Source organism: Shewanella violacea DSS12 (assembly GCF_000091325.1).
Taxonomy (GTDB): domain Bacteria; phylum Pseudomonadota; class Gammaproteobacteria; order Enterobacterales; family Shewanellaceae; genus Shewanella; species Shewanella violacea.
The window spans coordinates 173,015-634,387 of record NC_014012.1 but is presented as its reverse complement, the minus strand read 5'-3'; the positions used below and the strand labels follow the sequence as shown (position 1 = coordinate 634,387).

The window sequence follows — 461,373 nt, the reverse complement described above, 5'->3', positions numbered from 1 at the left end:
CGTTCAGTCACAGAGCATGAAGGTTTTGCGACTCAAGCTTTAGAACAAGACAATGAAACCCTTGCCTTAGAAGTTGCCGAGAAGATAGCTCAACTCGATCAAGAGCTTTTAGAGCAGCAGTCCGCTAACGACAGCTTCAGTGCTCATGCTGCACGTCTTAAGGACTTAGTACGTAAGACTGAACGTCAGTTAACCGACTACCAGCGTCAACTCACTATGGTTAAGACCACAGAGAGCGTACAGAAGGCTACGGCGTCAATAACTAACTCTTTCGCCGGCAGTAACTCTAAGCTGTTAAATGCTAAAGATTCACTGGAGCGTATCAAGGCTCGTCAACAGCAGTTTGATGACCGCCTCAAAGCATCAGAAGCTTTAGAAGATGAGAACAGCGATAAGTCGCTACATGCAAAATTAGCTGAAGCTGGTATCGGCGAGCAAAAGTCCAACGCGAATGCCGTATTGGAACGCCTCAAGGCACGTAAGTAATCGCAATTAGATTTCACATGAAGCTAGATACTAGCCGCTCATGCCTTGACTAAGACTGCAGCGCTTTTCTTTTCATAAAGAAAGGCGCTCTTTTGTCTTAAGCCACAAATAGCCTGTAGCAGGCTAACCATCGAAGATGTTTTCCCAGTAAATTATCCTAGGGGAAGCGCCAGTTGAAATATATTAACCAATCAGGAGTGATGATGAGTTTTTTAAAAGGTCTTTTTGGTAAGAAAGAGGCACCCCAACGTCAGCTAGATCACCCCTCTAAACTCCTCAAGGGAGACATGATCTCTCTGGATGATAGCTTCGCCCTGCCGCCACAGCTTAGAGGCCAGCAGTTAAGAGTCGAATCCATCAGTACCTATGAATACCAGCGCAGTCAACAGACTGAATGGATACTCAAGGGTCATGGAAATGACACAGTATTTTTGTCTCTCGATGAAGATGATGAAACTTATCTGGCCTTTTCAATTAAAATCAATCGTTCTATGGTTGAACATATTTTCGATCTCGATCAGTTTGGGGCCATATTCGAAGAAGATGAGCAGGCACAATTAACCACATTAAAACTACCGAGCGAACTAGTCTCAGAGTTTTCTCAGTGGCTAGGCAAAGAATACCACCAGGTCAATTTCGCTCAATTTGGTTACTTCCACCGGGAAGATTTCCGCGGTAAGAAGCCGCCCCAGGATGCAGATGGTGCCACAGGCGATGAATTCGAATCTTATCATCTACTTGATGAAGATGAGAAATATGCCGTCGATGTTGAAGTCTATGCAGATGGTGATACCGATGTCATGTTAACCTTGTATCGACCCCTTGCCGATATTCGAGATTATTGGCCCGGGAAATAAGCGCTACAGTTCCTAGGTTCTACAAGCTAGGAACTGAGTTTCAAGATACAGTTTAATTGTTAAGGTTAATTTTTTAAGGTAATACCGAATGACTAAGAAAAAGAATTCGCTTCCGGAGCAATGGTTACAAAACCAGAAAGCGGCGAAAGCGACTCAAGTGGCGTTCGACTTAGATGAAAAATTTCAGTATTCCATCCGTAAAGCCGCGCTAGATTCAGGTTTCAGTCCCTCGGATCAGATCCGTACCATCTTAGGGCTCTCAGTCACTAAGCGCCCTAAACGTCCACGCCTAACCGTGTCTCTCAGCCCTGAAGACTATGTGCAACTAGCCAAGATGTATGACCTGTCTCCTGAGTCCCAGCTTGAAATAAAGAAGCGCGTACTGGATGATCTCATCCACTTTAGTGATAAAAACTAGTACACTCAGTCAGATACCTATGGAATATCCAATCGCTAATCTAGCGATTGGATGAAAAACGGATGTATGTGAAATGGCAAACTTAAGTCGATGGTTACCCGAAACAGAGACTCACCCCACCCCCTTTCAGTTAGCCATGATGGTTCTGTCTTTTCTGTCTGTCATAGTGGTGCTGGTGCTCACTTTTGCCAAAGTCGATGAGGAAACCCGTCGCCTACTCCTGATAATCGATTTCAGTATCTGCATGATCTTTCTTAGTTACTTCTTCTTTAATCTGTTTAGAGCCGAAAACAAACTTCAATATTTTAAACATAACTGGATCGATCTGGTTGCCAGTATTCCCGCCATAGAACCCTTGAGACTAGCCCGCCTGTTTCAGATACTACGAGTGATCCGCCTCATTCGTATGACCCACTCGCTGATCATCCCTATGGTAAAACAGCGCAGACAAGCTACCTTAGCTAGCCTGCTGGTCGCCATGGTGACTATTCTGACCTTCTCCTCAGTATTGATGTTGATCGTCGAGGCTGGTGTACCTAATGCAAATATTCATACGGCAGAAAACGCTATCTGGTGGGCATTAGTCACCATTTCCACTGTAGGCTATGGTGACTTCTACCCGGTATCGACAGCAGGACATGTTATCGGTGCAATCGTCATCATCTGTGGAGTCAGTTTCTTCGGTGTTATCTCAGGTTATATGGCATCTATCTTTATCGCACCCGATGAGACTGAAAAACTCGAACTCCAGAGTGAAGAGATAAAATGTGAACTAAAAATGGCCATCGACCGCATGGAGCAGAACCAGAATGTCTTGTTGGCAGAGATAAATAGTTTACGTGAAGAGATACGAGAAGGGAAAGAAGACCCTAGTTCCTAGAATCTGGGTCTAGGTCTAAGTTCTAAGGTCTAAGGTCTGTTCAACCTATCGCCAATATGGCAGATTGCTCAATGCTGAGCGTCTCGAGTGCTCCATGGCAAACACTAAGCTTTCCTCTTTATTCTGTAGCCAATCCGAGATATCGATATCCAGGGATTTACTTATGTGAGCTAATTGCCGATAGGCAGCCAAGGTTCTAATCCCTAACACCAAATCTTGCCAAGGTGCTCTGAAGGCATCTCTGCTTTGCCTGGTATATAGCTCGCCATAAGCCACGCCGACAAATATACTGTCATCTAATGCACGAGCGAAGGACTGGTACTCACAGCTAGTTAAGTCCGCTTCCGATGGCATCAAGCCTAAGATTTTCTGCCATGAAGCTTCCTGCATTTGATCGGCAAAGGTCTTAAGATCTGTTTTAATATCGACACGGGTCTCCCCGGCTCTTATTGCAAACAAGAGATCCACTAAACTAAGTTGCAGACTGCCGTAGCAGGTATCGGCTAACATCTTCTGCATAAGACTCGAGATGGATAATTGTTGCAGTGCTCTTAAGGCCTGCTCGGCTAATTTAGCCTTTGTCGGCTGCTTAGCAATAAGCTGACAATTATGACTCAATACTTCCGACAGACTCAATCCAGTCTCCACAAAACTTAAGTGGCCCTCTATAGAGTCAAAATTAGCGTTCAGACTATCGCTCAGCAGATTAAACTGCTCTAAGGTACATCTTAGCAGTCGTATACAAGCACGCAGTCGATAGCAAAGAGTTGGCACTTGTTCTAGGCTATGAACATCCGTTTCTAATATCATGGCTTCTAGCTGCTGCCACCGGTCCAGGCCTGTGCTTAAAAGAGAGGTGAGTGTCTGCTTGAGGTCTTGACCAGCCTCTAAGGCGATAAACTCTAGCACCTCCAAACTCAAAGGGCTCGATTGGGCCGCTAGTCGGTAACCTCGAAAAGCCTTACTTGCCTTGCCTAAGCGCATAGGAATGGTTTCGGCGACCTTGATACCCAACTCAATTAACGCCCCAGTCTTACCAGCCATCAACTCAAATTCTAATTCACAAATCGGCTCAGATTTCGTTTCACCATCTCTGGTAACGCTCACTTCACCAATATCTAAGGCAACTTCAACCAGGCTCTCATCCACATAAATATGCCAGGTTCGTCGCTCAAAATCCGTATCGAACAAACAGGTCAATTGAGATTGCACTGCTGTAATATTCGCCGCGTCAGGCCATATATTTGAAGGAAATAAATTTAAATCGGGCTCGGCTTGATCTATATCTAGATTGTATTCCGGCCGCGAATGGATCCCGCCGATCACAGTTCCTGCTGTTTTTATGGTCTGTTCACGCTTGCCATCGCAACCTCGAACCCTAAGACCCATGTCCCAAAGTCTCAGTTGCAAATCTGGGGTATCGAAATAAGCATTCGACAATTTACGGCAAGCTTGTTGCTCACTATTAGGCAAGCTATCAAGCAGGCTAATCAAGGTTTGTTGTTGTTCTAATTGAAAAAGTAATTTAAGTTCTATCTCGGCATTCATTAGCCAGTCGCTCACTTTGTCTTCAGGTTTAGATCTGTATTTTGTTGACACCGGAGAAGCTGTCATCAAAATTTCATTAATATTTCATCAATATTGCATCTATCGGATGAATTGTAATATGACTGTCACAAACAATTCGTAGGATTGCGCTTTCCAGTTAAGATATAACTCGTTAGAATATAAACTGATAGTTTTAATGTAAATCACAGTTTCAATACGCGGTCGCTTGAGTTAATATGCGCCCGCTTTTTCCAACAGTGAAATAACCTAAATAGGTACACGGCAATGCCAGTAAACTCTATTTTGGGCGTGTTTGCAAAATCGCCAATTAAGCCTCTACAAGAGCATATAGACAAAGTGCACGAATGTGCATCCATACTTGTCCCATTTTTCGACGCAACAGTCGCAGGAAATTGGGATCAGGCTATAGAACTACGTAAGCAGATCAGTGCTACGGAGCGTGAAGCTGACTCGCTAAAACGTGAGATCCGCCTAACACTTCCTGGTGGTCTGTTTATGCCTGTCGAGCGAACCGATCTTCTGGAGCTTCTAACCCAGCAAGATAAGATCGCTAACAAGGCAAAAGATATCTCCGGTCGTATCATAGGCCGTCAGCTGCTTATCCCCCAAGAGATCCAAGTTCCCTTCGCTGCTTATTTGTCCCGCTGCCTAGATGCAGTCGTTCTGGCCAAACAAGCAATCAACGAACTCGATGACCTGTTAGAAACTGGTTTCCGTGGTCGTGAAGTTGATTTGGTCGCAAAGATGATCGCCAAACTCGATAAAATCGAGGAAGATACCGATGTTCTTCAAATCAAGATCCGTCGTCAGTTGTTCGCTATCGAAAATGATATGAACCCTATCGATGTGATGTTTCTCTACAAAATAATTGAATGGGTCGGCGACCTGGCAGATCTTGCCGAACGTGTCGGTTCCCGCTTAGAGCTAATGCTAGCTCGCGTCTAACAACAAAGTTATCAAGGTAACAACATGGTTGATGTATTAGTCACCAATGGCCCATTGCTGATTGCAATTGCGGCTACATTTGGTTTTTTAATGGCCTGGGGTATTGGCGCAAACGATGTAGCCAATGCGATGGGAACCTCGGTTGGTTCTAACGCTATTACAATTAAACAAGCGATCATCATAGCGATGATTTTTGAATTTGCCGGTGCTTATTTAGCTGGTGGCGAAGTAACGAGCACGATCCGTAAAGGGATCATCGACTCTTCCTACTTCGTCGACTCTCCTGAGTTACTGGTCTATGGCATGATTTCAGCACTTTTAGCCGCAGGGATCTGGCTAATATCAGCATCTGCATTGGGCTGGCCTGTATCTACCACTCACTCTATCATTGGCGCCATCGTTGGTTTTGCCGCGGTAGGTGTGGGCACTGAAGCTGTCGAATGGGGCAAGGTTGCCGGCATCGTTGGCTCCTGGGTAGTCACTCCGGCAATATCCGGCTTTATCGCCTTCATGATATTCCAGAGCGTGCAAAAACTTATCTTCAATACAGATAATCCGCTGAAAAATGCTAAGCGTTACGTGCCTTTTTATATGGCGCTGGCAGGCTTTATGATGTCTCTGGTTACCATTCAGAAAGGCCTTAAGCATATCGGTATAAACTTCAGCACCCCAGAGGCCTATGGATTAGCCATAGGTGTGGCGGTTATTGTAGGTATCGGTGGTATGTTAGCGATTAAACGCCTCAAGATGGATGACAAGGCCGATCGCCAAACTCAGTTCGGCAATGTCGAGAAGGTATTCGCTGTCTTAATGGTCGTCACTGCCTGTTGTATGGCATTTGCACACGGTTCTAACGATGTAGCAAACGCGATTGGCCCACTAGCTGCTGTCGTTTCAGTGGTCAACAGTGGTGGCGAAATCGGTAGCCAGGCCGCTATTGTATGGTGGATCCTTCCACTTGGTGCAGTAGGTATCGTTATGGGTCTAGCCATCTTTGGTAAACGCGTAATGAAGACCATAGGTAAGAACATTACTCACCTTACCCCAAGCCGTGGTTTTGCTGCTGAGCTTGCTGCTGCGTCAACCGTAGTCATTGCATCGGGTACAGGTCTACCAATTTCTACGACACAAACCTTAGTGGGTGCAGTGTTAGGCGTAGGTATGGCCCGTGGTATTGCAGCGATTAATATGGGTGTAGTCAGAAACATAGTTGTTTCTTGGGTTATCACCTTACCTGCTGGTGCCGCCCTGTCGATTCTATTCTTCTTCACCATAAAAGGCATTTTCGGTTAAATCACTGAATAGGCTGTAGGTAAAAATATTAAGGGAAGCTGCGGCTTCCCTTTTTTATTGCTCAAATAGTGAGAGTTTTAAAATTTCCATAACCCAGTTATTTTCACTATTCCCCCTGCAAAACCTCTAAGTTACACCTAAGTTTTTACATTAATTAAGCTTCATCCACTCACAGACATATCTCTTGCATCTAGGCCTTGCAAAACACCAAGCAAATCCCTAGCATGTGGTTATATTTCGTTTTTGAGAATTCAAAGTGTTAAGATTCTTTGCTTTAGTGGGACTGTTATTGCTCTCTCCTAGCCTATTGGCCGCTGGCCAAGCTGGATACATATCTGATAAAGTTTATCTTTATCTTCATGGCGGACCGGGTACCCAATATCGTATTTTGGGCAGTATAGAGGCTGGCCAGGCAATCTCACTTTTGGGCGAAACTCAAGGTAATTACTCTAAGATCATCGACCATAAAGGCCGTGAAGGCTGGGTAGAAACCAAGATGGTGACTCGTAAGAAGAGTTTCCGTCAACAGCTACCCGAAGTGCAGGCTGAGTTAGATAAGACCAAGTCTGAATTAGAGCAAAACCTTAGCTCGAGTGATAACAATACTCAGCTACTCAGCAAACTCAAGTCGGATCTAAGTCGCGCTCAACGCGACTTAGCTACAGCAAGCAGCGAACGTGATCGCGCCACCAGCCAGCTAGCTAGTATCGAAAAGAATGAGCGTTTCCAAATGTGGCAAGAAGGCGGCATCATAGCCCTCATAGGTTTGTTCATAGGTGTAGTCTTAGTTTACCTACCAAGACCCAGACGTAAGAAGAAGAATCACTGGTAAACGGTAAAGCACTCATCAAAATATCTTAAAAAGGCCTGCATTCAAATGCGGGCCTTTTTATTTCCTGCCTAAAAAGCCTTATTTCATTGAGCTAGAGCGCTATCCACCCCAGCTGGATCAAACAAAACTCACATTCACACCCACAATAGTGTCGTTCGTCACATTTTGAATGTATAATCCCGCGAAGAGATGCCAGATTGTATACAAAATTAACATGCATCTTATTACTCTTAGTTAACCGATTCTTTTGATAGAGAATTAACTAAGGAATTTCTTCAAGCAAACTGTCCCTTTAAAAGGCCCAGATGGAAGTGATAACTATGTTCAAAGCGAGTGAAGTTCTAACTGGTCACTATGACTCAGCCAATCTCGATGAGCTATTTAAAGCCATCACCAATAACTATATTGTCGATGAGGAGCAATACCTCTCTGAACTCATCAAGCTTGTGCCTTCAAGTGATGAGGAAATTAACCGAGTCACTAAACGTGCACACGAGATGGTTAATAACGTTCGCCAATATGATAAGAAAGGCCTAATGGTCGGTATTGACGCCTTCTTGCAACAATATAGCTTAGAGACTCAAGAAGGAATCATCCTTATGTGTCTTGCTGAAGCCTTGTTACGTATTCCTGATGCAGCCACAGCTGATGCCCTGATTGAAGATAAATTATCAGGCGCTAAATGGGACATCCATCTAAGTAAGAGTGACTCAATACTGGTTAATGCATCGACCTGGGGCCTAATGCTCACAGGTAAGATAGTCAAACTAGATCGAAATATTGATGGTAAGCCAAGCAGTCTACTCAATAGACTAGTAAACCGCATGGGTGAGCCAGTTATTCGCCAAGCCATGCTTGCCGCCATGAAGATCATGGGCAAGCAGTTCGTACTAGGCCGCACGGTTAAAGAGGCGCTTAAAAATAGCCTAGACAAGCGCAAGCTCGGCTATACCCATAGCTATGACATGCTGGGTGAAGCGGCACTGACTAAAACAGATGCCCAAAAATACTTCGAAGACTACTCTAGTGCCATCGCATCCCTTGGTGAGCAGAGCTACGATGAATCTCAGGCACCACGCCCAACCATCTCAATTAAGCTGTCAGCCCTTCACCCTAGATATGAAGTTGCCAATGAAGACAGAACCCTGACCGAGCTGTACGACACACTCATCAAGCTTATTCAACAGGCGCGCGGCGTCAATATCGGTATCTCCATCGATGCCGAAGAGATGGATAGACTCGAGCTATCACTCAAACTGTTTCAGAAACTGTTTAATTCCGATGCGGCCAAGGGCTGGGGGGTGTTAGGTATAGTGGTTCAGGCTTACTCTAAGCGTGCGCTACCTGTGCTTTGCTGGTTGACCCGTCTATCTAAAGATCAGGGCGATGAAATACCTGTACGCCTCGTGAAAGGCGCTTATTGGGACAGTGAGCTAAAATGGGGTCAGGAAAAAGGTGAAGCCGGTTACCCGCTATTCACACGCAAGGCCGGTACCGATGTCTCTTACCTGGCTTGTGCTCGTTACTTGTTATCCGATGCCACTCGCGGTGCCATCTACCCTCAGTTTGCCAGCCACAACGCACAAACCGTCGCATCGATCACCGATATGGCAGGTGATAGAAACTATGAGTTTCAGCGTTTACACGGTATGGGTGAAGAGCTTTACGATACCCTTCTCGCCGAGAGTGGTGTGAAGACGGTACGTATCTACGCGCCAGTTGGCGCTCACAAAGACTTGCTGCCCTATTTAGTACGTAGATTACTCGAGAATGGTGCCAACACTTCCTTCGTACATAAGCTAATAGACCCTAAGACGCCCATCGAATCACTCGTGGTGCATCCGCTAGTCACGCTGCAAAAATACAAAAGCTTCGCTAACAGCAAAATAGTACTGCCAAGCGATATTTTCGGTGAAGAAAGAAAAAATTCCAAGGGACTCAACATGAACATCATCTCTGAATCTGAGCCATTTTTCGCAGCTCTCGATAAATTTAAAGACACTACCTGGAACGCAGGCCCTCTGGTCAATGGCGAGCTATTAAGCGGCGAAACAAATGAAGTTGTCAGTCCCTACGACACGACTCAAGTAGTGGGTAAGCTGGCTTTCGCTAATAACCAGGCCATAGAGCAGGCCCTCACAGGCGCAGATGCTGCTTTTAGTGGCTGGTGTAATACGCCTGTAGAAGTACGAGCAAATGCACTACAGAAGCTTGCGGACCTACTAGAAGAGAATCGTGAAGAGCTTATCGCCCTTTGTACCCGAGAAGCGGGCAAGAGTATTCAAGATGGTATCGATGAAGTACGTGAAGCGGTAGATTTCTGTCGCTATTACGCCGTTCAAGCCAAGAAGATGATGGCTCAGCCTGAACTTCTTCCTGGCCCAACGGGTGAACTGAATGAATTGTTCCTCCAAGGCCGCGGTATCTTCGTCTGTATTAGCCCGTGGAACTTCCCTCTGGCCATCTTCTTAGGTCAAGTTGCCGCAGCGCTTGCCGCGGGTAATACCGTTGTCGCTAAGCCTGCCGAGCAAACATCTATCGTAGGTTTCCGTGCGGTACAACTGGCACACCAAGCGGGTATTCCTAAAGATGTACTGCAATTCCTACCAGGTACTGGTGCAACTGTTGGCGCAGCAATCACTTCAGATGAACGCATTGCTGGTGTTTGTTTTACCGGTTCTACGGGCACGGCTAAACTGATTAACCGCACATTGGCAAACCGTGAAGGTGCCATCATTCCACTGATCGCTGAGACAGGTGGTCAAAATGCTATGGTTGTGGATTCAACATCTCAGCCTGAGCAAGTGGTCAACGATGTAGTTGCTTCATCATTCACCAGTGCCGGTCAACGTTGTTCAGCCCTGCGTGTCCTCTTCCTCCAGGAAGATATCGCAGATCGCGTACTCGAAGTGCTGAAAGGTGCCATGGACGAACTAAGCATAGGTAATCCTAGCTCCATCAAGACTGATGTAGGCCCAGTGATCGATGCAATGGCTAAAGCAAACCTAAATGCTCATATCGACCATATCAAACAGGTCGGAACTTTGCTTAAGCAATTAGAGCTGCCTGCTGGAACAGATAAGGGTCACTTCGTTGCTCCGACTGCGGTAGAAATAGATTCAATTAAGGTATTGGAGAAGGAGCACTTCGGTCCTATCCTGCATGTTATTCGCTACAAGGCTTCCGAGCTGGCTAAGGTGATCGATGAGATCAACAGCACAGGCTTCGGTCTGACCTTAGGCATCCACAGCCGTAACGAAGGACATGCTCTGAAAATTGCTAGCAAGGTCAACGTAGGCAACGTCTATATCAACCGTAACCAAATTGGCGCGGTTGTTGGCGTTCAACCTTTCGGTGGGCAAGGCCTGTCGGGCACTGGTCCTAAGGCCGGTGGACCACACTACCTGACTCGCTTCATCACAGAGAAAACCCGCACCAATAACATCACCGCCATAGGTGGTAATGCGACATTATTGTCATTGGGTGACAGCGACGAGTAATTGAATCCTTCAATAACTTTCAGCTAAAAAAGCCAGACCTTAGTGTCTGGCTTTTTTGTGCGTTCTGAACTCTTATCCCACTTTGACAAGATGTAAAATGGCATGATTTGACTATTTTTATAGGGCACACAGATATGGTCTTTGACTATACTTGAGTCATTCCCATCCAATTTCAGGAGTGAATAATGAGTGACAAAGTGTTAGATCTCGATGAAGTCAGTAAGCTCTTAGGAAAATCAGAAGCCACCATAAAACGCTATGCCAGAGAAAACCTACTCACCAATATTGGCGAAAATGACGAGTACAAATTCAATGAAGATGAAGTCAACCGCTATCTGGAATTCTCAAAACGGCTAGGTTAAGCAAGTGCCTGTGCTTAATCTGATAGGGAGAACACATCCTTGTCCTCCCTCTGCTTCCACAATCACTAATGCCAGATCCCCACAGTCAGGGTATCAACCAAGTTAAGAGATGAGTTCTTGCTCTTATCTTTTATGAACTAGCTTTATGTGCCAGTCATTATCCCCTAAAGACTGACTAATTCAGCTTGTGATACAGACTGGCATAATATTCATCCTTAACTAACAAGTCATCATGGCTGCCTGATACTCTCAACTGACCATCTTCCATCAAGTGGATCTTATCCATCTGAGTCATAGCTGTCAGCCTGTGACTGATCATCAGCAAGGTCTTATCTTTGGCAAATTCAAACAGTAGGGCTAATATTTCTCTCTCAGTACGCTTATCCAACCCTTCGGTTGGCTCATCGAGTAATAAGACTGGCGCATCACGCAACAAGGCTCTCGCCACACCAATACGACGCTGCTCGCCGCCCGAGAGCTGCCTGCCCCCTTCGCCTATCCAAGCATCGAGCGGCTTATCACCTTGAATCAAATTTGATAGTCCAACTTTATCTAAAACGCCCACGAGGATCTCATCATTGGCGGTTTGGGCGGCTCTGCGTTCGGCCCGTGTTGGTAAATCAGCAACTGACTTCTGTACTAAGGTCAAATTGTCTCTCAAGGTGCCACTAAACAAGTAGATACGTTGGCTCACAAGGGTGATGCCATCGGTTAAAGACTCTTGGCTATATTGATCGATCTCGACACCATCGAGCAAGATATTGCCGGATTGAGGCTGCCACTCCCTGGTGATCATGGACAATAAGCTGGACTTACCACAGCCAGTCTGACCCAACAGGGCCACCTTTTCGCCAGGTTTAATATTCAGGTTAATGTCTTGCAGCACCACTTGTTGAGTATCAAGTTGACTACCTTGCTCATAGGAAAAAAAGATCCCCTTGAGTGCTAGCTCACCATGTTGAACGCGAATATCGCTGACATTATTGAATACTATGCCCGGCTCCTGCTCCACCAGTTCATTGACTCGCTCGGCTGCCGTGACACAAGAAGAGAGATGCTGAAAGGCGCCGGCAATTGGCATCAGCATTTCGATACAGGCCAAGGTCATAAACACTATCATGGCAAGCATAGGTCCAGGAGGCTGATGCTCACCGACTCCCGATGACGCCATATAGAGGATCCCCATGACAACTAAGCCGTGACATAGGATAAGTGCCCCCTGGCTCAAGGCTGTGACATTCGCCATAGCACTTTGGCTAGCTAATAGCTTAGCTTCAGACTCTGCCAGCTGGGTCCGAAAGCGCTCATTAGCACCGAAGAGGGAAATCTCTGCCAGTCCCTGTACAAATTCCAGAACTTGCACCCGGTAGATGCGCTTGCTCTCTAGAAGGTCCACACCAGGCTTACGCCCCAGGTGATAGAAGACCCAAGGTAATACCAGCCATACCAAGAGTAAGCTGCCACATAAGATCAACGCCAGATCGGCATCGAACCAAGCAACAAAAAAATAGAGTGCCCCTAACATCAGGAATGATGCGGCCATTGGAGTCAACAGTCTCAGATAGAGATGATCTAAGGTATCAATATCGGCTACGAGTCTGTTAAGCAGATCTCCCTGCCTTATCCCTTGCATATTACTGGCACTGAGTGGCATTAGCTTTCGCCACGCCCATGTTCTCAATTGAGTCAGTAGTTTAAAGGTGGCTTCATGGGTCGCTAAACGCTCACCGTAGCGACTGGCAGTTCTGATTATGGAGAAAAATCTCACCCCACCAGATGGGGTGAAAAAGTTGAACATCATGGCCGTCGCCGCAGTTAAACCAGCAACAGCTGCTGCCGATAAAAACCAGCCTGAGAGCGAGAGTAAACCTATGCCAGCGACTAAGGTTGTGATGCTCAAAATCAAGCCTATGCACATCATTAACCACTGATGTTTAAATAACTTTATGAAAGGTAATAATGCCCTCATGAGTTCGACTCCTTATTAGCTTGAGCCTCAACATCTGTCTCATCTTCCTGCATCAGCTTAAACAATCCCTCTGCACGATTGAGATCCTCAAAACTTCCTCGCTGAACTATGGCCCCTGCATCTAATACTAAAATAGTATCCATCTGATGTAATTGATCGAGTCTATGGGTCACCATAAGGCACGAGGTCTTATCCATTGCCTGCCATAATGTGCTTAACACCGCCTGCTCACTGTGGCTATCTAAGCTCGCGGTGGGTTCATCTAATAGATACAAGTGGGCATCTTGCCCCAAAGCTCTGGCTAAGGCGATACGTTGAGCCTGCCCGACAGATAACCCAGCCATCTGCTCCCCTATCGGGTGAGATAGACCTAGACTCTGTTGCTCCACAAACTCGAGTATATTTGCCTTTTCCAGCAGGAGTTTGATCGCTTCATCCCCCATAGCCACGTCGGCCATAGCCACATTGTCACGCACTGTGCCATGAAATAGCTGAGGGTCCTGACCCAACCAGGCGAGGTGGCGGCGCCACAGGGTCATATCCAACTCACTCAACTCCAAACCGTTGACCTTGAGTGACCCCTCATAGGGAAGAAAGCCCAACATGGCATTGAGTAAGCTGGTCTTGCCTGAGCCGCTCGGCCCGACTATCGCCACATGTTGCCCCGGAGATAGATGAAAACTCACAGGCCCAACTAAAGTGGCGCCGTCATGGCTCAACACCTTAAGATCTCTTGCCTCAATCTCGACACCAGCCTGCCAATCAATTGCCTTATCATTAACAGCCATATGTTTTATTTCTTTACCGCCAGACTTAGACTCAACTGAATTCGATTCGACTCGATACTCAAGCAAGGCCATCAACTCTTCGGCGGCCCCTATGGCTTGAGCTTTAGCATGATAATGGGTGCCCATGTCACGCAAGGGTTGATAAAACTCTGGAGCAAGCATAAGAACAAATAAGCCGATAAACAGACTGACTCCGCCATTGTAATCACCGAAATTTAGATGACCCAGATAGCTGAAACCAAAATATACCGCCAGTACAGCGATAGACACAGCGGAAAAGAACTCAAGTACTGCCGAGCTCAAAAAGGCCATTCGGAGCACTGACATGGTTCTTTCACGAAACTCTTCTGACGCAGTTTCGATCTCCTTGACTTCAGCATCACCTCGATTGAATAACTTCAAGGTCGGCAAGCCCTTTAACCGGTCCATGAAATGACCACTCAATTTAGCCAAGGCACTGAAATTTTTACGGTTGGCATCCGCGGCGCCCATACCAACTAAGATCATAAACATGGGAATGAGTGGGGCCGTAGCCAACAAGATTAATCCGGCAGCCCAATTTAATGGAAATACCACTATGAGTATGGTCAGGGGAATGAAGCCAGCCAAGATGATTTGCGGCAGATAACGGGCGTAAAAGTCGTGCAGGTCTTCCACTTGTTCCAGCACTATGCTGGCCCAACTTCCGACGGGCTTGCCCTTGATGAATGCTGGACCGAGTTCTGTGAGTTTATCTAGGACTGCACTGCGGATCTGTAACCTGAGTCGTTTCCCCGACTCGAAGCACGCTCGCTCGCGGGCAAAAGCCAACAAGGCCCGAATAGGGATGAGTACCAGCAAGAGTATAAATTCATGAGTATAGTGAGACTTATCTAACTCGAGAATAATCACACCATGGAGTATCGTCGATAGCAGATATGCTTGAATGATTAATGACAATCCGGTGAGTAAACCAAACAACACGGTCAAATTGAGGTAGAAACCACAGGCTTTTTTCTGCAGTCTCAACCAAGAGGTCAATTGCTTCTCTAACGATTTGTCCATGTCACTCCTGCAAGATAATGATTCAAGGTAAATTCATAGCAGCCGCAGTATCGCAGGCATAGCTCGCAGAATAAACTGACAGTCTTGTAAATGTTAGGAGATTCACAAAAATTGCGCTAGATCAAAAAAAATGGAGCCAGCGCTTGGATAATGTGCTTATAAAAAGAACCGATTTTGGCTGCAAATTGACCGAATAAAAAAATCGAATAGCTATGTATTTATACAAAGAAGTGATATCTAGCTGGTGACTAACCGAATATGCAAAATCGAATGGCTATGTATTTATTCAAAGAAGTGATGTCTAGCTAGTGACTAACCGAATATGCAAAATCGAATGACTATGTATTTATACAAAGAAGTGATATCTAGCTGGTGATTAACCGAATATGAAAAATTGAATTTAGATGTATTTATAAAAATAGGGATATAAAAAAGGCCGCTGAGCATCTGCTTCAGCGACCTTTCTTTAACTCATCATGATGAGCAAGTTTAAAACCCGTTACTTCGACTCATCAGAGGCGTAGTCGTCATTGTCTTCATCGAATGAGCCTGAAGACTCACCGTCGGCAACATCACGAGCATCACGCCATGCATCAGCTGCTTGCTCTTTAGACGCAGCAGCTTCGGTACGCACTTCACGTTGCTTGGCCTTACGCTCGTTACGCAGCATTAGCTTATCGAGGAATGATTTAAGTTCCTTCTCACCCCAGACAGTTGCTTCAGCTTCGGTCGCAAAACCAGTTTTACGCTTTGAGACAATAGTTTTTCGCGCAGTCATACGACGAGTGATCTCGGCCGCCCAAACTTGCTTGTCTTGAACGATGCGAAAATCGAACTTTTTGGTTTGTGTCATATTACTTATTTCCTACAGATAAAATCTTATCGCCGGGCCAATGGCTCTGGCGTTAAGTACAAAATTTGTTTTCGGCTCATTTACTCATTCACGTCTTTAGGTAGACCTAGATCACATTTTTTGCAATCTAACCTATGACCAAGCATAGACTCTCTGCCTTCATCTGTTATCACCCAAGGCCGTACGACCCAAGGTGGCATATGCCTAACGTGCTGATAATGACCGCATGAAAGCTTAGCAACCCAATGATTTTCATCATCTTTAAGATAACCGACTATGGACTTTTTCATAGAGCCTAAACACCTATAACCCAAGTGGCTGAGCCAAGATGAGCGTTAAGAGCGCGAGACTAACACGTACAGAGTTTAAACAACATCATTTAACTTGGGATCTTTGCATCTAAAGCACAAGTATATAGCTAGACCAGCCCATAGAATCCTTAGGGTGGTTAGCATAAGCTAGTTGCTAAAAAATTTTAAGGGATGTCAGTTTAATCTTTAACTAGCAACTTACCTTCTTACCTTCTTACCTTCTTACCTTCTTACCTTCTTACCTTCTTACCTTCTTACCTTCTTACCTTCTTACCTTCTTACCTTCTTACCTTCTTACCTATTATGTCTATCAAGGAAAGTCTAAATACCCACCAGAGAAATCTAAACTAATCTTGTTAATTTAGATTTTAATAGTGCTAATAAACGCGTATTTCAATTAATCGACTATGCTGTGAACTGAAATCGGTTATAAATTAGCGCTTTCAGAGGGAATCCTGTAAGCTGCACGCCCGCCAGACCATCTGGCTCCATGAAAGCCGCTGTTTTTAGCCGCGCCAAGAGACCAATCTATGAGTTTTACCTCCCTGGGTTTATCCGCTCCGATTTTAAAAGCCGTAGCCAGTAAAGGCTATGAGACACCTTCGCCAATTCAAGCTCAAGCGATCCCCGCAGTGCTCGAAGGCAAGGATGTGATGGCAGCAGCCCAGACTGGCACAGGTAAAACTGCAGGCTTCACTCTACCTCTATTAGAGCTGTTAAGCAGAGGCAATCGTGCTCAAGCTAAAAAAGTACGCGCCCTGGTATTAACACCGACTCGTGAGCTTGCCGCTCAAGTAGCCGAGAGTGTCGAAACTTATGGTAAGTATCTACCACTTAAATCAGCAGTGATTTTCGGTGGCGTAGGCATAGGGCCACAAATTTCTAAACTAGGTAAAGGCGTCGACATATTAGTCGCCACACCTGGTCGTTTACTGGACCTATATAACCAAGGTGCGGTGAACTTCAACCAACTTGAAGTCCTGATCCTCGATGAAGCCGATCGCATGTTAGATATGGGCTTCATTCATGACATCAAAAAGATTCTTAGGGTATTACCAGCTAAACGTCAGAACCTGATGTTCTCGGCTACCTTCTCCGACGATATTCGTAAACTGGCTAAAGGCCTAGTAAACAATCCTGTCGAGATATCTGTTACCCCACGTAATGCCACGGCAAAATCCGTTGAGCAATATATCTATATGGTCGATCAGAAGCAGAAGACTGCAGCGCTGATCCACCTGATCAAGCAAAACGACTGGAAGCAGGTATTAGTATTTAGCCGTACTAAACATGGTGCAAACCGAATCGCCAAGAACCTAGAAGCTAATGACCTTACTGCAGCCGCTATTCATGGTAATAAGAGCCAAGGCGCACGTACAAAGGCACTGGCGAACTTCAAGAATGGCGCCGTTCGAGTATTAGTCGCAACCGATATCGCAGCTCGTGGTATTGATATCGACCAACTGCCTAACGTAGTTAACTTCGATCTGCCTAACGTACCAGAAGATTATGTTCATCGTATAGGCCGTACTGGTCGTGCCGGTGCTAGTGGTCAAGCGGTATCACTAGTCAGTGGTGACGAGAGCAAGCTTCTCAGAGATATAGAGCGCTTGATTAAGCAAAATATACCGCGTAAAGAAGTTGAAGGTTTTGTGCCGACTCAAATTGTAGCCGAAACCGATCTCAATGACAGCAAACATGGTCAAAACCGTGGTCCACGTAATGCCAATGGCCGCGGTAATGGCCGTAACGGTAATTCGGGCTCTCGTTCAGGCTCTCGCGATTCGCGCAGCAGCCAAGGCAAGGTCGAGCATAAAGACGGCCAACGCAGTGGTGAAGCCGCTCGCGGTCATAAGCCAAATGATAGCAACGCCAGTCACCGTAGATCTAGCTCTCAGGCTCGCACTACTAATAGCGCGAGTTCAGCAGCCTCTAAGCCATCAAATACCAGTATCTGGGGAAAGTAATTTAAACCAGCTTCCGGGATAAAAGACTGAGATACCCAGTACTAATGTTGAAAAAAAGCAGAGCAACCGCTCTGCTTTTTTGTGTCTTAATAAAGATGCTAATAGACATAAGCAAGTGATCGACTCAGAGTTATTTTTAAACTAACTGATTCAGCCGAAAAAATCAGGGCCTAGTTCTGCTAGTAATTAACGCTAACTTTATGCTATCGGCCAAGACCTAATTTAAAGCAGCTCAGTGAGCGCCTTCCTCCTCACATATATCCCTCTGATTAAAATGCACTCACACTATTCTTAATGCGAAAAAAGGGAGAGAACCTGAGTTCACTCCCTTTAAAGTTTAACTAGAAATGAGCAGCGTCCATGAATCTAGTGTCTTTTACCTAGAATATTGGACCTAAAGCCTTAGCTAACAGGCTAGCGCATTTCCCATGCACGATACGTGCGACCTTTAAGCTTGCCATTAACGATCTTGTGCAGCGCACGCTTAGCGGCTTTGCGGTCAACGGCTACATATGAGCGGAATTCAGTGATCTTAATCTTGCCAACTTCAGAACCCTTGATTCCATCTTCACCGGTAAGTGCTCCAAGAATATCGCCGGGACGAACCTTGTTCTTCTTACCACCTTCAATCTGCAGGGTAACCATCCTAGGCTGAGTCGGGAAAGTATCTAACAAATTCTCTGGTGGTAGACCTTCACTAACGATATCACGCTCCAGATACTCTTCTAGCAACTTGATCTTATAGTCATCATCTAAGGTATAGAAGGTAAAGGCCGTGCCTTTACTTCCTGCGCGTCCGGTACGACCTATACGGTGAATATGAACCTCGGTATCGAAGGCAAACTCGTAGTTAATGACCATATCTAATGCTTCGATATCTAAGCCGCGAGCGGCAACATCTGTTGCCACCATGATAGAAGCACTCTTATTGGCGAACTGCATCAGAGTAATATCTCTGTCTCTCTGCTCCAGATCACCATGAAGTGCCACTACGCTGAAGCCATCATTGGCTAATGTAGCGGCCACATCTTTCGTCTCACGCTTTGTATTACAGAAAACTACGGCGCTATCAGGGCGGTGCTGCAGCAGTAATAACCGCAACGCTTTTTGGCGATCTTTATTACTGTCGATCTGATAGAAATGCTGATCAATAGTGTTGCTATCATGAGTCGATGCAACCTTAACCATCACAGGCTTAAACATTATCTGTTCAGCAACCTTCTGGATCTGTTTAGGAAATGTGGCGCTAAATAATAAGGTCTGACGTTCACGTGGCATCTCGGCCATGATGTAGTCGAGATCTGGCAAGAAGCCCATCTCCAACATACGATCCGCTTCATCAAGCACTAAGGTGTTAACGTTTTCCAGATTTAAAAGATCACGTGACAGGTGATCGATAATACGACCTGGCGTACCCACGATAATATGAGCTCCGTGCTCTAGCGAACCAATTTGTGGCCCCATAGGCACACCACCACATAAGGTCAACACCTTGATGTTGTGAATACCACGAGCTAGAGTGCGGATCTCTTTCGCAACCTGATCGGCCAACTCTCGAGTCGGACACAAGACCAGAGACTGAATACGAAAACGTTTCACGTCTAACTTGTGCAATAGACCTAAGCCAAAAGCTGCGGTTTTGCCTGAGCCAGTTTTACCTTGGCCAATAACATCTTCACCGTTCAAGATAGCCGGTAAGCTTTGCGCCTGAATGGCTGTCATAGAGTCATAACCCATGGTCTTAAGGTTTTCAATTAACTCAGGTTTCAAGGTCAATGTCGAAAATGACATATTTGTATCTGCTTTCGGGGTATCTTGGCTCAAGGTCTATTCCTATTTTTATCACGACGACAAGCTCGTCATGAAAGCGACTACCAATGATAAACTACTGATATTCCGCTGATATAAATCGAGTTAATTAAACTAATTAGCATCCAGTGAAATCGATGATAATTAAGCTTAATAATAATGGGCGGAGTATAGCAATATTTATACTTACTTGCGCTGATAGGCTGCCGAAAATCTGAGTCCATTGAAACAAATATGCAAAAATCTGTGTATATCAATTTTTTCTTACCTAGTAAACTTAAGACTTTCAGAGCAAGTGGCTATTACCTGAGTTGCCGCTGCAAAATTGATAATTCGTTTTGAGCACGACACTATAGGTGTTCAGTAAAACACAGAAATAAGTTAATCAACAAAGTCTGACTCACAGTAAGCATCAGCTCCTATAGCCTAGAGTAACAGCAAGTGAATTATCACCAGACCAACATAGGCTATGGTTACGGGTATAGGATATTCTAGTGTCACGATTCAATCAGTCTTGTATTCATGGTCGACTGCTAAGTTATATTCAATCTATTACATAGCAATCACCAAATAGACTCAAAATGCTGCGGGTTAAAAAAAATTAGCGATTCACCATAGCTGAAGACTCGATAATCGTCTCGATTAACGTTACCCTTGCCGAAACAGCAAACATCTACTTATTTCAACGGCAAACTCTATGACTAAACCCAATATAACTAAACAGCAACTCATCGATGTTCTTCAATCCTGGGGAGAGCAGAAAATCACAGCAGACCAACTTCAAGCTTGGATGGTGACCCATTATGATCCTGATGAAATAGATGTGGGTTTAGGTGAGCCAGAATGGACCCAAGAAGCGATGAACATGGTGATGAATGAATATGAGATAGCCAAACAGCAGAAATTTCGGCTAGAGAACTTCAAGCTTGCCATAGAGTTTATTAGTAGTAATGAATCTAGATTCAATCAGACTCGCCACCTATTTCTGCAAGATGGCTTCAGTGACTAATCTGGTTTCGTGTATAGGATAATTTAGTTTAAACCTAGCTATAAACACCTGTCTTCTATACTCAATCTTAGAATAGGAGACAGTCTCAACCTTAAGCCCTAATTCTCAATACAAGGTAATGATCATCTCGTATTTACACCTTGAGCTTAGACGTTCCCCATATATAACTGAGTAATGTTCCAACAAACTCAACATCATTTTGCTCTCAGCCTAGAGTAGATTCCAATGAAAAGCAGACTCAAGAATGCCCATATGACTCGAACGAGTCACAGATAAAAAAACACCAAGAATCAGTAGAATTTGAGCGAGAAAATTCAGGAAATCTTGCTTCACTTTAAACCAAGCTCTCCCAATATTTGAGTGATCGTTTACCCAAGATAAAACAAAAAATTCTAATCCCACACGTAAGCAGAGGAAGTATGCTTAATGTGCAAGTCATAGCCCTGAATCGCTCTTCTGTAAGCAGGGACCTAACTAAACACCCCCTAACTTCCAAGACATTTTAAATATCCCTATGAGGCGGATAAGTAAGTATCGATATTGAAGGCGCACTTTTCAACCGACTTTAAGGAATCGCTCCGTTTCAGCCTGATCACTTAGAAAGATCATGATACTTGCCCAAATCCGAAAATTCAGGAATTCTCAGCATTAGTAGGATTAGTAGTTTCGAACAAAAAACAGAGGCGCCTTCCAATGGCCCAGCTTCGGATAAATCCTCCACGCTCAATGGGCGACCGCCAACAACCTGATGACCCACAAGGATGTGGCAAGCACGACTATATGGATATAGGAGGTAGAGCGAAGCAGGATGCTAGAGCCGAGGAGCAAGTCTCTACCTATCACATGAAGGAAGCATGCTTCGCATGCGCTATCTATATTCCCCATCTTCGAGTAGTCATCTTTCCAGGCTAAAACGAAAAAAGCCCGTTGCGTTAGCAACGGGATTTATCGACTATCTTTACAAGAAGCTAGGCGCTTTGAATACATAGTATTCAGCCATAATTGAACGTGGAGAAACTTCGTTTCGTAGCGGGGGAGCAAGCCACAGGGATGTGGTGAATGTCAGAAATGCATGGACGCAATTGGCTGACCAAGCTCAGCGGCGGGGCGACATCGACTCTTTATAAACCAAAGTGGCATTGCACGTACGTGCTTAAGTGGATAAGCCACCTTAATAAGGTGACTTAGTTACTGCTAAATCAGGAGCGCGCCAGTCATAGAACAAAAAGCGGAGGCGCCTTCCAATGGCCCACTGCAGACAACCATATCGACTGCATAAGCAAATACAATTGAGGTACTCATAGAAATTAGAGTTCTTGGAATGACCTAGGCTCACATGGGGGCGAAATAACAGTGCTTTGGATGCGCAGCATTCATCTGTTTTGTAGCGAGAAGCGACGCAGTCGCTGAACTGGGGAGCCCGCTCAGCGGCGGGGCGACCGCCATGGATGGCGGAAGTGTCGATATTGAAGGAGCATTAATCGACCGACATCGGGGGTAGGCATTGCACGTACGTGCTTAAGTGGGTAAGCCACCTGCCTACATTGCCGTTGGATATGGGTACCGGTAAGTACAAGCTAAACAGCCAAAACTTTGTTAAATCCCAGACGCAAAAAAGCCACCTTAATAAGGTGGCTTAGTTACTGTTAAATCAGGAGTGCACCTGTCATAGAACAAAAAGCGGAGGCGCCTTCCAATGGCCCAGCTTCGGATAAATCCTCCGCGTTAATCCCATGCATCAAGCTACGCTTGATAAACACAGGCGATATCACCCTGCTAGCACATAAAAGGAAGCATGCTTCGCATACGCTATTTATGCCCCCCATGTGAGAAAGTCATTTCAAAAGCTGCTAAACGAAAAAATCCCCAACACAAAGTGCTGGGGATTTATCGACTCTCTTTACGAGAAATTAGGCGCCTGGAAATGACCTACTCTCACATGGGGAGACCCCACACTACCATCGGCGCGATTGCGTTTCACTTCTGAGTTCGAGATGGGTTCAGGTGGTGCCACAATGCTATGGTTTCCAGACTAATTTGGTAAATTTGAAAAGCTGGCTATTCAGAATCTTTTAAAATATTCTAAATAGCTTTATAAATAATTCAGTTCGACTTAAATCAAGTTCGTATTCTTTTGTGCTTGTAAAGTAATCATCATTAACGCTACAAACCCATCTGGGTTGTATGGTTAAGCCTCACGAGTCATTAGTACAGGTTAGCTCAACGCCTCACAACGCTTACACACCCTGCCTATCAACGTCCTAGTCTCGAACGGCTCTTTAGAGGAATTAAATTCCTAGGGATGACTCATCTTAGGACTCGCTTCCCGCTTAGATGCTTTCAGCGGTTATCGATTCCGAACGTAGCTACCGGGCAATGCTATTGGCATAACAACCCGAACACCAGCGGTTCGTCCACTCCGGTCCTCTCGTACTAGGAGCAGCTTCCTTCAATCATCCAACGCCCACGGCAGATAGGGACCGAACTGTCTCACGACGTTCTGAACCCAGCTCGCGTACCACTTTAAATGGCGAACAGCCATACCCTTGGGACCGACTTCAGCCCCAGGATGTGATGAGCCGACATCGAGGTGCCAAACACCGCCGTCGATATGAACTCTTGGGCGGTATCAGCCTGTTATCCCCGGCGTACCTTTTATCCGTTGAGCGATGGCCCTTCCATACAGAACCACCGGATCACTATGACCTACTTTCGTACCTGCTCGACGTGTATGTCTCGCAGTTAAGCTGGCTTATGCCATTGCACTAACCGTACGATGTCCGACCGTACTTAGCCAACCTTCGTGCTCCTCCGTTACTCTTTGGGAGGAGACCGCCCCAGTCAAACTACCCACCAGACACTGTCCTCAACCCCGATTCAGGGGCCTAAGTTAGAACATCAAAACTACAAGGGTGGTATTTCAAGGTTGACTCCACAAAAACTAGCGTCTCTGCTTCAAAGTCTCCCACCTATCCTACACATGTAGGTTCAATGTTCAGTGCCAAGCTATAGTAAAGGTGCACGGGGTCTTTCCGTCTAGCCGCGGGTATACGGCATCTTCACCGCAATTTCAACTTCACTGAGTCTCGGCTGGAGACAGCGTGGCCATCATTACGCCATTCGTGCAGGTCGGAACTTACCCGACAAGGAATTTCGCTACCTTAGGACCGTTATAGTTACGGCCGCCGTTTACCGGGGCTTCGATCATGAGCTTCTCCGAAGATAACCCAATCAATTAACCTTCCGGCACCGGGCAGGCGTCATACCGTATACTTCCTCTTGCGAGTTTGCACAGTACTGTGTTTTTGATAAACAGTTGCAGCCACCTGGTATCTGCGACTCCCGGCAGCTTAGAGAGCAAGTCTCATCACCGCTGGGAGCGTACCTTCTCCCGAAGTTACGGTACCATTTTGCCTAGTTCCTTCAGCCGAGTTCTCTCAAGCGCCTTGGTATTCTCTACCCAACCACCTGTGTCGGTTTGGGGTACGATTCCTACTAACCTGAAGCTTAGAAGATTTTCCTGGAAGCATGGCATCAACTACTTCATCACCTTAGTGACTCGTCATCAGTCCTCAGTCTTGCAATTTAATGCGTATTCCCGGATTTGCCTAAGAATACAACCTACAACCTTAAACGCGGACAACCAACGCCGCGCTAGCCTAGCCTTCTCCGTCTCTCCATCGCAGTTAGTAGAAGTACAGGAATATTAACCTGTTTCCCATCGATTACGCCTTTCGGCCTCACCTTAGGGGTCGACTTACCCTGCCCTGATTAACATTGGACAGGAAACCTTGGTCTTTCGGCGAGGGAGTTTTTCACTCCCTTTATCGTTACTCATGTCAGCATTCGCACTTCTGATACCTCCAGGATGGGTTACCCCTTTCCCTTCAACGGCTTACAGAACGCTCCTCTACCGCTTGCTAGTAAACTAGCAAACCCATAGCTTCGGTGTATTGCTTAGCCCCGTTAAATCTTCCGCGCAGGCCGACTCGACTAGTGAGCTATTACGCTTTCTTTAAAAGATGGCTGCTTCTAAGCCAACTTCCTAGCTGTCTAAGCCTTCCCACATCGTTTCCCACTTAGCAATAACTTTGGGACCTTAGCTGATGGTCTGGGTTGTTTCCCTTTTCACGACGGACGTTAGCACCCGCCGTGTGTCTCCCGAGTAGTACTCATTGGTATTCGGAGTTTGCAAAGGGTTGGTAAGTCGGGATGACCCCCTAGCCTTAACAGTGCTCTACCCCCAATGGTATTCGCTCGAGGCGCTACCTAAATAGCTTTCGAGGAGAACCAGATATCTCCCGGTTTGATTGGCCTTTCACCCCCATCCACAAGTCATCCGCTCATTTTTCAACATAAGTCGGTTCGGTCCTCCAGTTGATGTTACTCAACCTTCAACCTGCCCATGGATAGATCACCGGGTTTCGGGTCTACACCTTGCAACTAAACGCGCAGTTAACACTCGGTTTCCCTACGGCTCCGCTATTCGCTTAACCTCGCTACAAAATGTAAGTCGCTGACCCATTATACAAAAGGTACGCAGTCACGGTCTCAAGAACCGCTCCCACTGCTTGTACGTATACGGTTTCAGGTTCTATTTCACTCCCCTCACAGGGGTTCTTTTCGCCTTTCCCTCACGGTACTGGTTCACTATCGGTCAGTCAGGAGTATTTAGCCTTGGAGGATGGTCCCCCCATGTTCAGACAAGATGTCACGTGTCCCGTCCTACTCGTTTTCATCTATAGTTAGTTTTCATGTACGGGGCTATCACCCTGTGCCGCTGAGCTTTCCAACTCATTCCACTAACACCCTATAGACTTAAGGGCTAATCCCCGTTCGCTCGCCGCTACTAGGGGAATCTCGGTTGATTTCTTTTCCTCCGGGTACTTAGATGTTTCAGTTCCCCGGGTTTGCCTCACATACCTATGTATTCAGTATGTGATACTCACTTATGTGAGTGGGTTTCCCCATTCGGATATCGTTAGCTCAAATGCTTGTTACTAGCTCGCCAACGCTTTTCGCAAGTTACTACGTCCTTCATCGCCTCTGACTGCCAAGGCATCCACCGTATACGCTTAGTCACTTAACCATACAACCCACATAAGTTTGAAACTAATATGAATAGTAATGCAACTAATGGTGTTTACTTTCGCCAAAAGAATACTCTTGAAGCATATTGCTATGCTTCGGCACTTGATTTAAGTGTTTGAGAACTCAATTATTTATTTATTTTTCGCGCTAATGCTATTAATAACAACTTACAAGTAAGTCATTATCCCTTTCGCATTAACACTATCAGCTTTCCAAATTTTTAAAGAACAAACAACACCGTAAAGGTGCGTTTCTCGCTCTAACAAGAACAAGTTATCTGTGTGAACACTCAGCAAATATTGAGTTAGTCGTATAGGTAAGGAGGTGATCCAGCCCCAGGTTCCCCTAGGGCTACCTTGTTACGACTTCACCCCAGTCATGAACCACACCGTGGTAAACGCCCTCCCCGAAGGGTTAAGCTATCTACTTCTGGTGCAGCCCACTCCCATGGTGTGACGGGCGGTGTGTACAAGGCCCGGGAACGTATTCACCGTGACATTCTGATTCACGATTACTAGCGATTCCGACTTCACGGAGTCGAGTTGCAGACTCCGATCCGGACTACGACCGGCTTTGTGGGATTAGCTTGACCTCGCGGCGTTGCGACCCTCTGTACCGACCATTGTAGCACGTGTGTAGCCCTACTCGTAAGGGCCATGATGACTTGACGTCGTCCCCACCTTCCTCCGGTTTATCACCGGCAGTCTCCCTAAAGTTCCCACCATTACGTGCTGGCAAATAAGGATAAGGGTTGCGCTCGTTGCGGGACTTAACCCAACATTTCACAACACGAGCTGACGACAGCCATGCAGCACCTGTCTCATAGTTCCCGAAGGCACCAAGCTATCTCTAGCGAGTTCTATGGATGTCAAGAGTAGGTAAGGTTCTTCGCGTTGCATCGAATTAAACCACATGCTCCACCGCTTGTGCGGGCCCCCGTCAATTCATTTGAGTTTTAACCTTGCGGCCGTACTCCCCAGGCGGTCTACTTAATGCGTTAGCTTGGGAACCCAGTGTTCAAGACACCAAATTCCGAGTAGACATCGTTTACGGCGTGGACTACCAGGGTATCTAATCCTGTTTGCTCCCCACGCTTTCGTACCTGAGCGTCAGTCTTTGTCCAGGGGGCCGCCTTCGCCACCGGTATTCCTTCAGATCTCTACGCATTTCACCGCTACACCTGAAATTCTACCCCCCTCTACAAGACTCTAGTTTGCCAGTTCAAAATGCAATTCCCAGGTTGAGCCCGGGGCTTTCACATCTTGCTTAACAAACCGCCTGCGTACGCTTTACGCCCAGTAATTCCGATTAACGCTTGCACCCCTCGTATTACCGCGGCTGCTGGCACGAAGTTAGCCGGTGCTTCTTCTGCGAGTAACGTCACAGTAAGCAGTTATTAACTACCTACCTTTCCTCCTCGCTGAAAGTGCTTTACAACCCGAAGGCCTTCTTCACACACGCGGCATGGCTGCATCAGGCTTTCGCCCATTGTGCAATATTCCCCACTGCTGCCTCCCGTAGGAGTCTGGACCGTGTCTCAGTTCCAGTGTGGCTGATCATCCTCTCAGACCAGCTAGGGATCGTCGCCTTGGTAAGCCATTACCTTACCAACTAGCTAATCCCACCTAGGTACATCCAATCGCGAAAGGCCCGAAGGTCCCCTCCTTTCCCCCGTAGGGCGTATGCGGTATTAGCAGTCGTTTCCAACTGTTATCCCCCTCGACTGGGCAGTTCCCTAGGCATTACTCACCCGTCCGCCGCTCGACAGCAAAGTAGCAAGCTACTTTCTGTTTCCGCTCGACTTGCATGTGTTAGGCCTGCCGCCAGCGTTCAATCTGAGCCATGATCAAACTCTTCAATTAAAGTTCTTTTGATGCACCCTCTTTCGAAGATGACATCGGCTCAATGAATTATACTGTTTTTCACTAACCCGAAGGTCAATGAAGCTTACATATTTTGCTTCTTTGAATTTACTTTCTCGAAAGAAAGTAGAAACCAAAGTCGCTATGGTCACTCAGTGGTTCATCGAGTTAAATTTTTGATTGCTCATCCTTTACTAGAAAGAGTGAAGCAATTTCGAATAACTCAACACCTGTGAGTGTCCACACAGATTTCTTGTTTTGTATTGTTAAAGAGCGTGGTGCTAAGTAGCACCGCCGTTGACGCTAGGTCGTTGGCTTGAGGAGGCGTATTCTACACTCTCCGTGGTTGGCGTCAAGGGCTTTTAAAAATTTAATTTTAACCGCTTACTTATTGCCCTGACTGGGTTTCAGCTTCGTTTAAGAAGACTGGTTTGCCGTGTCAGTGGATGCGCATTATAGGGGATTTCGATGTGAGCACAAGGGCTATTTAGACTAATACTGACATATTTTAAAAACAATGATTTAAGCACAAGCTACCCACCAGTTATCCACTAACTTACCCACAAAATAGCTGGTTACCACTTAAACCATATTGGTTTACAACTAACTTCAGTCACCAAGTATAGATCCAGAATCCATCAAGCTCACTGTAATACAGCTATTTTATATTTATCTAGCTAGGAAGTTCTTATCAGTAGCAGGCTAGAACAAGTAATAATATCGGATATCATAAGTGTTTCTATTCACCTCATACCATAATCAGATTAACCGATCTCTGCAGATCCTTCTCTTGAGCCTTTACTGATCAGCTCTATACATATCCCAAATTCTTATACCTATACTAACGAGTGAATATTCTGGGCAGCATAAGATAGTGATCGACTCAGATTTATTGGACTCACTAACTCAAGCAAGTGAAAGAGTGAAAGAGTGAAAGAAGATCCTACAGCTATTATTCACACATAAGTTGACCGCTAAAGCACAAATTCTTTGCGACATAACTCTTAGCGTTTAAGAATAAGAACTTACCCCAACCAAAACCATCTTATCCCAATGACTTCTTCACAGTTAAATTAAGGGTGCCTCAGTAAATATTCCATTCAGCCCCTCTAGGTCTACACATAGGGAGGAATTACGGCGCTTTGGATGCGTAGTTTGGAACAAAAAGCTGAGCCGCCTTCAAATGGTCCGGCTTCGGATAAATCCTCCGCTTTGTCCACAATGCCCATCTCACCCATTCTACATGGGTATTGAGCCTAACTACGTTCGGGCTTTATCGACTCTCTTTACGAGAAATTAGGCGCCTGCCTGGAAATGAACAACTCTCGTAGTCCACGAAGTGGACACATGGGGGCGAAATAACAGTGCTTTGGATGCGCAGCATTCAACTGTTTTGTAGCGAGAAGCGACGCAGTCGCTGAACTGGGGAGCCCGCTCAGCGGCGGGGCGACCGCCATGGATGGCGGAAGTGTCGATATTGAAGGAGCATTTATCGACCGACATCGGGGGTAGGCATTGCACGTACGTGCTTAAGTGGGTAAGCCACCTGCCTACATTGCCGTTGGATATGGGTACCGGTAAGTACAAGCTAAACAGCTAAAACTTTATTAAATTCCAGACGCAAAAAAGCCACCTTATTCAGGTGGCTTAGTTACTGTTAAATCAGGAGTGCGCCTGTTATAGAACAAAAGGTGGAGGCGCCTTCCAATGGCCCAGCTTCGGATAAATCCTCCGCGTTAATCCCATGCATCAAGCTACGCTTGATAAACACAGGCGATATCACCCTGCTAGCACATAAAAGGAAGCATGCTTCGCATACGCTATTTATGCCCCCCATGTGAGAAAGTCATTTCAAAAGCTGCTAAACGAAAAAACCCCCAACACAAAGTGCTGGGGATTTATCGACTCTCTTTACGAGAAATTAGGCGCCTGGAAATGACCTACTCTCACATGGGGAGACCCCACACTACCATCGGCGCGATTGCGTTTCACTTCTGAGTTCGAGATGGGTTCAGGTGGTGCCACAATGCTATGGTTTCCAGACTAATTTGGTAAATTTGAAAAGCTGTCTATTCAAAATCTTTTAAAATATTCTAAATAGCTTTAAATAAAAGTAATAATTGGTTCGACTTAAATCAAGTTCGTATTCTTTTGTGCTTGTAAAGTAATCATCATTAACGCTACAAACCCATCTGGGTTGTATGGTTAAGCCTCACGAGTCATTAGTACAGGTTAGCTCAACGCCTCACAACGCTTACACACCCTGCCTATCAACGTCCTAGTCTCGAACGGCTCTTTAGAGGAATTAAATTCCTAGGGATGACTCATCTTAGGACTCGCTTCCCGCTTAGATGCTTTCAGCGGTTATCGATTCCGAACGTAGCTACCGGGCAATGCTATTGGCATAACAACCCGAACACCAGCGGTTCGTCCACTCCGGTCCTCTCGTACTAGGAGCAGCTTCCTTCAATCATCCAACGCCCACGGCAGATAGGGACCGAACTGTCTCACGACGTTCTGAACCCAGCTCGCGTACCACTTTAAATGGCGAACAGCCATACCCTTGGGACCGACTTCAGCCCCAGGATGTGATGAGCCGACATCGAGGTGCCAAACACCGCCGTCGATATGAACTCTTGGGCGGTATCAGCCTGTTATCCCCGGCGTACCTTTTATCCGTTGAGCGATGGCCCTTCCATACAGAACCACCGGATCACTATGACCTACTTTCGTACCTGCTCGACGTGTATGTCTCGCAGTTAAGCTGGCTTATGCCATTGCACTAACCGTACGATGTCCGACCGTACTTAGCCAACCTTCGTGCTCCTCCGTTACTCTTTGGGAGGAGACCGCCCCAGTCAAACTACCCACCAGACACTGTCCTCAACCCCGATTCAGGGGCCTAAGTTAGAACATCAAAACTACAAGGGTGGTATTTCAAGGTTGACTCCACAAAAACTAGCGTCTCTGCTTCAAAGTCTCCCACCTATCCTACACATGTAGGTTCAATGTTCAGTGCCAAGCTATAGTAAAGGTGCACGGGGTCTTTCCGTCTAGCCGCGGGTATACGGCATCTTCACCGCAATTTCAACTTCACTGAGTCTCGGCTGGAGACAGCGTGGCCATCATTACGCCATTCGTGCAGGTCGGAACTTACCCGACAAGGAATTTCGCTACCTTAGGACCGTTATAGTTACGGCCGCCGTTTACCGGGGCTTCGATCATGAGCTTCTCCGAAGATAACCCAATCAATTAACCTTCCGGCACCGGGCAGGCGTCATACCGTATACTTCCTCTTGCGAGTTTGCACAGTACTGTGTTTTTGATAAACAGTTGCAGCCACCTGGTATCTGCGACTCCCGGCAGCTTAGAGAGCAAGTCTCATCACCGCTGGGAGCGTACCTTCTCCCGAAGTTACGGTACCATTTTGCCTAGTTCCTTCAGCCGAGTTCTCTCAAGCGCCTTGGTATTCTCTACCCAACCACCTGTGTCGGTTTGGGGTACGATTCCTACTAACCTGAAGCTTAGAAGATTTTCCTGGAAGCATGGCATCAACTACTTCATCACCTTAGTGACTCGTCATCAGTCCTCAGTCTTGCAATTTAATGCGTATTCCCGGATTTGCCTAAGAATACAACCTACAACCTTAAACGCGGACAACCAACGCCGCGCTAGCCTAGCCTTCTCCGTCTCTCCATCGCAGTTAGTAGAAGTACAGGAATATTAACCTGTTTCCCATCGATTACGCCTTTCGGCCTCACCTTAGGGGTCGACTTACCCTGCCCTGATTAACATTGGACAGGAAACCTTGGTCTTTCGGCGAGGGAGTTTTTCACTCCCTTTATCGTTACTCATGTCAGCATTCGCACTTCTGATACCTCCAGGATGGGTTACCCCTTTCCCTTCAACGGCTTACAGAACGCTCCTCTACCGCTTGCTAGTAAACTAGCAAACCCATAGCTTCGGTGTATTGCTTAGCCCCGTTAAATCTTCCGCGCAGGCCGACTCGACTAGTGAGCTATTACGCTTTCTTTAAAAGATGGCTGCTTCTAAGCCAACTTCCTAGCTGTCTAAGCCTTCCCACATCGTTTCCCACTTAGCAATAACTTTGGGACCTTAGCTGATGGTCTGGGTTGTTTCCCTTTTCACGACGGACGTTAGCACCCGCCGTGTGTCTCCCGAGTAGTACTCATTGGTATTCGGAGTTTGCAAAGGGTTGGTAAGTCGGGATGACCCCCTAGCCTTAACAGTGCTCTACCCCCAATGGTATTCGCTCGAGGCGCTACCTAAATAGCTTTCGAGGAGAACCAGATATCTCCCGGTTTGATTGGCCTTTCACCCCCATCCACAAGTCATCCGCTCATTTTTCAACATAAGTCGGTTCGGTCCTCCAGTTGATGTTACTCAACCTTCAACCTGCCCATGGATAGATCACCGGGTTTCGGGTCTACACCTTGCAACTAAACGCGCAGTTAACACTCGGTTTCCCTACGGCTCCGCTATTCGCTTAACCTCGCTACAAAATGTAAGTCGCTGACCCATTATACAAAAGGTACGCAGTCACGGTCTCAAGAACCGCTCCCACTGCTTGTACGTATACGGTTTCAGGTTCTATTTCACTCCCCTCACAGGGGTTCTTTTCGCCTTTCCCTCACGGTACTGGTTCACTATCGGTCAGTCAGGAGTATTTAGCCTTGGAGGATGGTCCCCCCATGTTCAGACAAGATGTCACGTGTCCCGTCCTACTCGTTTTCATCTATGGTTAGTTTTCATGTACGGGGCTATCACCCTGTGCCGCTGAGCTTTCCAACTCATTCCACTAACACCCCATAGACTTAAGGGCTAATCCCCGTTCGCTCGCCGCTACTAGGGGAATCTCGGTTGATTTCTTTTCCTCCGGGTACTTAGATGTTTCAGTTCCCCGGGTTTGCCTCACATACCTATGTATTCAGTATGTGATACTCACTTATGTGAGTGGGTTTCCCCATTCGGATATCGTTAGCTCAAATGCTTGTTACTAGCTCGCCAACGCTTTTCGCAAGTTACTACGTCCTTCATCGCCTCTGACTGCCAAGGCATCCACCGTATACGCTTAGTCACTTAACCATACAACCCACATAAGTTTGAAACTAATATGAATAGTAATGCAACTAATGGTGTTTACTTTCGCCAAAAGAATACTCTTGAAGCATATTGCTATGCTTCGGCACTTGATTTAAGTGTTTGAGAACTCAATTATTTATTTATTTTTCGCGCTAATGCTATTAATAACAACTTACAAGTAAGTCATTATCCCTTTCGCATTAACACTATCAGCTTTCCAAATTTTTAAAGAACAAACAACACCGTAAAGGTGCGTTTCTCGCTCTAACAAGAACAAGTTATCTGTGTGAACACTCAGCAAATATTGAGTTAGTCGTATAGGTAAGGAGGTGATCCAGCCCCAGGTTCCCCTAGGGCTACCTTGTTACGACTTCACCCCAGTCATGAACCACACCGTGGTAAACGCCCTCCCCGAAGGGTTAAGCTATCTACTTCTGGTGCAGCCCACTCCCATGGTGTGACGGGCGGTGTGTACAAGGCCCGGGAACGTATTCACCGTGACATTCTGATTCACGATTACTAGCGATTCCGACTTCACGGAGTCGAGTTGCAGACTCCGATCCGGACTACGACCGGCTTTGTGGGATTAGCTTGACCTCGCGGCGTTGCGACCCTCTGTACCGACCATTGTAGCACGTGTGTAGCCCTACTCGTAAGGGCCATGATGACTTGACGTCGTCCCCACCTTCCTCCGGTTTATCACCGGCAGTCTCCCTAAAGTTCCCACCATTACGTGCTGGCAAATAAGGATAAGGGTTGCGCTCGTTGCGGGACTTAACCCAACATTTCACAACACGAGCTGACGACAGCCATGCAGCACCTGTCTCATAGTTCCCGAAGGCACCAAGCTATCTCTAGCGAGTTCTATGGATGTCAAGAGTAGGTAAGGTTCTTCGCGTTGCATCGAATTAAACCACATGCTCCACCGCTTGTGCGGGCCCCCGTCAATTCATTTGAGTTTTAACCTTGCGGCCGTACTCCCCAGGCGGTCTACTTAATGCGTTAGCTTGGGAACCCAGTGTTCAAGACACCAAATTCCGAGTAGACATCGTTTACGGCGTGGACTACCAGGGTATCTAATCCTGTTTGCTCCCCACGCTTTCGTACCTGAGCGTCAGTCTTTGTCCAGGGGGCCGCCTTCGCCACCGGTATTCCTTCAGATCTCTACGCATTTCACCGCTACACCTGAAATTCTACCCCCCTCTACAAGACTCTAGTTTGCCAGTTCAAAATGCAATTCCCAGGTTGAGCCCGGGGCTTTCACATCTTGCTTAACAAACCGCCTGCGTACGCTTTACGCCCAGTAATTCCGATTAACGCTTGCACCCCTCGTATTACCGCGGCTGCTGGCACGAAGTTAGCCGGTGCTTCTTCTGCGAGTAACGTCACAGCAAGCAGTTATTAACTACCTACCTTTCCTCCTCGCTGAAAGTGCTTTACAACCCGAAGGCCTTCTTCACACACGCGGCATGGCTGCATCAGGCTTTCGCCCATTGTGCAATATTCCCCACTGCTGCCTCCCGTAGGAGTCTGGACCGTGTCTCAGTTCCAGTGTGGCTGATCATCCTCTCAGACCAGCTAGGGATCGTTGCCTTGGTAAGCCATTACCTTACCAACTAGCTAATCCCACCTAGGTACATCCAATCGCGAAAGGCCCGAAGGTCCCCTCCTTTCCCCCGTAGGGCGTATGCGGTATTAGCAGTCGTTTCCAACTGTTATCCCCCTCGACTGGGCAGTTCCCTAGGCATTACTCACCCGTCCGCCGCTCGACAGCAAAGTAGCAAGCTACTTTCTGTTTCCGCTCGACTTGCATGTGTTAGGCCTGCCGCCAGCGTTCAATCTGAGCCATGATCAAACTCTTCAATTAAAGTTCTTTTGATGCATCCTCTTTCGAAGATGACATCGGCTCAATGAATTATACTGTTTTTCACTAACCCGAAGGTCAATGAAGCTTACATATTTTGCTTCTTTGAATTTACTTTCTCGAAAGAAAGTAGAAACCAAAGTTGCTATGGTCACTCAGTGGTTCATCGAGTTAAATTTTTGATTGCTCATCCTTTACTAGAAAGAGTGAAGCAATTTCGAATAACTCAACACCTGTGAGTGTCCACACAGATTTCTTGTTTTGTATTGTTAAAGAACGTGGTGCTAAGTAGCACCGCCGTTGACGCTAGGTCGTTGGCTTGAGGAGGCGTATTCTACACTCTCCGTGGTTGGCGTCAAGGGCTTTTAAAAATTTAATTTTAACCGCTTACTTATTGCCCTGACTGGGTTTCAGCTTCGTTTAAGAAGACTGGTTTGCCGTGTCAGTGGATGCGCATTATAGGGGATTTCGATGTGAGCACAAGGGCTATTTAGACTAATGCTGACATATTTTAAAAACAGTCATTTAAGCACAAGCTACCCACCAGTTATCCACTAACTTACCCACAAAATAGCTGGTTACCACTTAAACCATAGCGGTTTACAGCTAATCTCAGTCACCAAGTATAGATACAGAATCCATCAAGCTCACTGCAATACAGCTATTTTTATTTATCTAGTCAGGTAGTTCTTATCAGTAGCTGGCTAGAACGAGCAATTACATAAGAAGTATTATGTTTTTCCTATTCACCTAATACAGTAATCAGATTTAGCCGGTATCTTATATGTCATTCACTGAATCTTTGCTCATCTACCCTAGACACATTTCTAATTCTTATACCTATACTAATGAGTGAATATTCTGGGCAGCATAAGACAGTGATCGACTCTGATTTATTGGACTCACTAATTCAAGCGAATGAATGAGTGAAAGATGATCCTACTGCTGTTATTCACGCGGATGTTGACCGCTAACGCATAAATCCTTTGCGACATAACTCTTGGCGATCAAGGAGAAGTACTTCCGGTACAAAAAAGCGGATGCGCCTTCCAATGGCCCATCTTCGCCCCATACTCCAGACAACCATATCGACTGCATAAGCAAATACAATTGTTGTACTCATAGGAATTAGAGTTCTTGGAAATGACCTAGGAACACATGGGGGTGAAATTACGGCGCTTTGGATACGCAGTATTCAGCCATAATTGAACGCGGAGAAACTTCGTTTCGTAGCGGGAGAGCCCGCTCAGCGGCGGGGCGACCGCCATGGATGGCGGAAGTGTCGATATTGAAGGAGCATTTATCGACCGACATCGGGGGTAGGCATTGCACGTACTTGCTTAAGTGGGTAAGCCACCTGCCTACATTGCCGTTGGATATGGGTACCGGTAAGTACAAGCTAAACAGCCAAAACTTTATTAAATCCCAGACGCAAAAAAGCCACCTTAATAAGGTGGCTTAGTTACTGTTAAATCAGGAGTGCACCTGTCATAGAACAAAAAGCGGAGGCGCCTTCCAATGGCCCGGCTTCGGATAAATCCTCCGCGTTCAGACCCAGCATCAAGCTACGCTTGATAAGCGCAAGGACTTCACCCTACGACCCACAGGGACGTGGGAAGTGTCGAGATTGCAGGAGAAAATATCTACCTATCACATGGAATGAACCTCACTGCGTTCGGGCTTTTACATTCCCCATGTGAGAAAGTCATTTCAAAAGCTGTTAAACGAAAAAATCCCCAACACAAAGTGCTGGGGATTTATCGTTTATTAGGCGCCTGGAAATGACCTACTCTCACATGGGGAGACCCCACACTACCATCGGCGCGATTGCGTTTCACTTCTGAGTTCGAGATGGGTTCAGGTGGTGCCACAATGCTATGGTTTCCAGACTAATTTGGTAAATTTGAAAAGCTGGCTATTCAGAATCTTTTAAAATCTTCTAAATAGCTTTAAATAAAAGTAATAATTGGTTCGACTTAAATCAAGTTCGTATTCTTTTGTGCTTGTAAAGTAATCATCATTAACGCTACAAACCCATCTGGGTTGTATGGTTAAGCCTCACGAGTCATTAGTACAGGTTAGCTCAACGCCTCACAACGCTTACACACCCTGCCTATCAACGTCCTAGTCTCGAACGGCTCTTTAGAGGAATTAAATTCCTAGGGATGACTCATCTTAGGACTCGCTTCCCGCTTAGATGCTTTCAGCGGTTATCGATTCCGAACGTAGCTACCGGGCAATGCTATTGGCATAACAACCCGAACACCAGCGGTTCGTCCACTCCGGTCCTCTCGTACTAGGAGCAGCTTCCTTCAATCATCCAACGCCCACGGCAGATAGGGACCGAACTGTCTCACGACGTTCTGAACCCAGCTCGCGTACCACTTTAAATGGCGAACAGCCATACCCTTGGGACCGACTTCAGCCCCAGGATGTGATGAGCCGACATCGAGGTGCCAAACACCGCCGTCGATATGAACTCTTGGGCGGTATCAGCCTGTTATCCCCGGCGTACCTTTTATCCGTTGAGCGATGGCCCTTCCATACAGAACCACCGGATCACTATGACCTACTTTCGTACCTGCTCGACGTGTATGTCTCGCAGTTAAGCTGGCTTATGCCATTGCACTAACCGTACGATGTCCGACCGTACTTAGCCAACCTTCGTGCTCCTCCGTTACTCTTTGGGAGGAGACCGCCCCAGTCAAACTACCCACCAGACACTGTCCTCAACCCCGATTCAGGGGCCTAAGTTAGAACATCAAAACTACAAGGGTGGTATTTCAAGGTTGACTCCACAAAAACTAGCGTCTCTGCTTCAAAGTCTCCCACCTATCCTACACATGTAGGTTCAATGTTCAGTGCCAAGCTATAGTAAAGGTGCACGGGGTCTTTCCGTCTAGCCGCGGGTATACGGCATCTTCACCGCAATTTCAACTTCACTGAGTCTCGGCTGGAGACAGCGTGGCCATCATTACGCCATTCGTGCAGGTCGGAACTTACCCGACAAGGAATTTCGCTACCTTAGGACCGTTATAGTTACGGCCGCCGTTTACCGGGGCTTCGATCATGAGCTTCTCCGAAGATAACCCAATCAATTAACCTTCCGGCACCGGGCAGGCGTCATACCGTATACTTCCTCTTGCGAGTTTGCACAGTACTGTGTTTTTGATAAACAGTTGCAGCCACCTGGTATCTGCGACTCCCGGCAGCTTAGAGAGCAAGTCTCATCACCGCTGGGAGCGTACCTTCTCCCGAAGTTACGGTACCATTTTGCCTAGTTCCTTCAGCCGAGTTCTCTCAAGCGCCTTGGTATTCTCTACCCAACCACCTGTGTCGGTTTGGGGTACGATTCCTACTAACCTGAAGCTTAGAAGATTTTCCTGGAAGCATGGCATCAACTACTTCATCACCTTAGTGACTCGTCATCAGTCCTCAGTCTTGCAATTTAATGCGTATTCCCGGATTTGCCTAAGAATACAACCTACAACCTTAAACGCGGACAACCAACGCCGCGCTAGCCTAGCCTTCTCCGTCTCTCCATCGCAGTTAGTAGAAGTACAGGAATATTAACCTGTTTCCCATCGATTACGCCTTTCGGCCTCACCTTAGGGGTCGACTTACCCTGCCCTGATTAACATTGGACAGGAAACCTTGGTCTTTCGGCGAGGGAGTTTTTCACTCCCTTTATCGTTACTCATGTCAGCATTCGCACTTCTGATACCTCCAGGATGGGTTACCCCTTTCCCTTCAACGGCTTACAGAACGCTCCTCTACCGCTTGCTAGTAAACTAGCAAACCCATAGCTTCGGTGTATTGCTTAGCCCCGTTAAATCTTCCGCGCAGGCCGACTCGACTAGTGAGCTATTACGCTTTCTTTAAAAGATGGCTGCTTCTAAGCCAACTTCCTAGCTGTCTAAGCCTTCCCACATCGTTTCCCACTTAGCAATAACTTTGGGACCTTAGCTGATGGTCTGGGTTGTTTCCCTTTTCACGACGGACGTTAGCACCCGCCGTGTGTCTCCCGAGTAGTACTCATTGGTATTCGGAGTTTGCAAAGGGTTGGTAAGTCGGGATGACCCCCTAGCCTTAACAGTGCTCTACCCCCAATGGTATTCGCTCGAGGCGCTACCTAAATAGCTTTCGAGGAGAACCAGATATCTCCCGGTTTGATTGGCCTTTCACCCCCATCCACAAGTCATCCGCTCATTTTTCAACATAAGTCGGTTCGGTCCTCCAGTTGATGTTACTCAACCTTCAACCTGCCCATGGATAGATCACCGGGTTTCGGGTCTACACCTTGCAACTAAACGCGCAGTTAACACTCGGTTTCCCTACGGCTCCGCTATTCGCTTAACCTCGCTACAAAATGTAAGTCGCTGACCCATTATACAAAAGGTACGCAGTCACGGTCTCAAGAACCGCTCCCACTGCTTGTACGTATACGGTTTCAGGTTCTATTTCACTCCCCTCACAGGGGTTCTTTTCGCCTTTCCCTCACGGTACTGGTTCACTATCGGTCAGTCAGGAGTATTTAGCCTTGGAGGATGGTCCCCCCATGTTCAGACAAGATGTCACGTGTCCCGTCCTACTCGTTTTCATCTATGGTTAGTTTTCATGTACGGGGCTATCACCCTGTGCCGCTGAGCTTTCCAACTCATTCCACTAACACCCCATAGACTTAAGGGCTAATCCCCGTTCGCTCGCCGCTACTAGGGGAATCTCGGTTGATTTCTTTTCCTCCGGGTACTTAGATGTTTCAGTTCCCCGGGTTTGCCTCACATACCTATGTATTCAGTATGTGATACTCACTTATGTGAGTGGGTTTCCCCATTCGGATATCGTTAGCTCAAATGCTTGTTACTAGCTCGCCAACGCTTTTCGCAAGTTACTACGTCCTTCATCGCCTCTGACTGCCAAGGCATCCACCGTATACGCTTAGTCACTTAACCATACAACCCACATAGGTCTAGTTCGCTTGCTATTCAAGTTACTGTCTTTATTGTGAATCTCACTCGTCGGTTATGTAGCAAGCTACACGCCCTTCTCGTTCAAATCACCGCTTCGACATTAACATGACTAACTGCGCGTTAAACTTTGCTGTTACTCTCAGATTTCTCTTCGAACAACGACAGTTGTATCGCAACTAATGGTGTTTACTTTCGCCAAAAGAATACTCTTGAAGCACTTTCCTAACTAAAGGTCTATGCTTCAGCACTTGATTTAAGTGTTTGAGAACTCAATTATTTATTTTTCGCGCTAATGCTATTAACCACTGTAATCGCTATTTCTTACGAAACATCTTTCACAATAGTCCCTTTCGCATTAACACTATCAGCTTTCCAAATTTTTAAAGAACAAACAACACCGTAAAGGTGCGTTTCTCGCTCTAACAAGAACAAGTTATCTGTGTGAACACTCAGCAAATATTGAGTTAGTCGTATAGGTAAGGAGGTGATCCAGCCCCAGGTTCCCCTAGGGCTACCTTGTTACGACTTCACCCCAGTCATGAACCACACCGTGGTAAACGCCCTCCCCGAAGGGTTAAGCTATCTACTTCTGGTGCAGCCCACTCCCATGGTGTGACGGGCGGTGTGTACAAGGCCCGGGAACGTATTCACCGTGACATTCTGATTCACGATTACTAGCGATTCCGACTTCACGGAGTCGAGTTGCAGACTCCGATCCGGACTACGACCGGCTTTGTGGGATTAGCTTGACCTCGCGGCGTTGCGACCCTCTGTACCGACCATTGTAGCACGTGTGTAGCCCTACTCGTAAGGGCCATGATGACTTGACGTCGTCCCCACCTTCCTCCGGTTTATCACCGGCAGTCTCCCTAAAGTTCCCACCATTACGTGCTGGCAAATAAGGATAAGGGTTGCGCTCGTTGCGGGACTTAACCCAACATTTCACAACACGAGCTGACGACAGCCATGCAGCACCTGTCTCACAGTTCCCGAAGGCACCAAGCTATCTCTAGCGAGTTCTGTGGATGTCAAGAGTAGGTAAGGTTCTTCGCGTTGCATCGAATTAAACCACATGCTCCACCGCTTGTGCGGGCCCCCGTCAATTCATTTGAGTTTTAACCTTGCGGCCGTACTCCCCAGGCGGTCTACTTAATGCGTTAGCTTGGGAACCCAGTGTTCAAGACACCAAATTCCGAGTAGACATCGTTTACGGCGTGGACTACCAGGGTATCTAATCCTGTTTGCTCCCCACGCTTTCGTACCTGAGCGTCAGTCTTTGTCCAGGGGGCCGCCTTCGCCACCGGTATTCCTTCAGATCTCTACGCATTTCACCGCTACACCTGAAATTCTACCCCCCTCTACAAGACTCTAGTTTGCCAGTTCAAAATGCAATTCCCAGGTTGAGCCCGGGGCTTTCACATCTTGCTTAACAAACCGCCTGCGTACGCTTTACGCCCAGTAATTCCGATTAACGCTTGCACCCCTCGTATTACCGCGGCTGCTGGCACGAAGTTAGCCGGTGCTTCTTCTGCGAGTAACGTCACAGTAAGCAGTTATTAACTACCTACCTTTCCTCCTCGCTGAAAGTGCTTTACAACCCGAAGGCCTTCTTCACACACGCGGCATGGCTGCATCAGGCTTTCGCCCATTGTGCAATATTCCCCACTGCTGCCTCCCGTAGGAGTCTGGACCGTGTCTCAGTTCCAGTGTGGCTGATCATCCTCTCAGACCAGCTAGGGATCGTCGCCTTGGTAAGCCATTACCTTACCAACTAGCTAATCCCACCTAGGTACATCCAATCGCGAAAGGCCCGAAGGTCCCCTCCTTTCCCCCGTAGGGCGTATGCGGTATTAGCAGTCGTTTCCAACTGTTATCCCCCTCGACTGGGCAGTTCCCTAGGCATTACTCACCCGTCCGCCGCTCGACAGCAAAGTAGCAAGCTACTTTCTGTTTCCGCTCGACTTGCATGTGTTAGGCCTGCCGCCAGCGTTCAATCTGAGCCATGATCAAACTCTTCAATTAAAGTTCTTTTGATGCATCCTCTTTCGAAGATGACATCGGCTCAATGAATTATACTGTTTTTCACTAACCCGAAGGTCAATGAAGCTTACATATTTTGCTTCTTTGAATTTACTTTGCTTGCTCGTGAGAGTAAGAAAGTAGAAACCAAAGTTGCTATGGTCACTCAGTGGTTCATTGAGTTAAATTTTTGATTGCTCATCCTTTACTAGAAAGAGTGAAGCAATTTCGAATAACTCAACACCTGTGAGTGTCCACACAGATTTCTTGTTTTGTATTGTTAAAGAACGTGGTGCTAAGTAGCACCGCCGTTGACGCTAGGTCGAAGGCTTTTACTTACTGACCAAGGCTATTCGTCTTGGCTAGGGAGGCGTATTCTACACTCTCCGTGGTTGGCGTCAAGGGCTTTTAAAAAAATTAATTTCAACTGCTTACTTGTTGCCCTGACTGGGTTTCAGCTTTCGTTTAGAAGACTGGTTTGCCGTGTCAGTGGATGCGCATTATAGGGGGTTTCGATGTGAGCACAAGGGCTATTTAGACTAATGCTGACATATTTTAAAAATAGTCATTTAAGCACAAGCTACCCACCAGTTATCCACTAACTTACCCACAAAATAGCTGGTTACCACTTAAACCATAGCGGTTTACAGCTAATCTCAGTCACCAAGTATAGATACAGAATCCAGCGAGAACACTGCAATACTGCTATTTTTATTTATCTAGCCAGGTAGTTCTTATCAGTAGCAGGCTAGAACGAGCAATTACATAAGAAGTATTATGTTTTTCCTATTCACCTTATACAGTGATCAGATTTAGCCGATATCTTATATGTCATTCACTGAATCTTTGCTCCTCTACCCTAGACATATTTCTAATTCTTATACCTATGCTAACGAGTGAATATTCTGGGCAGCATAAGACAGTGATCGACTCAGATTTGTTGAACTCACTATTTCAAGCAAATGAATGAGTCAAAGATGATCCTACAGCTCTTATTCACACGTAAGTTGACCGCTAAAGCACAAATCCTTTGCGACATAACTCTTGGCGGTCAAGGATAAGAACTTACCCTAACCAAAACCAAAACCAAAACCATCTTATCCCGGAGACTTCTCACGGTTTAATTAAGGCTGCCTCTGTAAATAGTCCATGCAGCCCCTCTAGGTCAACACATAGGGAGGAATTACGGCGCTTTGGAACCGTAGCTTTAGTTGTTTGGAAAAGTGGAGGCTCCTTAATACCCCAACATGGTACTTGCCGAAGGCCGAACACATGGGAGGCGGAGAAATAGCGCATGGAACAAAGAGCGGAGGCGCCAGGAAATGTGACTAGGCTCACATGACGGTGAAATTACGGCGCTTTGAATACACAGTATTCAGCCATAATTGAACGCGGAGAAACTTCGTTTCATAGCGGGAGAGCCCGCTTAGCGGCGGGACGACATCGGGGGTAGGCATTGCACGTACGTGCTTAAGTGGATAAGCCACCTGCCTACATTGACGTGGATATGGGTACCGATAAGTTCGAGCTAAACAGCCAAAACTTTATTAAATTCCAGACGCAAAAAAGCCACCTTATTCAGGTGGCTTTTTCACTTAATGAGCGCCTGGAAATGACCTACTCTCACATGGGGAGACCCCACACTACCATCGGCGCGATTGCGTTTCACTTCTGAGTTCGAGATGGGTTCAGGTGGTGCCACAATGCTATGGTTTCCAGACTAATTTGGTAAATTTGAAAAGCTGGCTATTCAGAATCTTTTAAAATCTTCTAAATAGCTTTAAATAAAAGTAATAATTGGTTCGACTTAAATCAAGTTCGTATTCTTTTGTGCTTGTAAAGTAATCATCATTAACGCTACAAACCCATCTGGGTTGTATGGTTAAGCCTCACGAGTCATTAGTACAGGTTAGCTCAACGCCTCACAACGCTTACACACCCTGCCTATCAACGTCCTAGTCTCGAACGGCTCTTTAGAGGAATTAAATTCCTAGGGATGACTCATCTTAGGACTCGCTTCCCGCTTAGATGCTTTCAGCGGTTATCGATTCCGAACGTAGCTACCGGGCAATGCTATTGGCATAACAACCCGAACACCAGCGGTTCGTCCACTCCGGTCCTCTCGTACTAGGAGCAGCTTCCTTCAATCATCCAACGCCCACGGCAGATAGGGACCGAACTGTCTCACGACGTTCTGAACCCAGCTCGCGTACCACTTTAAATGGCGAACAGCCATACCCTTGGGACCGACTTCAGCCCCAGGATGTGATGAGCCGACATCGAGGTGCCAAACACCGCCGTCGATATGAACTCTTGGGCGGTATCAGCCTGTTATCCCCGGCGTACCTTTTATCCGTTGAGCGATGGCCCTTCCATACAGAACCACCGGATCACTATGACCTACTTTCGTACCTGCTCGACGTGTATGTCTCGCAGTTAAGCTGGCTTATGCCATTGCACTAACCGTACGATGTCCGACCGTACTTAGCCAACCTTCGTGCTCCTCCGTTACTCTTTGGGAGGAGACCGCCCCAGTCAAACTACCCACCAGACACTGTCCTCAACCCCGATTCAGGGGCCTAAGTTAGAACATCAAAACTACAAGGGTGGTATTTCAAGGTTGACTCCACAAAAACTAGCGTCTCTGCTTCAAAGTCTCCCACCTATCCTACACATGTAGGTTCAATGTTCAGTGCCAAGCTATAGTAAAGGTGCACGGGGTCTTTCCGTCTAGCCGCGGGTATACGGCATCTTCACCGCAATTTCAACTTCACTGAGTCTCGGCTGGAGACAGCGTGGCCATCATTACGCCATTCGTGCAGGTCGGAACTTACCCGACAAGGAATTTCGCTACCTTAGGACCGTTATAGTTACGGCCGCCGTTTACCGGGGCTTCGATCATGAGCTTCTCCGAAGATAACCCAATCAATTAACCTTCCGGCACCGGGCAGGCGTCATACCGTATACTTCCTCTTGCGAGTTTGCACAGTACTGTGTTTTTGATAAACAGTTGCAGCCACCTGGTATCTGCGACTCCCGGCAGCTTAGAGAGCAAGTCTCATCACCGCTGGGAGCGTACCTTCTCCCGAAGTTACGGTACCATTTTGCCTAGTTCCTTCAGCCGAGTTCTCTCAAGCGCCTTGGTATTCTCTACCCAACCACCTGTGTCGGTTTGGGGTACGATTCCTACTAACCTGAAGCTTAGAAGATTTTCCTGGAAGCATGGCATCAACTACTTCATCACCTTAGTGACTCGTCATCAGTCCTCAGTCTTGCAATTTAATGCGTATTCCCGGATTTGCCTAAGAATACAACCTACAACCTTAAACGCGGACAACCAACGCCGCGCTAGCCTAGCCTTCTCCGTCTCTCCATCGCAGTTAGTAGAAGTACAGGAATATTAACCTGTTTCCCATCGATTACGCCTTTCGGCCTCACCTTAGGGGTCGACTTACCCTGCCCTGATTAACATTGGACAGGAAACCTTGGTCTTTCGGCGAGGGAGTTTTTCACTCCCTTTATCGTTACTCATGTCAGCATTCGCACTTCTGATACCTCCAGGATGGGTTACCCCTTTCCCTTCAACGGCTTACAGAACGCTCCTCTACCGCTTGCTAGTAAACTAGCAAACCCATAGCTTCGGTGTATTGCTTAGCCCCGTTAAATCTTCCGCGCAGGCCGACTCGACTAGTGAGCTATTACGCTTTCTTTAAAAGATGGCTGCTTCTAAGCCAACTTCCTAGCTGTCTAAGCCTTCCCACATCGTTTCCCACTTAGCAATAACTTTGGGACCTTAGCTGATGGTCTGGGTTGTTTCCCTTTTCACGACGGACGTTAGCACCCGCCGTGTGTCTCCCGAGTAGTACTCATTGGTATTCGGAGTTTGCAAAGGGTTGGTAAGTCGGGATGACCCCCTAGCCTTAACAGTGCTCTACCCCCAATGGTATTCGCTCGAGGCGCTACCTAAATAGCTTTCGAGGAGAACCAGATATCTCCCGGTTTGATTGGCCTTTCACCCCCATCCACAAGTCATCCGCTCATTTTTCAACATAAGTCGGTTCGGTCCTCCAGTTGATGTTACTCAACCTTCAACCTGCCCATGGATAGATCACCGGGTTTCGGGTCTACACCTTGCAACTAAACGCGCAGTTAACACTCGGTTTCCCTACGGCTCCGCTATTCGCTTAACCTCGCTACAAAATGTAAGTCGCTGACCCATTATACAAAAGGTACGCAGTCACGGTCTCAAGAACCGCTCCCACTGCTTGTACGTATACGGTTTCAGGTTCTATTTCACTCCCCTCACAGGGGTTCTTTTCGCCTTTCCCTCACGGTACTGGTTCACTATCGGTCAGTCAGGAGTATTTAGCCTTGGAGGATGGTCCCCCCATGTTCAGACAAGATGTCACGTGTCCCGTCCTACTCGTTTTCATCTATGGTTAGTTTTCATGTACGGGGCTATCACCCTGTGCCGCTGAGCTTTCCAACTCATTCCACTAACACCCCATAGACTTAAGGGCTAATCCCCGTTCGCTCGCCGCTACTAGGGGAATCTCGGTTGATTTCTTTTCCTCCGGGTACTTAGATGTTTCAGTTCCCCGGGTTTGCCTCACATACCTATGTATTCAGTATGTGATACTCACTTATGTGAGTGGGTTTCCCCATTCGGATATCGTTAGCTCAAATGCTTGTTACTAGCTCGCCAACGCTTTTCGCAAGTTACTACGTCCTTCATCGCCTCTGACTGCCAAGGCATCCACCGTATACGCTTAGTCACTTAACCATACAACCCACATAAGTTTGTTGTATCGTAACTAATGGTGTTTACTTTCGCCAAAAGAATACTCTTGAAGCATATTGCTATGCTTCGGCACTTGATTTAAGTGTTTGAGAACTCAATTATTTATTTATTTTTCGCGCTAATGCTATTAATAACAACTTACAAGTAAGTCATTATCCCTTTCGCATTAACACTATCAGCTTTCCAAATTTTTAAAGAACAAACAACACCGTAAAGGTGCGTTTCTCGCTCTAACAAGAACAAGTTATCTGTGTGAACACTCAGCAAATATTGAGTTAGTCGTATAGGTAAGGAGGTGATCCAGCCCCAGGTTCCCCTAGGGCTACCTTGTTACGACTTCACCCCAGTCATGAACCACACCGTGGTAAACGCCCTCCCCGAAGGGTTAAGCTATCTACTTCTGGTGCAGCCCACTCCCATGGTGTGACGGGCGGTGTGTACAAGGCCCGGGAACGTATTCACCGTGACATTCTGATTCACGATTACTAGCGATTCCGACTTCACGGAGTCGAGTTGCAGACTCCGATCCGGACTACGACCGGCTTTGTGGGATTAGCTTGACCTCGCGGCGTTGCGACCCTCTGTACCGACCATTGTAGCACGTGTGTAGCCCTACTCGTAAGGGCCATGATGACTTGACGTCGTCCCCACCTTCCTCCGGTTTATCACCGGCAGTCTCCCTAAAGTTCCCACCATTACGTGCTGGCAAATAAGGATAAGGGTTGCGCTCGTTGCGGGACTTAACCCAACATTTCACAACACGAGCTGACGACAGCCATGCAGCACCTGTCTCATAGTTCCCGAAGGCACCAAGCTATCTCTAGCGAGTTCTATGGATGTCAAGAGTAGGTAAGGTTCTTCGCGTTGCATCGAATTAAACCACATGCTCCACCGCTTGTGCGGGCCCCCGTCAATTCATTTGAGTTTTAACCTTGCGGCCGTACTCCCCAGGCGGTCTACTTAATGCGTTAGCTTGGGAACCCAGTGTTCAAGACACCAAATTCCGAGTAGACATCGTTTACGGCGTGGACTACCAGGGTATCTAATCCTGTTTGCTCCCCACGCTTTCGTACCTGAGCGTCAGTCTTTGTCCAGGGGGCCGCCTTCGCCACCGGTATTCCTTCAGATCTCTACGCATTTCACCGCTACACCTGAAATTCTACCCCCCTCTACAAGACTCTAGTTTGCCAGTTCAAAATGCAATTCCCAGGTTGAGCCCGGGGCTTTCACATCTTGCTTAACAAACCGCCTGCGTACGCTTTACGCCCAGTAATTCCGATTAACGCTTGCACCCCTCGTATTACCGCGGCTGCTGGCACGAAGTTAGCCGGTGCTTCTTCTGCGAGTAACGTCACAGTAAGCAGTTATTAACTACCTACCTTTCCTCCTCGCTGAAAGTGCTTTACAACCCGAAGGCCTTCTTCACACACGCGGCATGGCTGCATCAGGCTTTCGCCCATTGTGCAATATTCCCCACTGCTGCCTCCCGTAGGAGTCTGGACCGTGTCTCAGTTCCAGTGTGGCTGATCATCCTCTCAGACCAGCTAGGGATCGTCGCCTTGGTAAGCCATTACCTTACCAACTAGCTAATCCCACCTAGGTACATCCAATCGCGAAAGGCCCGAAGGTCCCCTCCTTTCCCCCGTAGGGCGTATGCGGTATTAGCAGTCGTTTCCAACTGTTATCCCCCTCGACTGGGCAGTTCCCTAGGCATTACTCACCCGTCCGCCGCTCGACAGCAAAGTAGCAAGCTACTTTCTGTTTCCGCTCGACTTGCATGTGTTAGGCCTGCCGCCAGCGTTCAATCTGAGCCATGATCAAACTCTTCAATTAAAGTTCTTTTGATGCATCCTCTTTCGAAGATGACATCGGCTCAATGAATTATACTGTTTTTCACTAACCCGAAGGTCAATGAAGCTTACATATTTTGCTTCTTTGAATTTACTTTCTCGAAAGAAAGTAGAAACCAAAGTTGCTATGGTCACTCAGTGGTTCATTGAGTTAAATTTTTGATTGCTCATCCTTTACTAGAAAGAGTGAAGCAATTTCGAATAACTCAACACCTGTGAGTGTCCACACAGATTTCTTGTTTTGTATTGTTAAAGAGCGTGGTGCTAAGTAGCACCGCCGTTGACGCTAGGTCGTTGGCTTGAGGAGGCGTATTCTACACTCTCCGTGGTTGGCGTCAAGGGCTTTTAAATATTTAATTCTTATCGTTTAAAACGAAGGAAAAAACTAAGCTAACTTGTTGCCCTAACTCGACTGGTCTTACTCAACTTAATGTTTAGTAGGACTGGTTTGCCGTGTCAGTGGATGCGCATTATAGGGATATCAGCCCAGAGCACAAGGGCTTTTTAGACTAAAACTGACATATTTTAAAAACAGTGATTTAAGCACAAGCTACCCACCAGTTACCCCCAGACTTACCCACAAACATGCCTAAACCCGTCCGATTTTAACTCAGTTCTTATTCATTCTACTCACTTTTCAAACTACCGACTTACTTCTACGTGGCAATATCTCTATTAATAGTCTGCACTGGTGGCTTACATCCTTAATGTGACGTAATTCATTAGATAGGAGTTCATGCTGACCCTTCAACTCTCACCATAAGTCACTCATTTATGCCTAATAGCCTTGATTACCTCAACATTCCTAAATAGAAGCAAATATTCCACTTCATATTTATCCATGAATACCCAAGAATAGAGTCTATTGCCGGCAAGCAAGTCCATTGATGCAAATTCGAATTTTGTATTTATATTTTATAGCACTCACAAGGATCAGAGCATGACTTTAGGGCAGCAGTTAAAACAGTTCAGAGTAGACAGAGGATTTAGCCAGCCAGAGTTGGCAGAACTAGCCGGTATTGAGCAATCCTACTTATCAAAATTAGAAAACGACAAGTCCATTCCATCCAATGATATCTTTCGCGCTTTATTAAAAGCCTTAACGATTACAGTTGAAGAGTTCATTCATCGTTTCGATGTAATGAAAGACAGATTTCAGCTTATTCAGATCCCTGACATTGAATTGAAGCTGGCACAACAAGAACAGGAACTCATTCATAATCTACGTCGCTACCTTTATATAGCAAGTCTATTAATTATTCTGGGGATCACGCTTTTCTACACAGGTTACAGCAAGCAGTTATTCGATGAGACGCGTTATCAATATGAATCACCAGGTATCATATTACCCGGTGAAGCAAATGACATTTACTCTTCATGGAGAAATATAATCAGCACAGACACCAGAGAAGGTAGGGCTGAAGTTGATGCTAGAAGAATAGAGATGGCTAAACGCCGCAACGAAATTATATTGCTAACCGATGAGAATCACGGCCAGTACTTTGTCGAAGAATCAACAATGGGTAAAAGGCAATATCTTCTGGATAAAAAAGAAAAGTTACCCAGAACAATCAACGCTTGGCTACAGATAATTGGGGTGTTATTACTCTGTTCAGGGATTATGGGCTTTGTTTTAGAAAGACGCTTTAATAAGACGTAAGCTTATTTATCTAAGAGCTCTAGGCTATAGATAGTTTTACTCTCTATAGCCTTAATGCTTAACCTATGACGAGTACATATAGTAGTAGGCAATGAACTAAGGCTTAAAAACACCGATTATATCCCCGCTGGCCTTCTTTGCGACTTTCTCATCGGTTTGTTGCTCCCGATAATCACACTCCACACATTCTATAGTCTCAACGCCCTGCTCTTTAAATAGTACAATGCTATCCATAGCTTTACATTTAGGGCACTTAGCACCGGCAACGAAACGCTTCTTCACTCTAACTTCAGTCACTGTTATCAACCTGCTATTGTCTAACTTACTATGGGATGTTTTCCAACTTAACGCCTATTTTGCCACAATCTCATTCAATTAACCCCATTGTCATGATTTTGATTTTGCTCCTAGGCTGAAACTCACTTCTGGGATATCATCCTTGTTAATATACTCCTGAACATCGTCAGATCGTAATCAATGATATCCATCTCTCAAGCTCAACTGATCCGCGGCACTAAAACGCTTCTCGATGAAACATCGCTAACAATCTACCCTGGACACAAGGTTGGGTTAGTGGGCGCCAATGGTACGGGTAAATCTTCACTATTAGCGCTCATTCTCGGTAAGATCAGCTTAGATAAAGGCGATATTTCTTTTCCTAGCGGCTGGCAGATTGCGACAGTAGCTCAGGAAACTCCGGCATTAGACGTGTCAGCTTTAGATTATGTTATCGATGGTGATTTCGAGTATCGAGAACTTGAAGCCAAACTCGTTCAGGCTCAACATGATGATAATGGTAATGAGATTGCTCATCTTCATGGAAAAATTGATGCCATAGGTGGCTATGCTATTCGCTCTCGCGCAGCCAGTCTATTAGCCGGCTTAGGCTTTAATGAAGCTGAGCAGAGTAATTCGGTAAAACAATTTTCGGGTGGGTGGAGAATGCGCCTTAACTTGGCCCAAGCCTTACTATGTCGGTCAGATCTCTTATTACTCGATGAGCCAACCAACCACTTAGACCTAGATACCATGTACTGGCTAGAAGGTTGGATAAAAGCCTACCAAGGCACTCTTATTCTAATTAGTCACGACAGAGATTTCATCGACGGTATCGTGGATGAAATTATTCACGTCGAACACCACAAGCTAAATTACTATAAAGGCAACTATACCGCCTTTGAACGCATACGCGCCGAGCGTATGGCTCAGCAACAAGTTGCCTTCGAACGCCAACAGAAAGAACGGGCACATATGCAGTCCTTCGTTGACCGTTTTCGTTATAAGGCCAGTAAAGCCAAGCAGGCTCAGAGTCGATTAAAAGCGCTCGAACGTATGGCCGAGTTACTACCTTCCCAGGCTGACAGCCCGTTTCATATGTCATTTAGAGAACCTGAGGCCTTGCCTAATCCGTTAGTGACCATGGAGCACGTTTCTGTGGGCTATGGCGACAAAGAGATCCTCAAGAGCGTGCAGCTAAACTTAGTCCCTGGCGCTCGCATAGGTTTACTCGGACGAAACGGTGCAGGTAAGTCGACCCTGATTAAACTGTTATCGGAAGAACTTGCTCCTATGAAGGGCAAGTATGAGACTAACCCAGGACTTAATATCGGTTACTTTGCCCAGCACCAGCTGGAAAGCCTGCGTTTAGATGACTCCCCGCTACAGCACCTTAGTCGACTAGCCCCCACTCATAAAGAGCAAGAACTGAGAAACTTCCTTGGCTGCTATGGTTTCAACGGCGATATGGTTCTTTCTCCAGTTCGCCCCTTTTCCGGTGGTGAGAAAGCTCGTCTGGTATTAGCTTTACTGGTGTGGCAGCGGCCTAACCTATTGCTTCTTGATGAGCCTACCAACCATCTAGATTTAGAGATGCGACATGCCTTAACGATGGCACTTCAGACATTCGAAGGTGCCATGATAATCGTCTCTCACGATCGTCATCTATTAAGACTCAGTTGTAGCGATTATTACCTGGTCGATCAGGGGAAAGTAACTAGCTTCGACGGCGATCTTGATGATTATCATCAATGGTTACTCGATGCCGCTAAGGCCGCGAATAAAACAGAAGCGAGCACCGAAGCCAAGCCGGCTCAAGATAAGAAACTACAGAAACGTTTGGAAGCCGAACTCAGACAAAAACTGTCTCCCATGCGTAAAGTTCAGCTAAAACTCGAAAAAGCGCAACTGCAAGCCAACGACCGTTTGAGTGAAATCGAAACAATGCTCGCGGACATGAGTCTGTATGATGCAGAAAATAAGGCTAAGTTGACCCAAGTACTTGCCGAGAGAACCACGCTGGCTCAATCACTGGAAGAGAGTGAGATGGAGTGGTTAGACGTACAAGAGAACATCGAAGAGATTGAACTTCAGGTACGTTCCCAGCTCTAAACAAGTACCTTAAGCACAAGCTCTGGATAAGATGATTATTGATATAGTGCTTTATTAATATAGAGCTCAGTGATATTCAAGGAAGCAAGATGACATTTGTGAATCATTTTGATATTTCATTATGGAAAATTTGTGATGGTTATTACCACCAGCACCAAGCACTTTGTTTAGAGTTACAAGATAATCACCAGTTAAATGTTAACTTGCTTTTACTGTCATTATGGCTAGATACACAAGACTATCTACTGAGTAGCCAGGACTGGACGAAACTTCAAAGTGAAATCCATCAATGGGAAGCACGCATTTTACTCCCCTATCGCAAGTTGCGTAAGCTGAGTAAAAACAGTTTAGCAAGCGATGAATATCAGCAGATGCTGGATGTAGAGTTGATGCTTGAGCGTAAATCACAGGGATTAATCCTACATAAACTCAAGCAGCTTTCACATTTCGGAAAAACTTCAAATTTAGGTACTTATCTGAGTTTGTTTAACTTAAATAAAGCCGATTACCCAATGCTTACAGAGCAGGTCTAGTTTACATGTTATGTGGGTTTAAAGCTTTAAACCCACAGTATCCTCTTTAGTCTCATATTTAACACACATTCAGTTAAGCTCTTATGAAGATGATTTAAGCCTTTCTGTTCTAGAGCCGCGTTTCTTACCGTCATGGCATAGACAGTCTGCTGGAGTTAGCCGCTAAACGGGTAAGAATGGTAGAAACTAATCCGTCCATTCCTCTCTCCATCACAATTAAGCTCCTATGAAGATGATATAAGCCTTTCTGTAACTAGAACCACGTTTCTTACCGTCATGGCATAGACAGTCAGCAGGGGTTAGTCCCTAAACTGGTAGCAATGGGGAAAACTAATTCATTCGTCAGTCCATCAGCCCGTGCAACCTCTATCCATCACAATTAAGCTCTTATGAAGATGATTTAAGCCTTTCTGCTAATAGCGTTGCGTTTCTCGCCGTCATGGCATAAATAGTCAGCTGGGGGTTAGCGCCTAAACTGGTAGGAAATACTGAACCGTCCATCACAGATAGATTCTCATAGTAGTGAGAGTTTCCCTGACTATCGACCATAGACAGCTTAGTGTTTTCTCCCATGGGACAGCCACCCATTACGTGTGCCGAAACGACCACAGTCTTAAGTGGACCAAGATCCAGAGTCTCCATGGCAGATTTAGCTTCTTTCCAGCTGTTAAAGTAAGGAGCTCCTTCGGTGATCGGCAAGACTTGCTTAGCACCTGCCGCAAACTGTAATTCAGCCATACTCCCGAACGATCTTCGAACCGAGCGCCAGAAAGCCTCATTCAGCGGATAATCTATGGCAAAACCAGTATCTGTAAGCTGGACTTGGCCTCCCTGACTTTGTTCATGAAAGCCATCACGAATCAAGGCTATGGTGACTTGCAGCTGGTTAAATTGATCCATCAGAGATGCGTGAGTCTTACCATAACCTATGGTTTTAGACGCGATCAGAACCGGATGAATAGGAGGCACTTCGAGCTTATAGCCTAGATCTCCACTGGCTGTGCCATGTTTCCATACAAATTCATCTGAATAGATGGATTGAGGAGCACCGCTATGACCATTGATAGAGTCGCTAAAGATAGCGCCACTTAATAGTGTCGGATGCAAGAAAGTACGCTTACCCAGGAGTTGATGTGGATCGGCCAAGTTAGATCTCAGCAAGATTGTTGGTGTATGGATTGCGCCGGCGGCAATGATGTAGTGTTTAGCCTTAAATATCAGTTTAAATTCTGTCGGCTGCATCTGCTCATTCAAGGCCTGAGCCTCGATGGCAGATATTTTGTCATTATGATGCTCTAGCTTGATGACCTTAGCTCTGCTGACTAAGGTTGCTCCTTTATCTAGTGCAGCCGGGATTGTAGTAACTAACATGGATTGTTTGGCATTAATCGGACACCCCATACCACAATAACCCGTGTTCCAGCAGCCTTTGACGTTGCGCTTGATGACAGTGTAGTCCCAGCCAAGCTTTTCACAGCCTAACTTCAATGCCTGATTATTTCTGTTTGGCTCATACTCCCACTTAGAAATATTGAGTCGTTTCTCCATCTTATCGAACCAAGGGTCTAGATCCTGTCTCGATAAGCCTTTGACGGATTTGTCTTTGGCCCAGAAGTCCAATGTAGGCCTGGGAGTCCGAATAGAGGTGGTCCAGTTTACCGTTGTCGACCCGCCTACGGCTCTTCCCTGAAAAATACCAATGGCCTTGTCTTGGGTTTTCATCGCCGCCGCTTGATGATACAAGTTTGGATAAGCTCGCCTCTCTTCCATATTGAAGCTTTCGGAAGATTTAAGCGGCCCCCCTTCGACTATGATCACGGTCAACCCTGCGTCAGTTAATATTTCAGCCGCGACGCCGCCACCGGCACCACTACCCACAATAACCACATCGGCCTCGAGAGTTTGATCTTGGCTCAACTGGCTAGCATCGATATGCTTCCAACCTGAGGCTAAGCCTTCGACTATAGGATCTGGTATCGCCACTTCATCACCTCTAAACACAATTATTGTTATTATTTTTTGAAGAAATCTCTAAGACTAAACATCAAATTAAGCACAATGGCCGGCCTACTCCTCAAGGAACGTGGGTTTGGCATAATTCAAGCGGCTCCAGTGTTCTGGACAGGAATAATAGCTTGCCAGTACAAGCTCTCTCAGCCCTTGATAGGCTATTACCATCATATCCAAGAAACTATTACGCCAATACTCGAGCATGACGATTAGCTCATCGGGCTTGCGCATCATCAAAGGCGTCATACTTCCTGTCAAGACCAGTAAACCTAGCCTATTTTCTAGCATATCGAGTAGTTGTTCTAATTCGGCTTGTCCATCTGCAGGTAACAATGAGATGGTCTGAATAATGGTATCTAAGGTACGATTCTGTGCGGCTATACGCAAGCTCCCCACCTCTGGTAAGGCATCATCCAGAAAAACGGGTAGCAAGATGCTAAACAGCAGCCTATGCTCGCTGTCCAAAGCTTTGTTGACCTTAATATGCTCTGGAATGTAAAGGTTTACCCCTAAAGCTAATGCTGCAGTACCGACTAATGCTGTGGTTAAAAAAGTGCGTCGCTCCATGCTATCCCTTCATATTCGTTTTTATAGAGGATACAGACCCGTATTCACTTTACAGGTAATTAAATCGCAACATCTACATCAGGCCAGATTGAGATAATTCATCAAGATCTCAGATATGCTAGAATGCCAAGACTAGTATCAATTAAACACACGTTTTAATTTTCAGCAATAGCCAATTTTATGATGCGATATTTTTCTCCCCCTTGGTGGGCCAGAAACCCACACATTCAAACGATTCTACCTGTGCTAACGAAAGTGGACCGACCAGATTTAACACGTCAACGTCTGGAGCTTAGTGATGGCGACTTTATCGATCTCGATTGGTTAGGCCAGCCTAAAGCACACCAAGCTATCGTGATCATCATTCATGGTCTAGAGGGAAGCTCTGAATCACATTACGTACGCCGATTACTCAATGATTGTCAGCGCCAATCTGTCTGTGCTGTGGTCCATCATCACAGGAGCTGTTCGGGAGAAACAAACCGTAAGGCACGAAGTTATCACAGCGGTGATACCCAAGATCTGCAGGAGAATTTATCTCAATTAAGACTCAAGTATCCTGACTCGCCTCTCCTTGCTGTAGGATACAGCTTAGGTGGTAATGTGCTCGCCAAATATTTAGGCGAATATGCTAACGCCAGTTTAATCGAACGGGCAGTAGTGGTCTCGGCCCCACTACTGTTATCCGCATGTGCTAAGCGTTTAGAGAGTGGGTTCTCTAAGGTATATCAAAGCTACTTGATTAAGCAGCTGCAGCAGAAAACCATAGAGAAGGTAAAAAACCCTAAACTGACTCAGGATATGCCGATTTCGTTATCGCAGATTTCTAAGCTACAAAGCTTCTATGAATTTGACCATCAAGTGACAGCCCCTTTACATGGATTCGATAGCGTCGATGATTATTATCGAAGAGCCAGTGGAATGGATTTTTTGCAAAACATTCATAAACCAACCTTAGTCATTCATGCTGCAGATGATCCATTTATGACCGCCGATGTTATCCCAACTGCAGAGCAGTGTGCTAGCCAAGTAACCTATGAACTTCACTCTCAAGGGGGTCATGTTGGTTTTATCGATGGTGGAACTCCCTTTAAACCAAGATACTATCTAGAGAAACGGATCCTACATTTTTTAATTCCTACAGAGACCTGAATATGCTTGTTCCTTATGACGCTTTACTACAGCTTCCCAGCGCAACCATGAATAACTTAATCAAGGAGTACCTGTTAACGCAAATAGAAGATGGCGGTTTCTCAGATACAGATGAACAGGTATTAACTTCGGCGAGTGAACGCTGTAAGCAGCTGCTGAAGCAGGGAGTCTTAGTGGTGGAGTTCAGCGAAGATGATGAGTCTATTGCCATCAAGCATAGAGAACATCTAAATCGCTAAATCGACCATAGTGAACACTTTAAAAGTGTAACTAACTCCAGACCAAATTTGACCTAAGCGCAGTCATTACCGTATAACACTAGATGTTATTAGAAATAGCATGTCACTTTTATCTTGGTCTTGGCTCTCTTCATTGCCTTTAGTCGATTTGACCCATTCCATTTAGGAAATTTAATGTCAGCAAAACATCCCATTATCGCAGTAACAGGTTCATCAGGAGCTGGTACCACGACAACAACAACGGCTTTTAAGCATATTTTCCGTCAACTCGGGATCAATGCTGCCAGCGTTGAAGGCGATAGTTTTCACCATTACACACGTCCTGAAATGGAACTAATGATCCGTAAAGCCAAAACAGATAATAAAAATATTAGCTATTTTGGACCCGAAGCAAATGACTTCGAACGTTTAGAGCAATGTTTCAGTGATTATAGTTCAACGGGTCAAGGTGAGACTCGCGCTTATCTGCATACTTTCGATGAAGCCGTGCCCTTCAATCAGATGCCAGGGACATTCACTCAATGGCATCCCTTACCTGAAAATACCGATATGCTCTATTACGAGGGTTTACACGGTGGGGTAAAAACAGACACATGCAATGTTGCCGAACATGTAGACTTACTGATAGGTATGGTACCAATAGTCAACTTGGAGTGGATCCAAAAGATCATTCGAGATACTTCAGAAAGAGGTCACAGCCGGGAAAAAGTGATGGGATCTATCGTTCGTAGTATGGATGATTATATCAATCATATGACCCCTCAGTTCTCGCGGACCCATATTAACTTTCAACGCGTTCCGACTGTCGACACCTCAAATCCATTTAGTGCTAAGAATATCCCCAGCTTAGATGAGAGCTTTGTAGTGATACGTTTTAGAGGCATTAAGAACGTAGATTTCCCCTATTACTTGAAGATGATAGACGGCTCTTTTATGTCGCGAATAAACACCTTAGTTGTGCCTGGCGGTAAAATGTCCTTAGCCATGGAATTGATTCTGACCCCCCTCATCCAAGATCTACTCGAGAAACGCCAACAGCTACTCTCTTTAGATAGTGAATAGACTTGGTATAATTATATAAACTTCAGTTTCATTTAAGTGTGTTCCAGTAGACTAGCTCATATCGGGATTTCAGGCGAAAGACTGATGAGTTAGCATACTCTTGGGAGTAAATTCCCCCATCTTAATCAGTTTATTTCCTTGAGTGTGCTGGCTATTCCTTTCTAAAAAAAACCTAGGCACTTAACTCAAAGTAAATTCCAACCTATACTTGTTCTACTTCTCGAGACACTTCTCAAAACAGAGGCTCCTTGAGTGGGCTGGCAATTCCAATCCCTATCTTCAAGTAAACTCCACGTCCATGCTTAATCAGCTTCTCGAGACTCTTCTCAAAACAAAAAGTCCTTGAGTCTAGTGTTCATTCCTTACGGAAAGCAGCTAGAAACCAGAAGTCTAAGATCAAAAAAAGCCAGTTGGGAGTGCCAACTGACTTAATAAAACCATCAAGCTATCTAAGAATCATATAACGCCTAACTTTTAGAATCTAAATCCTAGAACCGTTTCTAATCCATTAAAGGAATGACTTCACGGAAGGGTTTATTCTGCTGATAGCTTTGTAATCTTTGTTCAAACTCATCGGAGCGGTTAACCATTTTAGAATTTTTCAATGCATGGATAGCTTTTTGCTGAGTCTCTACGGCGGAGTTATAGTCGCCTGTTTCAGCATAGGCTGCTGCCAAGTTATCTAAATTGGTTGGATCTTGCTGATCGGATGCAACCAGGCTACGAGCAAGTTCGAGTGCTTTATCACCATTACGATACTCGGCTTCCGGACAAGTAGCCAGAATCCAGGCTACATTGCCCAGAGAAACTTCATCGCCAACCGAGTTAAAACGTTCAACGGCTTTACCACAGTTACGCTCAACACCTTCTCCACCTGCGGCATAGATGAATCCGAGTCTAAACTGAGCCCATTTATTACCTTGCTCACTCAACATCAGATACCAATGCTCTGCAGTGCCTAGATCACGCTGGATAATATTGCCTTCAAACGAAAGATCAGCCAAAGTTTGTTGCGCCTTAGGATGACCCTGCTCTGCAGCGGCCGAGATCCACTTTATGCCTTGCTGCTGATCTTGAGAGACGAATCTGCCAGACAAGTACATAAGACCGAGTAAAAACTGTGCCTCTTGCTCTCCTTGACTCGCTTTCAACTGAATATGTGCCACCTTACTCGCCGCTAGGGCGACTTTAGTCTGCGGAATTGAAAATGCATTCGCGGCTGTACTTACTACTAATGTAAACATAAGCCCAGCGCTTAAAATTAACGGATGATATTTCACTTACAACTCCTATCCAGTGTCACTGTTTAAACATATCTAAAAGACCAACCTTGCTACAATTTGCAAAATAGCCGCTATTTTATATAGAGGCTAAGCTATGCTTTAGCTAAACGGTACAAAAATCTTATTTTCTTGAGTTAGCCAGATTTACTCGTTAAAGTCGAGAAAAAGCGTGTTTCATTAACCTTCTCAGCTCGTTATAAGTAAAATTCCGAACTAATGCTATAAATTTTACGACTGAATTCAATCCCTTCGCTACATATTTACATACTGATAGTTGACTTATATCACTGATGTATCAAAATGACTCGTATTGTAAGTAAGTTACGAAGATTCATTTATTCTAAAGTTAGATCTTTATCTAGGTTTTACTGAATAAACTGGCGTAAACTGCACATTAATAAAGATTCTAATATTTAAATCAAACAGTCGAGGAACATAGGCATGGCTCTTATTGGTAAGCCAAAACCAGATCCTACTTTGGAATGGTTTTTATCACACTGTCACATTCATAAGTATCCAGCCAAAAGCACTTTGATCCACGCTGGTGAAGAATCAGACACTCTTTACTATATAGTTAAAGGCTCTGTAGCCGTTTTAATCAAAGATGAAGAAGGCAAAGAGATGATCCTCTCTTACCTAAATCAAGGTGACTTCATCGGCGAGCTTGGTTTATTTGAAGAGCAATCCCTGCGTACCGCTTGGGTTCGCGCTAAGCAGCCATGTGAAATTGCAGAGATCTCTTACAAGAAGTTTAAGCAACTTATTCAGGTCAATCCTGAAATATTGATGAAGCTTTCTTCACAGATGGCCTACCGTCTGCACAGCACTAGCCAGAAAGTGGGCGATCTAGCCTTCTTGGATGTGGCTGGAAGAATTGCCCAAACATTACTGCACTTGGCCAAGCAGCCAGATGCCATGACTCATCCTGATGGCATGCAGATCAAGATCACTCGCCAAGAGATAGGTCAGATTGTGGGTTGTTCTCGTGAGACTGTGGGTAGAATCTTAAAAATGCTTGAAGAGCAAAGCCTGATCCAGGCTCATGGCAAGACTATCGTTGTTTACGGTACCCGCTAAGCCAGCATTAAGTTAGATTTAAGACAGCTTCGATAAAATGGCCTGAGATAATCTCAGGCCATTTTTTTGGAGAAATATTAATGACAAGGGCTCTGTTCATCACCTTGTTAGCTCTTGCAACCTATACACCTGTATGCGCCTCAAGCTCTCCCCTTGTAGAACTTGGACATTATCAGGCGAATGATTTAGTGAGTGCAGGTAAGATCCTCTCATTGGATATCACCCTCTCCAAGATCAAATACTTCTGTTACGGTAAACTCATAGATGCCCATCTCTATCAAGAGCAAGGTAAATGGCGTTATGATTTGCAAATTAAGGCCCAAGGTGGCCAAATTATAGAGCTGAGTCTGGATGCCAGCACTGGACAGCCACATCCTAATAAATCATTGCCATCAGGCTGTATTGCTTTTAAAGACTAGCACTACACCATTAGCGAAGTAACAGGTTAATATGAAACTACTGCTCGTTGAAGATAATGCACTACTCGTAGAAGAACTTGAAAAACAACTGAAGCAGGCCGGATACGTCACCGACGTGACTGACAAAGCTGCTGAAGCAGATTATCTCTTAAAAGAAACCGATTACGATTGTGTCATATTAGATATCGGCCTACCCGACGGTAATGGCCTGGAGCTATTGGAACGCTGGCGTAATCGTGGGGTAATGACCCCAGTCATCATGCTCACGGCTCGTAGTCAATGGCATGAAAAGGTCGAAGGCTTCAACGCTGGAGCCGATGACTACTTAGGCAAGCCTTTCCATACTCAAGAATTACTCGCACGGATACATGCTCTCATTCAGCGAGCTCATGGAAAAGCTAGCTTACCCACAAAAGAATTAAGTTTTTCCGGCGTAGTTCTCGATGAAAATCAGCAATCTGTTACGGTCGAAGATAAAAACTTCGAACTAACAGCGATGGAGTTTAAGTTACTCAAAATATTTTTAATGTCACCTAAGAAACTTCTGTCTAAATCCCAGCTCACAGAGAAGCTATACCAATTCGATGACGAGAAAGAAAGTAATGTTGTCGAGGTCTATGTTACTCATCTGCGTAAGAAGCTAGGGAAAACCGCTATTGAGACTCGACGTGGACAAGGTTATATCTTCCACGGCATAAAGGAATGATGTCGATCCGTACTAAACTCAGCCTCTGGTTAACGGGTTTAGTCATTATTTCCACAGTTATAGGCATAGTCTCCTTCGAGACTATGCTCAGACAGGCATTTCACGACTCGATTATTGCTAGGCTGCAGGAAGATCTGGAACAAGTCCTGTTGGCTACTCAATTAAATAATAGCAAGCTAAGCATAGATCAGAGCCAACTTTCAGGCTTTTATAAACCTGTATTTTCGGGACGTTATTATCAGTTAAATCTGCCGGAACAAGAGATCCGCTCCCGTTCTTTATGGGATCAGAAACTCAATATTAAGCCATTAGAAAAAGGTGAGAGCCGAGTATGGCAATCTAAGGGACCACAAAACCATGATATTCAACTGCTATCACTGGGTTTAGGCTCAGATTATTTGAATGTCGATGCAACCCTGACTGTCGCCCAGGACCTGAGCATAGGCCGTAAAATATTCACCCAGATATACGGTACTAAATTAGGGGTTAACTTAGCCATGCTATTGGCCATGATAGCCGGTATTTTTCTGGTACTCAGGCAATCTTTCAAGCCGATCAACCAGATCCAACAGGTACTATCTAAGCTCCGAGAGGGTGAGATAACCTCCTTAGAAGTTAACAATATTCCCCCTGAGCTACAACCTCTAGCTTCTACATATAATGAGCTGCTCGAATATTCAAGCAAGCAGATCGAGCGCAGTCGCAATAATATAGGCAACCTAAGTCATGGTCTTAAAACCCCATTAGCCGTGATGCAACAGCAAGTTGAAGTCTTAGGACTGAAAGACCCGGATACGGCAATAGCATTACAGAATCAACTCGACCTAATCCATAAAATGGTCGAGCGTAAGCTAGCTGCAGCTAGAATTACCGGAGATATGCTACCCGCAGCCCAGATGCAGCTGCCTAAAGATCTTCAAGATTTATGTAACACACTAAGTAAGGTTCACTACAATAAGCGTCTCCTCTGCAATATCGATATACCAGAGAACATCACTCGATTACCACTCCATAGAGAAGATGGTATGGAGCTGATTGGCAATCTGCTCGATAACGCCCATAAGTGGGCCAATAGTCATGTAGAGATCCGTGCCAAGCTAGCGGAAGAGGCTATTATGCTGATTATCGAAGATGATGGACCTGGAGTGGCAAGTGATGAACTTAAACAACTCACGGATCGTGGTCGACGATTAGACGAAGCCACCATGGGACATGGTCTTGGACTATCCATAGTAAAAGACATAGCCGAGCAGTATAAAATTCAGTTAACCTTCGCTCACAGTGACTTAGGTGGATTAAAAATTTGCTTACGCTTTAAACAATAATACCCACTTTCCTCATGACTAGACTGATTCAAATATTAAAAAGCCGGAACTAGATTCCGGCTTTTTAGCGACTACACTTTCTTGAATATCGGCTAGCTTGCGTTAGTACTCTCAAAAATCTTATCCGCAGAAGCTGCCACAAAGCCTGTATAAAGACTTCCATCAGCTTTAGGGTAACGCAGTGCAAATTCGTAAAAACAGCTTGGGATCTCTTTCTCAGCGTCTGTAAAGCTAACTGAAATACGATCTGCCATAGTCGAAGACTGCTCCAGTAGTACCTCGGCAGAGCCTTTCACTTCACCGCCGGCTGAATTTAACACAAAATCACCCTGCTTAAGGGTCTCATTCACATCTAAGATGTTGGTGTATCCAGGCAAGTGGTTAATAGATATTGTGAAATGATTGGCTCTATAACCAAAAGCTGCAACCCAGGCAGCATACTCACTCTCGGCAAGTAAAGCCTCATAGGTCTTGGAGTCGAGCTCCCAGTGGCGTCCCGAATAGAGGAAGTCATCTGCCTTGGTAGCTGCAACATCAATCTGTTCAACCAAAGCCTTAATGGTATTTTGTAGCTCAGGGCTAAATTCTTCGACTAATAATTCAGAGATAAACACCTTAGGCTGCGTCGCATCCGGATGTTCAAAATGCTTAGCTTTCAGCTTTTTTGCCTCGAAATGATAATCACCCGAGTCCACATAACCCAAAGATTCGAAATGAGCCGCTAAAACCTTTAAGTTGACCTTCTCGATATTAAAGGTACGTAGGGCAATATGATCGTTAATGATGGTCTCACCTCGAGAAAGCAGTTGACGAACAGGCTCTGCCGACGGCGTCATCTTAATGTAGTCATTCCAAAGGTTTTCAAATAGCTTGTTAATATCTGTGTGCATCAATTTCTTCCTTAACGGCATCGCGTTCCAATAACAAACCTTAGATTTTGCCTTGGGATTATTTTTATCACGATATAAGTACAGCGAGAGAGTAGCGGTCTGGCCTTTCAAACAATTCTGTACATAAAAAAGGGAAACACTTTCGAGGTGTTTCCCATGGTTTCATTGTAAATTTAGAGACTCAAGCCTGGACTCAAGTTAGCAGGGAGACTGACAACATCGGCCTCCACTGATGATACGGGGTAAGAACAGTAGTCGGCCGCATAGAATGCGCTCGCTCTGTGATTACCCGAGGCGCCAACACCACCGAATGGTGCAGCACCAGAAGCACCTGTTATCTGCTTGTTCCAGTTAACGATACCGGCACGAATACGTGCTAAGAAGTAATCATAATCCTCACGGCTATCTGCAAGGATACCCGCAGACAAACCATAGCGTGTGCTGTTGGCTAACTTGATAGCCTCATCGAAATCGCTGTAACGGATCACTTGAAGTAGCGGGCCAAAATACTCTTCATCCGGAAGCTCGATGACGTTAGTGACATCGATCAAACCCGGAGAGACTAGACCAGTACCCGCTTCTAAATGAGTAAGTTCTACGAGAGACTCACCACCTAAATTAAGCAAGTTACGCTGAGCTTCCACCATGCCTTTAGCCGCAACTTCTGAGATCATAGATCCCATAAATGGCTGTGGCTGTGCGTTCCAGGCACCCACTTTAATCTGCTTAACTGCACTAGCAAGCAACTCAAGTAAGGCATCACCTTGTGCACCTTTCTCTACATAGAGACGACGTGCACAGGTACAACGTTGACCCGATGAGATATAGGCAGACTGAATAATATCGTGTACGGCAGCCTTGGTATTTTCTACACCTTTAATGATAAGCGGATTATTACCACCCATCTCTAGTGCTAAAATCTTGCCAGGTTCACCGGCATACTGCTGGTGTAAGATATGCCCAGTACGTGAACTACCGGTAAAGAACAAACCATCGATCTGTGGATGAGCGGCTAACGCCTTACCAGTTTCGAGTTCGCCCTGTACCAAGTTAATCACGCCAACTGGAAGTCCAGCTTTCTCCCATAGCTTAAGCATAAGCTCGGCTACTTTTGGAGTGAGTTCTGATGGCTTAAAGATCACAGTATTACCCGCAAGTAGCGCAGGAACAATATGACCGTTTGGCAGATGGCCAGGGAAATTATAAGGACCAAATACCGCGACCACACCGTGAGGCTTGTGACGAAGTACCGCACGTCCTGCAGGGATATCATTCTCGCTATAACCGGTTCGCTTGTTGTAAGCGGCAACTGAAAGCCCAATCTTACCTATCATGGCACCGGCTTCGGTAGCGGTTTCCCACTGAGGCTTGCCAGTCTCTTGGGCGATAACTTCTGCTATCTCGGCTTTGTTCTCTTCAAGTTGAGTGCGATAAGCCTCTACTATGGCAAGACGAGCATCGAAACCTAACATGAACCAATCGAACTGAGCATCTCGAGCGGCATCAACGGCGGTATTAACTTGCTCTGGCGTCGCAGTCTTACTGCTCCAGATAACTTCATTAGTAGCTGGGTTTTTAGATGTCACGTCGTGACCTAGGCCTGGGACCCATTGGCCTTTAATAAATTGAGTCATTATTTTTTCCTACATAGCCAAGACACGGATCTGATCACCTTCTGACAGCAATAAGCCTGCCGCAAGTTCAGGTGACACAGTGACCACGTCGCTATCTTCTGTGAGCAGAAGTTTAGCGGAGGTGGCGCGGTAATTCGCTAATTGAGTATTTGATATGATAAAACTGGAATCTGATTCTGGAGTAGTACCTATCGAGATAGTCAGTAAACGGCTTTCTCTTACCGAACGAATATCAGACAAGTTGCACTCGACCGTGGGTCCACCGTCAAAAATATCCACATATCCACGACATCTGAAACCTTCAGCTTGAAGCAGATTTAGCGCAGGACGGGTGCTGGTATGAACCTCACCAATCACTTTTTGTGCTTCTTCGGGTAACAAGCACACATACACGGCATTTTTAGGCATCATTTCAGCCATAAAAGCTTTCTGTCCCAGTCCCGAAAGATAATCGGCCTCAACAAAATCTATGCCTAAGAAATGCTTCTGCAGCCAGTCATAGAATGGAGAGTTCCCCGCCTCATCACTTTCTCCGCGCATCTCAGCGATCACTGTATCGCCGAAGCGCTCTGAGTGTTGCGCTAAGAATAAGAAGCGGCTACGAGATAACATTCTGCCGTTATTATTTTTACGGTAGGTATCACGCAGGAACAAGGTACATAGCTCGGCAGCACCGGTATAGTCATGGCATAAGGTTAAGGTTTCCACCTCATTTCTCACGTCGATCTGCCCGGAGTGATACACTTCAGTGCCTAAACGATAGTGATAAAATGCATCTTCCATGCCCACAGCAGCCTCGAGACCACAAGTTCCGACGACTTCGCCAGACTCTGTATCTTCGAGTACCATCAGGTAGCCTTCGTCGAAGGGTTTATCTACCTGCTTTTGAAACGAAGCTTCTACTCGAGCAATCTTGCTCTTGAGTAGCTCTTCGTTAACAGGCAAAGAAGTAAAACCATGACCTGATTCTTTGGCTATTTGATAAAGCGCTTCATAGTCGCTAGATCGGATAGGACGTATGATTAACATCTCTGTGTCTCCTCACTGTTGCTCGTCGCTCAACCGCTGACATATCTTTAGCATGAGTATCTATTAAGACAAGCAGCTAACGGCTAAGGTTCAAGTATTGCCAATGACAAAAAAGCGAGAGATCAATATCTCTCGCTCATTCAGTCAATTAGCCTGCAACGACTTTAGCAACTGCACGCTCAAAACGTGCAAGACCTTCGGCGATATCGGCCTCTGGAATGACTAAAGACGGAGTGAAGCGAATAACATTTGCGCCAGCAATCAGGCTCATCAAGCCTTCCGCTGTACCGGCTACCAAGAAATCTTTAGCGCGTCCCTGGTATTTATCATTGAGTACCGCACCAAGTAGTAGACCTTGACCGCGTACTTCAGTGAACACATCATACTTATCGTTGATCTTCTTCAGTCCATCACGCAGCAACTGCTCACGCACTTTAACGCCTTGCAATACTTCCGGAGTATTGACCACATCCAGTACAGCATTAGCGACAGCACAAGCCAGTGGATTACCACCATAGGTAGAGCCATGAGTACCGATCTTAAGATGAGCGGCAATCTCTTTAGTGGTCAGCATAGCAGCGATTGGGAAACCACCACCTAAAGCTTTAGCAGTAGTTAATATATCTGGTACCACATCACCACGCATATATGCGTATAGTTCACCTAAACGGCCAACACCTGTTTGCACTTCATCGAAAACCAAGAGTGCATTGTGCTTATCACACAAGGCACGAACTGCTTTCAGGAATTCAGGATCTGCGTCTACAATCCCGCCTTCTCCTTGAAGAGGCTCCATCATGATGGCACAAGTCTTATCAGAGATAACCGCTTCAAGAGCAGCAATATCATTGAATGGTACGTGTGTAATGCCCTGAGGCTTAGGACCGAAGCCATCTGAATAGGCAGCCTGACCACCGACACTCACGGTAAAGAAAGTACGACCGTGGAATGCCTTGTCAAAGGCGATGATTTGATCTTTCTCAGCACCAAACTTATCCATGGCATAACGACGAACAAGTTTTAAAGCAGCTTCGTTTGCTTCAGCACCTGAATTTGCAAAATATACACGATCAGCAAACGTCGCATTGACTAACTTAGTCGCTAGTTCTAATGCTGGCTCGTTAGTCATTACATTAGATAGATGCCAAATTTTTTCGCCTTGCTCTTTCAATGCACTAACAAGGGCTGGATGACAGTGACCTAAACAGTTAACGGCAATACCGCCGGCAAAATCGATGAACTCTTTACCTTCTTGATCCCAGACTCGGCTACCTTTGCCGCGAACAGGGATAACTGCCGAGGGCGCATAGTTAGGCACCATGACTTCATCAAATTGGGCTCTTGTCAGTGTGTTGTTGACGCTCATACTTCTCATCCTTTGTTGTCGTTAATGGCTCTATAAGCCACTATTACCGCCTTTTATCATTATAAAACTCTTGCTGGCGGTAGTTGTTTGCATTGCTTAAGAGACATTAATAGCGAAAATGTGATCAGAATACCAGTTTCTTACACTCATCATAGACGAGCTTCACATATTTAGTGCATAAAGATTGGTCTTTAAGAATTATACAAGCGTTTATAGCGGGGGTTCACAGCATAACTAGTCATAAAAAAAGTTACTAGAGCCACAAATGGCTAGTTATTCATGACATATGCATAGTTAACCGAACCATAAGCCCCAACTATGACCAAGATAATTAAATAATGCTGCAAAATCACTCACTGCTAGTTAACAGGTACGGCTCTACAACTAAGATGCTGCAGTCGAGAGAGAGCCGAGTAACTTACCTACCAAAACCAAGAGTATTAAACTGAATATTAGATAATAGTGAGCTTCTTATAATTCTGGCCCTTGAGACGAATAACCTCTTGTTCAGATAACTCATAATAGTCAAACATCATCCGCTTTTCTTGGGGATCGATCTGACGTAACTCTTCCAATAAGACCACTTTAGCGTAGCAATTCGCTCGCGCAACCATGGCAGCATCCTCAGAAAGTTCCTTATAACTCAAGTTGTTATCTAATTCGGCCAAGACTTCAGTCATGGCGCTACCTTTGAAATCGAGATGATGGAGCAACTGCCAATTAAGCTTATTCCCATGCTCAAGCACCAGGTGGTAGACTTTTTCGGCAGGGAACTCGGTGGCGACCACGGCATCGTAAACTTCTTTGTCCCTACTGGCACTCGCCTCTCTTAACCAGGTACCCCAGATCTGCTCAAATAGCTTGGCGCTATTTTTCAGCACCACAGAGGGGCCAAGCTGACTGAGTAAGGTGCAGGTATAGACAAAGGAAGCGTCCTTCTCGTGTAATTTAGCCAATGCCTGAGCGGCAATCGCACTCACTACAGAGTAGCGCCAGAGTTTTCGAGTGGTCCAGAGCAAGTTGGCATGACCAGTAGGTAGCCAATTTCGAATACAAAAATAGGGGATCAATAACTTAATATTTTCAATGCCGATAAAGTTAAGCACAAGTTTTATATCCGTGACTTTCACATCGGAACTCTGGGGGCGGCGATGACGAAAAGAAGCACTATTAACCATATTAGTCAGATCACGAACTAGCCATGCCTGCTCTTCGATCAGAGATTTAAGACGAGTGAGGTCTACATTTTCATCTTGTAATAACTCTAACATCAACAGCTGATGTTGGTTGATACCTGAATGCTTTAATACCTGCTCAGGAGAAGATAGCCTATGATCTACGGCGTTGTTAACCGTATTGATAAGTTGTTCTGACACCTCTTCAAAAACCTGCCTAGCCTGGATCTGCTTAGCTAATCGCTCTAAAACAGCTTCTCGCTCGATAGCTAATTTATTAGCATCGCTCTCAAGCTCGACATCGAACTCATCAAACATGGAGTTCGATTTCTGCTTACCGACTATAAGTTGTTGATACAACCTGTGTTCAATCTCAATAATTTTTCCAGGCCTTACACCACCGGCTACTGATATCACCACTTTTAGCTACTTCCTCACAAAAACCATATAGTTACAATTTAGCATTAATCTGATTCATTTAGCAGAAGTAACAGAGAATTAACTCAACTGAAATACATTTAATTTTACCCATGATTGTCGGAGTTAGATCTATTTATCTACCCGCTTGGACTGGAATAAATACCGGCACTTAATATGCTCTATCAAATAATAGGGATAGCCAATAAAAAGGCCTCACATGGAGACCTTCATATTATTGAGAACTGATTTATTTAAGTTCTTGTTCGAATAGCTTATAGATACGACGGTACTCATCTAGCCAGCTCGATGGCTGCTTAAAGCCATGGGGCTCTACTGGATAGATTGCCGTTTCAAACATAGGCTTCTCAAGCTCAATCAGACGCTGGACCAGACGGACGCTATCCTGGAAGAAGACATTATCATCGAGTACCCCGGTCATGATGAGCAGCGGCTTCTCCAAGCCTTGAGCGTACTCTATCGGAGAGCTACGTTCGTAGGCAATGGCATCGACATCCGGCGTATTTAAGATATTTGAAGTGTAAGGCGCATTATAGTGAGCCCAATCCGTTACAGGCCGTAAGGCTGCACCGGCCTGAAATAGCTCTGGCTCGGTGAATAAGGCCATAAAGGTCAGGAAGCCACCGTAAGATCCCCCATAGGTGCCCACTTTAGCTGTATCTACATTGGTATTAGCAGCCATCCAGCTTACACCATCTTTCAGATCTTCCACTTCGGGATGACCCATATTGCGGTAAATGGAGGTGCGCCAATCTCGGCCATAGCCTTTAGAACCGCGGTAATCCATATCCATGACCACATAACCATTTTGGGTAAGTAGATTGTGGAACATAAACTCACGAAAATAACCGGAAAATCCGTAGTGAGCATTTTGCAGATAACCGGCACCGTGATTAAAAACTACTGCAGGATATTTTTCCGCTCGATTCTTATCATAACCTTGAGGTAGGTAAACTCGGGCATAGACATCACCCGCTCCATGGCTAGAAACTACGGCCACCACTTCGGGAGCCTGCCAGGGATAATTCTTAAATGTATCGCTGGTATAATGGGTTAGCTGCTTACGCTCACCACCAATCGTTTTTACAAACAACTCAGCAGGTTCTGTACGACGAGAAGCATTCAGCAGCAGACTATTTCCATCTGGACTGAGTTTATAACTGAGTTGACCATCCCACTGAGTAAGCTGCTCATCTTTACCCGTGACGATATTGACACGATAAACATTATCTATGCCTGGATGCGCCTTATTTGCCTTGTAATAGATAAACTGAGCCTTGGGGCCTAAGGTAACACTGCTAACCACAAACTTACCTTGGGTCAGAGGCTCAGCCTGCTCCCCTTTATGCTTTAAATAAAGGTGCGAGTAACCAGTCTCTTCCGATAGATAATACAGAGAATCAGTACCCGTTACCCAGCCGAACTGGTTGAAGGTGTAATTAACCCAGGCATTATCATGGAGTCTGTGCTCTGTCTTTAACGAGCCCTTCTCAATATTCAGGCTAGCAATCCATCGGTCTTTATTATCGAGAGATTCGAGCATGATAGCAGCACTATGACCCGAGCCTTGCCATTGAATTGCACTCTGTGACCAGCCCCAGTCTTGCATCAACTGTATCTTGCGCGGGGTCTCCTCACTCTTATATAACTCCCCCTGCGCCTTAGCATTTTCGCTCTTTACCTTAGCAAGAACATCTTCATCGAAACCAGTTAAGCCTTCTATGGTGATATCTTTCTTAGTACCAGTATCAAGGTCCAACAGAACCAATCGCTCTCCTGGAGGATTATCCTCTGCGACACGCGCTCTGGCTGGCACTGCATCCACATAACCGGCTTTACCTAAATAATTAGGCATGATGTCATGCTCGCTTCGCCAGCTGTACTCCTTGTCGATTAAAGACAAGAGAACATAGCGAGCATCGGGAGAAAGGCTCAAGTCCGATACCACTTCCTTGTCGCCTAAGTACCAGGTCTTAGATGCTATGCTTGGGTCGACCTTATTTCGCTCTTGCTTATATGCCTGCTTCTTTTTGGCTTTATCTTGCTGCAGGGCAACATATTTGATCAACCTTTGCTGCTGTTTAGCGATATAGGTGTCAGGCTCTTGAACCCCTTTGGGCTCTGGTGCCATCTTAATATTAGCAATTTGATCCAACATTCCGCTGTTTTGATGAATGCGAAATATCTGATCCCCTTGCCAGAAGGCTAAGTCGCCACTGTCGAGAAAACGTACCCCATCTACCCCTGTATTCTGCCTAGTTAACTGAGATATCTTCCCCGAAGCCAAGTGCTTAATGAACAAGTTACCTTGATAAATATAGGCTTTACGTGTCTTTGCACTATCTGTCACACCATGCTGCTGATCTGCTAGATGAAGCTGATCTAGCCTTAGCTGTGAAGCTATGTCTTGCTCCAAACCTTGATTGTAATAATCTCTGATAGGCGAAGCGTGTGCTTGACGAGCAAAATAAACAGACTGGCTATCGTCACTCCAATAGGCCCCTTTAGCGAGTATTCCCATCCAATCGGGATCCGCCATGATCTGTTTCATAGTGAGTGGTTCATTAACTTGAGGAGGTGTCGCGAGCGTCGGAGTCACCACAGCTTGATTCACTTGGGTAACGGATTGAAGATTAGAATTAGAGTCCGAGACCGAACAACCACTTAAAATGGCTATTGTGAGCATACTAAGACCTGAATTTCGCAGCAAACCTGTCATTATCCTTCCTTCTATTATTCAATGATCTTGGCCCACTATTAATGTAAGCCATACGTCGTCATTGATATTATTTTGCGAATATTTATATCACAAAAGGGATAAGGATAAGTTAGAGTTTTTTAAATAACTTGTAACAAGCTAACGCGTTTTAGGATTCAAGAATTAAGTGAAGAAAGTGATAAGGCGGAAAAACCAGAAAGCCAGCAGGCGGGAAAGTGACGAACTAGCTTCAATTATTTATTAGTGGAAGGTTCAAATAGCAACTATGAATAAATTCTCGAACATTCCTTAGCACTTATAACTCAAAATTTACCACTAGTTACTCTTGGTTCTAGTACCTAGATCGAGAAAGTTCTGTAATAGCTCGAGCCCCTGCTCGGTGAGTACAGACTCAGGATGAAACTGCACACCCAGTATAGGTAGGCTTTTATGGCTTATGGCCATGATCTCTCTTCCATGCACAGGGTCATCGAACCAGGCATCTAAGATAAAATCTTCGGGTAGAGCCTCGACAATCAAAGAGTGGTAACGCGTCACAGTAAGGGGGGAGTTCAATGAGGAAAATAGACGAGTATCAGTATGGTTAATTAGACTTGTTTTACCGTGCATGACTCGCTGAGCCCGAATGACCTTGGCACCGAAAACCTGAGCAATAGCCTGATGACCGAGACAAACACCTAGTATGGGAAGTTGACCCGAAAAGTGCTCGATAGCTGCAAGAGATATCCCAGCCTCTTTGGGTGTACACGGCCCGGGTGAGATAACCAAATATGCAGGGTTTAAAGCCTCTATCTCTTCCAAGGTGATCTCGTCATTACGTTTAACCAAGATCTCTTGACCTAGCTGCTGGAAGTACTGCACTAAGTTAAAAGTAAAAGAATCGTAGTTATCGATCATCAACAGCATGGAACAGATTTATCCTAACAATTAAAGCCGGCGGCAGATGCTATCACAGCCTCAAATAATAAAAAAGCCAGTCATAGGACTGGCTTTAATGCTTCACTCGTAAATATTACTTAACGAGTGTCAGATGACCACGACGCTTAGGCTCTGGGTCTGACGACTTCTTATCCGCTGAAGACTCGAATTTAGGAGTCTCACTTGGTGAAGATTCGACGGAAGATAACGGACTCTTTAAGCCTGCTACTGACGCCTCTTCAGGTTTCACCACAGAGAGTCCAGCTTCTGCTGACTCACCATCAAGCTTATAAGCATCTTCCATATCGAAGACTGTTCCAGCACCATTTTCTCTTGCGTATATGGCAACAATAGCAGCCATAGGCAAAACAACTTGCTGAGGAACACCGCCAAAGCGAGCATTAAACTCAATAAAGTCATGACCAATCTGCAAGTTACTTACAGCGGTCGATGTGATATTGAGAACAATCTGACCATCTTTCACATATTGTTGTGGAACCTGAGTCCCCGGCACATAAGCGTCAACGACGACATGTGGGGTAAGATCATTGTCCATCAACCAATCATAATATGCTTGCAGCAAGTATGGGCGATTTGGTGTCATTGGCTTCATTAGATACCCATGCGCATTTCGCGCTCGGTCTCAGTAAGAGAAGCTTTAAATGATTCACGATCAAACAGACGTGTCATATATGCTTTGACTTCTTTAGCCGTACGGTTATCTAATTCGATTCCCAATACAGGTAGACGCCATAATAGTGGGCCCAAGTAACAATCGGCAAGGCCGAACTCTTCAGCCATGAAGTAAGGCATTTCGGTAAATATCGGAGCAATTGCAGTTAAGCTTTCCTGCAACTCTTTACGAGCCGCATCTGCACGATCGCCACTTCTGATACGCTCAACCAGTGAATACCAGTCATTTTCGATGCGATGCATCATTAGACGAGTCTGGCCACGTGACACTGGATATACAGGCATAAGTGGTGGATGTGGGAAGCGCTCATCCAGATATTCCATGATGATACGTGAGTTATATAGTATTAATTCACGATCAACCAAAGTAGGAACTGTATTGTAAGGGTTCAGCTCGATCAGTTCTTCAGGCATCTCACTTGGTTCAACCTGTAGCACATCAACGGTAACCCCTTTCTCAGCCAAGACGATACGAACTTGGTGACTATAGAGATCGTCGGCACCTGAATACAGTGTCATGATTGAACGTTTATTGGCAGCAACAGCCATCGATACCCTCCGGATTTATAAGGCAAAAGCAAAAAACAGAAAGCAAACGAGGGGCAAAGCCCCCCGTTTACAGTATGCGGATAATACATTCTAACCTTTAAAGGGGTTAGTGTACATCTCTCCAGTATTCTTTCTTCAACAAGTAAGCCAGAACGAAGAAGATAGACAGGAAGCCCATTACCCACCAACCTAAGCTTTCACGCTCAAGTTTTACCGGGTCGCCGGAGTAGACTAGGAAGCCCGTGATATCACGAACCACTTGGTCATACTCTTCGGCATTCAGAGAGCCACCAGTCGAAACTAGCGTACCATCTTCTTGCTTAACAGGGATGCCTTGAAGGTGCTCCAACACATGAGGCATACCCACTGACGGGAACACTATATTGTTCACGCCAAATGGACGATTCTCATCTTTATAGAAACCTTTAAGGTAAGTGTAGATCCAATCTTCACCTCGCACACGGGCAACTAGAGTCAAATCCGGTGGCGTTGAACCAAACCATTTAGCCGCAGCCTCTTCAGGAATAGCATTTTCCATCAAGTCACCAGGCTTAGCATCATCATCGAACATGAACTTAGCACGCATGTCATCGAGAGAAATATCTAAGTCATTCGCAACTCGGATGTATCTCTGATATTGAGTGCTATGGCAACCTGAACAATTATGCTGGAACAGGTCAAGACCACGTTGTAATGACTCAGTGTCATTGAGATCTATGTTAGCACTCTCAAGATGTACCGATGAACCCGAAGCAAAAGCCAGTGTTGGTACTAAGGCTACTAATGCAATAAGTAATTTTTTCATTAGTGAGTCAACCTCTCAGGTACAGGTTTAGTCTTCTCGTTCTTGCTGTAAAGCCACAGGAAGAAGAAGAAACCGAAGTAAGTCAGAGTAAATACACGCGCTGCAATCGTTAGCTCAGGTGTTGCAGGAACCGCACCTAAATAGCCAAGGATGATGAATGAAATAGCAAACTGAGCTATGTTCAGCTTATGTGTCAGACTACGGTAACGAATCGATTTAACCTTACAACGATCTAACCAAGGCAGCACAAACAGTACAGCAATCGCAAGTCCCATGCCCATCACACCGATCAACTTATCGGGAATCGCACGTAATATTGCGTAGAAAGGCGTGAAATACCAAACCGGTGCAATATGCTCAGGTGTCTTCATCGGGTTAGCCGCTTCGAAGTTTGGTCCTTCGAGGAAGTAACCGCCACCCTCAGGCATAAAGAAGAGTACGTAACAGAAGATAATCAGGAAGCCAGCGGTTCCAAAAATGTCTTTAACTGTGTAGTAAGGGTGGAATGGGATACCATCAACTGGCCATCCATTTTCATCCTTATTCTTCTTAATCTCGATACCATCTGGGTTATTTGAGCCCACTTCGTGCAAGGCAATCAAGTGCAGGAACACTAAGACAACTAAGACCAAAGGCAGTGCAATAACATGCAGAGCGAAGAAACGGTTTAGCGTAGCGCCGGAGACAACAAAATCACCTCGAATCCACAATGTCAGGTCATCACCAATAAAGGGGATGGCACCGAACAATGAGATAATAACCTGAGCCCCCCAATATGACATCTGCCCCCATGGTAGCAGATAGCCCATGAAAGCTTCGGCCATTAGCACGAGGAAGATAAGCATACCGAATAACCAAAGTAGCTCTCTAGGCTTCTGGTAAGAGCCGTAGATAAGACCACGGAACATATGCAGGTAGATTACTACGAAGAATGCCGAGGCACCGGTGGAATGCATATAACGCAGCAACCAGCCGTATTCAACATCACGCATGATGTATTCGATTGACGCGAATGCACCTTCGGCAGTTGGCACATAATTCATTGTCAGCCAGATACCTGTTAGTAACTGGTTAACCAGAACTAGCATGGCAAGTGAGCCGAAGAAGTACCAAAAGTTAAAGTTTGTTGGCGTCGCATATTGACCCACATGACGGTTATAAGTCGCCGTCATAGGTATGCGAGCATCGATCCAATCAACTAAATTCTTAATCATTACGCTGCCCCTTGATCGACACCGATGATGACTAAGCCTTCATCGATATACTGATGTGGTGGAACAACTAAGTTCAATGGCGCTGGTACACCCTGGAAGACGCGGCCAGCCAAATCAAACTTAGAACCATGACACGGACAATAGAAACCTGAAGGAACACCTTCAACCTGTTCACTGAACGTATCCGGTAGATAGGTAGGAGAACAACCTAAGTGAGTACATAGTCCCACCGCGATAAAATACTCCGGATTAATCGAACGAACCGCATTTTGAGCATAAGAAGGCTGTTGCTCTTCTGCCGATGCTGGATCGCGAAGTTGACTGTCGAGTGTTGCAAGATTAGTTAAAATCTCTTTGGTACGACGTACAACCCAGACAGGTTTTCCACGCCATGCAACACGGATCAACTGACCTGGCTCTATTTTACTGATATTTACTTCAACCGGCGCACCTGCAGCTTTCGCTTTGGCACTCGGATTCCATGACTTTATAAAAGGAACCGCTACAGCGACGGCACCTACACCACCTACTACGGCGGTTGCTGCGGTCAGAAATCTGCGACGTCCGGTATCGACTGGCGCATTGCTCATCCACTTATCTCCAGAGAGTGTTGGAATTTTTGTTTTAAATTATTTTTAAAGTTGGGTTTCACCCCAAAACTCAAAAATGAACCTTGAGGTAGGGCTTATTATAGCCAAAAATTAGAAGCAGATCATAGTAAATTGAATAACAAAGTTAAGGATGTTAGTAAAATAGGCTTCACAGCACATTAAATAGTCATCAAATTATAGAAAAAAAGATTAATAGGCAGAGATAAATGATAAAAAGCAAATAAGATATGATGCTAAATTAGTGAGTTATAAATTTAAAGCAAAAAAAACCCGGCATATGCCGGGCTTTTCATCCAAATAGGCTTATTTGCCTAAAGGGCTCTTCATATATTTGAAGAAATCGCTGTCTGGTTCAAGCACCATAACATTCGAATCACCTTGGAAACTGCCCTTATAAGCCTCTAAACTACGTAGGAAGCTATAAAACTCAGGATCTTGGCCATATGCATCTGCATATATCTTAGCTGCAGTCGCATCACCTTCACCTCGAACCTCAAGCGCTTTACGTTGAGCCTGAGCTAACAAGATAGTCACCGAAGCATCAGTCTTTGCACGTATGATTTCAGACTGCTCCATACCTTGTGCCCTGTGCTCTTTCGCTACCGCGGTACGCTCTGCACGCATACGTTGATAGATACTCGAACTCACATTAGCCGGTAAGTTAATCTGCTTGACTCGTACATCAACCACTTCGATACCTAGGTCAGCCGCGCTCTCAGATGCATTTCTCAATGCATCTTGCTGTAGCTCATCACGACTTCCTGAAACAATAGCCTTAATCGTACGGCGACCGAACTCAGTACGAAGATCGTTATTGATCTTGCGCTGAAGTAACGACTCGGCGTTAGCCTTGATGCCACCGTTAGTTGATAAGTAATATTTCTCGAAGTCCCTGATACGCCACTTCACATAAGAGTCGACCATAAGATCTTTCTTCTCTGATGTCACGAATCTGTCTGCTGCACCATCCATAGTTTGGATACGTGAATCAAGAAACTTGATCTTATCGACCATAGGGATCTTGATGTGCAAACCAGGTGCGTAGATACGAGTGATACCATCATCTTTTAGGATCTTACCGAAACGTGAAACAATCGCTCGCTCACCTTCGTTAACCACCAAAATAGACGATAAAAACACAGCCACTAGCACGGCGGAAATAACCGCGATTAGTCTACCCATGATTAATTCCTCCCCTGACGTTCACCACGAGTCGGTCGTGTGTCCAACGGAACGCTGCTATGTGTCGAAGAGCCATAAGAAGAACTCGTAGTAGAATTAGAGTTTACACTTCTAGGTTTAGCATTCGACTGACTCTTCTGCATCAACTTATCTAAAGGAAGATACATCATGTTATTGCTACTCTTAGAATCGACTAGCACCTTACTGGTACCACTCAATACGATTTGCATAGCATCTAAGTACAAGCGATCACGTGTCACTTTCGGTGCAGACTTATACTCAGGTAACAAGAGGTTGAACCTAGCGACTTTACCCGTAGCTTCTAAGACTTCACGTTCTTTGTAAGCTTTGGCTTGCTGCTCCATGCGCTGAACTTGACCACGAGCCTTAGGCTCGATAGCACGGGAATAAGCTTCAGCTTCACGAATGAACCTTTGTTCATCTTCTTGTGCCGAAATCGCGTCATCGAAGGCATCTTTAACCTCTTCAGGTGGACGAGCAGGCAGGAAGTTGACATCGACTATGGTAATACCTAACTTGTAGGGCTCGATAATACGCTCTACTTCAGACCAGGTATCACGACGGATCTTATCTCGGCCAGTGGTTAAGATATCGTCCATACTATTATGACCAATAACATAACGCAGGGCACTGTCTGTCGCCTCACGTAAGCTCTCATTCGCATCTACTGCACTGAACAAGAAGTTATATGCATTTGTCACTCGGTATTGAACGTCAAGTTCAACCAAAACTACGTTCTCATCTGTCGTCAACATGCTGCCTGAGGCAGGAATTGAACGAACAGTATTCACATTGACTGGGAACACTTGATCGATAAACGTCGCTTTCCATTGAAGACCAGGATCGACCTCGCCTATGTACTCACCGAATCTAAGAGCGACACCTTTCTCGGCTTCTTTTACCGTATAGAAACCTGAAAGGCCCCATACGACAACGGCTATGCCCAAGACAATGATAAGGCCGAAAGAACTAACTTTAGGTCCCGAACCATTACCTTTACCACCGCCGAAACGCTTCGAAAGATTACGAAAAACTTCATCTAGATCTGGTGGTCCCTTATCGTTACCACTTTTATTTCCCCAAGGGTCTTTATTTCCCTTGTTACCGGGCTCGTTCCAAGCCATTTAGCACTCCATAAGAATATGAAATAAACCAGATTAAAAAATTACTCTACTGCCGCGTCTTCGACAATAAAGTGCTCTAACTCCCCTTGGCTCTGCTTCACTAATCGGAGCCAGTCGGCCTCCAGTAAGCGCACAGACAAGATGCAGTCACCAAGATCATCAAACTCTTTCTGCTGTATCGCATCGAGTCGGTAAAACTGACCAAGATAATGTCCGGCAGTTGCCGGAATGCGTAAAGTCAGCTCCAAAGTTGCTCTACCAACTATTTGGTTGATGGCCTCTTTGAGCTGATCTAAGCCTTTTTGTTGCTGCGCCGACACCCAGACTCTGGTGGGGACACCTTCATCGTTATAATCAATCCTTGGGCTGACATCCTCCAATAGATCTATCTTATTACAGACAACCAATTGTGGGATTTCATCGGCACCTATCTCTTTGAGCACCAACTGAACCTGCTCAAAGTTATCCTCCATATTGTCATCATGGCAATCGACAATATGAAGTAATAGATCCGCTTCGCGGGTTTCTTGTAACGTCGACTTAAATGCCGCCACTAAATCATGGGGCAAGTGACGAATAAAACCTACGGTATCGGCCAAGATAATCGCGCCATCCGGTAGATCTAACTTTCTCAAGGTAGGATCTAAGGTAGCGAAGAGTTGATCCGCAGCATATACATCTGAAACTGTAAGTGAGTTGAACAGAGTTGATTTACCCGCATTGGTATAACCGACTAAAGAAACTGTAGGCTGCTCACTGCGACTTCTTGCTCTTCGACTCTGTTCTCTCTGTTTATCTACTTTCGCTAAACGCTTATTGATGGTGCCCATTCTGCCACGGAGTAGACGTCTATCAGTCTCGAGCTGGGTCTCCCCAGGGCCTCTCATGCCAATACCACCTTTCTGACGCTCCAGATGAGTCCAACCTCGTATAAGACGAGTCGACATGTGGCGTAACTGCGCTAGCTCCACCTGCAACTTACCTTCGTAGGTACGTGCTCTCTGGGCAAATATGTCTAAGATGAGTGCTGTACGGTCTAGGACCCTACATTGGCAAACCATCTCAAGATTTCTCTCTTGTGCAGGACTCAGCGCATGGTTAAAAATCACCACATTTGCTTCTGTCGCGGCGACCAAAGCTGCTAGCTCATCAGCCTTTCCCGAACCAAGGAAAAATTTTCGGTCCGGTGAGCGGCGGCTAGTAGTTATCACACCAACTTGCTGAGCACCGGCCGACTCGACCAAGAGCTTGAGTTCGACTAAGTCTTCTCTACGGTCTTCATCGGCAAAGTCAATATGCACCAGAACGGCACTCTCACCAGCCTCATAACGATCAAACAAAAAGCTTACTCCTCAACAACTACTCGCTCACTTCATCCTGCTGACCATTAAGGCCTGCAGCTTGAGTTGGGGTCGCGTGATGGCTGTTTACACTGAATGGACGCGCAGGCACGACTGTAGAGATAGCGTGCTTATATACCATTTGGCTAACCGTGTTCTTAAGCAAGATGACAAACTGGTCAAATGACTCAACTTGTCCTTGTAATTTAATACCATTAACAAGATAAATTGATACAGGAACGCGCTCACGGCGAAGTGCGTTCAAAAATGGGTCTTGTAAAGATTGCCCCTTTGCCATTTTATAATTTCCTTTTTATTAATAATTAAGTAATAAAACTAATACAACATAACTTTCTTGTTTGGATTTAGTATTATATAGCGAGGATGAATTAGCTAGCGACAATGTCGCAATACACTAGTTAAATTCGAATCTAACCCAGTTTCTAGCCAATTTAACTCAGACCACCCTCTTAACCATGTTAATTGACGCTTAGCTAATTGCCTAGTAGCAATTATCCCCTTGTCGACCATAGTATTATAGTCGTAGTCACCATCTAGATGCTCCCAGCACTGCCGATAGCCTACGCACCTCATGGAAGGAAGATCTAAATGCAGATCATTCCTCTGCCTCAGGCTTTGAACTTCTTCTACGAAACCCTGATTTAACATCAATTTGAATCTTTCTTCTATAGAAAGATGTAACACTTTTCGATCTTTCGGTGAAATTGCAAATTGAATGACCTCATAAGGCAAAGGAGGTGATTTAATTTTGGTCAATTCCGTCATGCTTTTACCACTGATGCGAAAGACCTCTAGCGCCCTGGATAATCGTTGAGGATCATTAGGATGAATGCGCGCGGCCGAAACTGGATCTACTCGCTTTAATGCGTCATGCAGATGTTGCCAACCATGGGTCAGTGCTTCAGCGGCAATCTCAGCCCTTATAACTTCATCAGCTGCTGGTAAGGGAGATAACCCCTCTAACAGAGCCTTAAAATAAAGCATGGTGCCCCCTACAAGCAAGGGGGTTTTGCCAGACTTTACAATATCGGCAATCTCTCTAAGCGCATCGGTTCTAAAATCTGCTGCAGAGTAACTCTGCAAAGGGTCGCGTATATCGATCAACCTGTGGGGCGCTATCGCGAGCTCTTCTGCCGTCGGTTTTGCACTGCCTATATCCATACCACGATAGATAAGAGCCGAATCGACGGAGATAATTTCACAATTGTGCTCTTTAACCAGCTCAATCGCCAGCGCCGTTTTCCCTGAGGCCGTAGGCCCCATTAGGGTAATAATTTTTGGTAAACTTGCTTCAGTCACTCGTATATTTCCAACTTTTCAGTATCTGACAAAACAGACTCAATCAATCAATGCTTTTTTCAACCAAACTTGCCAAGGTAAGCTGATGACATCCGCCATCAATTCCTCTCTCAGGCTCTGCTCCGCTTGCATAAAGTCTTGCCAGATTGGAGTCGGCGACTCAAGATTCATATCACCATGCTTGGCTACCCAGCTTGCCAAAGCCTCTAGGCCTGGCTCTTCAAAACGCATCCATTGTAATAACTCAGGGATAACGCTAACCAACTGACTCTGTCTTAAATATGGGGGCACTTTCTTTATTATCAACTGCCCGAGGCGAATTGTTAGTTCAATCCCCATCTTTCTTAACATTAACTCTCGGTGCTCAATAGTCACCTGCCAGTCATCGTCCATAGGGATAGAGACTGGCATTAACAGGGGCTGGCTGACTAAGCCACATTCAAGCTTAGCCAATATGCTTACCTGTAAGAGCTTAGAAGCAACGTTTTCTATGGTGAGAAGAGTCAAGCTATCGGCTTGAGTTAACACCCAATATTTACCATCCAATACCGGCGGCATGTCTTGCGGGTCCCTTACCTGCCCATTCCCTACCTGAGGAGGAACTACAGGAGTGGTAAGTAAAGCGCCATAAGAAGCGATAGCCGCCACAGAAGGAAGCTCAACTTGTGGACGTGCAGCCGAACTAGGGCTTAAACCACTTTTGCTTCCTGGGTAGTAAGCTGACGATGCTATTGAATGCTCATGCTTAGCTCTAGCCTGGCTTGTATCTGGCTCTTTGTTAAAAGGGAGATAGCCAGTGCTAGCATCAGATTCATTAACTCTCGGAGATTCCAGCACGCTTGCTTGATAAGAGTTTGAGGATGCTTCTTTATTACTCTGGTCTTCAGCTAAAAAAACTGGTTTGCCGACTTGTGAGAGTGCAGATTGCAGTGCCTGAAAAATATAGTCATGGACATAGCGACTCTGGTGAAATCTCACTTCATGCTTAGCCGGGTGCACATTAACATCGACTTGATGAGGGTCGAGCTCTAGCATCAAAACATAGCTAGCTTGAGCTCCGGTCACATGCTCGGCAAAAGCTTGTCTCACCGCATGATTGACCAGCCTGTCACGAACCAGTCTACCGTTGACATAGAAATATTGAGTATCACTGGCTGAACCTTCGAAATAGGGGGACTGTATATAGCCACTTAACTTCAAACCTTCATGTTCGCACTCGACCGCTAACGCCTGCAGCGCAAATTTCTTGCCACTGACCTGAGCTAGTCGTTGTAAATATTGATCCGATGTTTTTGCAGGACGAAAATTTCTTACCACTTTGCCATTATTTTTAAGTGTGAAATGTATGTCACGACTCACTAATGCAATGCGTTTTAGCCACTCATCTATATGAGTAAACTCTGTCTTATCGCTTTTGAGAAAACGTCTTCTGGCCGGGGTATTAAAAAACAGATCCACCGCCTCAACAGTCGAACCTACCGGGTGAGCAGCTGGAATCACCTTCACGGCCATATCAGAGCCTTCAGCATAAGCCTGCCAAGCTTCGCTTTGCTCCGCCGTACGTGAAGTCAAAGTTAATCTGGAAACAGAACTGATACTCGCCAAGGCTTCACCGCGGAAACCAAAACTTAGGATAGCATCGAGATCGTCTAAGCTACTGAGTTTAGAGGTGGCATGCCTAGACAGAGCCAAGCTCAGCTCCTCTTTCGGGATCCCTGAGCCATTATCATGAATTTTAATCAGCTTGCTACCGCCCTTCTCGATCTCTATATCGACTCGGGTCGCACCAGCATCTAAGCTATTTTCGACCAGCTCCTTGATAACGGATGCTGGTCGTTCGACAACTTCTCCGGCAGCAATCTGGTTAGCGAGTTGCGGCGGTAAAATCTGTATTGTCATAATTCTAAACTCTTTAAAGTAATGCCCCCCTATGCCCTGGGGATCACTAACCTTTGGCCGATATGTATGTTATTAGACTTCAAGTTATTAGCTTTCTTAATATTGGTTATTGATACTTTATACCTATGAGCAATAACCGAGAGCGACTCACCTTTACGGACGCTGTGTCTTCGCGAACCTTTACTCGCCATCAGTGAGTTAACCGGCGGATTAGACGTGAAGTACTTCACGACCCCCTTGTATACCGCATTGGCTAAATTATTCTGATGTTGTCTCTGGGACAGGAGCCTCTCCTCTGTATGGTTCGAGATAAACCCTGTCTCCACCAAAATTGAAGGAATGTCCGGTGACTTAAGTACGGCAAAACTAGCCGACTCAGGTTTACTCTTGTGCAACTTGGTTACCTTACCTAAGTTCGACAAAACATCATCGGCAATATGATGACTGACAGCCATGGACCTATCCATGGACATATCCAACAAGGTCATAGCCAAATACTGTTCATTAGCAGCATTTTTCATGATCTCTCCGGCACCACCTAACAACTCTGAATGCTTCTCTTTATGCTCTAACCAACGACCGATCTCACTGTTAGCACGCCTCATAGACAAGACCCAAACTGATGCGCCCCTAGGCTGCGAAGAGGTAAATGCGTCGGCGTGAATTGAAACCAGTAGATCGGCTTTACTATTTCTTGCGATCACAGAGCGTTGATTTAGGTTGACAAAATAATCACCTGTACGGGTCATCACAGCTTTCATACCTGGCGTTGCATTAATTTTTGCAGCTACTCTCTTTGCGATTTCCAGAACCACTTTTTTCTCATAAATACCCGATGGCCCAATAGAGCCAGGATCATCACCTCCATGACCGGCATCGATGGCCACAACCACATCTCTAAGCTTCTGTGTGACTTTACTGGCCTTGCTTACAACTGCCGTTGTTGAGCTATTATCATCGAGGTCCACGACTAAGCGGTCTCCATAGGGAGCCGTAGGCGGTAGTGAAAACAGGTTCGATTTTACGGGTTTAGCCAGATCGATAACTATGCGTAAGGTTCCCTTCGAAGGGGATTTACTTATCCTTACTTTCTTAACCAATTTACTGTTATTAGTTAATTTACCGAGATTCAATGAGGTCGTGGTGCCCTTGAGGTCGACCACGAGTCTATGAGGACTAGCCAGATTGAAATGAGTAAACTTAGGTGCATTGCTTAGATCGAAAACGATTCGAGTCGATTCGGGAGCGGCCCAGACACGTACACCATCTAGCTTATTGGCACTATGGGCAATAAAAGAGGTACATAGTGAAAGCACTACAAGTATAGTTTTTATAAAATTATTGATTTTTATCATTATTATTTAAGTTTACTGAGCAATACTTGCCCTTTGTTTGTTCCTGAAGTCATTTCAACTTCTCGACTGGTACCGACATACTTAATATCAACACTGATATCGGCCACTGGCATTAATCCATGCCCCCGATCAGGCCATTCAACGAGACATACGCTCTTATCGGTGAAATAATCTCTAATCCCCATATATTCAAGTTCTTCGGGATCACTTAACCTGTATAGGTCGAAATGATAAAGATCTATACCATCTAGCTCATAGGGCTCAACTAGGGCGTAAGTTGGACTTTTTACCGCGCCTTCATGACCTAAAGCTTGGATCAGGCCTCGGCTTAACGTTGTTTTACCAGCCCCTAGTTCACCCGATAAGTTGAGTGTTAAGGGCGGGGTGATGATCTGCGCTAAACGCTTACCCAAGTCCACCGTATCTTGCTCATTATCTAGAAAAACCTTAACCGATGCCATTGTATTGAGTTTACCCTTTCTAAAACTAGTTCTAACCCGTTACTTTATACCAAATTGCTTATTAGCTAAATAGGTTTCACCAAATAGCGACTATTCATTAATTAAATGATTATTCACCAAAGATTTTATATGGAGTATTGAGTCACTCACGATTATGGCAAATTTTGCAGTAATCGCCGCGTGATAGCTTCTCTCAACATCTAACTCGAACGGTCAAACCCAGTCACAAGCATTGGGAATGGCGAAAAATTTTCTAACATGACTAATCTAAATGGATATACCTCATAGAGATAAAGTTAAATTAAAAGAGTTAAAGCCTAAACTCGTCCATAGATTCACTCATCCGAGTCTTATATGAATTTATGTTTAATTTGATCTTGATAACGTTTTGCAGAGTACAAAAAATGTAAATGATAAATTTAGAGAAGGAACTGATGGCAATAATAAAAAGATATATCTAACTATCACAAGAACTAATACAGGTTCCCTTAGCTATTTCATCAAACCGGTTAATCATATTAGATATCATCCATACGTATGCAGCTATGAACTAACCTTTGCTGCCGAATTCTCTCAACACGCACAAGCTGATTGAGCATTCCAGCTATCCCCACAGAGGAGTGCCCAGCGGTTTCCTGCAGTAGGTCCATCAGTAGATTATCCAAATATAAATGCAGCTCTAATACGTCCCCTTCAGACATATTTGCAGTCAAGACTGTGTCATGACATTTTTTTATAAAATCTTCAAAACAAATATCTTTATACCAGGCATTCAGCACTTTTTTTGGTGCTGATTCGATATATATTTCCAGTTTTGTTGCTACACCTCTCTGATGCTGTTGGAAATATTCAAGCATCATTTTTACTCTTGTGGAATCCGCATTTGTTTTCAGTCTGCTATAGAGTGTCGCCATCTCTACTCGGCAAATCGCTACATACGTTAATACTTCACCTAGTTGTTGAAATCGCATGTTTACACTCCTAAACCTAACAAAAGTTAGTCAAAGTAATTACTTCAGAAGCTATTATGGGGATAAAAAGCCGTGGGTTATTTGAACAAGATCAAATTTTTCTACTTTTAAGCAGATTGCATCAAGATACAGCTTAAGAAATTCGCACTTCGTCACGTAAACAACAGAAAGGTGACATAGATATAAAATAGCTGAAGAGCGAGATCTGCAGGAGGCATATAGAGCAAGATTGGAAGACATTAGTTAGTAGAGATTTACTGTTTAACGAGATGCTCTAGAGATCTATTGAAGCTGGGATGATAAGAGTTTTGAATCAAGAGTGAGATTCAATCGAGTTGTTGATTTAAACCAAAGGGCTTCGAACCGCGAATTCTTACCAGATAGGCTATAGCTTTGAAAAATGAGGGTATCGTTTCTTTACTATCTGAATAGATGGGCACAACTGAGCTAGTGTCGCATGATCTTTTTAAATTGAAGTTTTAAATTGGAAGTTTTAAATTGGAAGTTACATATCGAAGAGGGAATGGGAGGAAAATTGGAGCGACATATCGGGTTCGAACCGATGACCTATACCTTGGCAAGGTATCGCTCTACCAACTGAGCTAATGTCGCAAATCTTTCTTTCAAACAACTTCAACTTTAAACATCACAAAAGGTATCGTCTTTCACCTTTAGCAACTGAGCTAATGTTGCTTAAAACTTTTTCATTTAAAGATTTTGGTAAATCTTTAAATCTAGATTGAAACGACATATCGGGTTCGAAACAAAATACCGATGACCTATACCTTGGCAAGGTATCGCCCTTTTGCTCTAAACAAAGAGTCAACTGAGCTAATGTCGCTTAATCTTTTTAAATTGGAGCGACATATCGGGTTCGAACCGATGACCTATACCTTGGCAAGGTATCGCTCTACCAACTGAGCTAATGTCGCAAATCTTTCTTTCGAACAACTTCAACTTTAAACATCACAAAAGGTATCGTCTTTCACCTTTAGCAACTGAGCTAATGTTGCTTAAAACTTTTTCATTTAAAGATTTTGGTAAATCTTTAAATCTAGATTGAAACAACATATCGGATTCGAAACAAAATACCGATGACCTATACCTTGGCAAGGTGTCGCCCTTTTGCTCTAAACAAAGAGTCAACTGAGCTAATGTCGCTTAATCTTTTTAAATTGGAGCGACATATCGGGTTCGAACCGATGACCTATACCTTGGCAAGGTATCGCTCTACCAACTGAGCTAATGTCGCAAATCTTTCTTTCAAACAACTTCAACTTTAAACATCACAAAAGGTATCGTCTTTCACCTTTAGCAACTGAGCTAATGTCGCTTAAAACTTTTTCTTAAAGACCTTGGTAAATCTCTAAGTTGTAATTTGGAGCGACATATCGGGTTCGAACCGATGACCTATACCTTGGCAAGGTATCGCTCTACCAACTGAGCTAATGTCGCAAATTTTCCTTTCAAACAACTTAAACTGTAAACATCACTTAAGGTATCGTCTATCACCTTTAGCAACTGAGCTAATATCGCTGAATTTTCTCTACAAGCTTATACTGCACAAGCAGCAAAAGTTGAGGCCGCATTATAGGAGAATTTCATATTGCTGCAACCCCTTCTTGAAAATAAATGTCTGTTTGGTCAAATTTTGAATACTTTTGCTCGATAATACTGCAATTCGGCAATAGATTCCTGGATATCCACTAGAGCTTTGTGTGTTCCTTGCTTAGTAAAGCCGTCCATAAGCTCTGGCTTCCAACGTCTAGTAAGTTCCTTGATGGTACTTACATCTATATTACGATAGTGAAAATAGTCTTCTAACTTTCCCATGTACTTATTCATAAAGCGTCTATCTTGCCCTATGCTGTTACCGCACATAGGTGATACGCCCTGAGGGACATATTGAGAAATAAACTTTATGGTCATTGCAATGGCATCATCTTCATTATACTGACTACTACGCACTCGCTCGACTAATCCTGACTCCCCATGGTGCTTTTGGTTCCAGTCGTCCATTGTTGCAAGTTGTTCATCAGTCTGATGAATCGCAATTACAGGTCCTTCAGCAAGAATATTTAACTCTTTATCTGTCACTATTGTTGCGATCTCTATGACCCTATCGGTCTCGGGATCTAACCCTGTCATCTCTAAATCTACCCAAATGAGATTGTTTGCATCTACAACCATAGATCTGCCTTATTCTTTCTGTTTGCCTAAATTCAGGCTTTTTTGTTTAAGACCGTGTATCATACTGCTTTTTTAAGCTACACAAAATCACCTTATTTACGATGACGAACCTGTGAGTAAAAAGAAACCCCTAAGTCAGGGTCAAAGACGCCGTATGCGAGCCAATCAAGATAAAAGGCTACAACGGAAAGATTCAGGCAGCAATGCCCCTGAATTACAGGATAGTTCACTTGAGCCTGAACAGCTCGGAACTGTTATTTCTCGTTTCGGCCAGCATGCCGATGTTGAAACCGAATCTGGGCAAGTTGTACGGTGTAATATTCGCCGTAATATTCAGAGCCTGGTCACTGGAGACAAGGTGATCGTGCGTTTGGCTGTGGAAATGTCGTCCACAATAGCCGGCGTGGTTGAAGCCGTTCATCCTAGATTTTCACTGCTATCTCGGCCGGATCTCTATGACGGTATCAAGATCATTGCAGCGAATATCGATCAAATCTTGATTGTCTCTTCGATTGTGCCTAGTTTTACGACTCAAATAATCGATCGTTACTTAGTTGCCGCAGAAGACACAGGTATTTCACCGATAATCGTCCTCAATAAGATCGATCTACTTAGCGATGAAGATCGTCCAGAAGTGGAAGCAGCACTCCAACGCTATCGAGATATAGGCTATCAAGTCTACCAAATAAGCAGTCATACCGGCCAAGGTGTCGATGACATAAAAGCCTTATTGAATAAAAAAGTGAGTATTTTTGTCGGCCAATCCGGTGTAGGTAAGTCATCAATCATTAACGCTATGATGCCTGATGCCGAGCTAGCTATTGGCGATGTTTCTCAAAACTCAGGCCTGGGACAACACACCACCACAACGGCTAAGTTAATGCATTTTGCTAGCGGAGGGGATCTGATTGATTCTCCGGGAGTCCGAGAATTTGCACTATGGCACTTGCCCCCCGAAAGAGTGGGAGAGTGTTTTATCGAATTCAGGGAATATCTAGGTACTTGCAAATTCAGAGATTGTAAGCACAAAAATGATCCTGGTTGTGCCATCACCGATGCATTTAATGATGGCAAGATAGCGGAAGACCGATACAAGAATTATCATAAAATTATCGCCAGCCTAAATGAAATGCGCCATGCCAGACAGTTTAGAGCCAGTGATGAGTAACAGGTAAATCGCAATATTTTTGAAGGGAAGTACACGTGGATAAAGTAAAAATTGCTTTGCAATATATGATGCCTAAACATCTAGTCTCTCGCCTGGTAGGGAAATTAGCAGCCGCTGAATTAGGTTCGGTAACGACCGCTGCAATAAAGTGGTTTATTAAACAATACAAAATCGATATGAGTGAGGCCGCACAGAGCGAACCCGAAGCTTATAAGACGTTTAATGATTTTTTTACTCGATCCCTCAAGTCTGGTGTACGTCCGCTTTCAAAAGATCAGGATTATATTGTCCATCCTGTAGATGGCGCGATAAGCCAATGTGGTCCCATTAATGACGGACAGATATTTCAAGCCAAAGGACATGAATACTCATCACTTGCACTACTTGGTGATCAAGCCGATGATGCCAAACGTTTCCAAGATGGCGATTTCGCTACTATTTACTTAGCACCAAAAGACTACCATCGAATTCATATGCCTTTGAAAGGAACCTTGTCGAAGATGACTTATGTTCCCGGTGAGTTATTTTCCGTCAACCCATTAACCGCTGAGAATGTTCCTGGACTGTTCGCCCGTAACGAACGTGTAGTGGCCATTTTTGAGACCGAAATAGGTCCTATTGCCATGGTATTAGTCGGTGCAACCATAGTCGCAAGTATAGAAACCGTCTGGGCAGGCACCATTACACCACCCGGTGGTAAAAAAGTATTTACTTGGGATTACCCGACTGAAGGACCAGAGGCATTAACCCTTGAAAAAGGTGCCGAGATGGGAAGGTTCAAGCTAGGCAGTACGGTTGTCATGCTGTTCGCTAAAGATGCTTTGGATGAATTTGCCGACGGTGTAGTGCCAAAAGCTGTGACCCGCATGGGACAGGCATTCGCAAAAATAGAGGATTAATCTGATCTCATAGCCTTGGGTCAGTATACGGAGTTGTAATGAACCAAACTGCTAGTAATAAACAAGCTGGTTTATTAGAGTTACATCTCGCCGTACTGCTATTTGGTGGTACGGCACTCTTCTCCAAGCTTATCCCTCTCAGCGCATTAAATATCACTCTACTACGCTGCGTAGTCGCCGCAGTTGTCTTAGCCTGCATAGTCAAAGCCAGCAAAAAAACCTTGTCACTCGACGCCACGAAAGATTATTTCATCGCCTTAGGGCTAGGTATAATAGTCAGCCTGCATTGGGTTACTTACTTTGCCTCTATGCAGCTCTCTTCCGTCGCTATAGGCATGATAGCCTTCTTTACTTATCCCGTGATGACAGTCTTTATTGAACCCATTATCACAGGAAACCCCATTCAACGAAGTGATATTATTAGTGGGATCACCGTACTCCTAGGAGTCATACTACTCATTCCCGAAGCTAGCCTAGGTAATGATGTCACTATGGGCATAGCCCTTGGAATCTTATCTGCTGCGTTTTTTACCGCGCGTAACCTGCTGCATAAGAGGTATTTTTCAGCCTACTCAGGTTCCCAGGCAATGTTTTACCAAACAGGCGTAGCCGTCCTCTTCCTTGCCCCTTGGAATACGGTAGAATTCAGTCAAATTGAACAATCTACCTGGGGACTGGTGTTATTACTCGGGGTCATATTCACCGCAGCCCCCCACGCACTATTTACTACGGCCTTACGCCACCTTAGCGCTAAAACGGTAAGCTTAGTATCCTGTTTGCAACCTTTTTATGGTGCTGTTTTAGCTTTGTTATTCTTAGGTGAACAGCTAGATATTAAACCCGCTATAGGCGGTTTATTGGTTGTCGCAACAGCCATTTTCGAAACTCGACGGAATCGAAAGACAGCCAAATAGCTGGCATTTCTTGACTCGATAGTAAGAAATTCGAAACTGGTTATGATGATTTTCATTTATATTTCTATTTTCCGACAAGAGTCACAAAAATAGATAAACAAAAGAAGCTATAGTAAGCCTGTTTTGTTGATAAGATATCCCTGTCTCTTTCTCTAACCTGCATCCGAATATACTTCATACTATGCGCACTATTTTTCTGCTTCTCATTGCATTAACTGGCTTCAGTGCCGTCGCCGGTTCTCCACTCGAGCTCAATAAACGTCTGGGACTCACTCTGCCAGTTTCGACCGATTTAACAACCGAGCAGAAGCTCGCACATATTCAGCATAGTATTGAAGAACAAGCGTTAATAGAAAACAATTACCTTAAGTTGATCAACAACTACCAAGGGCATAAGCTCAGCCTAGATCGGCAACTGAAAGAGGCTAAGACACCGCTCCCTAGATCCAAGAATAATGGCCCCACTCAGCAAGCTTCACTCGCCTATTTAAGACTCTCTGAACTCAAAGAAATAGAAGCCCAACTCAATACAAAAGCGACTGATTTAATCAAGCAGCATAACCGACTACCGTCAGATATAGCATCTGCTCGACAATCTTTGACTCAGCATCAAAAAAATAAAATCGATGACTCTGACACCAATCAAGATATGCTACTTAAGGCACAGCGTCAGCTCTATATTCAGACTCTGGAGGCATTAGAGGCTGAACAGGCAAGTAGCCAAAAACGTATTAACCTCAATCAGCAGCAGATGTTACTGGTCAGGTATCAGCTATCACAACAAGAGAGCCTGATCGAAGAGATCAATAAGGCCACTGCTAAGCAGAGACAAAAGAAAACAGATGCCACTATAGCCAAGAGTCTGTTTGAGACTTCAGCCGAGCAATCCCCACTGACCCAACAACTGAGCCGATTAAATTTAGGTTATGCCAATAAGCTAAAGGGCCTCACTAAAGATACAAATCTAATTGTTCTCACACAAGAAACTGCCGAAAACCTCTATCAAGTTCAAGCAAAACAGCTGACCAATATCCAACAACAAGTAGGCTTGATTAAATTAAATTCTGCATTTGGCGAGCGCTTTTTACAGATGCTGCAATCTCTACCCGCACCGCCAAATCAAGATAAACTAGAAGCACAAATAGCTCAGGCAAGACTGACAAGGTATCAACTTGAACAAGAGTTGACGATAAACAACCAGCAACTGGTAACCAATGAGCCTTTAACCAAGATTCAATCTAGGCTGCTCACCTCACAGAATGACTTGATCACACAGCTCTTGCAGAGCCAAGATCTTTATTTGAGTAAGCTCTCAGATTTAAGAGTGATTTATGAGCAGTTAACCCAACAGAACATCACCCTAACAAGCATTCTTAACGAGCACCTTTTTTGGGTACCGAATGCTAAATCCATTGATAAATTATGGTTCACCGATCTTTTCCAGAGTGTGAAATGGCTTATGGGCCAATCTGTTTGGTCTGACATATCAGTTTCCCTCGATGAACAAAGTGAATACTGGTCTTGGTGGATCATCTTGTTCGTGCTCTGTTTAGTCACTCAAGATCTACTAACACCTAAGTTTAAGTCAGTCATGGCTCACGACATCACATTTGTCGGTAATGTTACCCAAGATCAGTTTAGCTACACCTTCAGTGCCCTAAGTAACTCTTTACTCTACAGCGTGATTAAACCACTACCTGTGATCGCCGCTGGTGCCATCTTGCTTTTCTCCAGTCTGAACTTAACAGCAGCTATCGGCATGGGAGTACTAGTCATAGGCTTACTCTACTTGTTCTACCGTTTTACCTACCTACTGGCACTGGAACAGGGATTACTCATAGGTCACTTTAAAAGTGAAGCAAGTATAATCAGGCAAGGTCAACTCAGATTTAAAACCTTTATCATCATGGCGATACCTTTCTTTGGGGTCATGGGATTCACCGAATTTATCGATAATTCAGTACTGAGAAATAGTATTGGCCGAGGCGCCTTCATTATTTTCAGTATCTTCCTATTTGGCTTCTATCGGGATATTTTATCCTTATCTAAGAAGCACAAACACCAACACCAAGATGACAAGAATAAAAAATTACTCCAAAGATTGTTGTGGGGAGTGCTGCTACTCATCCCCCCAGTCTGCGCCATCTTAGCTTTTAGAGGTTATTACTACACAGCGTTTCAGGTATTACTGCAACTTCAACTTTCCCTGTTACTGTCATTAGGCTTCATGTTGCTTTATCAACTGATAAAACGTTGGATGTTCATCGAAAGGAGACGCATAGCCTTCGATCGTGCTAAAGCCAGACGTGCAGAGATATTACTTCAACGTGAACGTGAACGTGATGAAGAGCCACAAAATAATACCGAGCCCCTAGACACCTATGAAGAGCCAGGTGTCGATCTAGAAACCATGGCCAGTCAATCTCTGGGACTGGTACGTTCATTATTACTATTGGCTTTCTTAGCAAGTTTAATCGGCCTTTGGAGCCAGACCCACACTGCATTATTCTCATTGCTCGATGATGTGACTCTCTGGACCAGTAACACCTTGGTTAACGGCATAGAGCAACAGCTCCCTATCACCTTAAAATCACTCTTCCTTGGGCTGATCATAGTTGGTTTCTCACTTATGATAGCCACCAACCTACCCGGTTTACTCGAACTAACCATATTACAACGACTGGATTTGAGCCAAGGAACAGGCTTTGCCATCACCACAGTGAGTCGTTATCTGGTGGTATTTTTTGGTATTTTGAGTGGTTTTTCAACCTTAGGCATGGAATGGTCCAAGTTACAGTGGCTGGTCGCGGCACTCTCATTGGGACTGGGTTTTGGATTGCAGGAAATTTTCGCTAACTTCATCTCAGGCTTGATCATCTTGTTCGAGAAACCGGTGAGAATTGGTGACACTGTGACCATAAGGGAGCTCACTGGCAATGTAAGTAAGATTCAGATCCGTGCAACGACTATCGTTGACTGGGATAGAAAAGAGATCATTATTCCCAATAAAGCCTTCATTACCGAACAACTCATCAACTGGTCCCTCTCTGATCCAATCACACGCGTCATAGTATATGTCTCTGTCGCGAGAGACTCAGATCCCGCCAGAGTCGAAGCTGCGCTATATCAAGCCGTCGAAGGATGTGAAGATGCATTAGAAAGCCCTGAGCCCGAGGTCTGGTTTGCGGGATTTGGACAACACACCCAAGATTATGAAGTTCGTGCCTATGCCAAAGACATGAATACTCGTTGGCCTCTTCGTCATACATTGCATAAAGCCATCAATAAGAAGCTGCAAGAAAACCAACTTGAACTCGCATACCCGCAACTAGAAGTGCACATAAAAAACACTCAGAGCAAAGAAACCCAGGGACTGATCAGAAGCTAATAATTATGATTGCTCACTAGGTGCCGTAATTGCCCAGGGGGCAACATGCGGCCCTGAGTAAAGCGAGTGAATTAGGTACTCTTACCCTCTTAGATAGCAAGAGTAATGACACTGGATTAATTGAAGAGCAACTCGCTGTTATCTAAGTTCTCTCAAGGTTGACTGAAAACCTCCCCCACACTATGGCAGGGATAAACCACCTAGAGTTATTTCGATACCTAACCTAGAAGAATCAGTCAATGTCCTCCTAGAGAAGCTAATTCACTCATTATGGATTTCTGACTAAATTCCACCTGAATGGCCCTCAGACCTTTAGTGGTAGACTTGTTCTAAGCAGTGGCCCTAGAGTGGTTACAAGGGCTGAAACTATGCATACATGCTTCACCTATGACCCTTTTTCCATATCTAGACGTTCGGTCTTTACAAAATTTATCCTGATATAAGCGAAGCTTCGCCAAAACTTCGCCTCTGTATAGATAACATAAGCTGCGCGGTGGCAAACGGAATTTGTCGCGCAAAAAACTCAATAGCCACCTAAACTATATGTAAACTTGGCTAAATTTGCTTATTTCGCTGAGCCCAGACACCAATAAATATAAAAATACTGATAACGAGAAGTAATAGCCAATGGGCCGACACCTGAGCCATTTGTTTTGCAAGAAAGGGACTGGCTGTCACAATTAATAGCCCATAGCCGAATGCATTGATGAAAACAAAAACTAACGTTCGTAATATAAATGATCGCCCAGTCAACTTCCGGCTAATCAGCCGATTGAAATCGGCTGCAAACACAATCAAGAAGCAAGCGATAATAGCCGTTGAAATCTCATTGAGCCAAGGATAGAGCAAAGAGCCAACTTGATGAAATACTGAAATAATATGTTCCACACTCAAATCCTCAATCAGATTCCAAAGACAAGATAATTCAGTAGCATAGGGGGAGTTAAGATGAGATACAAGTTGCTATTACTCACCAGTGATAATGAAGGTTACAGATCTTTGCTGAAATCTTGCCATCTACCTGAGATTGAAATTCTTGGTGATGAAACTCACCAGATTACGCAAGCCAATATTTGGCTGGCTGACCCAGCTCTCGCGGCGCCCTTGCTTCCTCATAGCAAGCATATTCTCTGGATGCAGTCGACCTTATCCGGCGTGGGTGCCTTGGTAAAACCACGTCAAAGAAAAGATTATCAGCTGACAAATGTCAGAGGAATATTCGGCCCCTTGATGAGCGAATACCTGTTTGATTCTCTACTTATTCATCAGCATAAGCGCATTATATATAGGTCGCAACAAGCACAGAAAACTTGGCGACCGACTAGCTTCAAGACGCTTCAAGGTCAACATTTACTTCTGCTTGGAACCGGCAATATAGCCAAACATATCGCTCAAACCGCGAAGCGTTTTGGCATGCATGTCACAGGTATAAATCGTGGTGCTAAGCCAACGATTGGCTTCGATAATATCGACACCCTATCCAATCTCCCCCACTATCTTCCCCAAGCAGATGCTATTGTCAGCATACTGCCAAGCACATCAGATACCAGAAAGGCACTCAACGCCCAAACCTTATCAATGATGAAGCCCAATGGTATTTTATTTAATCTAGGCAGAGCCGATGTGCTGGATCTTAATGCCCTGTATTTACAGCTTAAACAAAACCGCGATCAAAATGCGATATTAGATGTATTCAATCAGGAACCATTACCCCAACATCATCCCATAAGAACATTGGAAAATGTCATCATTACGCCACACATTTCCGCTCCTAGATTTCCCGAGCTGGTTGTGGAAATTTTTGCCAATAATTACCATAAGCTGTTAAGAGGCGAGCGGCTTTCCCATGGAGTCAACTTCGAGCGTGGTTACTAACAATTCATTATCCCAATTAATAACAAGTTACTTATCTGCTCTATGTACTTTAATCCAGGGATGAAACCGATTTAATTACATCTGTTTCTGATTATTCTGAAAAAAGTTCGACCAGTATCCTATGTGAATGACTATCACCCTTAGGCTTATTATTTATGCCAAGCATCTGCTCTCCAAGATCTGCACCATCCAAGAATGGGACCCAATCCTGCACCAACTAGCTTCAGGTTTTACTCAGAGCTTTACAAATTCTATCTCAAATTCTCAAAATCCAAGTTTCTCCATTTTCAGCAGTAATTCTCATTTCGGTATAACGGCCGGCATATATTCACATTTTACTTATACATTTTTGATATTAGCATTGAGAATCGTTTTCATTTATAATTCTGTCATCTTATTAGGGGACCTATTTTAATGTACGTTTGTCTTTGCTTCGCCGTTACCGATACACAAATAAAAGAAGCCGTTAGCCAGGGAGATGTCTCACTGGCCGATGTGAAGCAACGTTTGGGTGTCGGCAGCCAATGCGGTAAGTGTACTAAGATGGCCGGCCAGATAATCCAGAGACAATTGGACATAGAACCTAAGTATTACGAAGTGGCCTAACGGGGACTCATCTTTTACCTAGTTACTTTAATAAAGAATCCATAAAAAAAGCTGCCATCGGCAGCTTTTTTTATTTCAGACTAGTGATTGGCTAGTCGATAGACTCACTGCTTCCATCGCCAAGTTCCACGCTATCGACACGTTGTAATCCCCGTGGCAATTTAGCCCCTCTCCTACCCCGCTCACCACGATAATGCTCTAAATCACTGGGTTTAAGCGTCAGCTTACGCTTACCAGCCCAAAGAGTCACAGAAGTACCTTCGGGGACCACATACAGGTGTGTGAGCAACTCTTCTCTGTTCTTCGCTCTTTCCGTTGGAATGCCTATGATCTTATTCCCCTTGCCCTTAGATAACTGAGGCAAGGCTTCCATAGAGAATAGCAACATTCTGCCTTCATTGGTGATGGCCAGAATAGACTCGACTTTCGACTTATCCACCAACTTAGGTTTAATGACTTTAGCGTTAGCCGGCAGGCTGAGCAGGGCTTTACCCGCTTTATTTCTAGACACCATATCTTTATATGAGCCGACAAATCCATAACCAGCATCAGAAGCCAGCAGATAGAACTTATCTTCATCACCCAGCAGAACATGCTCCATCACCTCACCCGGTGACAGGTTAAAACGCGTGGTGATGGGCTCACCTTGGCTTCTCGCCGAGGGTAAGGTATGAGTCTCTGTAGCAAAGGCTCTACCGGTTGAACCTATAAATACCGAAGGCTGATTACTTCGACCCGCCGCGGAGCAGAGGAAACCATCTCCAGACTTGTAAGACAATCCATTACCATCGATATCATGTCCCTTGGCGCAGCGAACCCAGCCTTTCTCGGACAAGACAACTGTCACCGCCTCTACCGGAGATAATTCATGTTCTGTCAGCGCCTTAGACTCGCTACGCTCCACTAGAGGAGAACGCCTATCATCACCGTAGGTTTCACCATCTTGTATAAGTTCTTTCTTGATCAGGGTCTTCAGGCGTCTATCTGAGCTCAGCAGTAGCTGTAGCTTGTCTCGCTCAGTTGCCAGCTCACCCTGCTCCGATGTGATCTTCATCTCTTCAAGTTTGGCCAGATGGCGCAACTTAAGATCTAAAATAGCATCGGCTTGAATGTCAGAGACCTTAAATCTCGACATCAATTCGGCCTTGGGGTTCTCCTCATAACGGATGATCTCTATCACCTCGTCGATATTAAGAAAGGCAACCATCAAGGCTTCTAAAATATGTAATCTGGCTAAAACCTTATCCAGTCTGTGGGTGATTCTTCGAGTCACTGTTGTTAAGCGAAACTCCAACCACTCGGTCAAGATCTGTTTAAGCCCTTTGACTTGGGGTCGCCCGTTAAGTCCCAGGATATTCAGGTTCACTCGGAAATTTTTCTGCAGATCTGTCGTCGCAAACAGGTGAGCCATGAGTTGATCACAATCGACGCGATTAGAACGCGGTATCACCACGATACGGACCGGATTCTCGTGATCAGATTCATCCCTGAGGTCGACAACCATAGGCAGCTTCTTAGCCTGCATCTGCGCGGCAATCTGCTCTAAGATCTTACCACCACTGGCCTGATGTGGTAGAGCCGTGATGACGATTTCACCATTCTCAATAGCGTAAACCGCTCGCGCCTTTATCGAACCTTTACCGGTCGCATAAATTTTAGTGATATCCGCCCTGGAGGTGATAATTTCTGCCTCGGTAGGATAGTCAGGGCCAGGCACAAACTCCATCAAACGCTCGAGATCCGCTTTAGGATTGTCCAAGAGTTCAACACAAGCAGCAACTAATTCTCGGGTGTTGTGCGGCGGTACATCTGTCGCCATACCCACGGCTATGCCTGTAATACCATTGAGTAAAATATGCGGCAGGCGAGACGGCAGCACCAATGGCTCTTTCATTGTGCCATCGAAATTAACCCCCCAATCGACTGTGCCTTGTCCTAACTCACTGAGCAGAACTTCTGCAAACTTCGATAATCTTGCTTCGGTATAACGCATAGCAGCGAATGACTTGGGATCATCTGGTGCTCCCCAGTTTCCCTGACCATCGACCAGTGGATATCGGTATGAGAAAGGCTGCGCCATCAATACCATGGCCTCATAACAGGCACTATCTCCGTGAGGATGGTACTTACCTAATACATCACCCACTGTACGTGCTGATTTCTTATGCTTAGACTGAGACGATAAACCTAACTCACTCATGGCATAGATGATACGGCGTTGGACTGGTTTCAAACCATCACCAATATGCGGCAAGGCCCGGTCCATGATGACGTACATGGAATAATTTAGATAAGCATCTTCCGTAAAGCGGCGCATCGACATCTGCTCTACACCATCGAGACTTAAATCTATTGCATCATTCATTTTTCAGTATCCTCTGCTTGCGCAGCTTGTTCTATTTTTTTCTTAACGGTATCTTTGTAATACAAACGGTAGATATTGCCTTTAAGATTATCCGATATATACATGGCTCCATCGGGAGCCGTTAATAAACCATAAGGTCTTGCTACGGGAAAACCGCCATCTAAGAAGCTAACCACAGTACTGCGCTTAATGACCTTCTGCCCTTCAATCGCTAACATCACCACCTGATAACCAATTTTACTCGAACGATTCCAGGAGCCATTTTCGGCGACAAACATCTGATTATGATATTTAGCAGGAAACTGCTGCCCACGATAAAAATGCAGGCCCATTGGAGATACGTGGGCAGGTAATTCGTAGTTAGGCAGAGTTATTTTCAGGTTTTTAGGCTTATCGTAGGCAGGCTCTATAACCGAAGCACCGTGAATATAGGGAAAACCAAAGTGCTCTCCGTTTTTTTCTAGCCGATTAATTTCATCGGGAGGAAGTCTATCCCCCATCCAATCTCGTCCTTCATCGGCAAACCATAAGGCACCATCAATAGGCGACCAGTCGAATCCCGTCACATTGCGAATGCCCATTGCGACTTGCTCGCTACCGCCAGTCTTTAAGTCTATGGCAATAATACTGCCAAAAGGAGCGACTGTCTCACAGACATTACAAGGTGCACCTATAGCCACATACAAGCGACCATCTGGACCAAAATGCATAGCACGTCGGCTCTTATTGCTCTTACCTGGCAGGCGGTCATAAATGACTTTACCGCGCCCAGGCCGACGCAAGCGATTCTCGATATTGACAAACTTAACTATTTTTTCATCGACAGCCACATAGAGGTCACCATGGTGAAAAGCGATAGCTTCTGGATTATCTAAGCCTTTTGCTATTGTGTAGCGCTTATCGACTCGGCCATCGGCATTGCTATCGACCAGAGCCACAATGGCACCCTTCTTGTGGGAGCCAACAAATAGCGTGCCCTTATCTCCGAGTGCCATCTGCTTGGCATCACCAAGCTCTGAGGCATAGAGGGTTAAGCCGAAGCCTTTAGTGACGGTTATCATCATGGGCTGTGCGGCCAGTAATTTTTGGCTAAATAGCACAGCGGCGCAAGCAAACACTATGCTCCACCTTCGTTGATTTTTTTTCTGATTCAACAACATTATTGTTTTAATTGCCTAATTATTCTAATTATTGGAGGCATTTCACTAAAAATCAGCAAGATTACCTTTAGATTCTAACCATATCTTACGATCACCAGAGCGTTTCTTGGCCAGTAACATATCCATCATAGATATGGTCTCTTCGACATCATCTATGGTTAACTGTACCAAACGACGCGTGTTGGGATCCATAGTCGTTTCTCGTAACTGAAGTGGATTCATCTCACCCAGTCCCTTAAATCGAGTAACCTGAACCTTACCTTTCTTTTTCTCAGCAGCGATACGATCCAGTATGCCCTGCTTTTCTGCTTCGTCTAACGCATAAAAAATTTCTTTACCTATGTCGATACGAAACAAGGGGGGCATAGCCACATAAATATGGCCCTTTTCGACCAAGATCTTGTAGTGTTTCATAAACAGAGCACATAACAAGGTCGCAATATGCAGTCCATCGGAATCAGCATCGGCTAAGATACAAATTTTACCGTACCTGAGCTCGGAAATATCACTGGAATCAGGATCACAACCTATTGCGACCGAGATGTCGTGTACTTCCTGAGACGCCAATACCTGACTGGAATCCACTTCCCAAGTATTCAGGATTTTACCACGCAGAGGCATAATAGCTTGAAATTCTCGATCTCGAGCCTGTTTAGCACTACCTCCCGCCGAGTCACCCTCCACCAGAAACAGCTCTCCACGCATAGGGTCTTGACCGCTACAATCGGTCAACTTACCCGGCAGCGCAGGGCCTGACGTCACCTTTTTACGGGCAACTTTCTTAGCCGATTTTAAACGTTTATGAGCATTATTGATGCACATCTCTGCCAATGCCAGAGCCTGTTCGGTATTCGTATTAAGCCAGAGGCTGAATGAATCTCTGACTATGCCGGAAACAAACGCCGAACTCTGACGACTAGAGAGTTTCTCCTTAGTCTGGCCAGAAAATTGCGGATCCAGTAACTTAATCGACAGGATAAAACTGCTGCGGTCCCAGATATCTTCTGGGGTTAACTTAATGCCTCTGGGCATTAAGTTTCGAAATTCACAAAACTCGCGCATAGACTCAAGCAGACCTTGCCTGAAACCATTCACATGAGTACCACCTAAGGGAGTGGGAATAAGGTTCACATAACTTTCGTTAAGATATTCCCCGCCTTCTGGTAACCAGGTAATAGCCCAGTCAACCGCCTCATTATTACCTTTCAAGCTACCAATAAATGGCTCTTCAGGCAGCATAATCGCATCTTTAGTCGACGACTGTAGATAATCAGTTAAACCGCTCTCATAGAACCATTCTTGAACTTCATCTGTCTGCTTGTTAGTGAATTTGATCTTAAGACCGGGACAGAGAACCGCCTTAGCCTTCAACAAATACGTCAGTTTAGGTACGGAAAAATTGGCTGAATCGAAATAGCTGGGGATGGGCCAGAAATGAACTCTGGTACCTGTGTTTCTGCGACCACAAGTGCCAGTTTCTCGCAGCTCTTCCACCATATCACCATTTTCGAAGGCAATATCATAGACAATGCCGCTGCGTCTCACGGTAATTTCAACACGACTCGAGAGCGCATTCACCACCGAAATACCCACTCCGTGCAGACCACCTGAGAATTGATAGTTATCGTTAGAGAACTTACCACCCGCATGCAGCTTAGTAAGAATAAGTTCAACTCCGGATATCCCCTCTTCAGGATGAATATCCACAGGCATACCACGACCATCATCGATAACCTCTAAAGAGTTATCCTTATGCAAGGTGATTTCAATCTTAGTTGCATGTCCCGCCAGAGCTTCATCGACACTGTTATCGATAACCTCTTGCCCCAAGTGGTTTGGGCGCGTGGTGTCGGTATACATACCTGGACGGCGTTTAACGGGATCTAGCCCATTTAGGACTTCGATGGAATCAGAGGTATATTGATTTGTCATGGCACACACAATTTATAGTTATTAAGGCCATGTTGCGGCCCGATATGGTTACTTGTCAAGAAAACAGAAACTGGCAGATTGAATGCATCTGCTTGTCATAGCCCACAAAGCTATGATTGCCACCGGATTGAATCAAAAGCTGACAACAGTGATATTTCTGCACTGCTTGTCGATAATCCAGGACTTCATCACCCGACTGCAGTAATACTAAAAATCGGTCGGGATTTAGAATAACTTGAGTATTAAAAGCGGCAACCTGGTCTTTATGCTCAGGTAGAACCTGATAATACTCATCGATATGGGGATTATACTGCTGACCCATAAATTCATCGAATAGCTCGAAAGGCGTCACTGCAGGATTAACTAATACCGCACGTCCACCATACTTCTCGGCTAAATAACTCGCAAAATAACCGCCAAGTGAAGACCCTATGTAGGTAAGCGCCTCTCCATTATCTAGGGCAGTCTCGACAAGGGCCGACAATAATTCCATCGCCTCTTTGGGAGTCGATGGCAATTGAGGCTGATGGAAATTCAGATCGGGATAGTGTTCAGCGACAAATTGCGCAGTGACACGCCCTTTATCTGATAACGGTGAGCTATTGAACCCATGAATATAAAGCAGCATATTTCCTCATACACGGATTCTTCCATCATCGAATAATCATTCAAAAGAATGATGGAGCAATTTTAATAAATGATCAATTGGATGCTAACACTTGCTTACGTTTCTACCAAGTGATTAGGCTGCAAAGGAGGGTAAAGCAGTACATTTACAATGAAACACCAATATCATTTTGCTTGTGCTTCTGAACAAGTAAACAAACTCAGCCTTAATAACCTCTGGCATTTCTATCGGGGAAGAATTTATCACCGAGGACACGATGCACATTGGTTATCATACTGCCATCGCTTTTAAGCTCCAACTGTCGATACCCAGGTTGTAGGGCATCCAGTGCAAAGTAAGACGATAGAGGCTTAAATTGGATGCAGGTTGAAGGCGTAGACATCAAGTGGATAATACCATGCATGCCTTGGTGTTCTTCATCCAACTCCTGATGTACATGACCCCATAGCAAGCCTTTGACTTGCGGGATCTGCGCCACTTGCTCGATAAAGTCACTGCCATTATCCATACAATGTTGATCTAACCAACGGCACTTTACCAAAATAGGGTTGTGATGCATCACCAGCAAGACATGGCGTTCCGGTTGATCGGCTACTGCACTTTTAATGATCTCTATTTCACTGTCCGACATGTGTCCACCCGGCTTTCCTCTCACCGTAGAGTCCAACATTATGATTTGCCAGTTGCCGGCTAAGATTCGACGCTGGCCGAATATCTTGGCTCCCTGCATATGCAGACTCATAACACGAGGATCATCATGATTGCCTGGCAAGTAATGACAAGGTAGATCGAGAGGCGCTATGGAGCGCACGAAGCTGTGGTATGACTCACCCGAATAATCTTGGCTGATGTCTCCGGTAGCCAACATAAGATCTGCCGGAAAATCCCCAGTCTTTATGGCATTCAGCACAGACTCCAGACTCTTAGCTGTGTTAACACCTAAAAGTTGAGAGCTGGGATCGGCAAACAGATGAGGATCGGTCACTTGCACGATTCTCACACTTGCCTTCTCTTCAAGAGAATAAGAGATAGCCTCTTTTAACACAATAAATCGACCCTAAGATTCAGCCAAACAAACTACACTCGTGTGGTTATCAATCCTTAATAACTCTTCCAAAAAAGCATTCACTCGATACTTCTCGTCACGATGGTGCATACGTAGATTTGGATAATCATATACCGGACTAAGTTGATAAATCTGTCGACTAGTTAACACTTCTGCCAATTTAGCATCATGATATACACGAACCGAGATCTTAGGGGGGTCAACAAAACCGCTTGTATCGACATTTCTTGAGATTTCGATCAATTGGGTATAGCGAGTGTTTTCCAGCAAGCGAACATCTAAAAAACCGAATTCACCTTTAACCTGCCAACTCGCCCCCTGCTCAGCACCATCGGGTAACCAGCGAAGAATATGGAAGTAATTACGCCCACACAGGGCGAGAAACCGATTAATATTCGGTTGATATCTCTTTGGATTTAAGCTGCTAGCACTACTCACTTACCGACTCATCCTCAAGTTTACTCTAGGTCACAGGCTTGAATGCAAGATGTTTTCAGCTGACTTTCTGATTCAAGCCTCACCATTACAATTCAATAACATTAAGCGTATTCATCAACTAATACAGGCATAACTTGTGTAGTTTAGAATAATTCAGCTGACACACACATCATTTAAGCTATTCACTTAGCTTTACGCAAATTCAAATAATTCAGCTCTAGCCACTGCAGGCCAATAACAGTAGACGCATTATTAATTGTACCATCATTTACAAATTTAAAAGCTTGTTCCCTACTGAATACGTGAACCTGGATATCTTCATTTTCATGATCGAGTCCATGTACCCCATGTGCTTGACTCGCATCAATTTCAGCCCAGAAAAATTCAAATTTTTCACTGGTCCCGCCTGGGCTCGCGAAATAACTGGAGATCTTCGACATATGTTTAGCCGTAACTCCAGCCTCTTCGGCAAGCTCTCTGTGTGCCACGCCCTCTGCCGTCTCTCCCTTTTCAATCATACCCGCCACTAACTCAAGCATCCAAGGGCTCTTTGCCTTTGCTAATACTGGAATGCGTATCTGCTCGATCAATACCACTTCATCCGTCACTGGGTCGTAAGGTAATACTACAACGGCATCACCTCGCTCAAAGACTTCTCTGTGAACTTCATCACTCCAGCCCCCCTTGAACAACTTATGCTTAAACCGATAAACATCTAAAGAGAAAAACCCCTTAAATACAGTCTCTTTTCCTAACAGAACTACATCTTCTTGATCAAACTTCTGTTTCATCTCACTACCTCAGCTGGATCAATCCAGTATTAAATAATCTTCAAAAGTGTATAAGAAACACACTAGAAAAGAGTCAATGCTATTTAGACAGAAATAACATAATAAAAATTAAAAACTGTTACACTTCTAAGTTGACTTGAAAACAGGTAATTCCTTAATATCTATGTCTTACATAGCTATTAAGATTTGGCTAGCAGGCCAGGCCATTAAGTTTTGATGTATCGGGAAGCGTCGGGAAGCGCAAACCGCCTCGCTATTATTACGCGTGGTATCACTTAACTCTATAAAAGTTAAACGGCTCCTCCACTGGAGGATTTTGTCTAAAAGGACGACCAATGAAATTCAAGATCCGAACTATATGTGCAGCGCTCACGCTGGCATTCAGTACTTCTGCTGTACAAGCCGACGATTTACTGCAGATATATCAACAAGCGCTAACCAGTGACCCTATCGCCCTGCAAGCTCAGGCTAAACGCGATGCCCTGTACGAAAAAATTGAAGAAAACCGCGCGCCGCTACTGCCAACTATAAGTGCACGAGTGGGCTATAACAAGAATTGGATCAATAACGAATCTCCTGAGCCTAACACGGATTCAAGTGGCGTAAATGCTGGCGTGACACTAAATCAAGTCATCTATGATCACAGTGCCTGGGTGGGATTGAACCTAGCCGAATTAGCGGCCTCTCAAGCCGATGCGACTTACGCGTCATCACTACAAACTCTGATTATCCGCGTAACCAGTGCTTATTTCTCGGTGTTATCGGCTAAAGATACCTACGAGTTTCAGGGATCGGAAAAGCGCGCGATTGAGCGTCAGCTCGAACAGACAAAACAAAGATTTGCCGTTGGTTTGACTGCCATAACTGATGTTCATGAAGCTCAGGCTCAGTATGACTTAGCTCGAGCGCAAGAGATCTTAGCTGAGAATGAACTGACCAATAGTTATGAGGCGTTACGTGAGATTACAGGCATAGAACATAATTCTATCAATATCTTAGATACCGAGCGTTTCAGTGCAGTTACCCCATCTCCTACCAGAGCCAATGATTGGTTAAAGATGGCCGAAGCCAACAGTGTCGATCTACTGACGACGCGTATAGGTAAAGATATGGCACAAGAAGCCATTAGTCTCTATAAAGCCGGTCATATGCCGTCCCTGAGTCTAAATGCGGGTTACACAACCAATATACAGCAAGAAAATAATAATAATGATGCACGTGATTTTGACAACGGCACAGTAGGCCTGACCTTGAGCATACCTATTTTCGAAGGTTTCAAGGTCACCTCTCAAGTGAATCAGGCTCAATATCAGTACGTGGAAGCGAGTGAGAAGATGGAACAGACTTACCGTAAAGTAGTTAAGGATGTTCGTAACAACTTCAACGACGTAGGTGCTTCAATCAGCTCAATCCGTGCCTATGAGCAATCAGTAATCTCATCAGAGAGTGCACTAAAAGCGACTCAGGCAGGTTTTGAAGTTGGTACTCGAACCATAGTCGATGTACTTAACCGTACACGTGATCTGTATGACTCTAAGCGAAAGCTATCTGATGCCCGTTACGGATACATCAATTCAATACTCGCACTTAAACAAGCGGCAGGTACCTTGAATGAAGATGATGTTATCGCCATCAACAATGGTTTGACTGCACAGACAACACAGACGACCACTCAGTAACGAGACAGTCTGTGATTTAGTCCTAAGCTAAGTTATCCACTGAGGATAACTTAGGTAGAAACCGCCATGCTAATAATAGTTGGCGGTTTTTTTATGTCTAAACACAAATTATATAAGTGTAAACAAGTTAGCAGGTCTTGCGCCCATATCTAAAGACCATATAAATTTCCCAATAAAAAACCGCCAAATGGCGGTTCTTATATCAAGCTTAAAGCACTAGATTTAGAAAACTAGTTCAACACCTGCGAAGAAGCCATTAAACTGAGTATTGGTAGTGACACCATCGAAATCATTCACATCGAAGTTAAAGTCACGGTAACCCACGCGCAGCTTAGTATCCAAAACCATGCCATCAAACTGCCAACCCAGACCGACAGAGTAATCATAGACACTAGACTCATCGATACCCATCATTACATCGGCAAAGCCATATAAGCCTAGGCCAGGAATGCCGACTTGCGCCTCGGCATAAGCCATCACTATGCCACTATCCAGCTCGATTTCTGAATTTACACGGCCGCTTGTCACTCTATCATTTACACGGAAAGATCCATGCATCATCTTATAAGCCGCACCAAGATCTAAGGAGACTAGATCGTTATCTAACAGCTCGTAATAAAGAATAAAATCGGTGTTGCTTAGATCTGTACTAGTACTGATCTCGCCGTTGTAGTCCTGGCCGGCAAACGCAAAACCATCTGCCACACCATTACCACTAGTATCCAGACGGTTCTCTCTAATTTTTACATTAGGCACCAAAGGGATCGGATGTTCGAAGGCAACCCATATGCTACCTTGAGAAGATGAGCTGTAGTTAAAATCTTGCTGTGTTTGACCATTCTCAGCAAATGTACCACTGGTATCTGCCTTCCAATAATCGCCACCGACCTTAAAGCCTATCAGTGTTGAAGCCTGTGCAGATGTGCCTACTAAGCTAGCCAAAAGTGCACATGCAAGTAATGTTTTTTTCATTATCTAATTAACCTTTAATCAATAAATTTGTTAGATCAATCACCGCAGCATTCGCGCGGGAAATATAATTTGCCATCACCAAAGAGTGATTAGCGACTACGCCGAAACCCGAACCATTTAAGATTACAGGGCTCCAAACAGCTTGTTGTGTTTCTTCTAATTCACGAATAATCTGTTGCAAACTAACTTCGGCATTCTTTTTACGCAATACATCGGCAAAATCAATTTCAATAGCCTTCATAAAGTTTAATAATGCCCAAGTTTCACCTCGAGCCTCATAAAACACATCGTCGATCTTCCACCAATTGGTCTTAATCTGTTGACTGGCCTGCTTAGGTGTAGACTGAGAAGCCTCACTGTCACCGGCTAAGTCTGTGTTTATGCGATCCTGACCTACGCTGGCAGAAAGACGCTGAGACATACTACCTAAACGTTTCTGCACCTCTTTAAGCCATTCATTGAGATTATCTGCTCTGGCATAAAATTGTGCATCTTGATTATGGGTATCCGATATTTTAGCCCGATAAAGCTTGAGTAATTTGATGGCATCTTTATATTCGCCCTCGGCACTGGGGGCTAGCCAGCTGGTATGCTCTATATTGAGTTTAGAGTGAGCGGCTAGCAAATCTTTATCAGACAGAGACTGAGACTGAGAACGGCTGAATTCTTTGCGCATGATTAAGGCAAGATCTCGTACCTGCTCCAAGGCCCCAAATTCAAAGGCTGGCATATTATCCATAAAGATTGACGGAGGAGTCACATCATTAGATAACCAGCCACCTCTCTTGTTGAGTAAGGTTTCCATGGTAATAATGAGTGACGTCGTCGTAGCATAGCCCACGACTTGAGGCCCTTCAGCTACTTTTAATTGCTGCGCCTTAATCGCATCTGGTGCAACACTCCACCAAACACTAATAAGATAGCCAATAAATATGATAAGGACCGCAATACCCGTCCACTTTTTCCATGTCATTTGCATCTGATACACTCCGGTAAATTCCAAACGAGATTAATTATGATGGTGATGGCCTTCCGACTTAGTCATTGCCTGTTTACTCACCATCAAGCTCACGGGAAGCTCTGAACCATTATCAAATTTAAGGGTTAAATTGACTGACTCCCCCGAAACTAATGGCTGCTTCAAACCGAGTAACATGATGTGCTGACCCGACTCGCTCAAGGTTAAACGCCCATGCTGAGGAATAGTAAAGCTTTCTACCTGACGCATCTTAACCATACCGTCCTCTTCAATAACGGTATGTAACTGAGCTTCTTTGACAAAACCGGCCTCGACAGCAACAAGCTTGATCGAAGGGCCATGATTCTCCAGGGTTAAATACGCCGCGCTATTTGGCACGCTAGGCGGCATAGCCCTCACCTGACCATCCACAAGCACAACATTGGCCATGGCAGAGAAAGATGCCACCCAAAGTACAACAAAACTAAACACGTGTTTGAATTTTTGCTTCAATGTCTTAAACTCCATTTAATCCCATTCGTCTTAAAGGAGAAAACGCAATGAGTACAATTCAGGTTAAGGATGAGCAAGGCGTAAGAATTATCACAATTAATCGCCCTGAGAAGCGTAACGCTCTCAGCCTTGAGATGTATACTAACCTCACAGAATACCTTATCCAAGGTGAGTCAGACAACGCAATTCACTCCTTTTTAATCAAAGGTCAACAGGATTGTTTTACATCAGGCAATGATGTAGCAGACTTTTTAAAAAATAGTAACTTAGATAGCGAGCACCCGGCCTTTAAGTTTCTGTTTCATCTGTTGGATCTAAAAAAACCACTCGTTGCTGCGGTCACTGGGGCTGCAGTAGGTATAGGTACCACTCTACTACTGCATTGCGATCTGGTTTATGCCGATAACACGGCAAAGTTTCAATTACCTTTTGTTAACTTAGCCCTAGTGCCAGAAGCTGGCGCGAGTCTACTGCTACCACAACTCGTTGGACCACAAAAAGCTGCCGAATTACTGCTACTCGGTGAAAGTTTCGATGCTGAAACAGCCAAAACACTCAATATTATCAATGATGTTATTCCATCGGAGAGCATTTTTGACTTTGCTTTAGCCCAGGCAGTTAAACTCGCTAAACAACCACCTCAGGCACTTCAGGCTACTCGCGCATTACTAGGTACAAATAAAGACTTAGTACGTCAACAGATGAAAGATGAGCTAGCCCAGTTTGCTGTGAGATTAAAGAGTGATGAAGCCAGAACTCGCTTCGAAGCCTTTCTAAAAAAATAACGTTTAAATCTATCGGCTCAGCTTACTGAAAAGATCAGGGTCCTTATGGACTCTGCATCTTGATAGAGAAGAGATATCACACTTTGGATAACTTAGTAGGCTCATTCAATCACACTGACTCGACTTACCAAGCCCCCATGCCGCTAAGAGCAATAACATCAAAGGCCAAAGTAGAGAGAAGCCGCTAAAACCCATAACCAGAGCCGCAACTATACATAAGCCAGAGACCAGAGCTAAAATACTAAAAGCGACAGTCAGCCAGAATAAAATAACCACTAGCATCACAGAGATGATAACGACACTACACAGGCTTACATCTATCCAAAAAAGGGGGTCTATATTCAAAAAGCTACCAGAAAAAAACTCAGAGATTCCCCAAGAGTCCAACGCCATGACCAGAGCGGCTATCACTAAGATGACACTACCTAGGCCTAAAAATATATCGAGCGCTCGACTTGCCTTTCTCTTATTTACACGACCCTTGGTTACAAGACTTCTATTTACATAGCTTGGCTGACGCTTCAAGAGTTAGCGTCCCATTTGGGCAGTACTAAGGCGAGTACAAAATAAAGCAAGAGTCCCATGCCTGGATTGAGCAAGATCACCCCAGCCCACACCACTCGAGTCCATAAACAAGACCAGTTAAACTTATTAGCCATCATGGCTGCGACACCACATATCAGGCTAGTTGGTCGTTTCATATGACCCATATATTTATCGGTTGAACTTAAGTAACTCATTTCCCTCTCCTTTAGAGTCGACTTGCTAGGTTTACTTTAGTCCTGGAGCTTGTGGCCAAGAAAGCTGCAAACTAACAGCGCACAAAGAGCAAAACTCAATACTGGCATAAATAACAGAGCCGCTATATCCGCTGTAAACCACATAGTTAATCCTTAACCATAGCGCTAGTGATCACGTTTTCAGGTGTCTTTTGAACAAGCTGATTTGTCTCTTCACTGCCTTTTAGTTCAAACATGGCTTCTGCAAGCTGAGTTTGTAACGACAAGCTGAGCTCGCGTTGGGTAACTTGCATCAGGTCTTGCATTTGAGCACTGATATTCTGTTCAATATTGCTGGTTAAATCCGTAAGAATGAGGCTATCTGCATGAGCTCCCACACTAACTCCCATCAACACTGTGGCCACTAGAGATAACTTTACTATTTTGCTAATCATTAAATTCAACATACTGTCTTCCTTTTCTTTGCTGTCTTTATACTTGAGTGATTTACATATTAGATATTGCGAGCAGCGTGCCAACTTTAACAAAATATAAAAAATCACTAAATAACAGACACTTGTTGTTTTTTGGTTGGCGGTATGTGAGAGCTTTTATGGAAAGATAATAAGCTTTTAGTATTTTTCACCATGGGCTGGTTAAATTCACTAAGTGGTTTTGTAGCTGACTAATTCTGGCTGAAATGAAATAAAAAAACCGCCTATAAGGCGGTTTATGCTTTTGTGACTAGTGGCTAGCAATCTATATTTTTTCTAGCCTGCTCAATGACTTCTATTCCGGCCCCTGGTTTATGAGCATTTTCACTAATATAGCGTCTCCAGGCTCTGGAACCTGGCTCTCCTTGATACATACCAGTCATATGGCGAGTAATATGGTTTAACCTGCCACCATCCATAAGATGTTTCTCTATATAAGGAATAAATTTATCTAAAACAGCATCTCGGCTCAGCACAGGTTTATTACTCCCGCAGAGTCGCTGATCCACTTCGGCCAATATATAAGGGTTTTGATAAGCTTCCCGGCCTACCATGACTCCATCGATATGCTGTAAATGCTCATGACATTCATCGAGTGTTTTAACACCGCCATTGATGGAGATATGAAGATCCGGATAGTCCTTCTTTAGCCGATACACACGCTGGTAATCCAGAGGGGGGATCTCGCGATTCTGCTTAGGACTCAAGCCCTGTAGCCAGGCCTTTCTAGCATGAACAATAAAAGTATCACAGCCCACATCGCTGACGGTGTCGACAAACTCACTCAAAAATTCATAACTGTCTTGATCATCTATGCCAATACGAGTCTTAACCGTCACAGGAATATCCACGACTTGCTTCATAGCGGTGACACACTCGGCGACAAGTTTGGGCTCAGCCATAAGACAAGCCCCGAAGCGACCACTTTGAACCCGATCCGAAGGGCAACCCACATTCAAATTGATCTCATCATAACCACGTTCCGCAGCTAACTTGGCACAAGTCGCTAAATCATGATGATTCGAACCACCTAACTGTAATGCTAATGGATTCTCTTCACTGTTATAGGCAAGATAATCCCCTTTACCATGAATAATCGCACCTGTGGTCACCATCTCTGTATAAAGTAATAGCTCTGTAGACATGATGCGCGCCAGGTAGCGGTAATGGCGATCGGTCCAATCCAGCATAGGAGCAATTGAGAAGGTGCGATTAATTTTTCTAACAGGCATAAACTGCATATCCAACTGTTTTATTGACTTATCTTAACCGACTGATTTTCGAATCAAGGGTCTTATTTGCTAAAAATTAGCCCGATGTGGCCCTTTTAGTTCCCATTTGGAGAGCTAAAAAACTATTTCAGGGAGCAAGATCGGAGGAATTTGGTAATCGCCCATTATAGCATTACCGAAAGAGATAATTTAAGGGGACTTGTATTATAACAATGGGGATTAGATGTTCATGGGATCAACAGCCCCTAGTCTCAATCGAAACGCCTTGAGCTAAACTGGTATGAAAATATTCCGCATAACATAAACCTGCGAGTAAATTGCCGCTTCCATAGCCTATGCGTGAAAAACCATTGTCTTCATAAACACCGATATTGGCATAGTTTGCGGTCCGGGTTAGATTATTTTTACTCTCACTGTCAGCGGCACCTAGCTGCAAAAATGTTTCTAAAAAATATAGATTTGGATTAGTAGCCTCACTCTTGGTCTCAGGATAGCCACGATAAAACTGGTAGCTACCGAACTGAGTGTCTAGATTCACATTATCACCCAGTCCATTGTCGATTTGAGCCTTCATATGCACCATTTTCAGTGCATCTTCGATACTTCCCTGAAAACCACTAACGCTACTGGTTTTTGCATCACGATTTAAATCCATGAAACGAGGAGCTGCTACCACTGCTAATATGCCGAGAACGATAATCACCAGGATCAATTCAATCAAGGTAAATCCATTAAGCCTTTGATATTTATCGCTAGTTCTATAATGCTTCATAATAGTAATTGAATTCACTTCAGAGGTGTAATACACAGGTATAACCATGGGCCCAGTGTAACCTAGAGTGTTTATCTACAAAATGTAAAAGTTACTAACTTGCTAATATTTACGATGTGCGCCACACGTAAAACACAAGAGTTGAATACAAGCGACCCGAGTCATCACATAAATTACTTGCCAGATATAGAGATATTAAATCTGTATAAAAACAAAAATAGCCTAAGCTTTATAAAGGTGTATATACCATAGCCCCAGCAGTTCTAAATGAGTATCTGCTAGTTTGCTAACAACGGAATTTTTATGAACGTTAATTTCATTAATCCTTTTCTCGAGTCTTTGCTGAATGTCATCTCGACAATGGCGAACATGAAACTCAATCCAGGAAAACCAAAAATAAAAACTGACAATCTTGCCAAGGGAGATGTTTCAGGCCTGATAGGCATGGTAGGTCCGCAGACCAAGGGCTCCTTATCGATCACCTTCGAACAGGGACTCATCTTAGAGATCATGCAGAATATGTTGGGTGAAAACCCAGGAGAGATCAATGATGAAATCACAGATCTCGTGGGTGAGATTACTAACATGGTGACAGGTGGAGCTAAAAACATATTGGGAGAAAAAGGCTATGATTTCGAGATGGCCACTCCCGTTGTTGTTGCAGGGCTTGGCCATCGTATCTCACACCAGGCCGATGGTATGAAGATCATCATGCCATTTACCAGCCCCCATGGCTCAGCCTACATAGAGATCTGTTTCGAAAAATAGCAGGAATGATTAGATAGAAGAGCATGCCTCTCCGATCAAATCATAAACAAATGGGATCAGTGTAAACTTTATTCGATGCCCTTTAATCTGACAGCCAGAACAGTCGCTATTTTCTCAAGCCTGACCCGCTTTGGTCAAAAACGTGTTTAGCCGTCACCTTTTAAGCTCTAATCAAAGAGATTAATCGTCAGGTGTGAACGCGGCTGCGAGCTTCCAAAACAAGGATGTTTTGGTAGAGCCCACAGGGAAGACTCTTATGAAATCAAGAGCCGGCGCCTCGTAGAAGTGTTTGCACATTCGCCTGCTGCAAGCAATAAACATCAATGAAGCTATGGCATTCATAAACCAACAAAATCAGCCGCATGAACCCACAACGGATATTTCAATAACTTGTTATCCAACAAGTAGATTAGAAGGGCTGATTAACCATGACCCAAAATTGATTGGAGTCTTGACCATGGGCGAACTCGGCTCTTACCACGACACTTTCGACTTCAAATCTAGCCCCTGCACCTAAGGTCCATTTCATATCATCATGAAGTTCACTGGCACTGAAGCTGTCGGCAACTTGTCCTGCTTCAGTAAATACTACCCACTGCCACCAAGGTACATCATAAAGATTAAACAAGGGTAGGCTCTGCAGGGGTTGCCATGCTGGCTGCACTCGATATTCGGCAGAGTAAAGCACCGCACTTCGACCAACAAACTGCCTACTTGAATAGCCCCTTAAGTGTTCGAAACCACCTAGACTCACTCCAGAGAAAGAGGGAGGACGATGAGAACCAGTTGAATTGTCTTCATCTTTGCTCCATGTAGGCGTATCGGCAAGGTAAAAGTTTAACGCCAAAGTCTGCTGTGGAAACCAAGAGCTCCCCCCAAGAGAGAAGAAGGCACTCTGCTCGAATTCCCAAGTTGTCCAACTTTCCCTTCCACCTGAGTCTGTGCTACTCGACGATCCAAAATCACGAGTAAAGATCAGGCTAGTTTCGCCTCCACGAGTACTATTTTTACCATTATCACGATTATCCCAATCCAGTTTTAGTTCGAGTCCTTGAGCCTTAGTGGGTAAATCATTATAACCAACTAATTCCTGAGTTTTGACGAAAGGCGTTAACTCTATGCTACTCACCCCCGACTTAGTGGGATCCCAACTGAAATTATCGTTATTTCTCGATGGTATCAGACTCAGTGCAGCGCCATCAGCCCCTCTCCCAAAAGGCAGCACATATTTAATATGTAGCTTATAAAATGATTCATCTCCCTCAGCCAAGATACGATTTCTCTGACTCGAATCAGTAGCAACGGGTTCTAAACTTCCCTCGCCAGCTCCTTGAGGTACAAAATAGATCCCCTCTTTAAAATTCGCCCGATAAAACTCACCAGAAAAAAGCCACTGATCTAACTTAGGCAGTTGGTAATTAGTCAGGCCTAAATAACTAACCCAACTACTGTTACTACTATAGAGACCGATACCTAATATGGATGCTTGGGCCTGCCCCGCATGCTTGAGTACCCCGGCGCCACCGAATGTGGTGCTTAAGGTTTCCGTTGAAAAAATAAAGGGCACGGCGACAAATTCAGGTTCGAACTTGTTTTCTATCTGCTCAGGCTCAGTACTGACAAGAGGCTCAACGACATTGCCGTCTTCATGGACCTCTGTATCGGTGATATTCATTGCTGAACTATCTAAGTTTTGGGCCGCAACGGGAGAAGCTGCGATGACACTAACAAGCATCAGCGCAGAAAGAAGGGGATTGTAGTATTTCAAAATATTATCTCATTCGATAACAAACATCCGGTTCATTGAATCGATACAACTAAGAAAATAGATCTACGTGTTTATTCCATGCACACGGCAACACGAGGAGTTAATTTTGTCACTAGTTCATAGGCAATAGTGCCTATATGCTCGGCAACCACTTCAACCGGTAAGGCACTGCCCCACATTATGGCCTCATCACCAATACTGTCGGTAGAGTCCAATCCGAGATCAACCGTCAACATATCCATAGAAACACGTCCAACTATGGGTACCAGACGTCCATTAACCCACACCGGAGTTCCCTCTGGTGCATTTCTTGGATATCCATCACCATAGCCGATGGCGACGACGCCAAGCTTAGTCTCTTCTTTGGCCCGCCAATAACAGCCATAGCCAGCAGGATCACCAGCCTTATGCTCTCGAATGGCGATAAGCTGAGATATCAGCTCCATTGCCGGTTGCAGACCATGATTCTTACCTAAATCCCCCACTACAGGGGAGACACCATAAAGGGAAATCCCCGGGCGAACCCAGTCTTTATGACTATCTGGCCAATATAATGTTCCTGCCGAGTTAGCTAACGTAGTCTCGCCTGGTAAGTTTTTTGCCAAACGATTGAATATATTTAGCTGCTCTCGAGTATAAGGGTTATCCGGCTCGTCGGCACAGGCAAAATGAGACATTATTTTGATTGGTTTGGCCACTTGAGGACAATCCAGCAGTCGCGCATACACATGCTCAAATTGCTCGGGGGTAAAACCTAACCTATGCATACCAGTATCTAACTTTAACCAGACGTTAGCAGGCTTAGATAAGCTTGCCTGCTCTAACATCTCCAGCTGTTTCTCGTTATGAACAACTGTCTCTATGTCCTTCATCACTAAGGTGGTCAAGTCTACCGGCCTAAAGAAGCCTTCCAGCAAAATGAGCTTAGATGTCACGCCGCCATCTCTTAATGCTATTGCCTCTTCTAAACGAGCCAAGCCGAACCCATCAGCATCTTCGATGCATTTAGCTACGTTCAATAAGCCGTGGCCATAACCATTCGCTTTAACGACCGCCATGATTTTACTCGCAGGCGCGATCTGTCGCAGGCGGGCTAGATTATTCTTCAGCGCTTTACAGCTGATCTCTGCACGGGGAAATGGCTTCAAAAATTAACCTTATCAATGAATCGGTACCTAGGGCCCGATTCAAGCTGTGATATGAATATAAGCACTAAATTTATATAGAGATGTGCCAATGATCAATTATCAACACTCTATATGAATCAAGTTTAATCTCGGCTTAAGCGCAAGATTAGCCTTACGCCTTACCTGTGGGAAAGAACTAAGAATTAGTCTTCATCAAACTTGGGGCCGGCATAATTATCAAAACGAGAGAATTGCCCTTGGAATGTCAACGGAACACGCCCAATGGGACCGTTACGTTGCTTACCTATGATAATTTCAGCAACACCTTTATGCTCAGTATCGTGGTTGTACACCTCATCACGATAGATAAACATGATTAAATCGGCATCTTGCTCAATCGCACCAGATTCACGCAAATCTGAGTTAACAGGGCGTTTATCGGCACGTTGCTCCAATGAACGGTTGAGCTGTGACAGTGCAATAACCGGAATCATTAACTCTTTAGCTAACGCCTTAAGTGAGCGAGAAATTTCAGAAATTTCTAAGGTACGGTTATCTTTCAGAGCTGGCACCTGCATCAACTGCAGGTAATCGATCATGATCATCGACAGGCCTCCGTGTTCACGGGCGATTCGTCTGGCCCTGCTTCGAACATCGGTTGGAGTCAGACCTGAGCCATCATCTATATACATCTTACCTTGCTCAAGCATGATACCCATGGTTGATGAGACACGAGCCCAATCATCATCATCAAGCTGTCCGGTACGTATCTTGGTTTGATCGACTCGGCCTAATGAGGCCAACATACGCATCATGATCTGCTCAGAAGGCATCTCCAAGCTAAAAATCAGTACAGGCTTTTCTTCATTTAGCGCCGCCTGCTCACACAAGTTCATCGCAAAAGTCGTCTTACCCATTGATGGACGCGCAGCCACAATAATCAAATCGCCGCCCTGGAAACCAGCCGTCATCTTATCAAGATCGTGAAAACCACTGGAAATACCGGTCACACCACCTGTCGGGTTATTATAGAGTTCCTCAATCTTATCGACTGTCTTCTCAAGAATAGCCTTGATGCCTTTTGGACCATCGTTCTCATTAGTTCGAGACTCTGCAATCTTAAAGACTTTGGTCTCAGCAAGATCCAGTAACTCGCTGGAATTACGCCCTTCAGGGTTAAAACCTGCATCGGCGATCTCATTGGCGACCTTGATCATGTCGCGAACAACCGCTCGCTCACGAACAATCCCCGCATAAGAAACTATGTTACCCGCGCTAGGAGTATTCTTGGCAATCTCACCAAGATAGGCAAAACCGCCGGCATCTTCTAACTGATCTTCAATTTCTAATTGCTCAGAAACGGTGATCAGATCTATGGGATGACTGGCAGCAGTTAAGGTTGCCATCGCATTGAAAATCATCTTATGAGAGCGAGAATAAAAATCTTCTGCAACAACCGCTTCAGACACCCTATCCCAAGCATCGGAATCCAACATTAGACCACCGAGTACAGATTGTTCGGCCTCTAACGAATGTGGTGGCATCTTAAGAGCATCCATCTGGATATCTCTAGGCTTCTGCTTGGCCTTAAAGGAACCTTGACCTTGTTGTGACATTTAATCTCCAAATTCCCAACTATTACACTAAATATGATATAAAACTGACTCAATAAAAACAGGAAGTGAACAACTTCCAATCCAAACAACAATTAAAATAAGGAATCACTATGCGCAATGCATTGATCTCAGCATTAGTGCTGTCATCTGGAGTGGCATTTATCTCTCTCGAGACCCATGCAGATGAGGGGCAATGGCAGCCTTATCAAATGCCATCGATTGCAGATAAGCTTAGCGAAAGAGGAATCGACATTCCGGCAAAACAGTTAGCCGACCTCACTCAGTATCCGATGAATGCAGTTGTCGGACTCGGCTATTGTACAGCCAGTTTCGTCTCCCCCCAAGGGTTAGTTGTCACAAACCATCACTGCGCATATAGTGCCATTCAATACAACAGTAAAACAGAACACAATTATATTGCCGATGGCTTCCTGGCAACAAGTAAAATCGATGAACCAAGCGCGGGTCCAAACGAAAGATTATATATTACCGAGGCAGTAACAGATGTCTCCGATCGAGTCACCCAAGGCTTGAGCCAAGAGCCCTTAGCACGTTATCAAGAGATACAATCAAATAGAAAATCTTTAATTAAAAGCTGTGAGAGCGATGACAACTATCGCTGCTCAGTCAGAAGCTTCCATAGCGGCCTCGAATATTACCTTATCAAGCAACTGATTATCCGTGATGTGCGCCTCGTTTATGCACCACCTAAGAGTGTCGGCGCCTTCGGTGGCGATATCGACAACTATGAATATCCACGCCATGCCGGAGACTTCACCTTCCTGCGCGCCTATGTAGGCAAAGATGGACAGCCGGCTGCATATTCTAAAGATAATGTGCCCTTCGAACCTAAGAGCTATCTGAAAATTAATGCCGATGGAGTAAAGGCTGGTGATGGAGTATTTGTCGCCGGATACCCAGGCTCTACCAGTCGCTATCGTTTAACTAGCGAGCTTAAATTTGCCAGTGACTGGCTCTACCCAACCTTAGCGTCTCGCTATCAACTGCGTATAGATACCATTGAGACCATGGGAAACAGCAATCACGAAATTGAGCTCAAATATGCCGGCACCTTAGCCTCTATGGCTAACCGTATGAAAAAATATAACGGCCTACTCGATGGCTTTAAAGCCACCGACATAGCTGGCATTAAGCAGAGCCGTGAAGATGGCTTCAAGCAATGGTTAGCAACCGATAAGACCTACCAGACTTATCAAGCCAAATTCGATCAACTCGAGCTTCTACTCACTAAGAAACGTGTCGATAACCAGACACGTTACTATTTCGAAAATGCCCAATCTAGTGCGCTTCTGGCCGCGGCCAACAAGCTGTATCGATTATCGAAAGAGAAAGTCAAACCCGATGCAGAGCGAGAAGAAGGCTACCAAGAGCGAGACATGAAAATGTTCAAGGCTCGACTAAAACGAATCGATTCCAGCTTCGATGCTTCAGTTGATAAAGCCCTGTGGCAACAAGATCTACAAGCTTACATTGCGCAAGAACATCGTGTCGCGGCGCTGGATAATATGCTTAACTATGTTGATGAATCTGTGACTCTGTCGGATAAACTAGCTGGACTCTATTCTCTGACATCCTTAACCGATAAGGATAAACGTTTAGCCTGGATGGACGCCAAAGCTGGGGATTTCGAGACCAGTGCAGATCCTTTTATCCGTCTTGCCGTAGCCCTGTTTGATACCAATATGGCCCAAGAGAAAGACAAGAAGACACTAGCGGGTCAGCTGTCCCAGGCTCGCCCCGATTACATGAAAGCCATCATTGCCTATTACAAAGCCAACGACTGGCCTGTCTACCCCGATGCTAACGGTACTCTAAGAATCACCTACGGCATGGTAGACGGATATCAGTCGAAAGATGCCTTATATAAACAGCCTTTCACTCGCCTCGAAGGCATCACAGCCAAGCATACAGGCCTAGCGCCCTTTAATGCGCCACAGAAAGTCTTGGATGCCATTAAAGAGCAGAGATTTGGCAGCCACAAGGTCGCCTCAGTCATCAAGGATCCCAGCACTTGGTTGTGTCGACTTTTTTCTTGCTATAAGCCGGAAGAGTTTAATTCAGTACCAGTAAACTTTCTCTCCAGTGTCGATACCACAGGCGGAAACTCAGGCTCTCCCGTGTTTAACGGCAAGGGAGACTTAGTTGGTCTAAACTTCGATTCCACCTATGAAGCGATCACCAAGGACTGGTTCTTCAACCCTACTATCACCCGCGCCGTGCATGTGGATTTCCGCTATATCCTCTGGATGATGGATGAAGTGGACCATGCTGATAACTTGATAGCCGAGTTGGATTTAGTTAGAAACTAGATGGAAATGGTTCCTAGGGCCTAAGTTTCAGTGATTAGGCCCTATATTTTGGTATTAACCATGTAAAAAACAGTGATTACAACCTTCTACCAATCCCTACACGGGCGGCTTCGCCTGTTCGACGAGCTTAGCTCTATTGGCAAAAATGTCATCTCGGCTCTACCAGCGTAGCGTCCTCTTTTCTGTAGGAGGCGCTTTAGTTCCTAGCTTGCTAGCTTCGCCCTCTCCTGACTAAAGCAGGTCCTACAACCTAGCTTCATCTCAATTTTAAACTCAGTCCCGAGTCAATTTTATACCAGCCTTTTCCTCAATATCTCCCTTTAGCAAGTAAATCTACTCGTCATAATTAATTCCACCCGTATATAAATGTGTACAAAAAAACGCCACCCTGACCAAAGGGCAATCAACCATCAATCCTCTTGATCCAAGCATCTCCCACTTTATAAATATCGCAGAGCAAAAATTAATCACTGAAATACTTAAACATAACAAAATTATTAAAATAGGCTCAAAACAAGCTGTAACAAATATGTTACGAAATAATTCAAAGTGTTTCTAATTATTTCTAAGTATTTCCATTTGTAACATTGAATAAATTATCGCCACTCTGTAGGCTCCATTATGAAGTTAACAAATTTACAACATAAGAATAACAATTAAGACAATAATAATATTCCAAGGAATGAACATGAAAATAAACTTCAAACACTCTTTGTTAGCAGCTTCGATTTCTACGCTTCTCGCAATAAGTTCTCCCATCATGGCTGCAAATAATACCGCTGGTTCAATGAAAGGAACCATTACAGATGCATCCAGCAAAAGTGCGCTAGCAGGGGCCACTGTAACAATTATAAATAAGGCTAATGGTGCTAGCACTACAGTGACTGTTAATGAGAAAGGTACTTTTAAGGTACCTTCGCTTAGTATCGGTAACTATAAAATTACCATCACTAAGCCGGGATATGAAACTCAAGTTATAGAAAGTGCAAAAGTGACTATCGGTAGTGAAGTATCTATCGAAGTACCTATGAGTACTGGTGACGTAGAACGTATTTCAGTAACAGGCTCTAGAATCGCATTGGTTGATACATCATCTCCAGAAATATCTTTAACCATCAGTGCTGACGAAATCGCACGCTTACCAATTGCTCAAGACATAGTATCAGTTGCCCTTCTTTCACCAGGTGCAACTAAAGGTGATTCAGCATTTGGTAACCTTGCTTCGTTTGGTGGTTCATCCGTTGCAGAAAACAGTTTCATTATTAACGGAGTGAACGTAACAAGCTTCCGCCGTGGTACATCAATTGCGGATATTCCATTTAGTGCTTATGAACAGTTCCAAATAAAAACTGGTGGTTATTCCGCACAGTTTGGTCGCTCTACTGGTGGCGTAGTTAACGCAGTCACCAAACGTGGAAATAATGGCTGGGACTTCGGCATTGCTGCACGTTGGGAGCCAGATGCTCTTCGTGAACAGCGTCCTAGTGTTTTATATCCCGTAGGTAACGCATCAGGCTCTATCCAGCCATTTGATACTTTCTGGGACAACAGTAAAGATGAAAAAGATGATTTAGAAGCTGAGTTTACAGTTTCTGGTGACATTATCGAAGATACTTTATTCGTATACGGTTTAATTCAGCCGCAAAAGTATAAATCAATTAATGCTTCTGCAAACGGAGAGACCTATACAACAACTGAGTATGACGATCCACTATGGCTAGCACGTGTCGATTGGCAAATTACTGATGATCATTCCTTAATGATTTGGGGATTCTCTGATTCAGAGCAGGTTGTTGACACAACCAAAGCTTACGATCCAAATTCAGAAATAATGGATCAGGTTTCAATTGAGAGCCGCGGTGGTACCACTTGGTCAGCACAATATGTAGGTCGACTCAATGACTGGATTTCTGTGGATGCCTTGTATGCAGAAGTTGAATTTGATTCAACAGTTCAGGCCCCGGAAGATGAAACTTGCCCAGCAATCTACGATGACCGAGGCAGCGGATTAGTACCTATGGGTTGTTGGCAAAACTTCAGCTCATCTGCAGAGAGTGATCTTCGTAAACAGACTAACATTAACTTCAACTTTGATTACTTTGAAGATCATGCAATCAAGGCTGGGTATGACTTTGAAGACAATACCTCACTTGAAAGTAGCTTCTACTCAGGCCATGTTTACTACCGTTACTACAAAGGCGCAGCGGGAGAAAGTGTTAACGGCGTAGAGCTTGCCCAGAATATTGAATATGCAAGAACACGTGTTTATGATAATGGTGGGGAGTTCACTAGTAAATCTACAGCTTGGTACATTGAAGATACTTGGAGTATTTTACCAAATTTGACTGCTCGTGTCGGACTTCGCTCTGAATCTTTCGAAAATTTAAATGCTGAAGATAAAGCCTTTATTGAAATCAAAAACCAGCTTGCACCACGTTTAGGATTATCTTGGGATCCTATGGATGATGGCGAATCTAAAGTATTTGTAAACTGGGGACGTTATCACATCCCTGTCGCATCAAATACCAACGTTCGTATGGCTGGTGCAGAAACATTTACGGCGGAGTGGAATGAGCTAATAAGTGTAGATGCTGAGGGACTCCCCTCTCTTGGTGCCTCAATCGGTGACCAACAAGTCTACTCGGATGGTAGCGTTGCAGATCCAGCAGAGATTTTAGATACTTCTATCGATCCAATGTATCAAGATGAGTTTATATTAGGTTACCAGCGAAATTTAGATGAAGATTGGTCAGCGGGCATTAAGTTCACTCACCGTGATCTAAAGAGCATCATAGATGATATCACCATCGACAAAGGCATTCGTGCTAATGGCTGGGTAGAAAGTGAAGCTCATGTTTATGTGCTTACAAACCCTAATACAGATGTTCACGTATCTTATGATACAAATGGCAACGGTACACTTGAGCAGGTTGTCATCGCAGCCGAAGATTTGGGTTACCCAGATCCGGAGCGTATCTACAATTCTGTAGAGCTTACTTTGAACCGTACTTGGAATGATGATTGGGCATTCAATGCATCATATACTTGGGCACAAAGCTATGGAAATGCTGAAGGTTACGTTAAATCAGATAATGGCCAAGACGACTCAGGCTTAACAACTGACTGGGATTTCCCATACCTTATGGATGGTGCTAATGGATCATTACCAAATGATCGCCGCCATACAATCAAAGCATACGGTGCGTATCAGATCATTGAAAACCTATCAATTGGCGCTAACTTAATAGCTCAATCAGGTCGTCCAAAGAACGCATTCGCAGATACATTACCTGAAGGATACCCGGATCCATATGAGTACGGTGCAACATATTATCCATTTGATCAAAAGTGTTCACGTGGCTGTATGGGCAATGAGGATTGGCGCTTCAAGGTCGATCTTAATTTTGTTTACAACATCGATTTCATAGACAACATTCAGGCCGATGTACGTCTAGATATATTCAACATATTCAACTCATCAAATGTTTTAAAAACTTCAGAAACTTTAACTATTGGTGGCCAATATGACCCATCATATGGTCTACCAAAAGAATTTGAAGCGCCAAGATATGTCCGCATTAGCGCCAACATCAAGTTCTAAAAAAAGTGTTGTAGAAGAAGCTATAAAACGTAACTAAGCAACTCCCTTTTAGGGCACAAATTAATTTTGTGCCCTTTTTTTACGTTAGATAAACAGCCCTTACTAGCCCAGTACCAGCCAACACTTGCCTTCCCCTTTATCTACAGACATAAAAAAACACCGCGCTAATTAAATTAGGGCGGTGTTTTTCTTTTAAAGCTTTTGTCTTAATGCCGAGGCATCAAGACCTTAGCTTTAAAACTATGTATTAGCCTTCTGTAACAACAGAAATCTTAACGATAGCTTTAACTTCAGTGTGAACCTGAACTTCAACTTCGAACTCACCAGTAGTACGCAAAGCGCCTAATGGAAGACGAACTTCGCTCTTAGCTAGGTCAACACCAGCAGCTGTAACTGCATCAGCGATGTCACGGTTACCAATTGAACCGAACAACTTACCTTCGTCACCAGCTTTAGAAGCGATAACAACTGACTCAAGTGCGTTGATTTTCGCAGCGCGCTCGTTTGCAGCAGTAAGAGTAGCAGCTAACTTAGCTTCTAATTCAGCACGACGTGCTTCAAAGACTTCAGTGTTAGCAGCGTTAGCTACAACAGCTTTACCTAGTGGCAAAAGATAGTTACGTGCGTAACCAGCTTTAACTGCAACTTGGTCACCTAGATTTCCTAGGTTAGCAATCTTATCAAGTAAAATAACGTTCATTATTAATTCCTCTAGATTGTTGCGCTATTACTGATGTAAATCAGTATAAGGCAGTAGAGAAAGATAACGAGCACGCTTGATAGCGCGAGCTAGTTGACGTTGATATTTAGCGTTTGTACCTGTGATACGACTAGGAACAATTTTACCACTTTCAGTGATATAGTTCTTCAGAGTAACGATATCTTTGTAATCAATCTCTGTAACGCCTTCTGCAGTGAAACGGCAGAACTTGCGACGACGGAAATAACGTGCCATGTGACAGTCTCCTAAGTTTTCAATTCGACATTTTCGGCGTGTATTACTAAGCGATTTTGACCATTTCGACTCTGCTGGAGAGCGATAAAGCCTTGCACTTCAATATCCACGCCGATTTTCAGTTTATCTGTAACGCTTTGAAAGCGTTCACCACTTAATATCACTTGTATCTGACAGTATACGTTTCTAAGCATTTCTGCTTCGAAGCACTGAGATTTGTGTTCCAGCATAATCACACTGTGTGCAATGCCTGCCGGGCTTTTAAAGCTTCTGGAACGCGTAATGGTTCCCGATAACACCAAGTGATTTGTGGCCAAAGAAAAACTTACTCAGCTGCTTTTTCAGCGGTTTCTTTAACTTCTTCAACAGCTTTTTCAGCAGGCGCACTACGACGCTCGCCTTCAGTAGAACGGCGTGAATCACGCTCTTCTTTTAGTTTAGCCATTGGAGATGCTTCAGTGATGGCTGCTTTAGTACGCAAAACCATGCTACGCAAAACAGCGTCGTTGAAACGGAAAGCTGTTTCTAGCTCTTCAACCGATTCAGCAGATGCTTCTACGTTCATAAGAACATAGTGAGCTTTGTGCAGTTCGATAATTGGGTAAGCCAGTTGACGACGGCCCCAATCTTCTAAACGATGAATTTGACCGCCAGCTTGGGTAAGAATACCCGTGTAACGCTCAATCATACTAGGTACTTGTTCACTCTGGTCAGGGTGAACTAAAAATACGATTTCATAATGACGCATTTTCTGCTCCTTACGGTTATCAAGCCTCATTGTTGGCTCAGTCAGACCAAATAGAGGCAAGGAACTAATTAAAGTGACTGATTTAAGCCGCAAAATAATACACAAATCCAAGCGTTAATTCAAGCCATTTCGATGCACAAATGAACTGTAATATTGATTTGAAGTCATTGTCATCGGGAAAAATGCCTCTAAAGCAGCCAATAACCTGAGTAACGGGTTTACTTGATTGATTATCGGCAACACATCACCGCGTAATTATGACGATAAAAATTTCGACTTGCATTGCCATATTCACTTTACCGATGCTGCGCAGAATAGGTATTATGTCGACCTGATGTCACTCTTTCTCACCACATTAAAATAATAGTAAGAATAAAATAATGTTTAGAGTTTTAACTGCCCTACTCCTATCTGTTCCTATGTCGGCTTGGGCCTTAGTGCCACCCGATTACCAGGAGCCACCCAGTGATTTCATCGCAGAGATCGAAGCTGGTTTACAAATCAATAGGGGCAATACCGAATCCAGTAGCTTTAATGGTCGAACCAAACTGGTTTACGACACTAAGCAATTTAAACAAGAAGGCACGTTTAAACTCTATTATTCAGCCGATGCTGACAAAACAACGGCAGAAAAATATGATTTACAATTGCAGTCTAGTTACAAACTAGATAATGATTTTTCATGGCTGGATGATGGCTATATATTTGGTCGCGGTGACTTCACCTTAGATCGCTTCGGTAGCTACACCCAAGTATCTACCATTTCTGTAGGTTATGGTTTCGATGCCATATCAAATAGCGACACTAAACTCAGCTTGGAAATCGGCCCTGGTTATCGATATAACATGCCAATCGAAACCGAAGCAGAGCCTAATCCAGACGCAGACAAAGACATCATTGTCCGTACTGCAGCTAAGTTTAAGCATAAGCTACAGGAATATACCAGCCTCAACGCCGACCTCACCGCAGAGATGGGCGAAAACAACAGCACACTCACCCTAGACATGAATTACAAGAACACCCTATTCCAAGACTGGGCATTCAAGATAGGCGTCAACGTCAAATACACAGACGTAGTCCCAGAAGGCTCCAAGCAGACAGATACCATCACTACGTTCAACTTGATGTACACTTTCCAATAGGCGAGTTGAACTTGTCGGATAACAAGTAGCTGAAATATCTCTTATGGTTTCATTTGACTGGTTTGGCATTTGGTTAGCTTGCTAAAAACCAAAGCTGCATTGGTATTTATTGCTTTCTGCAGGCTCCCATGTCGCTACTTCTGTGACACGCCTTTGGAGTAACTTGTCCGATAACAAATTTCAAATATCTTTTATTGGTTCATCTGGCTGGTTTTGTTATTTGGTTAGTTGATTGAATATCAAAGCTTCATTGATACTTATTGCTTGCAGCAGGCTTAAGTGCAAACACTTCTGTGACACGCCATTGGAGTAACTTGTCCGATAACAAATTTCAAATATCTTTTATTGGTTCATCTGGCTGGCTTTGTTATTTGGTTAGTTGATTGAATATCAAAGCTTCATTGATACTTATTGCTTGCAGCAGGCTTAAGTGCAAACACTTCAGTGACACGGCGCGAGTATATCCCTATAGCCTCTACGACAGCATCCCTGCTGCCGAAGGTCACTGCCGCGTTTACACCTGAGTATTAATCTCTTCGATTTAGGTTTTATTGGTGTATAGCTAATTATTGGACTGAAATGGGTTAGAGCTTTCATCCAGCCCATGAGATTTAGATTAGGAAAATATAGCAATTAGAGATGCTTTAACGCCCTGCTAATAAGTAAACCATGTGCTGACTGGTGATTTTATCAGCAAAAGGCTGACAGCCTTGATGAATCTTGATTTAGCAGCTTGTTAGCTGCAATTCGGCTCAGCAATGTACTTTTTATATATTCCATAACCACCTTGCCAGAACGACAATACCGATAAAAGGAAGACAAAAGTAACCAACCCAATAAATGTTAAAGGGCTAGACTCCTCTGTAAGGAATCCATATTTTGACGGAATGTATAGTGTTCCTGTCAGAGCAGCAACTACTGCTACAACAAAAAGAACAATTGACCCTATAAATTTCCACCAAATTGTAAGTGTGGTTTCGCTTTCCTTAATGAATAACATAAATCCTCTTTGGACAGCTAACAGCTTATTAAACAGATGCAGTGATAACATTGTTATCTGAGCAGCATTTTTAAAAATTATCAGTGCGTCTTGACAATGTTCCCACATAACAATAACCCATTGTTTTAAAAGATAACACTTAATTATACTGGTCATTATTGATACACAGTGATGTGTAATTGATGACTACCCCAGCAGTCATCATTTATAGGCACTGAAAATGGTTATGAAGTTTAAGAAATGAAGCAAAATAGAAGAGAGCTTTGTCTTATAAAACATCCAGTGTAGATACGGCTGTAAGCTTCCAAAACAAAGATATTTTGGCGAGCCCACACGGATGTACTCTTTTGAAATCAAGAGCCGGCGACTCGCAGAACCTTCTCAAATTAAAAAGTGCACATAAGGTCGCTCTTAAGCATCCTGCCTCCACGACATTGGTGCATCTGACCTATAGGGATATAGGAAATGTCTTATGCATGTCTGGAACATACAAGACCATGCACTGCACCGCCGCAAGCTATAAGTAACATTGAAAGTACGACCTTCAATGATCAACCAAATTCCTATATTGCCCAAGGCCAACAACAGAAAGTGTACTCAAACTTGCTCTTGGCAAGGTCTGTGGATTGCTACCCAGCACAGTAGAGGTCAAATCGGAAAAAGAACCTGCTTGTTAATAACGTAGTGTAGATACGGCTGCGAGCTTCCAAAACAGGGACGTTTTGGCAGAGCCCACACGGACGTGCTTGCGGCGTCTTGCAGAAGTATCTGCACATACCTCACCGGAGGTGATAGATAACTATGAAAGCACAACCTACAACACACCATCAAATGGACAAAAACAGATACAAAAATGCCGACAGGATCTAAATCCTATCGGCATTCAACGAATCAAGGCTAAAGAAAAATTAACCTAATCGAATTGGCGATTAGCTCAATCTTTGGCGTACAGCCTCAAACAAGCAGACCCCAGATGCCACTGACACGTTCAAACTGGACACTGAGCCTGTCATAGGAATCGAAACTAGTGAGTCACAGCCTTCGCGAGTTAGACGACGTAGACCCTTGTCTTCGGCGCCCATGGCAATCGCCAGTGAACCTTTAAGATCGGCTTTATACAAGTTATGCTCTGCTTCACCGGCAGCGCCGACAATCCAGACACCTTTATCTTGTAAACTCTTCATGGTGCGAGCCAGGTTGGTCACCTGAAACAAAGGCACTACCTCTGCGGCGCCACAAGCTACCTTGCTCACAGTTGGTGTTAGACCCACAGAGTTATCACGAGGCACGATAACCCCATGAACACCGGCAGCATCTGCATTACGCAGACAAGCGCCTAAATTGTGTGGGTCAGTAACACCATCGAGGATCAGCAAGAAAGGTGTCTCAGTGTTCTCAACTTCTATCTTATCAAGCAGAGCAGTTAAGTCTTTATCATTGAGCTGCTTGACAGCCTTAACTCGGGCTAACACACCTTGGTGTTGACCACCACCTGACTTGTCATCCAATACCTTACGAGCCGCATACTGTACAGAGACCCCATACTCAGCCGCACTCTCAAGGATCGGCATGAGACGCTTGTCATCACGGCCCAACAGTACCCAAAGTTCGATTACGCGCTCAGGGCTATGTTTAAGAACCGCTTCAACGGCGTGAATACCAAAGGTGATATCTTGTTTTTTCATCTATTACTATCTCTATTACTTACTTGCTTTGACTTTACGCTTAGCCGGGCTCTTTTTTACTGAAGCCTTTTTTGCTGAAGACTTTTTAGCCTTCGACTTCTTAGCCGTGGTCTTGGTTTTAGCGCCGGACTTTTTAGCTCCACCGCTTGTATTGGTTTTATCTGAATCAGCAGCAGCTTTACCTGCCGCAGATTTTGAGCGAGAACCGCGTCGCTTAGGTTTACCGCTCTTATCTGCTTTACCTAGCTTAGCGCCCTCTGCATTGACTCGATCACGAGCCGTCATAGGTTTCTTGCCTCGACGAGAGCCAGGTTTTCCGCCTGAGTCGCCTTCCATCATTAGGTCTATCTGTCTGTCATCCAGATTGACGCTAGCCACCTTAACTCTGACCTTATCGCCTATCTGGTATACCTGACCGGATGACTCTCCAACCAGACGTTGACGCATATTATCATATTGGTAGTAATCGCTACCAAGACTGGAGATATGCACTAAACCATCGATAAACAGTTTATTCAGGCGGACGAACATGCCGAAATGAGTAACCGAGGCCACTACTGCGTCGAAGGTATCGCCCACGTGATCTTGCATAAACTCACATTTGAGCCAATCGCTAACATCGCGTGTCGCCTCATCGGCGCGGCGCTCTGTAGTCGAACACTCGACACCAAGAAGATCTAACTCTTCGAGCTGGTAGTTATAACCACCACCCGGTGTCCATTTTTCTGTTGTCTCTGCCTGTTCTTTCGCCAGCAGGAAGCGAATAACGCGATGCAAGATCAAGTCAGGGTAACGACGAATTGGCGAAGTAAAATGCGAATAGGCTTCTAAGGCTAAACCAAAGTGTCCTTCATTATCCGGTGTGTAAACCGCTTGCTTCATAGAGCGCAGTAACATGATCTGGATAAGCTCGGCATCGGGTCTTTCAGTGATCGACTCCATCAGCGCCTGATAATCAGTGGGTGTTGGCTGAAGTCCGCCGCCCATGGTCAGGCCACGTTCCTTGAGGAAGTCTTTAAAGTTAGTCAACTTCTGCTCAGATGGAGACTCATGGACTCGGTATAAGACTTCGCCCTTGTGCTTCTTGACGAACTTGGCCGATGCCACGTTAGCCAAGATCATGCACTCTTCGATGATCTTATGGGCCTGGTTACGATTTCTCGGCACTATGCTGTCAATTTTGCGCTCGGCATTGAAAACAAACTGAGTCTCAGTGGTCTCAAATGCGATGGCGCCTCGTTGTGCACGTGTCACATCCAGAGTCAGATACAAGGATTGCAACGTCTGCAGATGGGGGAATATAGGTTTGAGCTTATCACTCACCTCACCGCCTTCAAGCATATCGGCAACCTGGGTATAGGTCAGACGAGCATGAGAATGCATAACCGCCGGATAGAATTTATATCCAGATAGTTTACCTGCTGCTGAGATAGTCATCTCGGCAACCATACATAAACGATCAACCTCAGGCATTAAAGAACATAAGCCATTAGAGATTTTTTCTGGCAGCATAGGAATAACTTGTGATGGGAAGTACACCGAGTTTCCTCGAGCGCGTGCTTCCTTATCTAATGCCGATTCGGTGCGCACATAATGGCTCACATCGGCAATAGCTACCCAAAGACGCCAGCCACCGCTCTTTTTGGCTTCGGCATAAACCGCATCATCAAAATCGCGGGCATCTTCGCCATCTATGGTCACTAAAGGCAAGTGGCGTAGATCCACTCGACCCTCTTTGTCATCTTCAGTCACTTCATCGGGAATAGCGCGCAGCTTCTTCTCAATCAGACTCGACCAGGTATGTGGCAGATCGTAGTTACGCAGGGCTATCTCGATCTCCATACCCGGAGCAAGCTGCTTACCTAAAACTTCGGTAACTTTACCTGCGGCCTTCACATAGCGGCCCGGACGACGTGTCAATTCGAGCACCACTACATCACCTTGGCGAGCACCGTTACGGTCTTCATCGGCAATAAGTATCTCTTGGCCTATACGCCTGTCATCGGCAATGACGAAAGCCATGCCGGAATCCAGATGGAAACGCCCAACTAAGGCAGCGGCTCTCTGCTCGACCAGACGTACAATACGTGCTTCGCGACGACCCTTACGATCGACTCCAGCCTTCTGCGCCAATACCTTGTCGCCGTGGAAATACATCATCATGTCACGGTTATTGATGAAGAGGTCGTCACCGCCCCCCTCCAGCTTCAAGAAGCCAAAACCGTCTCTGTGACCTATGATAGTACCTGTAAGCAGGTCCATACGCTCTGGGAGGCCATAAGCCTGCCCACGGGTAAATACAAGCTGCCCGTCCCGCTCCATGGCACGCAAACGGCGTCTAAGCGCCTCAAGCTGCTCCTCTCCTTCGAGTTTAAGCGCCTGTGCTATGCGTTCACGATTTAATGGGGATGTTTCTGAACGTAAGTATTCTAAAATAAACTCACGGCTTGGAATGGGGTTCTCGTAATTATCTTGTTCACGCTTTAAATGCGGATCTTTGATCATTCAATATCTCAAATATTTTCCCGGAACATTCCGGGTCATACCAATTACGAATAGGTAACTGGTACTGTTTATCGGGATCTCAGGTGCTCCTGTTTTGCCCTAGCTACTGCGCTGGGCGGCATCTTCTGCTCTAGCACCTTCAATAATTTTAAGGCTTGCTCTTTGGTCGCCTCATCACTAAATACATCGTTGTATAGCCAGTGATATCCCAACTCAAAATCTCTTGGGCTACCATAGCCTTCACCAAAAAGTCTAACTAGCATCATACGTGACGGCAGGTCGCCATTGGCCGCTGCGGGCATCACATAATGAATGGCTCTCTCACGATCTTGTATCACAAAATGTCCATCGTGATAGTACTCGGCAATCCTGAGCATAGCCTCGGCGCTCCCCTGCTCGGCAGAGTCACGCAGTAAAGAGATGCCTCTCGGTGGGTTTGCTTTTACACAAATACCATGATTAAGCATCTCGGCCCAAAGATACTGATACAGGGGCTGCTTGAGCACCTCGGCTCTCGCCTCAATATCTTGGACTAACTGACAATCATCCCCCGTGACTCGTGTAAGATATTGTTTGGTCCTGATCAGTTCAATTAACTGCTCCTGACTATAGATATCCACGGCTTGAGTCTCGGTTTCGGCCCAGCACAAAGCTGGCGTAAGCGTCACTATCGATAACAACAGATAACGCCACATGATTTTCGATGAAACTTTTAGCACTTCTTGTAGCATGAGCTCTCTCGCGAAAATGTCATAAACATAAGTAGTGATCGGACAAGACACTCGATTATCGGTAAATACCTTGTCACATCAATACTCGCCTATTGGGTACATAATAGGTCATCGGCAGTATAACTCATTTCTTGAGTACAGCATGCATTTGCTATAAGCCTATATCTCAATATAAGAAGCAATAAAAAGGCCGCTATATGCGGCCTCTTTCTATTAACTAAACGGATTCACCAGAATCATGGTCTCGTTTCTATCGGGACCCGTAGAGATAATATCGATTGGCGTTTCTAACAAGTCTTCTAGACGCTTAATGTAGTTCAATGCCGCTTGTGGCAATTGCTCTAAAGAAGTCGCGCCGAAGGTGGTTTCGCTCCAACCAGGCAGAGTTTCCAGTACAGGTGTTACCTTCTCATAGCCTTCGGCTGCAAGAGGAGTCACTGTAGCGACACTTCCATCTGGATACTGGTAACCAACACAGATTTTCACTTCTTTCAGACCGTCTAGCACATCTAGCTTAGTCAGACAGAAACCGCTTACGCTGTTAATCTGTACAGCACGCTTCATTGCTACTATGTCTAACCAACCTGGACGACGCTTACGACCAGTAGTCGCACCGAATTCGTGACCCTTAGTACCTAAGTAGTCACCAATTTCACATTCTAGTTCAGTGGGGAAAGGTCCGGCTCCGACGCGAGTCGTGTAAGCCTTCATGATACCCAATACATAATCCAGATGACGTGGACCGAATCCTGAACCTGTAGCAACACCACCTGCGGTAGTATTAGAAGAGGTTACGAAAGGATAAGTACCATGGTCGATATCAAGTAATGTACCTTGTGCGCCTTCAAACAGAATTGGCTCACCGGCTTTACGAGCAGTATCAAGCAACTGACTCACGTCGGTACACATACTCTTAAGGTAATCTGCGATTGCCAAAGCATCTTTCAATGTCTTTTCGTAATCTACAGCTTCGCACTTGTAGTATTCAGTCAACATGAAGTTGTGATAGCTCATCACTTCTTTCAGTTTCTCTGCAAACAACTCAGCATCAAACAGATCGCCAACGCGAAGACCGCGGCGTGAAACCTTATCTTCGTATGCAGGACCAATACCACGGCCCGTTGTACCAATAGCATTATTACCGCGAGCTTTCTCACGGGCAACATCTAGAGCACAATGGAATGGAAGGATCAGTGGACACGCTTCAGAGATAAGTAGACGTTCCTCAACAGGAACTCCACGCTCTTTAAGCATGTTGATCTCAGTCATCAGAGCGTCTGGTGCAAGCACCACACCATTACCGATAATGCATTTTACATTATCACGTAAGATCCCTGATGGAATAAGATGAAGAATAGTTTTCTCGCCATCGATAACAAGAGTGTGACCAGCATTGTGGCCACCCTGATATCTAACGACATATTTAGCCTGTTCGGTAAGTAGATCTACTATCTTACCCTTTCCTTCGTCACCCCATTGGGTGCCGAGAACTACGACGTTTTTGCCCATTATTTGCTGCACGGTAGTGGTTAAAACGGGATTTTAGCAGATCTATAGGGGCGGTAGGCAAGTAATTTATGAAAAAATAATCAACAAAACGATACCAGCGGTTACTAAACCACCACCCAAACGTTGCAGAAGTTGCTGATTTTGGTTCGAAATTTCCTTTAAATACGCTCTCCAGCGATTAGGAAATAATAGTGGCCCTATTCCTTCGATAACAAGCACAATTCCTAACGCTAGCATGATTAGCTGTAGTGACATAAATTAAAATTCCGGATAGCGTACAGTAAAATTGAATGGGATTAGGATTAGATTAACAAATAGGTAAGGGGATGGTCTATTTTCAGGCAATAAAAAACCCAGCATAAGCTGGGTTTTTTGAGTTCTCGATAGCGAAAAATTAACGCTTTGAGAATTGTGGCTTCTTACGTGATTTACGTAGACCAACTTTCTTACGCTCAACTTTACGAGCATCACGGGTAACAAAACCAGCAGCACGTAGAGATGGACGTAGAGCTTCATCAAGTTCCAACAATGCACGGGTAATACCGTGACGAATTGCACCTGCTTGGCCAGTGATACCACCGCCCTTTACAGTTACATAGATATCTAGTTTGTCAGTCATTTCAACTAGCTCTAGTGGTTGACGAACAACCATACGAGCAGTTTCACGACCAAAATACTGATCTAGTGGAAGTTGATTGACAACTATGTTGCCAGTTCCTGCTTTCGCGAATACGCGTGCAGTAGATGTTTTGCGACGGCCAGTGCCGTAGTACTGAGTTGCAGCCATTAGCTTAATCCCGTTTAGATATCAAGAACTTGAGGTTGTTGTGCAGCGTGGTTATGTTCTGTACCAGCATAAACTTTAAGTTTACGGAACATGGCACGTCCTAAAGGACCTTTAGGTAACATACCCTTAACTGCTTTCTCGATAATCATTTCTGGCTTATGAGCTTGCAGCTTTTCAAAGGTGATCTGCTTGATGCCACCGATGAAACCTGAATGCGAGTAGTACACTTTGCCTTTCGCTTTATTACCAGTGACGGTAACTTTTTCAGCATTGATAACGATGATGTAATCACCGGTATCAACATGAGGTGTATACTCTGGCTTATGCTTGCCACGTAGACGTGAAGCAATTTCAGTAGCGATACGACCCAAAGTTTTACCTTCAGCGTCAACAACAAACCACTCGCGAGTGACTGTCTCTGGTGTAGCAGTAAAAGTAGTCTTCATTTTACAAAAACCCAATGTTAAAATTCTGTCTCAAATGCTTTACCAAGAATTGGTAAAAACACAAATAGTGCCATTCCCCACCCCTTCGAGCAAAGAATTAGGCTTTACAACTTCCATCTAATCGATGGAGTAACGAGGGCAGGTGGCGGATTATAGACAAAGATGAGCTAAAAATCACCTAAAATTTGCAGTGCAGGTGATTTAAATAACTCCCTAGTCTCTGTAAGCCATAAAAGATGAAATATGTAGCCTATGGCAGGTGCTCTAAAGCCAGATAGTCATGGGATTGCATCTCGGTGAGACGTGAACGACAACGTCTGAATTCGAAACTCAACAAGCCTTCAGTATAGATATCTTCTAAAGATACTTCAGCTGAGATGATGAGTTTGACATTGCGCTCATAAAACTCATCCACCATGGCGAGAAAACGTCGGGCTATATCATCGCCGGTGAGCTTATCACCCATCTGCTTAACCCCGCTGAGTAAGACTGTATGATACAAGCAGGCAAGTTCCATATAATCTCTCTGACTTCTAGGACCATCACACAGAGCAAGAAAATCCAGTAACAAAACTCCTTGAGCCTGTTTTCTTATACTTATATTACGGCCATCAACCTCTATCCCATCCAGTGACACTTCAGACTCGGGTGCCAACCTATCAAAATACGAGAGTAAATTAGTATCAGCCTTAACATCCAGAGGAAAGTGGTAAATCTCCGCCTGCTCGAGAGTACGCAGACGATAGTCGATGCCTGAGTCCACGTTAAGGATTTGGCAATGTTGGTTGATCAGCGCGATGGCAGGCAGAAAACGCGCTCGCTGCAAGCCATTACGGTAGAGTTCATCGGGAATGATATTGGAGGTCGCGACTAGCGCTACTCCCTCTTTAAATAGGGCTTGAAATAAGGTTCCGAGTAACATGGCATCGGTAATGTCCGACACGAAGAACTCATCGAAGCAGATAACCTGATACTTCTCTGCCATCTGCTTTGCTATCGTCAACAGAGGGTCTCTCTGTCCTTTTAGATTATCGAGATCTAAATGCACCTGATGCATGAAGCGATGGAAATGTGCCCGTAATTTTCTCTCTCCAGGCAAAGCATCATAGAAGGTATCCATCAAGTAGGTTTTGCCACGCCCCACTCCGCCCCAGAGATATAGCCCCTGAACCGTCTGCTGTTTTGCCCCCAAAAGCGAAAATACCTTTTTGACTAAAGTCGGCTTACTACTAATAAGCTGAATTTCATCAAACACACGCTGCAAACTTTTTACCGCTTGTTCCTGCGCTGGATCGTATGAAAACTCATCTCGAGTCAAGTCTTGCTGGTAATGCTGCCATGGAGTTAGCTGGGACACGTAAAATAATCTCTTTAATGCTTAAATGAACGTCTAGATGGTATCATGCCAGCAATAATTGTTTATTCGAATTTTTCAGTTCCTGCTGTAAAGGAGTTTTATATGGAATGGCCCTTAATTATTGCAAGCTTAGTACTAGGTATCCTATTGGGTTACGTCGGTCACACGATCCTAGCCCGTAACAGTGAATCCGATGGCAAGGGTAAAGCTCACGAGCAGACAAAATTAGAATTGAGTCAACACAAACAAGAAGTCACAGATCATTTCGAGCTGCATCATAAACAACTCGCCGAGCTGACGGAGCAATTAAACAAGGTCAATAAGCAGTGGAATGAGGCGGCAAATTCCCTAGCCCCCAAAAGCAAGGCTAAGCCTCTAGCTAGCTTAGTCGGTAATGAAACCAATCACGACACCATAAGCGTACAAGACGATGAACTAGACAGTGAAAATGTCATAATAGTGAATCAAAATAATTAACCTTTGTTAATAAATATGAACTTTCATCCTTAGCCTATTGTCGGATTCAGTAACAAAAAGATTGATGATTGCTTCTTGATATAGCCCAGAAAACCTCTATATCCTTAAGTAATCCTTACGAATCCGATATTGGAGCTATGAATAGATGAAATCCAAGTTAAGTTTACTTTCAGCCGCCCTGCTTACGGCATCGCTCTCTTTGGCACCTAGCCTCTCTCAAGCAGCGATTCCAATGGCGGCCGAAGGACAATCCATTCCCAGCCTGGCTCCTATGCTAGTGCGCACAACACCAGCCGTAGTTGCCGTAGCCGTCACCGGGACCCATATTTCTAAACAGAAACTGCCCGATGCCTTCAGATATTTTTTCGGCCCTAACGCCCCCAGAGAACAAGTTCAGGAACGCCCATTTAGAGGATTAGGTTCCGGGGTGATCATAGATGCCGCTAAAGGCTATATAGTCACCAATAATCATGTGATTGACGGAGCTGATGAAATTCTAATCGGCCTCCATGATGGACGTGAGGTCGAGGCTAAACTTATTGGCACTGATTCCGAGGCTGATATCGCATTGTTGCAGATCAAAGCCGATAACTTGGTCGCAATAAAACGTGCCGATTCCGATAAACTCAGGGTCGGTGACTTTGCCGTCGCTATCGGTAACCCTTTCGGCCTAGGTCAAACTGTGACATCGGGTATTGTCAGCGCCATGGGCCGCTCAGGTCTGGGCATTGAGATGCTGGAAAACTTCATTCAAACCGACGCAGCCATTAACAGTGGTAACTCAGGCGGCGCCTTAGTCAATCTCAATGGAGACCTTATTGGTATCAATACCGCCATAGTAGCTCCCGGCGGCGGTAACGTAGGCATAGGCTTCGCTATACCTTCTAATATGGTTAGCAACTTGGTCGATCAGCTCATTGAACACGGTGAAGTCCGCCGTGGTGTATTAGGCGTAACGGGTCGAGACCTAACCAATGAACTGGCGAAAGGCTTCGGTTTAAACACTCAGCATGGCGGTTTTGTCGATCAGGTAATGGACGATAGCGCGGCCGATAAGGCGGGTATAAAGGCGGGAGATATTATTGTCAGTGTCAATGGGCGCAATATCAAAAGCTTCCAGGAGCTGAGAGCCAAAGTTGGCACCATGGGCGCTGGCGCTGAAGTCAAATTTGGCTTGATCCGTGATGGTAATAAACGCACTGTAACCGCGACATTAGGCGAAACAAGTCAGACTACTGAGACTGCCGCTGGCGCTATTCATCCCATGCTAACCGGCGCGGCATTAGAAAATAGTCAACAAGGCGTCGAGATTACCGATGTGGCTCAAAACTCACCGGCTGCTGCCAGTGGCTTGCAAAAAGGCGATCTTATTGTCGGCGTGAATCGCTCACAAATAAAAAACCTTAAATCCCTAAAGGCGAAACTTGCCGATCAACAAGGTACCGTCGCATTGAAGATCAAACGTGACAAGAGCAACCTATACCTAGTCTTGAGATAGCAATGTAGGCATAAAGGATACGCTTAACCTTTATGCCTTTTCTTATTCTCAGACAAACCAATAACCAAGCACTGAAAAGGTTATCTTCTTTGATGCTTCATCATTCTATCTTGATTACCTTCAAGCTTTAAACATGGTAATCTTAGGCTACTTTTTCTTTAAAATTCTCTGATATGGCCCTTAAAGACACTCTACTCTATCTCGGCAAAGCCGTTTTTTTCGGTCTAATTATGGCCGCAGTCTTTCTGGTCGTAACACCATTCTTGGCAAACAGGGATGTGACGAGTCTATTTTTTCAAAAGCGTGGTGATGATGGTGTTGAGCTTTCATTCTCTATGGCTGTCCGGCGTGCGGCCCCTGCCGTTGTCAATATCTATAGTCTAAGTGTCAATCGTGATAAACCTCTTAACTCTAGTACCCTACAGGGTCTTGGCTCAGGTGTGATCATGAGTGGTGAAGGCTATATTCTCACCAATTACCATGTAATCAAAAAAGCCGATGAGATAGTCGTCGCCCTGCAAGATGGTCGTAAATTCACCTCGGAAGTTGTTGGTTCAGATCCCATAACAGATCTAACCGTATTAAAAATTGAAGGCGATAGTCTACCTATAGTACCTATTAACTTAGGGGTACCGGCACAGGTCGGTGATGTTGTCTTAGCCATAGGAAATCCATATAACTTAGGCCAAACCATCACTCAGGGCATCATCAGTGCCACTGGACGTAATGGACTCAGTTCTGGCTACCTGGATTTTCTGCAGACTGATGCAGCGATTAATGCAGGAAATTCAGGCGGAGCACTGATAGATACCAGTGGCCACCTGATAGGCATTAACACTGCGGCCTTCCAAGTCGGAGAGGAAGGTGGCGGCCACGGCATAAACTTCGCCATTCCTATCAAACTCGCCCACAGCATAATGGGTAAACTGATTAAAAATGGCCGGGTGATCCGAGGAGCACTAGGCATTAGCGGTGAGCCCATCAGCCCAGTGATGGCACAAATATTAAACCTACCAGATCTTACCGGTGTGGTTATCACAGCGGTCGATCCTAATGGACCAGCGGCCCAAGCCCAGCTACAGCCAAGAGATGTGATCATAAAATACCAGGGAGAAGATATTCCTGGAGTTGAAATGCTCATGGATAGGATTGCCGAAACGCCCCCTGGAAAACACATATCCATGACCATCATACGTAAGGGCAAGCCCTATGATGTGCCAGTACTCATTGGTGAGAATACTAATATCCCAGAGTAACTGCTATAAAATGATTCATACAAAGGTCAGCCAGCAGCTGACCTTTTATTTTTTCCTAGCAATAGCGCTTACAGAAAACAAAAAAGCCATCGACACTCAGGTATCGATGGCTTTTTGCTATAACTGGCTTATCTTTTTACTATAAAACTTATACAGGTTCTCTGGTGCGCTCTACCTGACCACCTAAGCCTCTAAACTTCTCTTCGATATGCTCATAACCGCGATCCAGATGATAGATACGATCGACTATCGTGGTGCCATCGGCAACAAGTCCAGCAATAACTAGGCTGGCCGAAGCTCTTAAGTCAGTCGCCATCACTTGAGCACCATTGAGTCGCTCAATACCCTGAATAATGCAGGTATTACCTTCAAGTTCCATGTTTGCGCCCATACGAATAAGCTCAGGTACATGCATGAAACGATTCTCAAAAATGGTTTCGGTAATGGTTGAGGTACCTTCGGCTAACGCATTGAGCAAACAAAACTGCGCCTGCATATCCGTTGGAAAACCAGGATATGGCACGGTTTTAATATTAACCGCCTTAGGGCGTTGACCTTGCATATCAAGCTCAATCCAATCATTACCTGTGGTGATCTTAGCACCTGCATCTTCAAGCTTGGCAAGTACGGCCTCAAGAGTCTTTGGATCCGCCTTAACACAACGTATCTTGCCACGAGTGACCGCGGCGGCAATCAAGAAGCTACCTGTCTCGATTCTGTCTGGCATCACACGATAATGACAGCCCTGAAGTGATTCGACTCCTTGAATACGAATTGAGTCAGTACCTGCACCCTCAATTTTCGCGCCCATGGCGATAAGGCAATTAGCCAGATCGACAACTTCGGGTTCACGGGCGGCATTCTCTATGATGGTTTCACCATCGGCAAGGGAAGCTGCCATCAATAAATTTTCTGTCGCGCCCACGCTAACCATATCCATGAAGATATGTGCGCCTTTTAGACGCCCATCGACACGGGCCTTGATATAACCCTCTTTGACCTCGATCTTCGCACCCATCTGTTCTAAACCATGGAGATGAAGATTCACCGGACGAGCACCAATGGCACAGCCACCAGGCAGGGATACATCGGCGGTGCCGAAACGAGCCAATAATGGTCCCAAAATTAGAATCGATGCACGCATAGTTTTAACTAGGTCGTAAGGCGCACAAAAATTATCCAGAGAGGTGGTAGAGATACGCACTTCACTGTTATCGGTACGGCTTACTTCGGCGCCTAGGCAACGAAGCAACTCGCAACTTGTGTTTACATCTCTAAGATCCGGTACATTACTAATGACAAAGTCGGTTTCAGCCAACACGCCAGCCATCAAGATAGGCAAGGCGGCATTCTTAGCCCCGGAGATCACTACTTCACCAGCCAGCGCTTTGCTCGCCTGAATTTTTAATTTATCCAATTTAGATCTCGGTTTACATGTTGAAGATTTTTTCACGCTTCCATTGTGTCGGCGTGAAAGCATTGATAGTTAGCGCGTGTAGCTCACCACTGGTAATACGTTCCATCAGAGGCCCGTATATAGTTTGTTGCTGTTTTACGCGCCCCATACCATCGAAACACTCGCCGATGGCCACAATTTTATAGTGGGTCCCAGCTTGGGTCACATGCACTTCATCTAATGAGAGTGCATCTTGAAGCAGCTGCTCGATCTCTTTGAGCTTCGCAGCTTCATTTGCTAGTTCTGTCTCGTTGGTATCCATGGTTCTATTTACCTTTTTTTACTTCTTCATCGAAGAAGTGTTCCAAATCGTATAACCCAATTAGTTTCGATAGCTGACTCGATGCAGAACTGAGTGTTATCTCTCTTCCTTGTTGCTTAGACAGGGCTATCAGCTCTAGGATGAAAGCTATGCCTGCGCTGTCGCTATAAGTCAGTGCAGACAGGTCAATGACCTTAATATTATCACTGAGCAGACGCTTTCTCTTACCCCAAAGCTTAACCACATCTCCTTGTGAAAGCCTACCCGAAATACAACACACTGAATCTTGGCAGATAAACTCTAGCACTTAGAGCTTAACCCCATTAGATTTTTGACTCACATGGCCTTTATTGCGTTGCTCTAATTCTAAAATTACCGATTCAATCCCTTTTTGACGGATCAAGTTCGAAATTTCTGAGCTCTTAGATGCCAGCAAGCTAACACCTTCGGCAACAAGATCGAATGCCTTCCAACTACCGTCTTTGAGACGTCGCACTTTAAACATTAATTTTATCGCCGGTCGACCCGCTTCTATTAGTTCAACATTGACATCGACCATCTTCTCGCCGGTAAAATCTTTCCCTGGAGAAAACCTCACTTTTTGATCTGTGTACTCGGTGAACGCCTGAGCATAGGTCGATACCAGATAGCCTTGGAATGCTATTACAAATCGCTGTCTTTGCTCTTTTGTCGTGGCCTTAAGATGTGTGCCCATGACTTTATAAGAAGCATACTTATAATCGATATAAGGCATGAGTTCATCTGAGACTATCAGCTTAAGATGGTCTGGGTTAGCCTTAATTATGTCAATATCCTGATGAAATCTGGCAAAAGTATTATTTGCGACCGCCTCAACCATATCATAAGGATTCATGGTGTTTACGACCGAGTCTTCACTATGGGCTGTAGCACTCAAAACCAGCAAAAGAAGTGAAGCGGTATACTTACAGATACAATTAAACATTCTCATTTAAAATCCTTGACGCTATAAAAAAATATTCGACTATTTATTTCAATCTATCACTAGCTTCTATAGAAGCTTGACTCAATTTAAGCCTAATCTTTGACGCTATATAGGAACTGACCAATAAGCTCTTCCAGTACAAGTGCCGAGTGGGTATCGTGGACTCTATCGCCATCGACCAACATGGAAATATCATCGTCCATAAATCCAGGGGTTAGTCCCAGAAATTGCTCACCCAGTAAACCCGAAGTCAAAATGGAAAGGCTACTCGTTTCAGGGAACTGATCGAAATGCTTATCCATAGACAACTTGACCACAGGCACCAGTTCGGTGGGATCGAGAGTAATAGCACTCACCCGCCCAACAACCACACCACCAACCTTGACCGGCGAACGCACTTTAAGCCCACCTATATTGCTAAATTTAGCATATAGGGTGTAATTATTAGCCCCTGACCTGACTTCAACATTGGCTACATTGAACACTAAGATCAAAAAAGCTGCTAGGCCTGATAGTAGAAACACTCCCACCAATACTTCAATTTTACGAGTTAACATACTCTCATTTCCACTCTACATATTGAGCCGACTTGAGTCAGCTCAATGAAATCCATTAACGGCCAAACATTAGCGCCGTAAGTAAAAAATCTAATGCCAATACTGCCAGACTCGACTGAACAACCGTCTGAGTCGTGGCCTTACTTATCCCTTCAGGATTTGGCGTCACCTGATAACCTCTGTACAGAGCAATCCAGGTCACGACTATGCCAAACAGGAAGCTCTTAATCAAACAGTTGACGATATCCTGACGCCACTCTACAGAGGCCTGCAGAATCGACCAGAAACTGCCACTGTCTATCCCCTTCCACTCGACTCCTACTAGGTGACCACCATAGATCCCCACGGCGGTAAACATCAAGGTCAGCAGAGGCAGACTCACCACACCGGCCCAGAACCGAGGCGCTATAATCTGTCTTAGGGGATCGATAGCCATCATCTCCAGACTGGAGAGTTGCTCGGTACTTTTCATCAAGCCTATTTCGGCGGTTAACGCCGAGCCAGCTCGGCCCGCAAATAACAGCGCTGTCACCACAGGACCCAATTCTCTTAGCAAGCTCAGGGCAACCATAGGGCCAAGACTCTCCTCGGTACCGAAACCAACGAGAATATTATACCCCTGCAAGGCCAATACCATGCCAATAAACAGACCCGATATCAGTATTAGCACCATAGATTGCACGCCAACAACATAAAGTTGTTTAACAAATAGCGAAAATCCCTTTAAACGTGGCTTACGGACTACAGCCCCCCAAAGCATGAGACCAGCTCTGCCCAAGCCTGTAACCAGATCTATGCCGCCACGGCCAAGATTGGCTAAACTATCAGGCATACTCATAAACCTAGCCTCTCTATATTAAGAGGACACATTATCGACTTGCTAATAAGTTTATCTTTCACTGACCGACTAACTCCTCGGCATAATTTGATGCTGGAAAATGAAAAGGAACCGGGCCATCAGGTTCACCACCAATAAATTGTTTAAGCAGTTCATTGTCGGCGACTCGTAATTCCTCTGGAGTACCTTGAGCTATCACTCGCTTATTGGCCATAACGTAAACATAATCGGCAATGCCCAAGACTTCCTGTACGTCATGGGATATCACCACAGAGGTGAGCCCCAAAGCAGAAGAAAGTTCTTTGATCAGCTTCACCAGCACTCCCATTGAAATAGGGTCTTGGCCTGCAAAAGGTTCATCATACATCACCATATCGGGCTCGAGCGCAATCGCTCTGGCAAGCGCCACCCGGCGCTGCATGCCGCCGGAAAGCTCGCTAGGCATCATTTTGGCAGTGCCTCGTAAACCAACCGCCTCTAATTTCATCAATACTATACGAGCGATAATCTCTTCGGCGAGCCCTGAATGCTCGCGCAGAGCAAAGGCCACATTATCGAACACATTAATGTCGCTAAACAGGGCCCCACTTTGAAATAGCATGCTCATGCGCTTACGCAGGGTAAATAGCTCTTTGCGGCTACATTTATGCACATTTTTGCCATCGAAGAATACCGAACCTGAATCGGGAGTGAGCTGTCCGCCAATCAGCTTGAGCAAGGTCGTCTTACCTATTCCACTCGGGCCCATGATCGCGGTGATCTTCCCCTTGGGAATAGATAGGCTAATATCATCAAAAATGACGTGGTCACCGCGACTAAATTTTAAGTTGCGGATCTCCACCAATGACTTAGGTTTGGGTGACACTTCTATGTTCATACCGCATCCATTAAGTACAAGCACCAAGGGAAGACAGACAAGTCTGACAGAAACTGAGCAGCAAATTGTACGTAATTGCGCTTATAGGCACAACTGAATCGACACTTATCTTGTCTCAATACTTTCATTTTCATTCAAATCCAGCGAAAATGCCCATAGAGTCATTTTAGAATTGAATTAAATGTTATTTAATATTTTCATGCTTATTGCGGGATTGAGCGTTTTGGTGTGGAGCGCCGACAAATTTGTCTATGGTGCGTCAGCCTTTGCCCGCAACCTCGGACTCCCACCTATGTTAATCGGCTTGACCATAGTGGCAATGGGCAGCTCAGCTCCTGAAATGTTCGTCGCGGTCACGGCATCCATGGAAGGCATGACAGATACAGCCATAGGTAACGTATTAGGTTCAAATATCGCTAATATCACCTTGATATTAGGTATCACGGCTCTGTTAGGAGCGATTTCTGTTCGCTCCCAGACCCTGTTACGGGAAATACCCTTGATGTTGGCTGCCACAGCTATCGCGGGATATTTCCTTCATGATGGCATGCTGACACGCACGGAAGGCGTTACCTTGATGGGACTCTTCTTCATTCTTATGGGGTACCTTATCTGGCATGGCTTAACCAGCAAGCAAGTTGACACACTAGAAGATGAGGCCGATAAAGAAATTCCTAAGGGAGTCCCGACTCACAAGGCAGTTTTCTGGCTAATCGCCGGCATTATTTTATTACCCCTGTCTGCCGACTGGATGGTTCAGGGCGCGGTCGGTATCGCCAAAGCCTATCATCTATCGGATTTGGTCATAGGATTGACCATAATAGCCATAGGCACGAGTTTGCCTGAACTTGCGGCTTGTGTGGCTGGCGTACTGAAAAAAGAACACGATCTGGCTATAGGTAATATTGTCGGTTCAAACTTATTCAACATTCTCGCCGTACTGGCACTTCCAGGAATTATAGCCCCAGGTGAAGTCGATGCAGCGGCCAGTACCCGAGATTTTTATATGGTAATGGCCACGAGTAGCGCCCTTGTCATACTCATTTTACTGAGTGGCCGTGCAAGAGCATTAAAGCCTTGGCATGGAGGCGTGTTATTGTTGACCTTTATCTCGTATCAACTAGTCCTTTTTCTTGCTTAACAAGACTTGGTTCAGACTGAATAAACAGAGAGTTCGAAATGCTAGATGTAAATAAATTACGCCAATGGGGCAAGAAAGTTATCGATGTGGAGCGAAAGGCTCTCGATAACTTATATCAATATGTAGATTCGGCTGAGTTTGCCGCTGCCTGTAAATTGATCTTCGAGTGCACGGGCAAGGTCATCGTCATGGGGATGGGCAAGTCAGGTCATATCGGCAATAAAATTTCGGCTACCTTCGCCAGCACAGGAACACCCGCATTTTTTGTTCATCCCGGTGAAGCCAGTCATGGGGATCTGGGCGTACTCAGTGAGGACGATATCATCTTAGCCATCTCCAACTCTGGAGAAGCCTCGGAAATCTTAACCTTGATGCCGGTCATTAAACGTATGGGCCTGCCTATCATAGCGCTAACGGGTAATCCAGAATCTACCATGGCTAAACATGCGGTCGTGCATCTGTGTATCGAAGTGCCCGAAGAAGCTTGCCCCTTAGGACTCGCGCCAACATCCAGCACCACGGCAACCTTAGTCATGGGCGATGCCCTAGCAGTAGCACTATTACAGGCAAGAGGCTTTACCAGAGATGATTTCGCTCTATCACACCCAGGTGGTATGTTAGGTCGAAAATTACTGCTTAAAGTCAGTGATGTCATGCATAAAGGTTCCGAACTGCCTCTGGTCAGGCATAATATCTGTGTCACAGATGCTCTCTATGAGATATCGAACAAGGGCTTAGGTATGACAGCGGTTACCGATGATGACAACAAGTTAGTGGGTATTTTTACCGATGGCGATCTTCGCCGAGTCATAGACGCCCAGGTCAACTTAAGAGAAACATCTATATCCGATGTGATGAGTAAAGCCTGTACCACCATATCCGAGGGGATTTTGGCCGCCGAAGCACTAAAAGTGATGGACGAAAAAGATATCAATGGTCTCATCATAGTAGATGATAATAACACCCCCATAGGAGCATTAAATATGCTCGATATGGTGAAGGCAGGAGTAATCTAGAATGAATGAATCTCATCAGAGTTTTTATGGTCCTGTAACGGACAAGGTTTGGCAGAAAGCTAAGCAGATAAAACTGCTTATCTGCGATGTAGACGGCGTATTTTCCGATGGTCTGGTCTACATGAGTAATGGCGGTGAAGAGCTAAAGACCTTTCATACTCGGGACGGATACGGAGTGAGATCTCTGCTCACCAGTGATATTCCCGTGGCGATCATCACAGGGCGCAAGTCTCAGATAGTCGAAGACCGCATGACAGCACTGGGCATCGAACATATTTATCAAGGTGTCGACAACAAATTAATGCCATACCAAGCGCTATTATCCCTATATGATGTGACCCCAGAACAGGTGGCTTATATAGGTGATGATATGGTTGATCTGCCGGTAATGAAACAAGTAGGCCTCTCAGTCTGTGTCGCAGATGGTCACCCTTATGTGAAGCAAGCTGCCGACTTTGTCACTAGCATCAAAGGCGGACATGGGGCCTTACGTGAGTTAACGGATCTGTTACTCCTCAGCCAAGAGAAATTCGATACCGCACACGGTATGAGTATATGAATAGAGTGACTCTGGGCATCATAGCTTTCTTCGGAACGGCCTTGCTGCTGTATTGGCAAGTACAATCCAAGAAAAATGATCAAGGGGTGGCGTTCGATGCCAGCTTAAGACCAGATTATATTGCCGATGATCTGCGTAGTGTCGATTATAATGAGTTAGGTTTAGTCAGCAGCCGAGTCACTGCCACCCATATGGAGCACTTCGATGAGGCCAATATGACCTATTTCACTAAGCCCATATACCTAGTCTATCCCAACGGTGGCCAAGCAAAATGGCGCCTGCAATCGACGATGGGAACACTGGATAAAAAGTCAGGTAAAGTCGTGCTCGAGAACGATGTTATTATCGATTCAGTCAACGCTGAAGAGCCGATCCAAACCATGAAAACCAGTTACTTGGAATTAGACCTCAATACCATGATCATGACCTCAGATCGTGAGGTGTACATCACAGGTAATGATTTTATGATCCAAGGTATGGGCTTGTTCGGTGATCTTAAAGCTCAGAAAGTACAACTATTGAGTAAGGTTAAAGGAGTATATGAGGTCAATTAGCCTTAAGCTGCACTAGCCCAAAGTAAAAGTAAAAAATAATTAGACTCAGACCAACGCTCCATATGTGTTGTGAATAAGACAAGTACGCCATTTGAAGGACGATATGAACAAACATAACCTAATCATCGCAGCTCTACTGTGTGTCACAAGCTTTAGTGGTATAGCAAAGCAAAATGATCTCATGCAAGAAGTTAAGATCTCAGCCTCTAGTCAAGAAGCGGATATCAAGAACAATCAGATGATCTTTCATGGTCCGGTAGAGGTGACTCAGGGATCGATCAAGATCTTGGCCGACGAACTCAGAGCGACCTCTAAAGAAGATGGCGGCGGAAAAATACTTGTCGCCATAGGCAATCCCGCGACTTACTCGCAAATAATGGAAGATGGACGCCCGGCTTCAGCCAGTGCCAAAGAAATTAGATATGAACTATCGAGCAGAACCTTAACCTTACTAGGTAATGCCACGCTGGAACAAGATGCTAGTCGAGTGACAGGTAATATGATTCGCTACAACATAGCTAAGCAACAGTTAATAGCTGAAAGTAAAGGCAATGATAGGGTCATCACCATTATCCAGCCTGAAAGCTATCAAGATACCAGCCAAGATAAGGCAAAACAACCGCCGGCGGCCAAGAAACTACCGACGGAATTACCTGAAATAGAACAAGATAAAACTAACAATCAAGCTAATAAGCAAGACGCTATGCCAGCTCTGTTACCAATCATAGGGCAGGAAAAGCAATGAGCCAGATGACGCTAAAGGCAGTCAACCTTGCCAAGAGTTATAAGAGTCGTGCCGTAGTTCAGGATGTTAGTATCACAGTAAAAACCGGCCAGATTGTCGGCCTGCTAGGTCCTAATGGCGCAGGAAAAACCACCACTTTCTACATGATCGTCGGTTTAGTACAGAGTGATAAAGGCAGGATCTTAATCGATGATGATGATCTAACCTTAGATCCTATGCACCTGAGGGCAAGAAAAGGCATTGGCTATCTGCCTCAAGAGGCGAGCATATTTAGGAAGTTATCGGTGCGGGATAACATAATGGCTGTCCTGCAGACTCGCTCAGATATAGATAACAACGCTCGAGAAGAACAACTCGAGAATCTTCTAGAAGAATTTAATATTACTCACATCCGAGATAGCCAAGGCATGGCGCTCTCGGGGGGCGAACGCAGACGCGTCGAGATAGCCAGAGCCTTAGCAGCCAACCCTAAGTTTATTCTCCTGGATGAACCTTTTGCAGGTGTCGACCCAATCTCGGTTATCGACATTAAAAAAATTATCCAGCAGCTTAAGAGCCGTGGTTTAGGTGTACTGATCACCGACCATAATGTGCGTGAAACCTTAGACGTATGTGAACGAGCTTACATAGTCAGTCACGGAAATTTAATCGCTGAAGGTACACCCGCCGAAATCATGGACAATCAGCAAGTAAGAGCTGTGTACTTAGGTGAACAATTCAAGCTATAGTTAATCAAGAGGCTTATTCTTAACGCGTATTAAGGGATGAGTCACTACAGATACTCGGCTACCTAGCCTAAAATTCAGGGGCTCAGAGAAGCCCCAAACAAGTCCAAGCAGGCTGTCTCATTTTATAATTACATGAAGGGAATAGCGGTAAATGAAAGCGTCACTCCAGCTTAAAATGGGTCAGCAGTTAACCATGACACCACAACTGCAGCAGGCTATACGTCTATTGCAATTATCGTCGCTGGAACTGCAACAAGAAATCCAACAAGCGTTAGACTCCAACCCTTTACTCGAACTAGATGAAGAGCAAGTTGATCCCCCAGTCAATGGCGAAGACAAGACCGTAGACACTGAAGACTTTAGTGCCACTGCAGAGAGCGATGGCCCAATTGACAACTCAGCGGTTGAAACCTCCGAGGCGATAACCCGAGATTCTATGCCCGAAGAGCTCCCCATGGACACCACTTGGGACGAGGTCTATACCGCATCGCCTAACTCAACTTCCGGTGCCATGCGCGACGACGATATGCCCTTCCAGGGGGAGACCAGCGAAGGTTTGTATGAGCATCTCGAATGGCAGAAGAATCTAACACCGTTTTCTGATAACGATCTCGCCATAGCAACGGCCATCATTGAGGCCATAGATGAGAGAGGCTATCTCACCCAGAGCATTGAAGATATTCTCGAAGCCATGGGAGATCCTGAAATTGAACAGGATGAAATTGAAGCCGTACTTAAACGCATCCAACACTTCGATCCTATCGGTATCGCAGCCAGAGATCTCAGTGAATGCCTCTTGATCCAACTGGCACAATACGCTGACACGACTCCACATATAGATAACGCCAGGATCCTGATCAGAGACCATCTGGATCTGATCGCCGGACGAGATTTTCGCCTGCTAATGCGCAAGACTAAGCTCAAGGAAGATGCTCTTAGAGATGCCATAGAGTTAATCCAGACGCTTAACCCCCGTCCTGGATTGGCCGTTACCCCGGGCAAGGATGAATATGTCATCCCTGACGTCACAGTGACTAAGAAGAAAGGTCGCTGGATGGTCGAATTAAATCCAGACAACATGCCGAAGATCAGTGTAAATCAACATTATGCATCTATGGCAAAAAGTACAAAGAGTCAAGCAGATAGCCAGTTTATTCGTGGGCATCTGCAAGAGGCTAAATGGTTTATCAAGAGCTTAGAGAGCCGCAACGAGACCTTACTGAAAGTCTCAAAATGTATCGTGAAATTCCAACAGGGTTTCTTCGAGTTCGGTGAAGAAGCAATGAAACCTATGGTACTTAACGACATAGCCGAAGCCGTTGAGATGCACGAATCCACCATATCCCGCGTCACTACACAGAAATATATGCATACCCCAAGGGGCATATTTGAGCTGAAATACTTTTTTTCAAGCCATGTAGCTACCGATGATGGTGGGGAGTGTTCATCTACCGCGATTCGTGCTTTCATAAAGAAGCTGGTCGCCGCCGAAAACCAACAGAAACCACTCAGCGACAGTAAGATGGCCTTGTTATTAGCGGATCAGGGCATTAAGGTTGCGAGACGCACCATAGCTAAGTATCGTGAAGCTATGTTGATTCCACCATCGAATCAACGTAAGAGTTTGTAGAATAAGGAATAAAGGAATAAAGGTCATAGCCTAACTAGGGGAACCTAGTTTAAGTGACGGCCTGATTAACGCTTATTGTAAGTGCTAATCACCAGAAGCGGCCTGTAGTCGATATTAGTTAGGCTCAACTCCTGGTAAAACAGGGAATTATGTTGTGAGTTAAATCCCGAAAGATTTACCTATCATCAACTTAAGAGTTAAATCGGAAACTGGAGGAGTATTTCTATGCACATAAACCTAACTGGACACCATATAGAGATCACGACATCGCTAAGACATTATGTCGAAGAAAAGTTCACTAAGCTTGAACGACATTTCGATCAGATCAATAATGTGCACGTTATTTTAAATGTTCAAAAAATGCAGCAAAAAGCCGAAGCTAAACTCCACCTTGCCGGTGGTGAGGTTTTCGCCATGTCAGAGAATGCTGACATGTATGCCGCAATAGACTCCCTGATTGATAAGCTCGACCGTCAGGTTATTAAACACAAAGAGAAGCTAACAAAGCATTAAATAATGGAATTAAGCAGCATCCTGCAGCCGGAGTGTACCACTTGCGCCACTCCGGGCAGTAAGAAAAAGGTATTGGAACTCATCAGCGATCTTGCGGCTGTCCAATACCCAACCCTATCTTCACAAGAGATTTTTGAAAGCCTCTTGGCGAGAGAAAAAATGGGAAGCACAGGTATAGGTAATGGTATTGCGATTCCTCATGGTAGGCTGAGCAACATAAGTCAACCGGTTGCTGTATTAATCAAGTGCGAAGAGCCTATCTCCTTCGACGCCATTGATAAGCAACCTGTAGATATACTATTCGCACTTTTAGTACCTGCGGATCAATGTGAGCAGCATTTGAGTACTCTGTCATCTATGGCCGAAAAGCTCAATAATAAGCTTATTGTGAAACAGTTACGAAAAACTCAAGATGAGTCAGAACTCTATCAGGTAATAACACAATGAAACTGGTGATGGTATCCGGTCGCTCCGGTTCGGGAAAATCTGTTGTACTCAGGGTCCTAGAAGATCTTGGCTACTACTGCGTCGATAATCTTCCTCTGCCGCTCATGGATACCTTGCTCGAACAACTTAAGGGCAGCACAGATCTTGTCGCCATTAGTGTTGACGTGCGTAATATGCCAGAGCAAGATAAAGAGTTTTTAAAGCAACTTGCTAACCTCCCTAAGGGCACAGAACTACTCAGTTTCTTCTTAGACTCCAGCGATGAAGTACTGCTGAAGCGCTACAGTGAAACTCGCAGGTTACACCCTCTATCCCGCACTAAGACTTCGCTGAAAGAAGCCATAGAACATGAAAGAGAGCTACTCGAACCTGTATCTAAGATGGTCGATCATTACATAGATACATCCAACCTCAACATCTATGACCTGAGTGATAAGATCCGTGAAATTCTCTTGGGTAGTGTCGATAAAGAGCTGGTAATTAACTTCGAATCTTTTGGCTTCAAATATGGCATGCCGGTGGAGGCTGACTTCATGTTTGACGTTCGTTTCCTGCCAAATCCCCATTGGGAACCTGAGCTAAGACCCATGACAGGCCTAGATGAGCCGGTTCAACTTTTTCTGAGTCAACAACCAACAGTCAATAAGTTTATCTGGCAAATAGAAAATTTACTGGCCACCTGGTTACCTCACTTGGAAAGAAACAACCGTAGTTACCTTACTATTGCCATAGGCTGTACTGGCGGACAACATAGATCGGTTTATGTCACTGAGCAGTTAGCTAAGCTTTTTGCTAACAGTAAGCATAAGATTCAGGCGCGCCATCGCGAATTGAGCGATGACTAAATTAGAACGTCAGGTCACCATATGCAATAAACTCGGCCTCCATGCCCGAGCTGCGACTAAACTCGCCATCTTGGCTTCGGAATTTGACGCCGAGATAACCATAGTGCAGGGAGAGAAAAAAGCCTCAGCTGCCAGCGTATTAGGCCTGTTGATGCTAGAGACTGGCATGGGGAAAACCATCACTCTACTCGGTAAGGGTCAGGATGCCGATGCCGCACTCGATGCAATATGTGCCCTGGTCGATGCCAAATTCGATGAAGCGAGTTAACTCTAATCTTTTAATCAATTCACGCTATAATCGCCCTTTCTTTTTATCCATTAGCTAGTTAACCCTAGTCTAAATCAAATTATCAATTCACCACCAAAGGAGGGTCAACTATGCCGAGAGAAGTACTAGACAGCGAAACAACAGATCAACGTCTAAATCGGCTCACCCAAGCCCTTGGTAGTGGTATGTTCGTCCATGTCAGAAACATGCTCCATGATATGGCGGCATCTGATGTTGCTTTTATTTTAGAATCCTCCCCTCCAAGAACGCGTCAGGTGTTGTGGCAACTTATCGATCTGGATCATACCGGCGAGATCTTAGATGAATTAGGTGAGGAGCTAAAAGATAACCTCATCAAGCAGATGACACCCGAACGAGTGGCCAAAGCCGCTGCAGGAATGGATACCGACGATCTCGCTTATATTCTGCGTAGCTTACCGGACAGTGTCTTCAATAAAGTACTCCAGTCCATGAGCAGTCAAGATAGAACCAGAGTCGAGCAGGCTCTATCCTACCCTGACGACACGGCTGGCAGCATAATGAATACTGATACAGTCACCTTGCGCCCAGACGTCAACATAGATGTAATACTGCGTTATCTTAGAATTCGCGGAGAGCTACCGGAAGCGACTGATACCCTCTATGTTGTCGATAAGCATGACAATTTACTCGGCGGTGTCAGAATTTCAGATCTACTCACCTGTAACCCGGACGCATCGGTCAGAGACATTATGGCCTCGGATCTAGAGGGCATACCTGTTGGCATGAATGACAGCGAAGTCGCGCAATTATTTGAGCGCCACGATTGGATCTCGGCACCTGTGATCGGCAAAGATAATCAGCTACTAGGCAGAATCACCATAGATGATGTTGTCGATATCATCAGAGAAGATGCAGAGCACTCCATGATGGGCATGGCGGGAATGGATGATGATAGCGATACCTTTGGCCCTGTGTTGAAGAGTACCTTACAACGTTCTCTATGGCTGACCATCAACTTATTTGCCGCCCTCTTAGCTGCATCTGTCACTAATATGTTTGAAGGTACACTGGAACAATTCGCCACCATAGCGATTCTAATGACCATAGTACCCAGTATGGGAGGCGTCGCTGGCAATCAGACCTTAGCTCTGGTGATTCGAGGCATAGCACTGGGTCAGATAGGACAGAGTAACTCTCGCTGGCTCATAGGCAAGGAGCTGGCAATCGGCTTCCTCAATGGCCTGTTATGGTCTGTACTGGTATTTGTGGCCGTATGGCTCTGGAAAGGAGATGTGGCATTAGGTGCACTCATAGGCGGAGCCATGCTAATTAATATGACGGTGGCGGGTTTTGCCGGTGCCTGTATTCCCTTACTGCTTAAAAAAATGAATATCGACCCGGCCCTAGCCGGTGGCATGGTATTAACCACAGTCACGGATGTGATTGGCTTGTTTGCCTTCCTCGGGCTAGCCACCTTCTTCCTGCTGTGATCACTGAGCACTCTTCAAGGCTCTTAACCTAAGCTTATCTCAATAATCCTAGGTACCATATTGAGATAACGCATTAGTCAGCACCATAAATTATCTGCCTAAACAAAAAATGGCCTACATATGTAAGCCATTTTTGATATCAATTCGATTCTTGCCTTTAGCTCTTAACGCAATGGGCTCAGAATAATCTCGACACGTCGATTCTGTGTCCGACCTTGGGCTGTGCTATTACTGGCTATGGGTCTAGCCTCGCCGATACCTTCAGATCTGACTCTGGCATATTCAACTTTTTGAGAGATAAGGTAGTCAGCTACTTCAACAGCGCGAACTTTAGACAGACGAAGGTTATATGACTCAGATCCTGAACTATCCGTATAACCCAATATATTGATTTGAGTATTATCATACTCTTTAGCGACTAAGGCCACGCTATTAAGCACGTTTTTAGCCCCAGGATTTAGATGAACTTCATCGACACCGAAGGTGACTTCGTTAGGCATATTCAACACGATATTGTCACCACTTCGAGTCACGCTGACACCAGTTGATCGCAACTGTTTACGCAGCTCAGCTTCTTGGACATCCATGTAATATCCTATGCCACCACCCAATGCTGCACCCGATGCTGCACCAATTAATGCCCCCTTGCCACGATCACTCTTACTTGAAGAGGCTACGCCGATTGCTGCCCCGGCAATTGCACCGATAATAGTACCGTTAGTCGCCTTGGCATTTTGGCCTTCATTGGTATAAGGATTCGTTGTCTGGCAGCCAGCAACTAAGATACTAGTAGCAAGAACAGCGACACTCAGTACTAACTTATTCATTTTTTTAATCACACAAAACTCCAGAATATCCTAATAATTTTATACTCAAGATATCAAACAGGGTAAACACAACTTACACTTTGTAAATTGAATGGCGTTTAGTATATAAACTCTCTATGAATAAACAATTGTTCATAGGCTAATTGTGCACTGTTCAGCGTAAAAGCCATTCTTAATACAGTAAATGGTTACTAACTCGACATTTTTTACACATTTAAATGAGATAATCCTCAAATTAGAATAGATCAATAAGAGAGCTAGTGTGAGATCAAAACTTTTAATCGTTGAAGATAATCAAGATGTCGCGGGTATTCTTGCTGATTATTTTGAAGTACAAGGAACTGAAGTCGACTTCGCTACCAATGGCGAACTTGGGTTTAAGCTTGCTCTTGAGTCAAATTTCGATGCCATCATACTGGATCTAATGCTGCCTAAAATGGATGGCCTAAGTGTGGCTAAAGAACTGAGGAAACAAGGCTGTACCACACCTATCCTGATGTTAACCGCACTCGATGATAAACAAGACCTACTGAACGGCTTCGAATCTGGGGCCGATGACTATCTGGCCAAGCCTTTCGACTTAGATGTACTCAATGCCCGCATCACAGCATTAATAAAACGACAGCAAGGTAAGGTCGCTTTAGGAACATTAAAATACGCCTGCCTTGAATTAAATACTGCGGAACATCAGGTTTATCGCAACGGAACTAAGCTTATTCTGACCCCCACTTGCTATCAAATATTGCAACTATTGATGAAACGCGCCCCCCATGTGGTCAAACGTGAGGAGCTTATCGAGGAGGTATGGGGAGACATGCCACCGGGTAGTGATATATTACGTAGCCACATGTACCAACTTCGCAATCAATTAGATAAACCATTTCCCGAGTCGATATTGGTCACTGTGCCCAAAATAGGCTTTAAACTCCAACAACAAACGTTAGATAGCGATAGTAATGAAAGTCCCTAAATTAGGTAACTCTACGGCCCAAAGCCTAACCAAGAAATTAAGCTTATACTTCAATGGTATAGCTCTTCTTATTGGCATATTGTTTTTTGCTTTCAGCCAGGCGGGACTCTATTGGCTCGAAGATGAGATAAACAAGCGCGTCTTACAACAGACTGCGGATTATGCCATCAGCCAATTTCAGCAAGGTGCTAGATCCCCTCTCATCATAGGTCCTAACATCTTGGCCTATGATTCAGCCGAGGCATTCCCCGAGAAATTCTTGCCACTGACACTATATCCCGTAGGCTACAATGATGAAGTCACCGACGACATAGCTCATGACCTCTTCTTCCATTACTCAAGCTTTGACCTAGATGGTGAAACTAGCCCCCTCTTCTTAACGCTGGCAGCCGACAAGATCGAGCTCAGCTCTGATGATTGGCGATATATCAATTTTGCCTCACTGGCCATCATGATACTCCTGTACCTAGCATTCGATTTCGCCATTTCAAAGTTATCGAAACGTTTAGTTCAGCCAGTCAATCAGCTCAGTCAGCAACTTAAATCCGCACAAAGAAAAACTAGCTTTTCCGTGCCTGAAGGGTCGGCATTAGAGTTCACCGAACTCTCTAATAGTCTCAATAAGTATCGAAACCAGAGTGAACTCCTGATACAGCAAGAGCAGTCATTCGCCAAATATGCCAGCCATGAATTAAGAACGCCTTTAACCGTTATTCTAGGAGCCACCAAGCTGCTCGACAAGAGTGCTGAGCCTGACTTTCAACTGCGACAGAGAGATAGAATTGCTAAGGCTGCGACCAATATGCAACACACTATTGAAGCCCTATTGAGTCTAGTCAAACAAGAGCAGACAAGAGAGAACTCCTCCAGTAGAAAACTGACTGAAAGCGAAATCAAGCTGATTTTAGAGGAGGTCTCCCCTCTGGCTAAATACAAGCACCTCAAGGTTGAACTCAAGATATTTGCTGAACCAGAGATTCAGCCGAGTGCTCCCGTACTGAGAATGTTACTGATTAACTTATTGCAGAACGCCATCAATGCCAGTGACTCTGGGGTCATCACCTTGGAAATTTGGGACACTTGTATCAAGGTTCTGGATCAGGGCCGCGGATTGAATGATGCAGAACAGAGTAAGGACGGTCACGGTTTAGGCCTCTTGATCGTAGATGCACTCTGTAAACGCTATGGATGGCAGCTGTCTTTAACTGCAGGTGAGTTTTCTGGTTGTATTGCCCAATTAGACTTTGCTTGCCATGAGGATGAATCATCTAGCTAACCCCTCTTGAGCTAGCCATTTTATCGAGTTAAAACCTTTGATAGGCTAGCCTGAGAGTATCACCCTAAACTTAGTTTGTAGTGACTCAGCATCTTGCTGACCGTACTTGATCAATAGATCATCCTTACCATCGCCATTGAGATCTTCGCTAGACACCATGCCGCCATCTTGAGGCAGCTGGACTGAGATCTTTTCACCACGTTTAACGAAGAGACTATCACTGTCGCTACCCAGAAATATCTGCAAGCTATCATCACCATCAGACAGCAGCAGATCTTGCAAGCCATCACCATTGATATCCGCTAGCTTGACCACAGGAGTACCACTTTGACCCGAAGTGAGGCTGAAACTTAACTCCACCTCTTTGCTGATATTGGCATCATCGGAAAACTGGCTATTGCCATCCATCTTAAACAGATACACGTCCTGGTCGATACTGCCCGAGATCAAGGCGCCTATAATCTGTGATAAGCCGATATCGAATCCCACCACCAGCACCTCATCCTTATTATCGCCGTCGATATCGATAAACTCTAAGTCGGTTAAGGTGCCATCGGCTCGAATCACGCTATTAGGCTTCTTTGGAAATGTCAGCTGCCCCTCGGTGTTTTCACCAAGATAGATCTCATAATCATTCACCCTATCCAGCACACCTGAACTCTTGGTGTAACGCACCACCATATCGGCTAAGCCATCATTATTGATATCTTTGAGCTCCTCCACCTTGCGGTAAATCAAGTCGCTCTGATCTAACTGCTCACCAAAAGCATCACGTTTGTTCCACCAATCCAGACCACTGATAGCCAGACGAACCGAGCTGTATTTAGCAATCGGATCGAAATTCCCCGACTCATCTTGTCGATATACCTCAAGCTCACCCTCACCTATCTTGACGATATCCAGCTTACCATCGAGATTAATATCGGCACTATAGATTGCTGAGTGAGTGTAGTGGGCACCATCGTTATAGAGTCTGATCTGAGGCTTAATCGGCAGTTGTTGCCTGTGATAACTGCCGTCGGTCTGTGCGATAAAAATCTCAACCCGTTCAAAGTCGCTAATGATGATGTCATCCAGACCATCGCCATTGAGATCCCGAATAAAATCACTGTCACTGATATAGTCGGGTCTATGCTTGAGCGACATGGAACTAATTTCGGCTACGATTTGGAAGGGGTTTGACTTATCACTGGGAACGAATCTAATTAAATGCTTACTCGATAAGAACATCAACTGCTGAATTTCATTAGCATTAGTATTAGCATCAGTCGACGAATTATCCTTGTCGCGTCCGGTCAAATCGAAGCTGGAAAGCTCATCGGGAAGTTTAACTTTTAACGACTCGCTATACTTGCCCTTGAGTTTATCGAAAGTAAAAACACTCAACCACTTTTGCTGGAAATCATCCACGCCAAAGGTGATTAACTCCTTGCCACTAGCCGATAACAAATTGGCCGGCAATATGGGATGAGTCAGCTTGAAACTGACTTCAACGCTGTGAGACTCCAATGTGACAGCTGAATTTTGAGAAGCGGCATTCACGCCAAACGATGCCATAGCCATAACAGGAACTACTACGGCAGATAGTGCAGCAAGCACCGATAAACGAAAGAAACGGCTTATTATTTTTTCCATCTACAACTAACTCCATTTTAGATCCCAACACGATCCATATAAATAGCCTAAATACTTAAGCGCTTAATCTATCGACTCTGAAACAAAAAGAAAGTTCAGTTAACCAAATGTTACAAACTAATAAGGCTGGAGCCTATTTAGATACCATTTATCGCGTAAACAGCCCCTTATTTGCCAGTAGCACATCCATATTCCACTTTAAGCTGTAAGTTACGATTGCTATGTGTTGGTCATCTCCCAGCGCGAGTCATCTCCCGGCGGCCCTAATCACTAAATACATGGCCAGAGTAGGCTTTGACCTTGAAACCTGCGGCTTTTAAGTTTCGCTTAAATTGACCATTATTTGCTAGTAGCACATCAATATTCCACTTTAAGCTGTAAGTTACGATTTCTATGTGCAGGTTATTTCCAGGCGCGAGTCATCTCCCGGCGGCCAAGTACCCCTGGGTAGGCTTTAACCTTGAAGCCAGCGGCTTTTAAGTTTCGCTTAAATTGACCATTAGCGCAGTAGGTCACCAACATGCCACCCACTTGCATCATGGGCATAAGGCGATCGAAGTTATCTTGTAGCCAAAGTTCAGGCTGCTTACTGGGTGTGAAGGCATCATAAAAAACCAAATTGATACTGTCATCTCCCGTTCGAAACTCCTGTAACTTGCCATAGACCTTATGCAGCACGAAACCTGGGATTAGCTCCACATCGCGATCCCAGGGTGCTTGATGTAGTTTATCGAATAATTCGGCAATTTGAGGACTGAAACTGGCCTTATAATTGAGTTGTGCCACTATCTCCATGGGTATGGGATAGGCCTCGATACTGGTAAAACGGATAGGTCGCACTAGTTTACCTGTCTTAGCCAAAGCACTTTTCAGCGTCAGGATGGCATTCATGCCAGAGCCAAAACCTAACTCTAAAATATTGACTCCCTTAAACTCAGGCTTTAGCTGCTCAAACCCGGACTGAATATAGACATGTTCGGACTCACTCATTGCACCATTATGAGCATGATAACTATCATCAAACAGTGAACTCATCAGGGTATGTGAGCCATCCTTTGTCATTTTAACTTGGATCTTGTTCAACACTTATCAGCCTCCCACACACACGAATTGCAACCTAAGCCTTTATTCGAACAGAAAATTATACCTGAGAACGCCAGATTTCCCCTTAGCTGTAGAAAAGGATAGCACTATATTTTTTAAGCTATGCCGCTTACCACCAAATCAGGGTATAGTTCACAAAAATATAAAAAACGTGATAAAGAGGGATAATCCATGTTTACCAAAAGCCTTATCGGTCTCAGTGTTCTAGTGGCACTGTTTGGATGCACTAATGATCAGACTGAAGCTACACCAAATACAATTAAAACCAGCGACAAGCTAGTCAAAACACCTGAGGTCGATATAAACAAACGCGCCAATATTGACCTTAAGGTGGCCCAGTTCACCCAAGACTTCATCCAAGCTGAGCCGGCATTAGCCACCTCTTTAAATCTCAGTTCAGACATTGGCGGAGACTTTCAGCAGCGACTGCCCGATTACTCTCCAGCAGGTATGCAGGCATTGCAGCAAAAGATGCAACATTGGGCATCAGAGCTAGCCAGCATAGATACCGCAAATTTATCGGATGATGACAAACGCCATGTCGTCGTCAACCAAGTAATCGCTAGTTACTACGCCGGCGATAGGACATTTAACGCTGGTTATATCGATACCTGGGCCGGTCACTTACCTTACATAGTCAACCAAATTAGTGGTCCACTGATCGATATACCCGCTATTTTGACCGATCAGCAGACCATCTCAAATTTAAGCGATGCCCAAGACTATCTAAGCCGCTTGAGCGCCTTGGCAGAAATGACCCTACAAGTAAAAGCTAAAGTTGAAGCCGACGCCACTAACGGTGTCATTCTTCCCAAGCCACTATTTACCAACACCCTCAAGTATCTCGCTAATTTCGTCGCAAAACCTGCTAGTGAACACGCCTTAGTCACAAGCTTCGAAGAAAAACTCACTAATACAGCTAAGATAAATGATAAACACAGGCAAGACTTAGTTGCACAAGCGACTAAACTAGTCGGTGAAAAAATCTATCCAGCTTATCGTAAAGTTAGCTTACTCATGACCAGTTTAGAGCAAAAAGCACCAACTGATGTAGGCATCTGGGCTCAACCTAATGGTGAGTCTTTCTATCAACATGACATCACCTATTTGGCTGACTCTGATTTAAGTGCGGATGAGATCCATCAGTTAGGTATCGAAGAAGTTAACCGCATCACCAGCGAGATGGACAGCATCTTAAAAGCTAATGGTTACGACAAGGGAAGTGTTGGTGAGCGCATGATACAGCTCAGCAGTGAACCACGTTTTTTATACCAGAATTCAGATGCAGGCCGTCAACAATTGCTAAGGATCTTAGTAAAGATATCGCTCTGGTGATGACTAAGGCACCCCAGCTATTCTCTACTTTGCCGCCACAAGAGGTGATAGTTAAGCGTGTGCCAATTGAAACTCAAGCTGGTGCGGCAGGAGGTTCCTATATACCACCGGCGCTCGATGCTAGTCGACCCGGCGTCTTCTTTATCAATCTTAAAGATATGACCTCTATCTCTAAGTACAGCCTCAAGACGCTCACTTACCATGAGGCTGTTCCTGGGCACCATTTCCAGATAGCCCTCAACATGCTGCAAACAGATATAGGCCTGATGCGTCAAAACGCTTCATTCAATGCCTATATCGAAGGATGGGCCCTATATTCCGAGCTACTAGCCTCGGAGATGGGCATGTATGAAAACGATCCTTGGGGCAACTTAGGTCGACTCAAGGCCGAAGCTTACCGCGCCGCGAGACTCGTGGTGGATACCGGACTTCACCATAAGAAGTGGACTCGCCAGCACGCCATAGAATATTTTGCCGAGGCGACAGGCTCGACCCAGAAAGAGGTCACTTCAGCCATCGACCGCTATATTGCCTGGCCGGGTCAAGCCCTGGGCTACAAGCTTGGTATGTTGAAGCTGGTCGAGCTCAGAGCCAAGGCGCAGCAAGCTCTGGGAGAGCAGTTTGATATCCGAGCCTTCCATGATCTCATCTTACTGCCAGGTGCCAGACCTATGTCTGTGGTTCAGGCTGATGTCGAGCAATGGATAAAAGCACAAACATAGGCCAGAGCCTAGCCCCTATCCCTAGGCCGAACCTTAGGCCTAGGGATATTTCAATCTCGCCTTATTCTGAACGTATATGATTCTGTATAGCCTAATCCCTACCAGCACAGAAGCTGGAAGCTGGAAGCTGGAAGCTGGAAGCTAGAAACGAGGAAACGAGGAAACGAGGAAGCGAGGAAGCGAGGAAGCGAGGGAAATAGTTACTCATTCAGCCGGGCTAGAATTTCATTAGTGAGCTGACTACTGAAAACCATAGAAAGATGTAGAGCAACGAAGAACTTCTTATTCTCAGCCAGCTCCCAATGTGAACTGGTACTTGGCACTATGGTGCAGTCTATTGATGTTCTGTAAGAATACAGCTTAAGGCCATTGAGCCGGTCTGCGGATTCATCTAAAGACTGGAGCAGTTCACTATCAGGTCTAAGCTGTTTCATGGCTTTCGATGGATAAGGAAGATAAGCCATATAGCTGCCAGCATGAGGGCTAGAAATGGTAAATAAGTGACTCGTTCTTGCATACCCATCCAGGTTCTGCAGGTAATACCTAGCAACTATTCCCCCCATACTAAAGCCGATAATCACTATGTTTTGATTCTCACCGTATTCATGCTCTATCTGACTCTTTAAGCTCTTGGCGGCATACTCGACACCATAACGTCCATCAAACGGCTTTAATGTCGGGGTGAAGCACTCGAATCCCTGAGACTCAAATTGCTTCCTCATCCAAGTCATCACAGATCCAGTATTGAAAATACCATGTACTAAAACGAGTTTTGGCTTTCTCTGTATTCTAGTCATAGGCCTGTACATCTCACCTTTTATCATGTCTAACGCCGATTTTGGCGCTCAATTTTGCTATCATTGCGCGGCAACGACTACCTAGTATCAATATTAGCCATTTAAACGAGTTATTTACCATGTCTATCTCCACATTATTAGCCACAGCTTTCGAAAAGCGACAAGACTTGCTTGTCCAAGCGAAAAAAAATAACACAGATTGTTACCGAGTATTTCATGGCACAGTCGAAGGCATCAATGGCTTAAATATAGATAGATATGGCCAAGCTTGGTTAATTCAGAGTTTTCACCAGACATTGACTGCAGACGAGCTAAAAGAGATTAGTGAGTCGCTGACTAAGGTCGAAGACCTAGCCATTATTTACAACGATCGCGCCGATAAAAATTCCCGAGTCATGAACACACTAGATGTCATTACCCATGACTTCGCCAATCAAGCTCAGGTGATGCATGAGAATGGCATCAAGTTTACCTCTAAGCTCAGACATGAGGGACAAGATCCCTTACTGTTTCTGGATATGCGCGCGGGTCGTGAATTCGTCAAGGCAAACAGCCTGAATAAAACCGTACTCAATCTATTTTCCTATACCTGCGGCATAGGGACTGCGGCTGCAGTCGGCGGAGCCAGCAGGGTGGTGAATATAGATTTTTCATCCTTTGCATTAGCCGCAGGAAAAACCAATGCCGAGCTTAATGATGTCAGTGATGTCTGTGAATTTGTCCAAAGTGATGCCTTCCCAGCCCTGCGTCAGCTAGCTGGACTTAAAGTCGGTGGACGTAGAAACCAGAAGCTACCTAAATACCCTAAAATGCCTAGGACTCAATTTGACTTAGTATTTCTCGACCCGCCGCGTTTCGCTAAGAGTCCTTTCGGTATCGTCGATCTTATCAATGACTATCAGAGCCTGTTTAAGCCAGCACTACTGACAACAAAACCGGGCGGTAGTATTGTCTGTTGTAACAATGTCGCTAAGGTCGAACGCAATGCCTGGTTCGATGCCCTGGTTCGTTGTGTCGAAAAACAGGGCCGCTTAGTTACCAGCCATACCTGGCTCGATTGCCATCAGGACTTCCCTTCATTCGACGGTAATCACCCACTTAAGATGGTTTCTCTGGTAATAAGTTAGCCTGCATTTTTGCTACCCACTAGTGTAAAGATAAAATTGATTACACTAGTGGCATCAGCCAACAATACGCCACATCCTATATTTCCTCCGCCTTTTTGCGTATTAACATTGATTAACTCTGGTATTTTATATAAATCACAGAACTTATCACCTCCCACGCAAGCCTCGCCAACATTAGCAACTCATTGATCACATTGACATTACATCCACAGTGTTTAAATATGGAGTTGTTAAAGAATCATCCTCTAAAATAAGACTTTCAATGACTGAAACGGATTTCAACATATGACAGCTAATTTTTTGTCTATGTTAATAATTTGCTTCAGGCCTACATTTCTCGCAAGAGTCCGGTCGAACCTGTCGCTTTAAACTAAAAATACTACATATAATAAAAATAAGAGTATCTGTTTATGTTACCGACACACGAACTCAATCGAGTTGAGGCTTCCAAACAGCCACATGGCTCAGTAATTAACACCAGCTTCCTATCTGTATTACTGCTGTTATTTATCTTCCATATTCTCACCTTAAATGCCCAAACCAATTTAGACACCTTCAACTGGTTCAATGAACTTGGTGCAAGTCTACCTAGCTGGTTACTACTCAGTGTGACCGACCTTGGCGACGGCATTACAGCTGGAGCCTTGATCTTGATTTGCCTCACTTATAAGCCCCAATGGCTATATCGAGTCATAGTCACCACTCTTCTGTGCGCAATATGCGTGCACATTTTTAAACAATATTTTGATGCCCCTAGGCCTGCAGCCTTGCTTGAGGTAATCAATATAATAGGTAAGGCTCGCTATGAGCATGCATTCCCCTCAGGACACACGACTACAGCCTTCGCATTAGCGGGAGTTATTTGGCTATTGGCCGATAAGCTATGGTGCAAGCTAAGCGTGTTGATGTTGGCGGTTGCCGTTGGTCTTTCTCGTATTGCGGTTGGGGCACACTGGCCTGAAGACATAGCCTTTGGCGCGATATTAGGCTGGTTATTGGCCTACCTTGCTTGCAGTGCAGCACCACTATCGACACTAAGACTCAAGTATCAGTATTGGATTATCTTTGCCCTATCCATGATAGTGCTAGTGAGTGAGTTAAAGAATTTAGGCAAAGATCCTTTCTCTGTTCTCCTGCTGAACCGCTACCTAATCATCACGGCGCTTATCTCTCTTACCGTCTACATGTGCAGCAAGTTTCAATTTAAAGATAAACAAACCCAGATAAGGGAGAGCTAGCTCTCCCTTGAATATCTATTTCCTCTCCCTTTATCCTCTGAATTAAATGGATTAAAGTCCACCTAAGGTGAGCTTGGCTGGATCTAATAGTTTCTCTAGTTCCTCACGAGGAATGTTAGTTTCCTCCTCGGCTACATCCAGCACGGCCCTGCCCTCTTTATAGGATTTCTTGGCAATTTCTGCGGCCTTTTCATAACCGATAATGGGATTTAGCGCGGTCACTAGAATAGGATTACGAGCCAAGGCTTTCTGTAATTGCGCCTCGTTAACCTTAAATGTCGCTATAGCCTTATCTGCCAATAGGTAACTGACATTCGCCAGCAAGCTTATGCTTGAAAGTAAGTTGTCGGCTATCATGGGCAGCATGACATTTAATTCAAAATTACCAGCCTGACCGCCTACAGTAATGGCACTATCGTTACCTATGACCTGAGCCGCGACCATAGTGGCCGCCTCGGGGATCACGGGATTGACCTTACCAGGCATGATAGATGAACCAGGTTGTAGGGCTTGGAGCTCTATCTCCCCCAATCCCGCTAATGGTCCAGAATTCATCCAACGTAAGTCGTTAGCTATCTTCATCATAGATACGGCCACAGCTTTCAACTGCCCCGATAATGAGACAGCTATATCTTGTGTACCAATATGACTGAAAAAATTACTTGCCGGAGTAAACGTGAGGCCGGTAGCCTGACTGAGCTGATGGTTAAACTCCGCGGCAAAATCTGCATGGGCATTGATGCCAGTCCCCACAGCTGTCCCTCCTTGGGCCAGACTCTGTAATCTCGGCTTAATCCCATGGATCAGATCTATATTCTGTTCTATCTGACTCGCCCAACTCAGCAGACTCTGACTCATGCGCACAGGCATGGCATCCATAAGGTGAGTACGGCCCGTCTTAATGTGATGATCGACTTCGGCGGCCTTGTGCTTAATCACTTTCACCAAGTGATCGAGTGCTGGTAATAAACAATTATCCAACTCCATGGCGGCACTGATATGAATACAGGAAGGGATGATATCGTTACTGCTCTGACCATAATTGACATGATCATTAGCCCCTACGGTTTGATTAGCAATTTTAGAGGCCATAGTGGCTAATACTTCGTTAGCATTCATGTTCGAGCTAGTGCCCGAGCCAGTTTGAAACACATCCACCGGGAAGTGCTGCATCATGGCCTTATCATCGAGTAACTGAGACACAGCATCTGAGATACCATCAGCCATATCTTGTGGCAGCAACTTCAGCTTGGCATTAGCCTGAGCCGCAGCTGACTTGGCCAGGAGTAAGGCACGAATAAATGCCTCGGGCATTCTCTTGCCACTGATAGGAAAGTTATTCACCGCTCGCTGTGTTTGAGCTCCATATAGCGCCGAAGCTGGCACCTCTAGCTCTCCCATACTGTCTCTTTCAATACGTGTAGTCATGATCTTCCTTTCCATTATTACTTACTAATTAGTTCAATCAGTGGGCTAAACCAGATTGGAAAAACTGGCTAGTCACTCTTAGCTCATAGAAAAGTTGTTCTAACTCTTGTTTCTGAGAGTCACTATCAACCAGTCTAGACAAGGCACATAAAGGTTTATAGATGTTATCCAAGCACCACAAACGCCAATGCCCTTCGAGCATGTCATCAGCTAAAGTATCGAGCAATAATCGATACTCTGCCACATGGAGTGACCAAGCAGCATGTTTACAGGCTCCCATAAGGGTTAGTTCCATGGAAAACCAGATCAAAACCAGGCTAGGGTTATCGACCTCTTCACCATGACGGATCTTATGACGTAGCACATTGATGGCAGGATCTTGACTATCAAACTGTGGAAAACATTGGCACATACAGACCACTTAATACGAATGGTAATTACTATCATTAACTGGTTTTATACTCGATATGTCAATGGTATTTACTCAGCGAGGCTCAAACATGGTCTGCACTGAGTTATGGGCGACGACTTTAGATTTTGACAATTCATCGGTGATATCACGTACCTCGACTTCTTTAACGCACCAGAGTATCTCCATGATCTCCTGCTCTGAATCGGTCAATACAGCTTGCTTCTTTCTCGCCATGGTCCCATCCGATAATTTATAATTAGTGGAAAGTTTAAAACTAACGAATTAGTTTTAATGCTAACAAATCATCAAATTAGGATCAGCTAATTAATTAGTTTTTAATATTTGGAATTATTTCAAACATTACCTATTAACTTTAAAAGTATTTTTTATTAAAGGCTTATAAAGTTTAAAGGAGCGATATATAGCTCCTTTAAACTTGTTAACTCTAGATGATAGGATTACAGCTAGTTATCTTCCCTATGAGACTTGGCATACCAATTAGCTAAGGGTTGTGCCGTCAATCCATGGGCAAAGATACTCATCAATACGGTCACAGTTACTACAGAATAGACGGTCTCAAAGCCGTCTATTGAGCCCATCTCATGGGCCACGATCAACACATAAAGGATAGAAGCTATCCCTCTAGGCCCGAACCAGGCGATAAAGAACATGGTCGACAGGTCCAACTTGGCACCTATTAGACTGATGATAACCGGCAGCATACGCAGCACAGTTAGACTTAAGAAGGCGTAGAGGACAACGTCTAAACTGATATGAGCCAAGGTGATAGGCACAAACGCCAGTCCAAACAGGAAGAAACTCACCAAGACAAACAGCTCGCCTTCGGTTTCGGCAAAATCTTCGATATGCTGTCTGCTTATCTCACAGGTATTACCGGCATAAAGCCCGGCAAAGAAAGCCGCGATGAAGCCATTACCCGACAGAGACTCCGCCAGATAAAATGACAGTATGGCTAATGCTATGGGGATCAAGTTCTGATAACTTGACTCCATCCAATTGTTTTTTACAGCTTTAACCGTAATGGTAGTGCCCAGATAACCTACAGCGCCGCCAACCAAGGCACCGAATATGATCTGCTCGAACACATAGCCAACCCAAGAGCTATCAGCGGCCTGAGTCAGGCCACTGCTGATCATGGCCACTACGGTTAATACTAGAGGGAAGACGATACCATCGTTTAAGCCACTCTCCACATTGATACTGGAGCGTATCTTCTTCGGCACGTTAGGATCAGACACCACAGCCTTACCCAGTGCCGCATCCGTAGGCGTGAGTAATAAGGCTAACAAAATAAGATAGATCAGAGGTTCATCGGGGAAAATCAAACTCCCGACATAGGTACCAGCAAGAATAGTGATTGGCAGACCAATAAACAGCAGCCTGGCGGGGATCTTCCAGGATTTTCGCAGCAAGTTAAGATCCAGCAAAGCCGCATCGGCAAAAAGTACAAGCACCAGAGCAATTTCGACGATAATCGTCACAAATTCGGCATTGACCTCCACCTGAGTAATATTAAACCCGAAGGGAGAGAGCAATAGTCCGAAGCTGGTAAACATCATGGGACCAGATATATTTTTCTGGGATAATGCCTTAGAGATATAGCCATAGAGCAGCACAACCAATGCAATAACTAAAATGACTATATGTTCGCCCATACTCAATTCCTGGAAAGTTAGTTTTTGTTTATTTTTCACTGATGTAGCGAATAAAATAACAAATCCTGCCCCCATTAGCTAACCTTGACTGGACCCTTCATAAACTGAATACTGCCAATAAAGAGATACTCGCTAGCTGATACCTATCAGAATCATTACCTAACGATAATCACATCTTCCGAATTCACATTCAGTTCGGACCTGTGGCAATCCAGATAACGGCTACGCTTCTTATGTTTGAGTTTTTGTAGATCCACTAAGACCAGACCATCTATGCAATCACCAAATTCAGCATCGATACCGAAATCCAGAAACTGCACCCCACCTGGATCGCATAGATCGCCATATTGCTTATAGAGCGTCGGCACCGCAGTATTCATGCTGGCTAAGGTTTGCTTTAGCACTTTGAAGCCTAGAGTATAATCCAGCCCATCGAACCATTGCGCTAATTGAGATTCTCGCGCCTTAGTAAAAGTGTAAGGTGAATTAGAGCGAACCAAGTCGGCCCCCCCTTTAAATTGAGTCTGGTAGAAATATACCAGCATCTCTTTAGCCTGCTCAGGTAACTGATCACTGATGGAAACCGGACCAAACAGATAACGGATCTCGGGATGCTTGGTTAAATAGGCCCCAATCCCCATCCAAAGATAATCCAGGCTGCGTTTGCCCCAATACTTGGGCTGCACGAAGCTGCGTCCCATCTCTAATCCCTGTTCAAAATAAGAATTAAATTCATCGGAATATCGGAATAGAGATTGGCTATACAAGCTCTCTGTACCTATTTGCTGATGAACTTGTTTAACACTGGCAAACCGATACGAGCCCACCAGCTCTAACGCTTCTCTATCCCAAAGGATAATATGCTGATAATAAGCATCATATTTATCGGTATCACGACGCTTACCGCTGCCTTCACCAACCGCCCTAAATGCCACTTCCCTGAGTCGCGCCACCTCGCGCATTATTGGGTTAGATCCTGAATGCTGATAGAGAAATATCTGCTTATTGTCACTGGTCTCCCCCAGTAACTCACAGGCCTTGAGTGCCTGCTGTAATTCACTTCTGGACTCAGGATGAGCGATGGCATTTTGGGTGGTGAACAAGGGACTAAGATTCTTGCCGATACGATAAAGGTGACTTTTCAGCAGTTTTACCTTGGTCTTCAAGGGGAAGTCATTGCTGTTTACAGCCTCTTTAGGGATCAATTGCCCTATCCTAATCGGCATGGTGCGCTTGGCCTGCTTAAACATCTCTTTGACCAATAACAGGCTGGCTAGTGGCTTGTAGATCATGGAAGCACCATAAAATGCCGCCGAATTTTTAGCATCCACATAAATGGGTAACAGAGGCGAGTTACAGGCCTTGGCTATTTTCAGGAAACCGCTATGCCAGTGCAAGTCGGTCACTCCATAGGGCCTGAGACGAGAAACTTCTCCCGAAGGGAAGATAAGCACGGCTCCCTCTCCCCGCAGATGTTGGTGAATGTTTTCCAGATGCTCTTTTGGCGTTCCTCCGGTCATGTTACGTACCGGCAATAATATGGAATGCAGAGGCTCCAGCGCCATCAAAAGCTCATTAGCGACAACCTTGATATCGGGTCTTACCTTACTGATGAGTTTGATCAAGGCCAGTGCATCTAAGGAACCTATGGGATGGTTAGCATAAATCACCACCCGCCCTTCACTGGGGATATTCTCAATTTCACTGCTGGGCACTGAGTAAGTAAAATTAAAATTAGCTAAGATTTGCTCAACAAAGTCGACGCCTTTTAGATAGGCATATTCGGCGGCAATGTCATTACACTCTTTCTCTTTGAGTAGATACCTGAGTATGGCCTTAGTCGGAGCTGCCAGCCAAGGCGTTTGATTCAGCTTAGGTAAGTTTTTTTCAACCATATTATCGACGGTAAATATCATCCTTGAACCTCTCTAGGCAACCTGCTGCTTTAATGATTTACACTTATTGTTTAATGAGATTGATGCGGTAACAAATGAGGTGTTTGTCTGTTCATCCCACTTGTGGAGCTGTAACTCTCCGCGATCCGACTCGGCGATAAAGGTGCAGTTTTCCACCCAGTCACCGTCGTTGGCATAAAAGAGTTTGCCCTGTTGAGACAGTTCCGGCTGATGAATATGACCACATATCACCCCATCGACCTCTTGATCTTGGGCATAACTGACAACAGCGGCACGAAACAGGCCAATGGCCTGCTGCGCCTTATTAACTCTGAGCTTTATATAGCTGGCCAATGACCAATAAGGGTAACCCAGGTGAGTACGGATTCTGTGCAGCAGCCTGTTGAGTACCAGTAAGAGATCGTAGAGTCGATCTCCTAGCCTAGTTAACGCCTTGCCTACACAAACCTGAGAATCGAACTGATCGCCATGAAGCATTAAAATTTTGTGGCCACCGAGTGTGGTATGAATATGCTCCTTGGCAATAGAAACATCCCACAGATTAAAACCAACATAGGCTTTGAATGGTTCATCATGATTACCCGGTACATAAATGATCTTAGTGCCATTTTTGGCCATGATAAGCAGCTGCTGCAACACCTGATTATGGGACTCGGGCCAATACACCCGCCGCTTCATCGCCCAGATATCTATTATGTCGCCGACCAAATATAGGGAGTCGGTGTGAGTCTGTCTCAGGAACTGCAACAGATATTCGGCCTTACAATCTTTACTACCAAGATGAATATCTGATAACCAAAGGGCATTGAAGCTGTGTTTTAGCAGCGAACCTGAGTTAACCTGAGGTTGAGATTGATTGTCGGTTATCCGTCTTATAGACATAGCTTGATCACCATTCTCATTATGTTTTCCCACAGGGTATGGGGAGAAGTTGACTAAACCATGAAGGAAATATTGCAAGTTTATGATCAAGCAATTCATTCATCGCTAAAGAGCTCTGAACTATACTCAACATCTGAGGTTATCTTTTAAAATATAGCGATCACAGCTCACTGGCATCAGGCCAGGTGAACGCCATTAAGATGAAGTTTATCCCTGGTCAATATTATCTTTGCTGCTGGATATTGAAGGCACTGCGGTTTGTGGGAGAGGTCATGACCCCGGTGAACGTTCTGGCTTTAGACTGAACTGAGCCAGCCAGGTTTTTATGGTCTATTGAGCTCGGCTAGCGAACACAGACAAGGAAGCCACCATGGCTTGCTCTCTTATGCCACAGAACATAGAACTTATACCTTAGATCGGCTCGAAGTGAAGTGATAACAAGAGGCTAACGGGTTTAGGTTAGCCTCATTGTTACAAGTTAGCTTATTTCGCTAAGCAATAGCCTAAATCCCTAACCCGTAACAAGCGTTCTAAGGGTTAACCATACAGGCAGAGGTAAGCAGTTTGTGTCTCAACTTTCACCTGAAATTTAGCATCACCAGCCACATCAAATTGAGTTCCGGCATGATAAGTCTGCCAACAATCACTGCCTGGCAATAACACGGTCAATGCGCCAGATACCACTATCATGACTTCCGGTGCCCCTGTACCAAACTCATAATCGCCAGGTTCCATCACACCGACAGATGCCGGTTTATCCTTTCCCTGAAATCCGATAGATTTAACTTGCCCTTCGAAATACTCATTTACTGCTAGCATGGCGCTGCCTCTTGAATCATTGGATGAGTTATTTTTAGCACAGAGAAGTAAACCAAGGGGATATTTTATTGAAAAACCAACAGAATCCGCAACACAGTTATCGTTTCAATAATGAATCTAAGTAAAATCCATTGAATCATCAAAAGTAAGCTAAATATCTATATTTAAGTTCAATTATTTCATAGGGAAATATAGCCAGTACTGCTTATGCCAAAATAGCTCTGGCTGGCAGCTAGTCACACAACTGGACCAGATAAGCCCTAGCAAGATATTGACCGACACTGACCTTGAATATGATCAACATAGGGATTTCCCTGCTATCACCTAAGCGATTATTCGACACTAGCGCGCAAAAACAGGAGTATAGGCCTCTTAGGTCTCAATTCTCAGCAGCTGAGAATGAGCGTATGATAAATAACACTGAAAGTAACAGGCTGAATTGATTATGGGACAAACCGCACTAGTATTGGGCGCAACCGGAGTCGTAGGCCGTGAGCTTGTCGAGCAGCTAAGTCAATCAGCCTATATAGATAAGCTAGTTGCGATAACTCGGCGCCCCATAGAGTACGACTCGAATAAAATCACCAATTGTGTGGTGGAATTTGACCGACTAGAAGAGTACTCATCTGTCTTCAACGCCGACATTATCTTCTCCTGCTTGGGCACCACATTGAAGCAGGCAGGCTCAATCGAACGCCAAAGACAGGTAGATGTCGACTATCAATATTTAGCCGCCAAATTATCCCACATCAACAGAGTTGGTCATTATTTGCTGGTATCTTCTAGTGGTGCTAACCCTAACAGTCACAGCGCCTATTTAAGCATGAAAGGCGAATTAGAGACTAAGGTCATTGAGCTAGGCTTTCAGCGACTCAGCATCATCCAGCCTTCGTTGTTATTGGGTGAGCGTACAGACGTTAGACTGGGTGAGAAGCTAGGCAGCAAATTGCTTCCCCTTATCTGCCGACTGCCTGGACTGAAAAAATACCGCCCAATCACAGGGAAACAAGTTGCCGCTAAGATGTGTGACATCGCGAGTCAGGAAGACACCTCGGGAGCAAGTAAGCTTCAATACTATCGACTCGATGAACTGTTCAGTTAAGGCTTACTTTCAAATTGAGAATCAGTCTAATTCGATCTAAGCTCAGTCATATTCTGTATCGACTCGATGAACTGTTCAGTTAAGGCTTACTTTCAAATTGAGAATCAGTCTAATTTGATCTAAGTTCAGTCATATTCTGTATCGACTCGATGAACTGTTCAGTTAAGACTTACTTTCAAATTGAGAATCAGTCTAATTCGATCTAAGCTCAGTCATATTCTGAAGGGGGTAAATCAGCCTTAAGATAGCCCTGCAAGCCTCCCTCCATAAAGTAATATTCCAGTAGCCCCTCTTTCTCTAACAGGTATTGTAACCAGCGGGTTTGTTTACCTACCGCGTCGTAGATGAGTAAGGTCAAACCATCCTTTTTTGCTTTCTTAACTAAGCCGAGTATTTTGTCAGATGACGCAACCCGAGTGATTTTAGTCAATATAATCACATCCCGTTGAAAGTGCTCCCTAATGTCTATCACCATGGTATTTTTACCTATTGCGCCCACAAAATCATCTGGAGTAAGTAGATGAGCCTGACGTAACTTATTATCGATTAACTTATCCAGAGGAACTGGGCTCTCACCCAGCAATACCGCCGCATCCGGATGTGCCTTAGTCCAACCAAGAATGCCCAGATCAAAGGTCGAAACATCCTTGATACCAAACTTAATAGCCTTATCTGAAGCCTTATAGGATTTTACACAGGTGATCCCATTACAATAAAACACTATGGCTCTTAGATCCTTTTCTCTAATTTTCATCAAACGAGTGATAAAACCAGCGTTAGATATTGAAATATTGATCGCATTCTTAATATGTAAGATATCGAATTCATATTTAGATCTGACATCCACCAACACGGTCGAGTCTAACTGCCGATACAGTTCTTGATGAGATATAGTGGGGATCTTGGGGTATTTTTCTCTGAGAGGGAATTGAATATCATCGGCAGAGAAAGCCAATGGAGTGAAGATAATCACAGACATAAGACTGATGCAGATTAACCCGATAAAACGAGAAGCTACTTCTCCTATCTGAATCACCACAACTGCCCACCATGCTGAGAAAACATAATCAAAATTGGCTTTCAATAAAGTTTAGTCAGCATAGACATTAGGTGCAAACATGCGCTTAATCACTACCTAAAAAACCAGCTCAGCTGTTCGCTAAAAATAACATACTCAGATTGACCTAGTGCGATGAGATTAGCATCAGTATCTGGAGAACTCGGCAAGACCCAGTTGTCACCAATGACATTAATAGAGTCCAAAATGACGCCCTAGAGCGAGCTATGATTGTAACTTCAACTGCCAGTTTGATGCGCTCGCCTGGAAATGTGTGCACTATACTCAACATCTGGCTTTGCCTTTAAGGAGTTCGCCATGTCAGATATGCTCGCATTTGAGCATAGGGGTCACTTCACGCCTAAGTCAGCAGCCAATTGGAGCAATAGCTGAGGTTCAGGCACTTGTATATACAGCTTGGACAGATAAATGAATATTGACCTTAGTGGTTCTCATCGAGAAGCTAGCTGTGTTCCTCTCCCATATTAGGATTCAAATATTAAGTCTCAAACTGAGCTAACCAGCTGGTTAATAGTGTATTGAGCTCGGGTCTATCAGCCATAGACAAGGAAGCCACTAAGATTTGCTGCATTTTGCAATGCTCCTCTATCGCCTCATCTATCAAGACCACGCCTTGCTGAGTCAAGGCCACAGAAACACTGCGCCTATCCTCCTTACTGTGTACACGCTCAATCAAGCCCTTATCCTCCAATCTGCTTAAACGATTAGTCATGGCACCTGAAGTGAGCATCATGGAATCTATGAGTTCAGACGGCGTTAAACAATACTTGCCTCCCGATCGCCTCAGGGTGGCAATCACATCAAACTCACCGGGCTTAAGATCGTAAGCCTTATGACATTCGGCGACTCGTGACTCAATATGCTTACTCAAGCGCATTAATCTACCGATCAACTCCATGGGCAAGGTATCTAACTGGGGCTTCTCTTCCCCCCACTGGGCCACAACACGATCTAATCCATCCATTAGTCTTATCCTAGTATTATTTTGGTTACGACTCTTGCCTGCTTTATTGAACTAAGTACTTAGTATTAAGTTAGCCCCAAAGCAATTTACCTTAACAAGAAGATACTTCACGCTAAGGTACTTTACAAATTAAAAAATGAGGTGCAGACTAGTAAGTATCTTCACGTGAAGATACTTTACTTTTAAATGAGCTTAGACCTAAGCTTTAAAATGATTTTGGGACTATTTTATGAATATATTACTCGCGATGATCCCGGCGTTTTTCTGGGGCACCACCTATGCAGTGACCCAATTTAGCCTACCGGATTGGCCACCACTATTATTGGGAGCACTCAGGGCACTCCCAGCTGGGCTGATCTTGCTAGCGATGAAACCTAACATACCTAAAAAACGTGACTGGGGCATATTATTTAAACTTGGAAGCATCAATATTGCGGCCTTCTTCAGCCTGATCTTCGTGATGGCGCTAACCTTGCCTTCGGCAATTTCCGGTGTCGGCATGATATCTGTGCCTGTATTTGCCATGCTCGCTCACTGGATGGTAAGTAAGACCCAACCCAAGACTATACAAGCCATCTTCGGTTTCTTGCTGATTGTATTGGCATGGTTATTATTCGATCCAGGATCCATAAGTCTTAATCCCCTCGGTATGCTTGCCATGCTCGGCGCTATCATCTGTATCATAGTGGGAAGTAGCATAACCAAAGCACTGGGGAGCCGTATCCACTGGTGGAGCGTGTTGACATGGCAACTGATCTTAGGCGGAGGCATACTGGCGATTGCTGCCGGCATCCAGGCCCTTATCTCCCCAGAAATCTATATCGAGGCATTTCATAGCTTCAACTTAACTCATGGCTTAGGCTTACTCTGGATAGTAATACTCAATACTGTCCTGGGCTACACTATGTATGTCTGGTTACTACAGAGAATGACTGTGGTCGATTTTACTTTCGGTGGCATTGCCAATCCAATTGCGGGGATCACAGCTGGGATGTTGCTCTTGGGAGAGGTATTTACTCCTCATCAATATGCCTTAATGGCCTGCATGCTTCTGTGTTCTCTTATGCCACAGATCATAGGTCTTATAGGCAATAGGTCGACACTAAATAAAGAGCAACGAGCAAGCTCGATAAGCGATAAGCGATAAGCGATAAGCGATAAGAAAACAGGCTAGCTGGTATAAGCTAGCCTGTATATACAAGTTAGATTACTCTTGAGTCTCTATGAGATATTTTTCTTTATTGCCGCAATCGCCGCCTTCAAGCCTTCAGGATCAAAACCACCGATAATCTTTATATTTTCTATGCTTGGATTTGACGTCGGCATAACGATAAGTGCTGGAGTCCCTTGAAATCCTAGTTCAGAAAACAATTGAAAATTTTCATTAATCCCATCGGCTTTCAGCTCACTCATCTTAAAATCTGCTACCTGTACACCAGCAGATTGCGCTTGTTTATCAATATCTTCTTTAGTCAGCTTGCCTTCATTCTTGCCGGTAGCAAAGAGGTTATCGTGATAACTAGCATAGGCTTCACTGCCTTTTTGTTCGAAAATCCATTGACCCATTTTCGCTGCATACAGAGAAGATTCCCAGCGCTGAGCAAATATTGGCGTTTCTTTAAAGACAAACTTCACATCGGAATTGTCCTGAATGAGCTGGTTAACAATTGGAGTGATTTTCGCGCAAAATACGCATTGATAATCAAAAAACTCAATCACACTGACCTTGGCATCCTTAGGACCGATAAATGGTGTTTTTTCATCTTGTGTGAGCTGTTTTACCATGGCTTTAGCTGTTTCAGTAGAATGTTGAGCCATTTCAGCTTTTTTCTGTTGGTTTAACTTCTCCGATGCTTTTATCAAAAATTCAGGGTGTTGGATTAAGTAATCGCTGGCGATTTGACCAAGCTGATCTTTTTGATCTTGATTAAGGTCAGTGATATCTAGCTTACCTGCGTCACAACCACTAACACCAAGTGCTATTAATATAGGAATTAATATCTTTTTCATGGGGGAGTTTTCTGTCGTTTAGGATGAATTATTCTGCAGAAGATATATGTCTATAACTCATTGAGTAAAGTTAATTATTGATCATCTCAACGACTCCGTAGCAGAATAATACCAGCAGAGATGTTGCCCAGCAGCTAGATTAGGCAGCCGACGCTAAGGCTAAAAAATATAATAAGATTATATTCCGCCAAATGCTAAGTAATGGTTAAAAACCATATTACTTAGCATTGAAACAAGATTAAAACCTAGCGCTTATCCGGGTAATTAATCGTGACTTTTTCGACGATAATAGGTTCGCGCGGCACATCATCGTGTCCCATCTTCGAGGTGGTTCTGGCCTTCTCCATCTTCCTAACCACGTCCATACCTGAAGTGACAGCACCGAATACGGCGTAGCCCCAACCGTCATTGGTAGTCCCAGTGTGATCGAGAAAATCGTTATTACCAAGATTGATAAAGAATTGGCCGGTGGCTGAGTGCGGTGCATCGGTGCGAGCCATGGCTAGAGTGCCTTTGACATTCTTAAGGCCACGATTGGCTTCATTAACAATTGCCGCACGTGTGGGCTTCTCTTCCAGATCGACAGTCATGCCGCCGCCCTGGACCATAAAGCCCTTAATCACACGGTGAAAAATAGTGCCTTCATAGAAGCCATCCTCACAATATTTAAGGAAGTTCTTCGCACTCACAGGCGCACGTTCGAAATCGAGCTCAATCTCAATGTCACCTAAGTTGGTCGTAAAAATAATCATAATGTCTGCCAGTTTAGTCAATGGGCTAAAAAAGAATAGAAATGAATACCAGTATACCTAAAGCGGCAGCTTTTGTAGAAAGGTACAAGCAAGCCAGCAGTTAAATAAGCCATTAATCTGCTCTGCCCTGATGCTTTTAAAGATGAATTCCTGAGTGCAGTTGATATAACAAGCAAACACCCATCAAATCAGCACATACGGTTAACATTAATAAAAGAAACAGGTAAAGTCACTGATACCGTTAATCACCACAAGCTAATATAAGCGGTGCTATTTAACCCAGTAGAAGAGAATTAAATGAATAATAATAAAATACTGTGCATCTTGTGTACTTTAATCCTTGGGCTTATATCGGCCCCAAAAGTTCACGCCACAGAGAGTAAAGCCGTCTGGATGGAGGGCAAGGTCGGGGTTGGCTTTAGAATTAATGCAGATCGAAAAGATAATATCGAAAATTATGATGTCGATACTCTGGTTAATCAGATTAAAACCATTGACGGTATAAGCTACGTGATTTTTAACTTGAGTGATGCAGCACATGGAGATGCTTACCTTGCTCCCCATTCTATACTGACCACTTTAAACCCAGATTCGACACCCAATGCCGACAGAGATCTATTTGGGGAGCTGGCTAAAGCCTTTCACGCGGCAGGTATTAAAGTCATCGCCTACGCAGCCACTCAAGGTCCCGCCATGTTAAAGCATGGCGCTGCATATGCCTTCGATGGTGTGCAAGATGCAAATGGACACTGGAGCTCTAAAAGCATGACCAATTGGGCGAAATGGGTCACCAACAAATATGGTTCCGCCTCAGATGATAATTATAAAAAAGCCTACGCCGAAGTGATTATTGCTGAGTATGCACAGCGTTATGGCAGCTTGATTGACGGCTGGTGGTTTGATCATTCTAGTTGTGCCAACATTCCTTTACTACACAAGATAACCAAAGCGGCCAATCCTGCTGTCATCCTGGCCTTTAATAAGGGGCAAAAAGTCCCCTTAATTAATAATAATCCCGGATACGAAGATTATACTTCTGGTCATCCAACCCCACTTAGGCGTTCAACGGTAAGTAACGATATAAACCTGCCTATGGTGGAGTCCATTGAGGCAAGCTCAAATGGCTATGTTGACGATGGAGCGGGTCATAAGTCACTAGGCCACATGTTTATGCCTCTGGGTAATACCTGGAACTCGGGACTAAGTGTTTGGCCACTGAGTAAGGCTGTTGACTGGATAACCCGGGTTAATAATGCTTGTGGAGCCTGGACCTGGAACGTTGCAACTCAAGATACCAATTCTAAATTAGCCGATCACGCCATCACCTTCATGAATGATGTGACGGCTAAAATTATAAGTAATGGTGGAACTCGCTGTACTGTCACTATTGACCCCTCAGGCCAAGCATTATCCGACGGTACAGCCATCACTATCACGAATAAACTGGCTGAGAAACTCACGTTTTATTATGATCTTGATGTAGAGGCATCGGAACTGACGATAGCAACCTCTGGGGGGAGCGGAGATGGCGACTTGTATGTGAAACTGGGGACCGCACCAACAACTGCAGATTATGACTGTAGGCCATTTAAGAATAACAACCAAGAAACCTGCTTATACAGCTCGCCACAAGCTGGTCGATATCATGTGATGGTCGATGGCAGCACAGTCACAAGCGGTGTATCCTTGATAGCTAAAGTGACCATCGCCCCCAAAGAACTGGTGAAAGGAGCAGCTATCACCATAGCAGGCAAACTAGGTAGCGAGCAGTATTACTATTATGACCTCACCACCTCGCCGGCTAAATTAATCTTCCAACTATCCGGCGGAAGCGGCGATGCAGACTTATATGTGAAATACCAAGCCGTCCCGACCTCCACAATCCATGACTGTGGCTCTTCGAGTAAAAATAATGACGAAGTCTGCACATTTAATGCCCCAGAAAAAGGTATCTATGAAGTGATGGTTAAAGCCTCTAGCGCCTATTCAGATATGAGCTTACGTTTCATCAAAAAAAAATAACAACACCTTAGATACTAATTCATAGTCAGCAGGTAAATTTATTCTTCAAAGCTCAGGAATGCGCTTTGATGAATGATAGAATCGACGCCTGTTTAACTTACACATCATATAAGGCAGCGCAATGAATCCCATTCTTGCAATCTTAAAAGAGCACAAGGTCAGTGACACCCAGATTAAAGATCTGTTCCAGACTCTGACCCAAAACCCAATGGCAGCCATGGCCATAATCGGCCAGTTAGGTATTCCACCAGAAAAGCTACAACAGCTGATGGCACTGGTCATGCAAAATCCTGCACTGATAAAAGAAGCCGTAGTTGAACTAGGTCTGGATTTCTCAAAAGTTGAAGCCGCAAAAGCCCAACTAGATAAATAAGCCCAAACAGTTAAAGTGCTTCTTATAAAAGCAGATCAAAATAGTTAATAATGTCAGCCACAATTCATTGTAATCAGACTTGTGGCTGGCCTTGTTCTTTCTTGAGAGGCATTAGAGTAAACAGAAACAACTCATATACTGGCACTGTAAATTGTACTGTAAACCTGCAGGCATACTCCACTAAGATCCGCCAAAGCTAGCCCAGCTCTAGAGCATAAGCAGCAGAACATAAACCCCAAGCTACAGAAGCAAAAATAAACCTACAGCCTCAACAGCCAAGAATTTATTCATAGCAATCTCACCAAATAGCCAATCATATATCAAAGACCTCCGCCCCTAGCCCTCCCTACCTAAGGCAAGATCGCAAATTATAATGCCCGGCTAGACAAATAGAATCATAGAGGGCAATATCCGTCACGATTATTATTACTTACGCCAAAAACATGCATAAGTATGTTTCATTTTATGGCAAAAACAATCTGAGATTAAACATGGCCTCTGAAAATAAATATATTGTTATTATTGGTTTAGGTAGATTCGGCATGGCACTTTGCCATGAGTTGAGTCAAGAAGGAGCCCAGGTACTCGCCATCGATATCGATGAGAAAAACGTGCGTAAGGCAGCAGAATTCGTAACCCAGGCCATAGTAGCCGACTGCTCCGATGAAGACACCATATCTGAGTTGAAACTCGATGAATACGATCTGGCCATGGTGGCAATAGGTGAAGACGTAAATTCGAGCATACTGACCACACTCATACTGAAAGAAGCTGGGGTCAAAGCTGTCTGGGTTAAAGCTAAAAATAAGTTCCATGCGAAAATTTTGACTAAGATAGGTGCTGATAAAGTGGTGCAACCCGAGCGCGACATGGGGATCAGAATAGCCCATCACATGTTAGATCATCATATTTTTGAATTTATCAATCTGGGCTCAGGTATCGCATTGGCTGAGATAGGTATTTATGAAAAATACTACGGCAGTAAACTCATTGAACATCCCTGTTATCAAAGCAGCGATATTAATTTATTGGCATTGAAGCGCGGCGTAGTGGTGGATAAAAACCCGTTACCGGATACCCTATTCGAAAAAGATGACATCTTGATTTTAACCGGTCAGAAAGAAAAATTAATTGAAGTATTAAGACGACGATGAGATTCATAGCACACAGGAATACCTTTTTCCCTATTAAGGCTGAAAAGTCCGGTGTGAAATGGTCTGAACCTAAGATCATTTTGTGCAGTTTTTTCGCTATTTTATTTCCATCAGCATTACTACTGACTCTGCCGGTATTTTCTGTGACTGGGTTAAGCTTTACCGATGCCCTATTTACAGCGACTTCGGCGATCAGTGTCACCGGCTTAGGTGTTGTCGATACAGGTACGCATTTCAGGGCAAGTGGTAAAATATTATTGCTGTTCTTGATGCAGATAGGTGGCCTAGGCCAGATGACACTCTCTGCGATCTTACTCTATATGTTCGGCCAACGACTAAGCCTACGCCAGCAGGCATTGACCAAGGAAGCCTTAGGTCAAGATAAGTCAATTAATATCAAGCGCTTAGTTGAGCACATCATAGTTTTCGCTATTATCGCCGAATTGTTAGGTTTTATTTTCCTAGCCATACGTTGGGTGCCCGAAATGGGCTGGAAACAGGGATTATTTGCCGCTCTTTTCCATGCAGTTTCAGCTTTCAACAATGCAGGGTTCTCACTGTTTTCTGATAGTTTGAGCTCCTATGCCACAGATCCTATGATCACCTTCACCATAGCAGGCCTGATAATATCTGGTGGTCTAGGTTTCACGGTTATTTCGGATATTAGGCGAAATTTTTCTAATGGTTTTCACCATTTACAATTACACACTAAGCTAATGCTGCTTGCCACCCCTTGCCTGCTCATATTCGGCACCTTGATGTTCTGGTTGTTGGAACATAACAACCCTAATACCCTGGGTCAGCTAGATTTAGGCCAACAATGGTTAGTGGCCTTCTTTCAGTCAGTGACAGCTAGAACGGCAGGTTTCAACAGTGTCGATATTTCGATGTTCACTCAGGGGGCATTTTTTATCATGATCATTCTGATGCTGATTGGCGCAGGCTCCACATCGACAGGCGGAGGCATAAAGGTGTCTACCTTTGTCGTTGTAGCGGTTGCCACCTGGTCTTTTCTGAGACAACGTCCTCATGTCATCCTATTTAAACGAACTGTGCCTTCTAGAACCGTCACTAAATGCCTAGCCATCATAGTCATTAGTGGCATCATATTAGCATTAGCCATGTTTGCTCTTATGCTCACAGAGAATGCACCTTTCGAGCAGATTATGTTCGAAACTATCTCGGCATTTGCAACCGTGGGTTTAACTGCTGGTTTGACTGCCAACTTATCCGAAGCGGGTAAGTACATAATGATAGTAGTGATGGTGATAGGTCGTATAGGACCTCTGACACTGGCTTATTTGTTAGCCAAGCCAAAACCTACCTTACTAAAATATCCAGAAGATAACGTACTTGCTGGTTAATGGCATATAAAACGGACGCGAGCTAACTTGCGTCCGTTTTACCTTTTTTCCTCAGCTTTGACCCTAGTCTGGAGAGTGATGGGGCATACCTAGCGACTTAATCAAGACCAAGACCAAAACCTTAAAATCCCCCATCGCCCCCTTATAAAAACAAACCCCATCAAAATGACAGACACTAAGCTCAATTCCATAGAATATAGGACTCAGCAACAAGTCGATGGCAAGCTCAGAGCCATCAAGGCCAGCATAGAAGGTATCGCAGTTGTTTCAGCTTCAAGCGCTCCCAGACATGCAAGTAGCACCAATCAAATCCCCAAAAGCCAAAGCAGAAACAGCCAGCACCAAAGTAAATCATCCAGTGTCATGCTCATTCCATTGCTGATCATTCTAGGGCTTGGGGTATTCGGCTTTAAACGATATGAAGCCATAACCGCCGAATCAAACACCCCAGCCCAAGTCACCATTGAATTCCGTCAGGAACCAGCCGCCAAGCATATACCCAGGGCTCAGCCGAAAGAGAGTTTCTACCAGGAACCTGCCACTAAACAGATATCCTGGACTCCGCCTAAAGAGAATTTCCACTGCGAAGCCGGAAAACAACACTGCAGCCAGATGGAATCATGTGCAGAGGCCAACTTCTACATTAACAACTGCCTGGGAACTAAGATGGACGGTGATAACGACGGCATTCCCTGTGAAAAACAACACTGCGGATATTAATGGCATAAAGGGCTACTTAAAGGCTGGTCTATGGGGAGAAAAGGCTATTCCCCCAAATAATCCAGCTAAGTGTGCCTATTACAACTCTCTGATTATTTGAGAGAATAACGGAGATAAAATATTACTTCCGGTTAAGGTGAGATGATGCTTATCGAAATAATATGGAGTGCCATCACTGGACGAATAGCTACATAGTGGATCACAAAAATACTCTACAACTGAGACGCTGCGAAAATTGTCTAGATTGATGTTATTAATATCGTCGATCACTGCCTTATTCTGCGCTAAATACATATTCCTACTTTTCTGAGGAAGGTCAGCTTTATTCCTTAAATGGTCATACATGGCCTTAGGAATATGCTCACTCCAGGCGGGGACAGGGGCAATAAATACCACATTTATCTCTTCATCATTGGCCAGACTCACCACCTCTTGCACCTTCTTGGTGTCGATCGCTTCATCTGAAAAATGAAGCACTATGGTATCAATACTTCTAGCAGCCGCTTCATTTACAATTCTTTGTGGAGAGAGACCCCCTTTCAATAGCGAATTATTAGACACCACAAAAAATAATGATACCTGCTCTCTTATCGCCGATGTAGCAAAGGCTGTCTTAATTGAATCTGCATGACTATTACCTACAAGCAATAGCCGCTTCTTGCTGACGGAACTATTGTCGGTTAATTCACAGGAAATCGCTTTAGGCTCAATTATGCGGATCAATTTGCCACAACGATATGTAGAACGATCAGAGAAGGCATTAAAAATCTGCTGCTCCTTAAGTGGCAAATTTGAGTACTGTAAGTAAGGCAATAACAAGGCTAGCCCAGCGATTGATATCACAGGTGCAGCGATTAAACGGGCAATAGAATGCGTCCTCACCCCCTTCTCAACCAAATGATACATAAGCAAGGACGACAGAATGATTAGCACCAGCATAATAGCCGTATCAAGCCAGCTTGAGGCTTGAGTTATCGTGCCAGAGAATGGCTCGGTCAAATAGAGAACCAAGATAGGGAAATGAACCAGATAAATTGAATATGAATAGTTACCTAACTTGATAAAAACAGAGCCAAACAGAGACTTTTCTACCGCTTTTGGTAGTCCAAATATCAACAGGATTGCGGTTGCTACAGACACCAGCAATGAAAATACTCCTGGATGCCCAGTGAATACACTCAGTGATGTGCCATCGACCTTCATAAAGGGAATGAATATAAGTACCAGAAATGCCGCGAAACCTAGCCAAGGTTTGTGGCTGAATCTTGCCCCTCCCTCTTTACAAAAATAATAAGCACAAGCAAAACCAATTAGAAACTCCCAAAGCCTTAACGGCATCATAAAAAAGGAAGTTTTTGGCGATATGCCGACAACAATAAAACACAGAATCAAAGACAACAAGAAGGTCAAAAATAGTAAGCCCCGAGCCCTGGCAAACAATGCCGCGATAATAGGAACTATCACATAGAATTGTATTTCAACACCCAGAGACCAAAGGTGAAGTAGAGGGCTAAACTCAGTATTACTAAAATAGGTATTTTGCATCCAGAAACCAATATTGGAAGCAAATACTGTGGCGTATAGCGCTTGCTGGACGACTTGTTGTGTTTCATTGGGGGTAGCGATAAAAAGCGAGAGGATTAAGGTGGCGAAAATCACGGTAAAATAGGCAGGCAACAAGCGCCTAGCCCTTTTCATTATAAATTCATATTTTTTATCTTTATCGTAGAGTCCAGCCATCAAGAAACCACTAACGACAAAGAATATATCAACACCAAGAAACCCGCTCTGTATGCTTTGCACACCAAGGTGATATAGCACGACAAGAAGAACAGCGACGCCCCTAACTATCTGTATATCCCCACGATACTTCATCGACATTTCACCGCCCCCCAGAATGACTCAATGGCAGAACCTAGCTAAATTGTTATTTCTTTTAAACCTTATTTCTTTTAAACCAAAGTCTAGTGCATAGACAAGACATAGAGCAGACGAATATTAGCCCTAGCAGGTCCTGACTCAGTACCTAGTTAATGGCGCTTATCCCGTTCTGGCATTAGCAAAATAAAGTCGAGTCAATTTAACTGACAATGGGGATTGAAAGGCATCTTATGCTAAAATCCGGCTATCAGATTTATGAATGTGCAACAGCTCTCATTTGTTTGACTGAGCGTAGTGAAACCTACCGTGATTAACTAATGAGGATACAATATATGAGCAAGTTAAATGCCGAAGAGCGCAAAGCCCGCGATAACGATCGTTTTTCAAAACGTGTGGATGAGCGCAGGGTAAAGGGCGAAGATGTCGTTGCCTACGCACTAGCCAATAAGAAAGCCTTTAAGTTTCTGACTAAATCAGAGAAGCACAGCCTTAAGGAAAGACAAGCAGTGCTTCTGGAAGAAGCTAAGGTTAAAGCACAAGAAGCTATTAAGCTTAGAGATGAACAAGAATTAGAAAAGATTGAAGCTGCATTTCCCGAAGAGGAAGACACCAAAAGCAGCAAGAGTTAATTAGTACCAATCGGTATGACTGTCGATATACGGGGCCACAAGCCCCGTATATCGAGCTAAACCTGACACCATTTCCTGCCCCTAGTTATCTATAGACAGCCTCCCTACTGCAAAGCAGGTCCATAATATCAATAGCTTTTTCAGTAATAACAAGGCTATTATCATTTCATTATTATCAAACTGCTAGCTCTTACCAAACGACAGAGTTAAAGCAGTGAATGGATGCTGTTGATAAATGATACTCAAAACTAAGCGAGTGCAAAACACAAAGTCACCTCAAGCGATTGCTGGTCAACAGCAAGAAACGAATGTCGCCTTTTTCCTGCGCCGCGCATATAAAGATAACCTGCAAGTGCTGGTCATCAATGACTTCAAATTCACTTTCAATGATGAAACTGCGCAAATCGATCACTTGATTATCTATCCCTATGGTTTCATATTGATCGAATCCAAGAGCATCAAGGGCCATGTCAAAGTAAACAAACAAGAAGAATGGACCCGTAGCTATAACAAAAAATGGCAAGGTATGGCCTCACCCATCAAACAAGTTGAGTTACAACAAGCGCTATTAAAAGAGATGTTACGGGCACATAAAAGCCAGATGTTAAGCAAGTTACTAGGATTCAAACAGCAAGGATTCAACATGCGCTGCTGGGATCATCTCTGCGCCATATCCAGCGATGCCGTTATAGACAGAAAAACCATACCAGCCACCATCTCAGACAAGCTAGTAAAATCAGAGTTTCTAGTAGAGAAGCTAAATAACATCATGAAGATTAAAAACAAGTTCATGAGACTGGTTAACTTTGCCGACACCCGTCCTGACTTCTCACAGACAGAGCTAGAATCAATAGCCAGCTTCCTGCTCGAACAGAACATAGAAAAGAGCATAGAAAAGAACATAGAAAAGAACATAGAAAAGAGTGTAGAGAAGAGCATAAAAAGCCAGCGCAAAGTATCAAGTACCACAGAAACCATAAGCCCAAGCATAAGAATAAGCGACCCACAGCAGATACAAGTACCTGCAGCCGTGTATCAAAGCACAACACAGCAAGCCAAACTAGAGTCCAGCCAACACGCACAAAGCACTCAAACAATTAACAGTGAATTACGCTGTAAACATTGCGGAGAATCAACGAACTACTCCCCAATGCATGGCAAATTCGGTTACTACGTTAAATGCAACATATGCACTAAGAACACGCCGATGAAACAGGCCTGCTCAAAGTGCCAAAGCAAGAATACTAAGGTGCAGAAACGCAGAGATACCTACACGCTGAATTGCCAAGAGTGTGGTTGTGGCCAGCAGGTGATTTAGAGCTTAGGGAAATTTTACTCTGACCCCACTTATTCGAGCCGCTGGTGGGTTAGTTGGTGGTAAAGTTGGTAATTCATTTGCTGGCAAACTTGATAGTATGTCGAATGCTGGAGGCATTGCATCCCAGATTTCTGGGACAACTAGAAGTGCTATGATTGGAAACACTGCTGGACAAACTACTTCTGCTGCGACTGGGCTTGCAAACAAAGCCGCAGATTTGGGAATTGCTGTAGCCGATAAGACAGTGAAAGAAAATATATAATAAGGTTAAATGAGAATGAATTTCTTTAGATTATATAAAGTTCAAATAATAGTTTATTTACTTTTGTTGTTGGTTTGTGGTGGATTCATTTCGATAGAAAATGGTTTACTTCGTGGGTTAGGTTTTAGCGTGGTATGTTTAGTATTTCTGTGTGTTATCTCATATATTTCTTACCGAAATAGTATTTCTAAATACGGTAAAAGAGACATTAAGTAGCGGAACTAAGCCGAGAAGTAAAAAGAGACACATAAAGTCTATTTAACAATACTTGATTGGGTCAGAACAAAATTAAATTTTGAATCCTCTCTTTATCAAAAGACAGGACAGGCATATCTTTTGTGCTTTAGATAATCCTCTACTAACCTTTAAGTTACCTCAACTCAGTGTTGTTCAGGATAACGATTATGACTTCAGCTCGACGAGCACTCATCGATCCAGAATCGACACCCTTTTATCACATCATTAATCGTTGTGTTAGAAGGGCCTACCTCTGCGGCGAAGATAAACTGACAGGTAAAAGCTATGAGCATAGACGCGGCTGGATTGTCGGCTCCCCTTGGAATCTAAGGTTAAGGCTCTGTCTGCTATTTTTTGTATCCATGTCTGTGCCTATGCGGTGATGAACAATCACTATCATCTAGTGCTGAAAATTGACCTTGATAGAGCGAATTCGCTGTCTAACCGCGAGATAATTGAGCTTTGGTGTAAGGTGACTAAAGGTCATGATGTCGCGACTAAATACATGAATGGCGATGCCTTAATCGAGGGTGAGCGGTTACTTCTTGATGGGTTATTGGCTGAATGGCATGAACGTCTATCCAGTATCTCGTGCACTTGATTTAATGAATAGTTGAGGTGCCTTAATGAAGACATAGCGCGTCGGGCCAATCGTGAGGATGGATGTAAAGGCGCTTTCTGGGAGGGTCGTTTTAAGAGCCAAGCCTTACTCGATGAACAAGCACTGCTAGCATGCATGATGTATGTGGATTTAAATCCTATCAGGGCAGGGATTGCCAACACACTTCAAGCATCTGATTATACGTCTATTCAGGAGCGCATTACCGAGCTAAGTACCTCTGATAAAAACACTAAAGCACATGATGATAAATCAGCAGCAACTTCGAGTGAGCCACTCAAACCACTTGCCCAATTCGATGGTGCTACCCATCTAGCGACTCAATCAGGTATCCCATTTCATTTCTGTGATTATTTACAACTTATCGATTGGACTGGCAGAGCTATTAGGCCTGATAAGAAAGGTTTTATTGATTCAAGCCTGCCTAAATTACTCAATGAACTTGGCATAGCGCCCGAGGCTTGGATCACCTCAGCGAAAGAGTTTCGCCGCCAATACAGTGGTATTAGTGGTCGTTGGGATGCTATGTGTGCTTTCAAACAGCAGCATAACTGTGGACTATGGTGTAAAGGTAAAGCCAGCAGCAATGCACTCCATCCATCTCCGTAAGCTCGCTCATATTCAAGCATCCAGCCAATAAGATAGGTCAGGGACAGAATCCTCCTTGCCCTATTCTTCACCATGGCTGGGGGAATAGAATTCCACGACTTACCTTGGCCCTAAGGCCTAAAATAACAAAGCTAAGAATGGATCCCTGCCTAAAAGAACACCGGGATGACAGAATGGATTCCGGCTAAAAGCATCGCCGGAATGACGGTGTAGTAGGCCGCGCTGGCAGCTAGAAAACAAAACCCACATCTCCCCGTCCATGGGATATGGCATAAATGTTCCAGACACAAAAAAGCCTCAGTACTCTTTCAAGTTACTGAGGCTTTCAACGGTTTGGCTTTAAGCTGTTAGGCTTTAGACCAGCAAATGTTTTTACTAATTTTGGCGCCGGATAAATCGTGTTAGAGCAAGGCGCTTTACCGCGACGTTTAGTTTTTCTTAAACGAGCAGTAAAGGAAAGCAGCTTGGTTAGCCTACAAACTAAGAACAAAGCAGTGGATCCCGGCCCAAAAGAACACCGGGATGACAGAATGGATTCCGGCTAAAAGCATCGCCGGAATAACGGTGTAGCTCGCCGCGCTGGCAGCTAGAAAACTAATCCCCTCCAAGACTATCCATGGTCTTCGGGGATAACTCTCAACTCCGAGAAGTCCATGTGCAAATACCACATCTCCCCGTCCATGGGATATGGCGTAAATATTCCAGACACAAAAAAGCCTCAGTACTCTTTCAAGTTACTGAGGCTTTCAACGGTTTGGCTTTAAGCTGTTAGGCTTTAGACCAGCAAATGTTTTTACTAATTTTGGCGCCGGATAAATCGTGTTAGAGCAAGGCACTTTACCGCGACGTTTAGTTTTTCTTAAACGAGCAGTAAAGGAACGCAGCTATCACCGATTTAGACCAGCAAAAAAAGCAAAATTACATCATGCCGCCCATACCGCCCATACCACCCATACCACCCATATCAGGTGCAGAAGCATCTTGTGGTACATCGGCAATCATACATTCTGTGGTGATCATCAGACCAGCAATAGATGCTGCAAACTGTAGCGCGCTACGAGTCACTTTAGTTGGATCTAGGATACCCATCTCAAGCATGTCACCGTAAGTGTCGTTACCTGCGTTGTAACCGTAGTTACCAGTACCGTTCTTAACGTTGTTAGCAACAACTGAACCTTCTTCACCTGCGTTAGCGGCGATCTGGCGTAGAGGAGCTTCCATGGCACGAATTGCGATAACTACGCCGTGCTTCTGGTCTTCGTTAAGTACTTCAATGTCAGCAATCTTGCTAGCAACACGTACCAGAGCAACACCACCACCGGCTACAACACCCTCTTCGACTGCTGCGCGAGTCGCGTGAAGTGCATCTTCTACACGTGCCTTCTTCTCTTTCATCTCAACTTCGGTAGCTGCACCGACCTTGATAACTGCAACACCGCCGGCTAGCTTAGCCATGCGCTCTTGTAGCTTCTCTTTGTCGTAATCAGATGTAGACTCTTCAGCCTGGATCTTGATTTGTGAAACGCGAGCCTTAATTTGGCTCTCTTCACCATTACCGTCGATGATAGTAGTGTCATCTTTAGTGATGATAACGCGCTTAGCTGTACCAAGATCTTCTAGAGTCGCTTTCTCAAGCTCTAGACCAATCTCTTCAGCGATAACTGTGCCGCCAGTCAAGATAGCGATATCTTGTAGCATAGCCTTACGACGGTCACCGAAACCTGGTGCCTTAACGGCAGCAACTTTCACGATTCCGCGCATGTTGTTTACGACTAGTGTCGCTAGTGCTTCACCTTCAACGTCTTCGGCGACGATAAGCAGTGGCTTACCAGTCTTAGCCAAACCTTCAAGGATAGGCAGTAGCTCACGAATGTTAGACACTTTCTTGTCTACAAGAAGTATGTATGGGCTTTCTAGCTCAACGCTGCCAGTTTCTGGCTTGTTGATGAAGTATGGAGACAGGTAACCGCGATCGAACTGCATACCTTCTACTACGTCTAGCTCGTTTTCCAGAGCCTGACCTTCTTCAACTGTAATAACGCCTTCTTTGCCTACACGATCCATCGCTGTTGCGATGATTTGGCCGATAGTCTCGTCTGAGTTAGCTGAGATAGTACCAACCTGAGTGATAGCTTGAGAATCGCTACATTCTTGAGATAGGTTTTTAAGCTCGGCAACAGCGGCAACTACAGCCTTGTCGATACCGCGCTTAAGATCCATTGGGTTCATGCCAGCAGCGACGGCTTTAAGGCCTTCGTTAACAATTGCTTGAGCAAGAACGGTAGCGGTAGTGGTACCGTCACCGGCTTCGTCGTTGGCTTTAGAAGCAACTTCTTTAACCATCTGTGCGCCCATGTTCTCGATCTTGTCTTCAAGTTCGATATCTTTAGCCACTGTGACACCATCTTTGGTGATCAGTGGTGCGCCGAAACTCTTATCCAGAATTACGTTACGACCCTTAGGGCCCAAAGTGACTTTAACTGCGTTTGCCAGAATGTTTACGCCCGCAAGCATTTTTACACGTGCGTCGTTACCAAATAATACTTCTTTAGCTGCCATGTTCTTTATCCTTGAAAATTTGTTTGAATGGGATGTTGAAACTCAATGAGTTCTTAGCAAGTGCTTAGCTCACTACAGCCATTAGGTCAGATTCTGAAAGGATCAGAACTTCTTCACCATCAATCTTTTCTTTCTTAACGCCGTAACCTTCGTTGAAGATCACTATGTCACCCACTTTTACGTCTAGTGGTTGAACAGAACCATTCTCAAGAATTCGGCCATTGCCTATTGCAAGTACTTCACCGCGAGTCGATTGCTCGGCAGCACTACCAGTCAGTACTATGCCACCAGCAGATTTTGATTCAACTTCAGAACGCTTAACTATGACACGGTCATGTAATGGACGAATGTTCATCTATGGACTCTCCTAATGATTTTGCCAACATAATAAGGCAGGCAAATAAAAATTTAACGGCGAAATTTCATGTAAATTAAGTCGCTTGATGTTGGTGATATGGGGCCATCTAGGCGAGAACCAAGGTTTTTACAGAAATAATCTCATTTTTTTTATCCGGCTTTTATAAAAGCCGCATTAATCCTGATAGAATTGCCCACCCCAGCAGACTAGGCAAGACTTCTCCATGAATGACAGACACGGGCTACTCACCCAGCCAATCGGTCGTGTACTGCTAAATATGAGCCTCCCAAACCTGATTGGTATCTTGACCATTCTTGGGTTCAGCCTAGTCGACACCTTTTTTATCAGTCAGTTGGGCACAGAATCTCTGGCAGCCATTAGCTTCACTTTCCCAGTTACTCTTATCATATCCAGCATAGCCATAGGTATAGGCGCCGGAGTGTCCACCAACTTAGGTCGTCTCATCGGCGGTGGTCAGGCAGATAAGGCCAAGGTGTTTCTCCATGATTCCTTGTTACTGACCTTCATGCTGATCGCACTGATTTCCATGTTAGGCAGCCTGTGCATAGGTCCACTATTTAGCCTCTTAGGCGCCAACGACTCTAGTCTGCCGCTGATAGCCGACTACATGTTTCTCTGGTATCTGGGAGCCCCACTGTTGGTGCTGCTAATGGTTGGTAATCAGGGACTGCGCGCAACTGGTGATACCCGCTCACCGGCCAAGATAATGATGTTGGCCGCGCTGATTAACCTTATTCTCGATCCCCTGCTTATCTTCGGCATAGGCCCCTTCCCCAGACTAGAGATCCAAGGGGCCGCTATCGCCACTGTGATCTCCTGGGTTGTCGCCCTGTCACTATCCAGTTATCTGCTGATATTTAAGCGCCACTTAGTGGAGTTTGCCGACTTCAATATGGTTCGCCTTAAGCGCAACTGGAAACAGTTGGCTCATATCGCTCAACCTGCGGCCTTGATGAACCTGCTTAACCCGCTCGCCAATGCAATTATCATGGCCATGCTAGCCCGCATAGATCACGGTGCTGTAGCCGCCTTCGGTGCCGGCATTCGTATCGAATCCGTGCTCTTGATTGCCGTGATGGCACTGTCATCCAGTCTGGTACCCTTTATTGCCCAAAACTTAGGTGCGGGTCAGACCGAGCGTGCCCGTGATGCCTTGCTACTGTCACTTAAATTTATTCTGGTATTTCAGACCTTGCTCTACCTGCCGCTGCTGCTATTGTCCGAGCCGATTGCTCAGTTATTCAGTGGCGACCCTCAGGTCGTAGAGTGGTTGTCTTTCTACATCTTAATGATACCCGCCGCCTATGGCCCTCTAGGTATAGTTATCCTGATGGCCACATCCCTCAATGCCTATCACAGGCCCATGAGTTCACTGATCCTTAATGTATGTCGCCTGTTTCTGATCATGCTGCCTCTGGCCGCTCTGGGTTCTTATTTGGGGGGTATTAAAGGCCTGCTACTGGCACTGCCTATCTCTAATACTTTAATGGGTATCACCTGCTATATTCTGGCAACAAAAATCTCCGAGCCTGAACAGTTAAAGCACACACAAAATTATGCCGCTGGAACGAATAAGAAAGTGAAAAGTCACTAACTGATATGGATTTAGGCCGACAAGTACAGTGACAGACGTTTATCAGTGCAAACCTCAGTAGCGAGAAAAATCTCCGAGTCTGAGTAATTAAAGCACACACAAAATTATGCCGCTGGAACGAATAAGAAAGTGAAAAATAACTAACTGATATGTATCTAGGCCGACAAGTACAGTGACAGACGTTTATCAGTGCAAACCTCAGTGGCGAGAAAAATCTCCGGGTCTGAGTAACTAAAGCACACACAAAATTATGCCGCTGGAACGAATAAGAAAGTGAAAAATAACTAACTGATATGTATCTAGGCCGACAAGTACAGTGACAAGACACTTAGCTAAGCAAACCTCAGTGGCGAGGTGTTTATCAGTGCAAACCTCAGTAGCGAGAAAAATCTCTGGGTCTGAGTAACTAAAGCACACACAAACTTATGCCGCAGGAACGAATAAGAAAGTGAAAAATAACTAACTGATATGTATCTAGGCCGACAAGTACAGTGACAGAGATCTACTAGAATCAATATTCGATCCCAGCCGTTAGCTAATACTTAGGTGAGGTGTACCTGCCACATCAAGCGATGAAAATCTTCAAGACTTTCGAGACCAACGAGTTAAAACACACACCAACTTACATACATAAAAAAACTAATATGCGGACCAAAGATAACTAATTATGCAGCCTGATACTTACACAGATAAGACCTTTATCGATGCCAGCTTCAGTGGCGAAGATCTGCAGGACGCGATATTCGAGCGCTGCGAATTTTACCGCTGTGATTTCAGTCGAGCCGATATGACCGATGCCAGCTTTATTAATTGTAGGTTCGTCGAGGCTGGAACTGCTGAAGGCTGTAATTTCAGTTATGCCACCTTAATCAGCGCCAGCTTCAAACATTGCAACCTGAGCATGGCGATGTTTACTGGTGCTCGCTGTTTCGGAATTGAGCTTAGAGAATGCAACCTGCAAGGTGCTGACTTTGCCCGGGCCAGCTTTGCTAACTATATTACCCACAAGAGCTTCTTCTGCAGCGCCTACATCACAGAATCAAACCTCTCCTACGCCAATTTAGAATCGGCTCAGCTAGAGAAATGTGAGCTAATGGACAATCGTTGGCGAGGCGCTAACTTGCTTGGCGCATCTATGAAGGGCTCAGATCTCAGCGGCGGCGAATTCTCCCAATCACAATGGGGCACATTCGAGCTAGAAGGCTGTAACTTATGCCGGGTAGAATTAGACGGGTTAGATCCCCGCAACGTCAAACTCGAAGGCGTGATGATAAACCAATGGCAGCAGGAGCAACTGCTGGCACCACTGGGGATCATAGTCGCGCCGGATTAAAGGTGATAAGTATTAAGCTCAAGACAGGGCAAAGAAAGCTGTAAGGCTAAAGACAAAGACAGCAGAGCCTAGATACGAGTCAGGGCTCTAGCTTTGACTTATCCCTTATCCCTTACAACTTACCGCTCATAACTTACAGCTAGAGCTAAACCCAGGACTTAATTGAACCACGTAGCCGCTCTTCCCTGCCACAGCCTTGGCCAAGGTTGCAACGCTCGAGTGCGTCCATCATATGATCGATAAATCTCTTACTGGCTAGGCTAATAAAGCGTCTTGACGGATAAACCAGGTAGCACTTACCTATGTAGGGCTCTACATCTTCAAACAAGATGGTCAGTTCACCTCGCTCAACATACTCACGAGTCACCTTGGTGGGTAAGAACGCAATCCCCCGGCCAGTAATGCTAGCTTCCAGACAGAGTTCAATACTATTGAGACACAAGTTACCTTTCACCGCTATCTTCATATCATTACCGAAGGGTACTTCATTGAAAATTCGACCGTTAGGGTAGCGAAACAATATGGAATTATGTTTCTCGAGATCTTCAGGCAACACAGGCGTACCCGCCTTGGCCAAATAACCTGGGCTGGCGACAAAATGTAGCTCTTCGCTGATCACCTCTCGCGCCACCATCTCATTTTCATTAAATGAATCTTCCACCATAAAGGCGAGATCGATATTGTTACGGATCATATCCTGAGGCTCAGTGCTGACAATCAGCTCGACGGTGAGCTCAGAGTTATGCTCCATAAACTCAAAAATGCCATTAGCAATATCCAGTAGCTCAGGTACGGGAAACATTAGGATACGCAAGTGGCCACCAATCTCGGCTTGAGTATCCGTAAGCTCCATCAGAGTCTGCTCAAGATCCCCGAGAATAGACAAGGTTTTATCATAGAAATGGCTACCCGAAGCCGTTAACGTCATGGCTCGACTCTGACGATGAAATAATTTGACCTTAAGTTCATCTTCTAATGCCTGCAGACGCCGGCTCACGGTCGACTTAGGCAGGTTCAACAGATCCGCAGCTTCAACTAAACTCCCCGTCTCTACGATGCGATGGAACAGGGAAATATCTTCAGTTTTCATCACTCACTCTCACTTATCTCTCACAGTCTCTCGATGATTTTCACATTCAAACCGGTAACTAAATCGATCATGCTCACGCTTAGTTTTAACAATCAAGTCTAAATAGTCTCATTATCTGGAACCTATGGTTCCACATGTTCCCGTTTTGTTCAATATTAGTTACTGCTATCTTAGCCAACATTAATACATCTAGTCGCACATAGGGAAACCTGTTTATGAAGTACCTAGCAAAAACATTCGCAGCCATAATGATCACCGGCATATTAGCGGGCTGCAACGCAGAGTCCATCGAAGTTGCCTCACAAACCATAAGACCGGTGAAGTTATTGGAAGTCACGGATGTTAATGCCGCTTCTATTCGTGTTTTCCCGGCAAAAATAGCCGCCACCAAACAGGCTGATTTAGGCTTTAGAGTGTCAGGTCAAGTGATCGATTTTACTCTGGTAGAAGGTCAACAGGTAAAAAAAGGCACTATCTTGGCCAAGCTGGATGACAGAGATGCCCGTAACACCTTACTCAACCGCGAGGCCGATAATGAGCTGGCCACCGCCGACTACAAGCGTAAGGGTGAGCTGTTACGTCGCCAGTTGATCTCAACGGCCGATTACGACCTCGCTAAGGCTCAACTGAAATCAGCCGCCGCCGCTCTGGCTAACGCCCGGGATCAATTGAGCTACACCCATTTACTCGCACCATATGACGGCACAGTCGCTAAGATCTCCATAGACAATTATCAGATGATTCAGGCAAACCAGATGGTTCTGCTGATACAGAAGGATCGTAATATTGACGTAGTGATCCAGGTACCTGAGTCTATGGCCATTCAGGCGATCACATTTAATCCCCATGCTAAGTTTCAACCTCAGGTGCGTTTCAGCGCTCATCCGGAGCAAGCCTATCCGGTAAAACTGAAAGAACATGCGACTCAAGTGACTCCAGGCACTCAAAGTTACGAAGTTGTCTTCACACTCGCCAGACCCACTCAAATCAATATTCTTCCGGGTATGAGCGCCGAATTAAGCTTAGATCTCTCTATGGACTCCCAGCTAGATAAAACCGTAATCCCTGCCAGTGCAGTGATGAAGCGTGATCAAGATGGCGAAAATATCATCTGGCTCTATCATGCAGACACAGGCAAGGTGACAGCGCAAATAGTCACCTTAGGTCGAGTAACTACAGATGGCATAGAAATTTTAACCGGCTTGAACATGGGCGATCTGCTAGTGGTAGCCGGTGTGCAGTACTTGTCAGCAGAACAAAAAGTTAAACCTCTTCATTGGCAACGCGGGGTGTAACCCCTTACTCAGTATTACCTAAGCCCTCATTTTACTCTTTCGCCTGCAAGGATTTTACGCCGTGAATTTCGCACAATACTCTATAGAACATAAAGTGGTGAGCTGGATGTTTGCCCTATTGCTACTCGTGGGGGGCAGCATCTCATTTCTTGGGCTAGGTCAGCTCGAATTCCCCGAGTTCACCCTCAAGCAGGCACTGGTTGTCACCGCCTATCCTGGTGCTTCACCGGAACAGGTCGAGGAGGAAGTAACCCTTCCCCTGGAAGATGCCCTGCAGCAACTCGATGCTATCAAGCATATCACCTCGATCAGCAGTGCTGGTCTGTCGCAGATAGAGATAGAGGTCCACGAGCATTACGGCGCAGACGAACTGCCTCAGGTGTGGGATGAGGTTCGCCGTAAGGTCAACGACAAGCTAGGTGAACTGCCACCTGGGGTTGTGACTCCTGCTGTTATCGATGATTTCGGCGATGTGTATGGTATTTTGCTCAACATCTCAGGAGATGGCTACACTAGCCGTGAGTTGCAAAATTATGCCGATTTCCTCAGGCGTGAACTTGTGCTTGTCGATGGTGTAAAAAAAGTCACCATAGCCGGCAAAATTACCGAACAAGTAGTGGTGGAGATTTCCCAGCAGAAACTCAATGCTCTGGGTCTAGATCAAGACTATATCTATAGCCTGATCAATAGCCAGAACGTGGTCTCCAATGCCGGCAGTATCCGCGTTGGCGATAACCGAATTCGTATCCATCCTACCGGTGAATTTAATCGAGTAGAGCAGATGGAGCGTCTGTTAATTAGCGCCCCTGGCAGCACGAAATTGGTCTACCTTGGCGATATCGCCCAGGTGTATAAAGATAACGATGAGACTCCAACAAATATCTACCACGGCAATGGCGAATCAGCCTTGTCTATCGGTATCTCATTTTCCAGTGGCGTCAACGTGGTCGATATCGGCGTAGCCATCAATGAAAGACTGCTCGAGCTCGAAAATGAGCGCCCCATAGGTATAGAGCTCAACACTGTCTACGACCAGAGTAAGATGGTCGATGAGACCATCACAGGTTTCTTAATCAATCTGGCTGAATCTATTGCCATAGTGATCTTCGTGCTCTTGGTATTCATGGGCGTGCGTGCCGGTCTGCTGATGGGACTGGTACTGCTATTGACCATATTAGGCACCTTCATCATGATGAAGGTGCTCAATATCGAGCTGCAAATCATCTCCCTTGGTGCCCTAATCATAGCTCTGGGTATGCTGGTCGATAACGCCATAGTGGTGACCGAAGGCATACTCATAGGCATCAAGCGTGGCCAAAGCCGACTAGAGACATCTAAACAAGTGGTGTCACAGACTCAATGGCCGCTACTTGGCGCCACAATCATCGCCATTCTCGCCTTCGCTCCGATTGGCTTGTCAGACACAGCCACAGGTGAGTTCTGCGTATCCCTATTCCAGGTGTTACTGATCTCGCTATTTATCAGTTGGATCACCGCCATGACCTTGACCCCCTTCTTCTGCCACCTGATGTTTAAAGATGGCGAAGTCAGTGGTGATGACAATGATGACCCTTACAAGGGCTGGATATTCCAGCTATACCGTAGCAGCTTAAATCTGGCCATGCGTTTTCGCGCCGTCACTTTACTCATGGTTATCGCTGCGCTGTTCACTTCGGTAATGGGTTTTGGCTACGTTAAAAATGTCTTCTTTCCTGCCTCAAACACGCCTATGTTTTTCGTGGATGTGTGGATGCCGGAAGGCACAGATATCAAGGCCACAGAACACCTGCTAGGTCGCATAGAGAAAGACCTGCTTGCCCAGCAAGCGACCCAAGATATAGGATTAGTTAATCTCACCAGCGTTGTCGGTCAGGGTGCCCAGAGATTCGTGCTCTCCTATGTCCCGGAGAAGGGCTACAACTCATACGGACAACTACTGATCGAGATGACAGATCTTGTCAGCTTAGATAAATACATGCGCACACTGGAGAAGGAGTTAAGCCTCAAGTACCCAGAAGCCGAATATCGTTTCAAGTATATGGAAAATGGTCCCAGCCCAGCGGCTAAGATAGAGGCGCGCTTCTACGGTGAAGACCCTGTGGTACTGCGTCAGCTTGCCACCCAAGCCAAGGCTATTTTAGATGCAGAGCCGACAGCTGTTGGTGTAAGACATAGCTGGCGTAACCAGGTAACCCTGATCCGTCCTCAACTGGCACTCGCTCAGGCCCGTGAAACCGGGATCAGCAAGCAAGATCTCGATAATTCACTGCTGGTTAATTTCAGTGGTAAGCAAGTTGGTATCTATCGTGAGAACACTCACCTGATGCCTATCATAGCCAGGGCGCCAGCCGAGGAACGCCTCGATGCCGACAGTCTGTGGAAACTCCAGGTCTGGAGCTCGGAAAACAACGTCTTCGTGCCCGCAACTCAAGTGGTGTCAGAATTTAGCACCGAGTGGGAAAACCCGCTTATCATGCGCCGTGACAGGAAACGTATGCTGGCCGTTTATGCCGATCCTATCAACGGCACCGATGAGACTGCCGATTCTGTCTTCAAGAAAATCAGAGCCGACATAGAAGCCATCCCGCTTCCAAATGGCTATGAGTTCGAATGGGGAGGCGAATACGAGACGGCAGGCGAGGCCCAAGTATCAGTATTTAGCTCAATTCCTATGGGCTATATGGCCATGTTCCTCATCACAGTGCTGCTGTTTAACTCCATACGTCAGCCTCTGGTTATCTGGTTTACCGTACCGTTAGCCTTAATCGGTGTGGTATCCGGCCTATTGATATTCGATGCGCCCTTCAGTTTCATGGCGCTGCTTGGCTTACTCAGCCTGACTGGCATGATCATCAAAAATGGCATAGTACTGGTCGATCAGATCAATCTGGAACTGAGTGAAGGTAAGGAGGCCTATCAAGCTGTGATCGACTCGTCCGTGAGCCGGGTAAGACCCGTGTTGATGGCAGCTATAACGACTATGCTGGGAATGGTGCCACTACTGTCAGATGCCTTCTTCGGCTCTATGGCTATCACCATCATCTTCGGCCTGGGCTTCGCCTCAGTGCTGACACTCATCGTCTTGCCGGTGACTTATACCTTAGCATTTCGTATTCCTTACCCTAAACAGGCGAAAAACTAAGTAGGCATAAGCAAGCAGCAGGAAAAAAAGATTCAAAAATAAAGTAGTAATAGGAATGAACAAGGAGAAAGCTCACCACTCAGAGATTTACAAGTAACTGCTTCCCGGCAATCCCGATCCCATTGCGGATCGGGCTTACTTTTAGACGCTACAATAGCTTGATACTTTAATGGAACCGACTCCCCTATACAGATCGCCCCATGCAGAACGCTCCGATCCCAGAGCAGGTCACTCGGATCCTGGCCGGTTGGATCCCATTGCTGATCGCGTTTACGTTTAGACCCTGTAATATCTTGATACTCTAATGGTACCGACTCTCAAATTCAGATCATCCTATGCAGATCGCCCCACGCAGAACACTTCGATCCCAGAGCAGGTTGCTCGGATCTAAGTCGGTTGGATCCCATTGCGGATCGGGTTTACGTTTAGATCCTGCAATTGCTTGATACTCTAATGAAACTGACTCTGCTATGCGATTCCCTAGGCAGATCGTTCCCAGAGCAAGTCACTTGGATCCAAGTCGGTTGGATCCCATTGCGGATCGGGTTTACGTTTAGATCCTGCAATTGCTTGATACTTTAATGGAACTGACCCCCTATTCAGATCCTCCTATGTAGATCGCCCCACGCAGAACGCTCCGCTCCCAGAGCAGGTCACTCGGATCTAAGTCGGTTGGATCCCATTGCAGATCAGGTTTACGTTTAGATCCAGCTATATCTTGATACTGTATTGGAACTGACTCTCAAATTCAGATCATCCTATACAGATCGCCCCATGCAGAACGCTCCGATCCCAGAACAGGTCACTCGGATCTAAATCAGTTGGATCCCATAGCGGATCGGCTTTACTTTTAGATCCTGCTATATCTTGATACTGTATTGGAACTGACTCTCAAATTCAGATCATCCTATGTAGATCATCCTATGTAGATCGCCCTATGCAGATCGCTCCGTTCCCAGAGCTGGTCACTCGGAGCCAAGTCGGTTGGATCCCATTGCGGATCGGCTTTACTTTTAGATCCTGCAATTGCTTGATACTGTAATGAAACTGATCCCCCATGCAGGTCGCCCCAATGAAATATGCCAATCTCATATCCTTTACCTTGGCCACCAGCCTATTGAGCTCTATTCCGGTTATGGCTCAAGAAAATCAATTCTATGATGAGCAATCTTCCCAGACCTACCAAATAGGCATTATGATCCAAGCCATTTCGGCTGCACTGGCTAAGCCCAAAGATCCAGACTCTCTCGACACCATAAGCCGATATGGCACCGACTCACGTTATTACGTGATGATCCGCGGCTGGTTAGTACAGGAACTGCTTGGGGTCCAGAGTCAGCTAGATGCAAGCCATGCAAATGAGGCTGAGTCTGAAACTAAACTAAAATTCATCGATAAAGTGACATTTTTACATGAGGCCATTGGTCGAATTGATTTAGAATGATGACAAGATGCACATCAAGTAATGAAGAAACTCATATGAGCAAGGCAATCACAGCCGCACTGATCTCAGCATTAGTCTGTCCCGGGACCGGGCACTTTTACTTAAAAAAATATAAGATCGGCACCCTTATCTCTGCCGTCAGCCTGAGTGGATTAGTCTACCTCCTCTATCAAGCGGTGGAGCGTGCGAGGGATATCTCAGATCAGATCTTATCCGGTGCCATTCCTCTGGATTTTAATCTGATCTATCCAATGATCACCGAACAACCGAGTGGCTCTGCGGCCCTCTACATATCTATTGCTACTTGGGTATTTATCATTAGCTGGCTGGTTGGGGTTATCGATGCCTATCGACAAGGGCGTGCTTTAGATAAGAGCCTAGATAAATCCGGTAAGCGGTAAGCGGTAAGCGGTAAGCGGTAAGCGGTAAGCGGTAAGCGGTAAGCGGTAAGCGGTAAGCCACTAGTAAAAATAAAGGCCCAGAACAATACAGTGAGTTCGGGCCTTTAGTTCAAACGATTTAACTATTTAGTTATTACTCGTTGTAACAGCTAACTCTTAGATTCGCTTCATCGCCGATGTGGTAGAAAAATCATGTTGAGTCGAGGAGTCAGAACTCTTCTCTTTGCTAGATACTTCATTTTTAGAAAACTGATAATGCTTGCCTGCCGCAACAGTTTTAGAAAAATCATGGTGAGTCGAATCCAGTTGCAACAGATTTCCCTTCGCTGGCTGATTCTTCGAAAAATCATAGCTAGATTTAGCTGCCGCTGTTTTAGAAAAATCAGGTATATCGGCAACAACACTTGCTGATGAGAACACAAATACTGCAGATAAGGCCACGCTGGTTAATAATTTCATATAGAACTCCAATCTTTTTTTGACCACAGATTGCAATAACATTAAGCTATTTTTAACAATCTGTGAACAAAATAATCACATGTCGTGCAAATTAATTCGTTTATAATCAAGTTGCCGAAAGAAAATTTTGGGGAGTGGAACTGCTATTTAACTACTGGGCTACAGCTAGACTGCACCTGGGTGAAATCAGCAGAAATAGCCAGTAACAATAGACAAACCACTAGAGAGTTGGAGTTAACTCATTGGTGGGCGATAAACTTGCGCGGCATCGGCAGTCTGTATTGACCAGAGTCGATTAGGTATCTGTTCACTGGATGTAGCTGGCAGAATATATGAGCAAGATTGGATAATACCCATCATGGAAGCGCAATGAGTCACACAATGGCCACTGGCTAGTATGATACAAGCTTGGTCACACTCGACTAGACCTTGAGAGAAATTTTGGCCTCTTGGGGCTTTAGGCTCAGAAATAGGGGAAGAGACTGAATCCTTTTGTAACCAAGCTGATTCATGACTCATGGAGTGCAATAATTCAGGCATAGCCATCGCCGGGGACAAGAGGTTTTGTCCAACTAACGCGATAAACAACAGCAGATGTATGATCTGTTTTGCCATAAGTTAAATTATTTAGCCTTAAAAAATGCGACAAGCAATGAGTTACACAAGGATAGACTCTAGCCCAATAAAATAGTTCAAAACGATGAAGGTTCTTAGCCCTAGAACCTTCATTACCAGCTTCTATCGACTCGCTTAAATCGGCGAACCAGGTGGTATCTTAAGCGGCTCGGCTATCAGTTTGACCTTAGCATCTTTCATGCCTCTCTCAACGCCATCTGCAAGCCAGGCAAAATGAGCCGCCTCGTAGGCGCTGACTCGCTTAACCTTACGTTTAAGCTGCTTGAGTGTATAACGCAAACGCCCTGCCAGCTGTGCCTTTACCTCGGGTCGTGTCTCCTTAGCGTGGTAACTCGCTAACAACTCATCGAGTATCACGCTGTTAACCCGCATCCAGACCCCTTGCTCGGCGCCGTTGGGCATATCCTCATACAGAGTGCTACCCAATAGCTTATCGACTAATGCCGGAACGGATAGCTGTTCCCTGTCGCCGATATAGCCCTGATTCACCCGGTTGAGTCGCTGCGGCGCGAGCAGCTGCTGCGCCGTATGACGACTCAATACTTCGGCCATACCCAGCGGATCTATGATGACTCCAAGACCCGAATCGAAACTCTCACGAGTCTTGCTGTAATTTGCCGCCTTGGGTACTAAAGATTCCTGCAAGGCCTGAGAGATGACTAACGCCTTGGGAGACAAGGTATCGAGTAAGGCATCCAGGGCACTTTTTTGCAGCTGAGGCGCAATATAGTGCCATGACTTACCGTCGACATCTTCGCTATAGCTGTAATCTGTACCGCCAATGAATTTAGCTGCCGCGGTGATCTGATAACGATTGAGTAGATAGATGGGCACGAAGATATCACTTAGCTCCCCCCTAGGTTGTCCCGCCAATAAAGCCGAGGGAGAAAAATCATTTATTGCCTTGGCTCGCACCTTATCGATACGGATAAGCTCGGCAACTGGATCGCTGCCATTATCCCAGAGGCTGGCATAAGCATTGCTGGCTCCCTTGGAGCGAGAATCCGCTTCACCTATGTAGCGCAGTCCCTGGCGCTGCACCTGAGCCATTAGCTCAGATAACTGAGCCGACTCCTCGCCAGAATCGGCATATTCCCTATAACCATATTCAACAATATACTTATCCCAGGCACCGACACCCACGCCGTAGGGCGCCGAAATGTCTATCTTGTCGCCTTTGAGTGTCGCCAGTGGATGGGGGTAATCCATCACTGAGGCATTATCATTACTCGAGGCGGCGAAGTTATGATCGAATCCTAAGGTATGACCAACCTCGTGGGCTGCCAGCTGACGAATTCGAGCCAAAGAAAGCGCCATAGACGCATCTTCTGCGGCCTGTCTGTCCTCCCAACCTGCGGTGAGGCCGCGGGCAATCATATGATCTTGGCGAACCCTTTGGCTGCCTAAGGTCACATGGCCCTTGATGATCTCTCCGGTTCTGGGATCGGCAACTGCCGAGCCGTATGACCAGCCCCGTGTCGCCCTATGTACCCATTGGATGACGTTGTAGCGAATATCTTGAGGATCGGCATCTTCGGGCAATAACTCGACCTTGAAGCCATCTATGAATCCAGCCTGTTCGAATGCTTCTTCCCACCAGCCAGCTCCCTCTAAGAGTGCGCTGCGAATTGGCTCAGGTACACCGGGATCCAGATAATAAGTGATAGGTTTTATTACTTCACTTGGCTCAGTTCCCGGGTTCACTTTCTGCAAACGATGGCGCAGCAGATGACGCTGACGAATATCCTGATCAACCTGAGTACCATAATCCAGGTACTCCTCGGCCAGATAACCACTCATAGGATGGTAATCTCGAGCCACATAGCCCTCTTCCGGCAGCTGAATGAAGGAGTAACGCAGACGCACCGACATATGATTAGCATCCGGTGTCACTTGGGCCACATAGTTACCCGCCTTGGTACTGTTGAAGGTCAACAGTACATCCACATCGCTGTTACGCTCGAAGGATTTGACTCCCTGAGGCAAGATGAGCGAACGGCTTTTATCTAGCCGATAGCTCCCTTGCTTAGTATCCTCTAGCACCGAAGATATGCCGTGGAGATCGTTAATAACCAGATCATTGATCGACACCAGATCCCGTTTGCCATCGATGATCTTGCCTCGCCAGAGCACTGACTCGGCAAAGGCCTCTTTAACGGCTCTGAGCTCGGCGGCGTTATCGGTACTGGCACGATATTGAGTATTGAGCTGTTTGAGGATCAAGTAAGGACCATGACGCTCAAATTGCACCATGCGGGTATAACCAAGTTGACCACGATCTAGGCCAATATCATTGGAACCTACGCCATGGGGCAAGCTGGTAAGTAATAGGAAAGGTTGATCTAACTTATTCGCTTCTAGGTAAAGTTCACCATCGGCTTTAGCGTAAAACAAGTTGAGAAAGCCTGTTGTAGACTGGCTTTTCTTGATGATGCTGGCGGTATTGCTTGAGGCTGCGACGACATCGACGACGGGCACACAGATAAGTGCTATCGCCAAAGCGAGATTATAAGACTTCATTTGCTCTCCTTGAATGAGGCTATTAACACCTGCAGATCTCAACAACTTAATTTTTGTTTTTGTTTTATGTTGAGATTCTGTTCTAATTTTGCATTAGCTTAACAGTAATATGTTTACTCTCAAGTGCAAATCATTCAATTAACCTACTCTTAGAGATTTATCTTAGGAGTAGGCTTGGAAATTAATAACGCCTTTATCAATCTTTAACGGATTAACTCACCTCATCTTTCTGCTTAATCCAGTAACTTAAGGTATCGAACAGCTCATTGAGGACGATTGGTTTAGTAATATGAGCATTCATCCCCGCCGATAGACTCTTCTCTCTATCACCAGACATGGCGTGAGCCGTCATGGCTATGATAGGCAGCTCCTGCAGACTAAAGTGCTTTCTGATCTCTTTTGTTGCGGTTAACCCGTCCATCACCGGCATCTGAATATCCATGAGTACCGCATCGAAATCCTTCTCGGCGATCATATCTATGGCTATTTGACCGTTATCGGCAACATCCACCTCATAGCCCGCACTCTTAAGGAGTTCGGTGGCAACCTGCTGGTTGATGAAGTTATCCTCTACCAGCAAGACCATGCCCACATGTGTATCGACCACTTCTTCAGCTTCTACTTCTATCACAGAATTGACCTTAGGCTCTTCGGTGAAAGCGCTGATGATCTCATCGAACAGGGCTGATGCTTTAAACGGCTTCTGTAGCATGGCGTAAATATTTGAGCGATCCGCATCTTCTTTTAAGGGTTCTGCGGCATAGCCTGTCATCATGATGACGATGGGACGCTTATCTAATCGACCATCGGCCACCATGCGATCTAGCTCTTCGATCACCTGAATGCCATCCATCTCAGGCATCATCCAATCGAGCAGTAGAAGATCTACCGATGACTTCTCCAGCTTATAAAGTGCCTCTGAACCATTAGCAGCAGTATCCACTTCGAAGTGGAAATCACGCATCACTGTGGCATAGATCTGCAGTGCCGTCGGGTTATCATCGACCACTAGAGTCTTAAGACTGCCTAAACGCTCAGGCACTATCATAGGTTTAACTTCGGCCTCTTCGGCAATCTCGAAGCTGATGGTGAAACTGAAGGTACTACCTACCCCCATCTCACTCTGAACCTGCATCTGACCGCCCATCATGGACACTAGATGCTTACTGATAGAGAGACCAAGACCTGTGCCACCATACTTACGAGTGGTAGAGCCATCGGCTTGAGCGAAAGCATCGAACAAACTAGCCTGTTGCTCCTTACTGATCCCTATGCCGGTGTCACGGACCCAGAACTTAAGGGTGATGCGATGATCACGCTCACCCACATCTTCACAACCCAACTCTATCTCACCAGTCTGAGTAAACTTGACCGCATTAGAGAGCATGTTGATCAGCACCTGACCTAAGCGCAGGGGATCACCCTCGAGGATTAATCCTGCTGTGACTGGGGCGTAGAGGAGCAGCTCGACTCCCTTCTGTTGCGACTTGAGAGCATTAAGGTCTAGGGCATGATCCAGCACCTTATCCAGCGGAAATGCCACCTTCTCCAGCTCTAATTTACCCGCCTCAATTTTAGAGAAATCGAGAATATCATTGATGATCCTCAGCAGAGACTGAGCCGAGAAGCCGGCCTTATCTAAATAATCTTCCTGCTTAGCCGTGAGTTCTGTACGCTGAGCCAGCTGCAACATGCCGATAATGGCATTCATGGGCGTGCGGATCTCATGGCTCATATTGGCCAGAAATTCACTCTTAGATAAGTTAGCAGACTCGGCATCTTGTTTAGCCTCAAGCAGAGCAACTTCGTTACTCTTATGCCGAGTAATATCTTTATGAGTACCCACCATACGTTTTGGCTGATTATCGACAGTGTATTCCACCACGCGACCACGGGAGAGTAACCAGTGATACTGGCCACTCTTGCCGCGCATCCTGAATTCGACATCGAAGGCACCGATAGGATCGCCAAGATACTGCTCGCGATACTCTTGCACCCGAATCCTGTCATCGGGATGAATCAAGTCGTCTAAGGTAGAAACCAATGCCGGAAACTCATTGCTCTTGTAGCCAAGCATAGAATAGTAAGCTGGATTACAGATGATCTGTTTCGAGTCCAGATACCAATCCCACAAGCCATCTTCTACCGCATCCATGGCTAAGTGATAACGCTCCTCGGACAATCTTAACTGCTCGGCCGACTCATACTCTCGAGTCACATCACGCCAAACAGCAATCAAACCTAACAGCTCACCGCGCCGATTATAGAAGGGCAGTTTAAGGGTATCGAGTAACACAGGCTTACCGGCAAATTCCACCTTCTCCTGATAGCGCAGGGGAGTTCGCTCTGCCAGTACGCGTTCATCCTCAGCTTTAATACGCACCGACTGCTCTTGTGTAGTGAGTTTTATCGACTCCTGACCTATGAGTTCACTCTCGGTATAGCCCAACATACGCTCGGCTGCCTTGTTACAGCCTAAATACTTACCCTCTTTATCCTTGAAGACAATCGCCTCAGGGATGGAGTCCAGCAGAGATCTTAGCAAGGCATATTCCCGCTCTCGCCGCTCTGTAGTCTCTTTCAATCTTGCTGTACGGCGTGCCACCAGCTTATCTAGCCTTCGATTTTGCTCGGCTAGATGCTTGGTATATTGCAGGTTTTCTTCGAAGATTCGACTCACCAGTTGGAACCAAGGTTCCCAACCCTGAGATATCTGCTCCGGGGGCTTGCGAGGCTCCAAAGAACAAGATTCCAGATGGGTCAACAGACGGGAAGCTGGGTTCACGAATGAGCGGCGGGTCTGCCAGTGTACTATGGTCACCAATACCGACAGGGCCAATACCACTAAGATAAATGTCAGCTCGAGCTTATCCCAGGAATCCTTGAATAACTCATCTCTATCCTGCAAATAGAGCAGGCGCCAGGGAGCATTCTGCAAGGCTACCGAGTGGATGTAGTAACCATTTCTGATGATCCCTTCGTGGGCATCGAACAGTTCCGACTCAGGAATGGAGTGCAATTCAGAGGGGATCTTCTGACTGATATGGAACACACGACTGATCTCAGACTTGTCATCATCACTGTGGGAAAGAATATTATTATTCTGATCCAGCAGAATAACCGTACCCGGCATCTTAAAATAGAGATGCATTTGTTTCGCCAGCGAGGACAAGGTCATATCCAGATTGATCGAGCCGATAAATTCGTCTTCCAAATAAATAGGCACACCTAAGGTGGTCAGCAAGCCTTTGCCGCCCGGGTCCACATAAGCTGGGCTCCAGAATACGCTGCGCTGAGGGTTCATGGCTGGCGTGGCTAACTGGAACTGGTTCTTATTAAGCAATTCATCTCTGAATCTTTGCTCATCCGATGGCCAGGGGAAATAGGACATGATCCTATGCTTAGAGATGTAATAGATAGATGAGGCTTTAGGAGCCGCTTCGATTGCCACGGGGAAAGAGAGAGATAATTCGAACAACATCTCCAGTTCTTGATAAAACTTCTCGCTGCGGCCATTGAGGGAGCCTGCACCTGTGATACGCCCCATATTGGTAAAAGGTTCACCACTCTCGGCATAGCTTGGCTCTAAGGTAAAATACTGGCCACTCTCATCGAATTTTTCATACTGAGGCAAACGCTCTTTACGCACCAACTCACCAAGCCTGAGATGATCGACTGCGACATTTCTCAGACTCTTTACCGCTCGGATACTCGACTCCAGCAATAGATCTATCTGCAGAACACGGCGCTCGACCTGCTCCTCTCTTTTCTCCATAAGCTGAGATTTCTGGCCATCGAAGAAGAACCAGGCAGTGATCAGCGCCATGATAATCACGCCAATATAGGTATAAAAAACAGCACGGTTATAGTTTTTCTGTATCGGCGACTTCAGTTGAAGATCTGGCTCAGTCGATTTCATTCATGGCCCTTGAATAAGCCTGCAATTCCCTGCACAGACTTTGGATTTCATTAACCGTATAGTATCAGGAAGACAGATGAATTGAATACACTATATTTGTCTAATAAGTTAACTAAAGTCAGATTAATATGCCAGATAAACACCTAGCTTACAGATAGATACAGAGCTGATTAAAATTTTACCACTACGCTACATATTTCACTATAGGTGAAATAATAAGACCTCCATGAATATAGAGGTCTTATTTAAACAGCGAACATCTCAGATAATTTACAGGTTCTCCTCGGCGAATTCGGCCAGACGCGAACGTACAACACCATTGAGATAGATGTTGGCACTGCCTTCGAAGTCTTTGAAACGCTCGACGATATAGGTCAATCCCGATGTCACTGCGGTGAGATAGTTAGAATCTATCTGTGACAGATTACCACTACAGATAAGCTTAGTTCCCTCGCCCATCCGGGTGATCATGGTCTTTATCTGAGAAGCCGTCAGATTCTGGCACTCATCGAGGATCACCACAGAGTTTTGTATCGAACGACCACGCATAAAGTTGATAGATTTGAACTGGACATTAGCCTTGTCCATGATGTAGTTCATGCTACCACTGGGATTCACATCATTCTTATGCAACACCTCTAAGGTATCAGTAATCGCCGCGAGCCAAGGCGTCATCTTCTCCTCTTCAGTACCAGGGAGGAAACCTATGGATTCGGCGATTTCGGGTGTATTACGGGTTACGATAATTTTATCGTAAAGCCCTCTCTCGACTACCATTTCCAGGGCCGCCGCCATGGCCAATAGGGTCTTACCGCAACCTGCTGGGCCGGTGAGGATCACTAAATCTATCTCCGGATCCAGCAGAGCCTGCATCGCCATACCCTGATAAATATTCTTCGGACGAATCCCCCAAGCATCTATGTTGAGTAACCTGTCTTTACCGAGATCTAACAGTTTAAGGTCGTCACTGGTCTTCTCCAGCACTCGAGCACAGAAGTTGGAGTCTTCGTCTATCAAGTATTGGTTGATATAAAAATTCTCATCTCCTACCTCCTTCACAGGAATGGTATGCACTGTATGGCGCCCATGGGACTCGGTAGAAACATGCTCTTTACGCTCCCAAAAATCACCCTTGAATTGATGAAAACCGGTAGTCAGGAAGCGAATATCATCGATGAGTTGATCGGTGCGATAATCCTCCACCAGTTTAATACCAGCACCTTTGGCCTTGAGGCGCATATTGATATCTTTAGTGACGAGAACGACGTTACGGGGTTTATGGATTTTTTGTAGGTGCAGTGCAGTGTTGATGATGCGGTTATCGTTATTATTGTCCGGTAGGGAGGCGTGAGTCATTTCGAGTTGATGATCGGGGAAAATAGATAGGGTGCCACAGGCATCGCCGTGATCTTCCCGCCGTGGTAGCTTGACTCCTTGAAGTATCTGCTCAGGAGTTGTTTTACCGCCGAGTATGTCTTCCAGTGCCCTGATGGCGACTCGCGCGTCTCGGCTAACGTCTCGTTTCCTATCTTTTATCTGATCCAGCTCTTCCAGAACTGTCATGGGAATTACTACATCGTGCTCCTTAAATGAATAGATGGCTAAAGGTTCGTGTAGTAATACATTGGTATCCAGTACAAACAACTTTCTGTCGTCTTGTTCCATGGCGCCTCCAATTATTTCTATCTATATGATGTTATATTTTCACGGCTCCCTGTGCTTTAAAATCATGTCGAGTAAGAAATATCGGTGAGTACCAATAATAAAAATCAGCTATCACCTTGATTTCATACTGACACTATTAAAGTGCCGCTTCAATCACTTGCTTAGAACTTTCTATAATGGAGAGTTACTTAGTTAGATTACACTGATATGACAAATCACAGATAAATAAACTACTAGTATAATTTGTAATCAGCACTTTTAATAATTAAGCTAGCTTAGACACAAAATTGAGGTCGATTTAGGCCGTTGAAAAAGGCTCAGAGCCTTGCACTTTGAGGGCGTTGAGGTAAAATACGCGCCCTTTCGTGGTTCACCCGTAGATGAGAAATAGTTAATGCCCTTTTCCTTAGGTCAACGCTGGATAAGTGATACCGAATCAGAACTTGGTTTAGGTACAGTCGTAGGATTAGAAGGCCGTATGGTCACGCTGATGTTTCCAGCAACCGATGAGAACAGGCTGTTCTCACGCACCGAGGCTCCCCTGACTCGAGTTATTTATAATCCTGGCGATAAAATTGAAAGCCATGAAGGCTGGAGTCTTACCGTCAATGAGCTCGAAGAGAAGAATGAGCTCATTATCTACCACGGAATTCACACCGAAACTGGTGAGCAAGTCTCTCTTAGAGAGACCTTACTCAACCACAATGTTAGATTCAACAAGCCTCAAGACAGGCTATTTGCCGGTCAGATCGATCGCTTAGACAGATTCGGTGTTCGATACCAAAGCCAATTATTGAGAAATAAGCTAGCCACATCGGATCTTCTGGGACTTCAGGGACCGAGAGTCGGCCTGATCCCACATCAGCAGTGGATCGCCCATGAAGTGGGTCGCCGTTTTGCCCCTAGAGTATTACTCGCAGATGAAGTGGGTCTAGGTAAGACAATCGAAGCGGGACTGATCATTCATCAGCAACTGCTCACAGGTCGCGCCGAGCGAATTTTAGTGATAGTTCCCGATACTCTACGCCATCAGTGGCTGGTCGAGATGCTGCGCCGCTTCAACCTTAAGTTCTCTGTATTCGATGAAGACAGATGTATCGAAGCCTACGCCGACAACGAAAATCCATTCTATACCGAACAGCTAGTGATCTGCTCTCTGGAGCTATTGCGCAAGAAGAAACGTCTGGAACAAGCCATAGATGCCGATTGGGATCTTATGATTGTCGATGAAGCACATCACCTAGAGTGGACCGAAGAGGCACCTAGCCGCGCCTACCGTATCGTTGAGGCCCTGAGTCAAGCCGTACCTGGCGTATTATTGCTAACCGCTACGCCGGATCAGCTGGGTCATCAGAGTCACTTTGCCAGATTACGCCTACTGGATCCGGATCGTTTCTACGATTATGACGTCTTCCTCGAAGAGGAAAAAAGCTACAAGGATGTTGCTAGTGCCGCCGAAGCGCTCGCCGGCGGTGATGCACTCTCGACCGACGCTATTGCTCAGCTAACTAGCCTACTTAGCGAAAAAGATATTGGCGCGACTCTGGAGTTAATTCAGGCAAGCGACGCCGATGTCGACAAGCAACAAGCCGCCCGAGATGAGCTTTTACAAGATTTGCTGGATAGACATGGCACGGGCCGCGTGCTCTACCGTAACAGCAGAGCATCGGTTAAAGGCTTCCCGACACGTATTCTACATGCACATCCACAAGCAATACCGAGCCAATATGTGACCGCGGCGCGAGTCGGTGCCATGATGAATGGCCATTTGGATACTGCCGCTAAGGTCAAGCAAGCCCTGAGCCCTGAGAAGATCTACCAAGACTTCGAGAGCAGCAGTGCCAGTTGGTGGAAATTCGATCCAAGAGTCGATTGGCTCATCGAGTTTTTAAAAACCAACCGCAGCAAGAAGGTGCTGATTATTGCCAGCCAGGCGGAAACAGCCCTGAGTCTGGAAGAAGCTCTGCGTACTCGCGAAGGCATCCAGGCAACCGTATTCCATGAAGGCATGTCGATTATCGAACGTGATAAGGCCGGCGCCTACTTTGCACAGGAAACTGGTGGTGCTCAGGCACTCATCTGCAGTGAAATTGGCTCTGAGGGCCGAAACTTCCAGTTTGCCAGCCAACTAGTCTTGTTTGATCTACCTCTGAATCCGGATCTACTGGAACAGCGCATAGGCCGTTTAGATCGTATCGGTCAAAATAACGATGTCGAGATACACTTGCCTTACTTGGCAGGCACGGCCCAAGAGTGCCTGATGCAGTGGTATCACCAGGGACTCAATGCGTTCGAGCAAACCTGTCCCAGTGGACACATACTCTTCAACGAATTCTCTGAGTCTCTGCTTTCACAGTTGATCACTCAAGATGAGACGGCAATGGAGGAGTTGCTAAGCGATACTCAGACTCGTTATCAAGAGCTAAAAACCGCCATGGAACAAGGCCGGGATAAGCTGCTTGAGATCAACTCCCATGGTGGCGATCGCGCTGCTAAGTTGGTACAACGTCTGGCAGAGCGAGATCAAGATACACAACTTATCGGCTCGGTTATCCGCTTATGGGACATCATAGGTGTCGAACAGGAAGATTGTGGTGAAAACACCATAGTGCTCAAGACCAGTGAACATATGATGTTCCCGACCTACCCGGGGTTAACTGAAGACGGCATGACTATCACCTTCGATAGAGACGTGGCCCTATCCCGTGATGATATAGCCCTTATCACTCAGGAACATCCTCTGGTTCAGACAGCTTTAGACCTGATCACCTCATCTGAGACAGGTTCCACCAGCGTAGCCGTATTGAAGAATAAGGCGCTCCCTGCGGGTACCATCTTCCTCGAGCTGATCTATATGGCAGATGCTTCGGCACCTAAAGCTAGCCAGCTATATAGATACCTGCCGCCTACACCTGTGCGTATCTTACTGGACAAGAATGGTAACAACTTGTCTGACAACGTCACCTACGAAGGTTTCAATAAGCAACTCAGTGCGGTCAATCGACACATTGCCAGTAAACTAGTCAATGCTTATCAGACAGTTCTTCACCCATTATTTGCTAAGGGAGAAGAGTTTGCGCAGACTGAGCTTAAACTGCTGGCCGAGAGTGCTAGAGCGAAAATGACCTCTCAACTCACGGTTGAACTCGAGCGTCTCGAAGCACTCAAGGCTGTGAACCCTAACATTCGTGACGAAGAGATCACTCACCTGAAGAATCAAATGACCGAACTCAATGGTTATTTGGATGATAGCCTGCTGCAACTCGATGCTGTGCGCTTGGTGCTAGTGAGTCACGCTTAATACCAATCGGTACAAGATAAGCGACTATAGACCCTAGGTTCTCGAACCTAGGGTCTCCTCATATTAGCTAGGCTTTTTTCAATCACCCAGCCAATTTATCCTGTTATACTTTGTCTATCTTATTCTCTGCCCAAGCATTACGTGTTTATGCATTTCAACCCAGCTCTTGTTATCTCTCTCTTCTTCCTTCTTACCGCTCCAGCAGCTATTGCAGCCGATCCCCAAGATGCCTCGCCTACAGAAACGATAACCCAAGAGAACATGACCCAAGATAAGGCCGTATTCCCCGGAAAATACGATTACCTGCCCAAGGAGGAGATAATCGAAATTACCTTAGGTGAACGCAAGACGGAGGTCTTAGTCAGGCCCTGGAGTGGTAAGAAAAAATTGGGCAGTGCCATCTTACTTGCTAACCTGGGAATGGGCGCCGATGGCGCAGGATTTCAAGCCTATTTGAGACGACAATTAAACCCTGCCGGCTGGGCAACTATCTCGTTAACCCCACCGAATAAAGTACTGACACCTAACTTTGCCACCTCCCCAGAGGAGATAGCCAAGGCCGGCGAGATGAAGCAAGCTCAAAAATCCACCGAAATGACTGAGCAATATGCTGATGATGTTTGGAAAAAAATTCGTGAAAAACAGAGTCAGTTCCTCAGTCAGGCCATAGACCAGCTCGACGCAATAGGCGCTCCCTATCCGGGTAAACGTTTACTGATCACCAGCGGTCAAGGTGCCGGATTAGTCATAACTATGCTCAGTAATAACCTGCTGGCCAAGCCCGATATACTGGTAATAATCAACCCTTATATGAAGATGAAGGATGAGAACCTAGGGCTAGCTAAGCAGCTGGCAGAGTTAGACATACCTGTCCTTGATATCCAATCTGCCGATGGTCATAGAGCTTCCTATAAGACGGCTCGCTTGAGAGCCGAGCTATCCCCGCAAAATGCCCCTTATCGATACAGTCAGCAGACATTGGTACTCAACCTCAATAACCCCATGTCTTGGGAGACTGCATTGAAGCTCATCGAGGGCTTTGCGTTAAGAATAACCAACAGAGCAGAGCCCTAAAAACGATTGATGCCGATTTACCATCTGGCTTGCCTGTCTTTGTAGACCTTGTCAGGTTCACTTGTTTGCCGCTTAGCCGCTATCAGTCTATTTTTACCTAGGAGTAACCTAATTTGACTGAAGGACTCTCGGGATAACAGGCTGCGGATGCTCGAGTTCCAACTGTGATTTATGCTCATCTTGATTGCCGCGTTGGCATCTGGCGAGGTCTTAGCTAAGATTGCAGCTAACTCGAGTGCTCGCACCATAGGCTCATCGACAACTTCGGTCACTAAGCCTTTAGACAAGGCATCTTGTGCACTCAGCACACCAGCCGTCATCGTCAGCAGTAGCGCCTGATCCTTAGAAACCACTTCCCTTAAAGACACCAGGCCCGCCATATCTGGGACCAGTCCCCACTTAGCTTCCATAATCGACAACTTGGCATCACCGGCCGAAATGCGAAAATCGGCGCCTAGCGCTATCTGCATACCCCCACCAAAACACACACCCTCAAGCACGGCGATAACAGGCATAGGTAATCTTCGCCAGCCAATTGAGACTCTCTGAGCCAAGTTAGCATTGCCAGGAAGCCACTTAAACAACAGCTTCACCGCCTGTATGGGAGACTTAGATACACTCTTAACATCTAAACCTGAACTAAAATTTCCTTGGCTCCCAGAAAGAATTACCACATGAACCTTACGGTCACGCTTTAATTCACCTATCACCTCATCCAGTTCTCGAAACATCTCGAAATTAAGTGCGTTGTATTTTTCTGGCCGATTTAAGATGACCTGGGCCACCTGTTTATCAATGATTAGCTGAACGAACTTCCTTGCCATATTACCCTCTGCCTTTAAACTGGTCAGTCCAGGCTAAAGATTAACATATTTGGATTATTTAACTAATTAGAGATAATATATAAATAACAATTGACCATGGTCAAAAAAGTGACATAGTATTTCCATTTTTGGACCCATTCCGATAAACAGAAATTGATAAATACCTGCTTATTGCAACGTAAAGCCCAAAACTCCAACAAATAACGATCAAAACTTACCATTTGAACAACTGAATTCAATAATAAGTGTTATCTTGAATATATGGGCAGATTAGGATGTTGAAACGATAATGTCGATCCCAGTACTGATATGTGATGATTCCGCACTCGCGAGAAAACAGATGGCGAGAACGCTCCCCAAAGAGTGGGATGTCGACATCACTTTTGCAAATAATGGTGCCGAAGGTATTGAGGCCATTCGAGCGGGCAAAGGTGAGGTTGTTTTTCTCGATCTAAACATGCCTGTTATGGATGGCTATGAAGTTCTGCAGACCATACAGCAAGAAGATCTCCCCGCTTTAGTCATAGTCGTTTCCGGTGATATTCAGATAAAAGCCCATGAACGTGTCAAGGCGTTGGGTGCCCTGGACTTTATCCAGAAGCCAGTTAGCGCAGATGCTATCAGTAACATATTACAAGAATATGGCATTCTCACCATAGCAATAGGCGATGAAGTTGCCGACAGCCCTATGATAGAAGTCGACCTACGTGACGCCTGCCAGGAAATAGCCAATGTAGCCATGGGACGCGCAGCGGATCTACTGGCTAAATTACTCGACGTATTCGTGTTATTACCCATCCCCAACGTGAATGTGCTTGAGGTCAGCGAACTGACTATGACCCTGAAAGCCACCGAAGAACACAGTAAGGTCTCTGCACTATGCCAAGGTTTTATCGGTGCAGGTATCGCCGGGGAGGCTTTGCTCCTGTTCCATGACTCGTCCTTTAAAGACATGGCAAAATTAATGGGACTCGAGAATCCAGAAGATAAAAATACCGAAATAGAGGTAATGATAGATACGGGTAACGTATTGATTGGCGCCTTTCTCAATGGCATCTCCGAACAACTGCATATGAAATTCAGTCAAAGCCACCCTGTAGTGCTCGGCCGCCACTGTACCGTAAACGACCTTATTCATGATAATTCGGAAAAATGGTCTCGTACCTTGGCCATGGAGATAAACTATCGCATCGAAGATCATGATATCCAATGCGATCTACTCTTGCTGTTTACCGAAGACTCATTACCGACGCTCAATTATAAGCTCGCCTATTTGTTAGATTAAGTTTGGACCTATCTATGTCATACGACCGAAGCGCAATGAACGAACTACACTGGTTAATCGATATGGTTCAAACCATAGAAGTTGGCTTGGTAGTTTTAGATAAGAACTTTGATATCCAGCTTTGGAATGGCTTCATGGAGAACCATAGCGGAGTGTCCCCTAACTCAATCAAGGGGTCTAATCTGTTTGAACAGTTCGACTACCTTCCCGCTGACTGGCTGAAGCAGAAGATGGAATCGGTTTTCTTACTCAAGAACCGGGCATTCATCAGCTGGGAGCAGAGACCTTATGTATTTAAATTTAAGAACTATCGTCCCATTACCGGACGAGCAGATTTTATGTACCAGAATGTCACTCTGCTGCCTCTATCCTCTCTCACGGGACAGATCACTCACATCAGCATGATCGTTTACGATGTGACCGATGTAGCCATCAACAAGTTGCAATTAAAATCCGTCAATGAACGCTTAGAGCATTTAAGCCAGACCGATGGGTTAACTCAACTTCATAACCGCAGATACTGGCAAATATGCATGCAGAAAGAGTTCGATCGCCACGCTCGTTATGGCGACGAAACGAGTCTGGTCATGTTCGATATTGATCACTTCAAGAAGGTTAACGATACCTATGGCCATATGGCAGGCGATAAGGTGATCCAGCATATCTCTCATCTTCTTAGCCAGTCTCTACGTGAGACAGATTGTGCGGGTCGATATGGTGGCGAAGAGTTTGCTGTGGTCCTGGTAAAAACCAGTGCAGAAGATGCGCTTAAGTTCGCCGAACGCTTACGTAATAAAATTGAAACCACAGAACTGGTTTATGAAGGCAAGCCTATCAAGGTCACCGTCAGCATGGGGATCAGCGATCTACAAGATCGAGTCGGCAACAGTGGCCAATGGTTATCATTTGCCGATCAAGCACTCTATAAAGCTAAAGAGGCTGGGCGAAACAAGTGTTTGATCTATAAGTCTAAGGCATAACTAGCTTATACAAAACCAGAACGGTAAAAACAGAAAAGGCCCATAATGGGCCTTTTTTAAGCTTAACCGAATAGTTTCAGACAGCTTAGTGAACAGTGTCTTTGTCGTCTTTATCTTTATCTTCGTCGTCTTCTTCTTCAAAGTCTTCAAAATCTTCGTCGTCATCTTCAAAGTCTTCGTCGTCATCACGTACCTCATCACCGTTTTCATCGATGAAATACGTACCCCAACCGTCATAGTCGACTTTCTGCTTAGCCGCTAAGGTTAATAGGGCTTCACAAGCCTGATCCAGCAGCTCAACTTCAAGCTTATGGCTTGCGACAGCATCGAAACAGTAGATAACAGAGCCATCTTCCAGCTCCATCTCTTCGGCATCATTGACTTCAAAACCTGATTTAAACGCATCTACAGCCGCTTTCTCTAGACGGTCGAAGTTTGTCGATGAAAAATGATGCTCAATTGTGTAGTCGACATCGGGATGTGAACCGTCACCAAGAATAGCATCGACTATCTCTTGGTTTTCTTGTTTCTGTGCCTTAAGTAAACGCTCAATTGACATGGATGACTCCCAATAAAAAATCTCGGCAAATTATATACCATAGCTAATACCAGTTCCATTAAGTAAGTGATGATAAATTTAATAGCATTGGTATAAATCGACACCCGTGGAATGGTATTAATCCAGACACAAAAAAGCCTCCGACAATGGAGGCTTGATTAGCGAATATCTCTCTTGGGGATTACTTGGCCATTAACGCCGATGCTTCCAGGTTAAGCTGAGTCAACTTGGCTGACATTAACACGTGGATACGCGATGAAAGCTCCTTGACCTGGTGCTTAGCCAGCCCCTTAGTTTCAATAGGTTCCATCATCTCTATGATGACAATGCCATTGTTCCAACGATTAAGCTTGATATGCCCCTGATTGGAGGCTAATACAGGCACCATAGAGACACCCGCCGCGATGGCAGTATGGAAGGCGCCTGATTTGAACGGCAATAAGCCCTTACCATGTGAGCGTGTACCTTCGGGGAAGATCCAAATAGACAGACACTTCTCTTTAATCTTTTTGGCTGTTTGTGCCATGGTTTCGAAGGCTTTATTACGATTCTTTCTATCGATCAAGATATTACCCGATAACCAGTAAATTTGACCAAAAAATGGAACCCAGGCTAAGCTTTTCTTACCCAGACTCACTGTCCCCTTAGGAACCGCAGCGGTATGAGTGAACATATCGAAATTATTTTGATGATTGGCAAGATAAATACAAGGTTCATCTTTTAAGCCAGAAGTTGGTTTACGAACTATAACCTTGATGCCTAATACCGGCGCAGCATAGGAAAATATTTTAGCGAACATGTGTACATTGTCTCTATGGCGAGGTCTGAACAGACAAAAAAGGCCACCAAAAACAAATGCTAGCAATAACATCACAGCTAATATCAACGATCTGAGAATTAACAGCACAATATACTCCCTTGATTCTAATCGCGACATTATAGCCAGCAAGCGTGCATGACTCAATATTTTGTTTACGTTTGTAGCCCGAGACAGGTCCCAAACAATTAGAGTAAATAGACTAAAACCATGCTTTAGCTAACTTTAGCTGGTATAGCAACTTCCTGTCCGGTCTTAAGGGACAAGCTAAGTGCCAGCCTAAATAAGATAGCACTGACCGCAAGTGTGGCCACTATGGCTGCGCCACTAGGCAGATCCAGAGTTGCAGAAACAAGCAAACCTAAGATATAGCCCGTTAACCCCACCAGATAAGCGGCCCCTAGCCTATATCTAGACCCAAACTTATTGACCGCAAGCGCGGGCAGTATCAAGGTACTGAACACCAGGTAAACACCGACAAGCTCGACCGATAAAGTGATGACTATGGCAAACAGGATATAAAAACCACTGCCCTCGAGCAGGCTAGGCCTTAAGAAAACCACGGCTAATACCAGAGCCGAGACACAAGCAGGCCAGATGAGTTGCGACCAATTAACCCAGAGTATTTGCCCCGATAGAAGCTGTTTAAGCATCTCTGCACCATGGGGATCGTTTGACAGCAACAACATGGCAGCAACGGCAGACAAGACATAGAAACAACCTATGATGGCCTCGAGTTCATCGGCCATACGCTTAGACAACCAGGCAATAAACCCAGCTCCCCCAAGAGCAAACAGGGCAGGCATCCACACATTAGAGAAGGGCAGATGCTCGATATCATGATTGAGGTGGGCGACAATAGCGCCTAATGCAGCCACTTGGGCAATCGCTAGATCGATGAAAATAATTCCCCGCTTCAGCACCTGCTGGCCGAGTAATACATGGGTCGACAACACCAGCACACCCGCGGCTAGTGCCGGCAGGAGAATGGAGATTAAGTTAATATCAAACATAGGCGAATACTCGCTTTTTAAGCGTAATCGAATAGAAGATAGGGACAGTGGATAGACCACCGCCCCTATCGAATTGCTCTAGCTAGCTTTTACGCTAAGTAAGAGATCTAACACACTGTCGTAGAGGCTAAAGAGATCTTGGCTCTGATCGTTGCCGCCGACCGACATAGGTAGCACCTGAACCGGTAAGTTGGCACGATCTCCCAACCAATTAGCGCCACGTTCATCTTGATAAGAAGCCACGATAATCGCCATCACATCCCCCGCCTCCGTACGTGTCAGCAGACTTGCAAGGTGACTACTACTAGGTGGCAATCCAGGCTTAGGCTCTAAATCAGCAACTTGCTCTATCCCCACCCAAGTGAACAGATATTTGAAGCTGGAGTGATAGGCGATGACCTTCTTACCGTTCAGGGGCGCAGCTTTCTTCTTCCAAACAGGAATAGCCGCAGTCCATCTCAGGCTAAAGTCAGCCAAGGCCGATTCATATTCTGCTTTACTGGCTGGGTCCACGGCTATGAGCTTAGCCGTAAGAGCCTGCGCCACCTTCAACATCCGCTCAGGTGAGAAGTGAAGATGAGGATTACCCTTAGCATGAACATCTCCCATGCTGCGATCCACAGATTTAAGCTGGTCTATGGTTTCAACCTGCTCGGCGGCATAGAAGAGACCCTGATCCGTCGAGCGAACCTTAGCGTTAGATGACTTCATCTGCAGCATAGGCAGCCAACCAACCTCAAGATCGGCACCGGCACAGACAGCGATATCCGCTTGACGCATCTTAGCAATCAGACTCGGTCTGGCTTGCACCTGATGTGGGTCTTGCATCGCAGTCGTCGCCGAATAGATCCTGGCATTGGGTGCCAACTCTTTCGCCAAAGACGCATACTCGGGTTCACAGGCAAAGATATTGAGCTCCGCAGATGCCAGGCTCGAATAACTCACTACTATTGCGGCTATCGCCGACTTTACTAACTTAGAATTGATGCGCACCGTGAGCCCCCAGAGTCATTACATATTGAAGAGTTAGAACATTATCGTCTTCGATACCGAAGAAGTTAGTCCCTTTCTGATTGGTGTACTGCACTCGAACCGTAGAGAAATGGCTTTGATGCCAAGCCAAGCTGACCTCAGTTTCTTTTAGCTTCTGGGCATGGAAGTGATCCCCATGAAGCTCCTGAACGTCGGTCTCACCATAACGAACACCGGCGGACCAGTTTGGAGTAAACTGATACACACTACTCAAGTACCAAGCTTGCATATCATCGACACTAGCTTCCGAATGATGATCATGGTCGTGGTCGTGACCATCTTCCAGAGGAGCAAAGTCAGTCACTCTGAAGTACTCACCACTGATCGTGAGGTGTTGATATTTATAGTTGCCATTCGGCGCCCACTTATAGACGAAGTCGGCAATATAGGTGTTCTCACCGGTAAAGCTAGCGCTGTGACTGTGGTCATGACCTTCGTCTTCGCTAGCGTGATCTTCGTGCTCAGCTTCGACCATGCGGCCATTCTCGTTACGCATGTAACTTAGACCGGTTTGCCATGAACCATTACCTATATCCCCACCTATCTTGGTATAGGCGGTGTAGACACCGATATTTTTATACTCTCGCTCGGCGTGGTCACTATGACCTTCATGATCCTCATGCTCTTCATGCTCACCACCTGCGGCGCGCATGCTGTCTCCCTTAAAACCTTCCATACCCATGGTCCAGTAAAGATCTGTAGGTGCCACATAGCTTAAGCGCACACCATCGTCGAAGTAATGGCTACCAAGGAAAGCACGGTATGCACCAGGTCGGTCAGAGAAGGCATCTGTATGAACATGTTGATTGTTCAAGTAACCCACGTCGGATAAGAAACGACCCGCACGGATTGAGAATCCCCCCGGCATCGCTAAGGTCTGAATGAAGCCTTCTTCAAGCCCCAACTCAGTTTCACCATGGTGCATCTCAATCACGGCGGTTAATTTTCCGTAAAACATATCATCGATATTGGCACTCATGGCTATCTCGGTGTGACCTAAGCCGAAACCTTCATCACGTTCGGCCATCGGACGCTCGGTGTTTTGATAGTAGCCATCGAGCACGGCACTTATCGCCGGGTTGGTCAGGCTAGGGTTTTCAGCAAACGCTGAAGTCGTAAATAAGGCGCATGCAGCGGCCACACATGATATGCGGTGATTTAAAACGGTCATTTGTTTCTCCAAAATACAGCATAAGTCCCCTAACATTTCTATAAAAATTAGTAATTAGGTGCTAGGTGGACTAAATCAAAAAAAATCGTATTACAGGAGTTAACTAAACAGACGCATACTCAAGCCAAGGGTCTATTAGCCCTATTAGCTTTAACTCAGGCTAGGCTTAGTCCTAACAGCTTTATGGGGCGTCAGACAGATACAAGAAGTACAGTCATGCCGTCCCAAAAAATGAGCTCGCGATTGAAATTTAGTTAACTGAGATTGATTTGATTTATGCGACAGGAGGAGCGCGACTACGAAAAACACTGACATGTGGCGCTCGGCGCTCACATACCCGATAGGAGGTAAGTTCAAATGTTTGAATTGAAACAGGAAGGATAAATGGAACACTAGGTAAGAGTTTGTTGAGCTGATGTTTATGGATACTCAGGGTACAGTGACCCTTATCACCATGATCTATATGTTCAACACTATGGACAGAAGCGGCAAACGACAGGCAGATCAATATGGCTGATAGCCATAAAGCAATTCCTCGTCTCACACTGTTACTGACCATTAAACCACCCTTGACGACACTATTAACACTCTACCTAGATTCAATACGAGGTAAAATCGCGTTCAATCTTATGCAAACAGAAAGTTAAGTCAAGTTACAAGTTTAATAAAATAGGTAAACCTAGTAAAACAAATGTAAGCGGAGATGAGTAAGTGTCAAAGTGAATACCGATAAATCCAATTATTTATAGAAAAAACATCGATAAATATTAGGCTGGCATCACACTATTTGAGAGCGAAATTAATACTGATTTAAGCTCCGGAGTCTAAAATCACAGCAGATAAGCCAAAACCTTGGCCCTATTGAGCAAAGCTCAAAACCATCTGAGGAGGAAACAAGATGTTAGAGTTCCTACGTGAAAACGGTAAAATGATCTTCTGGACCAGCTTTTTCTTCATCGCCATAGGTGGTGGGATATACTATGTGGATGCCGCATTGGAAGCACAGGTTATTGAGGTTAATTAGATTTTTGGTCTCAGAAATTTTGAGCATTGCTGCAATTATGCCCAGCCAAACATCTCAACATTAATTTTTCGATTAACGTCCCCGTGATAACGCTATGACCGAGTCTAATTTTATTCTACTAAGATTAGCGATACTTCTGTCTATGCTCGCTATCGTCTACCTCTTTAATCTCAGGCGCTTGGGTCACCTTTAGATGGTCCATCATATGACTGATAAGCAAGACAATCACGGCCACGATGGCGAGAGGCGTGGTTAGATTACGCATTTCAGGCTCGAAATAGCCGTAAACTAAGGCGGCGAATCCAGCATAAAAAGCAACGATTTTTAAACGAGTGAGAATAGGATTTTTACCTAACCAGGCATCACAATGGGGACACTGGATCTGCGCGTTTAAACCTTTACCACGCTGGTTCTGGACCGCATTGACCCCAAAAGTCTTACTACAATGAGTACATAACACAGGCTGGCTCTCTTTCGTTTAACAAAAAATGGGGGACAGAGTTTAACAGAATATGAGTTAAAAAAATGCTCGTTGTTCAGTCTCAATATCCCTCCCTTCCCGCCCTGAAGTACCATCTAATTATTAAGCATTAATATCCCTCCCTTCCCGCCCTGAATTACCATCTAGTTATTAAGCATTAAAATCCCTCCCTTACCCGCCCTGAATTACCATCTAGTTATTAAGCATTAAAATCCCTCACTTCCCGCCCTGAATTACCATCTAGTTATTAAGCATTAATTTAATCGGCTAATAACGATAATTAGCTAAGGGTAATTTACACCCCCCCGATCAAAGTAATACTATACCCAGCTAAAAAAGTAACAGGATCTTACCTATGTACCGCACCATCTCCCTGATCATGCTCACTGTCATGACGCTTATCGGGACTCAAGTACAAGCCAAAGAAGTAGACATAGCTTCCGAGCTCAGCTCTTTGCATCAATCAATAGATCGCGATGTGGTCCAGTTGCGACTGGAGCAAGGAGAATTATCTCAATTCACCGAATACCGTATTCAGCAAAAATCGGCTCAATTGCATCAAAGACTCAAAAAGTTAATGAATGTTGCCCCCTTGGACGTCGAGCAACTAGCCCCTTACGTTACAGAACATCTAAAATTGATTGAGGAGATCGACGCTCATTATCTGCAGAGCATTACCGCCCTTAAATTGATGTTAGGTAAAGATAATGACGCCGATATCATGATGCAGCTAACCAATCGTGAGTTAGAACGTGATGGTATGCTACAAGCCAAATCGGTAGCTTTGAACTGGGCAGAGCAGCTGTCTATCAATACAGCCAATGTGAAACAAAAATTTACCTCTAGCCTGCTCGAGCGAGCCGATAACTTAGATAGTCTGGTGCATTACACTCAAAGCAGATTAAAAGTGGCAGTGGATGATGCCAGTCTGGCGGGTAAAGATGTCTCAAGCGAGCAAACGGCTAAGGTCACTCAACTTAATGAGAGACTCTCCCACAGCAGTTCCAGCTTGAGAGTCGCAGTTCAACTCCTAGACGATTTAGACCAAGACACCTCTGAGTTAAAACAAACCTTATTTAGTACATCAGGTAACATTACTCAGGGTGTACTCAACCTGGACGTTGCCAGCAGCCTACTCGAGCAATGGCTCGCGACAGCAAAACATCAGGCCATAGATAATGGCCCTAGCGTGGTTTTCAAGGTATTCATCTTCCTACTTATCTTAATGATTGCCAACATGATCGGCAAAGGCGTTGAGAAGCTAGTAAGGAAAGCGGTGAGCAACTCTAAACTCAATTTCAGCAAGCTGCTGCAAGAGTTTTTCACTTCTCTGTCCGGTAAAGCTGTATTCACTATCGGTGTACTTATAGCGCTATCTCAACTCGGTTTCGAGCTAGGCCCCTTATTGGCTGGCTTCGGAGTCGCTGGTGTGATTATCGGTTTTGCCCTCCAAGACACCTTATCTAATTTTGCCTCAGGCATGATGATCTTGGTCTACCGTCCCTACGATGTCGGCGACCTCATCAATGCAGCCGGAGTGACAGGTAAGGTGAGCCACATGAACCTGGTATCCACTACGATCAAGACCTTAGATAACCAGAGACTCATCATCCCCAATAACAAGATTTGGGGTGATACCATCAATAACATCACAGTTGAGCATCAGAGACGTGTCGATATGACTTTCGGTATTGGTTACGGTGATGATATTGAGAAGGCGGAGCGTGTGCTTAAGGACATAGTCACCTCACATCCTAAAGTACTTAAGAGTCCAGCTCCTATGATCAAGCTGCATGTCTTGGGCGAGTCTTCGGTAGACTTCATTGTACGCCCATGGGCCAAGCCTGAAGACTACTGGGATGTTTACTGGGATATTACTCGCGAAGTGAAGATGCGCTTCGACAGAGAGAACATCAGCATTCCGTTTCCACAACGCGATGTACATGTTTATCAAAACTAACAAGCGCTAACACCAATCGGTATAGCTGCACAGAATAAAAGCTCCTAGGATTAAAATCCTAGGAGCTTCTGCATTATACCAACCTCATTAAATATCTGCTCAGTTCAGAGCCACTCAGGCTTTTCAATTCAAGACGCATTGATGTAGAAATGGTTATTCCCTTTTAAATCAGTGCAACACAGAAGTGGAACGCCTGAGAGGCTCACGTAGTGCGGGTTTCAAAGCCCTTTATGCTGCGTTATATGTTCTTGATATAGAATAACTATTAGCTTCAAACATCCGCCTTGCCTACAGCGCTTTGAACTCCCGCTGAAAGATCACATATTTGATAGGGTTGGTATTAAGCCAATCCGACTATCTCATCTTGCTGGTTAATATCTATATTTCGGTACCCAGGCCTCACACTTAAGCCTGGCATAGTCATCACCTTGCCCACTAAGGCTGTGATAAAGCCTGCCCCAGCGTTAATTTTAAACTGGGTAATAGGCAGCTCGAAGTCTGTTGGTATGCCTTTCACCTTAGGATCATGACAAATAGACAGAGGTGTTTTAGCCACACAAATCCCTAACCCATCTAACCCCATGGCTTTTATTTGATTGAGCTGCTGCCTTGCTTCGGGGGTTAATGCTATCCCTTTTGCTCCATAGCCAGCTTCGGCAATCGTCATTAGTTTTGCTTCTAAACTCACATCTAGCGGATACAGAAATTTAAACTCAGATGCTTGCTCCGTGGCACTCACCACGGCTCTTGCTAGAGCTTCAGCGCCACTAGCCCCTTCACAGAAGGCATCACTTATTTCACAGCCAAAGGCAGACGTCTCGGCCACAGCTCCTTTAAGCCATTGGAGCTCTTCTTGGGTATCAGTTGGGAAGCGGTTAATTGCCACTACCACAGGAACGCCATATTGGCTCACATTGTCTATATGCCACTTGAGGTTAGCAAAACCCGATTGTAAACGCGGCATATCCTGATCATTGATATCCTTTGCAGACTCTTGACCTGAATTGGCCTTAAGTGCTTTCAGGGTCACCACGACAACAGCTGCATCGGGCGCTCGACCTGATTCTCTAACCTTAATATTACAGAATTTCTCGAAGCCCATATCTGAGCCAAAACCAGCTTCTGTGACCACAAAATCCGACAGCTTGAGTGCTATTCTATCGGCGATAATCGATGAGTTCCCATGGGCAATATTGGCAAAAGGCCCGGCGTGAATGAGACAGGGATCCCCGGTTAACGTCTGCATCAGGGTCGGCTCGATTGCATCCCTCATGATGACAGTCATAGCACCGGCAACGCCCACATCTTCTGCCGTGATCGGCTTTCCTTGTGTATCTAATGCCAATATTAACCGACCTATACGTCGACGCATATCCTGCAGATCCCGACTCAAGGCGAGTATCGCCATCAGCTCAGATGCCGCCGTGATGTCGAAGCCAGAATCGTGCACAGGTCCGTTATTCCCCCCAATTCCCACGCTGATATTTCTCAAGCTGCGCTCATTATGATCCACAACCCTGCGCCATAGGATCTGCTTAGGATCGATATTGAGCGGCTCTGAACCAGATTGCGCAATATATTCCTCTCTAGATAACCTGGACTCATGAAACAGACATGCATCAATAGCCGCTGTAGCTAAGTTATGAGCGCTGCTCACCGCATGTATATCGCCGGTGAGGTGCAAGTTAAGCTCCTCCATGGGCACCACTTGAGCATATCCACCACCCGCTGCCCCGCCCTTTATGCCAAATACAGGCCCCATACTGGGCTGACGAATACAAGCAGTAGCACGCTTGCCTATAGCATTTAGCCCTTGAGTCAGACCTATGCTAGTGACTGTCTTACCTTCGCCAAACGGAGTCGGAGTCACGGCCGTTACAATCACCAGTTTACCCTCCAAATTTCCTTGTAGACGATCTAAGACTGATAAACGGATCTTGGCCTTAGTATCACCAAATAGCGATAGTTCACTGGGCTCAATCCCTAGCTTGTTAGCGATCTCGCTGATGGGGCTAGACTTTGTTTGACGAGAGATCTCTATATCTGACAGCATTCTTTGGCTCCTCTTTTTAAGAGATAAATTTATTAATACCTAAGGGTATAATTTTGTGTAGGATGACAGGCGAGAATATAGGTGATCTATGGCCTTGGCTAAATGGCCAGAGTAAGATATTTGAGCTTTTTTGAATCTAAATCAATAAATAGTAATTTAGTAGAATAAAGTCACTGGGCTAGAGATCAAAAAAGGCGCTAAAAGCGCCTTTCATACCAATAGGTATAAGATCTAAAGTGGACTCGTCATTCACATTAGATGAAACTAATTTTCCCAGAAAGATGCGGCCGACGGCCCCTCTTGTCTCTTAGTTCAAAGACTAAATCGTCTTCATCCATCTCCGAATCGAAACTGACATCCGCAGGCATTAATAGCGGCAATTTGAATTCGACATCTACCGTACAAGGGCGTGCGCCAATTTTCGGCATCATCTGAGCGATGCAGCGAGCCTTAGACCACATACCATGAGCTAACACACGATCGAAACCAAAACGCTTCGAGAGTACTGGGTGAAGATGAATAAGATTATAATCTCCCGAAGCTTTAGCATAACGACGACCTAAGTCATCGGCTAAGCTCCATGACTCTGGAGATTCCCAAGCCATGGCATTGGCCTTAGGTGGACGAATACGGCGCTTACCATTCTCAATACGATAAAGGTAAGTCGACGATGATTCCCAAACCAATTTACCATCGACGAAGGCTTTAGAGACTAAATCGAATTCTAATCCTGAATCCGTCACTGTACTGCCTGTTAAGGCACATTCGATATCGAAATTTTCATCGACATTTAACGTTCGGTACTGAGAAATACTGTTCTTAAGGTGAATCATTCCCAGCAGTGGAAACGTGATGCCATCATGAGTAAAGATAACCGCATGTAGACGAAATGCCATCACATACATGTAGGTCATAGGCAGTGTCTTACCGTCGAAGTCGAAGCCACATACCGATGAATACTGGGCGACCTTATCTTGAAACAAGCTCACATTAGACGTCGAGACATAGATCTTTGGCAAAGGCTGCTCATCCCACCCAGGCTTGCGCCCGAAGAAGATCTTACGATAGAGGGAAAATAGAGAAGGCAGTCCCTTCAATTGAATAGAATAATCATTTTCCACGTTAACCGAACCTTTCAATTTTCATCTCACCAAACAGATTTCAAGCCGGCGAGTATACCTTAAAGTAAGCCAGATGCGCTAAATTCAAACAGAATTAATCTGTTTAAATAGGTTTTGAGCGTACACAAGAGGCCAGGTGACTACAAAAGAACATTCGATATTGAAGAAGAAAGTGTAAAACAGATACCAGAAGGTTTTGAGCCAAATTTATCCTGATGATGACACTTAAACTATTACCATATTGCCTAAGTAAACCAAGTTTCAAAATAGCTCAATCTGATTATCTTCTGGCTTTTTGACTATGTTATTCAGATAGGCCTTCTCTTCCGTCATCATCTGACCTATGCGTGCAGGTGACATACGTTTCAACAACACCTTGCCACTATTCGGATGAAATAATACTTTACGTGGCCAGGGGCCACCCAAGTCATCCGACACAGTATCGATCCCCTCGATTTTCAGATACTCCTTCACAAACTCAATGTTGGATTGACCGACGTTGAGCACTGATGTTTTGGTCATCTGAGCCCCACCAAATATTTTCGCCTTTAATCTCTGTCGTTGACCTCCTGAGATTAAGATTCCATTGATCAATTGCTCCATGGCCAAGTTTCCATAGCGACATGAATAGCTTGTCAGTTGGTGCCAGTCTTCATGGAGTTCCTTCTCAGGCAAGAGGAAGTGATTCAAGCCGCCGATCCCCAGTAAAGGATCCCAGATACAGGCGGCAACGCATGAACCCAAACGGGTGAAAATATATTCGTCATGGGAGGATATATAGAAAACGCCGGGATCGACTCTGGCTATGACCTTGTTATGCTTATTGTCCCAGCTTCTGGGGATCTGCTCGAAACCCGCTCTTGGGGGAGGAATTACCACAGTTTGCATTCAGCCTCCTTGCTGCTAATTTAGCCGACTCAAACTCGTTCTAAAATGCGAGTACCATTTTCAAGTCGGAATCTGAGCCCAAAGTATAGTCAGGCAAATGCAAGCTAGGCCTAATACTTAGTCATTATTTAACCCTGGTTTAATCTGGGCTTAGGACTAACAGGTATCAGTCACACCCCTGCTGCCAGCAGCTTGCTATCTTAGCACCGTGCTGAGTCATCTCCATGGGAATGCTTTTATCGCCGACCAGGTGTCCGGCACCAATAATGATAAATAGCGGGTGCTGAGTATCAGGCTCTTGCATTAAGTAACGTATTCTCGCTGCCATATCGATATTGCGTCGCCAGAGTAGCTTGTCCAACATTAACGTATCACCCTCTTCTAACATCTGCCCCTCCATGAGCTCGGCGATATGTGCCGTATCTCCCGTTCTCCAAGCAGTGATCAGGCCATGCATATCTTCGTCGGGGGACTCTATGGCTTCTCTCACCATGGCCCATTGGGACTTCTCATCGAAGGAAGCAAGTAAATTGAACTGAAACTCAGTACTCTCTAGCTCTAACAAGGGACGGTCTCGATTCATAGTAATAAACCTCTGATCCACACCATAACTAGCACTGTAACCTAACTCCTCGAACCGATTCATACCCACTTGTATCGACTGTAACCAGGGCGCAAATCCACTCAGTGCAGCACACGCACTAGCTCTTGGCTTACAATAGGCATCGAGCTCCGTCTTAGTTTCAAGGTCTATGGGAAGTGTGTTCAAGCCATATTTTCTTATCAAGGCCACTATATCTGCACTGGCCGCATCGGCCTCGACAACCAAAGATCCTGCCGACTCAAATTTAGATTCAATCAGCGGCGCCATGGGATAGAAATCAGCTTGCCCCACATGAATAGAGCCCAGTAGATAGGCTGTCTTTCCCTGATAATCGATCTGAAAAAAGGGCGGCCGATCCTCTACTCCAGCCAAGGCCGATGGGATAAAACCAGAAAAAGTGAACCATACAAGACAAAGTAATAACCTATGCCGACTTGTTGCCATCTGATTAGCCCCTTATAATCTCGATAATTTAAAAGTTTATGTAATGAGAGGCAGCTATGCCACACACACGTGTTATTGAACAATTGAAACAAAACTTACAGTCAGCCTATCGTAAATCCATAGATGCAGATGGCAAGCTCGATGAGTTAAAAAAAGCGGGTCATGTGAAGTTCAATAGGATCTTCTCTGCTGATGAAGGCTTCACCACCAGCAGTAATCGTTTTAAGCCTTATGTTCAAGAGCTTGCCGATGAACTGGAAGAGCTGCCAACTGATAGCGAAAAGATGCCAGCAGCATTAGAGCGCTTTGTACGCAAGTTAGGCGTGTTAATTCAGACATTACAGGCATTTAAAGAGAAATCAAAATAATCTCTACCCTGTGATCGCTGAAAAAGAAAAACAAAAAAGGCTAAATAAGCGATTCGCTCATTTAGCCTTTTTCTATTTAACACATAATAACGGTTGTAGAACTTAGATTTTAGGCTCTAAGGTTTTCTTCATCCAATCGGCAAGTAACTTGCTCTCGTATCTTAATGGCCTATCGTTCATACGACCTGTGGTATGCATAAAGCCCATATCGGTCAGTTTTTCGTTACCTACCACGACCACCTTATCGCCCTCTAATACCGAATAACTGAAGGTGATACGAGGCGGATAGATATCTGTGATCAAGCGAATGTCGTTCATGGTCGCGCCAAATGTCGGTCTGACATCACCGGCAAGATCTAAGTCGGTCACGATCAATTCCAGCTTTTGTTCTGGCTTGAGAATTTTGCTCGCCTCTTTATCCAGACTCTTAGTTAATGCTTCAAACGTACGAGTCTCATAACGGGACTGAATACCGCCCACCGCTTTGATATCTCGGAAGCTTTTAGGGTCTTGCCAAGTTACCTTGACCACACCTCGCTCTGTCACTGGATTTTCAGTCACCACATCGGCAACCGCGAAACCAGAAAGCATAGCACCTGAAACCACAATTCCCGTTAGAAATAAATGAGTTAACTTCATACCAGCCTCCTAAGCCTACATTTATATAGTATTTAGCGTACAAAAATCAAGCTGAACATGAGCTTAATGCAAAGCAATTAATGACGATTCACTCCTATCGCGCACTATCTATATTAGACCGTAACACACTAGATTTAATTACATAATAATTCGATAAAAGGCTATCACAAATTAGATTTTATACCAGCCTTGAGAATGCAGACCAAGCTAGCGCTTCGACTTCAGTTCGGAGGTTTTCAATGTGAAACCATGAAAATCGAGTAAGCACTCCCTTGAAAAATTATTGAAATCGCTATCTGTTTCGCAGACATTTAAATTGACGATGTTAATATACAATAAAATCTCTATCTAAAAACTTTGAGTATAATTATGATCTCATCACTAAAAAATATATTAATGATTTCTCTTCTCGCCACATCTTCTTTAGTGAGTGCCAGCGAGCTAACTAGCTTAGAGATAGATGATACTCAGACCACTGCGGACGAAGTGCTTAGCCAGTATCAGGCCCTCACCGAAGACATGAGTGCAGAGGCCCAGCTCGAGGAGATAGATAAGCAACTCGACCAAGAAAATATCGAACTGCTACAGTCACTTTGTAGCCCAGATGCTATCGACACCAATAGGTCTGAAGAGAGCTGTATCGAACAAGGACCGAATATCTAGTCCAGTATACTAGTCTGATTGCAGCAGAAATTATCTGAGCGAGGCGAGATATATGCCTCGCCTGTTATATTTATAATAACGAAAAGATGCAAGCAATTAGAAGGGGAATTTTTGGCTCAATTGCGGGTAAGCAAGTTTGAGCTGCTTTTTCTTAGTGGTAAACTTTTTACCTTGTGGCGTCGCTTTTCCCGAAGGCACAAAAGGGAGTTCTTCCCCGGTTCTATCTTCGAAGAGTTGACCGGCTATCAAATCATATTCATCGACAAACGGGTAAGCATAGCCATCTTTCTCTGGCCACTGGGCTAGCTGACCAATATCATCGGGATTGGCAATCACTTTGTCGTACCAGTCTTTACCCAATGAAATTAGAAAACATCGATACTCGGCAAAGGCATATTCTGAATCACAGCCTGTAATAATATAAGCCGCGCCCCAAACAGACCAAAAATAGGCTCTGCGCATCTGCTGTCCGAATATTTTATCAAATTCGAGCAGTTCCTGATCAGACAAGGACGCTAATTTACTCTTTAGGTTATCGGCAAGGCTTACCTGGTCTTGAGCGGGTGTCTCTCGTGTTACCAGTTGCCAGAATTCTATTTCGGTCATCTTGCTTATCTTCACTCTTATCTACTGCTTTTGGCTATTCTAACCAATATACCGGCTCTAATCAGTACAAATTCTCTTGTTAATCGATAGGCTTTTAGCATGAAGAGACAAACTAGCTTGCCACTAAAGATAAACATTTAAAAAAAGCTTACCTTTGACAGCGTCAACGGAGTTTTTTACACTCGCCAATGACTCCTACCATCAATATAAAAACTATCACTTAGGTTCTATGAAATATTCAATGAAAAAACCACCCTTAGGCTTATCTTTCCTCATGCTCCTCTATTTCATCTTGGCCATAATCGCCCTATTCCGAGCCATCAACACTCAAGCCGTGGATCTATTCTCTCTTGGGGTTATCCCTGTACTCATAGGTTTGGTCCTAAGAACTAACTGGGCTAACATTGTCTTTAAAGTTTACTTAGGCATACAGACCTTAGGGCTATCGGCATTTGGCGGCACAGCCATTATCGCCTATCAAATTTCCCCCCAAGATGTCAAAGTCATCCTTGACGGCCATGATATTCCCGTGCCGCTCATCGCAATTGTCGCCCTAGTACTCTTATCATTCCAGATCTACCTGGCCCTAGCCAAATCCACTAAGACCTACCTGCAAGCAGAAGCACCTAAAGGGCAGGAATAGTAAATTGGTACAGCTTGCTCACACAAGACCTTTGATGTAACTTGGCCGCTACATAATAACAACAAGCCGAGAGGGTCGTGACAATGAGCATGCTACTACCGAGTGAACTTTCAATACTTCTAGTAGAACCCTCTGATACTCAAAGAAAAATTATCAGTAACCGCTTGAGCGAAGAAGGCATTATTAATATTCAAAATGCCAAGAGCTTAGATGAAGCCCTCACCATCATAGACAGACATCAACCGGATCTTGTTGCCTGTGCCATGCACTTTGAAGATGGGACTGCATTAAATCTACTCAAGCATTTAAAAAGCAATGACAAATACCAAGATATACAGTTTTTGTTGGTCTCCAGCGAATGTCGTCGTGAACATCTAGAGGTTTATCGCCAATCTGGTGTGGTATCGATATTGCCAAAGCCTTTCTCTTCTGTGCACTTAGGTAAAGCCCTTAACGCCACCATAGATCTGCTCAGTAATGACGAACTCGATCTCAATCATTTCGATGTCCACAACCTAAGAGTACTGCTTGTGGACGACAGCATGATGGCCAGAAATATCATTAAGCGCACCATAAGCAATTTAGGCCTTAGATTGATCACCGAAGCCAGTGATGGTGCCCAGGCCATTGAACTAATGAAGTCGAACATGTTTGATCTGGTGATCACAGATTACAATATGCCAAGCGTCGACGGACTCGCCCTTACTCAATTTATACGCAATGATAGCCAACAATCACATGTGCCTATTTTAATGGTGTCATCGGAAGCCAACGAAGCACATCTGAGTAACGTGTCTCATGCTGGGGTTAATGCCTTGTGTGATAAACCCTTCGAACCACAATTGGTTAAGCAGCTTCTTTATCAACTGCTCGATGGATAAAAGCTCAGGATTATCAGCAAAAAATAAACCGAATAACGAATCCAGCATAGGGTAAATACTCAATGATTCGCCTCATAAGCACTTATTGACTATTATTTACTCAAAAATTGATCTAAAACGCCATTTCAGGACCCTAAAGCCCTTTAAAAATGGCTAATCTTGTGGCATGTTACCTAAAGCAATTACTAAGTACCTAATGTGGTTAGCTTAATTAAATATAAAAAGAAGAGACGATTCAAATGAATAAGACTGAACTTGTTGCAAAAATAGCTGAAAATGCGGACCTGACTAAAGCAGAAGCTGCACGCGCACTAAAATCTTTTGAAGAGACTATTACAGAAACGCTGAAGAGCGGTGATAAGATCTCTATCGTTGGCTTTGGTTCTTTTGAAACTACTAATCGAGCTGCACGTACTGGTCGTAACCCACAGACGGGCCAAGAGATCCAAATTCCAGCTGCTACTGTACCTAAATTCAAAGCAGGCAAGACACTGAAAGATAGCGTTAATCAGTAACCTCTCCCAGTGTAAAGAAACCTCCTAAATGGAGGTTTTTTTATGCCTGAATTTCCCCCTGCACAATTAAAGTGCACTTCAGCTCTAAAATAATCCAAGTCAGCTTCATTCATCTAGAACACCTATAAAATAACACTTTAATTCAACAAGTTAACTATTGGCATAATAATCGCTTCCTTTATTCTCATCCACTGCTTAATAAATATATACCAATTCAACTGCAGGGATAAGCATGCTAACCATCAAAGGAAATGAACATGAAACAAGCAATAGTATCTGTATCTATCTTAGCTTCAGCCATCCTGCTCAGCTTCTCAGTAAGCGCTGACGTTTCAGGAAATATAGGGGCGACCTCAAACTACCTATGGCGAGGGGTGACTCAGACCCAAGATGCTGTGGCTGTCCAGGGAGGGCTAGATTACCAGCATGATAGCGGCTTCTATCTTGGCACCTGGGCATCGAATGTCGATTTCGGTGACGACACTAGCTACGAACTCGATTTTTATGCCGGCTATGCAGGGTCATTAGGTGAAGACTTTGGCTATGATGTCAGTTATCTCTATTACGCCTATCCAGACAGTGACTCCAATGTCGATTTTGGTGAACTCACCGGCGCAATTAGCTGGAAATGGTTCAGCCTTAGTTACTCATATCTTGTTAATGCTGGCAGCGATGTGGCCAGCGAGTCCCTGGACAACACAGATATGAGCTATATAGATGCCGGAGTCAGCTATCCCCTATCTGAGACCCTATCCATATCGGCACACTATGGCTACTCCAGCGGTGATATTGTCACCTCTTGGTTCGGCACCAGCAATTATGCCGATTACTCGGTCTCACTCAATAAAGACACAGATTTTGGCTCTATCTCTTTCAGCTTGAGCGATACCGACCTTAATGACGACGATCCCAAAATCACCTTAGGTTACAGCTACAGCTTCGAGCTTTAACAAAATCTCACGCCTGATGCTAACTTAAGTTAGAGTTTGCTAAAACTGTGATCCAAAACCCACTAGGTTATCGCTTCCTCGGCGATAACCTAGCTTTAAAAAAATAGTAACTACATGGTTATAATGAAATTTAATAATCATCCGCCTAAGAAAAACTCCCCAAAGCATTAATTTTTATCATCTGTAAATAATGTTACGCAGATCTCACTTTGCCTGTTAATAGCCTGATATCTTGCTTATCAGCGCTTACTAATGTGAAGTCGGATATTTCTAGTTCAGCAGAATTAACATCCTGAGTTGAAGCGCTTTTTACACAAAATACTGACACCTTGTGTGTCTCATTTTTCTCTGGTACAGATATTCACTGGCCATAGGAATGGTAACAATCATAGGAGTTAGTTATGGCTCAGATTATTGAACTTGTGCCCAACGATGTAGAGATGGAAGCGTTTATCGCACCCAAAAATCCTCAAGCGGCAGATGAACTGCAACACAGACGAGAAATTAAAAAACGTTTAGAAGAACTGCTTGCCCAAGCAGAACTTCAACGCGCCATGAGTGGCGACTTTTACTAAAGGTAAATAACATCTCACTGAATGATCAATAAAAAAGCGCCTCTCGGCGCTTTTTAGTTTCTATTATTTATCCAGTTGAAAAATATTCTGCTCGGTAATGGCTTAGATTAAACTTTAGCAGCCTCTTCTTCGCGCTTGTTAATAAAGTATTCCCGAGTCAATTTAAACACTACCGGACTGAGTAGCGCCAGAGCGATAAGGTTTGGAATCGCCATCATGGCATTGAGCGTATCGGCCAGCAACCAGATGAAATCCAGTGAACTAACTGCACCTAATGGCACTACCAGAATCCATAGAACTCGAAAAGGCTTCACCGCCTTCACGCCAAATAGATACTGGACACACTTCTCGCTATACACACTCCAACCTAAGATAGTGGTGAAGGCGAACACAGACAGGGCTATTGCCACAATATAGTTACCCATAGGCAGCGCAGTTGAGAATGCCAAGGACGTCATTGCCGCGCCATTCTCACCCGATGTCCAAGCACCCGATACTATGATTGCCAATCCTGTGATAGAACAGACGATTAAGGTATCGATAAAGGTACCCAACATGGCAACCAGACCCTGAGCGACTGGGTTATTAGTCTGAGCTGAAGCGTGAGCGATAGGTGCACTACCTAAGCCTGCCTCATTGGAGAAGATGCCTCGAGCCACACCGAAACGAATCGCTGCCCATACGGCTGCACCGGCGAAACCACCTTGAGCCGCTACAGGGTTAAATGCACTGTGAATAATTAAGGCTATGGCATCCGGGATCTCGGCAGCATTAACGGCTAATACCGCAAGACCCGCGGCAATATAGAACAATGTCATAAGGGGCACTAGCTTACCCGCCACATCGGCGATACGCTTAATCCCGCCCATCAGTACAGCACCGACTAACACCATCAATACCAGGCCAGTTATCCAAGTCGGCACACCGAAGTTACTGCTTAGCGCATCGGCCACCGAGTTTGACTGTACCGTATTACCGATACCGAAACCGGCAAAAGAACCGAACAGAGCAAATGCGGTACCTAGCCAGGCCCACTTGCTACTGAGTCCATTCTTGATGTAGTACATAGGGCCACCAATGTGGTTGCCGTTGGCATCTATTTCACGATATTTTACCGCCAGTACTGCCTCGGCAAACTTAGTCGCCATGCCCACCAGCGCGGTACACCACATCCAGAATAGCGCGCCCGGACCACCAATAAAGATAGCGGTAGCGACACCGGCAATATTACCCGTACCTATAGTGGCTGAAAGCGAAGTCATTAACGCATTGAAAGGGCTTATCTCCCCTTTCATCGACTTATCTTTATCTGGTATCCGACCAGACCAGAGCAGTTTAAAGCCTGTACCCAATTTTAAAATTGGCATCAGTTTCAAACCCACGGAGAGAAACAGACCAACACCTAAGATCATGACTAGCATGGGGACACCCCATACAAAGCCATTGATCATACTGACAAATTCAGTTATTCCTTCCATTCAAACCTCTTCAATTCTTGCTGATTATTTTTATATTTTTTACGCTTAGATCTATGGCTAATATGTTTTATTGCGCCCCAGAGTACAACGAATAGTCGAGGTTTGGAAAGGGTGGATAGGGAAACTAATGGTGAATAGTTTTACACTTCAAAATAGGGTAACTATTCTAATTTGGCTGAGAAAATTAATCTTATCTCTAATATTGAGGACGAGGAACATGTCAGATAACAAGTTTGATTCAAATATCTTTTTGGGTTCGTTGGGCTGGATAGTGTATTGATGGGCTTAATGAAAGCCCGATCTTCAACAAGCTATCAAATACCCACCCAGCCGAAAGCTAAATAAAAATGTAGCCCAACCTTCATTCCAAGGCGCTAATCTTTTGGTAGATAAATGCTTATAACTGCCGTCATTCCCAACATAGCTGATGAGATCCACAAACAAGCTTCTAATCCTGCTACCTGATACACATAGCCGGAAAGCACAGTGCCCATTAAGCGTCCCATGGCGTTGGCCATGTAGTAAAAGCCCACATCCAAAGAGACACAGTCGTCACTGGCATAGTTGACGATCAAAAAACTATGTAGTGAAGAGTTAACCGCAAATACTGCACCGAAGAGCATCAAGCCGGCTAATAAGCTCAGCTGGGGGCTGATATTAAGGCTCAAGGCTAACGCTATCAGCCCTGGAATAGCAGTGAGTGCACACACCCAGAGCAGGGCTTGCCTTCCTCCTGGCGCTGAGCCATCAGATTTTGAGGTAAATCTAGGAGCTTGAGTCTGCACCAAGCCATAAGCTATCACCCATAGGGCCAGGAATCCTCCCACGTAATAGTGATCCCAGCCAAATTGGCTGCCGAGATAGAGTGGCAGTGCCACCACAAACCAGACGTCCCGGGCAGCAAACAGGAACATGCGCGCCGCCGATAAGATGTTGATGCTGCGGCTCTTAGAAAATATCTGACTAAATTTTGGTTTGTTCTTGGCTTTGCCTAAGTCTCGCTTAAGAGTACACAAACTCAAGACCCAGACTAAGGTTAGCGCTATTGCCATGATGGCGATGGCAAGCGTGAAGCCAAACAGGCTCAGCAGGGCTCCACCGAGAAAGAATCCCGCTCCCTTGAGGGCGTTTTTAGAACCGGTAAGTTTGGCAATCCAACCATAGAGTTTTTGCTGCTTAGCATAGGCATCATCAGCAGCTCTAGCCTCGTCCTGACCGCCTGCCTTCTCACTCACCAGCAGCATCTTGATTGAGCTCTTAGCACTCATCTTATTGAGATCTTTAGCGATGCCGGAGATACCTTGCGCGATCATAACCCAGACTAAGGTGAGCATGGAGCTTGGCACCAGCAGCATGGCAAGTGCCGCGACCTGCAAACCCAGACCAATATTCATGATCTTATTAAGCCCGATACGCGCTCCTAAGTAACCACCAACTAAGTTAGTAATCACTCCGAAAATCTCGTAGAAGAGAAATAGCATGGCGATGGCCAGTGGGCTATAACCTAGTTGATGAAAATGCAGTACCACCAGCATGCGCAGGGCACCATCGGTCAAGGTAAATGCCCAATAGTTACCTGTGATGAGCAGATATTGTTTAACCTGCTCAGGCAGGCCTTTAATACTGGATAACATAAGTTCCCTAGTTTCGAGTTTCGAGTTTCGAGTTTCGAGCAGAAAATTAAACCATACAAGTTGCAAAAAACGAGTCTATTCTTGCTACTTTCTTAGCCTTATCTCGTAACTCGTAGCTTTTTAACCTTTATCTTGAAGACCAAGCATTCGCGCTAGTTCAGCTGTGCCGTTAGTCCTAATACCAGACCACTCATTGTCAAATTAGCCCTTATCCATACTTCCAACTAAACGCGCTAGCTCTGCTGTTCTATTGGCATATCCCCACTCATTGTCATACCAGACATAGAGCTTCACCTGAGTGCCGTTAACAACCATGGTCGATGGCGCATCTATGATGCAGGAACGTGGATCTGTCTTATAATCTACGGAAACCAGAGGACGTTCTTCGAAGCCTAAAATATCTTTAAGCTCTCCCGCCGCAGCCTCCTTGAGTAGGGCGTTGATCTCATCTTCTGTAGTGCTGCGCTCAAGCTCGAATACACAGTCGGTCAGCGAAGCATTGGCCAAGGGAACCCGCACAGCATGGCCGTTAAGCTTGCCTTTAAGCTCGGGGAATATATGGGTAATAGCTGTAGCAGAACCTGTTGTGGTCGGAATAAGGCTTAAGCCACAGGCTCGGGCGCGGCGCAGATCTTTATGGGGCGCATCGAGTATGGTCTGGGTATTAGTAATATCGTGTATCGTGGTCATGGAACCATGCTTGATACCTATGTTCTCGTGTATGACTTTCACCACAGGCGCTAAACAGTTGGTGGTACAGGATGCTGCTGTGACTATTCGATGAATCTCTTTATCATATAGATCTTGATTGACTCCCATCACTACATTGAGAACGCCCTCCTCTTTCACCGGCGCTGTCACAACTACACGCTTCACCCCTTGGTCTAAATAGGCTTGCAGCTTAGCCTTAGACTTCATCACACCCGAAGCCTCTATGACCAGATCACAAGCTGACCAATCGGTATCTGCAATGGCACTATTACCTGTTGTCGGAATGCGCTTATCACCAATCACAATATAATTTCTATCACCAGATCCATCTGCTGTCGCTTCATGTTGCCAGCGTCCATGGACCGAATCAAACGTTAACAAGTGAGCCAAAGTATGAGCATCTCCGGCGGGATCGTTAATATGTACAAACTCGACATCATCCCAATCCCAGGCGGCTCTTAATGCCAGGCGGCCCATGCGGCCAAATCCATTGATACCTATTTTAATACTCATGATTCAGCTCCTTGATTACGTCTATTACGATTCAGCTATTACTAACTAGCCTATTTCTACATCCCAAATCTAGCTTCTAGGACCTAGGTTCTACATCCTAGAGCCTGTTGTGGATAATTATGTTTCTACTGCTTGAGTGCCTGTACCAGTATCGGCTTCAAATTTACTTCGTCGACTATTAACGAAAGCAACCAGAGTCAGCATCACAGGGACTTCGACCAAGACACCAACCACAGTGGCCAGCGCCGCCCCCGAGTGCAGGCCAAATAGCGAGATAGCCACGGCTACGGCCAGCTCAAAAAAGTTAGAGGTCGCTATCATGCAGGCCGGAGCCGCTATCTTATGGGACAGTTTCATCTTCTTGGCGATATAGTAAGTAATGAAGAAGATGCCATAGGTCTGGATCATCAGAGGAATGGCGATGAATAAGATGTTCATCGGTTCATCCATAATCGTCTGTGCCTGGAAGCCAAATAACAACACTACAGTGCCGAGTAGGCCAAGCATAGACCAAGGCTTAAGCTTGCCAACAAATCGATTTAAAGATTCGCTGTCACCATCTGCTTCTAGCTTTTTACGGGTTAGCGCACCGGCAACCAGAGGTAAAACCACATAGAGGAATACCGAAGAGATTAAGGTTTCCCAAGGTACCTGGATATCATTCACACCCAGAAGTAATGCACAGATAGGGGCGAAAGCCACCACCATGATGAGGTCGTTTACCGATACCTGAACTAAGGTATAGTTTGGATCGCCCTTGGTGAGCTGACTCCAAACAAACACCATGGCCGTACACGGAGCCACGCCGAGTAAAATCATGCCGGCGATATATTCGGTCGCGCTTTGAGGATCGACCCAATCAACAAACAACACCTTGAAAAATAACCAAGCCAAGAGTGCCATGGTAAAAGGCTTAACCAACCAGTTTATGACGACTGTAAGAATCAAACCTTGTGGGCTCTTTTTAACATCTTTAATCGATGAAAAGTCTATCTGCACCATCATGGGGTAGATCATCACCCAGATAAGCACTGCTATCACTAAATTGACATGGGCATACTCTAGTGAAGCCACCAAGGTAAACACATCCGGCATTAGATTACCCAGAACTAAGCCGGCCAAGATTGCCAGGCCTACCCAGACACTGAGATAACGTTCAAATATTCCCATCTTTATCTCCTCTATTTATACCTGCTTAATTACAACAAGCACGTACACGCTCAGGACGTTCGCCCATTTGATGTAAACTAGTGATATTACTTGAAATAAGTGCCTTATTATTTGCACTTACCTCTGCAAGCGTCTTATGGATCCAATCTGGTAACTCAGGATTTACTCTATAAAACACCCACTGTCCCTGGCGCTTATCTAGAAGTAAGCCCGCCTTTCTCATTTGCGCCAAGTGTCTTGAGACCTTAGGCTGACTCTCATCTAGCGCCTGCATTAACTCACAGACACACAACTCCTTCTCTTCAATGATCAGCAACAAACTGATTAGTCTGGTCTCATCGGATAAGAGTTTGAAAAAATCTAAAGTGGTCATTTTTACTCCCTACAAGCTTGTTTTCGACATATAGCGTCAGCTTTATAGCGCTTGGGACACTCAGTTAAAATATAAATATATGCCAAAACGAATATATGACAAATCATATATGTGTTTACCCATATATTCAACAGGCAAGTTATTCTAAAAAATAAAGGTTCTGGGCATTTTGGAATAAGAAGTGCGTCGGTTATCCTTGGGATCTAAGTAGTTCATGGTGTCGCGGGAGCGATTAGGCACCTATGATGATGTCTTCTTGATGAGTCTTAGCTCTGGACAGCGAGTGTTTAAGCCAAGGGATAAGCGGTAGAGAAGCCATAAGGCTGTATGGCGACTCATGCTTAACGCTAAGAGTCTTTTATGCAATGAAGCTAGATTCCGGCCAAAGCCATGGCGGAATGACATATGTTTACTAGCACTTCTACTTTATGGCTTTCTTAGCGCTAGCTAGAGCATTCGAGCATTCGGAAAACCCTGATTTCTAGATTTTAGATTCTAGATTCTAGAAACCAGGAACGTTCAAAAATCTAATTCCCAGCGATCTTCATACTGCTAAGTAAGATGCCACCGGTACGGATCGAAGATCTAAGATCGCGATCTTTGCTGACCGCTACGATATTCTGATACATATCTTTAAGGTTGCCCGCTATGGTGATCTCTTCCACCGGATAGAGAATCACACCGTTTTCGACATAGAAACCTGCAGCACCGCGAGAATAGTCTCCAGTCACGCCGTTAACACCTTGACCCATTACTTCAGTCACGATAAGCCCAGTGCCCATCTCTTTCACTAACTCATCGAATGTTTGCCCTGTGTGAGCGAGTGTCCAGTTGTATATACCACCCGCATGCCCGGTATTCTTCATGCCCAGTTTACGGGCCGAATAACTGGTTAGCAGATAGGTGCAGAGCACGCCATCTTGAATAATTGAGCGTTCTTGAGTCGCAACACCTTCGCTGTCATAGTTAGCACTCGCTAAGCCGCCTACCATATGTGGCTGCTCTTCGATGCTAAACCAATCAGGAAATATCTTGGTATCGATAGAGTCGAGTAGGAAACTCGATTTGCGATATAAGCTACTGCCGCTGATGGCGCCCACTAAATGCCCCATAAGACCGGTGGCAATTTCTGGAGCTAACAAAACCGGTAGCTCAGTGGTCGCGATTTTACGCCCGCCAAGACGGCCTAAGGTATTCTCTGATGCCTTGCGTCCTACCTCTTCAGGTGAAAGCAGGTCATTAAATTTTCTAGAGATTGTGTAATCATAATCACGTTGCATATTGCCATCGGTCTCACCGATAACCACGCAACTTAGGCTATAACGAGAGCTGCAGTAGCCATTTAAAAATCCGTGACTGTTACCATAGACCTTGATACCTGTATGAGCGTTAGCGCTGGCACCATCGGAATTAGAAATCCGGCTATCGACATCCAGTGCGGCTTCTTCGGAGCGCACTGCTAACTCTATCAGCTCAGCTGGAGTCACTTCCTGAGGATGATACAAGCCTAGATCGGGAAAATCTTTTGCCATGAGTTCGGCTTCGGCTAGACCATTGTATGGATCCGATGAGGTAAACCTTGCAATACCATCGGCAGCCTTGACTGCTTCTCTTATGGCTTCAGGGCTCAAATCTGAGGTTGATGAACTGCCTTTGCAACCGTCGCGAAATAATGTGATGCCTAACGCGCCATCTTTATTAAACTCAACCGTTTCAACTTCTTTCATTCGAGTCGATACGGATAAGCCTTGTTGTTTACTGATAGCAACTTCCGCACCCGATGTACCAAGTTGCTTGGCATACTCGAGTGCCATAGATACAGCGTCTTTTAATGAATCTAATTCGGTGTCAATGCTAGGTGTCGTCACAAATCTGCTCTTTTGTTATCGGGGATCTTAATAGCATAACAAACCCAATACCCAAGTACATTAAATAACTTGCCTCGCCGATAGGTGATTTTCTTGTGGAATGTTATTATTACCTCAGTTTAACAAAGAGATTTTTATATATGAAAGTAGTCGGTGATTCAGAACATTTTAAACAACCCTTCGACCATGATGAAGATTATGTCAGTAGAGCAGATACCAAACGTGAAATTGCAATATATCAAGAGCTTGGCAAGAAGCTTGTTGTGCTAAGCAAAAGCCAGATCGAGAGATTAGAACTTGATGAGCTGCTATATGACAACATATTAAAAACTAAGATCATAAAAATTAATACTGAGGCTTACCGCCGTCAGCTGCAGTTTATTGGCAAATTAATGCGTTTTGTCGATATCGAAGAGCTGCAACTCAAGATGAAAAACATGTTGAATCAGAACAGCAACGAAAGTGCTAAGCAAAATGTCGCTGAAAAATTAAAAGACCAGCTCCTGAGCGAAGGTGACAGTGCCGTACAGGCCCTCATCGAAAAATATCCAGATTTGGAAAGACAGAAGCTGCGCCAGCTTACACGTCAGTCTAAAAAAGAACTAACGAAAAAGCCCGATGAGGCATCTAAGTCTTCCATAGAGTTAGTTAAATATATACGCAACGAACTTACTGAATAACAATGACATGGCGTAAAAATATCTATAAAGATATTCGCCTTAATAAATTTTAATTCCCAACTACTTTAGTTTTACAAGGATGTTGCTGATGCGACTGATAAAATCTGCTGCGCTATTCCCCCTGCTAGCCTTGTTGTTTATCGGAGGTTGTAATGGACCATCCGATGACAGTGACGATAACAGTGGTAACACCGGAGATTTCGCTCTCTCCCTGAGTTATAAAACCTTTGTCGACGGCCAATGCGCCGAAGCAACCAGCAACTTGAGTTTTTCCAGCAATGCCAGCATATGTGCAGTGGCTAAGCTGACTCAAGGTGGCAGGAGTAGCAGTGGTGGATTCATCAGTTTCAATGCCACATTAGGCACCTTGACTCCCGCTACTAAATTGACGGACTCAAGTGGTATGGCTCAAGTCATACTCAGTAACCCTGGCGCGGCCTTAGGGGCGGGAATCTTGACGGCTCAATTCGATACAGGGGCTACCGAGACCAGTATCCTTTCGACAACCAAGAACTTCGAATTTATTCGCACCAGTACTGCTCTTGGTGAAGAAACGCCAAAGATCAGTGCCAGCATAGTAAACGGCGCAGCAATAGTGACTCAGTTTAAGGTTGATGAGACGGTACAGCTACAGGCTCAGTTCTTAGATCCATCGAGTCAAGGCATAGCCAATCAGCTGGTCACCTTTACCGCGGGCAGCGTAAGCTTAACCCCGAGTACCGCACTGACTAACACTCAAGGCATAGCTCAGGTTAATTACACTCCAGGTATCAGTGATCTAGGGGCGGCAAATCTCAATGCATCCTTGGACTATCAAGAACAAAATTACCAGACGAATAGCTTGTATGAAGTCCTATCCGTCGATGCTATAGGTAGTGAAGGCGTACTTAAGTTAGGACATTTTGACAGTAATAATCAGTTCATCGAAGGCAGCCTATCGACGACTCTTACTCCTGTCGATGACAAGTACATCATCAGCGCCGGCGGTAGCTTCGGTATCACGGCAACATTGATCAGCCAAGCGGATGACGGCACGATTACCCGAATACAGACCCCCTCTTCTATCAGCTTTAGTTCTGATTGTGTCACCAGTAATCATGCCAGCCTAGATACGCCAGTCACCACACTTTCTGGCAGTGCTAGCTCTACCTTCCAGGACACCAGCTGCAGCGGTAACAGTGAACGAGACGATCAGGTGATTGCCTCTACACTCGTTGGCAATCAAACACTGACTGCCAACCTACCCTTTACCCTGGCGCGTCAGACACTGGCGAGTCTAAGCTTCGTCTCGGCAGAACCAACAAATATTCGAATCAAGGGTGCAGGCGGTACTGGCAGCACCGAGTCCTCACTGGTCTCATTTAAGATCACAGGTTCGAATGGACAAGCTAGTGCTCAACAAGAAGTTAGTTTTGTCCTAGATACTCTTGTTGGCGGCTTAAGCTTCTCCAATGGACTTCCCACAGCTCAAAGCATCACAAATTCGCAAGGTATGGTCAGCGTTCGAGTTCAATCCGGTACTGTGCCTACACCTGTACGTGTGGTCGCCTCGGCAACCGATGCAGATACAGGTGAAACAATTACCAGTCAATCGGAGCAATTAACCGTAAATACAGGCCTACCTCAACAGCTTGGTTTCAGCCTGTCGGCTTCAACATTCAACCTAGAAGCCGATCAATTCAGTGGTGAGAAATCCACAATTACAGTTTATGCCTCGGATAGCTTCGGTAACCCGGCTCCCGATGACACCACAATCAACTTCACCAGCGAAGGTGGACAGATAGTTTCTAACTGCGTAACGGTCGATGGTAACTGTAGCGTCGAGTGGACGTCTACCAGCCCTAAAGTAGCCGACCATAGGATCACAGTGCTGGCCTATGCTCTGGGCCATGAGACCTTCTTCGATACTAACGGTAATAACATCTTCGATGATGCAGACGGAGGTTCGGTCACCGCATGTTTAGATTCATCTGGAGCCCCACTGGTCTGTAGTGGCAGTGGCAGTGATCGTGAAGCTTACAGGCCTAACGGTTTCAGTGACCTTCCCGATGCTTTTCGCGATGATAATGAGAACTTTACCTATGATGTCGGTGAAAAGTTCTTCAACACCGGCGCTAGCACGAGTTATCAGGCAGCCGACGGCAAGTTCAATGGTCCTCAGTGTGAAGGCAGCCTATGTGGAACTGGTCAGGCTAATAAGACATATATACGTAAGGCATTAACCTTAACCATGTCAGGATCTCATGCAGAATTCATCATAGAGCAAGATGGACTCAAGGTATTCGACTCCACCGATGGCACAGACCTCAATCTGACAGCTATTCCAGCTGGAGAGCAATCTAACTTTGAGATACGCTTCTTCGATGATGCTGGGCAGATAATGCCAGCAGACACAAGCCTAACAATCTCTGTCAGCACAGGTCAGCTGGATTTCGATCCCTATACCGTGCTTAACACCACTCAGAGCGGAGGTAGCCTGACAAGTTTCAGTATCACTAGTGATATAGATCCTCTCAGTACTGGCGAGCAGGCAAAGATAAGCAATATAGGAATCGATGTAACTACACCTAAAAACATCAAATCCAGCCTGAGCCTCACCATAGAGTTAAGCGGAACTTAGCCCCAGCGGCTAAGTAAACGAGTTAAATAATAAAGCCCATTCAGACCTGAGTCTGAATGGGCTTTTACTTATACCAGCCTTTTAGCCTTACCAAACCAGCGTAAAGAAGATTGCGAACAAGGCCCAAAGTTGTAGCTATTTCGGCATCACACTAGACCTGTAGGCTTCGACCATCTGATTAAGAACTAGCTCGTCTCATTAGCTGCTGGTTTTAGTCTTCTCGTGACACCATACACTGCCAGCATAAAGAAGATTGCGAACAGGCCCCATAGCTGTAGCCATTTCGGCATCACACTAGACCTGTATGCATCGACCATCTGATTCAAGAATTAGTTAATTTCGACCATCTGATTAAGAGCTAGCTCGTCTCATCAACTGCTGGTTTGAGTCTTCTCGTGACACCATACACTGCCAGCATAAAGAAGATTGCGAACAAGGCCCCATAACTGTAGCCATTTCGGCATCACACTAGACCTGTAGGCTTCGACCATCTGATTAAAAATTAGTTAATTTCGACCATCTGATTAAGAGCTAGCTCGTCTCATCAACTGCTGGTTTGAGTCTTCTCGTTACACCATACCAAGGCATCACATTAGACCTGTAGGCTTCGACCATCTGATTAAGAGCTAGCTAGTCTCATCAACTGCTGATTTTAGTCTTCTCGTGACGCCATACCAAGCCAGCATAAAGAACAGGGCGAACAAGGCCCAAAGTTGTAGCCATTTCGGCATCACACTAGACCAAGACGCACCCATCTGATTAAGCTCTAGCATACCCATAATAGCTGGGACTGCTGGGATGACCTGAGATAGCCAAATCAGGGGTTCTGGGATAAGCGCCAGGGGCCAAACGAAACCTGAGACAAACATGATAGGCATGGAGACCAGTAATAAAACCTGAGTAGGAAGATCCCGGCGAACAAATAAGCAGCTTAGGGCAATCCCGGCGGCACTGGTCGATAGGAGAAACGGTAACATCCACAGGGCAACCAGACTAAGGCTAGCCTGTACACTGACCTGATACCAATAGAAACAAAATCCAACGTAAAAACTACTGAAAAACAGATAGATCAGCATAAATGCCGAGATGCGACCGCAGACGAGCTGCAGGGGTGAAACATCTCGCCAATAGCCCTTTCTCCGCCATTGGCCAGCCCCTAAGATCCCTGTGCCTATGAGTAAGGTTTGATGCAAGATCAATAAGAAGAGTCCAGGCACCACATAGGAGGTATACCCTAGGCTGGGATTAAACGCTGGCACACTGTTAATTTTCACCGAGTTAAGGCTTAGATTCGCCTGCTTAGGCGCTTGCCCTTTCGCGAGCATGCCGAGGAGCTGTACATGTTTGCCTGCATCCATTCCTGCCGTAACTAGGCCCTCAGCGACCGCGGAGTAGATAAGGAAATAGCTAGCATCACCGCCATAGCTTAAGGTGACACCCTTGCCCAAGAGTAGATCTCGCCTGAAACCTTGGGGAATAACCAAGAGACCATGGGCACGGCCAGATTCGATCCACTTCTGAGCCTGACTTATGCTGGTCACCTGACCTATGACACTGATTTTCGCACTGGCATCTGCATGACGGATCAGACGCCGACTCAATGAGGAGTGATCGAGATCCACCACCACCAGCTGTTGCTCTGTGGGAACCTGGTGCAGATAAGGTAGTGGGTATAAAACCGAATAAAACAGCACGCCACCAAACAGGGTCACGGCGATGGCTTTATCGGCCACGATAGCTTTTAGCTCGGCTAATACCAGCTGCAGAAAACTCATCATACTATTACTTATCACAGATCTGCCCCTGAGTTTTTAGATGCCAAATGCGGCTCTGACACCTGCTCATATGACTCGGTTTTCGCGGCATTTTCAATACGGCGTGACAACAGCAATAACACAGGAATGATGAATAAGAAGCCCCAATAGCTAGTAAGCTGTATGGCTATAGTCTCCCAACCTACACCATAACTGACAATGCCTACATGTGAGTCCACATAGTGACTGGACGGCATAATTAAGCGCCACCACTGTGCCAGTAAGGGCATCTCATGGACGGGAAAAGTTATCCCCATAAATGCAAATGCAGGCGCGAATAATGCGGTACCAAAACTTGCCATACGGGCGCTGTCTCGCATGATGAAAAACACCAATAATACCAACAACCACACCGCCAGTAACATCACCAGTTGCGCCAAGATTAATAAGCCTAAACTTCCCGCCACAGGCAGGGCTAAATACTGATATAGCAATGCTAGAATGAAGCCACCATGCAATAACATAATAGGAGTAAACACCGCAATCTTGGCCCAAACTCTTGGCCAAATGCCGCTATCGGCAGCGAAGCTTCCTTGTGAGTTTAACTCCCGGCTCAAGCTGTTGGAGAAGGTTAACATGGCCAGTAATTGCCATAGGGCAACGAGCACTGGCGGCACGAGAAAACCCACATAGTTATTATTGCGATTAAACAAGGCGGTGGTCTGACTGGTCACAGGGCTCAAATGTAACTTTAGCTGAGACTTAGGCACACCTTGAAGCAGTTGCTTAACACCTGCTAACTCGAGTAGCCCAGAACCCAATGTGAGTTGAATCTGACTGGATAAAAGTTTACCCACTAACAAGAACTGACTGTTATAGCGGACATCTATGACCGGGCTATGCCCAGTAATAAGATCCCGTTGCAGCCCGTAGGGGAGTACAACGATTCCATACACTTCGGCCTGTCTCATGGCGGTCACAGCCGAGGCTAAGTCCACAAAATTCTGCGGTGCAACCACAGGATTAGCCTGCAGATTACGGGTTAACATACGGCTCAATTGGCTATGGTCAGAATCGACCACGGCCACAGGTAACTGCCTTGGCAATCCCGCACTGAACAGCCACCATAAGCAAAGTATGCTCAAGATAGGAATATAGCTAATCAGGGCAAGCTGCCATGGCGAATGCCACAATGCGTGGAGCTCTCGACGAATAAGGGCCACTAAGCTGTTCATGATAATCGAATCTCAGGTTAGCGAGTTAAGATCGCCGACATGCCGACCCTTAAATCTTTAATTTCTGAATTAGGGCGCAGTTCCACCTCGAAGGTACGCATGTCGAAATCATGGCCACTCTCGGTCGAACGCCAGGTTGCAAAGTCACCCATCACACTAATATGAGACACAGTAAATTCAACTTCACGCTCGAGAGCCGGTAGAGTCAGCATCAACTTCTGTCCTTTAGAGAACTGCTTGAGCTGATCTTCTCTGACTTGAAATACCGCCCAGGCATCTTGCATATCAATCAGGCTGACCACAGGGAAGCCGCTAGGAGCAAGCTCACCGGGTTGTAATAACACTTCACTAATCTCGCCGGACTTAGGTGCCCGCATCTGACTATCGGCCAAGATAGCATTCACTTCATGAACGGCACCTTCGGCCATACGAGCATTACCTGCGGCGGCGGCCTTAGTCTCTACCCTCGCCCCCTCCTGAGACATCTGATACATGGCCAAGGCTGCCTGCTCTGTGTATTTAGCTGCCTGATACTGAGTAAAGGCTTCATCACGCTTTTGTCTGGCGAGTACACCTTCTACGAATAGGTTCTCTATCCGGTCGTAAGTAGTCTTGGCGAATGTGGCACCCGCCTTCGCCTTCAACCACTGCTCACGAGAAGCCATAACCTGCTGCTTACGAGCGCCGGTGTTAGCTTCGAGTTGCATCGCATGGGCTGCATCTCTGCCACCTTCCGCCTGCATCAATTTGGCGTTAAGTTCAGGGCTGTCGATGGCAAATAACAGATCACCAACCTCTACCTTATCACCACGTCTCACCAGCACCTGCTCGACACGCCCAGGAACCTTGGAGGAAATATTGTATTCTCTAGCCTCAATCTGCCCCTGCATATATACGGCTTTCGGGGTGTAGGCCAGTTTAAGTCCATAGCCCAATGCCACAACTAAACCCACTAGGGCCACAACTGATATTATACGATTAGCCTGCATTCTTACTCTCCTGCATCGCACTAGTCTCGATACTGCTGCGACCTAAAAATTCTTCAAGTTGACCACTCACCGCCATCAAGCGGGCATAAGCCTGAACATAACGGTACTTGGCTCCCAGTTGCTGCATTTCAACTCCAGTGAGCTTAAGCTCTGCATCTACCTTCTCGATGGAAGTGGATAATCCCTGACTAAAGGCCAGATCCCGTAGACGTTTATTCTCTGTGGCCAGACTCAGAGACAAGTCTAAAGACTCTACCTCCTCTTGAGCCTGTAGTAGCTGACGGTAACTTTGATCGAGTAGCAGACTGAGATCTTGCTTAGTCTGCGCCTTGGTATAACGAGCCTGCAGCAGTGCGCTCTTAGCTGCCTTGACCTTACCGCTACGTCCATCTCTGCTCAGTAAGGGGATCTTTACGCCTACACCTAACATCCAATCCGGCTCCATCTTGGAAAACAGACTGTCATCTTCATATAGTGTGTAGTTACCGTAGAGAAAAACCGTCGGTAAATATTGACCTTTTTCCACATCAACCAGACCTTGTGCCTGTGCCTCTTTTGCCTCGAGTAGCTTCAATGCCGGATGTTGTGTCAGGGTAAGCTTATTTAATCTGGGGAGTGATGGAACATCATTGAGGATAAACAGCTGAGAGCTTGGGTTCACCTGTCGCTCATGTAACATGCGTGACAGGGCAATTTCTGCCATTTCAGCCTGACGCTTGGCGCTGGCAAAGTTGATTTTGGCATTTTCTAGTGCCACTTGAGCATTAAGTCGCTCTACTTTAGCTATCTGACCTTGCTCTTCCAGCTTAATAGCATGTTCTGCATGCTCCTCAAGAGAGGCAACTAGCTCACCTCGGGTTCGGGCCATAGCTTGGCTCACCGCAACGCCATAATAGCGATCCACCAATTGAGTGAACAGGTCTCGTGTAGTCAGCTGAAGCTGCTGCTCTTTCTCAGCCACCATAGCCGCATGAATACCTTGAGCCGCACTAATTTTACCACCGGTATAGATGGGCCACATAGCCTGAAGGCTGGAGCGAAAGATATCTTGTTCGGTGAATGGAGTGATAAACATTGAGCCAGGGATCGCTGCCAAAGCCCCACCGATTGCCGGGGGAAGCGAAGCGGGATCCATAGATGCCAAAGGATTAAGATCCCTCAGATCCATCTCGATAGGCTGCTCTAATCTGGTGTAGCTACCATTGAGGCTGATAGAAGGAAGGTTGAGATCTTTCCCCGCTTCATGCTTGGCCTCAGCGCGCCGTACTTCTTGGGCGCTGGCCTGTAACTTGTCGCTAACGGTCAGCAGCTGTTTCCAGGCTTGCTCGAAACCTAGGTTCGACGCCTGTACAGTACACGAGCCTAATGCCAAAAATGACACTAAGACTAACTTTGAAAACTTCATTCCTTTCCCCTGCACCTTAGCGTGCACAACCTAGAGCTTTTACTCTAATTCCTTGGTCAATCTTAGCATTCATTGAAGTTAAATAAAAGTTGCCAGGCCTTAGACACGAGACCTGGACTCTAAGACCTTTCTTAAGCGGTGCCACCAACGGTTATTTTATCTATCTTAAGTGTTGGCTGACCTACGCCAACGGGAACACTCTGGCCATCCTTACCACAGACGCCGACACCTTGGTCTAATGCCAGATCGTTACCCACCATAGAGATCTGACACATGGCTTCTGGCCCGTTGCCGATCAGGGTGGCTCCCTTAATCGCCTGAGTCACTTCGCCATTTTCAATCAAGTAGGCTTCCGAAGCCGAGAACACAAACTTACCGGAAGTAATGTCGACCTGACCACCACCGAAATTAGGCGCGTAGATGCCTTTCTTTACTGACTTGATCATCTCAGCCGGATCCGACTCGCCCGCTTCCATATAAGTATTGGTCATTCTAGGCATAGGCAAGTGCGCATAAGATTCGCGACGGCCGTTACCCGTAGACTGCTCACCCATGAGGCGCGCATTTAATTTATCCTGCATATAGCCTTTCAAGATCCCATCTTGGATCAATACGGTTTTCTGAGTTTGAACACCTTCATCATCGATACTCAAAGAGCCGCGTCGGTTTACCATGGTGCCGTCATCGACCACAGTCACTAGCTTAGAGGCGACCTGTTGGCCAACCTTGCCACTGAATGCACTGCTGCCCTTGCGATTAAAATCGCCTTCCAATCCATGACCAACCGCTTCATGAAGTAACACACCTGGCCAGCCTGGACCTAAGATCACCGGCATTTCACCAGCAGGCGCATCTATGGCGGTCAAGTTAACCGAGGCTTGTCTTACCGCTTCTCGAGCGAAAGAAAAACAAACTGGTAGCCCCTTATCATCAGTCTCCATCAAGACCTGATAATCGTGACGTCCACCGCCACCACTAGCACCGTGTTCGCGTTTACCATTGTCTTCTAAGATCACGCTACAGTTGAAACGAACCAATGGACGAATATCTGCCGCCAAAGTGCCATCGCTCGCCACAATAAGTATCTCTTCGTGGACGCCTGAAAGGCTGATGACTACCTGGATGATACGACTATCTAGACTACGAATATAAGCATCGGCCTGCTTAAGCAGTTCAATCTTCTTGATCTCTTCCATCGCCGCAATAGGATCGGCACTCTGGTACAGGGCCTTCATCTCTCTGCGCTTCCAGGCTTGCACCTTAGTACTCTTGCCACCATGGACTGCGATACTCCGCGCAGCCTCGGCCGATGCGGTGAGTGCTGCAGGAGTGATCTCATCGGCATAGGCGAAACCAGTTTTCTCACCTGTGATAGCCCGGACACCGACGCCTCTCTCGATATGAAAACTGCCCTCTTTCACTATGCCATCTTCTAATACCCAAGACTCGTGACGGCTGCCCTGAAAATAGAGATCAGAAAAGTCGACCTCATACTGATGGATTAGCTTGAGATAACCCTGCAGGTCATCTAGTGAAAGTCCACCTTGTAAAAGGCTCTGCTCAACTTGGGTTAAAAATGGCATTAATTACTCTCTCTTTGTACGTAATTTTTATAAGACACTGACATCTGATTTTTATGGATTAGCATCTTTGTGTTGTAACTTTGGCTCAGAAAATCGGTTATTACTGGCTATTGGCATCTGCTGCCTAATCTTTAGCATTTCATCTCTATCCAGCTTCGACTGGACCCAACCACAACCTGTCATCTTCTGGGCATTAATTCGTCCCCATGGGTCGACAACCATACTCTGACCCCAGGTTTCTCGGCCTCCCTGATTATGCTGTCCCCATTGAGCCGCAGCGAGAATGAAACACTGATTCTCTATCGCTCTGGCCTGGATCAAGGTTTGCCAATGGGCTTCTCCTGTCACCTTAGTGAAAGCTGCTGGGAGTGCAATCAGCTCGGCTCCGGCCAATCTCATGGCTCTGAATAGATCTGGGAAACGCAGATCGTAACATATTGCTAACCCTAACTTACCAAAGGGAGTGTCGATTACACTAATTTTATCTCCGGCGCAGAAGGTATCGCTCTCACGATACTCCTTAGTACCATCGGAAACATCGACATCGAACAGGTGAATTTTATCATATTCACCCAATACCTGGCCTTGGTTATCAAACAGATATGTACGGTTATAGACCCGTCCCTCTCCGGCGGCGACAGGAATGCTCCCCGCCACAAGATAGATATCATAGCGACGCGCTAGATCCGCAAGTGCGGTTTTAAAAGGATTCGACTGGCTATCGCCGGCATACTCGAGTTGCTGGCTTTCATGACCACCGAATAGCAGGCAACACTCAGGCAGAACCACTAGCTGAGCCTCACCTTCCACTCTGGGAAGTAGACTAAGCTGCGACTCGATATACTCAAGATTCTTGGATACATCTTGACTGCTCTGGCACTGAAGTAGATTAATCTGCATCTTCTGGCTCCTTATCTATGGCGCACTTATTGTTAAAATAGGCATCTGTATCACGTTTGTTAGGGGTATTTCTACGCCTGAATCTGGTTGTTGCTGCTCTAGTTGCAGTTTCTTCTGAGGCTCTTGATTAAGGTGAGGCTCCTTAACGCTAGGCAGCACAGATTCGGGGATCTCTATCTCTTTACTCTTGCGCCCTATCTCTTCCAGCTTAGGATCCGCCATGGTACCGGTTAGCTGGAAGCGTATCTCAGAAATCACTTCAATCACAGGCTCTAACACCTTAGTCAGGGCTAACGCTCCCAAGCCGAATGTCCAACCACCTGTGGTCAAGAGTACAACCGTGGGCACACTCGATGCCAATTGAGGCACGAATCGAATATCGTAGTTCAGGCTCTCCGACATCAAGTTGGTATAGCCTCTAACCTTCACCTTACCCGCAACCGCATCCATCTCGGTATCATGGGTCTTAACCACACCATTATCGATATCTAAGGTGCCGGTGAAAGAGTCAAAATATAAGCCTTTGCCAAATACATCTGAAAAATCCAGAGTCAGCTTTCTCAGTAACGAATCCAGGCTAAATAGGGAGAAGATTCTGGCTCCTTTATCGCTGACCTCGGAGAGATGTCCCTTGCCTAACTCGAACTCCAGCTGGCCATTTAGGCTTGGTAATGAAAACTGATATGGCGCGCCTTGCCAGGAGATCTTGGCATTGACTTCGACAGGAGCATTCTTTAAACCTGGATCTAGGCCAATTATTGCCGATATGTCATCAAATTTTTTCGCTGTTAATTTCATATCTAATTGAGTTTGGTTTTCGTTATTATCATTCAACCAAATCCCCTTACCTCTCAACTTTATCTCAGGAGTGGTTAAGGACAAGGTTTGAATTAGATAGCTGTCGCCCTTCGGAGAACCTTGAAAGACCAAGTGTCCGAGAGAGCTGCCATAGAAAGAAAAGTCATCTACATCCACGGCTATAGGAGGCAAGTTGTCCAACACGGTATCGACTCTAAAGTCAGCATCTTTTGGTGCCTTAACTTTTGGCGCCAGATGTAGCTTAGAAGCGACCAATTTGAGCCCCTGGCTCGCCCAATCTGGATAAAAGTCGACTCTGCCGTCAAACTCATTAGAGCTGGCCTCGAAGCGCCAACTGTCGGGAGTAGGATAGGCAGTCATCTTCAATTCAGTTAAGCTTTGCCCCATCAAACTAAAGTCAGCAATATTTGCATCTAAGCTTATCAAGGACGGGAAAAACGATTCCTGTGTACCTAGCTCTTTAGCTGCCGCACCGGGAATATCGACTCTAGCTTTCGAGCCTTGCTCGCCGTCACTCACCTTAGCCCCGACGACAAACTTATTTATTAGGGGCAGCCAAGGGGCTAATTCAGTGTGGTCTATATCTAACTGCAGATGACCCTGATCTTTTTTCAGCCGATCTCCAGGCTTAAACAAGCGACCCAAGAGTAGATCATAATGAGCCAGACGATTACCCGACTCTTGACCGAATCCTCCCCAAAATTCCATCTGCTTACCTAGCTTAATGCTTAGGGATGATTGTTTATTGTCGCCAATCAACTCGGCCGTAAGCTTTCTAGATTCATCTTTTGCTTTAGTCAATGGCGCAGGCAGAGCCAGTTCTGCACCGACCAAATCTGTCTCGACCTGAGCCTGTATGCGATATCCTGATGGGTCGAAGATTAAGGTCATGGCGCCATTCCAGTTAACGTCACCGGAATAAAAATCTTGTAATGGGTTGTCTAACTCTGCTGGTAAGTCAGCAAGTGACCACGCCCCCTTCATATCCAGATTGAGGCCGTAATTTCTGCCAAGACTCCCAGTATCGAACGTCAAAGAGATGGGCTGCTGGTACAGTAAGGCGGAGATATTATCTCCTGTCACTATGTCATTGCTAAAACTCACCTGACCTGTCACCTGGTCGAGTAATATCCCAGGTTTGCTGATATACACAGGCGTCTTATTGAAGGTGACTACACCACGAAGATCTTCTTTAACCAGCTCTCCCGCCTCGGCTTCATACAGAGGAATGGCGAGTTCCAATGAGGCCGACACCTTGCCATTAATCTGTACCACGGCTAATGTTTCACCCACTGAATCCGCCAGTGGAGAGGCTTGTATGACTCGGGTTGCAGCTTTGCCCTGGGTCTTCAATTCAGCCTTAACTTCTAGGAGCGATCTCGCTCCGATCTGAGGAATATTCACCTGTGCGCCATCTACAACCACATCGAATAAATGACCTCGCTTTATGGTGAGTGCCATAGCCTGATTGTCAAAATTCGCCATCAGTTGCAAGTCGGCCACTGCTGGCCAATCGGGCTGAAACTTAAACTCTGCATCTTCTAAGGTGAAACTGGCCTGAAACACTCCAGAATGATCTTCATATGGATAATCACTCAAGGCACCATTCCACACCACGACACCATCTTGAATATGGCCTGCTACAAGTCCAGCGTTGAGGTAATCCACCAGACCTTGACTCATGCCGTCCAGAGGCAAGTAATTACCCACATTGGCGACATCATAGATCTTCAATTTTGACAGTAAATTCAGATGAACTTGATCCCCAAGACCTAGCCTCACAGATGTGTCGATACTAATATCTTGATTACTCAGCTTCAGCTGTGGAACAAGTATCGCCTCAGCGGCGAGATCATATTTAACCTCGAAGGCTTCCCCCAAGAAAGACAAGGGTTCCTCGAATCCACTAGCAAAATCTAAGCGGTAATCTTGTTTCGGCGCCGAAAGGTAGAGAGACTCATTCATCCAACCGAGTTGAAAATCTATGGACTCGCTTGCCGGTATTGCGCCATCTTGTGACCAAGCCAGATCATCAAAGGATAAAGAGAGCTGAGGAGCCAGGTCCTTCAGTTTAGTCAGTTTAATTGACTCGATTTCACCTTTGGGGTCTAGCTTCTGCCAGTGGTTAAGACCGGCTAATTCCATTCCAGGTACTAAGGGTAAGAGAGGTAATAGTGAGTCGATATCGAGTCGATTAACATAGGTGAATAAGTCCTCTTCTCTCTTCTCGGCAACGAAAAGAAAGTCGGGCCAAGCTTGCCGATTAGACTCGAAAGCCAGATCCCGGCTAGTGAAGCGCCAACCGGTTTTCGTCGGCAACCACTCCATTTGTCCGCCCTTGATCTCGAAACGTTGCTTTTGATCATTGAGATCCCATTCGAGCCAACTAGGAGAAAACTCGATAAGACCCGATTCAACCGAGCGGTTTCCTAAGCTCATCCAAGCTTCTAGGTTAATAACCCCTTCTAACTCCAGCTTAGCTTTATCATCGTAGGGATTAACCTGTCTAGAAGCCCACTTCCCCAAGTCTAATGACTGGGCAGCTAAGTAGACTTGCCCCTTAAGCTCGTCAGGCTCATTACCACTACCATGGACATCAATTTGCAGTGACAATAACTCCACCTGTGACGCATCTTGGTCGAGATAGAGTTTGCCTTGACCGCGATGACGATTGGGAGAGTTAAACCACTTAAGATCTTTGACAAATATGGGGCGGTAATTGTGTTTCTTGCTCAGAAGTTGCAGGCTAGCCTGCTTAATAGAAAAGCGGTCCAACTGCTCTAATAAGAGTCGATACAGCCAGTCGGTATCCATCTCTTGAGCACTAGTGGCATCCTTGCTCTCATTCAGTTTATCTAAATCCAGGGCTACATAGACGCCATCAAAAATCACATTCTCAATTTGTGGTGAGGCCGTGAACAGGCTTTCCCAGAAGTCGAGTTTGATATGAACATCATTAACCACTAAGGTAAATGGCAGGTTTTCTTGGGGAGGGATGACGAGTTTTTTTACCGTTAAGGCAGGCCCAAAAGCCTGCCACTCGGCGCTCAGTTGGCCAACATTGACCCTAACCTGATATTGCTGATCGATATATTTGACTAACTCATTTCTGACTTCATCGAGTTGAGGCAAGAGTCCACGAAATAAGCTCACCATCAGTGCAAATAACACCAAAATGCTCGCTAAAATTTGCCAGCAGAACCGACTGAACTTTCGAGGACAAAATTTACCGGACACTACATTATTACCACATCGAACTTATTCTGAGCATACATAGGCTCATTTTTAAGTTTAACTCGTTTACCTATATAGACGCCGAGTTCTGCCACTAGATGACTATCATCACCCGTCAGACTATGATGAACAGCTGGTGAGCAATACACTATAAACTCATCCGCCTTATAGCTGCGGTCGAGTCTGATAATCTCTCTAAAGATCTCGTAAGACACAGTCTCTACCGTCTTTAAGCTCCCAGTGCCTAAACATATCGGGCACTCTCCACACACAACATGCTCTAAACTCTCTCGGGTACGTTTACGAGTCATCTCTACTAAACCTAAACCGGAGAAACCACTAATATTAGTTTTAACCCTATCCATAGATAGTGCAAGTTCCAGACTATTGAGCACACGTTTTTGATGATCAGCATCTAACATATCGATAAAGTCTATGATGATGATGCCACCAAGATTACGCAGCCTTAGCTGACGTGCGATGGCTTGAGTCGCTTCTAGGTTAGTATTGAAGATGGTATCTTCGAGATTTCTATGACCGACAAAAGCACCTGTGTTGATATCCACTGTGGTCATGGCTTCAGTCTGATCTATGATCAGGTAGCCACCAGATTTCAGCTCAACTTTGCGCCCTAATGCTCGCTGCACTTCATTTTCAACATCATAGAGATCGAAAATAGGTGCAGGACCTGAATAATGTTCAATCTTGTCGGCAATCTCGGGCATAAACTCTTGAGTAAATGTCTGCAACTCATCGAAGGTCATACTAGAATCGACCCGGATCTGATCCAGCTCGGTGCCAACGAAATCACGAACAATACGCACAGGAAGTGCTAGATCTTGATATAGCAGGGAAACACCCCGACGCTTACGTCGCTCGCTGACCTTGGCCCAAACCCGACGAAGAAACGCGGCATCCTGGACAAGCTCTTGCTCACCGGCACTCTCGGCAGCGGTGCGAATGATAAACCCGCCATCTTCATCGACGAAAGGCTGAGTTAATCCTTTCAAGCGAGCACGAACCTCCTCAGACTCGATACGCTGAGAAACTCCGATATGACTCGAACCAGGCATAAACACTAGGTAACGAGAGGGTAAGGTTATATCCGTAGTCAGGCGGGCACCTTTGGTTCCTAATGGATCTTTCACCACTTGCACCATGATATCTTGCCCTTGCCTTACCAGCTGAGCGATATCTCGTACCACGAAGTTACCCTTCTCTACATCGGCAACACACTCGGTATGAGGTACTATGTCAGAGGCATGTAAGAAGGCCGCTTTGTCTAAGCCTATGTCTATAAATGCCGCCTGCATCCCAGGCAAGACACGACTCACCTTGCCCTTGTAAATATTGCCCACTAAGCCGCGTTTCATTCGTCTCTCGATATGAATTTCCTGCAGCACACCATGCTCAACCAGGGCAACCCTGGCTTCTGTGGGGGTCACATTGATCAATAGTTCAGAACCAATCTTTTTCTGTACTTTGCTTTTGACTATGCGACTCATATTTACACTCACTTTTAGTAGGGTTTTGGTTTCTAGGTTCTAGGGCCTAGATCACTTTATAAAATGTTCATCTCTTGCAGCAGCTCACGGGTCTCAACCATAGGTAAACCCACTACAGCCGAATAACTGCCGTCTATACGCTCAACAAAACTACCACCTAGGGCCTGAATACCATAGGCTCCGGCCTTATCCATAGGTTCGCCCGTGGCAATATAGGCTAAAATATCCTGCTCGCTTAACTGGCAAAATTGCACCTTGGTCTCAACCAGGCGCGTCACCGTCTTATTACCATTGGTTAAAGCGACAGCTGTCATCACTCTATGCACCTTACCCGATAGCTGGGACAGCATCTTCAGAGCATCGGCTTCATCGACAGGCTTACCTAAAATCTTATCACCTAATATCACTATTGTGTCTGAGCCAAGCACAAGGGGAGTGCCTTCGACTCGACACAAGTCCAGCCCGACCAAGGCCTTTTCTACGGCCAGACGAGACACGAACACTTGCGGTGTCTCTCCTGAGATATGACTCTCATCTATATCCGCCGACAAGGTCGTAAAACTAAAGTCTGCACGAGAAAAACCTAACTGGGTCAGTATCTCTTTTCTACGCGGGGAGGCCGAAGCCAACACCAAAGGATCGGAAAAAGACATATCTATCTCACCTTATATAAACGTCGCACACGACGTAACATCCAAAATACCCAGGGCCAGATAACCAAACTAGAAATAGCAGGCAAAAACAGGCTCTCATCGAATGTGACTGTCGACACCACAAACTGAACCCAAAACACCACCAGATGATGCAAACAGACTAAACTTGCGATCATCAAGGCCTGCTGCCACATGGGGAAGTTACGCAAGCGCTGAAAATGAAGTACCACCACATAGACAACTAATGACATGGAAAGTGCACGAATTCCTAAGTGAGCTCCCAGCAAGATATCTAACATCACCCCTAATGCAAAGGCTGACAGAATATTGTACCTATGGGGTAACGCCATAGCCCAATAGATGATAACCAGTAACAACCAGTCAGGACGCCAAGCCTCGACGACATCAGGTAAGGGCATGATCTGTAATAACATGGCACCGAGAAGGCTTAACCAGACCACCCAGCGGCCATTAGCAATATGCATACTCATTCGCTCACCTCTTGCTTAGCTTCGGCGTTCACATCAGGCTTCTGTTCACTGGATTTCGGCACCGAAACGTCCTGAACAAGATCTTCCTTTCGTTCGGATTTATCGGGCCAAATAAGCAGTAAATATCGAATACGATCTAATGCTGCCAATGGCTGAGCCGTGACAGTGGCATAGCTCTGGCCATCATCTTTTATCACACTCATCACCCGAGCCACAGGATAACCTTCAGGAAAACGCTTACCTAGCCCGGAAGATACCAAGAGATCGCCAACACGAATATCTGTGCTCTTAGACACAAATTTAAGTTCTAACTCATCAAGCACACCTGTACCCGTCACCACTAGACGCACATCGTTACGTGTTATACGCACAGGAATACCGTGAGTAACATCTGAAATAAGCAGCACTCGGCTGGTTAGCTCGCTGACTTGTACGATTTGGCCTACAACCCCCAGTGCATCGACCACAGGTTGGCCAACAAACACGCCGGTTCTCGCCCCTTGGTTAATAACCACATATTGATGATAAGGATCGCTGGCGACCTCCATCACCTCGGCAACCACTTTCTTGGAATCCATATGTACTGGAGAACCGAGTAAGCCACGCAGACGTTCGTTTTCTTGTCTTAGGTGTTCGAAACGCTGCAGACGTTCACTCATCAGCAGCTGTTGACGCAATAGCTCCTTGTTCTGTCTAGCGAGCATGTCTCGAGTCGCAAGACTCTCGGCTGACCAATCGAGAAACGTACCGGGAACATTGGCAATGTATTGAAGTGGGCTTAGAACAGAAGAGATTGATTTACGAACAGGATCGAGCCGGCCATTAGCCACAATGAGGATCACCGACAAAATAATAGCCAGTGTTAATCTAAACTGGTTTGAAATACCACGAGCAAAAATGGGCTTCATAAAAAACTATAAATGATTTCGAAATACTAATTAGTATTCAAGGGGTCATAAAAAAATATCAGGCATTAACAACCTGCAACGACAAAATGAGCAACAAAAAATAAGGCGGTATAACACCGCCTTATTCCGACTCAATTAGTTTTCTTCGGAGAAGAGATCGCCGCCATGCATATCGATCATCTCTAACGCCTTACCACCACCTCGAGCAACACAAGTTAATGGGTCATCGGCAACCATTACAGGTATACCGGATTCTTGCATTAGCAAACGGTCCAGATCGCGGATTAATGCGCCGCCACCTGTTAATACCATGCCACGCTCGGAGATATCTGAGGCTAATTCCGGTGGAGATTGCTCTAGGGCAACCATTACAGCGCTAACAATGCCAGATAGTGGCTCTTGCAGTGCTTCCAAAATCTCGTTGCTGTTAAGGGTAAAGCTACGCGGTACACCTTCGGCCAAATTACGGCCACGCACTTCAATCTCTAACACTTCATCGCCCGGATATGCAGTACCAATAGTGTGCTTGATGCGCTCGGCTGTTGCCTCGCCAATCAGGCTACCATAGTTACGACGCACATAATTGATGATTGCATCATCAAACTTATCACCACCGATACGAACAGATGATGAATACACCACACCATTGAGTGAGATGATTGCAACTTCGGTAGTACCACCACCGATATCCACAACCATAGAACCCGTAGGCTCTGAAACTGGGAGACCCGCACCAATCGCAGCAGCCATTGGCTCTTCGATTAGGTAAACTTCACGAGCGCCAGCGCCCATAGCAGATTCACGAATTGCACGACGTTCTACCTGTGTCGCGCCAACTGGCACACAGACCAAGACTCTAGGGCTTGGACGGAACACACTGTTATTGTGCACTTGCTTGATAAAATGCTGTAGCATCTTCTCAGTCACATAGAAATCGGCAATCACGCCGTCTTTCATTGGACGTATAGCCTGAATATTGCCTGGAGTACGCCCTAACATCTGCTTAGCTTCTGTACCTACAGCCGCCACGGACTTCTGTCCGCCATTACCTCGCTCTGTACGAATCGCCACAACTGAAGGTTCGTTAAGTACTATCCCTTCATCGCGAACGTAAATTAAGGTGTTAGCCGTACCCAAATCGATCGAAAGATCGTTAGAAAAAATGCCACGCAGCTTCTTGAACATGTAACCAGCCTGTCTCAGTCGAGTCCGAAAAATAAAAAATCAGCTAACTTTAACAACGACACCTCTACGACACAAGGGCGATGAGGTTAACATTTGCTAATGAAGCGATTTATTTTAAATATCAGAGAAAAAGGGGAAATAAGCCCGTCCTTTACCCTATAGAGGGCGAGCGCCTTCGAGTGTGGCACAAAAGGCATTTGAGTGCACCAACCCGTTTACCGGAAGGTGAAGGTGAAAAGTAACAACTGAGGTCTGAAATAAACCAGAAGCCAAAAATGGTCGAGTGCTTATTGATACTATTGTGCCCAGTGAGCTAGCTAACCATCCAACGTTTCGCATTCCCAACAGGCCGATGCTGTCCTAAAAACACCTCTTTAGCCTATCTATTCCACTTCTCGCCAGTGGATCACCTTATCATGACCTCGATAAGTACCGAAGAAAGCACTGGCTTGCGGATCTGACAGATCCCCATCGTTATGCCAATACCACTGCAGCCAACTTGGTACCACAAGGGGCGCGGTGACTTGGCCGCGGTAACGATTTGGCGTCGAAACTATTGACTGCCAACCTAGAGAAAATCGTCCTGTGCTAAAATCACTAGCACTAGTATTACCCGCAGCATTAGTGCGGCTTACCTGCTGGGCCCCATCGAGTATAGGACTATAAACAACTTGAGTCGGCTCAGGGAGTTCGGGCTCGATAACCTTAGTACAACTATCTAACGTATTCACGGCCCACAGATCACCATCCCAAAATCGAGCCGTAGTCGGCATTCTTAAGGTCTCAGCTTCCGAGCCATAAACATTTTCCATGACGATACGACCATGTATCAGGCGCTGACTCGACAAGCGCTTGGCATTGCAAGAGTTTGATATGGCACAGATGTCATCCGTAGCCGCATTCATATCGGCATCGTCAATCAAAACCCCATCATCATCTAGTATTCTTAGACCTATATCCAAGAGAGTATAAGGACCATCGGCTATACCATCGAGCCGCCTGGAAAAAAGAATGTCGTCATCGATCTCCTGCACCCCGAGAGCCGGCTGACTCCAGTCCAAACTGGGCATGCCAGAGAGTCTAGTCTGAAAATCAATACCATTGCCGTTATTTTCTGCCACCAGAAATGCCACGCTAGAGGCAAAATCATCGAAATAATTCTCTGTAGTTTCGCCTGCGACGTTTCTAGCTCGAACAGACACGTTTAGCCTAAAGGGTTCATCCATATATGAGTACAAGCCAGCCATACAAGCCGGCATGATGCCGTATCCGTAGACCTTAAAATCATTGGGAAAGAAACGCCCAACGGCTTGGCTGTAGGCTTTAGGGATTAAAATACCTTCAGCTAAATAGTCAGCCGGTGGTGTTGCGGAAAAAGAGAAGACTCCCACCTCGTCGATAGACTGAGACAGCAGATTAAGACTGTTACTCTGAGCCGTGTGATCATAGACAGAGAGCCCGACTGTGCCATCGACACCCTCAGCCGGGGCCACAAGATCGGCAGACAGGTCGATATTAGATTGAACATAATTGGCTGTAGGCAAGTTATCACAGAAATCCAGATCACCATCTGATTGCCAAGCCATGCCCCGAATCGATAATTCAAACGTTTCGCCCGCTTTTCTAAACCCGGGGCAATCTTTATTAGCAGAAGCACAAATAGTTTCAGGACTGACGCATAGGCCTACAGGGTAACGCGCAAAGGTGTCCGATCCTTCCATCTCCAGCATTTCATCTTCGTCGCCTACCAGTCCGGCGTAATTAACCTTGAGCGCAAGCGTTCCTGCATCGGCATAGTTGAGCTTAAATCTGGCTTTACCGGTATCATCGAACGCCAAAGTTATGGGAGTTTTAGCGGAATAAGATTGACCAAGGGCAGTATCATCGATAAAGACTGACATACTGGCAGGCCTCTGTGATTCATCCGGACTGATATAGTCACTCCAAAAGTTTACTGTTTTACTCACCCCCTGAAACGTTGGCACACACAATGAGCTAGTTTCACTTATCTTCACCGCAGTGATCTCCAGATCTTCTTGAGGCTTGTTCGATAACTCATTGGGAATATTGAGAATGAAGCCGGCATCGGCATAATCCAGAGTACAGTCAGAGTTCGCGACCTCTATGCCATCTATGTAACAAAAATAGGCCCCAGAAGGAGCCGTGCTGCCAAGCCCTACTGTCACAGTGTCGCCCGCCGTATGCCAGAGCTGGGTCGATGTATTACCCGAGAACACATTATTGTTATACACATCACCGCTCTTGGTGAGCTCGACACTCACAGGATCGCTCAGCTCATTAGTGCAATCAGCATCAGCACAAGCCTTGATGCTAATATCTTTACCTGTACACCTGAGGGCACCCGATGAGAATTCGATTCGATAGTGACTGAGCAGACTTGGTGTCGCAGTTTGATCATGTATTTCGCTGTTACTATTCATCTCTAAATAGCGCGAAGTCACTCGACCGTGGAGTGTACTCGAACCATTCATATAGATGTGATTGTCGCTATAAAGATTAGCCTTAATGATCGTCGAGCCATTTAAAGTCATCTTGTCATAACCAAATAACAATACATTGCCGCCACCGGACTCATTAATCTTAGCTCCTGTGATCTCTATGGCTGATTTAACAAAAATACGCACATCACCCTGGGCAAGGATATGACAGTTTGATTCAAGCTTGAGCTCTTCTACAAAATAATCACCGGGAGCTAAAATGATTGTTGCGCCGCTTCTAGCTAGAATATTCTTTAATCGATACTCGCTATGATTAGCAGAAAAAGTCACGGTACAAGCATTGTAAACCACAATTTTACCAAACTGGGTATTGCCATCATCACCAAGCAAGAAAGTATCACCGTTCAAGCAGTTGTCTATCCCTCCACCAGCCTCATGACTATACTTAAACGAGTTCTGACCATTAGTATGTAAGCCACGAATGTCGCCACCTGTTACAGTACAATACCTATCTCCACCCGAAGCTGTATCACAACCATCATTTGGTAAGCCATCGCCAGAATTGTTACTACAGTATTTTAAATTCTCACCTAACGTATCGTTAATTCTGGCAGAATCATTTTGCCTTATTTGTGGATCGTTAACCCCATGGCAAACATTGTTATTATTGCCATGATGACCTTGAACAACTGAGGGGAAATAAAGCGATTCATCGATCTCATCGAATGCATAGGCATCCAGACAAACCGATACTGAGATTAAGCTGATAAGTACTACCAAGAATAATGGTCGACAAGCCACTAGGTTCAACTCCTTTGATTAGTGACAGATAAGCAATACGCTAATTAAACTTATCTGCATCACCTTCCCTGATAATGGCAGCCCATATTTATTCGGTAAATTTAACTCCGTATATGGGTGTTTCACGCTGAAGAGTTAGCATAAAACAGGCTATTCTCCTCCATATCAAGACTAGTCGGTTTATTCGCATCTTCAAGTGAATTTTTTATTTCATAGCAATTGGTACGAATAGGTACAAACAGGTACAAGGACTAAAAATGGAAATAAACGAGGTTAACGAAGAATTTTTTTGGGGAGAAAGTTGAGTTAGAAAGCCTAGTTTAAGGCAGATGATTATGCTCGCCGAGTAAAATGGCCAACAGGAGCAGACTAGATTTTGCTAATGGGACGTATCAAATACAGAATAGGCTTGCTAACTCTTTATACCCATAAGGTTAAAGAATTAGCAATCTCTTGGAAGCTAGTTAACCTCCCGCCAAGAGATCACCTTGTCATTGCCACGATAAGTACCGAAGAAGGCACTGGCTCTAGGGTCATATAAATCATTGGCGTTATTGCCATCATAGTTCCAATACCATTTAAGCCAAGGTTTTACATGTTGCTTAAGCTTAATCGGCGCTTCAGCTGGTGCATTGGGTGGTGTGAAATAGATCTGATTCACACCTGCTTGTATTAAGCCGCTTTGTGAAGTTAATTGGGGGTTATTATGTGCCGTGATCGACGGGAAACCGGCAGGAAGCTGCATATTGATACCAGTAGTGATCAGCTCACCGTTATCCGCCGAAGACGCTGTACCATAAACAGAACACTGATCTTCTTTATTGATAAGCCAAGTGGGTCCAGTCGCACCCACTGCACTCACATATTCAGCTCGAATCGGCAGACGTAGACTCTCTGACTCAGGTCCATAGCCATTCTCAACAAGCATACGCCCATAGCGTTGTTGCCTACTTTTATCTTTACCAATATCGGTAAAGGTAAAGCCAATGCAGGGTGAATTAGCATCAGCTTGGAAACAAATATTATCCTCATCGGTCACATCAGCAGCTTGCAAGTCTAGATTAAACAGGGCATTGAATGGCGCAACTGCCGAAGCCGTTCTTAAATAATTAACCTGACCACCAGCAAGGTAGGCAGCAGCAGGCTCACTCAAAAACAGCACTTTACCCGAAAGATCTGGTGCATCTTTGTCATCAAGGATTGCAATACCCCTATTGTCGCTATAAGTACGACCCGACCATAGGTTCTGTTCAGAAGACTCTTTGTCTTTATAGCGCCACCATGGATCTATTTGGTAATTACTGGTGACACTTGTAGAGGTGGACTTCCCAATGACTTGTATCTTAGGCTCTGTTCCAGATAAGAAACTAAAAGGCTGATCCATATAGGTAAAGCTACTACATGAGAGCGAAACTTCGGGTGTATTTCCAGTTATTTCCAAATAAGCAGGCGTAAAACGACCAAAGACTTCGCTACTCGACTTATCTTGGGGAATGGTAACCCCGTGATAATTTAAATCTTGAGTGAGTTCCGCAGTCACAGTTCCCACCTCGTTCCAACTTTGCTCTAGAATTGCCGCAGTTTCCCCGGTATTAAGCTCAAAGTTAATTGAAGAATACCCAAAGCTACCATCACTACCTGCCGATGGCTGATCTACTTTGGCTGTGATTGCTATATCGTCTAACTTAAAGTTTTGTAGCGCTGTGTTATTGCTAAAATCGTTGTCGCTATCAGACTCCCAACAAACTGCCTTCATTCCCATTTCAAAATTTTCACCAGCTTTAGCAAGCACATCACAGCTAGCATTATAGGGGTCGCCGCTACTACAAGTCTTATTGCTACTGGTATTAAAGAAATGAAAGCCAGCAGGCGCGGCAGTAAAATCATCTGCATATTCAAGTAGCAGCTCTTCGGTACCATTAGGAGTATTCACCCTTAGGGTGTGAGATGCTTTTAACCTGACTACCCCGGCTTCAGGGTAATTTGCTTGTAACACGGCTTTGCCGTCCTTATCGAAGCGTACATCTAAGCTCTCTGTCGCGCCACCTGCAATGCTTACATCATCCCTCGACCCATTCAAACTACTAAGGGTCAGCGAAGCCTCGTTATTAACTGAGCTAGGTATTTTGTACTCAAAATTAAAATCGATGGCTTTAGTTTGATTACTGAAAAGTGGTACACATTCTTGCGTCTGAGAGTCCTTTTTGACGGCAAATAATTCAAAGTTAGCCGTGTCCTTGCAAGAACTAGTGTTGGGCACATCAAAGTAAAAACCCGTATCTTGATAATCTAGTTTGCACTTGTCTGTATCAACCTCTTGCCCATCGATGAAACAACGATACGAAGCCGAGGAATTTTCAGCCACAAGGCCAACGAGTACCGAACCACCATCCCCATGCCAGAGTTCAACCCCAGGAACAGTATGTCCAGTGAAATCAACCTTGCTGTATAGGTTACCGTTTTTGGTCAAATCGACACTTGATAAAACAGATGTTTCAGTGGTGCAATTACCATCATCACAAGCACGAATAATAATATTCTTTGCCGCACAGCTAATAGCCCCCGAAGAGAACTCGATACGATAATGGTTCGTCACTGGCGGCTCAGGAACGGCCTCAAAGGCAAAATAACCAATATCTTCAGCCAGGTGATTTCGCTCGGTATTACTTTGTTGATCTTCATCCACTGCAAAACTGACAGTATTGTTAAATACTGAATGACGACAGCGTCTGACCCAGCCGCCATCGCCGCCTTTATGTGAGTTTTTACTAGCTATTACATAGGGCTGACTGGTATAAGTATTTTGATAATTCGTCTGATAAGCACACTGTTGAAGTAAGGTGCGGGTACGGTAACTATCACCGTGATTTTTTGCATAATCAAACTCATACAAGACAGCCTCACCATTTATCTCCATGGAGCCTGAGCCTAGCCCAGCCACATAACCTAAGGTTTCATCTTGATTAATCGAACCAAGCACTTCAGATGCTTCGATAGCGATATCAAAGTTATCACCTTGTGAGCTAACATTGTTGATTACTGTGGTGATAAAACGATTATTATGTCTCGATAACGTTTGCCCGACCATAGCTGGCTTAGCACCAAACTTGTGGCTGAAACTAATGTTTTCATAACCTCGCCCCGCAGCTGGAAGTCGTTTCCCCTGATATTTATTTGTCACCAGCTTACCCGCTTGCAGCGCCTTGCCTCGCGCTAAGAAACGATATCCTGGCTCCATAATAAAGTAATCGACTTCAGACATATCATCTGCAGACACTTTATTGCCTGGCGGTTCATTTTGTTCGATAGAAGCCGTAGCGGCGCCGCTGGATACTAGCCTCACAGTCGCTGGGCCATCCTGGGTAGGATTAGCCCCGTCTAAGCTTGGCATCAAGATAATCACAGGCGCGCTAGCGTAGCTATTCTCAAAATTAATCACAGCACTGCCGCCACTCAAGGTGACTCGACCAAATTCAAATTGCGGCAAAGGACAAGTCAGATAGGCGTTTTCTGGTACTTTTACAAGACTGGTTGCTGAAGGCGGCTGCCAATAGAGATGATAAGCTTCAGCCCCGGTCGCCTCATGGAAACGCATCTCTATTTTATGGGTGCCTTGGGCTAATGCGATATCCCCGGTTTCACAAGGCCTACCACATTGACCATGCAATCCGTAAAAACCCACAACAAGCTGGCCATCAATCAGAAGTTCGATCGCATCATCACCATCTATCCCAAAGATATAATTACCTGTTTCTGGCACATCCAGATAACCTTCGAAGATACCAGCATAGCGATCCCCCTGACTCGAGTGAGGATTTATATCGTAGCCATAGCCTTCGACTTGGGATTCAATGGATTCGCCTAATTGGTTAGTGGTGCTTTTTACTGTATCTATAAGGTTATTGAAGTCATTATGATCGACTGGGCTGATATTTTGCCCTGGCTTCCAGCTTGTAGCGTCATAACTTCGATATGTAATACCTGCTACTCCATCTTGCCCGGCAGGACATTGTAGTGGCACAACCGGTAATACAGGTTCAACATCACAGTCAGGAACAACATTTATCGAAGCCGCTGTATCATTAAAATAGATCCAACTACTATTTCCTAAAGAGATTTCATCTGCAGTCACCCCGCCTTCGAGCATGGCACCACCGTTTAGCTCAAACTCGTCCTCAGCCACCACAAAGCCTCTGAAATATACATCACCAGAAATGGTCACATCGCTATATGCATACAAAAGAAATTGGGCCGCACTATAGGCAAGGCTCGAATTAAGATGAGTATAATCATCTCGAACAAAGAAGCTCACAGTTCCAGTAGGAGGGAAAATAATCCGCACCCCGCTATTTATCTGTAACGACTCAATCCAATATTGGCCCGCAGCTAACTCAAGTATGCCATTGGTAGCTTTCAAAGATTTAAGCTTATAGATACCCTCACTTGTGGTAAAAGTAATTTTGTTATTTGTACCGCCACTCAAAACTACATCACCATATTCTCCAGCAACAAGCTCAATCTCAGGGTTAAAAAAATCTGGGGGACCTATATCATTGTCACTTGTGGAGCGGCACTGATTAAATGGAATTCGATCAAGGGGTAATCTTGCGGTATACCCACCACTTTTACACCTTTTAGTATTCTGGTTAGGAGGTACACAAGATCTCTCATCTTCTTCGACATCGAATGAAGGTAAGAAACCTGTCTGGGAGGAGTTATATAATTTGGCTGTACCATTAAACTCTATTTCACCATCACGGCTATATGAGTTTACCCCTTCGATAAAGGTAGCCGTCCAGTCAGCAGCGTACGCAGGTAATAAGCCAGACCCCATCAGCAGCACCAGGATGAGTATCCTCTGGGTGACTTGTCTTCCCCTGAACATTAAAGTATCAATCACGGGCTTCAACCTCCACCTGACGGTTTACCCGCAGACAATTAGCGTTATTGTCTGTGCAATTGCCAGTTTCACAGGTCGCTGTGCTGGTTATTCGATAGTGATGTACCGTATCAACCTGGGTATCAACACAGGTCAGCTCAACAATACAAGCATGAAAACCTGGTACATCGGGGACAAGCCACTGACTGCTTGCATCACAAGTCGCAGCCGAAGCATCCAAAGGAAATAATAGAGCCAGTGCACTATCTGCACCTGAGTTCGCCGCCGCTAACGCACGTATGCCCCACACTTCTAAATTAACCTGTTCATCGGCGTCTTCGAGTATATTAATTAAGGCCGATGCCATCAAGAACATCACTGTGATAACAAAAACACCTATCACCAAGGCACTGCCCTGCTGCTTAGCCATCCCGCCTCTAAGTAAGGGCCGACTTGCAAGGCCTCGAAAGGTTTTATGAGTATCTTGATTCATATTAGGGGACATTGACCACCTGCACCTGATGTTGATATTGAAACTCTTGTTCATTAACTTCAAACTGTGGCGTGAGCTGCACCACGGCATTATTGATCAAGGTTCCTGGGGTATAGAGTATGGGCCAGCTGCCATCTATCACTACATTCTCAGCCATCAATGCGCTGCTTGCATCGCCTCCCATATCTGTCGGCGTTGGCTGGTCGTCATTGAACATGTCATAGCCGGTATAACGTCTGATATTGCCATTGGCAAAAAAGCAGTAGCTCACCGCCTGGTCCACCATAAAGAAACGACTTCTTGGCGACGCCTCGCTAAAACGTACTGCGTGATCGAAGGTGACTGTATTGGTCGTATCATCGTATTCATCAATATCAAATAACCTACCCTCGCTCGCCGTTGGGGTCGCAGAGTAAATATGGCTTATTTGCAGTGGATAGACCAACATTCTATGCTCTAGATTAATTCCTTGAGATGGTGTCATTACTATCCCTGTCTCACTAGCAACACCAGGGGATATGGGTAAATCCAGATATGAAGCACTAGCCTGAATAGGCACGAATTCAATGCACTGGAACGAGACTGGATTTTCCGTCACACGCAGACTATTAGGGACTGCATTGCGTATCTCACGCGTCATCCGCTCTATGACGAAACGGCTCTGACTCAAGACCTGATCCACCGAGGTCGAGTCGACGAAGATACGTGTACCTATGATGACGAAACTACTGACTCCAAGCATCATGACCCCAAGGATGATAATGACTGTCACCATCTCAACCAATGTAAAGCCTGATGACTTATATCCTCTTGCAGAGCGCATCAGTAATTACTCCGTGCGGCATTGTAAGTGATCACTTCATTACTAGGGGTCGTCACAGATATGGTAATTAGTTTTCTGTTTAAACTCGGTAAGTCCAGATAAGTAACACTGACAGCTAGTTGATAGTTAGGGTATTCACTCGCATAAGTATTATCTGAATTAAGCATATTACTCGACAGAACTAAGCCATCATAATCATCGACATCATTAAAGGCATTACGGTTCTCGCCATCAGGGCCTAGGTCATTTTTTGGTGTACAAGGTAAGCCGGCAGGTAAGCCTAAATCAGGCCTTGCGCTCGCACCACATGCAGGCACACCACCGTTAGGATTAGTATTTTGATCATAACGCTTACTCCAGATCTCATTGAGTAGTGAATGAGCCAGCTCAGCCGAACGTACACGGTGTAAGGTCTCGGCGGCGCGATCGGCCTGAGGAAACAGCATGCTGGTAAGTAAAACTAAGGCGATGCTGAGAACCACCATGCCGACAACCAGCTCAATAAGAGTAAAGCCTTTAGACTTATGAGATAAGTGAGCTAATGCCTTGGTTTTCTTGAACGAGTTAACGGCCATGAATATACCCCTCACTCTCGATATTTATGACCAAGGTCTCATCGGCAATCACGTTGATGCATGGGCCACTACACCCCATATTGGTGACACCTTTAACATCAAACTTCACATTAAAGGTGTGGTTCGCATCAGGCGGGCGTGTAGTCAAACTCGCTCCACCAGCAAAAGTCTGCATTGCCTCGGTGCGACTGGTACCAGTACAAGTATTATTGCTGAAACTGTGCAGTTGATAGCCATTCTCATCAACATTGACTTGAAAACAGCTATCTTGGTTATTCATTGCCATCAGCTGGGCCTTGCGTAGCTCACTGATAAACTCATCTCGTAAGGTAAAGGCACTGTAACTGGAGCTGGTCATCAGACGTGGCAAGGCCACCACGGAGAGGATGGCAATTAACAAAATGGTGGTGACTAGCTCTATCAGAGTAAAGCCTGTATTTTGCATCATTCGCATATCTAAGCTGTAACCATTTACCACAAGAGATTTAACTCTAAGTATGACAAAAAACCGTGAGATTTTATATGTATAATAGCTATCAGCTTAAATTTTAGCGCCTGTGTTACCGAAAGACGAATTAGCTCAATTAAAAGTTGGCGAAGCTAAAATAGCAAAGGCCTGCAGAGCAGGACTTTTCTTAAAAAGAGTCCATTAGCAGGCAAAGGGATCGTCATTTCCTGTCGGAGTATAAAGCTTATAAGTCGGAGTCGTGGTTTCACTCGCTTCAACATAGACAAAATGACAGGTTTCTGCTGGTGCGTTTACTGGTGCAACCTTTAATTCACCTGTGACGGAAGCATCAAGCTGCCAATCATCAGCATCAACATCCATTGCATTGGTTATCTCATCTATATCTGCTTGTAGATAGCCAAGGTTGGTCTGAGCTAAGGTACCGGTACCAATATCAACACCATCATTATTAGCCCAATCACCAGATTCAATCTTTTCATCGCCACCCAGTGCAGCTTTTGAGTAGACCAAGGAATTAGCACCTTGTAGCGCGCCTTTAAATCCATTCAGTGTCGAAAGACGAGCATCCCCCTGAAGGTTAATAAACTTAGGCGCTGCCGTAACCGCTAAAATACCCAAGATAATGATCACCACGACCAACTCAATTAAGGTAAAACCTTGCTGCTTCATATTATTCATATCGCATCCGCTCCAGTTATCAAGCATCCATGCCGTATTGATTAATTCTAGCTAAAGAAAGTAATTATTAACACTAAGGTAACATTTAAAGTGGGGGGATAAATAGTTAATACCGGAAAACTATAGAGATATTCATATAGTCATTATCTAAAAAATGAGCAAGCTTTAGCAGCCTAAAAATCTGATACAAAAAAGGCCTGCTTAGCAGGCCTTTTTTATGACTAAACAATTAACAAGCAAATGGATCGTCATTGTTACCCGGAGTATATAGGGTATATGTCGGGGCACTGTTAGTAGTTGCTTCAGTATACGTAAAGTGACAGGTAGCAGTTGGCGCATCTTTAGGGCTGATTACTAAAGGTCCAGATCCAGTAATGACCCATTCTGTCAGATCTACATCCATTGCATTAGCAAGAGCCGCTGAACTTGCTGGAATATAACCAAAAACTGTTTTAATCGCTTCTGCAGTGCCAATATCTACACCAGCAGTGTTTCCAGTATTAGCGGCCCATGCAGTACCATCAGCGATACGTTCTTCACCAGCTATAGCAGCTTTTGAAAACACTAGGCTATTAGCTCCTTGCAATGCCCCTCTAAATCCATTTAACGTAGATTCTCTTGCATCACCTTGGAGGTTAATAAATTTAGGTGCAGCCGTAACAGCAAGAATACCCAAGATAATTATAACGACAACAAGCTCTATTAAGGTAAAACCATTTTGCTTTTTCATTTTATCTAATCCTTCTAACAACCAGTATCAACAATAACCATCGTTGGCAAGGTCGTTGATGTAGCTTCTTTATAAGTCAATTGGCAAGTATTTGTGCCATTAGGCGCGCCACGCTGATATATAACCATAGTGCCACTAGAGCCTGGAGTTCCAGATTCATCAACAATCCAGTCCTCTGTTCCATTTTGAGGAGTACCGCCCTTAGCAACAAAGCCTGCATCCATACCCAATTCAAATGCTGTTTCTTCTGCAGTCATATAACCGAATGTGGTTGATACATTGATCGGGCTAGCCGTAGTGCCTATATTTACATCTGTCGAACCCGCTTTTGACTCATCTCCAGCTAATGCGGCTTTAGCAAAGATTAAACTATTTGCACCTTGTATCGCTCCCTTCATACCTTGAAGTGTCGACTCACGTGCATCACTCTGTAAGTTAATAAACTTAGGTGCTGCAGTTACTGCCAAAATACCTAGAATGATAATAACTACCACTAATTCAATTAGCGTAAAACCATTTTGTTGCTTCATATATCTACTACCCTTTTTACTTTGTTCCAATCGCCACTTTAAGCAGCGAACATAAATTATTTATAGCTCTAAATTAGCTAAGCTCATCTACTCGCTCTAGTTAGTAAAACTAACCACAGTACCTGTAGCTGGGTTATAGGTAATACCTTTACTCACATCAAGAGCAGGTATTGGCGTGGGGACACCCGTAGTTTGATTTAATACTAGAGATGCCACCTGATGATATACACATAGATCGATACCATTAACCGTATTACCATTGAGATCAGTTGCCGTGCTACCTACACCTTCTAACATACGAGCTGTATATCTTTGGTTACGGGCGTCTGCTGTATAGACCACATTCCGCGGTGCACTCTGAAGAATATATTTAAATACTTCCTGACAAGACACATCTGTCATAGCGGTAGCACTCGTATTACCGAGGCCAGAATCACCGCCACTGGTTACCATACCCGTTGGATAACCAAAGCGAGTGTCGAGAGATAGACTTGTTCCATCAAGAATCACAGTACTGTTACTACGGCCATCGACTTCCCACTGAGCACGAACAAAACCAACTGCGGTAGCAAGACCACCAGAGACACCATCTAAACTGGCATCTTGTGCGTCCTCGGTGACATTGAGAAAACGTGGGATAGCGGTTGCGGCAAGCAAACCAAGAATCACAATCACGATCACAAGCTCTATTAAAGAGAAACCTTGTTGACGACTTCGAGAGTTACTCATAATTAGACCTTTTAAATTAACCTTTTATTTGATTTTCAACCTGTTCACCCACACAAGCCACACATAACACCTTACAATTCTAACAGTTCGAAGAATTTTAGAAAACTATGAAACGCCAATATTTGCTCTATTATTAGTCATTAGTCAAAAAATTTACATACCCAGTCGCCAACTGATAACTCATACGCCCGGAATCGATAACAATATAATTACAAACATTTCCACCAGGGCTAATTGACGATACAAATTGTTGAGACATGGTGTCCGGACCAAGTAACTTATACCAAAGTTGTTCACAACCGGTAGAATCTCGTTTATTAGGCAGTGGCCAACCTCCTGAACTCATTTTAACCAAGTTCATAGCTGATATTGTTTGACTTGACTGGCTGTCGGCACTTATCGAAAAACCAGTATCCCAATCTAGCATCATCTGCTTAGGCCTCCCCTGTGCCAACCACTTGCCCTTTATCATTCCCAACACATTTAGCAAGCGGGTATGATCGACCCTCAACCCCTGAGCAGCTATGTTATTCACCGAACCAAAATACCTAAAGCCTAAAATAGCTAGCAAGGCGAGCAGTAAAACGATAGCTATCATCTTGCTAAATAGCCCCAATAACTCTCCATCGGCTTTCTGCTGACTCAGCATTAGGTTTTTCCTTCTTTATGCGGAAAATTAACTAGCTTCATCTATTTCTCACTATTGACCACATGACAAGGTTTTAACCTAACTATTGATGACTATCACTTACTTTCAATCTTGACGGTCTTGACGGTCTTGACGGTCTTGAACATTACCCAGCATTAGAAAAAGGGAAATACCTGCTTTACTCTGACTAAACAAAGCCAAATCCCCTCCCTTCACAAGGTTGAGCATATCCCACCATAGAGTCAGGTAAATACCTGCTTACTCTGGCTAAACAAAGTCTAATTCCCGCCCTTGACTACATTGAGCATATCCCACCATATAGCCAGGTAAATACCAGCTTTACTCTGCCTATAAAAGTCTAATTCCCGCCCTTCACTACATTGAGCATATCTCACCATCGAGTCAGGTAAATACCAGCTCTAGCCCTAACTCCCCGCCTTAATTCCCAGCTTTGACTAGGTTAAGCATGTCCCACCATAGAGTCAGGTAAATACCTGCTTTACTCTGGCTATAAAAGTCTAATTCCCGCCCTTGACTACATTGAGCATATCCCACCATATGGTCAGGTAAATACCAGCTTTACTCTGCCTATAAAAGTCTAATTCCCGCCCTTCACAACATTGAGCATGTCCCACCATATGGCCAGGTAAATACCAGCTTTACTCTGCCTATAAAAGTCTAATTCCCGCCCTTGACTACATTGAGCATATCCCACCATATAGCCAGGTATATACCAGCCCTAGCCCTAATTTCCTCCCTTGACAACATTGAGCATATCCCACATTGGCAGGTAAATACCTAGCGCTAGTATCAATACGATTCCCGCCACGAAGCCGATTAAGATCGGCTCGAGTTTAGCTGTGAGGTTTTTAAGATCGTAATCCACTTCACCTTCGTAAAAATCGGCAGCATCGTTGAGCAGCTGGTCTATCTGACCCGTTTCCTCTCCAACTGCAACCATCTGCAACACCAGAGGAGTGAACAATTGGCTTTGATTCGATACTCGTAACATGGAATCACCAGATTCTATTCCCCGGCGCATGGCGACGATTCGATCATGCATGTAGGCGTTATCTACGGAATCAGCCACTAGACTTAAGGCTTGGGTCATGGGTACCCCGGCGCTAAGCATCATAGAAAAACTACGACAGTATCTAGATAAGGTAGAGCGCTCTATGATGCTGCCAACGGCAGGAATATGTAGCTTCCATTTATCCCACTGCTTCTCACCTTTCTCCGTGCTGTGCCAGTATCGAATACCGATAAAGCCCCCTATTACACCGACCAACATGGCTGGCCAATAGTTTACAAATAGGCTAGAAGTGCCGATTAACAGCTTGGTCGCCCAGGGCAGATCGGCACCAAAACGAGAAAACATATCGGCAAATTTAGGGATAACCATGATGTTGAGGATCACCATGGCTATGGTGATGGCTATCAAGACAAATATCGGATAACGCATAGCGGCTTTAATCCGGCGTCTGGTCTCCTGCTCCCGTTCGATATAACCCGATAACTGCATAAATGCATCTTCGAGCTTACCTGTGTTCTCTCCTACATGAACCATAGAGACGAACAGCGCATCGAACACATCTTGGTGATGATTCATTGCCGAAGATAAGGGACGACCGGCGGTTAATTGCTCGGAAATATCGTTGAGGGCATCTCGCATACGCTGAGAATGTGTCGTTTCTGACAAGCCAGCTATGGCGCGCAAAATAGGGATGCCGGAACGAGTCAAAGAATACATCTGTCGGCTAAAAATCTGCAGTTCGGAAAGGCTTACCTTAGCTTTAAACAATGCTGCCAGAGAGAAATCTTGTTTCTCCTTAGCCTCAATGAGTTCTAGTGGAATAACCGCACGAGACATTAGCTGATCTGCAGCCGCACTCTCAGAGGTCGCATCGACCACCCCTGTAACTTGCTGCCCCTGGGCATCACGCCCTCGGTATTTGTAGACTGGCATTAATTAATTTCCACCCTCATGATTCAGATCATTACTCACGCTATTGATAAGACAGCCACTAACACCGCTGCCCTTATCATCTACTGCCACTTTACTGAGTCACCATATCTGCCGATAGGGGAATGTGAGATTCGGTCACATCTTCGACTAGCTTGGCCACCTCTTCGATAGTCGTCATGCCCTCACCCAGATATTTAAGTGCAGATTCTGCTAACGGAGTAAAATTAGGGCTATTTTTTGCTGCGAGAGCAAAATCTTGTGGATTACCTGTCCGCATGGCTTCTACCATAGACTCATCTAGTTCAAGGATCTCGAACACACCGATACGCCCACGATAGCCACTGCCATTACAGCTCTGGCAACCTGAACCAATTTTAAATGTCGCCTGCGAGAAATCCAGATGACTAACCGAGTTTAACCAGGCACTGTCTTGCGCCGTTAACTGATAATCACCGGAGCAACTCTGGCACACTCGTCTCACCAGCCGCTGAGCAATAATGACCCTTAAGGCACTCGCTACTAGGTAACTTGCCGCGCCCATATCAAGCAGACGTAATGCACTGGTAACCGCATCATTTGTGTGTAAGGTCGACAATACGAAGTGACCAGTTAAAGCACCTCGAAGGCCAATCTCAACCGTCTCTCGATCTCGCATCTCACCCACCATGATGATATCGGGATCTTGACGTAGTGTAGTTCGCAGTACATGGGAGAAATCTAAGCCAATTTTATGATTGACCTGAACTTGGTTGATACGCGGTAACTGGTATTCCACCGGGTCTTCAACCGTGATTATCTTTCTGTCCGCGGTATTGAGTTCACTCAATATGCCGTACAGGGTCGTGGTTTTACCGCTACCTGTTGGCCCTGTCACCAATAGCATGCCATGGGGACGCTTAATCTGTTTTCGAATTCGCGCTAAGATCTCCGGCGGCATACCGGTTTCATTCAGAGTCAGTAAGCCAGCTGACTGATCCAGCAGACGCATCACCACAGATTCACCATGATAAATAGGCATGGTCGACATACGCACGTCGATCTTATGCCCTTTAATCTCCATATGAAATCGTCCATCCTGGGGCAGACGCTTCTCAGAGATATCCAGGCCAGCCATCAGTTTTAGCCTCAAAACCAAAGCGGCGGCAATACTCACTTCTGGCAGTAAATTCTCATGTAACTGACCATCGATACGTTGCCTGATGCGCAGTACCTTCTCACCCGGTTCGATATGAATATCCGAAGCTCGCATCTGCACCGCATCTTCAAAAATAGACTGGAGTAGCTTTACGACTGTGGTTTCATTATCGCTATCACCTTGGGTGAGACTGGCAAGATCGAATTGATCATCGGCGGCATATTCCTCTTCGAGCTTACCCGCGATCTGAGCGATCTCATCGGTTCGCCTATAGAGATTATCGAAGGCATCCAGCAGCTGACTCTCGGTCACCACAGCTATCTTCAATAGCTTAGGCAGTAACTGCACTTCGAGGTTATCCATGGCCTGTAAGTCGGCAGGATCACTCATGACAACCAAGACGCTATCACCATTATCTTCCACAACCAGCGCTCGGAAGCGTCTCGCTTGAACCTCGGGCAACAAGTTAACCACTTTGCTGGGAATAGGGCGCTTACTGATATCGAGAAAAGGAATATTTAGCTGCTGAGAGAGGAAGCGTAGTAGTTGCTCTTCGGTAATACAATTAAGATCGATCAGCGTGCGGCCCAATTTTTTGCCACTACTTCTCTGCTCTGCTAACGCTTCCAGCAGTTGAGCCTCACCTATGATCTGTTCCTGAACCAGGAGATCACCTAGACGCATCTTTAACTTGGGTTTCACTCGCTCTCTCCTAACTGGACTAGTCTATTTTTAATATATTCTCTCGCCTGCTGAGATAAGCCGTCTGCTGACAAGGCTTGCCTGTAGGCTTGCTTGGCTGGGTCATATTCCAACTGTGAATCTAGAGCATAACCAAGCCCCATCCACCACCTAGCCAGATGAGGATCTTGGCGCAATAATTTACGGTAGCTTTCTTCGGCCAATGGATACTTGCCAGCCTTCTGGGCCAAGCTAGATTGCATGGTCCATTTCTGCTTGGCCAATTGGCTTTCATCGGGGATCAGCTCAAGGCTGGACATAGCTAGCTTAATATCACCGGAAGCTTGCTGTACTCTCGCGAGTAAGAAGGGATAATCGTATTCTTCGGGAAAAAGAGCCGACCCTTTTATCAGTATGTCACTAGCAGAGCCGAGTCGACCCTGACCGTAATAAAGAGCCGCCAGCTTTCGTCGCGCCTGGTGCATAACTGGAGTTAACGTCAATACTTCGCTGTAGTAGACGATAGCATCGCTTAGCAAGCCCTGATTCTCGGCCTCTATCGCCAGTCGATACCTTCTCTGAGCAAGCTGTTCATTGGAAACTTGCACCTCTGTGACAGCCATAGAACTGGGCTTAACTGAAATAGGTGTCACGACAACTGAGGAAACAACAAGGGATATTGGCTCAACAGCAGTATCAGACGTAATCACTGAAGTCGCTGCATTCACTGGAACTGAAGACGTCACAGGATCACTAGCGATCACTTTAAGCTTGGCGGATAGTGGCTCTTCAGCAAGCTGTATCGAAGAAAATGTCTTATCACTGGATGTTACCGCTCTAACCGACTCAGTCTCGAATTTTCTAGCTCGCTTGCTAATGCTTGTCGTATCTTGCATTGAAGCTGCAGAAGCCTTTACCAAGCTAGTTTCAGCCAGCTCTAGGTGAGCATCCGACTCACTGCTCTGAACTTCTGTAGCCAAGGCAAGGTCACGCTTGGCAACATTCGATAACTGACTCGATGTTGAATTTGATGACACCAGTTGAGCGCTAGACAAGGCTTGCCAGCTATAGACTATTCCGCATAACAATAAGGCCGAGACTATGGTGAATAATACCCAAGGTAACTTAGACAAAGACTCAGGTTTAGCCTGATACTGTACCGGAGCAACATTGAGGTTTTCCAGCTCATGGGACTGCTGGCGTTTATCCAGATCCTTAAGCATAGAATTTATAACACTCATAGGCTAGCTCCATAAAACAGGTGTAGCCCGAGCCCGCTAGCCACAGATATTAGGCTCAAACCCATAAACCAAAACCACTGAGTCTTATAGCTAAGCTTAGTATCTTGGGTGTCGATAATGGCACCTTTAACGTGACGGTATTCGACTCGTTCGGTCCCCTCTCCAAAACTCAATAACAGAGATTTGTGAGCTAAAATATTGATCAATCTCGGGATCCCTTTTGATGCAGCTGCCAACACTCGGGTATTTTTGGGGTCAAATAGCGGCTGACCTTGACTGCCGGCGACGGATAGCCTGTGCTGAACATAAGCATCGGCTTCATCCAGCGTCAATGGCCGCAGGCAGTAACTGAATGTGATCCTCTGCCTCAACTGCCTGAAACAGTGTTGATTTAACCTCTCATCTAACTCAGGTTGAGCAAAAAGTACCACCTGTAGCAACTTGCGGCTCTCGGTCTCTAAGTTAGTGAACAGACGTAAGGCTTCCAGACTCTCGTCAGGAAGGGCCTGAGCCTCATCCAGAACCAACACGATCGAGTGGCCATGAGCACACAGGGCAAGCAGTTGCTGCTGAATGAGTCCTGTCAGTTGCAGTTGATCTATATCGGCGGAGTATTTTAACCCCAACTCGAGTGCTACCGCCCAGCGTAATTCCGCCGGGGATAAGTAGGGATTAGGCAGGTAAGCACAATGAAATCGCTGTGGAAGCTCATTCATTAGCTTGCGACAGATGAGGGTTTTACCCGTACCGACTTCGCCGGTCACCTTGATAAAACCTTCTCCTGTCTGCAATGCAGTTTGTAATACCTGCAAGGCCTCAACATGAGGCGCGAGCCCAAAGAAGAACTCGGTATTAGGGGTAAGTGAGAAAGGCGTTTCCGCTAACCCAAAATGTTGCAGGTACAAAATTTACTGCCCTTGTTCCGTTGCAACTTGCTCTTCGGGATACCAACGATCTAGCAGTTCTTTTGAACGCTGCAGCTCATTTGTCCAGGTATCGGCACCGACAACTGTAGGTTTCAATAAGATAACCAATTCGGTTTTCTTCAATGATTTAGATCGGTTAGTAAACAGTTCACCAAGCAGAGGAATATCGCCTAATAAAGGAACCTTAGAGAGCAGCTCTATGTTCTCACTCTTCATCAGGCCACCAATCACCACCACATCGCCACTTCTGGCCATGATAACTGTATCCGATTCACGAATATCACTCTGGGCCAAAGGTAATTCCAGTGTGCTATCAGAGATTTTAATCGTTTTAGTCTGCTCCTTAATACTGATAACCGATGGGTGAATATGCAGTAAAACATTTCCCTCACCATCGATCTGTGGTGTCACATCCAGGGCGATACCGGAGAAAAATGGGGTCAATTCAACCTCGGGCGTAGTAATTGGTGTATTACCCGCTACAGTCGTCGACGACACATCGGTAACGAAATATTCATCGGTACCCACCTTAATGACGGCCTTTTGATTATTTAATGCCGTGACTCGTGGACTCGAGAGCACATCTACATCACCTTGGGTATCGAGCAAATTGATCATGGCAGCAAAATCGGTACCGGAGAACTTGAGTGAAGTCACCCCACCTATCACACTGGTGATCTGATCCGACAAACTATTTCCACCAGACGATGTACCAAATTCAATATTAGTATCACCCACATGGCCTAAAACATTCTGCCAATTGATCCCTTGCTGATAACCGTCAGACAAGGTGACCTCTAAAATCTTAGCCTCTATGATCACCTGTCGCTGTAGATGAGTCTCGGCAGTTTTCAAGAAGCTTCGTACCTGCCTCAACTCATTTGGATAGGCACGAACAGTCACTAATCCGGCTTGAGGTGTAATAACGACCTGGCGTCCACCCCCGGTTTTACCCACAATCGATACTAGGGTCTCTTTTAACTCTCCCCAGAAATTACTCTTAGTCGTCGAACGAATGAAGGTACCGTTAGTCGTTTCATTGCTACTACTACTCGAGCCGGAGCTGTTATTAGACGAGTTATTACCGCTACTACTATTGTTGTTACTCGAACTCGAATTGCTATTGTCTGAAATTCGACCTGAGTTCACCGAAGTCAAAGACAGACCATGACGCTCCATGTACAGGTAATTCAAAGGAAATGTCTCGGTGCGCATACCTGCGGGATAGATACGTAAAATTCTCCCCATGCGACTCACTTCATAGCCATAGATATCTTCGACAACTTGAAGGGCTTCACTCAAGGTCACTCCCTTGAGGGATAAAGAGATATTACCTGTCACATCTGGATGTACGGCAACACTCAAGGGCGTACCTTGTACCAGACTGGGAAAGAAGATCTTCGCATCGACATCATGAGCTGACACATCGAAACGACGCTCGGCTCTACGGCTTGGTTCTAATCCGGCCAGTAACTCAGCAGAAGCGAGTTCCTTCTGAATAGACTCAGGCATTTTTGCCGGAGGAGGCGTGGCCCGTTTGTTAGATGCTGTTTGTACCGACTCAAGCAAAGCCTCTTTAGCGGCCACTGGCTCGGGTCTATCGGTTGTTTGACACGCGACCAACAACAGAGTTAACAGAGGCGTTATAACTTTTAGCGCATTCATTTATTTTAATTTCCCTTTGACTCTGTTATCACCTGATACATGGTTAATTTACGCTCATCTGATAACGAAACTGAATTATTCTCGATAGCTGTGATACGCACACCTTGAACCCGGTCCCCAACTTGGTAGATTTTATTATTAATCACAGCATGGGATGCCGATCCCGCCTTGATCACGCTATTGAGTACCAAGTCACTGCCATGACTCGACACCGAAGACCTGACGATCTGGGAGCCATAACCCGGTCGGGTCGGATCCCTTAATGTCTCAGCCTGTGCACTCGTCATAAATAACATCAGCAATGCAATAAGCGGGCTAACCTTGAGTAGCGACACTGATAAAGTCCTTATTGATGCTTAAGGTATAGAGCTCCAGCACGACATTCGCAGTAGGATACTCATGGACCTTATAATCTATTTCCTTCCAATACAGCTTACTGGGCATTCCTTCTACGGCTTCCATAAACTTAAGAACAGAGAAGTAATCCCCCTCTAGAGTCAAACGGATCCCATGACTGTATAGGTTCATCTTCTTATCTTCCCCGATGGCGAGCAAGGGAGTTGGTGCTATCGATGTGAATTCATGTAGTGTGATGCCGGTGACCTTGCCCAGTAACTCGCTCAATAGCGCAGGCATATGATTAGCCGGTACCATATCAACCATCTGAAAAGACAGCTGTTCATCTAAACTTTCGTCTTGTCGCTTCAAGACTTTCAAGCGATTGTTATATTCATCATTAGGATTTTGCGCTAACCGCTGCTGATACAGATCTATCTGCTGCAATGAAACCTTATTCTCACTAGCAATGGCTTTATTCTGCTTAACCAGAGACAGATGTTCTAGCAACAATGACTCGAGCGGAAGGTAGCTGAGCATGCCTATCACAACCAAGACAGCACTCGCCACCATGACTCTTTCTCTTTGGCTCAGCACATCGAATTTAGCGGCCCATTCATTCCATTTTTGCTTCACTTAGACTCCCCGATTTCAGCCTTGGTGGTCAAGATAAATGCTAACGGTTGATCTTTACCCCGACTCATTGCCATAGTCGCAAAAGCATGGCCTGTTAGTGTTTCTGTCGACTTGAGGCGTTCGACCCATAAGGGGACACCATTAGGCGCTGAGCTAAAACCCTCGAAGATGTATTCATTATTTTCAACCCTAATGCGGTTGAGCCAGATATTGCTATTGGCTACACGAGCGAGATCTTTAAACAACATAGAGTATCCATGGCTAGTAAGCGCCTCTCGTTGACTCAGCTCACCTATGAGCATCTGTTTGAGTTCAACTTGCTGAGAGAGGAGCTCCACCTGATCCACGAGTTTGGCATCGGGAGCACGTTTTGCCATTGCCACTTCCAGGTTTTTCTTCTGTCTATCCAGATTAGCTTTTTGCTTAGCCAGCTCGGCCTTATTTGTCTCCAATCCCGACACTAGGACGTAGGTCGCTAAGTTCGTGATTCCAAACAGGACCAGCATAAAAATTAATGTCTGAGTCAAACGCTTAAAGCTGAGCCTTAACACAGGTGGCAATAAGGTATCTGAAAACAGATTGACTCTCGTCTTCAAGGTCATGTCTGTACTCCTGATTCTCTAGTATCGACACGGTAAAACTCACCACAAGTTAGCAGGGCAATCTTTGCCTCAACGGTATCAATAGCCATTGCATTAACCTTCTGGTCGAAGTTTGCGCTAACTAATTCTGCTAGCTTATCGACTTGGCCATTAATGAGTAATTCAATCGAAACCACAGGTGCTTGACGAAGTTGGCTCTCGAAATAATCCATTGAACGCTGTAACTCTAAACTTAAGCTATCGACCATTCCCATGGCTAAATCATCGACACTCACTGTATCTAGCTTATTAAAGCCACGCACCCGTCGTTGCATGTAAAGTTGCCCCTGTTTTACTACGGTCAACAATAATTCCTGCCCTGGGGTATGACACAGGATCAATCTAGCTTGATTATCTTGCTCAAAAAGTCCGGTAACAGCCATCTCTTCGATGCTGATCCCTAAAACTTGCAAATGATGCTCTTGAGCAGCCAAAACCATAGCGGATAATCTCGCCCTCTCGGTCACGACAACACTTAACTTAGTGCTATTGGGCAATGGTGAATCGAAATAATCTATATGGAGATCGGTTACCGCTTGCGTCACCATATCTTTGACTGACCAAAGTAATGCCTGAGACATCTCATTAGGTTCGACGTTAGGTTTATCGACAATTAACAATTGATAAAATGAGGAACACAGAGTTATGTGTAGCTGGGCTGATTTGAATTGCTTAGCAATCGAAGCGAATACAGAGGACCAATTTGAACCATTAAACGCAAATTCATGGGTAATACTTTCGGTTTCAAGCCTCTCACCCACATGAGATTCAGTTTCGGTAGACGAGATGCCATCTGAGTTGTTGGCTTGGTACACCACAAGTTTATCCGGACAAACATAGATGCCAAGTTCGAGTTTCGAATTGCTGTTTTGCCAGAAGGCCAATCTAGTTAAAAGACTCTTTTCCATTTAAATAATGCCCATAACCTCATTTATCATGTGCCAACTCACACCTTATGATTAAGGTATTGGAGTCCATAAAACTGGAGCTATATTCGCGAAATGACAAGAAGGCCCTATCGATAATCAACAAACCAAGTAAATGTCAAAACACTTACACTTATTGTAGCGACTAATACGTTAATTTTATAGAAAAAAACAAAATGAAAACAAGTATGGGGCAAGGTGCATCATATAAGCTGAATTTTTATACACGAACAGGCTAAAATTGAAACACTTGTTAATTCTACTGCTTGAGGAGGAGCATAATCTAGAGCCCTGTCAATCTTTTACATACCAGGCTATATTTCTTCGACTGGCTCACTGAACAAGCTTCCCTGCCCAGCACTCACACCTAAAATCTTCAGGGTCTGCCACTCCTCGAAAGATTCTATTCCCTCGGCAAAGACTTGAACCTCAGTTCGATATAAGCCTCCGATAAGACTACGAACAAATAACTGATTTTCTTGACGAAGGTGTATTTGCGTCACGATTGAACGATGAAGTTTTATCAGATCAAAATGACACTCTTTAATGTATTGAGTACTTACAACCTGTTGACCCACACGGTCGACACATAAGCTTGCGCCCATTTTCTTAATCATATTCAGCTTAGGTTTCAGCTGTTCCTTGTGATGCACTACTATGTCTTCATTTATCTCGAAGATCAGTCTGGAGGTAAGATGTCGATACTCTAATAGGGTCGTTTTGAGCCAGCGGATAAATGCCCGACTCATCAAGGTATCTAAGCTAAGGTTGATGCTAAACTTGGTAATTTTATCCTTAGGGTTGGAGAGGAGATCAAACAGTACAGTCTCAATAACCTGACGCTCAAACTGAGGTGTCAGACCACATTTTATCGCCATAGGAATATACAGTGTGGCTCTAATCAGGTTGTTTTTATTATCACGTATTCGACTGGATACCTCTAAATGATGAGTGTCCATATCACTGTCGACCACAGGCTGAGAGAAGACCACTAAACGCTTATTTACCAGGGCATATTCAAGAAAACTGCGCCACCTGACCGATCCCCTTGCCAACTCTTCATCTACGGCACCCTTGTCATACATAAACCAACCACTGCTTCCCTGAAATTGAGCGGCCCTAAGCGCTCTCTCTGACTCGTCAAGCAGCTGTTCCTTAGTATCACCGACTTTAAAATAAGCGGCGCCGATATGAAAAAAATCTTCGCTATTTTGTGTCTCGGGAACATTTTGACTCAAGCACACCTTAAGTAATTTAGCGGCTAATTTTTCAACGTCTTTTAAGGAAATTTGCGGCACCACTATGGCAAACTGATTAAAGGATCGTCGAGAAAAAATACTGTTAGCCTGACTGTCTAAGATCTGAGTAATATCACTAATGGTCTGATGTAGCATCTCATCTATTGAGTCCTCACCAAGCTCTTGCTGCAGCAAGTCCATATCTTCCATCTCGAGTAAAAACAGCACACCGGGGGCCATCATGCCCTTATCGTTACTCAAGGCATCGAGACGATTCTTAAGAAATAGGCGATTTCCGATGCCAGTTTCCGGGTCCAAAAACGTATTGGAACGGATAAATTGATCGAATCTGGCTCTCTGCTTCTGTGCATCATCTAGCTCTAGCAAAAGATGTGTCAGGGCACGATTTATCATTCTCGGCCTACCGTCCCCTCTCTCGGCTAAGGCCTTATCGTACTCGTTCTCTAATATCAGTTTACTGCGCACCGCAAGATCTTCTATACCCAGCAGCTGCATCGATAACCATCTGTGACCGAAGAAAACAAATACTAAAATAGAAAGTAAACCCATGACTAAGATGGAGAACTCATACCAGGAGAATGAGTCCATATTAAATGGCTGAGGTAAGGTGATCACTAAGGTGAGATTATCTTCTTTGAGCAGCACTTTCTTATAGGTGAGCATGCCAACACCAGATTTATCTGCTCCATACTCATAGAGTGTTTTACCTTCGGCGCTCAAGGTCAAACTCACTGCGTTATATCCGGTTAAAATTGAAGGGAGCCAGCTAGAGAGGGATTTATTGCCATCATGCTCATAATGATAAATAAGCATAGACTCGAGTTCAGTCACTTTTTGTTGCTGAAATTTATAGGTTAATTGAGTGAAGCTGAACAGGGCAACTAGCAGAAAAACCAATGCTACAGCTGCCAGAGAAAGTAACCAAAAACCGGTCAATTTATTAGTTAGAAGTCGTGTTAGTTTCATTATCCGCTTCCGCAAAATTTATTATTTTCATTAAAATCGAAAGCAAACCTAAGCTTGTGACAACTGAATTCGATCCATCGCTTAGAAGATAGAAAATAAGCTCTATCTAAAATCCCACAATACAAACAAATCCTTCACTCCACAATATTTGAATAATTTTAAAGCTGAAGGTTTATAGGCCATAAATTATAACGCCTAAGGTCCAGACACAAAAAAGGGGCCTAAGGCCCCCTTTAATATCAAGGAAAACAAACTTAACTCATATAGTTTTCTGGTAGCTCGGTAATCACAGCTACACCTGAATCGATTGCCGCTTGGGCCACTGCTTTAGCCACATTCGAAAGTAAACGTGGATCCATAGGTTTAGGAATTACATAGTCCGGACCGAAGCTCAATGAGGTTACATCGGGATACGCTGCGAGTACAGATGCAGGAACCTCTTCCTTAGCCAGTGCGGCTATGGCATGTACCGCAGCTATCTTCATCTCATCATTGATCTTAGACGCACGAACATCCAATGCACCACGGAAGATGAATGGGAAACAAAGTACATTGTTCACCTGATTCGGATAATCACTACGTCCCGTACCCATAATCAAATCTTTACGAACATTATGAGCAATTTCAGGTTTGATTTCAGGATCAGGATTTGAACAAGCGAAGATGACAGGCTTATCAGCCATCAAGGCGACATCTTCTGCACCTAGAACGTCGGGACCAGATAGTCCTAAGAAGGCATCGGCGCCTTTAATCACGTCTTGTAGAGTACGCTTGTCAGTATTGTTAGCAAATAAAGCCTTATACTCGTTAATATCTTCACGGCGAGCATGAATAACGCCTTTTCTATCGAGCATATAAACATTTTCACGCTGCACGCCACACTTAACCATCATGGTCATACAAGCAATAGCCGCCGCTCCGGCACCCATACAGACAATGACAGCATCTTCCATAGACTTGCCCTGGATCTCTAAGGCGTTGATCATACCCGCGGTAGTCACAATCGCTGTACCGTGTTGATCGTCATGAAAAACAGGAACACTACAACGCTCAATAAGCGCCTTCTCTATCTCAAAACACTCCGGCGCCTTGATATCTTCCAGATTAATGCCACCGAACGTATCTGCAATCGCTTCAACCGTGTTGATGAACTCTTCAGTGGTACGATGTTTAACTTCAATATCAGTCGCATCTATGTTGGCAAAATGCTTAAACAGCAGCGCCTTACCTTCCATAACGGGCTTAGAAGCCAGTGGGCCTAAGTTACCTAAGCCTAAGATAGCCGTACCATTGGTAATCACGGCTACCGTATTACCTTTTGCGGTATAGCGATAAGCATTATCTGGGTCCGCAGCGATTTCACGCACAGGCTCAGCAACACCCGGACTATAAGCCAAGGCCAGATCTAAACTAGTTTCAGCGGGTTTCGTCAGGCTAACCGCAGTTTTGCCTGGTACGGGGAACTCATGGTAATCGAGGGCTTGTTGGCGTAGATCTGACATTTTTTTAATCCTGAAAATGCGTCGGGTTAACTTATCGATGAGGTCTGTTTTAGCTCAAACCAGGTCCACCTTATTCGGTGTTCACCTAAGTGCTAAAGTAGGTACGATACTTGAAATGTCACACTTTTTAAACAAGATATTAGTAAAATTCAACTTCAGCCTCTAATTGTCAGCCTAAGGTCTATTTTGCAAACTTAACTTGGGCGGATAAGAGGTGATTAACTAGCATTTTTTGTAGGAATAATACAACGAACTACGGCTGACAACTGATTTTCAAGCCGCTTTAGGTTAAAAATGTTGCTAAACTTACTAGAATCATCCCTAGGTATACCAATATCGAATTTGTTATCCAAATTACTCCTAAATGAAGACCCTTTCTTTAAAAATCACTTACAACTCCTCTTACCTGTCTCCAGCAGTTCAAATCAGCACTAATTTAGCTTATCGACTGACCTATCTGTAGAAAATGGTGTGCCTCATTTGGCAAAAGGATTGTGTCTGTTCAGGGAATTGAAAATCAACTAGTGGGAGTATGGCTAATCAAACGCGCACACATTTAGGTAAGTCTGTGGTAATAAGAAAATTTAGGCACAAAAAAGGCGCCATATAGGCACCCTTTTAGTTCGATATAAAATAACTTTAAATAAAAGTTACTTCTTACCAAGAGCACCGAAGCGCTTGTTGAACTTATCGATACGTCCACCAGTGTCCACAATTTTCTGTGTACCAGTGTAGAATGGGTGACATGCACCACATACGTCCAAGTGCAGTGACTTACCAGCAGTTGAATTTATCTTGATAACGTTACCACAAGTACAAGTTGCAGTGATTTCTGCATAATCAGGATGAATGCCTGTTTTCATTTGGATTACCTCAAGTTGAAGGCCATGTCGCTCTCCCAACCCGAAGTCGGACACCACATGCGATTAATAGAATATTCAGGCGCAAAATACTACAGGATTTAAAAAAATATGCAAGAGTAAAAACCTAACTTCGCACTGACCATATTCCTATGTTTTTATTTGTCCCTTAGATTAGCAATTGGCTCCAGGTGTCATCCCCGAAGAAAACGCCGCTCTTGGTCCTACAATGCCTCAAACGTTTGCTTCGCCATCTTATGATTCGAATATTTGGCTCTCAATGTTTGCGAAGGGCAACGCAGTAAAGCATCGGCTCGCAGACCATTAATGTCACCTTGGTTGAAGGCTTTAGTATTTGCTTCAAAAATGGCAAGCATGGCACCGTAAGTACTTAGTCCCCAGGCTTTTCCATGTTCTGTCCCTATGCGCCAAAGTGTCATTGCTGGGGTGTGCTTAAGGGTACAGGACTTATCGTACAAAGAGTGCCGATATTGAGCAGGCTTGTTACCTCTGCCACTAGATAACTGAGTCGATGACTGACTCATGCTAGCTATTTTATACATTGAGCTCGGCGCTTCCGATGCTCTGCTCTCTATATTTAGGTGAGCAGCCGAAGACTTGGCGGCTAGTTCCTGTGATAAGTGTCGCCCTTTAAACAGGCTAAATACTTTTACATCTCGCCATTTATTGACCCGATACTCTCTGACTACTAAGGTCGCACTGGGATCCATCACGTCTTCAACCCCAGTAACTAGCAAGAGAAAATTATTAATAGGTTTGACCATTAGCCTTTCTTCGCCACTAGCCTGACGGACTACAAACTGCATCTTGTCCAGACTCGCATCCTGAGAAACGATATTGACTCTGAACTTGGGATAGCCACCTAAAATAAATTGCTGCTCATTGATACTTACGTGGGAAATGTGTGCATTAGCATAACCCGCCCCTATGAAGGGAGCGGCGATAAAAAGGATCAAGTACAGCGCTACTTTTATCATTTTTGTCATTGAGTTAATTCCTTTTTTATACCTATAGGTATTATATAACAGTAGCCCTAATCGAGCAGCCTAGGTACACTGTTTTTATTATTCATTCTTTAATTAAGCCTGCCTGTCTATGCCCCTGTTTGTTGAGGTTGCCCTACCCGTTCCTATGCGACAAACCTTCAGTTATAGCGTACCTGAATCCGTCACATCAGTGCCTGCACAGGGTATGAGAGTCAAAGTTCCCTTCGGTCGGCAGCAATTAATAGGTCTGGTTATTGGAACTTCCGATACATGTAACTTAGCACCTAATCAAATAAAATCTATCATTGAACTATTAGATGACGAGCCTTTACTACCTGATTCTTTATATAAACTCACAGTATGGGCAGCTAGATATTATTTCTGCAGTTTAGGCCAAATGCTGTCTCAGGCCCTTCCAGTCGCACTGCGCAAAGGTGCCGAAGTCACTGCCGACACCACGATTTTTTGGTCATTGACCACCTCAGGAAATGCAGCATCATTAGACACGCTAAAACGGGCTCCGGCACAGAAAAAGGTAATAGAAGCGCTACTCAAAACCGAAATGACCCAAGAAGAGCTCACCAGCTTAGCCTTGAGTAAGCCGGCAATGAAGGCCTTACAAGATAAAGGCTGGATAGCTAAACATGAGCGCACTAACAAGATAGATCTCAGTTGGCGAGATAATCTTGAGCTAGGCGAAGAACCATTAACGCTCAACCCCGAGCAGGCAGTGGCCGTAGCAACTCTCAATCAGCAATCTGGCTACCACTGCACCTTGCTCGAGGGCATCACAGGCTCAGGTAAAACCGAGGTCTACCTCGCCTTACTCGAATCTGTACTTAAGCAAGGCAAGCAGGCACTAATTTTAGTTCCAGAGATAGGCCTGACCCCGCAAACCATCAGTCGATTCAAGAGCCGCTTCAAGGTTAAGGTCGCGGTTATTCACTCGGGATTAACCGACAACCAAAGGTTAACGGCATGGCGTCAAGCCAAAACAGGCGAAGCCGCCATCATCATAGGCACACGCTCGGCGCTCTTCACCCCGATGGCTTATCCGGGGACAATAATTTTAGACGAGGAGCACGATTCAAGCTTTAAACAACAGGAAGGTGTCGGCTATCATGCTCGTGACCTAGCAGTCATGCGCGGTCATCTCGAGAAAATTCCGGTACTGCTCGGCACCGCAACTCCATCATTGGAGAGCCTGCAAAATGCACTCAGTGGACGCTACAAGCACCTTGAATTAGGCCAAAGAGCGGGCAATGCCGAGAAAGTCCGTCAGGGCATTATCGATATTAGTAACCAGCCTCTAAAAACCGGTATGTCTCACGCCCTACTCAACGAGATACGGATCCATCTGGATGCGGGTAACCAGGTACTCCTGTTCCTCAACCGTAGAGGGTTTTCACCCGCCTTGCTATGCCATGAATGTGGCCACCTCCACGAATGCGATCGCTGTGACGCCTTCTTTACCGTGCATCAATCCCTGGGAGAGATACGTTGTCACCACTGTGGCAACCATTACGCAATTCCACGTCAGTGCCATAACTGTGGCAGCACCATGTTGATGGGCCAAGGCGTTGGTACAGAGCAGCTCGCCGAGGCATTAGAAAAAGAGTTCCCTAAATACCCTGTAGTTCGCATCGATCGCGATACAACCAGCAGAAAGGGCGCACTGGAAGGTCATCTCAATGCCATCCATAAGGGGGAGTATAAGATACTAGTGGGCACTCAGATGTTAGCTAAGGGCCACCACTTCCCCGATGTCACCTTAGTAGGTTTACTGGATGTTGACGGTGCCCTATTCAGTGCCGACTTCAGAGCGCCGGAACGTTTTGGGCAACTTTATACCCAAGTTTCAGGACGAGCGGGACGAGCCAGAAAACCAGGCACAGTGCTGATGCAGACGCATCAAGCCAATAACGCCATCTTGCGTGAGCTAATGCATAAAGGTTATGGCGAGTTTGCCAGAGCACAGCTCAATGAACGTAAACAAGCACTATTACCACCAGCCTGGCATATGCTGTTGATACGCGCCGAAGCCCACCTGGCCATAGATGCCGATAACTTTCTTTCTCAAGTCGCTCAATTTCTGCCTCAAAACGAAGAGTGCGAAGTCATAGGCCCCATGCCAGCCCCTATGGACAAAAAAGCAGGTAAATATCGCAGGCATCTGATTTTTCAAACCAAATCAAGAAATCTGCTGCAACAGGCATTCGAACATGCCTTGCCTCAAATTGAAGCTCTTCCCCTAGCTAAACGCTGTCGCTGGAGCTTAGACAGAGATCCACAAGATCTGCTGTAGGTTAAATTAAGCATAATTCACATAAAAATTCGATTTAATTGACTCAAGATATAGCAATTGACCACCAGTAGCGGCTAAGATATGCGGTTACTCCTAAACCTTTTTATCATTAGTAAGTACCAATTAGACGCCAATGAAATCACATATTCAATCTTTGCTCATCCAAGCCCTCGATGTCCTTAAACAACAAGAGGTAATCCCCACTGATTTTGAAGCTCGAATTCAGGTGGACCGAACCAAAGATAAAACTCATGGTGATTTCGCTACTAACTTGGCGATGATGCTGACTAAAACAGCCCGTAAGAATCCCAGAGAAATAGCTCAGTTAATTATCGATAGCCTGCCTCAAGACAGTCAGGTGGCGAAAGTTGAGATAGCGGGTCCCGGATTTATCAACTTCTTCATCGATGAAAACGCTTTAGCCAATCAACTCATGGCAGCACTAAAGGATGACCACTTAGGCATCAGTCTGCCTGAGCAGCAAACCATAGTTGTCGATTACTCTTCGCCAAACTTAGCTAAAGAGATGCATGTTGGCCATCTACGTTCGACCATTATTGGTGACAGTGTAGTACGCGCCCTGGAATTTCAAGGCCACAAGGTCATACGTCAAAACCATGTGGGTGACTGGGGAACTCAGTTCGGCATGCTACTGGCTTATATGGAAGAGCTACGCGCTAAAAATGGTGAGCAAGCTCAGATGGAATTGTCTGATCTAGAGACCTTCTATCGCGCCGCTAAAGTACGTTTCGACGAGTCTGAAGAATTTGCAGTCCGCGCCCGTAAACTTGTAGTATCACTGCAATCTGGCGATGAGTATTGCAACAAACTTTGGCGCGAATTTAACGACATATCTCTTAATCATTGTCATGACGTTTATGCACGTTTGGGCGTCAGCCTGACCCGTGAAGATGTGCGGGGCGAGAGTGCTTACAACGCAGATCTGGTTGAAGTGGTTAAGGAGCTAGATACACAAGGACTCTTGTCTGAGAGTAACGGCGCTAAAGTCGTCTTTCAGGATGAATTCAAGAATAAAGAGGGCGACCCTCTACCCGTTATCATACAAAAAGCAGACGGCGGTTACCTGTATGCTACCAGTGATATGGCGGCCATGAGCTACCGCTCCAAGGTGCTTAATGCTGATAGGGTGCTCTATTTTGTCGATCTACGTCAGGCGCTACACTTCCAGCAAGTCTTTAAATTAGCCCGTAAGGCAAACTTTGTTCGTCCAGAACTCAGTTTAGAGCATATGGGTTTCGGTACCATGAATGGTGCAGACGGTCGCCCGTTTAAGACTCGCTCCGGTGGTGTGGTTAAACTAGTCGACCTGCTGGCCGAAGCCGATATCCGCGCATTGGAACTGGTTCGCAGCAAGAATCCAGATATGGATGAGGCTGAGCTAGAGAAGATAGCTAAAGTTGTCGGGATCAGCTCGGTCAAATATGCCGATCTGTCTAAGAACCGTACCAGCGATTACATCTTCAGCTTCGAGCAGATGCTCAGCTTCGAAGGTAATACAGCCCCTTACCTACTCTATGCTTACACTCGTGTCATAGGTATCTTTAAACGTGCCGAAGATATAGACCTAAGCCAAGCTAAGATCCTTCTAGAGCACGACAAAGAGAAAAATTTAGGCAATAAACTCGCTCAGTTTGGTGAAGTCCTGTCTCGCATGGTATCAAAGGGCCAACCCCATGCCATGTGTGCTTATCTGTTTGAACTTGCCGGCGCCTTCTCTAGCTTCTATGAAGCCTGCCCGGTTCTGGCAGCTGAAACTGAAGAGCAGAAGAAGAGTCGCCTGCTCATAGCAAAACTTACGGCTAAAACACTTAAGCAAGGTCTTGATCTGCTTGGTATCGAAACCTTAGACCGCATGTAACTAGACGGTATTTCAATACTATGACAAATCGCGATTACGCTAATAGAAAGCCTTCCCGAAAAGGTAAGGCTAAATCTAAAACCACACGCAGAAAGAGTAAGGCGCCTGCACCCAGACGCTTTCCGCTGGTCTTATTGTTGGTGACCCTTGGCCTAGTTACTGGCTTTGGTTACTTCCTTTGGACCATAAATAACAGTGCTAAGGATCTTGATGAAGGCGAAGCAGCTGTGGCTGAACAAAGCGTCGTCAAGCCCACTCAGAAGAAAGATCCCAAGGCTCTTCCTCCTAAACCGAAAGAAAAGTGGACCTATCAAAAAGAACTGGTAAATATGAAAGTTGAGGTCGATATTCCCGAGGTTAGTGGGCCAGCTCATCGCTATAGAATGCAATGTGGCTCTTTCAGAACTCAGCCTCAAGCGGATGCCATGAAAGCTGTCATTGCCTTCCAGGGATTAGACTCAAATATAACTAAGGCTAAAGGCACCACAGGTGACTGGTATAAGGTCAGCTTAGGCCCATACGATCGCAAGCGTCTGGCAGAAAAGCACAGACACGTATTACAGAAAGCCGGCATAAATGGCTGTTTCTTGATGTTTGTAAACTAGTAATTAGTCATACTAACAAGCCCGTAGTTGAGTAGAAGCTTAACTGCGGGCAAATTAAATGACACGATCCAATAGTCAAATCTGACACCTTAGCCACTCACAAGCTATTTTGCTTTTTCCATACTTAATCCTTGATATTTCACTCACTCCCCCCCATATATTCTTTATCACCCACTGATGCCATTGCTGCATCAGTTTGAGAAGAGGATTCATTAGTGACCACAATCGTATCAGTTCGCCGTAATAACCAGGTCGTCATCGCCGGAGATGGCCAAGTATCACTTGGTAATACCGTGATGAAAGGTAATGCCAGAAAAGTTCGTCGCCTATATCACAACAAGGTCCTGGCAGGTTTTGCTGGTGGTACCGCAGATGCTTTTACCCTATTCGAACGCTTCGAAGCCAAGTTAGAGATGCATCAGGGACATCTGATGAAAGCCGCCGTCGAGATGGCAAAAGACTGGCGTAGCGATAAGATGCTACGTAAATTAGAGGCTCTTTTGGCAGTAGCCGATAGCGAGTGCTCGCTGATCATCACTGGTAATGGTGATGTAATACAGCCAGAAGGCGATCTTATTGCTATCGGATCCGGTGGACCATTCGCCCAATCTGCGGCTACGGCTCTGCTTGAGAATACTGAACTGACAGCAACTGAGATAGCTGAGAAGTCACTCACTATCGCCGGTGGTATCTGCGTATTCACCAATCAGTTCAAGACTATCGAAGAATTAAATTACTGATCTCGAGTCGCTTACTTGCAAGAACCAATAACAAGTAATAGCTCTAGAGCAAATGCTGAGATGCATGAGGAAAATATATGTCTGAAATGACTCCACGTGAGATTGTCCATGAGTTAGACAGTCACATCATAGGCCAACAGAATGCCAAGCGCGCAGTGGCCATCGCCCTGCGTAACCGCTGGCGTCGTATGCAACTCGATCCCGATCTACGTCAAGAAGTGACGCCAAAAAACATCTTGATGATCGGCCCGACTGGTGTCGGTAAAACCGAAATTGCTCGTCGTCTGGCTAAACTGGCAAAGGCACCTTTTATCAAGGTTGAAGCCACCAAGTTCACCGAAGTGGGCTATGTGGGTAAAGAAGTTGAACAGATCATCCGTGATCTTACCGATTCAGCCGTTAAGCTGACTCGTGAAGAGCACATGAAGAAATCTAAAGTCAAAGCCGAAGAAGCCGCCGAGGAGCGGATTCTTGATGCTTTGCTGCCTAAGCCTAAAGAAGATTGGGACAATGAGAAGCCAGATGACTCAGGTACTCGTCAAATCTTCCGCAAGAAGCTGCGTGAGGGACAACTGGACGATAAAGAGATAGAGATAGATGTCTCCGCACCTCAGACCGGCATAGAGATCATGTCACCTCCAGGTATGGAAGAGATGACTAACCAACTCCAGAGCATGTTCCAAAATATGGGACCCGGTGCCAGTAAGCGTCGTAAGATGCCGATCAAGGAAGCCTACAAGCTGATGATCGAAGAGGAAGCGGCTAAACTCGTCAACCAAGAAGATATGAAAGAACAGGCTATCGAACTGGTTGAGCAGCACGGTATCGTCTTCCTCGATGAGATCGATAAGATCTGTAGACGCGGTGAAAGCACAGGCCCAGATGTCTCACGGGAAGGTGTACAGCGTGATTTACTGCCTCTCGTCGAAGGTTGTACGGTTAATACCAAGCACGGCATGGTTAAAACCGACCATATCCTGTTTATCGCCTCAGGTGCTTTCCAGATGTCTAAGCCATCGGATCTTATCCCTGAGCTTCAGGGACGCCTGCCAATTCGTGTCGAACTACAAGCTCTGACAGCCGATGACTTTAAGCGCATCTTAACCGAGCCACACGCATCATTGACAGAGCAATACGTTGCCTTGATGGCAACCGAAGGCGTAAAAATAGAATTTACCGTAGACGGTATCGAAGCTATTGCCCAGGCTGCATGGCAGGTCAACGAGCGCACAGAGAATATCGGTGCTCGCCGATTGCATACTGTGATGGAACGCTTGATGGAAGAGCTATCCTACGGCGCCTCCGATAAATCCGGCACTGAGTCGGTGATCGATGCCAAATACGTCAAAGACCATCTCGATGAGCTGGTACAAGATGAAGATCTAAGTCGCTTTATTCTATAATGCGATTATAGGACCTAGGCACTCAAACCTAGGTCCTGATTTAGTAATATAGGTGCGTCACATAAATTTTTAACTTATGTTCTAGACTTTAGTTCCAAACCTGAATTTTTACACCACAGGCCAATATTATGACTTCCCCAGACTATAATCCGGTCGTTACAGCCCTCAAGCTTAAAAGAAAATCTCGCCTGCTAGAGGTAACCTTCGATGACGGTAAAACCTTTCAACTTAGCTGCGAGATCTTGCGTGTCTATTCCCCTTCGGCGGAAGTCCATGGCCACGGTAACCCTGTACTCGTCACCCACAAGAAGAACGTCAATATAAAGGCTCTGGATCCTGTGGGGAACTACGCGGTCAAGATAAGCTTCGACGATGGTCATGACACGGGTTTATTCTCATGGAAGGTACTATACGATCTCGCCACACATCAGGCCGATTTGTGGGCGCAATATCTCACCAGATTAAAAACAGAGAAAGCCAGCCGTGAGCCATTAATCGATATGCTGGTTAAGTATCATAATTAAGTTTTAAGTCAAAACAGCACACATAAAAAAAGCTAGATTCATATTTATGAATCTAGCTTTTTTGTTTCAGCTTAGTGCTCACAGAGCACTAAGGTCTTTGTGACTTTATACTGCCGACTGGAAGATAACCTCAGCCGCTTTTTCAGTATAAGACTGCATCTTATCGAAATTCAGGTAACGATAGGTATCGGCCGCAGTCGCGTCCAACTCTTTCGCATAAGTCTGATATTCATCGGCAGAAGGCAGACGACCCAGCAGAGCCGCAACTGCAGCTAGCTCGGCAGAAGCCAAGTAAACATTAGCACCTGTACCTAGACGGTTAGGGAAGTTACGCGTTGAAGTAGAGACCACAGTCGCACCTTCGGCAACACGTGCCTGGTTACCCATACATAGAGAACAACCAGGGATCTCGATGCGAGCGCCTACACGACCGAATATGGCGTAGTAGCCTTCTTCGGTAAGTTGGTCACGATCCATCTTAGTCGGTGGTGCGATCCATAAACGTGTCGGCAAGGTCGTAGCAAACTTATCCAGCATCTTACCCGTGGCACGGAAGTGACCTATGTTAGTCATACAAGAACCGACGAAGACTTCGTCAATCTTGGTGTCCTTAACATCTGATAGCAGTACCGCATCATCGGGATCGTTTGGAGCACAAAGAATAGGCTCTTTAATATCACTCAAATCGATTTCGATAACTGCCGCATATTCGGCATCGGCATCGGCTTCCAGTAACTCTGGGTTAGCTAACCAATCTTGCATCGCGATAATACGACGCTCGATGGTACGACGATCGCCATAACCTTCGGCAATCATCCACTTCAACATGACTATGTTGGAGTTTAGATATTCGATGATAGGCTCTTTATCCAGCTTGATGCTACAACCTGCAGCACTACGCTCGGCTGACGCATCTGACAATTCAAATGCCTGCTCAACCTTTAAGCTTTCTAGGCCTTCAATCTCAAGCACTCGGCCAGAGAAGAAGTTAACCTTACCTTGCTTCTCTACGGTCAAGAGACCCATGTCGATAGCTTTAAGTGGAATAGCGTGTACCAGATCACGTAGTGTGATACCCGGTTGCATTTCACCTTTGAAACGTACCAAAACAGATTCAGGCATATCCAGAGGCATAACACCTGTCGCCGCGGCGAAAGCCACTAGACCGGAACCCGCAGGGAAAGAGATACCAATTGGGAAACGAGTATGTGAATCACCACCTGTACCTACGGTATCAGGCAATAACATACGGTTTAACCAAGAGTGGATAACTCCATCACCTGGACGCAGTGATATACCGCCACGATTCATGATGAAATCAGGCAGCGTATGGTGAGTGTTCACATCCACAGGCTTAGGATAAGCCGCAGTGTGACAGAATGATTGCATAGTCAGATCGGCACTGAAACCTAGACAAGCCAGATCTTTAAGCTCATCACGAGTCATAGGACCGGTAGTATCTTGCGAGCCCACAGAAGTCATCTTAGGCTCACAGTATTGGCCCGGACGAATACCGGTAACACCACAGGCTTTACCAACCATTTTCTGAGCAAGGGTATAACCTTTGCCCGTATCGGCCACATCTTTTGGCAATACGAAGACCTTTGAATCCTCGAGCTTAAGCACTGCGCGAGCACGAGCGGTAAGACCACGTCCGATGATCAATGGAATACGGCCACCGGCACGAACTTCATCCATCAAGACTGCTGTCTTCAGGCTAAACTCTGAGATAACTTCATCGCTATCGTGACGCTTAACTATGCCTTGGTATGGGTAGATATCGATAACATCGCCCATGTCCATCTTGGTCACATCGAGTTCGATCGGTAGAGCACCAGCATCTTCCATGGTATTGAAGAAGATAGGAGCAATTTTACCACCGAGACAGAAACCACCACCGCGCTTGTTAGGTACATTAGGGATATCATCACCCATGAACCAAAGCACTGAGTTCGTTGCCGACTTACGTGAAGAACCCGTACCAACAACATCACCAACATAGACGAGTGGGAAACCTTTAGTCTTAAGTTGTTCAATTTCTTTGATAGGTCCGAGAGTGCCAGCCTCATCCGGTACGATACCGTCACGAGCATTCTTTAGCATAGCTAACGCATGCAAAGGAATATCAGGGCGAGACCAGGCATCGGGAGCCGGAGACAAGTCATCTGTGTTCGTTTCACCTGTTACTTTAAACACGGTGAGAGAGATCTTCTCAGCAAGCTTAGGACGATTGAGGAACCAATCGGCATCGGCCCATGCATGAACGACCTGCTTAGCAAATTCATTGCCTGCTTGCATCTTCTCAACCACATCATGAAAAGAATCAAACATCAATAAGGTTTTTGATAAGGCTTTTACAGCCAGTGGTGCCTGAGCTGTAACATCCAACTGAGCAATCAAGGGATCTATGTTATAGCCGCCCTGCATGGTGCCAAGCAGTTCAACGGCATGCGCCGAGGTTAGAATTGGCGATGTAACTTCACCGGTGGCCACAGCATCCAGGAAACCCGCTTTAACATAGGCGGCTTCATCTACTCCTGGTGGAATTCTATTCTCTAGCAGGTCGAGGATAAACGCCTCTTCTCCTGCAGGTGGGTTCTTAACGACTTCAACTAACTCGGCCACTTGATGGGCATCTAATGGCTTAGGGACTACGCCCTCTGAAGCACGTTCTGCGACGTGTTTACGATATGCTTCTAGCACGGCAACATTCCTCTTGTTATTTGGCGTTCTAACAACAAAACTGTACTTCCTAGTATTGAAAGCTAACAGTCCTGCAGGCTCAAGCGTTTTTCTGCTGATGATTATACTATAGCTCGACAAAAGTTTGAACCAGATCACATTCCTATCGAGTACCACTTTAGCTATTAACCTTACTTTTTTAAAGGCTTTTATTCTAGTTAATCTATAAATACCACAAATAACATAATCACAAGCTATTACTTAATAGGTAACGTATTGAATAATAGCAATTAAAGTTAAATAAAACCTTGTTATACATACTTGTAAATAGGGGTTTATGGCAAATATCTCTAAATAAATTATAGGTAAGTTCTCAAGAAACTGACGAAAAACAGGAGTACTATTCACGCTAGTTATAATGAATATATTGGAGCTATATGACCTCGCCTAAGCTAAAAGCCATCATTTTCGACATGGATGGTGTACTTATCGACTCGGAGCCAAGCTGGCAGAAAGCAATATTTCAGACCCTGGAACTCTTGGGGCTACCAATACGCTTTGAAGACACACTTCAAACGACGGGGTTGAGAATCGATCAGGTCGTCAGTTACTGGTATCAGAAATTCCCCTGGGATAATTATGACAATGAGAAAACTGCTAACGCCATAGTCGATCAAGTTGTCAATATGATTAGCACTACTGGGCAAGCCATGACAGGTGTAGAGCAAGCACTCAAGTTTTGTCGGGATAATGACTATAAGATTGGCTTAGCCACCTCATCATCGAGCCCAATCATAGAAGCCGTTTTAAACAAGCTTAAGCTTGCTCACTACTTCGATTCCATACAGTCCGCCGAGCACCTTGCCTATGGTAAACCTCATCCTGAGGTATATCTAAACTGTGCCAAGGCACTGGATATCGACCCTATGACTTGTGTCGCCATAGAGGACTCCTTCAATGGCTTGGTAGCCGCGAGGGCCGCCAATATGCAGACCATAGTGATTCCGGCAGTCGAACAACAAGGTGAGCCCAGATGGATTCTCGCCCACCAGCAACTCAGAGATCTTACGCAATTACCTGAAGTTCTAGATTCTAAGTTCTAAGTTCTAAGTTCTAAGTTCTAAGTTCTAAGTTCTAACAAATTGACCAAAGCTCCAATAAAAAGCCCATCTAAAAAGATGGGCTTGGTCTAATTTCTATTAGTTTACTGCTCTAATTACCAGATCTTGACGCGATCTTCCGGAGCTAAAAACATCTTATCGCCCTCTTTCACGTCGAAGGCCTGATAGAAGGCGGGTATGTTACGCGGAGTACCCATGGCGCGGAAATGACTCGGGGAATGGGAATCTGTCATCAGGCGACGACCCAGCTCCTCATCACGATAATTACGACGCCATACCTGAGACCAACCAATAAACAGACGCTGCTCGCCAGTCAAGCCATCGATAACCGGTGATGGTTTGCCATTAAGGCTCAGATGATAAGCACGAGCCGCAACGGTCAAACCGCCCAGATCGCCAATATTCTCACCTAGAGTCAAATCACCATTAACGTGTTTCCCCGGCAGTGCCTCATAGCCCGCATACTGAGCCGATAGCTGAGCACCACGCTTTTGGAACTCGGCGCGATCGGCATCGGTCCACCAGTCTCTCAAATTGCCGTCACCATCATACTTAGCGCCTTGGTCATCGAAACCATGACTAATCTCATGACCGATAACCGCACCTATGCCACCGAAATTCACCGCATCATCGGCTCCCATATTAAAGAAAGGAGGCTGAAGAATAGCCGCGGGGAACACAATTTCATTCATCACAGGATTATAGTAAGCATTTACCGTCTGAGGTGTCATATGCCACTCAGTGCGATCGATAGGCTTACCAAGTTTATCCAGCATGGTCTTATATTCGAACTTGGCATAAGCTTGATAGTTACCCACCAAGTGATCCGCTGTTATCTTAAGATCTGTGTAGTCTTTCCACTTCTCCGGATAACCTATCTTATAGGTAAATTTAGCTAGCTTCTCTTGGGCGGCAACCTTAGTCTCAGGCGTCATCCATTCGATTTCATCTATGCTGACCTCGAAGCCTTTAATCAAGGCTTGGATCAAACCTTCCATTCTCTGTTTCGCTTCAGGCTTAAAGTACTGCTTAACATACTCTTTGCCTACAAGCTCACCGATCACCTGATCCGATGCATCCACAGCCATCTTCCAGCGCGGCTTCTGCTCTTCGATGCCCATCAAGGTTTTGCTATGGAAATCGAAGTGGAGATCGACGAAGTTTTTACTCAGGAGTTCGGCATAGCTGTCCACCAGATGGAAAGCCAGATAGTCTTGCCACTGGGCCACAGAGAACTGAGTGAACTTAGCACCGAACTTCTCGAAATAGGAAGGTTGACGCACGATCACCTCGGTAACCTTATCTATATCGGCACTAGCGGAAAATTGAACGAAATCGAAGTTAGTGACCTTAGCCTGTAACTCGGCTCTATCCATCTTGTTATAGCTATTATTGGCATCACGGGACTCGACACGACTCCACTGGCTCTGAGCTATAAACGTCTCAATTTTAGCGACACTGTCTGCGACTCGCTCAGAATTTTTACTGCCAGCTTGGGTCATGATGTCGGCAACATAAGTATTCAAGGCGGCTCGATTGGCAACAAATTTGTCATCATCTTTAAGATAATAATCACGATCCGGCAGGGTCAGACCCGACTGATGCAGATAGACAGCATACTGAGTCGAATTTTTAGCATCATTGTTGACGTAGAAACCGAAAGGAATTTGCACGCCGCTAACAAGCAAGCTTCCCATAAGGCTGGCGATATCCTGATGATCTTTTGCCTGGGCGATATCCCCTAGCTGATCGCTTAAAGGGCTGAACCCTAGTTTTTCTATGATATCGGTATTCATGTAACTGGCATAAAAGTCACCGACTTTCTGCTCACTGGAACCCTCGGCTTTATTTGGCTTAGCCGCAGTCTCATCAATAATTTTCTTCAGCGCATTCTGACTTCGTTCATAGAGTACAGAGAAGGCACCATAGTTAGATTTATCCGCTGGTATAGGAGTGTTGGCGAGCCAATGGCCGTTAACGCTATAGTAGAAGTCGTCTTGGTGACGAACCGAGCTATCGAAATTTACCTTCTCAACACCTGACACTTTTTCGATTTGTTGTACTACAGGTGTCGTAGTTTCGTTACTACATGCTGCCAGGCCTAAGCTTAATGCTATGCCTAGTGCCAATTTACTTACTCTGTTCATTTTAATCCCCGATTTATTCTTGTAGCGGCCTGCTATCTTCAAGCCTGCTATAAATTTCCCACGACACCCTATCACCATGGGATTTAACACAGTAGCCAATATTTGTAACTTTCTATTAATTCAGCTAATCAAGGTCACTTATTTACCAGTTCCTGCCTAGAAACAGGAAGATTGACGTCTCTCCATTGTCGGCCCAGCCAAAACCCAGCGCCGCAGGTCCCATGCTGGTGTCCGTGCCAAAATACAGGCTGCCGGAATAAATAAGGTCATCCAGATCCACATTATCCTTTAACTGCCATACATTACCCGCCTCGATACTGGTGCCAAGATATAGGGGGTAATCTGTCATACCCAACACATCTCGACCGAGATCATATTGATAGACGAAGGCACCGAAAACCTTATGGGGCCCAACAAGGGCGTTTTTGTGATAACCGGAAAGGTTGAGGAAGCCACCCAGTCGAGATACATGCACGCTAATTCCTGCGTCCTTTGCTACCGTGGCTAATGACGCGATACCAACAAATGCATGATTCCCCACACTCAAGGCGCCGCGCCAATCGAGTTCAACTTGTACAGAATTCTCGGCTAGCTCACCTAACTCGTCGAAATTGAAGTTAGGGTTGTCTTCTTTACGGTAGTAAACATCTAAAGTAAGCCGATTTCCCGAAGTAGGGAAGTTGATGCTATCCAGATCATCATAACCAAATTTGAAATAACCACCATATGAGTGATAGGCTAAATCTTTGACAAATAATGCATTTTCTAGCAAACCCGTTTCGGCGGTAAAACCAAGTTCAAGTATTCCCTCTTTTACATAGTTGTAGCCTATTCCCACATCGGCACGATACTGATTCTGAGTAATCTTGAGTATGTTGGAGTTTTTACCAAAGAGTTCCCAGTTCTTTATCTCATAGCCCAATTTGGCACGAGTATAGAAGGCCTGATCATAATCCAGAGGCTGGTAAAACTCGGTCGAAATTAACTTTTCGAATCCTAGCTTAACTTCATTGCGCCACTCTCCTCCCGTGGGAGTCAAATTTGTTAGGGTATAGGCCAGATCCAGTGATACAGCTGAATCTAAAGTAAAATCATCTTCCCAGCTAAATCCCAACTGAAAATAGTTTGGCCCCCAAGATTTTGCATGGGTATTTAGGGTCAAAACTCGGCCTTGGTCGGAATCGATAAACTCGGCATTAACGCGCTCAAACTTGTCTAGGGCATAGACATCGGCAATGCCTTTGGCCAGTCGTTCTTGGGAGACAACCTCCCCCTCTTTAAGCCCCAAAGCCTGCCTCAATAAAGACTCACTGACTTTAGAATCATTGTTAAATACGATATTAACTATGGGATGATCGAGTTCATCCAGCCATCGGTGACTCAAACGTTTCTTCCTAGCAACATAGGCTAGATATGACTCTTCGCTGACACTTAGACCTTGTAGACTGATCAAGTGCTTCAATGCCGCCTCTTCACCCAGTGAGAAGGCTTCTGGCATGATAGTAAAATCTGTAGTACTCATCTCTCCTACATCGGGACGGATAAGAATATCATCGTTCGTCAATAGCGCTTTCTGACGTTCGGTACTGGCATTAGTGAGCATGGTAGAGAGCTGATTGAGCACGGCGATTGTGCTGGTTAACTCCTGTTTCTTCACCAGAGCCGAACCTATATCTACGGCTATGATGATGTCTGCTCCCATTGCTTTGACCACATCCACAGGCATATTGTTACCTATACCCCCATCGATCAGCAATTTGCCTTCATACTCCACAGGCTGCAGGGCGCCGGGCACAGTCGCCGAGGCTTGCATGGCCTTAACTATGCTGCCATTGCTGATAACCACAGCTTGACTCGTCTCCAGATCCGTAGCCACGGCTCGATAGGGAATGGCGAGCTCATCGAAATGACCAAATTGATGCACTAGATCAGTTGATCTTTGCAGCAATTGTGACATTGTCTGTCCGCGTAACAAGCCATTAGGTAACTTAACCTCTTCGTCGCTGTACCCTAAGTTCAGAGGAATATTAAACCTATCTCTCTGCCTCTTATCGCGGTAACTCAACGCCTGTCTGGGAATAGTGTCTGAGTAACCGTCTGACCAGTTCTCATTGAGCATGATTTTCTCAATCTCAGTAGCACTGTAGCCTAAGGCATACATGCCAGCGACATAGGCGCCTATGCTGGTTCCGGCAATATAATCAACTGGGATGCGATTTTGTTCCAATATTTTAAGCACACCAATATGTGCGGCACCTTTGGCTCCACCACCACTGAGTACCAGGCCGATCTTAGGGCGCACCTCATCGGCTAATGCCGAAAAACTGAAAGTTAGCACAAGAAATAAGGTCAATAAACGTATCATATTTTGTTTTTTCTTTAGTTATTAGTAACAATTAGCGCATTTATTCTAACAAAAACCACGAAAGAAGTTTAAGTTCAAATAAGGAAATATTAGCTTAATTATCAATCTACAGATGAGTTCTTATTGGAAAATTGGGCTTGAATTATCCATATATTTCTCTATCTCGACCACAGTTAAGGGTTTGGAGAAATAATATCCCTGGATCACATAGCAACCACGGCTAAAGACCTGCTCAAGCTGCTCTTTTGTCTCCACACCTTCGGCGACAACGTTTAGTTTAAGGTTTCTGGCAAGCTCAATAATACTACTGGCAATAGCTTGATCTGCCTCATTGGTGGCGATATCGATAAGGAATGAGCGGTCAATTTTTAAAGTATCCACATCGAAATGGCGTAAATAGGCTAATGAGGAGTAACCAGTACCAAAATCATCGATTGCAACATCAATTCCAAGCGCTCTAAGCTCTAAAAGATGCTCCTTAGCCGTATCCAACTCCTTCATCAACACGCCTTCGGTGATTTCGAAACCCAATAAGCGAGGATCTAGCTCGGTCTCTTGTAAAATTCTTTTAACCCCTTGGATAAAATCAGGCTGGCGAAAATGGACCGCCGAGATATTTACCGATAATTTAAAGGGCTCTGCATAAGATTTGGACCAGATCTTGCCTTGTATACAGGCCTGGCGTAACACCCAAAGATCTATATCGACAATCAAGCCACAAGACTCTGCCACCTTGATAAATATATCGGTACGGATTAAGCCGTCTTCATGGTGATGCCATCTCAATAGTGCTTCCATACCGCACAACTTATCCCCTTTAAGGATATTTACCTGAGGTTGGTAATGCAGCTCGAACTCATCTCTCTCTATCGCCTTACGAAGCTCGGCTTCCAGTCTCAGGTGGTACAAGGCTTCTGAATTACGTTCGGAAGAGAAGTACTGAAAGTTACCACGACCTTCTTCTTTGGCGTGATACATAGCCTGATCGGCATTATTGATCAGCACCTCAGCCTCCCTGGCATCATCGGGCCATAAACTCACCCCTATGCTGGTAGAGATAAAAAACTCTCGACCATAGAGCTCGAAGGGCGTCTCGATCTGCTCGAGTAATTGAGTACAAATATGATTTATCGTATCTAAGTTTGCAGCATCTCTTAATAAGATCACAAATTCATCGCCGCCGAAGCGACATAAGGTGTGCTCTGGTGAAATACAAGACTGTAGACGATTGGCAGCCTCCACCAACAAGGCATCCCCCATGCTATGACCATAGGAGTCATTGACGTGCTTAAACCTATCGAGATCGAGAAATATCAGCGCTAATTTTTCACCACTATGCTCTGCACCATCTATCGACTGAGTCAGGCGAGTAGCAAACAAAGAACGGTTAGGAAGGCCAGTTAGCACATCATAATTTGCCAAACGCCTAAGATCGGCCTCGCTGCGTTTTCTCTCAGTTATATCGGAAAATACGGCCACATAATGAGTTATGTTTCCTTTACTCCCCAGCATAGCCGATACATTAAGCCAGACCGGACACGATCCACCTTGTTCACGTAAAAACTCTTGCTCACCTGTCCAGGAGATTTCCTGCTTAAGTAGGCAAACAATGTCATCCGAACGCCCCTCTTTAGCTAAAATTAATTCAGAGAAAAACTTACCGTTTAGCATCTCCGCCGAGGCACCGACTATGGTTTGGGCGGCTTTATTAGACACCTTAATTCGCTCCGCGCCGTCCAAAATCAGCACGCCTTCGGAGGTGTTGCCAAATGCCTGGGCCAGCAACTTTACATCGTCTTCTAACTGACGCTGCAAGGTGATATCAGAATAAATCCCCGCGACCCTTAATATACTACCCGACTCAGCATCCACCTCCACCGGACGCCCCAAGACTCTGGTCCATCCCCAGCTCTTGTCTTTGCGGCGATAGCGATACTCGACATCGAAACGGTCACTCAAGCCTTGCTGCATGTTATCCCAGGCATTAACCACCTTATCTCTATCTTCCCTATGAATAGGAACATCCTCTAACTTGAGGAAGATATTGCCTCGGTCATCCTCTTTCTCTTCCCGCTGATTCTCCAGGCTGAACATCTGAGAGTCATGGCGCCATTCCCACAGCTCAGAGTCACTGCCTTTCAGAGACTGCCTCAGCCTCTCTTCACTCTCGACCAATGCGGTATTAATCCGTTTAAATGCCTGAACTTGCCTCTGTCGATACAGGATAACTCCGATACAGATACATAATAGACTTAATAACAGCAGGCTTTTAACCCAGGACATCTGCCACCAATATTGCTTAACGGTAAAGCTAAAACTGTAAGGTTTAGCAGACCAAATGCCATTCTCTTGACTCAAGATATCTAAGGTATATTTTCCGTATTGCAGGCCTGTGATGTTGAGCTGAGACTGGCCATCTAGTAGTAAATATTTAGCTTCGGGAATGTCCCTTTCTCGCCTGAGGCGATACTGTAGGGTCATAGGGGTATCATCGAGATAATTCAGACTGGTTATCTGAAAGCTGATCATCCTTGCACCGGGTTTTATGATTTTTTCATCTTGGGGGATAAGGTCGATTTGCATTCCCTCATCATAGAAAACTGAAACCGCCTCCAAAAACACGCCATCAAGCATAAGTCGATTAGATAAACTGTCGACATCCAGCAACATAGCTCCATCCGGTGTGCCCACATAAAGTCCCTCACTGGGATCATAAAAATATGAACCATCATTGAGTTCCTCCCCTAGCAAGCCATCGTCATGACCAATAACCTTGAGTTCCCCAGTAGATTTGCTATACCTGAGCAGGGAATTAGGACAAGCAATTAACCTGAAATCTGCGATTTCCTGGATGAAATAGACAGATGTACAATCAATTTCCCAATCTTTATTTAGCGCTCTTGCCTCACCGGAATCCAGTGTGTATTCGAGTAAACCTCTTGGTGATGTTCCCAACCAAAAGGTATTAGCATCAATTATCTCGATGTTATTGACACCCACTTCTGTGCTGCCATCACTAAACTTGGCAAGTTTTGAATGGAACTCGCCTTGATTATCCAGATAACCAAAGACTTGGGTACCACCGAGCCAGAGTGTCCCAGACTCATCCCTGATAACCGTGCGGATATCTATTATTCTCGAGCTAAGATCATCGGATAAAACCGGCATAGCCTGAGGGTCGAACAGACCTGGTTCCCAGAAATACAAGCCAGTGGACGTCATAAACCACCAGCGACCTTGAATTAGGGGATCTTGATAACTGGCATAAACTATCTTATTTTCCAGCGAGCTCTCACCATGAGTCCACTGGGAAAATCTTTGGGCCGTAAAAGTCGCTTTGTGCACCACGAACAGACCATTGGTGGTCGATAATAAAAGGTTGTCAGCATCCAGACTATCTACACCATAAATACTATCATTGAGCTCTAAACCTTGGGGAAATAAACGGCTAGATGTCTGGGTTAGTTTATTTATCGAGAACAGGCCGTTATCGGTACCCAACCAAACATGTTCACCCTCGGCATAAATCCCCCAAATAATCTCATCACTCAAGGAGTATGGTGACGCAGCGGTATAGGTATCGACTAAAAAATCTGGTTCGCTTGTGACTATGGCAAGGCCCTCTCCGGCACCTCCTACCCAAATAAGTCCTGAGTCATCGATTTCAATGTCATAGATATAATCCATATCTGCAACTTGTTTAAGTTGCTGTTTATACGTTTGATATTCAGTGTCTCCCGGCCTCCATTTGATTAAGCCTAGTCTCCCGGAGATCCAAAAATCACCCAGGTTATCTTCGGCTATATTGGTGGCATAAAAAGATAGCGCTTCGACAGCTTGGATCTCAAGAGTATCGGCATAAACTCTATAAACCCCTTCACTTGAACTCAGCCAAATTCGCCCCTGAGAATCTTTAAACAACTGCTTCATCAGGCCGAATTCTTCTCCCCAGGGAAAAGCAGCAATTCTCTGACCTTGGCTATCTCTAAGCTCTAACTCAAACTCAGTGCCGACGATCATACGGCCATCATCTAAGACGGCTAAATTCCCCCAAGGGATATCGGCATTAGTCGGAAGGAAAACAATCCGTTCCAGCAAGGACTTTTCATAAGAATATTGGAGTAACTCACCATCTAAAGTCAGAAAAATATAGTGATCACCTTGCTTCACCTGAGCGATGATCCCACCGCCCTTATAATCAGGGAAAAGTGTTTCACTACCGAAACGCACGAACTTATTTTGTAGCATATTGTATAGGTAAGTATCTGAATAATTACTGACTAATAGATGCTTCTCACTCAGAGGCTCAACCATATTAATGTATTCACTGGAAAGCCTTAGGTCGAATTTTTGCTTATCTATACGTCTAATCTTAGAGTTACTTAATCGATATAATCCCTGCTCCGTAGCCACCCATACAAATCCGTGAGAATCGAAGCTGATATCGTTTATTGTGCCGGCTTCTAAACCTTCTCTTTCTCCAAAGACACGCATAACAAAATCACTTGCCGTGACCGGAGTCAGGCAAGTACTAAACAATATGAGTAAACACACATTTTTTATAATTTTAGTTAATAGCATTATCGATTAGCACTATTCATATAAATTGCTTATAAAGTCCACATATCAAAAACTTACTAGAATGTATCAGTTCATTAAAATTAATTCACCATCTTAATAGCAAATCATTAACACTAATTTTAGTTCCTTTTTTCAAGGCATAAAAAAAGACGCTCAAATGAGCGCCTTTTTCATGACTCTAAGAAAATATTACTTTTTCTTCTTTTTTGCCTTAGGGTTTGGCAAATCAGTGATCGAACCTTCATAGATCTCAGCCGCAAGGCCTACAGACTCATGTAAGGTTGGATGAGCATGAATAGTCAATGCAAGATCTTCTGCATCACAACCCATCTCAATCGCCAGACCAATTTCACCCAGTAGCTCACCGCCGTTAACACCGACGATAGCGCCACCTATGACTCTGTGAGTCTCTTTATCAAAAATAAGCTTAGTCATACCATCGCTACAATCTGAAGCGATTGCACGGCCACTGGCGGCCCAAGGGAAACTTGCAGTCTCGTAGGCGATACCTTGCTCTTTAGCTTCCTTCTCGGTTAGACCAACCCAAGCGACTTCAGGATCTGTATAAGCAATCGAAGGAATAACCTTAGGGTCGAAGAAGTGCTTCAAGCCAGAGATAACTTCTGCAGCCACATGGCCTTCATGCACACCTTTGTGAGCAAGCATAGGTTGACCGACGATATCACCGATAGCATAGATGTTAGCGACATTGGTACGCATCTGCTTATCAACATTGATGAAGCCACGCTCATCCACATTAATTCCAGCTTTCTCGGCATCGATAGACTTACCATTTGGTGCACGACCGATTGCGACTAGCACGGCATCGTAACGCACAGCTTCAGCAGGAGCCTTCTTACCTTCCATAGTCACATAGATACCATCATCTTTGGCTTCTACGGCTGTGACCTTAGTCTGCATCATAAGGTTAAACTTATTCTTAACCTTCTTGGTGTAGACACGCACGATATCTTTATCGGCTGCTGGAATGAGTTGATCCAACATCTCAACCACGTCAATTTGGCTACCCAGAGAAGCGTAAACTGTACCCATCTCTAGGCCAATGATGCCGCCGCCCATGATAAGTAGCTTACCTGGAACTTCTTTAAGCTCCAGCGCATCGGTTGAATTCCAAACACGTGGATCAGAATGTGGAATAAATGGCAGTTCGATAGGACGAGAACCTGCAGCGATAATAGCCTGTTCGAAATGAACCACTTTAACGCCATCTTCACCGACAACTTCAATAGTATTAGGACCGGTAAACTTACCGAAGCCATTAACTACGTCGACTTTACGCATCTTGGACATGCCGCCCAATCCGCTTGTTAACTGGCTGATAACTGAATTTTTGAAGCCGCGTAGCTTATCCAGGTCGATCTTTGGCTCGCCAAAAACCACACCATGATCGGCAACGGCTTTCGCCTCTTCGATCACTTTAGATACGTGTAAAAGCGCCTTCGACGGGATACAACCTACGTTCAGACAAACGCCACCTAAAGTGCTGAAACGTTCGATGATAACAGTCTCCAGTCCTAGGTCAGCCGCACGGAATGCCGCCGAATAACCTGCAGGGCCTGAACCTAATACCACTACCTGAGTCTTGATTTCGTTACTCATGATTTCCTCTTATTCTTTTCATTTCCCTGCACTAACCCATAGCGCAAGAATAAAACGTTGCCAAACCTTGTAAGGTGGCCGCATTTTAACCTTTGTTTGATGCTGATCACAATAATACATTTACTATAAAAAAGGCTGCTTGAATCAAGCAGCCTTTTTTTTAAAGTACCAGAGTACGAATATCTGATAAGCAGCTGTTTAAATAGCTGATAAAACGTGCACCTTCGGCGCCATCTACGACCCTATGATCATAAGATAGTGACAGAGGCAACATCAAGCGCGGCTCGAAATCTTTACCATTCCATACCGGCTTCATCTCAGACTTAGATACCCCAAGAATTGCCACTTCAGGTGCATTAACGATTGGTGTAAATGCCGTTCCACCTATGCCACCTAGGCTAGAAATAGTGAAGCAACCACCTTGCATGTCTGAAGCGGTTAACTTGCCGCTACGGGCCTTCTTAGATATCACCTTTAGCTCGTCCGATAGCTCATGGATGCCTTTCTTGTTCACATCTTTGAACACAGGGACAACTAGACCATTAGGCGTATCGACGGCAATACCAACATTGACGTACTTCTTCAGGATCAAACTTTGGCCATCTTCAGACAGAGAAGAATTAAAGGTTGGGAAAGTTTCCAGAGCCTTAGCAACCGCCTTCATGATAAACACCAAGGGAGTGATCTTCATGCCGGAATCTTTCTTAGCTTCCGCCGCGTTTTGCGCCTTACGGAATACTTCGAGTTCAGTTATATCTGCATTATCCCACTGAGTCACATGGGGGATCTTCACCCAGTTTCTGTGTAGGTTAGCACCTGAAATCTTCTGAATACGAGATAATGGCTTAACTTCGGTTTCACCAAACTTGCTGAAATCGATCTTTGGCCATGCTAGTAAGTTAAGCTCGTTGCCACCAGCGGCAGCTTTAACACTACCCGATTCAACTTGCTTAACCGCAGCCTTAACGTAATTCTGCACATCTTCTTTAATAACACGATTCTTGCGACCAGTACCTTTGACATTTGCCAGGTTTACACCAAACTCACGAGCAAGGCGACGGATCACAGGAGATGCATGGGCATAAGCGTCATTTTCTACAAAATCAGTTTTAGCTGGTTTCGCTGTCGATGCAGATGCTTGAACTGGAGCTACTTGAGCCGGTGCAGCAACTACTGGTGCTGCAGCAGGCGCTTGGCCAGCTACTTCGAAAATCATGATTAACGAGCCAGTAGAAACCTTGTCACCAGTGGCGACTTTGATTTCTTTAATCGTACCAGCGAAAGGAGCCGGTACTTCCATGGCAGCCTTGTCGCCTTCGACGCTAATCAGTGACTGCTCTTCGGTCACTGTATCACCGACTTTCACCATGATCTCAGTCACTTCGACTTCATCATCACCAATATCGGGGACGGCTACTTCTAGTACCGATGCAGCAGTGGCAACCGGAGCAGCCACAGGTGTTACTGGAGCGGCCACTGGCGCAGCAGATGAACCTGCTATTTCGAATACCATGACTAAGCTACCGGTAGAAACCTTGTCACCAATCTCAACTTTAATCTCTTTTAAGACGCCATTGAAAGGAGCCGGTACTTCCATCGACGCCTTGTCACCTTCGACGCTTAAGATTGCCTGATCTTCAGTGATAATATCACCAGGGCTAACTAAGATTGCAGTCACTTCGACTTCATCGTCACCGATATCAGGCAGATTCACTTCTTTAAGCTCGACAGATGCCGGAGCGGCTGTGGCCGCTACTGGCACAGGAGCTGCCGCAGCTTGAGCCACGGGAGCCGATGCTGCTTCGTCTTCGAAGATCATGATCAATGCATCGGTAGCCACCTTATCTCCAATAGCTACCTTAATCTCTTTCACTATACCCGCTCGAGATGCAGGCACCTCCATCGCGGCCTTGTCGCCTTCGACAGCAATCAGCGATTGTTCTTCTTCAACCTTGTCGCCTACGCTGACTAAGATCTCGGTGACTTCAACCTCATCCGCACCAATATCAGGTACATTAATTTCGATTGTCATTTTATATTGCCTCTTACGCGTATAGCGGGTTGATCTTGTCTGCGTCGATATTGAATTTAGCTATAGCCTGAGCCACAACAGATTTTTCAATATCACCACGTTTAGCTAACTCAGTCAGTGCTGCAATGACTACATAGCCAGCATTCACTTCGAAGTGACGACGCAAGTTGTCACGGCTGTCTGAGCGACCGAAACCATCGGTACCTAGTACCTTGAATGATTCAGATGGCATAAAGGCACGAACTTGTTCGGCGTAGTTCTTCATGTAATCTGTAGCTGCAATTGCAGGAGCTGTACCCATTACCTGAGCAATGTAAGCTTGCTTCTGCTCAGCTTCAGGATGCAGCATGTTGTAACGCTCGACATCCTGACCTTCACGAGTTAACTCATTGAAAGATGTGACCGAATAAACATCAGATGCTACATCGTATTCTTCACTGAGGATTTTCGCCGCTTTGCGCACTTCATTCATGATAGTGCCTGAGCTCATCAGCTGAACCTGCTTACTACCTTGGTATGACTCAAGCTTGTAGATACCCTTACGAATACCTTCAGCAGCACCTTCAGGCATAGCTGGCATGGCGTAATTTTCATTCATCAGCGTCAGGTAATAGAACACATTTTCCTGATCGCCATACATGCGACGCATACCATCTTGGATGATGACTGCTACTTCGTAGGCATATGTAGGATCGTAAGAGATACAGTTTGGAATCGTGTTAGCCTGAACATGGCTATGGCCATCTTCGTGTTGCAGACCTTCACCGTTCAAGGTAGTACGACCGGCTGTAGCACCTAACAAGAAGCCACGCGCCTGTTGATCGCCCGCCATCCATGCCATGTCGCCAACACGCTGGAAACCAAACATAGAATAGTAGATGTAGAATGGAATCATCGGTAGATCGTTAGTGCTGTATGACGTTGCCGCAGCAACCCATGAAGACATAGCACCTAGCTCGTTGATACCTTCTTGCAATACCTGTCCCGAAGTCGCTTCTTTGTAGTAAGAAACAATTTCACGATCTTGTGGGGTGTAGTTCTGACCCTTAGGATTGTAAATACCTATCTGACGGAACAGACCTTCCATACCAAATGTACGCGCCTCATCGGCTATGATAGGAACGATATTTTTACTCACACCTTTGTGCTTAAGCAATATATTTAGCGAGCGAACAAATGCCATAGTGGTCGAGATGTCACGCTTCTGCTCATCAAGCAAGGGCTTAAAGTCTTCAATCTCAGGTAGCTCTAAAGGTTTAGTGAAGTTAGGCAGACGTTGAGGAGTGTAACCATGCAGTGCATCACGACGCGCATGCAAATACTTGTACTCTTCTGAACCTTCCTCTAATGACAAGTAAGGCAGTTCTGCAACCTTCTCATCTGTTAGTAGATCTTGAAGGCCTAGACGGTCACGTAGTTGAAGTACATGGCTCATGTCCATCTTCTTCACCTGGTGAGCAATGTTCTTACCTTCGGCTGCGCCGCCCATACCATAACCTTTAACGGTCTTGGCCAAGATCACTGTAGGTTTACCCTTAGTATCTTGAGCGTTCTTAAATGCAGCATATAGCTTAGAAGACTCATGACCACCACGCTTAAGTGCGAAGATCTCGTCATCTGTCATATCAGAAACCAGAGCAGCAGTTTCTGGATACTTACCGAAGAAATGCTCACGTACGTAGGCACCATCTTTTGACTTAAATGTCTGGTAATCACCATCTACAGTCTCATTCATCAGCTGTAGCAGCTTACCCGTAGTATCTTTGGCTAACAGTGAATCCCAATTGTTACCCCAGATCACCTTGACTACGTTCCAGCCAGCGCCTCTAAACAAGCCTTCAAGCTCCTGGATGATGCTACCGTTACCCATTACAGGGCCATCGAGGCGCTGTAGGTTACAGTTAATCAGGAAACAAAGGTTATCCAGTTTTTCACGAGCCGCAAATGAAATTGCACCACGTGATTCAGGCTCATCCATCTCACCGTCGCCCAAGAAGGCATATACGCGCTGAGCCGAAGTATCTTTAAGTCCGCGACCGTCGAGATACTTAAGGAAACGAGCCTGATAGATAGAAGACATAGGAGCCAGACCCATAGAAACGGTCGGGAACTGCCAGAACTCAGGCATAAGCTTAGGATGTGGATATGAAGGGATACCTTCACCATCGACTTCTTGACGGAAGTTATCTAGCTGTGCAGCGCTTAAACGACCCTCAACGAATGCACGAGAATAGATACCAGGAGAGATATGACCTTGGTAATAAACTAAATCGCCACCATCAACTTCGTTCGGTGCACGGAAGAAGTGGTTAAAACACACTTCATAGAATGCAGCAGAAGACTGGAAAGAAGCCATATGGCCACCTAAATCCAGATCTTTCTTAGAAGCTCTAAGCACTATCATTATCGCATTCCAGCGAATAATAGAACGAATGCGACGCTCTAGCGTAGTATTACCTGGGTATGCAGGCTCTTGGCTGGTTGGGATGGTGTTGATATAGTTGGTATTGATACCAGTAGCCATATCGACGCCGTCTAAACGGGCCTTGTCCAGTACTTGTTCCAGTAGATATTGAGCACGCTCAACACCTTCTTCACGAACAACTGATTCTAGAGCAGATAACCATTCTTGAGTCTCTAATGGATCCAGATCTTGTAGCATATGTTCAGACATATCGCAGTCCTTTCCTATATACGTAATACCCAAGTACCTAACCTTAGTACTTAGTGGTATTTAAAATAATAAAAATATGAGTTGGTGGCTGGCTTACGCTCACACTAAAGCGAGCTAGTCACCACTTTTTAAACGGCGCAGACTGCGCTGCAACCGACTATCTTCTTTCCTAACGGTCAACATTATTTCCTCGATATAGCTTAAATGCTCATTCGAGGCTTCACGTGCCGCGTCAGGATCACGGCGAACGATTGCAGCTAGCAAAGCTAGCCTATGTTCGTTTGCCCTTGTGGATGCTTCCTCTCTTCGATTCAGCAATTCCAAGTTCTGTGCCACGTTTTTATGCAGCACAGGAGCTAAACTGAGTACCAGATGCAACATGGCCACATTGTGTGACGCCTCAGCTATGGCACGATAAAAACGTACTATGGCTTCTGCTTGTTGCTCTATTTCTATCGCCCCATCCACTTCCATTATGGTGCGCTTGATATTCTGCATATCGGCATCGGTACCCCGAAGCGCTGCAAAATAGGCCATCATGCCTTCGGTGGCATGACGAAACTCTAGGAGATCATACTGACTCTCGGAATCACTGTGCATCAATTCAACTATGGGATCGGCGAGGCTCTGCCAAAGCTGCTCTTTGACATAAGTGCCACCGCCTTGACGGCGCAGCAGCAAACCTTTGGCTTCTAATTTTTGAATAGCTTCGCGTAATGAGGGACGGGATACTTCAAATTGAAGTGCCAGTTCACGCTCAGGAGGCAGTTTCTGACCAGGTTGGAGGCTTCCTTCCAAGATCATCTGCTCTAATTGACCCATGATGACATCAGAAATCTTTGGCTGGTTTATTTTGCTATAAGCCATATGACCCTCAGCTGCTATTGTAAATTGGTCTTACCAATTTACCCGACTGAGCGCACTTTATCAAATCACATTTTGAAAGTCCAGTTTGTGACCTGAGTCTGGGAAACTCACGATGTGTGAGCATAGCGGAAATTCAACAAAGAAAGGTCAGACCATTGTCACGAATAACAAACGCCAACAATAGACTAAGAGATAGATGTGATGTTGCAGATGAGAGCGAGAAAGGCCTGGCAGCACACCAGAGACTCATTTCAATGGTGTGCTGCCATCACTAAGGTTTTTCGAATGACACTGAATTACAAATCCAAGGTCCAACTCTTAGGAGTAAGATTCTTTTACGCCACCACACCAAAGATGGTCAACAGAGAAAGTGTAGTTAACAACAAAATGAAATTACGTTTACTTAGCTGAAGTAATGCCAATGTCGCCTGGACACAAATGGGGGTGCCTGAAGCTTCAGGACTAGGCTCTGCGGCTAAGGCAACCTGAGTCACTATATCTCTGGCACTATGGTTCAGACTTAGCCCCAGCTTGCGCCAACGAGTAAAAGCTTGGGAGAATTGGCCGCTGAGCACATAGCCAAAAGAAAATATCCGGCTAGGTAACCAATCTAGGAGCATGAGCACCTTGTCGACTAAAGGTAATTCCAATGATTGCTGCCGACTTTCATCGGCAAAGAAGCGCACGGTACAATATAAGACGGCCCCTGCTGGACCAAAAAAAATGAGATAGAGAGCAACCGCACCATAGAAACGATAATTGAGCCAAGTGACACTCTGACCGACTTTAGCGCCTAAATCACTCTCACTGACAGCTTCAATAGCACGTTTACAGTCGAGCTCTTCAGCAAAATGGTAACAAGCTTGGGAGTCCCCCCTGCAAGCTGCCTGCATGTATCGCTTAAAAGCGGTTCTTTGTTTCTGATGGCTAAAGCACAGAATTGAGATCCCAACCCAAAACAATAGACTCAATCCCCCCCATAGCATGCCCTTTAGGGCCCAAGTGGCCACATACACACTTATTGCCGGTAGAAGAATAGCCAAAGCCATCACGGCTTCAGACTCGAGCTGTTTTTTACCGAATAGATTATTCGAGTACAGGGTGAGAAATGATTCAAGTTGCCATGACTTAGGTAACAACTTTAATCGCTCAACCATTACCGCTATTAATAAAGAAAAAAGTGCCATTAAGCTTATCCTTTTTACTAAGGTTTATACGTCTAATTATTAGGGCTGATTCATCTCCTTGGGTCTAAGAGACATTCAGCCAGCTAAGAGATTAAACGTTAAGGACGACTCAGCCCCAGAGTTAACTCACATTTATACCTAATCCAATCGAAACTGTTACCTGGATCGGTTTTTCGACCTGGTGCTATATCACAATGGCCGACGATGGCGTCCACATTTAACTTGGGATACCTGGCCAACAAGCCTAGAGTCAGCCTAATCAACTCCAGGTATTGAGACTCGGTATAATCTTCTGTATCTGTGCCTTCAAGCTCAATACCTATGGCAAAATCATTACACTCTTCTTGCCCCTGAAAACTAGATTCTCCCGCATGCCAGGCGCGGTCATCACAAGATACATACTGAGTAACTTGCCCGTCTCTGCGAATAAGAAAATGTGCCGCAACTTGGAGACCATGAAGATCTTTAAAACTGGGATCCGCAGTTACATCTAAACAACCTTGAAAAAGCTGATCTATAAAGGGTGTACCAAAGCAGCCAGCTGGTAAGCTTATATTATGAATAACTAACAGGCTAACCTCATTATCTGGCCTAGAGTTAAAATGAGGTGACACGCACCGTTTCACCCCTTTGGCCCAACCAAGTTCAAAGTCTGGAATTAGTTTAGTTTTTATCAAGAATTAAGTTAACCGAGTATCAGCAATATCTTATCAACACTTTACCAGTTAGACCTCTCACTGAAAAGACCAATGCCAGTCGTTAGCACTTATACTGGCCCGCTCATCTGCAGTAAATGTCACATTGAGCAGAAGTGTAGCCGATAAAGCTTGATCCGCCACAAAGTAATGAATCGACCACTCCCCCTGTAGCCGATGAGGCGATAGGTAAAGCTAACGGGCTTACACCCTACCTTTATAAATCAAATTTGTTATTATTAGTCTTATCAAGCATGGCAGCCGATTTAAAATATAAATCGTTCACCTGTCGTACCTAGCTTCTAAATTAAGCACCAAGGATCCCGATAATGTTGGAAAATGATATTAGGCTTGCCGTAAAAGCCGCTCTTGAAGAAGATTTAGGCTACCAAGCCCCAATTCAAGCTGCGACCAGCCATGATGTTAATAGCCAAGATAAAATGACAGGCCTAGATAAGGCTAATGCAGATATCACGGCGCAACTAATCCCGGCAGATAAGCATGCACAAGCAAGCTTAATCACTCGTGAAGAGGGAGTATTCTGCGGTAAGGCCTGGGCTGAACAGGTTTTCAACCAACTCGGTGGTGAAGTTGCGATCCACTGGCATGTTGATGATGGTGATCTATTAGTAGCCAATCAAGTTCTGTGTGAACTCTCAGGCCCGGCGCGCGCCATACTCACAGGCGAGCGCACCGCGATGAACTTCATTCAGACCTTATCTGGGGTCGCCACCCTGACGAAACATTATGTCGATAAGATAGCCGGCACCAATACCAAGCTGCTCGACACTCGAAAAACCATCCCTGGCCTACGCACAGCGCAGAAGTATGCGGTCACCTGCGGCGGCGGCAAAAACCATAGGATCGGCCTGTATGATGCTTTCCTTATCAAGGAAAACCATATCATGGCTTGTGGCGGCATAGCTCAAGCTATCTCGAAAGCCAGAGAGTTACATGGGGATAAACTTGTCGAAGTCGAGGTAGAAAACATACTAGAGCTGCAACAAGCGCTAGAAGCTGGCTCGGATATCATAATGCTGGATAACTTCGACGTGACCATGATGATCGAAGCCGTTGAACTCAATAAGCGCCTAGCCGACGATAAACAAGCCAAACTCGAAGTGTCGGGCAATGTCACTATCGATACTATCGCCGATTTTGCCAAGACAGGAGTCGACTACATCTCTGTTGGTGCACTAACTAAGCATGTCCAAGCCCTCGACTTGTCTCTGCGCTTGAAAAACTAATCACCAAAGATGCTGCAATTATTATGATTTCAAAGTGACTCTCTAACTCGAGTCACTTTTAATAAAAACTCAGCAGAATCCTGCATAAAAATATTGACCCTGACTCGCTCAAAATCATGTTATCGTCATATGACATATCTAGAGCATTAACTTACCTTATATTTAATGACCAGCTCAGCCACTCAATTAAACATTCAACTAGAGACTCAATTAGACACTCCATTAGACACTGCCTAATATCATAAGCTGGCAGCAAACAAGCGCATAAAAAACCATCAGCATCATTCTTCTCTAAGCGCCTATAAATTGACACTTACCCCCTAGGTGACAGTTTTTCATGCACAGCCAAAAAAATGCTAGAACTCAATTAACATGTATTTAACCCACTTAGACTAAATAGCCACCAAATTAGTACTTTATTGCAATTTACAGTTCCATTTACATTAACTTTGTACTAACTTTGGACCTAGGCGAGATGGCCACTTCGGTCAAACTTACCTTAGGCTTAGCTAATATTTCAACTTGCTAAGCACTCAAGTCTCCAAACTAGTAATAAAGAGCTAGTAATAAAAAGCTAGTGATAACGCGCTAGTAATAAAAACCTAGTAAGTGAGTCTCTAATTCACTAGCAAAAGAGCAGGAGGAAACCATAAGGTGCGGTTAGCCGGAAAGAACATAACTAGCAGTACATAATAAACAACGACACTAGAATGAACTTAGGTTCGAGTCTAATCTAAGCTTAAGTTCTCTATATAGTAACTTTAAATATTTAGCAAAATGACTGAAGAGTAAGGCCCCATTTCTAATCACTAGACTAGAAATAGTAACTAACACTTAATGTAGCGTTTATCTTAGGGATAAATAAGGAAAGTTTAGCTAGCGCAGGAGCAACACGGCTAAGACGTCTATAATTAAGTTACTTTGCTGATTCTAAGATGGCATGAGTAAAAGTTCAGTTCTTCTCTTGCTCTAAATAAAAAGAGCAGGGTGAGTGGGTCGAGCGATTTAGGTCAACGGAGAGAGAAAATGAAAGGCATTAACTTGAAAAACAGACTAAACAAGAAAGCTCAGGGTTTCACCCTGATTGAATTAATGATCGTTGTTGCAATTATCGGTATTCTTGCCGCCATTGCGCTCCCTGCTTACAAAGATTATGTGACTACAGCAAGTGGCGGAGCATCGATGAAGGCAGTTAGCTCAATGACTTCTACTGCAGCTGCTTGTGTTACTTCAGATATTGCTTGTGCAAGTGTAAAGACCAATATGGACGCAATGAAACTTACTGGCCTAGTTGAATTTAATAAAGAATCAACGGTTGTCTATACTGGTGATCAATGTATGGTAACAGCAACAATTGCAGCTACTGGCGCAGTATCATATGCAGCTACAGCTGTTACTGGTAGTGGCGGGACAGATGAACTTTGCCAAGAAGGTGCAGGTGTAACCCCAGCCGCCGTCACACCTACACCATAGAATTAATGATTAAAAACACCAGTAAGCAACCGCTTTCTGGTGTTTTTGTTTACTACATAAGCGTGACCTAATATTTTCAACCACATATATGAGCTAATATGCCGACAACGGGTCTTCATTTAGGTTTATCTACACTCTTTATTCGTAAGCAGTTGCTCAGCGAAGAGCAGATAGCTTCCGCTATAGCAAAGTCTCGCCAAAATAAGCAATCTCTAGTCTCTACCATAGTCTCAGAAAAGCTCATTTCTGCACGAGAAATAGCCGAGCTTTGTTACGAAGAATACGGCACTCCCTTGCTAGATCTCGACGAATTCGATGTCGCCAGCATTCCCGAAGACTTCCTCAATAAGAAGCTGATAGAGAAACATAAATGCCTGCCACTGTTTAAGCGGGGCAACCGCCTCTATATCGGCACCTCAGACCCAACTAACATTACCGCCCTGGAAGACTTTCAGTTTAGCGCTGGCCTACATGCCGAAGCCATATTGGTCGAGGATGATAAGCTTACTAAGGCCATAGAGAAGATTCTCGAGGATGACATCTCGGCGCTGGATATCAGCGGCATAGATGAGTCGGCTCTTGCCGATATCGAAGTCGATGACCCCAGTAAGCGTGAGGAAGAGCAAAAAAGCGAAAGCGGTGATGATGCGCCGATCGTCATCTATATCAACAAAATATTGACCGACGCTATACGCAAAGGGGCATCGGATCTGCATTTCGAACCCTATGAGAAACGTTACCGTATACGTTTTCGTATTGACGGTATCTTGCATGAAGTCTCTGAGCCCCCAGTCAATCTTTCAGCCCGAATTTCCGCCCGCCTCAAGGTGATGTCTAAGCTAGATATAGCCGAACGTCGTGTGCCCCAAGACGGCCGCATCAAGATGAAGCTATCGCGCACTAAGTCCATAGACTTTCGTGTCAGTACCTTGCCTACTATCTGGGGCGAGAAGATAGTGATGCGTATTCTGGACTCCTCTTCGGCGCAACTAGGCATCGAGAAGCTGGGTTATGAAGACGATCAGCGCGAGCTGTACGAGGAGATGCTGGAAAAACCTCAGGGTATGATCCTGGTCACTGGCCCTACTGGCTCGGGAAAAACAGTCTCTCTCTATACTGGTCTCAACATACTCAATACCGAAGCTAGAAACATCTCTACCGTCGAAGACCCGGTGGAGATAAACCTCGAAGGGGTCAATCAGGTTCATATCAATCTCAAGGCGGGGCTGACATTTGCCTCTGCATTGCGCTCATTTCTGCGCCAAGATCCCGATGTGGTCATGGTCGGTGAGATTCGAGACTTAGAGACCGCCGAAATTGCTATCAAGGCGGCGCAAACAGGCCACCTGGTATTGTCGACGCTGCACACTAACTCGGCCGCCGAAACACTGACTCGACTCATCAATATGGGCGTTCCTGGATACAACATAGCTAGTTCGGTAAACCTAATCATAGCTCAGCGCCTGTCTCGACGCCTCTGCCCCGAATGTAAGCAAGCAGAAGATATCCCTGAACACGAACTGCAGAGGTTAGGCTTTAAGCAAGCAAACATAGATGAAGGCATCACCACCTATAAACCAGTGGGCTGCGATCTCTGCTCCGGCGGTTACAAGGGCCGGGTCGGCATCTATGAGGTGATGAAGATATCAGATGAGATAGCCCGCATCATCATGGAAGGAGGCAACTCCTTACAGATAGCCACCATGGCCAAAGAAGAAGGCATGCGAGATTTACGAGAGTCGGGGCTACTCAAGGTCATCCATGGTGTCACCAGCATCGCCGAGATCAATCGAGTCACTAGTTTCTAAACTCGACAACTTTATTTTAAGGAAAGGCTATGGCGACAGCAAGCACGATAAAAAAAAGACAGGCGCGAGCTAAGAAATCCAATGTTAATAGCCAGCCTAAGATCTATACCTATGAATGGAAAGGTGTCAACAAAGCCGGTCAAAAGACCTCCGGAGAACTTAAAGGCGCCACGGCCGCAGAAGTCCGTAGTCAGCTAAAAACTCAGGGGGTTAACCCTAAGTCGGTCAAAAAGCAATCCGCCAGTCTTTTCCAATTGGGGGCACCCAAGATAAATGCCATGGATATCGCCATGATCACCCGTCAGATAGCAACTATGCTCTCAGCCGGTGTCCCCTTGGTAACCACTATCGAGATGTTAGGCCGAGGTCATGAGAAGGTCAAGATGCGAGAGCTATTAGGCACTATCTTAAACGATGTCCAAGCCGGTATTCCGCTATCTGATGCATTAAGGCCCCACAGACAATATTTCGATGACTTGTACGTGGATCTGGTGGCCGCCGGTGAGCACTCAGGTTCACTAGATGCCGTGTTCGATCGTGTCGCAACCTACAGGGAGAAAACCGAAGCCTTAAAATCTAAAATTAAGAAGGCCATGTTTTACCCAGCTGCGGTTGTCGTTGTAGCCTTCGGGGTAACAGCCTTACTGTTACTCTTCGTCGTCCCACAGTTTGAGGAAATATTTTCCGGTTTCGGCGCCGAACTGCCAGCCTTTACCCAGTTAGTCATAGGTATTTCTGATGCACTGCAAGCCTCCTGGTATATATTTGCCGTGATAATCATAGTTGCCGTTTTTTTATTTAAACGCGCACACAGAAGTTCCCAGAAGTTTAGAGATCAAGTCGATGCGTCACTACTTAGAATACCGGCTATCGGCCCCATACTGCATAAAGCCGCCATGTCTCGTTTCGCACGCACTTTAGCGACAACCTTCGCCGCAGGTGTCCCCCTTATAGATGGTCTGGAATCTGCCGCCGGCGCCTCGGGAAATGCAGTTTATCGCAAAGCGGTACTAAAGGTCCGTTCCGAAGTGATGGCGGGGATGCAGATGAATGTCGCCATGCGCACCACCAACCTATTTCCCGATATGCTGATCCAGATGGTGATGATAGGTGAAGAGTCTGGTGGACTCGATGGAATGCTCAATAAGGTCGCTAACATTTATGAGATGCAGGTGGATGACGCCGTAGATGGACTTTCTAGCCTGATTGAACCTATCATGATGGTAGTGATCGGTACCTTAGTCGGTGGTTTAATCGTTGCCATGTATCTTCCCATCTTCGAAATGGGTAAGATTATTTAGCATCCATTGCAAGTAACAATCAAGATCAATGAAAGACTCCTAAATAGAAGAAAAAAATAGATGACAGAATTAATCACTATATTAAGCCACAACTTGTGGCTCTTTAGCGCTATAGCCTTTATCTTTGCCGCCGTTATTGGTAGCTTTCTCAATGTGGTCATTCATCGCTTTCCCGTGATGATGAAACGAGAATGGCAGCAAGAATGTAATCAATATCTCAATGAGTATCATAAAGAGCTTATCGATCCCATCTCAAATGAGCTAGAGCGTGCTATCGATGGCTATCCAGAGAAATATAATCTAATTGTACCAGGTTCGGCCTGCCCCAAATGCAAGACAGATATCAAGCCTTGGCATAATTTGCCTGTTATTGGCTGGCTAATGCTGCAAGGAAAGTGCGCCTCATGTAGTTCACCTATTTCTGCACGTTACCCCATCATAGAATTGCTAACTGGATTAGCCGTGGCTTTTCTTGCACTGCACTTCGGTCCAACTTTGGAGTTTGCCTTCGCTACTGTGCTCACTTTCGTACTGATAGCGCTAACAGGTATAGATCTCGACGAGATGTTATTGCCGGACCAACTGACACTCCCTCTGCTATGGCTTGGCTTGATCATTAATCTAGACAGCACCTTTGCCAGCCCAAGCGATGCATTAATTGGCGCAGCAGCTGGCTATTTGAGCCTCTGGAGTGTCTTCTGGGCGTTTAAACTGTTAACAGGTAAGGATGGTATGGGCTATGGTGATTTTAAGCTTTTAGCCGTTTTTGGTGCCTGGTTTGGATGGCAATTACTGCCGCAGATAATCCTGCTGTCATCGATAGTCGGCGCGGTCGTTGGTATCATGCTGATCATCAGTAAAAGGCTCAATAAAGGTAATCCAATTCCTTTTGGTCCCTATATAGCATTAGCGGGCTGGATAGCCATGATCTGGGGTAATAATATCAATACTTGGTATCTATCCACCTTATATAGCTAACGGCGCTTCATTCAATGGTTAAAGATAAGATAATGCCTAAATATTTAATTGGTTTAACTGGCGGTATCGGCAGTGGCAAAACCACAGTCGCCAACCTTTTTGCAGAATTAGGCATCGAATTAGTCGATGCCGATATAGTCGCACGGGATGTGGTGGCAATTGGCACTAGGGGCTTAAATCAAATAGCTAGCCATTTCGGTAAACAGATATTGAACCAAGATGGCAGCTTAGATCGATCCGCCTTAAGAGAAATCATCTTCAATCAGCCGAAAGAGCGAATCTGGGTCAACGGCTTACTACACCCTATGATACGTACAGAGATGCTAAATCAACTAGCAGCTACGTCGTCACCCTACACTATTCTCGTCGCTCCCTTGCTATTTGAGAATGAATTAGATAAGTTAGTAAATCGTACACTTTTGATTGATATTTCACCAAGTCAACAAAGCCAGCGAACCCTTAGTAGGGATGCGGTAACAAGTGAACAAGTAGAAAAAATTATTAGCAGCCAGGCTCCAAGGGCCGAGAAGCTAGCTAAAGCTGATGATGTCATAGACAATCAAGGAGAGATATCAGCGCTCAAAAGCAAAGTAATTGCACTACATAATAATTATTTAAAATGGTCCAATAACTCTTAATAATCACCATGACAGAATTGATCTATGAACAACCTCTAAACGAGAAAACTCGAAGCTACCTTAGGTTGGAGTATCTTGAACAGCAACTGCAAATGAACTTAACACAAGATCATCAAGAACGTTGTTTTCTCCCCCTTTTCTCACTGTGTGAATTAGCAGAGCGCTGCGACTACCGCGGCGAGGTGCTCAAAGACCTCAATAAACAAATTTTGTTACTATCGAATTGGAAAAATCTACCACACATAGATAAACAACAAGTCGATAAATACTTATCTCTCCTGTCCAATGCTAGAGCCGACCTTCAAATGAGTGAAAGGCCAGGTAAGCCACTCAAGCAGAATCGATTCTTAATGGCTCTACGCCAAAGATTCAATATGCCTGGGGCCTGTTGTAATTTCGACCTGCCACAACTCCATTATTGGTTAGCCAAACCTTGGGATACTCGCAGACAAGAATACTCTCAATGGCTAGATACGTTTAGAGTGTTACTAACGCCAATAAGCCTACTATTAGAACTAACCAGATTAACCACTGAGTATACTGATGCCGTGGCAAAAGCTGGCTTCTACCAAGGTACGAGTAATCAGGCGCTGTCATTAATTAGAGTGCAACTAGACTCAAATCAAGGCTGTTACCCTACCATTAGCGGCCACAAAAATAGATACGCTATTCACTTCGTACAATTCGACCAACAAAAACACTCAGATAGAACTATCGAGTTTAAGTTAGCAACCTGCATCTAAAGCCAGTATCATGGTCTGCATATCAAACACCCTTGTTGACTAGCTTAAACCCACAGTTAAAGCTAAGTTTACAGGCGTACCTTGTAGAGATAGATCAATGACAACCTTAGTAAAATGTCCCACTTGCCAAGCAGAAGTTATTTGGAATTCAGAGTCTAAGTTTAGGCCTTTCTGCAGTGATCGCTGTAAGCTAATCGACTTAGGTGACTGGGCATCCGAAAAACATGCAATCCCAGCTAAACCCGAATTTGATCATGAGACTCTGGATGTAGAGGGATATGATGAATCAAGCTTCTTTAAAGAGGATTAACCCAATTGTCGGTCTCGATAGCTAAAACCAAAAGAATACATGTCGCAGTAGGCGTGATAATGAATTCTGATAATCAGATTCTGCTGGCCAAGCGCCTCAACCATCTACACCAAGGTGGAAAATGGGAATTTCCCGGAGGTAAAGTCGAACAAGGGGAGTCTGTGACCCAAGCATTAACCCGAGAGCTGAAAGAGGAAGTTGATTTAACCATCACAGATACAAGCTCCTTGATGACCATCAGCCATGACTACCCAGATAAGCAAGTCCTCTTGGATATCCATTGGGTAACCGGTTTTACGGGAGAAGCTCATGGTATCGAAGGACAACTAGTAAAATGGGTCTCTAAGTTAGATTTGCAGGACTATGACTTCCCTGATGCAAACAAGCCTATTATCGATAAAATTTTAGAACTTGAATCCTAACGCCTGATAAATTACTAGCCTAGATAAAGTCCCCATCTCAAATATGGGGACTGCCACTCACCGCTTATTACTTAAGACTAACTGCCACTTGTGTTGTTAACTCATCGACACCTAGGGATAGTGCCTCTACTTGTGCTGCGAAGCCATCTGCTGCTAATGGCACACTGAATATAAAGGGATGAACAGTTTGCAATTCACCTTTAGCGTCTATCAGCATCCACTCTCCAGCAACTTCTGCAACACCGGTATAAACCCCATTAAACCGATTAATACGGATCTGTAATCTTGGAATACCCGCCGTCGATAGTGTGGATGTTAACTGGGTTGGCCAGAAGCCAGTCTGCTTCTGGCGAAGATCATTAGTAATGCGGCGGGTTAACTGTTTCGATAACCCCTCAGCCCACAAGCTCTGCCGCGCCTCCACTATCTCGGTAGGACTTACCTGATAAACCAACCCCATATCAGCTAAATATGACGCAACGTCAACTGGGGCCACAATCAATAAATTTTGGTCGTTACCGTGATGTGCTGCGCTAGCTGTATTACCGCTTGGCAGCAAGTAAGTGACTAATTCACTAGGGGTACTGCTACATCCTACCATCAAGGTTAAGACTGTAATTACTAACCACTTTTTCATGACTTATGGCCTCCAACAGGAATAGGATCTTTCGCTTTATCATCACCAAAAACCAGAGAGTTTGGTTTTTCGTTTAGCTGACGCAGCACGGGCTGTAACTCTATCATTACTTCCTCAAAACGGCTTAATGCACCTTCAAGATTCTGATATGGCGCTGCATCCGGACCGAAAGCATTTAAGGTTTTTTGAATCTGTTGCAGACTAGTCCGAATATCTCCAGGTAATGATTGAGTATCATTCTGCTTAAGCAAACGATCCAAATCATTGGCTACCCGTTCGGCCGATAGCAATGTCTTCTGAGATACTTTTAACGTTGCCGTCATTGATTTTAAGGTATCTTCAACCGGTAATTTATTGAACTTATGCAGCAGTTCTGTCAACTGCTTTTGTACTTCGGCAAGCTCACCGGTTTTAGTCGGGAATATGTTAAAACCAGCATATTGTCGCGTATTAGGTAATTTTTCACCCTTGTATAAATCGGTACCTATATACAGTGCTCCCGTCAGTAAATTACCCGTTTTTAATGTCGCGCGCAGTCCGCTGTTAAACTCTGTCTCAAAGCTTGCTTGCAGCTCTTCCAAACTACCTTCATCAGAGTGATCATAGATACGACCAAGATCAATACGGACTAATACTGGGATTTCCTTGTTAGAGAAACCTTCTTTACTCGTTGGCAAACGCAAGGGTACTTTTTTTACTGTACCAATTTTGATACCACGATATTCGATTGGAGCACCAACTTTAAGGCCTCGAATAGACTCAGTAAACATCATCACAAAGTCTAAATGTTTCTCATACATTTTCTCGCGATAATCGTGCACACTGTCAAATAAGCGATAATGCACTAGCTGCTCAGTTTGCCTCGACTCAGAGTCACCATCCGGCGTCATAAAGGTAACACCGCCAGTCATTAATGATTCCAGAGAGCCTACGTTAACATTGACTCCTTCCGCATTCATTTGAATATTGAAACCTGAGAGCATCATAAACGCACTATTGGTACGGGCTAGGCTATCGTAGGGTTCAAAGATAAATAACTGGTAGTTTGCAAGTTTACTCTTAATGTCAAAACTAACACTTTCAACCCGGCCCACCGTGAAGCCCTCATACAGTACAGGATCACCCACACCTAGCTTACCAGCGTGATGGCTAGTAAGTATGATCCGCAATCCTTTAGCATCAACAGGCGCAACAGGAGGATTCTCCAAAGCAACAAAATGTTCCCTGTCTTCTTTATCGTCCCCAGGCTGCATTTCAATATAAGCGCCAGAGAGCAAGGTATCTAATCCAGTAATACCACCAGAACCTATACGCGGCTTAACGACCCAAAACGAGGTATCCTCTTTAAGCATTCGGTCACTATCTCTATTCATTTGAGCCGTCACTAAGGTATAACTGTAATCTTCGCTTAACTGGACATTAGTCACGACACCAACATTAACGCTCAATGACTTAATCGCCGTCTTTCCAATCTCTATACCCGAGGCATTAGGCATTCTAATCGTAATGACAGGCCCTTGACTGCTTATGTATTGCACAAACATCCAAATTCCGATTGCTAATGCCAAGATTGGAATGCACCAAACTGCAGATACTTGCTTCAGATTCTGTATTTTAGCCTCAGCCGGCTGGTTATTACTCATAATCTGTTTTCTCATTAATATTCATATTTACTGCTGAATGCTATTCAGCTCCGAAGCTTGCTTACTCTTACCTTTGGCGACCCAAAATAGCCGAGGATCAAAACTCATTGCCGATAGCATGGTAAAAATCACCACAAAAGCAAAACAGATAGCTGCTGGCCCAGGTGAGATCGACATTAAATTATGTAACTGGACCAAAGCGACTAAAATTGCGACAACAAAAATATCGATCATGGACCAGCGACCAATAAATTCAGTCACACGGTACAATCTCATTCGTTTAATCGCGACATAGGAGGAATCATTCGAACGTTTTCTAGCACTATAATAGAGATAAACCAAAGTACACATCTTTGATACGGGGATCAGTACGCTGGCAATGAAGATTACCATGGCAATCGGCCATGAACCCATTTCCCATAGTAAGATGACCCCACCAATAATTGTCGAACCATCACTTTCACCTAAGCTCACGGTATACATCATTGGATAAAGATTGGCCGGAATATAAAATACAATAGAGACCAATAGATAGGCCCATGCATATTGCAGTGAATCCTGGGGGTTATAAGGATGCAAGTGACTTTCACAGCGTAAGCATTTCCCATGATTAGCCGTAGGCATAGGGTTTAGCTGATTGCACATATGGCAAGCAACATGATTATTGCTCAGATGGCTATCCCCCACATCGACGCCTTGAATCGGCTGCATGGGAAAGAATTGCTGCCATAACCATGTTCTATCGACTAACGAAACACACTTAACCACCAAGAAACTATAGATACAAAACGCCCAAAATGAATTACCAAGGCCAATATCTGCAAGTGCAGATATTTTAACCAAACTAATCAGCACTCCAATTAAGAATACATCCACCATTAACCAAGGTTGGATCTTAAATAATACTCGGCAGAGATACTTAACCGCCTTAGGCCTATTAATGCTATGTCCAAGATGTTTTGCATTAGCGGCATGATAATATAAGTACAACATCAATAAGATATAAAGAGCGGGTAAGATTAATACCGTCAGCATTAATAATATAGCGAGTGCACTATTTTCAAAATGTTGAAGTGTTTCTGCAGTATTGAGTAAAGTGATCTCTTGACCCATGCCGTTTACGCTAAACGACATAAATGGAAAAGAAACACTCAAGACCAACATGATCAGGCAGGCTATGCCATAGGCTACGACTCGATGATAGGGTAAGCGGATTTGTTTTATTACTGTATGATCACAGCGAGGACAACTCCCCTTTTGACCGCAACTGAGCTCAGGAATATTCACCACTAAGCCACATTCTTCACACGCGACCATGAATTCATTATCTGATGTTTGTTTAATCGGTTCTGCAATCAACACATATGCACCAGTCTAGAAACGAGCATATATTGTCAACCTTCACAGGCATTTGAGCAAGGAGTTTAACTTCAATGAGATCACACATTTAGATAAAATAGTACACAAAACGTGCCAGCCAGAGCCTGCTTCGAATCCTTTAAAATGTGCCCTGCAGAAATGCTACTTCTTACATCTTATACGTCACAATTTATCCACTTTTTCTATTAGAAAAAACACTCTTACATTAAGACTTAAATCTGTGTTTTGCATGTCTAGCATTCAGCTAATTCGTAGCGAAAAGTTTCTCAATCGTCTAACAGTGGTGCCCAAACTAAGATCTAGTTTGTAGGCCAGAACTAAGAAATCATCAATGGCCTTACTTTGAGATCTTTCAATTCACAGAACTCATGGGCGCGGAGAACAGATATTTCGATGCGACATTAGTAGTTTAGAATAAAAATTAGAGTCGCTTCCAATGGCCCAACATGATATTTCCTGAAGGCCAAACGCAAGGGGGAGGAGAAGTAGAGCTTTGGATGCGCAGCATTCAGCTGCTTTGTAGCGACAGACGACGTAGTTGTCGAACTGAGGGCACCACACTGCGTTAGCAGCTTTGGGCTGCATGTGAAGTAGCTCCTTTGTAGCCTGCAAGCAAGGCGCCTTCCAATGACCCAGCTTCGGGCAAGCCCTTCGCGTTGACTCACAAGGATGTGAGGAATGTAGAAAATGTCTGGAACGTTTTACTACCTACCCATGCATCAAGCTACGACCCACAGGGACGTGGGAAGTGTCGAGATTGCAGGAGAAAATCTCTACCTATCACATAAAAGGAAGCATGCTTCGCATACGCTATTTATGCCCCCCCATGCGAGAAGGTCATTTCAAAAGCTGTTAAACGAAAAATCCCCAACACAAAGTGCAGGGGATTTATCGACTCTCTGTACGAGAAATTAGGTGCTTGGAAATGAGCAACTCTCGTAGTCCGCAAAGTGGACACATGGGGGTGAAATTATGGCACTTTGAGTACGCAATAATTGAACGCGGAGAAACTTAGTTTCGTAGCGGGAGAGCCCGCTCAGCGGCGGGGCGACCGCCATGGATGGCGGAAGTGTCGATATTGAAGGAGCATTTACCGACCGACATCGGGGTAGGAATTCATGCCTTCCTAAGTGGATAAGTCACCTGCCTACATTGACGTGGATATGGGTAATAAAATCTATATTTAAAAACATCCAGACGCAAAAAAGCCACCTTAATAAGGTGGCTTAGTTACTTAATTAGGCGCCTGGAAATGACCTACTCTCGTAGTCCACGGAGTGGACACATGGGGGTGAAATTACGGCGCTTTGAATACACAGTATTCAGCCATAATTGAACGCGGAGAAACTTGATTTCGTAGCGGGGGACCCCGCTCAGCGGCGGGGCGACATCGGGGGTAGGCATTGCACGTACGTGCTTAAGTGGATAAGCCACCTGATATCTGTACCGGTAAGTTCGAGCTAAACAGCCAAAACTTTATTAAATCCCAGACGCAAAAAAGCCACCTTAATAAGGTGGCTTAGTTACTTAATTAGGCGCCTGGAAATGACCTACTCTCACATGGGGAGACCCCACACTACCATCGGCGCGATTGCGTTTCACTTCTGAGTTCGAGATGGGTTCAGGTGGTGCCACAATGCTATGGTTTCCAGACTAATTTGGTAAATTTAGAAAGCTGCCTATTCAGAATCTTTTAAAATATTCTAAATAGCTTTAAATAAAGTAATAATTGGTTCGACTTAAATCAAGTTCGTATTCTTTTGTGCTTGTAAAGTAATCATCATTAACGCTACAAACCCATCTGGGTTGTATGGTTAAGCCTCACGAGTCATTAGTACAGGTTAGCTCAACGCCTCACAACGCTTACACACCCTGCCTATCAACGTCCTAGTCTCGAACGGCTCTTTAGAGGAATTAAATTCCTAGGGATGACTCATCTTAGGACTCGCTTCCCGCTTAGATGCTTTCAGCGGTTATCGATTCCGAACGTAGCTACCGGGCAATGCTATTGGCATAACAACCCGAACACCAGCGGTTCGTCCACTCCGGTCCTCTCGTACTAGGAGCAGCTTCCTTCAATCATCCAACGCCCACGGCAGATAGGGACCGAACTGTCTCACGACGTTCTGAACCCAGCTCGCGTACCACTTTAAATGGCGAACAGCCATACCCTTGGGACCGACTTCAGCCCCAGGATGTGATGAGCCGACATCGAGGTGCCAAACACCGCCGTCGATATGAACTCTTGGGCGGTATCAGCCTGTTATCCCCGGCGTACCTTTTATCCGTTGAGCGATGGCCCTTCCATACAGAACCACCGGATCACTATGACCTACTTTCGTACCTGCTCGACGTGTATGTCTCGCAGTTAAGCTGGCTTATGCCATTGCACTAACCGTACGATGTCCGACCGTACTTAGCCAACCTTCGTGCTCCTCCGTTACTCTTTGGGAGGAGACCGCCCCAGTCAAACTACCCACCAGACACTGTCCTCAACCCCGATTCAGGGGCCTAAGTTAGAACATCAAAACTACAAGGGTGGTATTTCAAGGTTGACTCCACAAAAACTAGCGTCTCTGCTTCAAAGTCTCCCACCTATCCTACACATGTAGGTTCAATGTTCAGTGCCAAGCTATAGTAAAGGTGCACGGGGTCTTTCCGTCTAGCCGCGGGTATACGGCATCTTCACCGCAATTTCAACTTCACTGAGTCTCGGCTGGAGACAGCGTGGCCATCATTACGCCATTCGTGCAGGTCGGAACTTACCCGACAAGGAATTTCGCTACCTTAGGACCGTTATAGTTACGGCCGCCGTTTACCGGGGCTTCGATCATGAGCTTCTCCGAAGATAACCCAATCAATTAACCTTCCGGCACCGGGCAGGCGTCATACCGTATACTTCCTCTTGCGAGTTTGCACAGTACTGTGTTTTTGATAAACAGTTGCAGCCACCTGGTATCTGCGACTCCCGGCAGCTTAGAGAGCAAGTCTCATCACCGCTGGGAGCGTACCTTCTCCCGAAGTTACGGTACCATTTTGCCTAGTTCCTTCAGCCGAGTTCTCTCAAGCGCCTTGGTATTCTCTACCCAACCACCTGTGTCGGTTTGGGGTACGATTCCTACTAACCTGAAGCTTAGAAGATTTTCCTGGAAGCATGGCATCAACTACTTCATCACCTTAGTGACTCGTCATCAGTCCTCAGTCTTGCAATTTAATGCGTATTCCCGGATTTGCCTAAGAATACAACCTACAACCTTAAACGCGGACAACCAACGCCGCGCTAGCCTAGCCTTCTCCGTCTCTCCATCGCAGTTAGTAGAAGTACAGGAATATTAACCTGTTTCCCATCGATTACGCCTTTCGGCCTCACCTTAGGGGTCGACTTACCCTGCCCTGATTAACATTGGACAGGAAACCTTGGTCTTTCGGCGAGGGAGTTTTTCACTCCCTTTATCGTTACTCATGTCAGCATTCGCACTTCTGATACCTCCAGGATGGGTTACCCCTTTCCCTTCAACGGCTTACAGAACGCTCCTCTACCGCTTGCTAGTAAACTAGCAAACCCATAGCTTCGGTGTATTGCTTAGCCCCGTTAAATCTTCCGCGCAGGCCGACTCGACTAGTGAGCTATTACGCTTTCTTTAAAAGATGGCTGCTTCTAAGCCAACTTCCTAGCTGTCTAAGCCTTCCCACATCGTTTCCCACTTAGCAATAACTTTGGGACCTTAGCTGATGGTCTGGGTTGTTTCCCTTTTCACGACGGACGTTAGCACCCGCCGTGTGTCTCCCGAGTAGTACTCATTGGTATTCGGAGTTTGCAAAGGGTTGGTAAGTCGGGATGACCCCCTAGCCTTAACAGTGCTCTACCCCCAATGGTATTCGCTCGAGGCGCTACCTAAATAGCTTTCGAGGAGAACCAGATATCTCCCGGTTTGATTGGCCTTTCACCCCCATCCACAAGTCATCCGCTCATTTTTCAACATAAGTCGGTTCGGTCCTCCAGTTGATGTTACTCAACCTTCAACCTGCCCATGGATAGATCACCGGGTTTCGGGTCTACACCTTGCAACTAAACGCGCAGTTAACACTCGGTTTCCCTACGGCTCCGCTATTCGCTTAACCTCGCTACAAAATGTAAGTCGCTGACCCATTATACAAAAGGTACGCAGTCACGGTCTCAAGAACCGCTCCCACTGCTTGTACGTATACGGTTTCAGGTTCTATTTCACTCCCCTCACAGGGGTTCTTTTCGCCTTTCCCTCACGGTACTGGTTCACTATCGGTCAGTCAGGAGTATTTAGCCTTGGAGGATGGTCCCCCCATGTTCAGACAAGATGTCACGTGTCCCGTCCTACTCGTTTTCATCTATAGTTAGTTTTCATGTACGGGGCTATCACCCTGTGCCGCTGAGCTTTCCAACTCATTCCACTAACACCCTATAGACTTAAGGGCTAATCCCCGTTCGCTCGCCGCTACTAGGGGAATCTCGGTTGATTTCTTTTCCTCCGGGTACTTAGATGTTTCAGTTCCCCGGGTTTGCCTCACATACCTATGTATTCAGTATGTGATACTCACTTATGTGAGTGGGTTTCCCCATTCGGATATCGTTAGCTCAAATGCTTGTTACTAGCTCGCCAACGCTTTTCGCAAGTTACTACGTCCTTCATCGCCTCTGACTGCCAAGGCATCCACCGTATACGCTTAGTCACTTAACCATACAACCCACATAAGTTTGTTGTATCGCAACTAATGGTGTTTACTTTCGCCAAAAGAATACTCTTGAAGCATATTGCTATGCTTCGGCACTTGATTTAAGTGTTTGAGAACTCAATTATTTATTTATTTTTCGCGCTAATGCTATTAATAACAACTTACAAGTAAGTCATTATCCCTTTCGCATTAACACTATCAGCTTTCCAAATTTTTAAAGAACAAACAACACCGTAAAGGTGCGTTTCTCGCTCTAACAAGAACAAGTTATCTGTGTGAACACTCAGCAAATATTGAGTTAGTCGTATAGGTAAGGAGGTGATCCAGCCCCAGGTTCCCCTAGGGCTACCTTGTTACGACTTCACCCCAGTCATGAACCACACCGTGGTAAACGCCCTCCCCGAAGGGTTAAGCTATCTACTTCTGGTGCAGCCCACTCCCATGGTGTGACGGGCGGTGTGTACAAGGCCCGGGAACGTATTCACCGTGACATTCTGATTCACGATTACTAGCGATTCCGACTTCACGGAGTCGAGTTGCAGACTCCGATCCGGACTACGACCGGCTTTGTGGGATTAGCTTGACCTCGCGGCGTTGCGACCCTCTGTACCGACCATTGTAGCACGTGTGTAGCCCTACTCGTAAGGGCCATGATGACTTGACGTCGTCCCCACCTTCCTCCGGTTTATCACCGGCAGTCTCCCTAAAGTTCCCACCATTACGTGCTGGCAAATAAGGATAAGGGTTGCGCTCGTTGCGGGACTTAACCCAACATTTCACAACACGAGCTGACGACAGCCATGCAGCACCTGTCTCATAGTTCCCGAAGGCACCAAGCTATCTCTAGCGAGTTCTATGGATGTCAAGAGTAGGTAAGGTTCTTCGCGTTGCATCGAATTAAACCACATGCTCCACCGCTTGTGCGGGCCCCCGTCAATTCATTTGAGTTTTAACCTTGCGGCCGTACTCCCCAGGCGGTCTACTTAATGCGTTAGCTTGGGAACCCAGTGTTCAAGACACCAAATTCCGAGTAGACATCGTTTACGGCGTGGACTACCAGGGTATCTAATCCTGTTTGCTCCCCACGCTTTCGTACCTGAGCGTCAGTCTTTGTCCAGGGGGCCGCCTTCGCCACCGGTATTCCTTCAGACCTCTACGCATTTCACCGCTACACCTGAAATTCTACCCCCCTCTACAAGACTCTAGTTTGCCAGTTCAAAATGCAATTCCCAGGTTGAGCCCGGGGCTTTCACATCTTGCTTAACAAACCGCCTGCGTACGCTTTACGCCCAGTAATTCCGATTAACGCTTGCACCCCTCGTATTACCGCGGCTGCTGGCACGAAGTTAGCCGGTGCTTCTTCTGCGAGTAACGTCACAGTAAGCAGTTATTAACTACCTACCTTTCCTCCTCGCTGAAAGTGCTTTACAACCCGAAGGCCTTCTTCACACACGCGGCATGGCTGCATCAGGCTTTCGCCCATTGTGCAATATTCCCCACTGCTGCCTCCCGTAGGAGTCTGGACCGTGTCTCAGTTCCAGTGTGGCTGATCATCCTCTCAGACCAGCTAGGGATCGTCGCCTTGGTAAGCCATTACCTTACCAACTAGCTAATCCCACCTAGGTACATCCAATCGCGAAAGGCCCGAAGGTCCCCTCCTTTCCCCCGTAGGGCGTATGCGGTATTAGCAGTCGTTTCCAACTGTTATCCCCCTCGACTGGGCAGTTCCCTAGGCATTACTCACCCGTCCGCCGCTCGACAGCAAAGTAGCAAGCTACTTTCTGTTTCCGCTCGACTTGCATGTGTTAGGCCTGCCGCCAGCGTTCAATCTGAGCCATGATCAAACTCTTCAATTAAAGTTCTTTGTTTTACTCGGTTAAGAGCAAAACGGCTCAACGAATTATACTGTTTTTCAAAAGTCCAAAGACTCTCGAAGTTTACATATTGCTATGGTCACTCAGCTTCTCTTCGAAAAGAGATTCGTCGAGTTAAATTTTTGATTGCTTCCTAAGAAGCAATTTCGAATAACTCAACACCTGTGAGTGTCCACACAGATTTCTTGTTTTGTATTGTTAAAGAACGTGGTGCTAAGTAGCACCGCCGTTGACGCTAGGTCGAAGGCTTTTTACTTACTGACCAAGGCTATTCGTCTTGGCTAGGGAGGCGTATTCTACACTCTCCGTGGTTGGCGTCAAGGGCTTTTAAATATTTAATTCTTATCGTTTAAAACGAAGGAAAAAACTAAGCTAACTTGTTGCCCTAACTCGACCCTGTCTTACTATAAGTCTTACTCAACTTAATGTTTAGTAGGACTGGTTTGCCGTGTCAGTGGATGCGCATTATAGGGATATCAGCCCAGAGCACAAGGGCTATTTAGACAAAAACAAACATATTTTAAAAACAGTGATTTAAGCACAAGTTACCCCCAGATTTATCCACATATTAGCTAAGAACGGCTAAAATACAGGCTTAACACGAGTAATTGGCTATACAGGGTCTTGATGTATGATGACTTCAGCATCAGAAAATGCCTCTCTTATTCTTGCTTCGGTCTTATCAGCGATGACATGCGCCTCTCTTAAGCTAAGTGAACCATCCAGTTCTAAATGGCATTGAATAAATGTGGTCTTGCCGGATTCTCGGGTTCTTAAATCATGGATGCCTTTCACTTGTGGGTCTTGTTGAGCCAACTCAATAATCTTTAGCCGAGTATCATCATCTAGCTCTCTATCGAGTAGAGACTGAATTGAGCGATAACCTAAACCCAAAGCTTGTTGACCTATAAAAATTGCAATAAGAATTGCAAACAAGCCATCAGCCCACCACCAGCCATATTGTGAAAGCACTAAGGCTACTAATACTGCAGCATTTAAGTATAGATCTGATTTATAGTGAAGTGCGTCGGCCTCTACGATAGTGCTAGATGTAGCGGCTAAGGCTTTCTTCTGCAGAACAACTAAGGCAAAGGTTAAGATAATCGCAATTATAGAGACCACAACGCCCAGCATGGCGTGATGCACGGGTGTTGGGTTAATTAAACGGTCCCCACCATGAAAAAGTAGTAAAAATGCTGAACCTAAGATAAATGCAGACTGAGCTAATGCCGCTAATGGCTCTGCTTTACCATGACCATATCTATGATCTTGATCTGCGGGGACTATGGCATATCGAATTGCGATGAAATTAACTATGGATGCGAGCGCATCGGCAAATGAATCTGTCAATGAGGCTAGCATGCTCGCAGAACCTGAGTACATCCAGGCTGCCATTTTGATAATGATAAGGGTCAAAGCTGTAGCCACGGCTGCGCGGCTAGCCAACTTGACCCAAAAATCGTATTGGGAAGTTTGATTCATGAAATCATATTTCTACTATATATAGCCATTAACTCTTGTTAAGAATAGCAAGCAGGGGAAGCATATGACCTCAAGTGTATATCAATACATAGGTAAAAACCGATGACTAGTGCCCAGCTTTACGTTCGCCTTTACGTGAATGGCCTTTTTCAAAGTTATCTTTGAACTGCTCTTGTTGCTTAGGAGTAAGTAGCTTATATACCTTGTGCTGAACTTTCATCCCCTCTAACTTCTTATATTTAATTTTATCTTGTCTCACTTGCATCAGCTTCTGGGCTTTAGTCTCATCGAAGTTATCGGCTGTGATCAAGTTTAAGAACTCGGCCTTCTTGGCTTGACGCTCTTCCTTGCTAGGATGATTCGCTTTCATTGCAGACTTTTGCTTTTTCATCAGCAACTTAATTTCTGACTTCTGCTCATCGGTCAAATCTAGACCTTTAAACATTTGACCCATACCACCATGGTGAGCCAAACGCTCGCTCTTCATATGATGCTGAGCTTCGTCTTGTCCATTTTCCGCATATACCGCCGATGTAATAAGAGCCGTGCTTGCTACAATTGCGAGTAAACTTGCTTTCAATGTATTCTTTTTCATTTCACTGACCTCTATTTGGGATTGGTTATTTCACGTCATTCAACACCATCCAGTTTAGCGAGTTCAATGTAAGTCAGGGTTTGTCCAAGGTAAATCACTGTAAATTTTTTTAATTTTTATATTTCAATTTCTGCTTTAAGCGACCTCTATTGCAATCTTTACTTAGACTTACATTGATAAACTGCAATTGACATCCAAAAAGGTATACTCATCTTGTTAGCATATTGATTTAAGGCAAAGAGACATATGAACCATCTGTTACTGATAGACGATGACTTGGGCTTGTCGGAATTATTAGCGCAACTGCTAGAATTGGAAGGCTTCGAGCTAACACTCGCTCATGATGGACAATCTGGTTTAGATCTGGCTCTAGAGAAAGATTACGACTTGATCCTTCTCGATGTCATGCTGCCAAAACTAAATGGTTTCGAGGTGTTAAAATCTCTTAGGGCTAACAAGCAAACGCCGGTGCTAATGCTCACAGCCCGCGGTGATGAGATTGATAGAGTTGTTGGACTCGAGATAGGAGCCGACGATTACTTGCCTAAGCCTTTCAACGATAGAGAGCTAGTCGCACGTATCAAGGCCATTATTCGTCGTAGCCATATTTTACCCAACGACAAACAATCCTGTTTGCATGAATATGGCGATATCAAGCTAGATCCGAGTCGTCACGAAGTCTATTGCCAAGACCAGCTTGTCATACTTACCGGAACTGAGTTTGGTTTGCTATTTGAGATGATACAAAATGCAGGTGACTTGATAAGCAAAGAGAGCTTGAGTGAGAAAGTACTCAATAAGAAGCTTATGCCATTCGACAGAAGCTTAGATATGCATCTCTCTAATCTACGTAAGAAACTGCCTGAACGTATGGATGGCAGGCCTAGAGTAAAGACGATTCGTGGCAAAGGCTATATCTGGCTACCCTAATGACAATGAGTAAACTCCCCAATCGCATTTTTATTAAATTATTACTCGGCTTCTGGCTCTGTAGCTCCTTGATCATAGCCATTGTTGGCCTGCTACCTTTATTGCAGCAAAGCCATGACAGAGCACCGCTTCCTCATCATCTTTCAAAGTTGCTAATTAAGGTTGCCGACCGGGTAAGTGTACACTTGGAAGACAATAGCCAAACTATTAATACCCATAGATTCAAACGCCTCACCCACATCAGAGATATAAACAACAAACCTGTCCGTTTCTATATCGTCGATCATCAGGGTAGGGTCATTAACTCACACCAGGTGTCCCGAAGCCTGCGCCGCTTCATGCTGATGGCAGATGAGGCTGAGCGCCCCATGACACATCAATTTAAGAGTGAATTGATCTTTGGCCCCTATAAGTTTGATGCCAAGGGAGAGCAATACTCAATATATGGCAGACTAGCCGATCACCATCCGAGACCTTGGTTTTTCTTCTTCGCAGAGAATAAACTGCTGACATTGAGCTTAGCCATCATGCTCTCAGGACTCTTATGTGGTCTGCTCGCCTGGCATCTGGGCAAACCACTGCGTACATTGAGATTAAGCGCCGATGCACTTGCAGCCGGAGATTTAACCAGCCGTGTCGACCAGGCTACGATTAATCGCAAAGACGAAATTGGTCAGCTAGCTTATGCCTTCAATAGCATGGCCGACTCCATCGAAAATATGCTTCAGAGTCAGCAAAGGTTAATCAGTGATATTTCTCATGAGCTAAGAACACCTCTAACCAGGCTTCAATTAGCCTTGGCTCTCGCTCGGAAGAAGGGTCAGGAATCAGCCGAAACTGAACGTATCGGTTATGAAGCAGAGCAATTAGAGTTGATGATTGCAGAACTGCTTGAACTATCGAAAGTAAAACTCAACGCCCATGAGAGCAAACTTAGCCTAGGTTTAGCTGAAATCTTGGGACAGGTTCTAGATGATGCCGATTTTGAAGCCGAGCAACAAGGTAAATCACTATCGATAAACATAGATGAGGAGATAAAACTCCCTCTCTATCCTAGGCCTCTGTCCCGTGCCATCGAAAACCTGTTACGTAACGCCATCCGATACGCTAATACTCACGTAGAGATCAAGGTATCCGAGTCCATCACCAGTATCATCATTGAGATTATCGATGACGGACCCGGCATCGAAAATGAACAAGATCTTGAGGCCATATTTAAGCCTTTCTACCGTCCTCAATCGGCACGAGAACGTGAATCTGGTGGGTGGGGGTTAGGATTGGCTATCGCCGAAGCTGCAGTAACGGCACATAAAGGCAGTATAGTGGCAAAAAATGCCATCTCCCAGGGACTCAATGTGACCATAGTTTTACCCAGAGCCTAAACAAGCTGAAAGACAAGCGCTGAATATGTAGGCCTGTTAGGCTGTAGCACATAACCTGTAAACGATTACTCATTCGATATGGAACTAGAAGACATCTACCGACAAGATCTGAGTTTGCTTATCGCATTACAGATCTTGGTTGAAGAGTGCAGCGTGACCCAAGCGGCTAAACGCCTACACTTGAGTCAGTCAGCCACCAGCAGGATATTGGCCAGATTGCGCGACATGCTCAATGACCCTCTATTTACTCGTGTCGGGCAAAAATTAGTACCGACACAATTCGCTCTCGATTGCTATTCGCAGTTACAGCAACCTACAGGGCAATTGATAGCGCTACTGACTCCCAAAGAGTTTATCCCCAGTGAGTGTCAGCAAAAATTCACCATAGCCGCCACCGACTATGCAATGCAGGCACTCGTGCCTTTCGTGTTACCGGCAATCTATAGTAAAGCCCCCAACATCAAGCTAGAGATAATCCCGGTTCACCATAGAGAATTACAATCACAATTAAGCCAACAAGAAGCCGACTTAGCTATCTGCCGGCCAATCAGTCAGACCCAGCAGCTCAATCAAAAATATCTCGGTAAAGTCGGAGTTAGTTGCCTGTTATCACCCGAGCATCCCTTGGCGGATTCGACGCTCACATTAACGGATTACTTGTTCTTTCCCCACGCAACCATAGCTATCAGCGATGGCGTTAAGGCTCTGCTTGATTCAGCTATCGCAACTGCCGAGCGCAATGAACTATTGAGAACTTCCCATCTAGACAGCGCACTTGCCTTATTGAATTTCCACCCTTTGATAATCACCTTACCTGAGGGTATGGCAGAGCTTGCTGCATCCAAACATAGACTCAGGCTAAAACCTCTCCCCTTCGATATTCCTTCACTGGACTACAAGCTGTTCTGGCACTCAAGATCTGAGCTGGATAAGGCGCATAAGTGGTTAAGGGAAGAGATAACGGCTTCAATTCGTCAGTTATTGAAACAGTAATCTCAATCGAGACGGTTATAACCAGACAATAAAAAGCCCCGTGAATACGAGGCTTTTATAGCTAAGTTCTAAAGTTAAATTTTAACTAAGACTCGCCCTGTCACTTGGCCTTTCACTATCTTATCGGCGTAGCCTGCGACCTCATCCAGACCTATGGTCTGAGCGGCTTGCTGATAATAGCTTTCAGGCAAGAGCTCTATGACTCGCTCCCAGGCTGCTTGACGCTTTTCCAAGGGGCATGAAACCGAGTCGATACCCAGTAGACTTACACCCCGTAAAATAAATGGCATAACCGTCGTGGGCAGTGCAAAACCACCCGCAAGACCACAAATAGCCGCGGCGCCACCGTAATTCATCTGAGCCAGAGCCGTTGCCAACACTTTATTGCCTACGGTATCTACGATACCCGCCCAACGTTGCTTTTCTAACGGTCTGGAATCTTGCTCCAGCTCGCTACGATCTATCACTTCACTGGCTCCGAGTGACAGTAATAGCTCGCTATTTTGCTCTACTCGTCCAGAACTTGCTACAACCTTATAGCCCAATCGAGCCAACAGAGATATGGCAACAGAGCCGACCCCACCACTCGCACCGGTCACCAATATTGCGCCGGACTCAGGTGTGATATTGGCATCTTGTAGCGCCTGCACGCATAACATGGCAGTTAAACCCGCAGTACCTATCATCATGGCCTTTTGCTCATCACAAGCTTGCGGCATAGGCACTAGCCAGTCGGCTTTTACCCGAGATTTTTCGGCCATGCCACCCCAGTGATTCTCACCCACTCCCCAGCCGGTTAAGATCACTTGATCACCCTTTTTGTAACGCGGATCCCTAGAATCACAAACCACGCCAGCAAAGTCGATACCCGGTACCATGGGAAAATTACGGATAAGACGGCCTGTACCTGTTACAGCCAGACCATCCTTATAGTTCAACGATGAATAAGCGACATCGACTAACACCTCACCTTCAGGCAGATCAGACTCTTGGATCTGAATGATGTTTGCTAGGGTTTTTTTACCTTCTTGAGTTAAGACCAGTGCTTTGAACATGATGAACTCCTCTGAAATAATGCAGCCAGCATAAAGCAAAATGAATCATGCTTAAATTGCATATTTTGCATATATCACATGCATGAAAGACATAATCATGCCTCAAACGCTAGGCTACAAGCCCAAGCTTCTACAAACCGAGCAGGGCTCACGAAAAAACAAGATTGAGCCCACTCACATGGGATTTTTTCTGGCCGGCTTTATGTCATAATTACACTTCATTATTATTTTAGGCAGATCAGCATGTTTCATATCGCACTCTATGAGCCCGAAATCGCTCCCAATACAGGTAATATCATACGTCTCTGCGCCAACAATGGTTGCCAACTGCATTTAATTGAGCCATTAGGATTCGATCTCGAAGAGAAGAAGTTACGCCGTGCAGGATTAGATTATGCCGATCTCACCTGCGTTACTCGATATAAAGACTTTCCAAGCTTCCTCGAGGCTATGGACGGAAAGCGCATCATGGCTTGCACCACTAAGGGTAGCCGCCCTCATAGCGAACTCAGTTTCAAGAAGGATGATGTACTCTTGTTTGGACCGGAAACTCGCGGACTTCCAATGGAAATAATCGAATCTCTGCCAACGAGTCAAAGACTCAAGATCCCCATGGCAGGAATGAGCAGAAGCCTGAATCTTTCCAACGCCGTCGCTATCATCAGCTATGAAGCCTGGCGCCAGATTGGCTTCGAAGGGGCATTATAGGCAGCTGAAAACTTCTAGTTTCTAGGATTTTCAGCCAGGGAAACAGGCATCATATCTATGCCACGATAGAAGAGATAACGATCGGTATCGTCATCCAGATATTGAACGTTTTGCAGCCAGAGCCAGCCATTACCTTTAGGCTCAAACCTAAGTTGAATCAATGCGGGGCGTTTATTCAACTCCCCCTCTCCTAACAAGGTATAACTGCCATATTGGCGATATAGACTAAAGCTTTGAGACTTATCCTCATTGACCCCATCGAAGTAAATAAGAAAAGCAGACTCGCCTCTGCGTCTAAACCACCAGGTTTCACTGAGGTTATGATTTGCATTACTACTGACTGACACCAATAACTGTTGTTGATCTGCAGAACAGATAGCCTGGACTGAAACCTGGGTTGGATGTTGCTTCAGTTTCGCTGCACTACCTTGCCAATGGCCCGCTAGTGCCGTGCAAAAATTACCGAAGTTAGCCTTCTCGGCCCAAGATAGCTGGGGAATAAATACGCACAAGGCTATCGCACATGAAACAAAATTCAGTCTAAAATAGCTCGATATCATCTTGGGGGGTAACTTGATGTTGATCCTTATAAAGCTTCAAGGCTTCATGTACCGGGATTCCTTGTAATACAAGATTGAACATTTTTCTTTCACAATCAAGTGAATAGCTAGCTTCTATCTCTTCTTGAAGCTTTTCCCAGGCCTCGGGGGAAATCCTCTGCTTCTGACTACTCAGAAGCTCTTCCATCAAAGCCAGTCCCATTATCACGTGCTGTAGGCGCTGGGTAACGCGATCATAGAATTGGAATGCTACCACTCCTTCGTTTACCGCTGCTGCTAGGTTCTCACCATGAACCAATACCTCTTCCGGAGTGTCATCTAGCTGGTTTATATAGCTATTCATCCCTTCTAAATGCCTGGCCATATCGGTGAAAAGGGCGCCTAATGAAGTTACATTATGCTCGCCATCGGTCAAAGATAGTTCTATTTGGGCCATGGCTAACAACAATACCTTGATGGTTTCTTGAATATGACACCAATCCACATCGGCATCACTTAAAGGCTGCTCAAGCTTGCTGGTCCTTGCATTACTTATTGCCATCTCGACCCTCCTGGTCTTAATACCCTGTAAGCATCAAGTGTAGGACAGAGAAAACAAAGCTGCTGCAAGAAACGCTTTAGGGCGCTAAGCCCTAAAGCATATTAGGTTAACTCCCTATCCTCCGAAGCCAACAGCTTTGATGTCTAAGGTCTTAACTTCACCATATTCGGCCGCAATAGGCGCAATTGTCTCGGCATTACCTATAATGACAAACTGCAGATTCTGCTGTGGGAAGTATCTAGTGACCAATCTCTGAGTCTCGGCCAACGTTAAGCCATCCACCTTAGCTTGAAAATCATTGATGAAGCCGTTGTCGAAACCATAGAGGTACATATCAGATAGCAAGCCTGCAAGCTGGCCGCTGGTTTCAAACTTAGGCGGAAACTGGCCTTTAACATAGGCCTTGGCAGAATCCAGTGTCAGCTGATCTATGCCTGTTTCCCACAGTCTGGCATAGGTTTTTAGTGCTAGATCGATAGTCTCTTTGGTCGTTGAAGTCTTAGTAAAGGTGCTAATTCTAAATACACCGCCCTGAGAGTAAGCAATAAATCCTGAGCGAGCACCATAGGTCAGTCCGGCGTTCACCCTTAACTCATCGTTGAGCCAAGAGGTAAAACGGCCACCTAAGATAGTATTTACCACTTTCAAACCCACATAGTCCGGATTATCACGTGAAATACCCTTACCACCGATCAGAAAGGTGGTTTCTATGGCATCACTCTTATCCACAAGCAAGACACTAGGCGATGACAACTCGGGCTGCTGCGCCTTAAGATTAAGCGCCAGGATTTTTTCACTATTCTGCCACTGGCCGAACAACTTACTAAGCTCGACTTTCATCTGCTCAGGATCGAAGTCACCGACCACACTGATGGCCGTGTTGCTTGGCTGGTAATAACTTTTGTGAAAGGCTCTCAGCTGTGAAATATTGAGCTCGGCTAAAGACTCGCTAGTACCTGAGGTGGCATTGCCATATGGATGTGCACCGAAGACGAGTTTATCGAAATAGCGGCCAATAACAGAACGTGGGCTCTCTTTAGCCTGAGATAATCCGGCAATCTCTCTTTGACGCAGTTTATCAAATTCGTCTGCATCCAAGTTGGGAGATAAAAGCAGGCTCTTGATGAGCGGCAAGATGGTTTTGCTATCTTTAGCCATAAAATCGGCACCGATATAGCTACCCTCTTTACCCGCATCGGCATAGATAGAGGCGCCGAGGAAATCTACCATCTGCTCTATATCAGCCTTAGATTTTCCATCTGCCCCCAATAACAGGCTTTGAGCCGTCATTGCAGCCACACCTGAGGTGGTATCATTTACAGAACCCGCACGCACCACAGCGCTAACAGTCACTAAGGGGACTTCTCTCTGGGGCATCAGATATATAGTCAGTCCATTGTCTAAAACCAGGTGTTCATAGGCTGGCATGCTGAAACTACCGGTATCGACGCTGGTACTGGTCGTCGTTGAGGCACAAGCCGATAGCGCTAACACGCTAGCCAGAGTGATTGCTGCCATTAGCTTATTTGAACGCTTAGTGAGATGAGTTAAGGTATTCATTCATCTGTCTCCTCTGTTGCAGCCAGCACGGCGACACTACGATTTGCACGGCGTAGATAAATTTGTGCCACACGCTGAAGATCTGCGGGTGTGACCTTGTTATAAGCTTCGGGTGCATTAAATAATTTCTCGAAACTACCAAAATACAGCTCGTAGGTACCAACAGTATTTGCCTTACCATTGATGGTTTCCATGGAGCGATAAAAATTCATCAACTTGATATTTTTGACCTTCTCCAGCTCTTTCTCCGTCACACCTTCACGGGCAATTCGATTGATCTGGCTTATCATTCCCTTCTCAAGTTCAACGGCGGTGATCCCTGGATTGGCAACGCCCATGACATAGAAGAGGTTTGGATCAATTGTCATCGGCAGGTAAGTTTCGACTTCGATGGCAACTTGCTTCTCCACTAAAGACTGATACAGGCGGGAGCTATTGCCCTCACTGAGCACAGAGGAAAGCAGATCCAGAGCATAGTAATCTTCATGTGACGTAGCTGGTACATGATAGGCGAGCATGACATTAGGTGTACTTACCGATGCCTTTTGAATATAAGTTCGACGCTCACCTTTTTGCACTGGCTCTATAGTCGTCACTTCTCTGGGAGGCGCCTGGGCCGCAATGGGAGCGAAATACTTGTTGGCTAACGCCTTAACTTCAGCAAACTTCACATCACCAGCAATGACAACTACGGCATTGTTCGGCGCATAATAGGTCTTGTGATACTGCACCAGATCGTCCAAGGTCCAGGCGGTAATATCTGACTCATGGCCGATCACTGACCAGCTGTAGGGATGAGCCCTGAAGGCTATGCCTTTCATCTCTTCCTGCAAAGTACGCCAGTTTGAATTTTCCAAACCAGTAGTTCGCTCAGAGGCAACCACGCCACGCTCGCTCTCTACCATTTTTGCATCGATATCCAGATGGCCGATACGATCGGCTTCCAGATCGAAGATGGTCTCTAATGCATTGGCAGGAAACCAATCCGTATAAACCGTTAGGTTTTCCGTGGTGTAGGCATTGTTAGCTCCACCAGCAGCTTCCATTGTTCGGTCAAACATCTTAGGACCGTACTTTTTGGAGCCATTAAACATCATATGTTCGAAGAAATGAGAGATGCCTGTGATACCTGGCACTTCATTACGAGACCCGACTTTCCAAAAAAGATACATGTTGGCATTTGGAATCGATGAATCTTCCAACACCATTATTTTCATGCCGTTATCCAGAGTAAAACTCTTGATGTCTTCGGCTTGGGTTGCTTGCACGGATGTTGAGGCTAGGGCCCCTAACATAAGTACTAGCCCTAAAATTTTGCGAATCATTTTCCGCTCCCTTTTTTATGTTTGAACTAACAGTTTGACTCTCTGCTACACCCCATAAGGCCAGTTATTTATCCTGACTCGATAGGAATGACACACTAAGTCGAACATATAATGCTAAAACTCGTTGAAATTCAACTGCACTTAAGTAAATAAACAGAAACAAATTGTAAATAACATGGTCCACGAAAGTAACAGGATTCTGAATATTATCTAAGTCTTATCTTTCTGCCTGAAACCCACACATATAAAAGGCTAAAAATGCTGTAATTTCAATCAAGCAGCTATGCTTACACCTCCCCGCCATAAGAATTAATAGGTTTAACACCTAAGTTTTATTGTTAGGTTTACGGCTAGATTTATATCGAAAATGTAGGCTAGTTAGTGGTTTAAACACAGATTTAGTAGCCAAAGATAAGACGTGATGATTCGAATAGTAAAGACTGAAGAGCCTGATGCGAATGTCATCGCTTTTAAACGAATATTCAGAAGCTGATCAATAACTCTGGTTACTGATTACTGGTAGATTATCCCCAAGAGTGACAACAAGTCGCACTCAGGCAAGACGCAAGAATTCCTGTTAATGTCGAAGCGGAACTCAGGGCAGTATCAAGCTCAGCAAATGAAGACTGCTCCGTAGAGGCCCCTTATCTCAGGGTAACCTAAGTGATATATCGATCAATGGTGGTGCCTATACCGGTAAGAAGACCTATGCCATACAAAAAGGAGGCTCATACTTGTTACAAGTAAAGATGATGCCGGATATGGAAATTCTATCTCTTCCCATCACGATTAAAAACATAAACAGTATCGGATATGATAAAGAGCTGGCTCAGTATGGATTCTCTTTAAATAGCCCGCAGAGTGAAGCCGATTTTTTTGGTGCAGAAAGTGATTATTAATCACCTTCTTCAGTAAGACTTAGCACAAGTGAATCGCTTTACTTCAAGCAATAATTTTTCTAGAAAACCCAATTCGTTATTTTTATTTGCCACACTCCTGACAAGACCAACCACCGATTTTGGTATTTAACAGCATCCAGATCAATAAGAGCACTAGCCACACCCCTGCGGTAACAATAGTTAGCACAATATGCACCAGGAACATGATCAAACCGGTTTTACTGCTTGCTCGATGATGCACGGTCTTTTTACTGCAGTGGCGGCATTGCTTGATGGTTTGCTCGATTGATTTAGCCATTGTTTACTTTGATTTATGGATGTTACCTGGATCTTGTGTGATAGGCCCTGAGCTGTCAAGTGACCCCTACATAGCTTAGATCTGGCTATCCTTTCTGATAGATAGTTGCTCAGTAGCAGCCCCGAAGAGCGGTCCACCTAAATCGGCTTAGGTATTTTGCGTTCTTTTGATGCCGCTTGCCTCGCCTCTCTCAGGTACTTATCCTCACGAGACTCACGCTCATTAAATTGCTGTTTCGCCTTCTTCATCTGCTTTGCTTCCCAGTCATTGGCGTGCATTTTATTGTAGAGTTCTTTTTCTCGCGCCTGGGTCTCACCCGCTGCATCCCTGGCTTTTTGTAGCTGATCTTGCTCAATCTCTCGGGACTGCTCCCGAGCCCCATCGGCTTTCTGAATCAAAGTTTGCTTATCTGACGCCAAAGTACAGGTCGAAATCAATAAGCAGCCCCAGCTCAGCATGAGTATATAGCCCTTAATGCCCTTCCTTGTTTGGCTGTTAAATAACAATTTCATTTATTCCTCCTTAAATTCACCCACTAGGCTAGGTACCTGAGTGCTATTCAAAAATTGATCGGCATATGACTCCTGACGAATACGCCAGAACTTTACAAATTCAACGGCTGACATAGGTTGTGCGAACAAGTACCCCTGCTGAAAGCGTACCCCCTTCTCAAGCAGAGCTTTAGATTGAGAAGGCTCTTCCACCCCTTCAGCAATTATCTGCATACCTAAGGTCTTTGCCATTTGAATATTAGCATCTAATACTTGAGTGCGATCCGGAGAGATGATTAGCGTATCGACAAATAACTTATCTATCTTAATCACATCAATATTCAACTCTTGCAGATAAGATGCACCACCATAACCCGTTCCCGCATCATCTAATTCGATACAGACACCTAAGGCCTTCATCTTCTCGACATTCATCCCCGCTTCTCGCAAATCTTTCAGCGGTAACCTTTCGGTAATTTCTATTGCTAGCTGGTGACAGGGATAGCCATTCTTGGATAAGGTAACAAGTTCATCGGCAAAAAATGGTAACTCAAGATGCTGAGGTACCAAATTGATACTGCAACGAAAATTCGGTGAGCATTGCAGCACCTCAGCAAGATCATTCGGCATATTATTAACTAGCTGCAGAGTCACCTTATTGATAAGTTTACTCTGCTCTAAAGTTTGAATAAATGCCCCGGGAGACTCAACCGAGCCATTGGGTTTAATCCAGCGAACTAGGGCTTCAGCACCCACAATATAACCTGTTTGCGCATCGATAATAGGTTGATAGAAAGCGACTAACTCCCGCCTTTTCACAGCCAATGTTAATCTATATCCCAGAGAGTAATGTTGGGTTCCGATTAAATGAATGATGTAAAAGCAGAGTAAACTGAATACGATAGAAATTGGAATGGTTAAACTCAGGGAGTTAAGCATTGCCCCAATTACCCGCTTTCTACCCACCACGGCATCGATATATATTGGAAATTCTCGGCTAGGGACTCTAATTTCATTCAGTACGGCACTGCCCACTACCCCACCTAGATCCAGGATCAAGTCACCATTAGCCAGCCTGACTTCCACATGCCGACAATCAACACACAAGTCTTCAAAAAAAGAATAACTATCTTCCAATGCTATTCTCACGGCATTAATACGATCTTCGGTCTCGAGAGTTAAAAATAGATCTTTCTTCTCTATCCCCTGCCAATCGTATCCCATGACAGAGATGGTTCTTTTTTTATTCTTATCTAAATAAGTGACGTTATTTAGATCTCTGTCACCTTGGGATACCGCCACATTGCCCACTACAGAGCAGTAAATCCAGGGCGGTGAATCAAGGTGCCTGATGAGGAATAAGCCGGCGACAAGATGATCGAATAGAAACTCCTCTAGGGTTTCCCGTCCCTTAGAATCACAGCCCGCAAAATCGACTTCATTCAGCTTCTCTAGGTTTTTTACAGAAACGCTCAGCTTATGTTCAATAAAATTAAGCAATTGCTCCGAATCGGCTTCCACCTCATTGGTAACTAGCCTGAAAGCGTAAAGATAGGAAGTTACTATTGCTATGATGAACACTAACAAGGAATATAGTCCAATAGATGATGCGTTTTTAAATTTAGTCATAGACAAGTCCCTTCAAGCACAAGATCAAATTCCTGTTTACAAATACCCACCAAGCTCTCCCGCAAAAACAAAGCACTACAGCCCCATATATTAACCTCTGCGTCATATATATGCGCAGGTAATATCACTCTAAACATCCGTTATCTATCAGAAAAACCCACTTTTTTATTGAGCAACAAAATATAAAATTATTTTTAACTCAACTGTAATCTTGTACTAATAGAGAGCATGCATTTTTAACTGAATTAACACCTAAACAGGGGCTAGGGAAAGGGCAAGGGCGGGAGAGTAGTGAAAGTAAGGGGATGGATCTAAGAACTCATCTAATATCTAGACTAGCTTCAGCTAAACACTTGTAGTCAGGCTAGAATACCTTCAAACCCAAACAGATAAAGAAGCGCATTATTGCGATTATTATGACTCGTAGCGCTTTCTCACACTCGCTGGCATAGAGTTAAGGCGTTGATTCACCATGGCGCTCAATGCTCGAGTTAAAGGCGTCACACTCATTTTTGGATCTATGGCCTTGAGCATCATGGCCGCCGCCTCAAGTGTCGAGAGACTATCGCTACGACTCGCCTTACGAATGGTATAATTCGAGCCGGACTGCAGATCCAGATGCAGGGAAGGATATTGAAGCAACCAAGGATTGAGCTGCAATAGCTTATAGGCTTTCCTCCAGGTTCCATCTAGCAGTAGCAAGATAACCTCATCATCGAATCGCTCCTCCTCGGCATTCTTACTCTTATCGGAAGGGTAAACCAGATACACAGGCTTGGTACTGGCATCGAGATATTGACGCAGCTCCGCAAAATCATCAGGTCCTTCACCGACTAAGACCCGCGTCTCCGAAATAACCAGGGATAACAAGCGCACGCTATTCTTAGCATGTCCGACTTCGCTGGGGTCTTGCAACACTATAAGCTCTGTGGATACTCGCATAAGCTCTATGCTCTCGCAGAGACAAGCCTTCAAGGGATAATGACATTTGGGGCAGTTAGGGCGGGCCACAGGGCTCTCTTTTTTTAATCCATAAATAGAAGCACTAGTGTAACCGACATGAGGTACAAACTGTATCTTGAACCCGACACGCATAAATTCTCTTATATACCATCTAGAAATAACTCTTTTTAAATAGAAAGGTCCATATATAAATCCCACAACGCCCCTTAGCCTATGTGGATTTAGGGAATGCCGTCATGATGTCATGATGTCAGGAACATAATTGACCCCTGACTTGTAGTCATAAATGTTCCTGACATAAAAAAATGCCCGCCTCCTGTGGTTAGCAGTTGGCAGGCAAAGGGTGTTATTTGATATAAGTTAGCTCCTAGATTCTAGGACCTAGTCACTATGAACTCGTCTTAATTAGCATGCTGCTCCTGATGCCAATGATCTAAGCGTGGCATGGCTAGCATAGCTAATAACATAATGGCTAAGCCCCCCATCACCAGCGCAACCGCATAGGGCGCCGTCAGATCCGTTTGTTGTACGAGTCCAGCCAACAGAGAAGCGCCACTCATCTGAATAAATCCAAGCATGGCCGTTGCCGTTCCGGCTCGCTCGCCGAATGCCGACAAAGCCATGCTAGTTGCAGGACCAAGCAAGAGGGCGAAACCGATACAGAGCAAGATCATAGGTAGCATAAAGCTAAATGCTGCTGCTAGACCCGCTTGTGGTCCCCAGGTCTGAACCAACACCTGAGACACTGCCGATAACAACATGGTACACAGGGCCAAGATGACTGTGGGACGATTGCCTAGCTTGTTAATTACCATAGGAGCCAAGAAACAGGCTGCTATATTGACCGCAGCATTGAGGCCAAATAGGCCACTGAATGTCAGCTCTGACATGCCTAAGTGATCGATTAACCAAACTGGCGCATAGGAAACATAGCTCAAAATTGCCGCCATACCAGCCATGCAACATAAGGCATAGAACATAAAATGAGGCTCACTGAGTACGGGCTTGTAACGTGACCAACGATAAAGCGGGCCTGTGGTATCTGTATTTTTAGGTCGTGTTTCCGGTAAACGGTACCCTACGACTAACATAATCACTATGGCGTAGAGTGTCATAAAGATAAAGGTCGATCGCCAGCCAAACTGCAATGCCAGTAAACCGCCTAAGGTCGGAGCCAATGCGGGAATCACACAGATGACCCCATTGAGATAACTATAATATCGCGCGCCCTCTTTAGGGCTGAAGCAATCTCGCACCGCACTGAAGACGACTATTGATGTCGAACAAGCTGCAAGCCCCTGAAGTACCCTGGCCAGCTGTAGCCAATGAAACTCCATGGCCATGGCCGCAAATAGGCTGCTGACTCCGTAGAGTAGAACACCGAAGATGGCGATAGGACGACGTCCATAACGATCCGCTAACGGGCCAATGAGTATTTGCCCTACACCCATGGCAAATAGAAACAACACTAAGGTCGATTGGACTTCACTCGATGTGATAGAAAACTCGGCTGCCATGGTCGGCATAGAGGGCAGATAAATATCTATGGCCAATGGACTTAACACCACCATAGACATGAGTATAGGTAACAAATTTCGACGCATTATTTTTCTCAAGATGAAACATTATTCTATGGCTTAATTTTAGCTCAGTGATGTTATGAACAGAAATGGTATAATTTCAGAACTGAATTTCCTTTAAGGAATAACTAATGAATCTGGATAATCTGGCCCGTATCGATCTCAACCTGCTGGTCATATTGCAGGTACTGCTGGAAGAGCAAAGCGTTACCCGTGCAGCCAGTCGTCTGCACCTGAGTCAGTCTGCACTCAGTAAGAGTCTTAATCGCCTACGCGATACTCTGGGGGACCCTCTGTTTCATCGTACCGCCCACGGATTAAAGCCTACAGCTCATGCAGTGCAACTTGGCCAGAAGTTACCAGATATGCTTCAGGGACTATATCAACTGACACAACCTCCTAGTTTCACTCCAGCAAGCAGCAACCGTCAGTTTTCCTTTGCTATGGTTGAGAGTGCCTATGAAACCTTATTGCCATATTTTATCGGGCCATTACTCAATAATGCACCGAACCTCAAACTCGATACCTATGTATGGATGGGGCAATCCATGCAGGCCCTACAGAAGGGACAGATAGATTTCGGTATTTCAGGCAGAGATCTTCATCCACAATCTGATTTAAAAATTGACAGGCTTCCCGATGGGATAGCTCACAAGACCCTGTTTACCGACAAGCAGATCTGTTTGGTCAGAGAAAATCATCCAATAATTTCAGCCTTTAAAGCAGGTAAATGGAATCTAGAGATCTATCTAGAGATGTCACATGTACAGGTGCGCTGTGAAGGTAATGACTGGTGGGCACTGGACTATCATCTGGCAAACTTGGGCCATAGACGTAGGCTCAGCACCACAGTACCTGACTTTTATGGCGCGGCAAGTGTGTGCGCCCATAGCGATCTGATATTCACCTTACCATCCAGCTTTGCCCGCCATGCCGGCAAGCTGTATCCACTGGTCGAGCTACCCTTGCCATTCGAATTTATTCCATTGGCCTATGTGCTGCTTTGGAACTCTCGTAATAACGAAGAACCCGGCCATAAATGGATCCGGGAAACCATATGCAAGAGTGTCGCCGAGGCTTTCGATAACGAGACTCTTGGTAATTAGACTTGAGATAATACAAAGCTGAAATAACGAGAATTTTAATAACTCGTCGCCCATTCAGCTTAGATTAACCCAAGCAGGTTTATCATAGTGATACAGAGAGGATTATCGCCTTTACAGACAATCTGTTACATATTCGCAGCCAGATTAACTGAATTTAACGTGATCTTAGGTTACTAAATATGCAGACTGGACAGAGTTAATTTTTGGAGTTTTTATGATCTATAGTCAATTTCAGCAATCACCATTCCAGGCAAGATTCTCCGGAGTAAAAGGCTGGATGGCATTCGCTATCGGTATTCTAGTCATCACCTTAGCGCTTATAGCTCTGCCATTCCTACTATTATTCGGTGCTATCAGCTTTATCTTGTTAAGCCTATTTGGTCGCCTATTTCTTAAGAGGCAGCTAGCTAAGTTTCAACAGCAGCAAGCCCAGAGTACTAATGCCAGCAGCCAGCAACAAGACAGTTTCTCAACCCCTAGCGAACACCAGAGTCAGCCAATATTTACCGATAATGCCTTTACAGATAATCGTCACCAAGCTAAACCCCACCAAGGACGCACTTACGAGCACGATCCAAGCTAGTAGGATTTAACCTTACATAGGCCGACATGAAAGCTTGGTGCTAAGAAACGCTTAAACCTTAAATTGTGAAGCTGTCAGAGGCCGCTTTAACAGCGCCTCGAAACGCTTCCAGTGTTCATGTTTCCTCGTCTCGCCATCTTTTTCTACCCAGCGGGCTACGCTCTCTTCTCCATGATTATAATTAATCACATAGGCTCGATTAGAGAGATAAAATTTAACCCTCTGCTTCGCTCTTGAATGAGTATATAAACCATATTTGATCAACAGGTTTTGCGCATCCTCTTCGCTGATATGACCATCGGTCAACTGCTCACAGACCAAATTATCCAAATAGGCTAGTTTCTTATAACAAGCTAGGACTTTATGGTACTTCTCAATATCCCCTTGGATCCCCGCCAGTGGCATCAAGATGTCACGTTCGAAATCGATCACCTCTTGCTTAGACATAATAAGGCTCAAGCCATAATTAGCACTGCCTTCCGAGAGAAAAGAGATAGGACTGTAGAGAGGATAGACTGCATATTCGATCCATTGTTCGGTTCTGACTAAGTCTCTCTCCTGCAACAGATTAAATACATGGTGACCTGGATAACCTTCATGACTGGCAAGCTCTAGGCACCGCTCAATATAGAGAGGCTGATCTTGGTTAAGCTGAATGAGACTCTTATAGTTACCCTGATACCAGTTATAGGCGGTCCAGATTTTATCGGTGACAAATTCGATACTAAAGCTTTCTTCATCGGGTAGTTCAATATGGGCCCCAGTGAGCGCCCTCGCCTTATCTACTGAGGCTTCGAATACAGCAGGGATCTTACTCTGAGGCACTATAAATTCTGCTCTAAATTGTTCAAACCTCTCGGCTAACTCTCCTTTCCCCGGTAGCAGCTTATCTAATTCATCTTGTATCGACTCGAATGAACATAAACCGAACTTTTGCGATTGAGTATCATATAAACCTTCAGATTCAACATCGAAACTGCCTATATCTCCTTGAAGATGGCTCAGATAGTAAACCACAGACGAGACTTGTTTATTTAAGAAATTCAGTCTGGAAATAAGTTTAGTATTGATAAGGTATAGATCGAGATTATTCAAGCACTTGAGTTGCGCCTTTGCCATTTTATGCAGCTCTGACAGGGTGAGTTTTTTACACTCCAACCGCCAGACTTCAGGGCCATAGAAGGCATCAACATAGAAGGGATCATGCAGGCCGATAGCCAGCACCAACTTGACATAAGACTCAGCAATATCATTGAGTTCCTGATTAAACTGTTGATCATTCATAATGATTACCTTCCCTGTGTTGTCTCTCTTCTGCACGTGTCAGCAATTTAATGCCCTCTCAGCCCGAATAACATAAATGTAACACATTGCATATTGTATGCAACAATTGGCTTGGCAGAATTTCAATTTCAACTAACTAGGAGGGGTTAAACAGGAGGAGTTAAACCTATCGCCATGGGGATATAGAGGTATTAATCAGCAAGATGCTGTTTCGCTTTTAGGCTAGCTAGAGCAGGCTGGATAAGCCAAGTTATGTGCGCATCTAGGCAGGTTTTCTGTTAATCCTGGCATTTTTCCCGATAGATTTTGATCCGCAAACTTGACTCCTTAGGAGCCAGTCAGCGGATCTGTCAATTTATCGCTTAAGCTTCGCCATCTACCTTGTTAGGGCGTGACACCATATACAAACGGAAAAGTGCCACATTGATGAATAGACCTATGAAGGCAATAAACACTTCGACGATCAGCTGAGCAGGAAAAAATGAATCAACCAGAGCCGAAATTGCGCCTCCCACGAGAGATAGAGGTATGTATAGCATAAGTACCATCAGGGTCTTAAACGCTATTGGACCACTAAATTTAAAACTCGCCTTAATCGCTTCGAATGGCGTTAACCGTTCGACGACAATCATAAAATTCACGTAGGCGAGTCTGGCAAAGATATAGATACTCATGGTGAGCCCGATTAGCCACAAGGGGCCGAAGGCTGCAAAAATCATCACAGGAGCGAGAATAGCTAAGCCTGAGAATACACCAGCCAGTAACAAACCAGGAACGAAGTTCAAACTGGTCTTCAATATCAGTGCTGTACTCGCTTCATGACCCTGTGAGCGGATCTCTAAGAAGATAGTAAAGGCTGCGATTAAGAGTGAAAAGACCAACAACAAGGCCATCATGGCCGCCATGTGTGAGGCACCAAACTGAGGGTTTTCTAGATCGGCCCCCCTGATCTCCATACTTAGCCACAACTGAATACCTACCTGAACAAATAAAATAGGCACAGTTAATACGGCTAACTGGCTAATATGATTACGAAAGAAGTTATAGGCTTCTGTTAATATCGCAGACAATGGCATGGGTGTTTCCAATAGATAATTAAATAAGCAGAATAAGGCAGCTAGGATACCGAAATTTGATACTTTTTGCACCGATGAAATACCACATTACTGAGCTGAAACGGTAAAATAGATGCAATACTATTGTTAAAAAAGCTAGAATGCTTGCAACAATTGAATTAATTAACCATTGGAAGAAAAAATGAAACTATCAGCAGTGATCGGCCTACTACTCGCTAGCACGACTTTAAGCACCCCAGCGACTGCAGGTTGGTTTGATAACCTCTTTTCAGCGGAAGAAGCAAAACCCCAAGTCGTACAGACCCAAAGCAATGATCTTGTAGGCAGTGTCATGTCACAGCTAGGACTCAATAAGTCTCAGGCTGAAGGCGGATTAGGCAGCTTACTTTCTCTGGCTAAATCTACACTGGGCGGTAATGATTTTAGCTCTATCGCCAGTGCCATTCCAGGTATAGACAGCCTATTATCAGCGGCTCCAGCCTTGGATAACGAATCTGGTATGTCAGGTTTACTAGCAAAAGCTGGCGATCTGGGCAGCTCACTTCAAGGCGGTGCTCAGGTTTACGACGCCTTCGAAAAACTTGGAATATCTAAGGAACTCGCAGCCCCTATGGTTGATATAGTTAAAGGCTACTTAGATGCCAATGCCGGTGAAGGAACCACAGATATGCTTATGAAAGGCCTGAGCGTCATTCTTTAAGCTTGCAGCTAAGGGAAAAGGAGATGAAGTAAGATTCATTATTGTATCTAGTTTACAAGTGAACTCTTATTTCATCTTTTACTCTAACCCTTTATTCTGAACTCACTTCAAATCGACAGGGTCTTTTATGTTAGCTAAATTAAAACAATTTCTAACGTCACACTCACAAGCCATCACACCGGAAGAGAAAGCCCGCCAATTAGATTTAGCCGCCGTGAGTCTACTGCTCGAAGTCGTCTTTGCCGATGAGACCTTGAGTGAGGAGGAAGCAGAACTACTGCCACAACTCATGATTAAGGCCCTATCTCTGACACAGGCAGAAGCTGAAGTTCTCATCGATGAAGCTAAGAAGATACAAGGCGACTCGATCTCTCTCTATGAATTCACCAAAGAGATAAACGAGCAGTGTGACGTCGAACAGAAACAGAAGTTGATATTAGCCATGTGGAAGCTAGCCTATGCCGACGGTCAGCTGTGCCAATATGAAGATCAGATCATTCGCAGGACCGCAGACCTACTGTATCTGAGACACAGTGAACTCATACAGATGCGTAATTTGGCCATGGACAGTCAAGCTTAGCGGCTAGCTGTTAGGAGGCTGAGCCCTGATACTTACCCAGGAATAGACTCATTGTGGATATTGAAATTTAGGTCAATTGCTTGGCAATATCCAAGCCTTTGCCTCTCAATTCTAGTATCTTATCCTGTAGCCCCCCAACTTCCATTTTCAAACCTACAGCCGTCGCTTGTTGGGATAGCCAACTGGTTCTCTCATTTTCATCGACCTCATCCCACTCATCTAACACTATATGAGAAAGCGCTAATAACGCCGCCTGCTTAGAGAAGGGATCGGCTTTATAGGGATGGTTTTGATACTTTATTCCTTCGACAAGTTCAGGGGAGAAATTCCAGTTTTTTGCCAATAATGCAGCAACATCTGCCGACTCATAGCCCAAGATGTCTTGCTCTATGAGTGACTTTTTATCACCATTGGCAGCGAGCTCACGAATTTTAGCCGATTTATCAGGCTCGATTGTGGCAATGAGCAGCTCACCAATATCGTGCAATATGCCACAGGTAAATGCCGTATCCGGAGCTGCACCACATCGCTTGGCAAGCTCCTGCCCATAGAGAGAAACCTCGAATGTTTTCCCCCAGAACTCACCCAGGTCAATACCTGCGATAATAGGCACGGCACCAATTACCGCCGATGCTATTACTAAGGTTCTCAGGGTTTGCATACCCAAACGAACCACAGCTTCATCTATTGAACCTACCTCCCTGCTGCGACCATAATGAGCCGAATTGACTAGCCGTAAAATTCGGGCGCTGACGAGGGGATCGTGAGAGATTTTTTCGGTTATTTCTGCCACCGAGGCAGCATCATTGTTAACCAGATCGAGCAACTCGCTGACCGCCTTAGGTAAGCGTGGTAACTCATCTATATGACTGAGTAATGCGGCTGAATCCATTCTATATCCTCCACAAATCATTTAACTTAGAGTTAAAAATATAGAACAGAAAATCCGAATATGCTCAGGTTTATCTCTCACAGAATCCCGTTTATTTATGGCAAATTCGGAGCTTTCCACAATAAGCTAACCTAGGCAGCTTGCAGCTCTTGCTTACGTGAGAGATGATTCTTCTGCCACCATAAAATCGGTGCAACCACTAAGATCATGATCAGCGCATATAGCATGCTCGACCCCAAGGCAAAACCAAGCATGATGCAGAACAGACTGCCTATCGCCACCAGAGGTAAGTAACGCTTACTCAGTAGTTTTGCCGCGGCGAGCATAGACATCAGATAAATGATAACAAACACACCATTGGTCCATGCAATCAGATGTTCAAGCTCTTGGCCCGAAATATGGGTTAAGACTATGACTAAGGCCATGGCGAGTAACACGGCAGCCAGCGCTCTTGCAGGAACCTGATGGCGATTGAGAGAAGCAAAATAACCCGGCAATATGCCCTCCCGACTAAAGCTCCACAACAAGCGAGAAACGCTGGCCGTATATACATTTACAGTCGCCAAACCACCCGCTATGCCTAAAATACCAATCACTTGAGCACCATAACCACCAAGCAGGTTATCGAAGCTTGCTACCATGGCTAAACCTGTCCCAGTCTCAACTGGGGTCATCAGTAAGAGTCCTGTACACGCGAGATAAACCACTCCCACTAAGACAGTGCCTATCATCATGGCAGGGATCATGTCTTTCTTAGGATCTTTAAAGTCATTGGCCAAATGAGTCATGGCTTCCACCCCTAAGAAACTCCAGAAAGCGATACCTGCAGCAGCCATGATTAAACTTGCATCACTGGAGGTTACTCTAGATATAGACTCCAGCTTATGCAGATTCAATCCACCGGCACCAAACATCAAGACCACAACACTGACAATGGCTATTGTCAGTACAAATTGCAGCTTGGCAGAGACATGTATACCTCTGAAATTAAGTAAAAATAGCAAAACTAGCAAGCCTAGCTCCATAGCTATCTGACTCCAGCCTGATACTGGCACCATGGCATCGACAAATTGAAATGTCATTAAGATAGCGGCAGGGGCAGCGAGTGGCACCACCAAGAGGAAAATCAATCCTATCGTTCTCCCCGCAGTCCGACCAAATGCCTTCTCGACAAAATATGCAGGTCCGGCGGCATGGGGAAAAGCCCCGGCTAATCGACCAAAAATCAGTGTGACTGGTATGATTGCAAGCGTTAGTAGCAGCCATGCGAGTAAGGCATCATTACCTGCCGTTGCTATCGTCATCTGTGGCAAGATAAATACTCCTGTGCCCAATAACGTTGTCGCCATCAAGCCTGCCCCCTGCCAGCGCCCAATTGTTCCCTTTATCTGATCCATCTACCTTGCCCTTATACTGCTATAGCAGCCCTACCCTATTGATTGTTAATATCACAGACAACCATCAAATCGTTGGTGCAAGGCTGATATAATTATGGAGTTAAATTTGGCCTAAATACTTTTCACACCCCCATAACTATGGGGATATGCTCCATTAGTATAAACTTAGCTCTCGATACAAACTGTCGTATTCAACCAACGGATTTGAGTTATGCGCCGACAAAACGTCGGTTATAGTCATTATTTCCGACAAATAGTTGGCAACAAGTAACAGCGACACATAGGTGATCAGGAGTATTAGGTGGATCAATTAGACAAGTTCGATAAGGCGATCATCAAGGCGTTAAGAGAAAATGCCAGACAGAGCATATCCAACATCTCCGAGGCAGTGAGTTTGTCTCGTTCGGCTGTCTCCGAGCGAATTAAGAAGCTCGAGAGCACAGGTATCATACGTGGCTACCAGGTACTACTTAGCGAATCGCAAAAAGAGGGAGTATCTGCCTACTTCGAGATCCAGCACAGATGCCCGCGTTGTGCCGATGTTGTTCCCGTTTTCCATTCCATTCCCGAGGTAGTGACTTGCCGGGGGATCACTGGAGATATGGATCTCTTAGTCTATGTGCGGGCCCCTTCGATGAAACGCCTCCATGAGATCAGAGAGTTTATCGATTCCCAAACCGATATCATCAAAATAAAAACCCATGTGGTCATGAGTGAGTGGATAGATAACCGGGACGAATAAATTAATTTCACACCTAGAGTTCATTGACCACGAACTAGAAAGCTAACTAATGCATAAACTATGTGGTTTAGCTTAGAAATCCCCCCAACTTCACGCTAGACTAGCGATATCAACTTTATGGTAACTATCTATGCAGATCGAAAAGACAGCCGAACTTAACTTGTTATGGGGCACCCTGATCTTAGAGGAGCTTGCGCGTTTGGGGGTACAACATGTGTGTATGGCACCGGGCTCGCGCTCGACTCCCTTGACCTTGGCCGCCGCTAAACAGACGAAGTTGCAACAACATCTGCATTTTGACGAACGAGGCTTGGGGTTTATGGCTTTAGGTTTAGCCAAAGCAAGCCTGGCTCCTGTCGCGATAATTACCACATCGGGAACCGCTGTTGCCAACCTTTATCCTGCGATAATTGAAGCCTGGTTGACCCATGTCCCTCTCATCGTACTGTCAGGAGATAGACCACCGGAACTTCTCGACTGCGGCGCCAATCAAGCCATAGTGCAGCCAGCAATTTTTTCTCAGTACGCTAAACAGATAAACCTACCTACACCGGATCTCGCTATTCGCCCCGAATCTCTCCTGGCTAAGATAGATGAAGCCATCAGTAATCAGAGTCGACCCGTGCACATCAACTGCATGTACCGAGAACCCTTATACCCTTCCACCATGAGCGCCAACTTTACCAAATACCTGAGTACCTTAGGAATCTGGCAAGATACCAGTCAATCCTATGTTCAATATTCCAGTGCTAAATTGCAGAGCATACCCAGCCAAGAATCCTTGGCACGCTTCGTTCATGGCAAGGGGGTGATCATTGCCGGCACTCTATCCCCTAAAGAATCACCGGAAGCCTTGATCCTGTTATCACAAAAGCTTGGTTGGCCACTGCTCACAGATGCTCAGTCTCAGCTCAGACAACACCCAAGCGTTATTGGCAATATAGACCAATTACTCGATCAGCCTAAGGCCAAGGCGATTTTACAACAGGCCGAACGCGTCTTAGTCTTCGGTGGTCGTCTGATATCGAAACGATTAATCAGCTATCTTGCGGAGCAAAAATGGAAGCGTTATTGGCAAGTCCTGCCAGCACAGATGCAGCTAGATCCCAGCCATAGCACCAAACAAGTATGGCTGTGTGATCTGCACACATTTGCCTCACTGCCATGGCCTAGATCTTCACAGGTCAACTGGGCTCTGCAGCTGACTCAAGTCAATGACAGCCTGGAAACCCTGTTCCAGCACCAGATAGACAATGGTGAATTTGGTGAGGCCATGGTAATACGTAGCATCGCCAAATCACAGACACCATCACAGCAGTTATTTATTGGCAACAGCCTGCCCGTGCGTCTCTATGATATGTTTGCCCCTATGACCCCGGAATACGGCTCGGTTTACACGAACCGAGGAGCATCTGGTATCGATGGGCTATTGGCAACGGCTTGTGGCATAGCCAAGCACTGCAAGACGTTAACCACCTTAGTCATAGGCGATATATCCCAGCTGCACGATCTTAACTCCCTTGCCATAGCACGTACCATGAAGACACCTTTTGTCCTGGTGATCTTAAACAACGATGGCGGTAACATCTTCAACTTATTACCAATCCAAGATGAGAAGTTAAGAAACGATTACTACCGCCTCTCCCATGGCTTGGAGTTTGGTTATGGTGCCGCCATGTTTGGCATAGCCTACAACCAGGTCGATGATATCGAGGGTTTCCATGCAGCCTATCAGGATGCCATTGAATTTAATGGTCCCTCAGTTATCGAAGTGACAGTGGCGCAAGATCAGGCCAGTCAACAGATTGCTAAAATCGCTTCCTGGGTCAAGCAAAACTAATGCTGGCCTTGACTTGCCACGGTAACAAAATTAAACCGGCTCTGGTCATGATCCATGGCTTCCTGGGGAGTGGAGCCGATTGGGCCTCTGTGCTACCTGAACTGAGCAAACATTTTTACTGCATCTGCATCGACTTGCCAGGACACGGAGACAGCCCAGCACTGACACTCGACACTCCTGGCTTGTATCGGGTGGCGACTCAAGTTCATCAATCCATATCGGCTCTGGACATAAACAGATACCATCTACTGGGATACTCACTCGGTGGCCGTATCTCGCTGCATATTGCCCGGCAATACAGCGAGCAGATCCTCAGTTTACATCTAGAGTCCGCTCACCCCGGACTCACCTGCAGCAGAGATAGACAAGCCAGACTCAGCAACGATGAGATGTGGAACGCCAGACTCGCTTGCCAGAATATGCATAAGTTTCTCAATGCCTGGTATCAACAAGGCGTATTTTCCGAGCTATCTGAGTCCAAACGCCAAGCCTTGGTCGAAACGCGCAGCAAAAATTGTGCTCAAGGACTGCAGTCTATCTACCTGGCAACATCCCTGGCCGTTCAAGAAGATCTATCTCAGTTACCCAATCAGATCCCAACTCCCTGTCATTACTACGTTGGAAAAAATGACAGTAAGTTTTTAGCCCTGGCACTAGACTGGCAGCACAAGTCACAATTAACAGTGCATCAATTCGAGCAAGCCGGGCATAATGTGCATCTGGCTGCTACGGATAAATTTTGTCAGCAATTGATATTACAACTCACAGAGACTCCTCAATGATCATCTCCTCGGCTCAGCTATATTCTTACCAGATCCCTCTGGATAAACTGCTTCCCGTCGGCAAACAGCGAATCGATCAACGTAGCGGACTGGTTCTCAGGCTGCAAGTAAAGGGCAACTCGGAAGCCGCGAAAACAGCAGACTTACGCACCGAGTTAGTTGAGATAAGTCCATTGTCTGGCCTGGATATTGATGGTCATCCCTTGATGGGCTTCAGTCAGGAAAGCATGGAAGATGTTAGCCAACAGCTAGTAGAGCGACTCGACTCCCTCATAGATAAGCCGCTAATCCATCTGTTAGATCTAGCCGATGAGACGCAATACCCGTCACTCGCATTCGGCCTGAGTCTGCTCTATGCCAAGCTTATCGGCCAACTCGATGATTCAGGCCTGTCACAGCGGAAAAATACTGTCATCCCGCTCATCTATCACACGGAAGGCGATCCCATTAGCACCTTGCACGACCGAGTTCGCGCCCTAAGCAGGGACACACATTCGGTTAAGATAAAAGTCGCCCAAGCCTCATTGGAAGAAGAGATCCAGCTTGTCCATCAAGTGCTGGCCATAAGACCCGATCTAAAACTCAGACTCGATGCCAACCGTGGCTTCACCTTAGAGCAGGCCATCGAATTTGCCGCCTGTCTGCCTATCCACGCCATCGAGTACATAGAAGAGCCTTGCATCGACCATAACGATAACCCAATGTTCTATCGAGCCATAGGCATGCCCTGGGCATTAGATGAAACCCTTAACGAGCCAACATTCAAGTTTGAAATGCAGCCTGGCCTAACGGCGCTAATCATCAAGCCTATGCTAATGGGCACATTAGAGAAGATACAAAAATTACAGCATCAAGCCGACCTATATGGCGTGCGAACCATATTGAGCTCCAGCCTAGAGGCCAGCTTAGGCATTGAGGCTTTAGCAAGATTAAACCAGATAATGTCGCCTGATGAGGCTCCGGGGCTAGATACTTTAGGCGCATTTAGCACAGATTTGATCATAGAGTCTGGCAAGACTAAATGCCTTAGGTGTGATGATCTCAACTTGATAAAATCTGTCTAGGTAGAGGAGGTCCCTTGCAACGAGTCCCTGTTATCTCTCCCCTGCATCAGTCGGCGAACACTCATCCACAGGCGGTAGCGATAAGCTGGCGCAGCAAGGGGCTCAACACGGCGCTCAGCTATTTATCCCTGAGTCAGAGGGTCATATGCCTAGGTGAGCAACTTCTAGCCGCAGGCTTAACAAGAGGAGACAGGCTCGCCTGTATTGACAATAACTCAGTCGAATTGATCATGCTTTACTGGGCATGTATCGATCAAGGCATACTCTTTTGCCCACTCTCACCACGCTTTCCTCAGACACAGCTAACCGAGCTCGTCGAGAGATATGCATTGAGCCATGTCTGGGCGGGAGAGCTGCATCAAGACTTATTAAGCCAGGACCTACTAACCCATACAAAACTAGTCTTAGCCATAGACATGAGCCTATCGAGCGACTCCCTTGCAAAAAGCATCGATGCCAAGCTCCCCGTCAATATTATTCTCACCTCGGGTAGCATAGGTCAGCCCAAGGCCGCGTTGCACAGCCTCAATAACCATATTGAAAATGCCGAAGGCTCCCGCTGCTTCATACCTCTGCAATCCAGTGATAGCTGGCTGCTAACCTTGCCGATGTTTCATATTGGCGGTCTGGCAATCATCAACCGCTGCGTCTTAGCTGGCGCATCTGTGGTATTACAAGATAGAGAGTCAAAAATCTCGGAGCAATTAGCCAGAGATAAGATCACCCATCTCTCATTGGTGTCGACTCAGCTGATCAGGCTATTAAAACAAGACCCCAGCAGTCTTAAATTGGTTAAGGCGCTTCTGCTTGGAGGCGGGGCAATATCTTCAACTCTTTTAGCTCAATTGAAAACGTTAAATGTACCTAGTTTTACCAGCTATGGTATGACAGAGATGGGCTCTCAAATCACCACAGGTTATGCCAATGAAGATGGCAGTAGTGGTCATCTACTACCGGGACGAGAACTTAAGATTCAAGATAATAAGATCTATGTCAGGGGAAAAACACTCTTCCTGGGTTATCTCACGCCTCATCCTCCTGAGCATTCTGTTACCGATCCTCAAACTCATGCTCTAACAAAGAATGAAAAACAGATAACACTTCCAGTGGGTCCCGATGGCTGGTTTTTTACCAAAGACAGAGGTTATTGGAATGATGACGGCAACCTGTGCATCTTAGGTCGCTGTGACAACATGTTTATCTCTGGTGGTGAAAATATCCAACCAGAAGAGATAGAGGCGATACTCAAGCAGCACCCAGAGATTGAAGAGGCTATCATCTTTCCTCTGGCCCATGACGAGTTTGGTAACTTGCCTGCCGCGATCATCAAGGGCTATATCCCGCAGCAAAGTGAGCTAGATACCTTAGTCTGCAGCCAAGCCGCCCGCTTTAAACGCCCTCGCCAATACTATCTCTGGCCTGAGGTCGAGCAAACCAGTTTGAAGATATCGCGCAAACAGATAATTGAGGCGGTATTGGGGAAGGAACTAGGAAGCTAGAAAGCTAGAAAGCTAGAAAGCTAGAAAGCTAGGAAGCTAGGAAGCTAGGAAGCTAGGAACTCAAGCATAAATGTTCCAGACACAAACCCCCTCCATCGCTATCCTGCGATCGGGGATAAGTATATCCAGACACAAACCCCCTCCATCGCTATCCCTGCGATCGGGGATAAGTATATCCAGACACAAACCCCCTCCATCGCTATCCCTGCGATCGGGGATAAGTATATCCATATACAAACCCGATAGCTTTCCATCCATGGGCTCTCGGCATAAATGTTCCAGACACAAAAAAACCTGCCGCAGCAGGTTTTCATATTCTCTTTGAATCTGGTGAGCTTTACGCTTCCATACGACCCTTGAGCTTGTTCATGGCATTCTTCTCAAGCTGCCTGATACGTTCGGCAGAAACTTGGTAGGTTGCGGCTAGCTCTTGCAGCGTTGTCTTATCTTCATTCAACCAACGGGCTTGAAGAATATGTTGGCTACGTTCATCAAGCGTCTTGATGGCAGCCAGAAGACGAGTTTGATTATCGGCCTCAAAATTATCTGTTTCGACCTGATTCGCTAGATCTGAAGAGTGATCTTCAAGGTACAGAGCTGGTGCATAATCCTGAATGTCATCGTCATTATCGCTAGCAAGGTCGAACGCAGGATCTTGAGCAGCCATGCGTGACTCCATTTCGGTCACATCGGCCTTAGATACGCCCAGATTCTCGGCAACCATACCCACTTCAGCATCACTAAACCAACCAAGACGTTTCTTCGACTTACGAAGGTTGAAGAACAGCTTGCGTTGAGCTTTAGTGGTAGCGACTTTCACTATGCGCCAGTTTTTAAGCACATACTCATGAATTTCGGCTTTAATCCAATGAACGGCAAAAGAGACTAAGCGAACTCCAACATTTGGATCGAAACGCTTAACCGCCTTCATCAGACCAATGTTGCCTTCTTGAATAAGATCAGCCTGGGGCAAGCCGTAACCGCTATAACCCTTGGCGACATGAACAACGAAACGAAGATGGGACATAATCAACTGCTTTGCAGCCTGTATATCTCCAGTTTCCTGTAAACGCTTAGCCAACTCATGTTCCTGCTTGGCTTCCAACATAGAAATGTTGTGTGCCGAATGAACATAAGCTTCTAGGCTACCGCTTCCATGAGGAACCACAAGTGCCATTGATTGCGTTATATCAGTCATTCACTCTCCTATTCTGTCTTAACTTACTGGCCTAACAAATACAGCAAACAATACCTTCATAGATATACAAGACAGAATATAGCACTGGCTTATTCCAACAAGATGAAAGTTTTGTTGCGGCGTGCCCTCTGTTCAATACCGAGGTAAAAAGGGCAAGATGATGAACTATCGGCGATCTGACAACTTATGTCAACACACCTAAGATGAAATAATTGATACTAACTTATCTCTTTTTACGGCTTCTTTAGCCGATTTTTTTAAAAATTAGTTTCTAAAGCTAGTTTTAAGGGCTATTTATAAGAATTACTTACTAAAGGCCTGTCCCGTGAGAAACGGCTCGCCTCAGTGAGTAGACAAGCAAAGCGCAGATTAGTTCATAAAGCTTATCGCTCTAACAAAAGCTAATAGGGCTCAAGACCGAGCCCTAAAGTATTCCAGCATCTAATTATGAAGGTTCGATCGCCCTCAGATGGTGGCGGACAGAAAGATATGAGCCCAACCAACCTAAGAAAGAGGCAAGCCCTACAAGCTGGAACAGCTCCACCATAGACAGAGATTCCATCTGTAGCTTGCTACCGTATAAGCCCAGTAATTCTACCAATGCACTGTCGAGATACAAGACCAAGACGTTGATAATGATCCAAGCCAAGATACCACCTATGACGCCATACCAGATCCCTGTATACAGGAAGGGTCTCTGAATAAAAGCTTCTGTCGCTCCAACTAGCTTCATCACTTCGATCTCGTCACGACGATTCATAATGGCCAAGCGTATGGTATTACCTATTACGAGTACCACGGCTAACACCAATAAGGCGGCAATCGCTAACACTGTACGCTCGAGTAACTTCACCACGGCCTGTAGTCTTTCCAACCACTCGATATCGAGTCGGCCAAAACTCACTTCAGGCTCATGCTCTAACTTCTTAAGCAACTCACGGGCACCGGCTGGACTCGAATATCTGAGACTCGGTGTCACAGTCACCACTGCTGGCAGTGGATTAGTATCTAAATAAGACAGAGCTTCGCCGAATCCTGACAATGACCGGAACTCTTCCAGTGCCTGGTCACGATTGATATAATTCACTTCGCTGACTTCAGGGTAAACCTTAATTCTGGCTATTAAACTTTGAATCGTTCTCTCGCTACGAGCATCGTTAACAAATAACGATATCTCGGCGGCGCTGTTCCAGGACTGAGTTATCGTCTCGGCATTTTTAACTAAAACTTGTAGTGCTGCCGGTAGACTTAAACTCACCCCCAACACTGCCATAGTCATGATAGAGGAGATTGGATTACGCCAGAGTTCACCCATACTTCCCATGGCATGTTGTATATGACGAATGAAGAACATCACAATACGGCCGGAGATGGGTAACTTGCTTCTTGTTAGCTTTGGCTTCTTGCTCATGTCATTCCCTGTGTGCCATTAGACATCATATGAATTTAAACGGTAAATGGACTTTCTGGAGCAGAAGTAGGCTCCTCCCCTCCTAACACTCGTCCCTGTTTCAGGGTCAAGGTTCGGTATTTCATTCTCGCGATCAGACCTAAATCGTGTGTAGCAATCAAGACAGTAGTGCCTGAGTCATTAAACGTCTCAAATAAACGCAAAATATCCATAGATAATTTTGGGTCTAAATTTCCCGTGGGCTCATCGGCCAATAACAAAGGAGGCTTATTCACAATCGCCCGGGCGATACCTACACGTTGTTGCTCACCACCAGACAGCATGATTGGGTGGTGGCGCTCTTTACCGTAGAGGCCAACCATATCCAGCGCCGCTAACACGCGCTTTTTTATCTCGCCGAGGGAAAAGCCTTCGATAACCAGTGGCAGGGCCACATTATCGAAAACGCTCTTCTCCATTAACAAGTGATGGTTCTGAAAGATCATGCCGATATCTCGTCGAAGATATGGCACATCTTTTCGAGACAATTTGGCAATATTGTGTCCATTAATGGATACCCGGCCAGTATTAGCACGCTCAATCACAGTGATTAACTTAAGCAAGGTACTCTTACCGGCACCAGAGTGACCCGTTAAGAATGCCATTTCACCTCTTTGAAGATGAAAGTTAACATCAGTTAAGGCTTTCTGCCCACCCGGATAAACTTTACTTACTTGCTCAAATTGAATCATCTATTTCTCATTTCCCTCTGAAAGAGCCCTGGCCTAGGCTCTAAATAAGTTACTTCTGTTCTTCATTCTCTTGGATACAGAATAAATTATTTCTGCTCTTCGTTCTCTTGGGTACAGAATAAGTTACTTTTGTTCTTCGTTCTCTTGGGTAAAGAGTGCATCGATAAAGTCTTTCGCATCGAAGGTACGTAGATCATCTATCTGCTCACCAACACCGATATGGCGTATTGGTATACCGAACTTATCGGCAATGGCAAAGATCACTCCACCTTTGGCCGTACCATCCAACTTACTGATAGTAATACCTGTCACACCTACGTCTTTCTTGAAGAATTCAGCCTGACTAATCGCATTTTGCCCTGTACCTGCGTCTAAGGTCAACATCACCTCATGAGGAGCATTTTCATCCAACTTCTTCATAACACGAACAATTTTCTTTAGCTCGTCCATTAGATGCGCTTTGTTCTGTAAACGGCCAGCCGTATCGGCGATCAAGACATCAACCTTTCTAGCCCGTGCAGCTTGGAGCGCATCAAACACCACTGAAGCACTGTCGGCTCCGGTATGTTGTGCTATTACTGGAATATCATTCCTCTGTCCCCAGACCTGCAACTGCTCTACTGCCGCGGCGCGGAACGTATCACCTGCAGCTAACATAACTGATTTACCCTGAGCCTGATATTGTTTAGCAAGTTTACCTATGGTCGTAGTCTTACCTACACCATTGACACCCACCATCAAGATCACGAAGGGACCATCGGCGTTATCCGGAACCAAAGGAATTGACACAGGGTCTAAGGTCTTCTGCATCTCTTCACGCAGTAGTTCATATAGAGCTTCACCATCTTTAAGCTGCTTACGACTCGCTTGCTCGGTCAGACTATCGATAAGACGAGTAGTAGTCTCGATACCAACATCGGCAATAAGTAGCTGCTCTTCGAGCTCTTCAAAAAGATCATCATCGATCTTCTTGCCCTTGAATAGACCCACAAAACCACTACCAATATTCTCACTGGTACGCTTTAAACCACGCTTCAAGCGGGCAAAGAAGCCCTCTTTAGCAGGTTTAGCCTGTGGCTCTGGCTGCTTTTCCGCTTCTTGTTGCGCCGCAGTTTCTTTCTCTGCAAGCGCTAGAGCCTCAGCTTCTCTCAAAGCAACAGCTTCAGCCTCTCTTAAAACAAGATCTTCGGCTTCTTGTTGTGCCGCAGTTTCTTTTTCTACAAGAGCCTGAGCTTCAGCTGCTTGTCTTGCCTGAGATTCAGCTTCTTGTCTCGCTTGAGATTCAGCTTCTTGTCTAGCTTGGGCTTCAGCTGCTTGTCTTGCTTGAGCTTCGGCTTCCTGTCTGGCTTGAGCTTCAGCTTCCTGTCTCGCTTGAGATTCAGCTTCTTGTCTCGCTTGAGATTCAGCTTCTTGTCTCGCTTGAGATTCAGCTTCTTGTCTCGCTTGAGATTCAGCTTCCTGTCTCGCTTGAGCTTCGGCTTCCTGTCTTGCTTGAGCTTCGGCTTCCTGTCTTGCTTGAGCTTCGGCTTCCTGTCTTGCTTGAGCTTCGGCTTCTTGTCTTGCTTGAGCTTCAGCTGCTTGTCTTGCTTGAGATTCAGCTTCTTGTCTCGCTTGAGATTCAGCTTCTTGTCTCGCTTGAGATTCAGCTTCTTGTCTCGCTTGAGATTCAGCTTCTTGTCTTGCCTGAGATTCAGCTTCTTGTCTCGCTTGAGATTCAGCTTCTTGTCTCGCTTGAGATTCAGCTTCTTGTCTCGCTTGAGATTCAGCTTCTTGTCTTGCTTGAGCTTCAGCTTCTTGTCTTGCTTGAGCTTCAGCTGCTTGTCTTGCTTGAGCTTCAGCTTCTTGTCTCGCTTGAGATTCAGCTTCCTGTCTCGCCTGAGTTTCAGCTTCTTGTCTCGCTTGAGATTCAGCTTCTTGTCTCGCTTGAGATTCAGCTTCTTGTCTCGCTTGAGCTTCAGCTTCTTGTCTTGCCTGAGCTTCAGCTGCTTGTCTTGCCTGAGCTTCAGCTGCTTGTCTTGCCTGAGCTTCAGCTGCTTGTCTTGCCTGAGCTTCGGCTTCTTGTCTTGCCTGAGCTTCAGCTTCTTGTCTTGCCTGAGCTTCAGCTTCTTGTCTTGCCTGAGCTTCCTGTCTCGCTTCCTCGGCAAGAGCCTCAGCAGCTAAACGTTCCTGCTCTGCAGCTGCTTTAAGCGCCGCAGCGTCCCTCTCAGCGAGAGCCTCAGCCTCTTTTAAAACAAGAGCTTCGGCTTCTTTTTCAGCCAGCTCTTCAGCTTTATTTGTAACCTCTACCTCTGGAGCCTCGACTTCATCTTTTGACTTATCTCTACGGAACCAGGAGAAAAAACCTTTCTTTGCCATGTGTAATACCAGTGCTCTACTAACTGACTTAACTTTTAAACTGGACGGACTACCGACTCTGCTATGTAACAGCTCAGCGAAACCATCCAATCATGTATTTATCTATTCTGTATCTGCTGCGTTATCTATCACTTATCGCTAATTAATCATTCAAATAATTACTTTAACGATGCCATACAGCCAAACTAATTTTGGGGCCACATTATAACCACAAGAAAGGCGTAAATATGCAGGGGAACAAGCCTTTTCCAGCAATAACCTCAGGTTTTCACCATTTCTACTAGCTTTGGGGTAAAATAACCGCCTTTCATTGGGCGAAACAGTCTATCACTTTCTCCCTTAAGACCAAAAACAGCAAAGCAGATGGGTAAAGAGATGGCGAAAAATAAACCTTCCAGTGGCCAAGTTAGAATAATCGCGGGCCAATGGCGCTCGAGACGCTTACCTATTCACGATCTTGAAGGATTAAGGCCCACAACCGATAGAGTCAGAGAGACACTATTTAACTGGCTTGCAGGGGACCTTAGCGGCGCTCGAATACTGGATTGCTTCGGCGGCAGTGGTGCGCTCTGTTTCGAGTCACTCTCTCGCTATGCGAGCTATGCCAAGGTTTTCGAGCTTCAAGCAAGTGCCGCCGAGCAACTAAAACTGAATCTAAAGACCCTTAAATGTGATTCATCTATGGCCGATGTCATCAAGGGCGATACTCTTAAATTATTAACCCTTGAACCCCAAGAAGGCTTCGATATCGTCTATATCGATCCCCCATTCAGGAAAGATCTCGCCGAAAAGAGTATTCAGTTAATAGCTGAACATAACTGGCTCAAAGAAAATGCTCAGATCTATGTGGAAACCGAAAGCGAGCTCACCCAGCTAAGCGTACCCTCTAACTGGGTACAGCTAAAAGAGAAGAAGGCAGGTCAAGTGATCTACCGCCTGTATCAATATCAGCCCTAAGCCCTAAGTGGTAAGTGGTAAGTGGTAAGTGGTAAGTGGTAAGAATAAATACAGGTTAAATTCCTAGGTCCTAGCACCTAGGAAGATTTTTAATCGCCTTCTAAGTCGCTCTTCTTATTTAGCCCGTTATTAATTTTAATCAAAATATATTTAAAAGATTTGAAACTGTTTTTATAATTACTAGGTCTATTACAGCAACACAATATTCATTTAACGAATTAAGAGCGAAAAATGCTGAAGCAAATGACACATCTGGTATTAATCATCACCTTGGTGGGGCAATTTTTGCTTACACCTGTGATGGCTATGCCAAGATTTTTGCACGCATTGACTCATGCTCATATGTCAGAGATGGACAGCTCAGATACACGGATGAAGATGTCCATGGCACAGGCACAAGCCCAACAGAGCTCAAGAGTCACATCACAAGTTACATACTCCTCTGATTTAGACACAAGCTCTAAAGTTGAGATGGCCATGCACCATGGCGAGAAGGAATGTGCCACCCTGGTCGCCAATATGATGGCTAATAATGGTGATATTCTTATCGACTGTGATGCCCTATGCGAGATGATGGCTGCAGGGGGATGTATATCTCACTGTGCTAGCCCTAGTGGTATCTTAATTCACCCTCAATTTTCACTATTGATCCCAGAATCCAACGGTAAAGTTCACACTCTATCTTGGTCGACACAGACAGTCGATCTCGCGACCTTTAATCCCCCTCCAATTTGGACAAGCTTAACTTAACACTTATCAGCTTGGCGCCTACTTGTATTGCTAAGGGCGCACCCAAAACAATTTATATTTTTAGCCTAATGACAGGCCTAATGCCTATATCTATGAAGGTGCTCTTGTGCATTATCTTAAGAGCTCCATAGTAGCCGCATTTAAACCTAGATCCTGTCCGGCATAGTTTCAATTGGAGTCTATTATGAAAACATTTATCACAGTCGCAGCCTTAATTTTTGCCAGTTTAGCTAGCTTCTCATCTTCGGCCGCTAGCATATCTTTCCCTGATTCACTCTCGGTTACTGGCATCAACGGGGAAACCATATTTGCCACCCATGAGATTCAACTCACCAAGGGCAAGAATCTCATCGAGCTTAAGTATCACGACACCTTCGAAGTTAACGCCGATGACTCTGGAGCATGGGTAAAATCTGCGCCTCTCTACCTCATCATAAACGCGAACAACCAGGTGCAATATCAAGCCATGACGCCGATTATAGATACTGAAGATGAAGCCTATGACTTTATCAACAAGCCAGTTATCAGCCTGCAAAGTCCCCAAGGAGAGAGTAAAAATGTCACCTTGCTGACTCACTATCAAGTCATGGCTCAGCTGCTACTGGCAAAGAAGTAATTTCAGGGGAAATCTATGCCATTTGGATAACTAACCTTATTTAAATGGCTAGATAATCTTGTGTAGATTTAGATACAGTGAATGACGCCAGTCATAAGCACCGACTTTGGTTGAATAATTAGCTCGTCGAGCTTAAATTGATAAATGTGAATTCAATCAAGGTACTATTACTCGCTCATGTTAGACTAACCACAACTCATTATTGGAAACTTTATGTTTAGCCTTATTCGCCGTCACACATTGATAGCCTTTACCTTGCTCGCTATGCTGAGCCAAGGGCTGCTGTCTAATGGATCTATGATGGTAGGAAAGGCCCAAGCACATGAAGCCATGATGTCTGGTTCACACCATTCACAAATGATGAGCATGAAAGATGGAGTCGCTTGCCACTCAGAACAGACAGGTAACATCCCCCATTGCTGCGACTCAGAGCAAGTCAACCAAGCGCTTCCCGACGAAGCTCAGAGCTGCTGTAACAGCAACGGTTACTGCCAGGGTGATTGTAATCATTGTCTGGTTATCTCGATGACAGGCACTCTTTTTGATACTAAGTCTTGGCCAGGATTTAGTCCCTCTGAGTTAGCTTTGGCCACTCAAATGCCTTATTTCCATTCAATCTCAATCTCTAAAGATATCAGACCTCCCATAGCTTAACTCAAGCCGATTTTAAGGTAGCCAATACCTTAATTTCACCAGTCATATGGACTGTTTAGTTATGTTGTGAACATTATTTATCTCGATCCAATTTATATATGTAGCTTTAAGCCTCTTGAATAGAATCTGTCACTCAGACTTATGACCTATTATGCGCTTAACACTAGTATTTATTGAGATTGCATTTACATTAGCCGTTACTTGTATTCGATTTAGCTCAACTTTTTGCTTACCAATAAGCAAAAAAATGCAGATCAATTCATTACGGCATCTATTTAATGGAAGTTATCAATGAAAACCCTTATTAGCCTTATTTTATCGGCATTAGTCTTATTCTCTGTTGTGCCAACGGCATTGGCCCATGAGCATGCACAGCAGCATGAGCACGGTCAGCACCATAATATGAAGGCCGATCATGCCTGCCCTATGCATGCAGAAGTCACAGGTCAGAAGGGCGAGACTTGCCCCAAATGTGGCATGAAGTTAACCGCCTTAAAAGCAAGTTCTCATCATGGACAAGGCTGCGATTCCTATCCTCACCATGATGCCTCAGCTCATAAGCATGGCGAAGATAAAGCTAACCATACTTGCCCAAACCATAAACAATCAACGCACAAACATGGCGAAGCAGTAGCTAACCATGCTTGCCCAAGCCATAAACAATCAACTCACAAACATGGCGAAGCAGTAGCTAATCATGCTTGCTCAAACCATAAAGATTCAACTCATAAACATGGTGAAGCAGCAGCTAACCATACTTGCCCAAACCATAAAGATTCAACTCATAAATATGGTGAAGCAGCAGCTAACCATACTTGTCCAAACCATAAAGATTCAACTCACAAACATGGCGAAGCAGATGCAAACTATGCTTGTCCTATGCATCCGTCAATAACAGGAAAAGAGGCTGATACTTGCCCTAAATGTGGAATGAACCTAGCACCTATGCAAGCCAAGGCTGACACTAAACCTTCGGTTCACCACAAACACTAATTTTGAGTGGAGATAAGGCATTATGAGTCAATTTGAAATGAACAATAAACGTAACAGACTAGCCTACCTGCTCAGCCTGTTTATGATTGTGACCCCTCAGTTAGCACATTCTCAGTCACTGATGACCCAGAGTCCGGCGACAGAGCACACTGATCATAACCAAGGTCATGAAACGGTAACCTATTCGTGTCCTATGCATCCTGAAGTGACCAGTCATGAACCCGGCAGCCGCTGCCCTAAGTGCAACATGTTCCTCACCTTAGATGAAGGTAGCAAGCAACAAGACCAAAATGCAGATTCCATGGCTATGACAGCTATGGCGGAACAAAAAAACTATTCGTGCCCTATGCACCCTGAAGTGACCAGTCATAAACCCGGTAGCCGTTGCTCTATCTGTAACATGTTCCTCACCTTAGATGAAGGTAGTAAGCAACAAGACCAAAATGCTGATTCCATGGCTATGACAGCTATGGCGGAACAAAAAAACTATTCCTGCCCTATGCACCCTGAAGTGACCAGTCATAAACCCGGTAGCCGTTGCTCTATCTGTAACATGTTCCTGGTTGAAGAGGAGGAGGAAGAAAGAGGAGGCATGAATATGAAGACCTCCTCTGCTGAACAACACTCTGGACACGCTAATCAGGCAGCAAGCACACCGGCCGATACAGTGTTTAACAGTGCTAAGCCCACCTCACTTAATGACGGTGGCACCATTAAATATGTCTGTCCTATGCACGCCCATATCATCAGCGATGTACCTGGAACTTGCCCTATCTGCGGCATGAATTTAGAAAAAGTAGAGGTAAGTGGCAGCAGCAAAGAGATCCAGATTCATGTCTCCGGCGGCATGCAGCAAGCCTTAGCCCTAAAGGTGGCTAAAGTAGAAAAAGATACTCTGTGGAAGTTTGTGCAGACCGTAGGCCAGATAGATTATGACGAGAGTAAGATCAATCATATCCATGCCAGGGTTACTGGCTGGATCGAGAAGCTAACCATCAAATCTGTGGGCGATAAGATCACTAAAGGCCAACTCTTGTATGAGATCTACTCACCGGATCTGATCAATGCACAAGATGACTTCCTGCTCGCCCAAGACACCCTGAGACGTACGGGGAAAAATTCTGGTTACCAAGATTTACTCAAAAAAGCGGGCATTAGATTAGAGCTATTAGGCTTTAACAAGAGCCAGATAAATACATTAAAAAAATCTAAAAAGACTCAATATCGAGTGCCCTTCTATGCCAAGAGTGACGGCATAGTAAAAGAACTAAAAGTCAGAGATGGCATGTATATTCAGCCGGCTACCGAGATAATGTCCATCGTCGACCTCTCCAAGGTCTGGGTGATCGCCGATGTATTTGAGAATGAACAGAGCTGGCTAGAAGTGGGGCAAAGAGCGGTAGTTTCCGTGCCAGCCATGGGGTTCAAGGGCATCGAAGGTAAGATAGATTATATCTATCCGGAACTCGATCCTGTGACCCGCAGCTTACGAGTCAGAATTGTAGTTCAAAACCACAAGCTAGAGCTAAGGCCGAACACCTTAGCCAAGATAGACATCTTCGGAGGCCCTAATGCAGATGTACTGGTGATCCCTCAGGAGGCTCTAATCCAAACGGGTAAAGAGAACCGCGTCATAGTGAAACTTGAAAATAACAGTTTTACCGCACGTAAGGTCACAGTGGGCATGCTAAGCCAGGGCAAGGCGGAGATTCTCGATGGCTTGGACGAAGGCGAACTCGTGATAACTTCTGGCCAGTTTTTACTCGATTCAGAGGCCAGTCTCAAGGGCAGCTTAATGCGCCTGACTAGCGGTCATCAGCACTAGGAGGGTTTAAATATGCTTAACAATATTAATGTTCAAGCCTCCATTGGCAAAGATATCCTTAGTGAGGTTGATCATGCTTAAAGATACTAATGACCAAGCCTCTATTGGCAAAGATATCCTTAGTGAGGTTGATCATGCTTAAGAAAATCATCCAAGCCTCTATCAAGCAAAGATTAATGGTGCTTATAGTCACCATAATGATCACAGTCTGGGGTGTTCAGGAACTAAGAAATACGCCCTTAGATGCCCTACCGGATCTCTCGGATGTACAGGTTATAATCAAGACACCATTCCCGGGTCAGGCGCCTAAATTAGTCGAGGAGCAAGTCACCTATCCGCTATCTACGGCCATGTTGGCGGTTCCCGGGGCCAAGACCGTTCGTGGTTACTCCTTCTTCGGCGACTCATATGTCTATGTCATCTTCGAAGATGGCACAGACATCTACTGGGCTCGCTCCCGAGTACTGGAATATCTCAATCAAGTAGGTAGCCGCCTGCCTCAAGGGGTTCAGCCATCGCTGGGACCGGATGCATCCGGAGTCGGTTGGATCTTCGAATATGCTCTGGTGGACAGGTCGGGGAATTTAGACCTTTCTCAGCTAAAAAGTTTACAGGATTGGTATCTGAAACTTGAGCTACAAAGCGTTGCCGGTGTTTCTGAAGTCGCCACCGTTGGCGGCATGGAGCTTACCTATCAGATAGTCATAGAACCCGATAAGTTGGCCATCTATAAGCTAGATATCGCTGCGATAAAAGATGCCATATCTAAGTCCAACTCCGAAGCCGGCGGTTCGGTTATCGAGATGGCGGAAGCGGAATATATGGTTCGCGCCAAAGGTTATCGCCAAACATTGGATGACTTTAGGGAGATCCCGCTCGGGGTCACCAGTCCTTCGGGAACCCCATTGTTACTCAAAGATGTAGCCACAGTACGTAAAGGACCGGCATCACGCCGCGGTATCGCCGAGCTAGATGGTGAAGGTGAAGTTGTCGGCGGCATCATAGTCATGCGATATGGTGAAAATGCCTTAGCCACCATAAAAGCGGTTAAAGAGAAGCTCGAACAACTTAAATCTGGCCTGCCGGAAGGGGTAGAGATCATCCCTACCTATGACAGATCTCAATTGATCGAAAGCTCGGTGGAAAACCTGTTCTACAAGGTGCTCGAAGAGATGTTTGTAGTTGGCCTGGTCTGCATGTTATTCCTAATGCATGCACGCTCTACCTTAGTCGCCGTGATCACCTTGCCCTTGGCGATACTCATTGCATTCATAGTGATGAATAAGATGGGCGTCAACGCGAATATCATGAGCTTAGGTGGTATCGCTATTGCCATAGGGGCAGTAGTCGATGGCGCCATCGTGATGATCGAAAACATGCATAAGCATCTGGAGCATTTCGAGCAGGAAAATAAACGCCGACCGGACATGAATGAACATTGGAAACTGGTAGCAGAAGCCTCGGTCGAAGTTGGTCCTGCGCTATTCTTCTCCTTACTGATCATTACCCTGAGTTTCATGCCGGTATTTGCCTTGGAAGCACAGGAGGGTAGACTCTTTAGCCCACTGGCTTACACCAAAACCTTCGCGATGGCAGCGGCTGCAGTGCTGTCTATCACGCTTGTGCCGGTTTTGATGGGTTTCTTTATCCGAGGAAAAATCCCTAAGGAAACCAGCAACCCTATCAGTAGATGCCTAATCGCTATGTACAAGCCAGCTTTGACTCTGGTACTTAAGTTTCCAAAGATGACACTGGTTGTCGCATTCATCGCTTTGATGAGCGCCTGGTATCCAATGAGCCAGTTAGGCAGTGAGTTTATGCCTGAACTCGATGAGGGGGATCTACTCTATATGCCTACAGCTTTGCCGGGGATCAGTGCCAGTAAGGCCGCCGAAATCCTGCAACAGACAGACAGGTTGATTAAGACAGTTCCCGAGGTGAAGCGGGTATTCGGTAAGGTAGGTCGTGCAGAAACGGCGACGGATCCAGCGCCTCTGACCATGCTGGAAACCACCATAATGCTTAAGCCCAGAGATGAGTGGCGTGAGGGATACACGCTAAAAGATGTCATCGACCAGCTGCAGCAAACGGTTAAGATCCCCGGGCTAACTAATGCTTGGGTTCAGCCCATCAAGACACGTATCGACATGCTCTCCACTGGGATAAAAACTCCCGTAGGCATTAAGATCACCGGCGCCGACGTGAATGAACTACAGAAGATAGGCACAGATATAGAAGCCATACTCAGTAAACTGCCCAACACTAAATCGGCCTATGCCGAACGTGTAGGTGGTGGCCGCTATATCGATATAACGCCTAAGCTAGATGTAGCCTCTCGCTATGGCATGACACTAACCGATATCCAAGATGTGGTCCGCTATGCCATTGGCGGTATGAAGATTGGCGAGTCTGTTCAGGGAGCCGAGCGTTACCCTATCAATCTCAGATACCCTAGAGAACTTAGAGATAATATCGAGAAGCTCAGAGAGCTGCCGGTGATCACTAAGACCGGACACTATCTGCCACTGCGTAACTTAGCCGATATAGAGATCACCGACGGTCCACCTATGCTAAAAAGTGAGAATGGCCGTTTAATCTCTTGGGTGTTTGTCGATATAGAAGGAACCTCTATTGGTGAATATATCAGTCAGGCTAAGTCGGCACTGGAAAATGAACTAGTGGTGCCACCGAGATACAGCTACGATTTTGCCGGCCAATATGAATATATGCAGCGTGTAGATGAGAAGCTTAAGCAAGTGATCCCTATGGCATTGGGCGTTATCTTCATCTTGTTAATGATGACATTTGGCTCGACTGTGCAAGCCTGCATGATCATGTTCAGCTTGCCCTTCGCACTCGTAGGCAGTACCTGGCTCCTATATGCTCTGGACTTCAATATGTCTGTTGCGGTTGCCGTGGGTATGATAGCTCTGGCAGGTGTAGCAGCAGAGTTTGGGGTGGTGATGTTGGTCTACCTAAACAACGCCATCAAATATAGAAAAGAGAAAGGTAAATACGAGGCCGTTAGCGATCTGAAAGAGGCCTTAATAGAAGGTGCCGTGATGCGAATTCGCCCCAAGGCGATGACAGTGGCGACCATCTTCTTTGGCCTACTGCCCATCATGTGGGGCACAGGAGCCGGCAATGATGTGATGCAGAAGATCGCCGCACCTATGGTGGGCGGCATGGTCACAGCACCTCTGTTATCTCTGTTTGTACTACCAGCCCTCTATCTCTTGGTTTACTCACGTAAGCTAAATAAGTAAAACTTTAGCCAGCAAAACACCCAGCCAATGCTGGGTGTTTTTTTATGCACGCCTTTCGAAGCTTATGGGTTTCTGGAAGTTAAAGCTGGAACCTATCCACTGAATTCGTCAAAGAATGAGCCAGCTCATTCATCTTAGTACTTCCTTGGGACATATCTGCGGCCTCATCAGAATTTTTCTCCGCAGCTTTGACTGCCTCATTCATCCCTGAAACTATACTCTCGCTATCGGATAACTGTTCTTGAGCGACCTGGGCAATATTCTTACTCATTTGCTCTATGGAGCTCAAGGAGCTGTCCATCAGTTTTATTGCCCGAGTTAATTCCTGACTCAGCTCTTCACACTCGAAGGCCTGTGACTGTGCCGAGCCTATAGCTTCATCGGCACTGGCTGTCTCCTGTTGCAAAGCACTAATCGTTATCTGGATTTCTGCGGTAGATTCTTGAGTACGCATGGCCAAATTTCTCACTTCATCGGCCACCACGGCAAAACCTCGGCCATGCTCACCGGCTCTGGCAGATTCAATTGCAGCATTGAGAGCGAGTAAATTGGTCTGCTCGGCGATTGACACTATGGTGTCTAAGATGCCACCGATATTCTTGCTATGACTCGTCAGTCTGGCCATTATTTCCACTGCGCCAAGTAAGCGTTCAGACAGACGTGCCACTCTGGCATTATTAGCATCGGCAATCTCCCTTATCTCGTGACTATGCTCGCTGGCTTCGGTCACATTTGTTGCCGAGGTATCGGCTACATCCCTAACCGTATTTGAGCTGGCCGACATCTGCTCCGCGCTCCTCTTAACCTCATCTATGCGCTCTATCTGCACACTCGCCACACCTGCAATCCTTTGACTCTGCTCACTATAGGATGTCGCCGACTCATCGAGTCTATGTGCATTTTTTCGAATATCATTGAGCAGCTGAGTGAGATCTTCCGCAAGCTTATTGATGCTATCGATAAGTATGCCGAACTCATCATCATTAACCTTAGTGACTCTGCGGCTCAGGTCACCGCTAGCTATTCGTGCTAACGCCCTGTTAACCGCATTTAGCGGCCGTAGCATGGCGCGAGTCGTCATCATGGAAACCAGGCAGGCCATGATGACAAATACCACGGCTAGCACTATGGCTAATGTCTCTCCCGTGACTATCTCATCTTTAGCCGTTTGCTGTAACGCCATAAATCTCTCATCAGCCAGTATCACTAAGTGCTCGAGTTCACTCAAACTCCCAGAGAAATATTGCTGCACTTGGCCGTAAGCGGCTTGCGCCGCTTGCTCTTGAACTATCACCTCTCGCTGTAACCGATACAAGTCACCAGGCTGCTCGAGATAATAAAAAACAATTTTCAGATTAGCCCTAGCTTCATCGAGCAGAGATTGACTATCCAAAGGCTCGGCCTGTCTCTTGAGGTAATCGAAGTTGCTCCTAATATTACTGAGCAGAAATGCCATGTCCTCTTGGTGAGCAAGGAGGGAGTCGAGTTCATCGACACGCATTAAGCCTGCCATGGTATTACCCATAGTAAACAGCATGTCATCTATGCGTGTACCTGTGCCAATCACCTCCTCTAACAACCTTTGTTGCTCCGCTGCCACCGTGATCAGCTCTAGGTCTAACATGGCATTAGCTGCACTGAAGCGAGCATCGGCAAACTTATCAAAATTTTGCTTAAACTCCTCACTCGCTACTAAATTTTCAAGCTTTGCACCAATCATTGCATCACTCGCTTCGATAAAGTGATTAAACAGATCATTTGAATCTCCCAGCGCACTCTGCATCTGTGCTTGATCCGAGATCTTGCTTTTTAGTGTATTAGATTGTTGAGTAAAGCTAAGTCTGAGCTGATTGAATTCTTCTTGACTGTTCAGGAGCTCTTCCCTGATTTTTTGAGTATTGGCCACGGCTACTAGCTTTACCATCTGTAGTAGTTTCAGCTGTAAAGCATTGCTTTGCTTCTGCACCGGAACCGCGATAGTTTCAATGTCGAGATTGGCGCGGCTGATATGGCTCAAGGACTGATAAAAAAAACCACTCGCGGCAATCAGGAGTATGCCTATGGTGCTAAACCCCAATATTATTTTTTGCCGGATAGAAAGTTGCTTCATAACAAGAGATCCATCTGTTGAGTACAGACTGGTTTAACTCATTAAAGTTTAGCAGGGAATCCCATCGGCGCATGTAGGCACACCCAAGCTCAAAACTAGAGTGAAAATCTGGTGTAGAAGCAGTTTTATCACGCCTGCTCGAATCTAAAACTAATTAACTGAATAATTGAAAATAGGAAAACGATTTAAGTCACAACGCTAGAATCCATTTGAGGCTAAACTAACGCTTTAAAATCAATGGATGATTATTTAGATGCATGCTCGTTTTTCAATTCTAATTAGTTTAATACTAATCTTCAGCAGCAACGCCTATGCCACTCCAGCAACAGGCAGCTTCTTAGCCGATAAGTCCTGTGAGCTCTATCAATCTAAGTCTAAAAAAACAAATCCCGATTCACTTCACACCCAAGCCGGGACTCGCTACGCTATTTTTGAAAGATTGGGCAGCCGGCAACAACCTGACTGGGTAAGGGTAAAAACCCAAGCTAAATACTCTCCCATGCGCTGGGTCTCAGCTAAATGTGGCGACATAAGCTTAGACTCGACTCAGGTTCAGATATCACCTCCTAAAGCCACTACATCTAAACAGGTCAATACTTGCCAGCTGGCACAATCTCAAGACTCCCATCTTTTAGCACTGAGCTGGCAACCGGCTTTTTGCAAACTAAAAGGCCAAGGTAAACCTGAGTGCCAAGGAGACAGATCGGCTCGATATGACTCATCACACTTCACTCTGCATGGACTCTGGCCCAATAAAAATAGCTGCGGTCGTGACTATGGCTACTGCGGTAAGGTCAAACATAAGCCCGCTCACTTCTGCCAGTATCCCCAAGTCTCACTTTCCCATGATCTCAGATCTCGTCTGAATAGAGTGATGCCAAGCGCCAAATATGCCAGCTGTCTTCAACGTCATGAATGGTGGAAACATGGAACTTGTACCGAGCAGGACCCAGAGGTGTACTTCGGTAAAGCCATCGCCTTTACCGAGCAAGTCAACCAATCAGATTTTGTGAAACATTTTATCGCAGATCGAATTGGAAAAGTCGTCAGCAGATCTGAGCTAAATACAGCGTTTAATAAGAGTTTTGGTAATCAGGCCTATCGAAAATTGAGCCTTCAATGCACCCAAGGCTCCTTGCGGGAAATCCAGATAAAACTTCCTGGATCCCTCTCCAGTGACAGTATTAAAACCCTGTTACCAAAAACCACTAATGCCCGTAAAGGCTCATGTGGGCAGCAATTTTTACTTAATTCTGCCGGTAACTAGGTGTTTGGCTCTGAATTTAGGGTGATAACTGAGAAGAAGCCGCCCTGTGGGTCATTGATCACGGCGAATCGCCCTACATTGGCAATATCGGTGGGAGGCACACATTCCTTCCCCCCCAATTTCCTAGCTTTGGCTACCGTTTCATCACAGTTATCCACGGTGAAATAGAGCGTCCAGTGGGGAGGAATATCTCCCCATTCTTGGTTCATCTGTAACATGCCTCCCATAGGCTTATCACCCACTAGCCATTCTGTGTATTCGAACTCAGGCATATCCCCCGCCTGACTCGTCCACTGCAGAACCTTGGGATAAAACGTCTTGGCGGATTCTGGATCTCTGCTGGCAAGCTCGACCCAACATAGGGTGCCGTGTTCTCCCTGGCGTCGAGCACCTATATGATCCCCTGCCTGCCACACGGCGAATCTCGCACCTTCGGGATCAATAAACATGGCCATCCTGCCAGCGGTACCTATATCACATGGACCCATAGATAAGCTGCCACCTTCAGCTTTCACCTTCTCTACGGTTTCATCGACACTATCGACGGCAAAATAAACTAACCAAGTCGTCGGGACCCCTCGCTCAGTCATCTCTTTTGGCATCTGATAAGCCGCGCCGATAACATCTCCCCCCTCACTAGCTGCATCTTGATCAGGCGTTAAACCGAACATGGTATATATGCCACCCGGTATCGGCATATCTTGAATTTCCCAGTCAAAAAGGTCTGCATAAAACTGCTTTCCAGCCAATGCATCATGACTCGCTAACTCGACCCAGCAAGGCTGGCCCTGAATATATTGATTGATTCTCATAGACAACGTCCTTGGTAAATAAAGAGAAAGACGCATTTAGTTAAGCTTGTTTTCTATTTTCTGTCTATGCTGAATGGAATAGATATTTTTTAAACAGAGTACATATTTAGCCCAATATGATTTAGCGCATATCCCTTATATAAAATTAAAACGTTTCAAGATCAGGATGAACTAAGCCGAATTAAGGATGACCCCATGGCATTGACACAGAAGCAGATCCAACTAGTTCAACACTCCTTTAGTCTGGTAGAACCCATAGCTGAGAAGGCCGCCGAAATATTCTATGATGCCCTATTCGGTATCGATCCCTCATTGAAACCCCTGTTTCGTAATGACATGAAAGTACAAGGGCGCAAGCTGATAACCATGCTAAAGGCGGCGGTAGATGGTTTAGAGGATCTCGAGACATTAGTCCCAGCTTTGCAGCAACTTGCCCAGCGACATAATGCCTATGGCACCAAGAAAAGCCATTTCACGCCAGTGGGGAATGCGCTGATCCACACATTAAAAGTCGGCTTAGGCGATGCTTTTACCGAAGAAGTCAGACAGGCTTGGGTATCTGTCATACATATAATAGCCGATACCATGAAACCAGAGATTAAAGCCTAATAGTTAAACAAGTGTTAAAAACTAAACAAACTCCATATACTGCTTTACCAAGAGACGAAAAATGTCGATTGATACCGCTAAGTTAAATCTTCTGCGCTTGAATATTCGGCCATTAGTGTTTGCTGTTATCCCAGACATAAGATCAATATAGAGGTTTGTTTTGTCATCTTTTTTACATGGGTGTCGTTATTTCATCCTGCCACTGCTTATTACTTTTATTGCGCTCATTTTGATTCAAGTGACTGAGGCCAGTTGGCAGATCTGGTACGCAATAATTGCACAATTGCCTTATTGGTTGTTGTCCATAGCGGCGGCAATGGCATTGCAATTTAATCGCAGTCGCCTGGCCTGCTTGGCTCTACTGCTAGTGGCATTTTATATGAGTAAACAGAGCTCGGCTCAAGTGTTTACCATGGTAAATAACCACACAGATGAACTCTTTATCGGCGGTGCCATCGTCATATCTTGGTTTGCCTTCATTAAAGACAGGGGGCTAGTCTCATCCCATGGGATACTGAGAGCCTTAGGTATCATGATCGGTTTAGGGCTGGGATTTATCTGGCTCGAAGTTATTGAGCGATTTCAAGCCGAAATCATCGAAAAATCTCCGGTAAATGTGACATCTCAGACGCTTACACTCGCTCCCATTATTTGCTGCTTAATCTTAGTTTTTTTCCGTGCAATGTGGCGAGCAAACTTAGTCAATACCGCCATATTAACGACCTTAGGGATATGGGTATTTTACTATTTCCAGCCCGATGCATTCCCCCTCGCCGTCCTCCTATCATCTCTGGCCGTGATCTACCTATTTACCATCTTGATTGACTCCTATTTTCTCGCCTATCGAGACGAGCTAACTGGACTGGCTTCCCGGCGTGCCCTCTACAATCTGGTGCTCTCACTGGGAAGAAAATACAGCGTCGCCATGCTGGATATCGATCACTTCAAGAAGTTCAACGATACTTATGGTCATGACGTCGGCGATCAAGTGCTTAAACTAGTAGCGGCAAAGATGGCTCAGGTATCCGGAGGCGGTAAGGTATTTAGGTATGGTGGTGAGGAGTTCACTATCGTCTTCCCCCGCAAAAATGCACAAACTATTCTTGATGATTTAGAGGATGTGAGGGAGTCGATAGAAGATTACTCCATAGTCTTAAGAGAAGATAAACGCACTAAGAAGAGTAACTCTCAGGCTAAGGCGAGACGAAGTAAGTCAAAGAATGCTGGCAAGAAGACGGTCAGTGTCACCATATCCATAGGGGTTGCCGAGCGCCACAGCGGTGAAAGCTTCGATCAAGCCCTGAAAAGAGCCGACCAGGCCCTCTATCGGGCCAAGAAGAGAGGTCGTAACCAGATCTGCATCTGACTCCATAAAATAGTAAAGACTCCATCATGGTTTAACAATCAGGAGTCTCCTTTTTCAACTAGATTACATAGAGTAAAAGTAGTAAATTTGCGACTTCATGCGGATCACGATCCCCCTAATCACATCTAAGAAACCAAGGAAAGCCACAGGCTTTTCACCCGATATCCAGGCCAGTCCAACCGCACCCACGGGAATATCATAATCGCCGGTTTCATAGAGTTTGAGACGCACGAAGTGGTGTTTATTATTCACATTAACTCCCGTCAGCTGACGTACATTGTCATCCCGAGCAATAAGGCTGCCTTGAGACTCACCCGTCGCCTCTATGATCCCCTCAACCTCGGCATTGAACACCTTTCCGGGATAAACTGCGGATGTAAACTCCGCCCTCTGACCGACTTTTACATTACGTATGGCCTGATGATTGACCCTCATCAGCACATATTTCTCTTCGGTATACATCTGCATACGCGGAACCTGGCCAACAAATTGCCCCTCTCGCATAATAAAGTTAGTCACATAACCATTAGCCGGGGCATAAATCTTAGTGCTATCCAGCTCCCACTGAGCCTGAGCGACATTCTCAATTTGTGCTTTCAGATCTGAGTCTCGACTCTGAATGGTCAGCCTTGCCTTACCAATATCCAGCTCAGTGCTATTAGCCGCCAGATTAGCCTTATCGACCTCAGAGCCATAGGCATTAACCTTAGCTTGAGCGATATCCACACCATTGTTCTGCTCATCGAGTTGACTCTTGGTGATAGTATCGGGCACCAGTCTATTTTGCTCCATAAAGCGCGCCAGAGTTTTCTGTTTCCACTTAAGATCTTTGCTCCCCGCCTGCTGCTGGTTTTCACTGATATCAATATCGGTCAACGCCGCCAGATGAGCCTTGTTAGCCAGATGCACATCCTCTTTAGCCAGGGCTAGCTCAAGCTCAGCCGACTCCTGAGCCACCACAGATTTATTGAAGGCTATTTGATAGGGCTTATCATCGAGTTCATAGATTAGCTGCCCCGCTTCGACGGTCTGATTGGGCACTACATAGATATGCTTAACCTGTCCCTTAACCTGACTCGATGCAGGTCTGAGCTGAATATGGGGCGACTGGACTATTGAGCCTCCTGAAATATCCATAGGCGTGTAGTTAATCAAACCCACCCATACGAATAACAACCAGCCACCGCCTCCAAGATAGGCGAAGCTTTTACTGTATTGATTCCAAGGCATGCCCACCATTCTAAGCAGATAGATGAACAAGGCCCAAACCGCTAAACCTTCAAGCATTGTTAGCCTCCTTGCCCTGAGTCTTAGTCTGCTCAGGCTCTTTATCCTCATGCCAAATGTCTCTGAGCCTTCGCAGAGCCTTCTCGCCATCGACAAATGCCACAAACACAGCCAACACCCATACCCAATGCCATAGGAAACCTATCCAGGTCAGCGCTGTGATCAAGCCAATCTGATGATGTTCTTCCTTGTGCGCCTTGTTGATTGGCAGCTCATGGATTTTCCAAAAGCCAATAGCCATAGCTGCAAGAGTCGTGATCATCACTATAGCCGCCACGATATGCAGCGTAGTATCCAGGCCCGAGTCCACAAACGGCATACTAATTAAACTCATAAATAAAGTGATCCTATGCAAACAAAGCGGATTAAGGAGAAAATGATTCCAAGAGGAGAGTCATTATTCTGCACTTGAGTCAGAACTTACCTTGGAGTGTAAAATCTGCTATCCAGTCTGCCTGTTATGAAATAAGGAACAAGACGTAGAGCCTTCTTGTATCAAAATATGACCAAAAGTGATTTAATCAGACCTAGTTAACCTTTTGAGCGACACCATGAAATTCAATACCTCATTCATCCGAGCTTGCTACATGGGCGCCGTTTTCACTGGGGTGGAGCGAGTGTATGGCATCACGACAGAAGAACTCAATATACCTCAGGCCTTGATGGATGAGCCCATGGCACTTATTCCTTTCGGCCAAATTTGTATCTGGTTAGAGCGGCTAGAACAAGTCACTCAAGATCCAGCTTATATGTTGAAATTGGCCCAACACCTGGATTTTTCTCGTTTGAATGTTCCCGGCATCAGCTTTCTGGCAACCACAGACTTAGCAATGAGTGTGCGGCGCATCAACTATGGCATTGCCAGTTTTCAGTCCGGAGCCAGTTATTACATAATTCAGTCGGGGAAGATCATTAAGTGGTGTTACCGAAATCCCTATGCGTTCAATCAACACAAGACCCATGACTCGTTGCGAGTAGTCATCATGTTGTTCAATACATTGAAGCACTTTCTGGGGGATGAGTATCGGCCGCTACAGGTCCACATCAGTGGCCCCAAGGTAGGTAAACAGGACGCTGAATCTTTGTTTAATTGTCCCGTTATCTGGAATGCTCCTCAAACAGAGATCTGGATAGATACTGACGCCTTGGTACAGCAGTCTAGCGTGCCACTAGAGGAAAGTAGTACGATTTCCATGCCGCGAACTGTATTCGAGCAGTATCTGGATATGCCACAACCCCATGATACTCCCAAGGTGCTATTTGAGATGGTCAACTACGCCAGGTTCTATGGTCTACCCACGGTAGACAAGGTCGCAGCCTTGTTTAATATTTCTAGGCAACAACTGCAACGTAGATTGCTGCTCCATGGTTTTAATTTCACCAGCATTCGTGGTTATATTCTAAGTAATCAAGGGATCAAATATATGCTGGATGGTCGTTCTATCGAGGAGATTACTCTGTTACTCGGCTATGCCAATAAACAGAGTTTTAGTAAGGCATTTAAACGATTCAGAAACTGCACGCCCCAAGAATATTTAGCCAGAATAAAGCCGTAATAGCTCTCTATTTATGTGATTTGTCCTGCCATTGTTCTTCATGAATAAGCGAGTTCAGGCTCTGACGCTTAAGCCAGCCACGCTTCTCCAGCTCAGGTTGGTCATGGAAATGACTCACATACCCCAGACAGAGGTAGGCAATGGGTACTATATGTTCCGGGATACCTAAAGTCTGGTGTAATACATGATCGTGTATGATGCTCACCCAACCAACACCTATGTTCTCGGCGCGAGCGGCAAGCCATAAGTTCTGTACGGCACACACTGAGCTATAGAGGTCCATATCTAAATTAGCGGTACGGCCCAAGACCAGGGGACCGGTTCTTGTTCTATCGCAGGTGACGCAGATGCCGATCGGTGCCTCCTGAATCCCCTCAAGCTTGAGAGAACGATACTGCTCTTTACGCTCCCCCTCGAACAGCGCCTCAGCCTCTCTATTAGCCTGAATAAACCCTTGCTTCAATTTCTGCTTAGTCTCATCGCTTCTGACGATCACAAAATCCCAAGGCTGCATGAAACCTACGCTAGGCGCATGATGAGCCGCGGTAAGGATGCGCTTGAGTACATCATCCGGGATAGGAGTGGCCTCAAACTCGGCCCTGACATCACGACGATTAAAAATGGTTTTATAGACGGCATCACGCTCAGCTTGAGTTATCTTCAATAGAGGATCTTCTTTTGATTATTTTAATAGTCACTAAAAACAAACAGAGCCCATATAGGGCTCTGTTATTTGATGATTTGTAGCTAATACCGTCCCATATAAGTATCTGCTCAGTTCAGATACTGACTCGCAATGGTATTAGTTTAGCCAAACACAGGTAACAGATCTGCCATTGCCAGCAGATGGCAGGCTCCTGTGATGATGCCAAATAAGATCACTATGACGATCACGGGCGTGCCACCTGGCACTCTGAAGCCTTCATATTCCGGATACATCTTTCTCACGCGATGGGCCATCAAGGCAGGTACGATTGCCGCCCATATTGTTGCCGCAAGTGCAGCGAAGCCGATAGCAATCAGGAAGCCATCGGGGAAGAGCAAACCTAATACGGTGGGCGGAACAAATGTGACAGTAGCTGTCTTTAGACGCCCCGAGCGAGACTCGTCGAAACCAAACAGATCCGCCAAGTAATCGAACAGACCCAGAGTCACACCAAGGAAGGATGAGGCTACCGCTAAGTTTGCAAACAGGGTCAGCATACTGGTTAGCCAATCGCTGGCAATCACCCCAGATAAGGCTCCGACCAAGACCCCCATATTACCGCCCTGGGCTATGATGTCGACAAACTCACTTCTTGAGATATTGCCCATGGTCGCGACTAACCAGCAGACATAGATGACGAACGCTATCAGGGTACCTAAGACGATGGCCTTGATAATAGTAGCCGGATCTTTGCCATAATATTTAACCAGACTAGGCACATTACCGTGATAACCGAAGCTCACTAAACCGAACGGTAGCGCCGCCAGTAGATAAGGCAGATATGTCTTCTCACCATCTGGGTTAAATAACTTCACGGTATCGATATCGATCAGCAAATTACCTACGGCGAGGAAGAAGGTGATGATCATGCCACCCAGCATGATAGTGGTGATCCTATCTACCGCTTTGGTGCTGATAAATACCACAAATGCCAGACCTAAGGCGAATACTAGGCCAGCCGCGCTCTGTGGCAGCTTAATTCCGGCCGCCTCAAGACTATGATTAACTATGGATCCGCCACCACTGATATAAGCGTAGGCTAAGATATAAAGCACGAAGGCGATGGACAGACCATTCACAATCCGCCAAAAATTACCTAAGGTCTCGCGAGTCAGAGTATCGAAACTCGCTCCTGGCTCAAAATGTAGATTAGTCTCCAGTAATAACAGACCCGAAACCAACATACAGAACCATACGCAGATCAACATGGCTATCGAATAGCTAAACCACATTCCAGCACCGACCACTGGCAGAGAAAACATGCCAGCACCTACCGCGGTTCCGGCAATGATCATGGCTCCGCCAATAAGGGAACGACGCTCAGTCCCACTCTTAGCTGCATTCATATGGTTAGCCATTATGCTTTATGCTCCGCAGCGACACTATCTTCTATGGTCTGTCTCACGGATGAACGCAGCAAGCCATTGGCTCTCTGCCTAATCCGTTCAACATCTCCTCTCTTGTCACTATCTAATATGTAACCTAGCGCTTTTAGCTTGACGCTAAGGGCACCGTAAAGCTTCTTATCATAAAATTCCGGTGCAGTGATGCCATGGAGCGCACCCAGTCTTTGTGCCAATCTATGACTTTCGCCCTCGAGCTCGAAGCGCTCCATTAGGGGACGGGCAGCCAGCAAGTTAAATATGATGGCATAGCGTTGCATAGTTTCACTCACAGTACCTGCGAGCAGTAAGAGCTGGTTGATCTGGCTATCTACAGGCGTGAGGTATTCGGACTCGGTCACGAGTCCTTGTGCGATAAACAGATCCAAAATCTGGGAGACTCGAGTGTCTATGTCTTCGATCCCCATAAACAACTCGGCTTTAAGCAAGGGATAAAAATCTTTTACCGTAGCGATAATCTCATCTCTGGTGACATGCTCATGTTGAGTCAAACAGCTTGCTATTAGAGACGGAACAATCAGCAGGTGGATGATATTATTGCGATAATAGGTCATAGCCACTGCTATGCTGTCCTCTATCGAGATAATATCCCCTAGCGGGTCGCTATCTAGCTGTAGCTTCTTAAGATCTAAACCTTGTTGCACCAATAACTCACCATCGCCTTCCGGTACAGATGTGAACTCGGTATAGGGCAGATCTTTGAGTAATTTAAGATAGAGATCTAACTGCTTCACAAGCTGTGAACGCTCTAAGGCATGTTGCTCAGAAGCCAGTAAAACTAAGCTGGTCAGAGTCACAGAACTCACAGCTGCCGCATCATTAATGCTTGTCATCACTCGATTAGCTAAGGTATTCACCACAGGAGATAGCCACTTAGGACGTTGCTCTGGATCTTTAGCCATCTCCTCCTTCCAACCGGGTACTTCCTCGTCCAGATAGTTGTTCAGGGTAATGGGTTGACCAAAGTTCACATAACCTTGGCCAAAATCACCTAGCTTACGCAGTGCACCAAATAGCTGCCAAACAGATTCTTTCTTTTTCTTCTTGCCGCTGAGTTCTTTATGGTAAGTGGCGACCTCCATCACATGATCATAACCTAAGTACACAGGTACTAAGGTTACTGGTCTTTCCATGCCACGCAGCACACTATTAAGCGTCATGGCGATCATGCCAGTCTTAGGTGCGAGCAGACGTCCGGTGCGAGAACGTCCACCTTCGGTAAAGTATTCTACCGAGTAACCTTTGGTGAATAGCTGATCTAAATATTCACGGAAAACCACAGTGTAGAGCTTGTTACCTCTGAAACTACGACGTATGAAGAAGGCTCCGCCACGGCGGAACATAGGCCCTGCAGGCCAGAAATTGAGATTGATACCCGCAGCTATGTGCGGTGGAACCATGCCCTCGTAATAGAGAATATACGAGAGTAACAGGTAGTCCATATGACTACGGTGACAAGGCACGTAGATGATCTCATGACCATCATGATGCAGCTGCCTGATCTGCTCGGCGCCCTTGATATTGATGCCCTTGTAAAGCTTATTCCAAAGCCAGGTCAGGAAGCGCTCGGCTATTCGTACTAAGCTCTCGGAGTAATCCGCTGCAACTTCATCGAGATACTCCATCGCCTTAGCTTTGGCCTCGGCCTCGGAGATCTTCTTACTGGCTGCTTCCTCCTTAATCGCCTTCTTAAGGGACTCAGAATTTAACAGATCTTGGAATAACACCTGACGTTTAGGCAAAACAGGGCCAGTCATGACCTTACGTTGACGGCTAAAGTGAACTCGGGCAACACGAGCAAGCTTGTGAGCTATTCGCTTGTCGGTGCCATGCTCATCGGCCATGTGACGAATTGAGACGGCATTAGAAAATTGAACGAAATTATGCCTTCCCAGGAAGAGGATCATAAAACATTTTCGCAGCCAGGTTGGATTTTGTCGCTCGAGCACTGCGGCCTTCATGGTATCGTCTTCTTTACCTGGAGTACGTCCCCAGTAAAGACTGACCGGCACTAGCTGTATATCCAGTTCAGGCTTCTCTTTATGCACCTTCAACAGATCCATAAAGCTATTTAAGAAAAACTCATTGCTCTCTCTTTCACCGAATAGCGGCTTGGCACCTTCAAGGCATACGACTCTCGGCGTACGATCACCATCGACCACAAGTTCATCATAGGGACTTGGAAGTCTATATTTACCTGTGATTTCACTCAGGGCTGCGATGTCGCTGAGAGATTCAGTCTTCATCACATAAACCACAGGTTTATCTGGATCTAAATTGAGATCGGCGAAGGGGTCATGGGGCACAACTACAGTCTGCACCAGTTGTTTCTGAATCCAGCGTAAGGATTTATACCAAAGAGAGTCTTTTTTCGACATTGTTCTTATATAATATGAGTCTTCTTAATAACGGCATAGAATACCAGATAAAAGAGAGAACCCCCTAATCTAGTTGGCAAAAGCCATAATGAAGCCAGTTATACTGGTGAATGACTCAAAATATCAGCCAGATTTACTAATACCCTTACCTTTCAGAGGCAAAGACAGGGTATGACAAATAGCAATCCCAGATAATAAACTTGGTTAATCCTTGCACTGACCAAGATACTGTATATAATGACAGTTACTGTATAGAAAGACAGGATTAATCATGAGACCTTTGACACCAAGACAAGCCGAGATCCTAGAACTCATTAAGCGTAATATTATCGATACCGGCATGCCTCCGACTCGAGCTGAAATAGCCAAGCGCTTAGGCTTCAAGAGTGCCAATGCGGCCGAAGAACATCTGAAGGCCCTCGCCAAGAAAGGTTGCATCGAAATAATTCCCGGTACATCCCGCGGCATCCGACTCACTCAAGCAGCGGAACCCGAAGATTTAGGCTTACCATTGATAGGCCAGGTTGCAGCTGGTGAACCTATCCTTGCTCAGGAACATATAGAACAACATTATAAAGTTGATCCGGCTATGTTTCGCCCCAGTGCCGACTTTCTACTTAGGGTGCGCGGTGACAGTATGAAAAATATTGGCATTCTCGAAGGTGATCTGCTTGCGGTTCATAAGATTTCACAAGCAAAGAATGGCCAGATCGTAGTCGCTCGAGTGGAAGAGGATGTCACAGTAAAACGCTTCGAGAAAAAGGGCAGTATGGTCTATCTCCATGCAGAAAATGAAGACTATGCACCAATAGTGGTCGATCTCACCAGTCAGAGCCTGAGTATCGAAGGTCTGGCAGTCGGTGTTATCCGCAACGGCAGCTGGCAATAAATAGATAAGTCACTCATTGGCGAAGGAGCTTGGTAATGAAAAATATGATCGGAAATAGCCCTAGACACCCAGGTTTATGGACTAATCCACTTAACCAAGCGTCCATCGAACAAGAGTGTGGAAGTATCACCACGGTAACCAGCTACACTCAGGGCCGGGTGGAACTAAAACAAGTGAGTAATCAGCTTGCAACCTTGAGCCATCAGGGGCAATGGATCGTATTGATTAGTCCTCCCAATATAGGTTACAAGCAGATGTTAGCCGAAGCTGGAGTCAGGATGGACCGAGTCCTGCTGGTTCATGCTAAAGACGAAATCGAAACCTTATGGGCCATGGAAAAAGCGCTTATAAGTGGTACATCCAGTGCCGTTATCTGCTGGACTCAGGCCTTAGATTCACGTGACAATCGCCGACTAAAACTGGTAGAAAAAAGCGCACGCGCTTTAGGCATTGTCATCGAGGATGCGAATAATCACTTACACAGTAAGGCCCACACTCAAAGAGATACTCACTTCAGTCAGGCCAGTTTATTTGGATCTCTACACTAATCTAGAAATTGATTTAGCCTAAAACCTATTATTTAAGTCCCGCAAGGGACTTTTTTATGTCTGATTTTTATTCAAAATATTTCATAATTTAGCTAAAAGTGATCTTGATCAATATTTCAACACCAAGTAAGTTAGGGATATAACAACGATAATTTGTTATATCCAAACGATTTAGTAGTCGGCGTAGTAAAACCCTGCCATATGTACAAGGCCAGAAATTTACCTCGCTGAAATCGGTACTGATATATTCAGCCGTAGGTGCGAGTGTGGTTAACTCTGGTAGATAAGTAACTGCCAAACTAAAATAACAAGTGAACCGCCACTGCACTTTGAAGTCATCGTTGCTTTTTTGGGAACTGAAGAGTTTGCATAGAGCAGAGACTTACTGTGTGACTCTTCTTTGTCTTAATTTTTGACAGAGGAGAAGTCTAGTGAAGCGAGTGTTGTATAGTTTTCTGGCGTTGCTGTTTACGCCATACGTTTTGGCATCAGGAATGCCCTTTAATATGACAAAGGGCGTTACGGATATCAGTGGACAGGTATACAACCTGCACATGATCATTCTGTATATCTGTTGCGCCATCGGTGTCGTGGTTTTCGGAGTGATGATCTATTCCATGATCAATCACAGAAAGTCTAAGGGTGCCGTAGCAGCCAATTTCCACGAAAGTACTAAGGTCGAGATAGCCTGGACCATTACACCTTTCATCATACTCATAGCTATGGCTATTCCGGCGACTAAGACCTTAGTTGCCATGGAAGACTCTAGTGATGCTGACATCACCATCAAGATCACTGGCTCTCAATGGAAATGGCATTACAGCTATTTCGATCAAGATATAGAATTCTATAGCTTACTCTCGACCCCGCGAGAACAGATAGAAGGCACCGAGGAGAAGGGAGAAAACTATCTCCTCGAGGTCGATAAGCCCTTGGTCCTCCCCATCAATAAGAAAGTTCGCTTCCTGATGACATCAGAAGATGTGATCCATTCCTGGTGGATCCCCGCATTCGCCGTCAAGAAAGACGCGAATCCAGGTTTCATCAATGAAGCATGGACTCGTATCGATATCCCAGGTACCTATCGTGGCCAATGTGCCGAACTCTGCGGCAAAGATCACGGCTTCATGCCAATCGTGGTCGAGGCTCTGAGCCAAGCCGACTTCGACATCTGGGTCGCCGAACAAAAAAATCAAGCCAGCGCCGCCGCTGCAGAGGCTGAAGCCTCCTTGAGTCAATCCCTCTCCATGGATGAGCTAATGGCCCAAGGTGAACAGGTGTACATGTCTCGATGTGCCGCATGTCACCAGCCTAACGGCATGGGTTTACCCGGCGTATTCCCTCCAATGAAAGGCAGCCCAATCACCACTGGACCATTAATGGATCATCTGGAGATCGTTATCAATGGTAAGGCGGGCACTGCTATGCAGGCTTTTGGGAAGCAATTAACCGCGCAAGAGATTGCCGCAGTGATTACTTATGAACGTAACGCATGGGACAACAACACAGGCGATACGGTTCAGGCAGCTGATGTCAGTCAGCATGGCCAATAGGGAGGCAATATGAATACTTTAACCCGCGATGCGGAACCCAATATGGAAGTTGGTCAGGTCGAAGAGACCAAGGATCACCAAGATGAGCATCATCAACAGCACCCCTCGGGGATTAAACGTTGGCTGTTCACTACCAACCACAAAGACATAGGCACACTCTACCTCTGGTTCAGTTTTATCATGTTCCTCACCGGTGGGGCCATGGCTATGGTGATACGCGCCGAGCTATTTCAACCAGGATTACAGCTGGTAGAACCAAACTTTTTTAATCAGATGACCACAGTCCACGGACTGATCATGGTGTTTGGCGCCGTTATGCCAGCCTTCACTGGCCTGGCAAACTGGCTGATACCTATGATGATAGGCGCGCCGGACATGGCGCTACCCAGAATGAACAACTGGAGTTTTTGGATCTTACCCTTTGCCTTCGCCATCCTGCTGAGCTCGCTGTTTATGGAAGGTGGTGGACCTAACTTTGGCTGGACCTTCTACGCACCACTGTCGACCACTTACAGCCCCGACAGCACGGCGCTATTTGTCTTCTCTATCCATATCATGGGGATTAGCTCCATCATGGGAGCGATCAACGTGATCGTCACCATAGTGAACATGCGCGCTCCGGGTATGACATGGATGAAGTTGCCACTTTTTGTCTGGACCTGGTTGATCACCGCTTTCCTGTTAATTGCCGTGATGCCGGTACTGGCTGGCACTGTGACCATGGTGCTAACAGATAAATACTTCGGCACCAGCTTCTTCGATGCCGCGGGTGGCGGCGACCCTGTGATGTTCCAGCATATCTTCTGGTTCTTCGGTCATCCCGAAGTTTACATCATGATCTTACCCTCTTTCGGTATCATCTCGGCCATAGTGCCAACGTTCAGCCGTAAGAGACTATTTGGTTATTCCTCTATGGTTTACGCCACCTCGAGCATAGCAATCCTGTCGTTTCTTGTATGGGCACACCACATGTTCACCACAGGTATGCCGGTATTCGCCGAGCTATTCTTCATGTATTGCACCATGTTGATCGCGGTGCCCACCGGGGTGAAAGTGTTCAACTGGGTGGCAACCATGTGGCGAGGCTCCCTCACCTTCGAGACCCCCATGCTGTTTGCTATCGCCTTCATCATACTCTTCACCATAGGTGGCTTCTCGGGCCTGATGCTTGCCATCACCCCGGCAGACTTCCAATACCATGATACGTATTTCGTGGTGGCACATTTCCACTACGTGCTGGTGACAGGCGCCATCTTCTCCATCATGGCTGCCGCCTATTACTGGCTGCCTAAATGGACCGGCAACATGTATGACGAGAGGTTAGGCAAGATACATTTCTGGTGTTCGGTAATATCGGTCAATGTACTCTTCTTCCCTATGCATTTCTTAGGCTTAGCAGGTATGCCAAGGCGTATACCAGATTATGCGGTGCAATTTGCCGATGTTAACCAGATAGTCTCCATAGGCGGTTTCGCCTTCGGACTGTCTCAGTTTATCTTCCTAGCGCTGGTCATCAAGTGTATACGCGGTGGCGAAAAAGCGGCGGCGAAACCTTGGGAAGGCGCCGAAGGTTTGGAATGGACACTGCCTAGTCCGGCTCCCTATCACTCATTTACTACACCACCCGAGATAAAGTAGATATGAGCAATAACCAGGGCAAGTCTAATCGAAAACTCATCGGCATGCTGATTGCTGGTGCCGTGGGCATGTTCGGCTTCGGCTTCGCCTTGGTGCCCTTATACGATGTGCTTTGTGAGCAGTTGGGCATCAATGGCAAAACCCAGAACAGCGCCAGCACTTACAAGCCAATCACAATCGATAAGAATCGAACCATTACCATAGAATTTATGGCGCAGATCCAAAGTGATATGCCCTGGGAATTTAAGCCTGAAGTCAAACGTATGCAGGTGCACCCCGGAGAGCTAATTCGCACTAATTTCACTGCGAAAAACCTGTCTCTAAAGGATACCATTGGCCAGGCCATCCCTTCGGTCTCACCTGGACAGGGAGCCGCTTACTTCAATAAAACCGAGTGTTTCTGCTTCAACCAGCAGAGACTAATGGCCAAAGAAAGCGCCGAGCTGCCACTTATTTTCTTCGTGGATCCGGATCTTCCCGATTCCATAAAAACATTAACTCTCTCTTACACCCTCTACAACATCACCGACCGTGGTTATGTCGGCTCTGTTGAGCAAGGAGCAGCAAGATGACAACTAAGCACGAACACTATTACGTTCCCGCACAGAGTGCGTGGCCCATCATAGGGGCGGTAGGATTATTCCTTATCGCATTTGGCGCCGGTAGTTATGTACAACAACTCAAAACCGGTGGCGGCAGTGGCGGAATAATCTTACTCACAGGTGTAGCCGTCATTATATTTATGATCTTTGGCTGGTTTAGAACCGTTATAGCCGAATCGATGAGCGGCCTCTATTCAAAGCAGATGGACAGATCTTTTCGCCAAGGAATGAGCTGGTTTATCTTCTCGGAGGTGATGTTCTTCGGTGCATTTTTTGGTGCCTTGCTTTACGCCAGAATGATTGCCGTGCCTTGGCTAGGTGGCGATTCTAATAATGCCATGACCAATGAAGTTCTCTGGCCTGGGTTTGAAGCCATCTGGCCATTATTAACCACACCCGATGGCACAAAAACTGAGGCCATGCCTTGGACTGGCTTGCCCCTGTATAACACTATAATCCTCCTCACATCATCTGTGACTCTGCATATGGCTCACGTGAGCCTGGAGAAAGGTAAACGCTCGGCAATCACGGTTTGGCTGGGTATCACCATCTTACTGGGCATGAGTTTCCTGACCTTACAAGTCGAAGAGTATATTCACGCCTATCAGGAGATGGGATTAACCTTGGCTTCTGGTGTTTACGGTAATACTTTCTTCCTCTTAACTGGCTTCCACGGTATGCACGTTACCCTAGGAACAGTATTCCTGATCGTGTTGTTTATGCGAGTCTTGAAGGGACACTTTACCCCAGATAAGCATTTTGCCTTCCAGGCGGGAAGTTGGTACTGGCACTTTGTCGACGTAGTTTGGTTGTGTTTATTTATCTTCGTCTACGTCCTCTGATCTAGGTCATAGAATATTGGCATTGCGTCCGATTTTATTGTCGAGATCACCTAGTTAGTAAGGTCTTGGGTTTGGGGTGATCACCCCTGAGCCCAATGCCACCAAGATGAACAAGACCACCAGCACAGAAAAGATGACCCGGCGTCCCAGGAAATGACTCGCAGGCGTCTCACTCTCACCTTTCACCAAGATAAACAGGGCTCGGGCCAGATTAAACATAATGAACAGCAGTAGCAGTACTAAGACGATTTTAAAGATAATTAATAGATTCATCGGTTATCCTCACATTGAGTCATGTGGCTCTAGGGCCTTGTTGGCTATTGCTACTCTGGAGCTGTTTATCCATTTGGTCAAGTTAGGTTTTTGCAACTTAGGTGTCATCAGAAAACACAGGAGAGAAAATAATGACTAGCCTCTCTCGACGCAGAAACACATATTTATGGGCCAAGCTATGTGCTCGCTAGCTAGGTGTCTTATCTTAGCCGAGTCAGGTTTTTTGCATCTTAGATATCATCAGAAAACACAAGTGAGAAAATAATGACTAGCCTCTCTCGGCGCAGAAACACATATCTATGGGCCACCAGAGCAGCATCAGCTATCTGCTCACTAGCTATGTTTATCATCTTAGCCGAGTCAGGTTTTTTGCATCTTAGATATCGTCAGAAAACACAGGTGAGAAAATAATGGCTAAGCTCTCTCGGCGCAGAAACACATATCTATGGGCCACCAGAGCAGCATCAGCTACGGCCTCCGTCATTATGTTTCTCATCTTAGTGAAGCTTGGGTTTTGGCAACTCGATCGTGCAGAGATGAAGGAGCAGTGGCAAGCAGAGTTGACCCATCGCCAATCATCTGCACCGCTCACATATGCACAACTGCTTACATTCCCCGCTGCTAAGCAGGTCACAGGTTACCGTCTCTCGGTACGGGCATCTCCCGCTATGAGTAAAATATTCCTGCTGGATAACCAGGTCTTTAACGGAAGGGTGGGATATCTGGCGTTGCAGCCCATGCAGATAGCTGCCGAAGGCCCTTGGATATTAGTCGAGCTTGGCTTCGTTGCTGCGGGGTTAGATCGAAGAATACTGCCTGATGTCGATGTTATTACAACAAAAGTCAGCCTGAATGGTCGCTTGTATCAGAGACAGGCTAATCCTATGAGCTCGGCATTAATGCCTGAAGCCGGCTGGCCCAAACGTATCCAAAACCTTAATCTTGACGCGATTAGCCAGCTATTGGGCAAGCCTTTAGCTCCTGGGGTATTGCAGCCTGATCGCCTCGATGGAATTGACTTACCCCACCCCTGGAGCCCAATACCCCTGTCATCTCAGAAACACAGAGGCTATGCCCTACAGTGGTTTTCCATGGCCCTGGCTTTTGCCCTGCTTATTTTATATTTCATCTATAGTCGGAGATCTAAAACTCTAACAAAACAACAAGATGAATCGATAAAGAATAATAATCCTCATCGGACCAATATTGATGCAATGACAGTTGCCAATGTAAACAAGACCAAGTAGGTTAGAGATTAAGCAGTAAAAACTTCTATCCATAAGAAGTGACAAACAAATATGCGTTTCCTAGCCGTCTCGGGAAACAGGATGAGCATGACTCATATGAATTTTATTCGCCTACACAGGCGTTCATATGGGCTTTCTTAGGAGAGAGTATGAACTCCCCCAAAAAGAGCGGCGCTAAACCTTTAATCTTACTTTTCTTAGTCTTCGTCCTGCCTGTGGCTGCGGCTAAAATCGTGCTCAGCTTAGATCTCTATCAAGGCGGCGCCACCAACAAGGGAAAACTACTCCCTGTCGGCACTAGCTACCTGAGCCTTAAGATGGACAATCCTAAGCCTAGAGAGTGGCAACTCCTCTACCTACTGCCAAACAAGTGTGACCAGCAATGCCAAGATCATCTCTATATTCTGCAACAGAGCCATATCGCCCTTGGCCGGGATCAAGACAGAGTTCACACCTTAATTTTACTGAGCCAAGATAGCGATACCCATGCTCTTGCTTCATATAGCTTCGAGACGGCTAAGGCCAATGACGCCATGATTAAAATGCTGGATCGCCAGCAGATGATAGTCGTAGATCCACTAGGCAGTCTGGTCATGGAATATCCTGCGGTTAACGGCATAGACAAGCAGATCATGCAGGGGAAATCACTGGTCGCAGACTTAAGAAAGATGCTGAAACTGTCGAGACTTGGCTGATGGGGATTCAAAACCTACTCAGAGTCACCCTTGTCTTCACTCTCTGCGTCATTTTAATGGGGGCATATACCCGATTATCCGATGCAGGCCTAGGTTGTCCCGATTGGCCCGGTTGCTATGGCATGATGAAGGTCCCCAGCCAACACAGTGAACTGATGCAGGCACAGGACGCCTTCCCTGGACAGGAAGTTGAGCCCAAGAAAGCTTGGTTAGAGATGATCCACAGATATATCGCCGGAGCCCTGGGATTACTGGTGCTGATTATCTTCATTCTTTGTTTAAAAAAGCTAGATGCCCCCAAGAAGCTACCGACATTCATCGCCATCTTGATCCTATTTCAAGCCGCATTAGGGATGTGGACAGTCACCATGAAGCTCATGCCGATTGTGGTCATGTCTCATCTCATCGGCGGCTTCGCCTTAATTTCCCTGTTACTCCTACTCTATCTCAGGACTAAGCCACTGAGGATCCCTGGAGGAGACTTTGTCGCTAGAAGACTGGCACCATTAGCCTTAACAGGCATGGGGGTCTTAATTTTACAGATCATACTCGGCGGCTGGACCTCATCAAACTATGCGGCCCTAGCCTGTACTTCACTGCCTATCTGCGAAGGCAACTGGTATCAGAATTTACAGCCGGCTCAGGCCTTTAATCCGTTTCAAGGCACCCACGAGACCTATGAATTTGGCGTACTCGACTATTATTCACGTATGACCATACATGTTGCCCATAGATTTGGCGCGATATTGACCACAGGTATCTTGCTCTGGCTGGCCTATAAGCTTTTTACTCAGTCTCAGTCGGCACTGTTGAAGCGAGCATCACTGGTCTTGACCGGTTTAGTCGTACTGCAAGTAGCACTGGGGATCAGCAATGTAGTCTTGCACTTGCCCTTGGGCATAGCCGTTTCTCACAATGGCGGAGCAGCCATCTTGCTACTGACATTAGTGTTTATCAACTACGCCCTGTGGCGAAAAGCCTAAATAACAAGCCATAAGACACGACAAGCATAATAATTTTAAGGGCGTAAAGCCTCAGCGAGGGAAAAGCCATGGCAAAACCACTTTCAATTTCAGCAACTGAACCTAAGACCCATAACGAATCGCTTCAGTGGCGCGCATATTATGAGATGACCAAGCCTAAGGTGGTCGCACTCATGTTACTCACGGTTTTAGTCGGTATGTGTCTGGCGGTGCCAGGCTCTGTGCCTCTACAGCCCTTAATTATTGGCATGCTAGGTATAGGTATGATGGCCGGTGCTGCAGCAGCTTTTAACCACCTAATCGATCGACGCATAGACGGCCTGATGGCCCGTACCTATAATCGCCCCCTGCCCAAGGGGCGCATCTCTATCACTAAGGCTCTCATCTTCTCCTTTAGCCTAGCTCTTTTAGGCTTCGCCTTGCTCTACACCTTAGTCAATGAGCTCACCGCCTGGCTCACCTTTGCCAGTCTCGTGGGATATGCCATCATCTATACCACATACCTCAAGCGTGCCACGCCACAAAATATCGTAGTCGGAGGACTCGCGGGAGCCATGCCACCACTCCTTGGCTGGACAGCCATAACCGGAGAGTTTCACGGCCATGCGCTGCTATTAGTGATCATCATCTTCACCTGGACCCCACCACACTTCTGGGCTCTGGCCATTCACAGGAGAGCGGAATACGCCAAGGTCGATATCCCTATGCTGCCAGTGACCCATGGCGTCGAGTTCACTAAGACCTGTATCTTGCTCTATACCTTGCTGCTTGCTATCGCCTGCTTACTGCCCGTTATCGTGGGAATGTGCGGTCCCATCTATCTGGTGGGTTCGACAATATTAAGCTGCGGCTTCATCTATAAGGCATGGGAGCTTAAATATGATGACAAGCCTGGACTGGCAATGCAGGTTTTTCGCTTCTCCATCTATCATCTGATGATCTTATTTATTGTGCTCTTGGTGGATCACTATCTCTGGGTATAGGTCTGGGATTATTAAATAAATCCCTTGATTTTATGCAGATCACACCTTGAAAATGGAGATATCAGATATGGCAAAGACGTTTAGGATAATCGCCGTCGCCCTGCTAGGTTTAGTCCTACTCGGCCTCGGAGGTGTGATCTCAGTTCAGCAGCAAAAGAGCAAGCAGACCAATGCAATAATCACTTCAATGCAGGACACTGAATTGGATCTTGCCACTAGCTTCGTGTTTCCAATAGCAAAACCTTTGGCCCCTTTCTCTCTCACGGATCAAGATGGCAATGCCTTTACCAATAGCCAGCTAAACAATAAATGGAGCCTATTCTTTATAGGCTATACCTCTTGCCCGGATGTCTGCCCAACTACCATGGGTAAACTCACCGCCGCTTACCCCAAATTGCTAGAAAATGCCGATCTACAAGTGGTTTTCCTCTCCGTGGACCCTCAGAGAGACACTCGAGCTAAGCTATTCAGCTATATGAACTTCTTCAACCCTGAATTTATCGCCATCACAGGAGGCCATGGGCAACTCTTCCCACTCACTCGAGATCTAGGATTCGTCTATGCCATGGTCGGCGATGGAGAAGACTATCAAGTAGACCACAGTGCATCTATGGCACTGATATCACCCGATGGTAGTAAAGTAGCCATAATAAAGCCTAAGTCCTCGGCTCCTGGGAAGCTGCCACAGATCTTAAACAAGCACTTGATTACTGATATTCAAACCATAATCGCCAATTATAAGCCAGCTCCTAGGAGCTAGAAGCTAAGAGTTAGTTACTCAGAAATATTCTCCCCAATAATCAATATCTAATGACACGACTTATCTAGTAATCCAGCACCTAATCCCAGAGTTAACTTAGCCATTTTGTAACTAAAAATATTCGCAAAACCTAGGTAAAAATTTCGATCCCCCAAGTAAAAACACACTCAACGAACAAGAATAAAGCGCGTTAATACAATGTGATAGGAGTATAACTTGACAGATTGCTTGGCGACGACTATCTAGCCAACATGACATATTCCTTTCCTGTTAGCCGCGAACTTATTTCTCGGTTAAATATTCAAAAAAACATCAACAAAAAGAGGAAATACTCATACTTGCCGACTATCTTTTGATCTTGCAAGGATGAGGAAAGCTATCCAAAGGAAAATAAAATGTCGGAACAAAGGATTAGATTGGATTCAGAATTAACCATTCGAAATATTCAGCCCATATTTACACAACTTTCAGCACTTCTCACCCATGACGAGGAGCTGCATATCGATGCTAGCCAATTATCTAGGGTCGACACTGCCGGAGCCCAGCTCCTCTATCTATTTTCCCGAACATGCGCATCCCGCTCTCTAAAAGTCGACTGGCTTAACTGTCGGCCAGAACTTAAAGCCAATTTAGAAAATCTAGGAATTAGTATTCCCGAGATAGCCATCCAGGAGTTACCAGCCGAACAGGATGAGGAAAAAATCCTATGAAAAAAATACTCGCGGTCGATGATTCGGCTTCCATGCGTCAGATGGTCTGTTTCACCCTAAAAACGGCTGGATTCGACGTAACAGAGGCCTGTAATGGAGACGAAGCCCTAAAAGTAGCCCAACAAGGCGAATACGATCTAGTTATCTCAGATGTGAATATGCCCATCATGGATGGCCTCACCCTAATTCGTAATCTACGCACCTTACCAAACTATAAATTTACCCCCCTATTGATGCTGACAACTGAGTCGGGTACAGAAAAGAAGCAAGAGGGTCGCTCCGCAGGTGCTACCGGCTGGATAGTTAAGCCCTTCAACCCGGATCAGTTACTTGCAACCGTGCGTAAGGTGCTTGGTTAACAGCATACAAATCATCAGATGGACCTAACGGATATTTAATATGGAAATCGATCTCAGTCAATTCAGTCAAGTATTCTTCGAGGAGAGTCTAGAAGGCTTAGACGCCATGGAGTCAGAGCTGCTAAACCTAGACGTCACTAGCCCCGACGATGAAGCTATTAACACCATTTTCCGTGCGGCTCACTCCATTAAGGGAGGCAGTGCCACTTTCGGTTTCAGTCAAGTCGCTAATTACACTCATCTGCTAGAAACCTTGCTTGATGAGATCCGCGACGGTCGTAGACAGATGACCAGCGAACATCAAGAAATGCTGCTGCTATCCGTCGACCTGCTACGAAACATGTTCGATGCCTTGATGCGCAAAATAGATTTCGACGATCCCCAGCTCGCTCAACTCGAGGAGCAGTTTAATATCGAGATCGACAAAGGCACTCAGGACTCAGCCCCAAAAGAGCCTGACTCTAGTAGCGACACATCAACAGAAGAAGAAAGCCTAGGCCTACATCGTTGGATTATAGATTTCCAAGCCGGTGTCGATATTCTCCGATGTGGTAACGATCCTTACCTCATGTTCAACGAACTCAGTCAGTTGGGAGATCTAAGCGTCAATTTGGCCGAACACTCATCACCTGAGTTTACTGATATAGATCCAGAAGCCTGTTACCTCAATTGGCAACTTGAGCTGATTACAGACCAGCCCTTAGAACGGCTCCATGAGGTATTTGAATGGGTCGAAGATGAGTGCAGCATAAGTTACTCCTCTACCCCAATCATGAATGAGAATACCGAACTAGATAATGAAGTCTCGACTATAGCGCCAAGCGGTCAAGATCTCTCTCAAGAATCTGCGAGCGAAGCCGTTCAGGCTAATGTAGAAAGCAATCGAGTCGACGAAACCAAGGCATCTAGCCAAGGATCTAAACCTAAGGCGGTCTCACAGGCTAAAACCCCCGAGACCAGCTCGATTCGTGTCAGCATCGACAAGATAGATCTGCTGATAAACATGGTGGGAGAACTGGTTATTACCCAAGCCATGCTTGGACAAATAGGCCAACAGGATGAGATAGATGAAGAATCACTCATAGCCCTCAAACAAGGACTGGAACAACTCGCCACCCACACCCGGGATCTGCAAGAGAGTGTCATGCAGATCCGTATGCTCCCCATCAGCTTCGCCTTCAATCGATTCCCTAGACTAGTTCGCGATATAGGTCAGCAACTAGGCAAGAAAGTGAATCTAGTATTGAAAGGGGAAGATACCGAACTAGACAAGACTGTGATGGAGAAGATCGTCGACCCCATGGTACATCTGGTGCGTAACTCATTGGATCATGGCTTAGAAACACCAGCAGAACGCCTCGCCAAAGGTAAATCAGAAGTCGGCACCATCACTCTCAACGCCTTTCATCAGGGCGGCAGCATCATCATAGAAATAATAGACGACGGAGCCGGTCTGGATACCGATAGAATTCTTCGTAAAGCCAGGGAAAAGGGACTGGTCGGTCAGGAGGAAGAACTCAGCACAGAGGCTATTCATAAGTTGATCTTCAAGCCCGGATTCTCCACCGCTGATGCGGTCTCAGACCTCTCGGGACGCGGCGTGGGCATGGATGTGGTCAGACGAAACATCAATGATCTTAACGGCACCATAGAGCTTAAATCCATCCAAGATAAGGGCAGCCGTTTTACCATTAGGTTACCTCTAACACTCGCCATACTCGATGGACAACTAGTCAGAGTGGGCAAGCATATCTATGTCGTGCCTCTGGTTTCCATTCATGAATCATTACAGGTCGAGCCAAACAAGATCAATCGCCTCAGCGACGGACACGAACTGATACAGCTAAGAAACGAATACCTACCTGTGATCAAGGTGTACCAAGAGTTTCGTCATACTTCAGATGCCAAAGAGATCAAAGACGGCCTGGTCATGGTTGTCGACTCCAATAACGAGAAAATAGGTTTATTGGTGGATGAACTCTTGTCACAACAACAGGTGGTAATCAAGAGCCTGGAGGACAACTACAACCGGGTTCCTGGCGTATCTGGTGCCACTATCTTGGGTGATGGCACGGTTGCACTCATCATAGATGTTACCGGATTAGTGAGCATGGCTGGCATTACCAATATTAAAGAACACGCAGCCTAACCAGACTCAGAAGCAACACCCTAGATAATGGCCAAGATAAAACAACAAATAGATCAAACAGACTAAGAATTAACACGCTGGATATTTGCCGAGATAAAACAACAAATAGATCAAACAGACTAAGAATTAACACGCTGGATAGCGCTGAAAATAACAGATTAAGGAAGATGGAGCCTGACGAGATGACAGAGCAAATTCAAAATGAACCACCCCAGCACGATCATGGGATGAAGCAAGATAACGATGAAGACAGTCAACAGTACCTAACCTTCATCATGGCCAACGAAGAGTACGGAGTCGAAATATTATCGGTACAGGAGATCCGAGGCTGGGAGTCCACCACAGTGATCCCCAATGCACCTAGCCATGTTAAGGGAGTAATTAACCTTCGGGGGACCATAGTGCCCATCATAGATCTCCGCCAACGCTTCGGCATCGAAGTCTTAGATTATGGTGCTACAACTGTAGTTATCGTGGTCAAGGTAGCCATAGCTAACGAACATAAGGTCATAGGTATAGTCGTCGATGCAGTATCCGATGTATTCAGCGTCAATAATGACGATGTACGTGACGCCCCAAATTTCGGTGAAGGCACAGATCTCTCTTTCATCAAAGGCTTAACTAATGCCAGCGATAAAATGGTGATCTTGCTCGATATCAACATGTTACTCGGTAGCGAAGTCTTACCCGAAGCTGAGCAACTCTCTAACTTAATCAATACGCTTGATGCTCCCCAGCAGCAAGTGGTTAATGCGTAAACTGGTATAACGAGGATAAACGAATGGAAGCACAAAACTCCAACCTATCAAATGTGAACAGCTTACCAGTAGCCGGATTGGTGGTCAGCATAGTTGCATTAGGGTTATCATTTGCAGGACAGGCAGGAAGCTGGGTTGCAGCAACCCAAATTCTTGCGATAATACTTATAGCCGCTGGCGTCATCAAGTTCAACCGCTGGCATAAGATGTTTGAACAAGCATTAACCGAAGTCAGTAATGCCTTAATCAGCAATGAAGCGCCTAAATTTTCAGACTTATTTTTGCCAGGCTGGGAACTGCTTACTAGCCGAATAGATGAGTTATATCAGAAGCGTCAGCGCGACGAGACGGCCCTGAAGGCATTGGATATCTGTAACGCCAACGTCATGATGGCCGATGCGGATCACAATATCACCTACCTCAATGACGCGGTCAACGTCATGATGACCAAGAATGAGAAAACGCTACAGACCGAACTCACTGGCTTCGATGTGAAAAAGCTGGTCGGACAGAATATCGATATATTTCATAAGAACCCGGCGCACCAGAGACGCATGATAGACGGGTTAACCACCACCTATGAAACCACCATCCAAGTTGCAGGCCTCCACTTTAATCTAATCGCCAATCCTATTTTCAATAATGGTGTTCGTACCGGAACCGTCGTCGAATGGCAGGACATTACGGCTAAACTTGCCCGTGAAGCCGAAGAGAAGCAGCAAGCCGCCGATACTGGTCGTATCAAGCAAGCTCTGGACGTATGTAAGGCCAATGTCATGATGGCCGATGCCGATTACAACATCATCTACCTCAATGAATCACTCAATGAGATGCTCAGCGAGAACGAGCGCACCCTGCAACAGAGTCTGGCTAAATTCGATATGAAGACCCTAATGGGCACTAATATAGATATTTTCCACAAGAACCCGGCTCACCAGCGTGGCATGCTAGACAAGCTCACCAGTACTTACGCCACCAGCATAGAAGTCTCGGGACTCACTTTCGACCTTATCGCCACCCCGGTATTCGATAACGGTGTACGTACAGGTACCGTTGTAGAGTGGCAAGATATCACGGCTAAGCTAGCAAAAGAGAAAGAGGAAGCTAAGCAGGCCGCCGATACTAGCCGTATCAAGCAAGCACTGGACGTATGTAAGGCTAACGTCATGATGGCCGATGCGGACTACGAGATCATCTATTTCAATGACTCACTCACCGAGATGCTCACCGAGAACGAGAAGACGCTACAGCAGGAGCTTAGAAGCTTCGATATGAAGACACTATTGGGTGCCAATATCGATATCTTCCATAAGAACCCGGCTCATCAGCGCGGCATGCTAGACAAGCTAACCAGCACCTACGAGACCAGCATACAAATCTCGGGACTCACCTTCGAACTTATCGCCACCCCGGTTTTCGATAAGGGTCAGCGAACTGGTACTGTAGTCGAATGGCAAGATGTCACGGCTAAGCTTGTCAAAGAAAAAGAGGAGCAGGAACTGGCAGCCGATACCAACCGTATCAAGCAAGCATTGGATGTCTGTAAAGCTAACGTCATGATGGCCGATGCAGACTACAAGATCATCTACTTCAATGACTCTCTCAACGAGATGCTCAGCGAGAATGAGAAGACCCTAAAACAGAGCCTGAAAAAGTTTGATATGAGGACCCTGATGGGCAGCAATATCGATATTTTCCATAAGAACCCGGCTCACCAAAGAGGCATGTTAGACAAGCTTACGGAAACCTATTCAACCAGCATACAAGTCTCCGGACTCACCTTCGAGCTTATAGCCACCCCGGTATTCGATAATAGTCAGCGCACAGGAACTGTGGTTGAGTGGCAAGATGTCACCGCTAAGTTAGCCAGAGAGAAAGAGGAGAAGCAGCAAGCCGCCGAGACAGGCCGTATCAAGCAGGCACTGGATGTGTGTAAGGCCAACGTCATGATGGCCGATGCAGACTACAACATCATCTATTTCAATGAATCACTCAACGAGATGCTTGGCGAGAATGAGAGAACCCTGAAACAGAGCCTGAGTCGCTTCGATATGCGCACCTTGATGGGAAGTAATATCGATATATTCCATAAGAACCCGGCTCATCAGCGTGGCATGTTAGATAGGCTCACGGAAACCTTCGAGACCAACATCGAGGTATCTGGCCTCACCTTCGGTCTCATCGCCACCCCAGTATTCGATAATGGCGAACGCACCGGCACAGTCGTCGAGTGGCAAGATTTGACCGATAAGTTAGCCAGAGAAGCCGAAGAGCAGCAGCTAGCGGCAGAAAATGCCCGCATCAAGCAGGCACTGGACAATGTCTCCGCCAATACCATGGTGGCAGATGCCGATCTTAACATCATCTATATGAACAATGCCGTGGGTAACATGTTCAGAAACGCACAGTCCGACATCATCAAGGATCTACCTAACTTCGATGCTAATAATCTTATTGGCGTCAATATCGATGACTTCCATAAGAATCCGGCCCATCAGCGTGGCCTGCTAGGTGGACTAACATCCACTTACTCGAGCCAGCTATTAATTGGTGGGCGTACCTTCAAGGTGGTGGCTAATCCTATCAAGGATGACAAGGGTGATCGCATAGGCACAGTCGTCGAATGGACAGATCGCACCGCAGAAGTTGCCATCGAGCATGAGATCGACACCATCATCTCGTCAGCCGCGGCAGGAGACTTGAGTCATAGAGTCTCCACCGAAGGTAAGGATGGCTTCTTCCTCAACCTCTCTAACGGCCTAAACCGCTTAGTGGGTATCGCAGATAACGTTATCTCGGATGTGGTCAACATGTTCGACGGCTTAGCCAAGGGAGATTTGACCCGTCAGATCAATGGCGAGTACGAGGGGCAGTTCGGTAAGCTGCAGACAGATGCCAATGCTACGGTATCCAGACTCACCGAAGTCTTAGGCGGCATCAGTGAATCGGCCAACACAGTCACCTCCGGCGCCGAAGAGATAGCTCAGGGTAACGCAGACTTGAGTCAACGAACCGAGGAGCAAGCCGCATCTCTGGAAGAAACGGCCTCTAGCATGGAGCAGATGACAGCGACGGTAACCCAGAGTGCTCAAAATGCCACCCTGGCAAATGAATTGGCCCAGGAAGCCAACTCCAAGGCCGAACATGGCGGTAAGGTGGTCGAGCAGGCCGTCTCAGCCATGGAAGCCATCAACGATTCGAGCAAGCGGATCTCCGATATTATCGGGGTTATCGACGAGATAGCCTTCCAGACCAACCTACTCGCACTTAACGCCGCCGTAGAGGCAGCAAGAGCGGGCGAGCAGGGACGCGGTTTTGCGGTAGTTGCTGGCGAGGTGCGTAATCTTGCTCAACGAAGTGCCGGCGCCGCCAAGGAGATCAAGGAGCTTATTCGCGATAGTGTGGGCAAGGTGACCGATGGCACTCAGCTAGTGAACCAGTCAGGTGAAACCCTGGAAGATATCGTACAAGCGGTAACGAAAGTCGCCGACATGATAAGCCAGATAAGTATCGCCTCAGATCAGCAGTCTTCCGGCATCCAAGAAGTCAACAAGGCTATCTCCCAGATGGATGAGATGACCCAACAGAACGCTGCGCTGGTAGAGCAAGTATCGGCAGCAGGTGAAGCCATGGCAGACCAAGCTAGGAATATGAAGACTCAGCTTGGCTTCTTCCAAACCAGTGGCAATACCAGCTCTGGGATGGCATCCGCGCCACTGGCCTTAGTCTCGGGAGACACCCACGGCAACCTCAGCATAAGCAAAGAGGAGTGGAACGAGTTTTAATGACTTAGTTGCATTGCATAGGAGTTAATCCATAGACAGGCCTTATTTTCATGCAAGGTCTGTCTAGGTTCTGTAACTGCAGAGGTTTATAGCAAGTAGCATTAACAAGGAGATATAAACATTGGAGCTCGTAGACAAAAAAGAATTTTCTATGACAAAGAAAAACTTCGAATTCATTCAGAGCCTTGCCTATGAAGAGACGGGGATAGTTCTTCCTGAAAGGAAGAAACATATGGTCTACTCCAGACTCAGTAGACGCCTGCGTCATTTAGGCTTAGATAACTTTAACCAATATTGTGACCATATACAGAGTGAACCCGGCGAGTTAATGAATTTCGTCAACGCCTTGACCACCAACCTAACCGCTTTCTTTAGGGAGGAACACCATTTCGACTACCTAGATAAAGAGATAACACCGCTATGGAGAAGACGACGTAATAAACGTTTACGGATCTGGTCTTCAGCCTGCTCAACCGGCGAAGAGCCTTACAGTATCGCCATGACACTGGCAGAACATTTTTCCGGGTCCGAGTGGGATCTAAAAATACTGGCCACAGATCTCGATACTAATGTGCTTAGCAAGGCAGCTAAAGGCTGTTATGCCGAGGACAGCATCACAGGGCTGGCGGATCGATATCGTAAAAAGTATATAAAAATCACACCAAATGGTATCCAGATAAAACAGAGCATTCAGAATAAGATCCACTTCAAGCAGCTAAATTTATTACAGAAGTGGCCTATGACAGGTCCATTCGATGTGATTTTTTGCCGTAATGTGCTCATCTATTTCGATAATGAAACTAAGGCCAAGATCATAGCTAAATTTAGAAAACTGCTCGCCCCGGACGGGCTACTCTTCATCGGGCACTCAGAAACTCTGACAAATTTATCTGATGAATTCGAGCTTATAGGTCAAACCATATATCAGCCACTGCGAGGCGGTCACGCCAAGGTTATTGGTGAGAGAAAAAAAGCAGTTATCGGCTAGAAACAACAAGCAAGTTTATGGCTTTAGCCATTAGTCGAAGCCAGGATGCAGATAGACCACAAGGATGAAACTATGATTAGCGTGTTAGTGATAGACGACTCACCATTAGTAAGGCAATTGCTTAGCCATCTGCTAAACAGTGCCGACGATATCAAGGTCGTCGCCACCGCAGAAGATCCCTATGAAGCGCGCGATCTAATCAAGAAGTTAAATCCAGATGTACTCACCTTAGATATAGAGATGCCTAAGATGGACGGCATTGCCTTCCTCAGAAATATCATGAAACTCAGGCCTATGCCTGTGGTTATGGTGTCGACCCTGACAGCCAAGGGGGCTGCGATTACCTTAGAGGCCCTCTCGATCGGGGCTGTGGATTTTATCTCTAAACCTAAGGCCGATCTCACCCACCAACTTATGGAATATAAGCAGGAACTCATAGACAAGGTTCATCTCGCCTACAAGAGCAAGGCTCGTCCCAGATCCCTATCCGCTTCGATAACGAAACCACTCAATGGGGAGATGTTCACTAATAGACTCATAGCCATAGGGGCCTCAACCGGCGGCACCGAAGCGATCCAGAGTGTGCTAAGGCAAATGCCCTCGAACACACCACCTGTGGTGATAGCTCAGCATATTCCAGCGGCATTTAGCGCCTCATTTGCTAGGCGTCTAGACAACAATTGCGTGATGAAAGTGATAGAGGCTCGGGGAGGAGAACGACTCAGACAAGGAACCGCCTACCTGGCTCCCGGCAACAAGCACATGATAATAGAACGTAGAGGCGGCTTACTCTTCACCAAACTGGTAGACAGCGATCCCGTGAACCGCCATAAGCCTTCGGTGGATGTGCTATTTAACAGTGTCGCCGAATCAGCGGCCAAATCCACCATAGGCATAATTCTTACCGGCATGGGTAAAGATGGTGTCAAAGGCCTACTGAATCTGAAAAACAGGGGCGCCTACACTATCGCCCAAGATGAGGCCAGCTCGGTAGTATGGGGCATGCCTGGAGCCGCGGTAGAACTGAACGCCCACCACGAGCAGATGCATCTGGATAGGATCCCGCAAAAACTGCTATTCCTGCTGAAGACAGAAAATAGTAAGGCAAGTTAACACATGAGTTCCTAGGCTCTAGAACCTAGGAACTAAGCCCTCTATTCCTTACTCCATGAACCATCATCATTGGGACGCACCCAAGCTTGAGAGAACCAGTAATAACCGCTCTTTGTTTTACTCGGCACGGTGCAATTATATCTGGATCTTCCTGGTGGCAGATCAAACTCGGCACGAATGGAAAACTCATTTTCACTCAACCAGAGAGGCTTCTTAGCCCCTTGCCCCTGAATGAAACACATCATTTGGTGGGGATAGATATCGCTGATATCCAGAGTAAGAGTGAGCTCGGGTCGCCAATTGCCATCTTTAAGCTCAGAATCTTTAGGCGTTAACGATAAAACCGGCATATTCAGGCTGTGCATCTTCACTTTAAGGCTGGCGAGATCCGCATAGACGCCAGCAACGGGAAAACGCGGCAAGGCAGTCAGGGACGAATACCTCCCGGCAGCACCCGACTGCTGACCTAAGCCGACAAAACCATTGCGACTTATAATATCTTCGAGAGCCTGATTATATTCGCCATAGGGATAAGCAAACATCTTATGATCTTGTCCTGTGGCCTTGCGTATTTCGGCTTCGGAATCGAGAATATTCTTCTCGGTGCGCAATATCCATTGCGGTTCCGTTTCTCCTGCCAATTTACGAATAAGGTGCTCGTGCCCCCAACTATGATTGGCTATTTCGGCGCCCTCTTTCGACAGTTTGATCAACTCCTCCCAACTCATCATGCCTCTGTATTTAGCCTTAATAGGCTCAATCGAGACAAATAGCGTGTAGGGAAAACCGTATTCCTTTAAGATGGGGGACGCCGTCTCGGCAACACTCTTGTAGCCATCATCGAAAGTGATCACCACGGTCTTTTCCGCTATCGGTCTCAGATTTCTAATAGCGTCCACAACCTGAGACAGTGGTACCACAATAAAATCATTATCGGCCAGATACTGCATCTGCTCCTTGAACTGAGCCGGTGTCACGCTGGTGATGGCCGGGGTGCCATCCGACACATGATGATACAGCAAGATCACCGCAGCCTGGGCCGTGAAGGCCTGAAGCGATAAACTGAATAACACCAAAAGTGTTATCAGGGCATTCTTAAACATAATATAAAACCTCTGAGATGATATGACCCCTGTCGAACTTATTCGTAACAAACAGAAAAACAGACAGCTACTGGCACTCGCCCTACCCATGATATTGTCCAATATCACAGTACCCCTGCTGGGTCTGGTGGACACAGCTGTCGTGGGCCATCTAAGCAATGCTTATTACTTAGGGGGGGTCGCCGTCGGGTCAACAATTATCACCCTAATTCTTTGGATGCTGGGCTTTCTTCGTATGGCAACCACAGGACTCGTCGCCCAGTCTTATGGTGCAGGAGACACACAAGCCCAATATAAATTACTGCTACAAGCCAGCAGTTTAGCGCTTATTTTAGGGTTAAGCGCGGTACTTCTGCAACTTCCCATACTCAATACTGCCCTGATGCTCACAGATGCAAGTCTAGAAGTGCAGAGATATACCCGGGAATATTTTGAAATAAGGATCTGGTCTACTCCCTTCGCCCTGCTCAATCTGGTGCTATTAGGCTGGCTACTTGGCAGGCAGCAACCTAAGGCCGCCATGTGGCAATTAATCGTCGCTAACCTAGCCAATATTGGCCTGGATCTGCTATTTGTCCTAGGGCTAGGATGGGGCGTTCAAGGGGCGGCTCTAGCCTCTGTATTTGCCGATATGTCCGGATTTATGGTGGCCTTAACCATGGTCTACAAACAAGTTCAAAAAACCGGTGGCTTCGATTTCCTTAAGCTTTACAAGAGCCTCAGCCTAAGTAGCTACCATAAACTCCTCAGCCTCAATGCCGACATATTCGTTCGTAGCCTCTGCTTGCAAATAGCCTTCGCTTTTATGACGTTTCATGGCGCCGGTCTGGGTGACAATACAGTCGCAGCCAACGTAATATTACTCAACCTCTTACTGCTCATCAGCTATGCCCTTGATGGCATAGCCTATTACGCCGAGGCCGAAGTCGGTAAGGCCTATGGCCAGCGAAATAAGACATTGATGCGAGAAGCCGTCACTCTGGCCTGGTTCTGGTCGGCCATTTCGGCTCTCTTGTTCACCTTAGTGTTTGCCTTCGGCGGAGAAAGTATCATCAAGATGCTAACCAACATTGAAGAGGTGCGTTCGGTGGCCGATGAATATCTATTTTGGATTGTTTTACTGCCAATCCTATCCTTTGGCTCTTATCTCTTCGATGGCGTGTACATAGGGGCTGCCAAGGGTAAGGTAATGCGAAATAGCATGATTATCTCGACATTTGGCGTGTTTTTTCCAGTATGGTTTTTCCTGCAAGACAGTGGCAACCATGCACTATGGGCCGCAATGAGCTGCTTTATGCTAGCCAGGAGCATAACCCTGACACTGCATTATCGTTATAAGCTGAAAGATGCAGACTTCTAGGTTCTAGGTTCTAGGTTCTAGCAGACATTAAAAAAGCGAGTAGCCTAATAGCTAACTCGCTTTTTTACTCTTTATAATCTAGAAAAAAGGACTAATTCCTCGAATCTAGAAACTTTCTTTACTGATACGAATGCTCACCAGCCTGATGCTCGGTAATGTCTCTAACACCGGTAAGTTCACCTGGGAACATATCGAGTAGCTGCTTCTCGATACCATTTTTCAGGGTTACATCGACCATAGAACAACCGTTACAACCACCACCGAACTGCAGTATGGCCACGCCTTCTTCAGACACTTCCATAAGCATAATGTTACCGCCATGGCTTGCGAGTTGCGGGTTGATCTCGGACTGAATCACATACTCGATACGCTCGTTGAGTGAGGCATCGCTGTTAACTTTACGCATCTTGGCATTAGGCGCCTTGAGGGTAAGTTGTGAACCTAATTGGTCGGTAACGAAATCGATTGTGGCATCTTCGAGGAAAGGCACACTCTTGGCATCGACCATGGCATTAAAGCCAGTAAACTCTAGTTCAGTATCATCGCTTTCGACAGCATCTGGTGGGCAATATGAGACGCCACATTCAGCAGTAGCAGTACCAGGACTGATTACAAATACACGAATATGAGTTCCTTCAGGCTGATCTGCTAACAAGGTAACAAAATGAGCCTGAGCTGCATCGGAAATGGTGATCATTAAGACATGCTCCGTCTGGTAAAACTTGACTGTTTTAGTAAGATATAGAGGTATGATACTCTGACTCTAGGCAGCTTTGTAGTCCCTTTGTAAATTGCTTTGACCTTTATAAGGATCTTATGGGGATATTTTTCGGTTAGATGTCCTTTTAAATTAGACTTTTTCTCTACTGAAACCTAACTTTAACTGTGGCTATAATCTACGCAAACTGATAATTTAACCTTATATTACAAGTATAAAGTTCACTATATATGTTGAAAACTGGCCTTTTCCTGCTGACCTTATTTTGCTCTCTGAGCCTTACATCTCCTGTCATAGCAGCAGACTCACAAAGAGTGATCTCTGTCTCAAATTCGAATTTAGATCCTGTGATCACCTCTCCGGATGCCTTTTTAGGCTACCCATTAGGTCAATGGCACCTGCGTCATGATCAGGTCAACTATTATCTAAAACAACTTGCCAGGGATAGTGCCAAGGTATCCATAGAAGATACAGGACAGAGCCATGAAGCCAGACAACAGCTAACAGCCGTTATCACTTCGAGTGAAAATCAGACCAAATTGAACGATATATTAGCACAGCGTCAAACCGTTAAATCCGGGGCTAATCAGGCGGGTCCCTTAGTTATCTGGCTGGCATATTCTATTCATGGAGATGAGGCCAGTGGTGCCCATGCCGCCTTGTCCCTCAGCTACTTTCTAGCATCTAGCAAGGAACCATGGGTCAAACAATTGCTCGATGAAGCTGTGGTATTGATCACTCCGAGTCAGAACCCAGATGGCATGGACAGGTTTTCAACCTGGACCAATAACTACCGCGGTCAAACCGATGTCAGTGATAGCAACCATAAAGAACACAGGCAAAATTGGCCCAATGGCAGAACCAATCACTATTTCGCCGATCTCAATCGTGATCTCTTGTTCCTCAGACACCCGGAAACCCGAGGCAGAGTGGCCTTATTTCATAGATGGCAGCCCCACTATGTGGGAGACTTTCATGAGATGGGCCGGGATAAGAGTTACTTCTTCCAGCCTGGGGTTCCATCACGCACCAATCCTGCGACCTCCAAGCCTAATCAGTTGCTGACAGAAAAACTGGCTCACTTCCATAGGAAAGCCTTAGATGGCTTGAAACAGAGCTATTTCAGTCGTGAGGGCTTTGACGACTTTTACTATGGTAAGGGTTCAACCTACCCGGATATCAATGGCTCAGTTGGCATCTTATTCGAACAAGCTAGTTCAAGGGGACAGGTACAAATCACCAAAAACGGTGAATTGAGACTCAGCCAAGCCATCGAGAATCAGCTAGCGACTTCAATATCGAGTCTAAAAGGCTGTCTGGCATTAAAAGATGAACTGATTGAATACCAGAGCGACTTCTATCAGGGACGAGATAAAGTCCTGCAACGGGGACGCCAAACAGGCTTCCTTCTGGGCGCACCAGCTAACCGAGCGCGTATAGAAGATCTCACCAAATTGCTAAGCCAACATAAGATTAAATTTTACTATCTGACTAATACAGTTAATCAGGGCGGTATAGATTTCAATCCTGACACCAGCCTGTTTATTCCTATCAATCAACCCCAAAAAAGCCTACTTCTGGCCATGTTTGATAACAGCACGGAATTTGAAGACCCTACATTTTACGATGTATCCAGCTGGAACCTAGAGCATGCCTATCATCTGCAGATGGTACGTAACAGTAAACTAGATATCGATGTGCTCTCCCCACAAGCGCCAGCTAAGTTCAATTTTAAGATGAGTGAACAGGCCGTAGCGGTACTCGTCAATTGGCAACAAGACTTGGCTGCTCCCATGCTACAGGCCTTGCTACAAGATAATCTGCTAGTAAAATTTGCTCTGAAACCCTTTACGATTAAAGTCGCTGGTGAGACTAAGAAATTTCCTGCGGGCACCTTGCAAATACCACTAAAACAAGCTGGACACACAGCAAGTGAAATCAAAGATAAGCTGGTTAAATTGGCCAAGCAATATCCACTTAACTTGTACTCGGTTACCACCAGCGCCTCCACATCAGGAATAGACTTGGGCAGCCCTAGTTTCAAGATTATAAAACCCATAAAACCTCTGTTAATCACAGGTCGAGGCACAGATGCCTCCGAAGTAGGACAGCTCTGGTATTACTTAGACAGTAAGCTTTCCGTACCTGTGACCTTAGTCGATGTGGGCCACATCTCTAAAATAAGGTTAAATAGATACACACATGTGATCATGGCCAGTGGAAATTACTCCTCTTTAGATGAACAATTTGCTAGACAATTAGGTAAATTCACCTCGGATGGTGGCACAGTTATCGCTCAGAAAGGCGCGTTAACTTGGTTGAATAAAAATAACCTGCTTAAGAGTGATATCAAGGATACGCGTTTCTATTTACGCTTATTCGACACCAGAGGTTTAAGCTATGGCGATAAGGAAAAGCTCGCCGCCCGTCAATCCATAGGCGGCGCCATAGTGGAGCTTAAACTCGATCCTAGTAATCCCATAAGCTTCGGTATTAGAGGTAATAGACTGCCCATATTAAAGAATATGGCTATTGGATTAACCACCAGCTCTACTCCCTTCACCGTGGCGGCTAAATACGCCGATGAACCTCTGCTCAGCGGTTATCTGGCCAAAGAATATCAGGCAAGTTTCTCTAATAACCCAGCCATAGTCCTGGAAACACGAGACCAAGGCGCCATAGTTGGCCTCGCAGATAATCTGATGTTCCGTAATATCTGGCTAGGCTCGGAGAAAATTTACGCCAACGCCCTCTATTTCGTCCCCGCATTGAATTAATAACAGGAACTAGTCACCTGTTCTATTTCTAATTGTTTTACCTCCAGTCCTATCACGACAATGGACGTTGGTGGCAGGGACGCCACCGCCGAGCTCACAGGGATGCGCTAGTAGCGTGCCATTGGATTGATAGGATATCCGCATGCTGCAGGCAATAAATTAAACTGAGCTCTTGAACGACAGCAAACTGACAAATAGTAACTATCCAAATTTACTTAGGTTAATTCCAACCTAATCTAGAAGTCCTGGTGCTTCTGCTCTCGCCAGGCACCATACCTGCACATGAATATGTCGCCTCTCGAACAGGGAAGCTATCTCTTTTGCCGTAGTACCCGTCGTCACCACATCATCGATCAGGGCGATACGCTGATAGGGAAAATAATCATCAAGATTAAAGGCATTTTTAAGATTTTTACGCCTCTGCTTACCGGTTAAACCTGCCTGAGATTGAGTGTCTAAGCTTCTAACTAGACTATGTGTCTCGATGGGAATATTGAGCCGTTTACTAAGGGTATCGGCAATTATCCAGGCCTGATTGAAACCACGAGCCTTCAGCCTCGTCTCATGTAGCGGCACAGGCACCAATACCTGAGGTCGATGGATAAACCCAGCCGCTTCCAATTTATGAATACGCGCTACTAATGCAGCCGATAAGGCTGGCAGGCCTGCAAACTGGGCTCGATACTTGATTGACCCTACCCATCGACCTAATCCTTGGTGATAGCTACAAGGTGAGATAACCAGCAGAGGCTCAGTTGATTGGCATGTACCACAATATCGAGATTGGATCTGTAAACCGCGTCCACAACCTAAGCACACCGGCTGTTGGTAAAGACCAGAATCTAGGCATGTAACACAGATCCCGGTACTAGGAAGACTCACGCTTTGATGGCACATCAGACAACGATTGGGTAAACTTGCCCCCAGCCACAGCTTCACATATGCGAACCCTCTGTGTAGGGCCTTCACTCCATCATGTTTTAGTCCAGTGAGCTTAGCTATTTTCATCTACTCCCCCGACTATAGAGGTAATAAGTGAGTCAAGCACAACTGCATATAGAGTCTATAGGCCCGGTATCAGCTCCGGAAATAGTCATGCTACACGGCTGGGGAATGAACAGCGCAGTCTTTACGCCACTTCACCTGTCTCTGTCTGAGTATAGGGTGCACTATGTTGATCTGCCCGGCTTTGGTCATAGTTCAGCCATAGAAGGCGATATTAATGATTGGCTAGAGGTGCTGATATCTAGGCTCCCCGAAAAGGCAATCTGGGTAGGTTGGTCTCTGGGAGGACTGCTGGCTACATTAGCTGCGTTAAACTATCCGAACAGAGTAACAGGACTGGTGACCATAGCTTCATCCCCCTGTTTTATGGCCCGGGAAGAGCAAAAATGGCCGGGGATCCCACCTCATGTACTGTCTCAGTTTGGCGAATCCTTACATAAAGATCTCGGTAAGACGGTGGAACGTTTCCTGACCATTCAGGCGATGGGCAGCGCAACGGCGAAAGAAGATATTAAGCAACTAAAAAAATTGGTGCTAGCGAGGCCACTTCCAGACTCCAAGGCCCTACTTCAAGGCTTAAATATGCTGGAATGTGTCGATCTCAGACCTAAGCTAGACCTGATAAACCTGCCCTGGCTGAGGATATGGGGTCGGTTAGATGGACTAGTCCCCAGACGCGTGCCTCCCCTTATGCCACTAAATGAAACGCTTTACCGAGATATCATACTGCCGAAAGCTTCTCACGCGCCCTTTGTCTCTCACACAGATGAATTTTTAGCAGGTTTTGTGACCTGGATAGAAGAAATAACTAATTAAGCTATCAAGCAACTAACACAGCTTTATCTTTAACTAGTTTATGGTTATTATTTAACCATGCATAATTAAGGAACTCGCTATGTTAGTGGTCACAAACTATCCTCAGGTACCAATAGCGACGACAAACGCCGCTACTGATGCCGCGCGCGTGGATAGCCAGCAAAGACCACCTATCGTTCCCACCCCTGAACTAGTCAAGAGCCACGAAGAGCGCCCATTCACTGCGCAACACGAGCGCACAGCCGAGCAACCAGAGATTCAAGCTAGGCTTAATGAACGAATGCTGGGAAAGCACCAAGGCGGTGGACAGCAACAAGAAGAGAAACAACAGCAAGACACAGAGAAGCAGGCCCAAGCTAGCAGCATAGCCAGAGACCCTCTCAGAGGCAGACCCGCGCTCAATAGACGTGATATTCGTATAGCCCAACAAGCGGACTCTGTAAGTAACCACAAACAAACCCAGCCCCAAAAGGGTGAGCTAGTAGGTCAGAGCAAAGAGTTTTATCAGGCGGTTTCCCTGCATATAACCAGCTTCTATCAAGAGCAGGCTCTTCCAAAAACAGAGCCTGGCATCTCAGCGTTTGTTTAACGCAATAACATTTCACTCGCTTGGCTAGTAGCCCTATTATCTTCCTCATTCTCTAAGGCCAGCAGCAGCTTAGCAGCATCCTCAGCCGGTTTAAACGCAAGCCTCTCTTCTTGGGAAGCACTTCTATACAGGCCTTGCTGATAAGCCATACTGCCCCATAATGCCCAGGACAGAGCCGCTTGCTTCATCTCATCGGATTGAGGTTTGACACTGAGCGTCTCAGTATCGAAGTCATACTTGAAGCCAGTGGCTTCGCGCTCCGGCTGTAGCACCACCACGTCATCACCGCGCATATAGGCCATGTTCTTGTCGTACTGCATCAAAGCGCGGCCAGGCCAATCATCACTCACTCGAGTCAAATCCTGCCCTAACATGGGGTAGCTGTCAGATATGCCAATCATAGACAATAGAGTCGGTGCCATATCAATCTGACTCACCACTCTTAGGTCTTTCTTGGGCTCGACTCCATCACCCAGAATAATCCCTGGGATTCTAAAGCGAGAAATAGGCACTAAGCTGGCACCGCCTACACGACTATCGTGATCGGCCACCACCAAAAATAAAGTATCTTTCCAGTAATCTGACTGCTTAGCTAATTTGAAAAACTCACCGACAGCGTAATCCGCATATTTGACGGCATTATTTACAGTCTGTTTAGGTTGCTCATAGAGCTCAACCTTATCATCAGGAAACTCGAAGGGTTCGTGGTTGCTCGAGCTAAATACTAAACTAAAAAATGGCTTGCCTTCTTTATGGAATTGCTTAAATTCCTGATCTGCCCGGCGCAGAAGATCTTCGTCAGATACCCCCCAGGAAGCCACAAAAGAGGGATTGTCATAATCATCTCCATCGACAATATTACTGAAACCATTTCCCAGGAAGAAACTCTTCATATTATCGAAATGACTCTCTCCACCATAGATAAACTGAGTCTCATAACCATGACTTTTCAAGAGCTCGGCGATAGAGAAGAAGCCCTCTTGGCTCTTACCCAACTTAACCACAGAGCGTGCAGGCGTAGGCGTAAACCCAGTAGTGATGGCTTCGATACCACGCACAGAACGTGTCCCGGTGGCGTAGAGATTCTCAAATGACCAGCCTTCCTTAGACAGTGCATCAATATTTGGCGTCAAGGGAAGACCACCTAAATTTCCCACGAAGCGAGCGCCCAGACTCTCTTGCAAGATGATCACCAAGTTCTTAGGCTTTCCCTGATAACTGGCAGGGTTAAAGGAAACGCTAGGTGCTGATGCTAATGGGAAGCCACTGGGATCTCGGCCACTTTCTCGCCTTATTGTGTCGATTATGGTCTGCTCATCCATGCGGCCATAAATTTTAGCGGCATTAGCTTCATTGCCCATTTGATTGATGGCGAAGAAGAGGGAATATGCCGAGTTAACCACTAGAGAATTGACCAGAGGATCATCGGCAAAGGCGACTAGCGCTGGATTAAGCGGTCTGTGGCCTAAACTCGAGCGGGCACCTAACAGAGTAATCACTATCACAGTTAAAGCGATAACCGGACGCCAGTACCAGCGAGAATAGATGAGATCTCGCAGCAGGTAACCACTGAGTTTCCAACCGCCAACAAGACTTGCCCCGCTAATAAGGAAACCTAAGATCATCTCTAATTTACGCCCGCCCCAAAGCATAGACAATACTTCTTTAGGATAGATAAGGTATTCGATATAGAGACGATTTGGACGAATGCCGTATTCCTGGATAAACGAGGGAGATGAAACTTCCAAGAATAAAATCAGCCAAAGCCCAAGAGTCAGCCAGATACGTAATATCAGCTTCCAACCACGGCCAATGGCGTGATCACCGGAAAAAATTGCTGTACCTAGGGCGGCTACTCCCCACAACCAACATAAGGTAGCTAGATCTACCCTAAGGCCCTGAAGCAAGAGATGGGACCAGCCATCGACAGCCGAAACACGTTCAATTTGCCAGAGTCCCAGACCGATGCGGCTTAAGGTGACTAGAATTAATGCAATGAAGCAGAAACATAAAATGGATCTAAAGGGACCCAAAAAAGAGAAGCGAGAGGCCATTAGAGCACCAAAAGTTAACTAGTGTTAAATCCATAACTCTGCATTCAGATCTATGGAGTGGTCCCTGCGCTATTTACCCTAAATAAGAGTGTCCATGATGGTTTTCACCCTCTTGGGAGTGATATCCAAATATTATGACAGGGTTTATTAACAAAAGTTCACCGACAATTAATAATTACGAAACACATCGGATACACAAAGAAAGCAAACCTAGCAATTTAAGGCTAGATTAGCGTAAGCGATGCAAAAAAAATGTCGAAAGAGAAAACTCTTTCGACACTAATCTAATCTTATTTAGTACATAAGCACTCGCTTACATATTATTTTTTCAACTTGGCAAATGCGTCGGCAAAGGCATTACCCATGGCTGCATTAGCTTGCTTAGGCTGGGACTTGTTGTGTGACTTAGCTTGCTGGTTTGGCTTACTGCCACCTGAATTAGACCTTTGAACCGCTCTCGGCGCTGGCTTATCACCGGCCTTTTCATCTAAACGCATGGTAAGCGCGATACGCTTACGCTCTACATCGATCTCCATCACCTTCACTTTCACCACATCCCCGGCCTTGACTATGGTATGGGGATCACTGATAAATTTATCGGTTAGCGATGAGATATGTACTAGGCCATCCTGGTGAACACCAACATCCACAAAGGCACCGAAGTTAGTCACATTGGTCACCACACCTTCAAGGATCATATCCGGCTTAAGATCTTTAACTTGCTCCACGCCTTCCTTAAATGTGGCCGTCTTGAACTCACCACGGGGATCTCGCCCTGGCTTGTCGAGTTCGGCTAAGATATCTGTCACTGTAGGCAGACCAAACTTATCCGTAATAAACTCTTCCGCCGACAAGGTGCGCAGTAATTCAGTGTTACCCACTAGCGCCTCGACCGCCTGACCCTTGGCCTTAGCTATTGTCTCCACCAGCGAATATGCTTCGGGGTGAACCGAAGATGCATCCAGAGGATTATCACCATCGAAAATTCGCAGGAAGCCAGCGGCTTGCTCATAGGCCTTAGGCCCGAGTCTGGCTACTTTTAATAACTGTTTACGCTGAGTAAACTGACCATTCTCATCTCGATAGGTGACAATATTGCGGGCTAATGTCTTATTGAGGCCAGCCACCTGAGCCAATAGCGGCGCAGATGCCATATTCAGATCTACCCCGACACCATTCACACAATCTTCCACCACACCTTCCAGTGACAAGGAAAGCTGACTCTGACTCACATCATGCTGATACTGGCCTACACCGATAGACTTAGGTTCAATCTTGACTAACTCGGCGAGAGGGTCCTGCAGTCGACGTGCGATAGAGACGGCACCACGAATAGACACATCGAGATCGGGAAATTCATTGGCCGCGAGCTCAGAAGCCGAATAGACAGATGCCCCAGCCTCACTAACCATGATTTTAGTCAGTCTTGGCAGCTCAGCTTTAACACTGGCAATCAATTCAGCAGCCAGCTTATCAGTCTCTCTCGACGCGGTGCCGTTACCCACGGCAATCAGCTCCACCTTATGCATCTTGGCAAGATTGGCTAAGGTACGTACCGACTTATCCCATTGCTTCTGTGGCGCATGGGGGAAAATGGTCGAGTGTGCGACGAGTTTGCCAGTATTGTTAACTATGGCCACCTTAACACCTGATCTCAATCCTGGATCTAGGCCTAAAGTTGTCTTGGCTCCCGCTGGCGCTGCCATGAGGAGATCCCCAAGGTTGCGGGCAAATACATTAATTGCCTCGGACTCTGCATGCTCACGCATCTTAGCGATAAACTCAGTTTCCATCTGTAGCGCAATCTTGATTCGCCAAGTAGCTGTGACTACGGTTTTCAACCATGAATCCACATCACCTGTACTCAGGTTGAGTTTGAAGTGATCGGCAATAATCACCTCACAATAACTGCCTTGCTTAGACTCGTTACTCGGATCTGCGTTCATGCTTAGGCTCAATATGCCTTCATTGCGTCCACGCAACATGGCCAAGGCACGATGAGAAGGTATCTTGCTTAGTTTTTCCGTGTGCTCGAAATAGTCGCGGAACTTAGCCCCTTCCTTCTCTTTTCCCTTAATCATGCGACTCTCGAGAACAGAGTTTTGGCTTAAATGTTGTCTCACTTTCTGCAACAGGGCTGCATCTTCGGCGAAACGCTCCATCAAGATGAAACGAGCCCCGTCCAGCACGAGTTTACTATCAGTAAAACCAGCCTGCGCCTTAATATATTTGGCGGCTTCTTGTTCGATATCGGCATTACGGTTATTAAGCAAGTGATCGGCTAATGGCTTAATACCAGCTTCTATGGCTATTTTCCCCTTAGTACGACGTTTCGGCTTATAGGGCAAATAAAGATCTTCCAGACGTGTCTTGCTGTCGGCCTCAAATAATGCGCGGTTCAGCTCAGGGGTCAGCTTACCTTGAGTATTGATACTGGAGATGATCACATCGCGTCTGTCATTTAAGTCACGCAGATAACTCAACCTAGTGTGTAATGTACGCAGCTGAGTGTCATCTAAGCCACCGGTCGCCTCTTTACGATAACGAGCGACGAAAGGCACAGTAGCACCATCATCGAGTAGGGAGATTGTCGAGCTGACTTGTTGCTCACGGACATTAAGTTCCTGAGCAATGATCTGGGCAATATTGTGCGTCATTTGCATAAAAGTATGGTCGTGCCTGGATAGAAAGAATCTGATGACCATCAAGATACCACAGGCTAAGGTGTGCTTGCATGTGAAAGCGACAGGGATGATCGATCTTATGACAGGAAATCTAGCTTATTGAAACCAGACTACAGCTTATAGATTAGGTAATTTCCCCTTAGGAGTAAAAGCCATGATGAAGGACTCACAATAGATAAATTCTCGAGCATCTCGCCAAGTTTAGATCACAGAGTACACTTTCTCGCGAGCACTGTATGTTCCGGCATTCCTCTGCGATTGATCAACACCTCAAACCCATGTCCTTGCAACCTTTGTTCGATATCTTGCTTATGCCAGGCAGGCACAAAAGGCTCGTATACATGACGGGCTAGCCATTTGAAGTAAATGCCGCTAAAGCCGTACTGCTTCAGCATTGTCCACCAGCTAGCCTTAAACTGAATCGATGAGGGCTCACTGATGGCTAACAAGCCTCCCTCATCTAACACGCGGTGACACTCACCCAGTGCCAAATCGATATACTGAGGTGGCATCTCATGAAACAAAAAACTCGCGGTAATACCATCGAAACGTCTATCGGAAAACTTAAGATCTTCCGCCAGACCTTGAATAAAATTCACTTTTGGATTGGCTTTGGCCCCATGTTTTAACAGGTAAGGCGAAGGGTCTAATCCCCAAACATCTGCAATTCCTTCATCCTTGAGGGCCGCAGCCATGTGACCACCGGCGCAGCCAAGATCTAGCACACGTTTACAGCTATTAAACCAGGAGGCTATTTCTCTTCGTACCGGCTTCATCTTACCGAGCATAGTGACATCGAAGGCGCTGATATAACCCTTGGTAATATTATTGGAATAGTTACCGTTAGGTATGCCGTGAAACTCCTGCTGTAGATATTTAGGCAGGTCCTCTTTACCCAATATTCCTGGGGGGAAACTATCAGGAAGCTCCGCCCGACCATTGCCCTTCTTAAACAGACTACGGAATAACCTGCCCACATTGGTACGGGTCTTAAAATTAATCTCATCGGCCCAGGTGCGAGGCAATTCGATATTCTGCCAGTCTAAGATTAAAGGATCGGAAATGGGATCACGCCTATGGGCCAACTTTTTAGCCGCCATAGGCTCATTCATCCGTAAATGCCTTATATTGAATCTTGTTCACGTACCATTCCTTGGCACCCGAAGGGGTTTGTACCACAATTTCATCATCGACCTGCTTGCCGATAAGCGCACGGGACATGGGTGAATCTATGGTGATATAACCTAGCTTAGTATCCAGCTCATCCTTACCTACGATGCGATACTGAACCACCTCACCGGCCTCATTTTCAAGCTCAACCCAGGCACCGAAGAACACCTTACCCTCCTGCTGGGGAGAATAATCGACGATTTTTAGCTCTTCGACCCGCTTCACCAGATAACGAACCCGGCCGTCTATCTGCCGTAGCAGACGCTTATTATAGGTGTAGTCCGCATTCTCGGATCTATCTCCCTGTGCCGCAGCTTCCTGCACCTTCTTAGTGATCTCAGGGCGATACTCTTTCCAAAGATATTTAAGTTCCTTGTCCAGAGCCTGCCAGCCTTTACGGGTGATTAATAACGCTTTCATTTTCGATCTCTTTTAAATCTATCGAACAATATAATGTGAGTTGAAGCTCCCAATTATCACTTATTCGATAGCAAAAAACTACTCAGTATCGGAGCAAAATATGCTGGCTCACTATCGTTCAATATCACCCATGTATTTTACGCTAGCAGCTTATGACCTCAGGTTAATCCCTCACTGCTAACACTTACCATCAGCTCATCCAGAGTGAACAGCTCCTTAGTTTGTGGATCGAATACTTTGGAGAAGACCTCATCATGATTGAGAAAAGCCTTAAACTCTAAGGCATTACCAGAAGGGTCTAAGATAAACATGCTGGCATGTTCACCGGGAAGTCCTTGGAGCCGTATATGAGGAGCATCGAGAAATTCGTACCCCATAAGCGTGATCCGCTTTGCCAATTGAGACCAGGTCAACTTATCGAGATTGATACCGAAATGAGGGATCTGTACAGACTCCCCATGAAAGTCGGCCTCGAAGGAGTCAAATAGATGCGATGCATCCTCAGGCGTGGCATGCAGCACTAAGTGATGACCATAGAAGTTCACATCTAGATGATGCTCGGTGGCCCGCCCCTCCTTGGCGCCCAATACATCACAATAGAATTGCTTAGCCGCTGGCAGCTGGTGCACAGGAATCGCCAGATGAAATTGGGCTAGAGTCTCAGCCTTCTTCCCTTGCCTATCCCCCACCTCCTGAGCGCCAGATAAGACCGAAGGCATCAGCCTAAGATCTTCTACAGCAGCACTAGCTCGACTCAGGGTGGAATCATCTGGATTCTGATTGAAGATATTCTCCCAGAAGGTGCGCCAAGCGCTCATGCTCTCGTAATAGCCCAGGCCAAGGTCTGCCAAACAGCTCGTATCTTGCGAGACGAGTTCCTCATGGATCAATTGTCGGGTGCGCACCCTATGCTCAATATCATGTTCTCCGATATGCAATTCCCAGAACCTCCAGTCGATAACCGAAGCTTGCTGCTTTATATAAGGGTTTCTCATCATACATTCATAGAGTTTGGTCAGATATATCTGGCAGGTACATTCTCCCCCCATGCCCCGAAAGCCAATTCCGTAGACACTAGTCTGCGCTGGGTCCATCAGTTTTCTACGGGCATTTTCGAGCAATGTGAGGTTATCGCTCAAGGCTAAACTGTCAAAGTCGGTGTTATCAGCCCCTAGGCTAAGTAAGAAATCATCATAGAGTCGAGTGTGAGCCTTTAGCGGATCCCCATAGCCCAACTCGTCGGATAAAATATCTGCCAACAGGCTCCTAAGCTTGCCATCTTTCAGGCGGGCGATAAGTATTGCCAGATCGGCGACATAATATAGGGTGAAGAAACGGTATTGAGTCAAAATGGAAATAAGCCGTTGTGGCGACGCAGTTTCCAGAGCAGCAAACAGGGCCTGTGCATGTAACAGGCATTCGTCCTGTAGTTCATCTGCCTGTGCCCAGAACTCATCCTCGTCAGCAAAATTCAATGATTCGATATTCATCTCGATATTCCTTTTAGGGTCAAAATCCATGGGGTGCAATGCACCTATCAAGAAGCCTGCGACCACTGTAGTCGTCACATGTGAGATACAGTTCGTCAGGCCAATATTATATTAATAATCTAGTCCATAATCGGCGCAAGCGCCTCGGAGCAGGAGAGAAATAACTAAGATCAAAAATATTAGAAAGTTAGAGCAGACATTCGGACTGGTTTAAAGGCTTGAAGGTTTGAGACGCAATAAATCGAATGAAAAGCCAACAGCTAATTTTGTTACTCCAATTGTTACAATTTTGCAGCTATACTGAAAAAAAGTAATAGGCATTTACTTTCAATGGATTACGCTATTTTTTACCATAATAAATAAACTAGCACATGTATCCGAGTAAAGAGTCGCTGGTAAGAGGGATTGTAAAACGGCTATATTAGCGACTAGATCTAGGTTTAATTATATTCAATATCAGCCAGTTGGCTACCGACCAGCATCGGATTCCAAGAAAAAGGATAATAAGCATGGGACAGGAAACCTCTAAAATTCTCGTTGTCGATGACGATATGAGGCTAAGAGCCTTACTCGAGCGTTATCTTATGGAGCAAGGTTACCAGGTTCGCAGCGCCGCCAATTCAGAGCAGATGGATAGGTTACTCGAACGTGAGAATTTTCATCTACTCGTGCTGGATTTAATGCTGCCCGGCGAAGATGGTCTATCTATCTGTCGCAGACTCCGCCAGCAAGGCAATACTATACCTATCATAATGTTGACGGCTAAGGGCGATGAAGTCGACCGCATAATAGGCCTGGAACTCGGTGCCGATGACTATCTGCCTAAGCCGTTTAATCCCCGTGAATTACTCGCCAGAATCAAGGCTGTGATGCGTAGACAGAGTCAGGATGTTCCAGGAGCACCGACTCAGCAGGAAGAAGAGGTCACCTTCGGTGAGTTTACACTCAACCTAGCAACACGTGAGATGTATCATGATGAAGAAGCTATCTCCCTCACCAGTGGCGAATTTGCAGTACTTAAGGTGCTTGTGAGTCACCCACGCGAGCCTCTATCTCGCGATAAGCTGATGAATCTGGCACGAGGACGTGATTATTCGGCTCTCGAACGTTCTATCGATGTGCAGGTATCCCGCTTAAGGCGTTTAATTGAAAAAGATCCTGCCAATCCCAGATATATACAGACGGTATGGGGACTCGGTTATGTCTTCGTGCCCGATGGCACCTCGCGCCGTTAAACTAGCATTATATCTAATGTCACGAATCTCACTTATTGCTTACCTAAGGGGTAAACCAGTTACATGAAGTGGCTGATAAGACTTTTACCCCGTAGTGCATTTAGCCAAACAGTAGTACTGATTGGCAGCCTTTTGCTGATCAACCAACTGGTTTCCTACCTGTCGGTCGCGGCCTATTTCATCCAGCCCACCTATCAGCAGATCAACCAGTTGATAGCGCGTCAGGTGAAACTATTGTTTGTAGATGGCGTAGATGTGGGCCGTGAATACCTGACTATGGTCGACGCCCTCAATGCCAAAGTTCCCGACGATGGAATGCAGATCTATAATCAGAAACAAGCTCGTGAAGCTGGCCTAGAACAAGCGACTTATTACGCACTGCTCTCGTCGCAGATGTCGGAACATCTGGGCGGTAAGGCAGAGGTAAGGATCGCTCAAGGCGAATTTTTTGAGATCTGGATCCGCCCGCCTCAGGCCCCGTCTGTCTGGATCAAGATCCCCCTCACTGGATTCAACAAGTATGATCTATCACCACTGACCCTCTACCTTATGGTGATCGGTGCCTTGAGTGTCGCCGGTGGTTGGTGGTTTGCCCGACAGCAGAACAGGCCCCTCAAGCGACTGCAAAAAGCGGCAATATCTGTGTCTATGGGGGATTATCCTGAGCCTCTGCCTCTGAGTGGTTCCACCGAAATTGTCGAAGTAACTAACGCCTTCAACCAGATGTCCCACAGCATGAAACAGTTAGAGCAAGATCGGGCACTCTTAATGGCCGGTATCTCCCACGATCTACGTACCCCTCTGACCCGCATTCGTCTGGCCTCAGAGATGATGGTTGCCGAAGATCAATATCTAAAGGATGGTATCGTTCACGACATAGAAGATATGGATGCCATCATTAATCAGTTCATCGCCTATATCAGGCAAGATCAGGAAAGCATTCGTGAGCAGGAGCAGATCAATCACCTCATCCAAGATGTCGTCCAGGCTGAATCTAATCGGGAAGGAAAAATAGCTGTGGTACTCAATGAGTGTCCTGAGATCCCACTCCAGAGTATTGCCATTAAACGAGTCTTGAGTAACTTGGTGGAAAATGCCTTCCGTTATGGCAACGGCTGGGTCAGATTAAGTTCTCACTTCGACGGACGACGTGTCGGCTTTAGCGTCGAAGACGATGGTCCAGGCATTCCGGAATCAGAGATCCCTAAGTTATTTCAACCTTTCACTCAGGGTGATACGGCCAGAGGCAGTGTTGGATCGGGTCTGGGATTGGCCATCATCAAGCGTATTGTCGATCGTCATCAAGGTGAAGTCGTACTGACTAACAGAGTGGCTGGCGGTTTACATGCTCAGGTCTGGTTACCACTAGAATAATCTGCCCAAAGCTGGCTCTATTAACAATAACCAGCCGAGCAAGCGTCACATTAACAACACAAACCTGTAACACATATCCCCTAGTCTGGCAGAAAATATTCTTACTTGCCGTGATACCGATGAAAATTTCAACCTTGTCACTTTCAGCCTCAGCCACCCTACTGCTGCTTGCCGCTCTGCTAGCCACTGTGGTGGTCTGGAGTAATAATCAGCATCAGGGAATAGAAAGCCAATCTAACCAGCTTCAGCAGTTACAGCAGACCTTTCTAGTGGATATACGACGAGAACTGGACGGCTACTTACATAGCGGAGATACCAGTCAATTGGAGCTTGCCAAGACTCAGTTACAGCATATTGTGGCCAGTTTATCTAACAATAATGATCCCGATGTCGAATCACTCAGTTTTTTATTGACGCTTTTTATTCAGGACTTAGACACTGACTATCGCGCAGCGGGTAAACTTGCCGGTAATCCCAGGCTACTTCTTGCCCACGCAGAAACTGAAATGCTGGATAATAATCGACGCCTGGCCGACTATGCCGCCCAGGGTCAGGATGACAATGCCTCCCTCTCGGAGATATCTCTCTCCAATGAATACCTGAGGCTCACTCGTCAACTCCCGCCCTTGGTTTATCGGCTCTCACAACTGACTCAAGGCTACCTTATCGGCAAGGACCTAAGGCTAGAAGACATTCTGCAAAGCACAATCACTGAACTTAAGCTTTGGCATGACAAGCTAGAGTCGCTGGCCTTGATCGGTATCTACGACATCCAGGAGATCGATGAGTTCGCCTTAGGCGGGGGGGATGAGCAAGTGATCGAAATTGGTGAAAACTTTAGATCTGAGCTACTTAGCCTAAGTAACAGATACAATAGAGAGGTCAATAGCACCTATAACCTGCTGCAGGATAATCAAGAGGTCCAGGAGAGACTCAGAAGTTCTATCGTCGAGGTTGAACAGGCCATACTCACCCTTATCACCATTAAAGCGGAACAAGATCAGCGGCTAAAGCAGGAGCTACAAATTGCTCTTTATGCCGTAGTTTCCCTACTGGCCCTGTTCGCTGTCATCTACCTCTTATTGCAACAAAGCCGAGTAGTATCCCCCCTGAAGCGCCTTAACCATGCCTTTCAAACTCTCAGTGAGTCCAATAACCGTGAACGACTCGAGATAAATAGACGATGTGAGACGGGCCAGATAGCAGGCCATTTCAATCAACTCCTGCAAAGGTTCGAGGATGAAGATGACTTTCAGCGTCGGCAAATGACACTCGTCTCCTGCTCACTATCCAAGTTAGTCCAGCGCATCTCTCAGATAACCCATAGTGCAGATGAGACCCAGAACGTGGTCAGCCAGGCACAATCCCAGACCGACGAGATACGCAACCTGGCCCATGAGGTGAGCTCCACATCGGCTCTGGTCGAGAATAGCGCCGAACAAACCAAGTTACAGATGAAAACCAGCCAAGCTGAGGCCCAAGCTATGTTACTGGCCACCGAAGAGACTCAGCAAGCTGTGGTTAAATCCCATCAATCCTTGTCTAGCCTGACAACTTCGGTAGAAGATGTGTCAAAGATCATCGACGTGATAGGTAATATCGCCGAGCAAACTAACTTGCTCGCACTCAATGCCGCCATCGAAGCCGCAAGAGCCGGAGAGCAAGGCCGAGGCTTTGCAGTGGTTGCCGGTGAAGTCAGGAGCCTTTCTCACAGGACCCAAGATTCATTGAAAGAGATCATGGCGATTCTGAACCAACTAAACCAGGCCAATGGCGAACTCGAAGTCAGCATGACAGGCATAGAACAGGCTACACAAAGACAGAGAGAGCGAGCTCAAGGCTTATCCTCTGTTGCCCTATCGGTGCAAGATCAAGCCAGTGAGATGGCTGAGACGGCAAAACAAGGCGCCATCAATGCACAGCAGCAGGTTAATTATCTGGATGAATTTGTACACGCCATGAAATTACTCAAAGATCAGGCTCTATCGGCCTCGAAGCAGAGTGAAGTGATTGGTTGTGAGGTGCAACAAAGCGTTCAGGATATCCAAACCAGCTTAGGTATCTCAAAAAACGACACCAGCTTGGCTCAGGTAGCCTGATTGATTCAGAGCCGAGCCTACTAATCGCCACCCTAACTAAAAAAGGAGCCATAGGCTCCTTTTTGTTAAGAATATATGTGCCGATTAAAAATCTATAATGCCGCCAACACAGCTTCGGCCTTACTCACTTCGAAGCTCTTAGGTGCTTCGACATTCAGCTGTGTCACTACACCATTGTCGATGACCATGGCATAACGTTGTGAACGCACGCCACCAAAACCAGCTGTGTCCATCTCTAGACCTAGTGCCTTAGTGAAGCTAGCATCACCATCGGCCAGCATCATCAGCTCAGATGCGTTCTGGGCTTGGCCCCAGGCCTTCATAACGAAAGCATCGTTAACAGAAACGCAGGCTATGATATCAATACCCTTAGCCTGAAACTGATCGGCCAATACCACATATCCAGGTAGATGAGATTCTGAACACGTAGGAGTGAATGCACCGGGAACGGCAAATAACACCACCTTCTTGCCAGCAAATAGTTCTGCCACATTATGGGTCACCATGCCTTCACCGGTTAACTCGCCTAACATGAGGCCCGTAGGAAGTGCTTGTCCTTGCTCGATCATCTTATGTTCCTTTTCATTAATGGTTATGCTTAATGCTAATACTATTCTGACAAAAATAAACCCTGTCCATTTAGCCCTTCATCGGGGCTTTTACTTTTACTTAGACATATAAGCGGTTTTTCTTGCTTGCTATGACCATAGATGGTTTAACACCGTCTAAGTCTTCTGTGTATTTAACTGAGGACGCTTATCCCTTCATCGGGGCTTTTACGTAAACATCGAAGCGGTTTTTCTTGGTTGCTATGACCATAGATGGCTAACACAGTCTAAGTCTTCCGTGTATTTAACTGAGGACGCTTATCCCTTCATCGGCGCTTTTACGTAAACATCGAAGCGGTTTTTCTTGGTTGCTATGACCATAGATGGTTTTACACCGTCTAAGTCTTCCGCATAGTCTGGACGCTTCACTACCACACGTTTCGTGGCTAATGCTATGGCAGGGGCAAGTAAACCATCGGCGTCCATATCGGCACCCACCAAAGATTGAAACACCCGCATCTCCTTCTTAACCAGAGCCGATTTTTCTCTATGAGGATACATAGGATCCAGATAAACCACATCGATCTCTTTACCTAGTTCAATAACAGATTCCAGGCTAGAGCCATGGACTAAAATCATGCGCTCACGCATCCAGTCACCGATATCGGCATCTTCATAGGCACGCCTTAATCCATCTTCGAGAAGCGCTGCGACCACGGGATGACGCTCTACCATAGTCACGGTGCAGCCAAGGCTAGCCAGAACGAATGCATCACGACCTAGGCCAGCAGTGCCATCGACGACACTAGGGTTAACAGCTTGTTTTAGCCCTACCGCTTTGGCGATGGACTGCCCTCGTCCGCCACCAAACTTACGCCTATGGGCTACGGCACCAGAGACAAAGTCGACACTGATGCCTTTAAGTTTGGGTTCATCACGCTTGTTAAGTATTAAGGTGTTTTGCTCAAATACCAGCTCAAACTCCGCCTCTTTGTCGAAGACCAATCCCCAACGTTGGCAGATAGCCTCCAATGAAGGATATTGAGCATTGAAGAAGATGCCTAAAGGCTTAGATGTTTGCAGTGTTGATGGCATTGAATGAGTCACATTAGTTCTGATTGAGCCATTATGCCAAAAGCTCTGCTCAGGTGATACCGTTGCTTCTCTCATACAAGCAGCTGACATACAGCTTGCATTCGTTATCTAATCTTTTTTTACAATATTTGTGCTAAAATATTGCAAAAATTCACACCGACACATTCAATTTTCTTGGAATTCTCATGCTAAGTTATCGCCACGGCTACCATGCCGGAAACTATGCCGACGTGTTAAAGCACGCCATCTTGCTGCAAGTGCTTAAATCTATGCACAAGAAGAATAAGCCACTGGCCTATATCGATACCCATGCAGGTGCAGGCGGATATGCCCTAACCGATGAATTCGCCCAAAAGACAGGTGAATACTTAGAGGGTGTGGCTAAGATATGGGACAAGGACGACCTCCCGGAATCACTACAACAATATATTGAAGATGTTAAACACTTCAATCAAGGCAAGTCAGAGTTGAGCTTCTATCCCGGCTCCCCTGGTTTCGTCGATATGAACATGCGCGACAAAGATCGCATGGTGCTCCATGAGCTACATGGCACCGATCACGCGTTACTTGACGAGCAGCTTGGTAGCGATAAGCAAGTACGAGTCATCAAGGCCGATGGCTTAAAAGGCTTACTTGGGGCTGTCCCACCCTTAGAGCGCCGCGGTCTAGTGTTAATAGATCCAAGCTATGAGATGAAAACCGATTATCAGGATGTTCCCAACGCGATAATCAAAGCCTATAAACGATTTTCAACTGGCGTTTACATACTCTGGTATCCAGTAGTAAAACGAGCTCAAACCGAAGAGATGCTTAAGATGCTCATCGGCAGTGGCATCAAGCGTCAGCTTAGAATCGAACAAGCGGTGAAAGCCGACAGTGATGAATTTGGCATGACAGCTGCGGGCTTGTGGATCATCAACCCACCTTGGCAGTTAGATGAGACCGCCACCGAGATGCTCGACTATCTTTCTCCACTGCTTAATCAAGGCGGCGGCAAGATCACTGTGAAATGGGAAGTCGGCGAATAAGCCGCTAACCCAAACACGTTAAAACAAATAAGCCGCTATTATGCGGCTTTATTTTTGGCTAAACACAAATCAATAAGTTTGCAGCTTATTTGACTTAAACATGGACTCTATTTCAATAAAGAACCACTCCATTACGGGGCCATAGGCTTTATCTCGGCGGTTAACCACACCCATTTCAACTAATAAAGGATCGGGAATATATTCCGTCGACAGCTCGACAACATCGCCAGAATACCACTCGGCATTGACCACATGCTCGGGCACGAGTGCCCAGCCAACACCACGTATAACGAGTGCCGTCATATAATAGTAACTATCGATATACCAATGGTTCGGCGATAACGCTTTGGCTTGACTATCGCCAACCCGATCACGGATCACTAGCTGACGATATTGATTGAGATCGGCGATGCTTGGAGACGAAATTTTTGCTAATGCGTGCTTAGGTGACACTATCAGTGACTGCCTAAATTGGCCGATAGACATAAACTCTAATGAACCCGGTAACTCCCTTACATGAAAAACGATGCCCATATCGGCCTTGCCTTCATCGACCCATGAGGCGATATCATCTCTTGAGCCATTGATAATCGTCAACTTCAACAGAGGAAATTGTATTGCGACTTGCTCGAACAAGAGTTCAAACGCATTAACCGGAACCGCTTCATCCATGGCCACTGTTAACGCGATCTCTTGGCCGGTATTAAGTGTCATGGCACGGGATTGCAATCGCTGACACTGCTCGAGTACGGCTTGAGCCTGGATAAACATATCTTCGCCATGCTTAGTGAGCACAGGTAACTTGGCGCTGCGATCGAATAGCTCAAAGCCCAGATCAACCTCCAGATTAGCAATCGCGGTACTGACCCTAGATTGTGCCCGGCCCAGCTTTCTTGCTGCCGCCGAGAACGAACCATGATTCACCGACAGCACGAACGCTTCCAGCTGATACAGAGTCCAGTTCATATCATCTCCCTGCTTCTCTCATTCTAATATCGCCTCTAAATAAACAACCTATCCGATTACCGGATACAAACTAACTTAATCAATCCGAAATTTAAGGATAAGCTAATACCACATCCAGATTCCATACTTAATATACAGAAGTGATCTATGCAGGCCAACGCGACCCAATCAATATCCGGCTCTTCGAAGCAGAGCATTAACCGCACCTTCTGGCGTTATGCTATTCCGTCGGTAGCAGCCATGCTGGTTAACGGCTTCTATCAGATTGTCGATGGTATTTTTATCGGTCAATACCTGGGTTATGAAGGCTTAGCCGGCATCAATATGGCCTGGCCAATCATCTATATCTTTGCCGGCATAGGCCTGATGATCGGCATGGGATCCGGTAGCTTATTATCAATCAACCGAGGGCAAGAACAAGGCTCAGCCAGCACAGGTACTGGCGAGGAGACACTCGCTCAATCACTCAAGACAAACCATACCTTAGCCACCGCAGCAGTCCTCATCATAGGTTTCGGCCTGTTAGGCTCGCTGGTGTTGTTTATGAGCGGAACTAGCCTGTTACTGGCACAAGGCGGAACTGGTAACACCTTAATACTGGCCCAACAATACATAGCTCCCTTTAGCTGGAGTGTCACCTTTACCATACTGGCCTCGGCGATCCCTATCTTAATTCGCAACGATGAGAGCCCAAACCTGGCCACTGGCCTGATGGTCATGGGAGCATGCCTCAATATTTTGCTGGATTATATTTTTATCGTGCAGCTGAACATGGCGCTTCATGGTGCAGCAATTGCGACAGTTTCAGCCCAGATAGCCGTAGCAAGTTGCGGAGTCATCTATTTCCTATCATCTTTTACCAAGATGAAAATCAGTAACTTAACGCTTAATTTTGCAAACATACGCTTTGATATAAAATTAGCCAGACAGATATTACTCTTAGGCTCATCGAGTTTTGTCATGTACCTCTACACCAGCTTCGTATTCGCACTGCATAACCGCCTATTTATGGAATACGGCTCACCAGTAACCGTAGGCGCTTTTGCCATTGTCGGCTACCTGATGGTGCTCTATTACTTTGTTGCCGAGGGATTAGGGGAAGGGATGCAACCACCGGTGAGTTATTTCTTCGGTGCCAAGCAAACGGAGAACATTAAGAAGGTGCTAGTCCTAGCGACTAAGGTCACCATCACAGCGGGAATAGCCTGGTTACTCGTCTTGAATCTGTTCCCGAGTACCATCATCGGACTCTTTAACGCAGAGGATACCAGCTTGATACAGGAAGCCACATCTGGCATACGGCTACACTTGTTTGCCATGTTTCTCGATGGCTATCTGGTGTTAGCTATCATGTTTTTCATGGCTGTAAATCAGGGAAAGAAGGCGCTAGGAATATCCATAGGTAATATGTTAATCCAACTTCCCTTCCTTTACTTCTTGCCACCTTGGCTCGGTGTCAAAGGTGTATGGCTCGCCATGCCTATCTCTAATGTGCTGATGTTTATCATAGTCGCGCCTATGGTTTGGCACTATTTGAAAACAGATAAGGATCGCAAGGTTAATCAGTTCCTAGAGTCCAGGTTCTAGGATTTACGATATCCTTGTTATAGGATTTTAACTCGCTTACCTAGACCTGGGTCTCCGCCGGGTAAAGAGCGTGGAATACCCTTGCTAGCTTGCCTTTAGCCAAACCTATGGGGCTTAACCTAGCTTACGATATCCTTGTAATAGGATTTTGACTCGTTTTTCGTAAGCCTGAGTTTCGACCGGGTAGAGAGTGTGGGATGCCGTTCTTAGCTTGCTTTAATTTGATTTGATTTGATTTGATTTAACCTAGTTTACGATAACGTTGTAATAGGATTTTGACTCGTTTTACGTAAGCCTGTGTTTCGGGGTACGGTGGAATACCATTATACTGAGCCACTGTGGTAGGGCCAGCATTGTAGGCGGCACATGCAAGCTCTAAATCACCATCGAAACGCTTTAGCATCTGAGCCAGATATCTGGCCCCCCCATCTATGTTCTGATCCGGTCGAAAAGCATTACTAACACCCAGCTCCTTGGCCGTTTCCGGCATCAACTGCATCAAGCCCATGGCTCCCGAGCGCGACAGAGCAAATACATTGAAGGCAGATTCGGCATGGATCACAGCGCGGATCAAGGCTGGATCCAGCTTATACCTCTTGGCCGCTAGGCCGATCAAGTCATCATAGTCATGGGAAAATAGCGGCATCCTGCGCCAATCTAGATCTGAATCTGGACCGCAGGCGTAACAATCATAGAGCAGAACCTGATACTCATCGGCACCCGGTGCATGATCTGAAAAAACCATCACACCATTAGTTTGCTTATACTGATAGACCTTAATTTGCTGGCTAATATTGGTGGATATGCCAGTGGATAAGATTTCAGACTTCGAAGTGCTTGGCTGTAAATAGCTAGGTATAGGCGTGCTAGGAGCTTGAATTAGGCTGTTGTTATCCAGCATATGGGGCTTATTGCTTTTAACTGCTGTCGACATTACAGCACTGGTCGAGTTAGCACTTTTTATCCACTTTCCCGAGCCCTGTGTACCACTAACTCCATTATTATTAGCGGATACATCTGTCGAGTCAGAAAAATGAGTAGCCGTGCTGGCTTGCTGAGTCACGACCAGCCCAGTTTCTGAGTAGCTAGCCTTATAGTGAGGCTTCCTCTCTGGCTGCGACCTGGACTCAGATTGTGGGTCTGATTTTATCTTATCTCCTGCCAGAGCAGGGCTCACGGACAGCAAGATACTGATGATGAGACTCAAGATGGTAAATGTTATCAAATACAGCCGTCCCTGCTGTGCTTCAAATGAGTCTCCGTGCCATTTAATCATCTAGGTCCTGTGTACTCATGGAATTTAAGTACTCCAATCATAGCAAAAACTTGTTGCATCACTTTATTTATTTGGCTGAACTCATATTCTAAGCAGGCCGCAAAATAGCAACTGACTATATTCAGTTACTATTAAACTAGTTTGCCGCAAAGGTATGCGGCTCAAGAGGCTGCGACATCAGATTACTTGATAAAATCAGCCGCATCGATAGACGCTTTCGCGGCATCATCGGCTTCGTAGAAAGGCATAATCTTGATATTAGCCATGGAAGCTAAGATAGAACCAGGGAATATCTCAACCGCATGATTAAGCTCGGTGACTGCAGCGTTATAGAAACGACGTGCGGCCGAGAGATGAACCTCGATTTCGTTATAAGTTTGCATCGCCTCTAGCATGGTATTGTCAGACTTAAGCTCAGGGTATGCTTCAACCTTGCCCATAAGCTGGCCCATCTTGTTATTAAGCTGCTCGGCAACGGCAAGATGCTCACCAATATCGGCAATATCATTGGCATCATAGGATTTGCTCACCTGCGCCCTCAATTCGGTGATATCGGTCAACAAGGCCTTCTCGTGGTCCATGAATGTTTGAGCTATTTTCAATATATTCGGTACTAGGTTAGAACGCTTATTAATCTGCACATCTATACCTGACAAGGCTTCACGACCCGCATTGCGTTTTTTCACCAGGCTGACATACCAAAGGTAGGCGATAATCACGACCAATCCCAAACCTAACAGCAATCCTTCCATCTCATGTCCTTATTTTTCTTTTTTTCGACTATTTGCTCAGCTTTTTTATGAAGCTTTAACCCTCTACTCTTACTTATTTTTTAAGCTATTTCCATACATTTATATACACGATTAACCCAGAGAAATAGGGTGCTAAATGCACTAATTTAAGAAAACCTCACCTATTCATCGTGCTTTCAATCGACTAAACCTAGTAAAACCCTAAGATGTCTGCTCAAGCACCGACAAAGACCAATAAAGAGATGAAAAGTGTGACACCGGTCACAAAACACAACCAAAACCATTAATTTAATTGATAAAAATACAAGCCGACTTGCGGTAAAAATTAACCAGGCGTTCATTAAACTAGGTGATAAACCTAAGATTTATAAGAAACTAACGTCCATAAACACTCGCTAAGGCTAGCATTTACCGACGATAGACAAATATTGAGACTATTGAGATGAGAATCTGTTGAAAATGATAAAAATAGCCAAGAAAATGAGGGGTATTCACTTAAACATATCAACTATTGCCTCTAAATTATGGTTCAGAATTCATGCTGAGAAGATAGTAGATAGCGTGAGTCGATTAGTAGTTAACAAGGAATTGAAGCCATTAGCCTGTTAATTTTTCTGTAATTTTATGAATCTGCTGAATTTATCATTCAGTATCTGTACAGCTGCAGCTTGCTATATTAGCCATCAAGTAAACAGCGAGAGCATGGCCCTACATGTTTGAACTGAGTATTACTTCTCTGACTTTAAATGGTTAGTGCGGACACAAGTAGAATATCCCTTTTGGACCCATCCTTGGGTCCATTTTTTTACCTGGAATTAGCTCTATTTCAAGGTTAATTCTATGGTCTCGACTAAGTCATCCTTAATTTGCTGTTCGGTGAAGAGCACTGGACGCCACTCGCCCTTAGAAAACAAACGCGTCTGGTCGGCGAAATGCTCCGACTCTGGATCATGAGACTGACCATAGGTTAAAAACGCATCAGCCTTAGGGCCATCGGCGGTAAATTCCAATGCCATCAGCCAACTCGCACCATGAAAGACAGGATAGCCATAGCTTTTAACCTTGGCACTGCCGCCGGTATTGATATTAAACACACCATCTATTGTGCCTCCGCCAGGAATGGCTAGTTTCTCGTCATTCTTCATATGATACTGAAGAGCCCCTAGCGGCGCCGCCAATGGAATATTTACACTGGCGAGATGCTGGACTGTGCTAGCTAAGGCTTGCAGCACAGGATCACTGGTTACCGAACCTGTATGCTTAGCCAGTTGCGACGGGGTCGAAACTGGTTTTTTAACGTCGAATGCTAGCTCGAACAAGCTATCACTCAGCACTTGCTCGCCACCCACATCAAACACCTTCAAAAACTCTCTGAATAGATGAGCGCCCTGGCTGGTATTGGTATATAAACCATCCCAATTCGCAAGCACTTCACAGGCAGCTGTTATATCAACGACATCCTGACTATCGAGAGTGATATTGCCGACTCCGGTACAACGGTCAACTAACTGATCTTTGATCATCTCAGACAGCTGGCCTCGTTGGCTCATCACTACTTGCTTTAGTTCTTCCAGATTAAACTTACCATCTGCTCCGGAAATACCTTGCGCCGACTTCTCTTGTAACATGGTCGCGTTCATTCGCGTCCGTGGGCTTCGAATCGTCTGCTCGGGGCCATAAACGATAGAATAACCTTCCAATGGCTCCTCGACGTTATTTAACCAATGACTGCTATTAGCATTAAATACATAATCGCTGCGAAGTAGCTTAGGAGCCCTCTCGAAAGGCACTACCCCCGGGATCGGCGTCTTACCGGTATCTACCCATTCGAATAGTGACATGCTGCCATCCAGTACCAGCTGACCACGGCCACCTTGCCATAGGGCCTTACCTACAGGGTCATTATTCACGAAGTCCTTCACTAGTATTGCGGCGAATGAATTCAGATTTGGCGCTCTCGAACCATCGATAAAGAAGGCATTGCCCTTATCGTCTGTCGCCATGGTATTCACCCAGGGAATGCCCTGATAGGTCTCGAATGCTGCTTCAAACTCTTCGATAGTCTTGGCACGATCCATCGCCAACCATTGGCTGACCATGTTGCCATTATTGGCGTTAGCATCACGATAGCTGACTGCTGTTCCATCAGGATACCAGCCGATCATAGGCCCATAATGGGATGAATAGAGTGTCTTGAGCACCTCAGAGCTAGTGCCATCACCGTTTTTCACCGAGACGGTAAATTCCTGACTGGTCATATCAAGATATTCACCTTCATAGAGATAACGAGTCGGATCTTCAGCGTCCAGTGTCAGCTTGTATGTGGTGAATCGCTTAGATTGAGAAACCGTATGAGTCCAAGCTATGTTTTCATTGAAGCCGATAAGCACGCCTGGAACACCCACGAAAGAGACACCGGTAACATTAATTTCACCAGGGATTTGCAGGTGGTTTTCGACGAACCTAAGATTACCCACCCAAGGAAAATGAGGGTTAGAAAGTAACATACCGCTACCGGATTCTGTCTTATCCCGACCAAGGGCCCAGCCGTTACTCCCCAGATCTTGGTTCTTACTGGCCACTTCTTGGAGCATCTTCTGTAAACTTTTACTCGATGGTACCGGTGAGGCGGTAGCAATTTGAGTCGTCAAGGCGCCACCACTGGCAAACATAGCCAGCTTTAAATGATAGGCATGGAGATCGACAATACTCAGCTCGGGCACCCAGTCGGCACCTCGACAAGGAGATGGATAATTCTGTGCGCCGCCTTTATCTAATACGGCCTGATTAAAACCTTCCACATAGCCTGTCAGTAAATCGGCCTGCTCTTGTGTCATGCCAGCTACCGCATTCTCGGCATCCTTATAGATATTCAGGGCCAAGGTACCAAAATCTGTGTTCACATTTGCATTCGAGTCACCTGCACCGAAGGTGATGGCCCTTTGAGCTCTAACCTCGATAATCTGCTCGGCTAAGGTACACATATTATCTTGTGCGTGAGCATAGGCTTGGCCATATCCCAATGCTCGATAATTTGATGCGGTAATGTGCGGAACACCAAATGAGGTATATTCTATTTTTACGGTACTGGGCAGCACTTCAGCTTCATTCGCGTCCTTGTCGCTGCCATTACAACCGGCAAGCGACAGCGTCAATGCCACAGCAATTGGAGTAAGGTATGTTTTGTATTTATTATTTTTTATCACAGATTTCATCCCCTTTCGGTGCGACTCTAAATCAAGCTAGCACCCTATGATTTATCTAAAACAAGTTTATGATTTGCTAATCATTTGTTACTTTATTGACTAATACAGCACAACTCGACCGTCCCGACCCGTTCGGACTTTTTTATTGTTACTAATTATCAATTATTTAAACGATTGTTTGAGTATTAAGGTGGATTTGGTTATTTTCGGATGTAGCCATAGCCTTCATGATGAAAGGGCTAGCTTGAGCCAAGGATCGATATAAGCCATGCAGTTAATGACCATTTTATTGCTGATATCTGTGGGAATGACCTTCTTCATGATGGGGTATGTAGCGACTACGCCCCATCAAAACAGTAAGGCGAGGCTATGCTTTTCTATGATGTTAATAGGTCTGCTCAGCCTGATGATCGAGCTGGCTATTTTCGAAGAGGGCGCAAGTTACCTGTATATCGTATCGATATCCGGTCCACTCTCAGTTTCAGTGCCCATTTTTTTCTATCTCTATTTCAAAGCCAGCATGGGATTAAACGATGAATTCCAGTGGCGTAATGCCAAACATTTACTCGTCCCTTGCGTTTATTTAATCGTGATGATGCCCTACAACCTACTGGGCGAAGCCGCAAAACAGCACTTTTTTGCACTTGTATATACCAATGAGCCTATCCCCTGGCAGCTGTCCCTCATGCCGATACGCTTCAGTAGATTACTCTTGATAAGTGGACTAGGTTCTGTGTACCTATACCTAAGTTGGCGTGAATTACATGTTGAAATGAACAAGAAGAAAAATGATGTGCTCAGAGAGATAAACCGTCTAAAAGTCGGCTTTATAGGCATCAGCATCAGCTTCGCCATCGTATTTGGTTTCTTCCTATTTCGCCTACCGCACAAATTCACCTGGATGATATCCAGCATAGTCATAATCATCACAGCTATCAGCTGCATGATTTTTTACTATCTACCTGTGTTGGGCAAAAAAATTATGACTCATCAAGCCCTGGACTCGATACGCTCCCAGGCCTTTGACCGTACATTGGATTCGGCACCTACGAGTCATGCTGTGACCGATATTGCTATATCCGTCACAGCAATATCAGTCAATAAACAGTACCGCTCCTCCGTGACCTCTAATCAATCCGAAGAGGTCATCAGAGATCTGGTACATCTTATGAATGAAGGGGTCTATAAAGACTCTAAACTGTCTCTTGGCAAGCTCGCCGGCCAGCTACAAATAAGTACACATCATCTATCCCAGATCATTAATCAGCAAACCCAAGGTAACTATTTCGACCTGATTAACCAATACCGGATACAAGACGCCAAAGGACTACTGTTAGAGGGAGAAATGAGTGTCATAGATATCGCCTATGAGGTCGGATATAACAGTAAATCTTCCTTCTATACCGAGTTCAAGCGCCGGACCCAGATGACCCCACACAAATTTAAACAGTCCCATAAGCATTAATACTTCTCCCGTCCCCCTCCTCTAATAGGTAATTAAACATATTTAGCTAACATTTAAGCTTCATTTAAACCTAGTAAGCCATCATGGTTTTCAGACTCGGAAATATTGAGTCTTAAAACCAAAAAGCCAGCTGGCAATGGCGACAAAAAGGTCCATAGAGACCAACATTGAAGGATACAGGGTATGGGTTTAAATAAAGATGAGAGCATAGATATGCCTCTTAAGTCTGCGGTATCATCTGAGGAACATAGCGGCGCATTTGTCCGTTTTCTCAATATTGTCGAGCGATTAGGTAACCTACTCCCTCATCCCATCACACTGTTCGCCATGTTCTGTATGGCCGTCATCGTTATCAGCGGCATCGCAGGTTACTTCGAGCTATCAATTACCGACCCTCGCCCACTAGGCTCTTCGGGACGCAGTGAAGACGGCCTCATTCATGTTGTCAGCCTGATGAACGCCGAAGGTTTGAGAATGATAGTCTCGAACCTGGTGACTAACTTCACCGGTTTTACTCCACTGGGCACAGTACTGGTGGCTCTATTAGGTGTGGGAATTGCTGAGCGTTCCGGCATGCTTTCTGCGGCAATGCGTTCACTGGTAATAGGCACCTCTAAGCGCCTGGTCACCTTGACCATAGTCTTCGCTGGTATCATATCGAATACCGCTTCCGAGCTAGGTTACGTGGTACTCATTCCTATGGCGGCGATGATATTCCACTCCTTGGGTCGTCACCCGCTTGCAGGTCTGGCAGCAGCCTTCGCTGGTGTATCTGGTGGTTATAGTGCCAACTTACTCTTAGGCACAGTCGATCCGCTACTCTCAGGTATCACAGAAGCTGCGGCTCAGATGATAGATCCTTTATACACGGTTGGGCCAGAATCCAACTGGTATTTCATGTTCATCTCTACCTTTCTTATTACCATCTTAGGTGCACTGGTCACCGAGAAGATTGTCGAGCCAAAACTAGGTAAATATGATGCCAGTGAAGCCGCTGTCGACTTAAGTCATCAGAAAATGGACTCAGTCAGCGCATTAGAGAAGCGCGGCCTCAAAGCCGCTGGGATCGCCATACTTATACTTTCAGCATTACTGGCACTCACCATAGTTCCGGAAGGTGCACCACTGAGAAATCCAGAAACTGGTTTAGTGGCAGGCTCCCCCTTCCTTAAGGGTATCGTTGCCTTCATATTTATCTGTTTCGCCATTCCAGGTATGGTGTACGGCAAAGTCGTCGGTACCATGAAGCGTGATAAAGATGTCATAGATGCCATGTCTCACAGCATGAGTTCTATGGGCATGTACATAGTGCTGGTTTTCTTCGCCTCGCAGTTTGTCGCCTTCTTCAAATGGACTAACTTAGGTGCAGTGCTGGCCGTTTCAGGCGCCGATGCACTCAGTGCCATAGGTCTGACCGGCCCCTTGGTATTCCTTCTGTTCATCATGATGTGTGGTGTCATCAACCTGATGTTAGGCAGCGCTTCGGCCCAATGGGCAGTTACGGCACCTATCTTCGTGCCCATGCTAATGCTGATAGGATATGCTCCGGAAACCATACAAGCGGCCTATAGGATCGGGGATTCGGTGACTAACTTGATCACCCCCATGATGAGCTATTTCGGTCTAATTCTTGCGGTCGCTTCCCAATATAAGAAGAACTTAGGCATAGGCACACTCATCGCTACTATGCTGCCATACTCCATCGTCTTCTTTATCGGTTGGACACTGTTCTTCTTCCTCTGGGTGTTCGTATTGGAGATGCCAGTGGGACCTGGAGCTGCGACCTATTATACCCCTTAGAAGCTATTAGATTTTGTGATGAAAGCTAAGACGAGGTTGGGCTAGCCCAACTTCGTCGCTTTAGGGAAAGGCTAGACCTTGTTGCGTTTGGCCTTGATAAAACCTCCCGTTACTTAGACAAGTTACAACTGCATCGATCACAGCATCATTATTCATCATAGGCGAGTGTAGCCATGATCTTTTAACCTATCTTCGAGCTTTCCCATTCAGGCGGCACAGCGACCAAAACCATGAAGCTGCACCACTTATCTGGAATATTAAGAGCAGGAATGCAACCTTCACCTGACTAAAAACCTCATCCCTTTTCGGCTTTTCTGATAACTAGAGTTTTAGCTAATTTATCGTGCCATCCCTGCTTCCTTTCATCTAACCCAATCCAGATTAGTCCTATGAAGCAAGGAAGTGCAGCAAGGAAATACCCAAAGTATCGCCCCAGAGCTTGAATAACGGTGAGTTTGTTACCTGTTTCTGCATCGACCACTTTTAGCTTAGTGATCATCTTTCCTGGCGTACCCAGATATTTCAACCAGAAGAAAATCGTGGCGATAAAAGGTAGGACATAGCCTAAAAATAGATCCCAAAAGCCATGTAAGGCTTGCTCGCCTTCCCAATATTCGCCGCCATAGATCAGGCTCAAAGGAAGATAAACAGTGGGGATCATGATTCCAAGGTCAATGAGTGCAGCAACAAACCTTATTTTAAGTCCTGCATAGTTTTGATTATCCATAAAGTACCTCTCTCCCTAATTAATCGATATTAT

Annotated in this window: 357 protein-coding genes, 6 tRNA genes, 15 rRNA genes and 4 pseudogenes (1 of these 382 running past the window's edge); 154 read left to right on the top strand and 228 right to left on the bottom strand. The window is 45.5% G+C overall.

The genetic code is table 11. The features are described from left to right. From SVI_RS02575 to SVI_RS02560, 4 genes are all read left to right on the top strand, one after another. Positions 1-486, top strand: the 3' portion of a protein-coding gene (locus tag SVI_RS02575; protein WP_013049822.1) for a PspA/IM30 family protein. The gene continues 201 nt to the left of window position 1, outside the view; 486 of the gene's 687 nt are visible here — the last part of the coding sequence; the start codon falls outside the window, past its left edge; it ends in the stop codon at positions 484-486. 203 nt (positions 487-689) lie between these two features. Continuing rightward, positions 690-1,343 (top strand): hypothetical protein, encoded by a 654-nt coding sequence (locus SVI_RS02570; RefSeq protein WP_041419597.1) that lies wholly within the window; start codon positions 690-692, stop codon positions 1,341-1,343. Between the two features lie 88 nt (positions 1,344-1,431). Next, on the top strand, positions 1,432-1,761 hold the full coding sequence (locus SVI_RS02565) for a hypothetical protein (RefSeq protein WP_013049819.1): 330 nt from the start codon (positions 1,432-1,434) through the stop codon (positions 1,759-1,761). Positions 1,762-1,834: 73 nt separating this feature from the next. Further along, positions 1,835-2,641: an ion transporter gene (locus SVI_RS02560; RefSeq protein WP_013049818.1), complete on the top strand. Its 807-nt coding sequence runs from the start codon at positions 1,835-1,837 to the stop codon at positions 2,639-2,641. A gap of 45 nt (positions 2,642-2,686) precedes the next feature. Here SVI_RS02560 and SVI_RS02555 read toward each other — a convergent pair whose 3' ends face one another. Beyond that, positions 2,687-4,189 carry a CYTH domain-containing protein gene (locus tag SVI_RS02555; RefSeq protein ID WP_013049817.1) on the bottom strand — a complete coding sequence of 501 codons (1,503 nt, stop codon included), beginning with the start codon at positions 4,187-4,189 and terminating at the stop codon, positions 2,687-2,689. A gap of 285 nt (positions 4,190-4,474) precedes the next feature. Between SVI_RS02555 and SVI_RS02550 the strand changes: the two genes are divergently transcribed. The 5 genes from SVI_RS02550 to SVI_RS02530 all read left to right on the top strand — a co-directional run bounded on the left by SVI_RS02550 (position 4,475) and on the right by SVI_RS02530 (position 11,142). Then, a complete protein-coding gene (locus SVI_RS02550; protein WP_013049816.1) occupies positions 4,475-5,155 on the top strand; it encodes a TIGR00153 family protein in 681 nt (226 codons plus the stop codon). Between the two features lie 24 nt (positions 5,156-5,179). After that, positions 5,180-6,448, top strand: a complete 1,269-nt coding sequence (locus tag SVI_RS02545) for an inorganic phosphate transporter (RefSeq protein WP_013049815.1) — start codon at positions 5,180-5,182, stop codon at positions 6,446-6,448. Positions 6,449-6,704: 256 nt separating this feature from the next. Continuing rightward, a complete protein-coding gene (locus tag SVI_RS02540; RefSeq protein WP_041419596.1) occupies positions 6,705-7,280 on the top strand; it encodes a TIGR04211 family SH3 domain-containing protein in 576 nt (191 codons plus the stop codon). A gap of 305 nt (positions 7,281-7,585) precedes the next feature. Beyond that, positions 7,586-10,780 carry a bifunctional proline dehydrogenase/L-glutamate gamma-semialdehyde dehydrogenase PutA gene (gene putA / locus SVI_RS02535; RefSeq protein ID WP_013049813.1) on the top strand — a complete coding sequence of 1,065 codons (3,195 nt, stop codon included), beginning with the start codon at positions 7,586-7,588 and terminating at the stop codon, positions 10,778-10,780. A gap of 185 nt (positions 10,781-10,965) precedes the next feature. Continuing rightward, entirely contained in the window at positions 10,966-11,142 is a 177-nt protein-coding gene (locus SVI_RS02530) for a helix-turn-helix domain-containing protein (RefSeq protein ID WP_013049812.1), read from the top strand. 175 nt (positions 11,143-11,317) lie between these two features. Here the strand turns inward: SVI_RS02530 and cydC are convergent, their stop codons facing one another. The 4 genes from cydC to SVI_RS02510 form a co-directional block, all read right to left on the bottom strand. Beyond that, on the bottom strand, positions 11,318-13,111 hold the full coding sequence (gene cydC / locus SVI_RS02525; protein ID WP_013049811.1) for a heme ABC transporter ATP-binding protein/permease CydC: 1,794 nt from the start codon (positions 13,109-13,111) through the stop codon (positions 11,318-11,320). Next, complete coding sequence (gene cydD / locus SVI_RS02520; RefSeq protein WP_013049810.1) at positions 13,108-14,943, bottom strand: heme ABC transporter permease/ATP-binding protein CydD; 1,836 nt, start codon at positions 14,941-14,943, stop codon at positions 13,108-13,110. Before cydD ends, cydC begins: the two co-directional genes overlap by 4 nt. A gap of 499 nt (positions 14,944-15,442) precedes the next feature. Further along, positions 15,443-15,796 (bottom strand): DUF3622 domain-containing protein, encoded by a 354-nt coding sequence (locus SVI_RS02515; RefSeq protein WP_013049809.1) that lies wholly within the window; start codon positions 15,794-15,796, stop codon positions 15,443-15,445. 80 nt (positions 15,797-15,876) lie between these two features. After that, the gene (locus SVI_RS02510; protein WP_013049808.1) at positions 15,877-16,086 is read right to left on the bottom strand and encodes a DUF3565 domain-containing protein; all 210 of its coding nucleotides are present in this window, start codon (positions 16,084-16,086) and stop codon (positions 15,877-15,879) included. 551 nt (positions 16,087-16,637) lie between these two features. Here SVI_RS02510 and SVI_RS02505 point away from each other — a divergent pair. Further along, entirely contained in the window at positions 16,638-18,074 is a 1,437-nt protein-coding gene (locus SVI_RS02505; RefSeq protein ID WP_013049807.1) for a DEAD/DEAH box helicase, read from the top strand. A gap of 414 nt (positions 18,075-18,488) precedes the next feature. Here the strand turns inward: SVI_RS02505 and dbpA are convergent, their stop codons facing one another. Further along, complete coding sequence (gene dbpA / locus SVI_RS02500; RefSeq protein WP_041420177.1) at positions 18,489-19,865, bottom strand: ATP-dependent RNA helicase DbpA; 1,377 nt, start codon at positions 19,863-19,865, stop codon at positions 18,489-18,491. A gap of 715 nt (positions 19,866-20,580) precedes the next feature. Between dbpA and SVI_RS02495 the strand changes: the two genes are divergently transcribed. Continuing rightward, positions 20,581-20,892 carry a hypothetical protein gene (locus SVI_RS02495; protein WP_041419594.1) on the top strand — a complete coding sequence of 104 codons (312 nt, stop codon included), beginning with the start codon at positions 20,581-20,583 and terminating at the stop codon, positions 20,890-20,892. A gap of 1,916 nt (positions 20,893-22,808) precedes the next feature. Here the strand turns inward: SVI_RS02495 and rrf (SVI_RS02485) are convergent. The 12 genes from rrf (SVI_RS02485) to SVI_RS02430 form a co-directional block, all read right to left on the bottom strand. Continuing rightward, a 5S ribosomal RNA gene (gene rrf / locus SVI_RS02485) occupies positions 22,809-22,924 on the bottom strand. Positions 22,925-23,076: 152 nt separating this feature from the next. Further along, positions 23,077-25,981, bottom strand: a 23S ribosomal RNA gene (locus SVI_RS02480). 319 nt (positions 25,982-26,300) lie between these two features. Further along, a 16S ribosomal RNA gene (locus SVI_RS02475) occupies positions 26,301-27,845 on the bottom strand. A gap of 1,927 nt (positions 27,846-29,772) precedes the next feature. Continuing rightward, a 5S ribosomal RNA gene (gene rrf, locus SVI_RS02470) occupies positions 29,773-29,888 on the bottom strand. Between the two features lie 158 nt (positions 29,889-30,046). Then, positions 30,047-32,951 (bottom strand): 23S ribosomal RNA (locus SVI_RS02465). A gap of 319 nt (positions 32,952-33,270) precedes the next feature. Further along, positions 33,271-34,815 (bottom strand): 16S ribosomal RNA (locus tag SVI_RS02460). Positions 34,816-36,585: 1,770 nt separating this feature from the next. After that, a 5S ribosomal RNA gene (rrf, locus tag SVI_RS02455) occupies positions 36,586-36,701 on the bottom strand. 158 nt (positions 36,702-36,859) lie between these two features. Further along, positions 36,860-39,764, bottom strand: a 23S ribosomal RNA gene (locus SVI_RS02450). 495 nt (positions 39,765-40,259) lie between these two features. Further along, positions 40,260-41,804: ribosomal RNA gene (locus SVI_RS02445) — 16S ribosomal RNA — on the bottom strand. A 1,601-nt stretch (positions 41,805-43,405) separates the two neighbouring features. Further along, positions 43,406-43,521: ribosomal RNA gene (gene rrf / locus SVI_RS02440) — 5S ribosomal RNA — on the bottom strand. 158 nt (positions 43,522-43,679) lie between these two features. After that, a 23S ribosomal RNA gene (locus SVI_RS02435) occupies positions 43,680-46,584 on the bottom strand. A 306-nt stretch (positions 46,585-46,890) separates the two neighbouring features. Further along, positions 46,891-48,435 (bottom strand): 16S ribosomal RNA (locus SVI_RS02430). Together the 16S, 23S and 5S rRNA genes form the textbook arrangement of a ribosomal RNA operon. A gap of 957 nt (positions 48,436-49,392) precedes the next feature. Here SVI_RS02430 and SVI_RS02425 point away from each other — a divergent pair. Further along, positions 49,393-50,112 carry a helix-turn-helix domain-containing protein gene (locus SVI_RS02425; protein WP_013049800.1) on the top strand — a complete coding sequence of 240 codons (720 nt, stop codon included), beginning with the start codon at positions 49,393-49,395 and terminating at the stop codon, positions 50,110-50,112. 96 nt (positions 50,113-50,208) lie between these two features. Here SVI_RS02425 and SVI_RS02420 read toward each other — a convergent pair whose 3' ends face one another. Continuing rightward, complete coding sequence (locus SVI_RS02420) at positions 50,209-50,409, bottom strand: YheV family putative zinc ribbon protein (protein ID WP_041419593.1); 201 nt, start codon at positions 50,407-50,409, stop codon at positions 50,209-50,211. A gap of 180 nt (positions 50,410-50,589) precedes the next feature. Between SVI_RS02420 and SVI_RS02415 the strand changes: the two genes are divergently transcribed. Both SVI_RS02415 and SVI_RS02410 read left to right on the top strand, forming a co-directional pair. Further along, positions 50,590-52,500: an ABC transporter ATP-binding protein gene (locus SVI_RS02415; protein ID WP_013049798.1), complete on the top strand. Its 1,911-nt coding sequence runs from the start codon at positions 50,590-50,592 to the stop codon at positions 52,498-52,500. Positions 52,501-52,589: 89 nt separating this feature from the next. Continuing rightward, positions 52,590-53,033 carry a TIGR02444 family protein gene (locus tag SVI_RS02410; protein ID WP_013049797.1) on the top strand — a complete coding sequence of 148 codons (444 nt, stop codon included), beginning with the start codon at positions 52,590-52,592 and terminating at the stop codon, positions 53,031-53,033. 387 nt (positions 53,034-53,420) lie between these two features. On the opposite strand, the gene SVI_RS02405 is transcribed toward SVI_RS02410, so the two are convergent. Beyond that, on the bottom strand, positions 53,421-55,016 hold the full coding sequence (locus SVI_RS02405; RefSeq protein ID WP_013049795.1) for a GMC family oxidoreductase: 1,596 nt from the start codon (positions 55,014-55,016) through the stop codon (positions 53,421-53,423). Between the two features lie 84 nt (positions 55,017-55,100). Continuing rightward, positions 55,101-55,610: a twin-arginine translocation signal domain-containing protein gene (locus tag SVI_RS02400; protein WP_013049794.1), complete on the bottom strand. Its 510-nt coding sequence runs from the start codon at positions 55,608-55,610 to the stop codon at positions 55,101-55,103. A gap of 180 nt (positions 55,611-55,790) precedes the next feature. On the opposite strand from SVI_RS02400, the gene SVI_RS02395 reads away from it, so the two are divergent. The 3 genes from SVI_RS02395 (at position 55,791) to SVI_RS02385 (ending at position 58,063) form a co-directional block, all read left to right on the top strand. After that, a complete protein-coding gene (locus tag SVI_RS02395; protein WP_013049793.1) occupies positions 55,791-56,762 on the top strand; it encodes a hydrolase in 972 nt (323 codons plus the stop codon). Between the two features lie 2 nt (positions 56,763-56,764). Further along, positions 56,765-57,001: a YheU family protein gene (locus SVI_RS02390; protein WP_013049792.1), complete on the top strand. Its 237-nt coding sequence runs from the start codon at positions 56,765-56,767 to the stop codon at positions 56,999-57,001. Between the two features lie 174 nt (positions 57,002-57,175). Then, entirely contained in the window at positions 57,176-58,063 is an 888-nt protein-coding gene (locus SVI_RS02385) for a phosphoribulokinase (protein WP_013049791.1), read from the top strand. Positions 58,064-58,563: 500 nt separating this feature from the next. Here SVI_RS02385 and SVI_RS02380 read toward each other — a convergent pair whose 3' ends face one another. Beyond that, entirely contained in the window at positions 58,564-59,343 is a 780-nt protein-coding gene (locus tag SVI_RS02380; protein WP_013049789.1) for a tetratricopeptide repeat protein, read from the bottom strand. 444 nt (positions 59,344-59,787) lie between these two features. Between SVI_RS02380 and crp the strand changes: the two genes are divergently transcribed. From crp to SVI_RS02360, 4 genes are all read left to right on the top strand, one after another. Continuing rightward, positions 59,788-60,423: a cAMP-activated global transcriptional regulator CRP gene (gene crp / locus SVI_RS02375; RefSeq protein WP_013049788.1), complete on the top strand. Its 636-nt coding sequence runs from the start codon at positions 59,788-59,790 to the stop codon at positions 60,421-60,423. An 80-nt stretch (positions 60,424-60,503) separates the two neighbouring features. Beyond that, positions 60,504-60,842 carry a PepSY domain-containing protein gene (locus SVI_RS02370; protein WP_013049787.1) on the top strand — a complete coding sequence of 113 codons (339 nt, stop codon included), beginning with the start codon at positions 60,504-60,506 and terminating at the stop codon, positions 60,840-60,842. A gap of 31 nt (positions 60,843-60,873) precedes the next feature. Then, the gene (locus tag SVI_RS02365) at positions 60,874-61,548 is read left to right on the top strand and encodes a response regulator transcription factor (protein ID WP_013049786.1); all 675 of its coding nucleotides are present in this window, start codon (positions 60,874-60,876) and stop codon (positions 61,546-61,548) included. Further along, positions 61,545-62,873, top strand: coding sequence for an ATP-binding protein (locus SVI_RS02360; RefSeq protein WP_013049785.1), 1,329 nt, complete (start codon positions 61,545-61,547; stop codon positions 62,871-62,873). Before SVI_RS02365 ends, SVI_RS02360 begins: the two co-directional genes overlap by 4 nt. Positions 62,874-62,965: 92 nt before the next feature. Here SVI_RS02360 and SVI_RS02355 read toward each other — a convergent pair whose 3' ends face one another. The 28 genes from SVI_RS02355 to orn all read right to left on the bottom strand — a co-directional run bounded on the left by SVI_RS02355 (position 62,966) and on the right by orn (position 88,777). Next, the gene (locus tag SVI_RS02355; RefSeq protein WP_041419592.1) at positions 62,966-63,763 is read right to left on the bottom strand and encodes a DUF1338 domain-containing protein; all 798 of its coding nucleotides are present in this window, start codon (positions 63,761-63,763) and stop codon (positions 62,966-62,968) included. Between the two features lie 173 nt (positions 63,764-63,936). After that, positions 63,937-65,397 carry a succinylglutamate-semialdehyde dehydrogenase gene (gene astD, locus SVI_RS02350; protein ID WP_013049783.1) on the bottom strand — a complete coding sequence of 487 codons (1,461 nt, stop codon included), beginning with the start codon at positions 65,395-65,397 and terminating at the stop codon, positions 63,937-63,939. A 9-nt stretch (positions 65,398-65,406) separates the two neighbouring features. Next, positions 65,407-66,426, bottom strand: coding sequence for an arginine N-succinyltransferase (gene astA / locus SVI_RS02345; RefSeq protein ID WP_013049782.1), 1,020 nt, complete (start codon positions 66,424-66,426; stop codon positions 65,407-65,409). Positions 66,427-66,574: 148 nt separating this feature from the next. Then, complete coding sequence (locus tag SVI_RS02340; protein ID WP_013049781.1) at positions 66,575-67,792, bottom strand: aspartate aminotransferase family protein; 1,218 nt, start codon at positions 67,790-67,792, stop codon at positions 66,575-66,577. Positions 67,793-68,244: 452 nt separating this feature from the next. Further along, on the bottom strand, positions 68,245-69,387 hold the full coding sequence (locus SVI_RS02335) for an HDOD domain-containing protein (RefSeq protein ID WP_013049780.1): 1,143 nt from the start codon (positions 69,385-69,387) through the stop codon (positions 68,245-68,247). A gap of 247 nt (positions 69,388-69,634) precedes the next feature. Further along, positions 69,635-72,124, bottom strand: coding sequence for a S9 family peptidase (locus SVI_RS02330; RefSeq protein ID WP_013049779.1), 2,490 nt, complete (start codon positions 72,122-72,124; stop codon positions 69,635-69,637). A 315-nt stretch (positions 72,125-72,439) separates the two neighbouring features. Then, positions 72,440-73,030, bottom strand: a complete 591-nt coding sequence (locus SVI_RS02325; protein WP_013049778.1) for an anthranilate synthase component II — start codon at positions 73,028-73,030, stop codon at positions 72,440-72,442. A 106-nt stretch (positions 73,031-73,136) separates the two neighbouring features. Beyond that, positions 73,137-73,655 (bottom strand): ClpXP protease specificity-enhancing factor, encoded by a 519-nt coding sequence (locus SVI_RS02320; RefSeq protein ID WP_013049777.1) that lies wholly within the window; start codon positions 73,653-73,655, stop codon positions 73,137-73,139. Then, a complete protein-coding gene (gene sspA / locus SVI_RS02315; protein ID WP_013049776.1) occupies positions 73,655-74,284 on the bottom strand; it encodes a stringent starvation protein SspA in 630 nt (209 codons plus the stop codon). The genes SVI_RS02320 and sspA overlap by 1 nt, the downstream gene beginning before the upstream one ends. Before the next feature lie 106 nt (positions 74,285-74,390). After that, a complete protein-coding gene (locus tag SVI_RS02310; protein ID WP_013049775.1) occupies positions 74,391-75,089 on the bottom strand; it encodes a cytochrome c1 in 699 nt (232 codons plus the stop codon). Then, positions 75,089-76,303 (bottom strand): cytochrome b, encoded by a 1,215-nt coding sequence (locus SVI_RS02305; protein WP_013049774.1) that lies wholly within the window; start codon positions 76,301-76,303, stop codon positions 75,089-75,091. Before SVI_RS02305 ends, SVI_RS02310 begins: the two co-directional genes overlap by 1 nt. Then, positions 76,303-76,893 carry a ubiquinol-cytochrome c reductase iron-sulfur subunit gene (gene petA, locus SVI_RS02300; protein WP_013049773.1) on the bottom strand — a complete coding sequence of 197 codons (591 nt, stop codon included), beginning with the start codon at positions 76,891-76,893 and terminating at the stop codon, positions 76,303-76,305. The genes SVI_RS02305 and petA overlap by 1 nt, the downstream gene beginning before the upstream one ends. A 324-nt stretch (positions 76,894-77,217) precedes the next feature. Then, the gene (hflC, locus tag SVI_RS02295; protein WP_013049772.1) at positions 77,218-78,096 is read right to left on the bottom strand and encodes a protease modulator HflC; all 879 of its coding nucleotides are present in this window, start codon (positions 78,094-78,096) and stop codon (positions 77,218-77,220) included. 2 nt (positions 78,097-78,098) lie between these two features. Continuing rightward, positions 78,099-79,241: an FtsH protease activity modulator HflK gene (hflK, locus tag SVI_RS02290; RefSeq protein WP_013049771.1), complete on the bottom strand. Its 1,143-nt coding sequence runs from the start codon at positions 79,239-79,241 to the stop codon at positions 78,099-78,101. A gap of 41 nt (positions 79,242-79,282) precedes the next feature. Next, a complete protein-coding gene (gene hflX, locus SVI_RS02285) occupies positions 79,283-80,581 on the bottom strand; it encodes a ribosome rescue GTPase HflX (RefSeq protein WP_013049770.1) in 1,299 nt (432 codons plus the stop codon). 19 nt (positions 80,582-80,600) lie between these two features. Then, positions 80,601-80,879: an RNA chaperone Hfq gene (gene hfq / locus SVI_RS02280; RefSeq protein WP_013049769.1), complete on the bottom strand. Its 279-nt coding sequence runs from the start codon at positions 80,877-80,879 to the stop codon at positions 80,601-80,603. 95 nt (positions 80,880-80,974) lie between these two features. Then, positions 80,975-81,901, bottom strand: coding sequence for a tRNA (adenosine(37)-N6)-dimethylallyltransferase MiaA (miaA, locus tag SVI_RS02275; RefSeq protein ID WP_013049768.1), 927 nt, complete (start codon positions 81,899-81,901; stop codon positions 80,975-80,977). A 39-nt stretch (positions 81,902-81,940) separates the two neighbouring features. After that, entirely contained in the window at positions 81,941-83,800 is a 1,860-nt protein-coding gene (mutL, locus tag SVI_RS02270; RefSeq protein ID WP_013049767.1) for a DNA mismatch repair endonuclease MutL, read from the bottom strand. Positions 83,801-83,829: 29 nt separating this feature from the next. Beyond that, positions 83,830-85,155 (bottom strand): N-acetylmuramoyl-L-alanine amidase, encoded by a 1,326-nt coding sequence (locus SVI_RS02265; RefSeq protein WP_013049766.1) that lies wholly within the window; start codon positions 85,153-85,155, stop codon positions 83,830-83,832. 2 nt (positions 85,156-85,157) lie between these two features. Continuing rightward, positions 85,158-85,616, bottom strand: coding sequence for a tRNA (adenosine(37)-N6)-threonylcarbamoyltransferase complex ATPase subunit type 1 TsaE (tsaE, locus tag SVI_RS02260; RefSeq protein ID WP_013049765.1), 459 nt, complete (start codon positions 85,614-85,616; stop codon positions 85,158-85,160). 518 nt (positions 85,617-86,134) lie between these two features. Further along, complete coding sequence (locus SVI_RS02255; RefSeq protein ID WP_013049764.1) at positions 86,135-86,587, bottom strand: hypothetical protein; 453 nt, start codon at positions 86,585-86,587, stop codon at positions 86,135-86,137. Between the two features lie 536 nt (positions 86,588-87,123). Next, a tRNA-Gly gene (locus tag SVI_RS02250) sits at positions 87,124-87,199 on the bottom strand. A gap of 131 nt (positions 87,200-87,330) precedes the next feature. After that, positions 87,331-87,428 (bottom strand) — tRNA-Gly (locus SVI_RS21330). 15 nt (positions 87,429-87,443) lie between these two features. Beyond that, positions 87,444-87,519, bottom strand: a tRNA-Gly gene (locus SVI_RS02245). 131 nt (positions 87,520-87,650) lie between these two features. Further along, positions 87,651-87,748, bottom strand: a tRNA-Gly gene (locus tag SVI_RS21325). A 15-nt stretch (positions 87,749-87,763) separates the two neighbouring features. Continuing rightward, a tRNA-Gly gene (locus SVI_RS02240) sits at positions 87,764-87,839 on the bottom strand. 127 nt (positions 87,840-87,966) lie between these two features. Continuing rightward, positions 87,967-88,042: transfer RNA gene (locus SVI_RS02235), tRNA-Gly, on the bottom strand. 189 nt (positions 88,043-88,231) lie between these two features. Then, positions 88,232-88,777, bottom strand: a complete 546-nt coding sequence (gene orn, locus SVI_RS02230; RefSeq protein ID WP_013049763.1) for an oligoribonuclease — start codon at positions 88,775-88,777, stop codon at positions 88,232-88,234. Positions 88,778-88,889: 112 nt separating this feature from the next. On the opposite strand from orn, the gene rsgA reads away from it, so the two are divergent. The 4 genes from rsgA to SVI_RS02210 all read left to right on the top strand — a co-directional run bounded on the left by rsgA (position 88,890) and on the right by SVI_RS02210 (position 95,146). Then, entirely contained in the window at positions 88,890-89,945 is a 1,056-nt protein-coding gene (gene rsgA / locus SVI_RS02225) for a small ribosomal subunit biogenesis GTPase RsgA (RefSeq protein WP_013049762.1), read from the top strand. 35 nt (positions 89,946-89,980) lie between these two features. Further along, positions 89,981-90,844: an archaetidylserine decarboxylase gene (gene asd / locus SVI_RS02220; RefSeq protein WP_013049761.1), complete on the top strand. Its 864-nt coding sequence runs from the start codon at positions 89,981-89,983 to the stop codon at positions 90,842-90,844. 38 nt (positions 90,845-90,882) lie between these two features. Then, entirely contained in the window at positions 90,883-91,758 is an 876-nt protein-coding gene (locus tag SVI_RS02215) for a DMT family transporter (RefSeq protein WP_013049760.1), read from the top strand. A gap of 181 nt (positions 91,759-91,939) precedes the next feature. Next, positions 91,940-95,146, top strand: a complete 3,207-nt coding sequence (locus SVI_RS02210) for a mechanosensitive ion channel domain-containing protein (RefSeq protein ID WP_013049759.1) — start codon at positions 91,940-91,942, stop codon at positions 95,144-95,146. Between the two features lie 555 nt (positions 95,147-95,701). Here SVI_RS02210 and SVI_RS02205 read toward each other — a convergent pair. Further along, positions 95,702-96,034 (bottom strand): DUF3392 domain-containing protein, encoded by a 333-nt coding sequence (locus tag SVI_RS02205; RefSeq protein WP_013049757.1) that lies wholly within the window; start codon positions 96,032-96,034, stop codon positions 95,702-95,704. Positions 96,035-96,094: 60 nt separating this feature from the next. On the opposite strand from SVI_RS02205, the gene SVI_RS02200 reads away from it, so the two are divergent. Both SVI_RS02200 and SVI_RS02195 read left to right on the top strand, forming a co-directional pair. Further along, positions 96,095-97,021: a D-2-hydroxyacid dehydrogenase gene (locus SVI_RS02200; protein ID WP_013049756.1), complete on the top strand. Its 927-nt coding sequence runs from the start codon at positions 96,095-96,097 to the stop codon at positions 97,019-97,021. Positions 97,022-97,435: 414 nt separating this feature from the next. Continuing rightward, positions 97,436-97,627 (top strand): bacterioferritin-associated ferredoxin, encoded by a 192-nt coding sequence (locus SVI_RS02195; RefSeq protein ID WP_013049754.1) that lies wholly within the window; start codon positions 97,436-97,438, stop codon positions 97,625-97,627. A gap of 91 nt (positions 97,628-97,718) precedes the next feature. On the opposite strand, the gene parC is transcribed toward SVI_RS02195, so the two are convergent. From parC to nudF, 7 genes are all read right to left on the bottom strand, one after another. After that, positions 97,719-99,992: a DNA topoisomerase IV subunit A gene (gene parC / locus SVI_RS02190; RefSeq protein ID WP_013049753.1), complete on the bottom strand. Its 2,274-nt coding sequence runs from the start codon at positions 99,990-99,992 to the stop codon at positions 97,719-97,721. Next, entirely contained in the window at positions 99,989-101,152 is a 1,164-nt protein-coding gene (locus tag SVI_RS02185; RefSeq protein WP_041419591.1) for a PQQ-dependent sugar dehydrogenase, read from the bottom strand. The genes parC and SVI_RS02185 overlap by 4 nt, the downstream gene beginning before the upstream one ends. 45 nt (positions 101,153-101,197) lie before the next feature. Continuing rightward, positions 101,198-103,084: a DNA topoisomerase IV subunit B gene (gene parE / locus SVI_RS02180; protein ID WP_013049751.1), complete on the bottom strand. Its 1,887-nt coding sequence runs from the start codon at positions 103,082-103,084 to the stop codon at positions 101,198-101,200. Positions 103,085-103,139: 55 nt separating this feature from the next. Further along, positions 103,140-103,712: a YqiA/YcfP family alpha/beta fold hydrolase gene (locus SVI_RS02175; RefSeq protein WP_013049750.1), complete on the bottom strand. Its 573-nt coding sequence runs from the start codon at positions 103,710-103,712 to the stop codon at positions 103,140-103,142. A 205-nt stretch (positions 103,713-103,917) separates the two neighbouring features. After that, positions 103,918-104,757: a 3',5'-cyclic-AMP phosphodiesterase gene (cpdA, locus tag SVI_RS02170; protein WP_013049749.1), complete on the bottom strand. Its 840-nt coding sequence runs from the start codon at positions 104,755-104,757 to the stop codon at positions 103,918-103,920. A gap of 12 nt (positions 104,758-104,769) precedes the next feature. Continuing rightward, positions 104,770-105,216, bottom strand: a complete 447-nt coding sequence (locus tag SVI_RS02165; protein WP_013049748.1) for a DUF1249 domain-containing protein — start codon at positions 105,214-105,216, stop codon at positions 104,770-104,772. Between the two features lie 182 nt (positions 105,217-105,398). Further along, positions 105,399-106,007 (bottom strand): ADP-ribose diphosphatase, encoded by a 609-nt coding sequence (nudF, locus tag SVI_RS02160; RefSeq protein WP_013049747.1) that lies wholly within the window; start codon positions 106,005-106,007, stop codon positions 105,399-105,401. A 335-nt stretch (positions 106,008-106,342) separates the two neighbouring features. Between nudF and tolC the strand changes: the two genes are divergently transcribed. Next, positions 106,343-107,686 carry an outer membrane channel protein TolC gene (tolC, locus tag SVI_RS02155; protein ID WP_013049746.1) on the top strand — a complete coding sequence of 448 codons (1,344 nt, stop codon included), beginning with the start codon at positions 106,343-106,345 and terminating at the stop codon, positions 107,684-107,686. A 222-nt stretch (positions 107,687-107,908) separates the two neighbouring features. Here tolC and SVI_RS02150 read toward each other — a convergent pair whose 3' ends face one another. From SVI_RS02150 to SVI_RS02140, 3 genes are read right to left on the bottom strand one after another with little or no spacing between them, the layout of a single operon-like run. After that, positions 107,909-108,658, bottom strand: a complete 750-nt coding sequence (locus SVI_RS02150; RefSeq protein WP_013049745.1) for a TIGR04219 family outer membrane beta-barrel protein — start codon at positions 108,656-108,658, stop codon at positions 107,909-107,911. Positions 108,659-108,665: 7 nt separating this feature from the next. Further along, positions 108,666-109,637, bottom strand: a complete 972-nt coding sequence (locus tag SVI_RS02145) for a DUF2333 family protein (protein WP_041419590.1) — start codon at positions 109,635-109,637, stop codon at positions 108,666-108,668. 30 nt (positions 109,638-109,667) lie between these two features. Then, on the bottom strand, positions 109,668-110,144 hold the full coding sequence (locus SVI_RS02140) for a copper chaperone PCu(A)C (protein WP_041419589.1): 477 nt from the start codon (positions 110,142-110,144) through the stop codon (positions 109,668-109,670). 32 nt (positions 110,145-110,176) lie between these two features. On the opposite strand from SVI_RS02140, the gene SVI_RS02135 reads away from it, so the two are divergent. After that, positions 110,177-110,914, top strand: coding sequence for an enoyl-CoA hydratase-related protein (locus SVI_RS02135; RefSeq protein ID WP_013049742.1), 738 nt, complete (start codon positions 110,177-110,179; stop codon positions 110,912-110,914). Positions 110,915-111,019: 105 nt separating this feature from the next. Here the strand turns inward: SVI_RS02135 and SVI_RS02130 are convergent, their stop codons facing one another. The 5 genes from SVI_RS02130 to SVI_RS02110 all read right to left on the bottom strand — a co-directional run bounded on the left by SVI_RS02130 (position 111,020) and on the right by SVI_RS02110 (position 114,131). Beyond that, on the bottom strand, positions 111,020-111,439 hold the full coding sequence (locus tag SVI_RS02130; protein WP_157608644.1) for a hypothetical protein: 420 nt from the start codon (positions 111,437-111,439) through the stop codon (positions 111,020-111,022). Continuing rightward, entirely contained in the window at positions 111,436-111,654 is a 219-nt protein-coding gene (locus SVI_RS02125) for a PspC domain-containing protein (protein ID WP_013049740.1), read from the bottom strand. The genes SVI_RS02130 and SVI_RS02125 overlap by 4 nt, the downstream gene beginning before the upstream one ends. 146 nt (positions 111,655-111,800) lie before the next feature. Next, positions 111,801-112,100 carry a hypothetical protein gene (locus tag SVI_RS02120; protein ID WP_013049739.1) on the bottom strand — a complete coding sequence of 100 codons (300 nt, stop codon included), beginning with the start codon at positions 112,098-112,100 and terminating at the stop codon, positions 111,801-111,803. Positions 112,101-112,384: 284 nt separating this feature from the next. Next, positions 112,385-113,359: a tRNA dihydrouridine(20/20a) synthase DusA gene (dusA, locus tag SVI_RS02115; protein ID WP_041419588.1), complete on the bottom strand. Its 975-nt coding sequence runs from the start codon at positions 113,357-113,359 to the stop codon at positions 112,385-112,387. Between the two features lie 235 nt (positions 113,360-113,594). Further along, positions 113,595-114,131, bottom strand: a complete 537-nt coding sequence (locus SVI_RS02110; RefSeq protein WP_041420175.1) for a type II secretion system protein — start codon at positions 114,129-114,131, stop codon at positions 113,595-113,597. Between the two features lie 303 nt (positions 114,132-114,434). On the opposite strand from SVI_RS02110, the gene SVI_RS02105 reads away from it, so the two are divergent. Next, on the top strand, positions 114,435-114,899 hold the full coding sequence (locus tag SVI_RS02105) for a chemotaxis protein CheX (RefSeq protein ID WP_013049736.1): 465 nt from the start codon (positions 114,435-114,437) through the stop codon (positions 114,897-114,899). Between the two features lie 409 nt (positions 114,900-115,308). On the opposite strand, the gene SVI_RS02100 is transcribed toward SVI_RS02105, so the two are convergent. The 3 genes from SVI_RS02100 to dnaB all read right to left on the bottom strand — a co-directional run bounded on the left by SVI_RS02100 (position 115,309) and on the right by dnaB (position 119,410). Further along, positions 115,309-116,634 carry a BamA/TamA family outer membrane protein gene (locus SVI_RS02100; protein WP_049791017.1) on the bottom strand — a complete coding sequence of 442 codons (1,326 nt, stop codon included), beginning with the start codon at positions 116,632-116,634 and terminating at the stop codon, positions 115,309-115,311. Positions 116,635-116,738: 104 nt separating this feature from the next. Continuing rightward, a complete protein-coding gene (gene alr, locus SVI_RS02095; protein ID WP_013049734.1) occupies positions 116,739-117,815 on the bottom strand; it encodes an alanine racemase in 1,077 nt (358 codons plus the stop codon). A gap of 182 nt (positions 117,816-117,997) precedes the next feature. Next, positions 117,998-119,410, bottom strand: a complete 1,413-nt coding sequence (dnaB, locus tag SVI_RS02090; protein WP_013049733.1) for a replicative DNA helicase — start codon at positions 119,408-119,410, stop codon at positions 117,998-118,000. Between the two features lie 110 nt (positions 119,411-119,520). On the opposite strand from dnaB, the gene SVI_RS02085 reads away from it, so the two are divergent. Further along, positions 119,521-121,740, top strand: a complete 2,220-nt coding sequence (locus SVI_RS02085) for a S46 family peptidase (RefSeq protein WP_013049732.1) — start codon at positions 119,521-119,523, stop codon at positions 121,738-121,740. A gap of 688 nt (positions 121,741-122,428) precedes the next feature. After that, a complete protein-coding gene (locus tag SVI_RS02080) occupies positions 122,429-125,341 on the top strand; it encodes a TonB-dependent receptor (RefSeq protein ID WP_013049731.1) in 2,913 nt (970 codons plus the stop codon). A gap of 247 nt (positions 125,342-125,588) precedes the next feature. Here the strand turns inward: SVI_RS02080 and rplI are convergent, their stop codons facing one another. From rplI to rpsF, 4 genes are read right to left on the bottom strand one after another with little or no spacing between them, the layout of a single operon-like run. After that, entirely contained in the window at positions 125,589-126,041 is a 453-nt protein-coding gene (rplI, locus tag SVI_RS02075; RefSeq protein ID WP_013049730.1) for a 50S ribosomal protein L9, read from the bottom strand. A 27-nt stretch (positions 126,042-126,068) separates the two neighbouring features. After that, on the bottom strand, positions 126,069-126,296 hold the full coding sequence (gene rpsR, locus SVI_RS02070; RefSeq protein WP_005497284.1) for a 30S ribosomal protein S18: 228 nt from the start codon (positions 126,294-126,296) through the stop codon (positions 126,069-126,071). Positions 126,297-126,307: 11 nt separating this feature from the next. Then, a complete protein-coding gene (gene priB / locus SVI_RS02065; protein WP_013049729.1) occupies positions 126,308-126,613 on the bottom strand; it encodes a primosomal replication protein N in 306 nt (101 codons plus the stop codon). Between the two features lie 8 nt (positions 126,614-126,621). Next, positions 126,622-127,044, bottom strand: a complete 423-nt coding sequence (gene rpsF, locus SVI_RS02060; protein ID WP_013049728.1) for a 30S ribosomal protein S6 — start codon at positions 127,042-127,044, stop codon at positions 126,622-126,624. A 380-nt stretch (positions 127,045-127,424) separates the two neighbouring features. Between rpsF and SVI_RS02055 the strand changes: the two genes are divergently transcribed. Then, positions 127,425-128,186, top strand: coding sequence for a DUF481 domain-containing protein (locus tag SVI_RS02055; RefSeq protein ID WP_013049726.1), 762 nt, complete (start codon positions 127,425-127,427; stop codon positions 128,184-128,186). A 736-nt stretch (positions 128,187-128,922) separates the two neighbouring features. Here SVI_RS02055 and SVI_RS02050 read toward each other — a convergent pair. The 9 genes from SVI_RS02050 to zapE form a co-directional block, all read right to left on the bottom strand. Beyond that, entirely contained in the window at positions 128,923-129,342 is a 420-nt protein-coding gene (locus SVI_RS02050) for a hypothetical protein (protein ID WP_041419586.1), read from the bottom strand. Between the two features lie 773 nt (positions 129,343-130,115). Further along, a complete protein-coding gene (gene rlmB, locus SVI_RS02045; RefSeq protein ID WP_013049724.1) occupies positions 130,116-130,871 on the bottom strand; it encodes a 23S rRNA (guanosine(2251)-2'-O)-methyltransferase RlmB in 756 nt (251 codons plus the stop codon). A gap of 15 nt (positions 130,872-130,886) precedes the next feature. Further along, positions 130,887-133,376, bottom strand: coding sequence for a ribonuclease R (gene rnr, locus SVI_RS02040; RefSeq protein ID WP_013049723.1), 2,490 nt, complete (start codon positions 133,374-133,376; stop codon positions 130,887-130,889). A gap of 68 nt (positions 133,377-133,444) precedes the next feature. Beyond that, positions 133,445-134,107, bottom strand: coding sequence for a tetratricopeptide repeat protein (locus SVI_RS02035; RefSeq protein ID WP_231847761.1), 663 nt, complete (start codon positions 134,105-134,107; stop codon positions 133,445-133,447). Positions 134,108-134,320: 213 nt separating this feature from the next. Beyond that, positions 134,321-135,616 (bottom strand): adenylosuccinate synthase, encoded by a 1,296-nt coding sequence (locus SVI_RS02030; protein ID WP_013049721.1) that lies wholly within the window; start codon positions 135,614-135,616, stop codon positions 134,321-134,323. Positions 135,617-135,682: 66 nt separating this feature from the next. Next, a complete protein-coding gene (locus tag SVI_RS02025; RefSeq protein ID WP_013049720.1) occupies positions 135,683-135,871 on the bottom strand; it encodes a DUF2065 domain-containing protein in 189 nt (62 codons plus the stop codon). A gap of 139 nt (positions 135,872-136,010) precedes the next feature. Beyond that, positions 136,011-136,403: a 30S ribosomal protein S9 gene (gene rpsI / locus SVI_RS02020; protein ID WP_013049719.1), complete on the bottom strand. Its 393-nt coding sequence runs from the start codon at positions 136,401-136,403 to the stop codon at positions 136,011-136,013. Positions 136,404-136,417: 14 nt separating this feature from the next. Beyond that, positions 136,418-136,849: a 50S ribosomal protein L13 gene (gene rplM, locus SVI_RS02015; RefSeq protein WP_013049718.1), complete on the bottom strand. Its 432-nt coding sequence runs from the start codon at positions 136,847-136,849 to the stop codon at positions 136,418-136,420. Between the two features lie 250 nt (positions 136,850-137,099). After that, entirely contained in the window at positions 137,100-138,206 is a 1,107-nt protein-coding gene (zapE, locus tag SVI_RS02010) for a cell division protein ZapE (protein WP_013049717.1), read from the bottom strand. Positions 138,207-138,308: 102 nt separating this feature from the next. Here zapE and SVI_RS02005 point away from each other — a divergent pair, with 102 nt between their 5' ends. The 3 genes from SVI_RS02005 (at position 138,309) to degS (ending at position 141,437) form a co-directional block, all read left to right on the top strand. Further along, positions 138,309-138,683, top strand: coding sequence for a ZapG family protein (locus SVI_RS02005; protein WP_041419585.1), 375 nt, complete (start codon positions 138,309-138,311; stop codon positions 138,681-138,683). Between the two features lie 145 nt (positions 138,684-138,828). Next, entirely contained in the window at positions 138,829-140,181 is a 1,353-nt protein-coding gene (gene degQ / locus SVI_RS02000) for a Do family serine endopeptidase DegQ (RefSeq protein WP_013049715.1), read from the top strand. A gap of 173 nt (positions 140,182-140,354) precedes the next feature. Further along, the gene (gene degS, locus SVI_RS01995; protein ID WP_013049714.1) at positions 140,355-141,437 is read left to right on the top strand and encodes an outer membrane-stress sensor serine endopeptidase DegS; all 1,083 of its coding nucleotides are present in this window, start codon (positions 140,355-140,357) and stop codon (positions 141,435-141,437) included. A 148-nt stretch (positions 141,438-141,585) separates the two neighbouring features. On the opposite strand, the gene murA is transcribed toward degS, so the two are convergent. The 7 genes from murA to SVI_RS01960 form a co-directional block, all read right to left on the bottom strand. After that, positions 141,586-142,854 (bottom strand): UDP-N-acetylglucosamine 1-carboxyvinyltransferase, encoded by a 1,269-nt coding sequence (gene murA / locus SVI_RS01990; RefSeq protein WP_013049713.1) that lies wholly within the window; start codon positions 142,852-142,854, stop codon positions 141,586-141,588. 13 nt (positions 142,855-142,867) lie between these two features. Further along, on the bottom strand, positions 142,868-143,155 hold the full coding sequence (locus SVI_RS01985) for a BolA family protein (protein WP_013049712.1): 288 nt from the start codon (positions 143,153-143,155) through the stop codon (positions 142,868-142,870). Positions 143,156-143,159: 4 nt separating this feature from the next. Further along, positions 143,160-143,435 carry an STAS domain-containing protein gene (locus SVI_RS01980; RefSeq protein ID WP_331370562.1) on the bottom strand — a complete coding sequence of 92 codons (276 nt, stop codon included), beginning with the start codon at positions 143,433-143,435 and terminating at the stop codon, positions 143,160-143,162. Between the two features lie 27 nt (positions 143,436-143,462). Then, complete coding sequence (locus SVI_RS01975; protein WP_157608643.1) at positions 143,463-144,125, bottom strand: MlaC/ttg2D family ABC transporter substrate-binding protein; 663 nt, start codon at positions 144,123-144,125, stop codon at positions 143,463-143,465. A gap of 86 nt (positions 144,126-144,211) precedes the next feature. Further along, positions 144,212-144,676 carry an outer membrane lipid asymmetry maintenance protein MlaD gene (gene mlaD / locus SVI_RS01970; protein ID WP_013049709.1) on the bottom strand — a complete coding sequence of 155 codons (465 nt, stop codon included), beginning with the start codon at positions 144,674-144,676 and terminating at the stop codon, positions 144,212-144,214. A 55-nt stretch (positions 144,677-144,731) separates the two neighbouring features. Further along, positions 144,732-145,514: a lipid asymmetry maintenance ABC transporter permease subunit MlaE gene (gene mlaE, locus SVI_RS01965; RefSeq protein ID WP_041419584.1), complete on the bottom strand. Its 783-nt coding sequence runs from the start codon at positions 145,512-145,514 to the stop codon at positions 144,732-144,734. A gap of 58 nt (positions 145,515-145,572) precedes the next feature. Beyond that, a complete protein-coding gene (locus SVI_RS01960) occupies positions 145,573-146,391 on the bottom strand; it encodes an ATP-binding cassette domain-containing protein (protein WP_013049707.1) in 819 nt (272 codons plus the stop codon). A 181-nt stretch (positions 146,392-146,572) separates the two neighbouring features. On the opposite strand from SVI_RS01960, the gene SVI_RS01955 reads away from it, so the two are divergent. The 12 genes and pseudogenes from SVI_RS01955 (at position 146,573) to mgtE (ending at position 156,309) form a co-directional block, all read left to right on the top strand. Continuing rightward, positions 146,573-147,532, top strand: a complete 960-nt coding sequence (locus SVI_RS01955) for a calcium/sodium antiporter (RefSeq protein ID WP_013049705.1) — start codon at positions 146,573-146,575, stop codon at positions 147,530-147,532. Between the two features lie 38 nt (positions 147,533-147,570). Beyond that, positions 147,571-148,548, top strand: a complete 978-nt coding sequence (locus tag SVI_RS01950; protein ID WP_013049704.1) for a KpsF/GutQ family sugar-phosphate isomerase — start codon at positions 147,571-147,573, stop codon at positions 148,546-148,548. A gap of 1 nt (position 148,549) precedes the next feature. Further along, the gene (gene kdsC / locus SVI_RS01945) at positions 148,550-149,107 is read left to right on the top strand and encodes a 3-deoxy-manno-octulosonate-8-phosphatase KdsC (RefSeq protein WP_013049703.1); all 558 of its coding nucleotides are present in this window, start codon (positions 148,550-148,552) and stop codon (positions 149,105-149,107) included. Next, on the top strand, positions 149,104-149,661 hold the full coding sequence (gene lptC / locus SVI_RS01940; protein ID WP_013049702.1) for an LPS export ABC transporter periplasmic protein LptC: 558 nt from the start codon (positions 149,104-149,106) through the stop codon (positions 149,659-149,661). Before kdsC ends, lptC begins: the two co-directional genes overlap by 4 nt. A 103-nt stretch (positions 149,662-149,764) precedes the next feature. Further along, positions 149,765-150,298, top strand: a pseudogene (gene lptA, locus SVI_RS01935) (lipopolysaccharide transport periplasmic protein LptA); the annotation flags it as partial. A gap of 104 nt (positions 150,299-150,402) precedes the next feature. Then, entirely contained in the window at positions 150,403-151,134 is a 732-nt protein-coding gene (gene lptB / locus SVI_RS01930) for an LPS export ABC transporter ATP-binding protein (protein WP_041419582.1), read from the top strand. A 151-nt stretch (positions 151,135-151,285) separates the two neighbouring features. Further along, positions 151,286-152,764, top strand: coding sequence for an RNA polymerase factor sigma-54 (locus tag SVI_RS01925; RefSeq protein WP_013049699.1), 1,479 nt, complete (start codon positions 151,286-151,288; stop codon positions 152,762-152,764). Positions 152,765-152,989: 225 nt separating this feature from the next. Continuing rightward, complete coding sequence (gene hpf, locus SVI_RS01920) at positions 152,990-153,277, top strand: ribosome hibernation promoting factor (RefSeq protein WP_013049698.1); 288 nt, start codon at positions 152,990-152,992, stop codon at positions 153,275-153,277. 3 nt (positions 153,278-153,280) lie between these two features. Further along, positions 153,281-153,724, top strand: coding sequence for a PTS IIA-like nitrogen regulatory protein PtsN (gene ptsN, locus SVI_RS01915; protein ID WP_013049697.1), 444 nt, complete (start codon positions 153,281-153,283; stop codon positions 153,722-153,724). Continuing rightward, positions 153,721-154,569 carry an RNase adapter RapZ gene (gene rapZ / locus SVI_RS01910; RefSeq protein WP_013049696.1) on the top strand — a complete coding sequence of 283 codons (849 nt, stop codon included), beginning with the start codon at positions 153,721-153,723 and terminating at the stop codon, positions 154,567-154,569. Before ptsN ends, rapZ begins: the two co-directional genes overlap by 4 nt. Beyond that, the gene (locus SVI_RS01905; protein WP_013049695.1) at positions 154,562-154,837 is read left to right on the top strand and encodes an HPr family phosphocarrier protein; all 276 of its coding nucleotides are present in this window, start codon (positions 154,562-154,564) and stop codon (positions 154,835-154,837) included. The genes rapZ and SVI_RS01905 overlap by 8 nt, the downstream gene beginning before the upstream one ends. A gap of 110 nt (positions 154,838-154,947) precedes the next feature. Further along, positions 154,948-156,309, top strand: coding sequence for a magnesium transporter (gene mgtE, locus SVI_RS01900; protein WP_013049694.1), 1,362 nt, complete (start codon positions 154,948-154,950; stop codon positions 156,307-156,309). Positions 156,310-156,473: 164 nt separating this feature from the next. Here mgtE and SVI_RS01895 read toward each other — a convergent pair whose 3' ends face one another. Continuing rightward, positions 156,474-157,136 carry an OmpA family protein gene (locus tag SVI_RS01895; RefSeq protein WP_013049693.1) on the bottom strand — a complete coding sequence of 221 codons (663 nt, stop codon included), beginning with the start codon at positions 157,134-157,136 and terminating at the stop codon, positions 156,474-156,476. Positions 157,137-157,398: 262 nt separating this feature from the next. On the opposite strand from SVI_RS01895, the gene SVI_RS01890 reads away from it, so the two are divergent. Then, positions 157,399-158,106, top strand: coding sequence for a response regulator transcription factor (locus tag SVI_RS01890; RefSeq protein WP_013049692.1), 708 nt, complete (start codon positions 157,399-157,401; stop codon positions 158,104-158,106). Further along, a complete protein-coding gene (locus SVI_RS01885) occupies positions 158,093-159,382 on the top strand; it encodes a sensor histidine kinase (RefSeq protein ID WP_013049691.1) in 1,290 nt (429 codons plus the stop codon). Before SVI_RS01890 ends, SVI_RS01885 begins: the two co-directional genes overlap by 14 nt. Positions 159,383-159,427: 45 nt before the next feature. On the opposite strand, the gene SVI_RS01880 is transcribed toward SVI_RS01885, so the two are convergent. Beyond that, the gene (locus SVI_RS01880) at positions 159,428-161,017 is read right to left on the bottom strand and encodes an FG-GAP repeat domain-containing protein (RefSeq protein ID WP_013049690.1); all 1,590 of its coding nucleotides are present in this window, start codon (positions 161,015-161,017) and stop codon (positions 159,428-159,430) included. A 402-nt stretch (positions 161,018-161,419) separates the two neighbouring features. Next, the gene (gene mnmD / locus SVI_RS01875; protein ID WP_013049687.1) at positions 161,420-162,103 is read right to left on the bottom strand and encodes a tRNA (5-methylaminomethyl-2-thiouridine)(34)-methyltransferase MnmD; all 684 of its coding nucleotides are present in this window, start codon (positions 162,101-162,103) and stop codon (positions 161,420-161,422) included. A gap of 189 nt (positions 162,104-162,292) precedes the next feature. On the opposite strand from mnmD, the pseudogene SVI_RS01870 reads away from it, so the two are divergent. Then, positions 162,293-164,178 (top strand): annotated as a pseudogene (locus SVI_RS01870) (DUF885 domain-containing protein). A 200-nt stretch (positions 164,179-164,378) separates the two neighbouring features. Here SVI_RS01870 and SVI_RS01865 read toward each other — a convergent pair. Further along, positions 164,379-164,975, bottom strand: a complete 597-nt coding sequence (locus SVI_RS01865) for an esterase/lipase family protein (protein WP_013049684.1) — start codon at positions 164,973-164,975, stop codon at positions 164,379-164,381. 119 nt (positions 164,976-165,094) lie between these two features. Between SVI_RS01865 and SVI_RS01860 the strand changes: the two genes are divergently transcribed. Together SVI_RS01860 and SVI_RS01855 are read left to right on the top strand one after the other, a co-directional pair. Further along, complete coding sequence (locus SVI_RS01860; protein ID WP_041419580.1) at positions 165,095-166,102, top strand: class I SAM-dependent rRNA methyltransferase; 1,008 nt, start codon at positions 165,095-165,097, stop codon at positions 166,100-166,102. 410 nt (positions 166,103-166,512) lie between these two features. Further along, a complete protein-coding gene (locus SVI_RS01855; protein ID WP_013049681.1) occupies positions 166,513-167,340 on the top strand; it encodes a phosphatase PAP2 family protein in 828 nt (275 codons plus the stop codon). A gap of 51 nt (positions 167,341-167,391) precedes the next feature. Here SVI_RS01855 and SVI_RS01850 read toward each other — a convergent pair whose 3' ends face one another. From SVI_RS01850 to ppnP, 7 genes are all read right to left on the bottom strand, one after another. Further along, complete coding sequence (locus SVI_RS01850; protein WP_013049680.1) at positions 167,392-168,768, bottom strand: class II fumarate hydratase; 1,377 nt, start codon at positions 168,766-168,768, stop codon at positions 167,392-167,394. A gap of 37 nt (positions 168,769-168,805) precedes the next feature. Further along, a complete protein-coding gene (locus SVI_RS01845) occupies positions 168,806-169,180 on the bottom strand; it encodes a hypothetical protein (protein ID WP_013049679.1) in 375 nt (124 codons plus the stop codon). Positions 169,181-169,252: 72 nt separating this feature from the next. Continuing rightward, the gene (locus SVI_RS20975; protein WP_013049678.1) at positions 169,253-169,414 is read right to left on the bottom strand and encodes a BlaI/MecI/CopY family transcriptional regulator; all 162 of its coding nucleotides are present in this window, start codon (positions 169,412-169,414) and stop codon (positions 169,253-169,255) included. 230 nt (positions 169,415-169,644) lie between these two features. Then, positions 169,645-170,856: a cation:proton antiporter gene (locus SVI_RS01835; RefSeq protein WP_013049677.1), complete on the bottom strand. Its 1,212-nt coding sequence runs from the start codon at positions 170,854-170,856 to the stop codon at positions 169,645-169,647. A gap of 155 nt (positions 170,857-171,011) precedes the next feature. Further along, the gene (locus tag SVI_RS01830) at positions 171,012-172,772 is read right to left on the bottom strand and encodes a GNAT family N-acyltransferase (RefSeq protein ID WP_013049676.1); all 1,761 of its coding nucleotides are present in this window, start codon (positions 172,770-172,772) and stop codon (positions 171,012-171,014) included. A gap of 12 nt (positions 172,773-172,784) precedes the next feature. Then, positions 172,785-173,654 (bottom strand): UDP-2,3-diacylglucosamine diphosphatase, encoded by an 870-nt coding sequence (locus SVI_RS01825; RefSeq protein ID WP_013049675.1) that lies wholly within the window; start codon positions 173,652-173,654, stop codon positions 172,785-172,787. Between the two features lie 537 nt (positions 173,655-174,191). After that, entirely contained in the window at positions 174,192-174,473 is a 282-nt protein-coding gene (gene ppnP, locus SVI_RS01820; RefSeq protein WP_013049673.1) for a pyrimidine/purine nucleoside phosphorylase, read from the bottom strand. Positions 174,474-174,918: 445 nt separating this feature from the next. Between ppnP and SVI_RS01815 the strand changes: the two genes are divergently transcribed. After that, positions 174,919-175,575, top strand: coding sequence for an NAD(P)H-binding protein (locus tag SVI_RS01815; RefSeq protein WP_013049671.1), 657 nt, complete (start codon positions 174,919-174,921; stop codon positions 175,573-175,575). A 208-nt stretch (positions 175,576-175,783) separates the two neighbouring features. Here the strand turns inward: SVI_RS01815 and SVI_RS01810 are convergent, their stop codons facing one another. Further along, positions 175,784-176,614 (bottom strand): rhodanese-like domain-containing protein, encoded by an 831-nt coding sequence (locus SVI_RS01810; RefSeq protein ID WP_013049670.1) that lies wholly within the window; start codon positions 176,612-176,614, stop codon positions 175,784-175,786. Positions 176,615-177,131: 517 nt separating this feature from the next. Next, positions 177,132-177,617, bottom strand: a complete 486-nt coding sequence (locus SVI_RS01805) for a MarR family winged helix-turn-helix transcriptional regulator (RefSeq protein WP_013049668.1) — start codon at positions 177,615-177,617, stop codon at positions 177,132-177,134. A gap of 229 nt (positions 177,618-177,846) precedes the next feature. Between SVI_RS01805 and SVI_RS01800 the strand changes: the two genes are divergently transcribed. After that, positions 177,847-178,764 carry a DMT family transporter gene (locus tag SVI_RS01800; protein WP_013049667.1) on the top strand — a complete coding sequence of 306 codons (918 nt, stop codon included), beginning with the start codon at positions 177,847-177,849 and terminating at the stop codon, positions 178,762-178,764. 74 nt (positions 178,765-178,838) lie between these two features. Here the strand turns inward: SVI_RS01800 and SVI_RS01795 are convergent, their stop codons facing one another. Both SVI_RS01795 and SVI_RS01790 read right to left on the bottom strand, forming a co-directional pair. Continuing rightward, complete coding sequence (locus SVI_RS01795) at positions 178,839-179,627, bottom strand: DsbA family protein (RefSeq protein WP_013049666.1); 789 nt, start codon at positions 179,625-179,627, stop codon at positions 178,839-178,841. Positions 179,628-179,872: 245 nt separating this feature from the next. Then, on the bottom strand, positions 179,873-180,379 hold the full coding sequence (locus tag SVI_RS01790; RefSeq protein ID WP_013049665.1) for a peptidylprolyl isomerase: 507 nt from the start codon (positions 180,377-180,379) through the stop codon (positions 179,873-179,875). A 297-nt stretch (positions 180,380-180,676) separates the two neighbouring features. Between SVI_RS01790 and SVI_RS01785 the strand changes: the two genes are divergently transcribed. The 5 genes from SVI_RS01785 (at position 180,677) to SVI_RS01765 (ending at position 186,012) form a co-directional block, all read left to right on the top strand. Next, positions 180,677-182,401, top strand: a complete 1,725-nt coding sequence (locus tag SVI_RS01785) for a PPC domain-containing protein (RefSeq protein WP_013049664.1) — start codon at positions 180,677-180,679, stop codon at positions 182,399-182,401. A gap of 121 nt (positions 182,402-182,522) precedes the next feature. Then, on the top strand, positions 182,523-182,774 hold the full coding sequence (locus SVI_RS01780; protein ID WP_013049663.1) for a DUF2999 family protein: 252 nt from the start codon (positions 182,523-182,525) through the stop codon (positions 182,772-182,774). A 491-nt stretch (positions 182,775-183,265) separates the two neighbouring features. Next, positions 183,266-183,928: a potassium channel family protein gene (locus tag SVI_RS01775; RefSeq protein ID WP_041419579.1), complete on the top strand. Its 663-nt coding sequence runs from the start codon at positions 183,266-183,268 to the stop codon at positions 183,926-183,928. Beyond that, positions 183,925-185,292, top strand: coding sequence for a TrkH family potassium uptake protein (locus SVI_RS01770; protein WP_013049660.1), 1,368 nt, complete (start codon positions 183,925-183,927; stop codon positions 185,290-185,292). The genes SVI_RS01775 and SVI_RS01770 overlap by 4 nt, the downstream gene beginning before the upstream one ends. A 165-nt stretch (positions 185,293-185,457) precedes the next feature. Further along, on the top strand, positions 185,458-186,012 hold the full coding sequence (locus SVI_RS01765; RefSeq protein WP_013049659.1) for an excalibur calcium-binding domain-containing protein: 555 nt from the start codon (positions 185,458-185,460) through the stop codon (positions 186,010-186,012). Between the two features lie 78 nt (positions 186,013-186,090). On the opposite strand, the gene SVI_RS01760 is transcribed toward SVI_RS01765, so the two are convergent. Next, a complete protein-coding gene (locus SVI_RS01760) occupies positions 186,091-187,893 on the bottom strand; it encodes an acyltransferase family protein (protein ID WP_013049658.1) in 1,803 nt (600 codons plus the stop codon). Positions 187,894-188,225: 332 nt separating this feature from the next. Here SVI_RS01760 and SVI_RS01755 point away from each other — a divergent pair, with 332 nt between their 5' ends. The 3 genes and pseudogenes from SVI_RS01755 (at position 188,226) to SVI_RS21785 (ending at position 191,567) form a co-directional block, all read left to right on the top strand. Continuing rightward, positions 188,226-188,522, top strand: a complete 297-nt coding sequence (locus SVI_RS01755; RefSeq protein WP_041419578.1) for a hypothetical protein — start codon at positions 188,226-188,228, stop codon at positions 188,520-188,522. Positions 188,523-188,757: 235 nt separating this feature from the next. Continuing rightward, a complete protein-coding gene (locus SVI_RS01750) occupies positions 188,758-189,840 on the top strand; it encodes a nuclease-related domain-containing protein (RefSeq protein WP_013049656.1) in 1,083 nt (360 codons plus the stop codon). Positions 189,841-190,506: 666 nt separating this feature from the next. Further along, positions 190,507-191,567, top strand: a pseudogene (locus SVI_RS21785) (alpha-amylase family glycosyl hydrolase). Positions 191,568-192,485: 918 nt separating this feature from the next. Here SVI_RS21785 and groL read toward each other — a convergent pair. Then, positions 192,486-194,126, bottom strand: coding sequence for a chaperonin GroEL (gene groL, locus SVI_RS01740; protein WP_013049651.1), 1,641 nt, complete (start codon positions 194,124-194,126; stop codon positions 192,486-192,488). A 64-nt stretch (positions 194,127-194,190) separates the two neighbouring features. Then, positions 194,191-194,481, bottom strand: coding sequence for a co-chaperone GroES (locus tag SVI_RS01735; protein ID WP_013049650.1), 291 nt, complete (start codon positions 194,479-194,481; stop codon positions 194,191-194,193). Positions 194,482-194,707: 226 nt separating this feature from the next. Here SVI_RS01735 and SVI_RS01730 point away from each other — a divergent pair, with 226 nt between their 5' ends. Together SVI_RS01730 and SVI_RS01725 are read left to right on the top strand one after the other, a co-directional pair. Continuing rightward, positions 194,708-196,099, top strand: a complete 1,392-nt coding sequence (locus SVI_RS01730) for an MATE family efflux transporter (protein WP_013049649.1) — start codon at positions 194,708-194,710, stop codon at positions 196,097-196,099. A 667-nt stretch (positions 196,100-196,766) separates the two neighbouring features. Beyond that, positions 196,767-197,432 (top strand): Qnr family pentapeptide repeat protein, encoded by a 666-nt coding sequence (locus SVI_RS01725; protein WP_013049648.1) that lies wholly within the window; start codon positions 196,767-196,769, stop codon positions 197,430-197,432. A gap of 145 nt (positions 197,433-197,577) precedes the next feature. Here SVI_RS01725 and SVI_RS01720 read toward each other — a convergent pair whose 3' ends face one another. Then, positions 197,578-198,522 (bottom strand): LysR family transcriptional regulator, encoded by a 945-nt coding sequence (locus SVI_RS01720; RefSeq protein WP_041419576.1) that lies wholly within the window; start codon positions 198,520-198,522, stop codon positions 197,578-197,580. 215 nt (positions 198,523-198,737) lie between these two features. Between SVI_RS01720 and SVI_RS01715 the strand changes: the two genes are divergently transcribed. The 4 genes from SVI_RS01715 to SVI_RS01700 all read left to right on the top strand — a co-directional run bounded on the left by SVI_RS01715 (position 198,738) and on the right by SVI_RS01700 (position 204,804). Next, positions 198,738-199,817 carry an efflux RND transporter periplasmic adaptor subunit gene (locus tag SVI_RS01715; protein ID WP_013049646.1) on the top strand — a complete coding sequence of 360 codons (1,080 nt, stop codon included), beginning with the start codon at positions 198,738-198,740 and terminating at the stop codon, positions 199,815-199,817. A 61-nt stretch (positions 199,818-199,878) separates the two neighbouring features. Further along, positions 199,879-202,959 carry an efflux RND transporter permease subunit gene (locus tag SVI_RS01710; RefSeq protein ID WP_013049645.1) on the top strand — a complete coding sequence of 1,027 codons (3,081 nt, stop codon included), beginning with the start codon at positions 199,879-199,881 and terminating at the stop codon, positions 202,957-202,959. A gap of 1,072 nt (positions 202,960-204,031) precedes the next feature. Further along, the gene (locus SVI_RS01705; protein ID WP_041420170.1) at positions 204,032-204,403 is read left to right on the top strand and encodes a hypothetical protein; all 372 of its coding nucleotides are present in this window, start codon (positions 204,032-204,034) and stop codon (positions 204,401-204,403) included. A gap of 35 nt (positions 204,404-204,438) precedes the next feature. Beyond that, positions 204,439-204,804: a hypothetical protein gene (locus tag SVI_RS01700; RefSeq protein ID WP_041419575.1), complete on the top strand. Its 366-nt coding sequence runs from the start codon at positions 204,439-204,441 to the stop codon at positions 204,802-204,804. Positions 204,805-204,960: 156 nt separating this feature from the next. On the opposite strand, the gene SVI_RS01695 is transcribed toward SVI_RS01700, so the two are convergent. From SVI_RS01695 to SVI_RS01675, 5 genes are all read right to left on the bottom strand, one after another. Then, entirely contained in the window at positions 204,961-205,263 is a 303-nt protein-coding gene (locus SVI_RS01695) for a hypothetical protein (protein ID WP_013049642.1), read from the bottom strand. A 234-nt stretch (positions 205,264-205,497) separates the two neighbouring features. Further along, on the bottom strand, positions 205,498-205,878 hold the full coding sequence (locus SVI_RS01690; protein ID WP_041419574.1) for a hypothetical protein: 381 nt from the start codon (positions 205,876-205,878) through the stop codon (positions 205,498-205,500). Between the two features lie 135 nt (positions 205,879-206,013). Continuing rightward, positions 206,014-208,419 carry a zinc-dependent metalloprotease gene (locus tag SVI_RS01685; protein ID WP_013049640.1) on the bottom strand — a complete coding sequence of 802 codons (2,406 nt, stop codon included), beginning with the start codon at positions 208,417-208,419 and terminating at the stop codon, positions 206,014-206,016. Between the two features lie 211 nt (positions 208,420-208,630). Further along, a complete protein-coding gene (locus SVI_RS01680; RefSeq protein ID WP_013049639.1) occupies positions 208,631-212,338 on the bottom strand; it encodes a response regulator in 3,708 nt (1,235 codons plus the stop codon). A gap of 270 nt (positions 212,339-212,608) precedes the next feature. After that, entirely contained in the window at positions 212,609-214,003 is a 1,395-nt protein-coding gene (locus tag SVI_RS01675) for a PhoH family protein (RefSeq protein WP_013049638.1), read from the bottom strand. Between the two features lie 394 nt (positions 214,004-214,397). On the opposite strand from SVI_RS01675, the gene rapA reads away from it, so the two are divergent. Together rapA and SVI_RS01665 are read left to right on the top strand one after the other, a co-directional pair. Next, positions 214,398-217,304 carry an RNA polymerase-associated protein RapA gene (gene rapA / locus SVI_RS01670; protein ID WP_013049637.1) on the top strand — a complete coding sequence of 969 codons (2,907 nt, stop codon included), beginning with the start codon at positions 214,398-214,400 and terminating at the stop codon, positions 217,302-217,304. Positions 217,305-217,451: 147 nt separating this feature from the next. Next, the gene (locus tag SVI_RS01665; RefSeq protein WP_013049636.1) at positions 217,452-218,378 is read left to right on the top strand and encodes an alpha/beta hydrolase family protein; all 927 of its coding nucleotides are present in this window, start codon (positions 217,452-217,454) and stop codon (positions 218,376-218,378) included. Positions 218,379-218,395: 17 nt separating this feature from the next. Here the strand turns inward: SVI_RS01665 and SVI_RS01660 are convergent, their stop codons facing one another. Beyond that, complete coding sequence (locus tag SVI_RS01660; RefSeq protein ID WP_013049635.1) at positions 218,396-219,202, bottom strand: crotonase/enoyl-CoA hydratase family protein; 807 nt, start codon at positions 219,200-219,202, stop codon at positions 218,396-218,398. A gap of 289 nt (positions 219,203-219,491) precedes the next feature. Here SVI_RS01660 and SVI_RS01655 point away from each other — a divergent pair, with 289 nt between their 5' ends. Next, positions 219,492-220,487 carry a response regulator gene (locus SVI_RS01655; protein ID WP_013049633.1) on the top strand — a complete coding sequence of 332 codons (996 nt, stop codon included), beginning with the start codon at positions 219,492-219,494 and terminating at the stop codon, positions 220,485-220,487. Between the two features lie 14 nt (positions 220,488-220,501). After that, positions 220,502-221,467 (top strand): GGDEF domain-containing protein, encoded by a 966-nt coding sequence (locus tag SVI_RS01650; RefSeq protein WP_041419573.1) that lies wholly within the window; start codon positions 220,502-220,504, stop codon positions 221,465-221,467. Between the two features lie 85 nt (positions 221,468-221,552). Here the strand turns inward: SVI_RS01650 and rraB are convergent, their stop codons facing one another. The 6 genes from rraB to SVI_RS22045 form a co-directional block, all read right to left on the bottom strand. Then, positions 221,553-222,026: a ribonuclease E inhibitor RraB gene (gene rraB / locus SVI_RS01645; RefSeq protein WP_013049631.1), complete on the bottom strand. Its 474-nt coding sequence runs from the start codon at positions 222,024-222,026 to the stop codon at positions 221,553-221,555. 181 nt (positions 222,027-222,207) lie between these two features. Beyond that, positions 222,208-222,933 (bottom strand): 1-acylglycerol-3-phosphate O-acyltransferase, encoded by a 726-nt coding sequence (locus SVI_RS01640; RefSeq protein WP_041419572.1) that lies wholly within the window; start codon positions 222,931-222,933, stop codon positions 222,208-222,210. Positions 222,934-223,058: 125 nt separating this feature from the next. Then, positions 223,059-223,856, bottom strand: a complete 798-nt coding sequence (locus tag SVI_RS01635) for a metal ABC transporter permease (RefSeq protein ID WP_041419571.1) — start codon at positions 223,854-223,856, stop codon at positions 223,059-223,061. A 78-nt stretch (positions 223,857-223,934) separates the two neighbouring features. Next, positions 223,935-224,849: a metal ABC transporter solute-binding protein, Zn/Mn family gene (locus SVI_RS01630; RefSeq protein ID WP_041419570.1), complete on the bottom strand. Its 915-nt coding sequence runs from the start codon at positions 224,847-224,849 to the stop codon at positions 223,935-223,937. Continuing rightward, positions 224,833-226,059, bottom strand: a complete 1,227-nt coding sequence (locus SVI_RS01625; RefSeq protein WP_041419569.1) for a hypothetical protein — start codon at positions 226,057-226,059, stop codon at positions 224,833-224,835. The genes SVI_RS01630 and SVI_RS01625 overlap by 17 nt, the downstream gene beginning before the upstream one ends. Before the next feature lie 274 nt (positions 226,060-226,333). Continuing rightward, positions 226,334-226,618: an ABC-type zinc uptake system zinc chaperone gene (locus SVI_RS22045; RefSeq protein ID WP_083779874.1), complete on the bottom strand. Its 285-nt coding sequence runs from the start codon at positions 226,616-226,618 to the stop codon at positions 226,334-226,336. 339 nt (positions 226,619-226,957) lie between these two features. Between SVI_RS22045 and SVI_RS21965 the strand changes: the two genes are divergently transcribed. Continuing rightward, a complete protein-coding gene (locus SVI_RS21965; protein WP_013049625.1) occupies positions 226,958-227,083 on the top strand; it encodes a hypothetical protein in 126 nt (41 codons plus the stop codon). 124 nt (positions 227,084-227,207) lie between these two features. On the opposite strand, the gene SVI_RS01620 is transcribed toward SVI_RS21965, so the two are convergent. Next, positions 227,208-227,543 (bottom strand): hypothetical protein, encoded by a 336-nt coding sequence (locus tag SVI_RS01620; protein WP_013049624.1) that lies wholly within the window; start codon positions 227,541-227,543, stop codon positions 227,208-227,210. Between the two features lie 376 nt (positions 227,544-227,919). Between SVI_RS01620 and SVI_RS01615 the strand changes: the two genes are divergently transcribed. After that, a complete protein-coding gene (locus tag SVI_RS01615) occupies positions 227,920-229,524 on the top strand; it encodes a mechanosensitive ion channel family protein (RefSeq protein WP_013049623.1) in 1,605 nt (534 codons plus the stop codon). A 340-nt stretch (positions 229,525-229,864) separates the two neighbouring features. Here the strand turns inward: SVI_RS01615 and SVI_RS01610 are convergent, their stop codons facing one another. The 4 genes from SVI_RS01610 to SVI_RS01595 all read right to left on the bottom strand — a co-directional run bounded on the left by SVI_RS01610 (position 229,865) and on the right by SVI_RS01595 (position 234,634). Further along, entirely contained in the window at positions 229,865-231,577 is a 1,713-nt protein-coding gene (locus SVI_RS01610) for a formate--tetrahydrofolate ligase (RefSeq protein ID WP_013049622.1), read from the bottom strand. Between the two features lie 254 nt (positions 231,578-231,831). Further along, a complete protein-coding gene (locus SVI_RS01605; protein ID WP_157608764.1) occupies positions 231,832-232,665 on the bottom strand; it encodes a MaoC family dehydratase in 834 nt (277 codons plus the stop codon). A gap of 294 nt (positions 232,666-232,959) precedes the next feature. Beyond that, complete coding sequence (locus SVI_RS01600; RefSeq protein WP_013049620.1) at positions 232,960-233,586, bottom strand: chemotaxis protein CheD; 627 nt, start codon at positions 233,584-233,586, stop codon at positions 232,960-232,962. 166 nt (positions 233,587-233,752) lie between these two features. Beyond that, the gene (locus SVI_RS01595) at positions 233,753-234,634 is read right to left on the bottom strand and encodes a TraB/GumN family protein (RefSeq protein WP_013049619.1); all 882 of its coding nucleotides are present in this window, start codon (positions 234,632-234,634) and stop codon (positions 233,753-233,755) included. Between the two features lie 56 nt (positions 234,635-234,690). Here SVI_RS01595 and SVI_RS01590 point away from each other — a divergent pair, with 56 nt between their 5' ends. Beyond that, a complete protein-coding gene (locus tag SVI_RS01590; RefSeq protein ID WP_013049618.1) occupies positions 234,691-235,002 on the top strand; it encodes a hypothetical protein in 312 nt (103 codons plus the stop codon). A gap of 102 nt (positions 235,003-235,104) precedes the next feature. On the opposite strand, the gene SVI_RS01585 is transcribed toward SVI_RS01590, so the two are convergent. Continuing rightward, entirely contained in the window at positions 235,105-235,641 is a 537-nt protein-coding gene (locus SVI_RS01585) for a DUF3016 domain-containing protein (protein WP_013049617.1), read from the bottom strand. Between the two features lie 396 nt (positions 235,642-236,037). Between SVI_RS01585 and SVI_RS01580 the strand changes: the two genes are divergently transcribed. Then, complete coding sequence (locus SVI_RS01580) at positions 236,038-236,304, top strand: hypothetical protein (protein ID WP_231847760.1); 267 nt, start codon at positions 236,038-236,040, stop codon at positions 236,302-236,304. Positions 236,305-236,400: 96 nt separating this feature from the next. Here the strand turns inward: SVI_RS01580 and SVI_RS01575 are convergent, their stop codons facing one another. Next, the gene (locus SVI_RS01575) at positions 236,401-236,910 is read right to left on the bottom strand and encodes a DUF4240 domain-containing protein (RefSeq protein ID WP_041419568.1); all 510 of its coding nucleotides are present in this window, start codon (positions 236,908-236,910) and stop codon (positions 236,401-236,403) included. A 241-nt stretch (positions 236,911-237,151) separates the two neighbouring features. Here SVI_RS01575 and SVI_RS01570 point away from each other — a divergent pair, with 241 nt between their 5' ends. From SVI_RS01570 to SVI_RS21670, 5 genes are all read left to right on the top strand, one after another. Further along, on the top strand, positions 237,152-237,553 hold the full coding sequence (locus SVI_RS01570) for a hypothetical protein (RefSeq protein WP_041419567.1): 402 nt from the start codon (positions 237,152-237,154) through the stop codon (positions 237,551-237,553). An 83-nt stretch (positions 237,554-237,636) separates the two neighbouring features. Further along, positions 237,637-238,434 (top strand): response regulator, encoded by a 798-nt coding sequence (locus SVI_RS01565; protein ID WP_013049612.1) that lies wholly within the window; start codon positions 237,637-237,639, stop codon positions 238,432-238,434. 239 nt (positions 238,435-238,673) lie between these two features. Then, positions 238,674-238,949 carry an HU family DNA-binding protein gene (locus SVI_RS01560; protein ID WP_013049611.1) on the top strand — a complete coding sequence of 92 codons (276 nt, stop codon included), beginning with the start codon at positions 238,674-238,676 and terminating at the stop codon, positions 238,947-238,949. 257 nt (positions 238,950-239,206) lie between these two features. Then, the gene (locus SVI_RS01555) at positions 239,207-239,899 is read left to right on the top strand and encodes a TorF family putative porin (protein ID WP_013049610.1); all 693 of its coding nucleotides are present in this window, start codon (positions 239,207-239,209) and stop codon (positions 239,897-239,899) included. Positions 239,900-240,300: 401 nt separating this feature from the next. Continuing rightward, positions 240,301-240,474: a hypothetical protein gene (locus tag SVI_RS21670; protein ID WP_013049608.1), complete on the top strand. Its 174-nt coding sequence runs from the start codon at positions 240,301-240,303 to the stop codon at positions 240,472-240,474. 107 nt (positions 240,475-240,581) lie between these two features. On the opposite strand, the gene SVI_RS01550 is transcribed toward SVI_RS21670, so the two are convergent. The 6 genes from SVI_RS01550 to pmbA form a co-directional block, all read right to left on the bottom strand. After that, complete coding sequence (locus SVI_RS01550; protein WP_013049607.1) at positions 240,582-241,952, bottom strand: alanine/glycine:cation symporter family protein; 1,371 nt, start codon at positions 241,950-241,952, stop codon at positions 240,582-240,584. Between the two features lie 374 nt (positions 241,953-242,326). Then, entirely contained in the window at positions 242,327-243,586 is a 1,260-nt protein-coding gene (gene arsJ, locus SVI_RS01545; RefSeq protein ID WP_013049606.1) for an organoarsenical effux MFS transporter ArsJ, read from the bottom strand. Positions 243,587-243,787: 201 nt separating this feature from the next. Then, positions 243,788-244,810: an ArsJ-associated glyceraldehyde-3-phosphate dehydrogenase gene (locus SVI_RS01540; protein ID WP_013049605.1), complete on the bottom strand. Its 1,023-nt coding sequence runs from the start codon at positions 244,808-244,810 to the stop codon at positions 243,788-243,790. 117 nt (positions 244,811-244,927) lie between these two features. Next, complete coding sequence (arsB, locus tag SVI_RS01535) at positions 244,928-245,980, bottom strand: ACR3 family arsenite efflux transporter (RefSeq protein WP_013049604.1); 1,053 nt, start codon at positions 245,978-245,980, stop codon at positions 244,928-244,930. Between the two features lie 25 nt (positions 245,981-246,005). After that, the gene (locus SVI_RS01530; RefSeq protein WP_013049603.1) at positions 246,006-246,353 is read right to left on the bottom strand and encodes a metalloregulator ArsR/SmtB family transcription factor; all 348 of its coding nucleotides are present in this window, start codon (positions 246,351-246,353) and stop codon (positions 246,006-246,008) included. Positions 246,354-246,880: 527 nt separating this feature from the next. Continuing rightward, entirely contained in the window at positions 246,881-248,221 is a 1,341-nt protein-coding gene (gene pmbA, locus SVI_RS01525; protein ID WP_013049602.1) for a metalloprotease PmbA, read from the bottom strand. Positions 248,222-248,361: 140 nt separating this feature from the next. On the opposite strand from pmbA, the gene yjgA reads away from it, so the two are divergent. After that, positions 248,362-248,901: a ribosome biogenesis factor YjgA gene (yjgA, locus tag SVI_RS01520; RefSeq protein WP_013049601.1), complete on the top strand. Its 540-nt coding sequence runs from the start codon at positions 248,362-248,364 to the stop codon at positions 248,899-248,901. A gap of 88 nt (positions 248,902-248,989) precedes the next feature. Continuing rightward, positions 248,990-251,521, top strand: coding sequence for an Ig-like domain-containing protein (locus SVI_RS01515; protein WP_041419566.1), 2,532 nt, complete (start codon positions 248,990-248,992; stop codon positions 251,519-251,521). Positions 251,522-252,147: 626 nt separating this feature from the next. Here SVI_RS01515 and SVI_RS01510 read toward each other — a convergent pair. The 36 genes from SVI_RS01510 to SVI_RS01335 all read right to left on the bottom strand — a co-directional run bounded on the left by SVI_RS01510 (position 252,148) and on the right by SVI_RS01335 (position 297,744). Next, positions 252,148-253,296, bottom strand: a complete 1,149-nt coding sequence (locus SVI_RS01510; protein WP_041420168.1) for an ABC transporter permease — start codon at positions 253,294-253,296, stop codon at positions 252,148-252,150. A gap of 14 nt (positions 253,297-253,310) precedes the next feature. Further along, positions 253,311-254,510: an ABC transporter permease gene (locus SVI_RS01505; protein WP_013049598.1), complete on the bottom strand. Its 1,200-nt coding sequence runs from the start codon at positions 254,508-254,510 to the stop codon at positions 253,311-253,313. 17 nt (positions 254,511-254,527) lie between these two features. Then, positions 254,528-255,499: an HlyD family secretion protein gene (locus tag SVI_RS01500; protein WP_041419565.1), complete on the bottom strand. Its 972-nt coding sequence runs from the start codon at positions 255,497-255,499 to the stop codon at positions 254,528-254,530. Next, a complete protein-coding gene (locus tag SVI_RS01495) occupies positions 255,489-256,904 on the bottom strand; it encodes a TolC family protein (protein ID WP_041419564.1) in 1,416 nt (471 codons plus the stop codon). Before SVI_RS01495 ends, SVI_RS01500 begins: the two co-directional genes overlap by 11 nt. A gap of 131 nt (positions 256,905-257,035) precedes the next feature. Beyond that, entirely contained in the window at positions 257,036-258,487 is a 1,452-nt protein-coding gene (tldD, locus tag SVI_RS01490) for a metalloprotease TldD (RefSeq protein ID WP_013049595.1), read from the bottom strand. 51 nt (positions 258,488-258,538) lie between these two features. Further along, entirely contained in the window at positions 258,539-259,387 is an 849-nt protein-coding gene (locus SVI_RS01485) for a carbon-nitrogen hydrolase family protein (protein ID WP_013049594.1), read from the bottom strand. Between the two features lie 15 nt (positions 259,388-259,402). Beyond that, positions 259,403-263,443, bottom strand: a complete 4,041-nt coding sequence (locus SVI_RS01480; protein ID WP_013049593.1) for a YhdP family protein — start codon at positions 263,441-263,443, stop codon at positions 259,403-259,405. Next, the gene (gene rng, locus SVI_RS01475) at positions 263,443-264,945 is read right to left on the bottom strand and encodes a ribonuclease G (protein ID WP_013049592.1); all 1,503 of its coding nucleotides are present in this window, start codon (positions 264,943-264,945) and stop codon (positions 263,443-263,445) included. Before rng ends, SVI_RS01480 begins: the two co-directional genes overlap by 1 nt. A gap of 56 nt (positions 264,946-265,001) precedes the next feature. Next, positions 265,002-265,598 carry a Maf family protein gene (locus SVI_RS01470; protein WP_013049591.1) on the bottom strand — a complete coding sequence of 199 codons (597 nt, stop codon included), beginning with the start codon at positions 265,596-265,598 and terminating at the stop codon, positions 265,002-265,004. Positions 265,599-265,600: 2 nt separating this feature from the next. Next, positions 265,601-266,089, bottom strand: coding sequence for a rod shape-determining protein MreD (gene mreD, locus SVI_RS01465; RefSeq protein WP_013049590.1), 489 nt, complete (start codon positions 266,087-266,089; stop codon positions 265,601-265,603). Continuing rightward, entirely contained in the window at positions 266,086-266,997 is a 912-nt protein-coding gene (gene mreC / locus SVI_RS01460) for a rod shape-determining protein MreC (RefSeq protein ID WP_013049589.1), read from the bottom strand. The genes mreD and mreC overlap by 4 nt, the downstream gene beginning before the upstream one ends. A 135-nt stretch (positions 266,998-267,132) precedes the next feature. Further along, entirely contained in the window at positions 267,133-268,182 is a 1,050-nt protein-coding gene (locus SVI_RS01455; protein ID WP_013049588.1) for a rod shape-determining protein, read from the bottom strand. Between the two features lie 383 nt (positions 268,183-268,565). Further along, positions 268,566-271,442 carry a DUF6701 domain-containing protein gene (locus SVI_RS01450; protein ID WP_013049587.1) on the bottom strand — a complete coding sequence of 959 codons (2,877 nt, stop codon included), beginning with the start codon at positions 271,440-271,442 and terminating at the stop codon, positions 268,566-268,568. 460 nt (positions 271,443-271,902) lie between these two features. Next, a complete protein-coding gene (locus SVI_RS01445; RefSeq protein WP_013049586.1) occupies positions 271,903-276,342 on the bottom strand; it encodes a DUF6701 domain-containing protein in 4,440 nt (1,479 codons plus the stop codon). Next, on the bottom strand, positions 276,335-276,826 hold the full coding sequence (locus SVI_RS01440; RefSeq protein ID WP_041419563.1) for a hypothetical protein: 492 nt from the start codon (positions 276,824-276,826) through the stop codon (positions 276,335-276,337). Before SVI_RS01440 ends, SVI_RS01445 begins: the two co-directional genes overlap by 8 nt. Beyond that, the gene (locus tag SVI_RS01435) at positions 276,816-277,637 is read right to left on the bottom strand and encodes a PilW family protein (protein ID WP_013049584.1); all 822 of its coding nucleotides are present in this window, start codon (positions 277,635-277,637) and stop codon (positions 276,816-276,818) included. Before SVI_RS01435 ends, SVI_RS01440 begins: the two co-directional genes overlap by 11 nt. After that, positions 277,637-278,212, bottom strand: a complete 576-nt coding sequence (locus SVI_RS01430) for a type II secretion system protein (RefSeq protein ID WP_013049583.1) — start codon at positions 278,210-278,212, stop codon at positions 277,637-277,639. Before SVI_RS01430 ends, SVI_RS01435 begins: the two co-directional genes overlap by 1 nt. Beyond that, complete coding sequence (locus tag SVI_RS01425; protein ID WP_041419562.1) at positions 278,202-278,660, bottom strand: type II secretion system protein; 459 nt, start codon at positions 278,658-278,660, stop codon at positions 278,202-278,204. The genes SVI_RS01430 and SVI_RS01425 overlap by 11 nt, the downstream gene beginning before the upstream one ends. Before the next feature lie 201 nt (positions 278,661-278,861). Then, positions 278,862-279,359: a pilus assembly FimT family protein gene (locus tag SVI_RS01420; protein WP_041419561.1), complete on the bottom strand. Its 498-nt coding sequence runs from the start codon at positions 279,357-279,359 to the stop codon at positions 278,862-278,864. Between the two features lie 229 nt (positions 279,360-279,588). Next, a complete protein-coding gene (locus SVI_RS01415) occupies positions 279,589-280,089 on the bottom strand; it encodes a prepilin-type N-terminal cleavage/methylation domain-containing protein (RefSeq protein WP_013049580.1) in 501 nt (166 codons plus the stop codon). Positions 280,090-280,103: 14 nt separating this feature from the next. Next, complete coding sequence (locus SVI_RS01410) at positions 280,104-280,619, bottom strand: type II secretion system protein (RefSeq protein WP_013049579.1); 516 nt, start codon at positions 280,617-280,619, stop codon at positions 280,104-280,106. A gap of 96 nt (positions 280,620-280,715) precedes the next feature. Further along, positions 280,716-281,348, bottom strand: coding sequence for a pilus assembly FimT family protein (locus tag SVI_RS01405; protein WP_013049578.1), 633 nt, complete (start codon positions 281,346-281,348; stop codon positions 280,716-280,718). 133 nt (positions 281,349-281,481) lie between these two features. Beyond that, positions 281,482-281,997 (bottom strand): hypothetical protein, encoded by a 516-nt coding sequence (locus tag SVI_RS01400; RefSeq protein WP_013049577.1) that lies wholly within the window; start codon positions 281,995-281,997, stop codon positions 281,482-281,484. A 745-nt stretch (positions 281,998-282,742) separates the two neighbouring features. Continuing rightward, positions 282,743-283,963: a type II secretion system F family protein gene (locus SVI_RS01395; protein WP_013049575.1), complete on the bottom strand. Its 1,221-nt coding sequence runs from the start codon at positions 283,961-283,963 to the stop codon at positions 282,743-282,745. Positions 283,964-284,054: 91 nt separating this feature from the next. Continuing rightward, positions 284,055-285,800: a GspE/PulE family protein gene (locus SVI_RS01390; RefSeq protein ID WP_013049574.1), complete on the bottom strand. Its 1,746-nt coding sequence runs from the start codon at positions 285,798-285,800 to the stop codon at positions 284,055-284,057. Next, positions 285,797-287,020: a tetratricopeptide repeat protein gene (locus tag SVI_RS01385; protein ID WP_013049573.1), complete on the bottom strand. Its 1,224-nt coding sequence runs from the start codon at positions 287,018-287,020 to the stop codon at positions 285,797-285,799. The genes SVI_RS01390 and SVI_RS01385 overlap by 4 nt, the downstream gene beginning before the upstream one ends. Then, positions 287,017-287,925, bottom strand: coding sequence for an ExeA family protein (locus SVI_RS01380; RefSeq protein ID WP_013049572.1), 909 nt, complete (start codon positions 287,923-287,925; stop codon positions 287,017-287,019). The genes SVI_RS01385 and SVI_RS01380 overlap by 4 nt, the downstream gene beginning before the upstream one ends. Before the next feature lie 3 nt (positions 287,926-287,928). After that, a complete protein-coding gene (gene mshL, locus SVI_RS01375) occupies positions 287,929-289,611 on the bottom strand; it encodes a pilus (MSHA type) biogenesis protein MshL (RefSeq protein WP_013049571.1) in 1,683 nt (560 codons plus the stop codon). Between the two features lie 5 nt (positions 289,612-289,616). After that, on the bottom strand, positions 289,617-289,946 hold the full coding sequence (locus tag SVI_RS01370; protein ID WP_041419560.1) for a hypothetical protein: 330 nt from the start codon (positions 289,944-289,946) through the stop codon (positions 289,617-289,619). Beyond that, complete coding sequence (locus SVI_RS01365; RefSeq protein WP_013049569.1) at positions 289,927-290,583, bottom strand: type IV pilus inner membrane component PilO; 657 nt, start codon at positions 290,581-290,583, stop codon at positions 289,927-289,929. Before SVI_RS01365 ends, SVI_RS01370 begins: the two co-directional genes overlap by 20 nt. Further along, entirely contained in the window at positions 290,580-291,185 is a 606-nt protein-coding gene (locus SVI_RS01360) for a PilN domain-containing protein (protein WP_013049568.1), read from the bottom strand. The genes SVI_RS01365 and SVI_RS01360 overlap by 4 nt, the downstream gene beginning before the upstream one ends. After that, a complete protein-coding gene (locus SVI_RS01355; protein ID WP_013049567.1) occupies positions 291,182-292,132 on the bottom strand; it encodes a hypothetical protein in 951 nt (316 codons plus the stop codon). The genes SVI_RS01360 and SVI_RS01355 overlap by 4 nt, the downstream gene beginning before the upstream one ends. A 332-nt stretch (positions 292,133-292,464) precedes the next feature. Beyond that, positions 292,465-294,375 carry an RNase E specificity factor CsrD gene (gene csrD / locus SVI_RS01350; RefSeq protein ID WP_041419559.1) on the bottom strand — a complete coding sequence of 637 codons (1,911 nt, stop codon included), beginning with the start codon at positions 294,373-294,375 and terminating at the stop codon, positions 292,465-292,467. A 254-nt stretch (positions 294,376-294,629) separates the two neighbouring features. After that, complete coding sequence (locus SVI_RS01345; protein ID WP_013049565.1) at positions 294,630-295,877, bottom strand: malic enzyme-like NAD(P)-binding protein; 1,248 nt, start codon at positions 295,875-295,877, stop codon at positions 294,630-294,632. 650 nt (positions 295,878-296,527) lie between these two features. Continuing rightward, the gene (gene rpmE / locus SVI_RS01340) at positions 296,528-296,740 is read right to left on the bottom strand and encodes a 50S ribosomal protein L31 (RefSeq protein WP_005500300.1); all 213 of its coding nucleotides are present in this window, start codon (positions 296,738-296,740) and stop codon (positions 296,528-296,530) included. 221 nt (positions 296,741-296,961) lie between these two features. Beyond that, entirely contained in the window at positions 296,962-297,744 is a 783-nt protein-coding gene (locus SVI_RS01335) for a LysM peptidoglycan-binding domain-containing protein (protein ID WP_013049564.1), read from the bottom strand. A 109-nt stretch (positions 297,745-297,853) separates the two neighbouring features. Between SVI_RS01335 and priA the strand changes: the two genes are divergently transcribed. The 6 genes from priA (at position 297,854) to SVI_RS01305 (ending at position 305,200) form a co-directional block, all read left to right on the top strand. Further along, complete coding sequence (gene priA, locus SVI_RS01330; protein ID WP_013049563.1) at positions 297,854-300,049, top strand: primosomal protein N'; 2,196 nt, start codon at positions 297,854-297,856, stop codon at positions 300,047-300,049. 133 nt (positions 300,050-300,182) lie between these two features. Next, entirely contained in the window at positions 300,183-301,928 is a 1,746-nt protein-coding gene (gene argS / locus SVI_RS01325) for an arginine--tRNA ligase (protein ID WP_013049562.1), read from the top strand. Between the two features lie 20 nt (positions 301,929-301,948). Further along, positions 301,949-302,533: an SPOR domain-containing protein gene (locus tag SVI_RS01320; protein WP_013049561.1), complete on the top strand. Its 585-nt coding sequence runs from the start codon at positions 301,949-301,951 to the stop codon at positions 302,531-302,533. A 215-nt stretch (positions 302,534-302,748) separates the two neighbouring features. Further along, the gene (gene hslV, locus SVI_RS01315) at positions 302,749-303,273 is read left to right on the top strand and encodes an ATP-dependent protease subunit HslV (protein ID WP_013049560.1); all 525 of its coding nucleotides are present in this window, start codon (positions 302,749-302,751) and stop codon (positions 303,271-303,273) included. 77 nt (positions 303,274-303,350) lie between these two features. Next, on the top strand, positions 303,351-304,676 hold the full coding sequence (gene hslU / locus SVI_RS01310) for an ATP-dependent protease ATPase subunit HslU (protein WP_013049559.1): 1,326 nt from the start codon (positions 303,351-303,353) through the stop codon (positions 304,674-304,676). A 128-nt stretch (positions 304,677-304,804) separates the two neighbouring features. Then, complete coding sequence (locus SVI_RS01305; protein WP_013049558.1) at positions 304,805-305,200, top strand: gamma-butyrobetaine hydroxylase-like domain-containing protein; 396 nt, start codon at positions 304,805-304,807, stop codon at positions 305,198-305,200. A 105-nt stretch (positions 305,201-305,305) separates the two neighbouring features. Here the strand turns inward: SVI_RS01305 and acnB are convergent, their stop codons facing one another. Beyond that, positions 305,306-307,903 (bottom strand): bifunctional aconitate hydratase 2/2-methylisocitrate dehydratase, encoded by a 2,598-nt coding sequence (gene acnB, locus SVI_RS01300; RefSeq protein WP_013049557.1) that lies wholly within the window; start codon positions 307,901-307,903, stop codon positions 305,306-305,308. A 416-nt stretch (positions 307,904-308,319) separates the two neighbouring features. Here acnB and hxpB point away from each other — a divergent pair, with 416 nt between their 5' ends. Next, the gene (gene hxpB / locus SVI_RS01295) at positions 308,320-308,985 is read left to right on the top strand and encodes a hexitol phosphatase HxpB (protein ID WP_013049556.1); all 666 of its coding nucleotides are present in this window, start codon (positions 308,320-308,322) and stop codon (positions 308,983-308,985) included. A 113-nt stretch (positions 308,986-309,098) separates the two neighbouring features. On the opposite strand, the gene SVI_RS01290 is transcribed toward hxpB, so the two are convergent. From SVI_RS01290 to ampD, 9 genes are all read right to left on the bottom strand, one after another. Further along, positions 309,099-311,150: a M13 family metallopeptidase gene (locus tag SVI_RS01290; RefSeq protein WP_013049555.1), complete on the bottom strand. Its 2,052-nt coding sequence runs from the start codon at positions 311,148-311,150 to the stop codon at positions 309,099-309,101. 142 nt (positions 311,151-311,292) lie between these two features. Further along, positions 311,293-313,515 carry a patatin-like phospholipase family protein gene (locus SVI_RS01285; RefSeq protein ID WP_013049554.1) on the bottom strand — a complete coding sequence of 741 codons (2,223 nt, stop codon included), beginning with the start codon at positions 313,513-313,515 and terminating at the stop codon, positions 311,293-311,295. A 120-nt stretch (positions 313,516-313,635) separates the two neighbouring features. Then, entirely contained in the window at positions 313,636-318,096 is a 4,461-nt protein-coding gene (locus SVI_RS01280) for an EAL domain-containing protein (protein ID WP_013049553.1), read from the bottom strand. A 189-nt stretch (positions 318,097-318,285) separates the two neighbouring features. Further along, positions 318,286-319,716, bottom strand: a complete 1,431-nt coding sequence (lpdA, locus tag SVI_RS01275; protein ID WP_013049552.1) for a dihydrolipoyl dehydrogenase — start codon at positions 319,714-319,716, stop codon at positions 318,286-318,288. Between the two features lie 160 nt (positions 319,717-319,876). Then, positions 319,877-321,748, bottom strand: coding sequence for a pyruvate dehydrogenase complex dihydrolipoyllysine-residue acetyltransferase (gene aceF, locus SVI_RS01270; RefSeq protein WP_013049551.1), 1,872 nt, complete (start codon positions 321,746-321,748; stop codon positions 319,877-319,879). A 13-nt stretch (positions 321,749-321,761) separates the two neighbouring features. Further along, positions 321,762-324,422, bottom strand: a complete 2,661-nt coding sequence (gene aceE / locus SVI_RS01265; protein ID WP_013049550.1) for a pyruvate dehydrogenase (acetyl-transferring), homodimeric type — start codon at positions 324,420-324,422, stop codon at positions 321,762-321,764. A gap of 114 nt (positions 324,423-324,536) precedes the next feature. Continuing rightward, entirely contained in the window at positions 324,537-325,289 is a 753-nt protein-coding gene (pdhR, locus tag SVI_RS01260; RefSeq protein WP_013049549.1) for a pyruvate dehydrogenase complex transcriptional repressor PdhR, read from the bottom strand. Between the two features lie 335 nt (positions 325,290-325,624). Then, positions 325,625-326,476 carry a beta-lactamase regulator AmpE gene (ampE, locus tag SVI_RS01255; RefSeq protein ID WP_013049548.1) on the bottom strand — a complete coding sequence of 284 codons (852 nt, stop codon included), beginning with the start codon at positions 326,474-326,476 and terminating at the stop codon, positions 325,625-325,627. A gap of 98 nt (positions 326,477-326,574) precedes the next feature. After that, positions 326,575-327,153 (bottom strand): 1,6-anhydro-N-acetylmuramyl-L-alanine amidase AmpD, encoded by a 579-nt coding sequence (gene ampD / locus SVI_RS01250; RefSeq protein ID WP_013049547.1) that lies wholly within the window; start codon positions 327,151-327,153, stop codon positions 326,575-326,577. A 347-nt stretch (positions 327,154-327,500) separates the two neighbouring features. Between ampD and nadC the strand changes: the two genes are divergently transcribed. The 9 genes from nadC to mutT all read left to right on the top strand — a co-directional run bounded on the left by nadC (position 327,501) and on the right by mutT (position 336,091). Further along, positions 327,501-328,418: a carboxylating nicotinate-nucleotide diphosphorylase gene (gene nadC, locus SVI_RS01245; RefSeq protein WP_013049545.1), complete on the top strand. Its 918-nt coding sequence runs from the start codon at positions 327,501-327,503 to the stop codon at positions 328,416-328,418. Positions 328,419-329,444: 1,026 nt separating this feature from the next. Next, a complete protein-coding gene (locus SVI_RS01240) occupies positions 329,445-329,891 on the top strand; it encodes a prepilin-type N-terminal cleavage/methylation domain-containing protein (RefSeq protein WP_013049544.1) in 447 nt (148 codons plus the stop codon). Positions 329,892-329,989: 98 nt separating this feature from the next. Then, complete coding sequence (pilB, locus tag SVI_RS01235; RefSeq protein WP_013049543.1) at positions 329,990-331,699, top strand: type IV-A pilus assembly ATPase PilB; 1,710 nt, start codon at positions 329,990-329,992, stop codon at positions 331,697-331,699. Positions 331,700-331,728: 29 nt separating this feature from the next. After that, positions 331,729-333,000 (top strand): type II secretion system F family protein, encoded by a 1,272-nt coding sequence (locus SVI_RS01230; RefSeq protein WP_013049542.1) that lies wholly within the window; start codon positions 331,729-331,731, stop codon positions 332,998-333,000. A gap of 60 nt (positions 333,001-333,060) precedes the next feature. Then, complete coding sequence (locus tag SVI_RS01225) at positions 333,061-333,978, top strand: prepilin peptidase (protein ID WP_013049541.1); 918 nt, start codon at positions 333,061-333,063, stop codon at positions 333,976-333,978. 32 nt (positions 333,979-334,010) lie between these two features. Beyond that, positions 334,011-334,616, top strand: coding sequence for a dephospho-CoA kinase (gene coaE / locus SVI_RS01220; protein ID WP_013049540.1), 606 nt, complete (start codon positions 334,011-334,013; stop codon positions 334,614-334,616). An 8-nt stretch (positions 334,617-334,624) separates the two neighbouring features. Continuing rightward, entirely contained in the window at positions 334,625-335,359 is a 735-nt protein-coding gene (gene zapD / locus SVI_RS01215; RefSeq protein WP_013049539.1) for a cell division protein ZapD, read from the top strand. Positions 335,360-335,456: 97 nt separating this feature from the next. Beyond that, entirely contained in the window at positions 335,457-335,669 is a 213-nt protein-coding gene (gene yacG, locus SVI_RS01210) for a DNA gyrase inhibitor YacG (protein ID WP_013049538.1), read from the top strand. 5 nt (positions 335,670-335,674) lie between these two features. Beyond that, on the top strand, positions 335,675-336,091 hold the full coding sequence (mutT, locus tag SVI_RS01205; RefSeq protein ID WP_013049537.1) for an 8-oxo-dGTP diphosphatase MutT: 417 nt from the start codon (positions 335,675-335,677) through the stop codon (positions 336,089-336,091). 67 nt (positions 336,092-336,158) lie between these two features. Here mutT and SVI_RS01200 read toward each other — a convergent pair whose 3' ends face one another. The 8 genes from SVI_RS01200 to SVI_RS01165 form a co-directional block, all read right to left on the bottom strand. Further along, positions 336,159-336,728 carry a PqiC family protein gene (locus SVI_RS01200; RefSeq protein ID WP_013049536.1) on the bottom strand — a complete coding sequence of 190 codons (570 nt, stop codon included), beginning with the start codon at positions 336,726-336,728 and terminating at the stop codon, positions 336,159-336,161. Further along, positions 336,725-338,371 (bottom strand): intermembrane transport protein PqiB, encoded by a 1,647-nt coding sequence (pqiB, locus tag SVI_RS01195; protein WP_041420162.1) that lies wholly within the window; start codon positions 338,369-338,371, stop codon positions 336,725-336,727. The genes SVI_RS01200 and pqiB overlap by 4 nt, the downstream gene beginning before the upstream one ends. Before the next feature lie 27 nt (positions 338,372-338,398). Beyond that, a complete protein-coding gene (locus SVI_RS01190; RefSeq protein ID WP_231847756.1) occupies positions 338,399-339,733 on the bottom strand; it encodes a paraquat-inducible protein A in 1,335 nt (444 codons plus the stop codon). 1,555 nt (positions 339,734-341,288) lie between these two features. Continuing rightward, positions 341,289-341,404, bottom strand: a 5S ribosomal RNA gene (gene rrf, locus SVI_RS01185). A gap of 157 nt (positions 341,405-341,561) precedes the next feature. After that, positions 341,562-344,466 (bottom strand): 23S ribosomal RNA (locus tag SVI_RS01180). Positions 344,467-344,772: 306 nt separating this feature from the next. Continuing rightward, positions 344,773-346,317: ribosomal RNA gene (locus SVI_RS01175) — 16S ribosomal RNA — on the bottom strand. A 630-nt stretch (positions 346,318-346,947) separates the two neighbouring features. Next, positions 346,948-347,817, bottom strand: a complete 870-nt coding sequence (gene fieF / locus SVI_RS01170) for a cation efflux pump FieF (RefSeq protein ID WP_013049532.1) — start codon at positions 347,815-347,817, stop codon at positions 346,948-346,950. Positions 347,818-347,923: 106 nt separating this feature from the next. Beyond that, entirely contained in the window at positions 347,924-348,412 is a 489-nt protein-coding gene (locus SVI_RS01165; protein ID WP_041419558.1) for a Spy/CpxP family protein refolding chaperone, read from the bottom strand. Positions 348,413-348,658: 246 nt separating this feature from the next. Here SVI_RS01165 and SVI_RS01160 point away from each other — a divergent pair, with 246 nt between their 5' ends. From SVI_RS01160 to SVI_RS01150, 3 genes are all read left to right on the top strand, one after another. Further along, entirely contained in the window at positions 348,659-349,342 is a 684-nt protein-coding gene (locus SVI_RS01160) for a response regulator (protein WP_013049530.1), read from the top strand. Next, positions 349,342-350,724: an ATP-binding protein gene (locus SVI_RS01155; protein ID WP_013049529.1), complete on the top strand. Its 1,383-nt coding sequence runs from the start codon at positions 349,342-349,344 to the stop codon at positions 350,722-350,724. The genes SVI_RS01160 and SVI_RS01155 overlap by 1 nt, the downstream gene beginning before the upstream one ends. Positions 350,725-350,802: 78 nt before the next feature. After that, positions 350,803-351,717 (top strand): LysR family transcriptional regulator, encoded by a 915-nt coding sequence (locus SVI_RS01150; protein WP_013049528.1) that lies wholly within the window; start codon positions 350,803-350,805, stop codon positions 351,715-351,717. 74 nt (positions 351,718-351,791) lie between these two features. Here the strand turns inward: SVI_RS01150 and acuI are convergent, their stop codons facing one another. Then, the gene (gene acuI, locus SVI_RS01145) at positions 351,792-352,772 is read right to left on the bottom strand and encodes an acrylyl-CoA reductase (NADPH) (protein ID WP_013049527.1); all 981 of its coding nucleotides are present in this window, start codon (positions 352,770-352,772) and stop codon (positions 351,792-351,794) included. A 243-nt stretch (positions 352,773-353,015) separates the two neighbouring features. Between acuI and SVI_RS01140 the strand changes: the two genes are divergently transcribed. Beyond that, the gene (locus tag SVI_RS01140; protein WP_013049526.1) at positions 353,016-353,480 is read left to right on the top strand and encodes a tRNA (cytidine(34)-2'-O)-methyltransferase; all 465 of its coding nucleotides are present in this window, start codon (positions 353,016-353,018) and stop codon (positions 353,478-353,480) included. Positions 353,481-353,494: 14 nt separating this feature from the next. Here SVI_RS01140 and SVI_RS01135 read toward each other — a convergent pair whose 3' ends face one another. The 4 genes from SVI_RS01135 to SVI_RS01120 all read right to left on the bottom strand — a co-directional run bounded on the left by SVI_RS01135 (position 353,495) and on the right by SVI_RS01120 (position 357,466). After that, positions 353,495-354,040, bottom strand: coding sequence for a hypothetical protein (locus tag SVI_RS01135; RefSeq protein ID WP_013049525.1), 546 nt, complete (start codon positions 354,038-354,040; stop codon positions 353,495-353,497). Next, positions 354,021-354,581 carry a hypothetical protein gene (locus SVI_RS01130; protein ID WP_013049524.1) on the bottom strand — a complete coding sequence of 187 codons (561 nt, stop codon included), beginning with the start codon at positions 354,579-354,581 and terminating at the stop codon, positions 354,021-354,023. The genes SVI_RS01135 and SVI_RS01130 overlap by 20 nt, the downstream gene beginning before the upstream one ends. A 114-nt stretch (positions 354,582-354,695) precedes the next feature. After that, complete coding sequence (locus tag SVI_RS01125) at positions 354,696-356,141, bottom strand: M16 family metallopeptidase (protein ID WP_013049523.1); 1,446 nt, start codon at positions 356,139-356,141, stop codon at positions 354,696-354,698. Then, positions 356,138-357,466, bottom strand: a complete 1,329-nt coding sequence (locus SVI_RS01120) for a M16 family metallopeptidase (RefSeq protein WP_013049522.1) — start codon at positions 357,464-357,466, stop codon at positions 356,138-356,140. Before SVI_RS01120 ends, SVI_RS01125 begins: the two co-directional genes overlap by 4 nt. Positions 357,467-358,200: 734 nt before the next feature. On the opposite strand from SVI_RS01120, the gene SVI_RS21320 reads away from it, so the two are divergent. Further along, on the top strand, positions 358,201-358,365 hold the full coding sequence (locus SVI_RS21320; protein WP_013049521.1) for a hypothetical protein: 165 nt from the start codon (positions 358,201-358,203) through the stop codon (positions 358,363-358,365). 82 nt (positions 358,366-358,447) lie between these two features. Here the strand turns inward: SVI_RS21320 and SVI_RS01115 are convergent, their stop codons facing one another. The 5 genes from SVI_RS01115 to SVI_RS01095 form a co-directional block, all read right to left on the bottom strand. Then, entirely contained in the window at positions 358,448-358,663 is a 216-nt protein-coding gene (locus SVI_RS01115) for a hypothetical protein (protein ID WP_013049520.1), read from the bottom strand. Between the two features lie 137 nt (positions 358,664-358,800). Then, the gene (locus SVI_RS01110) at positions 358,801-359,175 is read right to left on the bottom strand and encodes a hypothetical protein (RefSeq protein ID WP_013049519.1); all 375 of its coding nucleotides are present in this window, start codon (positions 359,173-359,175) and stop codon (positions 358,801-358,803) included. Then, positions 359,176-360,783: an EAL domain-containing protein gene (locus SVI_RS20630; protein WP_049791014.1), complete on the bottom strand. Its 1,608-nt coding sequence runs from the start codon at positions 360,781-360,783 to the stop codon at positions 359,176-359,178. 414 nt (positions 360,784-361,197) lie between these two features. Further along, on the bottom strand, positions 361,198-361,794 hold the full coding sequence (locus tag SVI_RS01100) for a tRNA-uridine aminocarboxypropyltransferase (RefSeq protein ID WP_013049517.1): 597 nt from the start codon (positions 361,792-361,794) through the stop codon (positions 361,198-361,200). Between the two features lie 353 nt (positions 361,795-362,147). Further along, the gene (locus SVI_RS01095; RefSeq protein ID WP_041419557.1) at positions 362,148-363,350 is read right to left on the bottom strand and encodes a multidrug effflux MFS transporter; all 1,203 of its coding nucleotides are present in this window, start codon (positions 363,348-363,350) and stop codon (positions 362,148-362,150) included. Between the two features lie 107 nt (positions 363,351-363,457). Here SVI_RS01095 and SVI_RS01090 point away from each other — a divergent pair, with 107 nt between their 5' ends. Further along, entirely contained in the window at positions 363,458-364,432 is a 975-nt protein-coding gene (locus tag SVI_RS01090) for a LysR family transcriptional regulator (RefSeq protein ID WP_013049515.1), read from the top strand. Between the two features lie 214 nt (positions 364,433-364,646). After that, positions 364,647-365,015, top strand: a complete 369-nt coding sequence (locus tag SVI_RS01085; RefSeq protein ID WP_013049514.1) for a hypothetical protein — start codon at positions 364,647-364,649, stop codon at positions 365,013-365,015. 51 nt (positions 365,016-365,066) lie between these two features. On the opposite strand, the gene SVI_RS01080 is transcribed toward SVI_RS01085, so the two are convergent. Together SVI_RS01080 and SVI_RS01075 are read right to left on the bottom strand one after the other, a co-directional pair. Further along, positions 365,067-366,299, bottom strand: coding sequence for a hypothetical protein (locus tag SVI_RS01080; RefSeq protein WP_013049513.1), 1,233 nt, complete (start codon positions 366,297-366,299; stop codon positions 365,067-365,069). Positions 366,300-366,661: 362 nt separating this feature from the next. Next, entirely contained in the window at positions 366,662-367,375 is a 714-nt protein-coding gene (locus tag SVI_RS01075) for a hypothetical protein (RefSeq protein WP_041419556.1), read from the bottom strand. A gap of 181 nt (positions 367,376-367,556) precedes the next feature. Between SVI_RS01075 and SVI_RS01070 the strand changes: the two genes are divergently transcribed. Continuing rightward, the gene (locus SVI_RS01070) at positions 367,557-368,075 is read left to right on the top strand and encodes a DUF2780 domain-containing protein (RefSeq protein WP_013049511.1); all 519 of its coding nucleotides are present in this window, start codon (positions 367,557-367,559) and stop codon (positions 368,073-368,075) included. A gap of 127 nt (positions 368,076-368,202) precedes the next feature. Next, complete coding sequence (locus SVI_RS01065; RefSeq protein ID WP_013049510.1) at positions 368,203-368,655, top strand: tellurite resistance TerB family protein; 453 nt, start codon at positions 368,203-368,205, stop codon at positions 368,653-368,655. Positions 368,656-368,722: 67 nt separating this feature from the next. Here the strand turns inward: SVI_RS01065 and SVI_RS01060 are convergent, their stop codons facing one another. Together SVI_RS01060 and yjeH are read right to left on the bottom strand one after the other, a co-directional pair. Further along, entirely contained in the window at positions 368,723-369,547 is an 825-nt protein-coding gene (locus tag SVI_RS01060) for an HDOD domain-containing protein (protein WP_041419555.1), read from the bottom strand. Between the two features lie 131 nt (positions 369,548-369,678). Then, positions 369,679-370,944 (bottom strand): L-methionine/branched-chain amino acid transporter, encoded by a 1,266-nt coding sequence (yjeH, locus tag SVI_RS01055; RefSeq protein WP_013049508.1) that lies wholly within the window; start codon positions 370,942-370,944, stop codon positions 369,679-369,681. 301 nt (positions 370,945-371,245) lie between these two features. Between yjeH and SVI_RS01050 the strand changes: the two genes are divergently transcribed. From SVI_RS01050 to menE, 5 genes are all read left to right on the top strand, one after another. After that, positions 371,246-371,686, top strand: coding sequence for an Lrp/AsnC family transcriptional regulator (locus tag SVI_RS01050; protein ID WP_013049507.1), 441 nt, complete (start codon positions 371,246-371,248; stop codon positions 371,684-371,686). Between the two features lie 130 nt (positions 371,687-371,816). Then, positions 371,817-373,526, top strand: coding sequence for a 2-succinyl-5-enolpyruvyl-6-hydroxy-3-cyclohexene-1-carboxylic-acid synthase (gene menD, locus SVI_RS01045; RefSeq protein ID WP_013049506.1), 1,710 nt, complete (start codon positions 371,817-371,819; stop codon positions 373,524-373,526). Next, positions 373,526-374,308 (top strand): 2-succinyl-6-hydroxy-2,4-cyclohexadiene-1-carboxylate synthase, encoded by a 783-nt coding sequence (gene menH, locus SVI_RS01040; RefSeq protein WP_013049505.1) that lies wholly within the window; start codon positions 373,526-373,528, stop codon positions 374,306-374,308. The genes menD and menH overlap by 1 nt, the downstream gene beginning before the upstream one ends. After that, positions 374,305-375,372, top strand: coding sequence for an o-succinylbenzoate synthase (gene menC / locus SVI_RS01035; RefSeq protein WP_041419554.1), 1,068 nt, complete (start codon positions 374,305-374,307; stop codon positions 375,370-375,372). The genes menH and menC overlap by 4 nt, the downstream gene beginning before the upstream one ends. 14 nt (positions 375,373-375,386) lie before the next feature. After that, entirely contained in the window at positions 375,387-376,871 is a 1,485-nt protein-coding gene (gene menE, locus SVI_RS01030; RefSeq protein ID WP_013049503.1) for an o-succinylbenzoate--CoA ligase, read from the top strand. A gap of 337 nt (positions 376,872-377,208) precedes the next feature. On the opposite strand, the gene rpoH is transcribed toward menE, so the two are convergent. The 4 genes from rpoH to ftsY all read right to left on the bottom strand — a co-directional run bounded on the left by rpoH (position 377,209) and on the right by ftsY (position 382,566). After that, positions 377,209-378,069 (bottom strand): RNA polymerase sigma factor RpoH, encoded by an 861-nt coding sequence (rpoH, locus tag SVI_RS01020; RefSeq protein ID WP_013049502.1) that lies wholly within the window; start codon positions 378,067-378,069, stop codon positions 377,209-377,211. A 445-nt stretch (positions 378,070-378,514) separates the two neighbouring features. Continuing rightward, the gene (gene ftsX, locus SVI_RS01015) at positions 378,515-379,480 is read right to left on the bottom strand and encodes a permease-like cell division protein FtsX (protein WP_013049501.1); all 966 of its coding nucleotides are present in this window, start codon (positions 379,478-379,480) and stop codon (positions 378,515-378,517) included. 35 nt (positions 379,481-379,515) lie between these two features. Continuing rightward, a complete protein-coding gene (gene ftsE / locus SVI_RS01010) occupies positions 379,516-380,211 on the bottom strand; it encodes a cell division ATP-binding protein FtsE (RefSeq protein ID WP_013049500.1) in 696 nt (231 codons plus the stop codon). Positions 380,212-380,334: 123 nt separating this feature from the next. Beyond that, positions 380,335-382,566, bottom strand: a complete 2,232-nt coding sequence (ftsY, locus tag SVI_RS01005; protein WP_013049499.1) for a signal recognition particle-docking protein FtsY — start codon at positions 382,564-382,566, stop codon at positions 380,335-380,337. 375 nt (positions 382,567-382,941) lie between these two features. Here ftsY and rsmD point away from each other — a divergent pair, with 375 nt between their 5' ends. The 7 genes from rsmD (at position 382,942) to SVI_RS00960 (ending at position 391,627) form a co-directional block, all read left to right on the top strand. Next, entirely contained in the window at positions 382,942-383,523 is a 582-nt protein-coding gene (rsmD, locus tag SVI_RS00990) for a 16S rRNA (guanine(966)-N(2))-methyltransferase RsmD (RefSeq protein ID WP_172634425.1), read from the top strand. Between the two features lie 231 nt (positions 383,524-383,754). Then, entirely contained in the window at positions 383,755-384,273 is a 519-nt protein-coding gene (locus tag SVI_RS00985) for a hypothetical protein (protein WP_013049497.1), read from the top strand. Between the two features lie 184 nt (positions 384,274-384,457). Beyond that, on the top strand, positions 384,458-384,889 hold the full coding sequence (locus SVI_RS00980) for a DUF2057 family protein (RefSeq protein WP_041419552.1): 432 nt from the start codon (positions 384,458-384,460) through the stop codon (positions 384,887-384,889). 213 nt (positions 384,890-385,102) lie between these two features. Continuing rightward, entirely contained in the window at positions 385,103-385,543 is a 441-nt protein-coding gene (locus SVI_RS00975; protein ID WP_013049495.1) for a hypothetical protein, read from the top strand. Between the two features lie 291 nt (positions 385,544-385,834). Continuing rightward, positions 385,835-386,536: a heavy metal-binding domain-containing protein gene (locus SVI_RS00970; protein WP_013049494.1), complete on the top strand. Its 702-nt coding sequence runs from the start codon at positions 385,835-385,837 to the stop codon at positions 386,534-386,536. Between the two features lie 22 nt (positions 386,537-386,558). Further along, positions 386,559-388,361 (top strand): efflux RND transporter periplasmic adaptor subunit, encoded by a 1,803-nt coding sequence (locus tag SVI_RS00965; RefSeq protein WP_041419551.1) that lies wholly within the window; start codon positions 386,559-386,561, stop codon positions 388,359-388,361. 134 nt (positions 388,362-388,495) lie between these two features. Beyond that, entirely contained in the window at positions 388,496-391,627 is a 3,132-nt protein-coding gene (locus SVI_RS00960) for an efflux RND transporter permease subunit (protein ID WP_013049491.1), read from the top strand. Between the two features lie 79 nt (positions 391,628-391,706). Here the strand turns inward: SVI_RS00960 and SVI_RS00955 are convergent, their stop codons facing one another. Further along, the gene (locus tag SVI_RS00955) at positions 391,707-393,737 is read right to left on the bottom strand and encodes a methyl-accepting chemotaxis protein (protein WP_013049490.1); all 2,031 of its coding nucleotides are present in this window, start codon (positions 393,735-393,737) and stop codon (positions 391,707-391,709) included. A 253-nt stretch (positions 393,738-393,990) separates the two neighbouring features. Between SVI_RS00955 and SVI_RS00950 the strand changes: the two genes are divergently transcribed. Next, a complete protein-coding gene (locus tag SVI_RS00950; RefSeq protein WP_013049489.1) occupies positions 393,991-395,004 on the top strand; it encodes a ribonuclease T2 family protein in 1,014 nt (337 codons plus the stop codon). On the opposite strand, the gene SVI_RS00945 is transcribed toward SVI_RS00950, so the two are convergent. Next, a complete protein-coding gene (locus SVI_RS00945) occupies positions 395,001-395,816 on the bottom strand; it encodes a VOC family protein (protein WP_013049488.1) in 816 nt (271 codons plus the stop codon). The two genes, SVI_RS00950 and SVI_RS00945, sit on opposite strands and share 4 nt — an antisense overlap. 195 nt (positions 395,817-396,011) lie before the next feature. On the opposite strand from SVI_RS00945, the gene SVI_RS00940 reads away from it, so the two are divergent. Next, a complete protein-coding gene (locus SVI_RS00940) occupies positions 396,012-396,425 on the top strand; it encodes a globin family protein (RefSeq protein ID WP_013049487.1) in 414 nt (137 codons plus the stop codon). A gap of 160 nt (positions 396,426-396,585) precedes the next feature. Then, entirely contained in the window at positions 396,586-397,791 is a 1,206-nt protein-coding gene (locus SVI_RS00935; protein WP_013049486.1) for a GGDEF domain-containing protein, read from the top strand. Between the two features lie 63 nt (positions 397,792-397,854). On the opposite strand, the gene SVI_RS00930 is transcribed toward SVI_RS00935, so the two are convergent. Together SVI_RS00930 and SVI_RS00925 are read right to left on the bottom strand one after the other, a co-directional pair. Then, entirely contained in the window at positions 397,855-399,078 is a 1,224-nt protein-coding gene (locus SVI_RS00930) for an HlyD family secretion protein (RefSeq protein WP_041419550.1), read from the bottom strand. Next, positions 399,071-399,412, bottom strand: a complete 342-nt coding sequence (locus SVI_RS00925) for a hypothetical protein (protein ID WP_013049484.1) — start codon at positions 399,410-399,412, stop codon at positions 399,071-399,073. The genes SVI_RS00930 and SVI_RS00925 overlap by 8 nt, the downstream gene beginning before the upstream one ends. Positions 399,413-399,629: 217 nt before the next feature. On the opposite strand from SVI_RS00925, the gene SVI_RS00920 reads away from it, so the two are divergent. After that, complete coding sequence (locus SVI_RS00920) at positions 399,630-400,634, top strand: AraC family transcriptional regulator (RefSeq protein WP_013049483.1); 1,005 nt, start codon at positions 399,630-399,632, stop codon at positions 400,632-400,634. Positions 400,635-400,641: 7 nt separating this feature from the next. On the opposite strand, the gene bluB is transcribed toward SVI_RS00920, so the two are convergent. The 3 genes from bluB to plsB form a co-directional block, all read right to left on the bottom strand. Beyond that, entirely contained in the window at positions 400,642-401,298 is a 657-nt protein-coding gene (gene bluB / locus SVI_RS00915; protein ID WP_013049482.1) for a 5,6-dimethylbenzimidazole synthase, read from the bottom strand. Positions 401,299-401,441: 143 nt separating this feature from the next. Next, positions 401,442-402,698, bottom strand: coding sequence for a tryptophan permease (gene mtr, locus SVI_RS00910; RefSeq protein WP_041419549.1), 1,257 nt, complete (start codon positions 402,696-402,698; stop codon positions 401,442-401,444). Further along, complete coding sequence (gene plsB, locus SVI_RS00905) at positions 402,698-405,121, bottom strand: glycerol-3-phosphate 1-O-acyltransferase PlsB (protein WP_013049480.1); 2,424 nt, start codon at positions 405,119-405,121, stop codon at positions 402,698-402,700. Before plsB ends, mtr begins: the two co-directional genes overlap by 1 nt. Before the next feature lie 271 nt (positions 405,122-405,392). On the opposite strand from plsB, the gene lexA reads away from it, so the two are divergent. The 6 genes and pseudogenes from lexA (at position 405,393) to SVI_RS00875 (ending at position 411,193) form a co-directional block, all read left to right on the top strand. Further along, entirely contained in the window at positions 405,393-406,010 is a 618-nt protein-coding gene (gene lexA / locus SVI_RS00900; RefSeq protein ID WP_013049479.1) for a transcriptional repressor LexA, read from the top strand. Positions 406,011-406,045: 35 nt separating this feature from the next. Further along, positions 406,046-406,558, top strand: a complete 513-nt coding sequence (locus tag SVI_RS00895) for a cell division inhibitor SulA (protein WP_041419548.1) — start codon at positions 406,046-406,048, stop codon at positions 406,556-406,558. A 431-nt stretch (positions 406,559-406,989) separates the two neighbouring features. After that, a pseudogene (gene coxB / locus SVI_RS00890) lies at positions 406,990-408,102 on the top strand (cytochrome c oxidase subunit II); the annotation flags it as partial. 51 nt (positions 408,103-408,153) lie between these two features. Next, positions 408,154-409,749: a cytochrome c oxidase subunit I gene (ctaD, locus tag SVI_RS00885; RefSeq protein ID WP_013049476.1), complete on the top strand. Its 1,596-nt coding sequence runs from the start codon at positions 408,154-408,156 to the stop codon at positions 409,747-409,749. Positions 409,750-409,751: 2 nt separating this feature from the next. Beyond that, positions 409,752-410,321 (top strand): cytochrome c oxidase assembly protein, encoded by a 570-nt coding sequence (locus SVI_RS00880; RefSeq protein WP_013049475.1) that lies wholly within the window; start codon positions 409,752-409,754, stop codon positions 410,319-410,321. Further along, a complete protein-coding gene (locus SVI_RS00875; RefSeq protein WP_013049474.1) occupies positions 410,318-411,193 on the top strand; it encodes a cytochrome c oxidase subunit 3 in 876 nt (291 codons plus the stop codon). Before SVI_RS00880 ends, SVI_RS00875 begins: the two co-directional genes overlap by 4 nt. A gap of 54 nt (positions 411,194-411,247) precedes the next feature. On the opposite strand, the gene SVI_RS00870 is transcribed toward SVI_RS00875, so the two are convergent. Next, entirely contained in the window at positions 411,248-411,466 is a 219-nt protein-coding gene (locus SVI_RS00870; RefSeq protein ID WP_013049473.1) for a DUF2909 domain-containing protein, read from the bottom strand. A gap of 410 nt (positions 411,467-411,876) precedes the next feature. Here SVI_RS00870 and SVI_RS00865 point away from each other — a divergent pair, with 410 nt between their 5' ends. The 12 genes from SVI_RS00865 (at position 411,877) to SVI_RS00810 (ending at position 425,996) form a co-directional block, all read left to right on the top strand. Next, positions 411,877-412,713, top strand: coding sequence for an SURF1 family protein (locus tag SVI_RS00865; RefSeq protein WP_013049471.1), 837 nt, complete (start codon positions 411,877-411,879; stop codon positions 412,711-412,713). Positions 412,714-412,862: 149 nt separating this feature from the next. Continuing rightward, complete coding sequence (locus SVI_RS00860) at positions 412,863-413,408, top strand: hypothetical protein (RefSeq protein ID WP_013049470.1); 546 nt, start codon at positions 412,863-412,865, stop codon at positions 413,406-413,408. Then, a complete protein-coding gene (locus SVI_RS00855) occupies positions 413,408-414,391 on the top strand; it encodes a COX15/CtaA family protein (RefSeq protein ID WP_013049469.1) in 984 nt (327 codons plus the stop codon). The genes SVI_RS00860 and SVI_RS00855 overlap by 1 nt, the downstream gene beginning before the upstream one ends. Before the next feature lie 68 nt (positions 414,392-414,459). Continuing rightward, positions 414,460-415,374: a heme o synthase gene (gene cyoE / locus SVI_RS00850; RefSeq protein ID WP_013049468.1), complete on the top strand. Its 915-nt coding sequence runs from the start codon at positions 414,460-414,462 to the stop codon at positions 415,372-415,374. A 67-nt stretch (positions 415,375-415,441) separates the two neighbouring features. Next, positions 415,442-416,134: an SCO family protein gene (locus tag SVI_RS00845; protein ID WP_013049467.1), complete on the top strand. Its 693-nt coding sequence runs from the start codon at positions 415,442-415,444 to the stop codon at positions 416,132-416,134. Positions 416,135-416,529: 395 nt separating this feature from the next. Continuing rightward, the gene (locus tag SVI_RS00840; RefSeq protein WP_013049466.1) at positions 416,530-416,844 is read left to right on the top strand and encodes an STAS domain-containing protein; all 315 of its coding nucleotides are present in this window, start codon (positions 416,530-416,532) and stop codon (positions 416,842-416,844) included. After that, positions 416,841-417,203 carry a response regulator gene (locus SVI_RS00835; protein ID WP_013049465.1) on the top strand — a complete coding sequence of 121 codons (363 nt, stop codon included), beginning with the start codon at positions 416,841-416,843 and terminating at the stop codon, positions 417,201-417,203. Before SVI_RS00840 ends, SVI_RS00835 begins: the two co-directional genes overlap by 4 nt. A 40-nt stretch (positions 417,204-417,243) precedes the next feature. Beyond that, complete coding sequence (locus SVI_RS00830; RefSeq protein WP_013049464.1) at positions 417,244-419,352, top strand: chemotaxis protein CheA; 2,109 nt, start codon at positions 417,244-417,246, stop codon at positions 419,350-419,352. A 182-nt stretch (positions 419,353-419,534) separates the two neighbouring features. After that, complete coding sequence (locus SVI_RS00825; RefSeq protein ID WP_013049463.1) at positions 419,535-420,110, top strand: chemotaxis protein CheW; 576 nt, start codon at positions 419,535-419,537, stop codon at positions 420,108-420,110. A gap of 776 nt (positions 420,111-420,886) precedes the next feature. Continuing rightward, positions 420,887-423,895, top strand: a complete 3,009-nt coding sequence (locus tag SVI_RS00820) for a methyl-accepting chemotaxis protein (RefSeq protein ID WP_456242868.1) — start codon at positions 420,887-420,889, stop codon at positions 423,893-423,895. A 151-nt stretch (positions 423,896-424,046) separates the two neighbouring features. Beyond that, positions 424,047-424,883 (top strand): CheR family methyltransferase, encoded by an 837-nt coding sequence (locus tag SVI_RS00815; protein WP_049791144.1) that lies wholly within the window; start codon positions 424,047-424,049, stop codon positions 424,881-424,883. A 72-nt stretch (positions 424,884-424,955) separates the two neighbouring features. Then, positions 424,956-425,996, top strand: coding sequence for a protein-glutamate methylesterase/protein-glutamine glutaminase (locus SVI_RS00810; protein ID WP_013049460.1), 1,041 nt, complete (start codon positions 424,956-424,958; stop codon positions 425,994-425,996). Positions 425,997-426,037: 41 nt separating this feature from the next. On the opposite strand, the gene SVI_RS00805 is transcribed toward SVI_RS00810, so the two are convergent. Then, positions 426,038-427,099 carry a polysaccharide deacetylase family protein gene (locus SVI_RS00805; protein ID WP_013049459.1) on the bottom strand — a complete coding sequence of 354 codons (1,062 nt, stop codon included), beginning with the start codon at positions 427,097-427,099 and terminating at the stop codon, positions 426,038-426,040. Between the two features lie 22 nt (positions 427,100-427,121). Here SVI_RS00805 and SVI_RS00800 point away from each other — a divergent pair, with 22 nt between their 5' ends. Further along, positions 427,122-428,459, top strand: a complete 1,338-nt coding sequence (locus tag SVI_RS00800) for an MATE family efflux transporter (RefSeq protein ID WP_013049458.1) — start codon at positions 427,122-427,124, stop codon at positions 428,457-428,459. 118 nt (positions 428,460-428,577) lie between these two features. Here the strand turns inward: SVI_RS00800 and nfuA are convergent, their stop codons facing one another. Next, positions 428,578-429,156: a Fe-S biogenesis protein NfuA gene (gene nfuA, locus SVI_RS00795; protein WP_013049457.1), complete on the bottom strand. Its 579-nt coding sequence runs from the start codon at positions 429,154-429,156 to the stop codon at positions 428,578-428,580. A 251-nt stretch (positions 429,157-429,407) separates the two neighbouring features. Between nfuA and SVI_RS00790 the strand changes: the two genes are divergently transcribed. After that, positions 429,408-431,954, top strand: coding sequence for a M14 family zinc carboxypeptidase (locus tag SVI_RS00790; protein WP_013049456.1), 2,547 nt, complete (start codon positions 429,408-429,410; stop codon positions 431,952-431,954). Positions 431,955-432,185: 231 nt separating this feature from the next. Here the strand turns inward: SVI_RS00790 and SVI_RS00785 are convergent, their stop codons facing one another. Then, entirely contained in the window at positions 432,186-432,962 is a 777-nt protein-coding gene (locus SVI_RS00785) for an amidophosphoribosyltransferase (protein WP_041419546.1), read from the bottom strand. 27 nt (positions 432,963-432,989) lie between these two features. On the opposite strand from SVI_RS00785, the gene bioH reads away from it, so the two are divergent. Continuing rightward, positions 432,990-433,775 (top strand): pimeloyl-ACP methyl ester esterase BioH, encoded by a 786-nt coding sequence (gene bioH / locus SVI_RS00780; protein WP_013049454.1) that lies wholly within the window; start codon positions 432,990-432,992, stop codon positions 433,773-433,775. Positions 433,776-433,854: 79 nt separating this feature from the next. Continuing rightward, complete coding sequence (locus SVI_RS00775) at positions 433,855-434,364, top strand: hypothetical protein (RefSeq protein ID WP_013049453.1); 510 nt, start codon at positions 433,855-433,857, stop codon at positions 434,362-434,364. On the opposite strand, the gene SVI_RS00770 is transcribed toward SVI_RS00775, so the two are convergent. The 5 genes from SVI_RS00770 to SVI_RS20865 all read right to left on the bottom strand — a co-directional run bounded on the left by SVI_RS00770 (position 434,361) and on the right by SVI_RS20865 (position 442,260). After that, positions 434,361-436,418 (bottom strand): LTA synthase family protein, encoded by a 2,058-nt coding sequence (locus SVI_RS00770; protein ID WP_013049452.1) that lies wholly within the window; start codon positions 436,416-436,418, stop codon positions 434,361-434,363. The two genes, SVI_RS00775 and SVI_RS00770, sit on opposite strands and share 4 nt — an antisense overlap. A 320-nt stretch (positions 436,419-436,738) precedes the next feature. Continuing rightward, complete coding sequence (locus tag SVI_RS00765; protein ID WP_013049451.1) at positions 436,739-439,081, bottom strand: Tex family protein; 2,343 nt, start codon at positions 439,079-439,081, stop codon at positions 436,739-436,741. 227 nt (positions 439,082-439,308) lie between these two features. Continuing rightward, positions 439,309-440,214, bottom strand: coding sequence for a class I SAM-dependent methyltransferase (locus SVI_RS00760; RefSeq protein WP_013049450.1), 906 nt, complete (start codon positions 440,212-440,214; stop codon positions 439,309-439,311). Continuing rightward, positions 440,207-440,692, bottom strand: a complete 486-nt coding sequence (gene greB, locus SVI_RS00755; RefSeq protein ID WP_013049449.1) for a transcription elongation factor GreB — start codon at positions 440,690-440,692, stop codon at positions 440,207-440,209. The genes SVI_RS00760 and greB overlap by 8 nt, the downstream gene beginning before the upstream one ends. Before the next feature lie 158 nt (positions 440,693-440,850). Then, a complete protein-coding gene (locus SVI_RS20865) occupies positions 440,851-442,260 on the bottom strand; it encodes an iron-containing redox enzyme family protein (RefSeq protein WP_157608640.1) in 1,410 nt (469 codons plus the stop codon). Positions 442,261-442,691: 431 nt separating this feature from the next. Between SVI_RS20865 and ompR the strand changes: the two genes are divergently transcribed. From ompR to SVI_RS00735, 3 genes are all read left to right on the top strand, one after another. Next, positions 442,692-443,417, top strand: coding sequence for an osmolarity response regulator transcription factor OmpR (gene ompR, locus SVI_RS00745; RefSeq protein ID WP_013049447.1), 726 nt, complete (start codon positions 442,692-442,694; stop codon positions 443,415-443,417). Between the two features lie 63 nt (positions 443,418-443,480). Continuing rightward, on the top strand, positions 443,481-444,791 hold the full coding sequence (gene envZ, locus SVI_RS00740; RefSeq protein ID WP_013049446.1) for a two-component system sensor histidine kinase EnvZ: 1,311 nt from the start codon (positions 443,481-443,483) through the stop codon (positions 444,789-444,791). Between the two features lie 119 nt (positions 444,792-444,910). Then, positions 444,911-446,890 carry a methyl-accepting chemotaxis protein gene (locus SVI_RS00735; RefSeq protein ID WP_041419545.1) on the top strand — a complete coding sequence of 660 codons (1,980 nt, stop codon included), beginning with the start codon at positions 444,911-444,913 and terminating at the stop codon, positions 446,888-446,890. Between the two features lie 92 nt (positions 446,891-446,982). Here SVI_RS00735 and SVI_RS00730 read toward each other — a convergent pair whose 3' ends face one another. Both SVI_RS00730 and SVI_RS00725 read right to left on the bottom strand, forming a co-directional pair. Further along, positions 446,983-447,459 (bottom strand): peroxiredoxin, encoded by a 477-nt coding sequence (locus SVI_RS00730; protein WP_041419544.1) that lies wholly within the window; start codon positions 447,457-447,459, stop codon positions 446,983-446,985. Positions 447,460-447,756: 297 nt separating this feature from the next. Beyond that, complete coding sequence (locus SVI_RS00725; RefSeq protein ID WP_013049443.1) at positions 447,757-448,533, bottom strand: class I SAM-dependent methyltransferase; 777 nt, start codon at positions 448,531-448,533, stop codon at positions 447,757-447,759. A gap of 185 nt (positions 448,534-448,718) precedes the next feature. On the opposite strand from SVI_RS00725, the gene SVI_RS00720 reads away from it, so the two are divergent. Continuing rightward, on the top strand, positions 448,719-449,561 hold the full coding sequence (locus tag SVI_RS00720; protein ID WP_013049442.1) for a 23S rRNA (adenine(2030)-N(6))-methyltransferase RlmJ: 843 nt from the start codon (positions 448,719-448,721) through the stop codon (positions 449,559-449,561). Between the two features lie 69 nt (positions 449,562-449,630). Here the strand turns inward: SVI_RS00720 and SVI_RS00715 are convergent, their stop codons facing one another. Then, entirely contained in the window at positions 449,631-450,527 is an 897-nt protein-coding gene (locus SVI_RS00715; protein WP_013049441.1) for a LysR family transcriptional regulator, read from the bottom strand. A gap of 147 nt (positions 450,528-450,674) precedes the next feature. Here SVI_RS00715 and SVI_RS00710 point away from each other — a divergent pair, with 147 nt between their 5' ends. Next, positions 450,675-452,114, top strand: a complete 1,440-nt coding sequence (locus SVI_RS00710) for an MATE family efflux transporter (RefSeq protein ID WP_013049440.1) — start codon at positions 450,675-450,677, stop codon at positions 452,112-452,114. A 241-nt stretch (positions 452,115-452,355) separates the two neighbouring features. Here the strand turns inward: SVI_RS00710 and SVI_RS00705 are convergent, their stop codons facing one another. From SVI_RS00705 to SVI_RS00695, 3 genes are all read right to left on the bottom strand, one after another. Beyond that, positions 452,356-453,015, bottom strand: a complete 660-nt coding sequence (locus tag SVI_RS00705; protein ID WP_231847840.1) for a lytic transglycosylase domain-containing protein — start codon at positions 453,013-453,015, stop codon at positions 452,356-452,358. Between the two features lie 557 nt (positions 453,016-453,572). Continuing rightward, a complete protein-coding gene (locus SVI_RS00700; RefSeq protein WP_041419543.1) occupies positions 453,573-454,142 on the bottom strand; it encodes a LemA family protein in 570 nt (189 codons plus the stop codon). 821 nt (positions 454,143-454,963) lie between these two features. Then, complete coding sequence (locus SVI_RS00695; protein ID WP_070108853.1) at positions 454,964-457,357, bottom strand: acylase; 2,394 nt, start codon at positions 457,355-457,357, stop codon at positions 454,964-454,966. A 259-nt stretch (positions 457,358-457,616) separates the two neighbouring features. On the opposite strand from SVI_RS00695, the gene SVI_RS00690 reads away from it, so the two are divergent. Continuing rightward, positions 457,617-458,813: a helix-turn-helix domain-containing protein gene (locus SVI_RS00690; protein ID WP_013049435.1), complete on the top strand. Its 1,197-nt coding sequence runs from the start codon at positions 457,617-457,619 to the stop codon at positions 458,811-458,813. A 213-nt stretch (positions 458,814-459,026) separates the two neighbouring features. After that, positions 459,027-460,613, top strand: coding sequence for an AbgT family transporter (locus SVI_RS00685; RefSeq protein WP_013049434.1), 1,587 nt, complete (start codon positions 459,027-459,029; stop codon positions 460,611-460,613). A 295-nt stretch (positions 460,614-460,908) separates the two neighbouring features. Here SVI_RS00685 and SVI_RS00680 read toward each other — a convergent pair whose 3' ends face one another. After that, entirely contained in the window at positions 460,909-461,340 is a 432-nt protein-coding gene (locus SVI_RS00680) for an RDD family protein (RefSeq protein ID WP_013049433.1), read from the bottom strand. Positions 461,341-461,373 lie beyond the last annotated feature (33 nt).

What these genes read in the sequence shown, in the direction of transcription:
- SVI_RS02570 (WP_041419597.1), top strand. Translation starts at nt 690, where the DNA reads ATGAGTTTTTTAAAAGGTCTTTTTGGTAAGAAAGAGGCACCCCAACGT.
- SVI_RS02565 (WP_013049819.1), top strand. Translation starts at nt 1,432, where the DNA reads ATGACTAAGAAAAAGAATTCGCTTCCGGAGCAATGGTTACAAAACCAG.
- SVI_RS02560 (WP_013049818.1), top strand. Translation starts at nt 1,835, where the DNA reads ATGGCAAACTTAAGTCGATGGTTACCCGAAACAGAGACTCACCCCACC.
- SVI_RS02555 (WP_013049817.1), bottom strand. Translation starts at nt 4,189, where the DNA reads ATGAATGCCGAGATAGAACTTAAATTACTTTTTCAATTAGAACAACAA.
- SVI_RS02550 (WP_013049816.1), top strand. Translation starts at nt 4,475, where the DNA reads ATGCCAGTAAACTCTATTTTGGGCGTGTTTGCAAAATCGCCAATTAAG.
- SVI_RS02545 (WP_013049815.1), top strand. Translation starts at nt 5,180, where the DNA reads ATGGTTGATGTATTAGTCACCAATGGCCCATTGCTGATTGCAATTGCG.
- putA (WP_013049813.1), top strand. Translation starts at nt 7,586, where the DNA reads ATGGAAGTGATAACTATGTTCAAAGCGAGTGAAGTTCTAACTGGTCAC.
- SVI_RS02530 (WP_013049812.1), top strand. Translation starts at nt 10,966, where the DNA reads ATGAGTGACAAAGTGTTAGATCTCGATGAAGTCAGTAAGCTCTTAGGA.
- cydC (WP_013049811.1), bottom strand. Translation starts at nt 13,111, where the DNA reads ATGAGGGCATTATTACCTTTCATAAAGTTATTTAAACATCAGTGGTTA.
- cydD (WP_013049810.1), bottom strand. Translation starts at nt 14,943, where the DNA reads ATGGACAAATCGTTAGAGAAGCAATTGACCTCTTGGTTGAGACTGCAG.
- SVI_RS02515 (WP_013049809.1), bottom strand. Translation starts at nt 15,796, where the DNA reads ATGACACAAACCAAAAAGTTCGATTTTCGCATCGTTCAAGACAAGCAA.
- SVI_RS02510 (WP_013049808.1), bottom strand. Translation starts at nt 16,086, where the DNA reads ATGAAAAAGTCCATAGTCGGTTATCTTAAAGATGATGAAAATCATTGG.
- SVI_RS02505 (WP_013049807.1), top strand. Translation starts at nt 16,638, where the DNA reads ATGAGTTTTACCTCCCTGGGTTTATCCGCTCCGATTTTAAAAGCCGTA.
- dbpA (WP_041420177.1), bottom strand. Translation starts at nt 19,865, where the DNA reads ATGTCATTTTCGACATTGACCTTGAAACCTGAGTTAATTGAAAACCTT.
- SVI_RS02495 (WP_041419594.1), top strand. Translation starts at nt 20,581, where the DNA reads ATGACTAAACCCAATATAACTAAACAGCAACTCATCGATGTTCTTCAA.
- SVI_RS02425 (WP_013049800.1), top strand. Translation starts at nt 49,393, where the DNA reads ATGACTTTAGGGCAGCAGTTAAAACAGTTCAGAGTAGACAGAGGATTT.
- SVI_RS02415 (WP_013049798.1), top strand. Translation starts at nt 50,590, where the DNA reads ATGATATCCATCTCTCAAGCTCAACTGATCCGCGGCACTAAAACGCTT.
- SVI_RS02410 (WP_013049797.1), top strand. Translation starts at nt 52,590, where the DNA reads ATGACATTTGTGAATCATTTTGATATTTCATTATGGAAAATTTGTGAT.
- SVI_RS02400 (WP_013049794.1), bottom strand. Translation starts at nt 55,610, where the DNA reads ATGGAGCGACGCACTTTTTTAACCACAGCATTAGTCGGTACTGCAGCA.
- SVI_RS02395 (WP_013049793.1), top strand. Translation starts at nt 55,791, where the DNA reads ATGATGCGATATTTTTCTCCCCCTTGGTGGGCCAGAAACCCACACATT.
- SVI_RS02390 (WP_013049792.1), top strand. Translation starts at nt 56,765, where the DNA reads ATGCTTGTTCCTTATGACGCTTTACTACAGCTTCCCAGCGCAACCATG.
- SVI_RS02385 (WP_013049791.1), top strand. Translation starts at nt 57,176, where the DNA reads ATGTCAGCAAAACATCCCATTATCGCAGTAACAGGTTCATCAGGAGCT.
- crp (WP_013049788.1), top strand. Translation starts at nt 59,788, where the DNA reads ATGGCTCTTATTGGTAAGCCAAAACCAGATCCTACTTTGGAATGGTTT.
- SVI_RS02370 (WP_013049787.1), top strand. Translation starts at nt 60,504, where the DNA reads ATGACAAGGGCTCTGTTCATCACCTTGTTAGCTCTTGCAACCTATACA.
- SVI_RS02365 (WP_013049786.1), top strand. Translation starts at nt 60,874, where the DNA reads ATGAAACTACTGCTCGTTGAAGATAATGCACTACTCGTAGAAGAACTT.
- SVI_RS02360 (WP_013049785.1), top strand. Translation starts at nt 61,545, where the DNA reads ATGATGTCGATCCGTACTAAACTCAGCCTCTGGTTAACGGGTTTAGTC.
- SVI_RS02355 (WP_041419592.1), bottom strand. Translation starts at nt 63,763, where the DNA reads ATGCACACAGATATTAACAAGCTATTTGAAAACCTTTGGAATGACTAC.
- astD (WP_013049783.1), bottom strand. Translation starts at nt 65,397, where the DNA reads ATGACTCAATTTATTAAAGGCCAATGGGTCCCAGGCCTAGGTCACGAC.
- astA (WP_013049782.1), bottom strand. Translation starts at nt 66,426, where the DNA reads ATGTTAATCATACGTCCTATCCGATCTAGCGACTATGAAGCGCTTTAT.
- SVI_RS02340 (WP_013049781.1), bottom strand. Translation starts at nt 67,792, where the DNA reads ATGAGCGTCAACAACACACTGACAAGAGCCCAATTTGATGAAGTCATG.
- SVI_RS02330 (WP_013049779.1), bottom strand. Translation starts at nt 72,124, where the DNA reads ATGACAGGTTTGCTGCGAAATTCAGGTCTTAGTATGCTCACAATAGCC.
- SVI_RS02325 (WP_013049778.1), bottom strand. Translation starts at nt 73,030, where the DNA reads ATGCTGTTGATGATCGATAACTACGATTCTTTTACTTTTAACTTAGTG.
- SVI_RS02320 (WP_013049777.1), bottom strand. Translation starts at nt 73,655, where the DNA reads ATGAAGCCAATGACACCAAATCGCCCATACTTGCTGCAAGCATATTAT.
- sspA (WP_013049776.1), bottom strand. Translation starts at nt 74,284, where the DNA reads ATGGCTGTTGCTGCCAATAAACGTTCAATCATGACACTGTATTCAGGT.
- SVI_RS02310 (WP_013049775.1), bottom strand. Translation starts at nt 75,089, where the DNA reads ATGAAAAAATTACTTATTGCATTAGTAGCCTTAGTACCAACACTGGCT.
- SVI_RS02305 (WP_013049774.1), bottom strand. Translation starts at nt 76,303, where the DNA reads ATGATTAAGAATTTAGTTGATTGGATCGATGCTCGCATACCTATGACG.
- petA (WP_013049773.1), bottom strand. Translation starts at nt 76,893, where the DNA reads ATGAGCAATGCGCCAGTCGATACCGGACGTCGCAGATTTCTGACCGCA.
- hflC (WP_013049772.1), bottom strand. Translation starts at nt 78,096, where the DNA reads ATGGGTAGACTAATCGCGGTTATTTCCGCCGTGCTAGTGGCTGTGTTT.
- hflK (WP_013049771.1), bottom strand. Translation starts at nt 79,241, where the DNA reads ATGGCTTGGAACGAGCCCGGTAACAAGGGAAATAAAGACCCTTGGGGA.
- hfq (WP_013049769.1), bottom strand. Translation starts at nt 80,879, where the DNA reads ATGGCAAAGGGGCAATCTTTACAAGACCCATTTTTGAACGCACTTCGC.
- mutL (WP_013049767.1), bottom strand. Translation starts at nt 83,800, where the DNA reads ATGACAATACAGATTTTACCGCCGCAACTCGCTAACCAGATTGCTGCC.
- SVI_RS02265 (WP_013049766.1), bottom strand. Translation starts at nt 85,155, where the DNA reads ATGATAAAAATCAATAATTTTATAAAAACTATACTTGTAGTGCTTTCA.
- tsaE (WP_013049765.1), bottom strand. Translation starts at nt 85,616, where the DNA reads ATGGCATCGGTTAAGGTTTTTCTAGATAATGAGCAAGATACGGTGGAC.
- SVI_RS02255 (WP_013049764.1), bottom strand. Translation starts at nt 86,587, where the DNA reads ATGCGATTTCAACAACTAGGTGAAGTATTAACGTATGTAGCGATTTGC.
- orn (WP_013049763.1), bottom strand. Translation starts at nt 88,777, where the DNA reads ATGGTTGTAGATGCAAACAATCTCATTTGGGTAGATTTAGAGATGACA.
- SVI_RS02215 (WP_013049760.1), top strand. Translation starts at nt 90,883, where the DNA reads ATGAACCAAACTGCTAGTAATAAACAAGCTGGTTTATTAGAGTTACAT.
- SVI_RS02210 (WP_013049759.1), top strand. Translation starts at nt 91,940, where the DNA reads ATGCGCACTATTTTTCTGCTTCTCATTGCATTAACTGGCTTCAGTGCC.
- SVI_RS02200 (WP_013049756.1), top strand. Translation starts at nt 96,095, where the DNA reads ATGAGATACAAGTTGCTATTACTCACCAGTGATAATGAAGGTTACAGA.
- SVI_RS02195 (WP_013049754.1), top strand. Translation starts at nt 97,436, where the DNA reads ATGTACGTTTGTCTTTGCTTCGCCGTTACCGATACACAAATAAAAGAA.
- parC (WP_013049753.1), bottom strand. Translation starts at nt 99,992, where the DNA reads ATGAATGATGCAATAGATTTAAGTCTCGATGGTGTAGAGCAGATGTCG.
- SVI_RS02185 (WP_041419591.1), bottom strand. Translation starts at nt 101,152, where the DNA reads ATGTTGTTGAATCAGAAAAAAAATCAACGAAGGTGGAGCATAGTGTTT.
- parE (WP_013049751.1), bottom strand. Translation starts at nt 103,084, where the DNA reads ATGACAAATCAATATACCTCTGATTCCATCGAAGTCCTAAATGGGCTA.
- SVI_RS02175 (WP_013049750.1), bottom strand. Translation starts at nt 103,712, where the DNA reads ATGCTGCTTTATATTCATGGGTTCAATAGCTCACCGTTATCAGATAAA.
- nudF (WP_013049747.1), bottom strand. Translation starts at nt 106,007, where the DNA reads ATGAAACAGAAGTTTGATCAAGAAGATGTAGTTCTGTTAGGAAAAGAG.
- tolC (WP_013049746.1), top strand. Translation starts at nt 106,343, where the DNA reads ATGAAATTCAAGATCCGAACTATATGTGCAGCGCTCACGCTGGCATTC.
- SVI_RS02150 (WP_013049745.1), bottom strand. Translation starts at nt 108,658, where the DNA reads ATGAAAAAAACATTACTTGCATGTGCACTTTTGGCTAGCTTAGTAGGC.
- SVI_RS02145 (WP_041419590.1), bottom strand. Translation starts at nt 109,637, where the DNA reads ATGCAAATGACATGGAAAAAGTGGACGGGTATTGCGGTCCTTATCATA.
- SVI_RS02140 (WP_041419589.1), bottom strand. Translation starts at nt 110,144, where the DNA reads ATGGAGTTTAAGACATTGAAGCAAAAATTCAAACACGTGTTTAGTTTT.
- SVI_RS02135 (WP_013049742.1), top strand. Translation starts at nt 110,177, where the DNA reads ATGAGTACAATTCAGGTTAAGGATGAGCAAGGCGTAAGAATTATCACA.
- SVI_RS02125 (WP_013049740.1), bottom strand. Translation starts at nt 111,654, where the DNA reads ATGAGTTACTTAAGTTCAACCGATAAATATATGGGTCATATGAAACGA.
- SVI_RS02120 (WP_013049739.1), bottom strand. Translation starts at nt 112,100, where the DNA reads ATGTTGAATTTAATGATTAGCAAAATAGTAAAGTTATCTCTAGTGGCC.
- dusA (WP_041419588.1), bottom strand. Translation starts at nt 113,359, where the DNA reads ATGCCTGTTAGAAAAATTAATCGCACCTTCTCAATTGCTCCTATGCTG.
- SVI_RS02110 (WP_041420175.1), bottom strand. Translation starts at nt 114,131, where the DNA reads ATGAAGCATTATAGAACTAGCGATAAATATCAAAGGCTTAATGGATTT.
- SVI_RS02105 (WP_013049736.1), top strand. Translation starts at nt 114,435, where the DNA reads ATGAACGTTAATTTCATTAATCCTTTTCTCGAGTCTTTGCTGAATGTC.
- SVI_RS02100 (WP_049791017.1), bottom strand. Translation starts at nt 116,634, where the DNA reads ATGCTTGTTAGTGTCATCGCAGCTTCTCCCGTTGCGGCCCAAAACTTA.
- dnaB (WP_013049733.1), bottom strand. Translation starts at nt 119,410, where the DNA reads ATGTCACAACAAGGTCAAGGTTCCTTTAAGGCCAAGCAGAAGCCTAGA.
- SVI_RS02085 (WP_013049732.1), top strand. Translation starts at nt 119,521, where the DNA reads ATGCGCAATGCATTGATCTCAGCATTAGTGCTGTCATCTGGAGTGGCA.
- SVI_RS02080 (WP_013049731.1), top strand. Translation starts at nt 122,429, where the DNA reads ATGAAAATAAACTTCAAACACTCTTTGTTAGCAGCTTCGATTTCTACG.
- rplI (WP_013049730.1), bottom strand. Translation starts at nt 126,041, where the DNA reads ATGAACGTTATTTTACTTGATAAGATTGCTAACCTAGGAAATCTAGGT.
- rpsR (WP_005497284.1), bottom strand. Translation starts at nt 126,296, where the DNA reads ATGGCACGTTATTTCCGTCGTCGCAAGTTCTGCCGTTTCACTGCAGAA.
- rpsF (WP_013049728.1), bottom strand. Translation starts at nt 127,044, where the DNA reads ATGCGTCATTATGAAATCGTATTTTTAGTTCACCCTGACCAGAGTGAA.
- SVI_RS02055 (WP_013049726.1), top strand. Translation starts at nt 127,425, where the DNA reads ATGTTTAGAGTTTTAACTGCCCTACTCCTATCTGTTCCTATGTCGGCT.
- SVI_RS02050 (WP_041419586.1), bottom strand. Translation starts at nt 129,342, where the DNA reads ATGACCAGTATAATTAAGTGTTATCTTTTAAAACAATGGGTTATTGTT.
- rlmB (WP_013049724.1), bottom strand. Translation starts at nt 130,871, where the DNA reads ATGAAAAAACAAGATATCACCTTTGGTATTCACGCCGTTGAAGCGGTT.
- rnr (WP_013049723.1), bottom strand. Translation starts at nt 133,376, where the DNA reads ATGATCAAAGATCCGCATTTAAAGCGTGAACAAGATAATTACGAGAAC.
- SVI_RS02035 (WP_231847761.1), bottom strand. Translation starts at nt 134,107, where the DNA reads ATGCTACAAGAAGTGCTAAAAGTTTCATCGAAAATCATGTGGCGTTAT.
- SVI_RS02030 (WP_013049721.1), bottom strand. Translation starts at nt 135,616, where the DNA reads ATGGGCAAAAACGTCGTAGTTCTCGGCACCCAATGGGGTGACGAAGGA.
- SVI_RS02025 (WP_013049720.1), bottom strand. Translation starts at nt 135,871, where the DNA reads ATGTCACTACAGCTAATCATGCTAGCGTTAGGAATTGTGCTTGTTATC.
- rpsI (WP_013049719.1), bottom strand. Translation starts at nt 136,403, where the DNA reads ATGGCTGCAACTCAGTACTACGGCACTGGCCGTCGCAAAACATCTACT.
- rplM (WP_013049718.1), bottom strand. Translation starts at nt 136,849, where the DNA reads ATGAAGACTACTTTTACTGCTACACCAGAGACAGTCACTCGCGAGTGG.
- SVI_RS02005 (WP_041419585.1), top strand. Translation starts at nt 138,309, where the DNA reads ATGGAATGGCCCTTAATTATTGCAAGCTTAGTACTAGGTATCCTATTG.
- degQ (WP_013049715.1), top strand. Translation starts at nt 138,829, where the DNA reads ATGAAATCCAAGTTAAGTTTACTTTCAGCCGCCCTGCTTACGGCATCG.
- degS (WP_013049714.1), top strand. Translation starts at nt 140,355, where the DNA reads ATGGCCCTTAAAGACACTCTACTCTATCTCGGCAAAGCCGTTTTTTTC.
- SVI_RS01985 (WP_013049712.1), bottom strand. Translation starts at nt 143,155, where the DNA reads ATGGATACCAACGAGACAGAACTAGCAAATGAAGCTGCGAAGCTCAAA.
- SVI_RS01975 (WP_157608643.1), bottom strand. Translation starts at nt 144,125, where the DNA reads ATGAGAATGTTTAATTGTATCTGTAAGTATACCGCTTCACTTCTTTTG.
- mlaD (WP_013049709.1), bottom strand. Translation starts at nt 144,676, where the DNA reads ATGTTAACTCGTAAAATTGAAGTATTGGTGGGAGTGTTTCTACTATCA.
- mlaE (WP_041419584.1), bottom strand. Translation starts at nt 145,514, where the DNA reads ATGAGTATGCCTGATAGTTTAGCCAATCTTGGCCGTGGCGGCATAGAT.
- SVI_RS01960 (WP_013049707.1), bottom strand. Translation starts at nt 146,391, where the DNA reads ATGAACATAGAAGTGTCACCCAAACCTAAGTCATTGGTGGAGATCCGC.
- SVI_RS01955 (WP_013049705.1), top strand. Translation starts at nt 146,573, where the DNA reads ATGTTATTTAATATTTTCATGCTTATTGCGGGATTGAGCGTTTTGGTG.
- SVI_RS01950 (WP_013049704.1), top strand. Translation starts at nt 147,571, where the DNA reads ATGCTAGATGTAAATAAATTACGCCAATGGGGCAAGAAAGTTATCGAT.
- kdsC (WP_013049703.1), top strand. Translation starts at nt 148,550, where the DNA reads ATGAATGAATCTCATCAGAGTTTTTATGGTCCTGTAACGGACAAGGTT.
- lptC (WP_013049702.1), top strand. Translation starts at nt 149,104, where the DNA reads ATGAATAGAGTGACTCTGGGCATCATAGCTTTCTTCGGAACGGCCTTG.
- lptB (WP_041419582.1), top strand. Translation starts at nt 150,403, where the DNA reads ATGAGCCAGATGACGCTAAAGGCAGTCAACCTTGCCAAGAGTTATAAG.
- SVI_RS01925 (WP_013049699.1), top strand. Translation starts at nt 151,286, where the DNA reads ATGAAAGCGTCACTCCAGCTTAAAATGGGTCAGCAGTTAACCATGACA.
- hpf (WP_013049698.1), top strand. Translation starts at nt 152,990, where the DNA reads ATGCACATAAACCTAACTGGACACCATATAGAGATCACGACATCGCTA.
- ptsN (WP_013049697.1), top strand. Translation starts at nt 153,281, where the DNA reads ATGGAATTAAGCAGCATCCTGCAGCCGGAGTGTACCACTTGCGCCACT.
- rapZ (WP_013049696.1), top strand. Translation starts at nt 153,721, where the DNA reads ATGAAACTGGTGATGGTATCCGGTCGCTCCGGTTCGGGAAAATCTGTT.
- SVI_RS01905 (WP_013049695.1), top strand. Translation starts at nt 154,562, where the DNA reads ATGACTAAATTAGAACGTCAGGTCACCATATGCAATAAACTCGGCCTC.
- mgtE (WP_013049694.1), top strand. Translation starts at nt 154,948, where the DNA reads ATGCCGAGAGAAGTACTAGACAGCGAAACAACAGATCAACGTCTAAAT.
- SVI_RS01895 (WP_013049693.1), bottom strand. Translation starts at nt 157,136, where the DNA reads ATGAATAAGTTAGTACTGAGTGTCGCTGTTCTTGCTACTAGTATCTTA.
- SVI_RS01885 (WP_013049691.1), top strand. Translation starts at nt 158,093, where the DNA reads ATGAAAGTCCCTAAATTAGGTAACTCTACGGCCCAAAGCCTAACCAAG.
- SVI_RS01880 (WP_013049690.1), bottom strand. Translation starts at nt 161,017, where the DNA reads ATGGAAAAAATAATAAGCCGTTTCTTTCGTTTATCGGTGCTTGCTGCA.
- SVI_RS01865 (WP_013049684.1), bottom strand. Translation starts at nt 164,975, where the DNA reads ATGACTAGAATACAGAGAAAGCCAAAACTCGTTTTAGTACATGGTATT.
- SVI_RS01860 (WP_041419580.1), top strand. Translation starts at nt 165,095, where the DNA reads ATGTCTATCTCCACATTATTAGCCACAGCTTTCGAAAAGCGACAAGAC.
- SVI_RS01855 (WP_013049681.1), top strand. Translation starts at nt 166,513, where the DNA reads ATGTTACCGACACACGAACTCAATCGAGTTGAGGCTTCCAAACAGCCA.
- SVI_RS01850 (WP_013049680.1), bottom strand. Translation starts at nt 168,768, where the DNA reads ATGACTACACGTATTGAAAGAGACAGTATGGGAGAGCTAGAGGTGCCA.
- SVI_RS01845 (WP_013049679.1), bottom strand. Translation starts at nt 169,180, where the DNA reads ATGTGCCAATGTTTTCCACAGTTTGATAGTCAAGATCCTGCCATCAAT.
- SVI_RS20975 (WP_013049678.1), bottom strand. Translation starts at nt 169,414, where the DNA reads ATGGCGAGAAAGAAGCAAGCTGTATTGACCGATTCAGAGCAGGAGATC.
- SVI_RS01835 (WP_013049677.1), bottom strand. Translation starts at nt 170,856, where the DNA reads ATGGGCGAACATATAGTCATTTTAGTTATTGCATTGGTTGTGCTGCTC.
- SVI_RS01830 (WP_013049676.1), bottom strand. Translation starts at nt 172,772, where the DNA reads ATGATATTTACCGTCGATAATATGGTTGAAAAAAACTTACCTAAGCTG.
- SVI_RS01825 (WP_013049675.1), bottom strand. Translation starts at nt 173,654, where the DNA reads ATGTCTATAAGACGGATAACCGACAATCAATCTCAACCTCAGGTTAAC.
- ppnP (WP_013049673.1), bottom strand. Translation starts at nt 174,473, where the DNA reads ATGCTAGCAGTAAATGAGTATTTCGAAGGGCAAGTTAAATCTATCGGA.
- SVI_RS01815 (WP_013049671.1), top strand. Translation starts at nt 174,919, where the DNA reads ATGGGACAAACCGCACTAGTATTGGGCGCAACCGGAGTCGTAGGCCGT.
- SVI_RS01805 (WP_013049668.1), bottom strand. Translation starts at nt 177,617, where the DNA reads ATGGATGGATTAGATCGTGTTGTGGCCCAGTGGGGGGAAGAGAAGCCC.
- SVI_RS01800 (WP_013049667.1), top strand. Translation starts at nt 177,847, where the DNA reads ATGAATATATTACTCGCGATGATCCCGGCGTTTTTCTGGGGCACCACC.
- SVI_RS01795 (WP_013049666.1), bottom strand. Translation starts at nt 179,627, where the DNA reads ATGAAAAAGATATTAATTCCTATATTAATAGCACTTGGTGTTAGTGGT.
- SVI_RS01790 (WP_013049665.1), bottom strand. Translation starts at nt 180,379, where the DNA reads ATGATTATTTTTACGACCAACTTAGGTGACATTGAGATTGAGCTCGAT.
- SVI_RS01785 (WP_013049664.1), top strand. Translation starts at nt 180,677, where the DNA reads ATGAATAATAATAAAATACTGTGCATCTTGTGTACTTTAATCCTTGGG.
- SVI_RS01780 (WP_013049663.1), top strand. Translation starts at nt 182,523, where the DNA reads ATGAATCCCATTCTTGCAATCTTAAAAGAGCACAAGGTCAGTGACACC.
- SVI_RS01775 (WP_041419579.1), top strand. Translation starts at nt 183,266, where the DNA reads ATGGCCTCTGAAAATAAATATATTGTTATTATTGGTTTAGGTAGATTC.
- SVI_RS01770 (WP_013049660.1), top strand. Translation starts at nt 183,925, where the DNA reads ATGAGATTCATAGCACACAGGAATACCTTTTTCCCTATTAAGGCTGAA.
- SVI_RS01765 (WP_013049659.1), top strand. Translation starts at nt 185,458, where the DNA reads ATGACAGACACTAAGCTCAATTCCATAGAATATAGGACTCAGCAACAA.
- SVI_RS01760 (WP_013049658.1), bottom strand. Translation starts at nt 187,893, where the DNA reads ATGTCGATGAAGTATCGTGGGGATATACAGATAGTTAGGGGCGTCGCT.
- SVI_RS01755 (WP_041419578.1), top strand. Translation starts at nt 188,226, where the DNA reads ATGAGCAAGTTAAATGCCGAAGAGCGCAAAGCCCGCGATAACGATCGT.
- SVI_RS01750 (WP_013049656.1), top strand. Translation starts at nt 188,758, where the DNA reads ATGATACTCAAAACTAAGCGAGTGCAAAACACAAAGTCACCTCAAGCG.
- groL (WP_013049651.1), bottom strand. Translation starts at nt 194,126, where the DNA reads ATGGCAGCTAAAGAAGTATTATTTGGTAACGACGCACGTGTAAAAATG.
- SVI_RS01735 (WP_013049650.1), bottom strand. Translation starts at nt 194,481, where the DNA reads ATGAACATTCGTCCATTACATGACCGTGTCATAGTTAAGCGTTCTGAA.
- SVI_RS01730 (WP_013049649.1), top strand. Translation starts at nt 194,708, where the DNA reads ATGAATGACAGACACGGGCTACTCACCCAGCCAATCGGTCGTGTACTG.
- SVI_RS01725 (WP_013049648.1), top strand. Translation starts at nt 196,767, where the DNA reads ATGCAGCCTGATACTTACACAGATAAGACCTTTATCGATGCCAGCTTC.
- SVI_RS01720 (WP_041419576.1), bottom strand. Translation starts at nt 198,522, where the DNA reads ATGAAAACTGAAGATATTTCCCTGTTCCATCGCATCGTAGAGACGGGG.
- SVI_RS01715 (WP_013049646.1), top strand. Translation starts at nt 198,738, where the DNA reads ATGAAGTACCTAGCAAAAACATTCGCAGCCATAATGATCACCGGCATA.
- SVI_RS01705 (WP_041420170.1), top strand. Translation starts at nt 204,032, where the DNA reads ATGAAATATGCCAATCTCATATCCTTTACCTTGGCCACCAGCCTATTG.
- SVI_RS01700 (WP_041419575.1), top strand. Translation starts at nt 204,439, where the DNA reads ATGAGCAAGGCAATCACAGCCGCACTGATCTCAGCATTAGTCTGTCCC.
- SVI_RS01695 (WP_013049642.1), bottom strand. Translation starts at nt 205,263, where the DNA reads ATGAAATTATTAACCAGCGTGGCCTTATCTGCAGTATTTGTGTTCTCA.
- SVI_RS01690 (WP_041419574.1), bottom strand. Translation starts at nt 205,878, where the DNA reads ATGGCAAAACAGATCATACATCTGCTGTTGTTTATCGCGTTAGTTGGA.
- SVI_RS01685 (WP_013049640.1), bottom strand. Translation starts at nt 208,419, where the DNA reads ATGAAGTCTTATAATCTCGCTTTGGCGATAGCACTTATCTGTGTGCCC.
- SVI_RS01680 (WP_013049639.1), bottom strand. Translation starts at nt 212,338, where the DNA reads ATGAAATCGACTGAGCCAGATCTTCAACTGAAGTCGCCGATACAGAAA.
- SVI_RS01675 (WP_013049638.1), bottom strand. Translation starts at nt 214,003, where the DNA reads ATGGAACAAGACGACAGAAAGTTGTTTGTACTGGATACCAATGTATTA.
- rapA (WP_013049637.1), top strand. Translation starts at nt 214,398, where the DNA reads ATGCCCTTTTCCTTAGGTCAACGCTGGATAAGTGATACCGAATCAGAA.
- SVI_RS01665 (WP_013049636.1), top strand. Translation starts at nt 217,452, where the DNA reads ATGCATTTCAACCCAGCTCTTGTTATCTCTCTCTTCTTCCTTCTTACC.
- SVI_RS01660 (WP_013049635.1), bottom strand. Translation starts at nt 219,202, where the DNA reads ATGGCAAGGAAGTTCGTTCAGCTAATCATTGATAAACAGGTGGCCCAG.
- SVI_RS01655 (WP_013049633.1), top strand. Translation starts at nt 219,492, where the DNA reads ATGTCGATCCCAGTACTGATATGTGATGATTCCGCACTCGCGAGAAAA.
- SVI_RS01650 (WP_041419573.1), top strand. Translation starts at nt 220,502, where the DNA reads ATGTCATACGACCGAAGCGCAATGAACGAACTACACTGGTTAATCGAT.
- rraB (WP_013049631.1), bottom strand. Translation starts at nt 222,026, where the DNA reads ATGTCAATTGAGCGTTTACTTAAGGCACAGAAACAAGAAAACCAAGAG.
- SVI_RS01635 (WP_041419571.1), bottom strand. Translation starts at nt 223,856, where the DNA reads ATGTTTGATATTAACTTAATCTCCATTCTCCTGCCGGCACTAGCCGCG.
- SVI_RS01625 (WP_041419569.1), bottom strand. Translation starts at nt 226,059, where the DNA reads ATGACCGTTTTAAATCACCGCATATCATGTGTGGCCGCTGCATGCGCC.
- SVI_RS22045 (WP_083779874.1), bottom strand. Translation starts at nt 226,618, where the DNA reads ATGGTCAGTAACAGTGTGAGACGAGGAATTGCTTTATGGCTATCAGCC.
- SVI_RS21965 (WP_013049625.1), top strand. Translation starts at nt 226,958, where the DNA reads ATGTTAGAGTTCCTACGTGAAAACGGTAAAATGATCTTCTGGACCAGC.
- SVI_RS01615 (WP_013049623.1), top strand. Translation starts at nt 227,920, where the DNA reads ATGTACCGCACCATCTCCCTGATCATGCTCACTGTCATGACGCTTATC.
- SVI_RS01610 (WP_013049622.1), bottom strand. Translation starts at nt 231,577, where the DNA reads ATGCTGTCAGATATAGAGATCTCTCGTCAAACAAAGTCTAGCCCCATC.
- SVI_RS01600 (WP_013049620.1), bottom strand. Translation starts at nt 233,586, where the DNA reads ATGCAAACTGTGGTAATTCCTCCCCCAAGAGCGGGTTTCGAGCAGATC.
- SVI_RS01595 (WP_013049619.1), bottom strand. Translation starts at nt 234,634, where the DNA reads ATGGCAACAAGTCGGCATAGGTTATTACTTTGTCTTGTATGGTTCACT.
- SVI_RS01590 (WP_013049618.1), top strand. Translation starts at nt 234,691, where the DNA reads ATGCCACACACACGTGTTATTGAACAATTGAAACAAAACTTACAGTCA.
- SVI_RS01585 (WP_013049617.1), bottom strand. Translation starts at nt 235,641, where the DNA reads ATGAAGTTAACTCATTTATTTCTAACGGGAATTGTGGTTTCAGGTGCT.
- SVI_RS01580 (WP_231847760.1), top strand. Translation starts at nt 236,038, where the DNA reads ATGATTTCTCTTCTCGCCACATCTTCTTTAGTGAGTGCCAGCGAGCTA.
- SVI_RS01575 (WP_041419568.1), bottom strand. Translation starts at nt 236,910, where the DNA reads ATGACCGAAATAGAATTCTGGCAACTGGTAACACGAGAGACACCCGCT.
- SVI_RS01570 (WP_041419567.1), top strand. Translation starts at nt 237,152, where the DNA reads ATGAAAAAACCACCCTTAGGCTTATCTTTCCTCATGCTCCTCTATTTC.
- SVI_RS01565 (WP_013049612.1), top strand. Translation starts at nt 237,637, where the DNA reads ATGAGCATGCTACTACCGAGTGAACTTTCAATACTTCTAGTAGAACCC.
- SVI_RS01560 (WP_013049611.1), top strand. Translation starts at nt 238,674, where the DNA reads ATGAATAAGACTGAACTTGTTGCAAAAATAGCTGAAAATGCGGACCTG.
- SVI_RS01555 (WP_013049610.1), top strand. Translation starts at nt 239,207, where the DNA reads ATGAAACAAGCAATAGTATCTGTATCTATCTTAGCTTCAGCCATCCTG.
- SVI_RS21670 (WP_013049608.1), top strand. Translation starts at nt 240,301, where the DNA reads ATGGCTCAGATTATTGAACTTGTGCCCAACGATGTAGAGATGGAAGCG.
- SVI_RS01550 (WP_013049607.1), bottom strand. Translation starts at nt 241,952, where the DNA reads ATGGAAGGAATAACTGAATTTGTCAGTATGATCAATGGCTTTGTATGG.
- arsJ (WP_013049606.1), bottom strand. Translation starts at nt 243,586, where the DNA reads ATGTTATCCAGTATTAAAGGCCTGCCTGAGCAGGTTAAACAATATCTG.
- SVI_RS01540 (WP_013049605.1), bottom strand. Translation starts at nt 244,810, where the DNA reads ATGAGTATTAAAATAGGTATCAATGGATTTGGCCGCATGGGCCGCCTG.
- arsB (WP_013049604.1), bottom strand. Translation starts at nt 245,980, where the DNA reads ATGGGAATATTTGAACGTTATCTCAGTGTCTGGGTAGGCCTGGCAATC.
- SVI_RS01530 (WP_013049603.1), bottom strand. Translation starts at nt 246,353, where the DNA reads ATGACCACTTTAGATTTTTTCAAACTCTTATCCGATGAGACCAGACTA.
- yjgA (WP_013049601.1), top strand. Translation starts at nt 248,362, where the DNA reads ATGAAAGTAGTCGGTGATTCAGAACATTTTAAACAACCCTTCGACCAT.
- SVI_RS01515 (WP_041419566.1), top strand. Translation starts at nt 248,990, where the DNA reads ATGCGACTGATAAAATCTGCTGCGCTATTCCCCCTGCTAGCCTTGTTG.
- SVI_RS01510 (WP_041420168.1), bottom strand. Translation starts at nt 253,296, where the DNA reads ATGAGTTTTCTGCAGCTGGTATTAGCCGAGCTAAAAGCTATCGTGGCC.
- SVI_RS01505 (WP_013049598.1), bottom strand. Translation starts at nt 254,510, where the DNA reads ATGAACAGCTTAGTGGCCCTTATTCGTCGAGAGCTCCACGCATTGTGG.
- SVI_RS01500 (WP_041419565.1), bottom strand. Translation starts at nt 255,499, where the DNA reads ATGCAGGCTAATCGTATAATATCAGTTGTGGCCCTAGTGGGTTTAGTT.
- SVI_RS01495 (WP_041419564.1), bottom strand. Translation starts at nt 256,904, where the DNA reads ATGAAGTTTTCAAAGTTAGTCTTAGTGTCATTTTTGGCATTAGGCTCG.
- tldD (WP_013049595.1), bottom strand. Translation starts at nt 258,487, where the DNA reads ATGCCATTTTTAACCCAAGTTGAGCAGAGCCTTTTACAAGGTGGACTT.
- SVI_RS01485 (WP_013049594.1), bottom strand. Translation starts at nt 259,387, where the DNA reads ATGCAGATTAATCTACTTCAGTGCCAGAGCAGTCAAGATGTATCCAAG.
- rng (WP_013049592.1), bottom strand. Translation starts at nt 264,945, where the DNA reads ATGAGTCGCATAGTCAAAAGCAAAGTACAGAAAAAGATTGGTTCTGAA.
- SVI_RS01470 (WP_013049591.1), bottom strand. Translation starts at nt 265,598, where the DNA reads ATGTCTTTTTCCGATCCTTTGGTGTTGGCTTCGGCCTCCCCGCGTAGA.
- mreD (WP_013049590.1), bottom strand. Translation starts at nt 266,089, where the DNA reads ATGAGTATGCATATTGCTAATGGCCGCTGGGTGGTCTGGTTAAGCCTT.
- mreC (WP_013049589.1), bottom strand. Translation starts at nt 266,997, where the DNA reads ATGAAGCCCATTTTTGCTCGTGGTATTTCAAACCAGTTTAGATTAACA.
- SVI_RS01455 (WP_013049588.1), bottom strand. Translation starts at nt 268,182, where the DNA reads ATGTTCAAGAAGCTGCGTGGCATTTTTTCTAACGATCTTTCGATCGAT.
- SVI_RS01440 (WP_041419563.1), bottom strand. Translation starts at nt 276,826, where the DNA reads ATGTCCCCTAATATGAATCAAGATACTCATAAAACCTTTCGAGGCCTT.
- SVI_RS01435 (WP_013049584.1), bottom strand. Translation starts at nt 277,637, where the DNA reads ATGCGCTCTGCAAGAGGATATAAGTCATCAGGCTTTACATTGGTTGAG.
- SVI_RS01430 (WP_013049583.1), bottom strand. Translation starts at nt 278,212, where the DNA reads ATGGCCGTTAACTCGTTCAAGAAAACCAAGGCATTAGCTCACTTATCT.
- SVI_RS01425 (WP_041419562.1), bottom strand. Translation starts at nt 278,660, where the DNA reads ATGATGCAAAATACAGGCTTTACTCTGATAGAGCTAGTCACCACCATT.
- SVI_RS01420 (WP_041419561.1), bottom strand. Translation starts at nt 279,359, where the DNA reads ATGAATAATATGAAGCAGCAAGGTTTTACCTTAATTGAGTTGGTCGTG.
- SVI_RS01415 (WP_013049580.1), bottom strand. Translation starts at nt 280,089, where the DNA reads ATGAAAAAGCAAAATGGTTTTACCTTAATAGAGCTTGTTGTCGTTATA.
- SVI_RS01410 (WP_013049579.1), bottom strand. Translation starts at nt 280,619, where the DNA reads ATGAAGCAACAAAATGGTTTTACGCTAATTGAATTAGTGGTAGTTATT.
- SVI_RS01405 (WP_013049578.1), bottom strand. Translation starts at nt 281,348, where the DNA reads ATGAGTAACTCTCGAAGTCGTCAACAAGGTTTCTCTTTAATAGAGCTT.
- SVI_RS01400 (WP_013049577.1), bottom strand. Translation starts at nt 281,997, where the DNA reads ATGCTGAGTCAGCAGAAAGCCGATGGAGAGTTATTGGGGCTATTTAGC.
- SVI_RS01395 (WP_013049575.1), bottom strand. Translation starts at nt 283,963, where the DNA reads ATGCCAGTCTACAAATACCGAGGGCGTGATGCCCAGGGGCAGCAAGTT.
- SVI_RS01385 (WP_013049573.1), bottom strand. Translation starts at nt 287,020, where the DNA reads ATGAGTGTTATAAATTCTATGCTTAAGGATCTGGATAAACGCCAGCAG.
- mshL (WP_013049571.1), bottom strand. Translation starts at nt 289,611, where the DNA reads ATGAATGCGCTAAAAGTTATAACGCCTCTGTTAACTCTGTTGTTGGTC.
- SVI_RS01360 (WP_013049568.1), bottom strand. Translation starts at nt 291,185, where the DNA reads ATGACCTTGAAGACGAGAGTCAATCTGTTTTCAGATACCTTATTGCCA.
- SVI_RS01355 (WP_013049567.1), bottom strand. Translation starts at nt 292,132, where the DNA reads ATGGAAAAGAGTCTTTTAACTAGATTGGCCTTCTGGCAAAACAGCAAT.
- csrD (WP_041419559.1), bottom strand. Translation starts at nt 294,375, where the DNA reads ATGAAACTAACACGACTTCTAACTAATAAATTGACCGGTTTTTGGTTA.
- SVI_RS01345 (WP_013049565.1), bottom strand. Translation starts at nt 295,877, where the DNA reads ATGTCAGATCTACGCCAACAAGCCCTCGATTACCATGAGTTCCCCGTA.
- rpmE (WP_005500300.1), bottom strand. Translation starts at nt 296,740, where the DNA reads ATGAAAACAGGCATTCATCCTGATTATGCAGAAATCACTGCAACTTGT.
- SVI_RS01335 (WP_013049564.1), bottom strand. Translation starts at nt 297,744, where the DNA reads ATGACAAAAATGATAAAAGTAGCGCTGTACTTGATCCTTTTTATCGCC.
- priA (WP_013049563.1), top strand. Translation starts at nt 297,854, where the DNA reads ATGCCCCTGTTTGTTGAGGTTGCCCTACCCGTTCCTATGCGACAAACC.
- argS (WP_013049562.1), top strand. Translation starts at nt 300,183, where the DNA reads ATGAAATCACATATTCAATCTTTGCTCATCCAAGCCCTCGATGTCCTT.
- SVI_RS01320 (WP_013049561.1), top strand. Translation starts at nt 301,949, where the DNA reads ATGACAAATCGCGATTACGCTAATAGAAAGCCTTCCCGAAAAGGTAAG.
- hslU (WP_013049559.1), top strand. Translation starts at nt 303,351, where the DNA reads ATGTCTGAAATGACTCCACGTGAGATTGTCCATGAGTTAGACAGTCAC.
- SVI_RS01305 (WP_013049558.1), top strand. Translation starts at nt 304,805, where the DNA reads ATGACTTCCCCAGACTATAATCCGGTCGTTACAGCCCTCAAGCTTAAA.
- hxpB (WP_013049556.1), top strand. Translation starts at nt 308,320, where the DNA reads ATGACCTCGCCTAAGCTAAAAGCCATCATTTTCGACATGGATGGTGTA.
- SVI_RS01290 (WP_013049555.1), bottom strand. Translation starts at nt 311,150, where the DNA reads ATGAACAGAGTAAGTAAATTGGCACTAGGCATAGCATTAAGCTTAGGC.
- SVI_RS01285 (WP_013049554.1), bottom strand. Translation starts at nt 313,515, where the DNA reads ATGATACGTTTATTGACCTTATTTCTTGTGCTAACTTTCAGTTTTTCG.
- SVI_RS01280 (WP_013049553.1), bottom strand. Translation starts at nt 318,096, where the DNA reads ATGCTATTAACTAAAATTATAAAAAATGTGTGTTTACTCATATTGTTT.
- lpdA (WP_013049552.1), bottom strand. Translation starts at nt 319,716, where the DNA reads ATGAGTAACGAAATCAAGACTCAGGTAGTGGTATTAGGTTCAGGCCCT.
- aceF (WP_013049551.1), bottom strand. Translation starts at nt 321,748, where the DNA reads ATGACAATCGAAATTAATGTACCTGATATTGGTGCGGATGAGGTTGAA.
- aceE (WP_013049550.1), bottom strand. Translation starts at nt 324,422, where the DNA reads ATGTCTGAACATATGCTACAAGATCTGGATCCATTAGAGACTCAAGAA.
- pdhR (WP_013049549.1), bottom strand. Translation starts at nt 325,289, where the DNA reads ATGGCTTATAGCAAAATAAACCAGCCAAAGATTTCTGATGTCATCATG.
- ampE (WP_013049548.1), bottom strand. Translation starts at nt 326,476, where the DNA reads ATGGCACTTTTTTCTTTATTAATAGCGGTAATGGTTGAGCGATTAAAG.
- nadC (WP_013049545.1), top strand. Translation starts at nt 327,501, where the DNA reads ATGTTGGAAAATGATATTAGGCTTGCCGTAAAAGCCGCTCTTGAAGAA.
- SVI_RS01240 (WP_013049544.1), top strand. Translation starts at nt 329,445, where the DNA reads ATGAAAGGCATTAACTTGAAAAACAGACTAAACAAGAAAGCTCAGGGT.
- pilB (WP_013049543.1), top strand. Translation starts at nt 329,990, where the DNA reads ATGCCGACAACGGGTCTTCATTTAGGTTTATCTACACTCTTTATTCGT.
- SVI_RS01230 (WP_013049542.1), top strand. Translation starts at nt 331,729, where the DNA reads ATGGCGACAGCAAGCACGATAAAAAAAAGACAGGCGCGAGCTAAGAAA.
- SVI_RS01225 (WP_013049541.1), top strand. Translation starts at nt 333,061, where the DNA reads ATGACAGAATTAATCACTATATTAAGCCACAACTTGTGGCTCTTTAGC.
- coaE (WP_013049540.1), top strand. Translation starts at nt 334,011, where the DNA reads ATGCCTAAATATTTAATTGGTTTAACTGGCGGTATCGGCAGTGGCAAA.
- zapD (WP_013049539.1), top strand. Translation starts at nt 334,625, where the DNA reads ATGACAGAATTGATCTATGAACAACCTCTAAACGAGAAAACTCGAAGC.
- yacG (WP_013049538.1), top strand. Translation starts at nt 335,457, where the DNA reads ATGACAACCTTAGTAAAATGTCCCACTTGCCAAGCAGAAGTTATTTGG.
- SVI_RS01200 (WP_013049536.1), bottom strand. Translation starts at nt 336,728, where the DNA reads ATGAAAAAGTGGTTAGTAATTACAGTCTTAACCTTGATGGTAGGATGT.
- pqiB (WP_041420162.1), bottom strand. Translation starts at nt 338,371, where the DNA reads ATGAGTAATAACCAGCCGGCTGAGGCTAAAATACAGAATCTGAAGCAA.
- fieF (WP_013049532.1), bottom strand. Translation starts at nt 347,817, where the DNA reads ATGAATCAAACTTCCCAATACGATTTTTGGGTCAAGTTGGCTAGCCGC.
- SVI_RS01165 (WP_041419558.1), bottom strand. Translation starts at nt 348,412, where the DNA reads ATGAAAAAGAATACATTGAAAGCAAGTTTACTCGCAATTGTAGCAAGC.
- SVI_RS01160 (WP_013049530.1), top strand. Translation starts at nt 348,659, where the DNA reads ATGAACCATCTGTTACTGATAGACGATGACTTGGGCTTGTCGGAATTA.
- SVI_RS01155 (WP_013049529.1), top strand. Translation starts at nt 349,342, where the DNA reads ATGACAATGAGTAAACTCCCCAATCGCATTTTTATTAAATTATTACTC.
- SVI_RS01150 (WP_013049528.1), top strand. Translation starts at nt 350,803, where the DNA reads ATGGAACTAGAAGACATCTACCGACAAGATCTGAGTTTGCTTATCGCA.
- acuI (WP_013049527.1), bottom strand. Translation starts at nt 352,772, where the DNA reads ATGTTCAAAGCACTGGTCTTAACTCAAGAAGGTAAAAAAACCCTAGCA.
- SVI_RS01140 (WP_013049526.1), top strand. Translation starts at nt 353,016, where the DNA reads ATGTTTCATATCGCACTCTATGAGCCCGAAATCGCTCCCAATACAGGT.
- SVI_RS01135 (WP_013049525.1), bottom strand. Translation starts at nt 354,040, where the DNA reads ATGATATCGAGCTATTTTAGACTGAATTTTGTTTCATGTGCGATAGCC.
- SVI_RS01130 (WP_013049524.1), bottom strand. Translation starts at nt 354,581, where the DNA reads ATGGCAATAAGTAATGCAAGGACCAGCAAGCTTGAGCAGCCTTTAAGT.
- SVI_RS01125 (WP_013049523.1), bottom strand. Translation starts at nt 356,141, where the DNA reads ATGAATACCTTAACTCATCTCACTAAGCGTTCAAATAAGCTAATGGCA.
- SVI_RS01120 (WP_013049522.1), bottom strand. Translation starts at nt 357,466, where the DNA reads ATGATTCGCAAAATTTTAGGGCTAGTACTTATGTTAGGGGCCCTAGCC.
- SVI_RS01115 (WP_013049520.1), bottom strand. Translation starts at nt 358,663, where the DNA reads ATGGCTAAATCAATCGAGCAAACCATCAAGCAATGCCGCCACTGCAGT.
- SVI_RS01110 (WP_013049519.1), bottom strand. Translation starts at nt 359,175, where the DNA reads ATGAAATTGTTATTTAACAGCCAAACAAGGAAGGGCATTAAGGGCTAT.
- SVI_RS20630 (WP_049791014.1), bottom strand. Translation starts at nt 360,783, where the DNA reads ATGACTAAATTTAAAAACGCATCATCTATTGGACTATATTCCTTGTTA.
- SVI_RS01095 (WP_041419557.1), bottom strand. Translation starts at nt 363,350, where the DNA reads ATGCGTCGAAATTTGTTACCTATACTCATGTCTATGGTGGTGTTAAGT.
- SVI_RS01090 (WP_013049515.1), top strand. Translation starts at nt 363,458, where the DNA reads ATGAATCTGGATAATCTGGCCCGTATCGATCTCAACCTGCTGGTCATA.
- SVI_RS01085 (WP_013049514.1), top strand. Translation starts at nt 364,647, where the DNA reads ATGATCTATAGTCAATTTCAGCAATCACCATTCCAGGCAAGATTCTCC.
- SVI_RS01080 (WP_013049513.1), bottom strand. Translation starts at nt 366,299, where the DNA reads ATGAATGATCAACAGTTTAATCAGGAACTCAATGATATTGCTGAGTCT.
- SVI_RS01075 (WP_041419556.1), bottom strand. Translation starts at nt 367,375, where the DNA reads ATGCCATTGTCTGCGATATTAACAGAAGCCTATAACTTCTTTCGTAAT.
- SVI_RS01070 (WP_013049511.1), top strand. Translation starts at nt 367,557, where the DNA reads ATGAAACTATCAGCAGTGATCGGCCTACTACTCGCTAGCACGACTTTA.
- SVI_RS01065 (WP_013049510.1), top strand. Translation starts at nt 368,203, where the DNA reads ATGTTAGCTAAATTAAAACAATTTCTAACGTCACACTCACAAGCCATC.
- SVI_RS01060 (WP_041419555.1), bottom strand. Translation starts at nt 369,547, where the DNA reads ATGGATTCAGCCGCATTACTCAGTCATATAGATGAGTTACCACGCTTA.
- yjeH (WP_013049508.1), bottom strand. Translation starts at nt 370,944, where the DNA reads ATGGATCAGATAAAGGGAACAATTGGGCGCTGGCAGGGGGCAGGCTTG.
- menD (WP_013049506.1), top strand. Translation starts at nt 371,817, where the DNA reads ATGCAGATCGAAAAGACAGCCGAACTTAACTTGTTATGGGGCACCCTG.
- menH (WP_013049505.1), top strand. Translation starts at nt 373,526, where the DNA reads ATGCTGGCCTTGACTTGCCACGGTAACAAAATTAAACCGGCTCTGGTC.
- menC (WP_041419554.1), top strand. Translation starts at nt 374,305, where the DNA reads ATGATCATCTCCTCGGCTCAGCTATATTCTTACCAGATCCCTCTGGAT.
- rpoH (WP_013049502.1), bottom strand. Translation starts at nt 378,069, where the DNA reads ATGACTGATATAACGCAATCAATGGCACTTGTGGTTCCTCATGGAAGC.
- ftsX (WP_013049501.1), bottom strand. Translation starts at nt 379,480, where the DNA reads ATGAGCAAGAAGCCAAAGCTAACAAGAAGCAAGTTACCCATCTCCGGC.
- ftsE (WP_013049500.1), bottom strand. Translation starts at nt 380,211, where the DNA reads ATGATTCAATTTGAGCAAGTAAGTAAAGTTTATCCGGGTGGGCAGAAA.
- ftsY (WP_013049499.1), bottom strand. Translation starts at nt 382,566, where the DNA reads ATGGCAAAGAAAGGTTTTTTCTCCTGGTTCCGTAGAGATAAGTCAAAA.
- rsmD (WP_172634425.1), top strand. Translation starts at nt 382,942, where the DNA reads ATGGCGAAAAATAAACCTTCCAGTGGCCAAGTTAGAATAATCGCGGGC.
- SVI_RS00985 (WP_013049497.1), top strand. Translation starts at nt 383,755, where the DNA reads ATGCTGAAGCAAATGACACATCTGGTATTAATCATCACCTTGGTGGGG.
- SVI_RS00980 (WP_041419552.1), top strand. Translation starts at nt 384,458, where the DNA reads ATGAAAACATTTATCACAGTCGCAGCCTTAATTTTTGCCAGTTTAGCT.
- SVI_RS00975 (WP_013049495.1), top strand. Translation starts at nt 385,103, where the DNA reads ATGTTTAGCCTTATTCGCCGTCACACATTGATAGCCTTTACCTTGCTC.
- SVI_RS00970 (WP_013049494.1), top strand. Translation starts at nt 385,835, where the DNA reads ATGAAAACCCTTATTAGCCTTATTTTATCGGCATTAGTCTTATTCTCT.
- SVI_RS00965 (WP_041419551.1), top strand. Translation starts at nt 386,559, where the DNA reads ATGAGTCAATTTGAAATGAACAATAAACGTAACAGACTAGCCTACCTG.
- SVI_RS00960 (WP_013049491.1), top strand. Translation starts at nt 388,496, where the DNA reads ATGCTTAAGAAAATCATCCAAGCCTCTATCAAGCAAAGATTAATGGTG.
- SVI_RS00955 (WP_013049490.1), bottom strand. Translation starts at nt 393,737, where the DNA reads ATGAAGCAACTTTCTATCCGGCAAAAAATAATATTGGGGTTTAGCACC.
- SVI_RS00950 (WP_013049489.1), top strand. Translation starts at nt 393,991, where the DNA reads ATGCATGCTCGTTTTTCAATTCTAATTAGTTTAATACTAATCTTCAGC.
- SVI_RS00945 (WP_013049488.1), bottom strand. Translation starts at nt 395,816, where the DNA reads ATGAGAATCAATCAATATATTCAGGGCCAGCCTTGCTGGGTCGAGTTA.
- SVI_RS00940 (WP_013049487.1), top strand. Translation starts at nt 396,012, where the DNA reads ATGGCATTGACACAGAAGCAGATCCAACTAGTTCAACACTCCTTTAGT.
- SVI_RS00930 (WP_041419550.1), bottom strand. Translation starts at nt 399,078, where the DNA reads ATGCTTGAAGGTTTAGCGGTTTGGGCCTTGTTCATCTATCTGCTTAGA.
- SVI_RS00925 (WP_013049484.1), bottom strand. Translation starts at nt 399,412, where the DNA reads ATGAGTTTAATTAGTATGCCGTTTGTGGACTCGGGCCTGGATACTACG.
- SVI_RS00920 (WP_013049483.1), top strand. Translation starts at nt 399,630, where the DNA reads ATGAAATTCAATACCTCATTCATCCGAGCTTGCTACATGGGCGCCGTT.
- mtr (WP_041419549.1), bottom strand. Translation starts at nt 402,698, where the DNA reads ATGGCTAACCATATGAATGCAGCTAAGAGTGGGACTGAGCGTCGTTCC.
- plsB (WP_013049480.1), bottom strand. Translation starts at nt 405,121, where the DNA reads ATGTCGAAAAAAGACTCTCTTTGGTATAAATCCTTACGCTGGATTCAG.
- lexA (WP_013049479.1), top strand. Translation starts at nt 405,393, where the DNA reads ATGAGACCTTTGACACCAAGACAAGCCGAGATCCTAGAACTCATTAAG.
- SVI_RS00895 (WP_041419548.1), top strand. Translation starts at nt 406,046, where the DNA reads ATGAAAAATATGATCGGAAATAGCCCTAGACACCCAGGTTTATGGACT.
- ctaD (WP_013049476.1), top strand. Translation starts at nt 408,154, where the DNA reads ATGGAAGTTGGTCAGGTCGAAGAGACCAAGGATCACCAAGATGAGCAT.
- SVI_RS00880 (WP_013049475.1), top strand. Translation starts at nt 409,752, where the DNA reads ATGAGCAATAACCAGGGCAAGTCTAATCGAAAACTCATCGGCATGCTG.
- SVI_RS00875 (WP_013049474.1), top strand. Translation starts at nt 410,318, where the DNA reads ATGACAACTAAGCACGAACACTATTACGTTCCCGCACAGAGTGCGTGG.
- SVI_RS00870 (WP_013049473.1), bottom strand. Translation starts at nt 411,466, where the DNA reads ATGAATCTATTAATTATCTTTAAAATCGTCTTAGTACTGCTACTGCTG.
- SVI_RS00865 (WP_013049471.1), top strand. Translation starts at nt 411,877, where the DNA reads ATGGCTAAGCTCTCTCGGCGCAGAAACACATATCTATGGGCCACCAGA.
- SVI_RS00860 (WP_013049470.1), top strand. Translation starts at nt 412,863, where the DNA reads ATGAACTCCCCCAAAAAGAGCGGCGCTAAACCTTTAATCTTACTTTTC.
- SVI_RS00855 (WP_013049469.1), top strand. Translation starts at nt 413,408, where the DNA reads ATGGGGATTCAAAACCTACTCAGAGTCACCCTTGTCTTCACTCTCTGC.
- cyoE (WP_013049468.1), top strand. Translation starts at nt 414,460, where the DNA reads ATGGCAAAACCACTTTCAATTTCAGCAACTGAACCTAAGACCCATAAC.
- SVI_RS00845 (WP_013049467.1), top strand. Translation starts at nt 415,442, where the DNA reads ATGGCAAAGACGTTTAGGATAATCGCCGTCGCCCTGCTAGGTTTAGTC.
- SVI_RS00840 (WP_013049466.1), top strand. Translation starts at nt 416,530, where the DNA reads ATGTCGGAACAAAGGATTAGATTGGATTCAGAATTAACCATTCGAAAT.
- SVI_RS00835 (WP_013049465.1), top strand. Translation starts at nt 416,841, where the DNA reads ATGAAAAAAATACTCGCGGTCGATGATTCGGCTTCCATGCGTCAGATG.
- SVI_RS00830 (WP_013049464.1), top strand. Translation starts at nt 417,244, where the DNA reads ATGGAAATCGATCTCAGTCAATTCAGTCAAGTATTCTTCGAGGAGAGT.
- SVI_RS00825 (WP_013049463.1), top strand. Translation starts at nt 419,535, where the DNA reads ATGACAGAGCAAATTCAAAATGAACCACCCCAGCACGATCATGGGATG.
- SVI_RS00820 (WP_456242868.1), top strand. Translation starts at nt 420,887, where the DNA reads ATGATGGCCGATGCCGATTACAACATCATCTACCTCAATGAATCACTC.
- SVI_RS00815 (WP_049791144.1), top strand. Translation starts at nt 424,047, where the DNA reads ATGACAAAGAAAAACTTCGAATTCATTCAGAGCCTTGCCTATGAAGAG.
- SVI_RS00810 (WP_013049460.1), top strand. Translation starts at nt 424,956, where the DNA reads ATGATTAGCGTGTTAGTGATAGACGACTCACCATTAGTAAGGCAATTG.
- SVI_RS00805 (WP_013049459.1), bottom strand. Translation starts at nt 427,099, where the DNA reads ATGTTTAAGAATGCCCTGATAACACTTTTGGTGTTATTCAGTTTATCG.
- SVI_RS00800 (WP_013049458.1), top strand. Translation starts at nt 427,122, where the DNA reads ATGACCCCTGTCGAACTTATTCGTAACAAACAGAAAAACAGACAGCTA.
- nfuA (WP_013049457.1), bottom strand. Translation starts at nt 429,156, where the DNA reads ATGATCACCATTTCCGATGCAGCTCAGGCTCATTTTGTTACCTTGTTA.
- SVI_RS00790 (WP_013049456.1), top strand. Translation starts at nt 429,408, where the DNA reads ATGTTGAAAACTGGCCTTTTCCTGCTGACCTTATTTTGCTCTCTGAGC.
- SVI_RS00785 (WP_041419546.1), bottom strand. Translation starts at nt 432,962, where the DNA reads ATGAAAATAGCTAAGCTCACTGGACTAAAACATGATGGAGTGAAGGCC.
- SVI_RS00775 (WP_013049453.1), top strand. Translation starts at nt 433,855, where the DNA reads ATGTTAGTGGTCACAAACTATCCTCAGGTACCAATAGCGACGACAAAC.
- SVI_RS00770 (WP_013049452.1), bottom strand. Translation starts at nt 436,418, where the DNA reads ATGGCCTCTCGCTTCTCTTTTTTGGGTCCCTTTAGATCCATTTTATGT.
- SVI_RS00765 (WP_013049451.1), bottom strand. Translation starts at nt 439,081, where the DNA reads ATGCAAATGACGCACAATATTGCCCAGATCATTGCTCAGGAACTTAAT.
- SVI_RS00760 (WP_013049450.1), bottom strand. Translation starts at nt 440,214, where the DNA reads ATGAATGAGCCTATGGCGGCTAAAAAGTTGGCCCATAGGCGTGATCCC.
- greB (WP_013049449.1), bottom strand. Translation starts at nt 440,692, where the DNA reads ATGAAAGCGTTATTAATCACCCGTAAAGGCTGGCAGGCTCTGGACAAG.
- ompR (WP_013049447.1), top strand. Translation starts at nt 442,692, where the DNA reads ATGGGACAGGAAACCTCTAAAATTCTCGTTGTCGATGACGATATGAGG.
- envZ (WP_013049446.1), top strand. Translation starts at nt 443,481, where the DNA reads ATGAAGTGGCTGATAAGACTTTTACCCCGTAGTGCATTTAGCCAAACA.
- SVI_RS00735 (WP_041419545.1), top strand. Translation starts at nt 444,911, where the DNA reads ATGAAAATTTCAACCTTGTCACTTTCAGCCTCAGCCACCCTACTGCTG.
- SVI_RS00730 (WP_041419544.1), bottom strand. Translation starts at nt 447,459, where the DNA reads ATGATCGAGCAAGGACAAGCACTTCCTACGGGCCTCATGTTAGGCGAG.
- SVI_RS00725 (WP_013049443.1), bottom strand. Translation starts at nt 448,533, where the DNA reads ATGCCATCAACACTGCAAACATCTAAGCCTTTAGGCATCTTCTTCAAT.
- SVI_RS00720 (WP_013049442.1), top strand. Translation starts at nt 448,719, where the DNA reads ATGCTAAGTTATCGCCACGGCTACCATGCCGGAAACTATGCCGACGTG.
- SVI_RS00715 (WP_013049441.1), bottom strand. Translation starts at nt 450,527, where the DNA reads ATGAACTGGACTCTGTATCAGCTGGAAGCGTTCGTGCTGTCGGTGAAT.
- SVI_RS00710 (WP_013049440.1), top strand. Translation starts at nt 450,675, where the DNA reads ATGCAGGCCAACGCGACCCAATCAATATCCGGCTCTTCGAAGCAGAGC.
- SVI_RS00705 (WP_231847840.1), bottom strand. Translation starts at nt 453,015, where the DNA reads ATGCTGGATAACAACAGCCTAATTCAAGCTCCTAGCACGCCTATACCT.
- SVI_RS00700 (WP_041419543.1), bottom strand. Translation starts at nt 454,142, where the DNA reads ATGGAAGGATTGCTGTTAGGTTTGGGATTGGTCGTGATTATCGCCTAC.
- SVI_RS00695 (WP_070108853.1), bottom strand. Translation starts at nt 457,357, where the DNA reads ATGAAATCTGTGATAAAAAATAATAAATACAAAACATACCTTACTCCA.
- SVI_RS00690 (WP_013049435.1), top strand. Translation starts at nt 457,617, where the DNA reads ATGCAGTTAATGACCATTTTATTGCTGATATCTGTGGGAATGACCTTC.
- SVI_RS00685 (WP_013049434.1), top strand. Translation starts at nt 459,027, where the DNA reads ATGCCTCTTAAGTCTGCGGTATCATCTGAGGAACATAGCGGCGCATTT.
- SVI_RS00680 (WP_013049433.1), bottom strand. Translation starts at nt 461,340, where the DNA reads ATGGATAATCAAAACTATGCAGGACTTAAAATAAGGTTTGTTGCTGCA.